Annotated in this window: 431 protein-coding genes, 4 tRNA genes, 9 pseudogenes and 1 riboswitch (1 of these 445 only partly in view); of the genes and pseudogenes, 205 read left to right on the forward strand and 239 right to left on the reverse strand. The window is 68.6% G+C overall.

What is annotated here, in order from left to right:
- A pseudogene (gene dcd / locus CGU35_RS15750) lies at positions 1–574 on the reverse strand (dCTP deaminase); the annotation flags it as partial.
- Positions 575–726: 152 nt separating this feature from the next.
- On the opposite strand from dcd, the gene CGU35_RS15755 reads away from it, so the two are divergent.
- A tRNA-Gly gene (locus CGU35_RS15755) sits at positions 727–800 on the forward strand.
- Between the two features lie 71 nt (positions 801–871).
- Here CGU35_RS15755 and CGU35_RS15760 read toward each other — a convergent pair.
- The 3 genes from CGU35_RS15760 to CGU35_RS15770 form a co-directional block, all read right to left on the reverse strand.
- The gene (locus CGU35_RS15760) at positions 872–2191 is read right to left on the reverse strand and encodes a lipocalin family protein (protein ID WP_100812442.1); all 1320 of its coding nucleotides are present in this window, start codon (positions 2189–2191) and stop codon (positions 872–874) included.
- 525 nt (positions 2192–2716) lie between these two features.
- Positions 2717–3397, reverse strand: a complete 681-nt coding sequence (locus CGU35_RS15765; protein ID WP_100812443.1) for an SDR family NAD(P)-dependent oxidoreductase — start codon at positions 3395–3397, stop codon at positions 2717–2719.
- Between the two features lie 21 nt (positions 3398–3418).
- The gene (locus tag CGU35_RS15770) at positions 3419–4810 is read right to left on the reverse strand and encodes an MmgE/PrpD family protein (protein WP_157814028.1); all 1392 of its coding nucleotides are present in this window, start codon (positions 4808–4810) and stop codon (positions 3419–3421) included.
- Between the two features lie 50 nt (positions 4811–4860).
- Between CGU35_RS15770 and CGU35_RS18300 the strand changes: the two genes are divergently transcribed.
- Complete coding sequence (locus tag CGU35_RS18300) at positions 4861–5343, forward strand: HtaA domain-containing protein (RefSeq protein WP_157814029.1); 483 nt, start codon at positions 4861–4863, stop codon at positions 5341–5343.
- A gap of 43 nt (positions 5344–5386) precedes the next feature.
- Here CGU35_RS18300 and CGU35_RS15780 read toward each other — a convergent pair whose 3' ends face one another.
- From CGU35_RS15780 to CGU35_RS15820, 9 genes are all read right to left on the reverse strand, one after another.
- On the reverse strand, positions 5387–6337 hold the full coding sequence (locus CGU35_RS15780; RefSeq protein ID WP_100812815.1) for an NAD(P)-dependent oxidoreductase: 951 nt from the start codon (positions 6335–6337) through the stop codon (positions 5387–5389).
- A 28-nt stretch (positions 6338–6365) separates the two neighbouring features.
- Entirely contained in the window at positions 6366–7166 is an 801-nt protein-coding gene (locus CGU35_RS15785; RefSeq protein ID WP_198519620.1) for an ABC transporter ATP-binding protein, read from the reverse strand.
- A 32-nt stretch (positions 7167–7198) separates the two neighbouring features.
- Positions 7199–8056, reverse strand: coding sequence for an ABC transporter permease (locus CGU35_RS15790; RefSeq protein ID WP_100812445.1), 858 nt, complete (start codon positions 8054–8056; stop codon positions 7199–7201).
- Entirely contained in the window at positions 8056–8916 is an 861-nt protein-coding gene (locus CGU35_RS15795; RefSeq protein ID WP_157814030.1) for an ABC transporter permease, read from the reverse strand. Before CGU35_RS15795 ends, CGU35_RS15790 begins: the two co-directional genes overlap by 1 nt.
- 91 nt (positions 8917–9007) lie before the next feature.
- Positions 9008–10021, reverse strand: coding sequence for an ABC transporter substrate-binding protein (locus tag CGU35_RS15800; RefSeq protein ID WP_157814031.1), 1014 nt, complete (start codon positions 10019–10021; stop codon positions 9008–9010).
- A gap of 74 nt (positions 10022–10095) precedes the next feature.
- Positions 10096–10899, reverse strand: a complete 804-nt coding sequence (locus CGU35_RS15805; protein ID WP_100812448.1) for an SDR family oxidoreductase — start codon at positions 10897–10899, stop codon at positions 10096–10098.
- Positions 10896–11993: an MDR family NADP-dependent oxidoreductase gene (locus CGU35_RS15810; RefSeq protein WP_100812449.1), complete on the reverse strand. Its 1098-nt coding sequence runs from the start codon at positions 11991–11993 to the stop codon at positions 10896–10898. Before CGU35_RS15810 ends, CGU35_RS15805 begins: the two co-directional genes overlap by 4 nt.
- On the reverse strand, positions 11962–12855 hold the full coding sequence (locus CGU35_RS15815) for an N-acyl homoserine lactonase family protein (protein ID WP_100812450.1): 894 nt from the start codon (positions 12853–12855) through the stop codon (positions 11962–11964). Before CGU35_RS15815 ends, CGU35_RS15810 begins: the two co-directional genes overlap by 32 nt.
- Positions 12856–12909: 54 nt before the next feature.
- Positions 12910–13575 carry a GntR family transcriptional regulator gene (locus CGU35_RS15820; protein WP_100812451.1) on the reverse strand — a complete coding sequence of 222 codons (666 nt, stop codon included), beginning with the start codon at positions 13573–13575 and terminating at the stop codon, positions 12910–12912.
- Between the two features lie 163 nt (positions 13576–13738).
- Between CGU35_RS15820 and CGU35_RS15825 the strand changes: the two genes are divergently transcribed.
- Positions 13739–14149: a carboxymuconolactone decarboxylase family protein gene (locus CGU35_RS15825; protein WP_100812452.1), complete on the forward strand. Its 411-nt coding sequence runs from the start codon at positions 13739–13741 to the stop codon at positions 14147–14149.
- A gap of 28 nt (positions 14150–14177) precedes the next feature.
- Positions 14178–15338 carry a serine hydrolase domain-containing protein gene (locus CGU35_RS15830; RefSeq protein ID WP_100812453.1) on the forward strand — a complete coding sequence of 387 codons (1161 nt, stop codon included), beginning with the start codon at positions 14178–14180 and terminating at the stop codon, positions 15336–15338.
- A gap of 55 nt (positions 15339–15393) precedes the next feature.
- Here the strand turns inward: CGU35_RS15830 and CGU35_RS15835 are convergent, their stop codons facing one another.
- Both CGU35_RS15835 and CGU35_RS15840 read right to left on the reverse strand, forming a co-directional pair.
- On the reverse strand, positions 15394–17595 hold the full coding sequence (locus CGU35_RS15835; RefSeq protein ID WP_100812454.1) for a cytochrome P450: 2202 nt from the start codon (positions 17593–17595) through the stop codon (positions 15394–15396).
- The gene (locus tag CGU35_RS15840) at positions 17592–18326 is read right to left on the reverse strand and encodes an SDR family NAD(P)-dependent oxidoreductase (RefSeq protein ID WP_157814032.1); all 735 of its coding nucleotides are present in this window, start codon (positions 18324–18326) and stop codon (positions 17592–17594) included. Before CGU35_RS15840 ends, CGU35_RS15835 begins: the two co-directional genes overlap by 4 nt.
- 113 nt (positions 18327–18439) lie before the next feature.
- Between CGU35_RS15840 and CGU35_RS15845 the strand changes: the two genes are divergently transcribed.
- A complete protein-coding gene (locus CGU35_RS15845) occupies positions 18440–19018 on the forward strand; it encodes a TetR/AcrR family transcriptional regulator (protein ID WP_100812456.1) in 579 nt (192 codons plus the stop codon).
- 37 nt (positions 19019–19055) lie between these two features.
- Here CGU35_RS15845 and CGU35_RS15850 read toward each other — a convergent pair whose 3' ends face one another.
- Positions 19056–19907 carry a ribokinase gene (locus CGU35_RS15850; RefSeq protein WP_374935782.1) on the reverse strand — a complete coding sequence of 284 codons (852 nt, stop codon included), beginning with the start codon at positions 19905–19907 and terminating at the stop codon, positions 19056–19058.
- Positions 19908–19994: 87 nt separating this feature from the next.
- On the opposite strand from CGU35_RS15850, the gene CGU35_RS15855 reads away from it, so the two are divergent.
- Positions 19995–20999, forward strand: a complete 1005-nt coding sequence (locus CGU35_RS15855; RefSeq protein ID WP_232711356.1) for a nucleoside hydrolase — start codon at positions 19995–19997, stop codon at positions 20997–20999.
- 27 nt (positions 21000–21026) lie between these two features.
- On the opposite strand, the gene CGU35_RS15860 is transcribed toward CGU35_RS15855, so the two are convergent.
- Positions 21027–21905 (reverse strand): EamA family transporter, encoded by an 879-nt coding sequence (locus CGU35_RS15860; RefSeq protein ID WP_232711357.1) that lies wholly within the window; start codon positions 21903–21905, stop codon positions 21027–21029.
- Positions 21902–23164 (reverse strand): serine hydrolase domain-containing protein, encoded by a 1263-nt coding sequence (locus CGU35_RS15865; protein ID WP_100812458.1) that lies wholly within the window; start codon positions 23162–23164, stop codon positions 21902–21904. Before CGU35_RS15865 ends, CGU35_RS15860 begins: the two co-directional genes overlap by 4 nt.
- 81 nt (positions 23165–23245) lie before the next feature.
- Between CGU35_RS15865 and CGU35_RS15870 the strand changes: the two genes are divergently transcribed.
- Together CGU35_RS15870 and CGU35_RS15875 are read left to right on the forward strand one after the other, a co-directional pair.
- Entirely contained in the window at positions 23246–23554 is a 309-nt protein-coding gene (locus CGU35_RS15870) for a DUF2470 domain-containing protein (RefSeq protein WP_100812819.1), read from the forward strand.
- 43 nt (positions 23555–23597) lie between these two features.
- Complete coding sequence (locus CGU35_RS15875; RefSeq protein WP_100812459.1) at positions 23598–24254, forward strand: biliverdin-producing heme oxygenase; 657 nt, start codon at positions 23598–23600, stop codon at positions 24252–24254.
- 120 nt (positions 24255–24374) lie between these two features.
- On the opposite strand, the gene CGU35_RS15880 is transcribed toward CGU35_RS15875, so the two are convergent.
- The gene (locus CGU35_RS15880) at positions 24375–25745 is read right to left on the reverse strand and encodes an ATP-dependent DNA helicase (protein ID WP_100812460.1); all 1371 of its coding nucleotides are present in this window, start codon (positions 25743–25745) and stop codon (positions 24375–24377) included.
- 79 nt (positions 25746–25824) lie between these two features.
- Between CGU35_RS15880 and CGU35_RS15885 the strand changes: the two genes are divergently transcribed.
- On the forward strand, positions 25825–26982 hold the full coding sequence (locus tag CGU35_RS15885) for a hypothetical protein (protein WP_232711358.1): 1158 nt from the start codon (positions 25825–25827) through the stop codon (positions 26980–26982).
- Here the strand turns inward: CGU35_RS15885 and CGU35_RS15890 are convergent.
- The 17 genes from CGU35_RS15890 to CGU35_RS15970 all read right to left on the reverse strand — a co-directional run bounded on the left by CGU35_RS15890 (position 26951) and on the right by CGU35_RS15970 (position 42335).
- The gene (locus CGU35_RS15890) at positions 26951–28966 is read right to left on the reverse strand and encodes a cytochrome c oxidase assembly protein (RefSeq protein ID WP_100812461.1); all 2016 of its coding nucleotides are present in this window, start codon (positions 28964–28966) and stop codon (positions 26951–26953) included. The genes CGU35_RS15885 and CGU35_RS15890 overlap by 32 nt on opposite strands.
- Positions 28967–29074: 108 nt before the next feature.
- Positions 29075–29362 (reverse strand): HU family DNA-binding protein, encoded by a 288-nt coding sequence (locus CGU35_RS15895; RefSeq protein WP_036301126.1) that lies wholly within the window; start codon positions 29360–29362, stop codon positions 29075–29077.
- Positions 29363–29660: 298 nt separating this feature from the next.
- On the reverse strand, positions 29661–29966 hold the full coding sequence (rpsN, locus tag CGU35_RS15900) for a 30S ribosomal protein S14 (RefSeq protein ID WP_100812462.1): 306 nt from the start codon (positions 29964–29966) through the stop codon (positions 29661–29663).
- Between the two features lie 2 nt (positions 29967–29968).
- Positions 29969–30139 (reverse strand): 50S ribosomal protein L33, encoded by a 171-nt coding sequence (gene rpmG / locus CGU35_RS15905; RefSeq protein ID WP_029145259.1) that lies wholly within the window; start codon positions 30137–30139, stop codon positions 29969–29971.
- A complete protein-coding gene (gene rpmB, locus CGU35_RS15910; RefSeq protein WP_036301133.1) occupies positions 30139–30375 on the reverse strand; it encodes a 50S ribosomal protein L28 in 237 nt (78 codons plus the stop codon). Before rpmB ends, rpmG begins: the two co-directional genes overlap by 1 nt.
- Positions 30376–30540: 165 nt before the next feature.
- Positions 30541–31215, reverse strand: a complete 675-nt coding sequence (locus CGU35_RS15915; protein ID WP_100812821.1) for a DNA-3-methyladenine glycosylase — start codon at positions 31213–31215, stop codon at positions 30541–30543.
- Positions 31212–32663 carry a hypothetical protein gene (locus tag CGU35_RS15920; protein WP_157814033.1) on the reverse strand — a complete coding sequence of 484 codons (1452 nt, stop codon included), beginning with the start codon at positions 32661–32663 and terminating at the stop codon, positions 31212–31214. Before CGU35_RS15920 ends, CGU35_RS15915 begins: the two co-directional genes overlap by 4 nt.
- A complete protein-coding gene (locus tag CGU35_RS15925) occupies positions 32653–33450 on the reverse strand; it encodes a TIGR03943 family putative permease subunit (RefSeq protein WP_100812464.1) in 798 nt (265 codons plus the stop codon). The genes CGU35_RS15920 and CGU35_RS15925 overlap by 11 nt, the downstream gene beginning before the upstream one ends.
- 4 nt (positions 33451–33454) lie before the next feature.
- Complete coding sequence (locus tag CGU35_RS15930) at positions 33455–34393, reverse strand: permease (protein ID WP_374935788.1); 939 nt, start codon at positions 34391–34393, stop codon at positions 33455–33457.
- Positions 34394–34496: 103 nt separating this feature from the next.
- The gene (locus tag CGU35_RS15935) at positions 34497–34910 is read right to left on the reverse strand and encodes a Fur family transcriptional regulator (protein ID WP_100812465.1); all 414 of its coding nucleotides are present in this window, start codon (positions 34908–34910) and stop codon (positions 34497–34499) included.
- 9 nt (positions 34911–34919) lie between these two features.
- Positions 34920–35810, reverse strand: coding sequence for a metal ABC transporter permease (locus CGU35_RS15940; RefSeq protein WP_100812466.1), 891 nt, complete (start codon positions 35808–35810; stop codon positions 34920–34922).
- Complete coding sequence (locus CGU35_RS15945; protein ID WP_100812467.1) at positions 35807–36634, reverse strand: metal ABC transporter ATP-binding protein; 828 nt, start codon at positions 36632–36634, stop codon at positions 35807–35809. The genes CGU35_RS15940 and CGU35_RS15945 overlap by 4 nt, the downstream gene beginning before the upstream one ends.
- Positions 36631–37638 (reverse strand): metal ABC transporter solute-binding protein, Zn/Mn family, encoded by a 1008-nt coding sequence (locus tag CGU35_RS15950; protein ID WP_442923081.1) that lies wholly within the window; start codon positions 37636–37638, stop codon positions 36631–36633. Before CGU35_RS15950 ends, CGU35_RS15945 begins: the two co-directional genes overlap by 4 nt.
- Before the next feature lie 108 nt (positions 37639–37746).
- On the reverse strand, positions 37747–39078 hold the full coding sequence (locus tag CGU35_RS15955; protein ID WP_100812468.1) for a dihydrolipoamide acetyltransferase family protein: 1332 nt from the start codon (positions 39076–39078) through the stop codon (positions 37747–37749).
- 28 nt (positions 39079–39106) lie between these two features.
- Positions 39107–40090, reverse strand: a complete 984-nt coding sequence (locus tag CGU35_RS15960) for an alpha-ketoacid dehydrogenase subunit beta (RefSeq protein ID WP_100812469.1) — start codon at positions 40088–40090, stop codon at positions 39107–39109.
- Positions 40087–41217, reverse strand: coding sequence for a thiamine pyrophosphate-dependent dehydrogenase E1 component subunit alpha (locus CGU35_RS15965; protein ID WP_100812470.1), 1131 nt, complete (start codon positions 41215–41217; stop codon positions 40087–40089). The genes CGU35_RS15960 and CGU35_RS15965 overlap by 4 nt, the downstream gene beginning before the upstream one ends.
- A gap of 5 nt (positions 41218–41222) precedes the next feature.
- Positions 41223–42335, reverse strand: coding sequence for a histidinol-phosphate transaminase (locus tag CGU35_RS15970; protein ID WP_100812471.1), 1113 nt, complete (start codon positions 42333–42335; stop codon positions 41223–41225).
- Positions 42336–42400: 65 nt separating this feature from the next.
- On the opposite strand from CGU35_RS15970, the gene CGU35_RS15975 reads away from it, so the two are divergent.
- Positions 42401–42802, forward strand: coding sequence for a phage holin family protein (locus tag CGU35_RS15975; protein WP_100812472.1), 402 nt, complete (start codon positions 42401–42403; stop codon positions 42800–42802).
- On the opposite strand, the gene CGU35_RS15980 is transcribed toward CGU35_RS15975, so the two are convergent.
- Positions 42790–44145 (reverse strand): hypothetical protein, encoded by a 1356-nt coding sequence (locus tag CGU35_RS15980; protein ID WP_100812473.1) that lies wholly within the window; start codon positions 44143–44145, stop codon positions 42790–42792. The genes CGU35_RS15975 and CGU35_RS15980 overlap by 13 nt on opposite strands.
- Complete coding sequence (locus CGU35_RS15985; RefSeq protein WP_100812474.1) at positions 44135–44461, reverse strand: hypothetical protein; 327 nt, start codon at positions 44459–44461, stop codon at positions 44135–44137. The genes CGU35_RS15980 and CGU35_RS15985 overlap by 11 nt, the downstream gene beginning before the upstream one ends.
- Before the next feature lie 151 nt (positions 44462–44612).
- On the opposite strand from CGU35_RS15985, the gene CGU35_RS15990 reads away from it, so the two are divergent.
- Positions 44613–45158: a low molecular weight protein-tyrosine-phosphatase gene (locus tag CGU35_RS15990; RefSeq protein WP_100812475.1), complete on the forward strand. Its 546-nt coding sequence runs from the start codon at positions 44613–44615 to the stop codon at positions 45156–45158.
- Positions 45155–46537, forward strand: a complete 1383-nt coding sequence (purB, locus tag CGU35_RS15995) for an adenylosuccinate lyase (protein ID WP_100812476.1) — start codon at positions 45155–45157, stop codon at positions 46535–46537. Before CGU35_RS15990 ends, purB begins: the two co-directional genes overlap by 4 nt.
- Positions 46538–46544: 7 nt before the next feature.
- On the opposite strand, the gene CGU35_RS16000 is transcribed toward purB, so the two are convergent.
- Positions 46545–46859, reverse strand: coding sequence for an amino acid transporter (locus CGU35_RS16000; RefSeq protein WP_100812477.1), 315 nt, complete (start codon positions 46857–46859; stop codon positions 46545–46547).
- A complete protein-coding gene (locus CGU35_RS16005) occupies positions 46856–47542 on the reverse strand; it encodes a DUF308 domain-containing protein (protein WP_100812478.1) in 687 nt (228 codons plus the stop codon). Before CGU35_RS16005 ends, CGU35_RS16000 begins: the two co-directional genes overlap by 4 nt.
- Positions 47543–47692: 150 nt before the next feature.
- On the opposite strand from CGU35_RS16005, the gene CGU35_RS16010 reads away from it, so the two are divergent.
- A complete protein-coding gene (locus CGU35_RS16010; protein WP_100812479.1) occupies positions 47693–48511 on the forward strand; it encodes a shikimate 5-dehydrogenase in 819 nt (272 codons plus the stop codon).
- Positions 48512–48581: 70 nt separating this feature from the next.
- Here CGU35_RS16010 and fgd (CGU35_RS16015) read toward each other — a convergent pair whose 3' ends face one another.
- From fgd (CGU35_RS16015) to CGU35_RS16040, 6 genes are read right to left on the reverse strand one after another with little or no spacing between them, the layout of a single operon-like run.
- Positions 48582–49646, reverse strand: a complete 1065-nt coding sequence (fgd, locus tag CGU35_RS16015; RefSeq protein WP_100812480.1) for a glucose-6-phosphate dehydrogenase (coenzyme-F420) — start codon at positions 49644–49646, stop codon at positions 48582–48584.
- Positions 49646–50428 (reverse strand): crotonase/enoyl-CoA hydratase family protein, encoded by a 783-nt coding sequence (locus CGU35_RS16020; RefSeq protein ID WP_100812481.1) that lies wholly within the window; start codon positions 50426–50428, stop codon positions 49646–49648. Before CGU35_RS16020 ends, fgd (CGU35_RS16015) begins: the two co-directional genes overlap by 1 nt.
- Entirely contained in the window at positions 50425–51345 is a 921-nt protein-coding gene (locus CGU35_RS16025; protein WP_100812482.1) for a TIGR03619 family F420-dependent LLM class oxidoreductase, read from the reverse strand. The genes CGU35_RS16020 and CGU35_RS16025 overlap by 4 nt, the downstream gene beginning before the upstream one ends.
- Before the next feature lie 10 nt (positions 51346–51355).
- Positions 51356–52318, reverse strand: a complete 963-nt coding sequence (locus tag CGU35_RS16030; RefSeq protein ID WP_100812483.1) for a cyclase family protein — start codon at positions 52316–52318, stop codon at positions 51356–51358.
- Entirely contained in the window at positions 52315–53274 is a 960-nt protein-coding gene (locus tag CGU35_RS16035; protein WP_332870757.1) for a 3-keto-5-aminohexanoate cleavage protein, read from the reverse strand. The genes CGU35_RS16030 and CGU35_RS16035 overlap by 4 nt, the downstream gene beginning before the upstream one ends.
- Entirely contained in the window at positions 53271–54527 is a 1257-nt protein-coding gene (locus CGU35_RS16040) for an LLM class flavin-dependent oxidoreductase (protein ID WP_100812484.1), read from the reverse strand. The genes CGU35_RS16035 and CGU35_RS16040 overlap by 4 nt, the downstream gene beginning before the upstream one ends.
- A gap of 97 nt (positions 54528–54624) precedes the next feature.
- Between CGU35_RS16040 and CGU35_RS16045 the strand changes: the two genes are divergently transcribed.
- Positions 54625–56484, forward strand: a complete 1860-nt coding sequence (locus CGU35_RS16045) for a helix-turn-helix domain-containing protein (RefSeq protein WP_100812485.1) — start codon at positions 54625–54627, stop codon at positions 56482–56484.
- A gap of 12 nt (positions 56485–56496) precedes the next feature.
- On the opposite strand, the gene CGU35_RS16050 is transcribed toward CGU35_RS16045, so the two are convergent.
- The 14 genes from CGU35_RS16050 to hutU all read right to left on the reverse strand — a co-directional run bounded on the left by CGU35_RS16050 (position 56497) and on the right by hutU (position 70250).
- On the reverse strand, positions 56497–56859 hold the full coding sequence (locus tag CGU35_RS16050) for a thioesterase family protein (protein ID WP_157814034.1): 363 nt from the start codon (positions 56857–56859) through the stop codon (positions 56497–56499).
- Positions 56856–57440, reverse strand: a complete 585-nt coding sequence (locus CGU35_RS16055; RefSeq protein ID WP_198519621.1) for an SDR family oxidoreductase — start codon at positions 57438–57440, stop codon at positions 56856–56858. Before CGU35_RS16055 ends, CGU35_RS16050 begins: the two co-directional genes overlap by 4 nt.
- Positions 57427–57633 (reverse strand): SDR family NAD(P)-dependent oxidoreductase, encoded by a 207-nt coding sequence (locus CGU35_RS18455; protein WP_198519622.1) that lies wholly within the window; start codon positions 57631–57633, stop codon positions 57427–57429. The genes CGU35_RS16055 and CGU35_RS18455 overlap by 14 nt, the downstream gene beginning before the upstream one ends.
- 32 nt (positions 57634–57665) lie before the next feature.
- Entirely contained in the window at positions 57666–58430 is a 765-nt protein-coding gene (locus CGU35_RS16060; RefSeq protein ID WP_100812487.1) for an SDR family NAD(P)-dependent oxidoreductase, read from the reverse strand.
- The gene (locus CGU35_RS16065; RefSeq protein ID WP_157814035.1) at positions 58427–59362 is read right to left on the reverse strand and encodes an ABC transporter permease subunit; all 936 of its coding nucleotides are present in this window, start codon (positions 59360–59362) and stop codon (positions 58427–58429) included. The genes CGU35_RS16060 and CGU35_RS16065 overlap by 4 nt, the downstream gene beginning before the upstream one ends.
- 68 nt (positions 59363–59430) lie before the next feature.
- A complete protein-coding gene (locus CGU35_RS16070; protein ID WP_100812489.1) occupies positions 59431–60411 on the reverse strand; it encodes an ABC transporter permease in 981 nt (326 codons plus the stop codon).
- A complete protein-coding gene (locus CGU35_RS16075; RefSeq protein WP_198519623.1) occupies positions 60408–61916 on the reverse strand; it encodes a sugar ABC transporter ATP-binding protein in 1509 nt (502 codons plus the stop codon). The genes CGU35_RS16070 and CGU35_RS16075 overlap by 4 nt, the downstream gene beginning before the upstream one ends.
- Before the next feature lie 46 nt (positions 61917–61962).
- Positions 61963–62988 carry a sugar ABC transporter substrate-binding protein gene (locus tag CGU35_RS16080; protein ID WP_157814036.1) on the reverse strand — a complete coding sequence of 342 codons (1026 nt, stop codon included), beginning with the start codon at positions 62986–62988 and terminating at the stop codon, positions 61963–61965.
- Positions 62989–63169: 181 nt separating this feature from the next.
- Complete coding sequence (locus tag CGU35_RS16085; protein ID WP_232711361.1) at positions 63170–64270, reverse strand: flavin reductase; 1101 nt, start codon at positions 64268–64270, stop codon at positions 63170–63172.
- Between the two features lie 122 nt (positions 64271–64392).
- Complete coding sequence (locus CGU35_RS16090) at positions 64393–64950, reverse strand: HutD/Ves family protein (protein WP_100812493.1); 558 nt, start codon at positions 64948–64950, stop codon at positions 64393–64395.
- Positions 64947–66113, reverse strand: a complete 1167-nt coding sequence (gene hutI, locus CGU35_RS16095) for an imidazolonepropionase (protein WP_100812494.1) — start codon at positions 66111–66113, stop codon at positions 64947–64949. The genes CGU35_RS16090 and hutI overlap by 4 nt, the downstream gene beginning before the upstream one ends.
- Positions 66110–67405: a formimidoylglutamate deiminase gene (locus CGU35_RS16100; protein WP_232711363.1), complete on the reverse strand. Its 1296-nt coding sequence runs from the start codon at positions 67403–67405 to the stop codon at positions 66110–66112. Before CGU35_RS16100 ends, hutI begins: the two co-directional genes overlap by 4 nt.
- A complete protein-coding gene (locus tag CGU35_RS16105; protein WP_198519624.1) occupies positions 67402–68595 on the reverse strand; it encodes an allantoate amidohydrolase in 1194 nt (397 codons plus the stop codon). Before CGU35_RS16105 ends, CGU35_RS16100 begins: the two co-directional genes overlap by 4 nt.
- On the reverse strand, positions 68592–70250 hold the full coding sequence (hutU, locus tag CGU35_RS16110; RefSeq protein WP_100812496.1) for a urocanate hydratase: 1659 nt from the start codon (positions 70248–70250) through the stop codon (positions 68592–68594). The genes CGU35_RS16105 and hutU overlap by 4 nt, the downstream gene beginning before the upstream one ends.
- Before the next feature lie 130 nt (positions 70251–70380).
- Here hutU and CGU35_RS16115 point away from each other — a divergent pair, with 130 nt between their 5' ends.
- Positions 70381–71172 (forward strand): IclR family transcriptional regulator, encoded by a 792-nt coding sequence (locus CGU35_RS16115; protein ID WP_232711364.1) that lies wholly within the window; start codon positions 70381–70383, stop codon positions 71170–71172.
- Between the two features lie 342 nt (positions 71173–71514).
- On the opposite strand, the gene CGU35_RS16120 is transcribed toward CGU35_RS16115, so the two are convergent.
- Positions 71515–71934, reverse strand: coding sequence for a GNAT family N-acetyltransferase (locus CGU35_RS16120; protein ID WP_100812497.1), 420 nt, complete (start codon positions 71932–71934; stop codon positions 71515–71517).
- A 145-nt stretch (positions 71935–72079) separates the two neighbouring features.
- Between CGU35_RS16120 and CGU35_RS16125 the strand changes: the two genes are divergently transcribed.
- The gene (locus CGU35_RS16125) at positions 72080–72553 is read left to right on the forward strand and encodes an S-ribosylhomocysteine lyase (protein ID WP_100812498.1); all 474 of its coding nucleotides are present in this window, start codon (positions 72080–72082) and stop codon (positions 72551–72553) included.
- Positions 72554–72583: 30 nt separating this feature from the next.
- On the opposite strand, the gene CGU35_RS16130 is transcribed toward CGU35_RS16125, so the two are convergent.
- Positions 72584–73354, reverse strand: coding sequence for a siderophore-interacting protein (locus tag CGU35_RS16130; RefSeq protein ID WP_100812499.1), 771 nt, complete (start codon positions 73352–73354; stop codon positions 72584–72586).
- Between the two features lie 138 nt (positions 73355–73492).
- On the opposite strand from CGU35_RS16130, the gene CGU35_RS16135 reads away from it, so the two are divergent.
- Positions 73493–74518, forward strand: coding sequence for an isopenicillin N synthase family dioxygenase (locus tag CGU35_RS16135; protein WP_100812500.1), 1026 nt, complete (start codon positions 73493–73495; stop codon positions 74516–74518).
- Between the two features lie 11 nt (positions 74519–74529).
- Here the strand turns inward: CGU35_RS16135 and CGU35_RS16140 are convergent, their stop codons facing one another.
- Together CGU35_RS16140 and CGU35_RS16145 are read right to left on the reverse strand one after the other, a co-directional pair.
- On the reverse strand, positions 74530–75333 hold the full coding sequence (locus CGU35_RS16140) for an SDR family oxidoreductase (RefSeq protein ID WP_232711365.1): 804 nt from the start codon (positions 75331–75333) through the stop codon (positions 74530–74532).
- Between the two features lie 23 nt (positions 75334–75356).
- Positions 75357–75761 carry a VOC family protein gene (locus tag CGU35_RS16145; protein ID WP_100812502.1) on the reverse strand — a complete coding sequence of 135 codons (405 nt, stop codon included), beginning with the start codon at positions 75759–75761 and terminating at the stop codon, positions 75357–75359.
- Positions 75762–75864: 103 nt separating this feature from the next.
- On the opposite strand from CGU35_RS16145, the gene CGU35_RS16150 reads away from it, so the two are divergent.
- The 4 genes from CGU35_RS16150 to CGU35_RS16170 all read left to right on the forward strand — a co-directional run bounded on the left by CGU35_RS16150 (position 75865) and on the right by CGU35_RS16170 (position 79962).
- Entirely contained in the window at positions 75865–76404 is a 540-nt protein-coding gene (locus CGU35_RS16150; protein ID WP_100812503.1) for a pyridoxamine 5'-phosphate oxidase family protein, read from the forward strand.
- Between the two features lie 6 nt (positions 76405–76410).
- A complete protein-coding gene (corA, locus tag CGU35_RS16155; protein WP_100812504.1) occupies positions 76411–77409 on the forward strand; it encodes a magnesium/cobalt transporter CorA in 999 nt (332 codons plus the stop codon).
- Entirely contained in the window at positions 77406–78770 is a 1365-nt protein-coding gene (locus CGU35_RS16160) for a carboxylesterase family protein (protein WP_100812505.1), read from the forward strand. Before corA ends, CGU35_RS16160 begins: the two co-directional genes overlap by 4 nt.
- A 253-nt stretch (positions 78771–79023) precedes the next feature.
- A complete protein-coding gene (locus tag CGU35_RS16170; RefSeq protein WP_100812506.1) occupies positions 79024–79962 on the forward strand; it encodes a DMT family transporter in 939 nt (312 codons plus the stop codon).
- Positions 79963–80036: 74 nt separating this feature from the next.
- On the opposite strand, the gene CGU35_RS16175 is transcribed toward CGU35_RS16170, so the two are convergent.
- Together CGU35_RS16175 and CGU35_RS16180 are read right to left on the reverse strand one after the other, a co-directional pair.
- Positions 80037–81923: a BCCT family transporter gene (locus CGU35_RS16175; protein ID WP_100812507.1), complete on the reverse strand. Its 1887-nt coding sequence runs from the start codon at positions 81921–81923 to the stop codon at positions 80037–80039.
- 378 nt (positions 81924–82301) lie between these two features.
- The gene (locus tag CGU35_RS16180) at positions 82302–83675 is read right to left on the reverse strand and encodes an FAD-binding oxidoreductase (RefSeq protein ID WP_100812508.1); all 1374 of its coding nucleotides are present in this window, start codon (positions 83673–83675) and stop codon (positions 82302–82304) included.
- Positions 83676–83817: 142 nt separating this feature from the next.
- Between CGU35_RS16180 and CGU35_RS16185 the strand changes: the two genes are divergently transcribed.
- The 5 genes and pseudogenes from CGU35_RS16185 to CGU35_RS18460 form a co-directional block, all read left to right on the forward strand.
- Positions 83818–84945 carry a helix-turn-helix transcriptional regulator gene (locus CGU35_RS16185; RefSeq protein WP_100812509.1) on the forward strand — a complete coding sequence of 376 codons (1128 nt, stop codon included), beginning with the start codon at positions 83818–83820 and terminating at the stop codon, positions 84943–84945.
- Between the two features lie 96 nt (positions 84946–85041).
- Positions 85042–85380 (forward strand): ArsR/SmtB family transcription factor, encoded by a 339-nt coding sequence (locus CGU35_RS16190; RefSeq protein ID WP_100812510.1) that lies wholly within the window; start codon positions 85042–85044, stop codon positions 85378–85380.
- Position 85381: 1 nt separating this feature from the next.
- A complete protein-coding gene (locus CGU35_RS16195) occupies positions 85382–86029 on the forward strand; it encodes a dihydrofolate reductase family protein (protein WP_100812511.1) in 648 nt (215 codons plus the stop codon).
- Between the two features lie 9 nt (positions 86030–86038).
- Positions 86039–86497 carry an SRPBCC domain-containing protein gene (locus CGU35_RS16200; RefSeq protein ID WP_100812512.1) on the forward strand — a complete coding sequence of 153 codons (459 nt, stop codon included), beginning with the start codon at positions 86039–86041 and terminating at the stop codon, positions 86495–86497.
- Between the two features lie 429 nt (positions 86498–86926).
- Positions 86927–87312: pseudogene (locus tag CGU35_RS18460) on the forward strand (transposase); the annotation flags it as partial.
- Positions 87313–87633: 321 nt separating this feature from the next.
- On the opposite strand, the gene CGU35_RS16210 reads toward CGU35_RS18460, so the two are convergent.
- The 19 genes and pseudogenes from CGU35_RS16210 to dnaB all read right to left on the reverse strand — a co-directional run bounded on the left by CGU35_RS16210 (position 87634) and on the right by dnaB (position 107034).
- Positions 87634–89076: a xylulokinase gene (locus CGU35_RS16210; RefSeq protein WP_100812513.1), complete on the reverse strand. Its 1443-nt coding sequence runs from the start codon at positions 89074–89076 to the stop codon at positions 87634–87636.
- 11 nt (positions 89077–89087) lie between these two features.
- Complete coding sequence (locus CGU35_RS16215; protein WP_100812514.1) at positions 89088–89921, reverse strand: class I fructose-bisphosphate aldolase; 834 nt, start codon at positions 89919–89921, stop codon at positions 89088–89090.
- Positions 89918–91018 (reverse strand): alcohol dehydrogenase catalytic domain-containing protein, encoded by a 1101-nt coding sequence (locus CGU35_RS16220; RefSeq protein ID WP_198519625.1) that lies wholly within the window; start codon positions 91016–91018, stop codon positions 89918–89920. Before CGU35_RS16220 ends, CGU35_RS16215 begins: the two co-directional genes overlap by 4 nt.
- The gene (locus CGU35_RS16225) at positions 91015–91845 is read right to left on the reverse strand and encodes a DeoR/GlpR family DNA-binding transcription regulator (protein ID WP_100812516.1); all 831 of its coding nucleotides are present in this window, start codon (positions 91843–91845) and stop codon (positions 91015–91017) included. Before CGU35_RS16225 ends, CGU35_RS16220 begins: the two co-directional genes overlap by 4 nt.
- 52 nt (positions 91846–91897) lie before the next feature.
- Positions 91898–93025, reverse strand: a complete 1128-nt coding sequence (locus tag CGU35_RS16230; RefSeq protein WP_100812517.1) for a glycerate kinase — start codon at positions 93023–93025, stop codon at positions 91898–91900.
- Between the two features lie 14 nt (positions 93026–93039).
- The gene (locus tag CGU35_RS16235) at positions 93040–94005 is read right to left on the reverse strand and encodes a 2-hydroxyacid dehydrogenase (RefSeq protein ID WP_100812518.1); all 966 of its coding nucleotides are present in this window, start codon (positions 94003–94005) and stop codon (positions 93040–93042) included.
- A complete protein-coding gene (locus tag CGU35_RS16240; RefSeq protein ID WP_100812519.1) occupies positions 94002–94694 on the reverse strand; it encodes an RraA family protein in 693 nt (230 codons plus the stop codon). Before CGU35_RS16240 ends, CGU35_RS16235 begins: the two co-directional genes overlap by 4 nt.
- Positions 94691–95767, reverse strand: coding sequence for an Ldh family oxidoreductase (locus tag CGU35_RS16245; protein WP_100812520.1), 1077 nt, complete (start codon positions 95765–95767; stop codon positions 94691–94693). Before CGU35_RS16245 ends, CGU35_RS16240 begins: the two co-directional genes overlap by 4 nt.
- Positions 95758–96918 (reverse strand): iron-containing alcohol dehydrogenase, encoded by a 1161-nt coding sequence (locus CGU35_RS16250; protein ID WP_100812521.1) that lies wholly within the window; start codon positions 96916–96918, stop codon positions 95758–95760. The genes CGU35_RS16245 and CGU35_RS16250 overlap by 10 nt, the downstream gene beginning before the upstream one ends.
- Before the next feature lie 44 nt (positions 96919–96962).
- A complete protein-coding gene (locus CGU35_RS16255; protein ID WP_100812522.1) occupies positions 96963–98423 on the reverse strand; it encodes an aldehyde dehydrogenase family protein in 1461 nt (486 codons plus the stop codon).
- A gap of 35 nt (positions 98424–98458) precedes the next feature.
- The gene (locus CGU35_RS16260) at positions 98459–99754 is read right to left on the reverse strand and encodes a TRAP transporter large permease (RefSeq protein WP_232711366.1); all 1296 of its coding nucleotides are present in this window, start codon (positions 99752–99754) and stop codon (positions 98459–98461) included.
- Positions 99751–100326 (reverse strand): TRAP transporter small permease, encoded by a 576-nt coding sequence (locus tag CGU35_RS16265; RefSeq protein WP_100812523.1) that lies wholly within the window; start codon positions 100324–100326, stop codon positions 99751–99753. Before CGU35_RS16265 ends, CGU35_RS16260 begins: the two co-directional genes overlap by 4 nt.
- 38 nt (positions 100327–100364) lie before the next feature.
- Entirely contained in the window at positions 100365–101414 is a 1050-nt protein-coding gene (locus CGU35_RS16270; protein ID WP_232711367.1) for a DctP family TRAP transporter solute-binding subunit, read from the reverse strand.
- A gap of 64 nt (positions 101415–101478) precedes the next feature.
- The gene (locus CGU35_RS16275) at positions 101479–102147 is read right to left on the reverse strand and encodes a GntR family transcriptional regulator (RefSeq protein ID WP_100812524.1); all 669 of its coding nucleotides are present in this window, start codon (positions 102145–102147) and stop codon (positions 101479–101481) included.
- A gap of 503 nt (positions 102148–102650) precedes the next feature.
- Positions 102651–103085: pseudogene (locus CGU35_RS16280) on the reverse strand (transposase); the annotation flags it as partial.
- A 107-nt stretch (positions 103086–103192) separates the two neighbouring features.
- Positions 103193–103675: pseudogene (locus tag CGU35_RS18470) on the reverse strand (SMODS domain-containing nucleotidyltransferase); the annotation flags it as partial.
- The gene (locus tag CGU35_RS16285) at positions 103668–104609 is read right to left on the reverse strand and encodes an S-4TM family putative pore-forming effector (protein WP_157814038.1); all 942 of its coding nucleotides are present in this window, start codon (positions 104607–104609) and stop codon (positions 103668–103670) included. The gene CGU35_RS16285 and the pseudogene CGU35_RS18470, both read right to left, overlap by 8 nt.
- A gap of 11 nt (positions 104610–104620) precedes the next feature.
- A complete protein-coding gene (locus tag CGU35_RS16290) occupies positions 104621–105445 on the reverse strand; it encodes an SMODS domain-containing nucleotidyltransferase (RefSeq protein ID WP_157814039.1) in 825 nt (274 codons plus the stop codon).
- A 221-nt stretch (positions 105446–105666) separates the two neighbouring features.
- A complete protein-coding gene (gene dnaB, locus CGU35_RS16295; RefSeq protein WP_100812527.1) occupies positions 105667–107034 on the reverse strand; it encodes a replicative DNA helicase in 1368 nt (455 codons plus the stop codon).
- Between the two features lie 571 nt (positions 107035–107605).
- On the opposite strand from dnaB, the gene CGU35_RS16300 reads away from it, so the two are divergent.
- Entirely contained in the window at positions 107606–108637 is a 1032-nt protein-coding gene (locus tag CGU35_RS16300) for a hypothetical protein (RefSeq protein ID WP_157814040.1), read from the forward strand.
- A gap of 86 nt (positions 108638–108723) precedes the next feature.
- Positions 108724–110049 (forward strand): hypothetical protein, encoded by a 1326-nt coding sequence (locus CGU35_RS16305; protein ID WP_100812529.1) that lies wholly within the window; start codon positions 108724–108726, stop codon positions 110047–110049.
- A 111-nt stretch (positions 110050–110160) separates the two neighbouring features.
- Here the strand turns inward: CGU35_RS16305 and rplI are convergent, their stop codons facing one another.
- From rplI to rpsF, 4 genes are read right to left on the reverse strand one after another with little or no spacing between them, the layout of a single operon-like run.
- On the reverse strand, positions 110161–110613 hold the full coding sequence (gene rplI, locus CGU35_RS16310; protein ID WP_100812530.1) for a 50S ribosomal protein L9: 453 nt from the start codon (positions 110611–110613) through the stop codon (positions 110161–110163).
- 8 nt (positions 110614–110621) lie between these two features.
- Positions 110622–110876 (reverse strand): 30S ribosomal protein S18, encoded by a 255-nt coding sequence (gene rpsR, locus CGU35_RS16315; protein ID WP_100812531.1) that lies wholly within the window; start codon positions 110874–110876, stop codon positions 110622–110624.
- A 54-nt stretch (positions 110877–110930) separates the two neighbouring features.
- Positions 110931–111443 carry a single-stranded DNA-binding protein gene (locus CGU35_RS16320; protein WP_100812532.1) on the reverse strand — a complete coding sequence of 171 codons (513 nt, stop codon included), beginning with the start codon at positions 111441–111443 and terminating at the stop codon, positions 110931–110933.
- A gap of 5 nt (positions 111444–111448) precedes the next feature.
- Entirely contained in the window at positions 111449–111829 is a 381-nt protein-coding gene (gene rpsF / locus CGU35_RS16325) for a 30S ribosomal protein S6 (protein WP_036294257.1), read from the reverse strand.
- A gap of 301 nt (positions 111830–112130) precedes the next feature.
- On the opposite strand from rpsF, the gene CGU35_RS16330 reads away from it, so the two are divergent.
- Both CGU35_RS16330 and CGU35_RS16335 read left to right on the forward strand, forming a co-directional pair.
- The gene (locus tag CGU35_RS16330) at positions 112131–113132 is read left to right on the forward strand and encodes a hypothetical protein (RefSeq protein ID WP_100812533.1); all 1002 of its coding nucleotides are present in this window, start codon (positions 112131–112133) and stop codon (positions 113130–113132) included.
- The gene (locus CGU35_RS16335; RefSeq protein WP_100812534.1) at positions 113129–114280 is read left to right on the forward strand and encodes a phage holin family protein; all 1152 of its coding nucleotides are present in this window, start codon (positions 113129–113131) and stop codon (positions 114278–114280) included. Before CGU35_RS16330 ends, CGU35_RS16335 begins: the two co-directional genes overlap by 4 nt.
- Positions 114281–114387: 107 nt before the next feature.
- Here CGU35_RS16335 and CGU35_RS16340 read toward each other — a convergent pair whose 3' ends face one another.
- From CGU35_RS16340 to CGU35_RS16350, 3 genes are all read right to left on the reverse strand, one after another.
- Positions 114388–114777, reverse strand: coding sequence for a DUF779 domain-containing protein (locus CGU35_RS16340; RefSeq protein ID WP_100812535.1), 390 nt, complete (start codon positions 114775–114777; stop codon positions 114388–114390).
- A gap of 125 nt (positions 114778–114902) precedes the next feature.
- Positions 114903–116450 carry an acetaldehyde dehydrogenase ExaC gene (gene exaC, locus CGU35_RS16345; RefSeq protein ID WP_100812536.1) on the reverse strand — a complete coding sequence of 516 codons (1548 nt, stop codon included), beginning with the start codon at positions 116448–116450 and terminating at the stop codon, positions 114903–114905.
- A gap of 121 nt (positions 116451–116571) precedes the next feature.
- Positions 116572–117912: a GAF domain-containing protein gene (locus CGU35_RS16350; RefSeq protein ID WP_100812829.1), complete on the reverse strand. Its 1341-nt coding sequence runs from the start codon at positions 117910–117912 to the stop codon at positions 116572–116574.
- A gap of 140 nt (positions 117913–118052) precedes the next feature.
- On the opposite strand from CGU35_RS16350, the gene CGU35_RS16355 reads away from it, so the two are divergent.
- Positions 118053–119087: an NAD(P)-dependent alcohol dehydrogenase gene (locus CGU35_RS16355; RefSeq protein ID WP_100812537.1), complete on the forward strand. Its 1035-nt coding sequence runs from the start codon at positions 118053–118055 to the stop codon at positions 119085–119087.
- Between the two features lie 86 nt (positions 119088–119173).
- Here CGU35_RS16355 and CGU35_RS16360 read toward each other — a convergent pair whose 3' ends face one another.
- Positions 119174–119521, reverse strand: coding sequence for a winged helix-turn-helix transcriptional regulator (locus CGU35_RS16360; RefSeq protein WP_100812538.1), 348 nt, complete (start codon positions 119519–119521; stop codon positions 119174–119176).
- A 77-nt stretch (positions 119522–119598) separates the two neighbouring features.
- Between CGU35_RS16360 and CGU35_RS16365 the strand changes: the two genes are divergently transcribed.
- Positions 119599–120258 (forward strand): FMN-dependent NADH-azoreductase, encoded by a 660-nt coding sequence (locus CGU35_RS16365; RefSeq protein WP_100812539.1) that lies wholly within the window; start codon positions 119599–119601, stop codon positions 120256–120258.
- A gap of 21 nt (positions 120259–120279) precedes the next feature.
- On the opposite strand, the gene CGU35_RS16370 is transcribed toward CGU35_RS16365, so the two are convergent.
- Both CGU35_RS16370 and CGU35_RS16375 read right to left on the reverse strand, forming a co-directional pair.
- Positions 120280–121707 carry a CCA tRNA nucleotidyltransferase gene (locus tag CGU35_RS16370; protein ID WP_100812540.1) on the reverse strand — a complete coding sequence of 476 codons (1428 nt, stop codon included), beginning with the start codon at positions 121705–121707 and terminating at the stop codon, positions 120280–120282.
- 10 nt (positions 121708–121717) lie between these two features.
- Positions 121718–123286, reverse strand: a complete 1569-nt coding sequence (locus tag CGU35_RS16375) for a DUF7059 domain-containing protein (protein WP_100812541.1) — start codon at positions 123284–123286, stop codon at positions 121718–121720.
- Positions 123287–123430: 144 nt separating this feature from the next.
- Here CGU35_RS16375 and CGU35_RS16380 point away from each other — a divergent pair, with 144 nt between their 5' ends.
- The 4 genes from CGU35_RS16380 (at position 123431) to trxA (ending at position 128821) form a co-directional block, all read left to right on the forward strand.
- A complete protein-coding gene (locus tag CGU35_RS16380) occupies positions 123431–125728 on the forward strand; it encodes a DUF6049 family protein (RefSeq protein ID WP_100812542.1) in 2298 nt (765 codons plus the stop codon).
- Complete coding sequence (gene murJ / locus CGU35_RS16385; protein WP_100812543.1) at positions 125721–127316, forward strand: murein biosynthesis integral membrane protein MurJ; 1596 nt, start codon at positions 125721–125723, stop codon at positions 127314–127316. Before CGU35_RS16380 ends, murJ begins: the two co-directional genes overlap by 8 nt.
- A 117-nt stretch (positions 127317–127433) precedes the next feature.
- Positions 127434–128429 carry a thioredoxin-disulfide reductase gene (gene trxB, locus CGU35_RS16390; protein WP_100812544.1) on the forward strand — a complete coding sequence of 332 codons (996 nt, stop codon included), beginning with the start codon at positions 127434–127436 and terminating at the stop codon, positions 128427–128429.
- 68 nt (positions 128430–128497) lie between these two features.
- Positions 128498–128821, forward strand: a complete 324-nt coding sequence (gene trxA, locus CGU35_RS16395; RefSeq protein WP_100812545.1) for a thioredoxin — start codon at positions 128498–128500, stop codon at positions 128819–128821.
- Between the two features lie 83 nt (positions 128822–128904).
- Here the strand turns inward: trxA and CGU35_RS16400 are convergent, their stop codons facing one another.
- From CGU35_RS16400 to rpmH, 8 genes and pseudogenes are all read right to left on the reverse strand, one after another.
- Positions 128905–129894: a ParB/RepB/Spo0J family partition protein gene (locus CGU35_RS16400; protein ID WP_100812546.1), complete on the reverse strand. Its 990-nt coding sequence runs from the start codon at positions 129892–129894 to the stop codon at positions 128905–128907.
- Positions 129894–130847, reverse strand: a complete 954-nt coding sequence (locus CGU35_RS16405) for a ParA family protein (RefSeq protein ID WP_269800336.1) — start codon at positions 130845–130847, stop codon at positions 129894–129896. The genes CGU35_RS16400 and CGU35_RS16405 overlap by 1 nt, the downstream gene beginning before the upstream one ends.
- An 898-nt stretch (positions 130848–131745) precedes the next feature.
- Positions 131746–132384 carry a 16S rRNA (guanine(527)-N(7))-methyltransferase RsmG gene (rsmG, locus tag CGU35_RS16410; protein ID WP_232711368.1) on the reverse strand — a complete coding sequence of 213 codons (639 nt, stop codon included), beginning with the start codon at positions 132382–132384 and terminating at the stop codon, positions 131746–131748.
- A 19-nt stretch (positions 132385–132403) separates the two neighbouring features.
- Positions 132404–132925, reverse strand: coding sequence for a Jag family protein (locus tag CGU35_RS16415; protein WP_100812548.1), 522 nt, complete (start codon positions 132923–132925; stop codon positions 132404–132406).
- A gap of 209 nt (positions 132926–133134) precedes the next feature.
- Positions 133135–134145, reverse strand: a pseudogene (yidC, locus tag CGU35_RS16420) (membrane protein insertase YidC); the annotation flags it as partial.
- 3 nt (positions 134146–134148) lie between these two features.
- Complete coding sequence (gene yidD, locus CGU35_RS16425) at positions 134149–134508, reverse strand: membrane protein insertion efficiency factor YidD (RefSeq protein ID WP_100812550.1); 360 nt, start codon at positions 134506–134508, stop codon at positions 134149–134151.
- Positions 134505–134837, reverse strand: a complete 333-nt coding sequence (gene rnpA / locus CGU35_RS16430; protein ID WP_100812551.1) for a ribonuclease P protein component — start codon at positions 134835–134837, stop codon at positions 134505–134507. The genes yidD and rnpA overlap by 4 nt, the downstream gene beginning before the upstream one ends.
- Before the next feature lie 9 nt (positions 134838–134846).
- The gene (rpmH, locus tag CGU35_RS16435; protein WP_100812552.1) at positions 134847–134984 is read right to left on the reverse strand and encodes a 50S ribosomal protein L34; all 138 of its coding nucleotides are present in this window, start codon (positions 134982–134984) and stop codon (positions 134847–134849) included.
- A gap of 323 nt (positions 134985–135307) precedes the next feature.
- Between rpmH and dnaA the strand changes: the two genes are divergently transcribed.
- The 7 genes from dnaA (at position 135308) to CGU35_RS16470 (ending at position 145299) form a co-directional block, all read left to right on the forward strand.
- Positions 135308–136750 carry a chromosomal replication initiator protein DnaA gene (dnaA, locus tag CGU35_RS16440; protein ID WP_100812553.1) on the forward strand — a complete coding sequence of 481 codons (1443 nt, stop codon included), beginning with the start codon at positions 135308–135310 and terminating at the stop codon, positions 136748–136750.
- Positions 136751–137265: 515 nt separating this feature from the next.
- The gene (dnaN, locus tag CGU35_RS16445; protein ID WP_100812831.1) at positions 137266–138414 is read left to right on the forward strand and encodes a DNA polymerase III subunit beta; all 1149 of its coding nucleotides are present in this window, start codon (positions 137266–137268) and stop codon (positions 138412–138414) included.
- Position 138415: 1 nt separating this feature from the next.
- Complete coding sequence (recF, locus tag CGU35_RS16450; protein ID WP_100812554.1) at positions 138416–139594, forward strand: DNA replication/repair protein RecF; 1179 nt, start codon at positions 138416–138418, stop codon at positions 139592–139594.
- Entirely contained in the window at positions 139587–140117 is a 531-nt protein-coding gene (locus CGU35_RS16455; RefSeq protein ID WP_100812555.1) for a DUF721 domain-containing protein, read from the forward strand. Before recF ends, CGU35_RS16455 begins: the two co-directional genes overlap by 8 nt.
- A 122-nt stretch (positions 140118–140239) precedes the next feature.
- Positions 140240–142267: a DNA topoisomerase (ATP-hydrolyzing) subunit B gene (gene gyrB / locus CGU35_RS16460; protein WP_100812556.1), complete on the forward strand. Its 2028-nt coding sequence runs from the start codon at positions 140240–140242 to the stop codon at positions 142265–142267.
- Positions 142268–142318: 51 nt separating this feature from the next.
- Complete coding sequence (gene gyrA, locus CGU35_RS16465) at positions 142319–144898, forward strand: DNA gyrase subunit A (protein ID WP_100812557.1); 2580 nt, start codon at positions 142319–142321, stop codon at positions 144896–144898.
- Positions 144895–145299 (forward strand): DUF3566 domain-containing protein, encoded by a 405-nt coding sequence (locus CGU35_RS16470; RefSeq protein WP_036296699.1) that lies wholly within the window; start codon positions 144895–144897, stop codon positions 145297–145299. Before gyrA ends, CGU35_RS16470 begins: the two co-directional genes overlap by 4 nt.
- A 10-nt stretch (positions 145300–145309) precedes the next feature.
- On the opposite strand, the gene CGU35_RS16475 is transcribed toward CGU35_RS16470, so the two are convergent.
- Positions 145310–146032, reverse strand: coding sequence for a VIT1/CCC1 transporter family protein (locus CGU35_RS16475; protein ID WP_100812558.1), 723 nt, complete (start codon positions 146030–146032; stop codon positions 145310–145312).
- A gap of 89 nt (positions 146033–146121) precedes the next feature.
- On the opposite strand from CGU35_RS16475, the gene CGU35_RS16480 reads away from it, so the two are divergent.
- Positions 146122–146198 (forward strand) — tRNA-Ile (locus tag CGU35_RS16480).
- A gap of 11 nt (positions 146199–146209) precedes the next feature.
- Positions 146210–146282 (forward strand) — tRNA-Ala (locus CGU35_RS16485).
- Between the two features lie 34 nt (positions 146283–146316).
- On the opposite strand, the gene CGU35_RS16490 is transcribed toward CGU35_RS16485, so the two are convergent.
- Both CGU35_RS16490 and CGU35_RS16495 read right to left on the reverse strand, forming a co-directional pair.
- The gene (locus CGU35_RS16490) at positions 146317–146796 is read right to left on the reverse strand and encodes an aminoacyl-tRNA deacylase (protein WP_100812559.1); all 480 of its coding nucleotides are present in this window, start codon (positions 146794–146796) and stop codon (positions 146317–146319) included.
- Positions 146789–147373: a DNA helicase gene (locus tag CGU35_RS16495; RefSeq protein WP_100812560.1), complete on the reverse strand. Its 585-nt coding sequence runs from the start codon at positions 147371–147373 to the stop codon at positions 146789–146791. The genes CGU35_RS16490 and CGU35_RS16495 overlap by 8 nt, the downstream gene beginning before the upstream one ends.
- Positions 147374–147478: 105 nt before the next feature.
- Here CGU35_RS16495 and CGU35_RS16500 point away from each other — a divergent pair, with 105 nt between their 5' ends.
- Positions 147479–148036, forward strand: coding sequence for a peptidylprolyl isomerase (locus CGU35_RS16500; RefSeq protein ID WP_100812561.1), 558 nt, complete (start codon positions 147479–147481; stop codon positions 148034–148036).
- A 156-nt stretch (positions 148037–148192) separates the two neighbouring features.
- Positions 148193–148891 (forward strand): rhomboid family intramembrane serine protease, encoded by a 699-nt coding sequence (locus CGU35_RS16505; RefSeq protein WP_232711369.1) that lies wholly within the window; start codon positions 148193–148195, stop codon positions 148889–148891.
- 107 nt (positions 148892–148998) lie between these two features.
- Here CGU35_RS16505 and CGU35_RS16510 read toward each other — a convergent pair whose 3' ends face one another.
- Complete coding sequence (locus CGU35_RS16510) at positions 148999–149232, reverse strand: cell division protein CrgA (RefSeq protein ID WP_100812563.1); 234 nt, start codon at positions 149230–149232, stop codon at positions 148999–149001.
- Between the two features lie 60 nt (positions 149233–149292).
- On the opposite strand from CGU35_RS16510, the gene CGU35_RS16515 reads away from it, so the two are divergent.
- The 3 genes from CGU35_RS16515 to CGU35_RS16520 are packed head-to-tail and all read left to right on the forward strand — an operon-like array spanning position 149293 to position 150904.
- On the forward strand, positions 149293–150111 hold the full coding sequence (locus CGU35_RS16515; RefSeq protein ID WP_100812832.1) for a class E sortase: 819 nt from the start codon (positions 149293–149295) through the stop codon (positions 150109–150111).
- Complete coding sequence (locus CGU35_RS18475; RefSeq protein ID WP_198519627.1) at positions 150111–150266, forward strand: hypothetical protein; 156 nt, start codon at positions 150111–150113, stop codon at positions 150264–150266. Before CGU35_RS16515 ends, CGU35_RS18475 begins: the two co-directional genes overlap by 1 nt.
- Before the next feature lie 8 nt (positions 150267–150274).
- Positions 150275–150904, forward strand: a complete 630-nt coding sequence (locus CGU35_RS16520; protein WP_232711370.1) for an anthranilate synthase component II — start codon at positions 150275–150277, stop codon at positions 150902–150904.
- Between the two features lie 33 nt (positions 150905–150937).
- Here CGU35_RS16520 and pknB read toward each other — a convergent pair whose 3' ends face one another.
- The 7 genes from pknB to CGU35_RS16555 all read right to left on the reverse strand — a co-directional run bounded on the left by pknB (position 150938) and on the right by CGU35_RS16555 (position 159888).
- Positions 150938–152644: a Stk1 family PASTA domain-containing Ser/Thr kinase gene (pknB, locus tag CGU35_RS16525; RefSeq protein WP_100812565.1), complete on the reverse strand. Its 1707-nt coding sequence runs from the start codon at positions 152642–152644 to the stop codon at positions 150938–150940.
- A 78-nt stretch (positions 152645–152722) separates the two neighbouring features.
- The gene (locus tag CGU35_RS16530; protein WP_100812566.1) at positions 152723–154477 is read right to left on the reverse strand and encodes a serine/threonine-protein kinase; all 1755 of its coding nucleotides are present in this window, start codon (positions 154475–154477) and stop codon (positions 152723–152725) included.
- On the reverse strand, positions 154474–155931 hold the full coding sequence (locus tag CGU35_RS16535) for a peptidoglycan D,D-transpeptidase FtsI family protein (protein ID WP_100812567.1): 1458 nt from the start codon (positions 155929–155931) through the stop codon (positions 154474–154476). The genes CGU35_RS16530 and CGU35_RS16535 overlap by 4 nt, the downstream gene beginning before the upstream one ends.
- Positions 155928–157337, reverse strand: coding sequence for an FtsW/RodA/SpoVE family cell cycle protein (locus CGU35_RS16540; protein WP_100812568.1), 1410 nt, complete (start codon positions 157335–157337; stop codon positions 155928–155930). The genes CGU35_RS16535 and CGU35_RS16540 overlap by 4 nt, the downstream gene beginning before the upstream one ends.
- Positions 157334–158581: a PP2C family protein-serine/threonine phosphatase gene (locus CGU35_RS16545; RefSeq protein WP_100812569.1), complete on the reverse strand. Its 1248-nt coding sequence runs from the start codon at positions 158579–158581 to the stop codon at positions 157334–157336. Before CGU35_RS16545 ends, CGU35_RS16540 begins: the two co-directional genes overlap by 4 nt.
- Positions 158582–158584: 3 nt before the next feature.
- A complete protein-coding gene (locus CGU35_RS16550) occupies positions 158585–159148 on the reverse strand; it encodes an FHA domain-containing protein FhaB/FipA (protein WP_100812570.1) in 564 nt (187 codons plus the stop codon).
- On the reverse strand, positions 159145–159888 hold the full coding sequence (locus tag CGU35_RS16555; RefSeq protein ID WP_100812571.1) for an FhaA domain-containing protein: 744 nt from the start codon (positions 159886–159888) through the stop codon (positions 159145–159147). Before CGU35_RS16555 ends, CGU35_RS16550 begins: the two co-directional genes overlap by 4 nt.
- Positions 159889–160058: 170 nt before the next feature.
- On the opposite strand from CGU35_RS16555, the gene CGU35_RS16560 reads away from it, so the two are divergent.
- Positions 160059–160142: transfer RNA gene (locus CGU35_RS16560), tRNA-Leu, on the forward strand.
- A 66-nt stretch (positions 160143–160208) separates the two neighbouring features.
- Here CGU35_RS16560 and CGU35_RS16565 read toward each other — a convergent pair.
- Positions 160209–160853 (reverse strand): GntR family transcriptional regulator, encoded by a 645-nt coding sequence (locus CGU35_RS16565; RefSeq protein WP_100812572.1) that lies wholly within the window; start codon positions 160851–160853, stop codon positions 160209–160211.
- Between the two features lie 240 nt (positions 160854–161093).
- Between CGU35_RS16565 and CGU35_RS16570 the strand changes: the two genes are divergently transcribed.
- Positions 161094–161300 carry a cold-shock protein gene (locus tag CGU35_RS16570; RefSeq protein ID WP_036296657.1) on the forward strand — a complete coding sequence of 69 codons (207 nt, stop codon included), beginning with the start codon at positions 161094–161096 and terminating at the stop codon, positions 161298–161300.
- An 88-nt stretch (positions 161301–161388) separates the two neighbouring features.
- Here the strand turns inward: CGU35_RS16570 and CGU35_RS16575 are convergent, their stop codons facing one another.
- The 6 genes from CGU35_RS16575 to CGU35_RS16600 form a co-directional block, all read right to left on the reverse strand.
- The gene (locus CGU35_RS16575) at positions 161389–163455 is read right to left on the reverse strand and encodes a bifunctional lysylphosphatidylglycerol flippase/synthetase MprF (protein ID WP_100812573.1); all 2067 of its coding nucleotides are present in this window, start codon (positions 163453–163455) and stop codon (positions 161389–161391) included.
- A gap of 36 nt (positions 163456–163491) precedes the next feature.
- Positions 163492–164166, reverse strand: a complete 675-nt coding sequence (locus tag CGU35_RS16580) for an HAD hydrolase-like protein (RefSeq protein WP_100812574.1) — start codon at positions 164164–164166, stop codon at positions 163492–163494.
- Positions 164167–164240: 74 nt separating this feature from the next.
- Positions 164241–164936 (reverse strand): endonuclease NucS, encoded by a 696-nt coding sequence (nucS, locus tag CGU35_RS16585; RefSeq protein ID WP_100812575.1) that lies wholly within the window; start codon positions 164934–164936, stop codon positions 164241–164243.
- Positions 164937–164963: 27 nt separating this feature from the next.
- Positions 164964–165884: a MetQ/NlpA family ABC transporter substrate-binding protein gene (locus CGU35_RS16590; protein ID WP_100812576.1), complete on the reverse strand. Its 921-nt coding sequence runs from the start codon at positions 165882–165884 to the stop codon at positions 164964–164966.
- Positions 165885–165926: 42 nt separating this feature from the next.
- Complete coding sequence (locus CGU35_RS16595; RefSeq protein ID WP_100812577.1) at positions 165927–166634, reverse strand: methionine ABC transporter permease; 708 nt, start codon at positions 166632–166634, stop codon at positions 165927–165929.
- Positions 166631–167653: a methionine ABC transporter ATP-binding protein gene (locus CGU35_RS16600; protein ID WP_100812578.1), complete on the reverse strand. Its 1023-nt coding sequence runs from the start codon at positions 167651–167653 to the stop codon at positions 166631–166633. The genes CGU35_RS16595 and CGU35_RS16600 overlap by 4 nt, the downstream gene beginning before the upstream one ends.
- 176 nt (positions 167654–167829) lie before the next feature.
- Here CGU35_RS16600 and CGU35_RS16605 point away from each other — a divergent pair, with 176 nt between their 5' ends.
- On the forward strand, positions 167830–169212 hold the full coding sequence (locus CGU35_RS16605) for an LLM class flavin-dependent oxidoreductase (protein WP_100812579.1): 1383 nt from the start codon (positions 167830–167832) through the stop codon (positions 169210–169212).
- A gap of 6 nt (positions 169213–169218) precedes the next feature.
- Here the strand turns inward: CGU35_RS16605 and CGU35_RS16610 are convergent, their stop codons facing one another.
- Positions 169219–170499 carry an MFS transporter gene (locus tag CGU35_RS16610; RefSeq protein WP_100812580.1) on the reverse strand — a complete coding sequence of 427 codons (1281 nt, stop codon included), beginning with the start codon at positions 170497–170499 and terminating at the stop codon, positions 169219–169221.
- An 83-nt stretch (positions 170500–170582) separates the two neighbouring features.
- Here CGU35_RS16610 and CGU35_RS16615 point away from each other — a divergent pair, with 83 nt between their 5' ends.
- The 7 genes from CGU35_RS16615 (at position 170583) to mnhG (ending at position 177995) form a co-directional block, all read left to right on the forward strand.
- Complete coding sequence (locus CGU35_RS16615; RefSeq protein ID WP_100812581.1) at positions 170583–171647, forward strand: LacI family DNA-binding transcriptional regulator; 1065 nt, start codon at positions 170583–170585, stop codon at positions 171645–171647.
- A gap of 119 nt (positions 171648–171766) precedes the next feature.
- A complete protein-coding gene (locus CGU35_RS16620; RefSeq protein WP_100812582.1) occupies positions 171767–174691 on the forward strand; it encodes a Na+/H+ antiporter subunit A in 2925 nt (974 codons plus the stop codon).
- Positions 174691–175230 carry a Na(+)/H(+) antiporter subunit C gene (locus CGU35_RS16625; protein ID WP_100812583.1) on the forward strand — a complete coding sequence of 180 codons (540 nt, stop codon included), beginning with the start codon at positions 174691–174693 and terminating at the stop codon, positions 175228–175230. Before CGU35_RS16620 ends, CGU35_RS16625 begins: the two co-directional genes overlap by 1 nt.
- On the forward strand, positions 175227–176780 hold the full coding sequence (locus CGU35_RS16630; RefSeq protein ID WP_100812584.1) for a Na+/H+ antiporter subunit D: 1554 nt from the start codon (positions 175227–175229) through the stop codon (positions 176778–176780). Before CGU35_RS16625 ends, CGU35_RS16630 begins: the two co-directional genes overlap by 4 nt.
- Complete coding sequence (locus CGU35_RS16635) at positions 176777–177364, forward strand: Na+/H+ antiporter subunit E (protein WP_100812585.1); 588 nt, start codon at positions 176777–176779, stop codon at positions 177362–177364. The genes CGU35_RS16630 and CGU35_RS16635 overlap by 4 nt, the downstream gene beginning before the upstream one ends.
- Complete coding sequence (locus tag CGU35_RS16640) at positions 177361–177627, forward strand: monovalent cation/H+ antiporter complex subunit F (RefSeq protein WP_100812586.1); 267 nt, start codon at positions 177361–177363, stop codon at positions 177625–177627. The genes CGU35_RS16635 and CGU35_RS16640 overlap by 4 nt, the downstream gene beginning before the upstream one ends.
- Positions 177624–177995 carry a monovalent cation/H(+) antiporter subunit G gene (gene mnhG / locus CGU35_RS16645; RefSeq protein WP_198519628.1) on the forward strand — a complete coding sequence of 124 codons (372 nt, stop codon included), beginning with the start codon at positions 177624–177626 and terminating at the stop codon, positions 177993–177995. The genes CGU35_RS16640 and mnhG overlap by 4 nt, the downstream gene beginning before the upstream one ends.
- Positions 177996–177999: 4 nt before the next feature.
- Here mnhG and argG read toward each other — a convergent pair whose 3' ends face one another.
- Positions 178000–179442: an argininosuccinate synthase gene (gene argG, locus CGU35_RS16650; RefSeq protein ID WP_100812588.1), complete on the reverse strand. Its 1443-nt coding sequence runs from the start codon at positions 179440–179442 to the stop codon at positions 178000–178002.
- Between the two features lie 9 nt (positions 179443–179451).
- Positions 179452–180201 carry a Pr6Pr family membrane protein gene (locus tag CGU35_RS16655; RefSeq protein WP_100812589.1) on the reverse strand — a complete coding sequence of 250 codons (750 nt, stop codon included), beginning with the start codon at positions 180199–180201 and terminating at the stop codon, positions 179452–179454.
- Positions 180202–180297: 96 nt separating this feature from the next.
- On the opposite strand from CGU35_RS16655, the gene CGU35_RS16660 reads away from it, so the two are divergent.
- Together CGU35_RS16660 and CGU35_RS16665 are read left to right on the forward strand one after the other, a co-directional pair.
- On the forward strand, positions 180298–181584 hold the full coding sequence (locus tag CGU35_RS16660; protein WP_100812590.1) for an adenylosuccinate synthase: 1287 nt from the start codon (positions 180298–180300) through the stop codon (positions 181582–181584).
- A 1-nt stretch (position 181585) separates the two neighbouring features.
- Positions 181586–182899, forward strand: a complete 1314-nt coding sequence (locus CGU35_RS16665) for a lactonase family protein (protein ID WP_100812591.1) — start codon at positions 181586–181588, stop codon at positions 182897–182899.
- A gap of 26 nt (positions 182900–182925) precedes the next feature.
- Here the strand turns inward: CGU35_RS16665 and CGU35_RS16670 are convergent, their stop codons facing one another.
- A complete protein-coding gene (locus CGU35_RS16670) occupies positions 182926–184041 on the reverse strand; it encodes an AI-2E family transporter (protein WP_100812833.1) in 1116 nt (371 codons plus the stop codon).
- Positions 184042–184150: 109 nt separating this feature from the next.
- On the opposite strand from CGU35_RS16670, the gene CGU35_RS16675 reads away from it, so the two are divergent.
- Together CGU35_RS16675 and CGU35_RS16680 are read left to right on the forward strand one after the other, a co-directional pair.
- The gene (locus CGU35_RS16675; protein WP_036296758.1) at positions 184151–184450 is read left to right on the forward strand and encodes a chorismate mutase; all 300 of its coding nucleotides are present in this window, start codon (positions 184151–184153) and stop codon (positions 184448–184450) included.
- Positions 184451–184481: 31 nt separating this feature from the next.
- On the forward strand, positions 184482–185567 hold the full coding sequence (locus CGU35_RS16680; RefSeq protein WP_100812592.1) for an ATP-binding protein: 1086 nt from the start codon (positions 184482–184484) through the stop codon (positions 185565–185567).
- Positions 185568–185603: 36 nt separating this feature from the next.
- On the opposite strand, the gene CGU35_RS16685 is transcribed toward CGU35_RS16680, so the two are convergent.
- From CGU35_RS16685 to CGU35_RS16695, 3 genes are read right to left on the reverse strand one after another with little or no spacing between them, the layout of a single operon-like run.
- Positions 185604–186290 carry a hypothetical protein gene (locus tag CGU35_RS16685; protein WP_100812593.1) on the reverse strand — a complete coding sequence of 229 codons (687 nt, stop codon included), beginning with the start codon at positions 186288–186290 and terminating at the stop codon, positions 185604–185606.
- A complete protein-coding gene (locus CGU35_RS16690) occupies positions 186287–187198 on the reverse strand; it encodes an ABC transporter ATP-binding protein (protein WP_100812594.1) in 912 nt (303 codons plus the stop codon). The genes CGU35_RS16685 and CGU35_RS16690 overlap by 4 nt, the downstream gene beginning before the upstream one ends.
- Positions 187199–187209: 11 nt before the next feature.
- Positions 187210–187602 (reverse strand): GntR family transcriptional regulator, encoded by a 393-nt coding sequence (locus CGU35_RS16695; RefSeq protein WP_100812595.1) that lies wholly within the window; start codon positions 187600–187602, stop codon positions 187210–187212.
- Between the two features lie 355 nt (positions 187603–187957).
- Between CGU35_RS16695 and CGU35_RS16700 the strand changes: the two genes are divergently transcribed.
- From CGU35_RS16700 to CGU35_RS16710, 3 genes are read left to right on the forward strand one after another with little or no spacing between them, the layout of a single operon-like run.
- Positions 187958–189250 carry a quaternary amine ABC transporter ATP-binding protein gene (locus tag CGU35_RS16700; protein WP_100812596.1) on the forward strand — a complete coding sequence of 431 codons (1293 nt, stop codon included), beginning with the start codon at positions 187958–187960 and terminating at the stop codon, positions 189248–189250.
- Positions 189250–190218: an ABC transporter permease gene (locus tag CGU35_RS16705; RefSeq protein WP_100812597.1), complete on the forward strand. Its 969-nt coding sequence runs from the start codon at positions 189250–189252 to the stop codon at positions 190216–190218. The genes CGU35_RS16700 and CGU35_RS16705 overlap by 1 nt, the downstream gene beginning before the upstream one ends.
- Before the next feature lie 59 nt (positions 190219–190277).
- Entirely contained in the window at positions 190278–191189 is a 912-nt protein-coding gene (locus tag CGU35_RS16710) for a glycine betaine ABC transporter substrate-binding protein (RefSeq protein ID WP_100812598.1), read from the forward strand.
- A 163-nt stretch (positions 191190–191352) separates the two neighbouring features.
- On the opposite strand, the gene arfB is transcribed toward CGU35_RS16710, so the two are convergent.
- Together arfB and CGU35_RS16720 are read right to left on the reverse strand one after the other, a co-directional pair.
- Positions 191353–191790, reverse strand: coding sequence for an alternative ribosome rescue aminoacyl-tRNA hydrolase ArfB (arfB, locus tag CGU35_RS16715; protein ID WP_100812599.1), 438 nt, complete (start codon positions 191788–191790; stop codon positions 191353–191355).
- Between the two features lie 42 nt (positions 191791–191832).
- On the reverse strand, positions 191833–192150 hold the full coding sequence (locus tag CGU35_RS16720) for a YbjQ family protein (RefSeq protein ID WP_100812600.1): 318 nt from the start codon (positions 192148–192150) through the stop codon (positions 191833–191835).
- Positions 192151–192317: 167 nt separating this feature from the next.
- Here CGU35_RS16720 and CGU35_RS16725 point away from each other — a divergent pair, with 167 nt between their 5' ends.
- A complete protein-coding gene (locus tag CGU35_RS16725; protein ID WP_100812834.1) occupies positions 192318–193850 on the forward strand; it encodes an MFS transporter in 1533 nt (510 codons plus the stop codon).
- Between the two features lie 12 nt (positions 193851–193862).
- Here CGU35_RS16725 and CGU35_RS16730 read toward each other — a convergent pair whose 3' ends face one another.
- The 5 genes from CGU35_RS16730 to purL are packed head-to-tail and all read right to left on the reverse strand — an operon-like array spanning position 193863 to position 198825.
- Complete coding sequence (locus CGU35_RS16730; RefSeq protein WP_100812601.1) at positions 193863–194162, reverse strand: hypothetical protein; 300 nt, start codon at positions 194160–194162, stop codon at positions 193863–193865.
- Positions 194159–195091 (reverse strand): hypothetical protein, encoded by a 933-nt coding sequence (locus CGU35_RS16735; RefSeq protein ID WP_308455398.1) that lies wholly within the window; start codon positions 195089–195091, stop codon positions 194159–194161. Before CGU35_RS16735 ends, CGU35_RS16730 begins: the two co-directional genes overlap by 4 nt.
- Positions 195092–195128: 37 nt before the next feature.
- Positions 195129–196178, reverse strand: a complete 1050-nt coding sequence (locus CGU35_RS16740) for a hypothetical protein (RefSeq protein WP_100812602.1) — start codon at positions 196176–196178, stop codon at positions 195129–195131.
- 42 nt (positions 196179–196220) lie between these two features.
- Positions 196221–196352 carry a hypothetical protein gene (locus CGU35_RS18755; RefSeq protein WP_258034450.1) on the reverse strand — a complete coding sequence of 44 codons (132 nt, stop codon included), beginning with the start codon at positions 196350–196352 and terminating at the stop codon, positions 196221–196223.
- 7 nt (positions 196353–196359) lie between these two features.
- On the reverse strand, positions 196360–198825 hold the full coding sequence (gene purL / locus CGU35_RS16745) for a phosphoribosylformylglycinamidine synthase subunit PurL (protein WP_100812603.1): 2466 nt from the start codon (positions 198823–198825) through the stop codon (positions 196360–196362).
- 140 nt (positions 198826–198965) lie between these two features.
- On the opposite strand from purL, the gene CGU35_RS16750 reads away from it, so the two are divergent.
- A complete protein-coding gene (locus CGU35_RS16750; protein ID WP_100812604.1) occupies positions 198966–199361 on the forward strand; it encodes an ArsR/SmtB family transcription factor in 396 nt (131 codons plus the stop codon).
- 1 nt (position 199362) lies between these two features.
- The gene (locus CGU35_RS16755; protein WP_100812605.1) at positions 199363–200340 is read left to right on the forward strand and encodes an SRPBCC family protein; all 978 of its coding nucleotides are present in this window, start codon (positions 199363–199365) and stop codon (positions 200338–200340) included.
- 7 nt (positions 200341–200347) lie between these two features.
- On the opposite strand, the gene CGU35_RS16760 is transcribed toward CGU35_RS16755, so the two are convergent.
- The 9 genes from CGU35_RS16760 to CGU35_RS16800 form a co-directional block, all read right to left on the reverse strand.
- Positions 200348–200608 (reverse strand): Txe/YoeB family addiction module toxin, encoded by a 261-nt coding sequence (locus tag CGU35_RS16760; protein ID WP_100812606.1) that lies wholly within the window; start codon positions 200606–200608, stop codon positions 200348–200350.
- The gene (locus CGU35_RS16765; protein WP_100812607.1) at positions 200605–200856 is read right to left on the reverse strand and encodes a type II toxin-antitoxin system Phd/YefM family antitoxin; all 252 of its coding nucleotides are present in this window, start codon (positions 200854–200856) and stop codon (positions 200605–200607) included. Before CGU35_RS16765 ends, CGU35_RS16760 begins: the two co-directional genes overlap by 4 nt.
- 71 nt (positions 200857–200927) lie before the next feature.
- Positions 200928–201374 carry a hypothetical protein gene (locus CGU35_RS16770; RefSeq protein WP_146048070.1) on the reverse strand — a complete coding sequence of 149 codons (447 nt, stop codon included), beginning with the start codon at positions 201372–201374 and terminating at the stop codon, positions 200928–200930.
- 94 nt (positions 201375–201468) lie between these two features.
- Positions 201469–201909, reverse strand: coding sequence for a Fe-S cluster assembly sulfur transfer protein SufU (sufU, locus tag CGU35_RS16775; RefSeq protein ID WP_100812609.1), 441 nt, complete (start codon positions 201907–201909; stop codon positions 201469–201471).
- Positions 201906–203204: a SufS family cysteine desulfurase gene (locus CGU35_RS16780; RefSeq protein ID WP_232711371.1), complete on the reverse strand. Its 1299-nt coding sequence runs from the start codon at positions 203202–203204 to the stop codon at positions 201906–201908. The genes sufU and CGU35_RS16780 overlap by 4 nt, the downstream gene beginning before the upstream one ends.
- Positions 203201–205252, reverse strand: a complete 2052-nt coding sequence (locus CGU35_RS16785; protein WP_100812610.1) for an APC family permease — start codon at positions 205250–205252, stop codon at positions 203201–203203. The genes CGU35_RS16780 and CGU35_RS16785 overlap by 4 nt, the downstream gene beginning before the upstream one ends.
- Before the next feature lie 201 nt (positions 205253–205453).
- Complete coding sequence (locus CGU35_RS16790) at positions 205454–206674, reverse strand: amidohydrolase (RefSeq protein ID WP_100812611.1); 1221 nt, start codon at positions 206672–206674, stop codon at positions 205454–205456.
- Positions 206675–206778: 104 nt separating this feature from the next.
- On the reverse strand, positions 206779–207831 hold the full coding sequence (locus CGU35_RS16795; RefSeq protein ID WP_100812612.1) for a LacI family DNA-binding transcriptional regulator: 1053 nt from the start codon (positions 207829–207831) through the stop codon (positions 206779–206781).
- An 8-nt stretch (positions 207832–207839) separates the two neighbouring features.
- Positions 207840–209522, reverse strand: a complete 1683-nt coding sequence (locus CGU35_RS16800) for a glycoside hydrolase family 13 protein (protein ID WP_100812613.1) — start codon at positions 209520–209522, stop codon at positions 207840–207842.
- Positions 209523–209676: 154 nt separating this feature from the next.
- Between CGU35_RS16800 and CGU35_RS16805 the strand changes: the two genes are divergently transcribed.
- The gene (locus CGU35_RS16805) at positions 209677–210207 is read left to right on the forward strand and encodes an adenine phosphoribosyltransferase (RefSeq protein WP_100812837.1); all 531 of its coding nucleotides are present in this window, start codon (positions 209677–209679) and stop codon (positions 210205–210207) included.
- Between the two features lie 133 nt (positions 210208–210340).
- Here the strand turns inward: CGU35_RS16805 and hpxO are convergent, their stop codons facing one another.
- The 3 genes from hpxO to uraD are packed head-to-tail and all read right to left on the reverse strand — an operon-like array spanning position 210341 to position 212406.
- Positions 210341–211534, reverse strand: coding sequence for an FAD-dependent urate hydroxylase HpxO (gene hpxO / locus CGU35_RS16810; protein WP_100812614.1), 1194 nt, complete (start codon positions 211532–211534; stop codon positions 210341–210343).
- Positions 211535–211558: 24 nt separating this feature from the next.
- Positions 211559–211897 carry a hydroxyisourate hydrolase gene (uraH, locus tag CGU35_RS16815; RefSeq protein WP_100812615.1) on the reverse strand — a complete coding sequence of 113 codons (339 nt, stop codon included), beginning with the start codon at positions 211895–211897 and terminating at the stop codon, positions 211559–211561.
- Positions 211894–212406: a 2-oxo-4-hydroxy-4-carboxy-5-ureidoimidazoline decarboxylase gene (gene uraD, locus CGU35_RS16820; RefSeq protein ID WP_232711372.1), complete on the reverse strand. Its 513-nt coding sequence runs from the start codon at positions 212404–212406 to the stop codon at positions 211894–211896. Before uraD ends, uraH begins: the two co-directional genes overlap by 4 nt.
- Before the next feature lie 82 nt (positions 212407–212488).
- Here uraD and allB point away from each other — a divergent pair, with 82 nt between their 5' ends.
- The 12 genes from allB to CGU35_RS16880 all read left to right on the forward strand — a co-directional run bounded on the left by allB (position 212489) and on the right by CGU35_RS16880 (position 226642).
- A complete protein-coding gene (allB, locus tag CGU35_RS16825; protein ID WP_100812616.1) occupies positions 212489–213946 on the forward strand; it encodes an allantoinase AllB in 1458 nt (485 codons plus the stop codon).
- Positions 213947–213966: 20 nt separating this feature from the next.
- Positions 213967–215088: an acetamidase/formamidase family protein gene (locus CGU35_RS16830; RefSeq protein ID WP_100812839.1), complete on the forward strand. Its 1122-nt coding sequence runs from the start codon at positions 213967–213969 to the stop codon at positions 215086–215088.
- Positions 215085–216686: an AtzH-like domain-containing protein gene (locus CGU35_RS16835; protein WP_100812617.1), complete on the forward strand. Its 1602-nt coding sequence runs from the start codon at positions 215085–215087 to the stop codon at positions 216684–216686. Before CGU35_RS16830 ends, CGU35_RS16835 begins: the two co-directional genes overlap by 4 nt.
- A gap of 139 nt (positions 216687–216825) precedes the next feature.
- On the forward strand, positions 216826–218067 hold the full coding sequence (locus tag CGU35_RS16840; RefSeq protein WP_100812618.1) for a pyridoxal-phosphate-dependent aminotransferase family protein: 1242 nt from the start codon (positions 216826–216828) through the stop codon (positions 218065–218067).
- Positions 218064–219383, forward strand: a complete 1320-nt coding sequence (locus CGU35_RS16845; protein ID WP_100812619.1) for an allantoate amidohydrolase — start codon at positions 218064–218066, stop codon at positions 219381–219383. The genes CGU35_RS16840 and CGU35_RS16845 overlap by 4 nt, the downstream gene beginning before the upstream one ends.
- Before the next feature lie 136 nt (positions 219384–219519).
- The gene (locus CGU35_RS16850; protein ID WP_100812620.1) at positions 219520–220893 is read left to right on the forward strand and encodes an amidohydrolase family protein; all 1374 of its coding nucleotides are present in this window, start codon (positions 219520–219522) and stop codon (positions 220891–220893) included.
- Between the two features lie 300 nt (positions 220894–221193).
- Complete coding sequence (locus CGU35_RS16855; protein WP_100812621.1) at positions 221194–222270, forward strand: ABC transporter substrate-binding protein; 1077 nt, start codon at positions 221194–221196, stop codon at positions 222268–222270.
- Between the two features lie 30 nt (positions 222271–222300).
- The gene (locus CGU35_RS16860; protein ID WP_232711373.1) at positions 222301–223125 is read left to right on the forward strand and encodes an ABC transporter ATP-binding protein; all 825 of its coding nucleotides are present in this window, start codon (positions 222301–222303) and stop codon (positions 223123–223125) included.
- The gene (locus CGU35_RS16865) at positions 223115–223963 is read left to right on the forward strand and encodes an ABC transporter permease (RefSeq protein WP_100812622.1); all 849 of its coding nucleotides are present in this window, start codon (positions 223115–223117) and stop codon (positions 223961–223963) included. The genes CGU35_RS16860 and CGU35_RS16865 overlap by 11 nt, the downstream gene beginning before the upstream one ends.
- Positions 223960–224844, forward strand: coding sequence for an ABC transporter permease (locus tag CGU35_RS16870; protein WP_100812623.1), 885 nt, complete (start codon positions 223960–223962; stop codon positions 224842–224844). The genes CGU35_RS16865 and CGU35_RS16870 overlap by 4 nt, the downstream gene beginning before the upstream one ends.
- 124 nt (positions 224845–224968) lie before the next feature.
- The gene (add, locus tag CGU35_RS16875) at positions 224969–226009 is read left to right on the forward strand and encodes an adenosine deaminase (RefSeq protein WP_100812624.1); all 1041 of its coding nucleotides are present in this window, start codon (positions 224969–224971) and stop codon (positions 226007–226009) included.
- A 15-nt stretch (positions 226010–226024) separates the two neighbouring features.
- Positions 226025–226642, forward strand: a complete 618-nt coding sequence (locus tag CGU35_RS16880) for a helix-turn-helix domain-containing protein (protein WP_100812625.1) — start codon at positions 226025–226027, stop codon at positions 226640–226642.
- A gap of 96 nt (positions 226643–226738) precedes the next feature.
- On the opposite strand, the gene CGU35_RS16885 is transcribed toward CGU35_RS16880, so the two are convergent.
- Both CGU35_RS16885 and fdhA read right to left on the reverse strand, forming a co-directional pair.
- Positions 226739–227140 (reverse strand): GlcG/HbpS family heme-binding protein, encoded by a 402-nt coding sequence (locus CGU35_RS16885; protein ID WP_036297211.1) that lies wholly within the window; start codon positions 227138–227140, stop codon positions 226739–226741.
- A gap of 48 nt (positions 227141–227188) precedes the next feature.
- On the reverse strand, positions 227189–228409 hold the full coding sequence (fdhA, locus tag CGU35_RS16890; RefSeq protein WP_100812626.1) for a formaldehyde dehydrogenase, glutathione-independent: 1221 nt from the start codon (positions 228407–228409) through the stop codon (positions 227189–227191).
- 161 nt (positions 228410–228570) lie between these two features.
- Between fdhA and CGU35_RS16895 the strand changes: the two genes are divergently transcribed.
- A complete protein-coding gene (locus tag CGU35_RS16895; protein ID WP_232711374.1) occupies positions 228571–229890 on the forward strand; it encodes a helix-turn-helix transcriptional regulator in 1320 nt (439 codons plus the stop codon).
- Here the strand turns inward: CGU35_RS16895 and CGU35_RS16900 are convergent.
- From CGU35_RS16900 to CGU35_RS16915, 4 genes are all read right to left on the reverse strand, one after another.
- A complete protein-coding gene (locus CGU35_RS16900) occupies positions 229840–232698 on the reverse strand; it encodes a molybdopterin-dependent oxidoreductase (protein WP_100812627.1) in 2859 nt (952 codons plus the stop codon). The genes CGU35_RS16895 and CGU35_RS16900 overlap by 51 nt on opposite strands.
- Positions 232695–233561, reverse strand: coding sequence for an FAD binding domain-containing protein (locus CGU35_RS16905; protein WP_100812628.1), 867 nt, complete (start codon positions 233559–233561; stop codon positions 232695–232697). Before CGU35_RS16905 ends, CGU35_RS16900 begins: the two co-directional genes overlap by 4 nt.
- A 244-nt stretch (positions 233562–233805) precedes the next feature.
- Positions 233806–234585, reverse strand: coding sequence for a nucleoside phosphorylase (locus CGU35_RS16910; protein ID WP_157814041.1), 780 nt, complete (start codon positions 234583–234585; stop codon positions 233806–233808).
- 134 nt (positions 234586–234719) lie between these two features.
- On the reverse strand, positions 234720–235832 hold the full coding sequence (locus CGU35_RS16915; protein ID WP_100812630.1) for an XdhC family protein: 1113 nt from the start codon (positions 235830–235832) through the stop codon (positions 234720–234722).
- 49 nt (positions 235833–235881) lie between these two features.
- Here CGU35_RS16915 and CGU35_RS16920 point away from each other — a divergent pair, with 49 nt between their 5' ends.
- A complete protein-coding gene (locus CGU35_RS16920) occupies positions 235882–236496 on the forward strand; it encodes a nucleotidyltransferase family protein (RefSeq protein WP_198519629.1) in 615 nt (204 codons plus the stop codon).
- A 29-nt stretch (positions 236497–236525) separates the two neighbouring features.
- Here CGU35_RS16920 and CGU35_RS16925 read toward each other — a convergent pair whose 3' ends face one another.
- The 3 genes from CGU35_RS16925 to purS are packed head-to-tail and all read right to left on the reverse strand — an operon-like array spanning position 236526 to position 238499.
- Positions 236526–237461, reverse strand: a complete 936-nt coding sequence (locus CGU35_RS16925) for a 2-hydroxyacid dehydrogenase (RefSeq protein ID WP_100812631.1) — start codon at positions 237459–237461, stop codon at positions 236526–236528.
- Between the two features lie 40 nt (positions 237462–237501).
- Positions 237502–238209: a phosphoribosylformylglycinamidine synthase subunit PurQ gene (purQ, locus tag CGU35_RS16930; protein ID WP_100812632.1), complete on the reverse strand. Its 708-nt coding sequence runs from the start codon at positions 238207–238209 to the stop codon at positions 237502–237504.
- Positions 238206–238499, reverse strand: coding sequence for a phosphoribosylformylglycinamidine synthase subunit PurS (purS, locus tag CGU35_RS16935; protein ID WP_100812633.1), 294 nt, complete (start codon positions 238497–238499; stop codon positions 238206–238208). The genes purQ and purS overlap by 4 nt, the downstream gene beginning before the upstream one ends.
- Positions 238500–238827: 328 nt before the next feature.
- On the opposite strand from purS, the gene CGU35_RS16940 reads away from it, so the two are divergent.
- The 5 genes from CGU35_RS16940 (at position 238828) to CGU35_RS16960 (ending at position 244741) form a co-directional block, all read left to right on the forward strand.
- Positions 238828–240102, forward strand: coding sequence for an ABC transporter substrate-binding protein (locus CGU35_RS16940; RefSeq protein ID WP_100812634.1), 1275 nt, complete (start codon positions 238828–238830; stop codon positions 240100–240102).
- 84 nt (positions 240103–240186) lie between these two features.
- Entirely contained in the window at positions 240187–241215 is a 1029-nt protein-coding gene (locus CGU35_RS16945; RefSeq protein ID WP_374935786.1) for a carbohydrate ABC transporter permease, read from the forward strand.
- A complete protein-coding gene (locus tag CGU35_RS16950; RefSeq protein ID WP_100812635.1) occupies positions 241212–242129 on the forward strand; it encodes a carbohydrate ABC transporter permease in 918 nt (305 codons plus the stop codon). Before CGU35_RS16945 ends, CGU35_RS16950 begins: the two co-directional genes overlap by 4 nt.
- 34 nt (positions 242130–242163) lie before the next feature.
- Positions 242164–243621: a GH1 family beta-glucosidase gene (locus tag CGU35_RS16955; RefSeq protein ID WP_100812844.1), complete on the forward strand. Its 1458-nt coding sequence runs from the start codon at positions 242164–242166 to the stop codon at positions 243619–243621.
- Positions 243622–243643: 22 nt separating this feature from the next.
- Complete coding sequence (locus CGU35_RS16960; protein ID WP_100812636.1) at positions 243644–244741, forward strand: LacI family DNA-binding transcriptional regulator; 1098 nt, start codon at positions 243644–243646, stop codon at positions 244739–244741.
- Between the two features lie 9 nt (positions 244742–244750).
- On the opposite strand, the gene CGU35_RS16965 is transcribed toward CGU35_RS16960, so the two are convergent.
- The 3 genes from CGU35_RS16965 to CGU35_RS16975 all read right to left on the reverse strand — a co-directional run bounded on the left by CGU35_RS16965 (position 244751) and on the right by CGU35_RS16975 (position 247108).
- Complete coding sequence (locus tag CGU35_RS16965) at positions 244751–245638, reverse strand: VOC family protein (protein ID WP_100812845.1); 888 nt, start codon at positions 245636–245638, stop codon at positions 244751–244753.
- A gap of 59 nt (positions 245639–245697) precedes the next feature.
- Entirely contained in the window at positions 245698–246630 is a 933-nt protein-coding gene (locus CGU35_RS16970) for a phosphoribosylaminoimidazolesuccinocarboxamide synthase (RefSeq protein WP_308455399.1), read from the reverse strand.
- Between the two features lie 97 nt (positions 246631–246727).
- Positions 246728–247108 (reverse strand): PH domain-containing protein, encoded by a 381-nt coding sequence (locus CGU35_RS16975; RefSeq protein WP_100812638.1) that lies wholly within the window; start codon positions 247106–247108, stop codon positions 246728–246730.
- A gap of 111 nt (positions 247109–247219) precedes the next feature.
- Here CGU35_RS16975 and CGU35_RS16980 point away from each other — a divergent pair, with 111 nt between their 5' ends.
- Complete coding sequence (locus CGU35_RS16980; protein ID WP_036294992.1) at positions 247220–248689, forward strand: IS1182 family transposase; 1470 nt, start codon at positions 247220–247222, stop codon at positions 248687–248689.
- Positions 248690–248866: 177 nt separating this feature from the next.
- Here the strand turns inward: CGU35_RS16980 and CGU35_RS18480 are convergent, their stop codons facing one another.
- Complete coding sequence (locus tag CGU35_RS18480; RefSeq protein WP_232711375.1) at positions 248867–249661, reverse strand: Ltp family lipoprotein; 795 nt, start codon at positions 249659–249661, stop codon at positions 248867–248869.
- Positions 249662–250008: 347 nt separating this feature from the next.
- Here CGU35_RS18480 and CGU35_RS16995 point away from each other — a divergent pair, with 347 nt between their 5' ends.
- A complete protein-coding gene (locus tag CGU35_RS16995; RefSeq protein ID WP_100812639.1) occupies positions 250009–251280 on the forward strand; it encodes a sensor histidine kinase in 1272 nt (423 codons plus the stop codon).
- Between the two features lie 25 nt (positions 251281–251305).
- Complete coding sequence (locus tag CGU35_RS17000) at positions 251306–251983, forward strand: response regulator (RefSeq protein WP_198519631.1); 678 nt, start codon at positions 251306–251308, stop codon at positions 251981–251983.
- A 6-nt stretch (positions 251984–251989) separates the two neighbouring features.
- On the opposite strand, the gene purD is transcribed toward CGU35_RS17000, so the two are convergent.
- Positions 251990–253261: a phosphoribosylamine--glycine ligase gene (gene purD / locus CGU35_RS17005; protein ID WP_100812640.1), complete on the reverse strand. Its 1272-nt coding sequence runs from the start codon at positions 253259–253261 to the stop codon at positions 251990–251992.
- 138 nt (positions 253262–253399) lie between these two features.
- Here purD and CGU35_RS17010 point away from each other — a divergent pair, with 138 nt between their 5' ends.
- Complete coding sequence (locus tag CGU35_RS17010; RefSeq protein ID WP_100812641.1) at positions 253400–253756, forward strand: sterol carrier family protein; 357 nt, start codon at positions 253400–253402, stop codon at positions 253754–253756.
- Positions 253757–253783: 27 nt separating this feature from the next.
- On the opposite strand, the gene CGU35_RS17015 is transcribed toward CGU35_RS17010, so the two are convergent.
- The 3 genes from CGU35_RS17015 to CGU35_RS17025 all read right to left on the reverse strand — a co-directional run bounded on the left by CGU35_RS17015 (position 253784) and on the right by CGU35_RS17025 (position 256790).
- Positions 253784–254575 (reverse strand): heme ABC transporter ATP-binding protein, encoded by a 792-nt coding sequence (locus CGU35_RS17015; RefSeq protein WP_100812642.1) that lies wholly within the window; start codon positions 254573–254575, stop codon positions 253784–253786.
- Positions 254572–255585 carry a FecCD family ABC transporter permease gene (locus CGU35_RS17020; RefSeq protein WP_100812848.1) on the reverse strand — a complete coding sequence of 338 codons (1014 nt, stop codon included), beginning with the start codon at positions 255583–255585 and terminating at the stop codon, positions 254572–254574. Before CGU35_RS17020 ends, CGU35_RS17015 begins: the two co-directional genes overlap by 4 nt.
- An 86-nt stretch (positions 255586–255671) precedes the next feature.
- Positions 255672–256790, reverse strand: coding sequence for a heme/hemin ABC transporter substrate-binding protein (locus tag CGU35_RS17025; protein ID WP_100812643.1), 1119 nt, complete (start codon positions 256788–256790; stop codon positions 255672–255674).
- A gap of 170 nt (positions 256791–256960) precedes the next feature.
- Between CGU35_RS17025 and CGU35_RS17030 the strand changes: the two genes are divergently transcribed.
- The 3 genes from CGU35_RS17030 (at position 256961) to CGU35_RS17040 (ending at position 262243) form a co-directional block, all read left to right on the forward strand.
- Positions 256961–260485, forward strand: coding sequence for an HtaA domain-containing protein (locus tag CGU35_RS17030; RefSeq protein WP_100812644.1), 3525 nt, complete (start codon positions 256961–256963; stop codon positions 260483–260485).
- Positions 260486–260501: 16 nt separating this feature from the next.
- On the forward strand, positions 260502–260801 hold the full coding sequence (locus tag CGU35_RS17035) for a potassium transporter Trk (protein WP_100812645.1): 300 nt from the start codon (positions 260502–260504) through the stop codon (positions 260799–260801).
- A 140-nt stretch (positions 260802–260941) separates the two neighbouring features.
- Positions 260942–262243 carry an HNH endonuclease signature motif containing protein gene (locus CGU35_RS17040; protein WP_157814042.1) on the forward strand — a complete coding sequence of 434 codons (1302 nt, stop codon included), beginning with the start codon at positions 260942–260944 and terminating at the stop codon, positions 262241–262243.
- Between the two features lie 8 nt (positions 262244–262251).
- Here CGU35_RS17040 and CGU35_RS17045 read toward each other — a convergent pair whose 3' ends face one another.
- Positions 262252–262860, reverse strand: a complete 609-nt coding sequence (locus CGU35_RS17045; RefSeq protein ID WP_100812647.1) for a zinc-binding alcohol dehydrogenase — start codon at positions 262858–262860, stop codon at positions 262252–262254.
- 100 nt (positions 262861–262960) lie between these two features.
- Between CGU35_RS17045 and purM the strand changes: the two genes are divergently transcribed.
- Genes purM through CGU35_RS17065 form a run of 4 tightly spaced genes read left to right on the forward strand, consistent with a single transcriptional unit; the run spans position 262961 to position 267444 of the window.
- Entirely contained in the window at positions 262961–264088 is a 1128-nt protein-coding gene (gene purM / locus CGU35_RS17050; RefSeq protein ID WP_181003469.1) for a phosphoribosylformylglycinamidine cyclo-ligase, read from the forward strand.
- Positions 264089–264093: 5 nt separating this feature from the next.
- Positions 264094–265554, forward strand: coding sequence for an amidophosphoribosyltransferase (gene purF / locus CGU35_RS17055; RefSeq protein ID WP_100812649.1), 1461 nt, complete (start codon positions 264094–264096; stop codon positions 265552–265554).
- A gap of 49 nt (positions 265555–265603) precedes the next feature.
- Positions 265604–266581, forward strand: a complete 978-nt coding sequence (locus CGU35_RS17060; protein ID WP_100812650.1) for an ATP-binding cassette domain-containing protein — start codon at positions 265604–265606, stop codon at positions 266579–266581.
- Complete coding sequence (locus CGU35_RS17065) at positions 266578–267444, forward strand: ABC transporter permease (protein ID WP_100812651.1); 867 nt, start codon at positions 266578–266580, stop codon at positions 267442–267444. The genes CGU35_RS17060 and CGU35_RS17065 overlap by 4 nt, the downstream gene beginning before the upstream one ends.
- A 42-nt stretch (positions 267445–267486) precedes the next feature.
- Here the strand turns inward: CGU35_RS17065 and CGU35_RS17070 are convergent, their stop codons facing one another.
- Complete coding sequence (locus CGU35_RS17070; RefSeq protein WP_081766276.1) at positions 267487–267651, reverse strand: DUF3073 domain-containing protein; 165 nt, start codon at positions 267649–267651, stop codon at positions 267487–267489.
- A gap of 157 nt (positions 267652–267808) precedes the next feature.
- Between CGU35_RS17070 and CGU35_RS17075 the strand changes: the two genes are divergently transcribed.
- On the forward strand, positions 267809–268351 hold the full coding sequence (locus tag CGU35_RS17075; RefSeq protein ID WP_374935789.1) for a universal stress protein: 543 nt from the start codon (positions 267809–267811) through the stop codon (positions 268349–268351).
- 62 nt (positions 268352–268413) lie between these two features.
- Here CGU35_RS17075 and CGU35_RS17080 read toward each other — a convergent pair whose 3' ends face one another.
- Together CGU35_RS17080 and CGU35_RS17085 are read right to left on the reverse strand one after the other, a co-directional pair.
- Positions 268414–269019 carry a PadR family transcriptional regulator gene (locus CGU35_RS17080; protein ID WP_100812653.1) on the reverse strand — a complete coding sequence of 202 codons (606 nt, stop codon included), beginning with the start codon at positions 269017–269019 and terminating at the stop codon, positions 268414–268416.
- Complete coding sequence (locus tag CGU35_RS17085) at positions 269016–269900, reverse strand: DUF4097 family beta strand repeat-containing protein (protein ID WP_100812849.1); 885 nt, start codon at positions 269898–269900, stop codon at positions 269016–269018. The genes CGU35_RS17080 and CGU35_RS17085 overlap by 4 nt, the downstream gene beginning before the upstream one ends.
- Before the next feature lie 152 nt (positions 269901–270052).
- On the opposite strand from CGU35_RS17085, the gene CGU35_RS17090 reads away from it, so the two are divergent.
- Entirely contained in the window at positions 270053–270820 is a 768-nt protein-coding gene (locus CGU35_RS17090) for a MerR family transcriptional regulator (protein ID WP_100812654.1), read from the forward strand.
- Positions 270821–270934: 114 nt separating this feature from the next.
- Here CGU35_RS17090 and CGU35_RS18485 read toward each other — a convergent pair whose 3' ends face one another.
- Entirely contained in the window at positions 270935–271099 is a 165-nt protein-coding gene (locus CGU35_RS18485; protein WP_181003470.1) for a hypothetical protein, read from the reverse strand.
- Between the two features lie 329 nt (positions 271100–271428).
- On the opposite strand from CGU35_RS18485, the gene CGU35_RS17095 reads away from it, so the two are divergent.
- Together CGU35_RS17095 and CGU35_RS17100 are read left to right on the forward strand one after the other, a co-directional pair.
- Positions 271429–272421, forward strand: coding sequence for a DNA topoisomerase IB (locus CGU35_RS17095; protein ID WP_100812655.1), 993 nt, complete (start codon positions 271429–271431; stop codon positions 272419–272421).
- Positions 272422–272519: 98 nt separating this feature from the next.
- Entirely contained in the window at positions 272520–275768 is a 3249-nt protein-coding gene (locus CGU35_RS17100) for an efflux RND transporter permease subunit (protein WP_100812656.1), read from the forward strand.
- Between the two features lie 187 nt (positions 275769–275955).
- On the opposite strand, the pseudogene CGU35_RS18775 reads toward CGU35_RS17100, so the two are convergent.
- Positions 275956–276987, reverse strand: a pseudogene (locus CGU35_RS18775) (DUF998 domain-containing protein); the annotation flags it as partial.
- 50 nt (positions 276988–277037) lie between these two features.
- Positions 277038–277979: an aldose 1-epimerase family protein gene (locus CGU35_RS17110; protein ID WP_308455400.1), complete on the reverse strand. Its 942-nt coding sequence runs from the start codon at positions 277977–277979 to the stop codon at positions 277038–277040.
- Positions 277980–278329: 350 nt separating this feature from the next.
- Between CGU35_RS17110 and CGU35_RS17115 the strand changes: the two genes are divergently transcribed.
- Entirely contained in the window at positions 278330–280453 is a 2124-nt protein-coding gene (locus CGU35_RS17115) for a DEAD/DEAH box helicase (protein WP_100812658.1), read from the forward strand.
- A gap of 151 nt (positions 280454–280604) precedes the next feature.
- The gene (locus tag CGU35_RS17120) at positions 280605–281447 is read left to right on the forward strand and encodes a UbiA family prenyltransferase (protein ID WP_100812659.1); all 843 of its coding nucleotides are present in this window, start codon (positions 280605–280607) and stop codon (positions 281445–281447) included.
- Positions 281448–281460: 13 nt separating this feature from the next.
- On the opposite strand, the gene CGU35_RS17125 is transcribed toward CGU35_RS17120, so the two are convergent.
- The 3 genes and pseudogenes from CGU35_RS17125 to CGU35_RS17135 form a co-directional block, all read right to left on the reverse strand.
- Positions 281461–282633, reverse strand: a complete 1173-nt coding sequence (locus CGU35_RS17125; RefSeq protein WP_100812660.1) for an FAD-dependent monooxygenase — start codon at positions 282631–282633, stop codon at positions 281461–281463.
- Positions 282630–283355, reverse strand: coding sequence for a methyltransferase domain-containing protein (locus CGU35_RS17130; RefSeq protein WP_232711376.1), 726 nt, complete (start codon positions 283353–283355; stop codon positions 282630–282632). The genes CGU35_RS17125 and CGU35_RS17130 overlap by 4 nt, the downstream gene beginning before the upstream one ends.
- Before the next feature lie 5 nt (positions 283356–283360).
- Positions 283361–284514 (reverse strand): annotated as a pseudogene (locus tag CGU35_RS17135) (type III polyketide synthase).
- Between the two features lie 138 nt (positions 284515–284652).
- On the opposite strand from CGU35_RS17135, the gene CGU35_RS17140 reads away from it, so the two are divergent.
- A complete protein-coding gene (locus CGU35_RS17140) occupies positions 284653–285033 on the forward strand; it encodes a VOC family protein (protein WP_100812662.1) in 381 nt (126 codons plus the stop codon).
- A 3-nt stretch (positions 285034–285036) separates the two neighbouring features.
- On the opposite strand, the gene CGU35_RS17145 is transcribed toward CGU35_RS17140, so the two are convergent.
- Positions 285037–286404 carry a glucose-6-phosphate dehydrogenase gene (locus CGU35_RS17145; RefSeq protein WP_100812663.1) on the reverse strand — a complete coding sequence of 456 codons (1368 nt, stop codon included), beginning with the start codon at positions 286402–286404 and terminating at the stop codon, positions 285037–285039.
- A gap of 55 nt (positions 286405–286459) precedes the next feature.
- Here CGU35_RS17145 and CGU35_RS17150 point away from each other — a divergent pair, with 55 nt between their 5' ends.
- Positions 286460–288328, forward strand: coding sequence for a glycoside hydrolase family 15 protein (locus CGU35_RS17150; RefSeq protein ID WP_100812664.1), 1869 nt, complete (start codon positions 286460–286462; stop codon positions 288326–288328).
- A gap of 122 nt (positions 288329–288450) precedes the next feature.
- On the opposite strand, the gene CGU35_RS17155 is transcribed toward CGU35_RS17150, so the two are convergent.
- The 5 genes from CGU35_RS17155 to CGU35_RS17175 form a co-directional block, all read right to left on the reverse strand.
- Positions 288451–289563, reverse strand: coding sequence for an ABC transporter permease (locus CGU35_RS17155; RefSeq protein ID WP_232711377.1), 1113 nt, complete (start codon positions 289561–289563; stop codon positions 288451–288453).
- On the reverse strand, positions 289560–290444 hold the full coding sequence (locus CGU35_RS17160; RefSeq protein WP_100812665.1) for an ABC transporter ATP-binding protein: 885 nt from the start codon (positions 290442–290444) through the stop codon (positions 289560–289562). Before CGU35_RS17160 ends, CGU35_RS17155 begins: the two co-directional genes overlap by 4 nt.
- 100 nt (positions 290445–290544) lie before the next feature.
- Complete coding sequence (locus tag CGU35_RS17165; RefSeq protein WP_100812852.1) at positions 290545–291198, reverse strand: response regulator; 654 nt, start codon at positions 291196–291198, stop codon at positions 290545–290547.
- A gap of 59 nt (positions 291199–291257) precedes the next feature.
- Positions 291258–292535: a sensor histidine kinase gene (locus CGU35_RS17170; protein WP_100812666.1), complete on the reverse strand. Its 1278-nt coding sequence runs from the start codon at positions 292533–292535 to the stop codon at positions 291258–291260.
- A 56-nt stretch (positions 292536–292591) separates the two neighbouring features.
- Positions 292592–293437, reverse strand: coding sequence for an exodeoxyribonuclease III (locus CGU35_RS17175; RefSeq protein ID WP_100812667.1), 846 nt, complete (start codon positions 293435–293437; stop codon positions 292592–292594).
- A 65-nt stretch (positions 293438–293502) separates the two neighbouring features.
- Between CGU35_RS17175 and pyrE the strand changes: the two genes are divergently transcribed.
- On the forward strand, positions 293503–294078 hold the full coding sequence (gene pyrE / locus CGU35_RS17180; protein ID WP_100812668.1) for an orotate phosphoribosyltransferase: 576 nt from the start codon (positions 293503–293505) through the stop codon (positions 294076–294078).
- Between the two features lie 142 nt (positions 294079–294220).
- On the opposite strand, the gene CGU35_RS17185 is transcribed toward pyrE, so the two are convergent.
- Both CGU35_RS17185 and CGU35_RS17190 read right to left on the reverse strand, forming a co-directional pair.
- Entirely contained in the window at positions 294221–294793 is a 573-nt protein-coding gene (locus CGU35_RS17185; protein ID WP_100812669.1) for a YdeI/OmpD-associated family protein, read from the reverse strand.
- A 61-nt stretch (positions 294794–294854) separates the two neighbouring features.
- Positions 294855–295685 (reverse strand): HAD-IIA family hydrolase, encoded by an 831-nt coding sequence (locus CGU35_RS17190; RefSeq protein ID WP_100812670.1) that lies wholly within the window; start codon positions 295683–295685, stop codon positions 294855–294857.
- 112 nt (positions 295686–295797) lie between these two features.
- Between CGU35_RS17190 and CGU35_RS17195 the strand changes: the two genes are divergently transcribed.
- The gene (locus tag CGU35_RS17195; RefSeq protein WP_100812671.1) at positions 295798–296769 is read left to right on the forward strand and encodes an SDR family NAD(P)-dependent oxidoreductase; all 972 of its coding nucleotides are present in this window, start codon (positions 295798–295800) and stop codon (positions 296767–296769) included.
- On the opposite strand, the gene CGU35_RS17200 is transcribed toward CGU35_RS17195, so the two are convergent.
- A complete protein-coding gene (locus CGU35_RS17200) occupies positions 296758–297399 on the reverse strand; it encodes a metal-dependent transcriptional regulator (RefSeq protein WP_100812672.1) in 642 nt (213 codons plus the stop codon). The genes CGU35_RS17195 and CGU35_RS17200 overlap by 12 nt on opposite strands.
- Positions 297400–297433: 34 nt before the next feature.
- The gene (locus tag CGU35_RS17205) at positions 297434–298738 is read right to left on the reverse strand and encodes an Nramp family divalent metal transporter (protein ID WP_100812853.1); all 1305 of its coding nucleotides are present in this window, start codon (positions 298736–298738) and stop codon (positions 297434–297436) included.
- 209 nt (positions 298739–298947) lie between these two features.
- Here CGU35_RS17205 and CGU35_RS17210 point away from each other — a divergent pair, with 209 nt between their 5' ends.
- Positions 298948–299616, forward strand: coding sequence for a TrmH family RNA methyltransferase (locus CGU35_RS17210; RefSeq protein ID WP_100812673.1), 669 nt, complete (start codon positions 298948–298950; stop codon positions 299614–299616).
- Between the two features lie 88 nt (positions 299617–299704).
- Here CGU35_RS17210 and CGU35_RS17215 read toward each other — a convergent pair whose 3' ends face one another.
- A complete protein-coding gene (locus tag CGU35_RS17215; RefSeq protein ID WP_232711378.1) occupies positions 299705–301057 on the reverse strand; it encodes an MATE family efflux transporter in 1353 nt (450 codons plus the stop codon).
- 86 nt (positions 301058–301143) lie between these two features.
- Here CGU35_RS17215 and CGU35_RS17220 point away from each other — a divergent pair, with 86 nt between their 5' ends.
- Both CGU35_RS17220 and CGU35_RS17225 read left to right on the forward strand, forming a co-directional pair.
- Positions 301144–303105: a M13 family metallopeptidase gene (locus CGU35_RS17220; protein ID WP_100812674.1), complete on the forward strand. Its 1962-nt coding sequence runs from the start codon at positions 301144–301146 to the stop codon at positions 303103–303105.
- Between the two features lie 66 nt (positions 303106–303171).
- The gene (locus CGU35_RS17225; protein WP_100812675.1) at positions 303172–304089 is read left to right on the forward strand and encodes a serine hydrolase; all 918 of its coding nucleotides are present in this window, start codon (positions 303172–303174) and stop codon (positions 304087–304089) included.
- A gap of 54 nt (positions 304090–304143) precedes the next feature.
- On the opposite strand, the gene CGU35_RS17230 is transcribed toward CGU35_RS17225, so the two are convergent.
- From CGU35_RS17230 to CGU35_RS17250, 5 genes are all read right to left on the reverse strand, one after another.
- The gene (locus tag CGU35_RS17230) at positions 304144–304725 is read right to left on the reverse strand and encodes a PadR family transcriptional regulator (RefSeq protein ID WP_100812676.1); all 582 of its coding nucleotides are present in this window, start codon (positions 304723–304725) and stop codon (positions 304144–304146) included.
- Positions 304726–304830: 105 nt separating this feature from the next.
- Positions 304831–306240, reverse strand: coding sequence for a vanillate/3-O-methylgallate O-demethylase (gene ligM / locus CGU35_RS17235; RefSeq protein ID WP_100812677.1), 1410 nt, complete (start codon positions 306238–306240; stop codon positions 304831–304833).
- 45 nt (positions 306241–306285) lie between these two features.
- A complete protein-coding gene (gene purU / locus CGU35_RS17240) occupies positions 306286–307158 on the reverse strand; it encodes a formyltetrahydrofolate deformylase (RefSeq protein ID WP_100812678.1) in 873 nt (290 codons plus the stop codon).
- A gap of 10 nt (positions 307159–307168) precedes the next feature.
- Positions 307169–307975: a methylenetetrahydrofolate reductase gene (locus tag CGU35_RS17245; RefSeq protein ID WP_146048084.1), complete on the reverse strand. Its 807-nt coding sequence runs from the start codon at positions 307973–307975 to the stop codon at positions 307169–307171.
- A gap of 196 nt (positions 307976–308171) precedes the next feature.
- Positions 308172–308648 (reverse strand): MarR family winged helix-turn-helix transcriptional regulator, encoded by a 477-nt coding sequence (locus CGU35_RS17250; protein ID WP_146048072.1) that lies wholly within the window; start codon positions 308646–308648, stop codon positions 308172–308174.
- An 87-nt stretch (positions 308649–308735) separates the two neighbouring features.
- Here CGU35_RS17250 and CGU35_RS17255 point away from each other — a divergent pair, with 87 nt between their 5' ends.
- The 5 genes from CGU35_RS17255 to CGU35_RS17275 all read left to right on the forward strand — a co-directional run bounded on the left by CGU35_RS17255 (position 308736) and on the right by CGU35_RS17275 (position 313902).
- Positions 308736–309938 (forward strand): acyl-CoA dehydrogenase family protein, encoded by a 1203-nt coding sequence (locus CGU35_RS17255; RefSeq protein ID WP_232711379.1) that lies wholly within the window; start codon positions 308736–308738, stop codon positions 309936–309938.
- A 112-nt stretch (positions 309939–310050) separates the two neighbouring features.
- The gene (locus CGU35_RS17260; RefSeq protein ID WP_100812681.1) at positions 310051–310509 is read left to right on the forward strand and encodes a MaoC family dehydratase; all 459 of its coding nucleotides are present in this window, start codon (positions 310051–310053) and stop codon (positions 310507–310509) included.
- Positions 310506–311420, forward strand: a complete 915-nt coding sequence (locus CGU35_RS17265; protein ID WP_100812682.1) for an SDR family NAD(P)-dependent oxidoreductase — start codon at positions 310506–310508, stop codon at positions 311418–311420. Before CGU35_RS17260 ends, CGU35_RS17265 begins: the two co-directional genes overlap by 4 nt.
- Before the next feature lie 5 nt (positions 311421–311425).
- Positions 311426–313033 carry an AMP-binding protein gene (locus CGU35_RS17270; protein ID WP_157814043.1) on the forward strand — a complete coding sequence of 536 codons (1608 nt, stop codon included), beginning with the start codon at positions 311426–311428 and terminating at the stop codon, positions 313031–313033.
- Positions 313030–313902 carry an amidohydrolase family protein gene (locus tag CGU35_RS17275; protein WP_100812684.1) on the forward strand — a complete coding sequence of 291 codons (873 nt, stop codon included), beginning with the start codon at positions 313030–313032 and terminating at the stop codon, positions 313900–313902. The genes CGU35_RS17270 and CGU35_RS17275 overlap by 4 nt, the downstream gene beginning before the upstream one ends.
- Positions 313903–313939: 37 nt before the next feature.
- Here the strand turns inward: CGU35_RS17275 and CGU35_RS17280 are convergent, their stop codons facing one another.
- The 5 genes from CGU35_RS17280 to CGU35_RS17300 form a co-directional block, all read right to left on the reverse strand.
- Positions 313940–315037, reverse strand: coding sequence for an epoxide hydrolase family protein (locus CGU35_RS17280; RefSeq protein ID WP_100812685.1), 1098 nt, complete (start codon positions 315035–315037; stop codon positions 313940–313942).
- A 1-nt stretch (position 315038) separates the two neighbouring features.
- The gene (locus CGU35_RS17285; protein ID WP_100812686.1) at positions 315039–316049 is read right to left on the reverse strand and encodes an aldo/keto reductase family protein; all 1011 of its coding nucleotides are present in this window, start codon (positions 316047–316049) and stop codon (positions 315039–315041) included.
- A gap of 56 nt (positions 316050–316105) precedes the next feature.
- The gene (locus tag CGU35_RS17290; protein ID WP_100812687.1) at positions 316106–316708 is read right to left on the reverse strand and encodes a MarR family winged helix-turn-helix transcriptional regulator; all 603 of its coding nucleotides are present in this window, start codon (positions 316706–316708) and stop codon (positions 316106–316108) included.
- 48 nt (positions 316709–316756) lie between these two features.
- Positions 316757–317302: a MarR family winged helix-turn-helix transcriptional regulator gene (locus tag CGU35_RS17295; protein ID WP_100812688.1), complete on the reverse strand. Its 546-nt coding sequence runs from the start codon at positions 317300–317302 to the stop codon at positions 316757–316759.
- Between the two features lie 110 nt (positions 317303–317412).
- Positions 317413–318918, reverse strand: coding sequence for an aldehyde dehydrogenase family protein (locus CGU35_RS17300; protein ID WP_232711380.1), 1506 nt, complete (start codon positions 318916–318918; stop codon positions 317413–317415).
- A gap of 290 nt (positions 318919–319208) precedes the next feature.
- Between CGU35_RS17300 and CGU35_RS17305 the strand changes: the two genes are divergently transcribed.
- From CGU35_RS17305 to CGU35_RS17370, 14 genes are all read left to right on the forward strand, one after another.
- On the forward strand, positions 319209–320087 hold the full coding sequence (locus CGU35_RS17305; protein WP_100812689.1) for a transketolase: 879 nt from the start codon (positions 319209–319211) through the stop codon (positions 320085–320087).
- Positions 320087–321052, forward strand: coding sequence for a transketolase family protein (locus CGU35_RS17310; RefSeq protein ID WP_100812690.1), 966 nt, complete (start codon positions 320087–320089; stop codon positions 321050–321052). Before CGU35_RS17305 ends, CGU35_RS17310 begins: the two co-directional genes overlap by 1 nt.
- Positions 321053–321138: 86 nt before the next feature.
- Positions 321139–322209 carry a zinc-dependent alcohol dehydrogenase gene (locus CGU35_RS17315; protein WP_100812691.1) on the forward strand — a complete coding sequence of 357 codons (1071 nt, stop codon included), beginning with the start codon at positions 321139–321141 and terminating at the stop codon, positions 322207–322209.
- On the forward strand, positions 322206–323735 hold the full coding sequence (locus tag CGU35_RS17320) for a sugar ABC transporter ATP-binding protein (RefSeq protein ID WP_100812692.1): 1530 nt from the start codon (positions 322206–322208) through the stop codon (positions 323733–323735). Before CGU35_RS17315 ends, CGU35_RS17320 begins: the two co-directional genes overlap by 4 nt.
- Entirely contained in the window at positions 323732–324721 is a 990-nt protein-coding gene (locus CGU35_RS17325; RefSeq protein WP_100812693.1) for an ABC transporter permease, read from the forward strand. The genes CGU35_RS17320 and CGU35_RS17325 overlap by 4 nt, the downstream gene beginning before the upstream one ends.
- Before the next feature lie 84 nt (positions 324722–324805).
- The gene (locus CGU35_RS17330) at positions 324806–325792 is read left to right on the forward strand and encodes a sugar ABC transporter substrate-binding protein (RefSeq protein WP_157814044.1); all 987 of its coding nucleotides are present in this window, start codon (positions 324806–324808) and stop codon (positions 325790–325792) included.
- A gap of 124 nt (positions 325793–325916) precedes the next feature.
- The gene (locus CGU35_RS17335) at positions 325917–326699 is read left to right on the forward strand and encodes an SDR family NAD(P)-dependent oxidoreductase (RefSeq protein ID WP_100812695.1); all 783 of its coding nucleotides are present in this window, start codon (positions 325917–325919) and stop codon (positions 326697–326699) included.
- Positions 326700–326709: 10 nt separating this feature from the next.
- Positions 326710–327639: a sugar phosphate isomerase/epimerase family protein gene (locus CGU35_RS17340; protein ID WP_100812696.1), complete on the forward strand. Its 930-nt coding sequence runs from the start codon at positions 326710–326712 to the stop codon at positions 327637–327639.
- Between the two features lie 49 nt (positions 327640–327688).
- Positions 327689–329176, forward strand: a complete 1488-nt coding sequence (locus tag CGU35_RS17345; RefSeq protein ID WP_100812697.1) for a benzaldehyde dehydrogenase — start codon at positions 327689–327691, stop codon at positions 329174–329176.
- A 253-nt stretch (positions 329177–329429) separates the two neighbouring features.
- On the forward strand, positions 329430–330410 hold the full coding sequence (locus tag CGU35_RS17350) for an ABC transporter substrate-binding protein (RefSeq protein ID WP_100812698.1): 981 nt from the start codon (positions 329430–329432) through the stop codon (positions 330408–330410).
- 90 nt (positions 330411–330500) lie between these two features.
- Positions 330501–331358, forward strand: a complete 858-nt coding sequence (locus CGU35_RS17355; RefSeq protein WP_232711381.1) for an ABC transporter permease — start codon at positions 330501–330503, stop codon at positions 331356–331358.
- On the forward strand, positions 331355–332179 hold the full coding sequence (locus tag CGU35_RS17360; RefSeq protein WP_100812700.1) for an ABC transporter permease: 825 nt from the start codon (positions 331355–331357) through the stop codon (positions 332177–332179). The genes CGU35_RS17355 and CGU35_RS17360 overlap by 4 nt, the downstream gene beginning before the upstream one ends.
- Complete coding sequence (locus CGU35_RS17365) at positions 332172–332972, forward strand: ABC transporter ATP-binding protein (protein ID WP_100812701.1); 801 nt, start codon at positions 332172–332174, stop codon at positions 332970–332972. The genes CGU35_RS17360 and CGU35_RS17365 overlap by 8 nt, the downstream gene beginning before the upstream one ends.
- A gap of 47 nt (positions 332973–333019) precedes the next feature.
- Entirely contained in the window at positions 333020–333862 is an 843-nt protein-coding gene (locus CGU35_RS17370) for a PaaX family transcriptional regulator (RefSeq protein ID WP_181003471.1), read from the forward strand.
- 42 nt (positions 333863–333904) lie between these two features.
- Here the strand turns inward: CGU35_RS17370 and menE are convergent, their stop codons facing one another.
- Genes menE through CGU35_RS17395 form a run of 5 tightly spaced genes read right to left on the reverse strand, consistent with a single transcriptional unit; the run spans position 333905 to position 339010 of the window.
- Positions 333905–335443 carry an o-succinylbenzoate--CoA ligase gene (gene menE / locus CGU35_RS17375; protein ID WP_100812703.1) on the reverse strand — a complete coding sequence of 513 codons (1539 nt, stop codon included), beginning with the start codon at positions 335441–335443 and terminating at the stop codon, positions 333905–333907.
- A gap of 18 nt (positions 335444–335461) precedes the next feature.
- Complete coding sequence (locus CGU35_RS17380) at positions 335462–335914, reverse strand: MaoC family dehydratase (RefSeq protein WP_100812704.1); 453 nt, start codon at positions 335912–335914, stop codon at positions 335462–335464.
- 36 nt (positions 335915–335950) lie between these two features.
- Positions 335951–337159: an acyl-CoA dehydrogenase family protein gene (locus tag CGU35_RS17385; RefSeq protein WP_100812705.1), complete on the reverse strand. Its 1209-nt coding sequence runs from the start codon at positions 337157–337159 to the stop codon at positions 335951–335953.
- 3 nt (positions 337160–337162) lie between these two features.
- Positions 337163–338047 carry an amidohydrolase family protein gene (locus CGU35_RS17390; RefSeq protein WP_100812706.1) on the reverse strand — a complete coding sequence of 295 codons (885 nt, stop codon included), beginning with the start codon at positions 338045–338047 and terminating at the stop codon, positions 337163–337165.
- Positions 338048–338080: 33 nt separating this feature from the next.
- The gene (locus tag CGU35_RS17395; protein WP_100812707.1) at positions 338081–339010 is read right to left on the reverse strand and encodes an SDR family oxidoreductase; all 930 of its coding nucleotides are present in this window, start codon (positions 339008–339010) and stop codon (positions 338081–338083) included.
- Between the two features lie 92 nt (positions 339011–339102).
- Here CGU35_RS17395 and CGU35_RS17400 point away from each other — a divergent pair, with 92 nt between their 5' ends.
- Together CGU35_RS17400 and CGU35_RS17405 are read left to right on the forward strand one after the other, a co-directional pair.
- Entirely contained in the window at positions 339103–339564 is a 462-nt protein-coding gene (locus CGU35_RS17400; RefSeq protein ID WP_100812708.1) for a MarR family winged helix-turn-helix transcriptional regulator, read from the forward strand.
- 53 nt (positions 339565–339617) lie between these two features.
- Complete coding sequence (locus tag CGU35_RS17405) at positions 339618–340016, forward strand: glucose-6-phosphate dehydrogenase (protein ID WP_100812709.1); 399 nt, start codon at positions 339618–339620, stop codon at positions 340014–340016.
- A gap of 11 nt (positions 340017–340027) precedes the next feature.
- Here CGU35_RS17405 and CGU35_RS17410 read toward each other — a convergent pair whose 3' ends face one another.
- From CGU35_RS17410 to CGU35_RS17420, 3 genes are all read right to left on the reverse strand, one after another.
- Positions 340028–341299 (reverse strand): MFS transporter, encoded by a 1272-nt coding sequence (locus tag CGU35_RS17410; RefSeq protein ID WP_232711382.1) that lies wholly within the window; start codon positions 341297–341299, stop codon positions 340028–340030.
- Between the two features lie 86 nt (positions 341300–341385).
- On the reverse strand, positions 341386–342573 hold the full coding sequence (locus tag CGU35_RS17415) for a 4-hydroxybenzoate 3-monooxygenase (RefSeq protein WP_100812710.1): 1188 nt from the start codon (positions 342571–342573) through the stop codon (positions 341386–341388).
- 195 nt (positions 342574–342768) lie between these two features.
- Positions 342769–343524, reverse strand: coding sequence for an IclR family transcriptional regulator (locus tag CGU35_RS17420; RefSeq protein WP_100812711.1), 756 nt, complete (start codon positions 343522–343524; stop codon positions 342769–342771).
- A gap of 38 nt (positions 343525–343562) precedes the next feature.
- Here CGU35_RS17420 and CGU35_RS17425 point away from each other — a divergent pair, with 38 nt between their 5' ends.
- The 10 genes from CGU35_RS17425 (at position 343563) to CGU35_RS17470 (ending at position 352025) form a co-directional block, all read left to right on the forward strand.
- Positions 343563–344414, forward strand: coding sequence for an IclR family transcriptional regulator (locus tag CGU35_RS17425; protein WP_100812712.1), 852 nt, complete (start codon positions 343563–343565; stop codon positions 344412–344414).
- A gap of 67 nt (positions 344415–344481) precedes the next feature.
- Complete coding sequence (gene pcaH / locus CGU35_RS17430; RefSeq protein ID WP_100812713.1) at positions 344482–345303, forward strand: protocatechuate 3,4-dioxygenase subunit beta; 822 nt, start codon at positions 344482–344484, stop codon at positions 345301–345303.
- On the forward strand, positions 345303–345860 hold the full coding sequence (gene pcaG, locus CGU35_RS17435; RefSeq protein WP_100812714.1) for a protocatechuate 3,4-dioxygenase subunit alpha: 558 nt from the start codon (positions 345303–345305) through the stop codon (positions 345858–345860). The genes pcaH and pcaG overlap by 1 nt, the downstream gene beginning before the upstream one ends.
- The gene (locus CGU35_RS17440; protein ID WP_232711383.1) at positions 345850–347310 is read left to right on the forward strand and encodes a lyase family protein; all 1461 of its coding nucleotides are present in this window, start codon (positions 345850–345852) and stop codon (positions 347308–347310) included. The genes pcaG and CGU35_RS17440 overlap by 11 nt, the downstream gene beginning before the upstream one ends.
- A complete protein-coding gene (locus tag CGU35_RS17445; protein WP_100812715.1) occupies positions 347307–348086 on the forward strand; it encodes an alpha/beta fold hydrolase in 780 nt (259 codons plus the stop codon). Before CGU35_RS17440 ends, CGU35_RS17445 begins: the two co-directional genes overlap by 4 nt.
- Entirely contained in the window at positions 348083–348481 is a 399-nt protein-coding gene (gene pcaC, locus CGU35_RS17450) for a 4-carboxymuconolactone decarboxylase (protein WP_100812716.1), read from the forward strand. The genes CGU35_RS17445 and pcaC overlap by 4 nt, the downstream gene beginning before the upstream one ends.
- A 122-nt stretch (positions 348482–348603) precedes the next feature.
- Entirely contained in the window at positions 348604–349365 is a 762-nt protein-coding gene (locus CGU35_RS17455; protein WP_100812717.1) for a 3-oxoacid CoA-transferase subunit A, read from the forward strand.
- The gene (locus tag CGU35_RS17460) at positions 349362–350003 is read left to right on the forward strand and encodes a 3-oxoacid CoA-transferase subunit B (protein ID WP_100812718.1); all 642 of its coding nucleotides are present in this window, start codon (positions 349362–349364) and stop codon (positions 350001–350003) included. Before CGU35_RS17455 ends, CGU35_RS17460 begins: the two co-directional genes overlap by 4 nt.
- Positions 350004–350064: 61 nt before the next feature.
- Positions 350065–351234 carry a thiolase family protein gene (locus CGU35_RS17465; protein ID WP_100812719.1) on the forward strand — a complete coding sequence of 390 codons (1170 nt, stop codon included), beginning with the start codon at positions 350065–350067 and terminating at the stop codon, positions 351232–351234.
- 5 nt (positions 351235–351239) lie between these two features.
- Positions 351240–352025: an IclR family transcriptional regulator domain-containing protein gene (locus tag CGU35_RS17470; RefSeq protein WP_100812720.1), complete on the forward strand. Its 786-nt coding sequence runs from the start codon at positions 351240–351242 to the stop codon at positions 352023–352025.
- A gap of 29 nt (positions 352026–352054) precedes the next feature.
- Here the strand turns inward: CGU35_RS17470 and CGU35_RS17475 are convergent, their stop codons facing one another.
- The 3 genes from CGU35_RS17475 to CGU35_RS17485 all read right to left on the reverse strand — a co-directional run bounded on the left by CGU35_RS17475 (position 352055) and on the right by CGU35_RS17485 (position 356435).
- Positions 352055–353557, reverse strand: coding sequence for a peptide MFS transporter (locus CGU35_RS17475; protein ID WP_100812721.1), 1503 nt, complete (start codon positions 353555–353557; stop codon positions 352055–352057).
- Positions 353558–353626: 69 nt separating this feature from the next.
- A complete protein-coding gene (locus CGU35_RS17480) occupies positions 353627–355033 on the reverse strand; it encodes an MFS transporter (RefSeq protein ID WP_100812722.1) in 1407 nt (468 codons plus the stop codon).
- Between the two features lie 103 nt (positions 355034–355136).
- Positions 355137–356435, reverse strand: a complete 1299-nt coding sequence (locus tag CGU35_RS17485) for a peptide synthetase (RefSeq protein ID WP_100812723.1) — start codon at positions 356433–356435, stop codon at positions 355137–355139.
- 63 nt (positions 356436–356498) lie between these two features.
- Between CGU35_RS17485 and CGU35_RS17490 the strand changes: the two genes are divergently transcribed.
- The 6 genes from CGU35_RS17490 to CGU35_RS18315 all read left to right on the forward strand — a co-directional run bounded on the left by CGU35_RS17490 (position 356499) and on the right by CGU35_RS18315 (position 361013).
- Positions 356499–357287 carry an alpha/beta fold hydrolase gene (locus tag CGU35_RS17490; protein ID WP_100812724.1) on the forward strand — a complete coding sequence of 263 codons (789 nt, stop codon included), beginning with the start codon at positions 356499–356501 and terminating at the stop codon, positions 357285–357287.
- A gap of 55 nt (positions 357288–357342) precedes the next feature.
- Entirely contained in the window at positions 357343–357636 is a 294-nt protein-coding gene (locus tag CGU35_RS18305) for a hypothetical protein (protein ID WP_146048074.1), read from the forward strand.
- A gap of 15 nt (positions 357637–357651) precedes the next feature.
- Positions 357652–358002: a hypothetical protein gene (locus CGU35_RS17500; RefSeq protein ID WP_100812726.1), complete on the forward strand. Its 351-nt coding sequence runs from the start codon at positions 357652–357654 to the stop codon at positions 358000–358002.
- A 317-nt stretch (positions 358003–358319) separates the two neighbouring features.
- Positions 358320–358889, forward strand: coding sequence for a hypothetical protein (locus CGU35_RS18310; RefSeq protein WP_146048075.1), 570 nt, complete (start codon positions 358320–358322; stop codon positions 358887–358889).
- A gap of 1135 nt (positions 358890–360024) precedes the next feature.
- Entirely contained in the window at positions 360025–360567 is a 543-nt protein-coding gene (locus tag CGU35_RS17515; protein WP_100812729.1) for a hypothetical protein, read from the forward strand.
- Positions 360568–360575: 8 nt separating this feature from the next.
- The gene (locus CGU35_RS18315) at positions 360576–361013 is read left to right on the forward strand and encodes a hypothetical protein (RefSeq protein WP_146048076.1); all 438 of its coding nucleotides are present in this window, start codon (positions 360576–360578) and stop codon (positions 361011–361013) included.
- Between the two features lie 131 nt (positions 361014–361144).
- On the opposite strand, the gene CGU35_RS17520 is transcribed toward CGU35_RS18315, so the two are convergent.
- On the reverse strand, positions 361145–362620 hold the full coding sequence (locus tag CGU35_RS17520; protein WP_100812730.1) for a dihydrolipoyl dehydrogenase family protein: 1476 nt from the start codon (positions 362618–362620) through the stop codon (positions 361145–361147).
- Positions 362621–362816: 196 nt separating this feature from the next.
- Here CGU35_RS17520 and CGU35_RS17525 point away from each other — a divergent pair, with 196 nt between their 5' ends.
- From CGU35_RS17525 to CGU35_RS17535, 3 genes are all read left to right on the forward strand, one after another.
- The gene (locus CGU35_RS17525; RefSeq protein WP_100812731.1) at positions 362817–364202 is read left to right on the forward strand and encodes a glycine--tRNA ligase; all 1386 of its coding nucleotides are present in this window, start codon (positions 362817–362819) and stop codon (positions 364200–364202) included.
- Between the two features lie 265 nt (positions 364203–364467).
- The gene (locus tag CGU35_RS17530) at positions 364468–365490 is read left to right on the forward strand and encodes an ATP-binding cassette domain-containing protein (protein ID WP_100812732.1); all 1023 of its coding nucleotides are present in this window, start codon (positions 364468–364470) and stop codon (positions 365488–365490) included.
- The gene (locus CGU35_RS17535; RefSeq protein WP_100812733.1) at positions 365487–366305 is read left to right on the forward strand and encodes an ABC transporter permease; all 819 of its coding nucleotides are present in this window, start codon (positions 365487–365489) and stop codon (positions 366303–366305) included. Before CGU35_RS17530 ends, CGU35_RS17535 begins: the two co-directional genes overlap by 4 nt.
- A 23-nt stretch (positions 366306–366328) precedes the next feature.
- On the opposite strand, the gene CGU35_RS17540 is transcribed toward CGU35_RS17535, so the two are convergent.
- The 3 genes and pseudogenes from CGU35_RS17540 to CGU35_RS17550 form a co-directional block, all read right to left on the reverse strand.
- Positions 366329–369202, reverse strand: coding sequence for an ATP-binding protein (locus tag CGU35_RS17540; RefSeq protein WP_100812734.1), 2874 nt, complete (start codon positions 369200–369202; stop codon positions 366329–366331).
- Positions 369199–369767, reverse strand: a pseudogene (locus CGU35_RS17545) (HhH-GPD-type base excision DNA repair protein). Before CGU35_RS17545 ends, CGU35_RS17540 begins: the two are co-directional and overlap by 4 nt.
- A gap of 166 nt (positions 369768–369933) precedes the next feature.
- Positions 369934–371310: a glutamyl-tRNA reductase gene (locus CGU35_RS17550; protein ID WP_100812735.1), complete on the reverse strand. Its 1377-nt coding sequence runs from the start codon at positions 371308–371310 to the stop codon at positions 369934–369936.
- An 85-nt stretch (positions 371311–371395) separates the two neighbouring features.
- Here CGU35_RS17550 and hemE point away from each other — a divergent pair, with 85 nt between their 5' ends.
- The 11 genes from hemE (at position 371396) to cofD (ending at position 381195) form a co-directional block, all read left to right on the forward strand.
- Positions 371396–372436, forward strand: coding sequence for a uroporphyrinogen decarboxylase (gene hemE, locus CGU35_RS17555; RefSeq protein WP_100812736.1), 1041 nt, complete (start codon positions 371396–371398; stop codon positions 372434–372436).
- Positions 372433–373965: a protoporphyrinogen/coproporphyrinogen oxidase gene (locus tag CGU35_RS17560; protein WP_100812737.1), complete on the forward strand. Its 1533-nt coding sequence runs from the start codon at positions 372433–372435 to the stop codon at positions 373963–373965. The genes hemE and CGU35_RS17560 overlap by 4 nt, the downstream gene beginning before the upstream one ends.
- A 93-nt stretch (positions 373966–374058) precedes the next feature.
- Positions 374059–374442 carry a hypothetical protein gene (locus tag CGU35_RS17565; RefSeq protein ID WP_100812738.1) on the forward strand — a complete coding sequence of 128 codons (384 nt, stop codon included), beginning with the start codon at positions 374059–374061 and terminating at the stop codon, positions 374440–374442.
- Positions 374443–374444: 2 nt separating this feature from the next.
- Complete coding sequence (locus CGU35_RS17570; protein WP_100812739.1) at positions 374445–374870, forward strand: phage holin family protein; 426 nt, start codon at positions 374445–374447, stop codon at positions 374868–374870.
- Positions 374860–375186 (forward strand): hypothetical protein, encoded by a 327-nt coding sequence (locus tag CGU35_RS17575; protein WP_232711384.1) that lies wholly within the window; start codon positions 374860–374862, stop codon positions 375184–375186. The genes CGU35_RS17570 and CGU35_RS17575 overlap by 11 nt, the downstream gene beginning before the upstream one ends.
- A gap of 45 nt (positions 375187–375231) precedes the next feature.
- Positions 375232–375990, forward strand: coding sequence for a hydrogen peroxide-dependent heme synthase (hemQ, locus tag CGU35_RS17580; RefSeq protein ID WP_100812740.1), 759 nt, complete (start codon positions 375232–375234; stop codon positions 375988–375990).
- Between the two features lie 10 nt (positions 375991–376000).
- Entirely contained in the window at positions 376001–377068 is a 1068-nt protein-coding gene (hemC, locus tag CGU35_RS17585) for a hydroxymethylbilane synthase (RefSeq protein WP_232711385.1), read from the forward strand.
- On the forward strand, positions 377065–377871 hold the full coding sequence (locus CGU35_RS17590) for a uroporphyrinogen-III synthase (RefSeq protein WP_100812741.1): 807 nt from the start codon (positions 377065–377067) through the stop codon (positions 377869–377871). Before hemC ends, CGU35_RS17590 begins: the two co-directional genes overlap by 4 nt.
- Entirely contained in the window at positions 377868–378854 is a 987-nt protein-coding gene (gene hemB / locus CGU35_RS17595) for a porphobilinogen synthase (RefSeq protein WP_100812742.1), read from the forward strand. Before CGU35_RS17590 ends, hemB begins: the two co-directional genes overlap by 4 nt.
- 17 nt (positions 378855–378871) lie before the next feature.
- Complete coding sequence (gene hemL / locus CGU35_RS17600; RefSeq protein ID WP_100812743.1) at positions 378872–380197, forward strand: glutamate-1-semialdehyde 2,1-aminomutase; 1326 nt, start codon at positions 378872–378874, stop codon at positions 380195–380197.
- The gene (cofD, locus tag CGU35_RS17605) at positions 380194–381195 is read left to right on the forward strand and encodes a 2-phospho-L-lactate transferase (RefSeq protein WP_100812744.1); all 1002 of its coding nucleotides are present in this window, start codon (positions 380194–380196) and stop codon (positions 381193–381195) included. The genes hemL and cofD overlap by 4 nt, the downstream gene beginning before the upstream one ends.
- Here the strand turns inward: cofD and cofC are convergent.
- The 5 genes from cofC to cofE all read right to left on the reverse strand — a co-directional run bounded on the left by cofC (position 381144) and on the right by cofE (position 387445).
- The gene (cofC, locus tag CGU35_RS17610; RefSeq protein WP_100812745.1) at positions 381144–381818 is read right to left on the reverse strand and encodes a 2-phospho-L-lactate guanylyltransferase; all 675 of its coding nucleotides are present in this window, start codon (positions 381816–381818) and stop codon (positions 381144–381146) included. The two genes, cofD and cofC, sit on opposite strands and share 52 nt — an antisense overlap.
- Positions 381815–382828, reverse strand: coding sequence for a glucose-6-phosphate dehydrogenase (coenzyme-F420) (gene fgd, locus CGU35_RS17615; RefSeq protein WP_100812746.1), 1014 nt, complete (start codon positions 382826–382828; stop codon positions 381815–381817). The genes cofC and fgd (CGU35_RS17615) overlap by 4 nt, the downstream gene beginning before the upstream one ends.
- Positions 382825–384300 (reverse strand): flavin-containing monooxygenase, encoded by a 1476-nt coding sequence (locus CGU35_RS17620; protein WP_100812747.1) that lies wholly within the window; start codon positions 384298–384300, stop codon positions 382825–382827. Before CGU35_RS17620 ends, fgd (CGU35_RS17615) begins: the two co-directional genes overlap by 4 nt.
- The gene (cofG, locus tag CGU35_RS17625; RefSeq protein ID WP_100812748.1) at positions 384297–386588 is read right to left on the reverse strand and encodes a 7,8-didemethyl-8-hydroxy-5-deazariboflavin synthase CofG; all 2292 of its coding nucleotides are present in this window, start codon (positions 386586–386588) and stop codon (positions 384297–384299) included. Before cofG ends, CGU35_RS17620 begins: the two co-directional genes overlap by 4 nt.
- Before the next feature lie 101 nt (positions 386589–386689).
- Positions 386690–387445 carry a coenzyme F420-0:L-glutamate ligase gene (gene cofE / locus CGU35_RS17630; RefSeq protein WP_100812749.1) on the reverse strand — a complete coding sequence of 252 codons (756 nt, stop codon included), beginning with the start codon at positions 387443–387445 and terminating at the stop codon, positions 386690–386692.
- Between the two features lie 107 nt (positions 387446–387552).
- Between cofE and CGU35_RS17635 the strand changes: the two genes are divergently transcribed.
- Positions 387553–387942 (forward strand): hypothetical protein, encoded by a 390-nt coding sequence (locus CGU35_RS17635; RefSeq protein WP_100812750.1) that lies wholly within the window; start codon positions 387553–387555, stop codon positions 387940–387942.
- Positions 387943–387966: 24 nt separating this feature from the next.
- On the opposite strand, the gene CGU35_RS17640 is transcribed toward CGU35_RS17635, so the two are convergent.
- Both CGU35_RS17640 and CGU35_RS17645 read right to left on the reverse strand, forming a co-directional pair.
- Entirely contained in the window at positions 387967–388788 is an 822-nt protein-coding gene (locus CGU35_RS17640; protein ID WP_100812751.1) for an ABC transporter permease, read from the reverse strand.
- Positions 388785–390119 carry an ABC transporter ATP-binding protein gene (locus CGU35_RS17645; RefSeq protein WP_100812752.1) on the reverse strand — a complete coding sequence of 445 codons (1335 nt, stop codon included), beginning with the start codon at positions 390117–390119 and terminating at the stop codon, positions 388785–388787. Before CGU35_RS17645 ends, CGU35_RS17640 begins: the two co-directional genes overlap by 4 nt.
- A gap of 96 nt (positions 390120–390215) precedes the next feature.
- Between CGU35_RS17645 and CGU35_RS17650 the strand changes: the two genes are divergently transcribed.
- From CGU35_RS17650 to CGU35_RS17665, 4 genes are all read left to right on the forward strand, one after another.
- Positions 390216–391283: an enoyl-CoA hydratase/isomerase family protein gene (locus tag CGU35_RS17650; RefSeq protein WP_100812753.1), complete on the forward strand. Its 1068-nt coding sequence runs from the start codon at positions 390216–390218 to the stop codon at positions 391281–391283.
- 54 nt (positions 391284–391337) lie between these two features.
- Positions 391338–392225: an LssY C-terminal domain-containing protein gene (locus tag CGU35_RS17655; RefSeq protein ID WP_100812754.1), complete on the forward strand. Its 888-nt coding sequence runs from the start codon at positions 391338–391340 to the stop codon at positions 392223–392225.
- Complete coding sequence (locus tag CGU35_RS17660; RefSeq protein ID WP_100812755.1) at positions 392222–392752, forward strand: hypothetical protein; 531 nt, start codon at positions 392222–392224, stop codon at positions 392750–392752. Before CGU35_RS17655 ends, CGU35_RS17660 begins: the two co-directional genes overlap by 4 nt.
- 67 nt (positions 392753–392819) lie before the next feature.
- Complete coding sequence (locus CGU35_RS17665; RefSeq protein WP_100812756.1) at positions 392820–393770, forward strand: J domain-containing protein; 951 nt, start codon at positions 392820–392822, stop codon at positions 393768–393770.
- 45 nt (positions 393771–393815) lie between these two features.
- Here the strand turns inward: CGU35_RS17665 and CGU35_RS17670 are convergent, their stop codons facing one another.
- Positions 393816–395336 (reverse strand): D-alanyl-D-alanine carboxypeptidase family protein, encoded by a 1521-nt coding sequence (locus tag CGU35_RS17670; protein ID WP_100812757.1) that lies wholly within the window; start codon positions 395334–395336, stop codon positions 393816–393818.
- 31 nt (positions 395337–395367) lie between these two features.
- A riboswitch (TPP riboswitch) is annotated at positions 395368–395476 on the forward strand.
- Between CGU35_RS17670 and CGU35_RS17675 the strand changes: the two genes are divergently transcribed.
- The 7 genes from CGU35_RS17675 (at position 395469) to CGU35_RS17705 (ending at position 401639) form a co-directional block, all read left to right on the forward strand.
- Positions 395469–396110, forward strand: coding sequence for an ECF transporter S component (locus CGU35_RS17675; RefSeq protein ID WP_100812758.1), 642 nt, complete (start codon positions 395469–395471; stop codon positions 396108–396110). It overlaps the preceding riboswitch by 8 nt.
- A gap of 1 nt (position 396111) precedes the next feature.
- Positions 396112–397626 carry an ABC transporter ATP-binding protein gene (locus CGU35_RS17680; protein WP_232711386.1) on the forward strand — a complete coding sequence of 505 codons (1515 nt, stop codon included), beginning with the start codon at positions 396112–396114 and terminating at the stop codon, positions 397624–397626.
- Complete coding sequence (locus CGU35_RS17685; RefSeq protein ID WP_100812759.1) at positions 397623–398438, forward strand: energy-coupling factor transporter transmembrane component T family protein; 816 nt, start codon at positions 397623–397625, stop codon at positions 398436–398438. The genes CGU35_RS17680 and CGU35_RS17685 overlap by 4 nt, the downstream gene beginning before the upstream one ends.
- Positions 398439–398546: 108 nt before the next feature.
- Positions 398547–399308: an SDR family NAD(P)-dependent oxidoreductase gene (locus CGU35_RS17690; RefSeq protein WP_100812862.1), complete on the forward strand. Its 762-nt coding sequence runs from the start codon at positions 398547–398549 to the stop codon at positions 399306–399308.
- Positions 399309–399481: 173 nt separating this feature from the next.
- Positions 399482–400279 (forward strand): enoyl-CoA hydratase/isomerase family protein, encoded by a 798-nt coding sequence (locus CGU35_RS17695; protein WP_100812760.1) that lies wholly within the window; start codon positions 399482–399484, stop codon positions 400277–400279.
- Positions 400276–401115, forward strand: a complete 840-nt coding sequence (locus CGU35_RS17700; RefSeq protein WP_100812761.1) for an SDR family oxidoreductase — start codon at positions 400276–400278, stop codon at positions 401113–401115. The genes CGU35_RS17695 and CGU35_RS17700 overlap by 4 nt, the downstream gene beginning before the upstream one ends.
- 11 nt (positions 401116–401126) lie before the next feature.
- Positions 401127–401639 (forward strand): NUDIX domain-containing protein, encoded by a 513-nt coding sequence (locus CGU35_RS17705; RefSeq protein WP_100812762.1) that lies wholly within the window; start codon positions 401127–401129, stop codon positions 401637–401639.
- Between the two features lie 14 nt (positions 401640–401653).
- On the opposite strand, the gene CGU35_RS17710 is transcribed toward CGU35_RS17705, so the two are convergent.
- Positions 401654–402073 (reverse strand): GNAT family N-acetyltransferase, encoded by a 420-nt coding sequence (locus CGU35_RS17710; RefSeq protein ID WP_232711396.1) that lies wholly within the window; start codon positions 402071–402073, stop codon positions 401654–401656.
- A gap of 88 nt (positions 402074–402161) precedes the next feature.
- On the opposite strand from CGU35_RS17710, the gene rlmN reads away from it, so the two are divergent.
- Both rlmN and CGU35_RS17720 read left to right on the forward strand, forming a co-directional pair.
- Positions 402162–403418 carry a 23S rRNA (adenine(2503)-C(2))-methyltransferase RlmN gene (gene rlmN, locus CGU35_RS17715; RefSeq protein ID WP_100812764.1) on the forward strand — a complete coding sequence of 419 codons (1257 nt, stop codon included), beginning with the start codon at positions 402162–402164 and terminating at the stop codon, positions 403416–403418.
- 197 nt (positions 403419–403615) lie between these two features.
- Positions 403616–404626 carry an aldo/keto reductase family protein gene (locus CGU35_RS17720; protein ID WP_100812765.1) on the forward strand — a complete coding sequence of 337 codons (1011 nt, stop codon included), beginning with the start codon at positions 403616–403618 and terminating at the stop codon, positions 404624–404626.
- 148 nt (positions 404627–404774) lie between these two features.
- Here CGU35_RS17720 and CGU35_RS17725 read toward each other — a convergent pair whose 3' ends face one another.
- From CGU35_RS17725 to CGU35_RS17750, 6 genes are all read right to left on the reverse strand, one after another.
- On the reverse strand, positions 404775–405308 hold the full coding sequence (locus CGU35_RS17725; RefSeq protein ID WP_100812766.1) for a ribonuclease H family protein: 534 nt from the start codon (positions 405306–405308) through the stop codon (positions 404775–404777).
- 58 nt (positions 405309–405366) lie between these two features.
- Positions 405367–407757, reverse strand: coding sequence for a phosphoenolpyruvate synthase (gene ppsA / locus CGU35_RS17730; protein ID WP_100812767.1), 2391 nt, complete (start codon positions 407755–407757; stop codon positions 405367–405369).
- Between the two features lie 58 nt (positions 407758–407815).
- A complete protein-coding gene (locus CGU35_RS17735; RefSeq protein WP_100812768.1) occupies positions 407816–408637 on the reverse strand; it encodes a pyruvate, water dikinase regulatory protein in 822 nt (273 codons plus the stop codon).
- Between the two features lie 132 nt (positions 408638–408769).
- A complete protein-coding gene (locus CGU35_RS17740) occupies positions 408770–409273 on the reverse strand; it encodes a GbsR/MarR family transcriptional regulator (RefSeq protein ID WP_100812769.1) in 504 nt (167 codons plus the stop codon).
- Positions 409274–409282: 9 nt separating this feature from the next.
- On the reverse strand, positions 409283–410917 hold the full coding sequence (locus CGU35_RS17745; RefSeq protein ID WP_100812770.1) for an ABC transporter permease: 1635 nt from the start codon (positions 410915–410917) through the stop codon (positions 409283–409285).
- A complete protein-coding gene (locus tag CGU35_RS17750; RefSeq protein ID WP_100812771.1) occupies positions 410914–411855 on the reverse strand; it encodes an ABC transporter ATP-binding protein in 942 nt (313 codons plus the stop codon). The genes CGU35_RS17745 and CGU35_RS17750 overlap by 4 nt, the downstream gene beginning before the upstream one ends.
- Before the next feature lie 183 nt (positions 411856–412038).
- Here CGU35_RS17750 and CGU35_RS17755 point away from each other — a divergent pair, with 183 nt between their 5' ends.
- The 8 genes from CGU35_RS17755 to CGU35_RS17790 all read left to right on the forward strand — a co-directional run bounded on the left by CGU35_RS17755 (position 412039) and on the right by CGU35_RS17790 (position 420507).
- A complete protein-coding gene (locus CGU35_RS17755) occupies positions 412039–412689 on the forward strand; it encodes a GntR family transcriptional regulator (protein ID WP_100812863.1) in 651 nt (216 codons plus the stop codon).
- Positions 412686–414212 carry an MmgE/PrpD family protein gene (locus CGU35_RS17760; RefSeq protein WP_100812772.1) on the forward strand — a complete coding sequence of 509 codons (1527 nt, stop codon included), beginning with the start codon at positions 412686–412688 and terminating at the stop codon, positions 414210–414212. The genes CGU35_RS17755 and CGU35_RS17760 overlap by 4 nt, the downstream gene beginning before the upstream one ends.
- A gap of 121 nt (positions 414213–414333) precedes the next feature.
- A complete protein-coding gene (gene prpB, locus CGU35_RS17765; RefSeq protein ID WP_100812864.1) occupies positions 414334–415236 on the forward strand; it encodes a methylisocitrate lyase in 903 nt (300 codons plus the stop codon).
- A 2-nt stretch (positions 415237–415238) separates the two neighbouring features.
- The gene (locus CGU35_RS17770) at positions 415239–416408 is read left to right on the forward strand and encodes a bifunctional 2-methylcitrate synthase/citrate synthase (protein ID WP_100812773.1); all 1170 of its coding nucleotides are present in this window, start codon (positions 415239–415241) and stop codon (positions 416406–416408) included.
- Between the two features lie 82 nt (positions 416409–416490).
- Positions 416491–417489: a cytochrome b/b6 domain-containing protein gene (locus CGU35_RS17775; protein WP_100812774.1), complete on the forward strand. Its 999-nt coding sequence runs from the start codon at positions 416491–416493 to the stop codon at positions 417487–417489.
- 146 nt (positions 417490–417635) lie between these two features.
- Entirely contained in the window at positions 417636–418922 is a 1287-nt protein-coding gene (locus tag CGU35_RS17780; protein ID WP_100812775.1) for a sensor histidine kinase, read from the forward strand.
- On the forward strand, positions 418910–419617 hold the full coding sequence (locus tag CGU35_RS17785; protein WP_100812776.1) for a response regulator transcription factor: 708 nt from the start codon (positions 418910–418912) through the stop codon (positions 419615–419617). The genes CGU35_RS17780 and CGU35_RS17785 overlap by 13 nt, the downstream gene beginning before the upstream one ends.
- Complete coding sequence (locus CGU35_RS17790; protein WP_100812777.1) at positions 419614–420507, forward strand: hypothetical protein; 894 nt, start codon at positions 419614–419616, stop codon at positions 420505–420507. Before CGU35_RS17785 ends, CGU35_RS17790 begins: the two co-directional genes overlap by 4 nt.
- A 2-nt stretch (positions 420508–420509) precedes the next feature.
- Here the strand turns inward: CGU35_RS17790 and CGU35_RS17795 are convergent, their stop codons facing one another.
- Entirely contained in the window at positions 420510–421016 is a 507-nt protein-coding gene (locus tag CGU35_RS17795) for a GNAT family N-acetyltransferase (protein ID WP_100812778.1), read from the reverse strand.
- Between the two features lie 142 nt (positions 421017–421158).
- On the opposite strand from CGU35_RS17795, the gene CGU35_RS17800 reads away from it, so the two are divergent.
- From CGU35_RS17800 to CGU35_RS17810, 3 genes are all read left to right on the forward strand, one after another.
- Complete coding sequence (locus CGU35_RS17800; RefSeq protein WP_100812865.1) at positions 421159–421719, forward strand: thioesterase family protein; 561 nt, start codon at positions 421159–421161, stop codon at positions 421717–421719.
- A gap of 69 nt (positions 421720–421788) precedes the next feature.
- A complete protein-coding gene (locus tag CGU35_RS17805; RefSeq protein ID WP_100812779.1) occupies positions 421789–425568 on the forward strand; it encodes a proline dehydrogenase family protein in 3780 nt (1259 codons plus the stop codon).
- A gap of 84 nt (positions 425569–425652) precedes the next feature.
- On the forward strand, positions 425653–426918 hold the full coding sequence (locus tag CGU35_RS17810) for an MFS transporter (RefSeq protein ID WP_232711387.1): 1266 nt from the start codon (positions 425653–425655) through the stop codon (positions 426916–426918).
- Between the two features lie 65 nt (positions 426919–426983).
- Here CGU35_RS17810 and CGU35_RS17815 read toward each other — a convergent pair whose 3' ends face one another.
- Together CGU35_RS17815 and CGU35_RS17820 are read right to left on the reverse strand one after the other, a co-directional pair.
- The gene (locus tag CGU35_RS17815; protein WP_100812781.1) at positions 426984–427979 is read right to left on the reverse strand and encodes a helix-turn-helix transcriptional regulator; all 996 of its coding nucleotides are present in this window, start codon (positions 427977–427979) and stop codon (positions 426984–426986) included.
- 247 nt (positions 427980–428226) lie between these two features.
- Positions 428227–428934 (reverse strand): hypothetical protein, encoded by a 708-nt coding sequence (locus tag CGU35_RS17820; RefSeq protein WP_100812782.1) that lies wholly within the window; start codon positions 428932–428934, stop codon positions 428227–428229.
- 126 nt (positions 428935–429060) lie between these two features.
- On the opposite strand from CGU35_RS17820, the gene CGU35_RS17825 reads away from it, so the two are divergent.
- The 5 genes from CGU35_RS17825 (at position 429061) to rocD (ending at position 433150) form a co-directional block, all read left to right on the forward strand.
- Complete coding sequence (locus CGU35_RS17825; RefSeq protein WP_100812866.1) at positions 429061–429495, forward strand: hypothetical protein; 435 nt, start codon at positions 429061–429063, stop codon at positions 429493–429495.
- Entirely contained in the window at positions 429495–429731 is a 237-nt protein-coding gene (locus tag CGU35_RS17830) for a helix-turn-helix transcriptional regulator (protein ID WP_100812783.1), read from the forward strand. The genes CGU35_RS17825 and CGU35_RS17830 overlap by 1 nt, the downstream gene beginning before the upstream one ends.
- Positions 429728–430744: an NAD(P)-dependent alcohol dehydrogenase gene (locus CGU35_RS17835; protein ID WP_100812784.1), complete on the forward strand. Its 1017-nt coding sequence runs from the start codon at positions 429728–429730 to the stop codon at positions 430742–430744. Before CGU35_RS17830 ends, CGU35_RS17835 begins: the two co-directional genes overlap by 4 nt.
- Before the next feature lie 262 nt (positions 430745–431006).
- Positions 431007–431939, forward strand: coding sequence for a dimethylargininase (gene ddaH, locus CGU35_RS17840; protein WP_100812785.1), 933 nt, complete (start codon positions 431007–431009; stop codon positions 431937–431939).
- Positions 431936–433150 (forward strand): ornithine--oxo-acid transaminase, encoded by a 1215-nt coding sequence (rocD, locus tag CGU35_RS17845; RefSeq protein WP_100812786.1) that lies wholly within the window; start codon positions 431936–431938, stop codon positions 433148–433150. The genes ddaH and rocD overlap by 4 nt, the downstream gene beginning before the upstream one ends.
- Before the next feature lie 132 nt (positions 433151–433282).
- Here the strand turns inward: rocD and CGU35_RS17850 are convergent, their stop codons facing one another.
- Complete coding sequence (locus tag CGU35_RS17850) at positions 433283–434866, reverse strand: molybdopterin-dependent oxidoreductase (RefSeq protein ID WP_100812787.1); 1584 nt, start codon at positions 434864–434866, stop codon at positions 433283–433285.
- A gap of 122 nt (positions 434867–434988) precedes the next feature.
- Here CGU35_RS17850 and CGU35_RS17855 point away from each other — a divergent pair, with 122 nt between their 5' ends.
- The 3 genes from CGU35_RS17855 to CGU35_RS17865 are packed head-to-tail and all read left to right on the forward strand — an operon-like array spanning position 434989 to position 438448.
- Positions 434989–436680, forward strand: coding sequence for a circularly permuted type 2 ATP-grasp protein (locus tag CGU35_RS17855; RefSeq protein ID WP_100812788.1), 1692 nt, complete (start codon positions 434989–434991; stop codon positions 436678–436680).
- A complete protein-coding gene (locus tag CGU35_RS17860) occupies positions 436674–437606 on the forward strand; it encodes an alpha-E domain-containing protein (protein WP_100812789.1) in 933 nt (310 codons plus the stop codon). The genes CGU35_RS17855 and CGU35_RS17860 overlap by 7 nt, the downstream gene beginning before the upstream one ends.
- Entirely contained in the window at positions 437603–438448 is an 846-nt protein-coding gene (locus CGU35_RS17865) for a transglutaminase family protein (RefSeq protein WP_100812790.1), read from the forward strand. The genes CGU35_RS17860 and CGU35_RS17865 overlap by 4 nt, the downstream gene beginning before the upstream one ends.
- 9 nt (positions 438449–438457) lie before the next feature.
- Here the strand turns inward: CGU35_RS17865 and CGU35_RS17870 are convergent, their stop codons facing one another.
- The 4 genes and pseudogenes from CGU35_RS17870 to CGU35_RS17885 form a co-directional block, all read right to left on the reverse strand.
- Positions 438458–438730: a DUF7218 family protein gene (locus tag CGU35_RS17870; protein WP_100812867.1), complete on the reverse strand. Its 273-nt coding sequence runs from the start codon at positions 438728–438730 to the stop codon at positions 438458–438460.
- 129 nt (positions 438731–438859) lie between these two features.
- The gene (locus CGU35_RS17875) at positions 438860–440146 is read right to left on the reverse strand and encodes an MFS transporter (RefSeq protein WP_100812791.1); all 1287 of its coding nucleotides are present in this window, start codon (positions 440144–440146) and stop codon (positions 438860–438862) included.
- A complete protein-coding gene (locus CGU35_RS17880) occupies positions 440143–440529 on the reverse strand; it encodes a MarR family winged helix-turn-helix transcriptional regulator (RefSeq protein WP_100812868.1) in 387 nt (128 codons plus the stop codon). The genes CGU35_RS17875 and CGU35_RS17880 overlap by 4 nt, the downstream gene beginning before the upstream one ends.
- A 144-nt stretch (positions 440530–440673) precedes the next feature.
- Positions 440674–442287: pseudogene (locus CGU35_RS17885) on the reverse strand (DHA2 family efflux MFS transporter permease subunit).
- 75 nt (positions 442288–442362) lie between these two features.
- On the opposite strand from CGU35_RS17885, the gene CGU35_RS17890 reads away from it, so the two are divergent.
- The 3 genes from CGU35_RS17890 (at position 442363) to CGU35_RS17900 (ending at position 445236) form a co-directional block, all read left to right on the forward strand.
- A complete protein-coding gene (locus CGU35_RS17890) occupies positions 442363–443223 on the forward strand; it encodes an alpha/beta fold hydrolase (RefSeq protein ID WP_100812792.1) in 861 nt (286 codons plus the stop codon).
- Between the two features lie 70 nt (positions 443224–443293).
- Complete coding sequence (locus tag CGU35_RS17895) at positions 443294–444343, forward strand: lipoyl protein ligase domain-containing protein (RefSeq protein ID WP_100812793.1); 1050 nt, start codon at positions 443294–443296, stop codon at positions 444341–444343.
- Between the two features lie 56 nt (positions 444344–444399).
- Positions 444400–445236: a DNA-methyltransferase gene (locus tag CGU35_RS17900; RefSeq protein ID WP_100812869.1), complete on the forward strand. Its 837-nt coding sequence runs from the start codon at positions 444400–444402 to the stop codon at positions 445234–445236.
- Here CGU35_RS17900 and CGU35_RS17905 read toward each other — a convergent pair.
- The 3 genes from CGU35_RS17905 to pgm form a co-directional block, all read right to left on the reverse strand.
- Positions 445209–446720, reverse strand: a complete 1512-nt coding sequence (locus CGU35_RS17905; RefSeq protein WP_100812794.1) for a carboxylesterase/lipase family protein — start codon at positions 446718–446720, stop codon at positions 445209–445211. The two genes, CGU35_RS17900 and CGU35_RS17905, sit on opposite strands and share 28 nt — an antisense overlap.
- On the reverse strand, positions 446717–447382 hold the full coding sequence (locus tag CGU35_RS17910) for a TetR/AcrR family transcriptional regulator (RefSeq protein ID WP_100812795.1): 666 nt from the start codon (positions 447380–447382) through the stop codon (positions 446717–446719). Before CGU35_RS17910 ends, CGU35_RS17905 begins: the two co-directional genes overlap by 4 nt.
- An 84-nt stretch (positions 447383–447466) precedes the next feature.
- A complete protein-coding gene (gene pgm, locus CGU35_RS17915) occupies positions 447467–449107 on the reverse strand; it encodes a phosphoglucomutase (alpha-D-glucose-1,6-bisphosphate-dependent) (protein WP_100812796.1) in 1641 nt (546 codons plus the stop codon).
- Between the two features lie 167 nt (positions 449108–449274).
- On the opposite strand from pgm, the gene CGU35_RS18875 reads away from it, so the two are divergent.
- The 3 genes from CGU35_RS18875 to pheA all read left to right on the forward strand — a co-directional run bounded on the left by CGU35_RS18875 (position 449275) and on the right by pheA (position 451637).
- Complete coding sequence (locus tag CGU35_RS18875) at positions 449275–449736, forward strand: DUF222 domain-containing protein (RefSeq protein ID WP_146048077.1); 462 nt, start codon at positions 449275–449277, stop codon at positions 449734–449736.
- Positions 449737–449760: 24 nt separating this feature from the next.
- Positions 449761–450558, forward strand: a complete 798-nt coding sequence (locus CGU35_RS18880; protein WP_442923085.1) for a DUF222 domain-containing protein — start codon at positions 449761–449763, stop codon at positions 450556–450558.
- A 110-nt stretch (positions 450559–450668) separates the two neighbouring features.
- The gene (pheA, locus tag CGU35_RS17930; protein ID WP_100812870.1) at positions 450669–451637 is read left to right on the forward strand and encodes a prephenate dehydratase; all 969 of its coding nucleotides are present in this window, start codon (positions 450669–450671) and stop codon (positions 451635–451637) included.
- Positions 451638–451703: 66 nt separating this feature from the next.
- Here the strand turns inward: pheA and CGU35_RS17935 are convergent, their stop codons facing one another.
- From CGU35_RS17935 to CGU35_RS17945, 3 genes are read right to left on the reverse strand one after another with little or no spacing between them, the layout of a single operon-like run.
- Entirely contained in the window at positions 451704–452789 is a 1086-nt protein-coding gene (locus CGU35_RS17935; protein ID WP_100812799.1) for an LLM class flavin-dependent oxidoreductase, read from the reverse strand.
- Between the two features lie 41 nt (positions 452790–452830).
- On the reverse strand, positions 452831–454210 hold the full coding sequence (locus CGU35_RS17940; RefSeq protein WP_100812800.1) for a cryptochrome/photolyase family protein: 1380 nt from the start codon (positions 454208–454210) through the stop codon (positions 452831–452833).
- A 2-nt stretch (positions 454211–454212) separates the two neighbouring features.
- Positions 454213–455505 carry a diacylglycerol/lipid kinase family protein gene (locus tag CGU35_RS17945; RefSeq protein WP_100812801.1) on the reverse strand — a complete coding sequence of 431 codons (1293 nt, stop codon included), beginning with the start codon at positions 455503–455505 and terminating at the stop codon, positions 454213–454215.
- 69 nt (positions 455506–455574) lie between these two features.
- Between CGU35_RS17945 and serS the strand changes: the two genes are divergently transcribed.
- On the forward strand, positions 455575–455631 hold the start of the coding sequence (gene serS / locus CGU35_RS17950; RefSeq protein WP_100812802.1) for a serine--tRNA ligase. Its footprint extends 1209 nt past the window's final position; only the first 57 of its 1266 coding nucleotides appear in the window; its start codon is at positions 455575–455577; its stop codon lies off the right edge, out of view.

The raw sequence follows: 455631 nt of genomic DNA on the forward strand, positions 1-455631 counted from the left end.
GTTTCTGGAAACGAAGCGGAAATGCCGTGGCCGCGCTGCCCCTGATATCGGTTTGCATAGGGCCCGAGCCGTAGGGGTTTTTCTCGGTCGGCGAACGAACAAGGCGGAAAAGAAAAGCAAGAAGCTGGCCGAATCTTCAATTTTCCCGGCCAGAGCTTGATCGGCAGAGTCGCGACGTTTCGAGAGCTCGAGCGTGACATGGCCCGAGAATCCGGGGTCGATGAAAGCCCGCCGTCGAGTGGGTCAGCAGTCCGAGGCGACCGAGCGAGGACTTGCCCTCGAGTCGGGCGGCGACGTCGTCGGGCAATGAGATGAGTTCGAAGGTGCTGCCCAGCACGAACTCCCCCGGGTGCAGGATGAACGGCTCATCGGGCGCCGTCTCGATCAGGTGCGTCAGCTCGGGCTGATCCTCGGCCGGATCGATGAAGGGGTACTTGTGGTTGTCGAACAGCCGGAAGTACCGGTCTAGTCGCACATCGACGCTCGAGGGCTGCACCATCTGCGGGTCGTAGGGCTCGAGCCCGATCCGTCGCGCGTCGAGTTCGAGCCTGATGTCACGATCCGAGAGCAGCACGGGCTCAGCCTACCGAGCCGACCGTGTTCGCAATTCGGTCTGCGGATCTTGGACGCACCGGCGATCGACTCGCGTCGTCGAGACTGAATCGTGAACCAAGCGAACGCGGCACGGCCCGTTTGCTAGGCTTACCAGGCGCCGCAAGGCGTTCCGGGGATGTAGTTCAATGGCAGAACTTCAGCTTCCCAAGCTGATAGCGCGGGTTCGATTCCCGTCATCCCCTCCAATGCCCCCACGTGCGACCAACGGTCGCGCGGGAGGGCATTCGCGTTTGTGCCGCAGGAATCGACCGCAGGACTAGCAGTTCGGCGGAACGGGGTTTCCGGTCGGCGGCACACCCTGGATCTCGCCCCAGGCATAGCCGCTGACGGCCTCGCCGCCGAGGGTGCCGCTGTAGGAGAAGAGGCCCTCGTAGACCGCGCGGTTCAAGGCGTTGAGCTCTTGATCCGACGCGGTGGCGCTGAAGACGAGATCGGCCGCGGGGCGGGCCGATGAGCCGTCGAGCTGGACCTCGTACTCCAGGTGATAGACGTAGCAGCTGTGCGGTGACGTCCAGGTGTTGGAGGTCGGCGTGATGTGGATTGCGCCCTGCGGCCAGTTGGCGGTGGGCTGCAACGTGCCGTTCGCCGACTGCGACGAACCGGCGCCGCCGAGCATCGCATAGTGCAGCTGTCCGACCTCCTGCTGCCCCGTCGTTGCGATCAGCATGCCCTGCAGGCTGTCGGGGAGTTGCACCGAGAACTCGGTCCACTCATACCCGTGGCCGACGACATACTGCGCCGCGTCGTTGTAGGTCTCGGTGAGGTTGTCGAAGAACAGCAGGCCTTCGGTACCGCTAGCGACGTACGTCGACCCGATCTGCACCGACCACTCCTCGACCTCGACCAGGGGCATCGAGTAGTAGTGCGACCCCTGACCGGTCATCGGGTCGCCGGTCGCCTCCAGGTATGCGCCGATGTCGCCGCCGTACTGGTTCATGATCGGCGTGCGCTGATCCGTGGTGGGGATCGCACCACCGGATGCGGGAAGGGGGTCCCCGTCGAACATCCACAGCGGGAAGAATCCGTTCGGACCGTACCCCCACTGGATGATGCCCGTGACGTCTTTCGCTCGGACCGACAGCGTCGTCCATTCCCGCGCGCTCGACCCGGCCATGCCTGTCTCGACCGAGACAGTCAGCTCGTAGACCGATCCCACGGCTCCGATGGCGCCCGACACCACGCTCATGTCGACGATCTGCTCGGGATCGCCGGTGTCCTGTTGCTCGACATGGATGTTCCACGGCTGGTAACTGATTGTGGTGGGCACAGAGATGTCGGCAAGACCGTCGATCCCGCCGAACGTCGGACCCTGGTTGAGCGAAAGTCGGTTGAAGATCAGGCCCGACTCTTCCATCGTCAACCACAGCACCTGGAGCCCGGGGATCACGGTGTTGCCCTGCGACATCAGCGCGATCGAATTGGTCGCACCCTGGCCGTCGACGAGGTGCCCGAAGAACTCGAACGACTGCGAGTCGTATTGCGGCAACCCGGTCGAGAGGAACGACCGGAATCCCGTGCAGTCTTCACCCTGAGCCAACGCCGTCGTCGAGAATGCGGCGATGGAACCGAAATCCATGACCGGGATGCCCGGATCGGTGCTGCTCGTCGGACACGCCGGCGGCACGGTGGGCGTAGGGGTGGGAGTGGGGGTCGGCGCCGGGGTTGGGGTCGGCGCTGGGGTCGGCTGGGGCATCGGCGCGCTGCCACCTCCGCCATTGCCTCCTCCCCGCGAGTTACCGCCCCGGGGGTGACCGGGATCCGTCGGAGGTGACGTGGGTGACGGCGACGCGGTCGGTGTCGGTGAGGACGTGGGCGCGAGACCCTCGGTCGTCCCGGGTGCCGGCGTGGCGGTCGCCGATGGCGACGCTGTGAGGGCGGGGGCGGCGGTCGGTGCGCCGAAAGCGCAGGACGTCAGTCCCCCCACGGCCAGGACGGCAAGTAGGACTGCGGGGACGCGCGATGACCTCACGCCGAGAGTATTCCACAGCGTCGCCGATCTCTTCGGCGAACAGGTTCTCCGCACAGCAGCCCCGCCCCGTGTCAGGCTGGTCCGCTTCATTCCGATGGGCGTTCCGCCTGAAGCGGCAGCGTCGAGCCGCGGTCAGAGCTTGATGAATCCGCGCGTCCGATGACCGACCGCGATGGACTCACCGCTCACGGTCCCGGACAGCGGGGAAAGCAGGAACGTGACGAGCCTCGCTGTGTCGGCCGGAGTCGACTGACCGCTCCCGCCTGCGGGCACATCGGGTGAGGGATCGTCCGTCACGATCCCGGGATTCACGACGTTCACCGTGATGCCCGTTCCGGCCGCCTCATCCGCGAGGTGTTTGGCGGTGATGATCAGGGCGGCGTTCCTGACCGACCCGGCGATGTTCCCCGTCACGTACGCGTTCTGCCCGCTGACACCGACGATGCGTCCGTACCCGCGATCGCGCATATGCCCGAGTGCGGCGTTGGCCACGCGCAGAAAGGTGAGCGCCTTTCCCTCGACGGCGTCCCGCACCTGCCCGGGATCGGAGTTCTTCGATGGATCCATCGTGCGTGCACTCGGCGCGGCGGCGACGACGACCCCGTCCAGCCGACCGTGGGTCTCGATGATCCGTGCGATCGCGGACTCCACCGACGTGTCGTCGGCCGCGTCCATGACGAGGCCGTCCGCCGCGCGCCGTGACGCGGCAACGGCTATCGCGCCCTCCTCCGTCAGCTGTCGCACCACGGCGCTGCCGATGAGACCGTGGCCGCCGACGACGAGGATGACGCGGTCGCGAAGTTGCAGATCCATTCGGCTACCGTATCGCCCCGCTCACGCGGAATCCGTGCCGATCGCGGCGACCATGAGCTCGGCAGGCGACGAGGTCTGCGGCGCGCGCAGGGCCTCCCACACCGCACGCGCCCGCGTGCGTTCCGGCTCGGGCAGCTGGCCGATGCGGCGGGCCATGTCGGGCAGTGTGAACGCGGCCAGCGCCCCCTCGCCGTCGTCGCGATGTTCGGAACCGTCGACCGTCGTAACGGTGACCGTGGCGAGTTGCGGATGGCGGGGGCTTCCGCCGTGCCTTGGGCGCGAATGGATCCGCGCCATGATCCCCTCCAGGCGAGGGTCCGCCAGAGCGGCGCTGAGCGATGTCTCCGTCAGCACCCGGTCGCCCGTGAGGAGGATCGCCGCGATCGCGAGCGGCCTGCTCAGAAATCCGCCCCCGTCCGCGAACGGACCCGTCGAATTGCACCCCGGATAGTCGTATCCGGCCTGCTCCAGCTCGATGTCGACGCGCGTCACGTCCTCCGGGCCCCACCCGCGACGCTCCCGGAGCGTCGCGAACGACTCGACGGCGAGCTGGTTCGCTCCGCAGGTGGCATGCTCCTTGTGGGTGACACCGAGCAACCCATCGACCTCGGGCGCGTCCGCGAGTTGATCGATCGTCCAGTCTTGGACGAAACTCGCGTAGAACCCGGCCTCTCCCTCGATCGCACGATCAGCGAAGTCGAGATCCGAGCTCTCGGCGCTCTCGGCGAGCCGTGCCGCCGCGATCCCGAGCCGCGCGGCCAGCCCGGGTTGGACGCGCCACTCCGCGGACCCCGTACGCAGCGCCTGAAGCGTGCCCCCCGACGACCCGAGGGCGAACACCACCGCCGCCGCCGTCCGTCGCTCGTCTAACCGAAGGACCCGCGCTGCCGTCGCCGCGGCCGCCGCCGGTCCGAACATCGCCGTATTCCGCAGACCTCGCGCCGCCGTACGCGCCGCCACCGGTGCCGCGAGAGCCGCCATCACGCGGTATCCGGCCGCGATCGCATGGGTGAAGACCTCCCCGTCGGAGCCGCGCTCCTCACCGAGCGCGAGAGCGGTGGGGATGACGATCGCTCCCGGGTGCAGTAGAACCCCCGGGTGGGCGTCGTCCGTCAGGCGCGCGTGAATGAGGGTCGCGTTCACGAAGGCGGCATCTTCAGCCCCCACCCGACGACCCCCGAACAGCAATCCTGAGACACCGGATGGCGCGGATCCTGCGAATCGCAGCATCGCGCGATACGAAGATGACGCTTCGCCGTTCGGTTCATCGCGGTGATAGGCGGACAGGCCCAGCGCCTGAACGACCGCGTCCGTCACGACGACACCAACCTTGGCGAGTTCCGCATCGTCGAGGCTGCGACGGGTGGTCGCGAGGGACGCGACCTCACTCAGGATGTCGAGCGTGCGTGTCATCGTGTACCTCCCGGCGATCATGGCTACGGCGTCTGGGGATAATGGATCTCGTGTCAGCGACCACGCACGATCCGGACTCGCCCGCCCCCCGGTCTCCCTGGGGCGAGCCAGGACCGCGGCGGCTCATCTGGGAGGTCAAGCCGAGCCTCATCGCGTACCTGCGGGCGATGCCCGACGCTGTCATCTCCGGCCCCCTCACCGAACACGGGTTCGAGTTCGACGCGTCCTGCGACGACGCGGGCGTGGTTCTCAGTCTCGGACGGATCCGAATGACGGCGCACGCGGGAGAGCTCGACATCGTGATCCGAGATCTCCGAGTCGTCCACGACGGACAGGCGGGCACTCTGTCGGCTCTCACGGCTATCGATTCCGAAGAACGACGCGATATCGCTCGTCTCGGGCCCGTCGACCACCACGGCGAGGCCGCCACGATCGCCGATGTGGCCCTCACCCACGAGGGTGTCGCGCTTTTCCGGGGCAACTACGCTCCGTACACCCGGATGGCGCCGTTGATCGTCGCTCCATCGAGCTAGGCCTGGCGAACCGGCCGCGATGCCCCGATCGAGGGCCCATCGGTCAACTCGTCGGCTCTGCGACCGCTGAGCTACGCGCACGGATGTGTACGCCATTGTCCGCTTCCAACGGCCGGATGATCTCGGTGTGGTCCGCGTCGGGCTCGATCTGGGCAGCAAGTCGCACCCACCACTCTTCTACGGCGCGACCGATCGGTGCGTCCATCCCCATCTCGTTGGCAAGATTCGTGGCGATTCCGATGTCTTTGGCGAGCAGCGCGGACGAGAAGCCCGAGTCGAACGCCCCGCTGAGCACGAAGCGGGGCATCTTGTTGTCGGTCGAACCGCTCCGACCGCTCGACACATTGATCGCGGCGTTCAGCACCTCCGGCTCGATCCCGAACCGGGCGCCCACGATCAGCGCTTCGTTCGTCGCCAGCAGGTGTGTCGCGGAGAGCAGGTTGTTCAGCGCCTTGGCCGCGTGACCTGCTCCCGTGGCGCCGACGTGGATGACCCGCGCACCGAGGTGTTCCAGGAGAGGGCGGGCGCGCTCGAGCGCGGCATCGTCACCGCCCACCATGATCGTCAGCGTGCCCGCTCGTGCCCCGGTCACACCGCCCGAGACCGGCGCATCCATGAGCGTGATCCCCGACTCCGCGAGGGACGCACCGAGCGCCCGCGTCCGGCCGGGAGACGACGAGCTCATGTCGATCACGAAGTCGCAGGCGCGCTCCGCGCGAGGGACGCGGACGATCTCGGCGGCCACCGGATCGACGACATGACTTCCGGGAAGCAGCATGACGATCGTCGACGCAAGCCGTGCCAACGCAGCGATGCTCTCCGTCGTCGCGATCCCGGCCGCGTGGGCAGCCGCGCACGCGCTGTCGTCGCGGTCGTAGCCACGGACGTCGTAACCGGCCGCGCGCAGACGGGTCGCCATGGGCAGACCCATGTTGCCGAGTCCGATCACGCCGATGACCGAGGCGCCCGGCTCCGGCTGATTCTGGTCGGACATCAGCATGCTCCTTCTCGGATCGAAACGATCACTGATCGACTCCGCGGATGAGGCGGGCGACATGACCACGGATGTGGACGAATTTGGGATCTTCCTTGGTCGCGATCTGATCGCGGGGCATCGGCAGGTCCACGACGATGTCCTCCACCAGGGTCGCCGGTGGGCGACTGAGCACCAGAACGCGGTTGGCGAGGTAGACGCTCTCGTCGATGTCGTGCGTAACGAAAAGGATCGTCATCCCGAACTCGGCACGAAGCAGCAGAACCAGGTCTTCGAGATCCGAGCGAGTCTGCGCGTCGACAGATGCGAATGGCTCGTCCATCAGCATCAGACGCGGACGATAGGCGAGAGCTCGCGCGATGGCGACGCGCTGCTGCATGCCTCCCGAGAGCTGCCACGGGTACTTGTCCTCGTGGCCGGACAGTCCGACGGCCTCGAGGCTCTGCTGGGCGATGTCGCGGCGCTCGCTCTTGCTGCCCACGCGATCGTTGAGCGGGAACAGCACGTTCTTGCGGATCGACTGCCAGGGCAGGAGCGACCGGCTGTAGTCCTGGAAGACCATGGCCATGCCGTCGGGAACGCCCGTGACCCGCTCGCCCTGGAGGCTCACCGAGCCCGACGTCGGTGCCAGCAGGCCCGACAGGATGCGGAGCATGGTGGTCTTCCCGGCGCCCGAGGGCCCGACGATGGAGACGAGCTCACCCTCATTGACCACGAACGAGAGGTCATCGATCGCGGTGTATGCGGTCTGGCCGGTCTGATACACGTGGTGGATGTGGTCCACCTCGAGGATCGGTCTCGGCGTTGAGGCTGCCTTGTCAGCGGTCATCGCCCGGTTCCCTTCGGTTGTCGACATCGTCATCATCCACCTACCCTTGCCAGTCGATCCCACGCCAGCACGCGGCGCTCCACGGCCTCCATGACCGTGTTGAACACGAATCCGATGAGCGCGAGCACGACCATCCAGGCCCACAGATCGCCCATCCGGAACTGCGTCTGCGCGATCACCAGCCGATATCCGATGCCGTTCGAGGCGAGCATCAATTCCGAAACGATCGCGGACAGCAGCGCCACTGTGATGGCGATGCGCAGACCGGCGAAGATCTTCGGGAGTGCGGCCGGCAGCATCACGCGGAAGAACACCTTGAGCACGGGGACCCGGAACGTCTTGCACATGTCCAACACGGTGCCGTGGATCGTGGACACACCCGCGGCGGTGTTGATGAGGACGAACCACATCACCGTGTACGCGATGAACGCGAGGCGCATGCCGTCTTCGCCACCGAAGATGATGATGAACAGGGGCAGCGTTGCGGTCGCCGGAATCGAACGGAGGAACTCGACGATCGGGTTGGTGAGGTCGCGCACGACCATCGAACGACCGATGACCGTTCCGGCGATGATTCCGACGATCGACCCCAGCGCGAAGCCGAGCAGGGCGCGTGAGACGGTGCCAGCGATGTCCACGGTCACAGCGGGCGTGAGGAAGAGAGTGTCGGGCGATCCCGAGAACAGGAGCGCGACCCCGGCGTCCCAGATGCGGCTCGGCGGCGGGAAGAAGAGGGACGGCCATGTCGTGGCCACCCATTCCCAAACGAGCACGAGCGCGACGACGGGCAGGACGGCGTAGGCGAACGACACGGCGGCCTTGCGCCAGCGGTTCTCGCCTGCCCGCCGCATCCGCGTGACGATGGCCGTGGTGTCTTCTGCGATGGTCATCAGGCACCCCCTCTTGTGCGGCTCCAGGCGAAGTAACGACGCTCGAGCCAGCCGAGCAGCAAGTTGACCGCGAGCCCGAGCAGACCCGCGACGAGGATGCCGGCATAGACGAGTTCGACCTGGTCACCCAGGCCGCGCATCCGTCCGATGAACGACCCGAGCCCGCTGGTACCGCCCGCGATGAGCTCGATGGTGATGATGACGATCAACACGATCGACGACGAGATGCGAACTCCCGTTGCGATCATGGGGCCCGCGCTGGGGACCACGATGCGGCGGGTGATCGCGAACGAACTGAGCCCGAAGCTCTTGCCCATCTCTTTCGCCTTGGGGTCGGTGCCGTGCACCCCGTAAATCGTGTTGAACAGGATCGGCCAGACGGCCGCGTAGACGGCGATGACGAGCTTCATCTCCAGACCCTGGCCGAGCACCAGGATCACCAGCGGGATGAGCGCGACCGGCGGCATGGGGCGGATCAGTTCGATGAGGGATCGCGAGGCGCGGTACCCGACATTGGAGAGTCCGAGTGCAACGCCCAGCGGGACGGCGACGAGGATCGAGATGGCGAGCCCGAAGAACCACGTCGCGATCGTCGACCAGACGTCGCCGAGGAAGACCGGGTCTCCGAACAGTCCGACCATCGCGACGACGACCGACGAGAACGGAGGGAGGAACTTCTCGTTGACGAGCCCGAGTCGGCTGACGATCTCGAGGATCGCCACGAGGATGAGCATGCCGACGAGGCCGAGCACGAGACGGCGTCCGCTGCTGCGTCCTCCGGAACCGCCGCGGGTGCTCCGCCGCGGCGCGCGGACGGGTCGCGTGTCGATGGCGGGTTGATCGCGGGTCGCGATGGCCATTTCGACTCCTCTCGTGGTGTCACCGCGCGCCATTTCTCGGCGCACGGGGGAAATCGCCAGCCCGGGCTCGGGTGCCCGGGCCGGCGATCGGTCAGCAGTTGTCGGGCAGCGGGATCGTGATCGTGGAGATGTCGAAGTCCTTGTCGATCCAGCCCATCTCGGACATGATGTCGGGGATGATCTGTGCGGGCTCATTGGCCGCGGGGAAGATGAACTTCTTGTCGTCGGCGATCGCCTGGTCGCTGAAACCGAACTCACGGAGTGCGGCTTCGTAGGCGTCCTGGTCTTCGTTCACGGCCTGCTGACCCTTGACAACGACGGCGCACTGGAAAGCTGCGACCGTGTTCGGGTTCTCGCGTGCCCAGCGCCCATTGGCGAGCCACTGCGAGTCGGGGAACTCGGCGAACATTCCGTCACCGAGGTCGAGGAGCGTCTCGGTGCTGAGTTCGTTCTTCAGCTGCAACTGCGAGGGACCGATGACGGTGACAGCGTCCACGGTGCCCTGCTCGAGCGCGGCGGGCATCTCGTTCCAGCCGAGGCTGACGAACTCGACCTTCGAGGGATCGGCACCCTCCGCGAGCATCGCGCTGGCGATCCGGCCCTGGTGACCGCTGTTCAGTCCCACGACGGCGACCTTCTTGCCCTCGAGGTCGGCAACCGAGTCGATGCCGGCGTCGGGGCGCACCTCGACGGTCTGACCGCCGGGAACGCCGCGGATAAGCTCGCCGATGACGACCAGGTCGGCCCCCTCCATCACCGCGGGAACGGAGAAGAATCCGTTGACCTGACCGATCGGCACGTCGCCTGAGATGATCTGGGCGAGCATCGCCGGAGCGTTCTCGGCGGGCTGGAGCGTGACGTCGATCCCGTACTCCGCGGTGAACCCCTCGGAGGTTGCGAGCGAGAGCTGGGTGGTCGCCGCGTTCGGGTACCCGGCGACGGAGAACTCCTTGACCTCGGGCGCGGTCGGGTCGACAGACGCAGAGGTCGATGCAGTGGCTCCGGGGGTGGAGCCGCCGCAGGCGGACAGGGCGAGAGCACCGGCGGCCAAGACCGCGAGTGCCGTGGCCGCCCGGGCGGGACGGCGTGAATTGGTGGACATCATTGTCATGCCTCTCATCGGATGCTGGACGCGAACCGCGTTGCTATCAGATTATATGCTGTCGGGTGTCTTACAGGTCAACTCTCGATTGCGTCACGCCCGAATGCTTCCCGGATACGGCGCTGACGCTCCGCCACGCGCGGCCACTGCTCCGGGTGGGTGACCAGGATCTGCCTGTCGGCGCGAATGCCCTCGACCACGAGCTCGCCGACGTCCTCGGGCGTGCGCCAGTGGATCCCGGTAGGCGGTGCCACCGGGCGGTAGTCGCCGAACCCGCTCCCCGTCGCCGGGCGGAGCGCAGCCGACGTCTCCGCGATGTTCGTGCGGACGTTCGCCGGCACGAGCAGGCTCACCCCGACCGGTGTCCCTTCGAGCTCCGCGACGAGCGCGTCCGTCAGCGCGGCGACGGCGGCCTTCGATGCCGCGTAGGCGCCGAGACCCGCGATCGGATCGAACGCCGACATCGACGCGGTATTGACGACATGCGCGGGCGTGCCCCGCCGCAGCATTCCGGGCAGGAAGGCGTCGATCCCGTGGATCACCCCCATCAGATTCACGTCGAGGATCCAGCGCCAGTCCTTCAGCGTGGTGTCGACGATCGATGCCGCGGGGCCGACCCCGGCGTTGTTGACGAGGACGTCGACGCCACCATGCTCCTCGGTGAGTCGCGCGGCGAGCGCGCGAAGTGCATCCGGATCGGTCACGTCCAGGGCATGAACCCCGATGGGCAGCTGGTCGGCCGCTTCCTCGAGTCGGCGCGGGTCGCGGTCGACGACCTCCACCCGTAGACCTTGGGCATGAAGTGCCCGCGTGATCCCCCACCCGATACCCGAGGCACCGCCTGTGACAACGGCGACGCCTCCGGGCGTCAGCACCGTCATGAGCGCGACCCGCCGCTCGCCGCGTCGACCGCGGCGTCGAGGCGAACGAGCAGTTTCGCGTTGTTCGCTCCTCGGAAGAGCTTGCCGAGCTGATCGGGGGCCGTCCCGAGGCCATCCGTCATGTCTGCGGCGTGAACGATCACGCCCTCGCGCAGCAATCGGCGGAGGTGGGAGTAGTACTCGTCCCGCTTGTGCCAGTAGTGCGCCGCCAGGAAGCCCTCGATGCGCAGATGACGCACCAGCACCCGGAACATGTTTCGCACCCCCGGCGCATCCGGGTCGTCGTAGTCCGCCATGAGCCCGCAGACCGCGATCCGGCCGCCGGCGCGCATTGCCAGGAGGGCCGCGTCGAGTGTCGCCCCACCGACATTGTCGAAATAGACGTCCACGCCGTCTGGCGCCGCGTCGTTGATGGCGGCGGCGAGATCGGGGGTGTTCTTGTAGTCCACCACCGCGTCCGCGCCGAAACCCTGGACCATCGCGCACTTGTCCGGCCCGCCCGCGATACCGATCACCCGGCAGCCGGCAGCCTTGGCGATACCGACGGCGACGCGTCCGGTCGCCCCGGCCGCGGCCGAGATCAGCACCGTTTCGCCGGAGCGGATGCGAGCGACTTCGTGGAGCCCGACCATCGCCGCGACCCCGATGTGACTGAAGATCGTGAGGTGCGCCTCGAGCGGTTCGTCGCCGTGCAGGTCCACGAGGCGCATACGCGCGGCAGGTACGACCGCGCGCTCCTGCCACGGCACGACGCCGGCCAGCAGGTCGCCGGCCGAGATTCCCTCCGCCTGCGAGCTGATCACGCGCACGATCGCCTCGCCCATCATGGGCGCACCCACCGAGAGCCCGTGCCCCACCTTGTCGACGAGGGTGTTGACGGGTTCGAGTTTGAGCCAGTTGCGGTTGGTCGGATCGATCGAGAGATAGAGGACGTCGACGAGCACCTCACCCGTCCGCGGCTCACGGACGAGCGTGGTGCCGAGGTCGAGAACGTCGGGGGCATATTCTCCGCGAGCGGCTCTCGTGACCGTCAGGACAGCAGTGGAGGACGCAGTGGCGGCGTCAGTGCTGAGGGGGATGGGGTTGGCGGTCATGGGATCCTCCTGGTGCGACCCTCGCGGGTGTTGGTGTGGTGTGGGGCAGCGGACTCACGACGCTCGCGTGGGTGCGCAGCGGCCCCGTGAGCGGCGGGAACCGCTCGAGGACTCCCGGCTCGTGACCGGCGAGTACGACCGAGTCGCGACGCGCGCGGATACTTCCGAACGTCGCGTACGACGCTTCGAGGTTGGTCATGTGACGAAACGGCATGTCGCACTCGACCTCTTCGTCGAAGTGCGCAGCGTCGGATGCGAGGAGCACAGAACCCTCGAGCGTGGCGACCTCTACCATCAGGAGCCCGGGCGTGTGCCCAGCCCCCGGTACGAGCCGCACCCCGGGGGCGAGCTCCAGCCCCGAGGCAGTCAGGTCCAACCGCCCCTCCGCGTGGACATTCGCGAGCGCGGCGAGGTCGTCCTCGTCGATGAGGTGGCGGAACAGCAGCGGTGCGGATGCATCGCCCGCCCAGAATCCGTACTCCCGCTGCGACATGATGAAACGCGCCCGCGGGAAGGCCGCCACATGGCCCGTGTGATCCCAGTGGGCGTGCGTGATGACGATGTCGCCCGTGAACGTCGCGGGCTCGACCCCCAGCTGGCGCCAGATCTCCACCGGGTCGCACAGCACTTCTCGGCCCCTCTGCTGTGCTGCACGGGCCGAGTATCCGAGGTCGATCAGGATCGTGCGCGCGTGGTTGCGCACGACCCAGAAGTAGTAGTCGATGCGCATGGGCGCATCGACCTGACCGTAGTCGTCGTAGTTCAGGTACAGCTGCGATCGGCTGCTTTCGCGGGTTCCATGGCGGACGATGATGACCTCGTAGACATCATCACGGCGCGCCACCGTCGGCTCGGGTTCCACTCCTCCACGATAGCCGAAGCTGTCTGCTAGCTGAATGGTCGGGGCGGTCGCCGGTCAGATCGCCGGGCGCGAGCGCGCCATCGCTTCACCGGCGCGCCGGACGTGCTCGACCGCCGCCTGCCGGGCACCCTCGGCGTCAGCCGTCGAGATGCGCTCGAAGATCTGCTCGAACTCGTCGAGGGATGCCGCCGCGCGGCCGGGCACGGCGAGCGTCGTGGCACGCAACTGAGCGATGCGCACCTGCATTCCCTGCACAGTCCGCTCGAGGAAGGGATTTCCCGAGCCTTCGAAGAGGACGCGGTAGAAGTCGGCCTGCGCGTCGAGGATCTGCTTGCTCGACTTCTCCCCGCGTATCGCTGTTGCCAGCTCGCGAAGGGCTGACCGAAGCGCGTCGCTCTGCTCGGCCGTGGCACGCTCCGTGAACAGTCGCGCAGCCAGTCCTTCGAGCTCAGCGCGCACCTCGTACACCTGCGCTGCTTCTTCCGCCGAGATGACGCGCACGATCGTCCCGCGGCCGTTCTGCGACTCGACCAGGCCCTCCGCCTCCAACTGACGCAGAGCCTCGCGAACGGACGGGCGACTCGCCTGCGTCAGCTCGCAGAGGTTCCTCTCCACGAGGAGCTGACCGGGTGCGAATTCGAGGCTGACTATCGCGGAGCGCAGAATTCCGGCGATCTGGTCACGGATCGGCGGGTGGCGAGTGACGGCCATGTTGGACATTCGGGCTCTCTTCCCTCGAACCGAGATGCCTGAAGGCTATCAAGCTCCGGGACTCTCGTCAGACAGCCTGTCACCTTACGGGACTTCGATTGCGAATATTTTTGTAAGACAGCATGATAGCTATCGGACCGTCGACCAGGGCGGCCCTGATCGAGGAGCCACAATGACGAGCACCGACACCCACGCCCAGACCTACGAATCCGGCCTCGGCATCCGACGCGAGGTGATCGGTGCCGACTACGTCGAACGCTCCTTGGCCTCGGCGACCGACTTCACCCGTCCGATCCAGGAACTCGTGACCGAATACTGCTGGGGAACGGTCTGGTCGCGCGAGGGCCTTGGCCGACGGGAGCGGTCCATGATCAATCTGGCGATGCTCACCGCGCTCAATCGCGGACACGAATTCGCCGTCCACGTGCGCGGTGCCCTCCGCAACGGCGTGAGCGTGGACGAAATCCGTGAGGTCTTGATGCAGACGGCGATCTACGTCGGGGTACCCGCGGCGCTCGAATCGTTCCGCATCGCGGCCGAAGCGATCACGGCGTACGAGGCCGAGACCGCCGCCGACTCCTAGAAGCCCCAGAATCGATCAGGTGCACCACATGATGACTCACCCCCTCCCCGACGTGGACGCGACCCGCCTCGAGGCCATCACCGCCGCCGTACGAGCCGACATCGAATCGGGGCTCTACTACGGAGCCTCCATCAAGGTGGCGCGGCATGGATCGCTCGTGCTCGACATCACCGAGGGCTCGTCGGATGAGCGGGGCACACGGCCTATCGCAGAAGATTCCGTCTTCAGCATCTTCTCCATCACCAAGGCGTTCGTGAACGTTCTCGTGCTGCGCTGGGTCGAGCTCGGGCGTCTCGCGCTGACCACCAAGATGGTCGACGTCATCCCCGAGTTCGCGGGTGAGCCGCGCGAACGCGCCACGATCTTCCATTTCCTGACACACACGACGGGTATGCCGGGTGTGTGGGAACCCGCGCCCGACCTCCTGCTGGACGTGCTGGAAGAGACGGTCGGTCATGTGGTCCGCCTCGTCCACGGGGTCGTCGAGCCCGGCACGCGGTGCGACTACTCGCCGATGGCCAACCACGCGCTCCTCGCAGCCGCCCTCGTGCGGACGGACCCCGCCGGGCGGGACATCGCGACCATCATGCGCGAGGAGCTCTTCGATCCCCTCGGAATGAGCGACACCGCTCTCGGAATCAAGTCCTGGATGCGCGAACGCCACATCGAGCCCGAGATGCGCGGAGTCGTGCCGATCCGCTCACTGTCGCGCACCACTCCCGGGGACTTCGGACTCCACCTGGCCGAATCGAACGAGTCCGCCTGGGCGGGGGGCGCGTCGACTGCGGCCGACCTGCTGCTTTTCGCCGAGATGCTCCGCCGCGAGGGCGCCGCCCCCGGCGGATCGATCATCTCGCCCACGACAATGCGGCGCGCGCGCACGAACTGGACCGGCGACATGCCGAACGAGCTGTATCGAGTCGTCGCGCTCCGCGCAGGCTACGAGGTGCCGCCCGCCTACCTCGGGCTCGGGTTCAACGTCCGCGGCGACCGCATGGTCAACACGCAGCTGGGGACACTCACGTCGCCGCAGACGTTCGGCAACTACGGCGCGGGCAGTGCCCTGTACTGGGTCGACCCCGAGCTCGACGTGACGTTCGTCGGTCTCACCGCGGGCCTCCTTCCACAGGCAGCGAACATCGCCCGCTTCCAGCGACTTTCCGACATGGTCGTCGGCGCGATGCGCTGACGACCACCGAACGCACGGACGACGGCCCGCCACACATCGTGGCGGGCCGTCGTCGTCATGCGTCGATCGCGACCTCGGCCGACTGGGCGCGCGATACGCAGAGCATCATCGACTCGTTCGCGCGACGCTCGGCCGGGGTCAGGATCGCGTCTCGGTGATCGACCGCCCCGGCGACGACGCGTGCCTCGCACGACCCGCACGTGCCCTCGCGGCACGAATAGGGCCACGACACCCCGGCCCCGAGAACCGCGTCGAGAGCCGACACCTCGGCGGGCACGTCGATCTCCTCGCCCGACGCGGCGAGGATGAGCCGGAACGGCCGTCGGGGCGCATCCAGGGCCGCGCGGTCCGGTTCGAAGCGTTCGAAATGGATCGCGTCATCGGGCCAGGACGAATCGCCGATCGCCGCCAGCAGGCCGGCCGGCCCGCACGCGTACAGCAGGCTGCCCGCTCGATGAGTGCCCACGATGTCGTGGATGAGCGGACGGCCCGTCTCGCCCGTGTTCACGAGGGTCAGGCGTTCAGTCGGCAGGTCGGCCAGCTCGTTCCGGAAGGCATGACCCTCGGACGACCGGGCGAGGTAGACGAGGGTCCAGTCGATGCCGCGAGCCTGCGCCTCCCGGACCATCGGCAGGATGGCGGTGATGCCGATCCCCCCGGCGACGAACCGATAGGCCGTCGCCGGTGCCAGGCCGAAGGTGTTGCGAGGGCCACGGAGCTGCACAGCGTCGCCCACGCGCAACCGCTCGTGCACGTACAGGGAACCACCGGATCCGGTCGACTCGCGCAGCACGGCGACGCGGTAGACCGTACGATCCTCCGTGGGGCCGCACAGGGAGTACTGACGCGCCCCGACCTCGGGCAGGAGCAGGTCGACATGGGCGCCAGCCGACCACACCGGCAGGTCGCCGCCGTCCGCCGCACGCATCCGGAGCGAGAGGATGTCCGCACCGACCGGCTCGATCCCGTCGACGACGCAGTCGATGACCTGCTCTCCCGGCCGGAGCGCAGCGGTGCCGTCGGCCGGAGCCTCCGGCCGCTCTTCCGAGGTCTGCAAGACCGATCGCCCGACTCGCCGCGCGGGTCCGAGATCCACCACGAGCTCCGTCGTCTCGCTGACGGCGTTGGTACTGCGCCGTTTCCACCCACCCGTGAGCTCGAGGTCGGGATAGCGCTCCGCAACGGCGTCGAGAGCCTCTTCGATCTCCATCCGAGCGAGGTTCTGCCCGAGGCAGTTGTAGGGGCCGGCGCCGAACATGAGCGGTCGCGTCGCCGGACGATCCCACCGATAGACGTCCGGCTCGTCGAAGAACTCCGGATCCCGTTGACCCGCTCGCGCGGAGACGAAGACCCACGAGCCCTCCGGGATGACCACGTCGTCGATCCGGACGTCCGTCGACGCCAGGCGGAAGATGGTGCCGAAACGCGGGTGGAGGCGGATCGCCTCTTCGATGGCCGCGCCGCGCATTGATCGGTCGCCGACGAGCCGCCGCCACCTCTCGGGCTCTGTCAGCAGGAGCCCGAACGTGTTGCCCATCTGGTGCGCGGTGTTGTCGACGCTCGCTTGGAGCAGCGCGAACGACTGGGCGACCAGCTGCTCCTCCGTCATCAGACCGTCCTGTTGCTGCCGGATCATCACGGAGGTGAAGTCGTCGCCGAGGTCCGCGCGCCGCGCGTCCAGGTGCGTCCGCACGATGTCGACCGATTCGAGGATCGCCGCTTCGGCCTCCTCCCTGCGGCGCGTGTCCACGTTCAACAGCGTGCCGAGCACCGAATCCGCGATCCGGATGACCGTGCCCGACTCGGAGTGCGGGATCGAGACCAGCTCGCAGTAGGTGCGCGCCGGGATCTCCCAACACAGCCGCATCAGGTCCCAGTGCGTCGGATCCGTCACGGAGTCCAGAACCGACTCGGCGACCTCGCGAATGGCGGCACGCAACCGCGCGACCTGGCTGGGTCGGAACAGGGCGCCCATCGAGGCACGCATCTGTCTGCGCTCCTCGCCCTCCTTGTTGGTGATGCCCATGTCCATGTAGCGCCGCGCCTCGCCCGAGATGCCGAGCTGATCGAGGCGGTACTGGAACGACGGGCCCTTGAGCAGATCGGGATGCTCGAGCACCTGCATCCCCTGGTCGTAACCGAACACCTCAATTCCGCGATCGCTCCTCGCGGCCCATCCGCGTGCGGCGTTCGCGCGGAGGTCATCGACATCGGTGAGGTCGCCGAACACCTCGGGCAGTGCGTCGAGCGCGCTCACAGCCCACCGTCCACCGCGAGTAGATGTCCGGTCACGAATCGCGCATCGGGCGATACGAGATAGGCCACCGCAGCGGCGATGTCGACGGGCTCGGCGAGTCGCCCGAGCGCACTCATCTTCCGTCGGATCTCGTACCCCTCGTCGTCCACGACCTGCCGGGCTCCGGGCGTCGGCACCGCACCGGGTATGACCCCGTTGACCCGGATGCCATCGGCACCGAGCTCGCGCGCGGCCTGCCATGTGAAGCTCGACACCGCGCCCTTGATGGCCGAATAGGCGCTGCTTCCCGGCATGCCGCGCGTGGCGGCGGGAGACGACATGTTGACCACGACCCCCTCACCGCGCCGCGCCATGATGGGTCGCGCACCCTGGATCGTCCAGAAGGCGGCCTTCAGACCGATGGCGAACATGCCGTCGAGCGATTCCTCGGTCATCTCGGCGATCGGAGCGTAGTGGACCCACATCGCGTTGTTCACGACGGCGTCGACCCGCCCCAGCCGTTCGTCCAGACCGGCGAAGAACGCGAGAACCGCCGCACGGTCGGTGACATCGAGCACGACGGCCTCCGCCCCGCCCGGACGCGTCCGGCTCACGAAGGACTCGATGCCCTCCGGTTGGCGGTCTACGGCGACGACGTACCATCCGTCAGCGGAGAGTCGTTCTGCGATGGCCTCACCGATTCCACGTCCGGCCCCCGTGACGACGGCGACCGGGTCCTCGTGCTCGCTCATCTTGTCGTTCCCTTCGGCTCGCCGCCGAGCGGCTTTATTGAGTGTCACCCTCATAATAGATTCTGTGACCCTCGCCCGCCAGCCCCCGCAATTGCCCGACGTATGCTGAGCGCATGAGCGGCCGGGCAGTCACGCGTGGCAGACCACGAGCAGGAGACCCCACACAGATCAGCAGGATCGCGCTCGCCCACATCGGCCGGGACGGGTGGGCCGAGACGACCATGGCTGCGATCGCCGAACGATCCGGAATCAGCGAGCCGACCCTCTTCCGGTACTTCCCCACGAAGGCGGACGTCCTGTGGCACGGGATGGACGAGAGCGCCCAGGTCTTTCGCGACCGGTTCGACCAGCGCGACAGCAGGATTGCACTCCCCCTCGCCGTCGTCGACGCGTATCGCGAGATGCTGCTCTCCGACTCGGAGCGCCTGTCGCTCATCAAGGTTCGCGCGGCGATCATCGCGGCCGATCCCGCCGCCGCTGAGGCCTCGTGGCGCAAGTTCGAGGAGTGGCGATCGCTCGTGACGGATCTCCTCTCCCAAGCGGGAGAGGGGTCAGCGCTCGAGGTGCGGATCCGTGGCGCCATGATCTGGGCGGCCCTGTGGTCGGCGCTGACCGCCTGGTCTCTCACCGACGATGCGGACCCTTCGGCACAGGTCGCCACCGCGCGGCGGCTGCTGACCACCCTCCCCTGACGCGAGCCACATTCGGGCGGCGGGCTCGGCGTGCCGGTCAGGCGGGCGCGGAAGCGTACTCCGCGAGAGGCCGCAGCGGCGGACGAGCGGACGGATGCCTCACCGCGTCGGCCCCGACCGCACACGCGGCCGTCAGCGCAACCTCGTCATCCCACCCGGCGTGCAGCGCCAGCGTGAGGGCCGCGCAGAACGCGTCCCCCGCGCCGACGGAGCTGACGACGTCGACGCGCGGTGAAGGAACCCGCGCCGCCTCGACCCCGTCGCGCCGCAGCGCGGCGCCATCCGCGCCATACGTGACCGCGACCGTGCGGGCCGCGGCGAGCTGCGGCAGCAGCGCGTACTCGGACTCGTTCACGATGATGAGGTCGGCCCGCTCCACGACCGCATCGGGCAGGGGTGTCGCGGGGGCCGCGTTGACCGCGAAGAAACCGGGCACCGATACGGCGAGCGCCGACACGATCTCGAGCGGGATCTCGAGCTGCACCAGCACCGCCTCGCCGGGCTCGAACGAGACCCCCAGCAGCGAAACGTCCGCGTTCGCACCCTGGCAGACCGCTATCTGATTCTCGCCGTGCGCATCGACCGTGATGAGCGCGGTGCCGGTCGGTTCGTCCCCGAGCCAGACACCACTGACGTCGACGCCCGAGTCGGCGAGCCCCTCGAGCATCCAGCGTCCGTCGCTGTCATCGCCGACGCATCCGATCATGCGGACCCTCGCGCCCAGCCGGGCGGCCGCCGCGGCCTGATTCGCGCCCTTGCCTCCGGGCTCGCGGGTGAGCGTGCCGCCGAGCACGGTTTCGCCCGGACCGGGCAGGCGCGGCACACTCGCGGTCAGGTCGACATTCATGCTGCCGACGACGACAAGGGGCGGAAGTGGGGGCAGAGCCATACCCGCCATTCCATCACCCCGCGCGGCTCGCATCGCCCGTTCCCCGGCCGCGTTTTGCTGACGCCTCCCTCCGCGGGGTATAACGCAGTGAGCCCTCGGCACCGCAAGGAGATCATCATCGCCGCAACCCCGCGCCCGCTATACCTGGACTGCGACCCGGGCGTCGATGACGCCGTCGCCCTGGGATACCTGCTCGCCTCCCCCGCGGTCAGGCTCGTGGGGATCGGCACCGTGAGCGGCAACCTGGCCTCGGCCCCGGCCGCCCGCAACACGCTCGACCTGCTCGATCTCGCGGGCCGGCCGGATGTGCCCGTCGCGATCGGCGCCCACGACCACCTGAGCCACGGCTTCGGCGGCGGCGCCCCGCACGTGCACGGCGACAACGGAATCGGGGATGTCGAGCTGCCGCGCAGCGCCCGCGAGCCGCGCGAGGGACACGCCGTCGACCTACTGCTCGAACTGTCGCACGAGTATGCGGGCGATCTCGAGATCGTCGCGATCGGCCCCCTCACGAACCTCGCGCTGGCCCTGCGGGCCGACCCGACCCTGACCGAACGCATCCGATCCGTGACGATCATGGGTGGCGCGGGGGTCGCGGCGGGCAACATCACCGCTGTCGCCGAGGCCAACATCGCCAATGACCCCGAGGCTGCGGCCGCGGTGCTGGCCGCGGACTGGGACCTCACCCTGGTCCCGCTCGACGTGACGATGGAGCACACCCTCGAAGAGGCCGACCGCGAAGCCCTGCTGGCAGCCAGTGCACCGCTTCCACGGGCACTCGGCCACATCCTCGACCACTACTTCGACTTCTACGAGCCCACCTACGGGCGACGGATGTGCGCCCTGCACGACCCGCTCGCTGCCGCCCTCGCGGTGGGTGATGTGACGGCGACGCGCGCACCGCTCGTGCCGATCACGGTCGACACGAGCGACGGTCCGGGGCGCGGACAGACGATCGCCGACCTGCGCAATCAGCGCCTGGGCGACCTGCACCATCACGGTCACCGCACGCGTTTCGTGCGCGAGATCGACCGGCCGCTGGGACCGCATCTGGTCGAGGTCCTGACGGGCATGGCGACTCCCCCGGCCTGACCGCCGCGCCGGACCCGCACACGCACCTCACCCGACCGGCTGCGCCGCCGCACCCGCCGCGCGACCGCTCGCACGCACCGCGCCGATGCTCGCCACGATCACGAGCGCGATACCCGTCAGCTCGACGAGCGTCAGGAACTGCCCGAGCAGGATCCACCCGGCGAGCGTCGCGGTGGCCGGTGCCAGACTCATCAGAACGGCGAACCCGGATGCCGGCAACCTTCGCAATGCGGTCAGCTCGAGCGCATACGGAATCGCCGACGACAGCACCGCGACAGCGGCGCCGAGGCCCAGGGTCACCGGGTTCAGCAGCGCGGCACCGGCATCCGCGATTCCGAGCGGAAGTGCGACGGCCGCGCCGATGGCCATCGCGATCGCCAGCCCGTCGAGTTGCGAGAACTCTCGTCCGACCCGCGCAGACGAGAGGATGTACGCCGCCCAGCACGCGGCCGCGGCGAGCGCGAACAGCACTCCCACCAGATCGAGGTCGTCCCATCCGCCACCCGCCAGCAGCACGACGCCCGCGAACGCCAGCACGGCCCAGAGCCAGGCGGACAGACGACGCGCCACGATGACCGACAGGGTCAGCGGACCGAGCACCTCGATCGTCACGGTGACCCCGAGCGGGAGCCGCTCGAGCGCCAGGTAGAAGAACCCGTTCATCAGCGCGAGCACCAGCCCGAACACCACGACGGCTCGCCAGGCACCAGCGCTGCGTCCGCGGACGGTCGGCCGCGCGATCACCCACAAGAGCAGGGCCGAGAACACCAGTCGCAGCATCACCATGCCGAGTGGGCCCGTCGCCGGGAACAACAACACGGCGAGCGAAGCGCCGACCTCTTGGCAGACCAGCCCGCCGATGACGAGCGCCACGGCCCCGGAGCGGCCGGGGGGCGCTGGGGTCACCGGCAGATGTTCGTCTGGTTGATCGCGTCGTGGTACTGCTGCGCGGTCCACGGCAACCCGAACTCGGGTGCCGTCGCGCCGGAAGCGGCCGGGGCCTTCGATGCGATCGCGGCGAGCTCGAACGCGAGGTCACCGATCACCTGTGCGGAGGCGGTCGAATTGTTCAGCACGACGACGACGGTCATTCCCGTCGCGGGATCCGCGAACGCCGCCGTCAGGTAACCGGGCATCCCGCCGTACTGGCCGATCAGCGAACCCGCCTGGAGTGCTCCGCCCGTCGCGGTGAACCACGCCGGCGCACCCGCGAAGACGGGCAGCGGCGCAGACCAGCGACCCTCGCCCGACTTCGGGGCGAGGGCTCCGACGGCCGTGGCCTGCACGTAGCGCCCGAGGTCGGTCACGGTCGAAACGACACCCGAATCCGTGAAGCCCACGGATGCCGAGACGGTCGACACATCCACCGGGGCGTCACACGCGAGCGATCCGTCGGCGTTCGACAGGATGCGATACCCGCGCAGGGGGTCGGTTCCGGGCAGCGCCGGGCGGACGCCCGGGAGCGTGGTGTCGTCGAGAGCGAGGGGCCGGAAGACGTAGCGGTCGAACAGCGCGGCGGCCGTCTCACCCGACGCGCGCTCCAGCGCAAGACCGAGCAGCACGTACCCGGAATCCGACTCGCGGTACTCGGTGCCGACCGCGGAACGCGGCTGACCGATGCCGAACGAGGCGATCTCGAGCGGATGCCACACCCGCTGCGGATTCGTGATCCACGACTCGCCGACGATGGGTTGGTACGCGCCGATACCGCCCGTGCCGTTGCACAGGTCCAGCAGGGTCACGGCCTCGAGGGACGGCACTCCCTGTACGTGGTCGACGATCGAATCGTCGAGTTCGACCAGCCCGTCATCGACCATGCCGTAGAGCACGTCGCACGTCATCATGCGGGTCACGTCGCCGGCGCGGAAGGTCATGTCGGACGTCAGCGCGGATCCCGTCGCATCCGTCCCGATCGCCGAAACCCAGCTGCCGCTCCACGGTGACCACACACCGGCGATGGCACCGGTGGACGCGGTCGCCGCCATCGCGCTGCGCACGGCTTCGTCGAGCTGGGTCGTCACATCGTCCGGAAGCGCGGCCTCCGCCTGTGTCGGCAGCTCGACGTCCCGCGGCCCGTCGGCGGCACATCCCGCGGCGACCAGCGTCACGGCCAACAGTGCGGCTGCCGCTCCGAGCGCACGTCGGCGCATCGATCGTGCGGCCATGCTCACCTCCGGCGTCGTCTTCAGAAGTTTATGGGTTCGATGTCACGGTTCCATCACGCCCGGCCGTCCTAAGCTGTGCAGATGCCGCATGCTTTCGACGCCGACACCGTTACGGCGGTGCTCCGCCACATGAACAGCGACCACACGGACGACAACCTGCTGATCGCCCGTGCGTTCGGTCACCCGTCCGCGGTCGGGTCGGTCATGATCGGGTTCGACGGAGACGGTGCCGACTGGGACGTGACGGATGCCGCGGGCACCTCTTCCCCCTTGCGTGTGCCCTGGCCGGGCGCTCCGATCAGCGAACGGTCCGAGGTGCGCCGCGAGGTCGTCGCCCTGTACGACGCGGCCTGCGCCGAGCTCGGAGTCGATCCCCGCCCGCACGCCTGAAAATCACTTAGGGCATCCTAAGTCGGACCGCTATGCTGTCTGCATGTCGAACGTCATCCCGTTCTCAACCCTGCTCCGTCAGCGCTCGAGCGGAGCCCACTCGGCGAGCGAGGGCGAGGGCTTCATGTCCGGCCTGCTCAAGGGCGAGGGCACGCGAGATGACTACGTCTCGCTCGTCACCCAGCACTACTTCATCTACCGGGCTCTCGAGGCCGCCGCGGATCGGATGTCGACGGACCCGGTGGCGGCACCCTTCATCACCGACCGGCTGACGCGCCTGCCCGCCCTCGAGGCCGATCTGGAGTTTCTGATCGGACCCGACTGGGCCGACAGCATCCGCCCCCTCCCCACGACCGAGCGATACGTGGCGCGTATCGAGGAGGTCGGATCGACCTGGCCCGGCGGCTTCATCGCGCACCACTACACCCGCTACCTCGGCGACCTCTCGGGCGGCCTCTTCATCGGGCGCGTCATGCAGCGGCGCTTCGGCTTCGAGACCAACGGCGTCGGCTTCTATGTCTTCGACGACATCGCGGACCCGCGGGCCTTCAAAGACGTCTACCGCGAGCAGCTGGATGCCGTGCCGTGGGACGACGACGAACGCGAGCGGGTCGTCGACGAGGTGCTGCGGGCATATCAGTTCAACACCGAACTGTTCCAGGACCTCGAGCGTGCGCGCACCGAGGCATCCGTCGCCTGAGGCATCCGTCGCCTGAGGCATCCGTCGCCTGAGGCATCCGTCGCCTGAGGAAGCCGTCGCCTGAGGAAGCCATCGCCTGAGGAAGCCGTCGCCTGAGGAAGCCCCGGATCGAGGGATACCTCAGCGTCGAACCGACCGCATGAAGCGCTCGACGTCGGGATCGACGCGGATGTCGCTCGGCCGGAGCGGCCGCGACAGATAGAGCCCCTCGAGCGACGTCAGCCGACTGAGCGCGACATAGGTCTGTCCCGGGGCGAACGCACCCTGGCCCAGGTCGATCACGGCCCGGTCGTACGTCTTGCCCTGCGACTTGTGGATCGTGACGGCCCAAGCCAGGCGCAGGGGGAACTGGTGGAACTCGGCGACGATCTCGCGTGAGATGCGCTTGGTCAGCGGCGAGTAGCTGTAGCGGTACTTCTCCCACACCGCGGGTTCGACGTCGTGCTCGCGGCCGTCGACGTCGACCCGCACCGTTCCGCCCGTGATCCGCGTCACCGTGCCGATCGTGCCGTTCACCCAGCGAGGAGCCTCGCCGAACGACGCGGTGTCGTTGCGCAGGAACATGACCTGCGCACCCACCTTGATCTGCAGTTCGACGTCGGCCGGGTACGCGCCCTCGCCCCGACCGAAATCGCCGGCGATCTCGGCCATCGCGGTCTGGGACCGGCCGGGCAGCGCCTCGAGGTGCTTGCGATTGATGGCCGCCACGCGATCGTTCCGCGTCGCGAGCGTGATCGTGGGGGCTTCGGATGCCTCGGGCGCCGGCGGCGTGCGTGCGCCCACGTCGTTGAGCACACCCGCGATATCTGCCGTCACGCGCCCGTAGCGCACCGCATTCAGCATCGCCTTGAACGCGGCGTCGGACTGGCGGTGGATGTCGACGAGCTCGTGCACGCCCAGTTCTGCGCCGTAGCGACCGAGGTCGCCGAATCCCGCGAGCGCCGTCCCCGCCCCTGCCCCGGCATCCGCGCCGGCCCAGACGTGAGCGTCGAAGAACCAGAACGAGCGGTAGTGGTCGCGGATGTAGGCGAGCTCATCACCCCGGGGCGGCACGGGGGCGAGCTGGTACGGGTCGCCGAACATCACGACCTGCACGCCCCCGAATGGCTCGGCGCGCCGGGCGCGGGCCTGCCGCAGCGAGCGGTCGATCCCATCCATGACATCCGCGTTGACCATCGAGATCTCGTCGATCACGAGGGTGTCGATCGCGCCCAGGATCTTGCGCGTGGCCTCGGGCTGGTCGAGATCCTGATCGGCGATCAACCCGATCGGAAGCCGGAAAAGCGAGTGGATCGTCTGGCCCTCGACGTTCAGCGCCGCAACCCCGGTGGGGGCACAGACGGCGATCTGCTTCGCCGTGTTCGCCGCGAAGTGCTGCAGCAGGGTGGATTTCCCGGTGCCCGCCCTGCCGGTGACGAAGACGTGGTCGTTCGTGTCCTCGATGCGCCGAAACAGCGCCTCCTGTTCCGAGGACAGGGGCGGCGTGGTCACTGCATCATGCTATTCCGACCGCGGCGCTCCCCCGCCCGCCCCGACCGGAGTCGGTGAGACCGCCGCATAAACTGGCCAGGTGGACCAGGGGGCGGTGATCAACGGGACGGTGAACAACGCGGCGGTGGACAACGCGGCGGCGGACAACGCAGCGGGGGCCAAGCGCAACGAGCGACGCGCCTCCCGCGCGGCCCGCTCGCCCAGACGGTCCCGGCTCTCCACCGATCTCACGATCCTCGCGATCGTCGGCGTCCTGCTGGTCGCGGCTTTCGTCGCCGGTTGGGCCAGCCTGTACCAACAGTTCTGGGGACCCAGCGCCTTCGTCGAGCGGTACGTCTCCATGCTCGCCACGGGGCGCGCCGCCGATGCGCTCGCGGTACCGGGGGTCGCCGTCGATTCGACGGACCTGGCCGATGCGGGCCTTCCCGAAAGTGCTTCGGACGCCCTGCTGCGCCGCGACGCGCTCAGCGCCCTCACCGATGTCCGCACCCTCGGCGAACGCCCGGTCGATGGCGGCATCGAGGTGACGATCGGTTTCCGTGCGGGCGGCAACGATGGCTCCTCGACCTTCACGGTCGAGCAAGACGGGTGGACGGGCATCCTTCCGTCATGGCGCTTCGCCGAGAGCCCGCTCGCGGTGATCGACGTCACCGTCCGCGGGTCGATGGCGTTCGACGTCAACGGCTTCAGGCTCGACAAGAGGCAGGTGTCGCCCCTCGGGGTCGACGCTCCCCCGTTGGATCCCGTGGCGCTTCTGGTCTTCTCGCCCGGCCTGTACCGCGTGGCGGTCGACACCGCGATCGCCGAGACGCCCGGCGCCGACGTGCTCGCCGACGCGCCGCTCGCGCGCGTACCGCTCGATCTGCAGGCCGAGCCGACCGAAGAGTTCGTCGCCGTCGTGCAAGAACGCGTGGATTCGTTCCTCGACGACTGCGCGACGCAGCAGGTGCTGCAACCCACCGCGTGCCCCTTCGGCTTCGTCGTCCAGAACCGCATCGCGAACCTGCCGACCTGGTCGATCGCGAGCTACCCCGTCGTCACGCTCGTACCGGACGGTGCGGGCTGGGCCGTCCCGCCGGTCGAGGCCGTCGCCCACATCAGCGTCGACATCCGCTCGCTTTTCGATGGCTCGGTGCGGACGGTCGAAGAGGACGTGGCGTTCGGTCTGGACGCCGAGATCACGGTCCTGCCCGATGGCTCGGCGTCTATCCTCGTGGGGTCACCCGAGGCCGAGTAGCCCCCTCGCGAGCCTCCGCCCGAGCATCCTGGTCGGCAAGCACGGAGAGCCGGGCGTTGTACGCATCGAGTTCGTCGTCCCCGACCCGGTCGACGTGGCGGTCCCGTCGGCGCTGCGCGCGGTCGTCGTTGCGGCTCCACTGGATCGCGACGGCGATGGCGAGGATCAGCGTGGGGATCTCTCCGACCGACCAGGCCACGCCTCCCCCGATGTACTGATCCTCGAGGGGCGTCGGACCCCAGGTCCGACCCATCGAGCCGAACCAGTCGGCGACCATCAGCCCGGACTGCATCATGATCGAGATGCCGAAGAACGCGTGCATCGCCATGATGCCGATCAGGAGGATCAGCCGGAACGCGTACGGCAATCGATACGGCACCGGATCGATGCCGATCAGCGACTGCACGAACAGGTAGCCGGTGATGACGAAGTGGGCGATCATCCACAGGTGCCCCAGGTGGTCGTTCAGTGCCCACCGGAAGATGTCGGTGTAGTAGAACACCCAGAGCGAGCCGATGAACAGGGCCGCCGCAACCAGCGGGTTCGTGAGCACTCGGGCAACGGGCGTGTGCACCGCCCAGAGGATCCACTCGCGTCCACCGCGGGTGCCGTCATCCCTCTTGCGGATCGCGCGGGCCGCGAGCGTGACCGGAGCACCCGGCACGAGCAGCAGCGGGATCGCCATGGTCAGCAGCATGTGCCCGACCATGTGGATGCTGAAGAGGTAGTTCTCGTACGCCGCCACGGGTCCACAGGCGACCCAGAACAGCAGCAGGATGCCCGCGCACCAGCTGACCGTGCGGTAGATCGGCCACGCGTCACCGCGGCGGTGCAGGCGGATGACGCCCGCGAGATAGAAGAACAGCGCGAAACCGCAGACCAGCAGCCACAGCAGATCGATGTCCCAGACGGTGAACCACTGAGTGAGTCCGAGCTCGGGCGGCAGCGGTGAACCGGTCAGCGTCTCGGCCGGGGTGGGGTCGGAGATCGGGATGTCTCCGATCGGCGGCGCCGTGCGCGCGAGCGCTGCCGCGGCGCCGCTCGCGATCCCCATGAATGCCAGCTCCAGAGCGATCAGACCCCAGAAGGTGCCCGCGGCGGCGGTCTCGCCCATCCGAGCGATGAGTCGGCGCCGGTACAGGGCGCCGAGCAGGCCGATGGCCAGCAATGCCGCGACCTTCACGATGATGATCACGCCGTAGGCCGAGAGCAGGGCATCCCAGGATCCGAGGCCGAGGGCGGCGCGCGCGTAGCCCGACAGCGCCACGACGACGAAGGCGACGAGCGCGATGGTCGAGTAGCGCGGCAGCACGTGGGCCATCCGCTGGGGAGTCGACGATGCCCGCAACACGACGAGCAGCACCAGTCCTCCGAGCCAGACGGCGGCGCCGACGATGTGCAGTGCCAACGTGGTGACCGCGGCCGTGTGGTTGGCGGCCGCACCGTCGTGGCTCGTCGTCGCCATCGGCACGAGCGCCGCGAGACCCAGGAGTCCGACCAGCAGGCTCGAGGTCCACGAGCGCACCGCGAACGCGAGCACCGTCATCACGGCACCGGCGAGCGTCGTGATGAGCCAGGCGCGGCCGACGTCCAGGTCGAGCAGGAATCGGCCGAGCTGTTGACCGAAGACGGCATCCGCGCTCGGCGTCGCGTTGAAGGCGTTCAAGAACGTGAGGTAGCCCGTGGCACCGGCCGAGATCGTGAAGACAGCGGCGCCGACCGAGGCGAGGTCGAGGGCGGTATCGAACTCGGTGTCGCCGGCGCGCAGCGCGAAGAGGGCGAGCACGAGGGATCCGGCCATCGCGGCCGCGCCGAGGTTGACGCCGAGATTCGCTATCGGAAGACCCCAGCGCACCACGGGGCCCGGGTCCCCCACGAGGAGTGGCGCGGCCCCGCCGCCGTACGCGAGCGCCAGGATGGCAGCGGCCAGGGCGGTGACCACGAGAATCACGGGCCCGGCTACGCGCAGTGTTCGGGGGCTCACCCGTCCAGCCTAGGCGGACGATGCGGGCCCCCGGTCGTCGGGCACGAGCGCGCAAAGCAGAGGGAGGATGCCGCCGCGGCGACATCCTCCCTCTCGTGAAACCTCTGACTACTTCGCTGCAGCCTTGAGCTTCGAGCCCGCGGTGACCTTGACGCGCTTGCCAGCGGCGATCTTGATCTCGGCACCCGTCTGCGGGTTGCGGCCCGTGCGAGCGGCCGTGTCGACCTGCTCGAACGCGAGCCAGCCCGGGATCGAGACCTTCGTGCCCTTGGCAACGGCCTCGGCGACGGTCGTGAACAGACCGTCGACCACGCGCGAAACGGTGGCCTGGCTCTCACCGGTGGCGCTGGCGATGCTCGCGACGAGCTCGGTCTTGGTGATGGACTTGTCAGCCATGGGGTTACCCTCCAGCGGCGGCCGAAGCGCCGCCTCATGTAAACGTGACCGGACCGTTCAGCCCGGCTGGTCGATCGACCGCGTCGAATCTACCCCGCGAATCGCCGTTCACCCCGGATTTCCGCGAGTTTCCGGGGGTTTCTGACCAACTTCGACGCTTTTGCGGTGCTCGTGTGACGAATGTGACCCGTGTTGCACCCCTCCCGCCGCTTCCTGCGGTCCGCTCCCGCGACCGTGCGGGCACGCGAAAGGGCGGGGATCCCGGAGAATCCCCGCCCTTTCGGAACGAATGCTGTGGTTACCAGCTCGACTTGGTCACGCCGGGCAGTTCGCCACGGTGGGCCATGTCGCGGAAACGCACACGCGAGATGCCGAACTTCGTCAGCACACCACGGGGGCGGCCGTCGATGACGTCGCGCGAACGCACGCGCACGGGCGATGCGTTGCGGGGCAGCTTCTGCAGACCCAGGCGGGCCTCTTCGCGCTGCTCGTCGGTCGAGGTCGGGTCGACCAGGGCCTTCTTCAGCTCGGCGCGACGGGCGGCGTAGCGCTCGACGATGACCTTGCGCTGCTCGTTGCGAGCAATCTTGCTCTTCTTCGCCATGTTTAGCGCTCCTCGCGGAATTCGACGTGCTTGCGCACAACGGGGTCGTACTTCTTCAGCACGATGCGGTCGGGGTTGTTGCGGCGGTTCTTGCGCGTCACGTAGGTGTACCCCGTGCCGGCGGTCGAACGCAGCTTGATGATCGGACGTACGTCCTGAGCCTTCTTCGCCATCAGAGCTTCACACCCTTCGCGATGAGGTCCTTGACGACGGACTCAATGCCCCGCGCGTCGATGACCTTGATGCCCTTGGCCGAAACGTTGAGCTTGATGTTGCGGCCCAGCGACGGAACGAAGTACGTCTTCTTCTGCACGTTCGGGTCGAAGCGACGCTTCGTCCGGCGGTGCGAGTGGCTGATCGAGTGACCGAAGCCGGGAACGGCTCCTGTCACCTGGCACACTGCTGCCATGGTGATTTCTCCTTCAATACCGTGAGACCGGACGGTCCCACCCAAGATCCCTTGTCTGCGCCCACACCCGATCGGAGCCGTTTCCGGCTCGAGGAGGATGAATGGGCACGAACTGCGCACGGGAAAGCGCGCAGACAAACATTCATCCTAGCATGCGCTGGTTCGCTACCCCTCGACGGCCGCACGACCGGGGCGGAAGACCGAAACGGTCGGGTCGCCGGTGATCCAGAACCGCCACGGAAATGCGCTCGTCCCCGCGATCCCCGCGACTCCGACGCGCGGACCTGTCGAGAAGGCGCGCACGGGCTCGCGTGCGAGATCGAGGCGAGCGAACGCTCCGGCGAGCTCGGGTGGCCAGGGCGCCGCGTCCACGATCGCGTCGATGCCGTCATGACGCGGATGCCGAAGGCCCAGCGCCTGGCCGAGACGCCCGGGTCCGCGCGCCAGGTCCCGGGGCACCCGGGCCGCCGGGCGGCGCAGGGCCGCGACATCCGCACCCTCGATGACCTCGCCCGCGCGCAACAGCAGCCCACCGGCCACGCCCGCGGGGCCGGTCACGACGTTGACGCAGGAGTGGATGCCGTGGCTGAGGTAGACGTACAGGTGGCCCGGTTCGCCCCACATCGTGGCGTTCCGCGCGGTCTGTCCCATGCGGGCGTGCGAGCCGGGGTCGATCACGTCTCCGGTCCCGAGACCGTGGTACGCCTCGATCTCGGTGATGCGCACCGCGACCCGGTTTCCGTCGACCACGGTCGTGAGGCGCGCGCCGAGCAGCCGCGGCGCCACGTCGAGAGCCGTGCGGAGCAGGTCGTCCCGTGTCGCCGGGCGGTGGTGCGTCACCCGATCGTCACCGCGCACCACGAGATGTCCGTTCCCCCGATGACCGTCACGGCCTCGCCGGTTCGGGCGTCGACGATGTGGGTCTCGAGGCGCGTCGGCAGGGGGCGGGCGTAGGTGTCGTAGGGATTGTCCACGAGATCCGGCGAGACGATGACGGCGATGTGGCTCCCGCTCGGCGAGGCGCACGTCTGCATGACGGCGTCGCCCCCGTCGGGGAGTTCGAAGACGGACTCGAATGCGCCGGCCGCATCGACGAGGCCCACCGTCTGCGATTCGGGGTAGCCGTCCTCGCCCATCTGCGTGAAGGTGCGCAGGGTCCGGCCCTGCGCCGTCGGGACGACGGGACCGGGGATCCCGAGCGTCTCGAGCTCGGCGGGCTGGGTGAGCGGGGTTTCGCTGAGGTCGGTCAGATCGATCAGCACGGTGCCGTCGGACTTCTCGGCGATCACCCGCCCGCTGCCCCGCTCGATGCCCGACAGTCCCAGGGCACCGCCGAGAAGCACGGGTTCGGCATCCGGGCGGACCGTGTCGACCAGACGCAGCTGGCCGTCGAACGTCAGCACGACGAGCGACGACGTCTGCGGCACGAACAAGAAGTCGACGACCCGCGGATCCGCCCCGACCTCGATCCTCTCGGGTTCGGCGGTGGGATCCCCCAGCCGCGACACGTACAGAGCGGACTCGATGCCGGACTCCGCCGAGATATCGAGGTCGGTGTAGGTGTAGCCCACGAGGCCGTCGTGATCCGCCATCTGCAGCCCCGCGATCGTCCCCGCGCCGGGCACCGTCAGGGATTTCGGATCGGACCCATCGAGGGCCATCCCCGTCAGTGATGCCGCGCCCGAGCCATCCGTCGTCTCGACGACGAGCCCGTCCCGTGAGGCGCGGTAGTCCTCGATCTGCGGGTGCGTGAAGACGGGCACCGCCTGATCGCCGGTGAGATTCGTGAGGAAGACCGCGTCGTCCTCGTCGTCGCGACGCTGCAGGACATAGATGGGCGGTGTGCCGGTCGTGAAGGCGTGCGAGATGGTTGCGGTCGGGCCGCCGGACGCACTCTCGACGTCCGCGACCGAGACCGTGTATTCGGTGTCCGCGTCGAGCGGATAGGTGAACTGGACGGCGACGGTGCGACCGGATGCCTCGACCGTGAACGGTGCGGCGGGAACGACCGTGACCTGCGCCGGGTCGATGGCCGCGAGCGGCTGGTTGGTCGTGAACACGATCCTCTGCCCCGCCGCCTCCGCCACCGAGAGCGTGTCGACCGCGACCGTGCTGGTGCGGGGTCCCTGCGTGAGGCTGTAGACGGCTCCGGCCGCGCCGGCCACGACGAGTGCGGCGATGACGATCACGAGCGCCCTCGTGAAAGACGAACGGGCGCGGCGGCGCCGCGCGGCGCCCCGCGTCTGCTCACGCGACGCACGCGTGGACCGGGCTGAGTCAGTACTCATACGGGTCCCCGGGCTCGTCGATCGGCGTCACGCTGGAGGGCTGGAGCACGAGCGCTCCCCCGTCGTCGCGGACGAATTCGCCCTCGACCTGGACCCACTGGCCGGGTGACAGGTTCTCGCCGCCCGCGAGTTCGGCGACGGGGACGTTCGCGGCCTGGGCGTCGATGACGCAGTGCACGATCACCAGGCGGGTCAGGGCGAAGCCCTTGCCGTCGCCGTCGGGCCCCACGAATCCCGTCAGCGTCGCTTTCTCGCCGACGAACCGCGCGGGGTCGGTGGTGGTCGAGAGCAACGAGGCCCACTCGGCGATGCCGAAGGTCGAGGTGTCGTCGGAGGTCGCGAGCGCGAGCGTCGCCGACGTCGAGAGGACGGGCGGTGCCCCACTCGATCGAGCGAGTGCCAGTTCGGCGGAGAGGGATGCCGGGGGCAGCACGACCGCGAGCACCACGAGTCCCGATGCGAGCACGGCGCCGATGCCGGTCGTGATCAGCGCGACGGGCCTCCGCCGCGGCTCGAGCCACTCCCCCGAGCCCTCGGTCCGCGAACTCGTCGACGGGACCACCGGGACCTCATGTTCGTGTTCGTGTTCGTGCTCGCCATCGCGCGAGATCGGCACGGTGCACGACCACACGGCGCCCACCACGCAGACGATCGCCATCGACACGGCCCACCACGCGGCATCGGGGTTGATGTAGAGGCCGATCTGCCCCGTCGCCCACAGACCGATCGTCACGACGGCGAGGGCCGTCGCCAGGCCGACGCCCAACCAGCGCGTGCCGAGTGCCATTCCGTTACGCAAGGAGATTCACCCCCACCGCGATGACGAAGGCGGCCGAGATGACGACGGCGACGATGCCGACGAGGGTGCGCGTCGTGAAGGTCGTGCGCATCAGCGCGAGCATCTTGATGTCGACGAGCGGACCGACCAGCAGGAACGCGACGATCGACCCCGGGGTGAACGTCGAGGCGAACGACAGGGCGAAGAAGGCATCGACGTTCGAGCAGATCGCGACGGTCAGGCCGAGCGCGATCATCGCGAAGATCGACAGCACAGGGTTGGATCCGATCGCGACGAGCACATCGCGGGGCACGAGGACCTGCACGGCTCCCGCGATGGCCGATCCGAGCACGAGGGCCGGCATGACGGCGCGGAGCTCACGCACGAACAGCTCCAGGCTGCGGCGCGTACGCGAGCCGTCGAGGTGCTCGTCGTGCGCGCACTCGGCACGGAACCGCGCGGTGAGCAGCGCCTGCGGGTCGGGGTGGCGACTGTAGATCCAGCCGATCAGGTTCGCGATCGCGTAGCCGCCGAGCAGTCGCGCGACGAGGATTCCGCCATCCCATCCGAACGCCTGATGGGTCGTCAGGATCACGATCGGATTGACGATCGGCGCCGCGATGAGGAAGGTCAGGGTCTCGGGAACCGAGAAGCCGCGGATCAGCAGCCCGCGGGCCAGGGGAACATTCCCGCATTCGCATACGGGCAGCAGCATGCCGAGCAGAGACAGCACGGCGCGACGAGCCCACGCGCGGCGGGGCATCCATCGTTCGATCAATCCCGGCGGCACCCACACCTGCACGAGGACCGAGAGCAGCACGCCCAGGATGATGAAGGGCATCGACTCGATCAGGACCGAGAGCGCGAGCGTGAACCCGTCTTGCGCACGGCTCGGCAGGCGGCTCGGGAACAGCTGCGGCGCCCAGGCGTCGATCGCGAACAGCGCGGCGATCGCGACGACGCCGATCGCGGCTCCGATCAGCGCGGCGCGACCCTGCCGACGACCCGGCTGGCGACCCGAGGCCGGGACGCCGGCGACACGACCCCGCAACTCGCTACTGCGCGTCACGCTCGCTCGCACGCGCGGCCGTGCACGCCGCGCACAGCCCGAAGATGTCGACGACGTGCGCCGCCTCGGTGAATCCGTTCTGCGCCGCCATCCGGTGCGCCCACTCTTCGACGTCGCTCGCCTCGATCTCGACCGTCAGGCCGCAGGAACGGCAGATCAGGTGGTGGTGATGGCCCCTCGACTGGCAAGCCCGGTAGAGGCTCTCGCCCTCGGGGCTCTGCAGGCTGTCGGCATCCCCCTCGGCCGCAAGGTCCGCGAGCGCGCGGTAGACCGTCGCGAGGCCGATCCCCGTGCCCTCATCGCGGAGCAGCGCGTGGAGAGACTGCGCGCTGACGAAACCTCGCGATTCGTCGAGGGCGTCGCGCACGCGGTCGCGCTGCCAGGTGTTGCGCTTGGCCATGCGAGAAGTCTAGGCGTGTACCGGCTTGGAGGTTCCCGAACGCGACGTTCGGGGAATCCGCTCGCGGCGGCGCCCGATCAAGCGGCAGACCACGTAGATCACGAAAGAGATCGTCGTGATGTACGGGCTGACGGGAAGAGTCCCGGCGATCGCGAGCAGGATGCCTCCGACCGCCGAGACGAATCCGAAGGTCGCCGCCAGAACCGGAACCGCGACAGGGCCCGATGCCACGCGCATCGCGGCGGCGGCGGGCGTGACGAGGAGCGCCATCACGAGTAGTGCCCCGATGATGTGCACGCTGACCGCGACGATCAGGCCGAGCAGCAGCATGAACAGCAGCGACACGGCGGTCGTCGGCACTCCGCGCGCGGCCGCCGACTGCGGATCGAGGGAGTCGAAGCGCAGCGGGCGCCAGATCAGCACGATCCCGGCGAGAACCACGAGGCTGATGCCGATGAGCCAGCCGAGCTGGCTCGACTGCACCGAGACGATCTGGCCCGTCAGCAGGCTGAAACGATTCGCACTGCGACCGGTGTACAGCGAGAGGAACAGGATGCCCAGGCCCAGGCCGAACGGCATCAGCACCCCGATGATCGAGTTGCGATCACGGGCGCGCGCCCCCAGCCAGCCGATCAATCCCGCGGCGGCGATCGACCCGACGATCGACCCCGTGACGACATCCGCCCCGATGAGAAGGGCCGCCGCCGCGCCCGCGAAGGAGAGTTCACTGATGCCATGCACGGCGAACGCCATGTCGCGCTGCATGACGAAAACGCCGACGAGTCCCCCGACCAGCCCGAGCACGGCGCCCGCGATGACCGAGTTCGACACCAGCGCGAGGATGTCGCCGTAGTCCGCGAGTCCCCCGAACATCGCGTCCCAGATGTCGGCCCAGTTCACGACGTCCCCCCGGGGTGCGGGTGGTCGGCGTGGTGGTGATGGGTCTCGTCGGCATCCGGGGCGCCGACGACCACGAGCCGGTCCCCCGCGCGCAGCACGTAGACCTCGGTTCCGTACAGGTCCGACAACACGCGCGAGTCGAGGACCTCTTCGGGGGTGCCGAGCATGAAGCGCCCGCCCGCCAGGTACAGGATGCGGTCGACGCGGCTGAGCACGGGGTTGATGTCGTGGGTCACGAACAGCACGGCGGCGCCGGTCTCGCGCCGATGCCGATCGATCAGCGCGGTCACGGCCTGCTGATTGGCCAGATCGAGGCTCGTGAGGGGTTCGTCGCAGAGCAGCAGGCGCGGGTCGTCGGCGAGAGCCTGCCCCGCCCGCAGCCGCTGCTGTTCCCCGCCGGACAACTCCCCCACGGGCCGGTCGGCGAACGCCGTCGCGCCGACGGCTTCGATGAGTCGATCGACGCGTGCGCGGTCGGCCCGGCGAGGAATCGGAAGACCGAAGCGATGTCCGTTGACTCCCAGGGTGACGAGGTCCCGTCCCCGCAGCGACGCGTCACGGTCCAACGGGCGCTGCTGGGGGATGTAGCCGATGCGCCGGTTTCCGCGCCGTTGCACCTTCTCACCCAGCGCCGTGATCGACCCGTCGCTCAGACGATCGAGGCCCAGGATCGCGCGCAGCAACGTGGTCTTGCCGGATCCGCTCGGCCCGAGCACGGCGATGAACTCCCCCGCCTGAACCGTCAGATCCAGTCCCGACCACAGCTCTCGATCTCCACGGCGAAGCGCCGCGTTCTCGATGTGGAGCGGAGGCTCGACACTCACCCCGCGAGCGCGCCCGAGAGGGCTTCGATGTTCTGCTGCATCCACGAGATGTAAGTCTGGCCCTCCGGAAGCGTTTCCGAGAACTCCAGGACCGGAATCCCCTTCGCCGTGGCCGCGTCGATCACCTGGGTGGTCTCGGCCCCCCCGGTCTGCGCATTCGCGATCAGGATGCGCACCGAGCCCGATTCGATCAGGTTGAGTGACTCGAGCAAGGTCGCGGGCGGGACGTCCTGGCCCTCTTCGACGGCCTCGCTGAAGGCCTCGGGCGTGAGGTTGTCGAGGCCAGCGGCCGTCGTCAGGTACACCGGGACGGGCTCGGTGACGAAGACACCGGCTCCGGCATCGGATGCCTCGATCTGGGCGAGCGAAGCCTCCAACCCTTCGATCTGCGCGACGAAGTCGGCGGCGTTGGCCTCGAACGTCGCGCTGTTCCCGGGGTCGAGCTCGCTCAGCTCGCCGGCGATCGCCTCGGCGACGTGCTCGATCGTGTGCGGGTCGTACCAGACGTGTTCGTTGAAACCCTCGATGTGGTCGTGACCGGCATGCTCGTCGGCGGCATGATCGTCTTCGGCGTGGGCCGACTCTTCCGCGTGGTCGTGATCGTCGCCCTCGTCCGAGTGGCCTTCGTTTTCCGGCCAGTCGTGGGAATACTCCGCCGCGGTGATGACGTGAGCTGACGACTTGCTCGCCTCGACGAGCGAGTCCACGAACGAGTCGTACCCCCCGCCGTTCTCGATGATCAGGTCGGCTCGCGAGACCGCGAGCTGGTCTTGGGCGGTCGCCTCGAACGAGTGCGGGTCCTGGCTCGCGGAGGTGATGATCGAGGTGACGTCGATGGCATCTCCCCCGATCTGTTCGGCGATCTGGCCGTAGACGTCCGTCGAAGCGACGACCTGCACCTTGCCGTCGCCCGATGGCTCGGTCGTACCCGTACCCGCGCAACCCGCGAGAGCGAGCGCAGCGACGGCGGAGAGAGCGATCATCGGCAGAAGACGGCGGTTCAGGTTCACCCCGTCAGCCTATCCCTGATGATTATCATTATCAAATTCGATAGGCGTGATGTCACCGATCTCTCGTCGCGCACCTCCGGCGGTCCGGGGAGCGCGGGGGAGTCAGTCGAGCAGCAGCGCGGGCTCTTCGAGAACCGAGGCGATGTCGGCGATGAAACGTGAAACACCGTCGCCGTCGACGACGCGATGGTCGAACGATCCCGAGACCGTCGTCACCCAGCGCGGGCGGACCTCGCCGTCGACGACCCACGGCTTCTGACGGATCGCGCCGAGCGCGACGATGCCGACCTCACCGGGATTGATGATCGGAGTACCGGCATCGACGCCGAAGACGCCGATGTTGGTGATCGTGACCGTCCCGCCACGCTGATCCTCGGGAGTCGTCTTGCCCTCCCGCGCCGTCATGGTGAGCTTCTCGAGCGCACGCGCGAGCTCACGCGTGTTGAGCTCCTGCGCGTCCTTGATGTTCGGGACCAGCAGACCCCGCGGGGTCGCCGCCGCGATGCCGAGGTTGACGTAGTGGCGCACCCGAATCTGCGCACCCTCATCGGTGTCGACCCATGCCGCATTGACCATGGGAGTGCGGCGCACCGCCCAGATCACCGCGCGCGCCATGATCAGCAACGGCGAGACCTTGACGTCGGCGAAGTCGGGCGAGGTCTTCAGGCGCTTGACGAGCTCCATGGTGCGGGACGCGTCCACATCGACCCACACGGATACATGCGGTGCGGTGTATGCGCTGCTCGTCATCGCCGTGGCCGTAGCCTTGCGGACGCCGCGGACGGGGATGGACTCCTCGCGCGAGCCCGTCGAACCGCTGGGGGCGGGCGAACTCGCGTCCGGGGTCGGCGCATCCGGAACCGGGATCGTCTCTTCGCGCACGGCACCCCAATCGGGGGTCTCGATATTGCGGAAGACGCTCGCCTGCGAGGCGTGGCGGACGACGTCCTCGCGCGTGACCTCGCCGGCATCACCCGTGGCGGCGACATCGCCGAGATTCACACCCAGGTCGCGGGCGAGCTTGCGGATCGGCGGCTTCGCCACGACGCCGACCGATGCGGCGACCGGACGCTCGGCGGTCTTGCGACGGCGCGAGGTGACCGCCCCGCCGGTCCCGTACCCGACGAGCACGGCGCCGCCGGTTGCCTCGCCGACCTCGGTGGGGGCGGTGCTGGGCGGGGGAGCGTCGGCTCCCGCCTCACCGATGGTGATGATCGGGGCTCCCACGTTGACCGTTTCGCCCTCACTCGCGAGCAACTCGCTCACGGTGCCCGCGAACGGCGAGGGGAGTTCGACGAGCGACTTGGCGGTCTCGATCTCGACGAGGACGTCGTTGACGCTCACCTCGTCGCCCGGCGCTACCCGCCACGTCACGATCTCGGCCTCGGTCAAACCCTCGCCGACATCGGGGAGGAGAAACGTCTGCGTGCTCATGCGGGGTCCTTTCCGCGGGAACCAGGGCTCAGTATGCCAGGGCCCGGTCGACGGCCTCGAGGACGCGGTCGGCGTCGGGGAGGTATGTGCCCTCGAGCTTCGCCGGGGGGAACGGCGCGTCGAAGCCCGACACGCGCAGAACCGGCGCCTCGAGGGAGTAGAAGGCGCGCTCGGTGACCGTCGCGGCGATCTCGCTGCCGAGGCTGGTGAAGCCCGGGGCCTCTTGCGCGTAGACCATGCGGCCGGTCGATCGCACCGAGTCGAGGATCGGGGCGTAGTCGACGGGCGACAGCGAGCGCAGGTCGATGACCTCGCAGCTGACGCCCTCCGCCTCGGCGAGCACGGCGGCCTGCAGCAGGGTCGTGACCATGGCGCCGTGACCGACGAGTGTGACATCCGTGCCGCGGCGCACGAGGCGACTCTTGTGCAGACCGATCGGGGGAGAGCTCAGGTCGACCTCGCCCTTCTGCCAGTACTTGCTCTTCGGCTCGAGGAAGATCACCGGATCGTCGGAGAAGATCGCGTCCTGGATCATCCAGTACGCGTCGTTCGGTGTGGACGGGCTGACCACACGCAGGCCGGCGGTGTGCGTGAAGTACGCCTCGGGGCTCTCCTGGTGGTGCTCGATCGCGCCGATGTGTCCGCCATACGGAATGCGGATCACGACGGGCATGCTCAGCGCGCCCTGCATGCGGTTCGTGATCTTCGCGAGCTGCGAGGTGATCTGATCGAAGGCCGGGTAGACGAACCCGTCGAACTGGATCTCGCACACCGGGCGGAATCCGCCCATCGCCAGACCGATGGCGGTGCCGACGATTCCCGACTCGGCGAGCGGGGTGTCGATCACGCGGTTCGGGCCGAACTCGGCGTGCAGGCCCTCGGTGATGCGGAAGACACCCCCGAGCGGACCGATGTCCTCGCCCATCATGAGCACGCGGTCGCTACGTTCCATCGCCTTGCGCAGTCCCGCGTTGAGGGCCTTGCTGAGCGGCATGGTCTGGGGCGCGTTCATGCGTCACCCTCTTCGAACGAGGCCTCGTACTGCTTGACCCAGGCGAGTTGCTCCTCCATGAGGGGATGCGGCTCGGTGTATACGTGCTGGAACATGGACTCCACCGTCGGGAGCGGAAGGTTCGGAGTACGCAATCGGGTGTCCTCCGCGAGTGCGTGAGCCTGCTCGTCGACCTCGGCGAAGAAGACGTCGGATGCACCGCGGCCCTCGAGATATGCCCGCATGCGCATAATAGGATCGCGGCCCGCCCAGGTGGATTCTTCGTCGCCCGTGCGGTACTTCGTCGGATCGTCGCTGGTCGTGTGCGCACCCATCCGGTAGGTCATCGCCTCGATGGCTCGCGGCCCCAGGCCCGCGCGCGCTTCATCGAGCGCAGCCCTCGTGACGGCGTAGCTGGCGAGCACGTCATTGCCATCGATCTGGATGCTCGGCATGCCGTACCCGCGCCCGCGATTGACGAGCGGCGTGCGGGACTGCGTGGCAACGGGCACCGAGATCGCCCACCGGTTGTTCTGCAAGAAGAAGACCTCGGGTGTCGCGTAACTCGCGGCGAAGACCATCGCCTCGTGCACATCGCCCTGGCTCGATGCCCCGTCGCCGTAGTAGACGATCACGGCCTGGTCGCGTTCGGGATCACCCGAGCCGCTCAGCCCGTCCAGACCGAAGCCCATCGCCACACCCGTCGCGTGCAGCGTCTGCGAACCCAACACCAGCGTGTAGATGTTCGTGTTGCCGTTGCGGGGATCCTTGGGGTTCCACCCGCCGTGCGAGTGGCCGCGCATGACGCTGATGATGTCGACCAGGTCGACGCCGCGGATCATGCAGACGGCGTGCTCGCGATACGAGGGGAACACGTGATCCTGCGCGCGCGTGGCGCGAGCGGACCCGACCTGTGCCGCCTCCTGACCGAAGCTCGGCGGCCAGAGCGCGAGCTGGCCCTGGCGCTGCAGGTTGGTCGCTTCACGATCGAACGCGCGGATGACCACCATGTCGCGGTAGAAGCCCTGCAGCTCTTCCTCGGTGAGGGCGTCGATCAGGGCGAGGTAGGGCTCTGCCGACTCGGTCGGGGCGAACGTTCCGTCTGCGGCGAGTACGCGCACGACGTCGGGTGCTTCGAGCGGATCCACCTGCCCTACGCTAACGTCCGCGCCGGATGGTCTTCCGGGAGGTTTTGGACAACGGATGCCGCGACGCGTAGGACCTTATCGACAGATTCCTCTTCGCCGACCGAGATTCGCAGGCCCTCTCCCGCGAAGGGCCGCACGATCAGACCCGCCGTCTCGAAGGCCACGGCAGCATCCGCGGTCTCGGCGCCGGTCGCAAGCCAGACGAAGTTCCCCTGCGCCTCGGGCACGCGCCAGCCGAGACCCCGTAGGCCATCGAGAAGGCGATGGCGCCTCTCCACCAACTCGGCGACGCGCTCGCGCAGCACGGGTTCGGCCTCGAGGCTGGCGAGGGCCGCGGCCTCGGCCTGTGCGGTCACGGAGAGGGGGATGGCCGTGCTGCGCGCCGCGGACAGAACCGCAGCATCGCCGACCGCATAGCCGATACGCAATCCAGCGAGTCCATACGCCTTCGAGAAGGTGCGCAGCACGACGACCTGCGGGCGGTCGAGGTATCCGGTGGGGCCGAGACCGTTCACCGCGTCGGGATCGGTGACGAACTCCGCGTACGCCTCGTCGAGCAGAACCAGGAGGTCGCGGGGCAGTGCGGCGAGGAAGGCTTCGAACTCGTCGCGACGCACCGTGGGGCCGGTGGGGTTGTTCGGCGTACACACGATCACGACGCGGGTCCGCTCGGTGACGGCCGCGGCCATCGCGGCGAGATCGTGGCGTCCGTCCGCCGTGAGGGGCACCATCACGCTCGTTGCCCCCGCGACGGTCACGAGAGAGGGATAGGCCTCGAACGACCGCCAGGCGTACAGCACCTCGTCACCGGGGCCGGCGGCCGCGGCGATGAGCTGCGCGAGGATCGCCACGCTGCCCGCGGCGGCATGCACCTGATCCACCTCGACCCCGAAGCGCGCGGCGAGCACCGAGCGCAGGCGACCGGCGGTGGCGTCCGGGTACCGGTTGATGCCGGATGCCGCGGCGACCGCCTCGAGGACGCCCGGGAGGGGGCCGAAGGGGTTTTCGTTGCTGGAGAGCTTGTGGGCCGAACCATCCGCCTGCTTGCCCTGTCGATACGCGGGCAGGGCCGCGATTTCGGGGCGGAGACGCACGGGAGCGGCGGGGGAGTCGGTCACCCGACCGAGTCTACGAGGGCGGAGGGGGATGACTCACGGGCGTCCCGCGTGCGAGACTCGGCGTCATGCGATTCATCGTCCGTGTCGTCGTCAACGCGTTCGCGATCTGGGTCGTGACGCTGATCCCCGCCCTCCAGGTGAGCGTCACGCCGTTCGCCCCGGGCGAGACCCTGCAACTCGTGCTGACGCTGCTGTTGGTCGCCGCGATCTTCGCGCTCGTGAACACGATCATCGGCACCGTGCTCAAGGTCCTCGCGTTCCCGCTCTACATCCTCACGCTCGGGCTGATCTCGCTCATCATCAACGGATTCCTGCTCTGGCTCACCGCCTGGGTGACGTCGTTCTTCGGGTTCGGTCTGACCGTCGGCGACTTCTGGTGGGGCGTCCTCGCGGCGCTGATCATCGCCATCATCAACGGCATCTTCGGCATCATCCTCCGCCCGCAGCGCCAGCGTCAGCGCGACTGACGCTGCGCCGCGTACTCGGTCGCGCGCACGGATTCCGCGCGTCCCAGCCGGTCCCACAGTGGATCGACGCCCCGCACCCGCGGGTCTTGCGAGGTGTCGAGCAGGGTTCCGGTGTCGACGTAAGACGTGAGCGCGTGCGCCGGCATCGTGATGTCGTGCAGGCCGGGCAGCGGATCGGCGAGGCGCTCGACGACGAACCCTCCCGGCGCCCCTCGTTCGGTCGTCGGCAGGGGACCGGCGAGCGCGGCGACGGGATCGTCCGTGTGGCGGATCGTGACCGCCGTGACGTCCGCGGAAAGCGGCCCGGTCGTCGGTGCGCCGAATGTCACCAGCGTCTCGATGTCGTACTCGGCCTCGCGGGCGAGCCTCTCGGCCACCATCGCCCCCTGCGAGTGCGCGACGGCATGCACCGGCTCGCCGGGCGCGACGCCGGCGTCGGCCAATGCGGCGCGGACGGCGGCGCTCGACGCGGCATCCTGCCCGTCGAAGAGCGCGAGGTTCGACCGCATGTCGAAGGGCTCCGTGCCCCCGAGAGCCGCGCTCTGGGTGCCCGTGACGTAGACGACCCACTCGCGAGCACCGCCAGGCATCGCGTAGCGCTCCACGCGGATGCGCGACCCGTCGGGTCCCGAGATGCGCTTCGCCGCGTCGGCGAAGCCCGAGACGGGTGCGACGTGCACGCGGCGCAGAGGAGTCACGGCCACCTGGCCCCCTGATGCACGCGGCACGCGCGCGGGAACGGATGCCCCGGGCCCGCGTGCCGCGCCCTCTCGGACGGAACTCGCGCGCGTCGCGGCGAACTGGACGCCTGCGGCGAGCGCAAGCCCGAACGGCAGCGCCACGGCCCCGCCGGTCATGGCCGCACCCAGGCCGGCCTGCGCCCGCAATGCGGCCCCCTCCTCCCGAGCCGACAGTGCGCCGGACCGGACGAGCGTGTCGAAAACCGCGTCCGGGCGCGAGATGCCCCACAAGCGTGTTCCGAGCACGCTCGCCCGGGACTCGAGGGCCGTGTGCTCGGCGCCCCCCGGTTGCGTGAGCTGCCACGCGGAGTGCACCTCGACGAGCTCGTACAGGTCAGCCGCTTGATCGAGCGCGGCGGACAGCCTCTCGCAGTCCTCGGCGAGCGCTTCTATCCGCCGCGCCTCGCGCTCCACGTCGTGCTGCACGTCGCGCGCCTGACGGAGCCCGGGCACCGAGGCGATGAATCCCGCGGCGGCGTCGAGCGGCGCGTCCATGCAGCGGAGCCGCGCTGCCACCGCTCGTCCGTCATCGGCCGCACCTCGCAGGCTGCCGGTATCGATCACCGCGGCCCCGCTCGAACGGATGACGAGATCATCCGCCATGCGAGGCATCCTGCGTCAGCATCCACAACCGGGTGCGGAGCGCCCGGACGTCGTCGGCGAGCGTGTCCAAAGCCGTGGCGCTGGAGGATCCCCCGACCCAGAGGGCACCCGCCCTCCGCCGGAACTCCCGTGCCGCCGGACCCTCCCACGACACCCGTCGATCGAGCGCGGCGAGCGCCGTGGCCGTCCATTCCGCCTCTGCGGCGACGGCGCGAAGCAGCGTCAGCGCGGCCGTGACGAGGTCGGCGATCCAGGCATCGGATGCGTCGTAGTCGCGCTCGGGTGGCGGGGATCGGGGGTAGACGGGCGCGGGCATCGCTCCACCCTGGCAACGGGAGAAGACCACCTCCTTCCGTCCGGTGCGATCGGTGGATTGCGGCGCCCGCGCCCGAATGGGGAGGGGCTGTGCGAACCACTGCGTTGCCCGGGGGAGTGCGCCCGGACACGCAGGCGGGCAGAATGGGCTGATGACGCGGAACTTGGACGCCTCTGCGCCGTTTCGCGTCGTGTTCGTCTGCACGGGCAACATCTGCCGCTCTCCCATGGCCGAGGTCGTGTTCCGGCAGCTGGCGGATGCCTCGGGGCACGGCGCCCACGTCGCGTCCAGCAGCGCCGGAACGGGCGACTGGCACGTGGGCGAGCGCGGCGACGACCGCACGCTCGCGGCACTTCAGCGGCGCGGATACGACGGCAGCAGGCATCGCGCACGGCAGTTCACGGCGGACACCTTCGACGTCAACGACCTCGTCGTCGCGCTCGACCGGAGCCACGAGCGAATTCTCCGCGGTTGGGCACGTACGGAAGAGGACGCCGACAAGGTCGCGCTGCTGCTGGGGTTCCTCCCCAACCCCACGACTCTCGACGTTCCGGATCCGTACTACGCCGCGACCGAGATGTTCGATGACGTGCTCGGTATGATCGAGGACGCGACCCGGTCGCTCTTCCGCCAGCTCGAACCCGCACTTCGACCGGGATCGCGCACCGCCGCCTTCCCCTTCGGAGCATCCTCGTGACGTCCCTTCCCCCCCAGCCTCTGAGCCCGCTCGATGGCCGCTACCGCGGCGTCGTCGCGCCCCTCGCGGAGTACCTCTCCGAGGCGGGTCTCAACCGCGCCCGTGTCGAGGTCGAGGTGGAGTGGCTCCTGGCCCTCACCGATCGATCGCTGTTCGGCACCGCCCCGCTGGCCGAGACCGAGCGGGATGCGCTGCGCGAGCTCTACCGTTCGTTCGGCGCGGAGGAGATCGCCTGGCTGGCCGAGCGCGAGGCGATCACCCGCCACGATGTGAAGGCCGTCGAGTACCTCGTGCGCGACCGTCTGGCGACGCTCGGACTCGACCGCATCGCCGAGCTGACGCACTTCGCCGCGACGAGCGAGGACGTCAACTCGCTGGCCTACGCCTTGACCGTGCAACGTGCCGTCGAGCGTGTCTGGCTGCCGGCCCTGTCAGCGGTGCGCGAGCGCCTCGACGAGCTGGCGGTCGAGCACCGCGCGGCCCCGATGCTCTCGCGCACGCACGGTCAGCCCGCGACCCCCACGACGATGGGCAAAGAGATCGCGGTGTTCGCGGCACGCCTGGCTCGCGTCGAACGCGCGATCGGAGCATCCGAGTACCTCGGCAAGTTCTCGGGTGCGACCGGTACCTGGGCGGCGCACCTCGCGGCCGGCCCCGACGTCGACTGGCCGCTCGTGGCGCGCGAGTTCGTGGAGTCGCTCGGCATCGGTTTCAACCCGCTCACGACCCAGATCGAGTCGCACGACTGGCAGGTCGAGCTGTACGACCGCGCTCGTCATGCCGGAGGCATCCTGCACAATCTGGCGACGGATGTCTGGACGTACATCTCTCTCGGATACTTCACGCAGATCCCGATCGCGGGCGCTACGGGCTCGTCGACCATGCCGCACAAGATCAACCCGATCCGTTTCGAGAACGCCGAGGCAAACCTCGAGATCGCGGGCGCGCTGTTCGCCTCGCTGTCGCAGACGCTCGTGACGAGCCGCCTGCAGCGCGACCTGACCGACTCGTCGACGCAGCGCAACATCGGTGTCGCCTTCGGTCACTCGCTGCTCGCGCTCGACAACCTGCGCCGTGGTCTCGACGAGATCGCGCTCGCGCAGGATCTGCTCTCGGCCGATCTCGAGGCCAACTGGGAGGTTCTCGGCGAGGCCATCCAGACGGTCGTCCGTGCCGAGGTCGTCGCCGGTCGCTCCACGATCTCCGACCCCTACGCTCTGCTGAAAGAACTGACCCGGGGCCGTCGCGTGAACGCGGCGGATCTGGCTGACTTCATCCGCGGGCTCGACATCGGCGAGGAGGCACGCGCACGTCTGCTGGCGCTCACGCCCGTGACTTACACGGGTCTGGCGATGGAGCTCGTCGACCGCGAGGCCTGAGGCGCTCTCAGTCGCGGGACGCGTCCGGTTCACCGTCGGCAACGCCGTCGACGAGATCGTCGAGCAGCACAGCGCGGTCGACCGGCTTCTGCACCTGCGCGGGGTCGACCGCGAGCAGCAGCAGCGACAGCCCCAACAGGACGACGATGAAGGTCACACCGCCGATGATCGCGGTGAGCGGCAGGGCGAGAACGCCCACGCTGGCCTGGAACCCGCCGGTCGAGACGAAGGTCACGACGGCGGCGAACAGGGCGCACACGAAGGCGACACCGAGCAGCTGAACCGGTCGCATGAGCTCGCGCCGGGTGGGTCGATCCGTCATGCCGTCTCCTCCTCGCGCCGCGCGGGCGCCGTGCCGGTGTCCGCCGGGTGGGTATCCGCCGTGGCGGTCACTCCTCGGGTGGGCGAGAAACCGGCGATTCCGAGGAAGACGGCGATGATCGCCGCGTAGCCGCCGAAGATCCCTACGGCGATGGTGATCCCGGTCAGGGTGAACTCTGCATCGACGTCATCGATGCGGTAGGTCAGCGCGTACTGAGCGGGGACGAGCAGCAGGCCGAGGCCGAGCAGCACGGTGAAGACACCGACCACCAACGAGTCACGCGCCTCGGGGCGCAGGGCGGGGGAGCGGCGCTCCCGCAGGGCCCAGATGGCCTCGATCAGCCCGGTGACGAGCGCCCAGCTGATCACCACCGAGAAGAAGAAGGTCGTGGAACGCCAGACGACGATCCCGGCGAGCATCCCCGCGATGACGGACAGCGCGCCGAGCAGCAGGGGCACCGCTCGGCGCCCGGCGGGGTAGGTCAACCAGGCCGCGATCAGTTCGATCAGGCCGCTGACGATCGCGAAACCGCTGAACACCGCGAGGCCGACCGCGGCCGAATGATCGGGTGAGAAGGTCACCATGATCGCCGCGATCGCCGCGATTCCGGCGCGCGCGAGTTGCGCGTGCCGGAGCGCGAAGCGCGGCGGGCTGGCGGGCGTCGCAGTGGTGGCGGTGGACACGGTGGAACCTGGTTTCGAAACGGGGATGCATCCAGTCTAGATCGTCGGGACGCCGGTCATCCCGGGCGTGGCGCCGCGCTGCGATGCCCCGAATCGACCGAGCCGCACCGCACCTGCTGCTGGCGGAGTCAGCGGCGGCAGAATGAAGCCATGCCCATTCTCAACAAAGACATGACGCTGTGCATTTCTCTGGCGGCCCGTCCGTCCAATCTCGGCACGCGCTTCCACAACTTCCTCTACGACGAGCTCGGGCTGAACTTCGTCTACAAGGCGTTCACGACCGACGACATCACGGCTGCGATCGGGGGAGTGCGGGCACTCGGCATCCGCGGCTGCTCGGTGTCGATGCCCTTCAAAGAGGCGGTCATTCCGCTCGTCGACGCGATCGAGGCCTCGGCCGACGCGATCGAATCGGTCAACACGATCGTGAACGACGCCGGAACACTCACGGCGTCGAACACCGACTACGAGGCCGTCGAGACCCTGCTCGCCGAGCACGCGGTCGACCCGGCGCAGTCGGTCGTCGTGCGCGGGTCGGGCGGAATGGCCAAGGCCGTCGTCGCGGCGTTCCGGGGTGCGGGGTTCGATGACCTCACGGTGCTCGCCCGCAACGAGGAGGCGGGACGCGCGCTGGCCTCCACGTACGGCTATCGCTGGGTCGCCACCGACCCGGCGCCCGGCGCCGCGGTGCTGGTGAACGTCACCCCGCTCGGCATGGACGGCGCGGATGCCTCGGCACAGTCGTTCTCGGACGCTCACATCGCCGCGGCATCAACCGTGTTCGACGTGGTCGCGTTCCCGTCCGAGACGCCGCTGATCCGCGCGGCCCGACAGCGGGGCGTCGCCGTCATCTCGGGGGCCGAGGTGGTCGCTCTGCAGGCGGCGCGGCAGTTCGAGCGCTACACGGGCGTCGCGCCCACTCGTGACCAGGTCGAGCGGGCCGCGGCGTTCTCCCGCCTCCCTGCCTGACAGCACCGCCCTTCCCCCGATTGCACGCGGAATCCGTCCGCGGTTCGTCGCATCGATGGCGACTCGCGAGTCAGAAAGCGGAGCGCTCGCGCTCCAGTTTCCGTAGTCGCGGGAGGACCTCCTCGCCGTACGTCCGGAGGAACCGGTCCTGGTCGGCCCCAGGATCGTGGAAGACGAGGTGGCGGAAGCCGAGGTCAAGGTAGCGCGCGATGGCGGCGACGTGCTCCTCGACATCCGTGGACACGATGAACCTCGACGCCGCCCGCTCCAGGGGAAGCGCGTTCGCCCTCCGCTGCATCTCGATCGGGTCGTGGATGCCCATCTTCTCTTCGGCAGTCAAGGAGAGCGGACCCCAGAATCGGGTCCGCTCGAGCGCCGTTCGGCGGTCGGGGTGTAGTGAAACTTTCACCTCAATGAGAGTGTCGATGGCGGATGCCAAGCGCCCGCCCCTTTCCAGCCCCTCGACCAGAGCCGGCAGAAGCGTATCGGTGTACAGCTCCTCTGGCTTGCCGCTGGTAGTGATGTAGCCATCGGCGATGCGCCCCGCCAGTCTCGTTGCCGCCGGCCCGGACGCCCCGATGTAGACCGGCACCGGCTCAACCGGTCGGTCGTAAACGGTGGCGTCGCGCAGAGAGTAGAAGTCTCCGTCGAAGGTGACACGGTCCTCGGCCCACAGGCGCCGGATCACCGTTATCGCCTCCTTCATCCGATGGAATCGCTCAGGCCCGGCCGGCCAGTCCAAGCCGAGGGTCACCTCGTTCAATGCCTCGCCCGTCCCGACCCCGAGGATCACGCGCCCGGGGTACAGCACCCCCAACGTTCCGAACGCCTGCGCGACGACGCCGGGGTGGTACCGCAAGGTCGGCGTGAGGACAGATGTCCCGAAAACCAGGCGGTCGGTCCGTGATCCCAGTGCGCCCAGCCAGGGCAGCGCCGCCGGCGCGTGCCCACCCTCGTGCATCCAGGGCTGGAAGTGATCGGAGATGAAGACCGAATCGAAGCCCATCTGCTCGGCGAGAACCGCGTACTCCAGTAGCTGCGATGGCGCGAACTGCTCACTGGAGGCCTTGTAGCCGAACCTGAACGGTGTTTCTGGCGATTCGTGCTCGTTCCTCGGCGAGGTCTCGGCGTTCATCACCCGCTTCTCACCCACCTCGGCTCACGGCGTTCGGCGAACGCTCGGCCGCCCTCGGCGGCATCCGGGCCGGCGGCGACGAGAGCGACACGTTCGGCATCGACCGCGTGTCGAGCCTCTTCATCCGCCCGCCACGTCTCGGCGATCGCATCCCGTGCCGCGGTGACCGCCGCCGGCGAATTGCGCGCGATCCGTCTCGCCAGGGTCCGGGCGGCGTCCGCGGCTGCTCCTGCGGCGGTGACCTCGTTCACGAGACCCAGCTGATGCAGTCGCGCGACGGAGATGGGATCGCCGGTGAGCGCGAGCTCCATTGCGATGTGAAAAGGTAGGCGGTGGGGCAGCCGCAGTAGGCCCAGAGCGCCGGGAATCCGCCCACGACTGACCTCCGGCAATGCCACCCGGGCATCCACCGCCGCGACGATGAGGTCGCAGCTCAAGGCAAGCTCAAGGCCCCCTCCCAACGCCGCACCCTCCACGGCGGCGATCAGCGGCTTGGCGCGCGGGGCCTCCACCAGCCCGGCGAAGCCTCGATCCGCCACCTCCCCGAAGTCTCCGCCCTGCGCGGCAACGAGGTCGAGCCCCGCACAGAACACGCCACCGGCGCCGGTCAGGACCGCCACGTCGACAGACGAATCGGCCTCCACGGCGGACACGGCGGCGGCAAGGCCCTCTGCGACGCTCCGATTCACGGCGTTGCGCTTGGCAGGGCGATCGAGCAGGATCGTCGCGATGCGGTCAGCGACCTCGAGACGGACCAGACCGCCCGGCAGGGCCTCACTCATCCGAGGATGCCGCGGAACTGCTCGAACTGTCGCACCTCGTCGCCCCGCGTGAGGTGAGTCTGGTGGTAGATGTCGAAGAAGACCTCGTCGACCCCAGCGTCACGCAGACGGAGCACATCGTCGCGGACCTGGGCGAAGGTTCCCGATCCGAAGGGTCGCGATTCGTCCGGCAGCGCCTCCTCCTGGAGGTGGACATTGCAGCGGATGATCGATTGAAGGGCATCGACCCGGCGCCCCGCGGCCTCAGCAGCCTCTTCCATTCGTCGCCGGAAGGACAGCAGTGTTCCCACTGGCGCGCAGCAACCCATGAATCCGTCTGCGGCAGTGGCGGCGCGGGCCAGTGCGCGAGCGCTGAACGCCCCCATGAGAAGGGGCGGATGCGGCTCCTGCCGCGGTTTCGGGCCGAAGACGGAACGCCGTATCTCGACGAAACGTCCGCGGTACTCCACCTCGTCCTCCTTCCACAGCGCCTTCATCGCCCCGAGATAGTCATCGGCTACGGCACCTCGCCGCCGGAAATCACCTCCCGCTGCGGCGAACTCATCTTCAGACCACCCCGCGCCGAGCCCGACGATCAATCGGCCTCCGCTCAGCTGGTCGAGCGTGGCGAGCCTCTTTGCGAGCAGCACGGGTTGGTACAGCGGCAGGTTCAGAACGCTCACTCCGAGCCTGATCCGCGACGTGAGGGCCGCCACATAAGTGAGCACGGTCAGATGCTCGTACACCGTGTCGTACTGCTCACCCAGTGAGCCGTCCTCGGAGCCGGGGTAGGGGGTTGTGAAGTCGATCGTCTTGATGACGCGGTCGAGCGTCCACAGCGAGTCGTAGCCGACCGTTTCGGCGCGCTCGGCGACGGCGACGATATTCTCTGGCGACACTCGTACGCCGTGGTGCGGCAGGCCGAATCCGATTCTCATGCTTCTCCGTTCAGCGGATGACGACGGGTCCGGGCGGGCCTCCGGCTGTGCCGACGATCGGCAGCGGGGGTCCGCTCAGGAACCCGCGGTAGCGCCCGTCCTCAGCACACGCCTGCGACAACGCCTCCAGATCGAACATTTCGCCGAACGGCAGACCCATGTACACAATGGCGATGATATGCATCGGCTGGTAGGCGCCGGGGAACTCCGGCGGTCGAACCTCGACACCCCAGGTATCGGCGGCGACGGCAGCCACCTCGCGCTGGTGCAGCCAGGGGGCTGTATGGATGCTCAGGCCCGGGGCGTCCCCTCCTGCGTATGTGCCCCAGCCCTCCGCTCGCGCGCGGGCGAGCTTCCCGGTCCGCACGAGCAGTAAGTCTCCGGAGCGCAGCTGGACTCCTTGCCTCTCCAAGGTCTGCTCCAGGTCATCCACTGTGACGGCGCGCCCGTCTTCCAGCCAGGGCACGTCCATCGCACGGGGGAGATCGACCAGAACACATCCACCCACGAAGCGGTCGGCCAGATGCTCTGCCCCCAGTCGCGACGCGCCCTCAGCCGTGACGGCGGTCGCATCCACGCCGTTGAAGCCCTTGCCCTTGTGGAACACGTGGCCGAGGCTGTCCCAGTGGGTGGCGGAGTGAAGATGCATCACGATCGTGTCATCGGCGAAGCCGACCTCGTGCGGAAGTGGCCCACCGTTCCAAGTCTGCAGTCCGAGGCTGTGATCGGAACCTGTCGACGTTGAATAGCGGAGACAGTTGAACCGGCCATTGCGTCCGGACTGCGGCCCGTCGGGGCCAATGGGCAACGCTATCGAGACCACATCTCCACTGACGATGTCCTGCGCCGCGCCGCGGATCTGCTTCGGCGTGGCGAGGTTGGTCGTGCCGCAGTCGTCATCATCGCCCCATCGTCCCCAGTTCGACAGGCGCAGGGAGTACTCGTCGAGCACGCGCGAGAGCGCATCGGTCATGCCGCGCCGATCCGCGTGGCCGCAGCGCCCTTGAGGGCCAGGATCTCGCGAGCTTCGTCGGGCATGGCGGGACGCAGCGACAACTCGGAGAGGATGCGCACGATCTTCGCGACCTGCTCCGCGTTCGTGCGTGCCAGCTCCCCGCGTCCGAGGTACAGGCTGTCCTCGATTCCCACCCGAACATTGCCGCCGATGATAGCGCTCATGGTCGACATCGCCATCTGGTGCCTTCCGCCGGCGATGACGGAGAGCCGGTAATCGTCGCCGAAGAGCCGGTCGGCCTCGGACTTCAGATGAATCAGGTTCTCGGGACTGACCCCTATCCCGCCGAGGACGCCGAGGACGACCTGGATGAAGAAGGGGCCTGTGATCACGCCGCGGTCGCGGAAGTGCGCGAGCGTGTAGAGGTGCCCGACGTCGTAGCACTCGAACTCGAACCGCGTGCCATGACGACCGAGGGTTCCGAGGATGTGCTCGATGTCCTGGAAGGTGTTGCGGAATACATAGTCCTTCGACCCCTCCAGGAAGTCGATCTCCCACTGCTGTGCGAAGTAGTCACGCCCCTTGGCTTCGAGAATCGGATGCAGCGCGAAGTTCAGGCTGCCCATGTTGAGGCTGCACAGTTCGGGCTGGAACGTCTCCGCCGCTTCAAGTCGCTGCGCCATCGGCATGCCCGGCCCGGCTCCCGTGGAGATGTTCAGCACGGCGTCCGTCTGATCGGCCAGCGGCTCGAGGAAACGTCGGAACAGTCCGGGATCGGACGAGGGCAGACCCGTCTCGGGTTCCCGTGCGTGCAGATGGAGGACCGCGGCACCGGCTTCCACCGCTCCCAGCCCCGCCTCGAGGATCTGCTCGGGAGTGATCGGCAGGTACGGCGTCATCGACGGCGTGTGCATTGCGCCCGTCACCGCACAGGTGACGATAACGGGACGCTCACGGGCAGACACGGCCGTCACCGCTCGTAGGGCGTGAGCTTGTCGAGTTCCGGCTTCACGTGCTTCATGAACAACTCGAGATTGCGGATGACGCTTTCCTTGGGCTGCTGCGCATAGTGGAAGATGAGCACGCAGTACTCGGCTGGCAGCAGCTTCCACTGCTCGACGAATTGTTCCCGCACGGCGTCGATCGTGCCTGCGGTCCACAGGCCGCTGTCCAGGACCGACTGGACGGGGTCTGCCTCGTCCAGCGGCATACGGGGGGTGAGCGGCCGATAGAGGTTGCGATACATCTCCAGGTCGTATGCCTCGACCGCGGCGCGCGCCTGTGCGTCGGTATCGCCGATCTGCATCCAGCGCACCATCGCCATGTTTTGGCCGCGCACGACCTCGCGTCCGGCCTCCTTGGCCACGTCGACGTAGACGTCTCCGAACTGCGCGGCGCGAGCGGTGCTGGAGAAGAACGCAGGGATGAAGCCACGGCGCGCGGCGTACTCCACCGTCTCCTGACTCGCCGCCGACGCGACGAACACCGGCGGGTGCGGCTTCTGCAGCGGGGCGGGGACGACGCTCACCCGCTGGATGACACCGTTCTCGTCGACCTCCCCCGGTGCGCCCAGTCGTGAAGTGGTGGGGGCCATCCCCCACGCCTTGGCGCGCTCCGGGTGCACCGGTACCTGCCAGTAGCCGTCGTTGGTGATGCTCTCGGAGGTCCACGAGCGCAGCACAAGGTCGACGTTCTCCTCGAACATGTCACGGTTGCGCCGATCCGCCGAGGACTCCGCCGCGAGGCGGTCACCCAGCTCGATCCGCTCCTGGTCGGTCATCCCGGCGGGCGACAGTGTCGCTTCGACCCCGGCGTGCTGACCGAGGATGTCGGTCCAGCGGGCCTGGTAACCGCGGGAGAAGCCGACGAATGAACGCCCCCGTGCCAGATGGTCGATGATCGCGGTGTTCTCGGCCACGCGGAATGGGTCCTGGGAGCTCATGGTGTACCCGAGCGCCCCGATGCGGGCGTTGCGGACCTGACCTGCCCAGTAGGCGTTGAGGATGCTCGGACTCGGGGAGACCTCGTAACCCTCCGAGTGGAAGTGGTGCTCGATCGTCGAGATTCCCCAGAAGCCGAGATCGTCCGCCGCTTTGACGATGTCCGTCATTCCGTGAACGACGTCTTGGTAGAGCTCGGCGTTGCGACCGATCGGCCGCAGCGCGCCGCGTGTGGCCTCGTCCGTAGCGGGGAGAACGGGATACAGCTGGATGATGGGCTTGACCATTCCACTTCCTTCGATCTGGGCGTGGTCGTTACGTTACGGACCGACGCGGTCGTGAGCGCTGTCGCTTTGGACAGACATTCGCCCCTACGATGGCCGAATGGACAATCCCCCGGCCGACCGTCGCTCTGACGAGGTCTATCTTCAGGTGGTGTGGGAGCGCGTCTCAGCACGGGCCCCACTGTCGGAGACGCTCGATCTCGTCGCCGAGCGGATGGCCAGCGCGGTCGGTTTCACCTTCAGCGCCGTCATCCTGCCCAAAGGCGGTCAGTGGGACAAGCCGGAGTTGGCCGGCTCCTACTCGTTCCCGCAGGAGTACGCCCAGCACCTGACCGGGCTCTACGCGAACGAGCGCGCCGAGACGTTCTCCCCCACACAGCGGGCCGCGCGCAGCGGCCGGATGGTGGTGATCCGCGATATCCGGAGCGACGACGACTTCGCTCCGTGGCGCGAGTACGGGAAGCGCTTCGGATACGCCTCGCTCGTGTCGGCGCCGCTGATCATCGGCCAGAGCGTGATCGGGATCCTCAACGGCTACTGCAGCGTGCCCCGCGAGTACACCTCCTCGGAGCTGCAGACCGTTCGACGAATGGCCAGCCAGACAGCGATCGCCGTGGAGATGGCGACTCTCATCGAGCGCCAGGTCCGTGCGATCGACGATCTGACCAGCATCAACACCGAGTTGGAGCGCGAGCGACGACGCGAGGAGCTCGCCCGGATGATTCACGATCAGCTGACGCACGCTGCCGTGGCGGGGGCAGGTATCCCCCAGATCATCAGGGTGCTCGCCGATGTGACGGGCCGGGATGCCAGCTTCGTGGCGAAGGATGAGACGGTCACAGCGGTCGTCTCTGGCGATGACGCTCAGCTAACCGCTCTGAGCCGCTCCCTCTTCGACGAATCGACGCGCGCAGGCGACAGAAGGGAGCGTGACAAATCCGAGCTCCGAGCCGACCTCGGAGTGATGACGGCTCCCGTTGTCGTTGACGGCGAGCGAATCGGATTGGTGGTCGGGGCATTGCCCTCGGAGGGGCATGAGGATCTCGATCGGCGCGCCGTCGAGCACGCCGCATCCATCCTCGCCCTCGAGTCGGCGCGACAGCGCATCGCACGGGCCACCGAAGAAAGGCTCAACGCGGACTTCCTCATGGACCTGGTCAACGGCCGGGGAGGGGGTCTCGAACGGATGGAGAGCCGCGCCCAGTATCACGGCATCTCCCCCAAGGTGCCATACCGGATCATGGTGGTCGAGCTCGACGGATGGGATGCGCTCCTGCGTCGCGAGCGTCCCTCGACGCGCGTCGCGGATCAATTGCTGCAACGGCTGCTCTCTGCCATCAGCACCACGGCGAAGCTGCGGATCGCCGGTTGCCTGGTCAGTCACGTCGAAGACCGGGTGACGATCGCTGCGCCCGCCGGGGAGGAAGGCGGATACGAGGCCTTCGAGTCGGTCTTCGCCGACATGCTCTACGCGGTTATGCGGATCACACCCCAGGTCGGCCTCCAGTCCGGTCTCGGAGCTGTAGCCGAACGTCTTGACGGCTTCGCCGCCTCGCATCGTGGCGCCTTCGAGGCGCTGACGGTGCTGCAACGCATCGGCCGGCCGAACCAGATCCTCGCCTCAGAGCAGCTCGGCGTGATCGGTCTCCTGCTCACCAGCTCCCAGCCCGACGACCTGCGCCGCCTGTCTCGGCAGATCCTCGACCCGATCGCGCGGAAGGACAGCGAGTCGGGCGGCGCGCTGCTGGAAACATTGTTCTGCATGCTCGACTGCAACCTGCACCTCGCACGCACCGCGTCACGGATGTTCGTCCACATCAACACTGTCAAGTACCGGATGCGACGGCTTCAGGAGCTGTTCGATATCGACGTCAACGACCCACAGCAACTCGTGGAACTGACGATCGCGCAGATGATTCACCGCCTGGAGAACCCGATGGTGACCCGCAGGCTCGAGTGAGCGCGGATACCCCTAGGGCTGCTCCAGCGCGCCGACGCCCTCTGGCACGAAGCGCGTGTGCCGGCAGCGTCCGATCACGCGGTCACCGGCGGTGGCCTCGATCTCGAACTCCGCTCGCCGCCCTCGCGCCGACGTCAGTTCGGCGCGGACCCGCACCACTTCACCGATCTTCGCGCCGGCGAGATGGTGCAACTCGACGATCGTCCCCAGAGACGGGTGAACGCCGTGGGCACGCAGCACCGCGGCCGCAGCATCCTCGCACCATGCAACCAGGCGGGGAGTGCCGAGCACGTCGACTCCGGAGTTACCGAAGGCGGCGGCGGTGTCGCCGCCGCCGATGGTCCGGACGATCGTGGCAGTCGTCGTCGCGCTCACTGCGCCAACCACCCGCCGTCGAGCGCCAGTGCGTGACCGGTGACGAACGACGCGGCTGGTGAGCATAACCACACCGCGCCGGCCGCGATCTCCTCCGGGGTGCCGAGCCGACCGATGGGCTCACGCGCGACGTACTGTCGTCCCACGGCCTCGGGATCGTCGGGGTCCACGTCCATCCAGAACTGCTCGAGCTGCGGCGTCCGGGTGGCACCGGGGCATATCGCGTTGATGCGGAGTCCGCTCTGCGCATAGTCCAAGGCAGCCGCCCTCGTCAGGCCCACCACTCCGTGCTTGGTGGCGACGTACGCGGCCATCCCCTCCACCGCCACGAGTCCGAAAGTGGACGCCGTGTTGACGATCGCGGCGCCGGGCACGTCGCGCATCACCTGGATCTCCTCGCGCAGACACGCCCACATCGCCGTCAGGTTGAGAGCGACCAGACGGTCCCACTCCTGCCGCGTGTAATCCGCCAGTAGCGTCGGACTTCCCCCGTGCCCGGCGTTGTTGTGTGCGTAATCCAGCGTGCCGTATGACTCGATCGCGGCGCCGACCATCCTCGCCACGTCGTCATCGAGCGTCACGTCCGCCCCGCACGAAGCGTGCTTCACCGCCATCAGCGACGATGAGCTCGGCGGTCTCCTCGCCGGCAGCGCGAGCAACGTCGACGACAACCACCGCGCACCCGGCCGCGGCGAATGCTCGCGCGGAGGCGCGACCAATCCCTGAACCGGCTCCGGTGACCAGCGCGACCTTTCCGCTCATCTCCTGTGTCATTTGTTTCTCCTCGTACGTTCCGCGATCCGCAATCAGCGGATCAGGTGTCCACCGTCGACGGCGAGACCGTGTCCCGTCACGAACGACGCGGCGTCTGAACATAGCCACGCGGCCGCTTCGCCGACCTCCCGCCCGGTTCCCAGGCGACCGATGGGGTGAGAATCCACCATGGCCTGCAGCGCCACCGGATCACCCCCGGTGAACCCCCGGGGCATCGAAGTGTCGATGACACCCGGCAGCAGGGCGTTGACTCGCACACCCGCTGCGCTGAACTCCAGCGCAGCGGACTGAGTCAGGCCGAGGACGGCGTGTTTGGACGCGGCGTATGCGGACATTCGCGGGGCGCCGACCACTCCGAGCCCGGACGAGGCGTTCACGATCGAACCACCGCCGCTTTCGAGCATCGCCGGGATCTGCGCGCGCATCGCGTTCCACGTGCCCATGACGTTGACCTCCATCGTCAGGCGCATGTCCTGCTCTGAGGTCTCGAGGAGGGTTGCACCGCGCCCACCGACGCCGGCGTTGTTGAAGGCGCAATCCAGGCTGCCGAAGGCGGTCATCGCCTGTTCGACGACACGGCTCATATCGTCGACGCTGGTGACGTCAGCCACAACCGCGATCGCCCGGGCTCCCATTCGCGCCAGCCGACGGGCGGTATCCAGGGCGGAACTCTCATCTTGGTCAACGGCGACGACGGCGGCACCGCGCTCGGCGAAGACGATCGCGGCATCGGCGCCGATGCCTCGACCGGCACCGGTGATGATCGCCGTCTTGCCCGTCAGCGTTCCGAAACTCATGCCGCGTTCCTTTCTTTCGGCCTGCGAGCGCCGGCGAGAATTCGGCGCGAGCGGATGCGGAGGATGAATCCCGGGGCGCTGATCGTGACGGCGATCGCAAGGAGCATGCCCATGACCAGATCCAGTACCCAGTTGGGGCTCGCTATGCTCGCGAACGCCGCCCGGAAAGCGGCGAGGGCGAGCGCCCCGCCGACGATCCCCCAGACACTGCCGATCCCACCGGTGATGGCGATCCCCCCGATGAGTACAGCCGTCGTGGCGAAGACGAGCGGCCCGAGGCCCGGGTTGGCGACCGCCGCCGCGAGCACGAAAGCGTTGGCGGCACCCGCCAGCCCTGCGAGCATGCCGGATGTCATGAAAACGCCGACGAGAATTCCATCCGTTCGCACGCCGACGACGCGACTGGTGCGGCGGTCGGCACCCACTGCCCGTAGATCCCGGCCGACAGTCGTATACCGCAGCAGCAGCCAGGCAAAGACGAAGATGCCGAACACGACGAGCGACTGCACGGAGAACACCGAGAGCACCGGCGTGCTCAGGACCATGCTCAGCGGGATGTTGTCGATCTGAACCGTCCGACTGCCGCCGACCGTCTGCGTCAGCCCGAGCAGGATGAGGTACCCGCCGAGAGTGACGGCCATGGAGTCGATGCCGATGCGCGTGATCACCAGGCCCTGGACGAGACCGGATATCGCACCGACGAGTACCGCCGCGCCGACGCCGAGCAGTGGATTATCGGCCCCGAGCACGGCGGCGAGCATGCCGCCGAGGCCGTACATTCCGAGCACCGAGATGTCGTACTCCCCGCTCAGCACGGTCAGACCCAGGGCGAGTGCGACGAGGCCGTACGTCGCGAAAGTCTGCAGCAAGGAGTAGACCGTATAGCTCGTGACCTGCCCTCCCATCGCGAGCGGCAGCGCAATCACTGCCACCGCCCCCAGGATGACCGCGATGATCGGACTCCATACCGGGGCCCCCCAACGAGCGCGTCCGCGCACAGTCATCTCAGCCACCTCCTCCACACGTGAAGACACACGATTGCGAGGAAGACGACGATTCCTCTGACGAGCAGTTGCACACCGGTAGACAGCGCGGCCAGAAGCAGGATGTTCGAAATCACGGCGATCACGAGTGCACCGGCGACGGAGCGGTAGATGGCACCTGCGCCGCCGGCGATCGCCATGCCTCCGAGCAGGACGGCAGCGATGGCGTCCCAGGTGAAGGTCTCGCTGGTGAGCAACGTCGCGTTACGTTGCGCGGCCCCGAGAAACACTCCAGCGATCCCCGCACATGCACCGGCCCACGCGAATGCCGTCGTGGCGACGACCGTCACCCGGAGTCCCCCGGCGCGCGCCGCACGGCGGTTGGCTCCCACGAGCACGAGTTCGCGGCCCAAACGTGTGCGACGCGACCAGAGTTCGGCGGCGACGACGAGCACGACGAGCACGAAAGTCGCCACCGGTAATCCGAGAGGCGTGGCCGTGAGGAAGTCGAAGTCGACGCCACTCGGGGGATAGACCGTGGACTGACCCGTGAGCCACTGGGCGACCCCCAGCTGTAGGATCCCGAACGCGATCGTGACCACGATGGGGTTGGCTCCGAATGCTCCGATGATGGCACCCTGCATCGCGCACACGACTGTGGCGACGATGAGTGTGACGACGATGCCCCCGGGCACGCCATACGTGAGCGCGCTCAGGAAGACCATCGAACTGATCACGACCGTCGTTCCGAGCGATGTGGAGATGATGTTCCCTGAAAGCGTCACGAATGACATGCCGACTGCCACGATGCCGATGAGCGTCATGCTCGACAGGATGGCGCGCGCGTTGGCGATCGTGGCGAACCCGGGGACGAGTGAGGAGGCACCGATGACGAGACCGGCGACGATGACAACGACGACGATGAGCGGGAGCCAGCGGCGCCCGGCGGAAGCGTGATCGGTGACGGTTGCAGCGAGCCCCGCCGACTGGACGGTCATACAATGACCTCGTCGAGCGTCGCGCCGGTCATTTCCGCGAGAAGGTGGCGCGCATCGACGTCAGCGCGTGGCCGCACCGACTGCACGCGAGCGGAGAAGAGGGTGACCACCGTATCCGAGAGGTCAAGGATCTCGTCCAGCTCGCTCGAGGCGAACAGCACGCAAACGCCCTCTTCGGCCGCCGAACGGATCAGGGCGTGAATCTCCGCCCGGCCGCTCACGTCGACACCTCGCGTGGGCTCGTCAAGGAGCAACAGACGCATACCCGGCCTTTCTAGAGCGCGACCGAGGAATACCTTCTGCTGGTTGCCTCCACTCAGCCCGCGGACGGCGGATGCTCTCCGTCCCGTCAGACCGATGAGTGAAGATATCCGCTCGGTGACTGAGCGAGCGGCGGAACCGTCAATGATGCCCAGCCGCGAGATCGTGGCCAATCGGGTGGCCAATATGTTGGCGTCTACCGTCTGATCGAGGAAGAGACCTTCGTGTTTCCGATCGTTTCCGACGAACTCCACTCCCGCGTCCTGCATGGCTGTGCGCGATCGTAGCGGGACGTTCTTGCCGTCTAATTCCAGGGAGCCCTCGGCGGTGTGGCTCAGGCCTGCCAGCGCCGTGAGCAGTTCGGTGGCGCCGCTTCCGAGTTGTCCCGCGATGCCGACGATCTCTCCCGGCGCTATGTCGAGGTCGAACCCGGAGATCATCGGCAGGGAGCCGATGCCGCGTAACCGGACGGTCGGTGGCTCCGCCCTGTCGTGTCGTCTCAGAGAAACCGACGTCTCGGCGTGGGGTGCGCCGAACATGTGCGCAACGAGTTCTCGGCGTGTGAGCTCACCCACCGGCGCCGTGACGACACGCTTGCCATCGCGCAGCACAGTGACGGCGTCGCACAGTGTCAGAACCTCGCCGAGCCGGTGGGAGACGAACAGGACGCTGGTGCCCGCGTCGGCGATGTTTCTTACAGCGGCGAACACGTGTTCGATCTCCGCTTCGCTGAGGGTAGCTGTGGGCTCGTCGAGGATGAGGATCTTGGCGTCTCTGCCCAGCGCCCTCGCGATCTCAAGCAGCTGACGCTGCCCGAGCGAGAGTTCACTGACGGGCGTTGACGGATCGAGGCTTGCGAGCCCGACGCGGGCGAGGACTTCCTGCGCTCGCCGGCGGAGACGTCCGCGATGCACGATCCACGACGTTCGCCCACCGCCGAGAGCGAGGTTGTCGCTGGCGCTGAGGGCATCCACCACGCTCAGCTCCTGGTCGACGAGCGCCACGCCAGCGGCTTGGGCTGCCCGCGGATCCCGGAACTCGACCTCCTCCCCATCGATGTACATGGTCCCGACGGTGGGCGGGACGATCCCCGCGAGGATCTTGATGAGTGTGCTCTTGCCGGCGCCGTTATGACCGCACAGCCCGTGGATCTCGCCCGGGCGAAGGGCGAGATCCACGGACTGGAGCGCGGTGAAAGTTCCGTACCGCTTGGTCATCCCGACGAGGTGAAGTCGATCGTGCATGTCCGGCATCTTTGCTCCCCCTCGTAACGACTATGTTCCGGTACTGCTACGGGCAGAGACCCGCGTCGAGGATCTCCTGCGCGTTGGCCACGGTCACCCGCGTCTCAGGAGCCTGCTGTCGCTTGGGCAGCTGCTCCCCCCCGAAGTAGGAGATGACCTGCTCCACGACGAACTCGCCCTCCTCGTAGGGAGACTGCGTGGCGGTGCCGTACTGCTCGCCGGCCAAAATGGACTCGATTCCCACCTGGTAGCAGTTGGATCCGGTTACGATCAGGCCATCCGACCCGACCTCCAGGCCTGCCTGCTTTGCCGCTTGGATGATTCCGGCCGCTTGATTGTCCGCCATCCCATACGCGGCCTGGATACCGCCCTGCCCCTGGTACTGCGCGAAGAGCTGCTCTGCGATGCGCTGTGTGGTCGCCTGGTCCCAGTTACCGTCCTCGATCGCGACGATCTCGTAACCGGGATGCTCACCGATCTTCTCCTCGAAGGCCTCCATGCGTACGCCGACCTGCTCCAGGCTCTGCGTACCCGTGATAGCGATGATCTTCGCCTCCTCGAGCCCCTGCGCCTGAAGCCCCTCGATGATGTTCTCCGCGGCGAAGGTCCCGAGTGCAACATGATCCGCCTCGATGGATGCGGTGACATACTCCTCGGTCTCACCAGGCGGGTCGGACAGGTTGAAGACAGGGATGCCCGCCTGCTGTGCCCGGCTGAGCGCGGGAATCGTGGCCTGGAAGTCGACGGCGAGCAGGAGGATGAGATCGGGTGCCGCCGCGACGGCCTGCTCGAGGTTACGGACCTCGAGCTCGACGTCATAGGGGTCCTGCAGGTAAGTCACGTCGGCGCCCTGCTCCTCGAGTCCTTCGATGATCGTCGCATTGTGCGCCTTGGCCCACGGATTCACGTCGCCCGCACCTACGAGGTAGATGTCCTTGCCAGCGAGGGCGCCGCCATCGGCGGACGGAGAGGGCGCGCCGCCTGTCGACGCGCAAGCTGTCACCAGAGTGGATGTGACGACGATGGCTGCTGCAGCCAGAACTGCCCGGGTTCGGGTTCGGGAACGTTCCATGATTGAACGCCTCTCATTGTCGGTGTTGCTGTGGAATCGGCGGGCCGGCCCAGTGGGCCCTCGAGCACCGAACGCCTCTCGACAAGGACGTGTCCCGACAGTAGCCGCGTACCCGCTCGATACGTCTTGTGTAGGGAGACAAGAAGCGGCGCGCTGTTGGTCGTTGTAGACAGCGACCCCCTCATATGAAGCCACCGCGGTGTCGCACGGCTCGAATTGCGGCCGCCTTGACCCGAGTTCCGTGCTGGGCGATCGCCTCGCTCGCAACGCGAGCATCACCGCGGAGCGCGGCATCGGCGACAACGACCAGATCGCGGTTGTCCAGAAACTCCGTCCACTCCTCGCCCGTGAGCGTCGCAGACCAGACCGACGATATGTCGAGCTTGCGAAAGGCCGAGAGCAGATGAGGGGAGCCCGAGAAAGCGATGAGCGCCTCGTGGAACTGTGCGCTCGCCGCGAGAAAAGCTCCAAGATCGTGCCCTTCGCGGGCAGCTTCAAGAGCCGCAACATGACGAGACAGACTGTCGGCTCGGCCCCCCGAACTCGTGCCGTAGGCCTCCAGCACACCAACCTCCATAGCTGTGCGCGCATCGGTGATTCCGGCTATCGACTCGACCGTCAACGGCGCTGGGAAAAAGGACCCCGCCGCATCTCTCGTGACCAGGTTCTCCGCCCAGAGTCGGATGAGCGCCGAACGCACCGACGCCACCGATCCTCGCACAGCCGCCGACAGTTCGTCCGGATCCAAATGCTCGCCGACAGCGGTCCGGCGGCGCATGACCCACTCGCGCACGGCCTCGTAGACGTCCTGGTCGCTCTCCTCGGTGAAACTGCCGAGCCGTCCGCGAAAGTAGGTGAGGGGTTCGCCGGGCTGCGTACCGGCATGACGGACTCGACCAAGGAAAACCGTGTGGGTTCCACCGATCGCGGTCTCCTCCACATCGCACACGATCGTGGCGATCGCACCGTTCAACGTCGGGATGCCCTCGAAGGTCGACACCGGCACGCCGTCGAACTTGTCATCGCCCTTCTTCGCGAACCTGTATGCCAAATCGGACTGGTTGCGGGCCAATATGCTCACTCCGAAGCGACCCTCTGCCGCGATCGCGTCGTGGGTGGCGCTCGTCCGGTTGAGGCAGACGAGCATCATCGGCGGTTCTAGCGAGAGCGACGACACGGCGGAAGCCGTGGTGCCGAAAGGGCGGCCTTCGACGTGAGCGGTGATGACGGTCACCCCGGAGGCGAAGTGCCCCGCGACCGCGCGGAAGGTTTCCGTCGGCACGCCCTGCCCCACCATCGCTGACCTCGATCCTGCTGGCTGTATACCGGCATCCCGACGTTACTCGCGTGCCTGCTTGATCGGGTCTGTCCAGAACGACAACGCGTCCTGCATGCCTTGTCGTTTCAGACACTTGAGTTAGCCGTCATCCGCGCGACCGCGAAATGTGAATCGTTCGCGTCGAGCGGTTTCTCCCCCGGCTCGAAGAGCACAGCATCCAGCCGGCCGAGCAGCAAACCGCCGATCGCGGCACCGTCGTGCAATGCGAGCACAATCACCCACTCAGACAGACCCGGAGCAGCTCCCCCGCGATCCTCCTTCCCGGATACGGCGAGAACAGCGCCTCCCCAAGTCGGAGCGAAGATGACGTTGAGCACGAGGCGGGGCCGCGCCGGACGACGGACGCAGGTAGCGCTCTGCCCATCGAACTCGAGCACCTCATGCGGTCTGAGTTCCCGGACACGGCCATCGACTCGAAGCGAAAGGGAACCGTCCAGCGGCGTCAGTAGCCGACGGTGCCCAGGAAAGGCGGAGAAGGGGCCGCCGTCCGCGACTGTCGCGATGCTGACGCGCCAGTCCCATCCGCTGGGAGCGGTGCTCATGTGCGTAGCGACTTCGCTCGTCACACCGCGGCCGTTTGCCCACGGCTGGGTCGTGCGCTCGTCCGCCCGCAGTATCCTCATGCCGATCCGCGTCGAACCCGCACACCCCCACGCCACACGGCCGGAAGGGAGGGCACACCCGGCCTGTAGGCGAGATGGGACACCGAGGGAGCCTCGAGCAGTTGCAGATCGGCACGAGCTCCGACCGCCACCACTCCGATCGCGTCTTCGCCTGTGTCCCGACCGAGCGCGCGGGCTGCTCCCCGAGTTGCGGCGTCGACTGCCTCCCCCACCGAGAGGCCCATCTGTAGCACGGCGGTGGCAATGCAATAGGGCATCGAGGTGGTGAACGAGCTGCCAGGGTTACAGTTCGTGGCTATTGCCAGGGCGGCTCCGGCGTCGAGCAGCCGACGCGCCGGGGCGAGTGGCTGACGCGTCGACAGGTCGCAGGCGGGGAGGACGGTCGCGACAGTGCGCGACGCCGCGAGCATCTCGACATCGTCCGCGCTGAGGTGATTGCAGTGGTCCACGCTCGCCGCACCCAGTTCGACCGCCAGCGCGACACCACCGCTATGTCCGAGTTGGTTGCCATGCACGTGCAGGCGCAACCCCGCGTCCCGTCCGGCGAGGAGGATCTCGCGGGACTCTTCCACCGTGAATGCGCCCTCCTCACAGAAGACGTCCATGGCATCCACGAACGGGCGGACCTCGGCCAGCATTTGACCACACACCAGACGGACGTAATCCCTCCGATCGACGCCCTGGGGTACGACGTGTGCGCCGAGGAACGTCACGGTGTCGGCGACCTGCCGGGACACCTGTGCCAGCCGTCTCTCCGACGGCGCGTCCAGACCGTAGCCGGTCTTGGTCTCGAGAAAGGTCGTGCCCTGCCGTTCCGCTTCGTCGCGGATGCGCAGCGCGGCTCGGAGCAGGTTCTCGTCCGTCGCCGCCCTCGTCGCCGCCACGGTCGTGCCGATACCACCGGCGGAGTACGGTGTGCCCGCCATCCGTGACTCGAACTCGGCGGCCCTGTCGCCCGCGAACACTGTGTGCGTGTGGATGTCGACCCAGCCGGGAAGCAGCGCGCGCCCTTCCGCGTCGGTGCGAGTGTCGGCGGCAGGAGCGTCGCGGGCCGAACCGATCCAGGCGACGCGGCCGCCTTCGAGGACGATGGCCGCATCAACCAGGCGCCCCCTGTCGGTATTGGTCGTGAGCTCGCCGATGTTCGTGATCACTTCGCTCACTGCAGGGCCGCCAGTGCCTCGGCCATGATCTCAGCGGGGTCTTCACCCGACGTCAGCTTTCCGGTATCCGCCACGACGCGCCCGCCGACGACGACCCGCGCCACGTCCGTGCCGGTCGCGACGAAGACGAGCTGATCGGGTCGGGCGCCCACCGTTCGCACCGACGAGGTCCGAACTTCCACGAGATCACACGGACCGCCCACGTTCAGCGGACCGATGCGGTGTCCCAATGATCTGTACCCGTTGACCGTTGAGGCAGACAGGACATCAGCGGGGCTGAACCGGCCTCGCAGCCCGGAACGTAGCCGCTCCTGCATCTCCAGGCCACGCATTTCGAGGAAGGGGTCGACCACGGCGTTCTGGTCGGAACCGAGAGCGATGCGAGCACCGTCGGCGGCCAGCCGGTGGGCCGGGCCGATGCCGTCACCGAGATCGGCCTCGGTCGTCGGGCACATCACGACGGTCACCTCGGCAGCTCCCAGCAGCGCGATGTCCTCGTCTGTCAGATGGGTGGCGTGCACGACGCTCATTCGCTCATCCAGCACGCCTGCGTCGAACAGGATCTGTGTCGGCGAAGCGCCGTACGCCGCGAGAGAGTCCGCGTTCTCCTGCGGTTGCTCCGACAGGTGGATGTGCAGCGGGACGTCCGGGGGCAGCTCGCCCGCGATCTCGACGATCGCCTCCGGCGGCACGGCACGGACGGAGTGAAGCGCCGCACCGACACCGCGGTGACGACGCGCGAGCGCATTCCACCGATCGAGGTAGCCGCGCGCATCGCCGTCGCCGAAGCGCCGCTGCTGCGGTCCAAGCGGGCGCGCGACACCGCCGGCGAGGTAGGCGGCGTCCAGGAGGGTCAGGCGTATGCCGACACTTTCGGCCGCGGAGATGAGGGCATCCTCCATCGCGAACGGGTACGGCTCGCCATCCGGTCGGTGGTGGACGTAGTGGAACTCGCCGACCGCGGTGTAGCCAGTGACCAGCATCTCGGCGAAGACCGCACGCGCCAGCGCCTGGTACCGCTCTGGGGTCAGCGCCGCCGCCGCCGCGTACATCTTGTCGCGCCATTGCCAGAAGTCGCCGCCGTCAGCGTGGGTTCGTCCGCGCAGCACGCGATGAAAGGCATGCGAGTGAGCGTTGGCACTCCCGGGGAGCGCAGTGCCGAGGACGAGGTCTGATCCGCGCGGTTCCACTCCGATCTCCACCGCCGTTACTGCGCCACGCGCGTCCAGCCGGTACCGCACACCGTCCCGCACGCCGCTGGCATCGATCACCCTCTCGCACCAGACGCTCACAGCAGGCTCCGCAGTACACGCTCGAGCGCGGCGATGCCCGCCAGACAGTCGTCCAACTCCGCCCATTCCTCCGGTGCGTGCGATATCCCGGTGGGGTTGCGAACGAAGATCATCGCGGTCGGCACGCGATCGGCAAGGATACCGGCGTCATGCCCTGCCCCGCTGGGAAGGATCGGGGCCTCATCGAGCGTGGCTGCTACCTGCCGTGCGAGATCCGGGTCGAACCGGACCTCGGGCGTCCACGAGTCCTCATGGAACCGGTCGGCGCCCACGCGCTCGGCGATGTCGGCGACGAGGGCACGAGTGGCCTGATCCGACTCCGCCCGGGCGTCGAGCCACATCGTCACCGAGGAGGCGATCACGTTCGATCCTCCCGGGTTGGCGGAGATGCGCCCCACGGTGGCGCGGGCACCGGGATGCTCCAGTGCTGCCTCCTGCACCGACAGCACGGCCCGCGCCGCAGCGATCATCGGGTCGTCGCGTTCGCGCATGGCCGTTGCTCCGGCGTGGTTTCCCTGGCCGCTGAAGGTAAGTGTCCAGCGCCCGTGGGCAAGAATACTGCTGGCGACCGCGGTGGCCGAACCGAGTTCGATCAGGCCCCTGCCCTGCTCGACGTGCAGTTCGATGAACAGGGCGATTCGCTCCAACGCGGCCTGGTCAGGCCCCATACCGCTGGTATCGAATCCCACCCGGCGCGCCGCCTCGGCGAACGACACTCCGGCCTCGTCGGTGAGAGCCCGAGCTCGGTTCGGATCCAGTCGCCCTGTCATGAGCGCCGAGCCGAGGCAGGCGACACCGAATCTCGAACCCTCCTCCTCGGCGAAGACGATGACGGCGAGCGGACGCGACGGTCGCAACCCGGATTTTTTCAGCGCGGCCACCGCCTCGAGAGCGCTGATGACGCCGAGCGGGCCATCGAACGGTCCACCCCCGGGAACGGAGTCCAGGTGGCTACCCGTGGCGATCGCGTTGGGCCCGGGAATGCCCCACCACGCCCAGATATTGCCGTTGCGGTCGTGCTCGACATCCAGCCCCAGACGTTGGGCGCGCTCGACGAACCACGCTCTCAGTTCCATGTCGGCCGGCTGCCAGAGGGACCGTGAGTAACCACCGCGCCGCGAGTCTCGACCAATCTGCGCGATCTCCCGCATCCCGGTGAGCTGATCGCCGCTGCGCATCGTCGTGCTCATTCCCACATCGGTACCCGCAGCCCGCGCTCGCGCGCGACCTGCGCTGCACGCTCGTAACCGGCGTCGACATGGCGCATCACGCCCGATCCCGGATCGTTGGTGAGCACCCGCTCGATCTTCGCGGCGGCGAGTTCGGTGCCGTCGGCGACGACGACCTGTCCCGCATGGATGCTTCTGCCGATGCCGACACCGCCCCCGTGATGGATCGAAACCCACGTCGCGCCGCTCGCGGTGTTCAGGAGTGCGTTGAGGAGCGGCCAGTCGGCGATCGCATCGGAACCGTCCGCCATCGCTTCGGTCTCGCGATAGGGCGACGCGACCGATCCGGAGTCCAGGTGGTCGCGCCCGATGACCATGGGGGCCGAGAGCTCACCGGAGGCAACCATCTCGTTGAATCGCAGTCCGGCGAGGTGGCGCTCTTTGTAACCCAGCCAGCAGATGCGCGCCGGCAGGCCCTCGAAGTGCACCTTTTCTGCCGCTGCCGTGATCCACCGACGCAGCTTCTCGTCCTCAGGGAACAACTTCAGGATGGCCGCGTCGGTCGCCGCGATGTCGCGCGGGTCGCCCGATAGCGCTGCCCAGCGGAAGGGGCCCATGCCCTCGGCGAACAGTGGACGGATATAAGCAGGCACGAACCCCGGGAACGCGAAGGCGCGCTCGTAACCACCCAGCTGTGCCTCGGCGCGGATGGAGTTGCCGTAGTCGAAGACTTCCGCGCCGATGTCTTGGAATTCCACCATCGCCTGGACCTGCTTGGCCATCGACGCCCGTGCGCGCCGCGTGAACTCCTCGGGGTCGGCGGCGGCTGCCGACCATTCCTCCAGCGTGACACCTTCGGGAAGATAGCTCAGCGGATCGTGAGCGGAGGTCTGGTCGGTGACGATATCGACAGCCACTCCCCGGCGGAGGATAGCGGGGAAGACCTCTGCGGCGTTGCCGACCAGTCCCACCGACAGCGCGCGTCGCTCCGCCTTGGCGGCGAGGACCTGAGCGAGCGCATCGTCCAGGTCGTGGGTCATCTGATCGAGGTACCCATGGTCGACGCGCCGTGCGAGGCGGGCGGGGTCGACGTCGACGATCAGAACGGCACCGCCATTGAGTGTCACAGCGAGTGGCTGCGCGCCTCCCATACCGCCCGCTCCACCGGTCAGCGTGAGCGTCCCGGCAAGTGTCCCCCCGAACCGCTTCGCGGCGACGGCCGCGAAGGTCTCGTACGTACCTTGCAGGATGCCTTGGGTTCCGATGTAGATCCACGATCCGGCAGTCATCTGCCCGTACATGGTCAGCCCCAACGCCTCGAGACGCCGAAACTGCGGCCACGTTGCCCAATCGCCGACCAGATTCGAGTTGGCGATCAGCACGCGCGGCGCCCATTCATGGGTTCGGAAGACCCCGACCGGCTTGCCGGACTGCACCAGCAGGGTCTCGTCTGCTTCGAGCTCCTCGAGGGTGCGTACGATTGCGTCGTATGCCTCCCAGTTCCGGGCGGCCTTACCGGTGCCTCCATAGACGACCAGTTCCGCTGGGCGCTCGGCGACCTCCGGGTCCAGGTTGTTCATCAGCATCCGCAGGGGCGCTTCGGTCTGCCAGCTCTTGGCTGTCAGCGTCGCCCCGCGGGCGGCGCGGACGACTCGTTCAGAATCCGTTCGGGTCATACTTCCATCTGAACCGCTCCGTCGGGCGCGCGGGAGTCCATAGAGGAAGGCGTCGTCTCATATATGAGACGACGGTCGTCGGAACACACGCTGTGCCGCTGGCGGCCATGTTTCGAATACGGTCGCTTATGTGAGACGACGCGAGCAGGCCGATCCAGGTGCGGCGCCCTCCGCGCCTGCGGCTCGCCACGCCCTGCGTGTGCTGACCTACATGTCCCGGCAGCGAGGGCCTGTGCCGGCCGCGGTGATCGCCCGTGATCTCGACCTCCCCCGAGCGGCGACCTACCGCATCCTGGGCGCCCTGGAGGACCACGGCTATGCCGTGCACTACCCCGAGGCGCAGCGCTACGGGCTCGGCTTCGCGGCGTTCGAGCTGAGCTCCGGCTTCAGCCGTCAGGAGCCGATCACGCGGTTGAGCGCCCCGATCCTGGCCTCGATGGTGGACCGGCTCGGTGAGAGCGCTCACGTGGCCGTCCTCAGCGGTACCGACGTCATCTATCTCGTGGAGGAGCGGGCCAAACTGCGCCCAGCCCTCATCACCGAGGTCGGCGTGCGGCTTCCCAGTCACGCCACGGCGAGCGGGCGCGCGATGCTGGCCACCCTTCCTCTGGCCCAGGTACGCGCTCTGTTCGCCGATAAGGCGCCGTTCGCCACTCGACCGCACCACCGCATCCGGAGTTTGTCGGGCCTCGCACGCGAACTCATCGATGTCCGCCGCGCCGGTTATGCGACCGAGAGTGAAGAGGTCACCCCGGGCATGGCATCGGTGTCGGTCGCCGCACGCGACCATGCCGGCTGGCCTGCGGCGTGCCTCACGCTCACCTTTCCGCTTGAGCGCATCGCACCCTCGGAGTGGCCGGCGCTGGCCGGTCGGATCCGGACGTACACACGCGAGCTGGAACGGCGAATCGGCAGCGGCTGACGGGACACAGCCGAACGAGGCAGCCACATCCGCGGCGGATTTCCCTCCGGCGAGTTCCACTCAGGCAATGTGGCGTGCGCGAGGTTTCATCGCGACCTCCCTTCAGAGGTAGAGCCCCCCTCTGTCGATGTGCGTCAGCCACCGAATGGACGGCCACCGCGCGGATTGATCGGCGCCGCGTACTGATCACTGACGGCGATCACGCGGACGCCGGACTCCGGCATCCGCGCTTGTGTGCGCTGGAAGCTGGGCTTACCGGAGCCGGTTCCACCGTTGACGAGGCACTGCGAGCCGATGCGCGGCCACCTTCTCGCGGCTGCCGGCTCGATGCCCGCTCAGGCTTCAGCTCTGGAACCGTGCCATCCACCGCTCGGGTTGGGCGAGCGGCTCGAACCCGAACTTCTCGTACAGACCGTGCGCATCGGCCGTCGAGAGCATGATGCGGCGTAGCCCGAGCGGCTGCAGGTCCGCGACGACCCCCTCCATCAAGCCGACGCCGACGCCGAGACCCCGGACATCCGGGGCAACGAAGACATCGCACAGCCAGGCGAATGTCGCACCGTCTGTCACGACGCGCGCGTACGCGACCTGCGCGGCCGACTCATCGTCGATCACGGCATAGTTCCGGGATGCGTCGATCGCCGCTTCCTGCACGGAACGCGGACGCCCGAGAGCCCAGTAGGACTGCTCGCTCAGCCAGCGGTGCACGAGCTCGCGATCGATGTCGTCCGGGTCGGTCGAGAAGCGGAATCGGTCGTCCATGTCTCGAGGCTATTCCGGCCCGAGCCCCATCGGCTGCGTCTTCGCGCATGCTGGTGCATTGCCGCGACGGGCTCGGTTTCGTGCACGATGGGAACACACCTCGTTGACGGCCGGGAGGCCGAGTGGCGTTCGCAAGGAGGAACTGATGGCAGAGATCGAGAGTTTCACCCTCGACCACACCTCGGTGCTCGCACCCTACGTGCGTCGCATCGGGGTCGAGCACGGTCCCGGTGGGGGCACGATCACGAACTTCGACGTGCGGCTCGTCCAACCGAACGCGGGGGAGATCCCCACGGCCGGGCTGCACACGCTCGAGCACATGCTGGCGGGGCTGCTGCGGGATCGCATCGACGGTGTCATCGACATCTCACCCTTCGGCTGCCGCACCGGCTTCCACCTGCTGATGTGGGGAGAGCCCGAGATCGCGGACGTCGTCGCGGCGCTCACCGAGAGCCTCCGCTTCATCGCGGACGAGGCCGTCGAGGCCGACATCCCGGGGGTCTCGGCCGTCGAGTGCGGCAACTTCCGCGACCACTCGCTGCACAGCGCCCGCGAATGGGCCAAGGTCGTGCTCGACCAGGGGATCAGCCGCGACGCGTTCGCTCGCGTCGGAGTTTGAACCTGGTGCGGGTCTGAGCGCGGCGCAGATCTAGAGGATCTGGCCGATCGGCTCGCGCTTCTCGGCCTGGAAGCGGTCCTCGGTCCGGCCGCGCGCCCAATAGCCCGAGAGCGAGACCTGGCCACGATCGAGTCCGCGCTCGTCGAACAGCGCGCGCCGGAGCGCCTTCATCGATTCGCGTTCCCCGTGCGCGAAGACGTCGACCGTCCCGTCGCGCCACGTCATGCCGCGGACGCGATCGGCGAGTGTTTCGGTCGCGTGCTCAGCGTCGACGACCCAGTGCACGTCGACGCCGTGCGGCGCGTCGAGCGTGACGATGGCGTCTTCCGCGTCGACCTCGATGAAAGCGGCCCCGACGGCGTCGGCGGGCAGAGCCGCGAGCGCCGCGGCGATCGCGGGCACGGCCGACAGATCGCCGAGATAGAGGTACCAGGATGCCTCGGTGTTCGGGGCGTACCCGCCACCCGGCCCCATCAGTCGAAGCGACGCACCCGGTGCCGCCGACGCCGCCCAGGGGCCGGCCAGACCCTCGGCGCCATGCACCACGAAGTCGATGTCGAGCGTCTGCGCCTCGTGATCGACACGGTGAACCGTATATGTCCTCGTGACGATCAGGGAATCGGTGTCCGTGAACATCAGCTTGACGTACTTGTCGGTTTCCGCACGATCCTCGAACCGGGCGAATCCCGGTCCTCCGAGCGTCACGCGCACCAGGTGCGGGGTGAGCCAGGAACTCGCCACGACCGTGAGGTCGATAGCGGGTCGCGGAGAACGGCTGGACGTGCGGGATGCGAGGGCCATCCTTCGACGCTACCGCCGTCCGGCGGGAGCGGGCCGTTCGGGCACTGACGGACGAGCCAGGGCCGAATCACCCCGGCGGGTCGTCATGCTCTGAAACACAACTTCGTCGTCACCGAACTGCTGACTAACGTCGGGAGCATGACTGCCACGCCGATCCCCGTCCTGGACCTCTCGCTGCTCGACCAGGGACCGGCGGCGGCCGATCGATTCCGCGACGAACTGCGTCGCGCCACGCACGAGGTGGGCTTCTTCACCCTTGTGGGCCACGGCATTCCCGATGAGCTGCAGGCACGACTGCTGTCGACGTCCCGCGCGTTCTTCGCTCTGCCCGACGAGCAGAAGCTCGAGATCGAGAACCTGAAGTCCCCGTACTTCCGCGGCTACGCGCGCGTCGGCGGCGAGCTCACGCAGGGCAAGGTCGATTGGCGCGAGCAGATCGACATCGGCCCCGGGCGCGAGGCGCGCGAACTCGGGCCCGACGACCCCGCGTATCTGCGCCTGGAAGGCCCCAATCAGTGGCCGAGCGCCCTGCCGGAGCTGCGCACCGTCATCGAAGAGTGGCGAGACCGTCTCGAGGTGATCGGCCGCCGACTTCTCGTCGCCTGGTCCGAGGCGCTCGGCAGCGACCCCACGCAGCTTCTCGACATCTTCGAGGACGAGCCTTCCATCCACATCAAGATTGCTCGCTATCCCGGCGTGCCCGAAACGGCGAGCTCCCGCCAGGGGGTCGGGCGACACAAGGACGCGGGCGTTCTCACGCTGCTCTGGATCGAGCCGGATGCCGGAGGCCTCCAGGTCGAATACCAGGGCGAGTGGCACGACGTGCCGCCGCAGGACAGTGCGTTGATCGTCAACATCGGCGAACTGCTCGAGTGGGCGACGGACGGCTACCTGCGAGCGACCGTGCACCGCGTGATCGCTCCCACCGAGGGCTCCGAGCGCATCTCGGTTCCGTTCTTCTTCAACCCGCGTCTCGACGCTGTCGTCCCTCGGCTGGTCATGTCGCCCGAGTACCGCGCCGCTGCGCGGGGGATCGAACAGGATCCGACGAACGTCATCCACGGCTCGTACGGCGAGAACCAGCTCAAGTCGCGGCTGCGCGCGCACCCGGACGTCGCCGAGATCCACCACCCGGACCTGCTCGCGGGTACCGCCACGCGCTGACGGAGCGCCAGCTACCGTCCGTCCGCGCGCCCGCGGAAGTCGTCCATCGTCTTGTTGATGCCGAGGGCGTTCAACACGGCGTCGAAGGCCGGCACCGGCAGCATCCGGGCTCCGGGGATCAACCGCGCGAGCCGGGGCATGATGAGTTGGCGCTTGCCGCGCTCGATCGCGTCCAGGATGCGGGTCGCGACGTCCTGCTCGTCGAGGATCGGCAAGAGCCGCGGATATTTCGTCTTGACCCCCGCGAACATGCCGGTGTTGATGTAGTACGGGCAGACCACGAGCGTGCCGACGCGGCTGTGGTCCGCGGCGAGTTCGGCCCGCAGCGACTCGGTGAAACCGAAGGCGGCGAACTTGCTGGCCGAGTAGTCGGTCTGACGCGCGACACCGACGAGTCCCGCGGCGCTGGCGATCGTGACGACCGTGCCGCGGTCGCGTGCGATCATCCCGCCGAGGAATGCGCGCGTCATCCAGTAGAGGCTGAGGGTGTTGACCTCGAACGTACGCCGGATGGCATCGGGTTCCGCGTCGAGCAGTCGCTTGCCCGTCACGACGCCCGCGTTGTTGACCAGGATGTCGACCGCCCCCGTCTCGGCAGCGGCCCGGTCGACGGATTCCCGATCCGTGATGTCGACCGTCGTCGCCTCAGCGCTGCCGCCCCGCTCACGGATCTCGTCGCGAACCCGGCGTCCGCGTTCCTCGGAGAGGTCCCAGATGGTGACGCGAGCACCGCGCCCAGCGGCGCCGAGCGCCATCAGCCGTCCGATGCCGTTGCCCCCGCCGGTGATGAGCACGTGTGCGCCGGACAATTGCACGGACTTTCTCTTCACGATGGGCCTCAGTCCTCGTAGCCGATCAGCCACGGCACCCCGAAGCGATCGGTCACCCGCCCGTCGTGGGCTCCCCAGGGTCGCTCCTGCAGGGGGTCGACGACCTCGCCCCCCTCGGTGAGCGCCGCGAACCAGGTCGAGAGCGTCGCCGGGTCGGCCGTGCCGAGCAGTGAGAACATCAGGCCCGCGGTCGCGAGCGGTGCGAGCGGTGCCTCGCCGCCCGCGACATCCGAGGCGAACAGTGCGACGCGTCCACTGAGGATGCCGTGAGCCACCGCATCCGGATGTCCTTCCTCGTTGCCCATCTCGGCATACGTATGGATCTCGAGGTCACCCCCGAAGACGTCGCGGTAGAACGTCAGCGCCTCACGCGCCCGGCCGTCGAATCTGAGGTAGGGCACCAGTCCGGTCATGGTGCGAGCCTACGACTCGAGCTGGCGAACCGTCAGGGCAGATCGCGGGCGATTGCCGCGGCAGCGAACGGACTGTTCACCCGGCGGCGATATCGTGAGGTCCATGGGCAAAGTCCTCGACGCCATCGATCCGAAGCTCGCCGAATGGATGGAGGCTCAGCCCCTCTGGTTCGTCTCGACGGCGCCCCTGGCGGAGGACGGTCACGTCAACGTCTCGCCGCGCGGACACGACACCTTCTCGGTGCTCGGACCGAAAAGGGTCGGATGGGTCGACTACACCGGCAGCGGCATCGAGACGATTGCGCACCTGCGCGAGAACGGGCGCATCTGCGTCATGTTCACGTCGTTCGACGGCTGCCCCCGGATCGTTCGCCTGCACGGCACCGGCACGGTCCTGCTGCCCGGCGAGGCCGGGTTCGAAGAAGTGGTGGCACGGCATCCCGACAACCCCAGCACGCGGGCGGTCATCGCGGTCGATGTCACGCGCGTCAGCGACTCGTGCGGCTGGGGCGTGCCGGTCATGGACGTGCGCGAAGAGCGCGATCTCATCCGGCTCCACGCCGAGAAGAAAGGCCCGGACGGAATGCACGAGTACCGCGCTCAGAAGAACGCATTCAGCATCGACGGACTTCGGGGGCTCTGATCCACGATGCCCATCGTCGATAACGCCGTGTACGTGGACGGCCGCCGGATCGAGAACCCCGCGAACCTGCGCGAGACCTTCGAGTTCATGCGGGCACGGAGGGGCATGGCCTGGATCGGCCTGTTCCGGCCGACGCCCGAGGAGATCCGCCAGGTGGCAGACGAGTTCTCGCTCCACCCCCTGGCCGTCGAGGACGCGCTGACCGGTCATCAGCGCGCCAAGTTGGAGCGCTATGGGAACATCCTGTTCACCGTGCTGCGGCCCGCGCGCTACATGGATGCGACCGAGACGGTCGAGTTCGGCGAGCTGCACGTCTTCGTCGGACCCGACTTCGTGGTGACCATCCGGCATGCCGAATCACCCGACCTGGCACGCGTCCGCCATCGCCTGGAGTCACAGCCCGAGCTGCTGTCGCTCGGACCCGAGGCGGTGCTTTACGCCATCCTGGACGAGGTCGTCGACGAATACCGGCCGGTCGTGGCGGGGGTCGAGAACGACATCGACGAGATCGAAGACTCTCTGTTCGGCGGCGGGGGCGCGTCGCTCTCGCAACGCATCTACGAGCTCTCGAGCGAGGTGATCAGCTTCCAACGCGCGACCCAGCCTCTCGCCGAGATGCTGGAAGGCCTCCATCGCGGCGCCGAGAAGTACGGTGTCGACATCGAACTGCAACGCTCGCTGCGTGACGTGCACGACCACACGCTGTCGATCACCGATCGGATCGCAACGTTCCGGTCGCTGCTCGAGAACGCGCTCACCGTCAACGCCACGCTCGTGAGCGAGCGGCAGACCGACACGGCGCTCGAGCAGAACGAGCAGGTCAAGAAGATCTCGGGCTGGGCCGCCATCCTCTTCGGACCCTCGCTCGTCGGAACCGTTTACGGCATGAACTTCGACTACATGCCCGAGTTGCACTGGGTGTGGGGCTATCCCATGGCGTTGGCGATGATGGCCGCGACGAGCATCACGCTCTACGTCGTGTTCCGCAAGAAGCACTGGCTGTGACCGCCGACCCTGCCCCTGAGTCCGCGTTCACTCCCGAGTTCGCACCGCCGTGCGGGCCGGTCCGGGGCTGGGCCGACGGGCCGGTGGTTCGGGCGACCGGCATTCCGTACGCGTCCGCGCGGCGGTTCGCCGAGCCATCCGCCATCCCCGACGGGATCGAGCCGCTGGCAGCCACGGACTGGTCACCGGCCTGCCCGCAGCGCGCGATGCCGTTTCTCGACCGCGTCCTCGGCAGCACCCTCGACCAGCGGCGCCTCGACGAGAACTGCCAGCACCTGTCGATCACGATGCCCGCGGGTACAGCGCCGGGCGACGACCTGCCCGTCATGGTCTGGATCCACGGCGGCTCGTACGTTTCGGGCGCGGGCGACCTGCCGATCATGGACCCCGCCGCTCTCGTCGCGGAACAACGGGTGATCGTGGTCACCGTCACGTACCGCCTCGGACTGTTCGGTTTCCTCGGGGGAGTGCCGGGGCGTCCCGCCAACCTCGGCCTGCTGGATCAGCTCGCCGCGTTCGCGTGGGTGCAGCGCAACATCTCGGCCTTCGGGGGCGATCCGCGCCAGGTCACGGCGTTCGGGCAGTCGGCCGGCGGTGACGCGGTCGCGCACCTCATGGCGACCCCGGGTGCGGCGGGACTCTTCGCGCGCGCGATCATCCAGAGCGCGCCGCTCGGCCTGGCACGCGGGCGATCGGCGATGTCGGCAGCGATGAACGACGTCTTCGACGAGTCGCTCGGGCGAGCGGATCCGGATGCGTCGCCGGCAGACATCCTCGCAATGCAACCGTCGGTCGACCAGGCCGCATCGCGCTTCGGGCTGAAGGGCGGCATGGCGTTCGGCACGCAGTACGGGCAGGCGCCGCTGCCCGACGAGGCCGGGTTGGACGCGGCCTGGGATGCCGCGGCGCCGAGCATCGACATCCTGATCGGACACACCGCGGAAGAGGCCGCCCTGTTCCTGCCCCGCTTGCCGAGCTTGCAGGGCGTGCTGCGGATTCCGGTGCTCGGCGCGCTCGTCGGGCGGGCGGTGGTCGCCCTCGTCACGCGTCTCGTGTACGCGCGGGACAGTCGACGATTCGCGCGCCGTCACGCTCGGGCCGGCGGACGCGCGCATCACTACGTCATCAACTGGTCGGCGCCGGGCAGCGGCTGGGGCTCGGCGCACACCGTCGACCTGCCCCTGCTGTTCGGGGACGCGGATGCCTGGCGCACCGCCGACCTCGTCACGGGCACCGCGTGGGCGGACATCGACGCATCCGGTCGCCGCGTGCGCGCCGTGTGGGGTCGCTTCGCGCGGGGCGAAGACCTCGGCGAGCGTGTGAGCGTGCCGGGCGCTCTCGACGTCCGTCGCGTTCGGTAGCGCTCCGCCAGTCGGCGTGCAGCAATCGAACACCGCGTTCCGCGAGCGAGTCCAGGGGGGAACGGCCGACCGACCCGCTGGCTGCGGACGTGATGTACCCGGTCGCGCAACGACTCCTGCAGCACTGCGACGCAGTGCTACGCCTGCCGGGGGAGTCGCGGGTCGCCGACCAGGACGTCGCGATCGCCGGCCTGCGGGAGCTGCCGGTCCATACGGCCGTCGAGAACGTTCCGCCCGCCCTAGGGTGTGAAGCGTGCCAAAACTCGGGTCGCGCTGGCGACCGTTCACGCGGCAGGAACTCGCTCTCGTTCTGATCACCGCCGTGTGGGGCTCGACGTTCCTGATCGTCCACGTCGCCGTCCAGTACAGCGGCCCGTGGTTCTTCGTCGGCATGCGATTCCTGACCGCCGGGGTGATCAGCGCGGTCATCTTCGCGCGCGTTCTGCCGGGCATGCGCTGGCGAGAGATCGGCGCCGGGTCCGCGATCGGCGTGATGATCTTCCTCGGCTACGGCCTGCAGACCGTCGGGCTTCAGACGATCGACAGCAGCACATCCGCCTTCATCACGGCCCTGTACGTCCCGCTCGTCCCCGTTCTGCAGTGGATCGTCTTCCGCAAACCGCCGCGGCCGCTCACCTGGATCGGGGTGACACTGGCATTCGTCGGGCTGATTCTCGTGGCGGACCCGACGAGCGTCGGCTTCGCCTTCGGCGCGGGCGAGATCGCGACCCTCGTGAGCACGCTTCCGATCGCGGCCGAGATCATCCTCATCAGTGTGTTCGCGGGCCGGGTCGACCTGGGCCGGGTGACGGTGGTGCAGCTTCTCGTCGCCGGCCTGCTGGGGCTGGCGACCATGCCGGTCGTCGGCGAGCAGCCTCCCGCCTTCTCGTGGGTCTGGCTGAGCGCGGCCGTCGCCCTGGGAGCCGCTAGCTGCATCATCCAGCTCACGATGAACTGGGCGCAACGGTCTGTCTCTCCGACCCGGGCCACGATCATCTACGCCGGCGAACCCGTGTGGGCCGGGATCGTCGGGCGGATCGCGGGGGAGCGCCTGCCCGCGATAGCGATCCTCGGGGCGGCGTTCATCGTCGCGGGCGCGGTCGTCAGCGAGCTCGACCCGCGCAAGCGGGGCCAACCGCCGGAAGAGCGAGCGGATGACGCGGGCTCCGCCCCCGGCGAGCACCTGGACTGAGGCGCCGACGGACGGGCGGGCCGATCCCGCCCGGTTCGCGGCGCATGACGGCGTACGACGATCGCCGACGGCACCTATCGCAGCGGCTCGCCGCCGTCGTGGATCTCGCGGTCGGGCACATCGTCCACATCATCGGATGACCGGGGATCGTGCTCCACGACCCGGTCGACGTCGCTCGTCGGCACGCCCGAGGGCTCGACGTTGGCGGCGTCGAGGGCTTCCGTCGACGCCGCGCGTGGAGGCCCGTCGGACGCTGCGGTCATGCCGTCGCGCGGCGGATCCTGCTGCAGACCGATGCGATGCGCGAGGCGGCGCATCCAAGACGGCTCCCGCAGTGCGCCGCGAGCGGTCGGCTCTTCGACCTCGAGCCCGTAGTACTCGCCGATGTGGTCGACGAACTGCGCTCGGGCGGCGCGGTCGTAGGCGCGGCGCTCTCTGCTGAAGGCGACGACGGTGGACCAGCAGATCAGCAGCATCACGACGCTGAAGGGCAGAGCGATGATGATCGCCGCCGTCTGGAGAGCCTGAAGGCCCCCCGCGAGCAGCAGGGCGATCGCGAGGACCGCGCTCGTCACCGCGAAGAAGGCCCGCACCCATCGGCGTGGGTTGATCTGACCGCCGGTTGCGATCATCCCCATCACGAGCGCGCCCGAGTCCGACGACGTCACGAAGAAGACCGTGATCAGCACGATGACGCCGATCGTGAGCACGGGCGTGCCCGGAATGTACTCCAGCATCTGGAAGAGCGCCGTGTTGAGGTCGACGCTGCCGTCGGGTTGCGTGAGGGCTCCGGGGTTGGTCAGTTCGATGTACAGCGCCGATCCGCCCAGCACGCTGAACCACAGGATCGTGATGAGCGTCGGCACGATGATGACGCCCATCACGAACTGTCGCACCGTGCGGCCCCGCGAGATGCGGGCGATGAAGATGCCGACGAACGGGGCCCACGAGATCCACCATCCCCAGTAGAAGGACGTCCACCCCGCCTGCCACGCCTCACCGGCCGCGCCCTGGAAGGCGCTGACGTTGAACGACAGGCCGATGTAGTTCTGGATGTAGTTGCCGATCGACTGCACCCACTCGCGCAGCAAGAACTCCGTCTGCCCGAACACGAGCAGGTACACGACGAGCAGCCCGGCGAGGATCAGGTTGAAGGACGACAGCCACTTCATGCCCTTCGTCACGCCCGACAGCACGGATGCGAGAACCAGCACCGTGATCACGGCGATGATGCCGATCTGGACGGGCACCGTCGGCTCGAACAGACCCGCGGCATCCAATCCTGCGCTGATCTGCAGCACACCGAGGCCGAGCGACGTCGCGACACCGAAGAGCGTTCCGACGAGCGCGACGACATCGATCGCGTTGCCCCAACCGCCCTCGACCCGCTTGCCGAGGAGGGGCTCGAGCGACCAGCGGATGGAGATCGGGCGCTTGCGCCGGTGGATCGCGTACGCCAGCCCGAGCCCCACCACGACGTAGATCGACCATGCCTGCACACCCCAGTGCAGGTACGTCTGACTGAGGGCGGACTGCGCGAGCTGCTCGGGCGTTCCGGTCACACCCGGTCGGGGCGAGACGAAGTGACTCAGCGGCTCACTGACTCCGTAGAACACCAGACCGATTCCCATGCCGGCCGCGAAGAGCAGCGAGAACCATGCGCCGAGCGAGAACTCGGGCTTCTCGTCATCGGCGCCGAGACGGATGTCGCCGAACCGACTGAACCCGATGACGAGGGCGAAGGCGACGAAGAAAGCCGCGATCAGCACGTAGTACCAGTTGAAAGCGTTGATGATCGTCGACTGCACGGCGCCGAAGAACTCCTCGGCGAGGTGCGGCGCGAAGAGGGCGAAGGCGCTGAACGACAGGGCGACGACCGCAGCCGGCCAGAACACCCATCGTTTGATCGTGGAAGGGCGTCCGCCGGACGTCTCCGGCGCCGACCGTTGCGTGGTCGTCATCGTTCCAGCCTATCCAGGCGACTCCTGCGTCCTCATCGCGAACGAGAGCCACATGGTGTCGCTTCCCGGGGAGTTCAGCGAAGTCGGGCCGACGGATCGCCGCGTGGCTCGCCGACTACTCCTAGCTGTCCGCCCAGATCGCGACGACGTTCTCCTCGTCGGACGTCAACAGCCTGACCACGCGCGCGCGGTCCATCGTCACGGGTCAGACCTATGTCGGGTTCGCCTTCAGCACCTTCATCATCGCGATGCTCGTCAGCGTCCTTTTCCTGACGAACTGAACATCGCGGCAGGGAACGCCGTCTCCCGTGGATGAAGCGGGCCAGGGTGAGCTACCGAGGTCGCTCACCCTGGCCCGTCGACTTCGAACCGCGACGGCTAAACGGGGTTGCTCGCCGCGAACACGTTACGCGGGTCCCACTGCGCCTTCACGGCGCGCAGCCGATCGAGCGAAGCTCCGAACCCGAACGCACGATCCATGCCCCCGTCGAGGAACGTGAGCGCCAGCGCGTCGTGAGCCCACGGCTCGAACGCCTCGACGAACGCCGTCGCCGCTGCGAGCGCGGGGGGTACCGCCTCCGGCACGGGGGCCACCGCGATCGCGTGCACGACGTAGTCCCCGGCGAGCGCGGACACCGCCCCGCCACCTGGAACCGGTCGGGAGGCGGCGCCACCGACGTGCCTCAGCTCGGCGATGAAGAGCGCCGGATCTTCGGAGACCGCCACGAACGCCGCGACGGCCTCATCCGGCAGCGAGCCGAGCATCCGGTGACGTGTCATCGCGGGGGTCGGCTGGGGAGGATCCATGTGGACCTGGACGAGGGCAGCGGCGGGGATGCGAGCGAACGTGTCCACCTCGGGCGCGAGTTCACGCAAAGGAAGGAGCAACTCCGCTGCACGAGCATCCGACTCCAGAACCGCCCCATCGATCACGACGACCGAACGGCCGGAGAGGAAAGGCGGCAGTTCGGGCAGCGGCGGCAGATGCAGGACTCGCAGGGTCGAGGTGACCGATTCCGGCACGGAGGACGTCCAGTCCTTCCACGCCCGGCTGACCACTGGAGTGTGCGAGGCGTCCCACAGCAGCATCCCGGCGAACACGTCGGCGTAGGGAAGCAGCTCGATCTCGAGCGAGACCACGATGCCGAACGCACCCGACCCGCCGCGGACGGCCCAGAACAGGTCCTCGTTCTCCTCCGCGCTGGCACGGACGAGTGAACCGTCCGCCGTGACCATCTGGACAGCACGGACCGCGTTCACGCCCAGTCCGTGCGCTCGGGCATAGAACGAGACGCCACCGTTCAGCGAGTACCCCGCGACCGACACGTCGCCCGCGCTGCCGTGGAGGGCTGTCAGCCCATACGGGGCGGCGGCGGCGAGGACATCGTTCCAGTGCGATCCGCCCAGCACGATCGCGGTGCGGGTCTCGGGGTTCACGGTGACCCCGCGCAGGGCGGCGAGGCGAACGAGCACGACGTCCGAAAGATCGGTGTCGGCGAGCGCCGGCGCGGCGTGGCCGGTGGATTGCGGGGCGAGCCGGAGACCGGCGGCGGTCACCGCACGGACGACGGCGACGACGTCCTCCGCAGACTCGGGGGTGACGACCGCGAACGGCCGCTGTTCGACGGCCACGTTCCACGCCACACGGACGGCGTCGTAGTCGGGGTCGCCGGCGAGGACGACACGGGTGCCGAGCGCTTCGCGCAGCTTCTCGGCGCGCTCGTCGAGGGCGATATCGGTGGATGACAACATGGTGGTTACCGTTCTCTCGGATGATCTGACGGCACGACTTTGCCCGAGGCCACGACCGGCATCCATCCCAGAGATCCGGGGAGTTTCGTACCCCCAGAATCCTGGGATGGCGGCGCCGGCCCCGAGGGAGGACACTTTTTCCATGTCCATCGCCCTGGCCGCCGGACGCGCGCGCAGCGACATCGAAGTGATCTCCCGCGCGGGCCTTCCCCTGGCGGAGTTCATGGAGGAGTCCGCGAACGCCCTCCTGACCGTCGTACCGTTCATCGCGGGCTGTTTCTCGAGTACGGATCCCGCGACCTCGATGATCTCCAGCACCCACAAGCTCGGCGACCTGTACGGCAGGAACGACGCGGACGTCGACTGGGCGCGCATCGAGTACGGCGGCGAACCCGACGCGACGCACTACGACGCGGCCGCGTCCGCGGGACATGTCGCCGTGGGGATCCACGCGACGACGGGCGGCCAGGTCGAGCGCATCGAGCGCATGGCCGACCTGGTACTGCCCCGGTTCGGGTACGTCGATGAGGCGCGAGTGGTCTTCGCCGATCGCGCCGGCGTGTGGGGCACGATGTCGGTGCTGCGCGGCAGCGACGACGCCGTGTTCGACGCTCGTGAGCTGGCCTTCCTCGCGAGTGTCGCGCCGGCACTGACGCGCGGCATCCGGACAGGTCTGCTCTCCCAGTTGGCCCGCAGGCAGACGGTGCATCCGTCAGGCCCGGCGGTCATCATCTTCGATTCGTCGGATCGCATCGTGCAATCGAGCCCCGGCGCGCAGGAGCGGCTCGCGCAACTCTCCGCTCCCGGCGCCGACCCCCTGACCTACATCCAGGCGCTCGTCAGCGGCGCCCGCCGGTTCGCCTCGGGAGCCTCCCCCGCCATGCCGCGCACCCGGACGCGCACGGCGGACGGGGTCTGGCTCGTACTGCACGCTGCACCCCTCGGCGGTCTCGGCGACCGTGCCGGCGACGTGGTCGTGACGATCGAGGAAGCGCGCCCGCAGGAGGTCATCGACATCGTTGCGGCTGCTTTTGCGCTGACGATCCGGGAGCGCGAAGTCGTCGGGGCGGTGCTGCGCGGCGCAGACACCAAGGAGATCGCGGCGTCGATGCATGTGTCGCCGTACACCGTGCAGGATCACCTCAAGTCGATCTTCGAGAAGGCGGGCGTGACCAGCCGCCGTGAACTCGTGTCGCGGGTGTATTTCGATCAGTACATGCCACGAGCCGGGTCGGACCTCGCAATCGACGGCTGGTACGCGACCGTCTGATCCGTTGCGCCTTCGAGAGGCTCCATCTGTCGATCTCGCGGCGCGTGGTGAGGCGACGGGTTGACGCGCGCGTCGCGGTTCGTAATAGTTAGGTATGTGCCTAACTATTCCGATGAGGTGGACGCGGTGTTCCGCGCGCTCGCGGATCCCACCCGACGGGCGATCGTGGAGCGCTTGGCGAAGTCGCCGGCGGTGGTCTCCGAAATCTCGGCGCCGTTCTCGATGGCACTGCCCTCCCTGCTCCAGCATCTCCGCGTGCTCGAGGACGCACGCGTCATCACGTCGAGCAAGCAGGGACGCGTTCGCACGGTGACGCTCCGCCCCGGAGCCCTCGACGTCCTACACCTCTGGCTCGATGAGCGGAGGACTCCGGCGGAACGCCGGGCGGACCGCCTCGGCATCCACTTGGCTCGCACGACCTCGAAGGAGACCTGACATGACGCGCGTACGCATCGACCTCTTCTCATCGCTCGACGGGTATACCGCCGCACCCGAACCCGGATCGGAGAACCCGATGGGTGACGACTGGGGACCGTTGACGGCGGCGTACGCGGCGACCCGCACCTTCCGGCAGAAGGTGTTCGGCGAGACCGGCGGCGCGGGAACGACCGGCATCGGCGACGGGTACGCGAAAGCATTCTTCGAGGGTGTCGGCGCGGAGATCATGGGCGCGGCCATGTTCGGGCTCCACTCCCACCCCGAGGACGCGGATTGGAGAGGATGGTGGGGGGACCGGCCGCCGTTCGGCTGTCCGGTCTACGTCCTCACCCACTCCGCACCGCGAGCATCCATCCCGATGGAGGGCGGAACGACCTTTCATTTCCGCAGTGGAGCGATCGAGGATGTCCTGGCCGAGGCGACGTCATCCGCGGCGGGCCTCGACGTCAGGGTCGGCGGGGGCATCCGCACCGCACGTGACTTCTTGCGCAGCGGCCTCGTCGACGACCTTCACGTCGCGGTCGCGCCCATCGTTCTGGGTCGCGGCAACCGCGTGTGGGAAGACCTGCGCGGGCTCGAGCGCACCCACACCGTGACGACCGAGGTCGCGGAGAGCGGAACCATCCACGTCACCTTCACGCGCTAGGAACCCCCGATGAACGACCGCCGACTCGCCCACTCCGGTTTCACCCTCACCCGCGAATATCCGGTGCCCGTCGAGAACGTCTGGCGCGCGTTCGCGGAGGAAGAGCGCAGACGCGAGTGGTTCGGCGACGGCGACACATTCGATCGCAGCGTCTGGGCGTTCGACTTCCGCGTCGGCGGCCGCGACATCGACGAGGCCAAGTTCCATGGCGGCCCCGTCTCCCGCTACGAGGGCGTCTATGCCGACATCATCGAGCACGTCCGTATCGTCACGACCTACGACATGTGGCTCGACGGGGTCCATATGTCGACTTCCGTCGCCTCATTCGAGTTCGAGCCGACACCCCTCGGAACGCGACTCACTCACGTCGAGCACGGGGTGTTCTTCGACCGGTTCATCGCCGATGCCCCGCAACGCGAAGAAGGCATGCGCGGACTCCTCGAAGCTCTCGCCCACCACCTCGACTGACGCCCGCGGTCTACGCGATGTTCAGGTGGAGTCGTTTCCCTGTAGGTTCCCGCTGGAGATGACGGAAGTTGCCGCGATTCCAAGCTAGTTGGCGGTGGTCACTGACTCCGAGTTCCACGCGAAATGGCGGATTCCTACAATCGCTCGAACTCAGACACCTCGGCGTTTACCGATCTGCACACCTCCGACGGTACGAGCTCGTCGCTCGTAACCGCTGTTCTCGGAATACCGTGGCTGAGCAAAGAGAAAAGGCCGCCTTCCATCGCCGGCGTACCGGCGGTGCCGCTTCCACACGGTCTCCCATGGCCCGAAGAGTGCCCCTTAAGGTGGTGTGGCCCGCGGTGGCCGGCTCGTCGTTTGCGACGTAGGCGCGGTCACCGTGTGATCCTCCGAGAAGTCTCTTACCGCCACTCGAAGGGCATCATTACGATGACCGCACTTCATATTGTCTATCCTGCGAACGTGCTCGCTGAAGCCCTGACCGACGCGTCGCCCGATCTGATGAGCAGCCTGCTGCAGACCACGATCAACGCGCTGCTGTCCGCCGACGCGCACGCTGTCGTCGGCGCCGAATGGGAAATCCCAGCCCCGACCGCACTGCGCAACGAAACGGGTAGCGGCACCGCGACCTCGATACGCGTGTCGAGACAATCGACGTCGCCATCCCGAAACTTCGCCAGGGCACCTACTTCCCAGAATGGTTGCTCGCACGCCGCAAACGCGCCGAGACCGCGCTGATCACTGTCGCCGCGGAATGCTACCTCGCTGGGGTCTCCACCCGCCGGATGGACAAGCGCGTCAAGACTTTCGGGATCCTGACCGCTACACCGCCATCGCGCGCGCACGAGCAGTTCCGCTGGTTCGGGGGCGGCTGGGCGGTCAGCGCCGACCTGCCGACGCCCGCAGGGTTCGCCGCAGCATCCCAGTTCGTTCGCCCCGACGACGTGGTCGGATCGATCGCGTGTGGCCCCGACCTCGACGAACTCGCAGAGAGCTTGCGGCACTACGTCGACGCCGGATTCACCGACGTCGCGGTAGTGCAGGTCGGCGACGCAGCTCAGGATCGGTTCGTGTCGGAGATCGCGGGTCCGCTGCTCGAGAAGCTCCGCGCGTTGTGACGCTCAGCGCAACCGCGCTCACATGTCGATGTGCTCCGCCCGCTTCTCGCGCCATGAGTGCCACCGGGAGTTCGTCACCGCGCGACGTTCCGCGCGCGGCGTGAACACCGCGTCGTCGCCGAGCACGTCGATCAATACGCCCTGCATGGCCGCCGCCTGGTGAGCAGCCCCCACCGCGGAGAGATGAGACTCGTCGACGACTGTGAGCCGACGATCGAACGCATCGGCGGCCAACTGTACGAAGTCGGAGGTGGCTGAAAGATCCGCCGCCACCCTGACGGTGTCATCGCCTTGTACGAGGTGTTCCAGAACCAACCGGTCGGCAAACAGAACCCCCTCCACGACGGCCCAATCCACCGCGCGAGGGTCCGGCGACGCGGCAGAAGAATCCCGGATGATCCCCGTCGCGGGCCGTGACATCCATAGCGGACCCCGCTCGGCGGTGACGTGTGGGAGGAAGACCGGAGCGGTCTTGATCTCGCTCGTCTCTGCCGACGCCGCCACCGAGATCATCTCCCCGACGCCGCTCGGTCCGGTTCGACCGGTGTGTTCTGCTCCGGAGACGAGAGCAAAGCCACCATTGGTCGCACCGTGCGACAACCACGCTCCGGGCCTGACGTGCACACGCTGGAGAAGCCGCCGATTGCGGGGGTCGGGGCGCTCGTGCCACCGTGTCACCACGTGAGTGGTGCCGAGGGTCAAGAGCGCATCCGACGACTCACCCAGTCCCACTGCTACTGCCGCACTGGGCGTGTCACCGCCGGCGACCGCGACCGGAATGCCCGGCGGCAGCCCGAGGTGATCGGCGGCAGACACGGTGAGCGGCCCCAATCCCGTTCCTCCGGACAGAACAGGAGGGAGCATGTGCGGTGGGATGCCCAGAGTCTCCGCGACCGCCGGCAGCCAGAACTGGCCCCCGATGACGTCGAAACAGCCGAAGTATGACGCCTGGCTCGGGTCAATGGCGATCTGCCCGGTCAACCACCGCCCCACCACCGAACCGGTCGAGCCGAGCCAGCGTAGGCGATCGGACACCTGTGGGTGCTCACGCTGGAAGAGACTATGGGCCAGCACGATGGCGGTCGCGGGGGTGAAGGGGTTGCCGAGCCGGTCGTGGACCTCCGCCGTCAGCGCGGGCGCCGCTGCCGACACCAGCCCATCGAGGCCGGCCGCGTCGAATCTATAGCCGAGAGCGAGCGGTTCGCCCCTGTCATCGAGGGGAACCATAACCGGCGAGTTCACCGAGAGGCCGATCGCCACCGCATCCGAGCGCGCAGGGCCCAACTGGCCGATCGCCGCCACCGCGCTCGACCACCACTCGGCCGGATCGGCCCGCCCGAGTGGTGCGCCGCGACCGTGCAACGCACGACCCCGCGCGACGACTCTGCCCGAGTCATCGATCATCACGGCTTTCGTCGCCGTGGTTCCGACGTCCAGTCCGACGTACAGGGCCGCTCTCATCGCTGAGCGGCCTAAGTGCCGAGGTGGGCGCGCACGGCGTCGGTCGCACTCTGTCCGTCGTGCACGACCGCCCGAAGCGCCCGAACCATTCCTGTCGGATTGTCGGCACCCCAGACGTTGCGGCCGATCGTGAGGCCGGCAGCTCCGGCGTCAACGACCGATTCGGCGAACTGAAGAACTTCGAGGTCGGTGTCGAGCTTTGCGCCACCCGCCACCATGACGAGTCCGGGCGTTCCGTCCACGACTTCGCGAAAGCTTTCTGTCGAGCCGGTGTACCAGGTCTTGATGATGTCGACGCCGACTTCGGCTGCGGCGCGCGCAGCGTAGAGCACCGACTCTGCCGAGCCCTTCCGGTCGCCCCACAGTTCGCCGCTGGGGTAGGCGTGGCACACCGTCGGCAGGCCCACCTCGGCCGCACGTTCAGTGACACGCGCGAGCATTTCGAGCATCTGCGCCTGCATCGAGGAGCCGGCGCTGATTCCGACGGCCACCGCATCCGCACCCAAGCGCACGGCCTCATCGACGGAAGCGATCGTCGCGTCGTAGGTGAGGTGGAAGTCGACCGAGAACGTGCTCGCCTTCAAGATCCACGGTCGCGGTGCCCCGCTGCCAAACAGCACGGGGGCGATGCCTTTGGAGACGGTCACGCCATCGGGCTCGCCCGCGGCGATCTGCGCCCACGTGTCTTTGATGGCCGCAAGGCGCGGTGCCACGCCGCGGGGTACTGCCTGGTCGAGCGCGACGACGACAGCGCGACCGTCGTCGCCGAAGAGGCGGCGGAGTCGGATCGAACGGCCCAGGGCACTGCCGGCCCCGAGGGAGGGGGTGAAGGTGTCGATTGTCATGCGTTGGTTCCTCTGTGTGTGGCGACGAGGCTGCCCGTCGCGTCGATGCTGATTCGGAGATCGATCCCCTGGCGGGCGCGTTCGAGAGCCTCGTCGAGTTGTTCGATAGGTAGGTGCGCGGTGACGAGTCCATCCGCGGCAATCGCGCCGGTGCGAACGAGTTCAGCGACGCGGCGGAAGTCGTCGAGCGTGCAGGATGAGCTTCCGACGATGGTGGTTTCGTTGTAGTGAACCGAGTTGGCGGGGATACGCACCTGATCGGTCCCATCGGGGAAGCCTGCGAAGACATTCACCCGCCCTCCCGGGGCCAGCATTTGCAGATACGGTTCCATAGCGTCGGCCCGACCGACCGCGACCACCATGGTGTCGAAGCCTGCGCCTTCGGTGATCTTCGCGACACGCTCGGGAGTGACTTCCGACGGGTCCAGCGCCGCAGCGGCGCCCGATGCGAGAGCGACCTCGCGCCGGTGAGGCGCCGGATCGACCACGATGACGGTCTCCACGCCCAGAGCGCGGGCAAGTCGGAGGTGCAATTGCCCAAGTGGGCCGGCACCCACGACGAGCATCGACCGCGCCGAGTGCGCGTCGATGAGTCGCTGTCCGTTGTGCGCGCAGGCGAGTGGTTCGATCACGGCCGCGATGTCGGCGGGCGTGTCTCCGACCGGCACAAGATTTCCTGCGTGCACCGCTTCAGCCGGGATGCGGACGTATTCGGCGAATGCTCCATCGATCTGGTAGCCGAACGCTCGACGGTTGCGGCAGATGTTCCCTCGACCGCGCTGGCAGCTCGCGCACTCACCACACTGGACGAGCGGATAGACCGCGACGCGATCGCCGATGCGGAGGTTTTCGGGGAGGGCACCATCGGCCGCGACGATCTCTCCGGAGAACTCATGACCGAGTACCGAGGGGTAGACGACATTCTTGGTCTTGGTGCCATCGACGATCCTCAGGTCGGTGCCACAGATGAGCGCAGATTGCACGCGCACCAGAGCCTCGCCCGGCTGGAGAACGGGCACCGGCACGTTTTCGATGCGGAGGTCGCGAGGCGCGTGCAGAACCGCGCGCTTCATGACCTCGGGTAGTGAAGAGTTCACGCGAGCCTTTCGATTTTCGTTGGGTCGACGAGGGTGGCGGCGCCGGCGTTTTCGTGAGCGACGAGCTTCCACGACGCCGACTGGGCGAAATCCTCGAGTGTGGCCCTGTCTGCACGACTGTCGGTGATGAGTTCGAGCGGGCCTGACGGGACGAACCAATGGGTCGCCCACGTCGCGCCGAGCTTCGACGAGTCGGCGACGACCACGGGTCGGCGAGCCTGGCTGATCATTAGTCTCTTGAGTGAATTTTGCTCTGGCGTTCGAGACGAGAGGCCTCGCGACGTGTGCACGCAATCGGTGCCGATGAACGCGATGTCTGCGTAGATCGTGCTGACGACCAGTTCGGCGAAGGGTCCGAGAAACGCTTGATTGACCCTCCGGAGGGTTCCACCGGTGGAGATCACGGTCGTACCCGGCCCCGCCTCTGCGAGAACGGAGGCTACGTTGAGCCCGCTGGTGACGATCGTGAGGTCAGGAACCGTCACCAGTTCTGCCGCTATTCGCGACGTCGTGGTTCCGGCATCGAGGAAGACAGTGAGCCCGGGGCTGACCAGACTCGCCGCCGTCGCAGCGATCTCGGCCTTCGCGAGGGCGTTCGTGTCGTTGCGCTCGCTAATGGAGCGCTCGGCTCGCAGAGAGTTGATCATCGCGCCGCCGTGTGTGCGGATGACGGCGCCCGACCGCTCGAGGGTCTCGAGATCGCGGCGCACGGTGACCAGCGAGACACTCAGCTGCTCGCGGAGCACCTCTGCGCTGAGCGGACCATCACTAGTGGCGAGCAGATCGATCACTCGTCGCCGGCGCGATGTCGGCGTGGAATCAGCCATCTTGCCTTACCTCCTTGATTGAATCGATCATATCTGCTGTTCGTTTCGATCATCAAGGGTGGGTGGTGTTCCCGAGCGCCAGCCCGAGGCGGCTCCCCGCCTCCCTCAGCCATTTCGCGGGTTCGGCCAGAGCGGCCTCAGAAGAGCCCGAGAGCATGTCCAGAGCCTCCGTCGCCGAAAACTCTCCGAGGTCGGCGTCTCGAGCGATCCGCCCCGCCGCCAGCCCTGCACGAATCCCTGCGGCCCGGGCGAGTTCGGCGACGTGTGCCGGGGCCTTCCCTTCGGCGGACTGACCGTCGAAGGAGCCCTCACCAGTCACGACGATGTCTGCGTTCGCCACCGCATCGGCGAGACCGATCAGACGCCCGACATCGCGCGCCCCGGGGGTCAGCGTCGCACCCCACGTCAGCATCCCGTATCCCGCACCTCCGGCCGCTCCCGCGCCCTGCGCCGAGGGGTCTGTCGCCAGCAGACCAGCCAGACGAGACAGCGCTTGGTCCGCTCGCATCATGCCCTCTGCGTCGAGCCCCTTTTGCGGACCGAAGATCTTCGCCGCGCCTCGCGGCCCGAGAAGCGGGTTGCTCACATCGGTCAGCACGATCGCGCCTCCCGGTGGCACTGGCCGCAGAAGAGAAAGGTCGGCGTGCTCCACGGTGGCCAGGCCACGCAGCCCGCGAAGGACGAGTGCGCCGGTGCGATCGGTGAATCGGGCACCGAGGGCCGTGAGAGCGCCCATTCCGCCGTCAGTGGACGCACTCGAACCGATGCCGACCACGAGCGACGAGACCCCGTGGTCGAGGGCAGCAGCGATCGCCTCACCGAAGCCCCGCGTGTCAGCCCCCCACGGGTTCAGTAGGCCTCCCAGAACCTCGATACCGCTGGTGCGGGCGAGTTCGACCACACCGATACCGCGCGGCGACTGAGGGGTAGGAGGCAGCAGAAGCCACTCGCTGTCCACCGGCTCATGATGGGGTCCGTCCACGGTCACCGGCATGCGCAACGCTCCGCGAACCGCCATGGCGAAAGCATCGAGGGTCCCCTCGCCCCCATCGGCCATGGGGCGAAGCACGATCGTGTCGCCCGGTCTCACGCGTGTCCAACCTTCAGCCAGCGCGCGAGCGGCGTCCGACGCGCTGATCGATCCTTTGAAACTGTCTGGCGCGATAACGACCGTCTTCATGACTGACTCGCCGGTCAATCGACGGGCGTGATCGGACGCCGACCGGCGAGCACCTCGGCGACATTGCGCACAGCAAGCAGTCCCATCGCATCTCGCGTCGCGGCGCCCGCACTGCCGATGTGCGGCAGCAGCACGACGCGATCCGAGCGCCGCAGTCTCTCGTTGACGAGTGGTTCGTTCTCGTGCACGTCCAAGCCTGCACCGGCCAGTCGGCCCTCCTCCAGCGCATCAGCCAGTGCATCCTCATCAACGAGAGGTCCGCGGCCGGTGTTGATGAGATAGCTACCCTGTCGCATCGACTTGAGCCGCGCAGCATCCACCATGCCGCGGGTTTCGCTGGTCAGCGGACAGTGCAGCGTCACGACGTCGGCGGTCTCGAACAGTTCATCCAGACCAACCGGCACCACCTCGAGGGCCGCGGCTTCCGGTCCGGACGAGCGACTCCCCGTCGCGATGATGCGCGCGCCGAACGCGTGAGCGCGTCGAGCGACCGCCATACCGATGCGTCCAAGGCCAACAATGCCGACCGTAGCGCCCGCGCTCACCTGGAGACCCACCCAATCTTTCGGACCCCAGATCCACTGCTCTGCGCTGCGAATGAATCGGTCGGCCTCGACGATGCGTCGCGTCGTCGCGAGGATCAAAGCCAAGGCGAGGTCTGCCGTGGCTTCGTCTAGCACGCCAGGCGTATTCGACACGAGGATGCCGCGGCGGGCGGCCGCCTCGAGATCGATGTTGTCGACCCCTGCCGCCACGTTGGCAACGATCCGTAACTGCCCGCCTGCGGCGTCGAACAGCTCGTCGTCGATCTGCTCGGTCAGCAGCGACACGATCGCGACGGCACCGCGCGCCGAGCGCAGAAGTTCGGCACGGTCGGGCGGCGCGTCATCCAAGACGACCAGCGGAGCGAGAAGCCGCTGCGCGGCCGACATCGCGGCCGCGGTGAGCGAACGGGTGACCAGGACGTGGCTCGGAGTCATGCCAGGGCCGACGTCGCATCGACGATGTTGGCGGCCGACGCGATCCACGAGCGATCCCAGCGGCCGGCCGCAATGTCCACACGTTGTCCCTCTTCCTTCGCGGCGATCGACTCGGCCATCACAAGCACTTCCTGCATGCGTGCGGCCGGAACCACGACGATGCCGTCGGAGTCTCCAACGACGAGGTCGCCGTCGGAGACCGGAACACCGCCGATCGTGACGGTACCGTGCAACTCACCGGGTCCGCTCTTGTACGGTCCCATATGCGAGATCCCGCGGGCGAAAACCGGGAGGTGTCCGGCGGAGATCGGGTCATGATCCCGCACGGCCCCGTCTACCACGATGCCCTCGAAGCCCCGGGTGTGCGCGTACGTGGTCATGAGCTCGCCGAGGATCGCATTCGTCGTCTCGCCCCGAGCATCGACGACGAGAACATCGCCGTCGCCCCCGCGTTCGAGCGCGACGTGGACGGCGAGGTTGTCTCCCGGCCTGGTGCGCACGGTGCGCGCAGTGCCCGCCATCGACGAGCCACCGCGTGATGACAGCGAGGCTCCCACCGGCTGCAGACCTGTCGCGCCCGTCGCACGCTCGGAGCTGTCCGAGATCACTGGCGTCGGTAGCCGAGCGAAACGAGCGATGAGGTCGGATGGAACCGCGAGGGCTCGTTCGTGGATGCGGATTGTGTTCATGAATTCTCCGTGACGAGGGCTTGCGATCCAGCGGGAAAGGGTCGGTCGGCGATGGCTTCGAGAGCCGCCACAACGGTGGGGGGAAGCGGGATGCCCGAGCCCAGGCGTGTGTTGGCGTTGCGCTGCTCGATCTCACCGGGCATTAAGACTTCACTCCCTGGGGCGGCCGTCGCCTTGAGAGCGGCGACGAGCGCATCCATTCGTGCAGCGAAGTGCTCGAGGGGCTGGAAGGCGGTGATGTCTGTGAGAGTGAGGAACGCGCCGACGCCCTGTCGTTCCTCGAGATTGTCGTACAGATCGCCGACTGCCGGTCCTGAGTTGGCGCCGGAGAACATGGCGGCCATGATCTCGACCATGAGAGCGATTCCGTACCCTTTGGGCCCGCCAAAGGGGAGCACACTGCCTGCGAGCGCATCCGACGCGTTCGTTGTCGGCATGCCCTCGGCGTCGACGGCCCACCCAACGGGAATATCTTGCCCGAGTTGATCGGCGAGTATGATCTTGCCGCGAGCCACCACGCTCGTCGCCATGTCCAGGACGATCGGATCGTTCGATCCGGCGGGCACGGCGAACGTATAGGGGTTGGTGCCGAGAAAGCGTTCGCTTCCGCCCCAGGCCGCCATGGTCGCCGGCGCGTTGCCGTAGATGAATGCGGCGGCGTTGTGCTCGGTAGCACGACGAGCGAAGTACGCACCCGAACCGTAGTGGTTCGAGTTGCGCACCGCGATGCTGACGGTGCTCTGGTGGGGAAGCTTCTCAAGGGCCAGCTGCATGGCTCGCTGGAGGACGACCTGCCCCATGCCGTTGTCGCCGTCGAGAACCACCGCGCCACCGCTTTCGGAGACGACCCGGACATCAGGGCGGGTGTTAGTCAGTCCACGGACGATTCGCTCGACGTAGATCGGAATCCTGCTGACGCCGTGCGAGTCGATTCCCCGCAGGTTCGCTTCGACGAGCGAGTCTGCGATGAGTTCGGCATCGTCATCTGGAAGCCCAGCAGACCGCAGGATGGCGGCGCAGTAGGCCCGCAGTTCAGGAGCGGATACGAGGGTGGCGTCGTCGTTCACAGGCACCGCCGCATGATCTCGATCAGGTCTTGTGCGCGAGTCGGCCGCGGGTTGACAACGATGTTGCCCGACTTCATGCTCTCGGCTGCGATCTCGGGCAGGTGGTCTTCCGTAACGCCGTAATCCGATAGCGATGAGGGGGCGCCGACATCGCGCAAGAGGTCGGTGACGGCATCCACGCCCGCGTGCGCGGCCTCGCGCGTGGTCAGACTCCGAGTGTCGACGCTGAAGATGCGGGCGATCTCGGCGAACTGCCGCTGAGCGGCCACAACATTGAACCGCATGACCTCGGGAAGCAGGATGGCGATCACGTCGCCGTGCGGAATCTTCGCGTGCGCGCCGAGCGGCATGGCCATGGCGTGTGCCAGGCCGAGCCGTGTTGGCGCAAATGCGCAGGCCGCCATGGTCGCGGCGATCATCATGTCGGAGCGTGCGTCGATGTCGGCACCCTGGAACACCGCCGAGCGGAACGACCGCGCGATGAGTTCCATCGCTTTTTCCGAAAGCGCCTCGGAGATCGGCTGCGTTGCCTTGTTGACGTACGACTCCAGCGCGTGAGCGAGGGCGTCCGCACCGGTGCTGACGGTCTGTCTCGCCGGAAGGGTGAGAGTCAGGGCGGGATCGCACAGCGCGACCGCGGCTGTCATATTCCGCCCACCGACGCCGTACTTATCGTGCTTCTGCTTCTCCGAGATCACCGCCCAGATTGCGCATTCGCTTCCCGTTCCGGCAGTCGTGGGCAGCGCGATGACGGGGATGCCGCGTTCACTGGGCACGTTCAGTCCCGAATAGTCTCGGATGTGTCCGGGGTTTCGCGCCATCAGGGCGGCAGACTTGGCGGTGTCGAGCGCGCTTCCACCGCCTACGCCGACGACGACATCCGCCGAGCTGGAGCGCGCGAGCTCTGCCGCTGCCATCACGCCCTTCGCGTCGGGCTCGGGCTCGACTTCGGTGAAGATGGCCGGTTCGAGGCCTTCCTTACGCAGCAACGCCGCGACACGGTCCACAACGCCGGCGGCGACGAGCCCCGGATCAGAGACGAGGAGTACCGAGGTTCCGCCGACGGCACGGATCTCATCGGGTAACGTGGTCACGGCGCCCACGCCGAAGGAGATGCGGGTCGGCAACTCGAAGGTGAACGGTCGGTGCGAGTTCATAAAGGCTCCAGGAAGGATGCGGATGGGGTCGGAGGCGGAGTGCGTCAGGGGTGGAGGTCGTAGACGACCTTCAGACTCGTGAAGAATTCGGTCGAAGTGGCGCCGATACCGAAGGCCCCCTGACCCGACTGCGCAACGCCGCCGAAGGGGATGTGCCCCTCACTGGTCGTGCCGTGATTGATGTGCACCATCCCGGTACGAGAGGCCATGGCGGCGCGTCGCGCGGTGTACGCGTTGTCGGCGAAGACCGACGCGGTCAGGCCGTACGCAGTCTCGTTCGCTACCGCGATCGCCTCGTCGAGGTCGGATACCGGGATCACAGCGAGCACAGGCGCGAACACCTCTTCCACCGCGAGCGGGGTGCCCGGCGCCACGTCGGTAACGATGGTCGGCGCGACGAAGTAGCCGCCGTCCCCGTCGGTTCGCGCCGAGCCGTCCTCGCCGAGAAGCACGCGCGCGCCTGCGTTTCGAGCGACGGTGACGGCTTCGAGGGCGCGGTCGCGCGCGGCACGATCGACGACGGGGCCCATGACGGTCCCGGGCTCCAGACCGTGGCCCACCACGATCGTCGATGCGTGGCGCACAAGCGCCGCTTCGAGTTCTTCGCGCACCTCGGGTAGCACGATGACGCGGCTGATCGCCGTGCACCGCTGCCCGGAGGCGGTGAAGGCCGAGGTGACTATCTCCGCGGCGACATTGTCGATGTCGCGCACTTCGGCGACGATCGCGGCGTTCTTGCCGCCCATCTCCAGCTGTGTGCGCGCATTGCGACCGGCTGCGACCGCGGCGATTCCTAGGCCGACTTCGGTCGAGCCGGTGAACGTGATACCTGCGATATCGGGCGACTCCACCATGGCGGACCCTGCCTCGCGCCCCGAACCGAGGATCAGGCTGAAGGCTCCCGCGGGCAGCTTCAGCTGATCCATGATCTCGGCGATGATGACCGACGCTCCCGGCGCCTGCATCGCCGGCTTCAGCAATACCGGGCATCCGTTGACGAGCGCGGGGATCACTTTCCGCAGGGGCGTCAAGATCGGGAAGTTCCATGGTGTGATCGCCGCCACGGGACCGAGTGGTTCGCGGACGGTCAGAATCTCTGTATTCGGGCGCGTGCTGGGATAGGTGTGGCCGCCGACACGCAGGGCCTCGCCGGCCCAGAACCGGGCTTCGAAGATGGCGCGGGCTGTTTCGCCGTAAGACTCCTGCCGGGCTTTGCCCATTTCGCGCGTGGCGATGTCGGCGAGGTCGTCCTGTCGCTCTACCCAGAGTGCGAGAAAATCGTGCACGAGGTCGTGTCGCTCAGCGGCGGTCGTCACGGCGAGTGCCGGCGCGACGGCACGTGCCGCTTTCATGGCGCGCTGCACGGTGTCGGTCGACGCGAGGGCGTAGCGCGCCACGACCTCATCAGGGCGGGCGGGATCGCGAGTTTCGACGATTTTCGCAGTCGAATCTTCGACCCACGCACCAGCGGCGTAGCTCGAGCGTGGTGAGGGTGCGTCGGACATTTTCTCTTCCTTGTGTCGGATGGAGTGCGAAGTAATCAGCGGCCGACTGGCACGTAGCCGGTCAACCACTCCGCGGGTAGCAGCACGAGCTCGGGGATGACGGCCAGCAAGACCACTGCTACTACCATGACGGCGTAGTGGGGTAGGGCCGCACGCACGATCTGCTCGATGGGCAGCTTCGCGACGAACGACGTTGCGAAGAGCGAGACTCCGACCGGGGGCGTTACCAGGCCGATGGAGAGGGCCGCGACCAGGAACACGATGAAGTGAACCGGGTCGACGCCGGCCGCTAGCGCCGTCGGCATAAGAATCGGGATCGTCAGCAGGATCGCGGCGGTGATGTCCATGATGGCTCCGACGACCAGGAGGATCAGTCCGATGATCAGCATGATCATCGTCGGATCGGAGGTGATGGATGTCAGACCGGCGCTCACCCTGGCGGGAAGCCCGTCAACTGTGAAGACGAACGACGCCGCACCGGCAACCATGGCGATGAACAGGATGGTGCCCGTGGTAACACCCGACTCCACCAGCATCGCCGGAAACTGCCGAGGCTTCATGTCGCGGTAAACGAACATCGCCACGAGAACGCTGTAGACCACCGCGATAGCCGCCGCCTCGGTGGGTGTGAACAGTCCGCCGAACAGACCGAACAGTATGACGATCGGCCCGCCCATAGCGGGGATCCCCACCGCGATGACTTTGAGGCTCTGCTTCAGACTGTCCTTCGTGATCTCGCCATACTTACGGCGCACCGAGATGATGTAGTTCATGATCATCAGTACGACGATGAACACCACCGAGGGGCCGAATCCGCCGGCCAGTGCCGCACCGACGGAGACGCCCGCCGAAGAAGCGGCGATGATCATCAGGATGCTGGGCGGGATGACGGACGACAGGGTCGAAGTGACCATCGTCATTGCTGCCCCATAGGCCTTGGGGTAGCCGTGATCGGTCATCGCCTTGATCTCGATCTTGCCCAGGCTGACGACATCAGCGACCGATGACCCGGAAATCCCGCCGAAGACGGCGCTGGCCGCGATGTTGACTTGCCCCAGGCCACCGCGGAAGCGTCCGAAGATTGCGGCGGCGCCGCTGAAGATGCGCTCCGATATCCCGCCTCCCGCCATGACGTTACCTGCAAGGACGAACAGCGGCACCGCCACCAGTAGGAAGCTGTTCATAGAGCTGAACATCGACTGCGCCAGTACGTCGAGCGGCAAACCGAACAGGAGCAGGGTAGCGACGACTCCGGCCCCCAGAGCCAGCGCGAGCGGCACACCCAAGGCGAGCAGCACCACGAAAATGGAGATGAGCGTCAGACTCATCATGCGATGACCTCCCCTCGAAGAAGCCGGCGGCGCAGTCCCTTATCGAAATAGACCGCCTGAATGGTCCCGATGACCGACAGCACCGCTCCTATCGCTAGTGGCAGAGTCACCAGCCACATGTTCACACCGAGCGCAGGACTCGTCTCGCTACTGCGCATCTGCTGGATAATCAGCTCGATCGTCTTCCACGTCAGGATGCCGAAGAAGAACACCGCCGTGGCAACGGTGACGTGCAGACTCAATTTCGCCAGCCACATCGGCCCGCGCGCCACGAGCGAGGACACCCGAGGATGGGCGGCGGCCCGGAAGCCGGCCGCCATCCCCAGGAACACGCCATCCATGAAGAGGAACCGGGCAATCTCTTCCGTCCATGGCGGAGAGGTGCCGACGAGGCGCGCGACGACCTGTATCGAGAGCATCACGAGCATCCCTAGAATGCCGATCGCAAGCAGCGCTTCGACGATCCGCCATAGCCACCCGCTCTTGCCGAGCCGGTGCGCTTCAGCCATCGGCTCGATGAGCGGTTGGACCCCCGTAGTGTTCGTGCTCACCTCGCGCTCTGGATCTGACATCTCTTGACTTCTCTCTCGGTATGCGAGTCCGGGGCGCGTCAGCGGCCGAGGTACTCGAGGGTGCGGGACATGAACTCTTCGCCTACCAGCGGCTCGAACGAGGGGTACAGCTCCAGAGCGATCTCGGCGAACCGGCCTCGCGCCTCGTCGGTGAGCTCATTGATCTGAACGCCCTGCGCTTCGAGGTCAGCGAGGATCTCCTCGACCTCAGCGTCGTCGGCCTCACGCTTCCAGTCGGCGGTGTCTGCGGCCGCTTCGCGCAGCACATCCTGCACCTCGGGTGCGTATCCGTCGAACTTGTCCTTATTGAAGCCGAGCACGTATCCGTCGGAGATGTGGTTCGTCAGCGACAGGTAGTCCTGTACTTCGAAGAACTTATTGGAGACCGGCACCTCGATCGGGTTCTCCTGACCGTCGATCGTCCCGAGCTGCAGGGCCGTGTAGACCTCTTTGAAGTCCATCGGGGTGGGGTTCGCACCCAATTCTCCGAAGAACTTCACCCAGAGCTCGTTTTGCGGAACCCGGATGCGCATGCCCTCGAAATCTTCCGGCTCTTCCACCGGTGCCTTGGAGTTCGTCGTGACTCGCGGAGTGCGTGTCAGCATCGCCAGACCCGCAATCCCCTGGTCCTCGAGCGACGTCAACAGTTCCTGTCCTGGCTCACCTGCGAGGTAGTCGCTGAACTCGTCCATGTCTCCGAACAGGAAAGGAAGGCTGATGGCGTTCATGCCGGGTGCGAACGACGCGTACACCGACGTCGAGATGATCGTGGCGTCGAGCGTCCCGTTACCCAGGAGGTTCACCGCGGCGTTCTGATCGCCGTTGAAGAGCGTCCCGTCGGTGAAGACCTCGACCTGGATCGCGCCGTCGCTGAGTTCATCGGCTGCTTCTGCGAAGTGCTCGGCGGCTTGACCCACCGACGACGCCGCGGGGTCTCCCACAGCCAGCCGAATAGTGGTTGCCGGGAGCGCAGAGCCTCCCTCCGCACCGTCCGTCGCCGCGGGGCTGCTCGCGCCGCCGCAGCCTGCGAGAACGGTGGTGGCGATTCCGACGACTGCCACGCTGATCATCGCGCGATGAAGTTTCATCTCTCTCCCTTGATAGATGGTGTGATGTTGATGCGACCGGAACGGGCGTACCGGTCGCGCGGGGTTATGCCAGTGACGCTTTAACGGCAGCGGCGAGCGCTTCGTGCGCGCGCTCGAGATGGTCCAGGAGCGCTACTCGTGCCGCGTCGAGATCACGGGCGGCGAGGGCGGAACAGACCGCTCGATGCTCTTCCAAGCTGGCCGCACGCCGCCGGTCGTCCCCCACTGAGACATATCGCTTGCATCTGGCCAGTTGGCGATCGATGACGCGATATGTGCTTTGAATGCGGCTGTTTCCAGTGGCGCCGATGAGGATGCCGTGGAAGTCGTCGTCGCGCGCCAAATACTTCTGCGTGTCCGATGCAGACACCGGGATGCGGAATTCGTCGAACAGCGATCCGAGCTGCTGAAGCCGCTCGTCATCCCAATCGATGATGCGAGGAAGCCCAGCCGGCTCGAGTAGAGCACGCATCTCGGAGATCTCCTCGACATCGCGCATCCGGATCGGCGTCACGAACCAACTGGTCGATTTTCCGCGCTCGACCAGTCCCGATGCTTCTAGAAGATGGAGCGTGTCACGCACCGGAGTTCGGCTGACACCGAACTGTGCGGCGAGATCCGAATCCTTCAGTGGGCTTCCCGGAGGCAGCGAGCAGTCGACGATGACTCTCTCGAGCTCGTCGTACATTCGCGAACTCAGTTTGCGCGACACCGGTGTCAACGTTGCGGACATGAGTACAGTATGTCGTATACAGCGCACAGGCGCAAATATTCACGTATTCGCCCCCTCGTGCCCCTTCGACCTCCTGTGCGCCGGGCGTATCGGGCTCGCGGCCGGGATTGTCGCTATCGCCGCGCTGCTGCTGGGAGACGGTGAACACCACGTCGTCTTCCGGGTGGCGGCCGCGAGCCGACGGGTCTTCGCCCTTGTACCCCGGAAGCTGCGCGAGGAGCTCCTTGATCGTGCGGAAGAACCGTTCGACCGCTGCCTTGTCGGTCGGCATGTACTGCCGGGCGGGCTGCACAGAGATCCCCAGCCGCGAGCACACGCCCGCCGAAGCCCTCGCGAGCCTCGGTTCGAACCCGGACCCTAAGCCTCGATCCACCGATGAGCCTTCGGCGGGTGGCGTCGGCGTGATGGGCGCGGCGTGATCGGCTGCGGGCAGGGGTGAGTTCCGGGCGTCTCATCCCGGTTGTCCACTTCGTTCTCGGTCGTGCCGCTGGTGGCGGCGGTGGTCAGCTGGCCGCGGCCGGTGGTGGTGGTGCGTGCGTCGCGGTGAAGAGTCGGTCGAACGCGGTCTGCCAGGGCCAGGCGTCCGGCAGGTGCAGGATGATGCGGCGCGCCGTCCGTGCCAGTCGTGCCGGCACTGAGACGAGGGTGCGGCGAATCGTCGCGGTCGTTGCCCGGGCGAGCCGCCCGCCTCGGTCGGCGATGAGTCCAGCGGCGCGAGTGAGGTTGAATGCGATCACGGCGAGGACGAGCCATGCGCTGTTCGCGGTGAACACTCCCGAGGGCAGGTGAGCGAGCGGGCCCGCCTTCAGGTCCGCGTGGACCTGTTCGATGATCGCGTGCCCGCGGTGGGTCTTGTCCGCCGCGACGGTTCCCATTGTCTGCTTGTCGGTGGTGGTGAAGAACGCGTGGTGCCGCTGGTGAACGCCGACGCAGCCAGGGTCTCCAGGTGGAACGATCGGAATCGCATCGAGTGGGCGCGGTTCCAGGCCTTGAGGAGCCGCACAACGGGAGACAGGTGATAGCTGAGCACCCGGTTCCTCTCCGCGTACCAGCTCGTGCCGACCAGCGGAGCCGTGTTGATCCAAGTGCCGTCGCCGGCGGGGAGCTTGTAGACGCCGTTGCCAGCGTCGAACACCGGTGCGACGTCGACGTGACCACCCGAGTTGTAGAAGACACGAACGGCCTGTCCGCGTGTTCCCACCTGCTGGATGGACACCCCGGAGTAGGCGTTACGGATTCGGTAGATAAAGGACTTCGAGTCCCACTGGTAGGTGCTCCACGCCCCCTTCGCGTTGGAGAAAACCGCGAGCACATCCACGTCATCGAATGGACGAATGATCGTGTTCTTGGCCGAGGACCCCATCAGGTGCGTCTGACTAAACGGCAGATCTGAGGTGCTCGGAAACTTCTCCGTCAGTCGTTCATCCACTCCCCGCTTTCGTGCTGGCACCAGCGTGTCCGTCTGGTACGTCGTAGCGGTCAAGTCCGTCACGAACTGCGTGAACGCCTGAGCGGTCGTATTACTCATCGGGTTGCGTTCCTTCCGGCGGGCGCGCAGTCAGCTGACCAGCGGCGGCGTGCATCGCCATCTCGTTCTTCGGGCGCAGAAGGCGATACAGCCAGTTCGGAATCTGCGGGGTTGTGCGCCGCAGCTCGAACAGCCGCTCCTGCCAGACCAGTAGCTCCTGGCCTTCAACTTCGTCGCTCTGTGCGGTGATGCGCGACTCTATGGTCCGAGCCAAGTCTGCTCGATCTCGAGCCGCCCGTGCGGTGCTGCGGATGTACTCGAAGGCGTCCAAGAACGCCGGAAGAACCGGGAGTGCTACACCCAGCAGGAACGTGGCCAGGCTCATCCCCACCACCATGCTGATCGTGATCAGCAGCACCGTCCACGCGACACTCCCGACTCCCCACACAGTCACCGTCGCGCGGAGGAGCCGGTCCGAGTACGCGGCGTTCGCTCGCTGTGCGATGGCCACCGCCCGGGCACCGGAATTCGCCGCATCGATCGGGTACCAGTCCGCCAGACGCTGTTTCCGTACAACGCCAGGCAGCCGATCATCGGGGCCGACAAGATGGGCGATGTCCTCACGCGTCGGACCTCCCGACCGCTCGATAGTCTCCGGCATGCCGAATACGTAGTGATCGAACTCTTCCTGCACCACGGCCGCTCGCGTCATCAGTCGCGCCTCGGCCCACGCAAGTAACGTACGTCCGACGAAGAGCCATGCACCCGCGATCGCACCCATAGCAACAGCCGCCTGTGGCCAGAGAATAGCGACTACGGGTGCCGCTATGCCAATGATCAGCACGCCGAACCACCGAACGGCCTGCCACCGCTTCGCCACGGTATACAACCGTCGCTGCGCGACCAACAGTCGTAGGGCGCGCGGCGCGTTCTGGCGGTCGAGCATCGCCCCGCTCGGCCCGGGAACGTAGTCGGGGGGCGCGCTGCTGGTCATGGGTCCCGGTCTCACTTGTTGAAGAGAAGCTTCAGCTGCTCGATAGCCTTTGCATCTTCCCCGGCCGACGCATACTCCTTCGCCCTCCGTGCCCGCGTCACCGCCGTGTCCAACTTCGATAAGGCATCGCTCTTGTTCGCAGGGGACGAGCACGCAGTGAACCGCGATCCAAGTCCTGTCGGATCGTTCATCGCAGCGAGCTCGACGTCATGCATCTTCTTCAAGCTCGCGTGCAGATCCCACAGGGGCGAATAGCTTGATTCGCCATCCATGTGTTTCGCCGCGCGCATCTCCAGGTAACAGGACGACACCGGCACGTTCCGCCGGTACTTCCACACCTTGATCTGTCGGGCCAGCTTCTTCGCCGCTCCATCATGCTTCGAGTTCACACCATTGACGTACGAGTTATGGTCCTTGGGATGCGTGAGCATCCACCCATCCGCCGGATTAGCAATCCAGTAGCCCGTCGTTCCGGGATACCCCGGCACGACTTCCACCACTCCATCGGAGAACTTGCACACCACTGCCGGACGGCGCACGACCACCTCGGTGCTGGGGAACCGAGTTTTCAAGCTCGACTTGATCTTGTTCAGCATCGTCCACTCCGAATCCGGACGAACACCCTTCAAAGACACAAGGAAATCTGCGTCGCTATAGGTCCAGACGCCCGTGCCGTGCTTGAGCGATCCGATCTCGAACATCTCACGAACACCGAACTCGGCATCCAACCGATTCTCGATAGACGCTCGGTGCCCCCGCGCTGCGTCGAACTGCGTCGACGTTGGCGTGTAAAGCCCCGTCAAATCCTTCAACCATCCGACCGCTGTCTCAGCCACGCGGAACGCCTCTCCCCAGATTCCAAACTCCACCGTGCGGGAAGCCCCTGCACGGACGAACCACGCCAACGCTACGCACGACGGGTGACACCCGCCTATTCCTCAACTCGGCCACCCTCCCGGCCGGCTGGCCAAATCCACCGCAAATGTCGTATCCGACAAGTAGCCGACATCTCACCCTGGAATCCGACATCATCACGCGGAACCTACACGTTTCCCTGTCAGCCGGGCGCCATGTCGGTGAAGCGCGAGTAGTGGCCCTGGAACGCGACCGTGATGGTGTCGGTCGGGCCGTTACGGTGCTTGGCGACGATCAGGTCGGCCTCTCCCGCGCGCGGGCTGTCCTTCTCGTACGCCGACTCGCGGTGCAGCAGCACGACCATGTCGGCGTCCTGCTCGATCGAGCCCGACTCACGTAGGTCGGACAGCGCGGGCTTCTTGTCGGCCCGCTGCTCAGGGCCACGGTTCAGCTGCGAGAGCGCGATGACCGGAACGGCCAGCTCTTTCGCGAGCAGCTTGAGCGCGCGAGAGAACTCCGAGACCTCCTGCTGGCGCGATTCGACACGCTTGCCGGATGTCATGAGCTGGAGGTAGTCGATGACGACCATCTTGAGCCCCACCCGCTGTTTCAGGCGGCGGCACTTGGCGCGGATCTCGACCAGCGTCATGTTCGGGCTGTCGTCGATGTAGAGCGGTGCGTCGTTGATGCGACCGCGCGTGGCGGCGATCGTGGTCCAGTCACGCGAGTCGAGCGTGCCCTTGCGCATGCTCTGCAGCGGCACGGCGCCCTCGGCACTCATCAGACGCATCGCGATCTCGCTGCGCCCCATCTCGAGCGAGAAGAAGATCGTCGGCATATCGTGGGCGATCGCGGCTGCGCGGGCGAAGTCGAGCGCGAGCGTCGACTTACCCATGGCGGGACGCGCGGCGATGATGATCATCTGCCCGGGGTGCAGACCGTTCGTGAGCTGATCGAGACCCGAGAAGCCGGTCGGGATGCCGGTCATCTGTCCGTCGCGCCCGCGGGCCGCCTCGATCTCTTCGACCGCGGCATCGACCGCCGTCGTGAGCGGTACGTAGTCTTCCGTAGCCTCGGCGCCGGTCACCCCGTAGATCTCGGCCTGGGCGTTGTTGACGAGATCGAGCGCTTCGCCCTGACCCGAGTAGCCCATCTGCACGATGCGTGTTCCGGCCTCGACCAGGCGACGCAGTAGCGCGCGCTCCGAGACGATCGACGCGTAGTAGCCGGCGTTCGCCGCGGTCGGGACGATCGAGGTCAGGGTGTGCAGGTAGTCGGCACCGCCGGCGCGCTGCAGTTCGCCGGTCTTGATCAGCTCGTCGGTGACGGCGACCACATCCGTCGGCTCACCGTGCGAGTACAGAGACAGGATGGCTTCGAAGATCAGCTCGTGCTTCGGCACGTAGAAGTCGGGTCCGCGGAGCGTCTCGATGACGTCGGCGACAGCATCCTTCGACAGGAGCATCCCGCCGAGTGCCGACTGCTCGGCGAGCGTGTCGTGCGGGGGAGTCCGTTCGGGTCCGCGGGGGGCTCCGCCGAGGCGTTCCTCCGAGATGTCAGCGATCGACATCGCGCTCCCTTCCGCCGAAACCGGCCCGCCCACGCGTCACGCGGGTGGTCTTCTGTCCGGCCCGTCTCGGGCGCGGATAACATCGTGCAGCCCAGACGAGCGCATCTCTTTCGGAAAAACGCCGAGCGGGTGTGTCTGATCGCCGGGTCCCCCGACAGCAGATCAGACACCTCCGACACTCGCCCGGAACGTCCTGTCCCGGCCTCCCCCGAAGTGCGCTCCCTCACGGTAAAGGCGTGCAGATTCACCCGCAACACGCCCTGTGGATAACTTTGTGGAAACACGGCCGGACACGCCGCTGTGCCTGTGTATGAAGCCTGTGGAAAACTACATGAGAACCGTCTCATGTTGTCTTTTTTTATCATCTTGAACAGGCATTTCATGGTTCACAGCCTGTGGAAACAGGATGTGGTTGAAGCATTGCTTGAAGGTTCGACATCCGGGGTCAGGGTGTGCACAACCCCTGGCCTTTTTGCGGTAGGGGGGTTTACGAATGCGACCCACGGGGGTAACGTCCCTGGCTACGCAAGCATTCACATGCAAGCCGATTGTCCAACCGGGGGGTGAGGACATGAACGTTGACGTTGAACCACGAAAAGGTCGGTGGTCACGCTTGCTCCTGCTCGCGGGCGGAATCGGACTCGCCTGGTGTGCGGCGACAACTCTCGCTCAGTCCTCGTCTGCGTCCGCCGCGGAAGACGACCCCAGCGGCCTGCTCGGCATCGTCAGTTCCACGATGCAGCAGACGACCTCTGCCGCGACAAGCGTCATCGACGGCGCCGAGCCCGTCGTCGTCGACGTGGTCGAGGCCGTCACGCCGCCCGCGCCGGCCGCCGCGCCCGTACCGGAGACTCCGGCGCCGGTCGTCACGCCCGTCATCCAGGGCGTCGCGAACATCGCCACAACGGTCGTCTCGGGCGTCGCTGACACCACGACATCCGCCCTCCACGGTACGGCCGACACCGTCGATGTCGTCTCCGGTACCGTCGCCGAGTCGACTACCGGCATCGTCTCCGGTATCTCCGTCAGTCAGGCCCTCGCCCCGCTCCTCGCGGCGATCGACGAGTTGCCGATTCTCGGCACGGTCACCGGCGAGCTGGGAGTGACGGAGACGCTCGGCTCGGCCGTGAGTACGGTCGATGCGCTGCTCACAGCCGTAACGGGCACGGCCACCACGATCGTCGGCACCCCAGGGCATCCGGCAACCAGAGGCATCCTGCCTCTTCCCAGTTCTGTGCTCCCGGGGGATGCGACTCAACCGCTTCTCGGGTCACCGGGCGGTTCCGCCGCGACCTTGACCACCCAGCAAGCGCTCGTCTTCGGCGGGTTCTTCGCCGGGGCGCTGATCGTCGGGTCGATCGTGCCGCTCGTCTCCGCTTCGGCACCCGGATCCGTACGCGGGGGCGGCTGGCCCCTGGCGCCCGCGGGGCCCTCGGGGGCGCCCGCTGCGATCTCGGCGGCGGCCGCGGGCGCAGCGACGCTCTGGGCAGCTCTCGTCGAATTCTCGTGGCGCTCGGGCCCGTTCGGTGGCGCCGCCCTCACACTCTCGGACGACGCCCTCCCGGGCGCTCCCGTTTTCGCAACAGACGTCTCTCCTGACTGACGGGGATCGCGTCGCGCACTCGTGCGCGGCAGACGATCCGGTGCGCCGCTCGGCGCGCTGACACCCATCCAGTCAGGAGATTCATCATGCGTAGGACCATCAAGCGAGCGCTCCTCGGTGCGCTCATCGGAGGCGGACTCGCCTTCGCCGGGGCGACCGTCGCCCAAGCTGCGGAGACATCCGGAGACGACGGCACGGCATCCGGCACCCAGGCACTCGTCAATGTCACGCTGCCCGTCACCCTCGGCGGCAACGGCGTCTCGGTGCTCGGGGATTCATCCAGCACCGGCGCGACAACGCCCGCTCCGGCCCCGGCGCCCGTCGAACCGGCGGTCACCACCGGCGGCACGGACGGCCTCGCGTCGGGGACGCAGGGCGTCGTGAGCGTCGACGTGCCGGTCACCGTGGGCGGCAACGCCATCTCGGTGCTCGGCGACAGCCAGTCGACCGACAGTGCGGGGACGGATGCATCGGCACCCGCTCCCGCTCCGGCAGAACCCGCCCAACCGGCGTCCGCACCCACCACATCCGGTGATGACGCGGTCCTCGGCGGCACCCAGGCGGTCGCGCCCATCCAGGCACCCGTCACTGTCGGCGGCAACGCCATCTCCGTCCTCGGCGACAGTCAGTCGACGGGAGCCAGCACGGCACCCGGCACCGCCGGAACCGGCACGGGAACGGACGCAACCACCAACGGTGACGACGCGGTCCTCGGCGGCACACAGGCGGTCGCGCCCGTCCAGGCGCCCGTCACGGCCGGCGGCAACGCCATCTCCGTCCTCGGCGACAGTCAGTCGACGGGAGCCAGCACGGCACCCGGCACCGCCGGAACCGGCACGGGAACGGACGCGACCACCAACGGTGACGACGGCATCGCCGGGCGCACACAGGTGCAGGCGCCCATCCAGGCGCCCGTCACGGCCGGCGGCAACGCCATCTCCGTCCTCGGCGACAGCCAGTCGACGGGAGCCATGGTTGCGGCACCGACAACGGGCGGCACGGGTGAGCCGGTCACGACGGGTACCGAGGGCGTCCTCGGTGGAACCCAGCTGGTCGCGCCGATCGCCCTGCCGCTGACACTGGGCGGCAATGCCGTCTCGGTTGTCGGCGACAGCACCACGACCGGCCCGACCGGCCCGGTCGTCCCGACGGACCCCACCGACCCGACCGACCCGGGGAACCCGGGCACGGACGGCCCCGGTGACGGCACGCCCGGTACCGGAGGGGTGGCAACCGGTGTCACCGGAGATGTCGGGGCCGGTGTCGGCGTCGCACCCGCCGCCCTCTCTGTGACGGCGCTGGCGCTGACGGGTTCGACGCCCGCCAGCCTGTGGTTCGCCCTGCTCGCGCTCATCGCGGGCATCGCGCTCGTCGGTACGGCGGCACTGCGCCGACGCACCGCGCGGGACTGAGCGTGTGGGCGTTGCGCCGGGGGGTTAGCGCGCCCACACAAAAAGACGGATGCCGCGGGGCCCGACCCGAAAGGGTTGGCTCCGCGGCATCCGTTCCCGCGCGTTGCGGTACTACTTGGCAGCAACCACCTGGAGGGTGATCACGGCGGTGAGGTCATCGCGCAGGCGAACGGTCGCCTCGTGCTCGCCCACCGACTTGATCGCCGAGGTGATCTGGATCTTGCGCTTGTCGAGGTCACCGAGACCGGCGGCCTTGACGGCATCCGCGATGTCACCGGTCTTGACCGAACCGAACAGGCGCCCTTCGACACCCGCCTTGACGGCCAGGCGCACCTTGGCGCCCTCGAGGGCGTCCTTCAGGGCGACGGCGGACTCGTGGTCGTGAATCGCGCGCGATTCGCGGGCGGCGCGAATGGACGCGACCTGCTTTTCGCCACCGCGGCTCCACGCCACGGCGAATCCCTGGGGGATGAGGAAATTGCGGGCGTACCCGGCCTTGACATCGACGATGTCGCCGGCGCTACCGAGCCCGGCGACCTCGTTCGTGAGAATCAGCTTCGACATGGTGCTCCTTAACGACCCGCGCCGGCGTAAGGCAGGAGCGCCATTTCGCGCGCGTTCTTGATCGCCGTGGCGATCAGACGCTGCTCCTGCACCGAGACACCGGTGATACGACGGGCGCGGATCTTCCCACGCTCCGAGATGAACTTGCGAAGCGTGGGGACATCCTTGTAATCGATGATGCCAACGCGAATCGCCTTTGCGGGGGCGGTGACTTTCCCGCCCTTACGCGGCTTGCGGCGGTCGCCGCTCGACTTTCCAGCCATAAGTGGTCTTCCTTGGTTGTGGTGGGATGCCTGGGCCACAGGCATCCGAAATGCTTAGAAGGGGGTGTCGTCGCCGTATGCGCCGGGAGCGCTCCAGGCTTCGCCACCGGCGTTGCCGCCAGCAGACGAGGAGGCGGAGGGCGTAGCCCAGGGCTCCTCGGCGACCTGCTGACGACCCTGACCGCCACCGGCACCGCCGCCGCTTGCGGCACGCGTGACCTGAGCGGTCGCGTAACGCAGCGAGGGGCCGATCTCGTCGACCTCGAGTTCGATCGAGGTGCGCTTCTCGCCCTCGCGCGTCTCGTACGAACGCTGCTTGAGGCGACCGGTCGCGATGACCCGCATGCCCTTGGTCAGCGACCCCGCGACGTGCTCGGCGAACTCGCGCCAGACCGATGCGCGGAGGAACAGCGCTTCGCCGTCCTTCCACTCGTTGGCGGCACGGTCGAAGTTGCGCGGCGTCGACGCGATCGTGAAGTTCGCGACGGGGAGCCCGTTCTGCGTGTACCGCAGTTCGGGATCGGCCGTGAGGTTACCCACGACGGTGATGATCGTCTCGCCGGCCATCGCGGTTACGCGTCCTTCTTGGCCTTGGCGGGCGCGGCAGCCTTGCGGGCGGCCTTCTCTTCGGCGCGCTTCTTCTCGGCCTCGACCTGAGCGAAGCCCTCTTCCGCACGCAGCACCTTGGTGCGCATGACGGCTTCGGACAGCTTCAGCTGACGGTCGAGCTCCTGAGTGGCGGCGCTGGTGGCCGTGAAGTTGACGACGGCGTAGATGCCCTCGTTCTTCTTCTGGATCTCGTACGCGAGACGGCGGCGGCCCCAGATGTCGACGTTGTCGATCGAGCCACCATCGTTCGTGATGACCTTCAGGAACTTGTCGAGGCTCGGGGCGACCGTGCGCTCGTCGATCTCGGGATCGAGGATGACCATGAGTTCGTACTGGTGCGTCACTAACCCACCTCCTTCGGACTAGAACGGCTGCCGAGCATCTCTCGACAGCAGGAGGGTGTGTGCATGTCGTCACGGTTTCGCGGACGGGCCGCGGCCGGACAACCTTCTTAGTCTAGCGGATGTCGCGGATCCACCCAAGCGGGGGTGTGCCCCACGTGCCATCACCAAGAAACCCTGGTCGGCCGCCCGGACAACATTCCGGATCACCGAGCCGAATCTGCGCCGATCCGGCCGCCCCCCAGCCTCACCCCGCAGGTTTCTCCGGAGTGTTGTGCAGGGCGCCGGTGGGTAGCGTGGCCTCATGGACTGGATAGCGGACACATCGCCGGGGGACTGGTTGCGCGAGCGGGTCGATGCGACGTGGACGGATGCGTCGGGCATGCACACCGTCGTGCCCCGCGGCTTCCCCGCCTATGCCCGGATCTTCCATCCCGCGACTCGGTCGCGACCCGTCGGACAGCCCTGGCCGCCCCTTCCCTACGACGACCACGCCCGCGCCTGGGCGGCTTTCGGGCGGTCACAGCCCGAGATCGACACCGAGAACGTCACCTGGGCGCAGACCGCCCTGGCGTTCGGGACCCGGATGCATCCCGAAGCGCAATGGAACCGCGTCGTCGGGGCCCACGATCTCGAACAGGGGTGGCAGCAGGTCCGCGGTCCCGAGGGCTGGCAGTACGACGCCCCGGCGGAGGGTCGGATGGACGTCGCGCAGCTGGCCGCTCTGGCGCGACTGCTGGCCGCCGAGACCACGACCCCGCACCACGGCTATGCGGGAGTGTGGGATGGCTACGGCGGTCTCCTCGGATTCACGGGCGAAGCGCCCTCGCGCGCGGTCCTGACCTTCTCCGCAGATCCGACCGTGGGCGACGACGAGTCCCTGCAGGACCGGCACCGCGCCATGCTCGAGGCCAGCACGCGCGACCCCTTCAACAACGTCTTCCGCAAACCGACCTGGCAGCCGGGCATCCTCTCGGACGAGATCTCGCGCGGTGCACGGCTGGAGTTGCCCCAGCGTTCCTATGTCTTGTTCTCGGCCGGTGCGACGTCGTTCACGGATGCTTCGTGGCCCGACCTCGCGCCCTGGGTCGGCCCCGACGAGGCACACGCCTGGGCCCAATCGCCGAACGTCATGTGGCCCACCGACCGCGCGTGGGTCGTGGTCAGCGAGATCGATTTCGACTCGACGGTCGTCGCAGGTTCGGCTGAACTGATTGCGCAAATCTGTGCCGCGTCCGGGCTCGAGGCCCATCCGTTGCGTGAGGGCGCCGACCTGTCGTGGGACGGCGACGAGGTCAACCGGTGAGCGGCGCCGGACCCACGGCATCCGTTTCCTTCGACGCACGCCCCCTGATCGAGCCCGCCAGGCCCGCCGACATCCGCGCGTTCACCGCCCGGCTGCGCGCGGAAGGGCGGCTGGCGTCGCCGTTCTCGGGCAGCCGCGGCGTGCAGCTCGTGGTGCTGATCGTGGTCGCCGGGATCTTTGCGCTGGTGTTCCTGAGCGTGTTCGGCACGATCCTCACGATGCTCGCCGCGTCGGGGTCATTCGGGTGGCTGACCGTTCTGCCGGTGCTGGCGATGCTCGCCGTCGGCGGCGGCATCGCCTGGATCGGCGTGCGGATCTTCACCGGAAGCCGCGAGCGCTGGTACCGACTGGCGCGCTTCGCCGAGGCGAACGCGATGTCGTACGTGCCGACCCTGGCCGACCCCCGGCTGCCCGGAATGATCTTCAGTCAGGGGCATTCGCGCGCGGCCAACGACCTCGTGCGGGGCGAACACCCCCGCTTCGTCGAGTTCGCAAACTATCGCTACGTGACCGGTTCGGGAAAGAACCAGTCGACCCACAAGTGGGGGTACGTCGCGATCAAGCTGGATGTTCCCCTGCCTCACATCCTGCTCGACGCCGTCGGCAACAACGGCCTGTTCGGATCGAACCTGCCGACATCCTTCGATCGCGATCAGCGCCTCAGCCTCGAGGGCGACTTCGACAAGTACTTCTCGCTGTTCTGCCCGCGCGGATACGAACGCGACGCTCTGTACCTGTTCACGCCCGACATCATGGCCCGGTTCATCGACAATGCCGCCCAGCTCGACGTCGAGATCGTCGACGACTGGCTGTTCCTCTACGCCAAACGCGACCTGTCCACCCTGGACCCCGCGACATGGGCGTGGCTGTTCGCCACGGTCGGTGCGCTGCTCGAAAAGTTCGCGCAGTGGTCGCGGTGGCGAGACGACCGATTGGTATCGGATGCGTCGGCTCGGGCGATGGGCGCCGCCGGTGGGCCTACCGGGACGACGGGTGGAGTGGTCGATCCGTTCGCAGCAGCGCCGGATCTCCGGCCGCCGCCGGGTGTCGCACCCGAGGGGCGACGCTTGAAGAGTCGCGTATCGGTGCTCGGCATCGTCGCGGTCGTGCTCTTCGTCGTGATCTGGGCGGTCTCGATGTTCCTATGACGTGTGGCACGTTCCCACGTCTGCGGCACGTTCCCGCATCCGCCCTGTCCATCGGTGTGGCGGACGCGGGGACGTGCAGCCGACGCGCGGCGGTGCCCTCTCCGCGGTCAGTCGAGGCCGAAGTCGGCGAGCTCGGACTCGGTGAGCATGCGCGACCGGATCAGGAATCGCATGCCCGTGGGTCCTTCGACGCTGAAGCCCGCTCCGCGCCCCGGCACCACATCGATCGTCAGGTGGGTGTACTTCCAGTACTCGAACTGCGACTCCGACATATAGATCTCGACCGGATCATCCAGCCCGACGTCGATCGAGCCGAGCAGCACGTCGGAAGGCCCGGTGATGAACATGCCGACGGGATAGCACATGGGCGCTGACCCGTCGCAGCATCCGCCGGACTGATGGAACATCAGCGGCCCATGCTGCAGGGTCAGCTGCCGCACCATGGTGGCCGCGGCATCCGTCACTGCCACGCGTTCGCTCATGTCGGTTGTGCTCATCCTTTCGCTCCCTTCACCATGCACCGGCACCGCCATGTCCCAACTACTCCGTTTCGTGTCCCACTTTCGCCCGGAATGGAGCTCCCATGGCGGGCGAAAGTGGGACACGGGATGGAGGCGGCGACTCAGAAGAAGCCCATCGGCCCCTCTGCGTACGACACCAGCAGGTTCTTCGTCTGCTGGTAGTGGTCGAGCATCTTCAGGTGGTTCTCGCGCCCGATGCCGGACTGCTTGTACCCGCCGAACGCCGCGTGCGCGGGGTACTGGTGGTACGTGTTCGTCCAGACGCGTCCAGCCTCGATCGCCCGCCCCGCGCGGTACGCGATGTCGCCCGAACGGCTCCACACACCGGCGCCGAGGCCGTAGAGGGTGTCGTTGGCGATGTCGATCGCGCCGTCGAAGTCGTCGAACGACGTGACCGAGACGACCGGCCCGAAGATCTCCTCCTGGAAGATCCGCATGTCGTTCGTGCCCTCGAACACGGTCGGCTGCACGTAGAAGCCGTCCGAGAGATCGCCGCCGAGATCCACGCGCTCGCCCCCGGTGAGCAACTTCGCGCCACCGGCCTTGCCGATGTCGATGTAGCTGAGGATCTTCTCGAGCTGGTCATTGGATGCCTGGGCCCCGAGCATCGTCGCCGGATCCAGGGGGTTGCCCTGCACGATCTTGCCGACCCGCTCGAGTCCGTCGCCGAGGAGCTGGTCATAGATCGATCGCTGGATCAACGCGCGCGAGGGGCAGGTGCACACCTCGCCGCCGTTCAAGGCGAAGAACGTGAACCCCTCGAGCGCCTTGTCGTAGTAGTCGTCGCGTGAACGGGCGACGTCCTCGAAGAAGACGTTCGCGCTCTTGCCGCCGAGCTCGAGCGTGACGGGGATGAGGTTCTGCGAGGCGTACTGCATGATCAGGCGGCCGGTCGTGGTCTCGCCCGTGAAGGCGACCTTGCGAATGCGCTTGTGCTGCGCGAGCGGTGCGCCCGCCTCGATGCCGAACCCGTTCACGATGTTCACGACACCGGCGGGCAGCAGATCGCCGATGATGTCGAACAGGAACATGATCGACGCCGGGGTCTGCTCGGCGGGCTTCAGCACGACGCAGTTGCCGGCCGCGAGCGCGGGGGCGAGCTTCCACGTCGCCATGAGGATCGGAAAGTTCCACGGGATGATCTGCCCGACCACACCGAGCGGCTCGTTGAAGTGGTAGGCGACGGTGTCTTCGTCCAGCTGGCTGAGCGAACCCTCCTGCGCACGCAGCACACCGGCGAAGTACCGGAAGTGGTCGACGACGAGCGGGATGTCGGCCGCGAGGGTCTCGCGGACGGGCTTGCCGTTGTCCCACGTCTCGGCCACGGCGATCATCTCGAGGTTCTGCTCGATGCGATCGGCGATCTTGTTCAGGATGTTGGCGCGCTCGGCCGGTGTCGTCTTCTTCCACGAGGCGAACGCCTTCCACGCGACATCCACGGCCCGGTCGATGTCTTCGGCGGTGCCGCGGCCGACCTCGCAGAAGGGCTTGCCGTTGACCGGCGAGATGTTCTCGAAGTACTGGCCCTTCACCGGATCGACGAACGCGCCGCCGATGTAGTGCCCATATCTGTTGCGGTACTCGGCGAGCGCCCCGCGCTGGCCCGGGGCTGCGTAGACGCTCGAGACGCCCTCTTCGACGATGGTCATGTCTGTCTCCTTCGACGTGTCATGAGTGAGCGGCATGCGCTGCCGCGATCTGCGTCGACGGTAGGCCGCGCAACGTTGCATCGCGTTGCGCGGGCGCGGATGGCTCGACCCCGGGGGCCCGTCAGGCTTCGAGGCGCGCGATGCGCGCGACGAGACCCGCGCGCCGGGGGGAACGAGCCGGCAGCAGACTCAGGCACAGCCGCAGGACTTCGTCGTCTTCGGACGCCTCTTCGGTATCGGCATACGCCAGGAGGACGTCGACGGATGCCTCGGCGATGAGTGCCTCGCGAAGGGACTGGCGAACGCTGTCCCTGACCATCTCGACGCCGGGCGCGACCGAGTCCGGCAGCACCGCGCCCCGATAGGCCGCGAGCGCGACGCGGTGAGCGCCGCGGTCGAGAAGCGACAGCACGTGCTGAGCGTCCGTCTCGAGTTCCGGCCCGAGGCGATACGGGCGCGAGGCGGGAACGAGGTGCGGGGCGGTGCGCTCGAGCGCCTTCCGCAGGCGAACCATCTCGGGCCGGAGGGTCTCTGCCGAGGCACTCTCGCCGTAGACGAGCTCGGCGAGCCCGTCGGCCGACAGGCCCTGACGGTGGGTCGCGAGCATCAGGAGGATCTCGGCATGACGGGCGCTGAGCTCAGTCATCCGGTCCGAACCTTCGCCCGCGATCTCCAGGAGCGCCCGATCCCGTCCGAGCACCCGGAGCGTCGAGCGCACGACCTCGGGCCGCGGGGCACGGCGTCGCGGCCGCCGGGTTTCCGCAGCCGGCGGGGGGCCCGCCGCCCGCGCACGCAGCCGAGCGACGAGCAGCTCACCCTCGACCGCCCGGGCCGTCGCATCCACCAGAAGCTGCGCCTGCGGGGTGACGGCGCTCGACCCGCCCGTGACGTCGATGACGCCCAGGATGCGTCGGGTCTCGGGATCGTGCACGGGCGCAGCCGTGCAACTCCAGGGCTGCACCAGACGGTTGTAGTGCTCGGCGCCACGGATCTGCACCGATCGATCGAGGGCCAGGGCGGTCCCCGGGGCGGCGGTTCCGACCACGGATTCCGACCAGTTCGCGCCCGCGACGAATCCCATCTCGCCCGTCAGCGCGCGCACGTTCCGGTCACCCTCGACCCAGAGCAGGCGCCCGGCAGCATCGCCGACCGCGACCGCGACACCAGATTCGGCCGCGTCACCAGGCAGGAGAAGCGCTCGGATCATCTCGAGCACCTCCGCGAGCGGATGCGTGCGGCGATACTCCTCGAGTTCCGCGGGCGACAGCGCCACGGGCGGGAGCGCCTCGGCGCCGACGAGGCCCGCGAGCGATCGGCGCCAGGATTCACGCACGAGGGGACGCACGTCGAGCAGGCGCTGATCGCCGGAATTGCCGTGCACCAACTCGTCATGCGCGCGCTCGATCAGCAGGCGCGACGTCTCGGGCGAGACCTCGCGCCGCGACGACCACGGCGACGACATGCGGATCCCATCTGCGTTGACGGTCCGCACAGGCTATCGCGCGCATTTGTCACGGGCCAGGGGGCTGACGGGATGCACACCCGGAGGAGCAGACTGAGAAACGCAGAGAACTGAGAACACGCAGAGAATGGGAGTTGACCATGAAGGCAGTCCAGTACCGCGAGATCGGCAAAGGTCCCGAGGTCGTCGAGATCGATACACCGGAGCCCGGGCCCGGGCAGATCCGACTCAAGGTCACGGCAGCAGGGCTCTGCCACTCCGATTGGTTCCTGATGGACCTCCCGGCTGAGCAGTACATCTACGGCCTACCGCTGACTCTCGGACACGAGGGCGCGGGGACGGTCGACAAGCTGGGCGAAGGGGTCGAGGGCATCGAGCTCGGCGGTTCATACGCGATCTACGGTCCGTGGGGGTGCGGACAGTGCCACGCGTGCTCCCAGGGGCGCGAGAACTATTGCCCGAACGCCGCGGCCCAGGGCATTGCCCCTCCCGGCCTGGGCGCCCCCGGTGCGATGGCCGAGTACGTGATCGTCGACGACGCACGCCACCTGGTGCCGCTCGGCGATCTCGATCCGGTCGCGACCGTGTCCCTCACGGACGCCGGCCTGACGCCGTACCACGCGATCCGGTCAGCCGCAGCAAAGCTGTACCCCGGCGCGACCGCCGTCGTCATCGGCGCGGGCGGCCTCGGCCACGTCGCGATCCAGATCCTGCGGGCCGTCTCGTCAGCCACGGTGATCGTGGTGGATCTGAACGAGGACAAGCTCGCGCTCGCGCGCGAAGTGGGTGCCCACCACACCGTGATCTCGGGCCCTGACACGGTCGCCGAGATCAAGCGGCTGACGGGAGAGGCGGGCGCCGAGACCGTCTTCGACTTCGTCGGGGTGCAGCAGACGATCGACACCGCGCGCGCCGTGGTGGCGATGGATGGCTTCGTGCACATCGTCGGGATCGGTGGCGGCACGATGCAGACCGGGTTCTTCGCCACCCCGTTCGGTGCGGCGGTTCGTGCCCCGTACTGGGGATCGCGCAGTGAGCTGATCGAGGTACTCGATCTCGCCCGCGCGGGCGATGTCGAGGTGCACGTCGAGCGGTACGGCATCGACGACGCCGTCGAGGCGTACGCGAAACTGCACGCGGGAACCGTGCGGGGCCGAGCCGTCGTCGTGCCCTGAGCCCCGCCTTCCCCGAGCCGCAGCGCCGCTCCGCCCCCGCAGAAGTGGGGCGCGGAGCGGCGTCGGCATTCAAACGCGGAGGATGCCTAGGCGGTCGGCTGTTCCGTGAGGTTGCCCGATGCCCATCGACCGAGCTCGTCGAGAATCGGCAGCAGACGTTCGCCACTGTCGCTCAGCGCGTACGCAACCGCGGTCGGGGGACCGGGGGTGACGGTGCGCACAACGAGCCCGGCCTCGGCGAGTCCGGCCAGGCGGTCCGACAGCACGGCGTCGCTGATGCCCGGAACCGCACGCCGCAGGCCGCCGAATGTCGAGGCGCCGCTGCCGAGCGCCGAGACGATCATCCCGTTCCAGCGCTTGCCCAACACCGAGAACGCGAGCGTCACGGCCGCGTCGCAGACCTCGCGCTCGTGCTCGTCGTCGGGGGGTGCCATGGAATCATCGTACGGGTGCTACAGTCTCCGGAGTCGCTATATTTTACTTAGTTACTTCGGATTCCAGATAGGACACCATGACCACGCTGTTCCGGCTCGACGCCAGCATCCTTCCCCCCACCTCCTCGAGCCGCGCGCTCGCCGATCTCGTCGAGGCCGAGTGGCTCTCGACGCATCCGACATCCGACGTCGTTCGACGCGACCTGTCCACGGAACCGATTCCGGCGACCGCGTGGGCAGACGCCGTCACCTCCAACTTCACGCCCGCCGCGGATCACACCGACGGCCAGCGTGCAGCCCGTGCACTGGCAGCAGAGCTCGCCGACGAGATGATCGCCGCCGACGCCCTGCTGTTCGCCGTTCCGCTCTACAACTACGGGGTGTCCCAGCACTTCAAGACCTGGTTCGACCTTGCTTACACCGATCCGCGCATCGACCCGCAGGGCACCGCGCTCCGTGGTAAGCCCGCAACCCTCGTCACGGTGCTCGGTGGCAACTACGCCCCCGGAACGCCGAAGGAAGGGTGGGATCACTCGACCGCGTGGCTGCGTCGCGTTCTGGAGGATGTCTGGGGCCTCGACCTGCGGGTCGTGGAGCGTCCCTTCACGCTCGTCGGCGTGAACCCGGCCCTCGACGCGTTCGTCGATGTGGCCGCGGACCTGAAGCAGACGGCCGAGACGCACGCCGTCCGATCCGGTCGCGAGATCGCGGGACTCGCCGCCTCTGCCGCGAGCTGAATTCGGAACGGCAGGAGGTGCTCAGGCGCGCGCGGCCCACCAGGCACGCAGCCGCGCCTCGGCCTCGACCTCGCCGAGAACGCCCTCGTCCAGGCGTAGATCGAGCAGGAAGCGGTACGCCTCGCCCACCTCGCGTCCCGGGGGGATCCCCAGCAGCTCCTGAATGCGGTTGCCGTCGAGCTCGGGTCGAATCGACTGCAACTCTTCCTCGGCCTCGAGGTCGGCGATCCGCCGCTCCAGATCGTCGTAGGCGGTCCGCAGCCGCGTCGCCTTGCGCTTGTTGCGTGTCGTGACATCGGCGCGGGTCAAGATGTGCAGACGTTCGAGCTGCTCACCGGCATCGCGCACATATCGACGCACGGCCGAGTCGGTCCACGTGCCCTCCGAGTAGCCGAAGAAGCGCAGATGCTGATCGACCAGGTGCGTGACGGCGGCGATCGTGTCCGAATCGAACCGCAGGGCCTGCAAGCGCTTGCGTGCCAGCCGAGCCCCGACCGCGTCGTGATGGTGGAATGTCACCCCACCGCCCGACTCGAGCTTGCGCGTCGCGGGCTTGCCGATATCGTGCAGCAGGGCCGCGAGGCGGAGCGGGACATCCGGATCCGCATCCGGGTGTCGCTCACCCTCGAGGTCGATCGCCTGCTTCAGCACGGTCAGCGAGTGCTCGTAGACATCCTTGTGGTGGTGGTGCTCGTCCACCTCGAGGCGGAGAGCCGGCAGCTCGGGAAGGAAAACGCCCGCGAGCCCCGTCTCGACGAGCAGACGGATGCCCCGTACAGGATGGTTCGTCTGAAGCAACCGTACGAGCTCACCCTGGATGCGCTCCGGGCTGACGATCGCCAGGCTGTCGCGCATCGCCGTGATCGCCTCGAGCGCGTCATCGGCGACGATGAACCCGAGCTGGGACGCGAAACGGGCGGCACGAAGCATCCGGAGCGGGTCGTCGCCGAAGCTCACGGCCGGGGCTACGGGAGTGCGCAGGATCTGGCTGAGGAGGTCTTCGACGCCCGAGGTCGGGTCGACCAATTGGGGGCCGGGCACACGCAGCGCCATGGCGTTGACGGTGAAGTCGCGGCGCACGAGGTCGTCCTCGAGCCTGTCGCCGAACTCGACGACCGGCTTGCGGGTCTCGCCGTCGTACGCATCTGCACGATATGTGGTGATCTCGACCTGTTCCCCGCGGATGCGGGCACCGATCGTGCCGAACGCGCGTCCGATGTCCCACTGCGCCGTGCTGATCGGCTTGACGATGCGCAGGATGTCGTCGGGCCGTGCGTTGGTCGTGAAGTCGAGGTCGTGGGTGGGTCGGTCGAGAAGCGCGTCACGAACCGGCCCGCCCACGATCGCGAGCTCGAACCCCGCGCGCTCGAACGCACCGGACAACTCCGCCACGATGGACGACGCGGCCAGACTCGCGAGTCGGCCGAGGCCCTCGGCCATACTCACCATGTCATCCAGCCTACCGACGCGTGTCCGACGGCGATGCGGGCGGCGGGCCCGGGCGATCGGTGAAGGTCAAGAACCCGTCTTCGAGCAGACCGCGAACACGGGGGAGGAGGTCGGCCCGCAGCAGTTCGGGATCGACCTCGAGCAGCTCCGCGATCGCGGCGATCAGGCGTCCCACGGGCAGGTCGCCATCGCTCGCACCGACCAGCGCGGCGAGGGCGGGGTCGACCGCGAGCGTGCGTCCGAAGCCCCCGCCCTGCCGCAGCTCGATGACACTCGGGTCTTCGGCACCGGGCAGGTAGTGGCGCGCCTCGGTGACATCACCGGCGGCAAGCAGAACCGCCGCGGCCAGCTCGTCATCGCTCAGTCGCGTCTGGCGGTCATGGGCGCGCAAGCTTTCGGCGAGATGCATGCCCAGAGCGGCATTCGCGCCGATGACGCCCTCGACACGTTCGAACCGCGACAGGCTGGGCCGACCATCCGACGCCCGACGCAGCAGGATGTAGCCGAATCCGACCTCGCGAACCTCTCGAGCCTCGAAGTCGTCCAGCCAGGCCGCGAGCATCGATTCGAAGGCGGCGGTACCCGGCACGGTGCCGCCGTCGCGGATCCAGAGTTCGGCGTATGCGATCGGATCCATCCGGTCACGTTCGATCACCCACGCATCGAGGGGAACGGGTGATGCGGCCACCCAGTCGCGCACACGGTGCAGGCCATCGCGACCGTCGACATACTCCCAGTTACCCAGCAGCTGCGCGATTCCACCCGGCGTCAGGTGTGCCCCGACCGTGGTGACGATGTCGCGCACCAGCGCATCGCCCGTCAGGCCGCCATCGCGGTACTCGTATGCGGGAACGTCGGCGCCGCGCGGCGTGATCACGAACGGCGGATTCGAGACGACGCGGTCGAAGACCTCCTCACCGATCGGCTCGAACAGGCTTCCGCGGAGCGTCCGGATGCCGTCCACATCGTTGAGGAGGGCGTTCAACCGCGTGAACCGGAGAGCGGCCTCCGAGATGTCGGTCGCCGTCACCTCCGGGCTGTCTCGCCGGGCACGCAGTGATTGGATGCCGCAACCGGAACCCAGGTCGAGCACGCGCACGGCCGGCGTCGGAAGCTGCAAGCCTGCAAGGGTCAGCGAGGCCCCGCCGACGCCGAGGACGTGGTCTTCGGGGAGTGGTCCGCTGCGCACCGACTCGTCGATGTCGCTCGCGATCCACCACTCGCCCGCACCGTGTTCGTCGACGTATGCCTGCGGACGTATCAGGACGGACGGAATGACCGACCCGTCAGCAATTCGCACGAGGCCGAGCTTCTCGACGCCCGGCACCGTCGCCGTCCGGAGCGCCGTCTGCGCGTCGGACAGCGGCACGGGACTGCCCAGGAAGAAGAGTCGCGCCAACACGGCCACGTCGGACCGGGATCCCGCCACCTCACGGCGCGCGGGAAGCGCCATGCCGCGCCCGAGCGCCTCGTCGGCCGCGACACCCCAGAGCGCGCGCAATCGGGCACCCGTGTAGCCGGCGTCGGCCAGGTCCACCGCGAGGGCGCGCGCGAGCGCCGGATCAGGTTCGGGGATCATCCCTCCATTCAAGCGTGCCCGTCGGGGCGCCGCTCACCCGAACGTCGCTGAAGCCTGTCCCCGCGGCCTCTGCCCGCTCAACACCGTCGACCGGCGGCGGTGCGCCGGGAACGCAGAGGCGAGCGCCGTAGAATCGGGCGAAATGTGCGAACTCTCGCACTCAACGAAAAACCCGGACTCACCGTGACGCACCTCTTCTTCGGTTCCGGCGTGCGGCGCGGTCCGGCGCCGGGAGGGTCCGACGTGCAGCGCGACCCGATCTTCGCCGGCCCGCGAGACGTCGTCCGTCGCAGAGGTTTCGGGCGCCTGGTGCGCGTCGCCGCCCTTCTCGCCGTGACGACATCCTTCGTGCTCGCCGGGACCTCCGTCGCTGCCGCGTCGCCCAGTCCCTCACCGACTCCCGATACCGCCGAGCCGACACTGGTTCTTTCGCCACTCGCACACGGCGTCGTGCCCTTCGGTGCGGCACTGAGCTCGACGATCGAGGTGTCGAACCCCACCTCCGCCGACCTGAGCCCGGCCGCACTCACGCTGGAACTCAGTGACGCGCCTCTGGGCACCACCGCAGAGTTGGACGACTGGATCGACGACGGCCGACTCGGCCCCGAGGCATCCGTCGTCGATCGTCCGGCGGTCGGCACGATCGCGCCGGGCGACAGCGGGATCGTGGTCTCGACGGTCGCTGCCGAGGCGCTGGCGGGTCGCGCGCCCGGTGTGTATGCGCTCTCCGCCACGTACGGCGGAGACGTCGTTTCCCGGAGCGCCATCGTGCTCCAGAACGAGAGCCCCGCGGCGTCCTCGATCGGAGTCATCGTCGCGGTCACCGCGGGTCCGCGCGCGGCCGGGCTTCTCTCCGCCGACGAGTTGACCGCGCTCACGGGCCCCCAGGGACGCCTCACGGCTGTGCTTTCGGGCGTCTCCGGCACCTCGGCTGTTCTCGCGGTCGACCCCTCGGTGCTCGCGTCGATCCGCGTCCTCGGCGATTCGGCGCCCGCCAGTGCACTCGCCTGGCTCGACCGGCTCGCGGCGCTGCCGAACGAGCGCTTTGCTCTGCAATTCGGGGACGCGGATGTCTCGGTGCAGGCGGACGCGGGACTGACCACGCTGCTCGAGCCCACCAGCCTGGACTACGCGATGTCCGCGGACGACTTCACGGGCTCGGGCCCCGCGTCGACCCCGAATCCCGATCCGGCGCCAACCGGGAGCGGTGTGGATGACGACACCGCTGACGATGTCATCACTCTGCCGAGCCTGGATGAGCTTGTCTCCGTCCCCGGATCAGGGGCGGCGATCTTCTGGCCGGCTCAGGGCCGCGCCGACCAGAATGCGCTACGCGTGCTGACGCAGCAGCCCTCGCCGAGTGGCACCCCCGCGACGGTCCTGCTCAGCTCTGCCGAAGTCCGTCGATCCGAGGTGCGAGCGGCCGCAGCCACGGCTGACGGAATCCCGCTGCTCGTTTACGAAGCGGGATCGTCGAACGCGATGCGTGCGACTGCCGGCGCGCCGGCGGACGCCGCTCAGGCCTCATCCGCACGGATCTCCGCGCAGATCGCGCTCGAGGCGTCGAACTCGTCGGGCCCCCTCCTGATCACGACGGACCGGCTGCCCGAGGTCGGCGCCACCGCGCTGCGCGCCGCGATCGACACCGTCTTCGCCTATCCCGGCGTCGTCCCCGCAACTCTCAGCGCGCTCCTGGACGCCGAGCGGACCTCGGTCGAGAGCACCGCGCAACAGGACATGGAAGCCGCAACGCACCTGGACGCGCTTCTCGCGGGCGAGGCGAGCATCGCGAAGTTCTCGTCGATCATCGATGACCCGTCGCTCCTGACGGCCCCCGAGCGATCTTCGATCCTGCAGCTGATCGGCGCGGGGTGGCGTGACGATCCAGAGGCATGGGCGGCGGCTCTCACCGCACACGCGGATGTCACCACGAAGACGCTCACGTCCGTCGCGATACAGCAGCCCAGCACCGTGCAGCTCGTGAGCCCAGAAGCCGTTCTGCCCTTTTTCGTGCGCAACGACCTGCCGTTCCCCGTCAATGTCGTCCTCGTATCCACCCCCGACAACTTGCGCCTCGACGTCGAGCGCACCACGCCGGTACGGGCGGAGCCCGGCGTGAACACGCGAGTCGAAGTCGGGGTCCAAGCCCGCGTCGGCAGCGGCGAGGTGGGGATCGATCTACGCCTCCTCAGCCCCACCTTCGAGCAGGTCGGCCCCATCCAGCGGGCGGACGTCACCGTGCGCGCCGACTGGGAACGGATCGGAATCATCGGCCTCGGCGCGATCGTCGTGCTGCTCCTCGGTGCCGGCTTCGCTCGCACGGTGCTGCGTCGTCGTCGCGCTCGTGCGACTGACGCGACGAGCACCGAAGCGACGAACACCGACGATCCGGGAGCCGGCGAATCCAGCAACGATCCCACGCCGAAATCGCGCGATGAGTAGTCTCGGCCGCGCCAGCGCGATCCTCGGGGCGGGCACGCTCGTCTCACGCCTGACGGGCGTGGTCCGCTCCATGGTTCTCGTGATGGCGATCGGATCCGTGTTCAGCGGTGCCGCGGACGCTTTCACGACGGCGAACATGCTGCCGAACAATATCTACGCGATCGTCTCCACGGGAATCCTCACGGGTGTGATCGTGCCGCAGATCGTGCGCGCCGCGGCACACGCAGACGGTGGGGGAGCGTTCGTTTCCAAGCTCCTCACGCTCGGCACCATCGTGCTCATCGTCATCACAGGCCTGGCGACGCTCGCGGCGCCCTGGCTCGTCCAGTTGTTCGCACGCTATACCGGGGACCAGTACGCCCTCGCGGTCGCGTTCGCGTACTGGTGTCTGCCTCAGCTGTTCTTCTACGGTCTCTACGCGCTGGTGGGCGAGACTCTCAACGCTCGTCGCGTGTTCGGGCCCTACACGTGGGCGCCGATTCTCAACAATCTCGTCTCCATCGCGGGATTCATCGCGTTCATCGTTCTCTTCGGTGCGAACCGCACCGAGGTCGCGGACTGGACGCCCGACATGATCACCGTGCTCGCCGGCACGGCGACGGCGGGAATCGCCGCGCAGGCCGTCTTCCTGCTGTTCTTCTGGCGCCGATCCGGGCTGCACTTCCGGCCCGACTTCGCCTGGCGCGGGATGGGTCTGCGGCAAATGGGCAACCTTGCCTGGTGGACGCTGCTCATGGTGATCGTGGGCCAGATCGCTGGGCTGATTCAGGCGCAGATTGCCACGCTCGCGAGCACGGCGGGCGCATCGGTCGCGACGATGTCCTACGCGTGGTTCATCTTCATCCTCCCGTATTCGGTGATCGCGGTGTCGATCGGAACCCCCTACTTCACGCAGTTGAGCGAGCACGCTGCGGCCGGACGAGACGACGAGGTCCGCTCCGACCTCGGCACCAGCATCCGGACGATCAGCTTCTTCCTGGTGGGCGCCCTTGCTGCTGTGGTTGCCGCGGCGATTCCGGTCTCACGGATCTTCAGTAACAGCCCAACGGATGCGGCAGCGACCGCGCTCGTGTTGGGCGCTTACCTGATCGGGCTCGTCCCGCTGTCGATCCTGTACGTCATCCAACGCACGTTCTACGCCTACGGGGACACGTTCCGGCCGTTCCTGTTCACGCTCGTGCAGGCGGCTCTCGTGATCGTGACGGCGGTCATCGCGGGCGCCATCCTTCCCCTGGAATATCTCGCGGCCGGTATCGCCCTGGGTCAGTCGCTCGCCGGCATCATCCAGCTCACGATCGCGATCGTGCTGCTGCGCGGGCGACTCGGGCGACTCGACCTTCGAGCGCCCGCGCGGGCGCTCGGGCGATTCTTCCTCGCCGGCGTGCCAGCGGGTTGCCTCGGCTGGGGCCTCTTCCTCCTCCTCGGAGGCCTCGATGGTTGGACGACCTCGTCCATGCTGCTCGGTGTCGCGGGGGGTGCGCTCATCGGAAGCGTGACGCTCGCGGTCTATATCGGGATCCTGGCAGCGATGCGCGCGCCCGAGCTCGCGGCGGTCGCGCCGCTCATCCGCCGTCTGCGTCGGCGCTGACCTCTCGCCCCGCGCAGGCCTCACCCGGTGTTCCAGCACGTGGAATTCACCGGGCCGTGGAATGCTGCCGGACTACCATGGGTTGAAGCCCAGAGACAAGCAAAAGGGAGAAACACAGTGCGTCACGTGATCATCATCGGATCGGGTCCTGCGGGCTTCACCGCGGCTACCTACGCGGCACGCGCGAACCTCTCACCCCTCGTCGTGGCGAGTTCGGTCGAGGTCGGTGGAGAGCTGATGAATACGACCGAGGTCGAGAACTTCCCGGGCTTCCCCGAGGCGATCCAGGGCCCCGAGCTCATGGCCAAGATGCAGGAGCAGGCCGAGAAGTTCGGCGCCGAGATCCTGTACGACGATGTCGTCGAGCTCTCGGTGGACGGGCCCGTCAAGCGCGTGAAGCTCGGCAGCGGTGCCGAACACGAAGCGGCAGCCATCATCTACGCCACGGGTTCGGCCTATCGCAAGCTCGGTCTTCCGGGCGAGGAGCGCCTCTCGGGCCACGGCGTGTCGTGGTGCGCCACGTGTGACGGCTTCTTCTTCCGCGACCGCACGATCGCCGTGGTCGGAGGCGGCGACTCGGCCATGGAAGAGGCGACGTTCCTCACGCGCTTCGCCTCGAAGGTGTACATCATCCACCGCAAGGACACCCTGCGGGCGTCGAAGATCATGCAGGAGCGCGCTTTCGCGAACCCCAAGATCGAGTTCATCTGGAACGCCGAGGTCGCGGACATCCTCGGGGACGAGGCTGTTTCCGGCGTCGTCCTGCGCGACACCACGGATGGAACGACCCGCGAGCTCGCACTCGAGGGCCTTTTCGTCGCGATCGGCAACGACCCGCGCACGCATCTCGTTCACGACAAGCTCGAGCTGACCCCCGAGGGAACGATCTGGGTGGACGGCCGCTCGTCGCGGACGTCGGTTCCCGGTGTTTTCGCCGCGGGCGACGTCATCGATCCGACGTACCGTCAGGCCGCGACCGCCGCGGGATCGGGCACGGTCGCCGCGCTCGACGCCGAACACTACCTCGCGGCCCTCGACGACGCGGGAGAACCGGAGGCTGATGTCGCCCAGATCGACGGGCTGCCCGAGGCCGACCCCGTCAGCGTGGCCTGACACCCAAGGAACATTCGAGAGCGTTACGACGTTCTCTTCTCTGAGACTTCCGAAAGAAGGAGAAGGATATGACCGCCAAGTCCACGACCTCGAGCACGTGGGAGCAGGACGTTCTCAATGCCGAGGGTCCCGTTCTCGTCGACTTCTGGGCCGAGTGGTGTGGTCCGTGTCGTATGGTGGCCCCGGTTCTGGACGAGATCCAGTCCGAGCACCCCGACAAGATCACGATCCTCAAGCTCAACGTCGACGAGAACCCCGATCTCGCCATGAAGTACCAGATCACGTCGATCCCGGCGATGAAGGTCTTCCACGGTGGCGAGGTCAAGACGACCATCATCGGCGCCAAGCCGAAGTTCGCACTGGAGAAGGATCTCGCGGCGTTCATCGGCTGATCGGCTTCACCGGCAACGACGAAGGCCCCGGCTCAGAGAGTCGGGGCCTTCGTCATTGCCTCGCAAGGCTCCGGCTGGCCGGTTCAGTCGGAGCCGAATCCGTCGATACCCATCTCGGCCAGGATTCTGTTGAGATCCTGGATAGTCGAGAAATCTATCTTGACCTGGCCTTTTCTAGCCGTCAGTGAGATCTGGACTCGTGTGTTCAGACGATCACCCAACCGGCCCGCGACCTCGTCGAGGTGCCCGCGACGCGCGCCGGCCTGAGGCTTCGTTGCGCGCTGGGGAGTGTCTGGACGACCCTTGACGATCGCCTCGGCGGCGCGAACCGAGAGGTCTTCGTTCACGATCTTGTCGGCGAGCCGCTGGATGGCGGCGTCATCTGGCAATCCGAGAAGTGCACGCGCGTGGCCGGGGCTGAGTACACCGGCGGCCACGCGTTGCTGCACGGGAAGCGGTAGGCGAAGCAGGCGAATGGTGTTGCTGATCTGGGGACGCGAGCGACCGATGCGTGTCGCGAGCTCTTCCTGCGTGATCCCGAAGTCCTCGAGCAACTGCTGATAGGCGGAGGCCTCCTCGAGTGCGTTCAGCTGCGATCGATGCAGGTTCTCGAGCAGGGCGTCGCGCAAGAGATTCTCGTCTGCCGTGTCGCGAACGATTGCGGGGATGCTCGCGAGGCCGGCCTCACGGGCCGCGCGGGTACGCCGCTCGCCCATGATCAGCTCGTATGTGCCATCCTCGGCACGCGGTCGAACGACGACCGGCTGCAGAACACCGAACTCGCGGACACTGTGCACCAACTCGGCAAGGTCATCCGCGTCGAAGTGCGTGCGGGGCTGGCGCGGATTCGGCACGATTTCACGGGGGTCGATGTGCGCCAAACGGGCACCCGGAACGGCGACGAGCTCGGCGAACCGCTGTTCTTCGACAATCGTTTCCTCATCCGCAACGGCCTCCACCGCTTCCAGCCGTCGCGCGCCGGGGAAGAAGACATCGACGGGACGGCTCTCCGCTTCACTCGTGGGGATCAGAGCGCCGATTCCTCGTCCGAGTCCTGTTCTCTTCGTGGACATCAGAGCGTGCCTTCCTCGTTGGTGTCTTCGTTGCTGGTTACGGCGGGCACATGCTTGCTGATCTCGATCGCGGCCTCACGGTATGCGACGGCGCCGGCCGACTGGCCGTCGTACGCGATAACCGTCTGGCCGAAGCTCGGAGCCTCAGAAACACGAACGGATCGGGGGATCACGGTCTGCAACACCTCCCCAGGGAAGTGTGCGCGAACCTCGTCCGCCACCTGCTGTGCGAGTCGGGTGCGCCCGTCGTACATCGTGAGCAAGATCTTCGAGACCTGCAGGCTCGGGTTGAGGTGGCGCTGAATCATCCGCACGCTCCCGAGCAGCTGCGTGAGACCCTCGAGCGCGTAGTACTCGCACTGAATCGGGATGAAGACTTCATTCGCCGCGGTGAACGCGTTGATCGTCAACAACCCCAGGGAGGGGGGGCAGTCGATCAGTACGAAATGGATCGGAAGAGCACTCGTTGCGAGATAGTCCTCGAGAGCGCCCCGCAGGCGGTGCTCTCGAGCAACCTGCGACACGAGTTCGATCTCCGCACCAGCCAAGTGCAACGTGCTCGGCGCGCACAAGAGGTTCGGTGACTCGGGGCTGACCTGAACGATGTCTGCGAGGGGGAACTCATCGATGAGCACGTCGTACACGCTCGGTGTATCGGGATCGTGGGGGATTCCCAGTGCGGTGGACGCATTCCCTTGGGGATCGAGGTCGATCACCAGGACCCGTGCCCCCAGGGAAGCGAGGGCGGCCGCGACATTGACCGTGCTGGTCGTTTTGCCGACGCCACCCTTCTGGTTTGAGACGGTCAGGACGCGCGTCCTGTTCGGTAGTTCGATCGCGACTCCCTCCAAAGCTCGGCGGCGTGCGCTGAGGTCTGCGATCTCCCGTGCCAGCGGGGTGTCGTCTATCAGTTGTGCGGATGATCGGACATCCGAACGTCGGGCATGTTCCACGTGAAACGCTCCACTCGCGGCAGGGGGACGACCTCTACTCTAGGTGCGCTCTCGTCGCTGAAATCACATCCGACGTCCATGAGACTTCCCTCATCAACGTCACCCCTGGTCGCACGGCGTTTCACGTGAAACACGGCGTGTCGATATCGCGACCAGTTCGGCGGCGCATCGATATCAGCGAACCGGTGCCGACGTTTCACGTGAAACGTCGGTCGGTGCCCGCGCCTCGATCGTGATCGCAGATGCGACGTCTCACGCTCACAAGAAGGAACGTCGATCGAATTCACGGACGGAGCGCCGTTCGTGAAACACGAAGTGCCACGCTATCTCGCTCGACCAAACGATGCTCGCTGGCTGCACAGCGCGCGAGACGTCTTCTACCGAGTCAGCTCCGCACGAATCATGCGTACGGCTTCACGTCGGACAGTTCGCCACGAATACCGTCTCTCGTCGACGCACAGCGAGAGACAGAGCAAAGCCAAAGCCAAAGCCAAAGCCAGCCGATCACTACCGAGCCCGAACCGATGACCAGACCCATGGTGTGCCTGTCGGCGCATCCGGTCTGCCCAAGTGCTCACTCAACCGACGATCGCGTGCCATCCGCCCGTCGGGGAGCGTCAACGGAGCGAAGCGCATTTCATGCGTCGGCGGTGAACTCCGTTTAGGCCTCCTCCTCACGTGACGAACGGAAGCCGAATCGATAGCCGACGCGTCGTTTCACGTGAAACAGCCATGATTGCTGGATCCCAGGTCCCTACACCGCATCGCCATCACAGAACGGGATCGTCCTGTCCGCGCTTCGCGTGAAGTGCGTGTTCTGTGGTCCGAGATCCAGTCACCCCCGCGGGGCGGTGAGGATCCATCAGCCAAGCTCCGTTTCACGTGAAACTGCGGACGATCAGGCGGAGGGACGCACCCGGGCGCGGAAGACCGTCGTCGGTTGTTCCAGCAGACCCTCCCCGAAACGCTCCGCGCGTGGGTCGTGCAACCGGAACCGACGAATCTGCTTCTCTGCGGCCGATATCTCGGATTCGACCGACGCGCCCTTCATCAGCACGAGCTGACCATTCGGACGGACCAGGGGAGCGGTCAGGGGGATGAGGGTGCGAAGTGCGGAAACCGCGCGCGCCGTCACGGCGTCGAGGCCAGAACCGGCGTCGTAGTCCTCGGCGCGCGCGCGCACCACGTCGACGTTGTCCAAGCCCAAGAGATCCACCTGCTCGACGAGCCAGGCGACCCGGCGCTCCATCGGCTCGATCAACACCCAGGAAACATCGGGGCGCGCGATCGCGAGAACCAGTCCAGGTAGCCCGGCGCCCGAACCTACATCGCCGACGCGAGCACCGCTCTCGAACGCCTCCGAGGTGACCGCGCTGTTGAGGATGTGCCGAGACCACAGTCGCGAGGCCTCGAGTGGCCCGATCAGGCCGCGCTCCTCGCCGTGTTCCGCGAGTTGATCGGTGAAGCGCCGAGCCAGTTCGATCCGCGCACCGAAGATCTGAGCCGCAACGGCCGGCTCGGCTTCCACGCCTGTCACCGTTTCACGTGAAACAGGATCAGGCGCGTCGAATGACGGTGTGCCGGTCGGCACCCTCGCCATAGGACTCCGAGACGAAGCCGCGGTCGGCCACGATGTCATGAATGAGCTTCCGCTCATAGCTGGACATCGGGGGCAGTGATGCCTGGCCGGCGCCTTCTTCGAGACGCTCGATGGCGCGCGCGACCAACTGCTCGAGCTCACCCTGCCGGGTGTCGCGTGACCCTCCGACATCCAGGATGAGGCGGGAGAATCGACCCGTCTTGTTCTGAACGGCAAGACGCGTCAGCTCCTGCAATGACCGGACTGTTTCCGGGTCTGACAACACCGACAGCGTCGTGCGGCCCTCGGGGGCCTCGACAGAAACGTATGCACGTCCGGCACGAACGTCGAGTTCGATATCTCCGTCGATATCAGCGATGTCGAGAAGTTCCTCGATGTAATCGGCGGCGATGTCACCCTCTTGCTCGAGATGGGCAAGAGAGGGCGTCTCGTCGGGGGATGCGTCCTGGGGCACCGGTGCATCGGATGTCGTGGTCATGTCGTGAGCTCCTCGCGCCGTCAACGGCGCTTCTTGGGGTCCTGTTTGGTGTTGTTCGTGGGTCCGCCCTGTCCGGGATCCGCGGACGGCGGCGTAAGTGATGTCGAGCCAGCAGAGGACGCCGGAGCGTCAGCATCCGCCGAGGGGGCAGGAGTTCCCGACTTGCCCGCGGGCGGGGGAGTGGTCGAGCCGGCGGGGGTGTTCGGTCGCGCCTGCTTCTTGGCGCGCTGCTTACCGACGGGCTGCTGGCGCTTGGGAGTCACGGCCTTCTTCTTCTCGGCCTCGGCCAGCAGACGGGCCTGCTCCTCGACGTAGCGTTCCATCGAGACGATCTTGCCCTCGGAGTTGATCGCCTTGCCCTTGCGAGCCAGGCGCTCTTCGCGTGCCTTCGCCGCATCCGAACCGGGCGTCGGCATCTCACGGATGACGATGAACTGCTGAACCATCGTCCAGATATTGCTCGTGAACCAGTAGATGACGACACCGAGCGGAAAGAAGACACCCGAGAAGATGAAGGCGAGCGGGAGGATGTAGAGCATGATCTTCTGCATCTGGTACGCCTGACCGGTCTTGGCCTCGGGCGACAGATTCTTCGAGATGATCTGCAGCTGGGTGAAGAACTGCGACGCGATCATGAGGATGACCAGCACGACCAGGATCGCAACCGTAGCTTCCCAGCCCTCGGGCTGCGCCTCCCACGCACCCGCCAGGGTGTCGTGCAGGGACGCGACGCCGAAGAGCTTGGCGTCGAAGAACTGCTGCGTCAGCTCGGGCGTGAGAACACCGACACCACCCACACCGTCCTTCACGTGCTGTCCGATGGACGACAGCACGGAGTACAGGGAGAAGAAGATCGGCATCTGCACGAGCAGGGGCAGACAGCTCGAGACGGGCGTCGTGCCGTGCTTCTTATAAAGCGCCATCGTCTCGCGGCTCATCGCCTCGCGAGACAACTGATCACGCTTCCCCTTGTACTTCTCCTGAACTTTTCGCAGCTCAGGGGCGATTTCCATCATCTTTCGCTGGCTCTTGATCTGCCGCACGAACAATGGAATCAAGGCCGCCCGCACGACGATCACCAGTCCGACGATGGACAGCACCCAGGTGATGCCATCCGCAGCACCGAACCCGAGAGAGGTCCACACCCAATGCCATGCGACAAGGATCAGCTCGACAGCCCACTTGAGCGGCCAGAGGACGATTCCGATGAGATCCGGCACGGATCAGTCCTTTCTTCGGGGCGACGGAACGACGAACCCGTGGTGGGTCAGTTCGTCCCGGAAGTCGGTACGCGGGCGGACATCGTCGACGCCGCCCTGCGCCCACGGGTGGCAGCGGGCCAAGCGAGTGGCAGCCATGACAGAGCCACGAACGACCCCGTACTGCTGGATGGCTCCGACCGCATAGGCGGAACACGTGGGGAAGTACTTGCAGACATCCCCGTAGATCGGAGATATCGTCGCGCGGTAGGCGATGAGGGCCGCGATCGCGGTGTTACGCGGAACCAGGCACGTGGCGCGCCAGCCGCGAGCTATGTCGAAGTGGGAATCGCCCGTCATCGCGGTGGGGAGCGGAGCGCTCATACCCGACCTCGCCGCAGGCAACGCAGCACTTCGGCCCGTAGAGTCGCGAAATCCGCGGTCGCCGATGTCGTCAGAGCGCGGATCACGACGTCCCGACCGGGATCGAGCTCGGTGAGAGCTTCATGACAGACCGCTTTCAAACGCCGACGTACCGTATTGCGCACGACGGCATTGCCGACGGCCTTCGACACGATGAACCCGAAACGCACGTCGTCATCCGTACGAGCCATGACGTGCGTCACCGTGTGTGCTCCGGCGCAGCGAGTGCCCCGGCGGACGACGGATCGATAATCGAGGCCGCGGGTGAGACGATTCGCTCGGGAGAGCACCGGGATGGGTCAGGCCGAGACGGTGGTGCGACCCTTGGTGCGACGCGCCGAAAGAATGGCGCGTCCCGCGCGGGTACGCATACGAGCGCGGAAGCCATGCTTCTTGGCGCGACGGCGGTTGTTGGGCTGGAAAGTACGCTTGCTCATGAGTGTCACTCCGGGAGACGAGTCGCCGGGACGTGGCGACCGGAGACGTTGCTAGGCGGGAGAAGGATGCCGCGAGGGCATAAGTCAACCTGGTAAGAATACGTCCTCATGGCACAGGTCACAAACTGAGCGTGATTCCGGACGCATTATCCCCAGCGGTTTGGCACGGGCATGGCATCGACACGCCGCGAGGTCCTACAGTGGATTTTGCTCCGCCGCACCGCCTGGCTAGCGTGGGCGCGACAGTTATCCACAGGTCCGAAGATGGCGCTCTCGCCCCCGGACACGGTTACTGACAGATAGCCGCGAACCCCGGGGGACCCATGTCACAGCACGATGTTCCAGACATCTCGATCTGGGCGACCGTGCTCGACGCACTCACCGAAGACGACCGGATCACCCCTCAACTGTATGGATTCCTCAGCCTCGCCGTTCCCCAGGGCGTGATGGCGGGCACCCTCTACCTCGACGTCCCCAACGACCTGACAGCGGCTCAGTTCAACAAGCGCATGCGCCCGTCGATCCTCGAAGCTCTCTCCCGCATCGATCACCCATCGGCCGCCGTCACCTTCCGTGTCGTCGTCAACCCCGACCTGGCGGAGGCGCACGTCGCTCCCCGTACGAACCCCACCGCACAGACGACCCCGGATGCGCCGGCGCCGGCTCCCTCACAGTCCGGGCTGCGCTCCTATGTAGAGACTCCGCCCGAAGCACCGGCTTCGGCTTCGCGCAACGACACCCGCCTCAACCCCAAGTACACGTTCGACAATTTCGTCATCGGTCAGTCGAACCGCTTCGCGCACGCCGCCGCCGTCGCCGTCGCCGAAGCACCCGCGAAGGCCTACAACCCGCTCTTCATCTACGGAGAGTCCGGGCTCGGCAAGACCCACCTGCTGCACGCGATCGGCGACTACGCGCTCAATCTCTATACGGGCATCCGCGTTCGGTACGTCTCGAGCGAAGAATTCACGAACGACTTCATCAACTCGATCGCCAACAACCGGGGCTCCGCATTCCAAGCCCGATACCGCGATGTCGACATCCTCCTCATCGACGACATCCAGTTCCTCCAGGGTCGCGCCGAGACACAGGAAGCCTTCTTCCACACGTTCAATACGCTCCACGATCACGACAAGCAAGTCGTCATCACGAGCGATCTTCCCCCCAAGCACCTCACGGGGTTCGAAGACCGCATGCGCAGTCGGTTCGAGTGGGGCCTCATCACCGATGTCCAGGCGCCCGACCTCGAGACGCGCGAGGCCATCCTGCGCAAGAAGGCGCAGAGCGAGCGGCTGCAGGTGCCGGACGACGTTCTCGAGTACATCGCAACGAAGGTCTCGAGCAACATCCGCGAACTCGAGGGCGCACTCATCCGTGTCTCGGCATTCGCCAACCTCAACCGCTCGTCGCTCGACGTACAGCTCGCGCAGACCGTCCTGCGCGACATCATCGATCAAGACGATGCGAACGTCGTTTCGCCGACCGACATCATCACCGCGACGGCACAGTACTTCAAGCTGTCCGTCGATGATCTGTACGGCTCGAGTCGCTCACAGGCCGTCGCCACCGCCCGACAGATCGCCATGTACCTGTGCCGTGAACGCACCAGCCTCTCGCTGCCCAAGATCGGTCAGCTCTTCGGCAACCGTGACCACACGACGGTGATGTACGCATACAAGAAGATCAGCGATCTCATGAAAGAGCGTCGTTCGCTCTACAACCAGGTCACCGAGATCACGACGATCATCGGTCGCGCCGGCCGCTGATCGGCGGATGCGTGAGCGGCGGATGCCTCGCCGCTCACGTCTCGCGCTGCCCTATATGCCGCGACCCGCGCTTGACATGTGCCGATCAGAGCCACCAAAATGCCGTTTTCACAGTGTGGATAACCTGTGGATAAGCCTCACGGAATACGTCCAGACTGTGCAGACATCGCGCCGCGCTGTGGATAGACATCGAAACTCCGGTCCACCCGCCTTCCGCATAAACCCGGGCATCCGCAGCTGGTCCACAACTCACACCGATGTAGTTCCATACTCTCGACCGGCATGTCGGGAGTTATCCACATGATCCACAGGCGTTAACACCATTAACTAATTCTTCTTCTGAGAGATCGATTCCCCTCACCTTTACGGCGAAGGCTGTGCGGTGCACGAGCGGCCGACGCGGACTCACGACATCGATGGCCCGGCACTAGCATGGGTAAGCCCACACCCGGGACGACAAGTGTCCGCGGGGCGGGCGTCCACAGGACCGAACCTCCACAGACAAAGGAGTGACCGTGAAGTTCCACGTGAATCGCGATGTCTTCAGCGACGCGGTCTCTTTCGTCGTGAAGCTGCTCCCGCAGCGCAACCCCCAGCCCATCCTCGCCGGTGTACTCATCGAGGCGGGTCCCGACGGTCTTTCGCTCTCGGCGTTCGACTACGAAGCCTCGGCCCGCACGGTCATCGAAGCGACGGTCGACAGCCCGGGCACCATCCTCGTTCACGGCCGCCTTCTCTCCGAGATCGCCAACCGGCTGCCGAGTGCTCCGATCCAGGTCGTCGTCGACGACGACGGCGGGATCGTCCTGAGCTGTGGTTCGGCCCGCTTCACCTTGCCGGGCATGCCTGTGCAGGAGTACCCGGCGATCCCCGAAGTGACGGCCGAGCCCGGTCTGGTTCCGGCCGAGGACTTCGCCACAGCGATTGCGCAGGTCGCGTTCGCTGCGTCGCGCGACGATGTGACTCCCGTGCTGACCGGAGTGCAGCTCGAGGTTTCCGGAACCACCCTGAGCCTCGTCGCGACCGACCGCTACCGCGTCGCGCTCCGTGAGATTCCCTGGGATGGTGCTTCGGCCGTCGAGGGCGAGGCCTCCGCTCTTGTTCCCGCCCGCACCCTGCAAGAAGTCGGCAAGACCTTCGCCCACGGCGGCGACATCCGGATCGCCTTCTCGGGATCCGGCGACCGCGAGATCATCGCCTTCTCGTCGGGCGAGCGTACGGTGACATCGCTTCTGATCAAGGGCAACTTCCCGCCGGTCCGTCGGCTGTTCCCCGACCAGAACGCGCACCACGCCGTCGTCAACACGGGCGAACTCATGGAAGCGGTCCGCCGCATGCAGATCGTTCTGGATCGTTCGGCGCCCCTGCGGTTCACGTTCTCATCCGATGGCGTCACGATGGATGCCTCCGGGGGAGACCAGGCGCGCGCATCCGAGTCGGTCGACGCGCACCTCGACGGAGACGAGGTCGTTCTCGGTCTCAACCCGCAGTACCTCCTCGAAGCGTTGACCGCGGTACGCAGCGAATTCGTGCGGATCACGTTCACGTCGTCCGACAACGCCAACAAGCTGAGCCCTGTTCTGATCACGAGTCAGACCTCGGTCGACAAGGCCGGCGCGGACACGTTCAAGTACCTCCTGCAACCGAATCTGCTGCTGCGCTGACGTGATCGTCGAGCACGTCAGCCTGGTCGATTTCCGCAACTACGCGACCGCGGATGTCGCGCTGGTCGCGGGCCCCAATCTGTTCGTCGGCCGCAACGGCCAGGGAAAGACGAACCTCGCCGAGGCGATCGCATACGTCGCCACGCTCGGGTCGCACCGGGTTTCGGGCGACCAGGCCCTGGTTCGCGCGGGTGCGGAATCGGCGATCCTGCGCATTCGTGTCGCGCACGCCGGGCGCAGTGTGCAACTCGAAGCGCAGCTTAACCGGACGGGCCGCAACCGCGCACGCGTGAACGGTGTGGATGTGCGCCCTTCCGAACTCCCGCGGTACGCACAGGTGGTCGTGTTCGCCCCCGAAGACCTGGGGATCGTCCGCGGCGACCCCTCCGCGCGTCGTCGTTTCGCCGATCAGTTGCTCGTTCAGCGGTCGCCTCGGATGGCGGGGGTTCTCGCGGACTACGACCGGGTGTTGCGCCAGCGCGGAGCCCTCCTCAAGTCGGCACGTGCACGCGGGATCCGCGGCGAAGCGCTGTCGACCCTGGATGTCTGGGACGACAAGCTCGTCTCGCTCGGCTCCGAGATCATCGACGCGCGTCAGGTTCTGGCGACAGAGCTCGCGGCGCCGATCGAGGCGGCTTACGCGGCCATCGCCGGGGAGGATCACCGACCCGAGCTCGAGTGGGTTCTCTCCGTTCGCGGCGCCGACCCCGAAGAGGGGGATGAAGCGGGCCCCGGCACACCGGCCGGCGTCACCGCCGAGCTCTTCCGAGAGGCGCTGGCGCAGAAGCGCACCGCCGAGCTCGAGCGCGGTCTCACCCTGGTCGGGCCTCATCGCGATGACCTGCGGCTGAGCATCCGCGGCCTTCCGGTCAAGGGGTACGCGTCGCACGGCGAATCGTGGTCGGTCGCGCTGTCCCTGCGGCTCGCTTCGGCTCAGCTCCTGCGCGCAGAGTCGCGCAGCGGTGACCCGGTGTTGATCCTCGATGATGTCTTCGCAGAGCTGGACGCGCAGCGCCGCGCACGGCTGTCGGATCTCACGGCACAGTTCGAGCAGGTCATCGTGACCGCCGCGGTGTGGGAGGACGTCCCGGAGACACTGCGGAGCAGGACCGTGCGAATCGAAGGCGGGCGGATCCTGTCCGAGCCGACGGGCTCGGCGGTCGAGGCATCCGATGCCTGATGACGAGACGGCGGATGTCGCGCCCGGGAAGCCGGTCGAGGCTGAGATCGACGCCCCGCCTTTGACCATCGCGACGTACCTGCGTCTGCGCGGAATTGCCGCGCCGAGGTCGCGCAAGCGGCGCCGGGTCCGGGATGCCGAGGGCGAGAACATCCCGTTCGCGCCAGGCCGAGACCCACACGGGCTCGGCGATGTCATGGCGGACCTGACGCGCGAGGCGGGGTGGAATACTCACCTCGCCAGCGAAGACGTGCTTCGGCGGTGGGCTGATGTGGCCGGCGCTCAGACCGCGGAGCACGCTCGACCGGTCTCTCTCGAGGGAGGTGTCATGACCGTGCAGTGCGATTCGACGGCATGGGCGAGGCAGCTTTCGAGCCTGCGCGCAGACATCCTGACGCGCATCATTCGCGAACACCCCGACGCGGGCATCACCGGAGTGCGCTTCGTGGGGCCGGACGTTCCCTCATGGAAATGGGGCCCCAGGACTATTCCAGGGCGCGGTCCACGCGATACCTACGGCTGAATGGCCATTTGGGGTGCCGAAAGGGATTTCATCCCCGGAGAGGGGCGCGTGATGCGAACGATCGGTCCCCGCTCCGATAGACTGGAAGCGACGACTTTCCCTATTTGGAGCGCCTCTTCTCTATGACTTCCGACTCATTCGATAGCGCTCAATCCGGCAGCAACACCGCCCCCGAACCCCACGCGTACGGCGCGGATGAGATCCAGGTTCTCGAGGGTCTCGAGGCGGTACGCAAACGCCCCGGTATGTACATCGGCTCGACGGGCCCGCGCGGACTCCACCACCTGGTGTATGAGATCGTCGACAACTCGGTCGACGAGGCGCTCGCCGGATACTGCGACACGATCGATGTCACGATCCTTCCCGACGGCGCCGTGCGCGTCATCGACAACGGTCGCGGTATCCCCGTCGACATCCACCGCACCGAGGGCAAGTCCACGGTCGAGGTCGTCCTCACCGTGCTGCACGCCGGCGGCAAGTTCGGCGGCGGCGGATACGCCGTCTCGGGCGGTCTGCACGGTGTCGGTTCCTCGGTCGTCAACGCCCTCTCGTCCCGCCTCGAGGTCGAGGTCCGTCGTCAGGGTTACGTCTGGCGTCAGTCCTATGGCGGCGGCGGCGTACCCAAGGCGCCGCTCGAGAGGGCCGAAGAGAGCTCCGAGACGGGCACGACGATCACGTTCTGGCCGGACGAGACGATCTTCGAGACGGTCGAGTTCGACTACGACACGTTGCGCACGCGATTCCAGCAGATGGCCTTCCTGAACAAGGGCCTGCGTATCGACCTGCACGACGAGCGCCCCGAGAAGGCGTACGACGAAGAGGTCGAGGGCCAGCTCGTGCTGCAGCAGCCGACCGACAGCTTCCTGTACGAGCGCGGCCTCGTCGACTATGTCGAGTACCTGAACAAGGTGCGCAAGGCCGAGCCGGTCAACGACGTGATCATCGACTTCGAGTCCGAGGCGCCCGACAAGAAGATCGCCATGGAGATCGCGATGCAGTGGACGACGAGCTACACCGAGAACGTCTTCACCTACGCGAACACCATCAACACGCACGAGGGTGGCACGCACGAAGAGGGCTTCCGCGCGGCGCTCACGACGCTCGTCAACAAGTACGCGCGAGCGAACAACCTGCTCAAAGAGAAGGACGAGAACCTGTCGGGCGATGACGTCCGCGAGGGTCTGACCGCCGTGATCTCGGTCAAGCTGTCCGAACCCCAGTTCGAGGGCCAGACGAAGACCAAGCTCGGCAACACCGAGGCGAAGGCGTTCGTGCAGAAGGTCGTGGGCGATCAGCTCGGCGACTGGTTCGACCGCAACCCCACGCAGGCGAAGAACATCATCCGCAAGGCGATCGACGCGGCCACCGCGCGACTCGCCGCGCGCAAGGCCCGCGAGACCGCGCGACGCAAGAGCGTCTTCGAGTCGGCCTCGATGCCCGACAAGCTCAAAGACTGCACGAGCAAGGATCCCTCGATCAGCGAGATCTTCCTGGTGGAGGGTGACTCGGCCGGCGGTTCGGCGGTTCAGGGTCGCGACCCGCACACGCAGGCGATCCTCGCCCTCCGCGGCAAGATCCTGAACGTCGAGCGCGCGCGCATCGACCGCGCCCTCGGCAACAACGAGATCCAGGCGATGATCCAGGCTTTCGGAACGGGCATCGGCGAAGAGTTCGACATCGAGAAGTCGCGGTACCACAAGGTGGTTCTGATGGCGGATGCCGACGTCGACGGCCAGCACATCACGACGCTCCTCTTGACCCTGCTGTTCCGCTACATGCGCGGGCTCATCGAGGCCGGCTACGTCTATCTCGCACAGCCGCCGCTGTACCGCCTGAAGTGGTCGAACTCTCCCCACGAATACGTCTACAGCGACCGCGAACGCGATGCGCTGCTGACCGCGGGCCTCGCCGAGGGCAAGCGCATCCCCAAGGACAACGCGATCCAGCGCTACAAGGGTCTCGGTGAGATGAACGACAAGGAGCTCTGGGAGACCACGATGGATCCCCAGACCCGCACCCTCTTGCAGGTGACGATCGAGGATGCCGCGGCCGCCGACGAGATCTTCTCGACGCTGATGGGTGAGGACGTCGAATCCCGGCGCACGTTCATCCAGCGCAACGCCAAGGATGTCCGCTTCCTCGACATCTAGGTCCGATACCACGGATCCCGACGAACCTGACGCAGACGAAGAAGAGACGACATGACTGACGAAGACCGCCCCGACGCAACGCCGGTTCACGATCACGGCCGGATCGACCAGGTCGACCTGCAGTCCGAGATGCAGCGCAGCTATCTCGACTACGCGATGGCCGTCATCGTCGGGCGCGCTCTCCCGGACGTGCGTGATGGACTGAAGCCCGTGCACCGCCGCGTGATCTACGGCATGTACGACGGCGGGTTCCGTCCCGACAAGGGATTCTCGAAGTGCGCCCGCGTCGTCGGCGAGGTCATGGGTCAGTACCACCCGCACGGTGACTCGCCGATCTACGACGCGCTCGTGCGTCTCGTGCAGCCGTGGTCGCTCCGCTACCCGCTGGCCGACGGTCAGGGCAACTTCGGATCGCCCGGCAACATGGGCGCGGCCGCCCCGCGGTACACCGAGACCAAGATGGCGACGCTCGCGCTCGAGATGGTGCGCGACATCGAAGAAGAGACCGTCGACTTCACCGACAACTACGACGGTCGAACGCAGGAGCCGACGGTTCTGCCCGCGCGTTTCCCGAACCTCCTGGTCAACGGCTCGGTCGGCATCGCGGTCGGCATGGCGACCAACATCCCGCCGCACAACCTGCGCGAGGTGGCCGATGGTGTGCTGTGGTCGCTCGAGAACCCGGATGCCTCGCGCGAAGAGCTGCTCGAAGCCCTGATCCAGCGGGTGCACGGACCGGACTTCCCGACCGGGGCGCAGATCCTCGGTGTCCGCGGCATCCACGAGGCGTACCGCACGGGGCGTGGCTCGATCACGATGCGGGCCGTGGTGTCCGTGGAGGAGATCCAGGGCCGCACGTGCCTGGTCATCACCGAGCTGCCCTATCAGGTGAACCCCGACAACCTCGCGATCAAGATCCGTGATCTCGCTCGTGACGGCAAGATCTCGGGCATCGCCGACATCCGCGACGAGACGTCCGGTCGCACGGGCCAGCGCCTGGTGATCGTGCTCAAGCGCGACGCGGTCGCGAAGGTCGTGCTGAACAACCTGTACAAGCACACGCAGCTGCAGGAGAACTTCGGAGCCAACATGCTCGCGATCGTCGACGGCGTGCCCCGCACGCTGTCGCTCGACGCCTTCGTGTCGCTCTGGATCACGCATCAGATCGAAGTGATCGTCCGTCGCACGACGTACCGTCTGCGCAAGGCGGAAGAGCGCATGCACATCCTGCGCGCGTACCTCAAGGCGCTCGACGCGCTCGACGAGGTCATCGCGCTCATCCGCCGATCGGCGTCGGCCGACGACGCACGCGAGGGACTGAAGAAGCTCCTCGATATCGATGACCTCCAGGCCCGCGCGATCCTCGAACTCCAGCTGCGCCGCCTCTCGGCGCTGGAGCGTCAGCAGATCATCGACGAGGCCGAGAAGATCACGGCGCAGATCGTCGACTTCCAGGACATCCTCGCCAGCCCCGTTCGTCAGCGCACGATCGTCCGCGATGAACTGACCGAGATCGTCGCCAAGCACGGCGACGACCGTCGCACCGAGATCATGATGGGCTTCGACGGCGACATGTCGATGGAAGACCTCATCCCCGAAGAGGAGATGGTCGTCACCGTCACGCGCGATGGGTACATCAAGCGCACGCGCAGCGACAACTACCGCGCACAGCACCGCGGTGGCAAGGGTGTCAAGGGTGCGCAGTTGCGCGCCGATGACGTCGTCGAGCACTTCTTCGTCACGACCACGCATCACTGGCTGCTGTTCTTCACGAACAAGGGGCGCGTCTATCGCGCGAAGGCTTATGAGCTTCCCGAGGCCGGCCGCGATGCCAAGGGTCAGCACGTCGCAAACCTGTTGGCGCTGCAGCCGGGCGAAGAGATCGCACAGGTCCTGGACATCCGCGACTACAGTGTCGCGACCTACCTGGTCCTCGCCACCCGCGGCGGCCTGGTGAAGAAGACGCGTTTGACCGAGTACGACACCAACCGGCAGGGCGGCATCATCGCGATCAGCCTGCGCGAGGGTGATGAGCTCGAGAGTGCCCTGCTCGTCGAAGCCGATGACGACATCCTCCTCATCTCGCGACACGGCATGTCGCTGCGATTCACCGCCAACGACGACGCGCTCCGCCCCATGGGTCGTTCCACCGCGGGCGTGAAGGGAATGTCGTTCCGCGATTCCGACAGTCTGCTGTCGGCGAGCGTGGCGGCTGAGAACGGCGGATCGGCCGGACACTACGTGTTCGTCGTCACCGAGGGTGGCTACGCAAAGCGCACCGCGGTCAACGAATATCGTGGTCAGTCGAGGGGCGGTCTGGGCATCAAGGTGGCCAAGTTGAGCGACGAGCGCGGCGACCTCGCGGGCGGTTTGATCGTCGGCGAGGACGACGAGGTCTTGGTGGTTCTTGCCAGCGGCAAGGTGGTACGCTCCTCCGTGGCCGAGGTGCCTGCCAAGGGTCGCAACACGATGGGTGTCGTGTTCGCCCGTCCCGGCGACGACGACCGGATCATTGCCATCGCCCGTAACGGGGAGAGGGGAATCGAATCCCAGGAGCCTGCCGAAGCAACCGCTACCGACTCCGAGGAGTCGACACCCGCCACCTCCCCCGAAGAGAGTTCTGACGCATGAGCACTGTTGCCGACAAGCTGGCTAAGAAGTCGAGCCGCCAGGGAAGCTCTAAGCAGGTCCGGTTGCGACTGGTCTACATCGATTTCTGGTCGGCCGTGAAGCTGTCCTTTCTCGCGGCCGTGGCCATCGCGATCGTGACCGTGGTGTCGTTCTTCCTGATCTTCATGGTCGTCCAGACCACGGGCCTGATCGGTCAGTTCGACGAGTTCTTCCAGAGCTTCTCGGAGAACGGCGTTCGCATCTCCGACCTCGTGGGTCTGCCGCAGGTCATGGCATTCGCCGCGGTCGTCGCGATCCTCAACCTGATCGTGGTCACGGTCCTCGGCGCTGTCGTCGCGGGGATATACAACCTCGCGGTCAAGATCACCGGCGGCCTGCTCGTCGGCTTCACCTCGAACTGAGGCGGAGCGGTCACACGACCCCGGTCGTCCCCAGCAGACTTCCGATCAGCCAGGTCACGGCGAGGGCGAGCGATCCACCGATCACAAGTCTCACCATCGCGCGTCCGCGGCTCGAACCGCCGAGCTGGGCCGACACCCATCCGGTGATGGCCAGCGCAGCCAGAACCGCGACAAAGGTGACGGGCACGCGCCACGCGGGCGGCGGAAGCAGGATGGCGAGCAACGGCAGCAACGCACCGACCGTGAAGGCGACGGCCGAAGAGAGGGCTGCCTGCCAGGGGCTGACCAGGTCGTCCTGGTCGATATGCAGCTCGACCTCGAGGTGAGCGGCGAGTGCGTCGTGCGCGGTGAGTTCTTCGGCGACTTGCCGCGCCGTCGCTTCCGAGAGCCCGCGGGCCCGATACAACTCGGCGAGTTCGTCGAGCTCCTGTTCGGGCATGTCGCGCAGCTCGGCGGTTTCTTTCGCGATCAGTGCCCGCTCACTGTCGCGCTGACTGCTGACCGACACGTACTCACCGAGCGCCATCGAGATCGCGCCACCGACAAGGCCGGCGATTCCGGCGACGAGAAGGGCCGCCGAGTCGGTCGTCGCACCGGCGACGCCGACGACGAGCGATGCGACCGAGACGATGCCGTCATTCGCGCCGAGAACCCCGGCTCGGAGCCAGTTGAGCCGCTGTCCGATACCGCCCACGTGTGCTTCGCCGACGTGTCCTGTCACCTCATCCGTCATGTGCACAGTCAATCGCCTCGCGGCTCGCGCGACAACACAGACGGCGATTCGCGCGAAGCGCGCGGGTCGGGTAAAGTCTTGGAGGTTGCGGGGCTATAGCTCAGGCGGTTAGAGCGCTTCACTGATAATGAAGAGGTCCCAGGTTCAAGTCCTGGTAGCCCCACCAATACACCCCGCGGGGCCTTAGCTCAGTTGGTAGAGCGCCTGCTTTGCAAGCAGGATGTCAGGAGTTCGAATCTCCTAGGCTCCACAGTTGCTACGATCGGCGGGCGTTGTCGGCAGACTCAGGCCAGTGGCTGCGAGATGTCGGCGACGGTCGCTCCGAGAGCGTCGAAAAGCGGCTGAGACTCGACGAAAAGACTGTATCCGTGTGCGCCGGCACCGAGCGCCACACGACCGGATATCGTCTCGTCCGCGTAGACGGGCCAGGCCGTCGTACTACCGAGGGGCACGATCGTGCCGCGCTCATAACCCGTCGCGCCGAGGGCGCGTTCCGGGTCGGGCAGTTGGAGCTTGTTGACGCCCACGAGGGTGCGGAGCTTCGGCCATGCGATCTGTCGATCACCCGGGACCAGCGCGAAGAGGTAACTGTCATCGCTTCGTTTGACCACGAGGGTCTTGACGATGTCGCGTGGCTCGATACCGAGCAGCGCGGCGGCTTCGTGCAGACTGCCCGCTTCCGGGCGTTCACGGATCTCGATGTCGAGACCGAGGTCGGATGCCGCCGACCGCACACGTGCGGTGGCGGCATCCGGATCACTCATCGGGAGAGCGGAGCGGGTCGTCCGCGACCCAGAGCTCGTCGTCGGCCCGCAGTGTCTGCCACGCGGCGTATAGCACGCCAGCCGCGGCGATGACGCCGAGGACGATGGCGATGACGCTGCCCGTGCTGATGCCGGAGCGCTGGGGCTCGAGCACGGCAAGCTTCTTCGACATGGCCTTGGTGGCCTTCTTGCTGTACGCGTCCGCCTTCTTGCCGAAGCTGCGGGAGTCGGGCAGCGAGAAGCCGCGACCTGATGCCAGGCGCTCACGGGTGTCGTTCGCCGCGTCCCAGACGGAGAGTGCGCTACCGACGACCCCGCCGACCGCCGGAACGACCCGGTGTTCGAGGACGTCGCGGCTGACCTTGGCACTCTTCTGAACAACGGGGACGACCCGCTGTTCGTATGTCGCCTGAACGGCCGGCGCGACCTGTTCGCGTGAGTAGTTGCCGAGCTGACGGCTCGCTTCGCGGGCGATACCCGCGGCCTCTCCTACCAGCACCTGCTGCGTCTGCCACACCTTGTTGGCGGAATCCTGCAGCTTGCGGAGCTCTTTCTTGCGCTTACGACTCAGGCCCACGGCTGCCTCCTTGTTCGTCGGGGCGACGATGCGCCCCTCCCCATCTTGCCACGGTGAGCCCGAGAGGCCAGAGTTCGCGGCAAACTCCTATGCCAGAATGGATCAATGCCGCATCACACCGCTGTCGCCACCCTGCACACCAACCACGGCGACATTGTCGTCAACCTCTACGGTGACCACGCTCCCCGCACGGTTCGCAACTTCATCGGGCTCTCCGACGGAACCGGTGAATGGACCGATCCCGCCACGGGCAAGCCCGGCGAGGGCGCCCTCTACACGGATGTGGTCTTCCACCGCATCATCCCCGGCTTCATGATCCAGGGCGGCGATCCGCTCGGACAGGGCACCGGAGGACCGGGCTACAACTTCGACGACGAGATCAGCCCCGAGCTCAACTTCAACGCCCCCTACGTGCTCGCGATGGCCAACGCCGGCCTGCGTCGCAACGCGATCACGGGCAAGGCCGAGGGCACGAACGGCTCGCAGTTCTTCATCACGACTGACCCCACGCCGTGGCTGCAGGGCAAGCACACGATCTTCGGTGAGGTCGCCGACGACGCGTCGCGTGCCGTCGTCGACGCCATCGGCGCCGTCCCGACCGCCGGCGGCGACCGGCCGATCGAGCCCGTCGTGCTGCAGTCGGTCGACATCGTCACGGTCTGACGTACTCGCGTGAGCGCTGACGGGGCACGTAATCCCGAAGACTTCTGCTATCGGCATCCCGATCGCCGGAGCTACGTGCTCTGTCAGCGCTGCCTCCGCACCATCTGCCCGGAGTGCCAGACACAGGGTGCCGTTGGTGTCATCTGCCCCGAGTGCATGAAGGCCCAGCGAGCCGATACGCCCAAGGCCGTGCGCCGCGCGCGCTCGTCCGTGCGCGCGATCAGCGGTCGTCCCCTCGTGACGTACTGGATCATCGGGGTGACGGTCGCGCTCTTCGTGCTCGACTACATCCCCGGGCTCAACCTGACGAGCCTCTTCTGGTTCAACAGTGGCTACCTCGACCCGGCACTGGGGAACTTCCAGCCGTGGCGACTTCTCACGGACATGCTGGCTCACGACGGCCTGTGGCATGTCGGTCTCAACATGCTCGCCGTCTGGATGATCGGGCGGAGCCTCGAGCCGCTGCTCGGTCACATCCGATTCCTCCTCCTGTATGTGCTCTCGGGCCTTGCGGGCTCCGTCGCGGTCGCGCTGCTCGCACCCGGGACATTCGTGATCGGCGCGTCAGGAGCGGTGTTTGGATTGCTCGGAGCGCTGCTGGTGATCGGGCGGCACATCGGCGCCAACATCACCGGCATCCTGATCATCGTCGGCATCAACCTGGTGATCGGGTTCCTGCCGGGCTTCGCGATCTCGTGGCAGGCGCACGTGGGCGGGCTCGCCGCGGGTGCCCTCGCGGGACTGATCTTCGCGCGCACGCGTCGGGCCGATCAGCGCGGGCTGCAATACGGTCTGCTCGCGGGATTGGCGGCGGTGCTGCTCGCACTATGCGCCGTGCCCGCACTCATCGGTTGACCGAGGGTCGCGTCCGGCTTCCCACGCTCAGCGGTCCGGATCGAACGGGCGGTTGTCCACAGGGTTCTGCACAGCTGTGGAGAATTACACGGGTGTAACTACCCCGTTCAGCGCCAGCGCGTCGTCATCAAGAACCCGATGAGGGCGATGCCGAAGCCGATGCCCAGGTTCCATGCGCCGACTCCTGGAATCGGCAGCGTGCCGTTGCTCAGGTAGAAGACCAGGACCCAGGCAAGGCCGAGCAGCATGAAGCCGATCATGACCGGCTTGAACCAAACGGGATTGGGGGTGTCGACGTCGCGACGGGGCGCGCCGGGGTCGACGTCGTCAGATCGGGACATGAGAGCCATTGTAGCGGTGAGGCTGTACCCAGCACGTTGGCCTAGGATCGGCGCGTGGACATGCGGGCATCCGGGGGACAGCAGGACGAAGCGGATGTCGTGCGCCCTGATGCCGACGGGGCCGCTGAGCCGACCGGTGGTCGTCGTCCGCGCAAGATCAGTGTCGTGGGTGTGGCGGGCGAACTGCTCCTGACGGCCGGGGTCGTCGTGATGCTCTTCGTCGCCTGGCAGTTCGGAATCGGTGATCAGATCGCGGCCGCGCAGAATCGGGCCGACGCCCAGGCGCTCGCGGAACAGTGGCAGGACTCCCCGCCGGAACCCGGGCCCACCTCCGCGCCGTCCGCCACTGCGGCACCGGACGCGCCAGTCGCTCCGGTGATCACCGCCGAGCCCGCGGACGGTGAGGTCTTCGGCATCATGTACGTCCCCCGATTCGGACCCGACTTCGCGGTCCGGATGGGTGGGGGCGTGTCGCGGGAACGAACTCTGGACACGATCGGCATCGGGCACTATCCCGGTACGCAGATGCCCGGTGACGTCGGCAACTTCGCGGTCGCCGCCCACCGCACCGGGTTCGGGGGCGCGCCGTTCTACTCGATCGACGAGCTGCGGGTCGGCGACCCGGTCATCGTCGAGACGGCGGACGGCTGGTACACGTACATCTTCCGGACTCTCGAGTACGTGCGTCCCACGGCCGTCGACGTTCTGGACCCGGTACCCCAGGCAACCCCGACCGGTCTGGGTGGGAGATATCTGACGATGACGAGCTGCTCGCCGCGCCACACGATCGCCGAGCGCATCATCGCCTATGCGCTGTTCGACTCCTTCCGGCCGCGTGCCGACGGCCCGCCTGCGGGTCTGCCGACGGTGGTGTCCTGATGTACGGCGCGTTGTGGCGCGTTCTGCCCGGGCCGTGGTGGGTTCGGACGCTGATTCTGCTCGTGGCGGCAGCAGCCGTCGTCTACGCGCTGTTCTTCTACGTCTTCCCCGTCGTCGCCGTCTGGATCGCCCCCGAAGAGGTCACGGTCCAGTGAGTTTCCGCGTGCTCGTCGTCGATAACGACGACAGCTTCGTCTTCACGCTCGTCGACTACCTCGCGCAGCTCGGTGCCGACGTGGACGTCATCCGCAGCCGTGAGATCTCGCCGGGATCGGTGCGGCAGGCGTTGAGCCCGCACGACGCCGTCCTGCTCTCGCCCGGCCCGGGGTCCCCGCGTGATGCCGGAGCATCCATCCCGATCGTGCGTGCCGCCGAGCAGAGCGGAATCCATCTGCTCGGGGTCTGTCTCGGCCACCAGGCGATCGCCGAGGCCTTCGGGGGTGTCGTGGCGACCGCGGCAGAGCTGATGCACGGCAAGACCTCGCGACTGTTGCACGATGGCTCGGGGCTTTTCGAAGGCATCCCGTCCCCGTTCACGGCGACGCGCTACCACTCGCTCGCCGTGGTGGAGGGGTCGCTGCCGCCGGACCTGAGCGTCACGGCGCGCACGGACGGCGGCGTGATCATGGCGGTCGCGCATCGCCGGGCGCCCCTGCGCGGTGTGCAGTTCCATCCGGAGAGCGTCCTCACGGACGGCGGGCACCGCCTGCTCGCGAACTGGCTCGCCGAGGCCGGCATGCCCGAGGCACTCGCGGCCGCCGAGGGCAAGCATCCGCTCGTCGGCTCTGCCTGAGCGTGGGGTAAGGCGTCCCTGCGAATCGGGAGTCTAGGGCGCCGTCCCGGTGCAGACGGTCAGTGCGATCGTCGAGCCGACGGCCGCCTCACCGGGCGGAATCGACTGCTGCGTCACGATCTCGGGTTCGGTCGCCGGGCAGCTCGGGTCCTCGATGCGACTCGCCGTGAGCTGGACGCTCGGGCCCTGGATGCTGTCTGTCGCGGCCTGCAGCGTGAAGCCGACGTAGTTGATGATCGCCACGCGACCCGTCGCGGTCACGAGGTTCACCGTCGAGCCCACGATGACGCTCTCTTCCGCGAGAGGCGAGGACGAAATGACCGTCCCCTCAGCCTTGCCGGGCACACTGCGAGACGTGATCTGCCCGACCTTGAGCCCGGTTGCTTCGATCGAGGCCCGGGCATCCGCCTCGGACAGACCCTCGACGGGCGGCACGAGTGTCGTTTCGGCTCCGGTCGAGACGTAGAGGGTGACTTCTTGTCCGACCGTGACACCCACTCCCGCCGCGGGAACCGTTCGGATGACGTGACCTTCCGCCACCGTGTCGCTCGCCTCGTCGCGGCGTACGGCGTCGAGATCCGCCTCCGCGAGGGCGCTGTTCGCGGCCTCGTAGGTCTGCCCGGTCACCGAGGGAACAACGCGGGCCGTTGAGGGGACCTCGTTGCCGGGCTGGATCGTCACGATCCAGAAGAAGAGAGAGATGATCACGACGGCCAGCACGGCGACGCCCGTCCAGATCCAGGCTGCCGGGGGTCCGCTCTGCGTCCGCGCCATGGTCTCGTCGGTGCTCAGCTGGCGGAGGGAACGTGCGGTCTCGGCCGCCTGCCGCGGGTTCGCGCCGTAGAGCTCGGTCGTCAGCGCCCCGAGCTGGCGCTTGCTGGGCGCGGCGCCACCGACGGCAGCGTCCAGCGCAGATCGGAACTGCTCGGCAGTCTGGTACCGCTGGAAGGGGTCCTTGGCGAGGGCGCGCAGAACGACGGCGTCCAGTGCGCGCGAGACCTCGGGGTTGAGCTCCGACGGAGCATCCGGTGTCTCGCTGACGTGCTGATAGGCGACCGCCACGGGCGATTCGCCGCGGAACGGCGCGCGGCCGGTGAGGAGTTCGAAGAGGACGACCCCCGTCGAGTACAGGTCGGCGCGGCCGTCGACGGCCTCGCCCTTCGCCTGCTCGGGAGAGAAATAGGCCGCGGTGCCCAGGATGGCCGTCGTGTCGGCCACCGTCGACGACGAGTCAGAGACCGCGCGCGCGATACCGAAGTCCATCACCTTGATCTGACCCGCGTCGGTGATCATGACGTTGCCGGGCTTGATGTCGCGGTGCACCACGCCCGCCCGGTGGGAGTACTCCAGCGCCTCGAGAATGCCATCGACGTACCGGACGGCATCGGCCTCCGGCACCGGACCGGCATCGATGACGTCCTTCAGGAGGGCACCCTCCACGAGCTCCATCACGATGTAGGGAACCGGATGCGTCGAGCCATCCGCATCGCGTTCGGTCTCTTCTCCGGCGTCGAAGACGCGCACGATCGTCGGGTTCGCCATGCGCGACGCCGCCTGTGCTTCCAGGCGGAAACGTGTGCGGAAGGCGGCATCGTCGGCCAGGTCGCGCTTGAGGACCTTGATCGCGATCGCGCGGCCGAGCGTCAGGTCGTAACCGCGATAGACCGAGGCCATTCCCCCGCGACCGACGAGTTCGTCGATGCGATATCGACCCGACAGCACGCGTGGCTCAGTCGTCACGGGGTACTCCTCGTCGATGGGGAAAGGGATCTGTCTAGCCTAGGTGGCGGGTACGAAACGGGCGGTTCGCCGCGACGATCACGGGGCCGGTGGTGTCGGCGGCGTCGAGGGGGCCGCCGCTGTGATGGTCGCCGACGCCTCTGGAGAGGTGTCCGACGTGCGATCTCCCCCGGGGCCGCCCGTGCAGGTGACCGTGTACTTGACGATCAGCGACTGCCCGGTGTTCGTGCTGACCTCGATGGGCGCCGTCCGCTGGTTGGCGGCGATCACGATCGATGATTGCCCGTTCGAGAAGAGGCCGTTCGAGGCGTTCAGGTTGTACGACAGCACCGAACCCGTCCCGGGGGCGCAGGTGTAACCAGACCACTGGGCGTTGACGGTGCTACCCGCCGTGACGGTGGTCACGGGAGTTCCGCCATCCTGGATCGTCGGGGCACCCGGCGTCGTCATCGGCGTAACCGACTTGTACCGGGTGAGCTCGATCGTGGTGCCCTTCGGGACGTTGGGGCCCGAAGGGTTGACGTCGTAGACGAGTCCGACCTGGTCCTCGGTCGTCGCGGGGTTGCCGTCCGTGCACGACGAGTTCAGGCCGACCCCGGTCAGCGTCGCTCGCGCGGCCTCGCAGTTCTGGCCGACGAGGTCGAGAGCATCGACGTTGACGGTGGTCGGGGTGGGCGCCGGCTCGCTGGACGTCGCAGATGCGCTCGGCTTCTTCGATGTGGGCGTGCCGGATGGGTCAGCCCCGCCGCCCTGGTTCGCCAGCAGCGCCCAGACGGCGCCGCCGAGAACGAGGAGCAGCAGAACGATCAGCGCGATGAGCGGCCAGGTCCACGGGCTGCGCTTGCGCGGCGGAGCCTCCTCCACGGCGGTCGCCGTGGCACCGGTCGCATCGGACGGCGTCAGCAGACGTGTAGCCGCGTCGAGCGGCGCGGCCGACGTCAGCAGCTGAGTTGCATCGTCGTTCGCCACGACACCGGTGGCGATCGCCGGAATGGCGGCAGCGGCGGCGGCGATGTCGCCCCTGCGGAGGGCGGTGGCGGCACGGGCGACGACCGCGGTGGAGCTCGGGCGGTCTTCCGGCTTCTTCGCGATCATGGCGAACACGAGGTTCTGAACAGGAACCGCGACGGTCGGCGGCAGGGGCGGCGGTTGCTCGTTGATCTGAGCCATGGCGATCGCGACCTGCGACTCACCCGTGAAGGGGCGCTTGCCGGCCAGGCACTCGTAGGCGACGATGCCGAGCGAGTAGATGTCGGTCGCCGCCGAGGCCGGGTGACCGGATGCCTGTTCGGGCGAGAGGTACTGCACGGTTCCCATGACCTGGCCGGTCGCGGTGAGCGGCACCTGGTCGGCGATGCGGGCGATGCCGAAATCGGTGATCTTCACCCGTCCGTCGGGCGTGATCAGCAGGTTGCCCGGCTTGATGTCGCGGTGCACGAGACCCGCCGCGTGGGCTGCTTGAAGCGCCGCGGATGTCTGGGCGACGATGTCGAGTGTCTTGTCGGTCGACAGGGTGCCATCGCGCTCGAGGATCGTCGACAGGGCCTCGCCCGGGACGAGCTCCATCACGAGGAAGGCGCTGCCGTTCTCCTCGCCGTAGTCGAAGACGCTGGCGATGCCCTCGTGGTTGACGAGCGCCGCGTGCCGGGCCTCGGCGCGGAAGCGCTCGAGGAAGCCGGGATCGCCCATGTATTCGTCTTTGAGGATCTTGATCGCGACGGTACGGCCGATGACGTGGTCGGTGGCTTCCCAGACCTCGCCCATGCCACCGATCGCGATGCGCGAGATCAGTTCGTAGCGGCCACCGAAGGACACTCCCTGTGTGGGTCTCATCTGTCCAGCACCGCCTCCATGACCGCCTTGCCGATCGGGGCCGCGAGCAGATTCGATCCGCCCTGCTGGCCTCGCCCCGCGCCGTTCTCCAGCACTACCGCGACCGCAACCTGCGGGTCATCCGCGGGCGCGAAGCCCGTGAACCAGAGGGTGTACGGAGCGGTCGCACCGTTCTCCGCCGTGCCGGTCTTTCCAGCCACCTCTATGCCCCCTATTCTTGCACCCGAGGCGACGCCGCTCTGGACATTCGCCACCATCATCTGGGTCATCGTCGCGGCATCCTTCTCGCTCAGAGCGGTTCCGAATTCGGAGTTGTCAAAGGTCTGTTGCACCGACAGATCGGGACCGATCACGCGGTCGATCATGCGCGGATTCATCACCACACCGCCGTTCGCGATGCCGGCCGAGACCATCGCCATCTGCAGCGGCGTGGCTCGCACATCCCCCTGGCCGAAGCCGGTCAGGGCGGTCTGCGCGTCGTCGAGAGCCCGCGGGTAGGTCGAGGCCGTCGACTCCAGCGGCATCGTGAAGGACGAGTTGAACCCGTACTTCTCGGCCTCTTCGCGGATGGCGTTGTCGCCGAGTTCCACCGCGAGCTGCGCCATCGGGATGTTGCACGACAGGCGGAGCGCGTCGGCGAGGGTGACGGTCTCGCCGGGTCCGCAGGTGCCGCCCCCGGCGTTTCCGATGAAGTCGGATGAGCCGGGCAGCTGCCACTGAGCGGGGTTCGCGAACGTCGACTCGGGGGTGTAGCGCCCGGATGCGAGCGCCGCAGACGCCACGACGAGCTTGAACGTCGAGCCCGGCGGATTCAGCGTGCCGGCGATCGCTCGGTTCGACAGCGGGCGCAGTGGGTCTGCCTCGAGTGCCGCGTAGGCGTCTTTGACCTCGGTCGAACTGTGCGCGGCGAGCAGGTTGGTGTCGAAACTCGGCGTCGTGACCATCGCGAGGATGCGACCGGTCGACGGCTCGATCGCGATCACCGCACCCTCGTACCCCTGGAGGGCATCCCAGGCGGCACGTTGCGCGCGGGGGAGGAGGGTCGTCGCGACGTTGGACCCCTGCGGCTTCTGACCCGTGATGATCTGGTCGATGCGCTGCAGGAACTGCGATCCCGAGGTTCCGCTGAGGTCCTGGTTCATGGCGCTCTCGAGCCCGGTCCGCGAGTTCAACAGGGGGTTGATGTAGCCGGTGACGGGCGCCCACATCGCCGCATCCGTGTAGACGCGCTGGAACGAGTAGATGTCATCCGACGGCACCGAGTAGGCGATCGCCGCACCATCGGCGATGATCGCGCCGCGCTGCACCTGGTACGCGTCGTACAGTGCGCGCGTGTTCGCGGGATTCTCGGCGAGCGTGTCCACCTGAACGACCTGGATCCAACTCGTCGCGCCGAACAGCGCGAGAAACATCGCGAGGACGACGACCGACAGTCGGCGGAGTTCTTTGTTCATCCGATGACCACCCGCGGACGTGAGCGCACGGCATCCGACACGCGCAGGAAGAGCGCGACGATCAGCCAGTTCGCGACGAGGGACGAGCCACCGGCCGCGAGGAACGGCGTCGTCAGACCCGTGAGCGGGATCAGACGAGTCACGCCGCCGACCATGATGAAGACCTGCAGGGCGATCGTGAACGCCAGACCCGTCGCCAGCAGCTTGCCGAAATCATCCTGGCCGGCGAGTCCGATACGGATGCCTCGGCTCACGAAGAGCATGTACAGGCACAGGATCGCGAACAAGCCGATGAGCCCGAGCTCTTCGCCGAGGCTCGGCACGATGTAGTCGCTCTGCGACAGCGGAGTCAGATAGGGGCGGCCCTGGCCGAGCCCCGTTCCGACGAGTCCACCCTGAGCGAGCCCGAAGATCCCCTCGACGAGCTGGTAACTGCCCCCGTCGCGCGCGATCACCTCGGGATCGAAGGCGTGCCACCACGCAGAGATGCGGGATCCGACGTAGGTCATGACCTGCGAGGCGATGAAGACCCCCGCAACCGCCAGGCCCAGACCGATCAGCACCCAGCTGGTGCGGCCCGTCGCCGTGTAGAGCATCGCGATGAACATGCCGAAGATCAGCACGCCCGTGCCGAGGTCGCGCTGCAGCACGATGATCGCGAGAGAGACGACCCAGATGATGAGGAGCGGCCCGATCTCGCGAGCACGCGGCCAGGTCATCCCCAGAAAACGGTGACCCGTCGACGTCATGCTCTCTCGCGTACGGACGAGGTACCCGGCAAAGAAGATGGCGAGGGCGATCTTCGCGAGCTCCGCCGGCTGGAAGGTGAACAGGCCCCCGATCGAGACCCACACGGCGGCTCCCGTGCCCTCGGCGGCGAGACCGGGGATGACGGGCAGGATCAGCAGGATCAGGCCGACGAAGCCCGAGACGTATGTGTAGCGGAAGAGCACCCGGTAGTTGCGCAATAGCACGACGAGCAGGACGGCGCCGGCCACGGCGATGGCGGTCCACGCGATCTGACGCGTGGACGCGGCATCCCATCCCTCGGCGTCGATGGCGATGTCGATCCGGTAGATCATCGCGAGACCCAGGCCCGTGAGCGTCGTGGCGATCGGCACGACGATGGGATCGGCGTTGGGCGCGCGGAAGCGCAGGACGATGTGCAGTGTGAGCACCAGCACGGCGAGGGCGCCGAAGTAGTAGAGGATCGTCCACTCGATGCCACCGAGCGCCCCGAGCTGCACGAGGGCGACGGCGGAGCCGCTCACCGCAAAGGCGAGCAGGAGAAGCCCGAGCTCGCGATTGCGCTGTGTCTGCGGCATCCGGAGCGTGCGCAGCGCCTTCATCACCGTCGTGTCGGCCTTGAGCTCGGCGGTGTCGCCCGGCTTCGTCGGTGTCGTCATGGGTTCACCCCCTGCGGCTCGGTCGTGGCGCGCAGGCGCTCGACGATTTCGCGCGCCTCGGTCAGCGACCCCGCCGAGACGGTGGACTCGACGGCTTGGCGCGTGAACTCGTCGAGATCGTCGAGATCGATGCCGGTCTCTTCGTAGACCTCGGACAGGGTGATGGGTCCGATGTCCTGCTGGATTCCGCGATAGACGACGACCATGTCTTGATCGGCGCCCACGAAGAAGCGAGTCTGGGTCCACGAGTAGGCGAGGAACGCGCCGCCCGCGAGCAGCGCTGCCACGACCACCGCGCCGACGATCCAGCCGACGCGGCGTCGACGAGCGCGCCGCCGGTCCTCTTCGATCAGCTCTTCGAGGAACTCCTCCGCCGGTTCGAAGTGTGTCGGCTCGTTCGCCGCCTGGCGGTTGGGGTGCAGCCAGCTGCTGCGACCCGGGCGTGCGGCGGGAACGTCGAAATCGAGCGGCGTCGACGCCGATCCGACGACGGTCGGCGTGCCGATGACGACGGGATGCGAACCCCCGACATCGACGATCACCATGGTGACGTTGTCGGGTGCGCCGGCGTCGAGTGCCTGCTTGAGGAGGACGTCCGCTGTGCGCTGGGGCGTGAGTCCCTGGCCGAGTGCCTTGGCGGTGTGCGCGTCGTCCACAACGCCCGAGAGGCCATCCGAGCACAGCAGCCAACGGTCACCGGGCTGGGTCGCCATGATGAACGTGTCGACGTCGGGATGGGCATCCATATCGCCGAGCACGCGCATCAGCACGGAACGGCGCGGGTGGAAGCGGGCCTCTTCGACGGTGATTCGTCCCGAATCGACCAGGCGCTGGACGAAGGTGTGGTCGGTCGTGATCTGCGTGAGCTGACCGTCACGGAAGAGATAGATGCGCGAGTCGCCGATGTGCGCGATGACGGCGTGGTCGTCGATCATCAGCAGGGCGCTGACCGTCGTGCCGAGTCCTGAGAGCTCCGGTCGCTGCTCGACCGTGTCGATGAGCGCGGACGCCGTCTCGGTGATCGTGTCGCGCAGCACGCGTTCGGCCTCGGCCGTGCTCGCGAAGGGCCGGTCGAGGTCTTCGAGGTGCCGAATCGCTATCGAGGATGCGACGTCACCCCCCGCGTGACCACCCATACCGTCGGCGACGACGTACAGGTTGGACCCGGCGTAACCCGAGTCCTGGTTGTTGGAGCGCACCTTGCCCGTGTGGGACAGGGCCGCCGCGGAACCCTCGAAGACCATCGACTACTTCCGCAACTCGAAGGTCGTCGCGCCGACCTTGATCGGCGCGCCGATCGTCACGGGGGTGGGGGCCTGCACACGGGCACCGTCGTGCCAGGTGCCGTTCGTCGAATCGAGGTCTTGAATCATCCACTGCTCGCCCCACAGCACCAGGCGCGCGTGATGGCTGGAGGTGTAGTCGTCGCGGATCACCAGTCCCGACTCGCTCGACCGGCCGATCGTGAGCGGCTCGTTCGTCAGAGGGAGTTCGAGCCCGGCCTTGGGTCCCGAGGTGATGACGATGCGCTGCACGGACTCGGTCGTCGCGGCGCCGCCCTTCTTGCTCGGGCGGTTCGCAGCTGCGGGAGCAACGGACGCGGCCGCTGCCGGTGCGGCGGGCGGGGGGACAGCTGCGGTAGCCGACCCCGCGGCGGCGGCTCCGGCTGCCGCCTCACCCGCGGGCTCCGGCATCCGTCGCACGCGAACGCCGAACAGGTCAGCACGCATCGAATAGACGACGACGAACACGAAGGCCCAGAGCAGGATCAGGAAACCGATCCGCAGGAGCAGGAGCGTGAGCTCGCTCATCGCGCCCCGTTCCCACCGAGTGCGTCGAACGCGCGAGTCACATCGGCCGGGGGCGGGGACGGCGGCTTCGGGGGGCGGGCCTGCGCGACGACGCGAAAGACGATGTCGGTGCGTCCGATCCGGATCGTCGAGTCCGGTTCGAGCGCCGCCTGCGTGACGCGCTGTCCATTGAGCGAGGACCCATTCGTCGAGCCGAGGTCGCGGACCATGGCGCGCTCGCCATCCCAGAGGATCTCGACGTGCTTGCGGCTCGTTCCGGCGTCGGGAATCGTGATGTCGGCGTCGCTGCCGCGGCCGATGACGGTCCGGCTCGAGGTCAGCGGGTGCCGCGTCCCATCGATATCGACGACCGCGCGCCACGAGACGCGACCCTCTTCCGTGGTCGACGTCACGCGCAGCGTGCCCGAGGCGAGATTGGGGTCGACACCGAGTCGGATGCTGACGGCACCCGCAAAGGTGTAGCCCTGCGCCTTGGCGTGCTTCTGCACGAGGGTGTCGAGCTCGCTCAGCAGCGTGTCGCCGAGCGCGGCCATCTTCGCGTGATCGTCGGGCGAGAGCTCGACGACGAACGTATTGGGCGCGAGGATGCGGTCGCGGCTGACGACCGCGGCCTTCTTGTCGAGCTCGCCGCGCAGGGCGGAGGCGATCTCAACGGGTTGGATACCGCTGCGAAAGGTGCGCGCGAAAGCGCCGTTCACGGCGCGCTCGAGACCCTTCTCGAAGCTGTCAAGTAGACCCACGGGGCTCCTCAGGCGGGGCGGATGGTAGGCCCATCGTAGTCAGCGAGCCTGGATAGGCACCGACGATCCGCGAGTTGCGTGAGATACCGCGGGTGGATCCGCGTCCCTGGGCCCCACGAGCCCGTGATATTCTCGGGAAGTTGAGTTTCGGGGTGCATGTCCCGAGATTCGCGCGAGTGGCGGAATAGGCAGACGCGCTGGCTTCAGGTGCCAGTGCCCGAAAGGGCGTGGGGGTTCAACTCCCCCCTCGCGCACAGCAGGGATCGACCCCCGATCAGGTATTTCTGGTCGGGGGTCTTGCTGTTCGCGCTGCGCCACGCTCAGGCGAGTGGATGCTGCTCGCGCACGATCGCTTCGGCCCCGAGTTCGTCTCGTGCCGCGACGGCGTCGCGTAGCCGCACGAACGAGTCCCGACGGGCGACCGGATCGGCGGGATGTGGGGTCCACGGGCCGACGAACCAGCTGACGGGCAGGTAGATCTCGCGCAGCGTGGACACAAGCATCCGATTCCCCGCCGCGAAGCTGGCCCGGCGGTGGAAACGGACGTACATCGTCGTCAGTGCCGCTACATCGTCGGATGTCGCGACGGCGATGATCTCGTCGAGATCCGAGACCAGCGCCGCGAGTGTCTCGTCGTCGGCTCGGCGCACCGCCAGGCGCAGCGCCATGCCGGCGAGTTGGCCGATGTACTCCAAAGCCTCGTCTCGACTCGACTCGTCCGGAGTCGTCACGCGTGTGTAGCGGTGCGCGGACACCTCGACCATGCCCTGTCGCTCGAGCCGCTGGATCGCCTCACGAACCGGGGTACGTGAGATCCCGTAGAGGTCGGCGATCTCGACATCGCGCACCCGCTCGCCGGGCGCGAGACGGCCGTCGACGATGGCCTGCGCGAGGAGTTCGTAGACCGTGTCGGCCAGGGCGGAGCCTCGGGCCTCTAGTCGTGCGGGAGGTGCTTCTAGGGGCATTACGGGTGCCTCTTCGGGTAAGGCACGGCGGGGACCGCCGCTCGAATAATGCGAGACATCTTACGCACGGAAAGGAGGGAAACGGATGTGAGTGTTCCGGCCCGTGCGATCACGTTCGGGCAACGTTTGTGTCACCTTCTTTCGAAGGCATTGCGCGAAGTTGCCCCCGGCGGGGTAGCGTGGTACCACAATCCCGCGTCACCATAACGATCGGTGCGCGGCTGAAGAGAATGGCAAGGCATGTCTAGCACGGGAACCGTCAAGTGGTTCAACGCCGAAAAGGGTTTCGGCTTCATCGCCCCCGATGAGGGTGGCGCCGACGTCTTCGCGCACTACACCGCTATCCAGGCGGGCGGCTACCGCTCGCTCGAGGAGAACCAGCGCGTGGAGTTCGAGACGGCTCAGGGCCCGAAGGGCCTCCAGGCCGAGAACATCCGCCCCGTCTAGGGAGCGAATCACACAAGGACGCACTCCGGAGCTCACGCTCTGGGGTGCGTTCTGCTTTTTCCGGTCGACCACGTCCGTCATCCGGCAGTCAGCCGTGCCGCAGCATGTCGACGCCAGCGGTCGCGAACTGGCGCAGGGTCGCATCCGGCAGGAACGCGCGGGTGAGTCCGGCCGCGATCCGCGTGAGGTCTCCCTCGTCGCGATACAGCAGGTAGATCGGTTCGTACCGCGGATTGAACTTCGTCTTGAAGCGGTGCAACGATCGGAAGCCGTAGACGGGCTCGAGCGCGCTCGACAGCGAGGTCAGCAGCTGGGCGATCGCGCCCTCGTCGGGTGAAGCCTCGTGTGCGAGCGGCGCACCCGACAGCGAGAGGGTCAGCGCCCCCTCAGCGGCGAAGTCGCGGGCGGACGATCCGATCAAGAACTCCATCACCGGACCGAATCCGCCGTCACGGCGGCGCATCAGGTCCAGGGTCCACCCCTGCACCGTGCCGCCGGTGCCGTAGACGGGCAACCACGACAGAAAGCCGTCGACATCACCGTTCGGTGCGATGGCGAGTGCAATACGCACATCGGGATCTTCGGCCTCCTGCAGCGTTCCCAGCGTGAACCGCATCTCGGGTAGGCCCTTGTCTCCCACCCACGACTCCGAGATGGCCCGCAACTGCTGCCTGACACCCCACGGCTCGGCCGCCATGGACGTGAGGCGGAACGTCATCCCGTCCCGCTCGCCCCGGTTGAGCGCCTGCCGCACGTACGACCACGCCTTGCCGGTGAACTCCAGGCCGGGCAGGTCGACGATGGTGTCGTCCGCAATGACCAGAGCGCGCCACCCGTCCGGCATTGCGTCGCGCGTGACCTGACTGCTGCTGAAGAAGCAGGGGATGAGCCCCTGGCCCTCGGTCGTGCGCACGAACGTCGCGACCGAATCGGGGACGGATGCGGGGGGACCGAGGGGGTCGGCGAGTGCAATCGCGACGCCGAGCCTGTGCTGGAAGGCGACCATACCTTCGCCTGTCCGCAGGTAGCGCAGCCCATCCCACGTGGCCATCCACGAGAGGTTGCCCCCGCCCTCTTGGCGGATCAGGGCACGCACCTCGTCGTTCGATACGGCGGAACCCTCGCCGATCCGACGGCGGTGGGTTGCTCGGAACGCTCGACGCACCATGAGCAGGTACACGAAGAACAAGGCCCAGAGGATCGAGGTCGCGAGCGCGACATCCGGGTCTCCGTAGACGTCGATGACCTCGGCGGGATAGAGCGCGAACAAGACGATGATGGCGACGGCGACGAGCAGGTTCACGCCCGCCCACAGCACGGTCAGGATCCAGGCCCAGCGGCGCCCGAGGCGCAGGCCCCGCGAGACGAGCAAGACCACGACCGTGTCGATCGCCACATCGAGCCATGGCCCGTCGAGGGGCGCGGTCGGGCCGAACGGTCCGTTCGTGGGCAGCAGCAGCGACAGGATCTGGATGACCGCGAGGGAGAGGATCACGGCGAAAGCCAGCAACCGCTGCTCACGGATCGTCGTGCGCTGGATGCGGAACGATCGATCGATCAGCAGCACCAGCACGATTGCGAAAGCGTGCTCGACATCGGCGAGGGATCCCAGCAGCAGCAGGCTTATCGCCGCGTAGGCGAACACGATGACCCATCCGCGCTGACGCCACGGCGCGGCGAGCAATCCGATGGACGCGGCGATGCAGGCCATGGTCCCGCCCGAGGCGCCCACATCGAGCTGGCCCGCCAGGGTGATGGCCCAGGGCCAGGGGAGCAGGCTGGCGAACATGAGGAAGGCCGCGGTTGCGAAGATCGCGAAGAGCTGACCGAAACCGAAGTAGAGCAGCGCGATTCGCGTGCCGCGCTTCATCTCGAGGTAGCCGAGGCCCACCAGGCTCAGGAGGGTCGGGATGTAGACGACGGGGTGCGCGACGAAGAAGGTTCCTGTGAAGGGCGTCCACCACCTGCCCGCCTCGAGCGCGGGGAGCCCGTAGGCGACGGCCTCGAACCAGGGCTGCTCGGTTACCGGTCGCCAGAGACCCTGCCCGAGGAGGCCGACCGCGATGATCAGAACCAGCAGGGCGAGCGTCGCGGGTACGGTGCGGGCGACGCTTCCGAAAGAGCGGGAAGGATGCGTGGGTGTCGGGGCGCTCACGCTGTCAGGGTAGCGAGGGATCCGCGTCGGGGAGTCCTACGCGCCGGGAAGCAGCAGCGCACGCAAGTCATCCACGTCGTCCGCGACGGCGGACGCACCCTCGGACTCGTGCGGCCAGCTGAAGCCCCAGCGCACGAAGATGACCGGCACATCGTGCTCGGCGCCGCCCTCGACGTCATGGTGGCGGTCGCCGACGAGGACGGGCCGGGACGTGTCGGCTCCGGCGACTTCGAGTTGGCGCAGGGCCTCCGCGACGATGTCGGACTTGGCACTCAACGTCCGCTCGTCGGGCGTCGCGCCGACGATCGCCGTGAAGTCGTCCGACAGCTCGAAGAAGTCCATCAGCTCGAGCACTTGATTCTCGGGCTTGCTGCTCGCGGTTGCCTGCGGCACCCCGTCGCGGTGCAGGTCGTGGATCAGGTCGACCATGCCGGGGAAAGTGCGCGCGCCCGTCGTGTACCCGTCGCGCGCGCCGAGTTCGCGGTACCACGCGACCGCCGTCGCGGCCTCTTCGGGCGACATGCCGACCTGGGCCTGGAACGACTGGAACATGGGCGGACCGATCCAGTGCACGAGTTCGGCGCGGGTCGGCGCCGGGTGACCGAAGTGCTCGAGCGCGATGGTGAGTCGGCGCAGGATGCCGTCCGAGGCATCCACGATCGTGCCGTCGACATCCCAGAGGATGCAGGACCAGGGGCAGGCGTCGGGCATGTTCTCCAGCCTACGGGGCTGCGGGTCGGGGCTCGGTGGGTCGGGCGCTCTGGGTCGGGGGCTCCGGACCGGGCTCAGAACAGGCGGGGGATGCCCGACTCGATGCCTTTCATATCGTCGTAGTCCAGAGTGACGCACCGGATGCCACGGTCCATCGCCAGCACGCGAGCCTGCGGCTTGATCTCTTGGGCCGCGAACACGCCCGTCACGGGCGCCAAGTGCGGGTCACGGCCGAGGAGGGCCAGGTAGCGCGTCAGCTGTTCGACGCCGTCGATGTCGCCGCGACGCTTGACCTCCACCGCGATGGTGCCGCCCGCGGGGTCGCGCAGCAGGAGGTCCACAGGGCCGATCGCGGTCGGGAACTCCCGGCGCACGAGGGTGACCCCGTCGCCGATGAGTTCGACCTGCTCGGCGAGCAGGCGCTGCAGGTCTGCTTCGACTCCGTCTTTCTGCAGCCCCGGGTCTGCGCCGAGCTCGTGGGAGGTGTCGTGGATGATCTCGTAGATGCTGACGAGAAGTGCGTCGCCCGACTTGGCGTGGGTGACGCGCCACTGCTCGATGATGCCGGCCTCACGCGCATCCTCGTCCGGGTTCTGCGAGATGAGCGAGCAGGGCGGGCTCATCCAGTTGAGGGGCTTGTAGCTCCCCCCGTCGGAGTGCACGAGCAGGCTCCCATCGCTCTTGTGGACCAAGAGCCGGGTGGCGAGGGGAAGATGCGCGCTGAGGCGGCCGGAGTAATCGACGGAGCAGCGGGCGATGACGAGACGCACCGCACCAGCGTACGTGCCGATGTTGCCCTACTGAGCGTCGATCGGCAGCAGGATGTTCTTGACCGAGGGGTCGGTGCGCAGGAATTCCTGTACCGCGGGATCTTGGAAGGCCTGGACGAGCTTCTTCACGTTGGCGGTTTCGGCGTAGTCGGATCCGATCGTGAGCTGCCCCGCGAACTCGTCGGGCGCGGCGGGGGCGTAGATCTGCTTGGCGATGTCGATCTGCGCCGCGAGGTAGTACTCGGTGTAGCCCACCGCCGCGTCGAGGTCGGCGAGCGCCCGCGACTGTGCAGCGAAGTCCAGCAGGACGAACGTGAGGTTCTTGGGATTCTCGACGATGTCCTCCTGAGTGGCGTACGCCTTGTCGATCGTGGGGTCGAGCGTGATCAACCCGGCGCGTTCCAGCACCCAGAGACCTTGTGCCTCGTTCGCCGGATCGGAATACAGCGAGATCGTTCCGCCATCCGGGATCTCACTGATGTCTGAGTACTTGTCGGACCACACGCCGAAACCCCAGCGGAAGACCGGAACCGCCGCGGTCTCGCGGAAATCGGGGTTGGCTTCGAGCACCTGGCTGAGCCACAGCTTGTGCTGGTAGATCGTGCCGGCCACCTCGCCCTCGCTCACCGCGCGGTTGATGGTGTTGCTGTCGGCCAATCCCCGGAACGCGATCGTTATGTCGTACTTGGGTGCGACCTCTTCGGCGACGAACTCGACGAGCGCCTGTTCGGAGGCATTGCCCTCGGCGGTCGCGACGTACAGGGTCGCCCCGGCGATCTCGTTGGCGGATTTCGCGGGGTTCAGCAGCGGCACGAGGATGACGGCTCCGATCGCGAGCACGACGACCGCGCCGCCGGCGACCCAGGGCCAGCGCCGCCGGGGTCTGACCTCGAAACCGTGGTCGTCGCCGTTCGGCCGAGTCGATCGAGCGTTCAGCGTGGATGTCATGGCAGAGCTCTCCGTGATGATGATGATGATGAGGTGGGGGTGTCAGACGGCGGCCCGAGCGCGATGGCGGGTGCGAGCCTGGGGGGTGGCGAGTCGGACGAAAGAGTCGCCGAGTTTCTGCACGAACGCGACGAGCAGCACGAGCACGATGATCGTCGCCAACATGACGCCGTTGTCGAAGCGCTGATAGCCGTAGGTCACCGCGACGTATCCGATTCCGCCGGCCCCGATGCTTCCCGCGATCGCGGAGTACTCGATCATCGCGATCGTGTTGATCGTGATGCCGCCGATGATGCTCGGCACTGCCTCGGACAGCTGCGCGGTGCGGATGATCTGAAGCGGGGATGCGCCGCTCGCGGTGGCGACGCGCGCGAGGTTCGTCGGTACGCCCCGCAGCGAGTTCTCGACGATGCGCGTGAAGAAGGCGATGCCCGCGATCGACATGGGGACAACCGCAGCGGCGATACCGATGTTGGTGCCCGTGATGAACCGCGTGAACGGGACGATTGCCGCCATCAGGATGAGGAACGGCAGGGAGCGACCGACGCTCACGATCCCGCTCAGGACGGCGTGCAGCCGCGGTCGAGGAAAGAGCCCGTGCGGCGCGAGGTTGTGTACCAGCGCCCCGAGCGGGATGCCGACGAGGACGACGATGGCCATGACGATGCCGACCATGATCAGCGTGTCGAGCAGCGCCGGGAAGATGAGCGCGGGGATGTCCGCAAGGGGGATGTTGTCGAGGTGTCTCATGACGACACCGCCTCGGGCGAAACCGCGGCGGACGATACACCCGCGCGGACCGGTTCTGCCGGGCGCGCGTCTAGGCCCAGGTCCTCCAGCGCTTGACGAACCCGGTCTCCATCGGAGTGAGCGATGCCGATCACCACGGACCCGACGGTCGACTCGTGAAGGACTTCGACGGATGCGCCGAGGAGCGACACGGGAACGCCCAGAGTCTCACCGAGCCGCGACATCCAATCCGTCGGGACGTCGGCGGAGCGATACGAAACGACCCACGTCGTCTCGGATTCGCCTGCTGCGGCGTGCGCGCGGCGGGGTTGGAGCGCCCGCCCCAGTTCCGAGTCCGCATCGTGCAAGAGCTCGACCAGTCGCCCGGACTCGACGATGCGTCCGTGGTCGAGTCGCGCGACCGAGTCGGCGATGCTGCGAACCGTGTCCATTTCGTGCGTGATGAAGATGATCGCCAGATCGAGGTCGTCGCGCAGCTCTTTGATCAGCGCGACCACGGACGCGGTCGCGTCGGGGTCCAGCCCGCTCGTCGCCTCGTCCGAGATCAACACCCGGGGGCGGAGCGCGAGGGCACGAGCGATGCCGACCCGCTGGCGCTGGCCGCCGGACAGTTCGTGCGGGTAGCTGTTCGCCTTGCCGACGAGACCGACTCGATCGAGCAGCTCGGCCACGCGGCGCTTCGACTCGACGGCCGTGACACCCAGATATTCGAGCGGTAGGGCGACGTTCTGTGCGGCCGTGCGACGGCTGAAGAGGCCGTCGTGCTGGAAGATTGTGCCGATCTTGCGGCGAGCGACGCGCAGCTGCCCGGCGTTCAGGTGCGAGAGGTTGTCGCCGTTGACGATGACGGCCCCCGAGGTCGGGGCCTCGAGCAGCGTCGCGCACTGGGCGAGGGTGCTCTTGCCCGCACCGCTCGGCCCGACGACCGCGAAGATCTCGCCGGACGCGACGGCGAAGTCGAGACGGTCGAGCACGGTCGTGACGCCGAAGGTCTTGGTGAGCTGCTCGAGGCGGATCATCGCGCCACCGGACGTGGCTCAGGGAAAGAAAGCATGCCGCCGACCGTAAGGGCGACGCATGCCCCCACAACAGCCGCGGCGACGCACGGGGTAACCACGTGACGCACGGAGTAACCATGTGACGTTATGTGTTGTCGGCGCTGGCGCGATTCGCCGCCGTGCCCGACGATTGCCCGATGACTCGACAGATCCGCTTCAACGCCTTCGACATGAACTGCGTGGCTCACCAGTCTTCGGGCATGTGGCGCCACCCGGACGACCGTTCCGCCGACTACAAAGATCTGAGCTACTGGACAGGACTTGCCCAGCTGCTCGAGCGCGGAAACTTCGACGGCATCTTCATCGCCGACGTCCTGGGCACCTACGACGTGTACGGGGGTACGAACGAAGCCGCGATCCGGCACGGCGCACAGGTGCCTGTCGGAGACCCGGTGCTTCTCATCTCGGCCATGGCGTCCGTGACGAAGAACCTCGGATTCGGGGTGACCGCCGGCACGGCATACGAGCACCCATATCCCTTCGCGCGCCGGATGTCGACGCTCGACCACCTGACGAAGGGGCGGGTGGGCTGGAACGTGGTGACCGGTTACCTGCCGTCCGCTGCCCGCAACATGGGCAATGACGACCAACTCGAGCACGATGAGCGATACGAGCACGCGGACGAGTACCTCGACGTCCTCTACAAGCTCTGGGAGGGCTCCTGGGAGGACGACGCGGTGATTCGCGATCGCGAGTCGGGCGTCTTCACCGACCCGCAGAAGGTGCACGAGATCGGCCACGAGGGCAAGTACTTCACCGTTCCGGGCATCCATATCTCTGAGCCGTCGCCGCAGCGCACACCCGTCATCTACCAGGCAGGTGCCTCATCGCGCGGCATCGAGTTCGCGGCGGGCAATGCCGAGGCGATCTTCGTCGCGGCGCCGACCAAGGCCGTCCTCAAGAACACCGTGAGCAAGATCCGCGACGCCCTCGAGGCCGCCGGCCGCGATCGCTACTCAGCCCGCATCTACACGCTGCTGACGATCATCACCGACGAGACGCCCGAGAAGGCGAAGGCCAAGCACGAGGACTTCCTGCAGTATGCCGACCACGAGGGCGCCCTCGTCTTCATGTCCGGCTGGATGGGTATCGACCTGTCGCAGTACGAGCTCGACGAGCCCGTGGGCAACGTCAAGAGCAACGCCATCCAGTCCGTCATCGCCAACTACCAGGAGTCCGCGGCCCACGGCGAGACCTTCACGGTGCGGGATATCGCGCGCATCAGCGCTATCGGCGGTCTCGGCCCCACGCTCGTCGGATCGGGCAAGGAAATCGCGGATCAGCTGCAGGAGTGGGTCGCCGAAACGGATGTCGACGGCTTCAACCTCGCCTACGCGATCACGCCGGGGACCTTCGAGGACATCGTCACCTACGTGATCCCCGAGTTGCGCGCGAGGGGTGCCTATCCGACCTCCTACGTCGAGGGAACGCTGCGCCACAAGCTGCACGGCAAGGGCGACCGCCTGCCCGCCGATCACAAGGGTGCGGGCTATCGCGTGGGTGCTCTCGCGATCTCGTGAGCGTCGCTACAGCGCGGACGGCTCGTCGGCGGTCGGACGGTGCCCGTCCCGGCGCCCCTCGCCGACGTGCGATCCGGGCAGCGGGCGGGTGGCCCCGGATGCGAAGCCGGACGCGATGATGAGCCCCACCAGGATGTACAGGGTGTTGAGCAGGCCGATGTGCTCACTGACGAACCCGAGCAGCGGGGGCCCGCACAGGAAGGCGATGTAGCCGATCGTCGCGGCGGCGCTCACGCGGGCCGCGGCGCGGGCGGGGTCGTCGGCCGCGGCGGACATGCCGAGGGGGAAGCCGAGCGCGACGCCGGCACCCCAGAGAGCTGCGCCGACGAAGACGAGGGGGATCGACGGCGCGAGGATGAAGAGGACGAGTCCGACCGCAGCCGCGGCGGCGAGGACGCGCAGTGTCGCGACGCGACCGAATCGATCGACGAGCGGGCCGCCGGCGATGCGGACGAGCGTCATGCTGACCGAGAAGACGGCGAGTCCCGCCGCGCCCAGCGCCTGATCGGCGCCGTGCCCTTCGACGAGCGTGAGGGCGAGCCAGTCGTTCGCTCCGCCCTCGGCGAAGGCCATGCCGAGCATCACGATTCCGAGCGTGTAGGTGCGGGGCTCGCGCCAGGCGGACAGGGATTCGTGCAGGCGCTCCCGCCACGCTCGCGCCGGCTCTCCGGACGGGTTCGGATCCATGGCCACGGCTCGCGCCGGGACGTTCGCGATGCTGACGATCGCGATGATGAGGATCACGGCGGCGAGCACGCCCGTGTGGATCAGGACGTTTAAACCCCAGGCGACGGCGAGAACGCCGATGCCGGCACCGAGCACGGTTCCGAAGCTGAAGAACGCGTGGAAGAGCGGCAGCAGGGTCTTACCGAGCTGCTTCTCGATCGCGGCCCCGTCGACGTTCATCATGACGTCGAGCGATCCGTTGCCGAGGCCGAAGAGCGCGAGGCCGAGCACGACGACGCCGTACGAGCCGAGGGCGTCCGTGCCCACGCCGATCGTGGCCACCCCCACCGCGACGACGACCATCGCGACGAACATGCCGCGCCGGGCGCCGAAACGCGCCAGGATGACCGAGCTGAGAGAGAGGCCGACGATCGACGCGATACCCGCGAGCAGCAGGACGAAACCGATCTGGATGTTGTCGATGTCGAGGGCCTGTTTGATCGCCGGCACGCGGGATGCCCAGGTCGCGATCGACAGTCCGCTCGCCGTGAAGATCGCGAAAACGGCGGTGCGCCAGCGCAGCAGTGCTCGGTGGTCGACGGGCGCGGCGAGTTCGGACATGGGCAGAGTCTATCGAATCGATTCGGCGGGCCCACGGCGCTACGGGGTACCATCGGTGAATCAATCCCTAACCCGGAGGTGCGATGGCTGCCGGAAGGCCGACGATCGCCGATGTCGCGCGTGTCGCCCAGGTGTCGCCGTCGACCGCGTCCGTCGTCTTCAGCGGCAAGGCCTCCGTGACGGATGCGACCCGTGCTCGCGTGCTCGACGCCGCCGCGTCTCTCGGTTATACGGGTCCGGACCCGCGCGCCGCATCGCTACGCCGCGGCAGCAGCGGCATCGTCGGCGTGGTCTTCGAGGAGCACCTCGGCGCGGCATTCCGAGACCCGATCAAAGCGGTCATGATGGACGGTCTCGCCGAGGGGGTCGCGCCGCTCGGCGCCGGATTGCTGCTCCTCCAAGACGACGCCGGGGCCCCCGGTGCCGTGCCCGCATCGCCCAACCTGCGGTCCGCACCCCTGGACGCGGTGGTGCTCGTGGGCTGCAGCGGTCGTCTCGCCGACTCCCTCGAGGCCGTCCGGGGCCGCGGCATCCCGGTCGTCGTCATCGAGGGCGACGCAGGCCCCGGCATCCCGCGCGTCGAGCTCGACAACCGCGAAGCGCAGCGTCACGCCGCACGGCATCTCCGCTCGCTGGGTCACGAGGACGTCGTGGTGTTGACACTGCCCTTCGATGCGAGTCGCCGGCGGGGCTGGGTCGACGCGGATGACGCGCGCGCACCTGTCGTGGACGTGACACGCGAGAGACTGGCGGGCGCGCGCGACGTGTTCCCCGCGGCCCGTGTGTACGCGGCGGGGGGCAGCTTGATCGACGAGGGGCTCGCGGCCGGCCGCATGATCCTGGCTCGCGCGTCGCAGCGCCCCACCGCGGTCATCGCCCAGAGCGACCTCCTCGCTGCGGGCGTCGTGCGTGCCGCCGAAGAACTCGGGCTGTCGGTGCCGGGCGACGTCAGTGTGACGGGATTCGACGGCATCACCGTCGATGGTTTCGCCCCGTACGAACTCACCACGCTGGTGCAGCCTGCGGCCGAGAAGGGCCGCGCCGCCGGCGCGATCGTCACGCGGATGATCGAGGGATCGGATGCCGCGTCGATCAGTTTCACGTGCACGTTCCGCCAGGGCAACACCACCAGTCCTCCTGCGCGCTGAGGCTCGTTCGGGCTCGTGCGAGATGATCCCGCTTCGGCATCTCGCAAAATCCGCCCCGTAAGATAGGACTACTGTCCACTCCCTGAGCCACCCCGGCCGACACGACCGAGGAGACGCCTGTGCTGCTGATCCTCGCCGCGTTCGCCGTCATCTCGCTCGCCATGCCGTGGCTCGTTCGGACTCTGGGATCACGGGCCTTCTACGTCGCCGCCGCGATGTCGGCGGTCGCGTTCGTCGAGGCGGTCCTGCGGACGCCCGACGTGCTCGCCGGGCAGACTCCGTTCGAGTCATTCGAATGGATCCCCGCGCTCGGGATCTCGCTGTCCATGCGCATGGACACCCTCGCGTGGGTCATGACGCTGATCGTCACGGGCGTGGGTGCGCTGGTGCTGCTGTATTGCCGCTGGTACTTCCGCGACAAGCCCGAGGGCCTCGGCCAGTTCGCGGCGGTCCTGCTCGCGTTCGCGGGAACCATGTACGGGCTCGTGCTGACCGACGACATCGTCGTGCTCGTCATGTTCTGGGAGATCACGAGCATCCTGTCGTACCTGCTGATCGGGTACTATCACCGCCGCGCCGGTAGTCGCCGCGCCGCGCTGCAGGCTCTGCTCGTCACGACGCTCGGCGGCCTCGTGATGCTGATCGGTGTCGTGCTGCTCGTCGTCGACACCGGAACGTCGAGCCTGTCGGGAATCCTCGAGATCGCGCCGAGCGGACCCGTCGCGGACGCCGCACTCGTGCTGCTGCTCGTCGGTGCGCTCAGCAAGTCGGCGATCTTCCCCTTCCATTTCTGGCTGCCGGGCGCAATGGCGGCGCCCACCCCGGTGAGCGCGTATCTGCACGCCGCAGCGATGGTGAAGGCCGGCATCTACCTGCTGGCGCGTCTCTCGCCGGTCTTCGCGGACGCGCCACCCTGGCGGCCGATCGTCATCTCGCTCGGCATCCTGACGATGCTGATCGGAGGCATCCAGTCGCTGCGCGAGCGTGACCTCAAGCGCATCCTCGCGTTCGGCACGGTGAGCCAGCTGGGGCTCTTGACGGTCGTCCTCGGTTTCGGGACGCGGGACGCGGCGCTCGCCGGGCTCGCCCTGCTGATCGCCCACGCGCTGTTCAAGTCGAGCCTCTTCCTCATCGTCGGCGTGATCGACCGGCAGCTCTCGACGCGTGACATCTCGGAGTTGTCGGGGCTCGGACGCCAGGCGCCGGTCATGGCCACGTTCGCGTTCATCGCGATCGGGTCGATGGCGGGAGTCATCCCCACCCTCGGGTTCGTCGCCAAAGAAGGGGTGCTCACCGCGTTCCTCGACGAGGCCCTGGGCGGTTCGGCCTGGGGCCTGGTGGCCCTGATCGGCGTCGTCGTCGGGTCGGTCTTCACCGTGGCCTACGGCATCCGCTTCCTGTGGGGCGCGTTCTTCCGCAAGCGTGATGTCGAGTTGACCCAGTGGCCAGACCCGCCCATCGGCTTTCTCGCGGCGCCGATCGTGCTCTCGGGACTGTCGATCGTGGGTGGGTTCGCGGCGCCGTGGGTCGACCTCGCGCTGCAGGGTTACGCCGACACGGCGCCGGCCTCGACGCCGGGCATCGCCCCGCCCGAATACGCCTATCACCTCGCCCTCTGGCACGGTCTCGAACCGGCGCTCTTCCTGTCGCTAGCCACGCTCGTCGGCGGCGCGCTGGTGTTCGCGCTCGCCCAGGCGACGCGATGGGACGTCCGGCGCCGACTGGTGCCGTTCACGGCATCGGATGTCTATTACGAGGTCGTCCGTCAGGTCGACCGGCTCTCGGTGGCGACCACGACACTCACCCAGCGCGGGTCGCTTCCGATCTACGTCGGCACGATCTTCGTCGTGCTGGTCGGGGCCGAGGCGACGGTGATGTTCGCCTCGCCGAGCTGGCGCGCACAGCTCGACGCCTGGCAGTCGCCCATCCAGTTGGTCGCCGCGCCGCTCATGATCGCGGCGGGCATCGCCGCCGTGCTGGCCCGCAAGCGTTACACCGGAGTCGTTCTCGTGTCGGTGACGGGACTCGGCATGGTCCTGCTGTTCGCCACGAGCGGGGCACCCGACCTCGCCCTCACGCAGATTCTCGTCGAGACCGTCACGCTCGTCGCGTTCGCACTGGTCTTGCGGCGACTGCCCGCGCAGATGGGCGATCACAACGCCTCCGTCGCTCGGCTTCCGCGCGCCGTCCTGGCGATCGGTGTCGGCGTGACGATGGCCATGGTCGCCGTGATCGCGACCGGCGCACGCCTCGAGGCGCCCATCTCGGGGGCGTGGCCGGACCTCGCCTACGAGTTCGGCCACGGTCGCAACGTCGTCAATGTGGCGCTCGTCGACATCCGCGGGTGGGACACGATGGGTGAGCTCTCGGTGCTCGTCCTCGCGGCGACGGGCGTCGCATCCCTCGTGTTCGTCACCGACCGCGCCGACAACCTGCAGCGGCTGACCTCGGGCGTGCCGATCATGCCCGCCCGTCGCCGACGGCGACCGCTCGTCGAGACCCTCGCCGGGCCTCGGCCGCAGTCCGCCGCAAACGTCGGCAGCCCGCAGACGTGGCTTGTGGGCGGGCAACGGATGCGTCCCGAGAACCGCTCGATCATCCTCGAGGTCATCGTGCGGATCCTGTTCCACACGATCATCGTGGTGTCCATCTACCTGCTCTTCGCCGGGCACAACCTGCCCGGTGGAGGCTTCGCCGGGGGTCTCGTCGCAGGAATGGCGCTCGTCATGCGTTACGTCGCCGGTGGGCGCTACGAGCTCGGCGCGGCTGCGCCGACGGACGCGGGGCGCCTCCTCGGTGCGGGCATGGCCATCGCGGTCGCCTGCGCCGTCGTTCCCCTGTTCTTCGGCGCGCCGCCGCTCACGAGCGCCTTCGTCGAGGCCGAGCTTCCGGTGCTCGGGCACATCGAATTCGTCTCCACGACGATCTTCGACATCGGCGTGTACCTCGTGGTGGTCGGGCTCGTGCTCGATGTGCTGCGCAGCCTGGGTGCCGAGGTCGACCGGCAGAGCCAGCCGGTCCGTGCGGGGGAGGTGGTCAGCTGATGGATGTCTCGCTGACCCTCATCATCGTCATGGGCGCACTCTTCGCGTGCGGCGTCTACGCGATGCTCGAGCGCAGCCTGACGCGCGTCTTGATCGGGTTCCTGCTTCTGGGGAACGCGGCGAATCTGCTGCTGCTGATCGTGATGGGACGCCCGGGAATCGCCCCGTTCTTCGGGTCGGGCGAGACATCCGAGATGTCCGATCCCCTGCCGCAGGCTCTCACGCTCACCGCGATCGTCATCACCTTCGCCATCTCGGCGTTCCTGCTGGCCCTGATCTATCGGTCCTGGCAGCTCGGTCAGGCCGACACGGTCATGGACGACGAAGAAGATGTCGCCCTGCGGGAGCGCGGTGTCCAGTCCGAGGACGCGATGGATGACGAGGGATCGACGGATGCCGAGGCGCCCACCGACTTCGTGGGAGTCGAGACCGCCCCGATCACGGTTCTGCACAGCCGCGACTTCCCGGGTCTCGTGGACGACGCACCGACCGACAAGCCGGCGGCGCGACGTCACCGCGAGGGGGGCGAGGACTCGTGAGCTCGTTGGTCCCCCTTCTCGTCGCGCTGCCGCTCATCGGCGCCGCCCTCACGCTCGTGTTCGGGCGTCGTCGACGTCTCCAGGTGATGGTTTCGGTCGTCACGTTGGTCGCGGTGCTCGTCATCGCGGCGATCCTGCTGTACACCGTCGATCAGGGCGACCCGATCGCGGTCTCGGTCGGCGGATGGCCGATCCCGTTCGGCATCGTGCTCTACGTCGATCCCCTCGCCGCGCTGCTCGTGCTGGTGTCGAGCATCGTGCTGATCGCGGTTCTGCTCTTCTCGATCGGCCAGGGCGCGGCGGACGGCGACGAAGAGACGCCGGTCTCGATCTTCTACCCCTCGTACCTGATCCTCGCGGCGGGCATCTTCAACGCCTTCATCGCGGGCGACCTGTTCAACCTGTACGTGGGGTTCGAGATCCTGCTGGTCGCGTCCTACGTGCTCATCACGCTCGGCAGCACCGAGTCGCGCATCCGCACCGGCGTCGTCTACATCGTCGTCTCGCTCGTGTCGTCGATCCTCTTCCTCTCGGCGATCGCCGCGATCTACGCGTCGCTCGGAACCGTCAACATGGCGCAGATCGCGGCACGGATGGGCGAGCTGCCGCAGGACGTCCAGCTCGTGCTGCACATGCTGCTGCTCGTCGCCTTCAGCATCAAGGCCGCGGTGTTCCCGCTGTCGTTCTGGCTGCCCGACTCCTATCCGACGGCGCCCGCTCCCGTCACGGCCGTGTTCGCCGGGCTTCTGACCAAGGTGGGCGTCTACGCGCTCATCCGCACCGAGACCCAGATCTTCCCGAACAACGACATCAACATGCTGCTGATGGTGATCGCGCTGGCCACGATGGTGGTCGGGGTGCTGGGCGCGGTCGCGCAGGCAGAGCTGAAGCGCATCCTGTCGTTCACGCTCGTCAGCCACGTCGGGTACATGATCTTCGGACTCGCGATCGGAACGGCGGCCGCCTACGGGGCCACGATCTACTACATCGTCCACCACATCATCGTGCAGACGACCCTCTTCCTGGCCGTCGGGCTCATCGAGCGAAGAGCCGGCAGCACGTCGATCCTGCGCGTCAAGGGATTGATGCGAGCGGCGCCGGTCATCGCCGTGCTCTACTTCATCCCGGCCGTGAACCTCGGCGGACTGCCACCCTTCTCGGGCTTCGTGGGCAAGTTCGCCCTGTTCGATGCCGCGGCGCAGGTCGGCACGCCGGTCATGATGGTGCTGATCGTCGGCGGGATCGTCACCTCGCTGCTGACGCTGTACGCGCTCATGCGTGCCTGGAACCTGTCGTTCTGGCGTGAGGAAGAGGATTCGTCCGAGACCGAGGCGCGTATCGCGTACCTCGGGCGGTCGACGGGCGCCGCTGTTGAGACCGAGCGGCGCGTCATCCCGCGCATCATGACGGCGGCGACCGGCGGGATGGTCGCGGTCACGGTCGCGCTGACGATCTTCGCCGGGCCCCTGCTCGAGATCTGCATGCGCGCCGGCGAGGTGCTGACGCATCCGGTCACGATCACTCAGATCGATGAGGAGGCCGCACCGTGAGTCCCGACTCCCACGCCTCGCACGCGCGCCACATCTGGGCGCAGCTGCCGTTCTTCGGGTGGCTGATCGCGCTGTGGATGTTGCTCTGGGGTCAGTTCACGTGGCTGGCGTTCTTCTCGGGGCTCATCGTCGCGATCGTCGTCACGCGCATCTTCCGATTGCCGCCGGTCGACCTGTCCGGGCGGCTCAACCCCTGGTACGGCCTCGTCTTCGTCACGACGTTCCTCGCGGCGCTCGTGCGCGGTTCTCTGCTCGTCGCGTGGCAGGTGCTCGACGTGCGCCGCCAACCGGGTGCTGCCGTCATCGCCGTTCCGCTGCGCACCGACGACGACCTGATCATGACCCACACCGCGGTCACGGCATCGCTCATTCCGGGTTCGATCATCCTCGAGGCGGATCGTGATCGTCGCGTGCTCTACTTGCACGTGATCGGCGTGCGTAACGAAGCGGATGCCGAGCACCAACGGCGAGCCGTGCTGGGCTGGGAGGCGCGGATCGTCCGAGCCGTCGGTTCGCGCGAGCAGCTGCGCGTCATTCGTGACGCCACCATCGACACCCCGCGACAGGGCGGGGCCACCGTATGAACGTGCTCGTCGTCATCATCCTCGCGGTCTTCGCGATCGCGGCACTGCTCGCGCTGATCCGCATCGTGATCGGGCCTTCGATCCTCGACCGCGTCGTCGCGAGCGACGTCCTGTTGACCGAGATCATGTGCATACTCGGGGCCGACATGGTGATCAATCACCACACACGGTCCTTGCCCGTGTTGCTGATCATCGCGGCCGTGGGTGTGTTCGGGTCGATCTCGATCGCCCGCTTCGTCGCACGAAGGGACAACCCCCGATGATGGACCTCGACTGGCTGGCGGTCGCCGACACCACTGCGCTCGTTCTCGTTCTGCTCGGTGCCCTGTTGTGCCTGACCGCATCGATCGGTCTGCTGCGGTTCCGGGACGTTCCGAGCCGCCTGCACGCGGCCACGAAACCGCAGGTCCTCGGGCTGCTGCTGATCTGCATCGCGATCGCGCTGTCGCTGCGGGCATGGCCCGTCGCGGCGTTCGTCGTCCCGGTATTTCTGATCCAGCTCGCCACGGCACCGCTGTCGGCGCACATGGTGGGCCGAGCGGCCTACCGCAACGGCACGCTGGATGAGGGTGCGCTCGTCGTCGACGAGCTGCGCGAATCGCGCGAGACGCCCCCGGCCGCGGGCGGCTGACGAGTCAGTCGGTGCCGGAGTCGAACGCGGCGGCCTCGGATGCCTCGTCCACCGCGTCGGCGAGACGCTCGCGTTCCGCGTCGAACGGCGACGCGTGCTCGGTGATCTCGTCCGCTTCGCCGGCCTTCAGGTTGCCGACGAGCGCCGCCGTTGCTCCGCCGATCATGCCCATCGCGGCGTACTGCTCGAGCCGGGTGCGCGAGTCGGCGATGTCGAGGTTGCGCATCGTGAGCTGGCCGATGCGGTCCGTCGGACCGAACGCGGCGTCGCCGACACGTTCCATCGACAGCTTCTCGGGTCCGTACGACATGACGGGGCCTGTCGTGTCGAGGATCGTGTAGTCCTCGCCGCGGCGCAGGCGCAGGGTGACCGTGCCCGAGATCGTCGAGCCGACCCACTTCTGGATCGACTCGCGCAGCATCAGCGACTGCGGCTCGAGCCAGCGGCCCTCGTACATCAGGCGACCGAGGCGGCGTCCCTGCTCGTGATACGTCGCGAGGGTGTCCTCGTTGACGATCGCGTTGACGAGGCGCTCGTAGGCGGTGAAGAGCAGCGCCATGCCGGGGGCTTCGTAGATACCGCGGCTCTTGGCCTCGATGATCCGGTTCTCGATCTGGTCGCTCATGCCGAGACCGTGGCGTCCGCCGATCGCGTTCGCCTCGCGGACGAGTTCCACAGGGTCGCCGAACTCGCGGCCGTTGATCGCAACGGGGCGTCCGGCCTCGAACGTGATCGTGACATCCTCGGTGCCGATCGCGACGGATTCGTCCCAGAAGCGCACGCCCATGATGGGCTCGACGGTCTCGAGCGAGACATCGAGGTGCTCGAGGGTCTTCGCCTCGTGCGTAGCGCCCCAGATGTTCGCGTCGGTGGAGTAGGCCTTCTCGGCGGAGTCGCGGTACGGGAAGCCGTGGGCGACGAGCCACTCGCTCATCTCCTTGCGTCCGCCGAGCTCGGTGACGAAGTCGGCATCGAGCCACGGCTTGTAGATGCGCAGTCGGGGGTTGGCGAGCAGGCCGTAGCGGTAGAACCGCTCGATGTCGTTGCCCTTGTAGGTGGAGCCATCGCCCCAGATGTCGACGCCGTCCTCCTTCATCGCGCGCACCAGGAGGGTGCCCGTGACGGCGCGACCGAGCGGCGTGGTGTTGAAGTACGTGCGGCCGCCCGAGCGGATGTGGAAGGCGCCGCAGGCGATCGCGCTGAAGCCCTCTTCGACGAGCGCGGCTTTGGCGTCGACCAGGCGCGAGACCTCGGCGCCGTACTCGAGGGCCCGGCCGGGGATCGCCTCGACGTCCGGCTCGTCGGGCTGCCCGAGGTCGCCGGTGTACGTGCAGGGGATCGCGCCCTTGTCGCGCATCCACGCGACGGCGACCGAGGTGTCCAAGCCACCGGAGAAGGCGATGCCGACGCGCTCGCCGACGGGCAGGGACTGAAGGACCTTCGACATCCTTCGAGTCTACTGAGAGGCGCGGTCTGCCCGAGACGACGCCCGTCGACGACCGACCCAGACCACGAGCAACCCGACGACGACGATGCCGACCGCGATCGCGACGACGTACACCGCGACCCCCGCGTAGCCGGGAGGCTGGAGCGCCGGATTGTGGGGATTGAGGAACGGGTAGGGGTACCAATACGGCTCGCCGTTGGCGGGAGAGGTGACCAACGGGCCGCGCACGAGGGTGTAGACGACCCACGCGATCGGATAGATGACGATGATCCACACAGCACGCCACGGCAGGGCTCGTCGCCGCGGGGCGAGGAACAGGTCGAGCACCAGCACGATGGGCACCGCAACGTGCATCACCTCGTTCGACCAGGCAACCGTCTCACCCTGCGGCAGCTGGATGCCCCGCAGCAGCAGGTTGTAGACGATGCCGGTGATCACCATGTAGGTGGTGACGCAGGCGAGCAGAACGGCGAACCAGCGCGGCTCGACATCCGTTCGTGCGTGACGCGTCCAGAACAGGATCGCCCCGATCGTGAGCGTCACGGCGGCGGCGACGTTCGATTGGATCGTGAAGAAGCTCAGGAAGTTCGCAATGACCGTGCCGATCTGGTGGCCGTATTCCGTCGTCGCGGCCTCGGCGTTCGAGACCGTACGGACGAGTTGGGCGATGACGGCGGCGATGCCGACGATGGCGGTCAGGATGCGGACGACCGCCCAGGCCTGAGACCAGGCCGCGGATCGGAGCAGGGTGGAAGACATGGCCAAACACTAGCGGCGGCCTCGCGTCCCCGATCGGTGCCGGACGACCTCGATAGGATGGTGTCTTACCGTCCTGACAAGAAATCCGGGGGCCTCATGCCAGGCATCGTGATCGTCGGCGTGCAGTGGGGCGACGAAGGCAAGGGCAAAGCAACCGACCTGCTGGGCGAGCGCACCGACTGGGTCGTGAAGTTCAACGGTGGCAACAACGCCGGCCACACCGTCGTCATCGGCGACGAGAAGTACGCCCTGCACCTGCTGCCCTCGGGCATCCTGTCGCCGGGCGTCATCCCCGTGATCGGCAACGGCGTCGTCGTCGACCTCGAGGTGCTGTTCGCCGAGCTCGGCGCGCTCGCGGCGCGCGGTGTCGACACATCGAAGCTTCGTGTCAGCGCCAACGCGCACATCATCACGCAGTACCACCGCACGCTCGACAAGGTGACCGAACGCTTCCTCGGCAAGCGTCAGATCGGCACGACAGGACGCGGCATCGGTCCGGCCTACGCCGACAAGATCAACCGCGTGGGCATCCGCGTGCAGGACATCTTCGACGAGAACATCCTGCGGCAGAAGGTCGAGGGCGCCCTCGATCAGAAGAACCACCTGCTGGTGAAGGTCTTCAACCGTCGTGCGATCGCGGTCGACGAGGTCGTCGAGGACCTGCTCTCGTACGCCGAGCGCCTCCGGCCCATGGTCGCCGACACGGGGCTGCTGCTGAACGATGCGCTGGACGCGGGCGACGTCGTCGTCTTCGAGGGCGGGCAGGCCACGATGCTCGACGTCGACCACGGCACCTACCCGTTCGTCACGTCTTCCTCCGCCACCGCGGGCGGCGCGGCAACGGGTTCGGGCGTCGGCCCCAACCGGCTGGATCGGATCGTCGGGATCGTCAAGGCCTACACGACCCGCGTCGGATCCGGGCCCTTCACGACCGAGCTGTTCGGCGAAGAAGGGGACTGGCTCCGCTCGCGCGGATTCGAGTTCGGCACCACCACGGGCCGCCCCCGCCGGGTCGGCTGGTACGACGCACCCATCACCCGGTACGCCACGCGCATCAACGGCATCACCGATCTCGTGCTGACCAAGCTCGACATCCTGACCGGCCTCGAGCGGGTTCCCGTGTGCGTCGCGTACGACGTGGACGGCGAGAGGTTCGATGAGGTGCCCGTCAACCAGTCGGACTTCCACCACGCGACGCCCATCCTCGAGTACTTCCCCGGGTGGTCCGAGGACATCTCGAAGGCGCGCACGTTCGAAGAACTTCCTGTCGCGGCACGCGACTACGTGCTGGCGCTCGAGGGCATGAGCGGCACGCGCATCTCGGTGATCGGCGTCGGCCCGGCGCGCGACCAGGTCATCGTGCGACACGATCTCGTGGACTGACATGCGGTTCTGGGTCGGGGGGTACTCCTCCGACATGGGCGGCACGGCCGAGGGCATCGGCCTGCTGACCGCGGGAGAGGACGGCTCGCCGTTCGCCTCGGGTCCGCTGTCGTTCCGCGGGGCGGTGCGTCCTGCCCTGACCTCGCCGTCGTGGCTCGCGGCGCATCCGTCGCTCGATGTCGTCTACGCGGCGCTGGAAGGCGAAGGCAGAGTGACGGCGCTCGCGCGAACGGGAGACACCTCGTTCACGCCGCTCGGTTCGTCGGTCGAAGCGGGCGAGGCGGTATGTCACGTCGCGGTCAGCCCCGATGGGAGCCACCTGCTCGCGAGCTGCTGGGGCGATGGCCGCATCGTCCGCATCGGACTCGACGGCAACGGGCGGCCGATGGATCGCGTCGTCGCACCGACCGCTCGGGACCCGTACGGGATCGACCGCGGCGACCCGCGGGATGCGGCTCGTGAAGACCTCGACGACGAGCCCGAAGATCCGCGCGCCGCGCGCGAGCGGCGGGAAGAGCGGATGTCGGGGGTGGCGGCCGATCAGGACGCGGAGCGGCGTCGCTCGGAGATCGGCCTCGCCGACGCCGCGGCGGCACTGCGCGCCGCCGCGGGCGCCGAGTTCGCACACCTGATCCCCGATCACGACCGACCGGCCGAGCCGGATCTGCGCGGTGCCACGCTGCTGACGTCGGCCGTCGACGCGGACGCGGCCTCCCGAACGTCCCGAGCCCACGCGGCGGCGTTCCTGCCCGACGGTCGTGCCCTCACGACCGACCTGGGCTTCGACCTGGTGCGGGTCTGGCGCCGGGCGTCGGGCCGGATGGTGCCCGATCACGAGGTGCTCCTGCCGCGCGGCTCGGGCCCGCGGCACCTGCTCGTGCACCCCAGCGGATACGTCTACGTGCTGACGGAGCACTCGGCCGAGGTCTTCATCCTCGGCGCCGACCGGGCGGGACAGTGGCGTATGCGCGGAAGCATCCCGGCCGCGGCCCTGACCCTCCCGGACGACGCCGGCGCGGAACTCGCGGCATCCCACGACCGCGCCTTCCTGTACGCGGGACTGCGGGGGAGCGACACGATCGCGGTGCTGCGCGTCGCGGGGGACGGCGGCAGCCTCGAGCAGGTCGCGCTCGCCGAGTCCGGCGTCACCTGGCCGCGGCACCACCTGGTCGTGCGCGACACGCTACTCGTTGCCGGTCAGCACTCGAACGACGTCGCGTCGCTCTCGCTCGACATTCGCACGGGCGTGCCCAGCAAGGTGCGGCACCGCGCCGGCGTGCCGGCGCCGACCCGCATCCTGCGCGCCCGCGACTGACGCGCGGACGGGGTGCGGCCCGCGGGTCAGACCTTGGCGTCCTGTCGGGGCACCCAGACCTGCTTGATGATCAACAGGATCGACGCCGACACCGGGATCGCGACGAGCGCGCCGATCAGGCCGAGCAGGGTGCCGCCGACGAGTGCCCCGATGACCACGAGTGCGCCAGGAATCTCGATCGTGCGGTTCATGACCCGGGGCGTGAGGACGTACGCCTCGACCTGGATGTACGCCAGGTAGAACCCGGCGAACAGGAGCGCGGTCAGGGGGTCGGAGAACATCGCGATGACGCTCGCGATGACCCAATACAGCACCGGTCCGATCAGCGGGATGAGCGTGATCAGGAACGCGATGACCGACATCAGGGCCGGGAACGGCAGCCCGAGAATGACGTGCAGGATGAATGCGAAGATCGCGTTGGCCGTCGCGAGCACGACCATGCCGATCAGGTAGCCGCCGATCGATCCCGTGATCTGCTCGGTCATGTCGCGCAGCCCCGGACGATTGCGTGCCGGCGCAAGACGGTAGAACGCCTGCTTGATCGCGGGCATCGACGCGATGAAGTACAGGGTCAGAACGAGCGTGATGAAGGCGCCCGAGATGCCCTCCACGATGCTGACGCCGATCTGTAGCGCTCCGCCACCGATCGCGGCGATGTTGGCGGGGTTGCTGATGAAGGTCTCGAGATTGTTGAGCAGATCGGGCAGCGCCGTGCCGAACATGCCCTGCAGATAGGCGAACCAGTCCGACTTCTCCGCCGCGCTGATCAGGCTGGGGATGTCCTGCACGAACTGCGTGATCTGCTGGACGACGGTCGGGATCACGAGCCAGAGAACCCCTACGAGCAGAAGCGCCACACCCAGGAAAACGATCGCGATCGCCCAGCCACGCTTGACATGGCGAGCCACCAGCCAGTTGACGACGGGTTCGAGGCCGAGGGCGGCGAACAGGGCGAGCACGATGTAGATGATGACGGTCGCGAGGTTGCTGATCGCCAGTCCCAGCAGCAGGGCGGCAAGGCCGCCGAGCGTGAGGGTGAAGCCCACGGTGAAGGGCTGGTCGATCTTGGCCCAGAACGATCGGATCCCCGACGAGGGCTTGTCGGATGCCGGGGGCGCGGGATCGGTCGTGGCGTCGCTCATGGTCACACCATAGTGCGCCGAGGCGTCGTAGCGAGGCCTCGCGGCCGCGCGGGAATCGGCCAGCGACAACCCCGGGCATCCCGGTAACCTCGTGGAAGAGGAGGGCCCCGTGACCCACGAAAGCGACCCGCGAAATGAGCTGCTGCGCCTCCGCGCCAGCATCGACAACATCGACGCCGCACTCGTCTACATGTTGGCCGAGCGCTTCCGCTGCACGAAGCAGGTGGGCGTGCTGAAGGCCACGCACGAGATGCCGGCCTCGGATCCGACGCGCGAGATCGAACAGGTCGCCCGTTTGCGGCGCCTCGCGCTCGACGCCGATCTCGACCCCGCCTTCGCCGAGAAGTGGTTCAACTTCGTCGTGGCGGAGGTCATCCATCACCACGAGCAGGCGGCGAACGGGCGTTAGTCGAGCCTCGGACAGGTCTAGCATTCGTCTCATGTCCAGCAATCTGCCCATCGGCACCCTGATCGGTACGGCCGAGCCGGCCGCGGCCACCGTACTCGCGACGCGTCTGAACCGGCACACTTTCTGGTGCGGTCAGAGCGGTTCGGGCAAGACCTACGCCCTCGGGGTCCTGCTCGAACAGGTGCTGCTGCACACACGCCTGCCCCTGGTGATCCTCGACCCGAACTCCGACTTCGTCCGCCTCGGCGACGTGCGTGAGGGGGCGAGCACGGACGACGCACGGGAGCTGTCGGCCCGCGACATCCGCGTCTTCCGCCCGGGCGACGCGGATCGTCCGCTGCACGCCCGCTTTCTGGGCATGCCGCTGCGCTCGCGTGCCGCTCTGATGCAGATCGACCCGATGGTGGACTTCGACGAGTACAACGCCATGCTGCGGTTCGAGCCCGAGATGCCGCTCGTCGAGGGCGGTGACTTGGTCGCGCACCTGCGATCCGGGGAGGGCCCGATTCGGCAGCGACTGGCAACGCGGCTGGAAAACCTCGGGGTTGCCGACTGGGACCTGTGGGCCTGGGGCAAGCGAGCCGTGACCGATGACATCGATGAGCGACCGGATGCCTCGGTGTTGGACCTCGGTGGTTTCCCGACGCAGGCCGAGTCCCGTGCGGCCGCGCTCGCCGTGCTCGATCATCTCTGGGAGCGGCGCGAGGAGCGGATCGGGCGCCTCGTCGTCATCGACGAGGCCCACAATCTGTGTCCCCCGGACCCGGCGAGTCCCGTGGAGCGCCTGCTCACGGAGCGGATCGTCCAGATCGCCGCCGAGGGGCGAAAGTACGGAATCTGGTTGCTCCTCTCCACGCAGCGGCCGACGAAGGTGCATCCGAACGCGCTGTCGCAATGCGACAACCTGGCCCTCATGCGGATGAGCTCGCCCCGGGACCTGGACGATCTGGCCGCGGTTTTCGGTTATGCGCCGCAGTCACTCCTCGAGCGATCCCCCGGATTCGCGCAGGGCCAGGCTCTCTTCGCGGGAGGTTTCGTCACCGCGCCGACGCTGGTGCAGATGGGCGAGCGCCTGACTCACGAAGGCGGGCGGGACGTTCCGGTCCCGCTGCGCTGAGACGTTCGGGTCGAGACGAACCGACCGCCCGCTGCGTCAGGGAACCGCGCGCCGCAGGGGGATGAAGGATGTGCCCGCGAGCACCGCGATGACGAGGATCGACCACAGGGCGAGGCTCAGCGAGTTCTGCGCCGCGAACCAGCCGAAGATCGCGCCCCACGAGTCGGTGCGCCCGATCAGCCACGTCACGCCGATGAGGACGGCGCCGATCGCGATCAGCGTCGCGGTCAGCCAGAAGGCGCCGAGCCGCTTGTAGATCGTGGCCGACCAGAAGCCGATCGAGAAAAACGTCATCGCGAGCAGGAAGTAGAACGCGAACGCCGCCAGCGGCCCGCCCTGCCAGATCTCCTCACCGTAGAACATCCAGCCGTTCATGCCCCAGCCATCCGTCGCCCTCTCGATCAGGCCCCCGATCACGAAGACGATCGAGAGGATGGCCGAGGTGATCGCCGCGGTCAGGTACGTGCCGAGGAAGAACTCGCGCCGGGTCACGCTCATCGCCTGCGAGAACGGGAAGGTGAGCGTGAGGGACTGCACGCCGACGACGAGGAAGTACCACAGCGGTGCCTGGGCCCCGCCGCCGATCTTCGGTCCGTCCCCCGGGATGAGCGCGTAGACGGCGAGCGAGAGCACGAATGCTCCGGCGAGCACGAGCAGCGGGATCCAGATGTAGGTGTTGCGGTTGATCAGCTGCATGCGGACGACGTTCAGTGTGCGGCTCATCGCAGTGCTCCCTCGTCGATCGGGGCGGCGGCCGACTCGGCCGCGTGCTGGGTGGTTCGGACGATCAGTTGCTGCAACGACACGGGCGCGGCATCCAGGCCCGCGGCCGTCAAGCGCTGGCGGTCGTCGGCGGTCAGGGCGCCGAGCACGGTCACCGAGCTGACCCGGCCGAGGCTTTCGCGATGGATGACCTCGCGACCCGCGACGAATGCGTCGACGGCCGCCGAGTCGCCGACGATGTTCGCCGCACGGTCGCGCACGGCATCCGTCTCCTCGTCCATGACGATCCGGCCGCGGTCGATGACGAGGACGCGCTCGAGCAGGTTCGAGACCTCGTCGATCAGGTGCGACGACAGGATGACGGTGCGCGGATGCTCGGTGTAGTCCTCGATCAGGCGGTCATAGAAGATCTGCCGCGCGACCGCGTCGAGCCCGAGGTAGGGCTCGTCGAAGAACGTGATCTCGGCGCGCGAGGCCAGGCCGATGATGACGCCGACGGCGGAAAGCTGACCGCGCGAGAGCTTCTTGATCGTCTTCTTCTGCGGCAGCTGCAGCTCGTCGATCAGCCGCTCGGCGAACCCCTGGTCCCAGTTCGGGAAGAAGAGCCGCGCCGCGCCGAACGCATGCTTGGGGAGAGCATCGTCGGGGTACTTCTGGCTCTCGCGCACGAAGCACATGCGCCGCAGCACCCGGGCGTTCTCGTAGGGGTGCTCGCCGAACACGCGGATCTGCCCGCTCGTGGCGAAGTTCTGTGCGGTGAGCATCGACATGACGGTGGTCTTGCCGGCGCCGTTGCGGCCCAGCAATCCGTAGATCACGTCCTTCTCGATCGTGAACGAAACGTCGTCCACGGCGACGGTGTCGCGGTACCGCTTGGTCAGGTTCTGCACCTCGATCACGGGGTTCATGGCGCGGGAAGTCATTGCGCGGTCCTTTCGGAGGGGGCGGGGATGGTGTCGTCGGCGCGCTCGCGGATGAGCGCGACGAGATCGTCGGGGCCGAGACCGAGGCGCTGGGCCTCTGCCAGGAGGGGTTCGAGGTAACGATCCGAGAACGCTCCGCGCCGGGCGGCGAGGACGCGATCGCGGGCACCGGCGGCGACGAACATGCCGATGCCGCGTCGCTTGTAGAGCACGCCCTGGTCGACGAGCATCGAAACTCCTTTCGCCGCGGTCGCGGGATTGATCCGGTAGAACGCCGCGAGTTCGTTTGTGGACGGGGCCTGGGATTCTTCGGCGAGACTGCCGTCGACGATCTGGTCCTCGATGCTCTCGGCGATCTGCAGGAACAGGGCCCGGCCTTCTTCGATCACACGTTCCTCCGGCCAGTGGGTTAGTTAGTTACATGAGTAAGTAACCATGCAACCTCGACTCTGTCAAGTGATGGCCGAAATCGACCGTTTCGCGGCCATGCGGATTTGCCCCATTTGCCCATGTCTGATGGTCTGGAACCAGAGGCCACGTGGCCTTCACGACCAGTCCGCGCTCGTTAGACCCCAGCCCGATGGGTGTGTCAACGAAGCGTACGGTCGGCGATCTGGGCGGTAGACCCGATGTCAGCCGCCGGTGTCGCGGGTGCCCCACACGGGTGCGTGCAGGCCGAGGATCGCCCACCCGGGCGTGACCGATGCGATCCCGTGAGCGCTGGGACGCCGAGGTAGCAACACCGTGTCAACCGCGCATGCCATCGAGGCCCATGGCCTCTACAAAGTCTTCGGCCGCAACCCCAAGCAGGCCGTCAAGCGTCTAGCCGCCGGCGAGAGCCGCACACAGGTCGAGGACGCCGGCACCGCCGCCGTGATCGACGCGAGCTTCACGGTAGAGCGGGGCGAGATCTTCGTGATCATGGGCCTCTCGGGGTCGGGCAAGTCGACGATCATCCGCATGCTCAACGGCCTGCACGACGCGACGGCGGGCACGATCACCGTGCAGGGTCAGCCGGTCACCGACATCCCCGCGGGCAAGCTCCGCGACATCCGCCGTGATCGGATGTCGATGGTGTTCCAGCACTTCGCCCTGTTGCCGCACCGCACGGTCGCGGCGAACGTCGCCTACCCGCTCGAGCTGCGGGGCGTCGGCAAGTCCGAGCGCCTCGCGAAGGCCGAAGAGATCCTCGCGATGGTCGGACTCACCGGCTGGGGCGACAAGCTCCCGTCCGAACTGTCCGGCGGCATGCAGCAGCGGGTCGGCATCGCCCGCGCCCTCGCCGCAGACACCGATGTGCTGCTGATGGACGAGGCGTTCAGCGCGCTCGACCCCCTTATCCGGCGTGAGATGCAGGAGCAGTTGCTGACCCTGCAGCAGAAGCTCAAGAAGACGATCGTCTTCATCACCCACGACCTCAACGAGGCCATGCTGCTTGGTGATCGCATCGCCGTCATGCGCGACGGGCGCATCGTGCAGATCGGCACGCCCGAAGACATCCTGACCGATCCCGCGAACGACTACGTCGAGCAGTTCGTGCAGGATGTCGACCGGACGCGGGTGCTCACCGCCGCCAATGTCATGGAGCTGCCGCGTCCCGTCGTCAGCGAGGGCGCGGGCCCGCGTACGGCCCTCCGCCAGATGCGGGACGCGTATATGTCTGCCGTGTACGTGGTCGACCGCGAACGTCGCCTGCTCGGCATCGTGAGCGATCACGACGCGCTCCGGCTGGTGCAGAAGGGCGCGACGACCCTCGCCTCGGCTCTCGGTCCCGTGCCGCAGAGCGTCCGCGACGACGAGGTCCTGATGAACCTGTTCGTGCCCGCCGTCGAGTCGCGTCTGCCGCTCGCGGTGACGGATGCCGAGGGTCGCCTCGTCGGGGTCATCCCCCGCGTGACGCTGCTCGCCGCGTTGACACCCGGACCCACCGCGACGGAAGAGATCACGATTCCCCCCCAGCCCGTGCCCACGACCGTGATCGACCAGGTGCTCGCAGCGAGCCGGGTCGGCGCCGCCGAGGCAGAGGGGGTGCGCTGATGGGTGGTTTCCGCATCCCGGTCGGTGAGTGGGTCGAGGGAGTCGTCGACTGGATCCGCGACAACTTCGAGGGCTTCTTCGATCTGATCGCCCTCGTCGTCCGCTTCCTGGTCGACGGACTCACGGATGGGCTGCTCGCGGTGCCCGTCCCCCTCGCGATCGTCCTGTTCGCCCTGCTCGGCTGGCTGTTCCGCTCATGGCAGATGGGGCTCGGCACGGCGTTGTCGTTCACGCTCATCGTGGCCATGAACCTGTGGACTCCCGCGATGCAGACGCTCTCGCTCGTGCTGGTCGCGACGCTCGTGGCGCTTGTGATCGCGATCCCTCTCGGCATCTGGTCGGCGAGCAACGACACGGTGCGAGCGGTCCTCAAACCCGTGCTCGACTTCATGCAGACGATGCCGGCGTTCGTGTACCTGATCCCCGCGATCACGTTCTTCAGCATCGGCGTCGTGCCGGGCCTGGTCGCCACCGTGATCTTCGCGCTTCCGCCCGGGGTTCGTCTGACCGAGCTCGGCATCCGCGGTGTCGATTCCGAGACCGTGGAAGCGGGGCACGCATTCGGCGCGAAGCCCGGTCAGATCCTGCGCGGCATCCAACTGCCACTGGCGATGCCCACCATCATGGCTGGCGTCAACCAGGTCATCATGCTGGCGCTGTCGATGGCGGTGCTCGCGGGCATCGTCGGCGCGGACGGCCTCGGCAAGATCGTGGTGCAGTCGGTCTCGACCGTCAATCTCGCGCTCGGCGTCGAGGCGGGCCTCGGCGTCGTGATCATCGCGGTGTTCCTCGACCGCGTGACCGCGGCCCTGGGCAGCCCCGCCCAGTACCGCTCCTCGCTCCTCGGCGTGCTGGCGCGCCGCCGCGGCAACGGCGGTTCGGGCGGCGGTCCCGCCGCGCCCACGCACCCCGCTACGGAGGCTGAGCGGGACGTCGCTTCACCGCGCCGCGCCCCGATCCTCACCTGAGCTTCAACTCCCACCTGCCCATACGGAACGAACGAACCATACGAAACGGAAGGAAACGCATGAACAAGCGAAACATCACAGGCATCCTCGCCATCGGCGCCGTCGCGAGCCTCGCGCTCGCCGGATGCAGCACCACCAACGAGGGCGAAGCCGGCGGCGACCCCACGATGGCAGAGTGCAGCACCATCACCCTCGGCTACCTCCCCGCCTGGACCGATGGCCTGAGCACGGCGTACCTGCTCGAGAACCAGCTGGGCAAGCTCGGCTACGACGTCGAGATGCAGACCCTGACCGAAGCCGGACCCCTCTACGCCGGTCTCGCTCAGGGTGACGTCGACGTGTACCCCTCGGCCTGGCCCGAGCTGACGCACGCGCAGTACATGGACGAGTACGGCGACGACATCGAAGACCTCGGCGCGTACTACGAGGGCGCGAGCCTCACGATCGCCGTGCCGAGCTATGTCGACATCGACTCGATCGAAGACCTGGCCGGCAACGCCGCCCGCTTCGGTGGACGCATCGTCGGAATCGAGCCCGGTGCCGGCCTGACCGCGCAGACCCAGGACTCGATGATGCCCGAGTACGGTCTCGACGGCGAGTACGAGCTGATCACGTCGTCGACCGCGGCCATGCTCACCGAGCTGAGCAACGCGATCGACGCGCAGGAAGACATCGTCGTCACGTCGTGGCGGCCGTTCTGGGCGAATGAGGCGTACGACCTCAAGGACCTCGAAGACCCGAAGGGCGCCATGGGCGACCCCGAGGCGCTTCACTTTCTCGGCACCACTGGCTTCTCGGACCGCTGCGCCGACGCCGCAGAGCTGATCGCCGGTATCCAGCTGGATGACGCCGCCTACGGATCGCTCGAAGACATGGTCGTGAACGAGTACGGCGAGGGCCGCGAGGCCGAGGCCGTCGAGGCCTGGCTCGAGGCGAACCCCGATGCATTCGAGACGGTCATCACCGACTGATCTGGTCTGCGTCCGTTGAGCGGGTCCCGGCTTCGGTCGGGGCCCGCTTTCGTCATGCAGAGGATGTCCCACTTCGCCTCGGATTGAGCCCGTTATTGCGGTGGGAAGTGGGACACGATGGCGAGAAAGTGGGACATGCGGCGGGGGTGTGCGCGGGTGACCGTCAGTCGGTGGGCGGGCGACGGAGGCGTTTGACGTCGGTGCGTTGCTTCTTGGCGGTGAGACGTCGCTCCTTGGCCCCGCGGGTCGGCTTCGTCGGGCGTCGCGCCGGTCCGGGAGGGCGGAGAGCGTCCGCCACCAGGGCGGCGAGCCGCTCGCGCGCCGCGTCCCGGTTGCGAAGCTGTGCGCGGTGCTCGGATGCTGCGATCGTCAGCACTCCATCGACGAGACGACCGCTCAGGCGATCGAGGAGCCGCTCGCGCTGGAGCGACGAGAGCACGCCGGAGTTGGCAGCATCCCACACCAGCTCGACGCGGGAGTCGGCCGTATTGACCCCTTGACCCCCGGGGCCGGACGAGCGCGAGAACCGCCACGACAGCTCGGACTCAGGAATTGTGAGCGCCGCGCTCACCCGGAGGCCGGGACGGTGAGCTGCGGGCATACGTCCATCATCTCCCGGTGAACCGGGGGATGCCCGGGCGGATCAGCCCGAGATGACGACGGCGGTGCCGTAGGCGACGACCTCTTGGAAGTTCTGGTCGAGCTCGTTCGAGTCGTACCGCATGGCGACCACGGCGTTCGCGCCCTGCGCCTGCGCCGCTTCGATCAACCGCTGCACGGCTTCGGCGCGCGTCTGCTCGAGCTGGAGCGTGAGCCCCTTGAGCTCGCCGCCACCGAGCGCCTTGAATCCCGCGCCGATCTGGGCGCCGATGTTACGGGCGCGCACGGTCAGCCCACTGACCTCGCCGATCACCGACGTGATCGTGGCGCCGGGGACGTCGTTCATGGTGGTGACGAGCATGGGGAGAGCTCCTGCCGTGGCTGAGGGTGGGATGTGCGCCCCACGCTAGCGCGACCACCGGCCCCGTTGATCTCCGTTCGCCTGCGAGTCGACGCGAGTTCATGATGTGGCCTCAAGATCGAGCCGCGGAGCCGCGCGGCTCGGCATGCACCCGTATGGAGGCGCAGATGTCCGCAATCGAGCCCGCAGCGGTCGAGTCGGCGGTGGCCCCCGCGACGGTGCAGCAGTACATCGACGAGCTTCCCGCCTGGCGTGACGGCACGCCCGCCGCGATCGGTGCGATGACCTCGATGCAGAAGACCATCTGGCTGCTCGCTTCGGCCGGCAAGTTCTTCGAGGGAATGATCATCTTCATGGTCGGGGTCGCCCTGCCCTTGATCAACGCGGAGTTCGCTCTGACGCCCGCCGAGACGGGGCTCGCCACGGCAGCGCCGTTGCTGGGCATCATGGTGGGCGCGACGGCCCTCGGAAGCTTGTCGGATCGATGGGGACGCCGGCAAGTGTTCCTCGGCGAGATGATCTTGTTGACCCTGTTCCTGATCGGCGTCACGATCAGCCCCAGCTTCCCGATTCTCGTGATCTGCCTGGTCGGTGTGGGGCTGGCGCTCGGATGCGACTACCCCACGGCGCACATCATGATCTCCGAGACGATGCCCACCAGCATCCGCGGGCGAGGAGTCCTGACGGCGTTCGGATTCCAGGCCGTCGGTGCTCTGGCGGGCACCGTCGTCGGTGTGATCGTGCTCGCCAACCGGGTGGAACTCTCGGACTGGCGATGGATGTTCGGGGTAGTCATCCTCCCCTCCGTTCTCGTCGCGGTGGGTCGACTGTTCACCGTCCAGAGCCCGCATTGGCTGCTCGGGACGGGTCGAGTTTCCGAAGCAGAGGCCGAACTCAAGCGTCTGCTGGGGCGACAGCCGCAATACCCGAGCATCGTCCGGCTCGCCCGAGACCAGACCCCGGGGGCGGCGAGAGTGCGGTCGTCCGGATTTCGCGCGCTGTTCCGGCCACCGTGGCGCCGCTCGACGATCCTCGCCAGCGTTCCGTGGTTCTTGCAGGACCTCGGAACCTACGGAATCAGAATCTTCACCCCGACGATCATCGCCGCGACCGTCGGTCTGGCCGCCGTCAACGACCATACCGTCGCCGGAATCGTGCATAGCGATCTGAACGGGGCAGAGGGTGCCGTGCTGATCGATGCGTTCCTGCTCATCGGCATCGTTCTGGCGATCGTGCTGGTCAACAGATTCGGCCGCATTCGGCTGCAGGTCCTCGGCTTCGTCGGTTGTGCGACCGGGCTGATCATCGCCGGGATCTCGACGGCGATGACCGGCACCGCACAGGTCGTCCTCGTCTTCGTCGGGTTCATGCTCTTCAACCTGATGACGAACCTCGGCCCGAACTCGATGACGTACCTGATCGCCGGAGAGGTGTTTCCGACCGCGCTGCGCGGCACGGGCGCTGGATTTGCCGCGTCGGTAGCGAAGATCGGCGCGGTCTCGACAGCCTTCCTTTTTCCGATTCTGCTCGCCTCTTGGGGAACCACGGTGATCGTGTTGCTCTTGGCGGGCACGTCACTGCTCGGCGCGCTGATCACCTGGCTCAATCGTGTCGAAACCAACGGCATGAGCCTCGAGCAGATCGACGCGATGCACGACGTTGCTGCCGACAAAGCCGAGCCCGTCGACGCGGCCCGGTGAGGTCGGCGGGGTCTATCCCCTTGTGCGGTGGATCAGGCCGTTGAGACCTGCCACGAGTTCGCGCGCGCGATCCTCGCCCACCACATCGCTGACCGGCTCGTCGAAGTACTCGAGCCACGCCGCGTCGACCTGTTCGGGCGTGATGAAGCCGTTCTGTGAGAGGAGCTTCGCGAGGGGACGCGCTTCGATGTCGTACTCGCCCGCGGGTACGCCCTCCGGCCCGCCCGGGTCGAGGAAGTAGGGGTCGAGGTCGGTCAGCAGTCGGAGCACGCCGTCGACCAGCGCCTCCCCGAGACCGTCCGTCGACGTCATGCGTGCGGTCGGGGCCGGGTCACGCGACCGGGCGCCGGAGTCGTGCCGCGTGAGGGCACGGGCCAGGAGCCCGTCGCAGCAGCGGATGACTCGGCTTCCACGGACGGCATGGCTTCGGCAGGTCGAGGTGCCCGAGAGGGTGCAGCGCCGGAGGCATCCGTCCCATTCGTCGCCGCGGACTCCGATGCAGCCGAGGCGGGCACCGCAGGCGGGGTCAACTCGCCCGTCGTGAGTTCGAGGGCCACGCGATTCTCGAGCACCTCGATGGCCTCGTCCGAGACCGAGATCAGGCCATCCAACTCCTCGCGCACGCGACGATAGGCGAGCTGGCGCTCGGCCGGAGTCGCCGCGAGATCGACCGCCACGGAGAGAAGCTGCTTGGCGGTGTCGAGCCGCTTGCGCTCCACCTCGGTGAACGAGTGGTCGCGCAGCCGGCGTGCGTCACGCTCGGCGATGTCGAAAGCGGCCTCGTACTCGTGCACGGCATCGCGGTACTCGGCGAGTTCTTCCTTGCCGGTCCGCGTCTTGGGCGATGCCGGCCGCAGTCCATCCGCCTTGCGCTTGGCGCGCAGGAACGCGGCGGTGAGTGGCTGACGACCGTCGCTCATCGCGGGGAACGCGATCAGCTTGGCCACGTCGAGTTCGTACTCGAGCCAGCGTGACGTGACGGCGTCGTGCGCGTCGAACAGGCGCTGCAGCCGAGTCGCCGGGCTGTCGCTCTCGCGCGAGTCCGGGGCATCCGTCGCGGCAGGCTGCGCGCGAGCGGCGACCTGCGCGGCACGCAGCTCGCTCTTGGCCCGAAGCACCTCGAGTCGCCGGACGTGGCGCCGCTCGAGCGACTTCTGCCACGCGCGACCGACGCCCCCTGCCACACCCATCAGGGGGAATATCAGCCACCAGTAGGCGCCGAAGAACTGCCAAGCCTCCACCCCGTCATGCTACGCGCGGGGCGGGGCGCAGCGGGCCTCAGTTCGACGAACGACGCGGGATGGGCCAGATCGGACCGCGCCTGTCGCCGGTGGACTTGTCGCCGGGCTCGGCCGCCGCGCCATCGGTCGGCGCGGGCGGGGGCGGGGTCGACGCAGCGCGGGGAGGGGTGGTGGCGCCCGGTCGCGGGGCGGTGGCGTCCCGTCGCGGATCGGCGCCGTCGGGACGGGACCCGCGCTTGGCGGCGCGCAGGATCGCATCGCGTGCAGACTCGGTCGCCGCGGCTGCGGCGGTCATCGCGGCGGCTCGCGCATTCTCGACCAGGTCGTCCCAGGCGCCGCGCAGCTGCGGCGGAACGCCGGCGCCGTCTCCGAAGGAGCGATCGGATGCGGCACCGGGGGGCCGACCGGATGCTCCCGCCGCGCGCCATGCCGCCGCCTCCGCCGTGTGGAACGCGGCCTCGAGCTCGGTCACCGCCGTGCGGTAGCGAGCGAACTCCTCGGGGGTGAGGGTCGGTTTGCCCGGGCGGGGCCGCAGCCAGCGGGCGGTGTCCATCGCGGTCAAGAGCGCCGCGGTCGCCGGCACCCGGGCATCGCTCATCGTCGGAAAGGCGATCGCCTTGGCGGGGTCGGTCTCGTAGGCCATCCAGTTCGACAGCACCGCATCGTGTTCGGCCACGAGCCGCGAGAGCGGCAGGTGCTCGTCACCCCGAGGCATCCTGCGCATCAACGCCTTGGCGGCCTTGACCTGCACGCGGCGGCCACGCAGCCCGGTCTGCGCCGACCGCAGCTCCCGCTGCGCCTCGCCCACGGCGTGGCGGGCGGCCTCGATCTCGCCGATCGACCCGCGCCCGCTCTGGCGCGCGCTCTTGGCGATGAGCAATGCCGCCTGGGCGGTCTTCGCCTGGGCTCGCGCGGTGAACAGGCGCGTTCGCGCGACGGCCAACTCGTGGCGGGCGCCCGCGTACTCCAGCGCCCGTGCGCGCTGGCGGCGGCCGTAGCGGATGCCGGCGTACGAGGCCGCACCGCCCGCGATCACGGTGGGCCCCAGCCACCAGAACTCCGCGGCGAACGCGAAGAGAGGGTCCATGACGCCATGCTAACCGCGCGCGCTGGACGTGCGGCAGGAGCCTCAGCCGAAGATGAGCGCCAGGACCGTCGCGCCACCGCCGGTGACGAGCAACGCGATGATCACGACCCACGCGACGATCCGCACACGCTTCTGTCGCGTGGCGCCGTAGTTCTCCAGCTCGTCGTTGGACATGTCGCTCCTAGGCCATCGGGGGAGTGGTCGGGGCTTCGAACTCGCCGATCGTCGCGCCGAACGCGTCGGGCAAGGTGCCGCGCCAGAGCCGGTTCAACTCGTCGAGACGCATCGTGAAGACATCCTGGATCTCGAGCTCGGCACCACCCGCGGGGGCGACGTCCGTGACGCCGATCCGCAGAACCGGGTAGCCGCGCCCCTCGCAGAGCCCCTGGAACTTCACGTCGTCCTCGCGCGGGACGCTCACCAGGACGCGGCCGGTCGACTCCGAGAACAGGGCGGCCGCAGCATCCACGCCGTCGCGCTCCATGATCTCGCGCAGCCAGACGCGCGCACCGACGCCGAAGCGGATCACGCTCTCGGCGAGTGCCTGGGCCAGGCCACCGCCCGACAGGTCGTGGGCGCTCGAGATGAGGGCCTGCTGGGACGCGGCGCGCAGCAACTCTGCCAGGGCCTTCTCGTTTCCGAGGTCGACGCGGGGAGGACGTCCGCCGAGGTGGTCGTGCACGACCCCCGCCCACTCGGAGCCGCTCAGCTCGGTCGCGGTGACCCCGAGCAGGTAGATGTTCTCGCCGGGATCCTGCCAGCCGCTCGGCACGCGGCGCGCAACGTCGTCGATGATGCCCAGCACGCCGACGACCGGAGTCGGATAGATCGGCTGATCGCCGGTCTGGTTGTAGAAGCTGACGTTCCCGCCCGTGACGGGGATCTCGAGTTCACGGCACGCGTCGGCGATTCCCTGTACCGAGCGCTGGAACTGCCACATGACCTCGGGGTTCTCGGGGCTGCCGAAGTTCAGGCAGTCGGTCACCGCGGTCGGCACCGCGCCTGCGACGGCGACGTTGCGGTAGGCCTCGGCGACGGCATGACGCGCGCCCTCGTAGGGGTCGAGCTGGCAGAAGCGGCTGTCGCAGTCGGTCGCGATCGCAAAGCCCAGGCCGGATTCCTCGTCGACGCGGATCATGCCGGCGTCGTCGGGGAAGGCCAGGGCTGTGTTGCCCATGACGTAGTAGTCGTACTGGTTCGTCAGCCACGACTTGTCGGCCAGGTTCGGGCTCGAGAGCAGCTGCGTGAACTGTGCGCGGAGCGTCTCGGGGTCGGTCGCCCGGGGTAGGGCGCTCGCCGAGTCCTCCTGCAGCGCGTCGATCCACGCCGGGTAGGCGACGGGGCGCTCGTAGACCGGGCCGTCGACCGCGACCGTGGCGGGGTCGACGTTGACGATCTCGTGACCGTGCCAGTGGATGACGAGGCGCCCGTCTCCGGTGACCTCGCCCAGCACGCTGGTCTCGACATCCCACTTCGCGGTCACCGCGAGGAACGCGTCGAGCTTCTCGGGAGCGACGATTGCCATCATGCGCTCCTGCGACTCCGACATGAGGATCTCTTCGGGCGTCAGGCGGGGGTCGCGCAGTAGGACCTCTTCGAGGTCGACCTTCATGCCCGATCTGCCGTTGGCCGCGAGCTCGCTCGTCGCACACGAGATGCCCGCGGCGCCGAGGTCTTGAATCGCCTCGACCAGCTCGCCACGGTAGAGCTCGAGGCAGCACTCGATCAGCACCTTCTCGGCGAACGGGTCGCCGACCTGAACGGCGGGGCGCTTGGTCGGGCCGCCGTCGGCGAACGTGTCGGAGGCGAGGATGGATGCTCCGCCGATGCCGTCGCCGCCCGTGCGGGCGCCGAACAGCACGACCTTGTTGCCCGTGCCGCTCGCGTTCGCGAGCTTGATGTCTTCGTGGCGCATGACGCCGACAGCGAGCGCGTTGACCAGCGGGTTGCCCTGGTAGACCGAGTCGAAGACCGTCTCACCGCCGATATTGGGCAGGCCGAGGCAGTTGCCGTAGAACGAGATGCCGCTGACGACGCCGTGCACGACGCGGGCCGTGTCGGGGTGGTCGATCGCCCCGAAGCGCAGCTGGTCCATGACGGCGACGGGGCGCGCGCCCATCGAGATGATGTCGCGGACGATGCCACCGACACCCGTGGCCGCACCCTGGAAGGGCTCGATGTAGCTCGGGTGGTTGTGGGATTCGACCTTGAAGGTCACGGCCCATCCGTCGCCCACGTCCACCACGCCGGCGTTCTGCCCCATACCGACCATGAGCTTCTCGCGCATCTTGTCGGTCATCTGGCGACCGAACTCGCGCAGGTAGATCTTGCTCGACTTGTACGAGCAGTGCTCCGACCACATCACCGAGTACATCGCCAGCTCGGAGCTGGTGGGGCGACGCCCGAGCAGCTCGCGGATGCGGTCGTACTCGTCGGGCTTGAGGCCGAGCGCCTCGAACGGTTGGATGCGCTCCGGCGTTGCCGCGGCGTTCTCGACGGTGTCGACGACGGGCGTCGCTCCGGCACTCGGGGTGGCGTTCTGGGTGGCTGTCGTCACGCGGCTGAGCTCCAAAAATCGCGGGATGCCGGACCCGCCCAGTCTAGTCGTGGGAGCAGGACGCCACGGGGCGGGCCGGAGCCCGGTCATCCGGCCCCTCGGTTCGGCTCCCCTGGCACTCGTTTTGCTTGTTCGGGATCGCAAGTAGCAGCTTCTGCCAGGCGAGCGGGTGAGCCGGCCGGCCCGGCCGGGGTTGACGGAAGGGCGCGGCGGCGCTAACGTACAACCAAATGGTTGCACAACGAACGCAGGGCGAAGCGAGCGAGCTGAGCGATGACGAGATCGACCGCGTGTTTCAGGCGCTCGCCACGGCGACGCGCCGAGACATCCTGCGTCGAACCATCGAGCGCGAGCAGTCGATCTCGGCGCTCGCCCAGGACTACGACATGTCGTTCGCTGCCGTGCAGAAGCACATCGGCGTTCTCGAGGCGGCGGGCCTGGTCATCAAGCGCGCCGAGGGTCGCGAGCGGCTCGTGCGGGCGGATCCGACCATGATCGCCCGGGCCCGCGCCCTGCTCGCGCGCTACGAGGAACTCTGGCGCGCGCGGATCGACCGCCTCGACCGCTTGCTCGCCGCACCACCCCAAACCGATTCGATCGTTCACCCACCCACAGAAGGAGAGTGACATGCCCGTCACCGACGTCACCACCGACCCCGAAGCGCTGACGATGACACTCGTCGCCGACTTCGCCGCGCCCGTCGATCGCCTCTGGGTGGCGTTCACGGATCCGCGTCAGCTCGAGCTCTTCTGGGGTCCTCCGGGATGGCCGGCGACGTTCACCGGGTTCGATCTGAGCATCGGTGGGCGGGCGCAGTACCGGATGACCGGTCCGCGGGGCGATTCCGCGGGCGGCCAGTGGGAGTTCGTGGCGATCGAGCCGCCGCGGCGGCTGGAAGTGCTCGACAGCTTCGTTGATGACGAGGGGCGGGTCAATGCCGAGATGCCCTCGATGCGTATGACGTTCGAGCTCCATGAGACGTCGTCGGGTTCTCGCCTGGTGAGCACGACCTACTTCCCATCTGTCGAGGCGCTCGAGCAGATGACGGCAATGGGCATGGTCGAGGGTTCGACGCTCGCAATGAGTCAGCTCGACCGGGTGCTCGAGGGGCTCCGCGCCTACGCGCAGGGCAAGGGCACGCAGACCGAGCTTCTCGACGATGTGCACGTTCGGATCACGCGCCTGATCGAAGGGCCGCGCGACCTGGTCTGGCGCGCGCACCACGAACCGGACCTCATGAAGCAGTGGCTGCTCGGTCCGGACGGCTGGCGGATGACGGTCTGCGAGGTCGACCCCCGCGTCGGCGGCCGCTACCGCTACGCGTGGGCGCCCGAAGAGGGCACCGAGGGTGAGCCGTTCGGCTTCGACGGCGAGACGCTCGTGATGGAGGCGCCCCGCCGCTCGGTCACGACCGAGCACATGACCGACACCGACTTCCCGTCGACCCTCAATGACCTGTCGCTGCGCGAAGAGGACGGCGCCACGCTGATCACCGTGCTGATCGAATACCCCGACAAGGACACCCGCGACATGGTCCTCGCGACGGGCATGACCGACGGGATGGAGACGAGCTACGCCCGCCTCGAGAAGGTGATCGCGGGCTAGCCCGCGATCAGTAGTGGTAGCGCGCCTGCAGCACGATCACATGCTCATCCGTCACCAGGCAGACCAGGCGGTTGACGTCGTCGATCCGTCTCGACCACGCCCCCGACAGGATGTGCTTGAGCGGCTCGGGCTTGCCGATACCGGCGAAGGGGTCACGCAGAACGTCCGTGATCAAGGCGTTGATGCGACGGAGGGTCTTGCGATCTTCGTATCGCCACGAGATGTAGTCCTCCCACCCGTGTCGATCGAAAGCGAGAGTGCGGGTCACGCGTCGGCGAGATCGTGCTGCTCGATGTCGCTGCGGCGGGCGCGCTCGAGCGCCGACAAGAGGCGTTCGGCATTGGCGGGGTGGCGGAGCAGGTAGGCGGTCTCGGTCATCGCGTCGTAGTCGGCCTTAGACAGGATGACCGCGTTGCCGTGCCGCGAGACGACCTCGACGGCCGTGTGATCTTCGTTGACCTGCTGGATCAGGCCGAAGAGCGTCTTGCGTGCTTCAGATGCAGAGATCGCGGCCATGGTGATCCTCTCGAGTGGTACAAAATACGGTACCACTCGAGATCGCAGCATCCGCTTGTTCATCCCGAAACTCACGCCGCGGCGGGCAGGTCATCCGGAGTGAAGATCCGCATGCCGTCTTCGTGCAGCAAGAAGCGCGCGCGAACGCGCACGCCCTGCCCGACGAGGTGATCGCCGAGCCGCGCCCACGCCCGGTCGAGGGCCGTGATCTGGTCGCCGCCGCAACGCTCCCACACCACGACGACCTGCGCGAAGTCGAACTCGCGCATGAGGTTCGCAAAGCGGTGCGCGAAGAGTTCGACGACGGGCAGGGTGCCCAGGTCGTCGGTGGTCACGATCTCGTCGGGGTGATCCGGCAGCTCATCGCACGGCATGACCGGCCCGGTCGGACGGTCGTCCTCGTCCAGGAAGAACAGCCAGAGCTGGGGATGGGTGGCGCCGATCAGCAGTTCGAACAGCCAGTGTTCGAGAGCGGTGTCGTCGCGCATCGGCGGGGTGTCAGCGGGTCCTGTGGGCATGCGCCCAGCCTGGCGGCCGGTCTCGATCCGACTCGCACGGTTCGCGGCATCGGTGGACAGCTGTGCCTGCCCTTTTGCTGGTGAGGAGGCGACGCTACGCCCGGGCGAGCGCGTCCTCGAGCGCGACCCACGCGAGCATCGCGCATTTGACGCGCGCGGTGTACTTGGAGACACCCGACAGCGCGGCGGCATCCCCGTAGACCTCGATGTCCAACTCGAGCTGCCCGCGCGAGCGCATGGCCTCGCGGAATCCGTCGACGAGGGCGGATGCATCGGCCCGAGGCATCCCGGCGACCAGATCCGACAGCATCGACGCCGAGGACTGCGAGATCGAGCAACCCGCGCCCTCCCACGTCGCGTCGCGGATCACGCCCGCGTCGTCGAGCCGTACGCGCAACGTCAGCTCATCGCCGCAGATCGGATTGCGCTGGTATGACGAGGCGTTCGCCCCTTCTTCGGGCGCGAGCGGGGTGCCGTGCGGATGCTTCGAGTGATCGAGGATCAGCTCTTGGTACAGCGACTCGAGCCCGCTCATGCCGATACCCCGAAGAACGCGCGAACGCCCGAGAGGGCATCCAGGAACGTGTCGATCTCGTCCTCCGTGTTGTAGAACGCGGCGCTCGCACGGACCGTCGCCGTGAGGCCGAACCGGCGGTGCAGCGGCTGGGCGCAGTGGTGGCCGACGCGGACGGCGACGCCGCGCGCATCGAGGAACTGTCCCACGTCGTGGGCGTGCACCCCCTCGACGTCGAATGCGGCGAGGGCGACCCGGTCGACCCCGTCGGCATCGCCGAGCATCCGCACGCCCGCGACTTCGTGCAGCCCCTCGCGCAGGCGCCTCTCGAGCGATGCCTCGCGTGCCGCGATCGCGTCGTGCCCGACGTCGCCGAGGTATCGCACCGCCGCCGCGAGGCCGATCGCCTGCGACACGGGCTGCGTGCCCGCCTCGAAGCGCTGCGGCGGCGGCAGGTACTCGGCCGCATCGAGGGTCACGGTCGTGATCATCGAGCCTCCGGTCAAGAACGGCGGCAGGGCTTCGAGCACCTCGGCCCGGCCATAGAGTGCGCCGACACCGTACGGACCGAATACCTTATGGCCCGAGAACACGGCGAGATCCACGTCGAGGGCGGGCAGATCGAGCGCCAGGTGCGGAGCGGACTGGCACGCGTCGAGCACCGTAAGCGCGCCCACGGAACGCGCCAGCGACACGAGGCTCTGCACCGGGTTGACGATCCCCAGCACGTTCGACACGTGCGGGAAGGCGACGATCCGCGTGCGCGATCCGATGATTCCGGCGGCGGCATCGAGGTCGAGCCGACCATCGTCCAGAACGGGAATGTGTCGCAGCACCGCGCCCGTCCGGGCGGCGAGCTCCTGCCACGGAATGAGATTGGCGTGGTGCTCTGACTCGCTCACGACGATCTCGTCGCCCGGCGCCAGAGCGAACCGTCGCGCCGCCGCGCCGCCCCGTCCGAGCGTTGCATTCCCGATCGAGTATGCGATGAGGTTGATGCCGGCAGTGGCGCCTGAGGTCCACACGACGTCGTCTGGCTCGGCACCCACGAACGATGCCACAGCGGCCCGCGCATCCTCGAACGCCTCGGTGGCATCGGCGGCGAGTGTGTGCGCACCACGGTGAACAGCGGCGTTGCCGCGCGCGAGGAAGGATGCCTCGGCCTCGAGCACGACGCGCGGCTTCTGGCTCGTGGCCGCGGAGTCCAGATACACCAACGGTGCCCCGTTCACCCGCTCCCCGAGGACCGGGAAGTCGGCACGAAGCGACGACACGTCGACAGAGGACGCGTCGGGGGGCACTGCGAGGGGTTTCACTCCTCCAGGCTACGCCGCGGGACTCGGTTCGAGGCCTCGGGCGGCAAGCCCGACCGGTCGCCGCCGGGAAGGGGTCGCGACCGGCGACCGTAGACGATCTCGGTCGAATCCAGCAGCCAGGGCACAAGCGTGATGGTGACACCGTGCACGAGCATCAGGTCGTGCGCGATGCGGCTTGCGCGCCTGTTGTGCAAGAAGCGTTCCCACCAATGGCCGACGATGTACTGCGGCAGGTACACGGTGATGACGGACGAGCCGTGCTTCTTGCGGTACTCCTGGATGAACTCCCGCACCGGATGCGCGAAGGTGCGGTACGGCGAGTCGACGATGACGAGGGGCACCGGCATCCGATGTTCCTGCCATTCGGCCTGCAGACGGTCGGTCGACTCGGGATCGACCGAGACGTGCACCGCCATCGTCTTGTCGTGCTTGGCGGCGAGGGCGTAGTCGATCGCCTTGACGACGGGCTTCTGCAACCGCCCGACGAGCACGATCGCGACGTCGCCCTTCGACCCGAAGTGGGTCGTGTCGTCGATCTCGATCTCGTGCTCGACGTCGCGGTAGTAGCGGTTCACGCCGATCATGAGCGTTGCGAGGATCGGGATCAGCAGGAACACGATCCATGCGCCGTGGGTGAACTTCGTGATCGTGACGATGACCAGGACGAAGACGGTCAGTGCTGCACCGGCTCCGTTTATCGCCAGGCCGATCCGTGCCGCGTGCAGGTCTGCGCCCGAAGCGCCCCTCCGGATCGCCCGGCGCCAGTGCCGGATCATGCCGATCTGACCGAGGGAGAACGAGACGAAGACGCCGATGATGTAGAGCTGGATCAGGCTCGTCAGGCTCGCCTGGTAGATGATCAGGATCGCGATCGCGGCGAGACCGAGCGCGATCATCCCGTTCGAGAAGACCAGGCGATCGCCCCGGGTGTTGAGCGACTTGGGGGCGTAGCCGTCGCGCGCGAGGACCGCCCCGAGCAGGGGGAAGCCGTTGAAAGCGGTGTTGGCGGCCAGCAGCAGCACGCACGCCGTCGCGGCCTGGATGATGAAGAAGGGGATGCTTCCCATCCCGAACGTCGCGCTCGCGACCTGCGCCATGAGGCTCGGCTGCGGGCTCGATTCGCAGTCGAATCCGATCAGGTTGCACGGGTTCTCGGCGTAGTGCACCTGCGCGAACAGGGCGAGCGCCGTCAGCCCGGCGAACAGCAGGATCGCGATGCCGCCCATGAGCGTCAGCGTCGCCTGGGCATTCTTCACCTTCGGCTGACGGAAGGCGGGCACACCGTTCGAGACCGCTTCGACGCCCGTCAGGGCCGAGCATCCGCTCGAGAAAGCGCGCAGCACCAGCAGGATGACGGCAGCCTGCGAGAGGTCCTCGGCCTGCACGGCGAACTCGGCGCTCGACGCGACGGGAGGATCCCCGAGCGCGACGCGGGCCAGCCCGACGACGATCATGACGGCCACCGACCCGATGAAGACGTAGGTCGGGATCGCGAACGCCTTGCTCGACTCGCGCACGCCGCGGAGGTTCACCGCCATGATCAGCACGACGAAGCCCACGGCGAACTCGATGCGCCACGGGTTGAGCTCGGGGATCGCTGAGATGATGTTGTCGACACCCGAGGCGATCGACACCGCCACCGTCAGGACGTAGTCCACGAGTAGAGCGGATGCCACGACCACCGCGGCCGGCTCGCCGAGGTTCTTCGACGCGACCTCGTAGTCGCCACCCCCTGACGGGTAGGCCTTGATGAGCTGCCGATAGCTGATGACGACCACGACCAGCACCAGCACGACGGCGGCCGCGACCGCCGGGCTGAACGCCAGGAACGCGAGCCCGCCGGTCAGCAGGATCATCAGGAGCTCCTGCGGCGCGTACGCCACCGACGACAGCGCGTCGGACGCGAAGATCGGCAAAGCGCGTCGCTTCGGGAGCAGCTGACTGTCGAGCTGTTCGGTATGGAGGGGTTCGCCGAGAATCCAGCGCTTCACGGCGGGAGAGCTGGCGCCGCCCTCGCCGCGACTGTCATTAGCCACGAGCGGCGACATTACGCCCGCGGGGGGCCGGTGTGCAAGCGGGGCGTGGAGCGTGATTGACCGCACGTTGGGCGAAACACGGCGACTTGGGGCGCGTTAGCACCCTTGGGGCGTGGGGACCCGCGCCCCAAGGTGATCCGGACGCCCCAGGTTGCGCGTCAGGAGAGGGAAGGGGAGCCCGCGCCGAGCCGCGGTCGTCCCGTCCTGGCGACGTCACTCCGGCCGCAGGAACTCCCGCGCGGCGACCGTGAGGGTCTGCACGCCGTTCCGCAGCGTCGGCTGCAGCAGCGGGGCGAAGAACGGCGAGTGATTCGTCGGGATGTCGCGGTCGATCGTGCCCTCGGCCTGGGCCCGCATGAAGGTGGCCGGGTCGACGCCGCCCCAGAACCAGAAGACCAGGGGCACACCCGCCTCGCGCGCGAACCACGAGACATCCTCGCTGCCGGTGAACATCCCGGGATCGAGAACGGTCCCCGCGCCGATCTCGCGGTCGAACGCGGCGGAAAGCCGGGCCGTCGCATCCGGGTCGTTGAGCGTCGGGGGGAGCGTGTGGTCGGTCTCGATCTTCGGCGGGACAGGCGCATCGGATGCGTCGGCCTCCGCCCGCACGATGCGCTCGACCTTTTCGAGAACCCGCGCGCGGGACTCGTCGTGCGCGTAGCGCAGGCTGAGTTCGAGCCGCGCCTCGGCCGCGATGATGTTGTGCTTGAGTCCGGCGTGGATCGAGCCGACGGTGACGACCGCCATCTCGCGGGGGTCGATCTCGCGCGAGACGACGCCCTGGAGTCGCATGATCGTCGCCGCGGCCATCACGATCGGATCGACCGTGGCGTGAGGCCGCGAGCCGTGCCCGCCGCGGCCGTAAAGGGTGATCGTCAGGCCGTCCGACGCCGCCATCTGCGTGCCGGGCCGGACCCCCACGATGCCGGTGGGAAGCGGTGTGACGTGCTGGCCGAGCACGATGTCGGGGCGCGGGAAGCGCGTCAGAACGCCATCCGCGATCATGGCCCGCGCGCCCGCGCCGAACTCCTCGGCGGGCTGCAGAATGACCACGATGGTGCCCGCCCATTCGGCCGCGGTGCCGACGAGCTGCTCGATCGCGCCGATCATCGCAGCGACATGCATGTCGTGGCCACAGGCGTGCATGACGGGAACGTCCGTCCCCTGCGGGCTGACGCCGCGTGCGGAGCTCGCATACGGTAGTCCGGTCTCCTCTTCGACGGGCAGGCCGTCCATGTCGGCGCGCAGCCACACGGTCGGTCCCTCGCCGTTGCGCAGAACCCCGACGACCCCCGTGCCGCCGACGCCCTCCGTGACGTCGAGCCCGAGATCCCGAAGATGCCCGGCCGCGATCGCCGCTGTGCGGGTCTCCTGGAACGACAGTTCGGGATGCTCGTGCAGGTCGATGTAGAGCGCCTCGAGATCGATCGTCATGCGCCCGAGCCTACGGCCCCTGCCTGTGCCGCGCCCCGAAACGACCGGCCATCGGACCGGTTCCCCTGGCAGTACATGCGCCTCGGGGTGGCCGGATCCGACATCTACTGCCAGGCGAGCGGGTCCTGCCCGGGCGGAGCGGGCGGCGGGGGTGCGGTGGACCCGCGCACCACGAGTTCGAATGGCAGGACCGTGTGCGGCGGCGGGACATGCGTCGTCGGATCGGGCTCGAGCAGCTCGAGAACGGTCTCGGCGGCGCGCACACCCTGCTCGCGCGGGAACTGGTCGATGCTCGTCAGGCGGAAGAACGCGCCGAGCTCATGCCCGTCGACACCGACGACCGAGAGGTCTTCGGGCACCCGCAGACCCCACTCTCGAGCGGTCAGGATCGCACCGACGGCCATCTCATCGCTCGCGGCGAAGATCGCCGTGGGGCGCTCGCCGGGTGCCTCGAGCAGACGCGTCGCCGCGGCGGCGCCCCCCGCGATCGTGAAGTCGGATGCCGCGTGCAGCTCAGCCTGAGGGAGGATCGCGGCGGAGGTCAGGGCCCGCTCGTATCCCCGCCGCCGCTGCGAGGGCACGCGGAAGTCGCTGTCGAATTCGGGGAGTGCGCCGATGTGGGCGATCACGCGGTGACCGAGCCGCAGCAGGTGCGATGTCGCAAGGACGCCGACTGCCTCGTCGTCGATCGCCAGGCTCGTCATGTGCCGGTGGGCACCGCCGATCCGGACGACGGGAACGCCGAGTCCCGCGAGCGCCGCGGACTCGGCCTCGGTGAGGTCGATCGACACGGCGATCACGGCGTCCACGCGCTGTCGACGCAGGAACGTGCCGAACATCGCGTTGCGCGCCCCCGCGTCATTGCTCAGCACATACAGGGTGATGTCGTACCCGTGTCGCGCGAGCGCGTCCGCGATGCCGCCGAGCACGGTGCTGAAGAACCACGGATCGAGTAACGGCAACAGGACCCCGATGCTGCGGGTGCGGCCCGAGGCAAGGCTCGACGCCGACGCCTGGACGACGTAGCCCAGGCGGTCGGCCGCCTGTTCCACGCGCATCCGCGTCGCCGCCGACACACGTCCCCGACCGCTCAGGGCGCGCGAGACGGTCGCGGTCGAAACACCGGCCGCCCGAGCCACCTCGTCGATTCCGACCATGGTCCGGCCTAGTGGGCGCCGTCGAGCCAAACGGTCGTGTCCGAGCCGATCGCGCCGTCCTCGAGTGGAGAACTCTGGAGCAACACGGCCGCGCCCGCGGGGAGCGGCACCGGGGTCGAGCCGACGTTCGCGATCACGGTGATGTCGCCGTTGCGGAACGCCACGACGTCGTCGCCGTAGCCGTCGAGCCAGTGCAACTCGCCGGTACCGAGCGCGTGTGCGCGACGCTCCGACAGCACACGGCGGTAGAGCGAGAGCGTCGAGTCGGGCTGGTTTCGCTGCACATCGCGGGCGAGCTCCGCCCACTGCGTGGGCTGCGGCAACCAGGATGCGCCGGAACCGTTGAAGCCGTAGGACGCGCCCTCCACGGTCCACGGAATCGGCACGCGACATCCGTCTCGCCCGTAGCGCTCGCCGTGGGTGCGGAACCAGGTCGGGTCCTGCCGGGCGTCGTCGGGGAGGTCGACGACCTCGGGGAGGCCGAGTTCTTCGCCCTGGTAGAGGTAGGCCGAGCCGGGCAGCGCGAGCATCATCGTGCTCGCCGCGCGGGCTCGACGCAGGCCGAGTGCGGGGATCGGCTGGACCTCGGAGCGCGGCCCGATGCCGGTTCCCTGGGGGACGTCGCCCGTGAGGGCGAGTCGCGAGGCGTGCCTAATGACGTCGTGGTTCGAGAGCACCCAGGTGCTCGGCGCTCCCACGGCGCCGTATACCGCGAGCGACTCGGCGATGACGGCGCGCAGCTTCGGGGCGTTCCACGGCGTCTCGAGGTACTCGAAGTTGAACGCCTGGTGCATCTCGTCCGGGCGCACCCACAGAGCGGTCTTGGCGGGTGAGGGCAACCAGGCTTCGGCGGCCAGCGCGCGGTCACCGTCATATTCCGCGAGCAGCACATGCCAGTCGCGGTAGACCTCGTGGACGCCGGGCTGCCCCCAGTACGGCACGTCCGCCTCGTCCCCACCCATGGAGGCGGAGTCGGCCGGGGGCGTGTAGTCGGGTAGCCCCTCCTTCTTCACCAGGCCGTGGGCGACGTCGACGCGGAAGCCGTCGACCCCGCGGTCGAGCCAGAAACGCAAGATGCCGCGGAAGCCCTCGCGCACCTCTTCGTTGGACCAGTCGAAGTCGGGCTGCGACGCGTCGAAGAGGTGCAGGTACCACTGTCCGGGGGTGCCGTCGGCTTCGACGATGCGCGTCCAAGCGGGTCCGCCGAAAACCGACTCCCAGTTGTTCGGCGGTAGCTCGCCGTTCTCCCCCAGACCGTCGCGGAACATGTAGCGTGCGCGTTCCGGGCTGCCGGGCCCTGCCGCCAGGGCGGCCTGGAACCAGACGTGCTGGTCAGAGGAGTGATTCGGGACGAGGTCGACGATCACGCGGATGCCGCGGGCGTGCGCGCCCTCGAGCATCGCATCGAAGTCGGCAAGGGTGCCGAAGATGGGGTCGACGTCGCAGTAGTCGGCCACGTCATAGCCGGCGTCCTTCTGCGGCGAGGTCATGAACGGCGAGAGCCACAGGGCGTCGATGCCGAGCTCGAGCAGGTCGTCGAGCTTGGAGGTGATGCCGGGCAGATCACCGATGCCGTCGTTCGACGCATCCGCGAACGAACGCGGGTAGATCTGGTAGATGACGGCCGAGCGCCACCACTCGGATCCGTGAGCGGAGGGAAATCGGGTTTCGGGTCCCGCGAGAGAAGTCATACGACAACGCTAGTGCAAGCGCTTGCGCAGGCGCTCTATCCGTCCCTGCCGCGGTCCCGGGCGCGCAGGTGTCACTCCGAGCCGTTCTCGGTGACGCCTGCCCGCAGAAAGCGGGGCATCACGGGTGAGGCGCGCGGACGTTAGGGTGAAGCCCGTGCAGACGCCTGAACTCGATGCCCTCGACCGCGCCGAGTCGCTCATCGCTGTGATCCCGGACTACCCCCAGCCGGGCATCCTGTTCCGCGACATCATGCCCCTGCTGGCTGATGCCGCGGCCCTGCGTGCGACGGTCGAGGCGCTCATCGCGCCTTTCGCGGGGCAGTACGACGTGGTCGCCGGGATCGAGGCGCGCGGCTTCCTGCTCGCGGGCGCCGCGGCGATGGTCGAGGGAGTGGGGCTGATCCCGATTCGCAAGGCGGGCAAGCTGCCCCGGCCCGCGGCATCCGTCTCGTACGCGCTCGAGTACGGCACGGCCGAGATCGAGGCACACGACGACTTGCCGCACGGCGCTCGCGTCCTGCTGCTCGACGACGTCCTGGCGACCGGCGGCACGATCGCGGCCGCGCGCGAGCTTGTCGAAAGACTCGGGGGCAGCGTCGCGGGCACCGCCATTCTGCTCGAACTCGACGGCCTCGGCGGTCGGGACATCGCGGGCTCCGACATCCACGCCGTCTTCCACGCCTGACGCGCCCGGCGCGCCTAACGCGCGAAACCCGTCCCGCCGCTCGTCGAGACACCTCGTCTGCGGCGAGACACCCCTCGTCGTGGGGTGTTTCGCCGCAAAAGGGGTGTCTCGGCGTTCGGGAGCACGCCGCCCGTCAGATGCGGATGCCTCCGCCGAGGTTGACCGGGGAGTCCACGATGTTGCCGACGATGCCGCGGATGACGCCCGTCCCGTCCTCGGAGCGGAGCTGCTCGTACCACTCCTGAGTCGCGGCCACATCGAACGCGTGCGTCTCCCACGCGCGCTTGCGGGCCCGGAGCACCAGGTCGCCCGCGCGCTCGGTGCGCACCCGCTGATAGCGCTGCAGAGTGTCTTCGACACCGAGGGTGTTGGTCGCGAACAGGATGCCGAGGGCGAAGCTGTCCTCGAGGGCCGAGCACGCACCCTGACCGATGTCGGGTGCGGTGTTGTGCGCCGCGTCGCCGAGAATCGCAACCCGCCCGTGCACCCAGGTGTCGAAGGGGTCGATGTCCCAGATCTCGACCCGGTTCAGGGACAGCGCGGGGTCGATCGAGTCGATCAACGCCTGCACGCCCGGCGCCCAGCCCGCGAATGCCTCGCGCAGCGGTGCGGTGCCCTCGGCGCGGTCATACTCGACCCCGGTGGGCTGGGGCACATCGACGAAGAAATAGAACCGATCACCCGCGACCGGCATGACGGCGCAGCGCTTGCCGTCCGCGACGTACGTGGTCCACTGATCGAGCGGGCCGACCGCGGCGTTCGCCGGCACGAGCCCGTTAAAGTTCGTGTAGCCCGAGTACGTACGTTCGATGGCGGGCAGACCGAGCGCGTTCGTGACGTAGTCGCGCGTGAGCGACCGGGCGCCGTCGGCCCCGATCAGCATGTCGGCCGTGTCGGTCGATCCGTCCGCGAAGGTCGCGGTGACCCGCGTGCCGTCGTCGTGGATGCCGACGAGCCTCATCGACAGGTGGATGCGGTCCATCCCGACCCGCTCCATCAGGAGCGCCTGCAGGTCCGCTCGCGCGATCGGGTAGGGCCGCTGTCCGGTCTGCGTCGTGACGGGCTCGAGGCTGAACCGGCAGAGCGTCTCGCCGGTCTTGCCGTCGTAGTACGCCATGTCGTCCATCCGACCGCCGAGCGCCGCGACCTCGTCGGCGAGTCCGAGCCAGTTCAGCACCTTGACCCCGTTCGACCACAGCGACAGGGCCGCGCCGACCGGCTTGTTCTCGCGCATCTGGTCGTACACGACGACGTCGTGGCCGAGCCGCTGCAGCGCGATCGCGGCGCTCGTGCCGCCGATGCCGGCGCCGATGACGATGACCTTCACGGGGATCCTCCGAAGCGGTGCGGCTCAACTGCCGCGGTAGGTGGAGTAGGCGAACGGGCTGAGCAGCAGAGGCACGTGGTAATGCCGGTCCGATTCTTCGACGCTGAAGGTCACGGTCACGAGGGGATAGAAAGTCGGGATGCCGCGGTCGGCGAACCATGCGCCGGTGCCGAAGGTGAGGGCGTACATGCCGGCCTCGAGCCGTTCCGGGCCGAGGCCGAGCCGACCGTTCGCGTCGGTGAGGCCGTCGGCGACGGCAGCGGTGCCGCCACCGGGCAGATGCCCGGCCAGCGATACGGCGACGCCGACGGCCGGTGTGCCGGTCGCGGCGTCGAGAACGTGTGTCGTCAGGTGCGGGGTCATGAACCCATCCTGTCGTCCGTCAGCGCGCCCCGGAGGCGCAGCAGCGCGATCTCGGCGAGCTGCTCCGTCGCCTCGGCCGTCTCGGCGTCGGCGTTGCTCGCGAGTCGTCGCTCGAGGTTCGCCAGGATCTCGTCGGGGGTACGGCCCGCCGCGCGGATGAGGAACACGCGCCCGAATCGTTCCTCGTAGGCGGCGTTGCCCTGGGCGATGCGTGCCGTGACGTCGTCCGCGGCCGTCGCCATCGAGGCCTGCTCACGCCGCGAGGCGTCGCCCTCCGCCCCGAACGCCGTCGGCCTCTCGCCGATGCGCGGGTGATGGGCGAGCGCGGCGTCGAGGTCTCCGACGTCCCACCCCTCAGCGAGCGCGGCAGCGCGGGCCTCGAGCTCGTCGACCGACGCATAGGGCCGACCGGCGACGACCGCTTCGATCCACGCCGGGATGTCGGCCCAGACGCGGACGAGGGATGCCGCGGCCGGGCCGTCCGCGTCATTGAATTCAGAGAGGAGCACCCGGCCACCGTAGTGCCACCGCGTTTCCCGGATGTTGCTCTGAGTAACATCCGGGAAACGACGGGGCTTTAGGTTGGGGCACATGACCGCTCTTCCCGACGCCCCGCGGGCGCTCGCCGCGCGCCGCGTCTTCATCGACGGGGCGTTCCGTTCCGCCCTCGTTCGCATCGAGGGTGGCCGCATCGCCGCGATCGAGGACTACGACCCGGATGCCGCGGGCGACGCAGCCGTCGATCCTGCGTCGAGCGAGGTCACGGTGCTGCCCGATCACCTGACGCTGCTGCCCGGACTGGTCGACTCGCACGTGCACCTGGACGAGCCCGGGCGCACCGACTGGGAGGGTTTCGAGACCGGGACGGCCGCGGCCGCGGCGGGCGGGGTCACGACGATCGTCGACATGCCGCTCAACAGCGTCCCGGTGACGACGACGCCAGAAGCTCTCGCCGAGAAGCGGGCCGCAACCGTCGGCAAGCTCGCGGTCGACCTCGCCTATTGGGGCGGCGCGGTCCCCGAGAACCTCGGATCGCTGGTCGAGCTCGCCGCGGCGGGCGTGGTCGGGTTCAAATGCTTCCTGATGCCGTCGGGAATCGACGAGTTCGGGCATCTCGATGCCGAGCAGCTGGAGGCCGCGCTCGCCGCGCTCGCCGCATTCGACGGGCTGCTCATCGTGCACGCCGAAGACCCCGCGCACATGCACGACGCCGCGACTCTCGGCCCCCGCTACGACGCTTTCCTCTCCTCGCGTCCGCCCGAGAGCGAGCGCGCGGCGATTCGGCTCGTGATCGACGCGGCCCGCCGCACCGGCGCGCGCGCACACATCGTGCACGTCTCGGACGGCGGCGCGCTGGACGACATCCGCGCGGCCAAGGCCGACGGCGTGCGGCTCACGATCGAGACCTGCCCGCATTACCTCACGCTGCGCGCCGAGGATGTTCCGGATGCCGCGGGCGAATTCAAGTGCTGCCCCCCGATCCGTGATGCCGCCAACCAAGACCTGCTGTGGCATGGCGTCGTCGACGGCACGATCGACGCGATCGTCAGCGACCACTCGCCATCCACTCTCGAACTCAAGCAGCAGGGCGGCGGAGACTTCGCTCTCGCCTGGGGTGGGATCTCGGGCCTGCAGACGGGGTTCTCGGCGATCTGGACCTCGGCGCGTGCCCGCGGCATCCCGCTCGAGACGGTCCTGCCGCTCGTGACCACCGGACCCGCGCGGATCGCGGGCCTGGGCGCCGCAGGACGGATCGTGGTCGGAGCCCCGGCGCACTTCGCCGTCGTCGATCTCGACGCGACGTACACGGTGCGGGCGGCCGAGCTGCAATACCGCAACAAGATGTCGCCGTGGGATGGCCGCGAGCTCGCGGGGGTCGTCGAGGGCACCTACCTCGCCGGCGTCCTCGTCTACACCCCGGCGACCGGCGTGACCTCACGGAGCGGCCGTGAGATCCTGACCGTGCGCATGGTCGCGAAAGCCGCAGACCGCGCGGATGCGTCGATCTCCGGCGCCGCCATGGCCCGCGTTGAGGAGATGCATCCGTGACCACCGCTCGTGATCGGTCCATGATCCTGCAGCCGGGCCTCGGCGAGGTCCCCGGCGACCACTATCTTGCGGCCTCGCCCGAAACCGTCCTGTGGGGTCGCCTGCCCTGCGAACGCGATGCCGCCGTGCTGACCGTTCAGCCGGGGCAGACCGTGACGATCGACACCGTGAGCCACGAGGGCATCCTCGAGGACCAGGGCAAGGATCCGCTCGCCTACTTCACCGGCAAGGGGGTGCCCGCTGCATCGGTTCTCGAAGACGCGATCGAGATCGCCGGGGCGCTCAGCCGCGACACGATGGCCGACGGTCCGCACGTCGTGACGGGGCCGATCGCGGTCGAGGGGGCGATGCCCGGGGATCTGCTCAAGCTCACCGTCGTGCGCCTGCAGCCGCGCGTGCCGTACGGCGTGATCTCGAATCGGCACGGCAAGGGTGCGCTCGTGGGCGAGCTGCCCCGCGGAGAGCACAACGTCAGCGTTTTCACGCCCGTCGAAGAGCGCGATGGGCGCCTGGTGGGGGTCCTGCCCGTGATCGAGGGCGGTCCCGGCGTCGTGGAGTTCCCGCTCGCGCCCTTCCTCGGCACGATGGGCGTCGCCGTCGCGGGCGACCAACGTCCGCACTCCGTTCCCCCGGGCGAGCACGGCGGCAACATCGACATCAACCTGCTCGTCGAGGGCGCCGTGCTGTACCTGCCGGTGCAGGTCGAGGGCGCGCTGGCGTACGTCGGCGACCCCCACTTCGCGCAGGGCGACGGCGAGGTCGCGCTCACGGCGCTCGAAGCATCCCTGCGCGCGACACTGCGCTTCGAGGTCGTGCCGCGCGAGGAGGCGCTCGCCGAGTTCGGCGAGTTCACGGGGCCGCTGGTGCGCACCGACGAATACCTGGTGCCCACGGGCCTCGACCCCGATCTCGGCGAGGCGATGCGTCGCTGCGTGCGGGCCGCGATCTCGCTCATCCGGGCCCGGTGGGGTCTCGACGAGCACCTCGCGTACGCGTACCTCAGCGCCGCGACCGACTTCGACATCTCGCAGGTCGTCGACATCGTCTGCGGCGTGCACGCCCGCATCCGCGAGGCCGACTTCGCGGCCGTGGAGCGCCCCGGGCATCCGTCGCCCGCTCCCGATCGGAAGGACACCCGATGACGGATGCAGCAGCCCGCGGGACCGAGACGGTTCCGGCCGACCTGCTCGAGGCCTTCGAGGCGTACGAACGCGCGATCATCGCCAACGACCTCGACGCGCTCGACGCGGCCTTCGCCCCGGGCGACGAGACGATGCGCGGCGACGCGGCGGGCCTCCTGGTCGGCCACGACGCGATCAGCGCTTTCCGCGGCGTACGCGGGGGAGTGCCGCCGCGCACGATCGAGCGGATCGAGTACCGCGAGCTCGCGCCTGACGTCGCGCTGCTCGTGTCGATCTCGCGCTACGTCGGCGGGGGCACGGGCCTGCAGACCCAGGTGTGGCAGCGGTTCGACGACCGGTGGCTCATCACGGCCGCGCACGTCACGCCGCGGGCGCAGGCGCTCGACCGATCGGTGTGGCGGACGGTCGGTGACCCGCTGTGGCAGGGCGCGTGGGAGGGTCCGCTCGAGGGGCTGAGCGTCGCGGTCAAGGACCTGTTCGCGATCAAGGGATACCGCATCGGCGCGGGCAACCGGACCTACCTCGATTCGGCGCGCGTCGAACCCACGACCGCTGCGGCTGTCTCCGATCTGCTCCGGGCGGGGGCATCCCTGCGGGGGATCGCGCGCACCGACGAATTCGCCTACAGCGTCGCCGGCGACAACGCGCACTACGGCACCCCGCCGAACGGCGCGCTGCCGGGCGCCCTCCCCGGGGGGTCGTCGAGCGGCCCGGCGTCCGCCGTCGCGACGGGACAGGCGCAGATCGGCCTCGCGACCGACACCGCGGGGTCCATCCGCGTGCCCGCGTCGTACCAGGGCCTGTGGGGCCTGCGCACGACCCATGGGCTCGTGCCACGCCAGGGGCTGCTGCCCCTCGCGCAGACGTTCGACACGATCGGATGGCTCACGCGCGACGGTGGGACGCTGCAGAAGGTCGTCGACTGGTGCCTGAGCTACGACGGATCCGAGTCGACCGAGAGCGTCTTCGGCGAGTCCGGCCACGATCTGCCCTGGAACTTCACGGTGCCGACGGAGATGCTCGAGTCGGTCGAGCCCGAGACGCGGGCCGCGTTCGAGACGCTGCTCGTGACCCTCGGGGCGGGGGACGACGCCCCCGTGGTGGCCGAGACATCCCTCGGCGATCTGGATGGGTATCTCGCGGCCTTCCGCGCGGTGCAGGGCGCGGAGGCGTGGCGTAACAACGGAGAGTGGCTGCGCGAGCACCCCGGCGCCGTCGCCCCGGCCGTCGCCGAACGGTTCCGTGTTGCATCCGAGGTGACGCCGGATGCTGAGTCCGCTGCCCGTGCAACCGTCGAATCCCTGCGGGCGCGCCTGCTCGAGGCGACGGACGACACCGTGCTGATCATGCCGACCGTGCCCGGTCCCGCGCCGATGCGCACGCACCGCGGCGAACGCGTCGAGGCGGTGCGCGCGGCGACGCTCCGGATGACCACGCCCGCCGCGATCGGCGGGATACCCTCGATCTCGATCCCGCTGCTCACCGTGCCCTCGACGCTCGGTCCCGCCCCGGTCGGCGTGAGCCTCATCTCGCGCGCCGGAACCGACATCGCCCTCGTCCGCCTCGCCCGTCGCCTGGCCCGGGCGGTGGCACCGTGACCCTGTCGCGAGGCCGCCGGATGTCGCCGACCCCGCCCGTCATCTCGCGTCAGCACCCGGCGTGCTCGGCGACAAACGGCGGACTCGGTGCCGTGGGCAGCGCCGAGCGACGCACACGCATGAACAGACAGGACCCCGCATGAACGCCTCGCCGATCGCTCCGCCCGCCCGCCTGCTCATGGGGCCCGGGCCGATCTCGGCCTACCCGAGCGTGCTCACCGCGATGTCGGCGCAGCTCGTCGGTCAGTACGACCCGTTCATGACCGACACGATGGCCGAGACGCAGGCCCTGTATCGCCGGGTGTGGGCGACGGAGAACGACGCGACACTCCTGATCGACTCGACCTCCCGCGGCGGTATCGAGGCGGCGATGATCTCGCTCATCCGGCCGGGCGACCGGGTGCTCGTGCCGGTGTTCGGACGCTTCGGGCACCTGCTCGCCGAGATCGCCGAGCGCGCGATGGCCGAGGTGCACACGATCGAGGTGCCGTGGGGCCAGGTCTTCACGCCCACCGCGATCGAAGAGGCGATCGTGCGCGTCAAGCCGCACCTGCTCGGCCTCGTGCAGGGCGACACGTCGACCACGATGCTGCAGCCGCTGGAGGACATCGGTGCGATCTGTGCCAGGCACGGCGTACTGTTCTACTCCGACGCGACCGCGTCGCTCGGCGGCAATCCGTTCGAGGCGGATGCCTGGGGCCTGGATGCCGCGACCGCCGGACTGCAGAAGTGTCTCGGTGGGCCGTCGGGCTCGGCGCCCATCACGCTGTCGGAGCGCGCGGTCGAGGTCATTCGCTCGCGCAAGAAGATCGAGGCCGGCATCCGCGAGCCCGGTGACGAGAGCGCCGCCGACTTCGTGCGCTCGAACTATTTCGACCTCGGCATGATCCTCGACTACTGGGGCCCGCGGCGCCTGAACCACCACACCGAGGCGACGTCGATGCTCTACGGCGCCCGTGAGTGCGCCCGCGTTCTGCTCGGCGAGGGTCGCGATGCCGTCATCGAGCGCCACGTGCTCCATGGCGAGGCGATGCTCGCGGGCGTGCGCGGCCTCGGACTCGTCGTGTTCGGCGACGTCGCACACAAGATGTCGAACGTCGTGGCGGTCGAGATCCCCGAGGGCGTCGCGGGGGATGCCGCGCGCCAGGCGATGCTCGAGGACTTCGGCATCGAGATCGGCACGTCGTTCGGGCCGCTGCACGGCCGCGTGTGGCGCATCGGCACGATGGGCTACAACGCCCGCAAGGACGCCGTGCTCACGACCCTCGCCGCGCTCGAGCAGGTGCTGCGGAGGTTCGGCGCGAAGATACCGGTGGGCGGCGGCGTGGACGCGGCTCTCGACGTGTACGCCGACCTTCGCGGTGCGGGCGGGGTGCGATGACCCGGACGCTCCTTCCTGACCTCACCCCCGATCGCGTTGCCGCCGCCGCTCGCCGCGTGATGGCGCGCTGCGACGAGCTCGCGCGCGTCACCGCGACGCCCGGCGAGATCGAACGGGTGTACTTGTCGACCGAGCACGCTCGCGTGAACCGCCTCGCGGCGGAGTGGATGCGCGAGGTCGGCATGAGCACGCGCCAGGATGCCGCGGGCAACCAGATCGGACGGCTTGATGCAATCCATCGCGGCGCATCCGATCGCGACGCCCCGGCGCTGATGATCGGGTCGCACCTCGACACGGTGCCGGACGCTGGACGCTTCGACGGCATCGTCGGGGTGCTGATGGCGCTCGAGGTCGTCCGGCTCCTGCGGGTACCGGGACCGGACGGCGAAAGCAGCCTCTCTCCGCTGCCGTTCGCGATCGAGGTCGTCGCGTTCTCGGACGAAGAGGGGACGCGCTTCGGCAAGGCACTGCTCGGGTCATCCGCCGTCGCCGGAACCTGGAATGACGACTGGTGGCAGCTGACGGATGCCGACGGCACGACACTGCGCCAGGCGGCGCTCGAATTCGGCCTGGACCCCGGGCGGATCGGCGAGGCCGCGCGTCGCCCCGACGAGCTCGTGGGGTACCTCGAGGCGCACATCGAACAGGGCCCCGAGCTCGACCGGCGGGGCCAATCGCTCGCGGTCGTGTCGTCGATCGCGAGCGCGCGCCGCTTTCAGCTCGTGGTCGAGGGCGAGGCTCGGCACGCGGGTGGAACCCCCTACGACATGCGGCACGACGCTTTGCTCGGCGCGAGCGAGGCGGCGCTCGCGGTCGAGCGCATATGCCGTGGCGAGCACCACGTGATCGGCACGGTCGGTCAGCTTGAGGCGTTCCCCGGCGCCGTCAACATCGTGCCGGGCGAGGCGCATTTCAGCCTGGACCTGCGGGGCGAGTTCGACGGCGAGCGCGACCGCGTGTGGGATGCTCTGTCGCGCGACCTCGACGTGATCATGGGTCGCCGCGGCCTGAGGTGGCGGGCCCGCGAGGTGCACAACGCGCCCGCGGTGATGTGTGCGCCGCTGCTGCAGGATGTCATCCGTGCGGGGATTCGCGGGGCCCTGCCCGACGCCCCGGACGATCCGGCGACCCTGTTCAGTCCCGCTGGCCACGATGGCATGTCGATCGGCGCGATCACCGACGTCGGGATGCTGTTCCTGCGCAATCCCGACGGCATCAGTCACCACCCCGACGAGGCGGTCAGTGCAGCGGATGTCGCGCTCGGCATCCGCGCGCTCGCGGAGTCGGTTCTGCACCTGGCCGCCGAGCCGCGCTGAAGTCCTCGTGCGACGCCATGTCGCGGCGCGTAACGGCACCGAAACACCCGCGAATGTTCGTGTAATCAACAGGCCGTACGGTCGACGGGGGCGCTGGATCGCGCCCATCGTGCCTGCCCGTCTTCCGAAGGACCCCATGTCTCTCCTCGTCATCAACGCACGCCTCATCACGGTCCCCACCGGCACCGACGATCCCGGCTACATCGAGCGCGGCTGGATGCGCGTCGAGGACGGCCGTATCGCCGGGATCGGCGCGGGCGACCCGCCCGACACGACGGCCGAAGAGGTGCTCGACGTCGACGGTGCGTTCGTCGCCCCCGGCTTCGTGTCGAGCCACAGCCATCTCTTCACGAGCGGCCTGCGCGGGCTCGGCGTCGCCGACACCCTCTACGGCTGGTGCGACTCGATGCTCGGCATGACCGCGCACGCGACGCCGGACGACATCTACTGGTCGACCCTGCACGGCGCCCTCGACTTCCTGGGCAACGGCGTCACGACCGCCTACAACTTCACCGACCCGCAGCAGGCGTGGGAGTCGATGGTCGACGGCAAGCGGGTGGGCAACGCACCCCTGCGCGGCACCGAGTACCACACGCGTCAGGCCGACGGATGCCTCGACGCCGGTCTCCGCTTCGTCGACTCGATCGGCATGGACGTCACGGCGGGGACGGATGACGAGATCTTCGCGCGCTTCGAGGCATCCGTCGCCCACACCCGCGCGATGGACCCGGACTACGCGCTCGGCGCCTCGATCATGGGGCAGGTGCAGTGGTCGCCGCGGCCCGAAGCCGCCGAGATCGAGGTCGAAGCCATGCGACGGTTCGGCGTGACGAACCAGGCCCACTTCCTCGAGTCGCCCGAGGCCGTGCCGCTGCAGCAGTCGAAGTTCGCGCTGTACCGGGATGCGGGGGCCCTTGGTGAGGACATGATGTTCGGTCACTTCATCCAGACCACGCCCGAGATCATCGAGCAGGCCGCCGCGGGCGGGGCGTCGATGTCGTGGCAGCCGGCCTCGAACGGCCGCCTCGCCTCGGGCACGGCCCTCGTGCCCGAGATGATCGCGATGGGCATGAAGGTCGGCATGGGGCTCGACGACCAGGCCTGCACCGACGTCTCGGACCCGTGGCAGAACATGCGGATGGGCATCGCGATGCAGCGGGCGCGAACGAAGGACCCGCTGTCGATGATGCCCGAGCTCGTGCTGCGCCTGCACACGCTCGGCTCGGCGGAGATCATGGGCGTCGCCGACCGCGTCGGCAGCCTCGAGGTGGGCAAGTTCGCCGACTTCGTCGTGGTCGACCCGCGCCGCCCCGACGTGGGGCCGCTCTGGCACCCCGTGCGCAGCTACGTGCTGTCGATGAGCCTGCGGAACCTGCTCGGCGTCTACGTCGGCGGAAAGCTCGTGTCGCGCGCGGGCGAGTCGACGAATCCGCTGGCCGCCGAGGCATCCGTCCGCGTCCACGCCGACCTCCCGGGTCTCGCGGAGCGTTTGGGTCGCCACCCGCACTGAGCTCGTCCGCCGAACCCACCCTCGGCGGAGCCGGCCTGCGCGCCGTCAACAATTCAGGCTGCGTGGGTCGCAGGAGTCGCGGGCGGCCCGTGTTTCCGGGCGGCCCGCCCGCGGGGCCTGTCGTCGGGACTGAGTCGCGTACGAGGGCGTCACCGGCGCCCAGGTGTAACGGCGACGAAACACTGCGCCAGTGTTCGTGAAATCTACATCCCATAGCGTCACCTCTATCGCGCAGGGCCGAGGCCTTTGGCCGTGTCGATATACCCGAGTGCCACCCCATCCAATCTGGAGACACAGCACATGACATTTCGCTTCAACACCCCTCGCCGCCGCCGCCTCGTCGCGGCCGGCGCGAGCATCGCGATCGCCGCACTCGCCCTCACCGCCTGCGCCAGCGGGAGCGGCTCCGACGCCTCGGAGTCACCTGCCGGCGAAGAAGGCTTCGGCGACATCACGCTCCAGCTCAGCTGGATCTTCAACGAAGAGTTCGCGGGCGAGTACCTCGCCGACACGAACGGATACTACGAAGAGGCCGGGTTCTCGTCCGTCAAGCTCGTCCCGGGTCCGTCGGGCGGCATCCCCGAGCTCCTCGGTGGCACGGCCGACATCGCGCTGAGCGACTCGGTGCAGATCGGCTCCGCGATCGCCAACGAGAGCGCACCCCTCAAGATCATCGGTGCGACGTTCCAGGCCAACCCGTTCACGATCCTCTCTCTCGAGGCCGGCGGCAACATCGCCACCCCCGACGACCTCAAGGGCAAGAAGATCGGTGTCCAGGACAGCAACCTGACCCTCTTCAAGGCGCTGCTCGCGGCCAACGACATCGACGCCTCCGACCTGACGATCGTCCCCGTGCAGTACGACCCGGCACCGCTCGTCAACGGCGAGGTCGACGGATTCGTCGCGTACCTCACGAACGAGGCGATCTCGGTCGAGATGGCGGGAATCCCGACCACGAACCTGCCGTTCGCCGACAACGGCCTGCCGTTCGTCGCCGAGACCGTCACGGTCACGGACGACACGATCGCCAACAGCCGCGAGATGCTGAAGGCGTTCCTCGTCGCCGAGATCAGGGGCTGGAGCGACGCTCTCGCCGACCCGCAGGCCGGTGCAGACCTCGCCATCGAGAAGTACGGTGTCGACCTCGACCTCGACCCGGCCAAGACGCTCGCGGGCGCCGAGGCGCAGAACAAGCTCATCGTCTCGTCCGAGACCGAAGAGAACGGTCTGTTCACGATCTCCGAGGCACTGCAGAAGCTCACGATCGAAAGCCTCGCCGGGGCGGGCATCGTGCTCGATGCCGCAGACCTCTTCGACATGACCCTGCTGGACGAGGTCTACGAAGAGAACCCGGACCTCATCGCCTACGCGGGCTGAGTCCTTCACCTCAATCGAGAGATATCAACTGTGACCGATACGGCCACCCAGATCGGTGCCCAGGCGACAAACCTGGGCACCGGTCTGCAGATCACCGGACTGAACAAGGCCTTCAGCGTGGGGCGCAAGAGCGTCGTCGCGCTGCAGGACGCGAACCTGCACACCGAGCAGGGCACGTTCCTCGCCCTGCTCGGGCCCTCGGGGTGCGGCAAGTCGACCATCCTGCGCATCCTGGCGGGCCTCGAGGAACCCACCAGCGGCACGACACGCGTCGACGGCAAGAGCCCCAAAGAGCTGCGCCGAGGCAACGAGCTCGGCATCGCGTTTCAGGACTCCGCGCTGCTGCCCTGGCGGAGCGTGCAGTCGAACATCCAGTTGCCGTTCGAGGTCGCGGGCAAACCCGTCGACAAGGACTACGTCAAGGAGATGATCGCGCTCGTCGGGCTCACGGGATTCGAGAAGGCCAAGCCTGCGCAGCTGTCGGGCGGCATGCGCCAACGCGTCTCGATCGCGCGCTCGCTCATCATGAAGCCCTCGGTGCTGTTGTTCGACGAGCCCTTCGGCGCCCTCGACGACATGACGCGGCAGAAGCTCAACCTCGAGCTGCTGCGCATCTGGACCGAGAAGCCGGCGACCACGCTTCTCGTCACGCACGGCATTTCGGAGGCGATCTTCCTCTCGGACCAGGTCGCGGTCATGAGCCCGCGTCCCGGTCGCATCAAAGAGGTCATGACGATCGACCTGCCGCGTCCCCGCACGCCCGAGATGATGCGTACGCCAGAGTTCCACGCCTACGTCGACCAGGCATCCGAGCTGCTCTTCGGCGTCGGAGGCGCCGCGACGGATGACCACTGACTCGTCGACCAGCGCGACCAAGCCGCGCGCGGTTCAGTGGGAGGACATCAAGCTTCCGGCGTGGGTCACCGGCGTGATCGGCGTCGTCGGGATCATCGCGATCTGGTGGATCCTCGCCGCGACGGTGTTCTCGAACGTCGGGCCCGGCGGCGTGCAGGCCATCCCCACACCTCCCCAGGTCATCATCGAGTTCGTCAACACCGGCTGGGAGTTCTACGCACGCAACTTCGGCGTGACGCTCAGCGAGGCCGGCCTCGGTTACCTCTGGGGCAATGGGCTCGCGCTCGTCCTCTCGGCGCTCGTGCTGATCGTGCCCCGGCTCGAGGGCGTCATCATGCAGCTCGCCATCATCACCTACTGCATCCCGATCGTTGCGCTCGGCCTGTTGCTCACCGTCATCGTGCCGATCCCGACGTCGGGCCAGCCCTCGACGACCGCCGTCTTCCTGGCGGCGCTCAGCTGTTTCTTCACGACCGTGGTCGGCGCGCTGCTCGGGCTGAAAGCCGCAGACAAGGCGAGCCTCGACCTGGTGACCGTGTACGGGGGATCCCGTCTGACTCAGCTGCGCAAGGTGCGGCTGATCGCATCGCTCCCCGCCATCCTGAACGCCCTGAAGATCGCGGTGCCCGCGGCCTTCCTCGGCGCCGTGCTCGGGGAGTTCTTCGGCAAGATCACCGTCGGGGTCGGTCCCGCGATGATCGCCGCGCAGCAGGCGCTGAACTCCGCTCGCGTGTGGGACATCGCACTCGTCTCGGGCGCCGTCGCCCTCATCGGATACGGCCTGGTCGGACTCATCGCGCGCGCTATCGCGCCCTGGTCGAAGGGGGTCTCGTCATGACGGATGTCGGGATCTCGCCCGCCGTCACCGTTCCCGGCGCACCGGAACAGCTCGCCAAGCTCGAACGCGAGATGCGCCGCGAGGTCCGCCTCTCGACCCTCCGCGCGCTCGGGCGGAGCGTGCTCACGTTCGTCCTCACGATCGTCGCCGTGCTGATCCTCTGGGTCGGGTCGCTCTGGGCGTTCCAGATCTCGCCCTACGTCGGCAAGGGACCGGTGGATGTCTGGAACTTCCTCTTCACCGTGCCGAACGCCGAGGCGAACCGTGAGCAGCTCTTCGGTCAGCTCGGGGTGACGCTCGGGCATTCGGTCGTCGGCTTCGCCGCGGGCCTCACCGTCGCGCTTCTTGTCGCGATCGTGTTCCAGCTCAGCAAGGGCGTGGAGCACGCTTTGATGCCGATGGCGATGCTGCTGCGCTCGGTGCCCCTCGTTGCGATGGCACCCGTCATCATCCTGATCTTCGGTCGTGAGTTCGCCTCGGTCGCCGTCATCGGCGGCATCGTGGTGCTCTTTCCCGCGCTCGTCAACATCGTGTTCGGGCTGAAGTCCGCCTCGCCCCAGATGAACGACCTGGTCACGGTCTACGGCGGAACCTCGTGGACGCGTCTGCGCAAGGTCGCCCTGCCCAGCTCGCTGCCGGAGTTCTTCGCGGCGGTGCGAATCTCGGTGCCGGGCGCCATCACGGGCGCCCTGCTCGCCGAGTGGCTCGCCGTCGGCGGGGGAATCGGCGGGGCGGTGGGCGGCTATATCGCCGCAGCACAGTTCTCGGCGGTCTGGACGGCCGTCGTGCTGGTGACCGGAACCGCTCTGGTCATCTACAACATCGTCCAGATCCTCGAGTCCGTCGCCCTGGCGCGCATGGGTATGGGTAACCGCTCCTGAGGTAACCCGAACACACAACCCGTAGCGTCCCGGTCTGCAACGCTTGAGTCGCTGACACGCGAGACCCGAACCGACAGGTCGCCCGACGAAAAGGCAGCCTCCTCCGCCCGCCCGAAAGGACACCATGACAGACACCACCGCGCTCACCGCGTTCGCCTATGGGCTGCCCAAGGCCGAGCTGCACCTGCATCTCGAGGGCACCCTCGAACCCGAGCTCAAGTTCGAACTCGCAGCCCGCAACGGCATCGAACTCGCCGAGAAGACCGTCGAAGAGGTCAAGGCGACGTACGACTTCACGGACTTGACGAGCTTCCTCGCCGTCTACTACCCGGCGATGCAGGTGCTGCAGACGGCCGACGACTTCCACGATCTCGCCTGGGCTTACCTGCAGCGGGCCCAGGAACAGGGCGTCGTGCACGCCGAGATGTTCTTCGACCCGCAGGCGCACACGAGTCGCGGGGTCCCGTTCGAGAACGTCATCACGGGATATCACCGCGCGGCCGTGCGGGCGGATGAGGAGCTCGGCATCTCGGCGGAACTCATCCTGTGCTTCCTGCGCGATTTCTCGGCCGAGGATGCCGCGGCGACGCTCGAGGCGGCGCTGCCGTACAAGGACTGGATCATCGGCGTCGGACTCGACTCGGACGAGCGCGACAACCCGCCGAGCAAGTTCTCGGAGGTCTTCGCCCGTGCCCGCGCCGAGGGCTTCCGCCTCACGATGCACTGCGACATCGACCAGGTCGGCTCGATCGACAACATCCGGTCGGTCCTCACCGATATCCGGGTCGAGCGCATCGACCACGGCACGAACATCGTCGAAGATCCCGAACTCGTCGCCATCGCGAAAGAGCGCGGACTCGGGTTCACCTGCTGCCCCGTCTCGAACTCGTTCGTCACGGAGCAGATGAAGGCCGACGAGATCGTCGGCCTGATGCGCGCGGGTCTGCGCGTCATGATCAACTCCGACGACCCGGCCTATTTCGGCGCGTATGTCGGCGACAACTACGTCGCGCTCGCCGAGCAGGCCGGGCTGTCCGACACCGACCTCGTGCAGCTCGCCGTCAACTCGTTCGAGGCGTCGTGGCTGACCCCCGAGCAGAAAGCGGCATTCGTCGACCGAGTGGGAGAGTACGCGACCGCTCACGGCGTCGCGCTCCCGGCATAACCGGGGCTCGGGATCATGCCTGCGAGTCTCGATGCGCGACCGTCCGGTGCGGACGACGCGGATGTCCGACTCGGCGCCGCGATCAGGAGGGTTCGTCACGCGCGGGGCATGACGTTGGTCCGGCTCGCCGAGACGACCGACCTGTCGCACCCGTTCCTGAGCCAGCTCGAGCGCGGGCTGGCTCAGCCGAGCCTCTCGTCGCTGCGACGCATCGCCTCGGCGCTCGAGACGAGCCCGATCGAGTTGATCGCCGAAGCGGATGCCGCGGCATCCGCTCATCCGGCCGTCGAGGTGCACCGCCACGACGAGACGGACGCGTCGGTGCCCGAAGGGTTCGCCGCGGGCGCGGCCCGGATGCTCGCGCACGGCTCCCGTCCCCTTCACCCGATGGAGGTGACGGGGGGTGCGACCGCCCCCGGCGAGGTCTTCGTGCACGCCGAGGACGAGTTCGTGTACGTGGTCGAGGGCGCGATCCACGTCGAGATCGACGGTGAGCAGTCCACGCTCGGTGCCGGGGACTCGGCGTACTACGCGGGTGGAATCCACCACCGTTGGTGGTCGGCGGGTAATGGCACCTATCGTCTGGTCGTGGTCAAGCAGGGTCTGCGCGGCGGCAGCGCCGGCCGCTGGTAGCCGCTGGCTCAGCGAAATACCCCTGGTGCGACGAGACACCCGGGTCAGGGGGTGTCTCGTCGCGCGAGGGGTGTTTCGGCGAACGATCGTGCCCGGCTAGAGCGCGGCGGCGCCCGCTTCGGCGACGGTCTGGTCCTGCTCGCCCGATCCGCCGCTGACGCCGAGCCCGCCGACGACGACACCGTCGCGCAGCAGGGGCACGCCGCCCGCGAAGATCGCGACCTTGCCGCCGTTCGTGGTGTGGATGCCGAAGAACTGCTGCGTCGGCTGCGAGTTGTCGCCGAGGTCCTTCGTCTGGATGTCGAAGGCGCGGGACGTCCACGCCTTGCTGATCGAGATGTCGATGCTGCCCATCCAGGCGCCGTCCTGGCGGACGTGGGCGATCAGGTTGCCGCCGGCGTCGACGACGGCGATGTTCATGGGCTGGCCGATCTCGTCGGCGCGCGCTTCCGCGGCGGCGATCAGGGTGCGGGCGTCCGCGAGGGTGAGAGCTGACATGTGGTTCTCCTTCGATCGTGAGGGTGGTGACGGATGTCGGGGGCCCGGTCAGGCTGCGATGTAGCCGTTCGGGTTGAGCACGTACTTGGTGGCGGCGCCCGCATCGAACTCGGCGTAGCCGCGCGGTGCGTCCTCGAGCGAGATCGCGGTGGCGTTGACGGCCTTCGCGATCTGCACCTTGTCGTGCAGGGTCGCCATCATCAGCTGCCGGTTGTACCGCATGACGGGGCACTGCCCGGTGGTGAACGAGAGCGACTTCGCCCAGCCGGTGCCGAAGCTCAGCGACAGTGAGCCCTTCTGCGCCGCCTCATCGGCCGCGCCCGGGTCGCCGGTGACGTAGAGACCCGGGATGCCGATGGCCCCACCCGCGGCCGTCACGTCCATGAGCGAGTTGAGCACCGTGGCGGGGGCCTCGGCCGCGTCCGCGCCGTGCCCCTGACCCCGCGCCTCGAACCCGACGGCGTCGACCGCGGCGTCCACCTCCGGGACACCGAGCAGCTGCGCGAGCTGGTCGGGCACGTCGCCGTCGCCGACGTTGATGGTCTCGCAACCGAAACTGCGCGCCTGCGCGAGTCGCTCCTCGTTCAGGTCGCCGACGATGACGACGGCCGCGCCGAGCAACTGGGCGCCGACTGCCGCGGCGAGGCCGACCGGCCCGGCGCCTGCGATGTAGACGGTCGATCCGACGCCGACTCCCGCCGTGACGGCGCCGTGGAACCCCGTCGGGAAGATGTCGGAGAGCATCGTCAGGTCGAGGATCTTCTCGAGGGCCTGCTCACGATCGGGGAAGACGAGGGCGTTCCAGTCCGCATAGGGCACGAGGACGTACTCGGCCTGGCCACCGACCCAGCCGCCCATGTCGACGTACCCGTAGGCGCTGCCGGGACGGTCCGGGTTGACGTTCAGGCAGATGCCCGTCTTGCCTTCCTTGCAGTTGCGGCAGCGGCCGCACGAGATGTTGAACGGCACCGAGACGATGTCTCCGACCTTGACGAACTCGACGTCGGGACCGACCTCGACGACCTCGCCGGTGATCTCGTGACCGAGGACGAGGCCCGCGGGCGCCGTGGTCCGTCCGCGGACCATGTGCTGGTCCGACCCGCAGATGTTGGTGGCGACCGTCTTGAGGATGACGGCGTGCGGAAGCTTGCGCCCGACGTTCGCGGGGTTCACGCCCGGTCCGTCCTTCAGCTCGAAGGTGGGGTACGCGGTGTCGATGACCTCGACCTTGCCCGGACCCTTGTAGGCGACGGCGCGGTTGTTCGTCATGGGGGTTCCTCCTCGAACGTTCGGGCCGCGCGCGTCGGGTCGACCTCGGCGGCATTCCCCAGCCTGGGCCACACGTTTCGGTAGCACCATCGGCGGTCGGGGTAGTTCGCACTACCCATTCGGGTAGCGCGGATCCCGCCAGCGCCGGTTAGCATCGACCGATGGCGCCGAAAAGAGCCAAGAGGCGCGAGCTCGCCGCCGAGGGCCCTCGGGCTGCGACGGCGATCGCGGCCCTCGCCGAGATCGTGGCGGCACCCCTGCCCGAATTGACTCGCGCGCTCTCGGCATATCTCGCGCCGACGATCCCCCACTCCGCGCTGATCATCCTGGCGGAGGACGACGTGAGTCATCCGCTCAAGCACTACGGCGATGCGGCCCTCGCATCTCGGGTCGTCCTCTCCGAGATGGTGGTCGCCAGGGGATCGCTGGATGGCTCGGGTGTACGCCGCGATCGGGTCATCCTCGGCGGCGAGCCGCGCGAGGCGATCCTCGCGCTCGCCGAGACCGGACCGCTCCTGGTGCTCGTCGATCCCGGCACAGCCCTTGCCGCTGACGCCGAATACGGAGGCGGGGCAACCCTCGACGAGGACCTGCTGCACCTGTGGCGCATCGTGGCGATCCGGATCCGGCAGCCCGCTCGCGAAGCATCGCCGAGCTATCTGCTCGAGTCCCGCGCGGCGGCCGGGGTTCGCGCCGAGGTCGTGGCCGAACTCAGCGACAGTCACTCGCGCACACTCGAGTCGCTCCTCGCGGTGCTGCGGTCGCCCTCCACCGACGACCACGCCGCGCGGCAGGCCGCCGTCGGCGTCGCGGCTCGCGCGATGGTCCAACTGCGCACGTCGACGGACCTGGTCCGCACCTTCACGGAAGAGCCCGTGACCTCGGCGTTCGAACGCCTGCGCGATGACCTGGTGCCCCTCGTGCGCTACCGGGACGTCGACGTGCAGTTCGTCGAGCCACCGGTGGACGGACGCGCGCTGCCGAGCGAGATCGCGCACGGGGCGCGGGCGATCGTGCGCCGAGCGATCCTGGCGTCCGTCGACCAACCCGGCACGTCGCGCGTCCGCGTCAAATGGGACTGCGACGGCCGGAATCTGTTGATCAGCGTGCGGGACGACGGTCCGGGCGACGAGTCGCTCGGCCACGAGGCGCTCGACGAACTGCGGCAGCGTGTCGCGGCGGTCGACGGCGAGATGACGCTCGCGGTCACGCAGGGGTGGGGATCCGAGCTCTCGGTCGTCATGCCCCTCGATCCTCCCCACACGCACGGTGACGACCCCCTCATCGCCCGGCTCGGCCCGCGGGAGCTCGAGATCCTCGAGCTCATGACGCAGGGCCTGCGGAACCGGGCGATCGCGGCGCGACTGGGCATCAGCGAGAACACGGTCAAGTTCCACGCCTCGAAGGTCTTCCGCAAGCTCGGTGTGGGCTCACGCTCCGAGGCGACCGCCCTCATCGCCGCCGGACGCGCCCACCGCTGACGGCTGCTGCGCGAGCCGCCACACGCGGTCGCGCGAGAACGGCTGCTCGTACGGTCGGCGTCCGAGGGCCCGCGCGATCGCGTTGCCGATCGCCGGTGCGACGGGGTTGTACGGCGATTCGCTCATCGACTTGGCGCCGAAGGGACCGAGCTCGTCGCTCGTGTCGGCGAAGTACACCTCGGTATCGGGGATGTCGGCGAACTGCGGCACGCGATAGGTGCGGAACATCGGATTGATCACCACACCATCCGCGTCGATCATGACCTCTTCGTAGAGCGCGCTCCCCACTCCCTGGGCGACACCACCCTCGATCTGACCGCGGCACTGCGCGGGGTTCATGACGAAGCCGGCGTCGGCGGCGTGTACGGACTGCAGGATGCGTACGGTTCCGGTCGACGGCTCGACCGCGACCCGTACCGCGTGGACGTCGAAGGCGAGCGAGCGCTCCTCGCCGTACTCCTCGCCCGTCGCGCTCACCCCCTCGGGGTTTCCTCCCGCGCCCGCCGCGACGATCTCGGCGAGCGTGACGACCCCCGCCGGGGTCTGCACCCCGTCGGGCAGCGGCGTGCAGGCATCCGCGTCGACTCCGCGGAGAGCCGCCGCGATGCCGACGATGCGGTGACGCAGCGCCATGCACGCCGCGTGGGCGGCCTTGCCCGCGACGGTCGTGCCGGCGGAGGCGAACGCGCCGGTGTCATGACTGACGCCGTCGGTGTCGGCGTGGATCAGCGACACCCGCGATCCGTCGACACCGAAGACGGATGCCGCGATCTGGCGCTGCACGGTCGTGGTGCCGTTGCCGAACTCCGCCGTGCCGGTGCGCAGCACGTAGGTTCCGTCCGCCCGGAGGGTCGCGGTGGCGTGGGCGACGTGACCGCGCGGAGCCATGGTCGCGATCAGGGTCGACGCCATCCCCTCCCCGACGAGCCAGCCCTCCGGTGCGGCAACCCCGTTGCCCCGAAGCAGGGCCTGCTGCGCGAGATCGAGGCACTGGTCGAGGCCGTAGCTGCCCCAGCGCACGTCGGGTTCGGGTTCACCGTGCCACGCGAGCAGCGGATCGCCGTCGCGGACGGCGTTGCGGCGGCGCAGCTCGAACGGGTCGATGTCGAGTCGTTCGGCGAGGATGTCGAGCGCGGATTCGACCCCCAGCTGCACCTGCCCGAGGCCGTACCCGCGGAAGGCACCCGAGGGCACGTTGTTCGTGTACACGGCCTCGGCATCGACCCGCTTCACGGGGGCGCGGTACAGGCTGATCGACTCGGAACAGCCGTGGAACATCACACCGATCGCGTGGTTGCCGTAGGCGCCGGTGTCGCTGAGGACGTCGAGCTTGATCGCCGTCAGCGTGCCGTCCGCGTCCGCTCCCAGTTCGACCGACACCCGCATCGGGTGCCGCAGCGCGGCGCGCTGGAACTGGTCGGTCCGCGAGAACTCGTAGGCCACGGGGCGACCCGTGCGCAGCACGGCGAGGGCGACGAGGTCTTCCGTGAAGATCTCCTGCTTGCCGCCGAACCCCCCGCCCACGCGCGGGGCGTAGACGCGCACGCTCTCGCGCGGCAGGTCGAAGATGTGCGCGATCTCGTCGCGGGTCAGGAACGGAACCTGCGTGCTCGATCGGATGACCAGCCGCTCGTCGTCATCGATCCAGCCGACCGCCCCGTGCGTCTCGAGCTGTGCGTGGCTGACCCGTGCGGTCTGCCACGTGCCACCGACGCGCACGGCGCTCTGCGCGAGGGCCGCGTCGACGTCGCCGCCGTAGCCGGCGTGCAGGGCCGCGACGACGTTGCGGGATGCATCTGCCACACGATCGGTAGCGGTTCGGGCGGCGTGCAGCAGCGGGGCCCCCGGTGTGCGCGCGGCCTCGGCATCGAAGACGGCCGGCAGGATCTCGTAGTCGATCTCGATCAGCCGGCAGGCCGCTTCGGCCGCCTGGGATGTCTCGGCGACGACGGCCGCCACCCGCTGGCCGACGTGCCGCACGACGTCGTCGAGGATGCGGGTGTCGTCGGGGTCGTCGCTGCGGTGCTCGTGTCTGGCGGTCGAATACCGGACGTCCGGGACATCCTCGTGGGTGAAGACGGCGACCACGCCGGGAACCGCGCGCGCGGCCGCGGTGTCGATCGCGCGGATCCGCGCGTGCGCGTGCGGCGAGGCCGCCACCCGCAGGACGAGAGCGCCGGGCACGGCTTCGTCGAAGGTGTACGGCTCGCGCCCCTGAACCACGCGGCGGGCCGGCTCGGGTGAGACCGAGCGTCCCACGCCCGATGCAGCCGGATCGGCCGGGGAATCACAGGAGCCCGTGCCGGAACACGCGTCACCGCACACGGATGGCTCGGGACGTGCGTCCGGCTCCGCCGCCTTCGCCTTCCGCCCCGTCTCGCGCACGGCGCCGACGATCGCCTCGCGGAGCGGGCGATAACCCGTGCAGCGGCAGAGGCTGCCCTTCATCCGCCGATCGAGGTCGGGCAGGTCCCCGTCGGTCAGCGTCGATGCCGTGACGCTCATTCCGGGCGTGCAGAAACCGCACTGGAAGCCGAAGTGCTCGATGATCGCCTCTTGCACGGGGTGCAGCTCGTCGCCGGGCGCGAGCCCCGCCGCCGTCGTCACCGTGCTGCCGTCGATCCGCATCGCCGGGATGATGCAGGAGTGGACGGGCGCGCCGTCGAGGATCACGGCGCACGCACCGCAGTCGCCCGCGTCGCACCCCTTCTTGACCTCGGTGTGGCCGTGTTCGCGCAGCAGTGTGCGCAGGCACTGACCCGGCCGGGGATCGACCTCGATCGGCGTTCCGTTGACATCGAGTCTCATGCGGCGAACCCCGGGCCGGCGGGCTCCCGGTCGGCGCCCGCGGCGAGCTCGCGGCGGACGCGCTCGCCGAGCTCGATGGTGACCCCGCGTCGCCAATCGGCCGAACCGAGCGGATCCGTGTAGAAGTCCGGCGCCGACGCGATGTCCGCTGCCAGCTCGCTCGCCGCCGGAATCGCCGGGTAGCGCAGCACGGTCGGAGTCAGCGTCGCGGCGGTGACGGTGAAGACGGTCGTGTCGTTGTCATCGATGCGTCCCGTCACGACCGCACCCGAGCGCCCCAATTCGGCGAGGGCGATCTTGCGCATGAGGGCGCGTGAGCGGAGCGCCGATGCCGGGATTTCGACGGCCCGGAGCACCTCGCCGTGGGCGAGCGCGTTCGTGCCGTTCCCCGTCATCAGTTCGGCGACGGGGGTGCGACGCTCCCCGCCGTCGGGGGTCCAGATCACGGCGTCACCATCGAGCGCAGCGGCGAGCGAGACGATCGCGCCCGCAGAGAACGAGCGGCATACGTTGCCGCCGACGGTCGCCGTGTTCCAGATCTTGAATGAGGCCAGCAGGGCGTTCGCGGCGACGGGGAAGAGCGCGACCGCGGACCAGTCGCGCGGGGCCACGGCATCCGTCGTCCGGCCCTCGGCGAACGCGACGAGGGTGGCGATCGTGCACGTCGCGCCGATGCGCAGCCCGTGTTCCGAGACTTCCAGGTCGGGCCAGCCCATCGTCGTCAGGTCTACGAGGCCCGTCGTGTTCGGCTGGGGCTCGCCGAAGAGCCAGGTTCCGCCGCCGAGGATGACCTCGCCCGGTGCGAGCGCGAGATCATCTCGGCGGGTCGCGCGGCGGAAGCTCGTGATGGTGTTCAGGTCCATCGGCACTCCCTTCCGCGTGTGCGTCGCCGCATCCGTCCATCCAATCAGCGCCCGATTTCGTGAGTGTTTCACGTGCACCCGCGAGTTGGGGCGCTGTGGCTGCGTTGGGGCGCGGAATCCCGCGCCCCAACGGGATTCCGACGCCCCGAGGCCGCTCTGTTGCGCCCGGGCCGCTCTGTTGCGCCCGAGCCGCTCTGTTGCGCCTGGGCCGCTCGCCTTGCTCCGCAACGCGGCGGGTGACGGGCTACAACTCGAGCTCGACCGCGGTCTCGAGCGCCGCCTCGATGCTGCGCATCCAGCCGTCCTTGAGCGCCGAATTCTTCTCGTCGTAGAGAGAGGCCCCGTCGACGAGGTTGCTCGAGGCGGCGCACACCATGCCGGCGCGCAGGCCGCGCAGCCGCGCCACGATGTACAGAGCGGATGCCTCCATCTCGACGTTCAGGATGCCCATGCGGTTCAGCTCGGCGATCCATTCCGGCGTCTCGGCGTAGAAGGCATCGTCGCTGACGCTGATTCCGCTGAAGGAATGTGTTCCGGCGGCGGTCGCGATGCGCTCCGCGTGGCGGGCGAGTGCCAGCGTCAGCTCGAGGTCCGGAACGGCCGGGAAGCCCTTCGGGAGATAGGCGTCCGTCGTGCCGTCGTTGCGGAAGCTGCCCTCGCTCACGAGCAGGTCGCCGGGGGTGATGCCGGGCTGCAGTCCGGCTGAGCTCCCGACCCGGATGAAGGACGTCACGCCCACCCTCGCGAGTTCTTCGACGGCGATGGCGGTCGAGGGGCAACCCATGCCGGTCGACGTGGCCGTGATGTGGCGTCCCTTGTACCAGCCCGTCATCGTGCGGTGCTCGCGGTTGTGCGCTACGTCGCGGACGTCCGTCAGGAACTCCGCGACGAAAGGTACGCGGAAGGGATCGCCGGGCAGTAGGGCGACCGATGAGACCTCGCCGGGCGCGATGCCGATGTGGTACTGGCGGGCGTTCAATCCGGCCTGGGACTTGTCGACGGGCGTCGGTGCGGGTGTGGACACGGGGGCCTCCGAGGATTGCTGTGACGGATGAGCCGCGGCGGTCCCCGCCCTGAGCCGCCCGGCTCGCTCCACCGACGGTGGTCGGGAGGTCATGGTTGTTAGGACACGCAGTGCGGCGAGCGTATCACCGGCGATCACAGCGGTGAGCAGGCGGGGGCGCCGGAGGGGATGTCCGAGCTCGGGGAGTCTGCGGGGGTGCGTGCGTGGATGGGACCCGTCGCTTCCCGGAGCGGGGCCCCGGTGCCCGCGTAGCGCGAGGCGATGATCTCGGCGACAGCTGCGACGGCCGCGTCTTCGGGTGTGGAGCCGCCCAGATCCAGACCGAGCGGCGAGTGCAGCCGGGCCAGGTCGGCGTCCGGCACGCCGCGTTCGCGCAGAGCCACGGCCCGCTGCGCCACCGTGCTCCGTGCCCCCATCGCGCCGACGAAACCGACATTCATGCCGAGGGCGGTATGAAGCGCCGGGATGTCGATCCGCTCGTCGTGCGAGAGCACGCAGACGGCGGTGCGCCCATCGAACGAGCCCGGCTCCGATGCGAGCGCTGCAAGGTATTCTGCGGGTTCGGCGATGACGATGTCGGATGCGTCGGGGAACCGCTCGAACGTCGCCAGCAACGGCCACGGGTCACAGACCGTGACCGTGAAACCCGCGGCGCTCGCCACCCGACACAGCGCGGCCGCGTGCTCGCCGGCACCCACGATGATCAAACGCGCGCGCGGCGCCCGGGACAGCGCGAGCCAGGATCCATCCGCGATCCGTTCGGTTTCGGAGAGGACCGCGGCGGCGTCGAGTTCTGCTGCCACAGGCGAAGCCAGGCGTGACAGGACGGATGCGTCGGCGATGATCCCGCGGTTCTCCTCACGCAGCCCGATCGCCACGGTGACGCGCTCGTCGCGTGCGGCCCTCGCGAGCGCGCGCCGGGCGATCTCGTCCTCGGGCTGCAGGACGTAGGCGAGCACGTCGACCTCTCCGCCGCACGCGAGACCGGCCGCGTGTGCGCGTTCGTCGCTGAACCCGAACCGCGCCGCGCGCGCGATCCCATCGGCGAGGACCGCGTTGGCGAGCACGATCGCGTCTCCCTCGACGCATCCGCCGGAGATCGATCCGATCACGCCGCCCCCCGACGTGATCGCCATCGACGCACCGAGCCCGCGCGGTGCGCTCCGCGCCACCCGCGTGACCGTCACGACCGCGACCCGCTCTCCCGCCGTCGACAGGGCGAGGAGTTGCGTGGCGAGTTCGAGCATGTGCCCACGCTAATCCGCCTCTGTTACGCGCGCGCTACGCTGAGCGACCATGACCGACGCGCCCCCCGAGAACGAGCTTGCGTCGACTGCGGCGATCGGCGTGGCCGGTCTGGTGCTGGCTGGCGGCGCCGGCAGTCGTTTCGGGGGACCGAAGGCGCTCGCGACGACGCCGGATGGCACGCCCTGGATCCGCATCGCGGTCGACCTGCTGCGATCGGCCGGCTGTGAGCCCGTCTGGGTGGCGCTCGGGGCCGAGGGCGAGCGGGCCGAGGCGCTCGTGCCGCAGGGTGCCGTGATCGTGCATTCGCCCCACTGGACGAGCGGGCTCTCGGCGACGCTCGCCGTCGGACTCGCCGCCGCTCGCGAAGACGGTGCGGAGGCGCTCGTGATCATGCCGGTGGACACGCCGGATGCCTCTGCGGCCGCGGTCGCGCGCATCGTGGAAGCCGGGGGTGCCCGGCCGCGGGGGATGCTCGTGCAAGCGACCTACGCCGGTGTGCCGGGGCATCCGGTGCTCATCGGTGCCGGGCACTTCGCCCCGCTCGAGGCCGCGCTGACCGGGGATCGGGGAGCGCGAGCCTACCTCGTCGCTCACGGCGTGGTCGAGATCGAATGCGGCGACCTCTGGTCGGGTGCGGACATCGACGAGGCGCCCGCGCCCTGACGGGGCGTTCGCGCTCCTGTCCTCGCGCGTCAGGATCCGTCGATCACGACGTTCAGCGGCGGCTCGCTCCGAAGCATCCGGTCGATCTGTCGACGTACGAGCCTGGCGATGCGGGGGCGCATCGCCGCCGACAGGCCGCCCACGTGGGGCACGACGAGGATGCCGGGTGTCTCCCAGAGCGGGTGTCCGGCGGGCAGCGGCTCGGGTTCGGTCACATCGAGGGCGGCGCGGATGCGTCCGCGACCCGCGTGGGCGGCGAGAGCATCGGGATCGATGAGGGAGCCGCGGCCGACGTTGACGATGAGGGCGCCATGGGGCAGGGCGGACAGGGCCGCGTCATCGATGATGTGACGCGTCGAGTCCCCGCCCGGCAGGGTGAGGATCACGATGTCGGCGTGGGGAAGGAGGTCGGCGAGTTCGTCCACGCCGTGGATGTGGACCCCGTCTTCGTCCCGGGCGCGTGACGCGACGCGGACGAGCTCGATCTCGAACGGCGCGAGGCGCTCGGCGACGGCCTTGCCGACGCCCCCGTAGCCGAGCAGCAGCACGCGTCGGTCCGCCAGCCCCGGGCTCCATTCGGGCCGCCACGCGCCGTCGTCCTGCGCGCGGACGAACTCGGGGAGGTGCCGCTGCGCCGCGAGCGCCAGCGTCACCGCGAGCTCGGAGGTCGCGGTCTCGTGCACCGAGGATGCGTTCGCGAAGACCCGCCCGGCCGGCAGGCGATCGGCGACGCCGTCGTAACCGATGGATTGTCCCTGCAGGATCCCGGTCTCGACGCCCTCCAGGCGCGCGAAACGGGACGCCCCCGACATGTAGGGGACCACGAGGATATCGATTCGCGCGCGCGGCGCGGGATCCTCCATCGTCCAGACGATCGCCTCGACACCGGCGGGGAGCTCGCCCAGGTCTTCGAGAGCCTCGGGGGACGGTACGGTGACGGTCAGCTGCGGCGTCGAGGCATCCATGATTCGACGTTACCGCGGCGCGTCCGCGTGCCGGCGGGGATCAGGCGTGAGCGAGGACCGCGGTGATCGCGCTCGCGAAGAACACGCGGCCGTCCTCGCCCGACCGCATCGCGGCGGGGGTGTCGGGTCCGAAGCCGGGCTCGACGGCGTGCTCGGGGTGCGGCATCAGCCCCACGACGTTTCCTCGGGCGTTCGTCACGCCCGCGATGTCGCGCAGGGATCCGTTGGGGTTCACGCCGACGTAGCGGAACGCGACCTGCCCCTCGCCCTCGATGCGGTCCAGCGTCTCGTCGTCGGCGATGTATCCGCCGTCGCCGTTCTTGAGCGGGATCACGATCTCCTGCCCGGCGTCGAAGCCGCTCGTCCAGGCCGTGTCCGCGTTCTCGACGCGCAACCGCTGGTCGCGACGGATGAACTGCTGGTGGGCATTGCGGATGAGCCCGCCCGGCAGAAGATGAGCCTCGACCAGCATCTGGAAGCCGTTGCAGATGCCCAGAACGGGCATCCCCTTCTCCGCGGCGTCCCGGATGTCGGACATGATCGGCGCGTGGGCGGCGATCGCGCCGGCGCGCAGGTAGTCGCCGTAGCTGAAGCCGCCGGGCAGGACGAGCGCGTCGACCCCGTTCAGGTCGTGATCGCCGTGCCAGAGGGCGACGGGTTCCGCGCCGGCGATACGGACCGCGCGGCGCGCATCGACGTCGTCGAGAGACCCGGGGAACGTGACGACGCCGATGCGTGGGCGGCTCACTCGGCCACCGTGCTTCCGACGACCGTGCTTCCGGCGACCGTGCCGTCGACGACCGTGATCTCGACGACGTCCTCGATGACCGAGTTCGAGAGGATCTCGTCCGCGACACGACGGGCGCTCGCGAGAACATCTTCCGTCACGTCGCCGTCCACGGTGAGTTCGAACCGCTTGCCCATGCGGACGGCGCTGAAGTCGGTGACACCGAGGCGCGAGAGCGCGCCCGTGACGGCCTTTCCCTGCGGATCGAGAAGCTCAGCCTTGGGCATGACGTCGACGACGATGGTGGGCATGTGAGAGCTCCGGCTGTCGGGGGCGGGGTGCCCGTCCAGTCTACGGCCGACAGCTGTCGGGGTCCGTGTCGACGTCAGTGGCACCTGCAGCGGGGTGTGATTCGACGGGTCCTGCGCGCTCGCACGCTGCGCTGAGGGGGCGCATCCGGTCGCTCGACGTCCGTGATAAAAATGTGATCTTCATATGGGAGCGCTCTCTTGAATACGTGGGATCGCTCCCATAACGTGTCATCACCGAATGGGAGCGATCCCACGGACACACATGGCGGCGGGAACGAGCCCGGCGTCACGCCTGCAATACACAACGACCCATCACGAAGGAGTGACAGTGAATTCACGCGCCATGCGCCGGAGTGCCGCAATCGTCGCCGCATTTTCCGCTTCCGCAATCGTTCTCGCCGGTTGTGCCGGTGGAGGGAGTGGCTCGCCGTCGGGAGACTCGGACGGCAAGACCACGCTCACGATCGCCACGTTCAACAACTTCGGGTACACGGATGCACTCCTGCAGGAGTACATGGATGAGAACCCCGACATCAAGATCGTGCACAACAAGGCCGCCGAGTCCGGCGACGCTCGCGCCAACTACTTCCAGAAGCTCGGCAAAGAGGGCCTCGCCGACATCGAGGCCGTCGAGATCGACTGGTTCGCCGAGGCCATGCAGTACTCGGATTTGCTCGCCGAGGTGCCGGACAGCGCGAAGGGGCGCTGGCTGGACTGGAAGGAAGCGGGCGCGACGGACGGCGAGGGACGACTCGTCGGCTTCGGCACCGACATCGGCCCGCAGTCCATCTGCTACCGCGCCGACCTCTTCGGGGCCGCCGGACTGCCGACGGATCGCGCCGAGGTCGCCGCGCTCTTCGAGGGCGACTGGAACCACTTCCTCGACATCGCGGACCAGTACAAGGCCGCGACCGGCAAGCCGATGATCGACTCGGCCAACTCGGTGCTGCAGGGCATCGTCAACCAGATGGAGTACACGTACGACGAGCCCGACGGCACTGTCATCGCGACGACCAACCCCGACATCGCCGATGCCTACGAGCTCGTGGTCGACCGGGCCATCCCGAATGCCGCGTACGCCGGCCAGTGGAGCGATGACTGGAACGCCTCGATGACCAACGGCGAGTTCGCCGCGATGCTCTGCCCGGGCTGGATGCTCGGCATCATCTCCGGCAATGCCCCCGACGTCACGGGATGGGATGTCGCGGACGTCTTCCCCGGCGGCGGAGGCAACTGGGGCGGTTCGTACCTGACGGTGCCCGCGAACGGGGCCAACGTCGACGCGGCGCTCGCGCTGGCCGACTGGCTGACCGCGCCCGAGCAGCAGCTGAAGGCGTTCGTCGAAGCCGGCACGTTCCCGAGCCAGGTCGAGGCGTACACGAACCCCGAGCTGACGGACTTCGTCAACCCGTACTTCAACGATGCACCGACCGGCGAGATCGGCGCCAACCGCGCCGAGGCCGTGACGGTCGCCCCCTACAAGAGCGCGAGCTACTTCAAGTACCACGACGCTCTCCAGAACGCGGTCACTCGAGTCTTCGACGGTGTCGAAGACAAGAGCACCTCGTGGAACACCTGGGTCACCGAGGTCGACGCCTTCTAACGACCGGACGGGGGTGGGGCGTGCTTGCTGGATAGCTCGCCCCACCCCCTGACCGCTCTTCGACCTCACCGATACGGAGCCCCCGTGACCGCGACCGAAGCTCGCCCCGTCATCTCGTCTCAGGACTCATCCCCGCCGCCCGTCGGGCGGCCTCGCTCGGTCCTGTCGTTCAGGAACCGGCTGAGCCGGTGGGACCTGAAGCTCTCGCCCTACCTCTACATCTCGCCGTTCTTCATCATGTTCGCGATCGTGGGGCTCTTTCCCATCGCGTTCACGGCCGTCATCTCGTTGCAGGAGTGGGACCTGGTCCGCAACTCCGGCACGTTCGTCGGCCTGGAGCAGTACGTGTGGATCCTCAACGATCCGAAATTCTGGACTGCGCTGCGCAACACGTTCAGCATCTTCGTGCTGTCGTCCGTGCCCCAGTTGATCCTGGCGTTGTTCATCGCCGCGATGCTGGACCGCAACATCCGTGCGAAGACGTTCTGGCGGATGAGTGTGCTGCTGCCTTTCGTGATGGCGCCGGTCGCCGTCGCCCTGATCTTCAGCAACATGTTCGGCGACAACCACGGCCTCGTGAACAACGTCCTCAGCGACCTGGGGATCAGCCCCATACCGTGGCACAAGGACCCCTTCTGGAGCCACATCGCGATCGCCACGATGGTGAACTTCCGCTGGACCGGCTACAACGCCCTGATCCTGCTCGCGGCAATGCAGGCGGTGCCCCGCGAGTACTACGAGGCGGCGACGGTCGATGGAGCCAACGCCTTCCGTCAGTTCATCAGCATCACCCTGCCGTCCCTGCGCCCCACGCTCATCTTCGTGATCATCACCTCGACGATCGGCGGACTGCAGATCTTCGACGAGCCGCGCATGTTCGACAACACCGGCGAGGGCGGAGCCGCCCAGCAGTGGCTCACGATCACGCTGTACCTCTACAACATCGGCTGGGGCGAGTTCAACTTCGGCCGCGCCGCGGCGCTCGCCTGGATCCTGTTCGCCATCATCCTGGCGATCGGTCTCATCAACCTGTTCATCACCCGGCGCCTAGTGCGCGACGAGGGCGGGCGCGGCGAGATCGTCCGTCGCCGCCGGAAGGGAGCTCAGCGATGACCTCCATCAGCAATCCGCCCCTCGCGATCGTCGAGGAGGGGATCCCGAACGCCAAGGCGCGGCGCCGCGGCGAGCGTGTGACGAAGATCCGCGGCGTCCGCGCCGGCATCTGGGTCTACATCGGCCTGGGAGTCGTCGCCGTGGCGGCCATCTTCCCCTATTACTGGTCGTTCCTCATCGGGTCCGGAACCGCATCCACGATCAACGACCCCAACATGTCGTGGATCCCGGGCGGCAACTTCATCGCCAACGCGCTGTCGGTGGTCGGCGATCCGGCCGTCAACTTCTGGTTGGCGCTCTGGAACTCCATCTTCAGCTCGACCGTGATCGCCGCGTCCGTCGTGATGTTCTCGACGCTGGCCGGCTGGGCGTTCGCGAAACTCCGCTTCCGCGGGGGAAAGTGGCTCCTCGCTTTCGTGGTGGCGACCATGGCCGTTCCGATGCAGCTGGGTGTCGTCCCGCTGTACATCCTGTTCGCCGACCTCGGCTGGACGGGGACCATCGGTGCGGTCATCGTGCCCGCGCTGACGAGCGCGTTCGGTGTGTTCTGGATGACGCAGTACCTCAATCAGGCGGTACCCGACGAGCTGATCGAGGCAGCGCGGGTGGATGGGGCATCCATGCTCCGCACCTTCTGGACCATCGGCGTGGTCGCCGCGCGTCCGGCGGCCGCCATGCTCTTTCTCTTCACCTTCGTCGGCGCGTGGAACAACTTCTTCTGGCCGTTCATCGTGCTGGACCGTCAGAGCCCCACACTGCCCGTGGCCCTGTCGTTGCTCCAGTCCAACTACTTCGTCGACTATTCGATCGTGCTCGCGGGTGTTCTGCTGGCGACGGTGCCCCTGATCTTGCTGTTCGCTTTCGCGGGTCGACAGCTCGTCAGCGGCATCATGGCCGGAGCAGTGAAGGGTTAGCATGAGCACCGACATCAGGAAGGCCCCCTCTCGCATGCCTGCAAGGACCGCGCGATCATTTCCCTCCGAGTTCCTCTTCGGAGCGGCCACTGCCGCTTTCCAGATAGAAGGCGCGGCGCACGAGGGTGGGCGCCGCGATTCGATCTGGGATGCCTTCTCGCGCGTGCCCGGCGCGGTGATCAACGGTGACAACGGCGACGTCGCGTGCGACCACTACCACCTGTACCGCGACGATGTGGCGCTCATGAAGTCGATGGGTCTGCAGACCTATCGGTTTTCGACGTCCTGGTCGCGCGTCCGTCCGGACGGGGGAGCGCTGAACCCCGAGGGCGTGGACTTCTACGAGCGACTCGTCGACGAATTGCTGGCCGCCGACATCCTGCCGTGGCTGACGCTCTACCACTGGGATCTTCCTCAGGCGCTCCAGGAGCGCGGCGGATGGACGAACCGCGATACGGCCGATCGGTTCACCGAATACGCGCTCGACATGCACGATGCGCTCGGCGATCGCGTGAACGTGTGGACCACGCTGAACGAACCGTGGTGTTCGTCGTTCCTCAGCTACACGGCGGGGATCCACGCCCCCGGCCACTACAGCAAGACCGAGGGCATGCTGGCGGCCCACCACCTGCTGCTCGGCCACGGTCAGACCGTGCGCGAGCTGCGGGGACGCGACGCATCCCTGAACCTGGGGGTCACCCTCAACCTCACGGTCGCCGACCCCGTGAACCCCGCCGACCCGGCCGACCTCGATGCCGCACGCCGGATCGACGGCCAGTTCAACCGCTGGTTCCTCGACCCGATCTTCCGGGGCGCCTACCCCGAGGACATCTTCGACGAGATCGCGGACGACGAACTGCGCGCAGCGATCCTTCCGGGTGATCTCGACACGATCTCGACCCACATCGACACGCTCGGCGTGAACTACTACCACGGTGAACTGGTCGGCGGTCACCGTCCGGAGTTCCCGCCGAAGCCGGGGGATGCCCCGACCGATCGCCGCAGCGACTCTCCTTTCCCCTCGTCCGAAGACATCTACTGGCACGAGCGCGGGCTCCCGCGCACGCCGATGAACTGGGAGGTCCAGCCCGAGGGGCTGACGCGCCTGCTCGTCCGTGTGTCGGAGGAATACGCCGAGCCGGCCGGGACGTCCCTGTTCGTGACCGAGAACGGCGCGGCCTACGACGACCATGCCGTGCTGGAGGACGGCGTGGTGCGCGTGCACGACGACGAGCGGGTCGACTTCGTGCGCGCACACCTGGGCGCGACGCTCGACGCGATCCAGGCGGGTGTCGACGTGCGCGGATACTTCTACTGGTCGCTGCTCGACAACTTCGAGTGGGCCTGGGGCTACGAGAAACGGTTCGGCATCGTGCGGGTCGACTACGACACCCAGGTGCGGTCCATCAAGGACAGCGGCCGGGAGTACTCTCGGATCATCGCGAAGCGGACGCTCGATGATGACAGGGAGCCAGCCGACGCGGTCGAGTAGGTCCCGCGAAGGAAGGCACGACATGGTCGACATCGGGACTCGCCCTGCCAACGAGCCTCGTTCCGCCGACGGGACCCGCTCTGCCAGTGGAACTCGCTCCGCGAATGGAACCGTCACGATCGAAGAGGTCGCGGCTGTAGCCGGTGTCTCGAGATCGACCGTATCGCGTGTCGTGAACGGCTCGACGTCGGTCAGTCCGGCGGCGCTCGAGGCGGTGAATCGTGCCATCTCCGACCTGAACTACGTGCCCAACCGCGCCGCTCGGTCGCTCGCGACGCGGCAGACCCATGCGATCGCGCTGGTCGTTCCCGAAGAGACGACCCGATTCTTCGGCGACCCCTTCTTCGCGGCGATCGTTTCGGGCATCAACTCCCGCATCAACAGGTCCGACTACGTGCTGAACCTGTTCATCGCCAGCGACGATCCGGGAGACAAGACGACCAGCTATCTGCGCAGCGGCAGCGTCGACGGGGCGATCATCGTGTCGCACCATACGAGCGACACCTTCATCGACCGCATCGCCGCGGCCGTGCCGGTGGTCTTCGGCGGACGGCCCGTGCGCGCCCGGGAGCGCGACTACTACGTCGATGTCGACAATGTGCGTGGCGGGCGGGAGGTCGCCGAGTTCCTCATCGGGCGGGGGTACCGCAGGATCGCCATGATCGGCGGTCCTTTGACGATGCCTGCAGGTGTCGACCGGCTCGAGGGGTTTCGTCAAGCGCTCGACGCGGCAGGGCTCGAACCCGGGCGCATCGAGGACGGAAACTTCACGGCGGATGGGGGAGCGCTCGCGATGGAGCGGATTCTCGCCGCGCCCGAACGCCCCGAGGCGCTGTTCATCGCGAGCGACCTGATGGCGCGTGGTGCGCTCGCGATTCTGGCGCGGGCAGGCATCCGGGTTCCCGAGGACATGGCGATCGTCGGCTTCGACGACTCACCGGTGGCGACGTCGGTATCGCCCCAGCTCACGACCATGCGCCAGCCGTCGTTCACGCAGGGGGAACGGATGGCCGACGTGCTGCTGGATCTGCTCGCCGACCGCGACCCGCCACGCGTAACCGTGCTCAACACCGAACTCGTGGTCCGCGACTCGGTGCTTCCGGCGGCACCCGCCCGCTGAGACCCGGTCTCAGGTCTCCGCAACGGTGGCGTGAAGTGCGTTGCCCCAGGGGTCCTCGAAACTGATCGTCCGTCCGTCGTCGCGCACGGGTGTCGCGTAGTGGTCCAGCCGCTGCGTGAGCTCGCCCAGCGCGTCCGCGTGGGGGAGGGACAGGTCGATACGGCCGAGGCCCAGCGCGGGACCGCGCCGGCCTGCGCCCCTCGACCCCCACACGTTCATCGCCATGTGGTGGTGGTATCCGCCTGCGCTGACGAACAGCGCCTGATCGCCGAGGCGGATCGTGGTGTCGAAGCCCAGCCGGTCGACGTAGAACTCCTGTGCGGTGTCCACGTCGCCGACGGAGAGGTGGACGTGCCCGACGCTCGCCGGGTCTCCCGCTGTCGAGCCGGCGAGCGCGTCCTCGGTCAGGTGGGCGCGCAGGAACTCGTTCGGGTCGAGCGCGAGTGTCGCCATCTCGATCTGTCCGTGCACCCACGACCACTCGGTGCGCGCGCGGTCCCAGTACAGCTCGACGCCGTTCCCCTCCGGGTCGGTGAGGTAGAACGCCTTGCTGACGATGTGATCGGCGCTGCCGGTGAACGTGCCGGGGGCGTTGCGCGCCACGCTGTAGAGCGACGCGGCGAGTGCTGACTGCGACTCGAACAGGATCGCCACGTGGTACAGCCCCGCGGATCGCGGGGGCGCGGCGCGCAGCCCGGGAGAGTGCTGCAGCACGAGGATCTCGTGACCCGCGCGGCCGAGCGTGACCTCGTCGCCCTCGGCTCGGAGCACCTGGAGTGTGATCACATCGCGGTAGAACCGCGTCATCGCGTCGAGGTCGCCGACCCGAAGGGTGACCGGCCCCATCGCGGTGTCCGCGGCGATGCGACTCGGTCGAGCGCCGGATTTCGTATTCATGTGAATATGCAACGGATGGTCCGTCTCGCGCATTCCCCGCGTGCCGCGACGTCCAGCGCCTAGCGTCCGCCGGTCAGGCGATCGAGCAGCTCGCGGTAGCGGTCGGCCGTGCGCACGACGATCTCGTCGGGGAGCTCCGGGGGTTCGCCCGTCCGGTCCCAGTTCGCCGCGAGCCAGTCGCGCACGATCTGCTTGTCGAAGCTCGCCATCCGCTCGTTCGGGGTGCCCCCGCGCGCCCACGCTTCGGCATCCCAGTAGCGCGACGAGTCGCTCGTGAGGACTTCGTCCGCGAGGCGCAGCACGCCCTCGGCGTCGGTGCCGAACTCGAACTTCGTGTCGGCGAGGATCAGACCGTGCGCGGCGGCGCGGCGGGCGGCGCGCTCGTAGATCTCGAGCGAGGCGTCGCGGAGCGCCGTGGCCGAGTCCTCGCCGACCAGTTCAATCGTGCGCTCGAAGCTGATGTTCTCGTCGTGTTCACCGAGTTCGGCCTTGAACGCCGGTGTGAAGATCGGCTCGGGCAGGCGATCGCCGTTCTGGAGACCTGAAGGCAGGGGGATGCCGCAGACGGTGCCGGCCTCGCGATACTCCGCCCACCCCGACCCCGTCAGGTATCCGCGGACGACGCACTCGATCGGCAGCATGTCGAGTCGGCGTACGAGCATGGCGCGTCCCGCGACCGCGGCCGGGATGAGGCGCACCGGCTCGTCGTCGTCCGAGAGCGCCGTGTCGGGGGCGAGGTGGTTCGGCACCGCGGGGCCGCCGTCGCCGCCCGCGAGCAGGTCGAACCACCACAGGCTCAGCGTCGTCAGCAGCTCGCCCTTCTCCGGGATGCCCGGTGACAGGACGTGGTCGAAAGCGCTGACGCGGTCGGATGCGACCACCAGCATCCGCTCTGCGCTTGCACCCTCGGGGGTGTCCGCCGGGACGTAGAGGTCCCGCACCTTTCCGGAGTAGACGTGGCGCCAGCCGGGAAGATCGGAGGTGGGGGTCACCCGACCATTATCCCGTGGACGCGGTGTCCGGAGTGGGTGAACCCGCGGTCCCTCGCTGGCGAGCATGCCGCCGCGGTCGCGCCCACCCGCGTTTGTGTCAGGACCGACCGCCGCTGCTGAGGACCGCCCACGCGATGAGGCTGTCGATGCGGCGCACGTCTGCCCCCCGGGCCAGCTTGATCTTGATATGACCCGCCCGCGTCCATAACTCGACTTCGGAATTCAGATCGAGGGTGCCTGCGTTCTCTGACGACCACATATTTATCGCGCCATACGGCAGCGAGTAGATCTCGACCTTCTTGCCGGTGATGCCCTGCGCATCACGGACGATCAATCGCCTCGTCGTGAAGGTAGCTGAATCGCGGAATGTCTTGAATGAGGCCACTGCCTCCTCCCCCTGCACGAGCAGGGGGAGGACATCGGCAGGCACGGGGATCTCTTGCTGGAGAGTCCATGTCAGCATCGCCCCAGGCTCCATAGACGGTCCTTCCTTCGTGCTTCGACGGAACTAGGTGCGTGGGTCAGATCCTTCCGTTAACGCGCCGGGGTGAATCCGGTGGATAGCGCGGGGTGCTGGGAGAATCGATTCATGACGGTGACTGCCAGCCTGGAGGGTCTGTTCGAGGTCGAGCCGGGTGAGGCGCGGGCGCCGGGATCGGCTGCACCGGCGGGTGCGGGCAAGACGTTCCGTGGGTATGACCAGGGGCAGTGTTTCCTGCTCCCGCCGAGTCTGGATGACTGGCTGGACGAGGATGATGAGGCCCGGTTCATCTCCGAGGTCGTCGAAGAGCTCTTGGATCTGACGCCGGTCTACGCGTCGTACGCGTCCGCCTCGGGTGCGCCTCCGTATGACCCGCGGATGATGTTGAAGCTGCTGCTGTTCGCGTACGCGACGGGCGTGACCTCGTCTCGTGAGTTGGAGCGGCGCTGCAAGCGCGATATCGCCTTCCGGTGGCTGTCGGGCAACCAGGCGCCCGACTACCGGTCGCTGGCCCGGTTTCGTCGGCGTCACCTGGATGCCCTGCCGGGGTTGTTCCTGCAGGTGCTGCGGGTCTGCGCGGAGGCGGGGCTGGTGCGGTTGGGGCGGGTCGCGCTGGATGGCACGAAGCTGGCTGCGAACGCGTCGCGGCATAAGGCGATGAGCTATGACCGGATCGTGCCGAAGATCGATCAGCTCCAAGCCGAGGTCGCTGCGCTGCTCGCCGAGGCGGAGGCGGTCGATGAGGCCGAGGATCAGCAGTTCGGCCAGGACCGGCGCGGGGACGAGGTCGCCCCGGAGCTGGCCCGCCGTGAGGGGCGCCTGGCAAAACTACGTGCCGCGAAGGACGCGATCGAGGCCGACGCCGCCGAGAAGGCGGCAGCCGTGGCGCGGAAGAAGGCCGACGCCGCCGGTCAGCCCCCTGAGCAGGCCGACGCGGCCGTCGCGACTGCGGTGGACACGGCGGCGCCGAAGCCGAAAGCGCAACGCAATTTCACCGATCCTGAGGCGCGGATGATGAAGACGGTCCGCGGCTTCGATTACGCGTTCAACGCGCAGGCCGTTGTCGATGAGGGCCACCAGATCGTGTTGAGCGCCGAGGTCACCCAGCAGGCCACCGATATCCAGCAGTTCGTCCCGATGGCCGAGCAGACCCTACGGAACCTCGACGCGGCAGGAATCGAGCGTTCCCCAGAGGTCGTCCTCGCTGACGCGGGCTACTGCTCGGAAGCCAACCTCGAAGCCGCCGACGATCTGGACGCACAGGTGTTGATCGCGACGGGACGGCAACGTCACGGCGAGAGCTTCCCTACCGCCGGCGCCCCGGACCCGGCCCCAGAGGACGCGAGCCGGCGGGAGCGGATGGCGCACGCGCTGCGCACCGAGCAGGGCCGCACCGACTACGCGCGCCGCAAAGCCATCGTTGAACCCGCGTTCGGGCAGATGAAGACCCGGCAAAACGCCGGACAGCTCCGGCTACGCGGACTCGCCGGCGCCCAAGGCGAATGGCTACTCCACACGATCTGCCACAACCTCCGCAAGCTCCGCGTCGCTACAGCCGCCGGGCTGGCGCCCGCATAGGCCTCCCCAGGGGTCCCTGGGCGTCACAGCACGCACCGACAGTCGCCACGAGCCCCTCGCCGTGCGATCCCGCACGCTCTCACACCGCAACGGCCCGCCCGTTCCCGTTCGCGACCGTCAGCGCGCGATGCCAGAGTCAACGCCGCGCGCCACGCCACCCGATTCTGACCCGCGCACCTAGTAGCCGACCGCGGCGAGGCCCGCGCCGATCTGCTCGGGGGTGAACCCTTCGTATTCAAGCTGGTCATAGAGCCCGTCGCGGGAGAAAGCCGTCATGTCCATGTAGCTCTTCGCCTTCTCTGCCGCCTCGGCGTTCCAGTCTGCCCCTACGTTGTCGGCTGCGAATGCGGCGTCTTCCGGCGAGAACCCTTCGTACTCGAGCTGCGAGATCAGACCCGAGCGCGAGAACCCGCTGAAGTCGAGGTAGTTCTTCGCCTTCTTTATAGCGTTCTCCTGTGCGACGGTCAGAACAGGCTTCGGCGCCTCCGCCGTAACCGGGATCTCGGCGCTTGCGTCAGCCTTGCTGCCCGCCGCGATGCTCTGCGAGACGACGGTCCAGTCGTCGCCCGTTCCTTCGGGGACGACGAGGATGAAGCCGGCTTCCTCTGCGCTAGTCCGCGCCTCGGCGACAGTCTTGCCTGTGAGCGTTGGTATTGCTGCGCGAGTATCAGCCGGTGCGGAACTCTCGTCCGCCTGCTCGAGGGCGGACGACGTTGCGGGAACGGGGCTTTGCGAGGTTGCACCGTTCGCGATGTTGCCGATCAGTCCGATGAGGAACACGGCTCCAGTCACGCTCCATGCGATGATCGGCTCCTTCCCACGCCCACGTACTTTGCGGCCTTCCCTGTCGGTCGCATTCCCGGTGAGGGTGATGATCAGGTCGATGAGATACCAGATGCCTAGTCCGCCGAGTGTTACGAGCTTCGCGATGCCCGTGCCGACCTTGCCGAGGTAGAAGCGATCAACGCCCAAGATGCCTAGGAGCCATGAGAGCAACCAGGTCGCGATGAAGGACTTGTCGCTCGCGGACGCTACACCCGAGGGTGGCGGTGTCGCTAGCGCGGGCGGTGGCGGATAGCCCCCGGGCGCCGTAGGGCCGCCTGTCGGCGGGAGCTGGGGCGCGGAGGGCGGCGGTGTGTTGTCGAAAGACATGAGTGATCCTCATCCTGGGTAACCGACGAAGGGCCCGTAGGTGAACGGTGCATGCGAACGGTAGGTCGCAGGCCCCAGTATGACGGGACGTGCGCGCCGGTCACCTCCCTCCTTCGGCCACTGTGTCCTGGTCGATCGCCCAGTCAAATGGACGCAGACGACGGAAGATGACCGCGGCCGCCCGTGCCTATGCTCAACCCATGACGATTGTCGCGAGCCACGAGGGTCGTCGATGGGCGCTCTTCAAGCGGCGATCACGGTCTACGGCGATCTTCGTTATCGGGTTGCTGCTGGACATGGTCTGCGTCATGAACGTCCCGGGCTCGGCCGAGTTCTTACCTGCGTCAGAATCGAGCCCGAAGCTCACCACGCAGGGAACTCTCCTGGTACTCCTGGCCGCCGCTTGCTGGGCCACCGTGTTCTACCGCGACAGGGCGCCTATTGTCGTGGCGATTGCCGGTGGCATCCTCCTGATGGTCGGCACGTCGTACGTGCTCGCCTTGATCGGCGCCTACCGACTTCTCCTGCGCTACCCGCAGCGCACAGTTCTGATTTCCACGGTCACCACGCTTGCCGTGGCGTTCTTCGTCGGCCGCGAGATGCTCACCGGGTGGGGGCATGCTTTCCCTTGGTTGCTCGCACGCGATGGAGTCGGCAACGATCCGAAGTGGGGCATTACGTCCATGACGGTCGCAGTGTTTTCACTCGGCGTGACGGCCGCGCTCGTGGCCTACCGGCGTGCGCGGGTAGAGGCGTCCCTCAGCCGCGTCCGGGTCGAGCAGCTGCACGAGCGCGCGGATGCGCTTGGCGAGCAGCTCGCTCGCCAATCGGAGCGCGAGCGTATCGCGCGTGACCTTCACGACGCGCTGGGGCACCGGTTATCGTCCATGGCGCTTGCTGCTGGGGCGTTCGAGTCACAGGCTGCGGGGGCGCCAATCGACCCTGCACTTGCTGAGTGGGCGCGACTTGTGCGCCGACAAGCTCATGCAGCGTTGGAGGACGTACGTGGAGTCGTGGGGGGACTGCGTCTCGAACAGGGCGAGACGTTCGCTCGGCCCGTCTCTATGCGGATGGTGGGTCAGCTGCTTGCTGACCTCCGCAGCGCAGGACAGCAGATCGAAGCCTATGTCGTCGTCGAGAGCATCGAGAGAGTAGATCCTCTGCGCGACGCGGCCGCTTTCCGCGTGCTCCAGGAGGCGCTGACGAACGCGATGAAGCATGCGACGGGTTCCACGATCTCGGTGACGGTGGATGCTGCGCCCGAGCGCGGCATCCGCGTGCGCGTTATCAACGCACTCGTTCTGTCGACGTCACATTCGTCGAGCGGACGCGTCGGCATTGCGGGAATTCGCGAGCGTGCGGCGGCCGTCGGGGGTACCGCATGGATAGGCCCGCACGAGGGCCACTTCCTCGTCGACGTTAGCCTCCCATGGCAGTGATCGCTCCACGCGATATCGTGGCGATGTGTCCCTCCACCAGGAACGCCCCGTGCGTGTGGTCGTCGTCGATGATGATTTCCTTGTTCGGGCAGCGGTGATGGGCATCCTCGAGCCGCGCGGCGATATCGAGGTCGTCGGTGCAGCCGCGAGCGGCGTCGAAGCGTTGGAAGTGGCGCGCGCGAGTCGTCCCGACGTCGTGCTCATGGACATTCAGATGCCGGGGATGGACGGAGTCGACACGACTCGTGCGTTGCTCGATCAGGTCGACACGGACGTCATCGCGATGACGAGCATCGGCACGGCGGAGACGGTGCAGCAGATGCTCGACGCTGGCGCCTACGGCTATCTCTTGAAAGATGCTGCCCCGGACGCTCTCGCCGAGGCAATCCTGACTGTCGCGCGGGGCGACGCGTTCCTTTCACCGCGCCATACGCGCGCTCTCGTAGAGCGATTGGCTTCGGACTCCGGGTCCGAGGCGCGGCGCGCGGCGGCTATCCAATTCGAAGCGCTGACTGAGCGTGAACGTGGTGCGGCGCGGCTCGTTGCCGCGGGAGCGACAGACGCCGAAATCGCTTCTGCTATGCATGTCGCCCTGTCGACGGTGAAGACGCACATTCAGCAGGCGCGGTTAAAGCTCGGAGTTCGAAACCGAACGCAGATCGGCGTCATGGTCGAGCGCGCGGGCGAGACTCCGGCGCCCTGAGCGGGCTCACCGCTCGATGATGCCCGCGGCGATGTCGGTGCGGTGGTGCGATCCCTCGAGCGCGATCAGATCGACCGCTTCGTAGGCGCGCTTGCGGGCCTCGGCGAAGGTCGTGCCGAGGGCGACGACATCCACCACGCGGCCGCCGGTGGAGATGAGCCCGCCACCGTCCTGGGCCGTGGCGGCGTGGGCCAGGTGCACGCCGTCGACGGCCGCCGCGGCATCCAGTCCGCCGACCGGTCGACCTGTCACGGGTGCTGCCGGGTAACCCTCGCTGGCGACGACGACCGTGATCGCGACCGCCTCGGCGAAGGCAGGCGGCGCGACGTCCTCGAGCGTGCCCGAGGCGGCGCCCATCAGCAGTTCGGAGAGGGGGCTGACGAGGCGCGGCAGCACGACCTGTGTCTCGGGGTCGCCGAAGCGGGCGTTGAACTCGATGACACGCACTCCGCCGTCGGTCACGATGAGCCCGGCGTAGAGCAGTCCGATGAACGGGGTGCCTGCCGCATCCAGGTGTCTCACGACCGGTAGCGCGACCTCGCGGGTGATCAGCTCGACGAACTCGGCCTCGCCGCCGAAGCGCTCGGTCAGCCACGGCAGAGGTGAATACGCACCCATGCCGCCGGTGTTCGGGCCCGCGTCGCCATCGAAGGCGCGCTTGTAGTCCTGCGCGGGGCTGAGTGCCCGCACGGTGTCGCCGTCGGAGATGAAGAAGAGCGAGACCTCGGGGCCGGACAGGTGTTCTTCGATCAGCACCGCACCATCGACCAGGTAGGCATCGGCGTGCGCGCGGGCGGCGTCGCGGTCGGTCGTGACGAGCACGCCCTTGCCGGCGGCCAGTCCGTCGGCCTTCACGACGTACGGTGCGCCGAACGCGTCGAGGGCGTCGGCGACCTCGTCGGTCGTCCGCGCGTGGAGCGCGCGTCCCGTGGGCACGCCGGCCGCCTCCATGACCCGCTTGGCGAAGGCCTTCGACCCCTCGAGCTGCGCCGCGGCACGGCCGGGGCCGAAGACGGGGATGCCGCGTTCGCGCAGCGCGTCCGCCACTCCGGCGACGAGAGGCGCTTCGGGCCCGATCACGACCAGGTCGATGGCCTCGTCGTTCGCGAACTCGGTGACCGCGCCGGGATCGACGGGGTCGACGGCGACGATCGTCGCGTCGCGCGCGATGCCCGCGTTACCGGGGGCCGCGAAGATCTCGTGCCCCGCGTCTTCCGACCGCAGCGACAGGATGATGGCGTGCTCGCGGGCACCGGAACCGAGGACGAGGATTCTCACGTCGCCAGCCTATCGACGCCTGTCACACACGGCAGCCGTGCACAACGTCGCAAGCCCGCTGGCGCAACCCCCTTCTGGCGCCCGATCGTCGTCGTGCCGCACGAATCTGCGACGTTGTGCAGGGGCTACCGTGGACACATGCCGCGCGCCATCACCACCGAGGCGGGTCGCGCCGCACTCGCCGCCGTGCGCGCCGCCGAAACGCCCGCCCGCACCGACCTCGCCACCGCCGTTCGCTATCTGCTGCAGCTGCTGACCGAGAAGGCGCCGGGCAACACGGTCGAGGTGCGGGTCCCGCCGTTCGGCGCGGTGCAGGTCGTGCAGGGACCCCGGCACACGCGCGGCACGCCGCCGAACGTCGTGGAGACGGATGCCGCCACCTGGATCGCCCTCGCGACCGGAGCCGAGTCGTGGCCCGCTGCCGTGGCATCCGGTCGGGTGCATGCCTCCGGAAGCCGGGCCGACCTCGCCAACCTGCTGCCTCTCAACCCCTGAGCCTCGCTGCGCACATCCCGCGGCCCCTCAGCGTCGCGGAACGACCAGCGGCACCCCCGTGATCGGGTGGGGGAAAACGTCGACGGCCTGCCGATAGACCGCGGCGACCCTTTCCGCTGTGAGGACGTCTTCCGGCGCCCCCGAGGCCACCACGCGTCCGCCATCGAGCAGCGTGACGCGGTCGGCGTTGGCGAGCGCGGCATTGAGGTCGTGCAGGACGATGGCGACCGCGTCGCCCGCCCGAGCGCGGTCGCGCACGACCCGCAGCACGTCCTCTTGGTGTTTGAGGTCGAGGGCGGCGGTCGGTTCATCGAGCAGCAGGATGCCCGTGGTCTGGGCGAGCACACGGGCGAGTGCGACCCGGGCGCGCTCGCCGCCCGAGAGTGAAGTCACCGTGCGATCCGCGAGCCCTTCGATCTCGGTCGCGCGCATCGCCTCCGTCACCCGTGCGTCGTCGTCCGCCTCGTCGGCGGTGCGTGCCCACGGTGCGCGGCCCATCCGCACGACCTCGGAGACCGAGAACGGAAAGCTCACGGCGTTCTGTTGCAGCAGCACGGCCCGAAGCCGCGAGAGTTCGCGGGGTGAATGCCGACGCAGGTCGGTCCCGTCGAGAACGACGGTGCCCGCGGTGGGCGTGACGTCACCCGCGAGCACGCCGAACAGCGTGGACTTGCCCGCGCCGTTCGGTCCGACCAGGGCGTGTACCTCGCCCGCCCGGACCTCGATGGCGGCGCCGTCGAGGATCGGTCGGCCCGAGGCATCCGGCATCACGCGGACGCCGGATGCAGCGATCCGCGGCTCATCCGCGCGCCCGGTCATCCCCAGCCTCCGGCCCGTTTGCGCGTGCGCACGAGCAGCCACAGGAAAAAGGGCCCGCCGACGAGCGACGTGATCATGCCGATCGGCAGGTCGGCCAGGGGTACGGCCGTGCGCGCGACGAGGTCCGCGAGGGCCAGCAGCAAGGCGCCGCCGAGCGCGCTGGTGATGACGAGCGGCAGGTGCGCGGGACCGATCGCCATGCGCATGAGATGCGGCACGACCAGTCCGACGAAGCCGATGATGCCCGCGAAGGCGACGGCGGCGCACACCAGCAGGGCGACCGTGATGATGACACCGATGCGCAGCAGTTCGACGTGCACGCCGAGGTGCCGGGCGGTGCGCTCGCCGAGTGCGAACAGGTCGAGGCGACGGGCGACGCCGACGCCGACCGCAACGCCGACGACGATGAGTGGCACGATCAGCGCGATGTTCTGCCAGAGCGCGCCGTTCAGGCTGCCGAGCTGCCAGAAGACGATCTGCTCGCGGGTCGACGTCGTGCCGACGAACGTCAGGAACGCCAGTCCGGCCCCGGCGATCGCGTTGATCGCTATGCCCGTCAGCAGCAGTGTCACGACCTCGGTTCTGCCACCCGATCGGCTGATCAGGTAGACCGAGAAGACCGCGATCAACCCGCCCGCGAAGGCCCACGCGGGCGTCGTCCACAGCCCGAAGATCGTCAGCCCGAACGTCAGGCTCGTGGCCGCGCCGAGTGCCGCACCCGACGAGACGCCGACCACCGCCGCATCGGCCAGCGGATTGCCGAAGATCGCCTGCATCAGCACGCCCGACACCGCGAGCGCGGCCCCGACGAGCAGGCCCATCACGATGCGCGGCAGCCGGATGTCGAGCAGCACGCCCGTTGCGGTGGGTGCTTCCGGCGCCCAGGTCGTGTTGATGCCGACCGCGCGGAGCAGGATGCCCACCACCTCGGTCGGCGAGACGGCGAACTGGCCCGCACCGAGCGAGACGACGATCGTCACGACGAGTGCGCCGACCAGGGCGATCGTCATGATCAGGAATCGCAGGCGGCGGTTGGTGGAGGGCGTCGGCAGCACCACCTCCGTGCCGGCGCTCTCTGCGCCGGCGCTGGTCGAGGTCACCGCGTCGCGCCCGGTGATGCCGCGATGGGGGTGGGGGAGTCGGCCGGGGCGTAGACGGCGCGAGCGAGGGCGCGGATGATCTGGGCGCTGCGCGGGCCGAAGCTGAGGATCTCGGTGTCGGCCATGTCGACGACCCGGCGGTGCTGACCGGCGGGAGTCTGGGCGAGCGCCGGAATGCGCTCGATGAGGCCATCGATTCCGCCGACCGAGGCGAGACCGCCCGTCATCATCACGAGCACATCGGGCTGTGCCGCGACCAGGGCCTCGGCCGTCATGGGCTTCATGCCCTCCCAGCCGATCTCGGCGGCGACGTCTATGCCGCCCACGGCATCGATGAGCGAGTCGGCCCCCGAATCGCGTCCGAAGATGTAGTAGATGTTCGCGTTCCCACGGACATAGAGGAACATCATCCGCGCACGGTTGCCCGTTTCGGTCGGCGCGATGGCCGCGATCTCGGCCCGGGCTTCGTCGACCTCGGTGGAGAGGCGCGCTGCCAGGGCCGCACCTCGCGAGGGCACACCGAGGGCTGCCGCGATCTCGGTCACGAGGTCGTCGACGGTGTCGACGCGACGCTCGGACGAGACGACGACCACGGGGATGCCCGCCTCGCGCAACTGCTGGCGAACCTCTTTCGGGCCGATCGACGTGTCGGTCAGCACGATGCTGGGAGCCAACTCGAGGATCGCCTCGGCGTTCAGGGTGTGCCCGCTCTTCGTCACGACGGGCAGGCCTTCCGTGCCCGCGAACCCCGTCGACAGGTCGCGCCCGACGACATTTCCACCGAGTCCGAGGCCGAAGACGGTCGCCGCGATCGTGCCCGAGATGTCGATGGGCAGGATGCGGCCGACGTCGGTGATCTGGACCTCGCGCCCCTCGGCGTCCGTGACGGTCACCGGGAGCTCGGGCGCCGTCGCATCCTCGATCGGCACCACGCCGCGGGTCGAGAGGCAGGCGGTGGACCCTCCCGTGGTCGTGCGGACGTCCTCGGTGAGGTTCAGTGAGGAAAGAGGGGCGTCGGCGTGGACGCAGGTGTCGGATGCCTCGGCCCCGACGACCGCGCACCCCGATAGGCCGGCGACGGCGGCGACGAGCAGGAGGGAGATGAAGCGTCGCATTAGGCAAGGCTAACCTAAATCTTGACGAAACCTGAGTCGATCCTCTACCGTCGGAACCGCATCGAGTTAGCTAAGCCTAACCTCACGCATCCCGACCATCCGGCATCGCCGGCGATCTCGTTCCTCACCGATCGAGCGCCGCTTTGCGTGTCTTTCGGAGACCCATCATCGTGACCGCAGCACCGACGATCACCCCTGTACGCAGCCCCTTCGCGGCGTTCCTCACGATCCTGCTGATCGCGGCCGGCGCCTTCGCGGCCGTTCCCGCACGCGCCATGGACGGTGCGTCGATCTCGGGAACGGTGACCGCCGCATCCGAACAGGCGGGCCTGGCTGTGGCGGTCGAGGCATCCGGCCTCGGCACGGCGACGCAGGCCTATGCGGCACTCATCGTGAAGGGAACGGAATCCGGCATCAGCGGCAGCGGGGGATACGCCGCGTTCGCCATGCCGTTCCCGTCGATCGTCGACGGTGCCACGTCGTTCGCACTGACGGCGGAACCCGGCTCGCTCGATCGGAGCCAGACGTACGAGGTGCTGATCTGGCAGGTGCATTCGCCGGCGAACTCGTCGACGATCTATGCCCGCGCCGACGTGGCGATAACCGAGACGCAGTGGGATGCGGTCTTCCCGCCCACCGAGCCCGAGCCCGAGCCGTCGACCGAGCCCACCGACCAGCCCTCGACCGAGCCCACTGATGAGCCCACGACCGAGCCCACCACCGAGCCGACAGAGCCTCCGGCATCCACTCCCCAGCTCGCTGTCTTCCTGGCCGACGGTGTCACGCCCGTCGGCGACACGACCGTGCGCGCGGGCGACTCCCTCGTCGTGCGCGGCACGGGCTACGACCCGACGGCGAACGTCGGCGGTCGCGGTGCGCCGATCCCGAGCACGCTGCCGCAGGGCACGTACGTCGTGTTCGGCCACTTCGCCGAGTCCTGGCAGCCGTCGCAGGGCGCCGCGAGCAGCACGCGCAAGGTCGGATCGCAGAAGTGGGCGCTCGCCGAAGAGGTCCTGAACCAGGTTCCGAGCAACTACCAGGGCGCCATCCGCGCCCAGTGGACGCCGATCGCCGCGGATGGATCGTTCGAGACCACGCTGACCGTCACCCGCCCGAGCGCGCTCGCGGACGGCGGGCGATACGGGGTCTACACCTACGGCGCGGGCGGCGTGACGAACGCGGCTCAGGAGCGCGAGGTCATCGTCGACGTGATGCCCGCGCCCGCGCTCACGGTCTACCTCGCCGACGGGGTGACCCCGCTCGGCGACAACGCCGTCGATTTCGGCGACACCCTCGTCGTCGCGGGAACCGGATACGACCCCGCCGCGAACGTCGGCGGGCGTGGCGTACCGATCCCGAGCACGCTGCCGCAGGGCACGTACGTCGTGTTCGGTAGTTTCGCGGAACAGTGGCGTCCGTCCGAGGGTGCCCCGAGCGCATCGCGCAAGGCGACCTCGCAGAAGTGGGCGCTCGCCGAGAGCGTGCTCGACCAGGTGCCGAGCGCGTACCAGTCGCTCATCCGTGCGCAGTGGGCGCCCATCGGTGCGGATGGCTCGTTCCGCACGACCGTCACGGTGACCGAGTCCGCGACCCCGCCAGCGGGTGGAACGTACGGTGTGTACACCTACGCGGCGGGCGGCGTCACGAACGCCGCACAAGAGCTGAGCGTGCCGGTGACCCTGACACCGCCCCCATCACTCGACGTCTCCGTGCCCGTCGCCACGCAGGCCGAGGGTGCCTCGGTCCGTGTCGTCGGCTCGGACTTCGGGGACATCACCGGTGCCTACGCGGCCGTGATCGAGAAGGGCACGGAGGGCGCCCTCACGAGTGGCGGCGGGTACGTCGCGTTCGGCTACTGGATGACGCCGGGCGCGATAACCGGCGGTGCGTTCGACAAGACCCTCGTCGCCCCGACCGACAAGCTCGACCGCACCAAGCAATACGAGGTCATCGTCTGGCGCGGTCACAGCAACCCGACCGCCGAGACGATCTACGCGCGAGCGGATGTGCCGATCTCGTCGACGCAGTGGGACATCCTGTTCCCCGGCACGGTGCCCGAGGTGCCCGAACAGCCCGAGGTCCCGCCGACACCGGTCGATCCCGCCGCTCCGGCCCCATCCGTCGCGGGCGGTTCGCTGCGCTGGGGTATCTCGGCGTCGTTCGCGGACTATGTCACGGGGACCATCGCGCACGGCAGCATCACCGTCTCGGGCGGCGCGACCCGCTCGGGTGGTCTCTTCCAGTTCGGCCAGGCTTCCGGCTCGACCTACGACCGCACCACGGGTGTCGGCACCGTGATGTACACCGGCGGCGTGCGGTTCACGGGCCACGGCGGTCTGCTCGACCTGTCGATCGCCAACCCCGAGTTCCGGTTCGCCTCGCCGGCATCCGCTCAGCTCTGGGTCATGAGTAACGGCTCGCGCATGCAGCTCGCCACGGTCAGCGTCGGCGTCGCGGCACGCAGCGTCGACGGGGGAGCGGTGACCTTCAGCGGAGCCCCGGTGGTGCTGACGCCCGCGGGCAGCGCCCTGTTCCAGGGCCGGTACGGCAATCTCGACCCGATCACCCTTACGATCGGCGCGCAAGCCGCGGCACCGTCGGGTTCCTCGGGCACCGTCGCGGCGGCGAAGGTCAGCACCGCGGTGACACGCACCATCCCACCCACGCCCCCGGCGACGACCGGCATCGTGCTCGACCCCGGGTCGCTCGCGGCGCTCTCCACGGGCGCACCCGTCACGATCCGGGTCGATGGCTTCCGCGCGGGCGAGACCGGCATCGCCGTCGTGGTCTACTCGACGCCGACCGTGCTGGCGACCGACCTGGTGGCGGACGCATCCGGTGTCGTGACCTGGACCGGCTCGCTCCCGGCAACGCTCGCCGACGGCGATCACACCCTCACGTTCCAGGGATCGGTCTCGCGTGGTGTGACCTTCACGCTGGCGCGTGCCGCGGCGGTCGGTGCGTGTGTCGTGGACGGTGCGTCGATGCGGTGGGGCTTCAAGGAGTCCTTCCGCACCTACATCGAGGGCATCGCGGGCGGTGGTTGGGAACTCGCGGGCGTCGCCTACGAGTACCCCGATTTCGTCTGGACGGGCGGATCGGGATCGATCGACACGTCGGATGCGCTCGCGGGAGTCGTCGACTTCGGCGGCACGATTCGATTCACGGGCCATGACGGCGCGCTGGACACGACGCTCAGCGCCGCGCGCATCGAGTTCGCGGGCGACGTCGGCTACGTCGTCTTCGACATCACGGGCACGACCCAGTCCGGTGCGTCCATTGCGATGACGGGCGTGCGTTTCGCAGAATTCGCCGTGCCGACGCATGCCGTGGGCCCGGACGCGATCACGCTCGATGCCGTTGCGGTGACATTGACCTCCGCCGGCGCAACCGCATTCGGCAGCTACCCCGCGGGCGAGCGGCTCGACCCGCTCACGCTCGAGGTCCCGTTGCCCGCCGCTTGTGGTGTCGCGGCCGCTGTCGTCCCGGTCGATGGCGACGAGCCGCTCGCCGCGCCCGACACGGATGCCGCGGGCACCACCGATCCGCTGCCCGTCTGGCCGTGGATCGCCGGGGGAGTGGGGTTGGCGCTGATCGCCGCCATCGGCGTCGCGATCATCGTCCGGCGTCGCCACGCGGCCGAAGCGACGATGACGGCAGCGGGCTCCGGCGACCCGGCCGGCCCGACCGTGTAGGTGCGACAATGGAGGGGTGAGCAACGAAATCGTCGAGGGACGCGTGCGTCGGGCCCCCAAGTACGGCGTCTTCCTGACGGTGGGCGCATCGCTCGGAGTCCTGGTCGCACTCATCCTCACGTTTGCGACGGGTGAAGAGACGACGAGCCCCTTGACCGATGTCACGTACTCGTCGATGCAGGTCTTCGGATTCCTCGCCCTCATCGGCATCGCCGTCGGCCTCGCCGTCGGGGGCTTCGTGGCCCTGCTGTTCGACCGTGTCTCGCGTCGCCGGGCGCGCACCGTGAGCTTCGACCACGAGACCGTCGCCGACTGACGTCCGCTCGCGCGGCACTCTGCGCCCGTTCGACCTCCGGTTTCCAGATGGGAGAACTCTCATCTTCTCGTCGCGATTTCGGCGTGATTTGGGTGCTTTTCGGGGTTCGGATGTCGGCGATCGTCCGTAGAGTTTCGAACATGCATTCGAACAGCTTCGCTCCCGCCGACACCGTGGGCGTCGATATGGCCGACGTCGATGTTGCCGCGCGGGATCTCGCGGTGCGGTTTGCGGAGGCGTCGCGGGTGGTGGCGCGGGCGCAGGCTGTGCAGGCGCGCGTGTTGGCGGATGCGGCGGATCTGGGGATGCGTCGGGTCGCGGAACTCGCATCCTCGTCGTCGCGTGAGGCGGAGTTGCCGGTGCGAGCGTTGGCGGCGGAGTTGGGTGTTGCGGCGAACATGTCGGATCGGACGGTGCAGCGCCGCATGAACGACGCGGCCGTGTTGGCCGAGGCGTTCCCCGCGACGTTCGATGCCTGGGACGAAGGGCGGGTGAGTGCGGGGCATGTTGCGGTGATCATGGAACACGGACTGCCCCTGACCGATGTGGAGGCGCGGGCGGAGTTCGAGGCTGCGGCGTTGGCCCGGGCGGAGGGGACGACGCCGGGGCGGCTCGGGTCGACGTTGGCGCGATTGGCAGAGTCTCTGCAGCCCCGGACGTTGACGGAACGCCATCAAGAAGCACGAGCCTCGCGAGGCGCGTGTGTGCGGGACATCGGCGACGGGATGGCGGAATTCATCTCAACCCAGCCGGCCGTATTGGCGCATGCGATGCACGACCGGATCACTCAGCAAGCCCACGCGATCAAGAAAGCCGATCCGACAGACACCCGTACCGTGGATCAGATTCGTGCGGACCTCGTCGCCGACATGCTCCTCACCACCACCCCTTGCGTGGAAACGGATGCCGGTCTCTCCGACGGCGTCGGCGGACTGGGCGCGATTCGCGGGATCGTCAACGTCACGGTCCCCGCTCTCGCGTTGGCGGGTGTGACGGACGAGCCCGCTGAGTTGGTCGGGCGTTGTCCGATCGACCCCGCCACGGCCCGCGCCCTCGCCGGCCACGCGACCGGGTGGGATCGCGTCCTCGCGGATCCGATCACGGGTTGTGTTCTCGCGGTCGATAGGTACACGCCGTCTGCGGATATGAAGCGGTTCCTGCGGGCGAGGGATCAGCACTGCCGGTTCCCCGGATGTCGGCAACCCGCACACCGGTGCGACCGGGACCACACCCTCGACTACGCATTGGGCGGCGAGACCAGCACCTGCAATCTGGCTTGTCTCTGCAAACGACACCACACCCTGAAGGGCGAAACAGCCTGGACGGTTCGCCAACTCGGCGGTGGAGTACTGGAGTGGACGTCCCCGGGTGGTCACGTCTACATCGACAAACCACCCTCGGCAATCCGCTTCACTCCGAACACGGATCCACCGCCGTTCTGAGGCAGCGTTTATGCGAGCTCGGCGATGATCGGATGGATCGCCGCGTCGAATGCGACGACGTCGCTGCGCAGCCCGTCCGTGACCGCGATCGTGAGCGACCCGATCCACCACACGCCACGCTGGGTGAGCGGTAGCACCTGCACGTTGAGTTCGAAGGCGTGTGCCCTGCGCCCGACCTCTCGTTCGTGTTGCGCGATCGCCCCGGCATAGGCGCGGTACGAGACACCGGCCTTGCCGAGGGCGTTGCCCGCGTGGCGATCGTGTGCGGCTCGCGCGAACGCCACGGCACTCGTATGGGGAGCGATGGCCTCGCGCAGGTCGTCGAAGCCCTCGACGGGGAGCGCGACATAGGTCTCGAACCCGTCGACCAGGTCGAGGGGGCTCGAGGCGGGGTGTGCCTGGGGTTCGACGGTCATCGCCCAGTATTCGCGCCACTGCCGTTCGAGGCGGGACTGCTCCTGCTCGTCGCGTAGGGACTCGTTCGACGGCAGACCGCGCAGGGGAGGCAGTTCGTCCGGCCATCGCACGCCCACGAGCTGACGCAGCGCAAGGGCCAGGATGACCGCGATGTTCGCGTCCTCGCGGATCACCCACTCCGGACCGGCGGCGCTGGGCATGCCGTCATTGTAGGTGGCGCCACCCGTGCGCGCCGAGCGCCGGAGCCACGACGGGCCCCGATCGAATCCGGCACCTCGGGCGGGCCGGTAGGCTGTGCGGGTGGCCTCAGCCTCGCTCAACCCATACGCCGCCGCAGGAGTAGACACCGCGGCCGGCGACCTCGCCGTAGAACTCATGAAGTCGGCGGTGCGTGCGACGCACGGTCCCGAAGTCCTCGGGGGTGTCGGTGGCTTCGCCGGCCTCTTCGACGCGCGCGCTCTTCGTGACTTCGATCATCCGCTTCTCGCGACGAGCACGGATGGCGTGGGCACGAAGATCGCGATCGCCCGCGCGATCGACAAACACGACACGGTCGGCATCGATCTGGTCGGCATGATCGTCGACGACATCGTCGTGGTCGGCGCCCGGCCGCTGTTCATGACGGATTACATCGCGTGCGGCAAGGTCGTGCCGGCGCGCATCGCGGACATCGTCGCGGGCATTGCGCGCGGCTGCGCCGAGACGGGCACGGCCCTCGTCGGCGGCGAGACCGCCGAGCACCCCGGTCTGCTCGCCGATGACGACTACGACATCGCCGGAGCGGCGACGGGTGTCGTCGAGGCGGCGGATGTCCTCGGTCACGAGCGGATCGTCCCGGGTGATGTCGTGCTGGCCCTGGCCTCGAGCGGTCTGCACTCGAACGGCTTCTCGCTGGTTCGCCGGATCGTCAGCGACCGTGGGATCGGATACACCGACCGTGCCGACGAACTCGGTGTCGCGACATCCTGGGGCGAGGCACTCCTCGAACCCACTCGGCTCTACACGACCCCCCTCCTCCGCCTCGTCGACGATCTGCGACCCGGTGCCGGGGTCCACGCCCTGAGCCATGTCACGGGCGGCGGGATCGCGGCCAACCTCGCTCGGGTTCTCCCCCGGGGAACCTGGGTGGACGTCGACCGTGCGACCTGGTCGCCGTCTCCGGTCTTCCGCGTGCTGGCCGACGCGGGACACATCACGCTGGAGCAGACCGAGGGCACGTGGAACCTCGGCATCGGATTCCTCGCGGTCGTCGCGGCCGACCAGGCCGACGCCGCGGTGGCCGCGCTCGGTCGCGACGGGATCGCCGCCTGGCCCGTGGGCGTCGTGCGCGGCGATGCGCTGCCCGAGGGAGATTTCGAACAGGGGGCGAAGGGGGTCGACGGCGGCGCCGTGCGGCTCGTCGGTTCCTACGCGGATGGAGCGAACTAACCCCCATGTGCGGCATCGTCGGAATGGTCGGCCAGGGGCCGGTCAACCAGGAGATCTATGACTCCCTGCTGCTTCTGCAGCACCGCGGCCAGGACTCGACGGGCATCGCCACGGCCGAGCCGAACGGGATCTTCCACCTCGCGAAGGCGCGCGGGCAGGTGCGCGAGGCGTTCCGCACCCGTGACATGCGTGCGCTGCTCGGCACGATCGGGCTCGGTCACGTCCGCTACGCCACGAAGGGCACGGCGGGCAACGAAGAAGAGGCGCAGCCGTTCTACGTCAACGCCCCGTACGGCATCGTGCTGGTGCACAACGGCAACCTGACGAACACGCGTGAGCTCACGCAAGAGTTGTTCTCGAAGGACCGGCGTCACCTCAACACGAGCTCGGACACCGAGCTCCTGGTCAACGTCCTCGCCAACGAGCTCCAGGCGTCGATCTCGGGCCTCGACCTCGACCCCGACCAGATCTTCCAGGCCGTCTCGCGCGTGCACGAGCGCGTCGAGGGGTCGTACGCGACGATCGCCCTGATCGCGGGCCACGGGCTGCTCGCCTTCCGTGATCCGTTCGGCATCCGTCCCCTCATCCTCGGCACGCGCAAGACCGCGGCAGGCGGGTACGAGTGGATGGTCGCGTCCGAGTCCCTCGTGCTCGAGAACGGGGACTACGACGTCGTCCGTGATGTCATGCCGGGCGAGGCCGTGTTCATCGACCTCGAGGGGCACCTCCACACGCGCCAGTGCGCGAAGGACACGCGGCTGGCACCGTGCTCTTTCGAGTACGTCTACCTCGCGCGTCCCGACTCGATCATGAACGGCATCTCGGTGTACGAGGCCCGCCTGCGCATGGGCGACCGTCTTGCCGACACGATCGCCAAGTACACCCCGACCGGGACGATCGATGTCGTCATGCCCATCCCGGACTCGTCGCGGCCCGCCGCCATGCAGGTCGCTCGCAAGCTCGGCATCGAGTATCGCGAGGGGTTCTACAAGAACCGCTACGTCGGGCGGACGTTCATCATGCCCGGGCAGGCGGTGCGCCGAAAGAGCGTGCGGCAGAAGCTCAACGCCATGTCGAGCGAGTTCAAGGGCAAGAACGTCCTGCTGATCGACGACTCGATCGTGCGCGGCACGACGAGCCAGCAGATCATCCAGATGGCACGGGATGCGGGTGCCAAGACCGTGACGTTCGCATCGGCCGCCCCGCCCGTGCGTTTTCCGCACGTCTACGGCATCAACATGCCGTCGCGTCAGGAGCTCGTCGCTCATGGCCGCACGATCCCCGAGATCGCGGAAGAGCTCGGCTGCGACTACCTCGTCTATCAAGAGGTCGAGGACCTCAAAGCCGCGATCCTCGAGGGTTCGGACGTCACGGACCTCGATATGAGCTGCTTCGATGGGCACTACGTAACCGGCACGGTCTCGGAGGAGTACCTGGCGTGGGTCGAGGGGTCCCAGACGTCCTGACCGTCGGGCTGTTACGCCGACGTCGCCGGCCCGGGGTACGATCGCGCGCATGGCCTTCATCGAGGCGAGGGATCTCGTCAAGACCTATCAGCCCAAGGGCGCTCCCACCGTGCGGGCGCTCGACGGCCTCGACCTGACGGTTCCCGAGGGAACCGTCACCGCGCTGCTCGGGCCCAACGGCGCAGGCAAGACCACAACGGTGAAGGTCCTCACGACGCTGATCAAGCCCGACTCCGGATCGGCGCACATCAACGGAATCGACGTCCTCGCCGATCCCCAGGCCGTTCGACGCATGAGCGGGGCCAGCGGCCAGTATGCCGCGGTGGATGAGAACCTGACCGGTTTCGAGAACCTGCTCATGGTCGGTCTGCTGTATCACCTCGGCCGCAAGCGCGCGGCCGAGCGCGCGCATGAGCTCATCGAGCTGTTCGATCTGGTCGACGCGCAGAACCGCCCGGTGAAGGGATTCTCGGGCGGAATGCGGCGCCGGATCGACCTCGCGGGCGCCCTCGTGATCAATCCGCCCGTCCTCTTCCTGGACGAGCCGACCACGGGGCTCGATCCGCGGAGCCGGCTGGCGCTGTGGGACATCATCGAGTCGCTCGTGGCGGGCGGCACGACGGTGTTGCTGACCACGCAGTACCTCGAAGAGGCGGACCGCCTCGCCGATTCGATCTCGATCATCGACAACGGGCGGGTGATCGCCGAGGGTACGGCCGACGAGCTGAAGTCATCCGTGGGAGGGCAGCGCGTGGCGATCAGCTTCGCTCAAGAGGCGGATGCGCCCGCGGTCGAGCGGATTCTGCAGCGTCACGGCACCGGTACCGTCGTGTCCGATGGGGGACGCACGCTGGTCGTCCCCGTCGCCGACGGCGCGGACGCGCTGGGCAGCATCATGGCGGAAGTGGCTGCGGCCGGTATCGAATTGCACGACGCGGGGATGCGGCGACCGACCCTCGACGACGTCTTCCTGCAGCTCACCGGCCACGCGGCCGAGGCGACGTCAGACGAGGAGGCGGTGGCATGACGACGATCCCCCCGGGTGGGTCGGCCTCCCGCACGTCCACCGCGGCACTCCAGCCGCTTCCCGGCAGCGCGATCAGCCGGTTCTTCTCCGACGGCTACGTCGCGACGTGGCGGAACATCAAGAAGATCGTGCGCGTGCCCGACATCCTGGTGTTCACGCTCATCCAGCCCATCATGTTCGTGCTGCTGTTCACCTTCGTGTTCGGCTCGTCGATCGACATCCCCGGCGAGAGCTACACGTCGTTCCTGATGGCGGGAATCTTCGCGCAGACGATCGTGTTCGGCTCGACCTACTCCGGCTCGGCCATGGCGCAGGATCTGAAGGACGGGATCATCGACCGATTCCGCACGCTGCCGATGAACGGGTCCGCGGTCCTGATCGGGCGAACGGTGGGTGACCTCGTCATCAACGTGCTCTCGCTCGTGGTGATGATGCTGACCGGGTTGCTGGTCGGTTGGCGCGTCGAGTCGTCGGTCGTGGGCTTCGTGGCGGGCGTCGGACTGCTCATCCTGTTCTCGTACGCGTTCTCGTGGGTGATGAGCTTCCTCGGACTCTCGGTACGGAGCCCCGAGGTCATCAACAACGCCTCGTTCCTCATCCTCTTCCCGCTCACGTTCATCTCGAACGCATTCGTGCCGAGCGAGAATCTGCCGGGTCCCCTCCGCGTCTTCGCGGAATGGAACCCCGTGTCCGCGCTGGTGCAGGCGGCCCGTGTGCTCTTCGGCAACGTTCCCGAGAACTCCCCGACGGCCGACGCATGGCCGTTGCAGCACCCGGTGATCTATGTGCTGATCTTCGCCGTGGTCATGCTTGCCGTGTTCGTGCCGCTATCCGTGCGGAAGTTCGCGACGCTCAGCCGCTGATCGCACCGGCTGCCCTGGCGTGGAGCTCGCTGAGGGGGAGGGCTAGGCCTTCTCGTCCTCGTACTCGTCTGCCCACTTGTCGACGTACAGGTCGTCGTTCGTGTGCCCGAGCTCGCGTTCGAGCGCGGTGTAGTTGACCGACGGGCTGTAAGACTTGAGCTCGCGAGCGATCTTTGTGTGTTTCGCCTTCTGACGGCCACGACCCATGCGAGACCCCCTCACGACTAGAGCGGCGGACATGTCTGAGGTGCCCGAAGCATTCACGAGACCGGCTCGAGGCCGGTAAGAGTAGCATTCAGAATAGCACGGGCGCACGAGGGCAAGCCGGGGGCGCCACCACCGTGAGGGAGTAGCGATGACCGATATGAGCCCGGAATCCCCGAGCGGCGACACGGGCGGAGCGCGTGATACCGCCCTCCACGGGGCGGTCATCGTCGCCGTGGTGCCCGGTCAATCCGCGCGAGTGATGCGCGAGGGGGCCCACTTCGCCCGCCTCATGCAGGCGCCGCTCGTGATCGTGCACGTCGACATGACGCGGTTCGTCACGTACGAGGACCCGGATGGCTACGTCCACTCGGCACCCATCGACATCGATGTCGCGCCCGGGGGCGCAGAGCTCGAAGCAGTGCGTCAGGCCGCGCACGATGCCCTCGATGCACAGGGCGTGGCGTGGGAGTTGCGTCAGCTCGTCGGTGACCCCGCGATCGCGTTGAAGGGCCTGGCCGAACGTCTCGACGCCAAGCTGCTCGTCGTCGGCACCCGCGACCGGGGAATCGGCGAATCGATCCGCGAGTTCTTCACGGGATCGGTGGCCGCGCGCCTGGCCCATCGCCAGCATCGCCCGATCCTCGTCGTGCCGCTCGGCACGGCGGCGGCCGACGACGAGGACCTTTGGCCCCAGGACTGAGAACGGGGCGGTCAATTCGGCCGCCCCGTCACTCGTTCCTGTTCTGCGTCAGTTGGCGTCGATCACCGCAGCGCGGACCGCAGCTCGCGCATGGCGTTCTCGACGTTCGTCGCGAGATCGTCGACGACGGATGTCTCGAGCACGCCGCCGCGTGCCACGTGCGTGCGCAACTCGGCGCGGAGGCGACCGCGGAAGTCGTTCACGATCGCATCGGCGCGGTGCAGCTCTTCGCGGCTGCGGGTTCGCGGGTCTTCCGAACGCGGGGTCGCGGTGTCCGCCTTGAGTTCTTCGCGAGCCGATGCCGCGAGGTCCGCGCGAAGGCTCTTCATCGCCTCGCGTACGCTCCCGCGCACCTCGTCCGCGATGAGGCGGACGGAGTCGGCGAGGCCTGCCTCGATGCCCTCGAGGTCGCCCGCGCGGGATGCCACCTCGGCGCGTCCGGCCGGCGTGATCTCGTAGATCGTCTTGCGACCGTCGATGCTCTTGGTCACGAGCCCCTCCTCTTCGAGCTTCGCGAGCCGCGGATAGATCGTGCCCGCGCTCGGGGTGTAGGTGCCGCCGGTGCGGTCCGAGAGTGCCTGAATGATGTCGTAGCCATGCCGAGGTGCCTCGTCGAGGAGGTTGAGCAGGTAGAGGCGCAGGTCGCCGTGGGAGAAGACGGGACTCATAGCGCGTCCTGGGAACCGTGGTCGGATTCGTTCTGGTCTGCGCTGCCGGCGTCGGTGACGGGTGCGGCGTCCATCGGGGGCCGCCGTAGAACGGTGACGTCGCCGGACACCGTGTTGGTGCGGATGTCGGCGAAGGTCCCGCTGAGTTCGCCGGTCGAACCGGTGAAGTTGGTGGGACCGGACCCCGACCGCACGACGCCGTCCACCTGTACGCGTCCGCTGACGCTCCGCGCGACGTAGTTGGCGGCCAATGCCTGGTCGAGCCGAACGGTCGCGTTGCCGTTGACCGTGTTGAGGCTGATCTGGTTGACGGCGCCCGTCGTGTCCAGCATGACGCTGCCCGAAACGGTGTCCACGGTGGCCTTGCGCAGACTGCCGGTGGCCGCGACGTCGCCCGACACGCTGTTCGCGCTGAGGGCACCGACGAGTCGGTGTGCCTGCACGTCGCCCGAGACGGCGTTGACCTGCAGGTCGCCGGTGAGCCCGTCGACGATGATGTCGCCCGAGACCGTGTTCAGCCGGACGTCGTTCTCGAGGCCCGCCACGAGCGCGCTCGCGGAGACGACGCCGAGATTCAGGGCGATGTTGCGTGGTACGGCGACGCTGATCTCGGCCTTGGGCCCGCCGGTCCCGAAGTTGCGGAAGACCTCGAGGAAGTTGTCCCACCGCAGCTGCGGGTGATCGATCTCGATGGTGTCGCCCGTCGCTTCGATACGCAGATCCTTGATCGTGACGGCGTGGACCTCGATGCGGATTCCGGGCTCGTCGTGGGCGATGACGTCGATCTGGCCACCCACCAGGCCTACCTTCAGCTTGCGGACGGACTCGATGTCGATCACGCGCGATTCGCCCGGGTGGACGATCCACTTTTCCAATGTCATGGCACGCTCCTTGAGATTCGAAGACACGATATATCGTGAGTACAGAATAACACGATATATCGTGAGTACAAGGGTGTCGTCGGGAGAAGACGAACCGGTTTGACATTGACGCAGCGTCAACGCCTAGCGTGGCTTCTCGAAGGGGGAGCGACATGGAATGGACGATCCAGGAGGTGGCGCGGAGCGCCGGGACGACGAGCCGTGCACTGCGTCACTACGACGCGATCGGGCTGCTGCATCCGATCCGCGCCGCATCCGGTGGACAGCGGATCTACGACAGTGCCGGCCTCTTGCGCCTGCAACGGATCCTTCTGCTGCGCGGCCTGGGAGTCGGTCTGTCGCGCATCGCCCGCATCCTCGACGAGACGGCGGCCGCCGACGAAGCAGATGCCCTCGCCGAGCACGCTGCGGCCCTGCGCGAAGAGCGCGAGCGGCTGACGCGACAGATCACGGCCGTCGAGAAGACGATCGCGGCATTGAGAGGGGGTGAAGAATTGATGATGGACACGATGTTCGATGGATTCGACCACACCGCGTACCGCGACGAGGTCGAGACCCGTTGGGGAGCGGAGGCCTATTCCCGCAACGACGCCTGGTGGCGCGGCATGTCGGCCGACGACAGGTCAGCGTGGCAACAGCGCGCCGCGGACCTCGCGCGTGACTGGATCCGTGCCGCCGAAAGCGGCGTCGCGGCAGACTCTCCGATCGCCCTGGGTATGGCCCGTCGTCACGTCGAGTGGCTCGCGGGCATGCCGGGGACGCCGTCGGGTGCCGACATGCGTGCGTACGTCACGGGTCTCGCCGACATGTACGTCGCCGATCCGCGGTTCGGCGCAAACTACGCCACGGCGGACGGAGGAACGGCGGGAGCGGAGTTCGTTCGCGACGCGCTGCACACTTACGTGGGGCGCGAGCTGTAGCCGCAAGAGCGGATCCCGAAAAGACGGATGCCGCGGTCCAGCACGATAGCTGGACCGCGGCATCCGCGGCGGAAGGCCTACGCGCGCACCCGAAACGCGCGCGGCCGGACATCTCTAGACCTTGCTTCGACCCGTGATGAGGCGGAGCAGGAACATGATCAAGGCGATCACGGCGAGCACGATGGCGACCCAGATCAGCCAGTTGGCTGCAGACCAGATGCCGCCGGTGATGGCCAGCACGACCGCGATGATGATGATGATGAGGGCTGCGAGGTTCATGGTGAGGCTCCTTTGTGTTTCGTCCGCTCGGTCGTGCGCCGGGCTCATGCCTCGGCGGACGCACGCGGACGGTGTGCGGGTGGCACTGACAGCAGACGCTATGCGGGTCCCGGAGAGCGTGCGAGGGGGTTGACGGGCCTGCACGGACGGTGCTAATCGCGACGCGGGCACAGTGATACGTGCGACGAGCATGTGCGCGTGGGGTCCGCGCATGGCTGTCCCGGGTCGAGTCCGGATGCCGGGTGTCAAGTCCTCCCTCGAGGGGCGCCGAAGGCGCTAGGTTTCGACGGGATCGCACGTCGCGGTCGGGGACGGGGGAGTGCGGGGCGATGACGGCTGCACGAGCAGGGAGTTCTGGCGCACGCCGCCTCGTCCGGGTCCGCCCCCTCGAAGACCCCGGTCTGCGACGCATCCGGTCCGGATCCGGATTCCGATACGCCGACCACCGCGGCAAGCCGGCATCTGCACGTGACGTCGCACGCATCGAAGCTCTGGTGATCCCGCCCGCGTGGCGGGACGTCTGGATCGCCCGTGAGGCTCGGGGACACATCCAGGCCGTCGGCACGGACGATGCGGGTCGACGACAGTACCTGTATCACTCCGCATGGAGCTCCACGCGCGACCGCGGCAAGTTCGCGCGGGCGTTGCAGCTAGCCGAGGTGATCCCCCGGGCTCGAGCGCGAGTCACGACGGCCTTGCGCCGAGAGCAGCTCGACCGCGAGCGGGTGCTCGGCGCGGCGTTCCGGTTGCTCGATCAGGCTGCGCCCCGCGTCGGGTCCGCCCGCTACCTGAAAGCGAACGGCAGCCGGGGCCTGACCACGCTGATCCGCAGGGATGCGACGGTCGAGGGAACCGTGGTCACCCTCTCGTTCCCCGCCAAGAGCGGCAAGCGGGCGCTGATCGACGTCGACGATGCGGATCTCGCCCTCGTCATCACGCAGCTCGTCGCCGGTCGACCGCGTTCGCCCCTGCTCGCGTACGAGCGGGGCCGACGGCGTGTCGCGCTCACGTCGCGTGACGTCAATGCGCACGTGCGCGCGCTCACCGGCGGATCGTTCACGGCGAAGGATTTCCGGACGCTCCGTGGCACGATCCTCGCCGCGGAAGCGCTGGCGCGCATCGGGCCCGTTGCGACGAAGTCCGACCGCAAGCGGGCCGAGCAGCTGGCCGTTCGGGCCACGGCGGAGTCGTTGGGGAACACCCCCGCCGTGGCGCGCGGGAGCTACATCGATCCCCGCGTGTTCCGCGCCTACGAGAGGGGCCGGCTCCTGGATCTGAACGTGGCCGCCGAGACGGCCATTCGCGAGCTGCTCACGGGGTAGGAGGGCGCCGACGGATGCGATACTGATCAGGATACGTTCGCGTATCGTTCCCCGGACTCCGGCTCGGTGTCCGCGCCGTCTCACATCGAAGGCCGACCGTGTCGAATCTCGCCATTCTGAGCCTGAAGAACCGCGCGCTCATCGCCCTCATCACGATCGTGGCGGCTGTGTTCGGCGGGCTCGCGCTGACCAGCCTGAAGCAGGAGCTGATCCCGTCGATCGAGTTCCCGCAGCTCGCCATCGTCACGGCCTACCCGGGTGCCTCACCGGAAGTCGTGAACACGGATGTCTCGACGCCGATCGAGACGGCCATTCAGGGCATCGCGGGGCTCGAGTCGACGGTCGCGACGAGCACCACGAACGCGTCCATCATCTCGGCGTCGTTCACCTATGGCACGAACCTCGCGACGGCCGAGCAGAAGATCACCCAGGCGATCAACCGCATCGACGCTCAGCTGCCCGAGTCCGTCGAGCCGAACGTGATCTCCGCGAGCTTCGACGACTTCCCCGTCATCCAGCTCGCCGTCACCGGCTTCGATGACGCGCTGTCGATCCAGGCGCAGCTCGAGAAGAGCGTGATCCCGGATCTCGAGGATGTCGACGGCGTGAACGCCGCGCAGATCGTCGGGGGCATCGGTCAGAGGATCACCATCACGCCGGACAGGGCGTCGCTGGCGGCCGCCGGGTTCAGCCAGCAGGCCATCCGGGACGCCCTCGATCAGAACGGCGTGTTGTTTCCCGGCGGTCAGATAACCGAGGCCGACCAGTCGCTCACGGTGCAGACCGGTGCCAAGATCACGACCGTCGATGAACTCGCTGCACTGCCGCTCGTGCCGACGAGCGCCGATCAGTTCGGACCCGAGACGGTGACGATCGGGGATGTCGCCACCGTCGTGGAGGACACGGACCCGGTCACGTCGATCTCTCGCGTCGATGGAGAGCCGGCTCTGACGATCGCCATCACGAAGCTGCCCGCTGCCAACACCGTCGACGTGTCGCGCGGCGTGCTCGCGCTCCTGCCGGAGCTCGAGCGGAGCCTGGGAGGACCGACGTTCACGGTCGTGTTCGACCAGGCCCCGTACATCCAGCAGTCGATCGAGTCGCTCGCACAGGAGGGCCTGCTCGGGCTCGTCTTCGCGGTGCTCGTCATCCTGCTGTTCCTGCTGTCGGTGCGTTCGACGCTCGTCACGGCGATCTCGATTCCGACCAGCGTTCTCATCACGTTCATCGGGATCCAGGCGTTCGGGTACTCCCTCAACATCCTCACCCTGGGTGCGCTGACGATCGCGATCGGGCGGGTGGTCGATGACGCGATCGTCGTGATCGAGAACATCAAGCGCCATTACGTGGGCGACGCGGACAAGACCGCATCCATCCTGCTGGCCGTGCGTGAGGTCGCCGCGGCCATCACCGCGTCTACGCTCACGAGCGTCGCCGTCTTCCTGCCGATCGTCTTCGTCGGCGACGTCACCGGCGAGCTCTTCCGGCCGTTCGCGCTCACCGTCACGATCGCGATGCTCGCCTCGCTCTTCGTGGCGCTGACGATCGTGCCCGTGCTGGCCTACTGGTTCCTCCGCCCGGGCAAGCCGCTGGTCGACGCCGACGGTGCTGCCGTCGACCCCGAGTCACCGAGGGCACCGCACACGCGCCTGCAGAAGTCGTACCTGCCGATCCTCACCTGGACCCTCAAGCACTCGTGGATCACGCTGGCGCTGGCGCTCGTCGTGCTCGGCGGCACGGCCGCGGCGGCGCCGTTCATGAAGACGAACTTCCTCGGCGACTCCGGACAGAACACCTTCACCGTGACGCAGAATCTCGGCCCTGCGGCAAGCCTCGAAAGCGAGGACGCCGCCGCGGTGCGGGTGGAAGAGGTGCTCCTGGGCATCGATGGCATCGAGACCGTCCAGGTCTCGATCGGATCGAGCGGTTCGGCGCTTCGTGACGCATTCTCGGGCGGCGGCGCGGGTATCACCTACTCGATCACGACCGACTCGGACGCGGATCAGGTCGCGTTGCGTGAGCGTGTTCAGACGACGCTGGCCGATCTCGACGGTGCCGGCGAGATCGCGGTAGGCGGGTCCGGAGGAGGCTTCGGGTCGAGCGACATCGAGGTCGACGTGAGTGCCCCCGACCGCGCGACGCTCGAGCAGGCGACGGCGGACGTCGCTGACGCACTCGGTGGGCGCGACGGCATCGGTCAGGTGACCAGCAATCTGTCCGCATCGCTGCCGTACATCGCGGTCGTCGTCGATCGTGAAGCCGCTGCCGCCCGTGGCCTGTCCGAGGTCGCGGTGGGTGCGCTCGTCTCGGGCGCGATGCAGCCCCAGGCGATCGGGTCCATCGAGATCGATGACACGGCCCTGACCGTCTACCTCGCGGCATCCGTATCTCCCGCCAGCCTCGATGAGCTACGGGCGCTCGAGGTGCCGACGGCGACCGGCCCCGTTCGGCTGGACCAGATCGCCACCGTCGACGAGACGGACGGACCGACCTCGATCACGACCCAGCGCGGGCAGCGAACCGCGACGATCACCGTCACGCCCTCGACGGACAACCTGAACGCCGCCTCGGCGTCGGTCACCGAGGCCCTGGCGGACATCGACCTGCCGGTGGGTGCCGACGCCGAGGTGGGTGGGGTCGTATCGCAGCAGCAGGACGCCTTCACCCAGCTCGGCATCGCGCTGCTGGCCGCGATCCTGATCGTCTACATCATCATGGTCGCGACGTTCAAGTCGCTACGGCAGCCCCTGCTGCTGCTGGTATCTGTGCCATTCGCCGCCACGGGAGCTATCCTGCTGCAGATCGTGACCGGTGTTCCTCTCGGGGTCGCGTCGCTGATCGGCGTTCTGATGCTGATCGGCATCGTCGTGACGAACGCCATCGTGCTCGTCGATCTGGTCAATCAGTACCGCGAGAAGGGGCTGAGCGCATACGAGGCCACGATGGCGGGGTCCGCGCGACGGCTGCGCCCCATCCTGATGACAGCCCTGGCGACGATCTTCGCGCTCCTGCCGCTGGCGCTCGGCATCACGGGCCACGGAGGATTCATCTCGCAGCCGCTGGCGATCGTCGTCATCGGCGGGCTGGTCTCATCGACGGTGCTGACCCTGGTCGTGCTGCCGACGCTCTACAACCTGGTCGAGGGTGCTAGTGAGCGGCGAGACGCTCGCCGGGGCGGCGCCGCATCGTCTGATTCAGGGCCGCACGAGCCGGACCCCCGCGGAACGGACGGCGGACAGTCGACGCGCGAGACGGCCGAAGCGGGCTCACCGCTGCTCGGCGGGTATCCGGCGGCAGCGCCCGTGCAGCAGACCCGTCGGGTGCGCCGCGGCGAACACGACGGCTGACGAGGACGGGGCGGCGCGGGCGGCCCGTCGCGACGTCGCGGCGCGGGACGGATGCCGACACCGGCGCGGGAGTCGATACCTCAGCGGGCGGAAGCGCGATCGGCGAGTGCCGCGTCTCGACGCAGGTCGCGAAGACGGCGATCCAGCCGAACATCAGGCCGAAGGCGACGATCTCGAAGGCGGCGAGGTTGATCACGCCGAAGATGAAGACGGTCGCGCCCACCACGAGAATTGCCGCGATGGCGCCGGTTGCGCGCGTGAGGCGCGGGGGGAGGCCACGCAACAACCACGGCGTGAGGATGAGCAGTGCCGCGAACGACAGGGTCATTCCCGTGGCCGCGCGGTCGTGCAGGAACTGCTGCTGGTTCACCGGGATGAACCCCACCATCGCCATGTGAAAGCCCACGCACGCGACCAGGATCGCGAAGACGCGCGGTGCGCGGACGCTCCGCAGCCGTTCCTGGCGTCGGGCGTTGATCAGAACGCGACGGACACGGAACGAGAATGCGACGATCAGGGTGCCGGTCGCGATGAGTGTGCCGTTGAACATGTAGCCCGAGAAGGCGTGGAATGTTCCCAGCTGGCTGAAGTGCAGCTGCCACCAGTCCGGGTCGGGCGTCGTCAGGATCGACGTGAGCGACCCGAGGACCGTCAAGGACATGAGCATCCCGACCGCGTGGATCGTCTCGTTGCGCGACGCCGCCAGCGTGGCGACCAGCGAAACGATCGCGATGCTCACCCCCGCTGCGACCGTCGCCTGCAGCGCGGTGACGTGAGCGCCGCCCGTGAGGTTGTTCAACAGGATGAAGGCGAGGGCGACCAGCAGTCCCGATATGAGCGCCTGCGCCAGGCCCGCCGAAACCGCGTCGATCCGGTGGCTCCAGTGGCCGTCGTGCTGGCCCCGTGCGATCGATACCTCGGTGCGCCGCGTGTACGCGCGATACGCCAGGACCCCGCCCGTCGCGGCGGCCGCGAAGGCGGCAAGCATGCCCACCGACCAGTGGCCCCAGAGGGGTACGGTGGGGTCGCCAGGGGTCGCACCGAGCGTGAGCACCGTGGCGCCCACCGCGAGGATTGATGCGCGGAGGGCGCGCCAAGCGCGCAAGTTGGACGGGGCGATGTTGACGGAGGGTGTGACGAGACCGGGGGGTGTCACGTCCAGACCTTTCGGGGGGTGTCGGGATGCGTGGCTATTGCGAGGAGTATAGCGGGCTATCATTTCCGCCAGCGGCCATTTAGCCCCCTGGAGACCCGTACATGAGAGTTATCTCATGTACGGGTCAGTTCAATCCCCCAACTCAGCGACCAGGATTCGGCGTAGGCGAGCCATTTCAGGCCTCGTCCGGAGTTGAAAGCATCCGCGGGCGCGGTCATCGGCTCGATTGCCACCGCGAGCGACTGGCCCGGATAGCGGTCCGTGGTGAAGACCTGAGCGAAGTCGAACCCCGGCCCCTGCCACAGGACGAGCGATCGACCATCCGGAGCCGTCAGTGAGTGACGGATGAGTCCGTCGTCATCGCGGGCGAGTCCCGAATACGCGGTGTCGAGGGTGACGTCGCCGAGCCGTCGGCCCTCGCGCAGGTCGTTGCCCGGGCCCACCGGTTCTTCACCCGTCGGCACGAGCTGCTTGTCCACGACGAATCGATGGGTACCGGACGAGCGCAGGACGAGGTCGCGCGTAGGAACGCCGCCGATCATCAGGTAGGGGTGGGTTCCGACGGCGACCGGCGCGGCATCCTTCCCGACGTTCACGATCTCGTGCGTGACGGTGACACCTGTCTCGGCCAGTGCATACGTCACGCGGGTCGACAGGTGGAAGGGGTATCCCGTCTGCGGGTAGACATCGGCCTGGAGCGTCACCCGGTCCGCCTCGACCTCGATGGCCTGATAGGCGGCGAAGCGCAACAGGCCATGGGAGGCATTGTTGAGCGCGGGCTCCGTGATCGCGAGTCGGCGGGGCTTGCCGTCCTGCATCCAGGCGCCGTCACGAATCCGGTTCGGCCACGGCACGAGCACGACACCGGATGCCGCCGGAGAGGGTGCATCGGGCGGGTAGGGCGGAACGAGGTCGACGCCGCCCACCGTGAGACCCCGAAGCGCGGCACCGACCTGCGTGATGTGCGCGCCGACGCCGGTGTGCGCGTTGCGAAGGACGAACTGCGCTCCCGTGGGTCCCGTTCGCACGTCGCGTGCCTCTGAGGTGAATGTCACGGGTGGAGCCTCCTTCAGTCGACCGCGACCGGCCGAACATTCCCATGCTATTCAACCGTCGGCGCGCTCCCCGTCGCGTCGTACCCGGCTTCGTCCCAGCTCCGGACTGCCCCCGTGCGGTAGTGTTGTGCGGTCGGCTCTGGACACCGCGCGCTTGTGCGGATGGGTTTGTGAGTCCAAGGGGCCGATGGTGGGGGCGAATCCGCCCCGGCGACCATCACGTTGAATGGCCCCCGGCCGACGAGAGTCCGGGTAACTCCGACCGCGATCAGACGCAGATCTGACCGGCGCACTCTGGTGCGATCAGTGGAGTGCTGTTCTCACATGAGACAACCCAGAAGGACACCACCATGCCCAAGAACAAGAAGCCGGCCGGCGGCCGACCCGCCAAGAACTTCGAACCGCGTCGCGGCGAGAAGACCCCCTATCAGGACCGCAAGCGTCAGGGCGCGGCAACCGAAGCCCGCACGCAGAAGCCGGGAAGCCGCAGCGCTGGTCACCGTGGCTTCCGTGGTTCGTCTGAAGAGTCGGGCGCGCCCAAGGCCCGCTGGACCTCGGCGCAGCGCGCGGGTCGTGAAGAAGCCCGCGGCATCCGCACCCACGCGCAGGGCGACCGCCCGGCTCGTTCGTTCGAGGAGCGTCCGGCCCGTTCGTTCGACAACCGTCCCCTGCGCGATGGTGCGGAGCGTCCCGCGCGTCGTGAGTACGACAACGACCGGCCCGCCCGCCCCTACGGTGAGCGTCCGGCCCGTTCGTTCGACAACCGTCCCCCGCGCGATGGTGCGGAGCGTCCCACGCGTCGTGAGTACAACAACGACCGGCCGGCGCGCACCTACGGTGAGCGGCCCGCGCGTTCGTTCGATGAGCGCCCGGCACGGTCATTCGACGACCGCCCGAAGCGTTCGTTCGAGGGCCGTCCCCCGCGCGGTCGTGACGAGCGTCCCGCCCGTTCGTTCGACGAGCGTCCCGCGCGCTCGTACGACAACCGACCGTCGCGCGACGGCGCGGAGCGTCCCGCGCGTCGTGAGTACAACAACGATCGCCCGGCTCGGACGTATGGCGAGCGTCCCGCGCGGTCGTTCGACGACCGCCCCAAGCGTTCGTTCGACGACCGCCCGAAGCGCGAATACAACAGCGATCGCCCCCGTCGCGATGACCGCAACGGTGCACCCGCGGGCCGTTCCGACTGGTCGAAGAAGCCCGAGCGCACCGCATCGCACGAGCAGCACGTCGACGTCGTGCACGAGCGGCTGCAGGCCGAAGCCATCCAGGCGACGGATGTCGACGGCGTGAGCTTCGGCGATCTGGGACTGGGCGACAACATCGTCCGCGCCCTCGCCGATCTCGGTGCCGCCGCACCGTTCGCGATCCAGGCCGCGACCATCCCCGAGATCATCGCGGGCCGCGACATGCTCGCCCGCGGTCGCACGGGCTCGGGCAAGACGATCGCCTTCGGCGCTCCGATGGTCGAGAACGTGCTCCGCGGCCAGGCCGGCCAGCGACGCGAGTTCGGTCGCAAGCCGAAGGCGCTCATCCTCGCCCCGACCCGCGAACTCGCTCTGCAGATCGACCGCACGATCCAGCCGATCGCCCGCAGCGTCGGGCTCTTCACGACCCAGATCTACGGCGGCGTGCCCCAGGCGCGTCAGGTCGGTGCGCTCAAGAAGGGCGTCGACATCATCATCGGTACCCCCGGACGCATCGAAGATCTCATCAACCAGGGCCGCCTCGACCTGAGCGAGGTCCAGGTCGCGATCATCGACGAGGCCGACCACATGTGCGAGCTCGGGTTTCTCGAGCCCGTGCAGCGCATCCTGCGGGAGACATCCGACGGCTCGCAGAAGCTGCTCTTCTCGGCGACGCTGGACCGCGAGGTCTCGGCGCTCGTCGACGAGTTCCTCGTCGAGCCGGCCGTGCACGAGGTCGCCGGTGAAGACCAGGCCTCCAGCACGATCGAGCACCGCGTGCTCGTGATCGACCACCGCAACAAGGCCGAGATCCTCAGCCGCTTGGTCGACCGCGACGGCAAGACCCTGGTCTTCGCCCGCACCCGCGCGTTCGCCGAGATGCTCGCCGAGCAGTTCGCCGACGAGGGCATCCCGGCCGTCGCTCTGCACGGCGACCTCAACCAGCAGAAGCGCACGCGCAACCTCGAGCGTCTGACGTCGGGACGGGTCAACGTGCTCGTCGCGACGGATGTCGCGGCACGCGGCATCCACGTCGACGACATCGACCTGATCATCCAGGCCGACGCTCCCGACGAGTACAAGACGTACCTGCACCGCTCGGGCCGTACCGGTCGCGCGGGCAAGCAGGGGCGCGTCGTCACGCTGATCACGCGCCAGCGTCGTCGCAAGATGACCGAGATGCTCGAGCGCGCCGAGATCGTCGCACCGTTCCAGGACGCGGCGCCCGGCGACGACGTGATCGACGAGCTCGCGGGTGGTCTGACCGCGGCCGAGTTGACCGCGTAACGAGCACACATCCGAAAGGGCGCCCCGGGTCATTCGGGGCGCCCTTTCGCGTCGGGTTCGTCGCGTGGGGTTCGGGGTTGCGTCACTGAGCTCGTCGAGGCGACCGGTTGTGCCCGGTCTGCCCCGGCGAGGTACGGATAGGGTTGCGGGCATGCGCGCCGCCCTCGCCCTCTGGCGCTCGACCCACCCCGGTCCGACGCTCGTCGTCACCGCTCTCTCGCTCGGTCTCGGCATCGCGGCGGGCCTGGATGCCTGGCGCGTCGCCGTGCTCGTGATCGCGGTGTTCTCCGGGCAGCTCTCCATCGGCCTGTCGAACGACGCGATCGACAGCGACCGGGATCGCCGCGTCGGACGCAGCGACAAGCCGATCGCGCGCGGCGATGTGTCGCTTCGCGCGGCCTGGGTCGCGGCTCTCGGGTCACTGGTGATCGCGCTCGTCCTCACGGGATGGCTCGGGCTCGGGGCGCTCGCGGCCCACGCCATCGTGCTGGCCTCGGCCTGGGCTTACAACGCCGGGCTGAAGTCCACGGCGATCTCGATCGTCCCGTTCCTCGTGAGCTTCGGGCTCTTCCCCTCGGTCGCCACCCTCTCAGCCCCGGAGCCCGCTCTGGCCGCTTGGTGGTCCACGCTCGCGGGCGCGATCCTGGGCGCCGCCGTGCACCTCACGAACGTGCTGCCCGACCTGGACGACGATCGAGTGACCGGGATTCGGGGGTTTCCCCATCGGACCGGGGCGCGGTGGTCGGCCGTGCTCGCGGCGCTCGGGATCATCGTCGGAGCGGTCGCGGTCGTGTGGGGTTCGGCGAACGGCGACGTCCAGCGCGTGGGCCCCCTGTCGTGGGTGTTCGCCGCGGTCGTCATGGTTGCCGCCATTGCGACGATCGTGCTGGCCGTGACCCGCACCCCGGGTCGCGTCCTGTTCCGGCTCGTGATGTTCGCCGCCCTCGTGCTGGCGCTCCAGCTCGTGCTGTCGGGTGGCGGGCTGACGGGCTGAGGCGCTCGAGTATTCAGGACCGAGTCCGCGAGGCGGGGTCGAAGCCCATCGCGTATGCCCGCGTCAGCATGTTGCCGGTGATCCCGCGGAGCGCCAGGCCGACAGCCGCCCGGCGTGCTCGGGTCGTTGCGCGGCCCCCCGCCCGGCCCAGCGCGGTGTTCGCCGCGGCGATGCGACCCGACAGAACAGCCGCCGCCAGCCGACGACGTTCCCACCCTGCGAGTTCCCGTTCGGGCGCGACGCCGTCCCTCACCCACAGCGCGAGCAGGGGAGCGAGGGTGGCCGCGTCGATCAGGCCGAGATTCATGCCCTGACCCCCGATGGGGCTGACCTCGTGCGCGGCGTCGCCGATCGCGAAGACCGCGCCGCCGCGCATCGCGGGAACGAGCGAACGGCGAACCCCGAATGCCGTCGCCGCCCGGATGCCATCGGCCCCGGATGCGGTCCCCATCCGTCGTTCCACGATGGCGCGCAGACGGTCTGTCGCGGCGTCCCCCTCCTCGACACCGCCTTCCTCGACCCAGGCGACATACCGGCGCATCCCGTCCGGCAGAGGGAACGACTCGAGTACGCCGTCGGGCTCGAGTCGCACGACGGCGGAGTCGCCGTCGCGACTCGTGTCGGGAGCATCCGTCATCAGGTACCGATCGGGGTAGGTCTTCGTGCGCACGGCCGCGGTGAGCGGGCTGATCGTGCGTCCCCGCGATCCCGTGGCGACGACGACGATCCGTGATCGTTCGACCGTCGCTCGCCCGGCGCGGTCGACGATCTCCACCTCGACGGCAGGCCCCCGTTGAGAGACGCGTTGCGCTGTCAGCCCGCGGCGGACGGCGGGTGCGTCCCAGGCGTCCGCGGTCGCGGCGAGCGCGGCCTCGGTTGCGTGCTGGGGGAGCGTGGCGACATACGGATGCCTCGAGTGCAGCCGATCGAAGTGGACCGTGCCGAGGCGTCGTCCCTGCGCCAACGCAACGCCGGTGCGAACCCGTCGAGCGGCGGCGAGCAGTCGATCCGTTGCGCCCGACTGCTCGAGCGCCGTCAATGCCGCGGAGTGCACGCCGACGGCCCGGGTCCCCGCAGATCGGTCCGCGCGTCCCTCGATGACGGTCGCCTCGACGCCGAGGCGCGCGAGTTCGGCGGTGAGCATCACGCCGACCGGCCCGGCACCGACGATGAGCACGTCGTTCATGCCGCGAGGTTTCGGACGGCGAGGATGCGGAAGGGCGCCGGGCGCTCGACGAGCCACCCCTCCGGTACCAGCCCGGCGAGCTCGGTCGGCGTCCAGCTGCGGCGGATCGAGCGGAGGCCGTCGGTTCGCAGAAGGGTGCCCGGTGCCAGCGGGGTGATGCCGACGGCGTAGGCGGCGTAGGCCAGGCGCGAGCGGGCGATATCGGAGTGCAGGGCGAGGCGGGTGGCGAGGCGCGCCGAGTCCTCGAGCACCGTACACAGTTCGGCGGGCGTGAGGTGGTGCATGACGTGGCTCGACAGGGTCACGTCGAAGCGTTCGCCCGAATCTGCCAGCCGAGTGCTGTCGGTCAGCCGGTACTCGATGCGAGGCACGGGTCGCGCGGCGCGCGCGACGGCGAGGCTCCGCTCGTCCGGATCGATTCCGACACCGGTCACGTCGAAGCCGTCCGCCCTCGCGCGTGCGACGAGTCCACGCAGCACATCGCCCCCACCGCATCCGATGTCCAGCAGACGCACGGGACCCGGTGCCGTGGCCAGCGCTGGTCTGACGCGCGTCCGGTACACGGTGCCCCAGGCGGCGATCAGTCGGTTGACGAGGGTGAAGCGCTCGAGGGTCGCGCGCAGCCGATCGGGGTCGCAGTCGGGGTCGTCCATGAGCTCGCGCAGGTTCTCGGCGCGTTCGTTCAGGGTCGGACGCCCCCGGCCGGTGGTCACCCGGGCCATCCGGGTCATCCCGCGGTGATCGGCTCGGGGCGGAGTCCGGCGATCTCGTCGGCGTTCACGACCGTCGGCACACGGGCCGTGAGGAGCGCCGACTCGACGGTCAGTCCCGGGCCGAACGCGACCCCGATCGCCCGCGAACCGTCCACCAGGTCCGGTTCCTCGAGCATCCGCGCGAGGATGAAGAGCACGGTCGCCGACGACATGTTGCCGTATCGCCGCAGAACGTCGCGCGAGAGCTCGAGGGCGTCGCCCGGCAGATCCAGTGCGGTCTCGAAGCGATCCAGGATGCTCCGGCCTCCGGGATGCACGAGCCACCGGTCGACCCGCCCGTCGCGCGCGAGGACGGGCGCGAGCGCATCGCGCACCTCGCGCCCCACGATGCGGGGGACCTCGGCCGTCAGGGTCATCTCGAACCCGTGGTCGCCGATGATCCAGCGCATGTCGTCCTCGCCCTCGCTCGTCAGCGCGGTCGCGAATCCCTCGAGCGCGAGGCTCGGCGCATCGGTCGATGCCCGGGCCGTCACGACGGCCGCGGCGGCGCCATCCGCGAAGACCGCTGAGGCGACGATCTGCTCGGGATCCGACGACGCGCGCAGGTGGATGCTGCAGATCTCGCCGCACACGACCAGGACGACGGCGTGCGGGTCGGCGGCGCAGATGCGCGCGGCCTGCCGGAGGGCCGGGAACGCGGCCGCGCAGCCCACGAAGCCCAGGTGGTCGCGCTCGACCGTGGTGACTAGCCCGAGATCGCGGACCAGGCGATAGTCGGGTCCCGGCGCGAAGAACCCCGTGCACGAGGCCGTCACGACGTGTGTGATGGCGGATGCCTCGACATCCGCTCGCGCCAGCGCTTCACGCGCAGCCCGGGCGAAGAGCGGCGGCGCTTCACGGCGGTACACGTCGTTGCGCGTACCCGTCAGGGGTGAGCGCACTTCGCGGCTCTCGCCGTCGATGAAGTCGGACGATCCTGCCTGCTGGCTGCCGAGCTCGCTCAGCACCGTGTGCCGGTGTCGATCGCGGATTGGTCGAACGCCGCGCCGATCAAGCGCGCGGTCAATCTGTCGACACCGGGCTGCGCCAGGAACAGGTCGCGCACCACGGACTGGGGCAGGACGGTGGTCGGCACAGCGGTGCCGATGCCGAGGATGTGGGCGGGCATGTCTCAGAGTAACCAGCGCGGGCGCGCCCGGGGCCGGGGGTTGACAGCCGAGTCGGGTGGGTTCGATCCGGTGCGACCGGGTCTGGACATCCGCGCCACTCGGGAGCACCCTGGTGCGCACGGACACGAGGAGGACGCATGTTCACGAACGAGCACGCATTCGGCGGATTCTCGGTGGATGACATCGACGCCGCGCGGCACTTCTACGCCGACATCCTGGGCATGACGGTCGAGGACGACCCCATGGGATTCCTGCGGCTGCGGCTCGGGTCGGGAGCCGACATCCTGATCTACGGGAAGCAGGGGCATGAGCCCGCGAGCTTCACGATCCTGAACTTCCCCGTCGACGATGTCGAGGCGGCGGTCGACGACCTCAACGCGCGAGGGGTCGCGACGAAGATCTACACCGACCCCGATTACGGCACCGACGAAAAGGGCATCTCGCGAGGAATGGGGCCCGATATCGCGTGGTTCCGCGACCCCGCCGGCAATGTCCTCTCGGTGCTCGAGGGCGACTGACGGTCAGTCCAGGCTCGCCCAGCCCGCGGGGCCGCTCGACCCCGCGGCGTACTCGTCGAGGGGGACCGAGCCGCTCCGCCAGGCATCGATCGCGGGTTGCACGATGCGCCAGCACTGCTCGGCGGCATCTGCGCGCACCGAGAGCGTCGCGTCGCCGTCCAGGATGCCCGACAGCACCTCGCCGTACGCCCTCAGGGCGCCGTCGCCCAGGTCCGCCGTGAGCACGGTCTTCTCCATCCGGAACGGATCATCGGCCCCGTTGACATTGAGTTCGAGGGACATCCGGTCGGGCCCGAGCGTGAAGCGCAGCACGGAGCCCTCGGCGTCGCCGGTGAAGCCCTGGGGCAGATGCCGGACGGGGCGGAACCGCAAGACGATCTCCGCATCGCGAGCGGCCAGGGCCTTGCCCGACCGGAGCGTGAACGGCACACCTTGCCAGCGCGCGTTGCGCACCTCGCAGGTCAGCTCGGCCAGCGTCTCGGTGTTGCGCGCGGGGTCGACCCCGACCTCGTCGACGTACGAGGGCACCGGCGTGCCATTGCTCGTCCCCGCCGTGTAGACGGCGCGTCGTGCCGCGTGCGCCGGATCGTCGTTCCAGAGCACCGTCGCCCGAAGTGCCGCGGACGTCGCGTCACGCAGGTCGACCTCGTCGAGGGTCGCGGGTGGCTCCATCGCCACGAACGCGAGCACCTGCAGCAGGTGACTCTGGATCATGTCCGTCAGCGCCCCCGCGTGGTCGTAGTACCCCGCCCGACCCTCGAGCGCGAGGGATTCGTCGTAGCGGATCACGACGGACTCGATGTTCTCGGCCGACCAGACGGGCTCGAGGACCCGGTTCGCGAACCGGACTCCGAGCAGGTTCAGAACGGTCGACCGACCGAGGAAGTGATCGACGCGGAAGATCTGCTGCTCGGGTACGAGCCCGAGCGCGGTGGCGTTGAGGGCCCGTGCGCTCTCTTCGTCGACCCCGAACGGCTTCTCGAGCGCGAGGATCGTCCCCTCGGGCAGCTCGACGTCGGTCAGTGCCTCGCACGCCCGCGCGGCGACCGCCGGGGGGACGGCGAAGTAGAGCGCCAACCGTCCGGGAGTCGATGCGACGAGTGTGCGCAGGTCGTCGGCGTTCGTGATGTCCGCTCGGGTGTAACTCGTCGACGCGATGACATCGTTCGCGGCATCCGCGCCACCGGCCGCGAAGGATGCGCGCACGACGTCGCGCCAGTGGTCGTCGCTCCAGTCATCCATGCCCGCGCCGCGCAGGTGCACGCGCCGCCAGCTCTCGCGGGTGAGGAGCTCGCCGAGAGCCGGGAGCAGCAGGCGCGAGGTGAGGTCGCCCGAGGCGCCCAGGATCAGGAGCGTGGTCTCGACCGTCATGCGCCCACACTATCCGCGCGGATGATCGGGAGATCTCCCAGTCCCCCCTGACACCATGGGGACGGTGACCTCCCCCATCGCGGACTACGCCATGCTCAGCGACACGCGCACCGCGGCCCTCGTCTCTCGGGAGGGCAGTATCGACTGGCTCTGCCTGCCGCGTTACGACTCAGCATCGATCTTCGGCGCCCTGCTCGGTGATCAGCGGCACGGATGCTGGGGCCTCCGCCCCACGGATCCATCGGCCGTCCCCACGCGACGCTACGACGGCGACACGTTCGTGCTGGTGACGCGCTGGGAGAGCGCGACCGGTGTCGCGGAGGTCTGGGACTTCATGCCGCACGGAGATGGACTTTCCGAGCACGGCGTAGCGGTCGTCCGCCGCGTCGTCGGGGTGAGCGGGACCATGGAGTTCACGCAGCGCCTCACCCTGCGCTTCGACTACGCGCGGGCGGTGCCGTGGGTCCGTCAGGTCGGCGACGATGACGCCCCCGCACTCCTCGCCGTCGCCGGCCCCGATGCGGTCATCCTTCGGGGCGCCCGCCTCGCGCCGACGGACCATGAGCACCGCGGCACACTGGCGGTCGGCGCGAGCGAGCGGGTCGACCTGACACTCTCGTGGTTCCCCTCCTACCTGGATGCACCCGCCGCAATCGACGTCGATCGGGCGCTCGCCGCGACGACCGCGTGGTGGCAGGACTGGGCAGCTCGCATCGATCACGCCGGTCCGCACCACGACGACGTCGTCCGCTCGCTGCTGGTGCTGCGCGCCCTGTCTCACCACGACACCGGCGGCATCGTCGCAGCCGCCACCACGTCGCTGCCCGAGGATTTCGCGGGAACCCGCAACTGGGACTACCGCTACGTCTGGTTGCGGGATGCGGCGCTCACGCTCGAGGCGCTCATCGGGCATGGTTTTCTCGGAGTCGCCGACCGGTGGCGCGCGTGGCTCATCCGCGCCATCGCGGGGGATCCCGCGGAACTCCAGATCATGTACGGGCTCGGCGGCGAGCGTGATCTGTTCGAGCGCGAGCTCGACAGCCTCCCGGGGTACGGCGGCGCGGCACCCGTGCGCATCGGCAACGGCGCGGCACATCAGTTTCAGGCCGACGTCATCGGCGAGGTCATGGTCGCCCTCGACGAGGCGCGCAAGGCGGGTCTGCCCGAGTCCGAAGCATCGTGGCCGATGCAGCGCGCGTTGCTCGCATACGTCGAGGCGAATATGGACCGCGTCGACAACGGCATCTGGGAGATCCGCGCAGACCCGCACATGTTCACACACTCCCGCGTCATGATCTGGGCGGCGCTCGACCGGGGCATCCGTGCCGTACGGGAAGGCGGACTGGACGGGCCGGCCGATCACTGGGAGCGCCTGCGCGACCGGATGCGGCGCGAGATCGACGAGCGGGGCGTGGACCCCGACGGCGGGTTCTTCGTGCAGTTCTACGGCACGAGCGAGGTGGATGCCTCGCTGCTCCTTCTCCCGCAGGTCGGGTACTGCGCGGCCGATGACCCGCGCATGTTGGCGACCGTCGCCCAGATGGAGCGCACGCTGATGCCCGACGGACTCCTGCTGCGATACCGCACCGAGACCGGGGTCGACGGGCTGGAGGGCGACGAGCATCCGTTCCTCGCCTGCTCGTTCTGGCTCGTCCAGCAATACGCCGCTTCGGGGCGAGGTGCTGATGCCGCTCGCCTGATGGACCGCTTGTGTGCCCTGGCCAACGATGTCGGTCTTCTGTCGGAGGAGTACGACGTCGGCGGTCGTCGTCAGGCAGGCAACACACCGCAGGCCCTGTCGCACCTGGCGCTGGTCGGTGCCGCCGACGCACTGGTCGGCCACTACGGTCGCGCGGTCGCGTCGGCGCTCAAGCACCCGTCGTCGACCACCGCGCCCGTCGAGGGCGATTCTCGGGTGTCCTGACGGCGCCGATTCACACGCCGCCGAGTCACACGCCGCCGATTCACACGATGGCGCGCGTTCGCGGCATCCGCTCCACCCATCGATGGCGCGGATGCCGCGAACAGCAGCCGATATGCGACTCGTCAGCCGCGCAGCGCCTCGACGAGCTTGACGCGCCCGCCCATGCGCAACAGCGAGTTCTCGTAGATCTTCGCGCCGACGAAGATCGCGGCGACGCAGGTCGCGATCAGGATCACGAGGGACAGCAGAGGTTCCCACCACTGCGCGTCGCCGAGAAACAGGCGCAGGGGCATGCCGACCGGAGCGGAGAACGGCACGTACGACATGATGCCGACCACCAGCGGGTTGTCGTTGAAGAAGATCACCAGGAAGTACGGCGCCATGATCAGCATCGTCAGCGGGGTCGTGGTCGAACCGATGTCCTCCTGACGCGACACCATCGCGGCTGCGGCGGCGAACAGCGACGCGAGCAGGATGAAGCCGAAGAAGAAGAACACCGCGAACCACGCGATGGGTCCGCCCAGGCCCTGCAGCAGCGCCGTCTGCCCCGTCACCGTCAGGCCCACCACCGCGATCGCCGCGAGTCCGAGTATCTGCGCCATCGCGAGGACCGTGTTGCCGATGACCTTTCCGGCGAGCAGCGCGCGGGTCGGGACGGCCGAGATCAGGATCTCGACGACGCGGGTCTGCTTCTCCTCCACGACGCTCTGAGCGATGGTCCCGCCGAACAGCGATGCGGCCAGCAGGAACACCACGCCGAACCCGATGGCGACGAGGTAGCGCAGAGCCCCGCCCGTCTCGTCCGGGTTGAGCAGCTCGACCGTGGGTGTCTGTGCCAGCATGAGCAGCAGGGTCGTCGGGGGGGACGAATCCGCGATGAGCGCGATGCCCACGGGTGACGACGCGTCACCGACGATCGCCGCGTCGACGGAACCGTCGCGGACGAGCGTTTCGGCGGCCGCGCGATCGGGCGTGTTGGTGATGTCGAGACCCTCGATGCCCTGCACCTGCGAGGACGCGTCCGGCGTCACCGCGACCGGGATGCCCGAGGCATCGCGCGCCGTGAATCCGCCCCAGATCACGCCGGCGAGCGCGACGGCGAACAGGATCGCCGTCGAGATCAGGAAGGCCTTCGAGCGGAGCTTCGATCCGATCTCGCGCTCGGCGACCAGCCAGACGCTCTGCGCGGTCGAGGGCGATTGACGAGAGGCGGACGACGTGATGGGCGTGCTCACTGGATGACCTCCTTGAAGATCTGGGCGAGGGTCGGATGCTGTGGCGCGAAGCTCGTCACGTCGCCGCGCTCGACGGCCCGGCGCAGAACCGCCTGCGCGGTCTCTTCGGTGTCCGTGTCGAACAGGGCGTAGCCGCCGTCGAACTCGAGCACGGTCACGCCGGGCACGTCGCGCACCCAACCCGCGTCGACCGCCGAGACGAGCTCGAAACGCTGGGCCGAGTGCTGGGCGCGGAGCGCGTCGCGGCTGCCCGCGGCGCGGATCGTGCCGTTCGCGATGATGACGAGGTCGTCGCAGAGCCGCTCGACGACATCGAGCTGGTGGGATGAGAAGAGCACGGCGGCGCCCTCGGCGGCCCGTGCCTGAAGAACGCCGGCGACGACGTCGACGGCGAGCGGGTCCAGGCCCGAGAACGGCTCGTCGAGGATCAGCACCTCGGGGTCGTGCACCAGCGCTGCGGCGATCTGTGCGCGCTGCTGGTTGCCCAGCGAGAGCGTCTCGACGTTGTCGCCGAGGCGCTCGCCGAGACCGAGCTGCTCGAGCAGGCCCTGGGCGCGCGTCGTGGCCTCGGCCTTCGAGTAGCCGTGCAGGCGCGCCAGATAGACGATGTGCTCGAGCACCTTCATCTTCGGGTAGAGCCCGCGCTCTTCGGGCATGTAGCCGAACCGGCGCCGGTCGGACGACGACACGGCCGCACCGTCGAGCTCGACCTGGCCGCCGTCCTTGCCGAGGACGCCCAGGATGATGCGCATCGTCGTCGTCTTGCCGGCGCCGTTGCCACCGACGAAGCCCGTCAGGCGCCCGGGCGAGACGTCGAACGAGACATCGTCGAGCACGCGACGCCCCCCGTAACTCTTCGTGATACCGGTCAATCGCAGCATCCGTCGTCCTTTCCGTGGGTGTGACTCCACGTTACGGATGCACGCTCGATGGGGCCTCCCCCCGCCGGGGGGTCTTCATGCTCCGGCGCGCGGGGGAGGCTCAGACGAAGCCGTTGCGGTGCGCCCAGACGACCGCGGCGACGCGGTCTCGGGCCCCGAGCTTCTGCAGCACGTTCGAGACGTGCGTCTTGACGGTCGCCTCGCCGATCACCAGGCGCGCCGCGATCTCGGCGTTGCTGAGCGCCTGGGCGAGCAGCCGCAGCACCTCGACCTCGCGCTCGGTGAAGGGCGGGGCGCCACCGCCGGGCGCACCCGCAGCAGGCCAGGGAGTGACGGCGGCCTCGCCCGTTGCGTCGGCTCGTGCGGGTCCGCCCGCGAACCGGGCGATCACGCGGCGCGTGACCTCGGGGGCGAGCAGTGCGTCACCGGATGCCACGACGCGCACGGCGGCGACGAGGTCTTCGGGGCCCGCGTTCTTCAGCAGGAACCCGCTCGCCCCGGCCGCGAGGGCCTGGAACAGATAGTCGTCGCGGTCGAACGTCGTGACGATCAGGACGGCCGCCGAGACATCCGGGTCCGCGACGATCCGGCGCGTCGCCTCGAGGCCGTCGAACACGGGCATCTGGACATCCATGCAGATGACGTCGGGGCGGTGCGTGCGCGCCCGCTCCACGGCCGCCGCGCCGGTCTCGGCCTCGCCGACGACGTTGATGCCGCCCGCGGCCTCGAGGATCATGCGAAAGCCCGTTCGCATGACGGCGTGGTCGTCCGCGAGCAGGACACGGATCGGCTGCCCCGCCGAGCCGTCGGAACTCACGAGTTGCTCCAGGCGGGCTGGCGCGGCACGCGCACGCGGACGAGGTACCCGCCACGCGAGCGTGGCCCGGCATCGATCGTGCCGCCCGAGGCGCTCGCGCGCTCCCGCATGCCGACGAGTCCCAGGCCTCCGCGTGCGGGCACGCCGGTGCGGCCGTCGTTCGTGACCTCGATCTCGACGGCGTCGGGGCTGTACCGCAGGCGTACGTCCGCGCGGGCATCGGGACCGCCGTGGCGTCGCGCGTTCGTCAGCGCCTCCTGCACGATCCGGTAGAGGTTCACCTGCACGACGTCCGGCACGGGCCAGGGGTCGCCGAGTTCGCTGAGCGTCGTCGGCAGGCCCGCCTCGACGGCGTGCTCGACGAGGCCGGGCAGCCCCGCGAGCCGGACGGTGGACGCCGCGTCATCGGCACCCTCGATGACGAAATCGTCGGGCGTGCGCAGGGTCCCGAGCAGCTGCCGCAGTTCGTCGAGGGCCTCGCGAGCGGATGCCTCGATACCCGACAATGCGCGTCGGGTCGCGGCCGGATCGCTGTCGAACACCGCACGGGCGGCGCCCGCCTGCACGCCCATCGCCGAGACGTGGTGCGCCACGACATCGTGGAGTTCGCGCGCGATCCGGAGCCGGTCGAGCGCCACCGCCTGCCGGGCGGTGACCTCGCGCTCACGCTCGAGCTGTGCGGTGCGTTCGCGCAACTCGGCGCGTTTGCGGGCCGCGGCGTACGCGTGATCGCCGAAGTAGTACGCGCCGCCGAAGTAGAGGGCGTTGATCAGGAACTGGATCAACATGAACGCGACGTACGGAGAGAAGGCGCCGACACGCGAGAGGCCCTCGTCGGTCGGGGCGGTCGAACCCTGGAACGTCGTGATGAGCAGCCAGACGAACATGCCGGCGATCAGCACGGCCCGCACGAGCATGGCGCGGCGGCGGTCGTCGACCCATGCCCCCACGGTGTAGATCGCGATGAACACGGCGATGTTGCCGACATAGATCTCGGGAATGCGCAGACTCACGGCCACGAAGTACGCCGCGCACACCACGATCGCCACGAGGGAGGGGAAGCGTCGCCGGAAGGCGAGCGGTGCCGTCACGACGGCGGAGTACACCACACCCCACCCGAAGGGGGCCTGCTCGTCACCGTAGAGCCCCGCGACCGAGGTCAGCCACGCGCTCAGGATGCTGCCGATGAGCATCGCGGCCGCGAGGAGGGCATCGGCTCGGAGGTCGGCCGACGTCGGCACACGCCTCAGGGACGCACGATCGGACTCGCTCATTCCTCCACGGTACGACGGCCGGCTCGCGGCGACATCCGCCGGACGGAGGAGAGGCCTCAGCCGAAGATCATCGGGACATCGTCGGAATCCGAGGCGCTTTCGAGCTCGAGGTCGACGACGACGGGGACGTGGTCGCTCGGGATCTCACCCTTGCGCTCGTTGCGGTGGATCGCCGCGCCCCGCACGGCCTCGGCAAGGGCGTGGGAACCGAGGATGAAGTCGATGCGCAGGCCCTCGTTGCGGGGGAAGCGCAGCTGCTTGTAGTCCCAGTAGGTGAACCCGGTCGGCACGAGGGGCCGCACGACATCGCTCAGCCCCGCGGTCTCGAGCTCGCGGAAGGCCGCACGCTCGGGCTCGGACACGTGCGTCGTGACGCCCGGGATGACCGTCGGGTCGCCGTTGTCGGCGTCGGTCGGGGCGATGTTGAAATCACCGACCAGCGCGAGGGCCGCGTCGGGGTCGCCCTGCAGGGTCTCGCGTGTGTACTGCGCGAGCGCATCGAGCCAGTCGAGCTTGTAGACGAAGTGCGGGTCGTCGAGCGAGCGACCGTTGGGAACGTAGAGGCTCCACACCTTCACCCCGTCGACCGTGGCGGCGAGGGCGCGCGCCTCGAGCGGAGCATCCGGACCCTCGTGTCCCTTCGCGAAGCCGGGCATGCCGGGAAAGGAATGTTCGATGTCGGTCATCGGCAGGCGGCTCGCGATCGCGACGCCATTCCACTGGTTCAGCCCGTGCGCCTCGACCGAGTACCCGGCGTCCTCGAACTGTGCGTAGGGGAACTGATCCGGTCGGCACTTGATCTCTTGCATCGCGAGCACGTCGATGTCTTCGCGCACGGCGAAGTCGACGGTGCGCTCGACGCGCGCGCGGATGGAGTTGACGTTCCAGGTGGCGAGCCGCATCCCTCCAGCCTAGGAGGTGTCGGGGACATCCGAATGGCCTGCCCCGGCGCCCTAGACTCGACCGCATGACCGCGTCGACACCCGAAATCGAAGCCGACCGCCAGAGGCTCATCGCCCTCATCTCCGACGAGGCGGTGTTCCGCGGGGACTTCATCCTCTCGAGCGGCAAGCAGGCCAACTACTACGTCGACATGCGCAAGCTGACGCTCGACCACCGCGCAGCCCCGGCCATCGGTCGCATCATGCTCGACCTGATCGCCGACATCCCGGACGTGGCATCGGTCGGCGGACTGACCCTCGGCGCCGATCCGATCGCCAACGCGATCCTGCACGAGTCGGTGCACGCGGGGCGGCCGCTCGACGCGTTCGTGGTGCGCAAGGAGCCGAAGGACCACGGCCGCGGTCGCCAGATCGAGGGCGCGGATGTCTCGGGCAAGCGCGTGGTCGTCGTCGAAGACACCTCGACCACGGGGCAGTCGGCACTCAAAGCCGTCGAGGCGCTGCGCCGCGAGGGCGCCGAGGTCGTCGCGGTCGCCGTGATCGTCGACCGTGCCACGGGGGCGCAGGCCGCCGTCGAGGCCGCGGGCCTCGAGTGGCGCGCCGCGATCGGGCTGGCCGATCTGGGTCTCGACCCGCAGTAGCGCTGCGCTGCGCCGCGCCTCAGTCGCGGTCTTCGCGGTCGCCTCGACGCCGCCACAGAGCGACGAGGAACGTCACCAGGCTGCCGCCGACGATCAGTATCGACACGGCGAAAATCAGGTCCCTCTGCGACATGGGGTGCTCCTAGGGTCGTCGCCCCGCGGCGGCCTCGGCGACGATCCGGGCGATGCGGGTGGCCCGGGTCTCGGGGCGCTTGGCGCTGGCGATCTGGGTCAGCCCGAACGTCCGCACGGACGGCGGGAACGAATCCCACGCAGCGCGTGCCTCGGGCACGGCGTCGAGCGCCGCGGCGAACTCGGGTGGCTCGATCAGCGCTTCGGGTCCATCGAGCATCGTCCACGTCCCGTTCGCCTTGGCGACCTCGATCGCACGGATGCCGGCGGCCTCGAGGAGTCCGGACGCCTTCAGGATCTCGATCCGGGCCTTGTTGGTGCCCGCCCACCCGCTGCTTGCGCGGCGCGGGGCGAACCACAGTCCGGATGTCTCGGCATCGAATACGCGGACCGGCCCGTCGATCCAGCCGAAGCAGAGAGCCTGCCGGATGGCGTCTTCGTACGGGATGTGCAGGTGGGCGAAGCCCTTGCGGCCCCGGACGAGCCACGCACCCGTCGAATCAGCGTGGTTCGCAGCCAGCCAGGCGCGCCAGATGGCGGAGTCCGCTGCCCGCACCCGCTCGCCCTCATCCAGCACACCCATGCCGCGACGATACCTCCGCGCTCAGACATCCGGAACGGGGGCCGCCCGCGCCGGGTAGGACTCAGATGACCTCGGGGAGCTCGGTCTCGGCGGGCTCCGCCGCGACGAGATCGGCGACCGAGTCGAGCACCTCGTCGGGCCGGAAGGGGTACCGCTCGATCTCGGCGGCGTCACTGATACCCGTGAGGACGAGCACCGTGTGCAGGCCCGCCTCGATGCCGGCCACGATGTCGGTGTCCATGCGGTCGCCGATCATGCCCGTCGTCTCGGAGTGCGCCCCGATGCGGTTGAGGGCGGAGCGGAACATCATCGGGTTCGGCTTGCCGACGACGTACGGTTCCTTGCCCGTCGCCTTGGTGATGAGGGCGGCGAACGCGCCCGTCGCGGGGACGACTCCCGAGGGCGTCGGGCCGGTGGCATCCGGGTTCGTCACGATGAACCGCGCGCCCGCGTTGATGAAGCGGATGGCCTTGGTGATGGCTTCGAACGAGTACTGCCGCGTCTCGCCGACGACGACGTAGTCGGGCTGCGACTCGGTGATGATGTAGCCGGCCTCGTGCAGAGCGGTCGTCAGTCCCGCCTCTCCGATCACGAACGCGGTGCCGTCGGGCAGCTGGGACGCGAGAAAGTCTGCGGTGGCGAGGGCCGAGGTCCAGATGCGGTCCTCGGGCACGTCCAACCCCGAGGCGCGCAGACGGGCGCTGAGATCGCGCGGCGTGAAGATCGGGTTGTTGGTCAGCACGAGAAACGGCGTGCCCTGGTTGCGCCACTGCTCGAGCAGCTCGGCCGCGCCCGGGACGGGACGGTTCTCGTGCACGAGCACGCCGTCCATGTCGGTCAGCCAGCACTCGATATCGGACCTCGTGCGAGTGAGGATGCGGTCTGCGGCCATGCCGCCAGCCTAGGCCGTGAGACCGGACGGATGCTCGGCGAATGCGCATCGCGCGCGGCGCGTCGTCACCCCGGCGCTGGGTGCGCGGCGGCGCGCGTCGTACTGTCGAAACATGAGCGCCCCACGCGACCAGTGGAACCCGACATCCCTCCCCTCGCAGGCGGGGCGCGTGTTTCTCGTGACCGGATCGAACGCGGGGCTCGGGTACTTCGCGAGCGAACAACTCGCCCGCGCCGGGGCGCACGTCGTCATGTCCGGACGAAACCCGAATCGCCTCGCCGCGGCTCGCGCGGCGATCGGCAGACGGGTACCGGATGCCTCGGTCGAGACGTTGTTGCTCGACACCAGCAATCTGGGTTCGGTGCGTGCTGCCGCGGCGTCCGTCGGCGGTCGTGATCGCCTCGACGGCGTCTTGCTGAACGCCGGAATCGTGCACCCGCCCCGCACGCGCGAGGTGACGGGGGACGGCAACGAGCTCGTGCTCGCGACGAACGTGCTCGGCCACTTCGCGCTCGCCGGGGCATTGCTGCCCGTGCTCGAGCGCGCCGACACCCCCGCCCGGATGGTGTGGCTCGGCAGCCTGTCGACGGCGATGGGCTCCTACGACCCCGTCGATCCGCAACTCGAAGAGAACTACTCGCCGTGGCGTGCCTATGTGCAGTCGAAGGTCATCGTGCAGGCGCTCGGCTTCGAGGCCGACCGACGGCTGCGCTCCCGGGGCTTCGCCGTGCGCAGCCTGGTCGCGCACCCGGGCTATTCGGTCAGCGGCCGGACCCCCGGCATCCGAGGCGTCAACGAACCGACCCGCGGGTCGCGCTTCGTCGACAACCTGCAGGCCGCGGTGACGCAGTCGAAGGAGCGCGGGGCTTGGGCGCCGCTGCGTGCGCTCCTCGATCCGGATGCCGAGGGCGGGACGTTCTGGGGGCCGAAGGGCGGGCTGAAGGGCATTCCCCGCGTCGCGCGACCGGCCGCTCTCACATCCGACCCCGAGCGGGGGGCGCGGTTGTGGGCCTTCTGCGAAGAGGTCACCGCGGTGCAGTGGCCCTCGTATCGCAAGGCGCCGCGCAGGCGGTCAGGCCGATAGCCACACGGCCAGAGCGGCACCCTCGGGAAGAGGGATCGGGCCGTCGCGACCGTCGAGGACCGCGCGCGACACGACCCGGACGGTCGCCCCGACCTCGATGCCCTGTTGCTCGAGACGGCGCAGCAGGGGAGCATCCCGATCGCTGACCCGCAAGACGCGGCCCTCGTGGCCCGGCGCCGCGTGGGCGAGCAGCACGAAGTCGACGCGCTCGACGCGGCCCTCGGCGTCGGGGATCGCATCGCCGTGCGGATCGAATCGCGGGCGTCCCAGTCGCTCGTCGATCTTGTCGAGCAGGCGGTCGCTGATCGTGTGCTCGAGCACCTCCGCCTCGTCGTGGACCTCGTCCCAGCCGTACCCGAACTCGCGCACGAGCCAGGTCTCGATCAGACGATGGCGACGGATGATCCCGCTTGCGCGCGCGCGGCCCGCATCCGTCAGCGTCACCGGACCGTAGGGTCGGTGGGTGACGAGACCCTGAGCCGCGAGTTTCTGGACCATCTCGGTGACGCTCGAGGGGGCGAGGCCGAGTTCGCCCGCGAGCTGCGACGGGGTGATCTGGCGATCCTGCCACTCGGTGTGGTGGTAGATCGCCTTGAGGTAGTCGTCGACCACGGCGCTCGGGGGTGCCATTGCCTCAGGCTATCGTCCGGCGATCACGACGACGTCAGGCGCCGGTGAAGACGAGGAACAGCAGCACCGCGTTGAGCGTCACCAGGAACACGCTTGCGATGACACCGCCGATCGTCGTGATCGGCCGGTTGCGGAACTCGCCGAGGGTGCGCTGCTGGGCGGTCAGCACCACGAGGGGGATGAGGGCGAACGGGATGCCGAACGACAGCACGACCTGGCTGAGGACCAGCGCGAACGTCGGATCGAACCCTGCGCCGAGGATCAGCAGGGCCGGGATGAGTGTCACCAATCGGCGAACGAGGAGCGGAACGCGCACACGCAGCAGCCCGCTCATGATCTCGGCGCCCGCATAGGCGCCGACCGACGTCGACGCGAGGCCCGAGGCGAGCAGGCCGACCGCGAACAGGGTTGCGACGAGGGGGCCGAGCCCGTCCCGAAGCGCCGCGTAGGCGCCTTCCAGGCTGTCGGTGCCCGGCACTCCGGCGAGGTTCGCCGCGGCGAGCAGGAGGATGCAGAGATTGACCGTGCCCGCGATGATCATGGCGATCGAGACATCCCACCGCGTCGCCCGCAGCAGACGCGCCGTGCCGACTCCGCGCAGGGTCGCGAGTTCGTCGCCCGCGTGGCGGGTCAGGGCGGGGACGGGGCCGCCCTCGCCGGTCGCGCGCGGCGGGGCGAAGCGGTCGCGCGAGAGCGCGGAGTGGGCGTAGATCGCGTGGGGCATGATCGTGGCGCCGAGGATGGATGCCGCCAGCAGCACCGAACCCGCATCCTCGAATCGGGGCACCAGGCCGCCGACGATCCCGGCGGGGTCCGGAGGCCCGACGAACACGCCCGCGGTGAAGCCGACCGCGATGATGACCATGAGCGCGATGACGGCGTTCTCGAACGGGCGCGCGCCGCGCTTGGACTGCACGAGCAGGAGGCCGATCGAGACGACTCCCGTGATGACACCGCCCCAGATCAGGGGGATGCCGAAGAGCAGATTGAGCGCGACCGCGCCGCCGATCACCTCGGCGACATCGGTGGCCATCGCCACGAGCTCGGCTTGCAGCCAGTACGCGCGACGTGCCCATCGGTTGCGCAGGCGCCGACCGAGCACTTCGGGCAGGCTCTCGCCCGTCACGATGCCGAGCTTGGCGGAGAGGTACTGGATCAGCCACGCCATGACATTGCCGATCACGACGACCCACACGAGGAGGTAGCCGTACTGGGCGCCCGCGGTCATGTTGCTCGCGACGTTGCCGGGATCGAGGTAGGCGACCCCCGCGACCAGCGCGGGGCCGATCAGCCACGCGACCTTGGGCGTGCTGAGGGGGCGGTCAACCTCATGCGTCATCGTCGAATCTTTCGGCATACCGAAACACTAGCCATATTTCGGGCACCCGAAAAGAGCGAGTTGCCTCGAGTCTGCCGCTTCGCGTCGAGTCCGCCCCCTGTTTGCGGTGAGCAACCGGCGTTCTCGACGTGAAAGGGCTGACTCGGCGCTCCATCGCCCGCGGCGACTGTGGCGGCGGACGCGACAGTCGCCCCGGATACGCTGGCCCCGTGACCGACGAACGCGCGCCCGAGACGCAGCCCGGACCCGGCGCCGAGCCCGAGGGCGCGGTCGGGGTCGGGCCCTGGCCGGGCGGACCGGATGCCTGGCCGGACGATCCGCACTTCGATCCCGTCTTGCTCGCCGAGGGCGACCGGCGAAACGTCGTCGATTCGTACCGGTACTGGTCGATGGACGCGATCATCGCGGACCTGGACGAGCGGAGGCATCCGTTCCATGTCGCGATCGAGAACTGGCAGCACGACATGAACATCGGATCGATCGTCCGCACCGCCAATGCGTTCCTCGCGGAGGCCGTGCACATCATCGGCCGCCGGCGCTGGAACCGGCGCGGCGCGATGGTGACCGATCGCTACCAGCACGTCATCCATCACGAGGACGTCGCGGCCTTCGCCGCCTGGGCGGCCGAGCGCGAGTTGCCGATCGTCGCGATCGACAACGTCGAGGGATCGGTGCCGCTCGATCGTTCGGACCTGCCCGAGCGGTGCGTCCTGATCTTCGGGCAGGAGGGCCCGGGGCTCTCGCCCGAGGCGCTCGCCGCGGCATCCTCCGTCGTCGAGATCACCCAGTACGGCTCCACCCGTTCACTCAACGCGAGTGCCGCGGCCGCCGTCGTGATGTACGACTGGGCCCGTCGCTACGCCCCCTCCCCCTCCTGACCCCCGCCCCGGGCGCGAGACTTCACCTGTGTCACGTTTCTGAGCCCAAAAGGTGACAGAGGTGAAGTCTCGCGCGGGGGTGTGCAGGCTAGTGGGCTCCGATGCGCTGCCAGGCTGTGCCGCGCACGCGCCAGCCGAGAGTGAGCAGGCGCGCGCACAGGTACACGCCGAAGAAGGATGCGGCGAGCCACGCGAGCCCGCCCGCGCCCGAGACCCCGGTCACCGAGACGATGACCAGCGCGGGCAAGAAGACGACGAGGTTCACAACGCCCGCGAGGGCGAGATACGCGGCGTCGCCCGCGCCGATGAGCACGCCGTCGAGCACGAACACGACACCGGCGACGGGTTGCGCGGCCGCGAGCACGAGCAACGCCGGGAGGATGAGCGCGGCGAGAGCGGGCGATCCCGTGAACACCAGTCCGATGGCACCCGAGAACACCGCGATCACCGCGCCGACGATCACGCCGAACCACACGCCCCACGCCACCGTCCGGCCGAGGACCCGCCGCACCCCGGCCGCATCGCCCGCGCCCAGGCCTTTGCCGACCAGCGCCTGTGCGGCGATCGCGAGTGCATCGAGGGCGAAGGCGGCTGCCGAGAAGATCGTGAACACGACCTGGTATCCGGCGAGTTCTTCCGGCCCCATCGCCGTCGCGACGACCACGGTCGACAGCAGCGCGACCCGCAGGCTCGCGGTGCGCAGGAAGAGCCACCCACCGGAGCGCGCCGAACCGCCGATACCCTCGCGCTGCGGCCGGAGGCGCGCCGAGTGTCGCGATGCGAGCCGCCCGATCACGACGACATAGGCGCCGACCATGGCCCACTGAGCGATCACGGTGCCGATCGCCGATCCCGCGATTCCCCAGCCGAGCCCGTAGATCAGGAGGACGTTCAGGCCGGCGTTGGCGGCGAACCCGACCCCGGCGATCCACAGGGGCGTCACGGTGTCCTGCATCCCGCGCAGCAGTCCCGTCGCGGCGAACACGATCAGCATCGCCGGTAGCCCGCCCATCGACAGGCCCAGGTAGATGCGCGCCTGTTCGGCAACCTCGGGTGTCGGTCCGAATACGCTGACCAGCGCCGGAGTCGTGAGCCACCCACCGAGCGCGAGCACCGCGCCCACGCCGAGCGCGAGCCACATGCCGTCGATTCCCACGGACACCGCGCGGGACGGGTCGCCCGAGCCGAAACGCCGGGCCACGGCGGGTGTCGTCGAGTATGCGAGGAAGATCATCAGGCCGACGATGGTCTGCAGGACGGCCGAAGCGATGCCGAGGCCCGCGAGGGGATCGACACCCAGGTGGCCGACGAGGGCCGCGTCCACGATCAGGAAAGCCGGTTCGGCGACGAGCGCGCCGAGCGCGGGAACGGCCAGCCGCAGGATGTCCCGGTTCAGCCCAGCGGCGGCGGCGCGTTCGGGAGCGCGCTCGGAATCGGTCACCCCCCGAGCCTAAGAGGACTACCCCGATACGGCGCGCCCGGTCAAGGGGGACGTCGCGGGTGTCGTCGCGGCCTATTCTGGGTGCTATGGACGACGCGCTCCGGTCCGGTCTCGCGCTCGATGATTTGAGCTCCGAGATCCGCCCCCAGGACGACCTTTTCCGCCACGTCAACGGCGGGTGGCTCGAGAGAACCGAGATCCCCGAAGACAAGGCGCGCTGGGGGTCGTTCCACGCCCTGGCCGAACAGGCCGAAGAGCACGTCCGCGAGATCATCGAGCAGTCGCAGCTCGCCGAACCGGGCACCGAGACCCGCAAGATCGGTGACCTCTTCACGAGCTTCATGGACACGGAACGGATCGCCGAGCTGGGCACGAGCCCGATCGCGCCGCAGCTCGAACGGGTCGCGGCGATCGAGGACCTGGCCGGTCTGCTCACGGTCATCGGCGACCTCGAGCGCGAGGGCGTCGGCGGCCTGCTGGGCCTGTATGTCGAGCCCGATCCGGGTTCACCGGACCGATACGTCCCCTTCTTGCTGCAGGGCGGCATCACACTGCCCGACGAGAGCTACTACCGACTTCCGAACTTCGACGAACTCCGCGTCGCGTACCGCGCACACATCGAGCGGATGCTGGAGCTCGCGGGTGTCGCCGAAGTCTCGGCCACGGCGGACCGCATCTTCGCTCTCGAGACCGAGCTCGCGACGCACCACTGGGACAACGTCAGGAGCCGCGACGCGGTCGCAACCTACAACCTGATGACCTGGGACGACTTCGCGGCGCTCGCCGGGGTCGATCTCGCGCCCTGGCTCGCCGCCGTCGCGCCGGGTCGCGAAGAGGCCTTCGCCGAGGTCGTCGTCTCGCAGCCGAGCTTCGTCGAGGGGCTCGGCCCACTGCTCACGGAGGAGCGGATCGAGGACTGGCGCGCCTGGCTGACCTTCAAGGTGATCCACGCCGCCGCCGCGTTCCTCTCCGAGGAGTTCGTCGCCGAGAACTTCGCGTTCTTCGGAACGCACATGACGGGTGTTCCCGTGAACCGCGAGCGCTGGAAGCGCGGCGTGAGCCTGACGCAGGCCGCGCTCGGCGAGGCGATCGGCAAGGTCTATGTCGAGCGGCACTTCCCGCCCGCGGCCAAGGAGGCGATGGACGAACTCGTCGCCAACCTCATCGAGGCCTACCGTCAGAGCATCACGAGCCTTCCGTGGATGAGCCCCGAGACGCGCGAGCGCGCCCTCGAGAAGCTCGACAAGTTCACGCCCAAGATCGGCTACCCCGACGTCTGGCGCGACTACGACGCGCTCGAGATCGACGCATCCGATCTGGTCGGAAACGTGCGCCGCGCTCACGTCGCCGAGCACGACCGTCAGCTCGCCAAGGTCGGCGGCCCGATCGACCGCGACGAGTGGCACATGACACCGCAAACCGTCAACGCGTACTACAACCCGCTGATGAACGAGATCGTCTTCCCCGCTGCCATCCTGCAGTACCCGTTCTTCGACGCCGAGCGCGATGCCGCCGCGAACTACGGTGGCATCGGGGCCGTCATCGGGCACGAGATCGGTCACGGATTCGACGATCAGGGCAGCCGGTTCGACGGCGACGGCCGTCTGCACGACTGGTGGACGGATGCCGACCGCGCCGCGTTCGAGGAGCGCACCTCGAGCCTGATCGCCCAGTACGACGAGCTCTCGCCCGTCGGGCTGCCCGAGCACCACGTGAACGGCGCACTCACGATCGGCGAGAACATCGGCGACCTCGGGGGGCTCGGGATCGCCCTGAAGGCGTACGCGCTCTCACTCGCCGGCGAAGAGCCGCCGGTCATCGACGGCTACACCGGAACCCAGCGGCTGCTGCTGTCGTGGGCGCAGGTCTGGCAGCAGAAGGGACGGGATGCCGAAACCATCCGTCTGCTGACGATCGACCCGCACTCGCCCAACGAGTTCCGCTGCAACCAGATCGTCCGGAACATCGACGCTTTCTACGACGCCTTCGAGGTGACCGCGGACGACGCCCTCTGGCTCGATCCGGCGGAACGTGTCACCATCTGGTGACACCCCTGACGTACGGTTCGCCGCTACGCCCTCTGCCCCTATCCCGCATCGGAAGGACGCTCGCTCGTGGGTACGCCCCCTGAGCCACTTCGGGACGCAACGTCCCGTCCTGGGTCGCGCCGCGGCGGGCACCGCACGAAACGTCGACCTGCTGCGGGACGCCGCTCGTTCGCGTCGTCCCTGAAGTCCCTGGATGCGCTGGCCGCCTCGGGGGCGCGGGTCTCGGTGCACGTGGCCGACCTCGACACCGGCAAGGTCGTGCTCGCGGGCGACGACTTCCTGACGAGCCCGATCGGCGGCCTCGGCATCCTGCCCCTCCTGATCGAGGTCGCGGCCCGATTCGACGACGGATCCCTCGATCCGCTCGAGATCGTCGAGCGCGCGCGCATCGAACAGGTCGAGGGTGCGGGCGTCTGGCGGCATCTGCGGGCGCCCGCTCTGCCGCTCTGCGATCTCGCCGTCCTCGCGTCCGCCACCGGCGACTCGCTCGCGGTGAACCTGCTGCTCGATCGCGTCGGCATCGAGAGCGTGCACGCGCGGATCGATGCGCTCGGGCTCGAACGCGTTGCGCTGCTCGATCGTCTGCGCGATCGACGCGGTCCGGATCACGCGCCCCATTTCGCGCTCGGTTCGGCCCGTGAGCTGGCCGGGCTCTTCTCCGCCATGGTCAACACGAGCCTGGTCAACGCCGCCGTGAGCGCGCAGGTCTCGGAATGGCTGAGCCTGAACGAGGACCTCAGCCTGGTCGCATCCGCCACCGGTCTCGATCCGTTCGCGCACGAGGACGACCACGGGCTGTTGTTCGTGAACAAGACGGGACGGGATGCCGGGGTGCGCGCCGAGGCGGGTGCGCTGGCCGGTCCGCGCGCGGGTGTCGCCTATGCGCTGATCGTCTGCTTCGATGACCTGTCGATCGCGCATCGCCTGCGTGCGCACGACGCGTTCCGCACCCTCGGGGTAGACCTCATGGAGTACGTGTACTGACGCCCGCGGGTGTCTCGGTGGGACGGGCGAGCGGACGAGAGCGGAACGGATGCCTCAGGACTCGAGCGCGTCCACCAACTCGAGCCCGCGGCGGGCCCATTCGATCTCGCCACGAGCGCGCTCGACGAGTCCCTCGTACGCGAAGCGCTTGTAGGCGACCGTGCGATCCTGCTGCTCGGGAGGAGTGACGGCGAGGCGGCGCATCAGCATGGGGTTGTCGCGCGCGTCGATGCGGCGCAGCTCCCCCTCCCACTGTTCGAGCTCGCTCTCCCATTGCGCGATGTGCGCACGCAAGAACGCGCGAGCTTCATCGGGTGCCGCGACCTCGAGATACGCGGCGCGCAGATGAGCGGGATCCCGGACGCGCTGGTAGTCGAGCGGCGCGGCCATCCACGCGACGAACGCCGCGTCGCCGGCGGGGGTCACGTGGTAGAGGCGACGGGTGCCGCGCTCGCCCCGCAGCTGATCCTCGCCCTCGACGAGTCCCTCGGCCTCCATCTTGCGCAGCTCGGGGTAGATCTGGGAGTCGGGGGCGTGCCAGACGTGGCCCACCGAGAGCGAGAACTGCTTCTGCAGGTCGTACCCCGATTGCGGGCCCACGCGCAGGAGGGCGAGCAGTGCGTAACGCAGGCTCATCTGTCCTCCTCTTCGACGGTCACCCGAGGTTAGCAATCCCCCGGAGCGGGAATGGTGCGAGGGGGCCCGAGCTCTGGCCCGGACCCCCTCGGGTCGATCAGCTACTCAGTTGGAGTAGCCCGTACGCCAGCCGCCCTGGTACGTCGCGCGGGCGACGGTGGAGTAGGGGATCGGGCTGACGACCGCGCGGACCTCGGTCTGCTCGTGCGGCTCGACGGAGGCCTTCTTGGTGCCACCGTTCGGCTCGCCCCAGACGACCTTGAGCTCGGTGCCCTCGGGAACCGACGGGTCGATCGTCGCGAGCGAGAGGCCGCGACGCTCGTTCGAGGAGTAGCCGGTGAACATCGAGTATCCGACGACCGTGCCATCGGCGTCCACGACCGAGTCGTAGTTGGCCGAACCGTAGTTGGCCAGCGGCAGGTCGAAGAACTTGTAGTTCGGGCCGTCGACGTTCAGCAGCGACGTCCAGACCTTGCCGAGGTCCTCGGCGTCCCACGCCAGCGTGACCTTCTTGCGCTGCGAGGCGGGGTCCATCTTCTCGAGCGCGTCGCGACCGATGAAGTCGTGGTCGAACTTCACGAACGAGCCGTAGCCGAGCTCCCACGGCGTGAGGTAGTAGTCCTCGATGTTGTCCGACACGAACGAACCGGCCAGTGTTCCGGTCGCCTCGTAGCTGTCGGCGGGCAGCCAGTTGCGGTAGGCCTGCTCCTCGGCGCCGGTGTAGATGGCGGGGAGGGGCGAGGGGATCCAGCCCGACTCGAGCGTGTTCGAGGGGTAGGCGCGCGATCCGACGGGAAGCAGACCGAATTCCTGGCCGGCCTCGACGATCAGGTCGCGGATCTGGTGGTGCTCGGCGTACGGGCCCCAGATCTCGAGTCCGGGTGCGCCGGCCATGCCGTGGCGCAGCGTGCGCACGTTCATGTTGCCGATCTTCATCTCGGACATGTTGAAGAAGCCGAGCTTCTCGAGCGGTCCGCCGTTGAGCTTCTCGATGACGGCCCAGGCGTTCGGGCCCTGGATCTGGAAGCGGTAGTACTTGCGCGAGACGGCGTCACCGTAGGGGCGCGAGGGCGAACGGCGATCGACGACGACCTCGAGGTTCTGGTATCCACCGGTCTCGCCGTGGAACATCAGCCAGTTCGACGCGGGAGCGCGGCCGACGTAGACGTACTCGTCCTCGGCCTCGCGGAAGAGGATGCCGTCACCGATGACGTGGCCGGAGGCCGTGGTCGGGACGTACTGCTTGGCCTTGTTGACCGCGAAGTTCGCGACCGAGTTGATCGCGGTGTCCGAGATCAGCTTGATGGCATCGGATCCCTTGAGGAACACGTTGTCCATGTGGTGCGACTGGTCGTACAGGACGGCCGTGTCGCGCCAGGCCTTCTGCTCCTTGATCCAGTTCTGGAAGTCGGCCGGAACGACCGGGTAGATGTACGAGCCGATCTGCGAGTTGCGCAGGAGTTCGACGGGGCTTCCTGCCGCGTCGATGACTTCCTGCAGATTCTTGGGTGCCACGTTGGACCTCTCTCTAGGGAATGCGAGCGGATGCCCGCGGGTGGGTTAGAAAACGATGGTGTGGTTGCCGTGTCGGATGACGCGGTCGTCGGCGTGCCATTCGACGGCGCGTGACAGCACCGCGCGTTCGACGTACGCACCGCGGGCCTGCAGGTCCGCGGCCGTGTGGACGTGGGTGACGCGCGCGACGTCCTGCTCGATGATCGGGCCCTCGTCGAGGTCCTTCGTCACGTAGTGGCTCGTCGCGCCGATGAGCTTCACGCCGCGTTCTTTGGCCTTCTTGTACGGGCCGGCCCCGATGAACGCGGGCAGGAACGAGTGGTGGATGTTGATCACGGGGACGCCGACGTCGGTGATGAAGTCGTCCGACAGGATCTGCATGTATCGCGCGAGCACCACGAAGTCGACGTTGCCGTCGAGCAGTCGCACGATCTCGGCCTCGGCCTCGGACTTGTCCGGCCCCTGTGAGGGGACGTGGAAGAACGGGATGCCGAAGGAGCGGACGTCGTCCGCGGTGTTGGTGTGGTTGGAGATCACCATCGGGATGGTGACGTTCAGCTCGCCCCGGCGGTGACGCCAGAGCAGTTCGAGCAGGCAGTGGTCGGACGTGGAGGCCAGGATCGCCATCCGCTTGGGAATCGAGCGGTCGGTGAGCTTCCACTCGAGCCCGAGCGGGGTGATCGTCTTCTCCAGGTCGGCCTCGAGGTCGTCGAACGCGGCCGACAGGTTCGGGCGATGGAACACGACGCGCTGGAAGAACGCGCCCCCGTATGCGTCGTCGGAGTACTGATCCAGCGCGATGATGTTGCCCTTGTTGCGGGTGATCAGGGCCGAGACGGCCGAAACGATGCCCGGCTGATCCGGGCCGTGGACGATCAGACAAGCCTGATCGATCCGGGATGCGATGTGCACGCTCACAGCGGGACTCCTAGCTCATTCCGTCGACGTACTGGTGTGCCCAGTCTGCCGTGGCCTTGAGCCCACCGAAGGTGTAGAAGTGCAGCTTCACCTCACCCGAGGCGGGGTCGGCAGCGAGCAGCGCCGACAAGTCCGTGACGAACGTGTCGGGACCGGCCGTGCCCATGAGGTTCGTGAGCGAGAAGCCATACTTCTTCACGATCATCGCGTTGGCGCCGACGCCGAAGCGACGCGCGAAGTTGATCAGGCGCTTGATGCCGGCGGGGCCGGGCGTGCCGATGCGGATCGTGGATTCGATGCCGCGCCCGCGCACACCGTTCACCCACGAGATCACCGGGTCGGTGTCGAACGCGAACTGCGTGAGGATCGTCGCGTCGAGTCCCTGCTCCTTGAGCGCGGCCGACTTGTCCTCGAGGTGACGCCAGAGGATGTCCGTCGCGATGTCGGGGTGGCCCTCGGGGTACCCGGCGATCGACACCTCTTTCACGCCGTACTTCTGCAGCAGACCGGTCTGGATGACCGACAGCGAGTCGGGGTAGGGGCCCTCGGGCTCGGCGGGGTCGCCACCAACGGCGAAGACGCTGTCGGTCGCGCCGACCTCCTGCAGGCGCCCGAGGAACTCCTCGAGCTGGTCCTGCGACTTCAGGCGGCGAGCCGAGATGTGCGGGACCGGGATGAATCCCATGTCGCGGACGGCCTTCGACGCGGTGACGCGCATGTCGAGGTCCTCGTTGCCGAGGAACGTGACGTTGATCTTGGTGCCAGCGGGGATCGAGTCCTTCGCCTCGGTCAGACCCGGGACATCCTTGCCCGTCATCTCGAGGGAGTAGTTGCTGACCAATTCCAAAGCTGCGGCCTTATTGACCGGCTGAGTAGAACGTGACACTGATCGAGGTCCTTTCCGCTCTCAGTACGCCGCGCGTCTTCGCGCCGCCTGACAAGGACGTTACCTATGAACATAGGGAATGTCCAGAGGGAAATACGAGATCGCCTGTCCGTGCCGTCGGCGATGTTCAATCCGTGGGGCGCGGTCGTCCGCTCGGCCGCGGACCGGCGGAATCCAGGGAATGCCGTGCGCTGCGCAGATACCGCGCGAAGTTCTCGCGGGACTCCGCGTCGAGCTCGGCAACGATCAGGTCTTCCACGGCACGGATGCGCGGCGCGATCTCGGCCAGGCGTTCGACGCCGAGAGGGGTGAGGTGCAGCAGCATCCGCCTGCCGTGCGCCGGATCCTGTTCCCGACGGACGAGACCCTCCGCGAGCAGGGGTTCGATGGTCGCGGCCATCGTCTGGGCGCGCACCAGAGACCGGCGTGCGAGCTCCGAACTGGTCAGGCCCGGACGCCGTTCGAGGACGGAGAGCGCCGTGTACTGCGCCGGCGTGAGGTTCGCCTGCTTGCACACGGCGAGGAAATGCGGGCGCAGTGCCATCTCGACCTGCTTGATGACGTAGGTGAAGTTCGACGTCTGCATCGGGCCTCCGATCGGCACGACTGTAGCTTACGGGCGGGCACTCGCCGGGTGGTGGTGCGGGTCGCGGCTCTCGATGAATTACAGGTTTCCTGATACGGTGCCCTCGTGCTGAAGACGACGGAGTCCCAGGATCCAGCGGTGCTCGACTATCCCGGCGATCTGCTCGGGTTCGCCGATGCCCTGACCGACGTGGAGCGAGCCAAGCTGGCGCTCCTGCGCGAGCACCTGAACACCCGGGTGCGCCCGCTCCTGATCCCGGCCTGGGAGGCCGGGGAGTGCCCAGCCGAGATCCGCGGGCCCCTCGCCGCGCTGCGACTGGAGGACGACCCGGCCCTGCTGGGCGACGACGGCAGGCCGAGCGCGCTCTATCAGGGCTTCAAGACCGTGGAACTGTCACGGCTCGACCTCGGCGTCTCGATCATCTACGGCGGACAGGTGGGGATGTTCCGCACGCTCGTTCTCGAGGGCGGCAGTCCCGAGCAGATAGCCGCCTGGGACGACGACATCCTCGCGTTTCGCAAGACGGGGTGCTTCGCCCTGACGGAACCGGAGCACGGCTCCGACATCGCGGGCGGGCTGTCTACGACAGCGCGCCGTGCCGGGGACGGCTGGGTGATCGAGGGCCGGAAGCGGTGGATCGGCAACGCGACCATCTCGGACGAGTTGTGCGTCGTTGCGCGCGAGCAGGATGGCGATCGGGTCCTCGCCTTCCTCGTTCCGGCGACGGCCCCGGGCGTGACGCTCTCCGTCATCGAGGGCAAAGCCGCTCTGCGTCACGTGCACAACGCCGAGATCGTCCTGGACGAGGTCTACGTCCCGGACGAGGCGCGGCTGCCGCGGATCGAGTCCTTTCACGACATCAATCGAGCGTTCCGGACGCTGCGTCCGGTGATCGCATGGAACTCGGTCGGGATGCAGCTGGGCGCGTATGACGCGGCCCTTCGGTACGCGAAGGAGCGCATCCAGTTCGGCGGTCCGATCGCGGGCTACCAGCTCATCCAGGAGAAGCTCGTCCAGATCGTCGCCAACATCGCGCAGACTCTCGCGCTGGCCGTGCGAACGGCGACGCATCCCGTGACGGATGACGTGGCCCCGAGCATGATCAAGCTCGTGGCCGCCGATCGGCTGCGCGAGTCCGTCGCGCTCGCGCGCGAGATCGTGGGCGGTGACGGGCTGTTGCTGAAGAACGACGTGGTGCGGTTCTTCGTGGATGCCGAGGCGATGTACACGTTCGAGGGAACGCGCGAGATGAACGTCCTCATCGTGGGCAGAGCGATCACGGGGATCAGCGCGTTCACTCGCGGCTGATGCCCACCCCGGCCCCGAGACGCCCCACGCCTCAACTTTCAGGTAACCTGACAAACGACCGTCGGTAGCCGAATCTCGCATCGACGACCAGGACTCGACGAGGAGTACACGAATGACCAGCGGACTGTCCGTCGCGATCGGCGACCTTCCCTCGATCCAGGGGAGTACCTTCGGGCCCTCCGACTGGCTCGAGATCACCCAGGAACAGGTGAACGACTACGCGCGCTTGAGCGGCGACATGAACCCCATCCACATCGATCCGGAGTTCGCGGCGTCGACGCCGTACGGCGGGACGATCGTGCACGGCCTGTTCACCCTGAGCCTGGTCGTTCCGCTCATGGCCGGCATCTTCGAGGTCACCGACGTGGGCATGGGCATCAACTACGGGTCGAACAAGCTCCGCTTCCCGGCCCCCGTTCCCGTCGGATCGCGTGTCCGTCTGCGCGGTGTCGTGTCATCCGTCACCGAGGTGCCGGGCGGCTTCCAGGTCGAGGTGCCCGTGACGGTCGAGGTCGAGGGCGGCGAGAAGCCCGTCCTCGCGACCGAGCTCGTCCTGAGGTTCTACCGATGAGCGCGGCCGAACGGGTACGGCTGGATGGCAAGGCGGCGATCGTCACCGGCGCTGGCCGGAGTCTCGGCAAGGCGTACGCGATCGCGCTGGCCGACGCCGGTGCCGCGGTCGTCGTCAACGACGTCGACGACGTCACGGCACGCGAAACGGTCGCCGAGATCCGCGCGGCCGGTGGCCGGGCGATTGCGGTCGTCGGTCCGGTCGGCCCGACCGAGACGGCCGAGTCGCTCGTCGCCGCGGCCGTGCACGAGTTCGGACGCCTCGACATCCTCGTCGCCAACGCGGGCGTGTTGCGTGATCGGGTGCTCTGGAAGATGTCGGATGACGACTTCGACCTGGTGGCCGAGACCCACCTGCGCGGCTCCTTCACCTGTGCGCGTGCCGCCGCGATCGAGATGCGCCAGCGGGGGGAAGGTGGCCGGATCATCCTGGTCGGCTCGCCCGCCGGGCAGTACGGGAGCTTCGGGCAGACGAACTACGCGGCTGTCAAGGCGGGTCTGGTCGCCATGGCACGCACGCTCTCGCTCGAGCTGGCGCGCGCAGAGATCACGGCGAACGCCATCATCCCGACCGCACTCTCGCCGATGACCGCGACGATCCCCGCGTACACGCAGGTCTACGAGGACTATGTGGCGGGCAGGGGCATTCCGACCGAGTACCGGCGCGACCACGCGCTCGGGACGGCCGAGGACGTCGCGGCGCTCGTCGTCTGGCTCGCCTCGGCCGACGCGGCGGACGTGACCGGGCAGGCGATCGGCATCGGCGGGGATCGCCTCACGATGTACTCCCACCCGCAGGTGCTGCGCACGCTCGATCAGGATGGCGGCTGGAGGCCCGAACAGATCGGCCGGGCTTGGCGAGACGAACTCCACGGCCTGGCGCAGCGCTCCGGCCCGGGCGCGGGAGAGTAGCGATCGTGGAGGGGCACTACTCCGACCTCTGGCAGGCGATCGCGAGCGCAGACCCGGACCGTCTCGCGCTCAAGACCGTCGACGGCGAGACATGGACATACGGGCGGTTCGCGCGCGAGGCCGGGTCGCTGGCTGCGTGGCTCGAGCGCTCCGGGGTGCGCCCCGGTGACACCGTCGCGATGCTGCTGCACAACCGCGCCGAGTTCCTCATCACGTTCTTCGCGTGTCTGGCCGCCGGCATCACACCCGTGCCGCTGAACTTCCGGCTGCGCCCCGCCGAGGTCGCGGCGCTCCTGGATGATTCCGGCTCGTCGGTGCTGATTCATCCCGCGTCGCTGGCCGACGTGGCCACCGAGGCCGCGCAGCTCGCCGACGTCGACGTCACGCTCGTGAGCGTCGATGAGGGCGAGGGGATCGCGGCGGGCGCGATCTCGTGGGCCGAGACGGTCGCCGGTGATGAGCCGCTTCCGCCGCATGCCCCCGCGGACGGCGAACTGTGGATCTACACCGGTGGCACGACCGGACGTCCGAAGGCCGTGCGGTGGAGCGCGCCGAGCTTCTTCGAGGTGCAGTTGTTCGCCGCGTACACCCTGTCGGGTCGGCCGCAGCCCGAGACGATGGACGACGCGATCCGGATCTCGGTGGATTCCACCTACCCCCCGATGATCAATCTGCCGCTCGCGCCGTTCATGCACGGCACCGCGCTGACCACCTCGATGAACACGCTCGCCGTCGGTGGCACGGTGCTGATCTCCTCGCGCGCGCGCCTCGACGCCGAGGCGGCGGTACGTTTCGCCAACGCGGAGGGGGCCACGCGGCTCATCGTGGCCGGCGACGCGATCGGCATGCCGATCGCGGACGCCGCGCGCGCTCTCGGGGTCGGGCTTCCCACGGTCGCCTCGATCATGAGCTCGGGCATGCGCTTCAGCGCCGAGACGAAGAAGGCCCTGCACGAGCTCGGCGACATGGAGATCATCGACCTGCTCGCATCGACCGAGGGCGGCGGATTCGCGGTCACCTCGACGAAGGGCGTCGCCGACCTGCCGGGCCGCGCGCAGCTCTTCCCGACGGCCGTGGTGTTCGACGAGAACTTCCGGCAGGTTCAGGACATCCCGGGCTCGCGCGGCATCCTCGCACAGCGCGGAGCGCTCCCCCTGGGGTATCACCGTGACCTCGAGAAGACACGCGCCACGTTCCCCGAGATCGAGGGGGAACGCTACGTGATCCCGGGTGACTGGGTGATCGTGCAGGACGACCGTCACATCGAGTTCATCGGGCGCGGCAGCGGCGTGATCAACACCGGCGGCGAGAAGGTCTACCCGCTGGAGGTCGAGGAGGCGCTGCTCACCCACCCCGCGATCACCGATGCGGCCGTGCTCGGGGTGCCCGACCCGCGCTTCGGTGAGGTCGTCGCGGCCGTCGTGGTCCGCTCCGGCGACGTCACGGCCGACGAGCTCGCGGCCCACGTGGGGGGCATCGTCGCCGGGTACAAGAAGCCGCGGCACGTCATGTTCCGCGAATCGCTGGATCGCACGCCGACCGGCAAGATCGACGTAGGGCGACTGCGCGGGGAAGTGATCGCCGACCGCGGCGCATCGGGAGGGACGACATGAGCCTCGAGGACATTCTCGGGATCGACACGCACGTGCACATCCAGATCGACGATCACGGACATCACGGGGCCTCGCGCGAGCAGCGCGAGGCGATGGACCGCTACTTCGGCAGCTCCGAACCGACGCGCACGCTCGACGAGACCGCGGCGTACTACCGCGAGCGGGGACTCATGGCCGTCGTCTTCACGGTCGATGCGACGACCAATACCGGGCACCGTCCGAACAGCATCGACGACATCGTGGCGGGTGCCCAGCGGCACCCCGACACGCTCATCGCGTTCGGGTCGGTCGATCCGTTGCAGGGAGAAGCGGCCGTCGACGAGTTGCGACGGCAGGCGGACGAACTCGGCGCTCGGGGGTTCAAGTTCCACCCCACCGTCCAGGGCTTCGACCCGTCCGACCCCGCTTACGCCCCGCTCTTCGCCGAGATCGAGCAGCGTGGCCTGCCGATCGTCGTCCACACCGGACAGACGGGGGTGGGCGCGGGAATGCCCGGTGGGCTCGGCTACCGGCTGGGCCTGTCGAACCCGATGCTTCTCGACGAGGTCGCCGCGCGGCACCGCGACCTGCAGATCATCATGGCGCATCCGTCCGTGCCGTGGCAGGACGAGGCGATCTCGATCGCCACGCACAAGTCGAACGTGTGGATCGACCTGTCGGGCTGGTCCCCGAAGTACTTCAGCCCGAATCTCGTGCGCGCGACCCGGACCTACCTGAAGCACAAGATGCTCTTCGGATCGGACTTCCCGGCTCTCACCCCGGACCGCTGGCTCAAGGATTTCGCCGCACTGGAGCTCGGCGAAGAGGTCGAGCGGCTCGTGCTCAAAGACAACGCGGTGCGCCTGCTCGGCCTGGACGACGCGGTCTGAGGTCCGCGCCGCCCGGGTCCGCCTCGGGCCGGTCGCTCTAGAGGGCGTCGGTGAAGGTCTGCAGGTCGCGGGCGAAAAGCTCGGGCTGCTCCCACGGGCCGAAGAGCCCCCCGTGGGGTTGCAGCGCAAAGTGCTTCACGTCGAAGAAGAGCTCGGCGTACGGGCGCGTCGCGACCACGGTGTCGTGCGGAAAGACGGTGAACCCGGTCGGTTGCGTCGCGCGGGACGACGGCGGCAGCAGGTGGTCGCCGGCATCGCGGTAGTACCGGATGGCGGAGGCCGCTGTGCCGGTGAACCAGTACAGCGAGATGTCGTCGAGCACGTCGTGCATCGTCAGTCCGCCGCCGGGCGCGTCGTTGTCGGCCCAGCCGTGCAGCTTCTCGAACACCCACGAGGCCAGCGCCAGGGGCGAGTCGCCGAGGGCGAACCCGATCGTCTGGGGCTTCGTGCGGTGCTCGGCCGCGTAGGCTCCCTCGGTCGCAAACCACGTCGCACCGGTTTCGGCGTACGCCCGCACGGCCTCGCCGTGCGCTGCGGGATCGATCGTGTATCGGCGCCACGCCGGAACGTCGCCGAGGTGCAGCGCGTCGACCCGATCGGGCCGCAGAGCGCCGAGCGCTTCCACGATGGCGCTGCCGTGATCGCTCCCGTGCGCGACGTAGCGGTCGAACCCGAACGCCGCCATGACCTCGTCGAACGCGCCGGCCACGGTGACCGGGCCCCAGCCCGGCCGCGCCGGCCGATCCGAGAAACCGTATCCGGGCAGGCTCGGGATGACGATGTCGAACCGGTCGGCCAGCAGCGGCAGTGCCTTCTCGAAGCGCAGGAAGCCATCCGGCCAGCCGTGCACGAGCATGAGCGGCTGGGCGCCGGGCGTTCCCGCGCGCACGACGTGGATGCGCGTGCCGCCGGCTTCCACGAGATACTGTTCCCGCTCGTTGAACCGGCGCTCGGTGGTGCGCCAGTCGTAGGCGTTCGCCCATTCGTCGATGAGTGCGCGGAGCGCGGTCGGTGGGGTGCCCCACGACCAGTCGTCGGTCGCGGAGTCGGCCCAGCGTGCCCGCGCGAGCCGAGCGTGCAGGTCGTCGATGTCCTCGTCGGGAACGGCGACGGTGAAGGGGGTGATCGAGCCCATGTCAGTCCTTCCAGCGCGTGCGCGGCGAGGATTTCTCGGTCAGGGCGGGATCGTCCACGACCGCGCCGGCGAGGGCGGCATCGATCGCGGCCATCGTGTCGGCATCGAGTCGGACGCCCGCGGCCTTGACGTTGTCCTTCAGCTGTTGCGGCCGAGACGCACCCACGAGCGCCGCGGCGACGTTGTCGTTCTGCAGGACCCACGCGATCGCGAGCTGAGCCATCGTCAGCCCCGCTTGCTCCGCGATGGGCCGCAGCCGCTGCACCGCCGCCAACACGTCGTCCTCGAGGAAGCGTTTGATGAAGTACCCACCGGTCGCGTCGGTCGCCCGGCTTCCGTCCGGGACGGGCTGACCCGGCAGGTACTTGCCGGTGAGGACGCCCATCGCGACGGGAGACCAGACGATCTGCGAGATGCCCAGTTCACGACTCGTGGGAACGACGACGCCCTCGATGACGCGATAGAGCATCGAGTACTGGGGCTGGTTGGAGACCAGCTGGATCTTGAGTTCTTTCGCCAGGGCCTGACCGGCGCGCAGCTCGTCCGCGGTCCACTCCGAGACGCCGATGTAGAGCGCCTTGCCCTGGCGGACGATGTCGGCGAAGGCCTGCATCGTCTCTTCCAGCGGTGTCTCGTAGTCGTAGCGGTGCGCCTGGTACAGGTCGACGTAGTCGGTTCCGAGGCGCCGCAGCGATCCGTGGATGCCGTCCATGATGTGCTTGCGGCTCAGTCCCGAGTCGTTGGCCCCGAAGACCCCGATCGGGAAGTAGACCTTGGTGAAGATCTCGAGAGACTCGCGGCGCTGGCCTTTCAGGGCATCCGCGAGAACGACCTCGGCGGCGGTGTTCGCATAGACGTCCGCGGTGTCGAAGGAGGTGATGCCGACGTCGAGCGCTGCACGTACGGTTTCGATGGCGGCGTCGTTCTCGACCTGCGAGCCGTGCGTGATCCAGTTCCCGTAGGTGATCTCCGAGACCTTGAACCCGCTGTTACCCAGGAACCTGTATTCCACGTCCGGTCACTCCCTCGTGATTCCGCAATTCAGTTTAACTGTCAACTCTCGCCATGTTAGTGGCTCGTGCGCGACTCTGTATTCGGCCCGTGGCTCGGTGCGTGGCTCGGTGCCTGAGTCGGCCCCGAGGCGAGCAGCGCGCGCTCGTATTCTTGGAGGTCGGCGGCCGACTCGAGCATCTTCGAGAGCAGGCGGTTGAGCTCGACGACCTCGTCGTCGGACAGGCGATGCTGCAGGATCTCGGTGCGTCGCAGCGCGATCGGCATGAGTTGGTCGTGCAGCGCAGCGCCCACGGTGGTCAGGAACAGATGGCGCGAGGTGCGACGTCCGTCCGCCTGCCCCACATGGCCGCTCGCGACAAGTGCCCCGACACTCTTCGAGGCGATCGATTTGTTGATGCCGAGAATCTCGCACAGGTCCCGCGCCGTCGCGCCCGGGTGGTTGCCCAGGGCGCTGAGGACGCGCCACTCGTTGGCTCCGACGTCATGCAGCGCGTTGAACACGCGCGAACCGCCCCACACGAGCACATTGTTGAGCAGGCCCAGGAGCGCGGGGGAGTAAGAGTCGCGGTCGATCGTGCGGGCGAGTGGTTCGGTCACGAGCCCCTGTGCTGTCGCCTGCGCGAGCACCGCGTCGGAGAGGGGGAGGTGAGTGGCCATCGCGGGCAGTCTAGCCAGGTGCCGAATGCGGACTGGCGGACCGTGGGCTCACGAGTCCGTGCTTCGGTCGACGACCGCCTCGCTTTCGAGCGTCATGAGCTCGCGGGTCTCCTGCAGCATTGCCAGGAGCAGGTCATTCAGGCGGGTGATGTCGTCGGGGGCGAGGTGCGACAGCATGATCTCTTGACCGCGCAGCGAGATCGGCATCATGAGCTCGTGCATCTCGGCGCCGGCGCGCGTGAGGAACATCGGTCGCGAACCGCGGGGGCCGTCGAGCAGCACGACGAGCCGACGTTCGGTGAGTACGCTGACGCTCTTCGACACGACGGCTTTGTTCATCGCCGCGAAGTCCGCGATCTCGGTCGCCGACATCCCGGGGCGCAGCCCGAGCGACGAGATGACGCGCCAGTCGTTCGTGCCGAGCCCGAACCGCCGACGCAGTTCGTGCGATTCCCGCCAGACGAGCGCGTTGGACAGGAGCGCCAACAATCGCGGCGTGAAGTGATCGGGGTCGATCGAGTTCGGGAGGGGCTCGGTGACGATATCGGGATGGCGCTGGCGCCCGACACCGTCCACCGGGGGGATGTTCGTCATCGAAGTCCTTCTCTGTCGCATGCCGAGTGGCCACGAGCCCGCCATCGAGGATCGGTATGGCGCGGCGCCCGGCTCCGTATGGAGCCGGGCGCCGCGCCGAGCGGGGTCGCTCAGTGTGCCATCGCGGCGAGTGCCTCGGGGTCGATGACTCCGATAGAGCGGGTGTCCTGGAACGCCCGGATGCCTTCGATGCCCTGTTCGCGGCCCATGCCCGACTGCTTCATGCCACCGAACGGTGCACGCAGGTCGAGGCGGGTGGCGCCGTGGTCGTTGACCCAGACGTAGCCGCACACGAGCTGGCTGCCGATGCGGGTGGCCGTCTCGGGGTCGGCGGTCCAGACGCTGCCGCACAGTCCGCCCCAGGTGTCGTTCGCGGCTCGGACGGCCTCTTCTTCCGTGTCGAACGGCAGGATCGGGATGACCGGACCGAACTGCTCCTGCGTGACGACGCGGAGCGACGGGTCGGGGTCGACGACGATCGCGGGGCGCAGGAAGTTGCCGCCCGCGAGGTCTCCGCCGGGGAGCTCGCCGAACTCGAGCACCGTCGCGCCGGAGTCCTTCGCCTCTTCGATGATCTCGGCGACGAATGCCTTCTGCACGGGGGAGTGCAGGGGCCCCATCGTGGTGCCCTCATCGAGCCCGTAGCCGATGACGGCCTTCTCGAGCCGTGCCGACAGCCCGTCGACGACCTCCTGCATCCGGGACCGATGCACATAGACGCGCTTGGCGTTCATGCAGATCTGGCCGGTCGAGTCGAAGATCGCCGCGTACAGGCGGTCGAGGTGGACGTCATCGATGATGGCGTCCTCGGTGAAGATCGCCGCGTCGTTCCCACCCAGCTCCAGCGTGACGCGGGTGAGGGACTTGGCCGCCATCTCCATGATCCGCTTCCCGCCGTTGACCGACCCGGTGAAGCACACCTTCGCGATGTCCGGGTTCTGGATCAGCGCACCCATGTTCTCGTCGCGTCCGGTGACGACGTTCAGCACACCGGCCGGCAGCTTCTCGGCCACCCGCTGGACGACGCGCGTCGTCGCGAGGGGCGCCGAGGGCGGCGGCTTCACGATGACGGTGTTACCCGCGAGCAGCGCGTGGGGCAGGGATGCCGCGAGGATCGCGATCGGCCAGTTGAACGGCACGATGATCGTGACGACGCCGAGCGACTGGTAGGACACCTCGGTGTTGACCGGGATGCCGGGCATGACGGGAAGCGTCTTCCCGGTGTCGACCTCGTCGGCGATCATGAGCGCCAGGTTCCAGCGGATCTCGAAGACCAGGGCGTCCACCCAGGCCTCCATGCGGATCTTGCCGTTCTCCTGCGACAGGATGGCCGCATCCGTGTCGCGCTCGTCGGCGATTCCGGCGATCGCTTCCGCCATCTGGCGCGCCCGCTCGGCCGTCGACAGGGCCGACCAGGCCGGATAGGCCGCCTTTGCCGCGGCTACCGCGTCGGCGACGTCATCGGCCGAAGCGGAGGCCGCCTCACCCACGATCACGCCTGCCTTAGCCGGGTCGACGACAGAAATCGTCTCCGCCGTCTGCCGTTCCTCGCCGCCGATGAACAGTCCCGTACGAACCGGGGCCTCAGTACTCAACGTGTCGGACAAGCCGACCACCCACCTCTCTGTGTGTCTGCCGAACTGCGTGTCTGTCGAATCGTGCGTGTCTGTCGAACCGCATCGAAGTTGCCTTTACCAGCGCCATGATGGCACGGGATTCGGGTGTCGGTCTCGGGTTCTGACAAGTCCTCACCGACTTCCTGAAGTTTACCTGCATTCTTGTTTACCTGTAAAGGAGATCGTGCTAGCGTCTCCTTTCGTCGGCCCCCGAGGGTCGGTTGAGAAGGTCGAAGCACTGCAGCGATGCAGCGCAATCGGCGCCCATGTCATCAACGAGGAGGCAGAGGATGGTTCGCGAGAGCCTTGTCCCGGTAGGCGAGCGCCCCGACGTCGCACAGCTGGAAGATCTGGCGTTCGAACTGCGTCAGAAGCTGCTGCACCTGTGCGGAACGTACGAGGGTGCGGTGCACATCGGAGGCGACCTGTCGTCGGCGGACATCTTCACCGCGCTGTTCGAGTACGGCCTGACGGTCGACCCGACCGACATCGCCAACCCCTCCCGCGACCGTTTCGTGCTCAGCAAGGGGCACGCGGCCGTGGCGATGTACATCGCGATGGCGATCCGCGGCTTCTTCTCCTACGACGGGATCGTCCAGACCTACGGTCAGCTCGACAGCGCGTACGGCATGCACCCCTGCAAGGTGCAGCTTCCCGGCGTGGAGGCGTCCACGGGCTCGCTCGGTCACGGACTGCCGCTCGCGGTCGGCATGGCCCTGAGCGCCCGCGGTCGCGGCGAGACCCACCGCGTCGTCACCCTGATGGGCGATGGCGAGACAGGTGAGGGCTCCGTCTGGGAGGCCGCGCTCGTGGCCAGCTCGAACAAGCTCGGCAACCTGGTCGCCTTCATCGATCGCAATCGTCAGTTGATGACGAGCTTCGACGAGGAGCGCGTGAACCTCGAGCCCTACCCCGACAAGTGGGCGGCCTTCGGGTGGAACGTCGTGCACATCGACGGCCACGACATGGGGGCGCTGGTCGGTGCGATCGACGGCCTCCCGGCACCCGACAGCGACAAGCCCACCGTCGTCATCTGCGAAACGGTCAAGGGCAAGGGCGTCGACTTCATGGAACACAATCTGGCCTGGCACGCGGGTTCGCTCGGAGCCGCCGACCTCGAACGCGCGATGGAGGCTCTCGAGGCCTCTCGAGAGAAGGAGTCCGTCTGATGCCCATCACCTTCACTTTCGGTGAGTTCCTCGGGGCCCGCTCGGTCATCGGCACGACGCTCGCCGAGCTGGGCGACGAGTACCCGAACCTCTGGGTCCTCACTCCCGACATCGGCGCGACGCTGGTGGAGTTCCGCGACAAGTTCCCCGAGCGCTTCCTCGACGTGGGTCTTGCGGAGCAGGCGTGCGTGGGAGTCGCGGCCGGTCTGGCTTACGACGGCAACATCCCCGTCGTGTCGGGAATGCTCCCGTTCCTCTCCATGCGCGCGCTCGAGCAGATCCGCACCGACGTCTGCTACCCGAACCTCCCCGTCAAGATCATCGGCACCCACGGAGGGCTCGTCGGCAACGGCGGCTCCACCCACTACGCGGTCGAAGACCTCACCCTGATGGGTGCGCTCACGAACATGACCGTGACGTCGATCGGTGACCCGCTGATGGTCGGCGAGGTCCTGCGTCAGTCCATGTCGATGACGGGCTCGCTGTACATCCGCCTGGCCGTCGGCAAGAAGGACAAGGTCCTCTACGAACCCGGCACCCACGACATCCGCATCGGCAAGGGGATCATCGCGCGCGAAGGCACCGACGCGACGATCTTCACCCACGGCACGACCGTCGCCCAGGCGCTCGACGCGGCCGACGAGCTCGCGAAGGATGGCCGGTCCATCCGCGTCATCGACATGTGGACGCTGAAGCCGATCGACCAGGAGCTCATCATCCGCTCCGCCGCCGAGACGGACGGCCGGTTCGTGGTCCTCGAGGATCACCTGGCGTACGGTGGGCTGGCCACCCGGATCGCCGACGTGGTCACCGACAACGGCGTGCACCTGAAGGCGTTCGAGCGTCTCGGGATCCCGCAGGTCTACGCCGGCTTCGGCGAGGACGAGCAGCTGCGCGACAAGCACGGTTACGGCCTCGAAGCCACGATCGCCGCGATCCGTCGGGTCATCGCCGCGCAGCCCTGATCGTGAGGGTCGGCAGTCGCCGACTCGCGAGAGCACTGCCCGTACCGTAACCCACCGCTTGCCCCGCAAGAACTCAACGGAGAGTCATGAGAACAGTAGCCGTCACGAAGGTGGGAAGCCTGCGCGATCCCGACGAGACCGCGCGCGGCGTCATCGACGTCGTGGACTTCCCCGAGCAGCCCCTCGGACCCGAGGACGTGCGCATCCGCGTCGCGTACGCCGCGATCTGCGGGTCGGATCCCCACCTCGCAGAGGGATTCTTCGGCACCGACGTGCCGATCGGCCTCGGACACGAGATCTCGGGCGTCGTCGAGGCGCTCGGAGAGGCCGCGCACCGCAACGGCCTGCGCGTCGGGGACCGGGTCGCGGGCAACTTCCTGCGGTTCTGCGGCACGTGCCGCCCCTGCCAGGAGGGTCGTCAGCAGTTCTGCGAGCACATCCAGGACTACAACCGCCCCGGCATGGCCGAGACGGTGACGTGGCACGAGTCACAGGTCTACCGACTGCCCGAAGAGGTGTCCCTGCTCACGGGATGCCTGCTCGAGCCGACGTCCGTCGCCGTGCGCATCGCCGACAAGACCCGCATCCGCGTCGGCGACCGGGTCGCCGTCTGCGGCGGCGGGCCGATCGGCCAGCTGACCCTGCAGGTCATGAAGATGTATGGCGCGACCTCGCTGACCATGATCGAACCCATCGCGGATCGCCGCGACATGGCCCTCCGTCACGGCGCCGAGTACGTCATCGACCCGATCGCCGAGAACCAGTTCGAGCGTGCCGACGAGATCACAGACGGCCGCGGATACGACATCGTGATCGACGCCTCGGGCTCGCCCCGCGCCGTCCAGGGACTCCTCGACATCGCCGCGAAGGGCGCGACCGTGATCTACGGCGCGATGTACCCGCACGACTTCGCGATGCCGCTGAACCTGTCGGACTACCTCTACCTGAAGGAGCTGACGCTCACCGGCGTCTTCGTCTCGCCCTACGCCTTCCCGCGGGCTCTGCAGATCCTCCCGCACCTCGACGTCGACGAGATGACGGCGGCCGTGTTCGATCTCGAGGACGCCGCGGCGGCCTTCGCCGCCCACATGAGCGGTGCTCACCCCAAGGTCGTCATCCGCTGCAACGACCTGGACGACTCCCGGAGTGCGTCATGACGGTCATCGAGAACGGCGCGGTCTCGACCGCCACCCTCCCGGCGCTCGAGGCGGTCGATGTTTTCAAGAGCTTCGACGGCGTGCACGCGCTGAAGGGCGTGAGCCTGTCGGTCCAGCCCGGCGAGATCCACGCGCTGCTGGGCGAGAACGGCGCCGGCAAGTCCACGCTCATCAAGGTCGTGACGGGGCTGTACGCGCCGGACTCGGGCCAGATCCGCCGCTCGGGTGAAGAGGTCGAGTTCGCCAACGTCCGGGCCGCGCACAAAGCGGGCATCGTGGCGCTTTACCAGGAGCTCTCGATCGTGCCGACCACCTCGGTCGCCGAGAACGTCCTGCTGGGTGAACAGCTGCCGAGCCGCGCGGGGATCGTGAACGGTCGCGCGCTACGCCGCGAGGCGCGGGCGCAGCTCGAACGCCTCAATCAGAAGATCTCGATGCGCAAGCTCGCCGGCGACCTCTCGCCGGTGCAGCAGACGATGGTCGCGGTCGCGCGCGCGTTGGCCACAGATGCGCGTGTTCTGATCCTCGACGAGCCGACGGCCTCGCTCACCGACACCGAGATCCGCGAAGTCTTCGCGGTGCTGCGCTCCCTCCGCGATGAGGGAGTCGCCATCGTCTACGTGTCGCACCGTCTCGAGGAGGTCTTCGAGCTGTGCGATCGCCTGACGATCATGCGCAACGGCGAGACGATCACGACGAAGAACGTCGCCGACACCACGATCGGCGAGGTCATCTCGACGATGGTCGGCCGAAACGCCGATTCGCTCTATCCCGAGCGAGGGAAGACCTCGACCGAAGTCACTCTCGTCGTCGAAGGGCTTGAGGGCCGGCGCGTCACGGATGTCTCCTTCACCGCGCACAAGGGCGAGGTGCTGGGCATCGGGGGACTGGCCGGTTCCGGTCGGAGCGAGCTGCTGCGGATCCTCGCGGGGGCGCAGACCTCCAAGGCGGGCACGATCACCGTGGGTGGCAAGATCGTCCCGCGCAGGGCAGGGGTCGGACGCGTCCTCGCGGCGGGCGTTGCGCTCGTTCCCGAGGAGCGCCGCAGCCAGGGTGTGCTCCTGGGCGCGTCGATTCAAGACAACATCGCATTGGCCAACATCTCGTCGGTGAGCCGACTCGGATGGGTCTCGCGCGGGCGGATCGCCGAGATGGCCAAGCGCGCCATGGCCGACCTCCAGATCAAGGCGCGCAGCCCGCGCCAGCCGGTCGGCGAACTGTCGGGCGGCAACCAGCAGAAGGTGGTGCTCGCCAAGATGCTCGCGCGCAAGCCGCACGTGCTGCTCATGGACGAGCCCACGCGCGGCATCGACGTCGGCACCAAAGCCGAGATCTACCGTCTCATCCGTGAACTCGCCGCCACCGGCACCACGGTCATCGCCGTCAGCTCGGAGCTGCCGGAACTCATCGGGATGTGCGACCGAATCCTGATCATGCACGAGGGCTCGATCGCGGGCGACGTGCCCGCCGAGGGCGCCGACGACGAACTCCTCCTCTCTTACGCCTACGGAAGGTCCACATCATGACAGTTCAGAAGGAGCCCACGCGGACCGGGACGATCATGGCCCAGCAGTCGCGCACGGCGGGCCGGGTCCTCATCCAGAGCGGCACGGTGGTCGCGCTGATCTTGCTGATCATCTTCTTCTTCGCGATGCGGCCCGACACGTTCCTGTCGTTCATCAATGTCCGCAACATCCTGTACCAGGTCTCGATCCTCGCGATCATCGCCGGTGCGCAGACCATCGTCATGGTGCTCGGCGACTTCGACCTTTCGGTCGGCGCGACATCGAGTCTTGCCGGTGCGGTGACCTCCGTGATGCTCCTCGGAGAGAACTCCATGCCCGTCGCGATCGGAGCCGGCCTGGCGGTTGGTCTCCTGGTCGGGCTGGTCAACGGGGTGCTCATCGCCTATCTCAACCTGTCGGCGTTCGTGGCGACACTGGCGACGATGACCTCCGTCATAGGCCTGGCATATCTCGTCACGGGAGGCACCACGGTCTTCGGCATGCCCGAAGAGTTCAACCAGCTCGGCCAGGGCCGGTTCCTGAACGTGCCGTTGCCGGTCTACTTCGCGGTCCTGATCTCCGTGATCATCTGGGCGATGCTGCGCTTCACAACGCTCGGCAGACGGCTCCACGCCATCGGCGGCAACGTCGAGGTAGCGCGACTGTCGGGCGTGAACGTGCGCTGGGCACGTCTGCTCGCGTTCACGATGGCCGGATTCATCTCGGCCATCGGCGGCATCCTGCTGGCAGCGCGCCTCGGCAGCGCGGCCGCGGAGCAGGGCTCCGACAACACGCTGTTCTCCGTCGCCGCCGTCTTCCTCGGTATGACCGTCATCCGCTCGGGAGCCGCGAACCTCGGCGGAACCATGATCGGCGTCGGCATCATCGGCGTGATGAGCAATGGCCTGAACATCCTGGGCGTCAACGCCTACGTGCAGCAGGTCGTGACCGGACTCATCATCATCCTCGCCGTGGTCCTTTCCGGCCTCAAGACGCGGGAGCGATAGCAACGCTCCCACGGGCCTCGCGACCCGGTAATCCGCGGGGCCATCACTCCCTCACAACCAACGCAATCACAAAGGAGTAGATACGTGCGTACGAAATTCAAGGTGGCCGCGGCCGTAGCCGCCGCGGCGGTACTCGCCCTCACGGGATGCTCGGGCAGTGGCTCGGGAGACAACAGCGGTGGCGCCGATGACGCTTTCAAGGTCATCGCGTTCACCTCCGGCAACCAGACCCCGGTCGGTGCGTGGTGGGTCAAGGCCGTCACGGCCCAGGCGGAAGAACTCGGCTGGGATCTGACGATGATCCAGGGCGACTTCGACTTCCAGAAGATGAACCCGGCCGTCGAGAGCGCCATCGGTCAGGGCGCCGATGTCATCCTCGACGGATACACGGACGTTTCGTCGATCGGGTCCATCGTGACCGCGGCGAAGGACGCCGACATCCCGATCTTCGCGATGGACGCCGGCACCGAGCCGACGGACGCCTTCGTCACCAACATCACGACGAACCAGCAGCAGATCGTCGACAAGACGGTCGGTGCGATCGACGAGGCGATCGGTGGCCTCGAGGGCAAGACCATCATGGTCATCGGCCACGACCCGCACGCCGGCATCCGCCTGCGTTCGGCGCTCGCGGTCGAGGCGTTCGAAGCGGCCGGAGCGACCGTCGTGGGCGGTGAGCCGCAGCAGGTCACGAACCCCGCCACGGGTCGCACGGAGGCGCTCAACTTCGTCTCCGACTACCTCTCCGCCAACCCCAACGGCCTCGACGCCGTCTGGGCCGGCTGGGATGACGCGGCGCTCGGCGCGGCACAGGGCCTCGCCGAGGCGGGTTCGACCGCCCCGGTCACCGGTGTTGACGCGCTCTCCGAGACGCTCGCGGCCATCGAGAAGGGCGGCAACATGCTCGCCACGATCGACCAGCCCTGGCCCCTCGTGCTCGACATGCTGATCAAGGATGTCGTGGCCTTCCAGGAGGACGGCACACTGCCGGCGAAGGACTTCGTCGACGTCGACGTGACGCTCGTGACCAAGGAGAACGCGGCGGACACCACGCCGTCCGACAAGCTCTAGCGGCCATTCGTTTCACCGCGGGGGCGGATGCTCCGGTATCCGCCCCCGCACCCCCCGCACCATTCCTGCACGTCCGCAGTACCCACACACTCGAAACCAGATACTCCAAGAAGAGGAAACTCCCATGCGTCTCGACGGCAAAGTCGCTCTCATCACCGGCGGCGCGAGCGGCATCGGACTCGCGACGGTGCGCAAGTTCGTTCGCGAGGGCGCGAAGGTCATGATCGCCGACATCAACCTGAATCAGGCCGAAGCCGCCGCACAAGCGATCTCGGACGAAGGGTTCGAGGGCAGCATCGCGGCGGTTCGCGTCGACGTCTCGGTGTACGCCGAGGTCGAGGCCGCGGTCGCTCGCGCGGTCGAGGTCTTCGGCAAGCTCGACGTCATCTTCAACAACGCGGGCATCGCCGGGGGCAAACCGCTCCTCGAGCACGATCCCGCCGTCGACTACGAGCCGATGATCCGCATCGATCAGGATGGTGTCTACTACGGCATCCTCGCGGCCGGCCGGCAGTTCCGCGATCAGGGAACGGGCGGCGTGATCATCAGCACGTCCTCGATCTACGGCGAGCAGGCGGCCGAGCTCTCGTTCACCTACAGCGCGGCCAAGGCGGCCGTGATCTCGTTCACACGTTCCGCGGCCTACGAGCTCGCGCAGTTCGGCGTCCGCGCCGTCGCGATCACTCCCGGCCGCGTCGGCACGCCCATCATCAACCAGTTCAGCGAGGAGCTGCGCGCGACGTTCGCCGCGGAGCAGCTGCGCAACAAGATGACCGAGCCCGACGAGATCGCGAACGTGGTCGCATTCCTCGCGTCCGACGAGGCGAACGTCATCAACGGGACCGTCGTGAGCGTCGACGACGGCTACTCCGTTTTCAAACAGCGGCTCGACCTGCCGACCTTCTGAGGCGCGTGCCATGAGTGTGGATACCGAAACACCCTCCGCCGGGCTCGACGTCGCCTGTCACCTGAACATCCTGCTCGCGGATGCGTCGTCGGACCTGCTGCCCGCGGCGCTCGACGCGCTCGTGGAGGCGGGCTACCGACGGGTGGTGCTGCCGCCCCTGGAGCCCGGGGCGATCGATGTCGCGGGTCTGCGGCGCACCTTCGCCGCCCGCGGAATCTCTCCGATCACGATCGCGGGGCAGGCGCCCGGTGCGGATGTCTCGGCCGAGGACGCCGATGAACGCGCCGCGGGCGCAGCGGCGCTGCGTGCCGCCGTCGATCTGACCGTCTCCCTCGGCGGCGATCAGATGAACGGCGTCCCCTATGGCCTCTTCGGGCATCCGAGCGGACCGACCTCGACGGCCGCCTTCGAGCGCTCCGCCGCCGAGGTGGGCCGCGTCGCCGACTACGCGCACGAGCGCGGCGTCGCGATGACGTTCGAAGTCCTGAATCGCTACGAGACCTCGGCGATCAACACCGCGGCGCAGGCGATGCGGTACGTCGAGGCGAGCGGGTCGGAACATCTGCGCATCCATCTCGACACCTTCCACATGGCCGTCGAGGAGGGTGACCTCGCGGCGGCGATCACGCACGCGCTGCCGCGGCTCGGGTACCTCGAGCTCGGTCAGTCGGGTCGCGGCGGCCTGGGCAGCGGGGCGGTGGACGTGGCGGATCTGGTGCGGCACGCGATCGACAGCGGATACACGGGACGCGTGGGTGTCGAGGCGTTCTCGCGCGGGGTGCTCTCGCCCGAAGCGGGCGACATGCTCGCGATCTGGCGATCCCCTTACCTCGACGGTGTGGGGCTCGCCCAGGAGGCGATGCGTGTCATCCGGCGTGGATTCGCCCTGAGTACCGAGGGCCGCCGAGCGGCGCGTCTGGCGCGGCTCGCGCAAGACTAGATCAACGAAGCCCCGGGCTGCGCCCGCGGCACCTACTGAGGAGAACGACATGTCCAGCACGATCACCTCCACCGGAACCCTCATCGACGAAGCGGTGTTCGGCGGCAAGATCTTCATCGACGGCGCATGGGTCACGGGCGAGGGCGGGACGATCGCCTCCATCGAGCCCGCGACGGGCGCCACGCTCGCGACGGTCGGCATCGCCGGCCCTGGCGACGTGGCCCGGGCGGCCGAGGGCGCCGCGCGAGCACAGCAGGAGTGGGCCGCGACCCCGCACCCCGTGCGTGCCGCCGTCCTGCGCCGGGCGGGAGCGCTGTGGGAGCAGTACGCCGAAGAGATCGGCGGCTGGAACACCCGCGAGGTCGGGGCGATCCCGCCCCTGGCCGGGTTCGCGCTGCACGTCACGGCGGCCGAATGCTACGAGGCATCCGCGCTGCCCTCGGCCCCGCTCGGCTCGATTCTCTCGAGTGAAGAGCCGCGCCTGTCTCTCGCCCAGCAGATCCCGGTCGGCGTCGTCGGCGTGATCTCGCCCTTCAACGTGCCCCTGATCCTCGGCATCCGCGCGGTGGCTCCCGCCCTCGCCCTCGGCAACGCCGTCATCCTGAAGCCCGACCCGCGCACGGTCATCACGGGCGGTGTGTCGATGGTCCGCATCTTCGAAGAGGCGGGTCTTCCCGCCGGCCTGCTGCAGCTCGTCCCGGGCGGTGCGGACGTCGGCGAGGCCATGGTCGCCGATCCCCGCGTGCGCGTCATCGCCTTCACGGGTTCGACCCGCGCGGGTCGCATCGTCGGTGAACTCGCGGGGCGCCACCTCAAGCGCGCCCACCTCGAGCTCGGCGGAAACTCGGCCTTCATCATCCGTGAGGATGCCGATGTCGCCCAGGCCGTCAACCTCGCGACGTGGGGGTCGTTCCTGCACCAGGGCCAGATCTGCATGACGGTCGGGCGTCACATCGTGCACGAGTCGATCTTCGAGAGCTACGTCACGGCGCTCGCCGAGAAGGCGGACTCCATGCACGTCGGCGACCCCGCGGCGGGTCCCGTGCACCTCGGTCCCCTCATCGACGAGATCCAGCGCGATCGCGTCCACACCCTGGTCCAGGATGCCGTCGCCCAGGGCGCCGAGCTGCGCGCGGGCGGCACCTACGAGGACCTCTTCTACCGTCCGACCGTCCTCGCGAACACGCCGAAGGACGCCGCGGCCTATTGCGAAGAGGTCTTCGGGCCGGTGGCATCCGTCGTCTCGTATTCGACCGACGATGAAGCCGTGGCTCTCGCCTCGGACACCGACTACGGCCTGTCGCTCGGCATCGTCACGCGCGACGTGCTCGGTGGCCTCGCGATGGCCCAGCGCATCCCGACGGGGATCGTGCACATCAACGACCAGACGGTGAACGACGAGGCGAACACCCCGTTCGGCGGCGTCAGCGCGTCGGGAACGGGTTCACGCCACGGCGGTGCGCAGGCGAGCATCGACGCCTTCACCGAGACGCGCTGGATCACGATGCGCCGGGAGCCCGGTCAGTACCCGCTCTGACCCTCAGCGCGGCAGTGCCCGTTCTGCACCCTCGGGTTGCGGAACGGGCACTTTCGCGCTCGGGGGAGGGGAGCACTGGGCGGGGTTATTCAACAGTTATGTGACGCGCGTCATGAAAACCTTGACATTGATCGAGGCGTGGCACACGATGGCAAGGTCACACAGCGTCGTGCAGATCACGTCGGACGGACCCGCCGGTGGGATCGCTCTCAGCTGTGTCGACGACCCTTGACCGTCGACGAGAGGCCTGTCAATGAAGAAGAGTCTTGCCGCAATCGCCCTCGCAGCCGCTGCTGCGCTCACCCTCAGCGGATGCACCGATTCGGGCGCCAGCCCGTCTGCCGCCCCCACCGAGACGGGCGCCGGTGAGCTCCGCGACGTCCGCGTCGCGGCCCTGCCCATCGCCGAGACCGGCGCCCTCTGGGCGGCGATCGACGCCGGGATCTTCGAGGATCACGGCCTGAACGTCGAGGTCGTGCCCGCCCAGGGCGGCGCCCAGGCGATCCCCGCCCTGCTCAGCGGCGACATCCAGTTCGCCATCGGGCAGCCGTTCGGTCCGATCCGCGCCGACCTGCAGGACCTCGGCATCGTGATCATCGGTGACTACGCCAACAGCCTCGCCGATGGCAAGGACGTCAACGCCGTCGTGGCGCTCGCCGCCTCCGGCATCGCGAGCCCCAAGGACCTGTCGGGCAAGAAGGTGTCGGTCAACTCCCTCGGAGCCGCCGGTGACCTGACGATCCGCGCGGCGGTGGACGCGGACGGCGGCGACTCGTCGACGATCGAGTTCGTCGAGGTCGCGTTCCCCGAGGCCAAGGCTCAGCTCGACGCCGGCACGATCGATGCCGCGTGGGTGCCCGACCCGTTCCGCGGCATCGTGCTCGGTGCGGGCGGCGTGTCCGTCGTCTCGCCCTATCAGGCCGTCATCCCGGGGCTGACCGTGCTGACGAACATCACCACGCAGAAGCTCATCGACGAGGACCCCGATCTCGTGGCGGACTACTCCGCGGCGATGGCCGAGGCGCTCGCCTACGCGGCCGACAACGAGGACGCCGTGCGTGCCGCGATCGCGACGGGACTCGACATCCCGGCCGAGGCCGCAGCCGGTATCACGCTGCCGACCTTCACGTGGGAGCTCGACACGGAGAGCATCGAGACGCTCGGTGATCTGGCCGTGAAGTACGAGTACATCGACAAGCTGCCCGACTTCGACCGTCTGCTGCAGCAGCAGTAAGCGCGGAGGGGGATGCGTCGACGTGTGCGCGCATCCCCCTCTTCTCCGCTCTGCCAGCCCCGCCCATCCCCCCATGCATCAGGAGCGCACGTGACCGTCATCGACGCGCCGCAAGAGGCCGGCTCGCCACCGCATCCCGACACGAGCGCCCGGCTGCGCCGGGGCAAGAACCTGCGCTCCGCGCGAAAGGTCGTTCTCGGGGTGCTCGGCGTCGTCGGCTTCCTCGTGACCTGGCAGCTCGCCTCGACGCTGCGCTGGGTCAACCCCGAGCAGGTGCCGTCGGCCCTCGACACCTTCAGCCGCCTCGGTGTCATGATGACCGACCTCGAGTTCTGGCGGAACGTCGGCCGCACCATGACCGCGTGGGCCATCGGCCTCGCGATCGCCACCGTGGCGGCGACGACGCTGGGTGCCATTGTCGGAATGGTGCCGTTTCTGCGGCGAGCGACGCACACGGTGGTGGAGTTCTTGCGCCCGATCCCGTCGGTTGCGTTGATCCCGATCGCGATCCTCATCTACGGCCTGCAGCTCCAGGCGGCGCTCGTGATCATCGTCTACGCCAGCTTCTGGCAGATCTTCGTGCAGGTGCTGTACGGAGTTGCCGACATCGACACCGTCGCGCGCGACACGGCCCGCAGCTTTGGATTGACCCGCGCCTCGCGCATCCGGAATCTCGTCCTGCCGACGGCTCTCCCATACCTCATGACGGGCCTGCGGCTCGCCGCCGCCGTCGCGTTGATCCTGGCGATCACCGCCGAGATGACGATCGGAAACCCCGGGCTGGGCCGAGAGCTCGCCGTCGCGGCCGGCATCGGCAACTACACGACGGTCTACGCGATCGTCGTGGTCACGGGCGTGCTCGGCCTCATCATCAATCTCGGCTTCCGCTACATCGAGCGACGCACCCTCGCGTGGCATCAGTCGGTCCGAGGGGAGGATGTCCTGTGACTCTCTACACCAGCACCGTGCGCACGCCCCGGCAGAAGTCGCGCCTCTGGGCGAAGATGGGCGAGAGCACGCTCTACGCGATCGGCCTCCCGATCGTGCTCCTCGTCGTCTGGGGAGTCTTGGGCACCCTCGCTCCGGCGAAGTTCTTCCCGAGCCCCTTCACGATCTACGAAGCGTTCGTGGACACCTGGGTGGGACCCGCCTTCGTCGCGGACGTGCTGCCGAGCGTCGCGCGCCTCGCCATAGCGATCGTCCTGGCGGTCGCGATCGGCATCGCCGCGGGCACGATCATCGGCCTCACGCGTTGGCTGCGCGAGCTGCTCGAACCGATGCTGGAGTTCTTCCGGGCCATCCCGCCACCCGTCCTGATCCCCGTCATCGCGGCACTGCTGGGCATCAATCCGACGATGCAGGTCGTCGTGATCGTGGCCGGCTCGCTGTGGCCGGTCCTGCTCAACACGATCGAGGGCGTCCGCTCCACCGATTCGGTCATGACCGAGACGGCCCGCTCGTTCGCGCTCACCCGCTCCGAGCGCCTCTTCAGCCTCGTGCTGCCGGCCGCGAGTCCGCGGATCATGGCCGGCGTGCGCCAGACCCTGTCTGTCGCCCTGATCATGATGGTGATCTCCGAGCTCTTCTACGCATCGTCGGGCCTCGGCTATCAGATCAAGTTCTTCCAGACGAACTACCTGATCGCCGAGATGTGGAGCGGCATCGTGCTGCTCGGCCTGATCGGTGTTCTGCTGTCCATCGTCTTCACCATCGTCGAACGACGCGTTTTGCGCTGGTACCACGGAATCAAGGAGGTGGAGCGTGCCTGAAACGCTCCTCGAGGTCTCGCACCTCAAGAAGGTCTACGAATCGTCCACCGGCAACGTCGAGGCGATCGGCGACATCAGCTTCTCGATGCGGCGGGGAGAGTTGGTGGTCATCGTCGGCCCGTCGGGCTGCGGCAAGACCACGCTGCTGAAGTGCATCGCGGGGCTGCTCAAGCCCACGGCGGGAACGGTGGCCCTCGACGGCAAGAAGGTCACGGGACCGCCGCCGAACATGGCGCTCGTCTTCCAGGAGTACGGGCGCAGCCTGTACCCCTGGCTGACGGTGCGGGGCAACGTCGAGCTGCCCCTCAAGCACAAGAAGCTGTCGAAGGCCGAGCGCACCCAGCTCGTCGACGACGCGCTGCAGGCCGTCGGGCTGGAGCACGCATCGAAGAGCTACCCCTGGCAGTTGTCGGGCGGCATGCAGCAGCGCGTCGCGATCGCGCGCGCCGTCGCGTATCAGCCCGAGGTGCTGATCATGGACGAGCCGTTCGCGGCCGTCGATGCCCAGACCCGCGCGGACCTCGAGGACCTCGTGCGCCAGCTGCACCTCGAGCGGGGCATGTCGATCCTGTTCGTCACGCACGACATCGACGAGTCGGTGTACCTCGGCGAGCGCGTCGTCGTACTCTCGAAGTCGCCGACGTGGGTGCAGGAAGATCTGGCGATCGACCTCGCCCCCGAGCGCGATCAGATCACGACGCGTGCGCTGCCCCGCTTCACCGAGTTGCGCACGCACGTCTACGAGCAGATCCAGCGCGCGAAGCGCGGGGAGGCGATCCGCCCGACCGCGTGAGCGTACGGCGTGATCGACGGAAAGTGATCGACAGGACGGAGCAACACGTGCGCGCTCGGCAACCCAAGCAGCTCTTGCTCGCTCTCCTGGGCGAGCTCGTCCTGGATCGCATCGGCGAACCGGTGCGCGCGAGCGTGCTGCTCGAGGTCCTGGAGGGCGCCGCGATCACTGCCCCGACCGCGCGTGCGATGCTGGATCGGATGTCGCGGCGCGGCATGCTCGAACGGGTGCGCGTCGGGCGAGAAATCGCCTTCGCGCTGAGCGACGACACCGGTGATGTGCTGCGCGAGGCCGCCGTGCGCGTGCACGCGCAGCATCCGTTCGCACCGAACGGGACCGGCTGGACTCTCGTGACCTTCTCGGTTCCCGAGAATCAGCGCACGATTCGTCACCGGTTGCGGGCCACGCTCGCGTGGGAGGGCTTCGCACCACTCCGTGACGGGCTGTGGATCGCCCCGGGCGAGGTCGACCTCGAGGCCGCGCTCGAGCCGCTCGGGGATGCCCTCGCTCCCCACGCCGTCACGGCGTTCCGTGCCGAGGATCTGCGCGCCTACCCCGTCTCGCGGTCGGTGCGCGAGGCCTGGGACATCGACGCGATCCGTGCGGAGCACGAGCGGTTCCTCGAGACCTGGGAGGCACCGGGGGCTTCTGACGGCGCCGCGACCGCCGTCTCGGCACTCGTGTGCCTCGTCGCGGACTGGCTGGCGCTGCTGCGCGCGGACCCGCGGCTCCCCGCGGAGTTCATGGGCGACGCGTGGCCGGCCGAGCGGTCCGTCGCGGCCTATCGAGCGCGTCGCGAAGAGCTCGCGGCCCTCGCCGAGCAGGAGTTCGCGGGGCTCCACGCCCGATCGTTCGGGACCGTCCCCGCACCTGCGGTCGGCGGGCGCTGACACGGCGCGGGAGTCCTCGCGGCCTCCCGCGCCCGCCCATCGTCAGCGGCCGCCGAAGCGTGCCCGCAGGTCGGCCTTTCGCACCTTGCCCGACGCCGTGCGGGGCAGTTCGTCCACGACGACGACGTTCTTCGGGATCTTGTAGCGCGCGATCTTGCCCTCCAGGTACGCCCGCACCGATGCCGTGTCGGGCACGGTGTCGACCGCCGCGTCGTCGCGGAGCGTGACGACGGCCCACGGGACCTCGCCCCACCGTTCGTCGGGCACGCCGATCACGGCGACTCCCGATACCCCCGTGATGTCACTGATGAGGTTCTCGACCTCGGCCGGGTAGATGTTCTCGCCGCCCGAGATGATCATGTCCTTCAGCCGGTCCGAGATATAGAGGTATCCGTCGGCATCGAGGTATCCCAGATCGCCGGAGCGGAACCAGCCGTCCGCGGTGAACGCATCCGCGGTCGCCTCGGGCATCCCGTGGTACCCGAGGAATACGTTCGGGCCCGAGATCTCGATCTCTCCGACCGTCCCGCGCGGCACCATCGCGCCGTTCTCGTCCGCGATCCGGATGTCGGTGAAGAAATGCGGAAGACCGACGCTGCCCTGCTTCTCGCGTGTCATCGACGGAGAGAGGGATGTCGCCCCCGGCGACGTCTCGGTCATGCCGTATCCCTGCGAGAACGACAGGCCGCGCTCTTCGTAGGCGTTCAGGATCCGCGTCGGCACGGCCGAACCGCCGCAGGTCAGCTTGGTGAGCGTCGACAGATCGGTCGCGGCCCAGTTCGGGTGGTCGGCCAGCAGCTGATACGTCGTCGGAACGCCGCTGAGCATCGTGATGCGGTGCCGTTCGATGAGTTCGAGCACGCGCCCCGCCTCGAATCCCTTCTCGAGCACGATCGTGCCGCCCTTGAGGATCACGGGGAGAGCACCCATGCCGAGGGACGCGACGTGGAACAGGGGTGAGATGAGGAGCGCAACATCCGCCGAGACGACGTCGTAGTCCACGATGCAGTTCATCGACACCCAGGTCAGATTGCCGTGCGACAGGACGGCGCCCTTCGGCTTACCCGTCGTGCCCGACGTGTAGATGATCGCGGCGGGATCCTCGAGCACCACCGCGGTGTCGGCATGTCCTGCGGAGGACTCCTGCATGAGCTCCGTGAGCCCGGGCACCTCGGCATCCCCGTCCCCCGTCGGGATGACATGGGCCACCCGAGCCGCCTCGATTCCCGGAGCGAGCCGCCCGGCGAACTCGGGATCGTGGATCAGCAGCCGCGCACCACAGTCCGACAGCATGTACGCGAGCTCGGGCGCCGCCAGGCGCGTGTTGAGGGGCACGAAGACGGCCCCGAGCTGCGCGACGCCGAACAGGACCCGCAGAAAATCCGGACTGTTCTCGCCGATGTACGCGACGGCGTCACCCTTGCGGATGCCGCGATGCCACAGCAGTGCGGACACGCGATCCGCGTCGTCGGCGAGCTGGCGGTACGTGATCCGCTCGTCCTCGCCGAACACCAGGGCGACCTTGTCGGGGCTCTTGAGGCGGCGCGTGAACATCCACGCGCCCAGTCCGTGGTTGTGCATCGTCGAACGACGGACGGGTCAGGCGTAGAAGCGCTGCAGGCTGCGCGCGACGACGGCCGGCTTCGTGCCGCCCTCGAGCTCGATGGTCGCGTCCACGGTCATCTGGATCCCGCCACCGGCCTCGGTGACCTCGGCGACGGTCGCGTTGAGCCGGATGCGCGAGCCCGCGGGAACCGGCGAAACGAAGCGGACCTTGTCGAGGCCGTAGTTGACCTTCGTTGTCGTACCCTGCACGTCGAGCAGGTCGACCCACAGGGGGATGAAGAGGGCGAGCGTCAGGAAGCCGTGCGCGATCGGTGCCCCGAACGGGCCTTCCTTCGCGCGCTCGGGGTCGACGTGGATCCACTGGTGGTCATCGGTCGCGTCGGCGAACGTGTTGATGCGCTCCTGCGTGACCTCGAACCAGTCGGAGTATCCGAGGTCCTGACCGACGAGGGTGTGGAGATCGGCAAAGGCGACGGTGGTGGTCATGGTGTTCTCTCTTTCGCGATGGCGGATGTCCGCGGTTCAGGTGAATGCGGCGTCGCCCGTGAGGGCCCGGCCGACGATGAGGGCGTTGATCTCGTGGGTGCCCTCATAGGAGTAGACGGCTTCGGCATCGGCGAAGAACCGAGCCGCGTCGTGATCGAGCAGGATGCCGTTGCCCCCCATGACCTCGCGCGCGAGCGCGACGGTCTCTCGTGCCAGCAGCGCCGTCTGCATCTTCGCGAGCGCCGAGTTCTCATCGGCGAATTCTCCGGCGTCCTGGCGGAGCGAGAGCGCCGTCACGAGCGTCAGCGATGACGTGAGGTTTCCGAGCATCCGCGCGAGCTTCTCTTGCACGAGCTGGAAGCCCCCGATGGGGCGCCCGAACTGCTCGCGCTCGCGGACGTAGCGGACGGCGGCCTCGAGCGCGCCGGCCTGCAGGCCGGTCGCGATCCACGCGACGTCCGATCGCATCGCGCGCAGGATGCGGGACACGTCCCGCCAGGAGTCGACGCGCTGCAGACGGGCGGTCTCGGGCACGCGCACCCCCTCGAGCCCGATCGTGTAGTTCTGCATGGGCCGCAGCGAGATCTTGCCCTCGATGCGGGTCAGCGAGACGCCCGGCGTTTCGCGCGGGACCAGGAAGGCCTTGACCTGACCGTCGTCGGCATCGCGCGCGAAGACGGTGAGGAGGTCGGCATCGCCGGCCCCGCCGATCCATCGTTTCTCGCCATCGATGACCCAGTCGTCACCGTCGTCGCCAGGGTCGCGGCGGGCCGTCGTCTCGAGCCCGCCGGCGATGTCCGACCCGTGGTCGGGTTCGGTCAGAGCGAAGACACCCTTGACGTCGAACGAGGCGATCCGCGCGTCGAGGGCGGCCACCTGTTGCGGCGACCCGCCGAGGCCCACGGCGCTGCGGAAGAGACCCGACTGGGCGTTGTAGAGCGTCGCGACCGAGACATCCGTCCGGGCGAGGACGAAGTTGCGGAATCCCGAGAACAGCGACGAGCCGGCCTCTTCGGCCGTGACGCCCTCGGGATGCATGAGGTCGAGCGGGATGAGCGCGCCGAGCACGGCCGCGGGCATCGTCGCCGTCTCCCACGCCTCGGCCAGCAGGGGGCGCACCTCGCGGTCGAGCACGTCGCCGAGTCGGGCGAGCGTGCCGCGGGCGGCGTCGCTCAGGTGGGCCTCCGCGAGTCCCAGGGGATCGAAGCCGAAGGGCTCCGTGCTGCGCAGGGTAGGGGTGCTCATGGTTCAGCCGAGCCCCAGCAGCCGCACCGCGTTCTGCTTCAGGATCCCCGGCATGACCTCGGGCTTGAGCGTCGTCTGCTCGACGTCGCGCAGCCACCGGTCGGGGGTCAGCAGGGGGAAGTCCGAGCCGAACAGCACCCGGTTCTTCAGGTAGGAGTTCGCTGCGCGCACGAGCTCGGTCGGGAAGTACTTGGGGCTCCAGCCCGACAGGTCGATCCACGTGTTGTGCTTGTGGGTGGCGACCGACAGCGCCTCGTCCTGCCACGGCACGGAGGGGTGGGCCATGATGATCTGCAGCTCGGGGAATTCCGCCGCGACGGTATCGAGCAGCATCGGGTTGGAGAGCGCGAGGCGCAACCCGCGTCCGCCGGGCATGCCCGCACCGATGCCGGTCTGACCGGTGTGGAAGAGGGCGACGACGCCCGCGTCCTGCAACGCGGCGTAGAGCGGGAACCACGAGCTGTCGCTCGGGTCGAAGCCCTGCACCGTCGGGTGGAACTTGAAGCCGCGCACCCCGTACTCCTCGACGAGGCGCCGCGCCTGATCCACCGCGGCCGCGCCCTTGTGCGGATCCACCGATCCGAACGGGATCAGGACATCGTTGTTGCGGTGCGCACCCTCGGCGATCTCTTCGCTCGAGAGGGGCGAGTGGCCGAGCGCCGTCTCGGAATCGACGGTGAACACCACCGCCGCCATCTTGCGCTCGCGGTAGTAGGCGGCGACGGAGTCCAGGTCGGGCTGCCCGATGTCCGAGCTGAAGTACTTCGCGGCGGCCGCGGCCAGATCGGGTGGCAGCGACGCGTGACCGTGGTCGTCCAGCTCGATGTGCACGTGCATGTCGATCGCCTGGAGGGACTCGAGGTCGAGGGCGGGTTCGTATCTGCTCATCGTCGAGAGGCCGTTTCGAGTGGTGTGCGGCGATCAGGCCTGGGCGGGGCGCTGGAACTCGTCGGGCAGGGGCGGGAACGTCTCTCCGACGCTCTGACCGTGTTCGGCGAGCAGGGCCGGGAACTCCGACGCGAGGTCGTCGGCCGACCACCCGCCGTCGTGGTACGCCGTCGCGACGGCCTCGGGGTGCGACCAGATCTGCACGCGGTCGCCGCCGATCCCGATCGCCTGACCCGTGACATCCGCTGCCGCGTCCGAGGCGAGGTAGGAGATGAGCCCGGCGACGTCGTCCGACGTTCCGAAGCCGAGGTCGTGGCGGAAGAAGGCGGGCATCGGCTCGTCCTTCTTCTCGGCCTCGACGGCGGCGGCGAAGTAGGGCAGCGTCGCGGTCATGGCGGTTGCCGCGACGGGGATGACGGCGTTCGCGGTGATGCCGGCGCGCTTGAGTTCGAGGGCCCACGTGCGCACCATGCCGACGATGCCGGCCTTGGCCGCGGCGTAGTTGGTCTGGCCGAAGTTGCCGCGCTGGCCGGTGGGGGAGCCGATGCAGATGATCCGGCCGCCCTGTGCCTGCTCGCGCATGCGGGTCGCGGCCTCGCGAACGCAGGTGAAGGTGCCGCGCAGGTGAACGTTGATGACGGTGTCGAAGTCATCGTCGCTCATCTTCCACAGCACGGTGTCGCGCAGCACGCCGGCGTTCGTGACGAGGATGTCGAGGCGCCCGTAGGTGTCGAACGCGGTGTCGACGAGAAGCTTGGCGGTCTCGGTCGGCCCGACGGGCGCGACGACCGCGACGGCCCTGCCGCCCGTGGATTCGATCGCCGCGACCGCATCGGCCGCGACCTGCTCGTCGACGTCGTTGACGATGACGGATGCGCCCTGCCGGGCGAGTTCGGCGGCGTAGGCCAGACCGAGACCGCGCCCCGAACCGGTGACGATGGCTACTTTGCCTTCCAGCAGCATGGATGACTCCTTCGTATCTCTCCGTCCATTAGAGCCCCGATAGTTGAGATTGTCAATTATTGAATACGACTACTTTTGATACCATCGCTCCTATGAGCACGGAGCAGATCGCGACACCCCCGGGGGGTGCGGCCGGCGGTGCCCTGGGGAACGAGATGAGTTTTCTGCTCGCTCGCGCGAATGCCCTCTCGCTCGCGGCGGGCAACGCCGCGCTGGCGACATCCGGATTGCGCGCACGGTCGTATTCGATCCTCGCGCTCGCGGTGGATGGGTCGCGGCCGTCCCAGCGTGACCTGGCGGATTTTCTGCGGCTCGATCCCAGCCAGGTCGTCGCGCTCGTCGATGACCTGCAGGCCCGCGGACTGGTCGTTCGCGAGCCCGACCCGGCAGACAGGCGGGCGAACGTGGTCGTCGCCACACCCACCGGCCGTCTCGTGTACGAGCAGGCTCACGCCGCGGCGCGCACCGCCGAGCAGCAGGTGTTCGGACGCCTCACGCCGGGCGAACGCGATCGACTCACGGCGCTGCTGCGGGTCGTGGCGTTTCCCGACTGACCGCGCTGCACAGCCGGTCGACCGGCACCTTGCCGTGCGCGTACCGTGGAGGGGTGAAGATCACCGGCTCGACGGACTGGCGCGAAGACCTCCCTTTCGATGTTCCCGTGCTCGTCGCGGACGTCGTGCCCGGCGACCCGACGCGTTGCTCGGAGTGCGGCCCCGCCTCGGAGCCGCGCGATCGCACCGAGCTGTGGGCGGTCCGCCGCCGGAATCCGAAGAGCCACGCCGGCGTCGTCCGTTTCCACTGCGCCGAGCACCTGCCCCCGCCGCCGGCCCCGGTCGAGTCGGAGCTGGATGCCCGCGTGCGACGCTCGACCGCGCGCGCAGCGAGGGCCGCCGCGCCCCGTCGACCGGCCGTGCCCGAGCGGGTCGCGGCGGTCTGTCCGACGTGCTTCGTCGAGGTGCCGCCCACGGGCGTGTGCGGTATGTGCGGCGAGCGCATCGCCTGATCGGCCCCAGATCAGTTGCGGTGCGGCTGACGCGCATCCAGAACGAACCGCGGTCGGCCCGCGAGCACGCCCGTCACCGACTGCGCGAGCAGGACCAGCCCCAGCAGACCCAGAGAGACCGTCCATCCGCCGAACCCCGCGTGCAGCGCTCCGAACAGCACGGGGCCGACCGCGGCGATCAGGTAGCCGACGGACTGGGCCATGCCCGAGAGCGCGGCCGAAGCATCCGGCGTTCGCGCTCGCTGCGCCATCAGGGTCAGCGACATGCTGAGCGAGGCGCCCGAGGAGAGTCCCGCGATCAGCACCCACATGACGATCGCCCCGGGGGCGACCATCAGCCCCGCGATGCCGATGACGCCGACGAGCGGAATCGCTGCGGGGACGTATCGCTCGGCGGGGCCGCGGAGCAGGACCGGCACGATGATCGAACCGATGATCGTGGTGAGCTGATAGATCATCACGTCGAACCCGGCCACGACCTCTGAGCGGCCGATCGATGTCGAGATCGCGGCCAACCACGTGAGCATCATGTAGAAGGTGGATGCCTGGAAGCCCATGTATGCGGCCACCTGCCACGCGAGCGCATCCCGCCAGATCCCCGTGCTCGTGCGGGCGACGACGGGCCGCGCGCGGTGGACGGCGTTGTGTCCGCGCGTCGCCCACGCCCACACCGCGATCGCCGGAATGAGCAGCCCGGCACCGATGACGAGCAGCGCGATGCGCCATCCGGACTGCTCGTCGCCGAGGAACGACAGGGGTACCGCGACCCCCGAGCCGATCGCTCCGACGCCCCCGAGCAGCCCCGTGTAGACGGCCATCACGACCGGGACGCGCGCGGGGAAGTCCCGCTTGATGACGGCGGGCATGAGCACGTTGGCCACCGCGAGCGCGAGACCGATCAGGACGGTTCCGATCCACAGGCTGATGGTGGGGCCGGGCAGCGAGCGCACGGTCGTGCCCGCGAGCAACAGGAGGAGCGCCCCCAACACGGCTCGCGACATCCCGAACCGCAGACTCAGCCCCAGCGCGAAAGGTGACAGCGCCGCCCAGGCGACGAGCGGCACGGCGGCGATCAGACCGAGAGCGCCGACCGACATTCCCGTATCGGTGCCGATCTGGTCGAGCAGGGGACCGACCGCCGTGATGCTCAGGCGCATGTTCGCCGCGACGAGGCAGACGGCGACGAACAGGGTCAGCCCCGCGGCCGGCGCACTCATGCCGACACGGGCGTCCTCTCTGGCCGGGCGCGACGCGTGCGTGCGTACCTCGTTGTCGGAGCCCATGATCACCGGACTATAGCCGAGGCGCGGGCGGGCCCGGTCCGCGGTTCCCAGTGAGCGGATGACGGCGCTACAGGGCCGTCGAGACGCTACAGGGCCGTCGAGAACGGCCAACCCGTATACGCCTCGGCGAGGTAGGTGCGCCCGGCCTCGGACTCGACGACGCTGCGGAGCTCGCCCACCTGGCGCAGGCGGTCGAAGTCCGAGGCATCCGGTGCGACGTGCAGCATGCTCGTCATCCACCACGAGAAGTGCTGCGCCTTCCAGATGCGCTGCAGCGCGGTTTCGGCGTAGACGTCGATCAGGCGTTCGTCGTTCTCGAGGAGCAGGGCTCTGAGCGCCCGCTCGAGCAGCAGCACGTCGGCCACGGCCAGGTTCATGCCCTTCGCCCCGGTCGGCGGGACCGTGTGGGCCGCGTCGCCGACGAGCGCGACGCGCCCGGCGCGGAGCTCGTGCGCGACGAAGCTGCGGAACCGCAGCACATCCCGCTGGAAGATCGGGCCGCGTTGCAGCGTCGTCCCGGGCACGCGCAGCTGGAGCTGTTCCCAGATCTCGTCCTCGCTCAGCGCCTCGGTGTCGGCGTTCGGGTCGCACTGGAAGTACATCCGCTGCACGGTGGCGCTGCGCTGGCTGATCAGCGCGAAGCCGTCGGGCGAGTTGCTGTAGATCAGCTCGTCCGAGCTCGGCGGCGCCTCGCAGAGGATGCCGAACCAGGCGAAGGGATACTCACGGAAGTAGCCGCCGGTCTGCGAGCCCGTGACCGCCGCGCGGGCGACGCTGCGGGAGCCGTCGGCGCCGACGACGAAGTCCGCCTCGATGACGAAGGACTCGCCGTCGGGTCCGGTCGCGATGACGCGCGGCCGATCCGTTGCGGCGTCCTCGACGCGCTCGGCGGTGACGCCGAAGCGCAGGTCCTGGCCGCCCGCGAGGCGTGCGGCGATCAGGTCTTTCAGCACCTCGTGCTGGGGGTAGAGCCAGACGCTGCGGCCGGTCAGCCCGGGGAAGTCGATGCGGTGTCCCTGGCCCTCGAAGCGCAGTTCGATGCCGTCGTGCCGATGACCGACCGTGCGCACGCGGTCCGATGCGCCGGATGAGTCGAGCACCTCGACGGTTCCGTGCTCGAGGATGCCGGCACGGATCGTGCTCTCGATCTCATCGCGGGTGCGCTGATCGATCACGACGGACTCGATGCCTGCCGACGCGAGCAGGTGGGACAGGAGCAGGCCTGCGGGCCCCGCTCCGACGATCGCGACCCGGGTGCGGACGGTCTCGGTCATGGTGGCGTCTCCTTCGACGGACTGTTTCCCCTCAGCATCCAACCCACCACTCCGCCCTCGCACCCCATTTCCCATTGAACGGGAACCAACCATCCTCCCGGACCCGCTCGCCTGGCACTCGTTGCGGGTTTTCGGGGGCCTATGCCGCGTCTACTGTCAGGGGAGCGGGTCCGGCAGCGGCACGGAGGACGTTGGTCAGGGGCGGTCGGAGGCGAGGGCTGCGCAGATGCCCGCGGAGGCCCGGCGCAGTTCGTCGAGGGGGCCCGAGGTGGGGGCGTCGCGCGGGAGGACGACGGACAGGGCCGCGATGACCGCACCGCGCACATCCCGGATCGGCGTCGCGATACCCGTCGACACGCTCTCGATCGACCCGGGGGCGACGACGTAGCCCGCGCGCCGGATGTCGTCCAGCACGCGCGACAACACGGCGGGGTCCGTGATCGTCTCGGGAGAGACGGAGACGAGCGGCCCGGCGAGTACGCGACGACGCAGATCGTCGGGACCGAAGGCGAGCAGCACGAGACCCGACGACGACGCGTGCAGGGGGAGTCGGCCGGCGATCCTCGTGATGTTGGCCCCGGCCTCGGGGTGCGAGAGGCGCTCGAGGAACAGCGCCTCGTCCTGCTCGAGCACCGCGAGCTGCGTGTGCTCGCGTACCCGCGCCTGCACCTGCGACATGAAGGGCAGCGCCGCCTGGCGCAGGCGCAGCGCGTTCGACCCCCGCAGGGCGAGTTCCCACAGCCTCATGCCGAGTCGCACGCGGTGCTCGTCGTCGCGCTCGAGCAGCCCCGCGCGCACGAGTTCGTCGACGATGCGGTGCGCCGTGGACGACGGCAGCCCCGACCGCCGACCGATCTGCGCCGCGGTCTGCACGGTTCTCTCGGCGCTGAAGGTGTCGAGCACGCGCACGATGCGTTCCGCCATCGTGTCACCCGTCGGCGAGTTCGCCATTCGCCCAAGATAGCCTCGGTGAGAGAGGGGGAGCGACGATGCATAGCGACGGTGCTGCAGACGGTGTTGCCGAAGACGGTGCTGCAGAAGACAGTGCTGCACAAGACAGTGCTGCACAAAACAGTGCTGCAGAGGGTGTCCTCGAGCGCGCCCTCGGCGTGCTGCAGTGCTTCTCGGACGATGAGCCCGCCCTCTCGGCGGCGGTGATCGCCGAACGCACGGGCCTGGCGACGTCGACGCTGCACCGCCTGCTCGCCCGGCTCACCACGCTCGGCCTGCTCGCGCGTGCCCCCGGTCATCGGTACACCATCGGCGTGCGGCTCTGGGAGCTGGGCGAGCTCTCGCCGCTCTCGCTGCGACTGCGCGAAACCGCACTTCCGTTCATGCTGCGCCTCTACGAAGCCACCGCCGAGAACGTGCACCTCGCGGTTCTGGATGCCCCGACGCCCGAGCGTGCGACCGCCCTGTACGTCGGTCGGGTGACGGGACAGTCGTCCATCCCCACCCTCAGCCGGATGGGCGGACGCCACCCGCTCCACACGACGGGAGTCGGCAAGGCGCTCCTCGCGACGCGCGACGAGGACTGGCTCGCTCACTACTTCTCGACACCCCTCGAACGCGAGACGACGCACTCCATCACGACGGAAGAAGTGCTGCGGGCCGAGCTGGCTGTCGCGCGCCGCCGCGGGTACGCCACGACGCGCGAAGAGATGACGCTGGGCAACGTCTCGGTGGCCGCGGCGCTCGGCAAGGTCGCGGGCCTCCCGCCCGCGGCGATCGGCATGGTCGTGCGGCTGGAGAGGGCCGATGAGCGTCGGTTGGCCGCACTCGTGACACAGTCGGCAGCGGACCTGACACGGATCCTGCGGGAGACGGATCCCACTGAGTGAGAATCCGTGGCGGATGCGCGGGGCCCGCCTGTCACCCTTTGGATAGCTCTTTGTCGAAGGAGACACCATGACAGATACAACTCCGCAGGCTGCGGCCCCCGAATCATTGCTCGCCTCGCCGGACATGCCCTCGCAGCGCGAGATCAACGCCGAGATGGCCGAGATCCACGCCGACCATCTGGCACGCGAGGCGCGGGGCGAGGCGCCCGCACCGGTCACGCTCTACGATTTCGCGCCCTACCGGTCGAGCGTCCTGCGCCACCCCACCAAGAACCCGCGCCTGGTCGACCCCGAGACGATCGAGCTGTGGTCGCCGGCGTACGGCCAGCGCGACGTCGCGGCTATCGAGTCCGACCTGACGCTGCAGCACACGGGTGAGCCCCTGGGCGAGCGCATCACGGTCTCGGGACGCCTGCTCGACAGCTGGGGTCGGCCGCTCGCCAACCAGCTCGTCGAGATCTGGCAGGCCAACTCGGCTGGGCGCTACATCCACCAGCGCGACCAGCACCCGGCGCCCCTCGACCCGAACTTCACGGGCGCGGGCCGCACGGTCACGAACGACAACGGCGAGTACTTCTTCACGACCATCAAGCCCGGTCCGTACCCGTGGAAGAACCACATCAACGCGTGGCGTCCGGCCCACATCCATTTCTCGCTCTTCGGCACGGCTTTCACGCAGCGCATCATCACGCAGATGTACTTCCCGGGCGACCCGCTCTTCGCGCTCGACCCGATCTACAACACCATCCGCGACCAGAAGGCGCGCGACCGTCTCGTCGGCGCCTACGACCACGACCTCACCGTGCCCGAGTTCTCGATGGGCTACACGTGGGACATCGTCGTCGACGGTCCGTCCGCGACCTGGTTCGAGCCCGAGGGAGAGCACTGATGAGCACCGAAACCCGCCTGGAGCCGACACCCGGCCAGACGATCGGGCCGTTCTTCGCGTTCGGCCTCGCCTATCCGAAGATGCACGAGGTCACCTTCCCGCACTCCCCCGGAGCGATCGTGCTCTCGGGCACCGTGTACGACGGGGCCGGGGCTCCGATCCCCGATGCCGTCGTCGAGATCTGGGGTGCCGACAGCGACGGCACCGTCTCGCGCAGTCGCGGCGCGCGTCGCCGCGACGACCACACCTTCACGGGCTTCGGGCGTTCGGCGACGACGGACGAGGGACACTACGAGTTCTGGACACGCAACCCCGGCTCGATCGACGGCAAAGCGCCGTTCTTCGCCGCCGTGGTCTTCGCGCGCGGTCTGCCGAACAAGCTGCACACGCGCATCTACCTGCCCGAGGACGAGGCCGGACTCGCGGCCGATCCGCTGCTGTCCGACCTGTCCGAGGACGAGCGCGGTACGCTCATCGCAACGCGCCTGCCCGACGGCAGCCTGCGGCACGACATCCGGCTGCAGGGCGAGAAGGAGACCGTCTTCCTTGCCTTCTGATGCACCCCCCGATCGATCCGGCGCGCGCGTGTCGCCGCCCGCGTTCGATGTGGGGTTGCTCTCGCCCGTGAGCGTCGGACACGACGCGCTGGTGTCGGACGAGGCGGTGCTCGACGCGCTCGTCGCCGTCGAGGTCGCCCTCGTGCGCGCGTACGGCGAAGTGGGTGTGGCCCCCGCCGCAGTCGTCGCCGACGTCTCGGCGACGCTCGGCTGGCAGTACGAGGGACGCGGATGCCGGGGGCACGGGATCGACGCGGTCGCCCTGGCCGAGGCAGCCGTCTCGGGGGGTAATCCCGTCATACCGCTCGTCGCCGAGCTGAAGGCACGCGTGCCCGAGACTGCGCGCGCGTGGGTGCACCGCGGGGCGACGAGCCAGGACATCCTCGATTCGGCCCTCATGCTCGTGGCGTACGGGTCGGGCCGCGAGGTTCTGCGCAACCTCAGGCGCACCGAGGCTGAGTTGGCGGGATTCGCGCGAGAGCATGCCGAGGATGTCGCGGCCGCGCGCACCCTGACGCAGCATGCGGTGCCCACCACGGTGGGCCTGCGCGCCGCCGTCTGGCTGCGGGGAGTGCAGCGGGCTGCTGCGCGACTCGAGTCCGCGGTCGTCGCGCTCCCGGCGCAGCTCGGCGGGGCCGGCGGTACGCTCGCCGCGATCGTCGAGACCGTCGGAGCGGATGCGGCGGCTCGGCTGTCGGAACCCTTCGCCGACGCGCTCGGGCTCGCCGTGCCGGATGCCCCGTGGCATACCAGCCGGTGGCCCGTCACCGAACTCGGTGACTCCCTCGTTCAGGCGATCGATGCGGTCGGCAAGATCGCCACCGATGTGGCCACTCTCTCTCGCACCGAGATCGGCGAGCTGGCCGAGGGGGCGGCCGGTGGATCGTCCGCGATGCCGCAGAAGAGGAATCCGGCGGGGTCCGTGCTGATCCGCTCGGCGGCGATGCGTGCGCCCCAGCTCGGAGCGACGCTCCACCTCGCGTCCGCTTTGGCCGCGGATGAGCGGCCGGACGGGTCGTGGCACGCCGAGTGGCCGACGCTGCGCGAACTGCTGCGGCTCGCACTCGGAGCGACGGCAAACGCCGCGCGTGTTGTCGGCGGCCTGTCGGTGGATCGCGCGGCGGTGGCCCGCAATCTGGACCTGACCGGAGCTCTGATCGTCAGCGAGCGCCTCTCGCTGACGCTGGTGCCCCTGATCGGCCGGGCGCGTTTCGCCGCACTCGTCGCCGAGGCATCCGGGGGCGCGGACCTCGCTGACCTCGTGCGCGCGCTTCCCGAAGCGGTCGACCTCGATGTCGACGCGCTCGTCGATCCCGCCCACTATCTCGGGCTCGCCCATTCCTACCTCGACTCTGCTCTCCGTGAGCCGGGCCCGCAGAACGACTCGGCACAGAACGACTCGGCACAGTACGACCCGGCACAGCACGACAATCCGGAGGTTCTCTCATGACGGTTCCGCAGATCGCGATCACCGCACCCGTCGGCGCGACCGACGCGCCCCTCGTTGTTCTGGGCCCGTCGCTCGGCACGTCGACGATCCTCTGGGAAGACGTCTTTCCGATGCTCGCGGCCGACTACCGCGTCGTCGCGTGGGATCTGCCGGGACACGGCGCATCGCCCGTCGCCGCGGCACCCTTCACCGTGGGCGAGCTCGCCGACGCGGTCGCCCACGGCATCCGCGAACTCGGTGGTGGCCCGGTCCGCTACGCGGGGGTGTCGCTCGGTGGTGCCGTCGGGCTCGAGCTGTCGCTTCGGCATCCGGACCTGGTCGAACGCGCCGCGATCGTCGCCTCGGGCGCACAGCTGGGAGATGCGGCGGCCTGGCACGAGCGTGCCACTCAGGCCCGGACGCAGTCGACGTCGAGCCTGATCATCGGTTCGGCGCAGCGGTGGTTCGCGCCCGACTCGATCGCCCGGCGGCCCGAATTGACCGGCCGGCTGCTGCACGCGCTGCAAGATACCGACGACGACAGTTATGCCCGCTGCTGCGAGGCGCTCGCCGAGTACGACGTGCGCGACCAGCTCTCGTCGATCGCTCTGCCGGTGCTGGCCGCGTGGGGTGAGCACGACACCGTCGCCCCCGAGGCGAAGGCGATCGAGATCGCGGAGGGCGTGCGCGATGGCCGCGCGGTCCGCATCGACGGGGCGGCCCACCTGCCGCCCGCCGAACAGCCCGAGGCCACCGGCCGGTTGCTTCAGGAGTTCTTCGAGGGGACGAGCCGATGACCCGTCCCGCGGGCGAGGGCCTGACCGATCAGGAGCGCTACGACCAGGGCATGGTCGTCCGTCGCGCCGTGCTCTCGGACGAGCACGTCGATCGTTCGATCGCCAACACGTCCGAGCTGACGGCCGACTTCCAGGACTTCATCACGCGCGTCGCATGGGGCGACGTGTGGTCGCGTCCCGGGTTGCAGCGGCGCGAGCGCTCGATCGCGGTGCTCACCTCGCTCATCGCGCACGGGCACCACGAAGAGCTCGCCATGCATCTGCGCGCGGCCCTGCGCAATGGCCTGACCGTGGATGAGATCCGCGAGGTCATCCTGCAATCCGCGATCTACTCCGGAGTCCCCGCGGCCAACACGGCGTTCCGCATCGCCTCCGAGGTCTTCGCCGAGGCCTGAACCGTTCCGGTTCGTGATGCCCACGGCATCCGTCCGAGGGCTGGCCAACCGCGGGAGCACCGCAGTAGAGTGGACGTATAGCGAACCAGCGTTCGCAGAGCGAACACATGCGAGGAGGCGTCGTGATCGACAAAACCGTGCCGAGCGTCGAACAGGCGGTCGGCGACATCCCGGATGGCGCGACCGTCATGATCGGCGGTTTCGGTCGCGCGGGTCAGCCCGTCGAGTTGATCGACGCACTCATCGCGCACGGCGCCAAGGACCTCACCATCGTCAACAACAACGCGGGCAACGGCGACACCGGCCTCGCGGCACTGTTGGCCAACAAGCAGGTCCGCAAGATCGTCTGCTCGTTCCCGCGGCAGAGCGACTCGTGGGTCTTCGACGGCCTCTATCGCGCCGGCGAGATCGAACTCGAGCTGGTCCCACAGGGAAACCTCGCCGAACGCATCCGGGCCGCGGGCGCGGGAATCGGCGCCTTCTTCACGCCGACGGGGGTGGGCACGCAACTCGCCGAGGGCAAGGAAGAGCGCGAGATCGACGGACGCCGCTACGTCCTCGAGTATCCGATCCGGGCGGACTTCGCGCTGATCAGCGCGCTCCGGGCGGATCGCTGGGGCAACCTCGTGTACCGCGAGACCGCCCGTAACTTCGGTCCGATCATGGCCTCCGCGGCGACGACGACGATCGCGCAGGTCGACGAGGTCGTGCCGCTCGGCGCCATCGAGCCCGAGACGGTCGTGACGCCCGGCATCTTCGTCGACCGCGTCGTCGCGGTCGGCCAGCGCCTCTGGCTGCGTGACGGCCAATTCGTCGGGGGCGTCGACATCGAAGGTCGACCCCTCGACGCGAACACGGACGAAGAGAAGGAGGATGCCGCGTGAGCACCCGCATCAGTCGTGACGACCTCGCGAAGCGCATCGCCGCAGACATCCCCGAGGGTGCGTACGTCAATCTCGGCATCGGCGCCCCGACCCTCGTGGCGAACTTCCTTCCCGACGACCTCGAGATCATCCTGCACACCGAGAACGGGCTGCTCGGCATGGGACCGGCGCCCGAGCCGGGCCTCATCGACCCCGACCTGATCAACGCCGGCAAGCAGCCCGTCACGGCGCTCGCGGGCGCGGCCTACTTCCACCACGCCGATTCGTTCGGCATGATGCGCGGCGGCCACCTCGACGTGTGCGTGCTCGGAGCCTTCCAGGTCAGCCAAGACGGCGACCTCGCCAACTGGTCGACCGGAGCACCCGGGGCGATCCCCGCGGTCGGCGGTGCGATGGACCTCGCTATCGGTGCGAAGGACGTCTACGTCATGACCGACCTGCTCACCAAGCAGGGCGAGTCCAAACTCGTCGAGTCGTGCACGTACCCGCTCACGGGCGTCGGCTGCGTCAGCCGCGTCTACACCGACCACGCCATCTTCGACGTCACGCCCGACGGCTTCGCCGTGCGCGAGGCGTTCGGCGACAACACCATCGAATCGCTCGCCGAGCTCACCGGCCTCACGCTCGTTGGTCGTTGAGCGAGCGACCCTCACCGGTCGTTGAGCGAGCGAAGCGAGACGAAACGCAAGGAGAACAACCATGACCGCAACGTACGTCTACGACGCCGTCCGCACCCCGTTCGGCCGCGCGGGCGGAGCGCTCTCGAGCGTCCGCCCCGACGACCTCGCGGCCGTCGTCATGAAGGCCGCCGCCGAGCGCACGAGCCTCGACCCCGCACGCATCGACGACGTGATCTTCGGCGACGCGAACCAGGCGGGCGAGGACAACCGCAACGTGGCCCGCTTCGGCGCCCTGCTGGCGGGCTTCCCCTCGAGCGTCTCGGGCGTCACGGTCAACAGGCTCTGCGGGTCGGCCGTCGAGGCGGTCATCCAGGGGTCGCGCGCGATCGAGGCGGGGGATGCCGACATCATCCTCGCCGGAGGTGTCGAGTCGATGAGCCGCGCGCCGTTCGTCGTCGAGAAGTCGCCCAAGCCGTGGCCGGCCGTCGGCAACCAGACGATGTGGAACACCTCGATCGGTTGGCGGATGGTCAATCCGGCGCTGCGCGAAGACTGGACGATCAGCAATGGCGCGTCGGCCGAGAAGCTCGCCGAGATGTTCGACATCTCACGCGAGGCCCAGGACGCCTTCACACTGCGCAGCCACCAGCTCGCCGCGGCGGCGTGGGATGCAGGTGTCTATGACGGCGAGATCGTTCAGGTGCCCGGCGCCGAGCTCGCCCGGGACGAGGGCATCCGTGCCGACACCTCGCTCGAGAAGCTCGCGAGCCTGCGCCCGCTGTTCGCCAAGAACGGATCGGTCACCGCCGGCAATGCCTCCTCGATCAACGACGGTGCCTCGGCCGTGCTGCTCGGTGGCGAGGGTGCGCTGGACATCGACCCCCTCGCCCGTATCACGGGCCGCGGGGTCTTCGGCAACGATCCCGATGTCTTCGGGATCGCGCCCGTCGAGGCCGCGAACCGTGCCCTCGCCCGTGCCGGGCGCACGTGGGCGGACGTCGACTTCGTCGAACTCAACGAGGCCTTCGCCTCGCAGTCGCTCGCGTGCTTGAAGCTGTGGCCCGAGCTCGACCCCGACAAGCTCAACATCCACGGTGGCGCGATCGCCATCGGACACCCCCTCGGTGCCTCCGGCGGTCGCATCATCGGGCACGCGGCGCATGAGCTGAAGCGGCGGGGCGGCGGCATAGCGGTCGCCGCGATCTGCATCGGCGTCGGTCAAGGCCTCGCCGTCGTCCTCGAGCGGTAGGACGCATGATCGACGAGGGACCGGATGCCGCGGCATCCGGGACGTTCGTGCAGTCGTTCGCGCGCGGCCTGTCGGTCATCCGAACGTTCGATGCGACGCATCCCGAACTCTCGCTCAGCGACGTCGCGCGACGCTCCGGCTTGACGCGAGCCGCCGCACGGCGGTTTCTGCTGACCCTCGAGACCCTGGGCTACGTCCGCAGCGACGGTCGGACGTTCGCCCTCACCCCGCGCGTCCTCGAGCTCGGTTTCAGCTATCTCTCGGCGCTGTCGCTGCCCGAGATCGCGCAACCGCATCTCGAGCGGCTCTCGCGGGAAGTGGACGAGAGCGTGTCGGCGGGGGTGCTGGATGGGACGGATATCGTGTACATCGCGCGCGTGCCGACGCGGCGGATCATGAGCGTCCGCATCACGATCGGCACCCGATTCCCCGCGTACGCGACGAGCATGGGCCGCGCGCTCCTGGCCGGGATGCCGGATGCCGCGGTCGCGACCGTGCTCGATGCATCCGAACTGCGAGCGTTCACGGATCACACGTTGGCCGACCGTGCGTCGATCCGTGACGAGATCGAGCGCGTACGCGGGCAGGGCTGGGCGTTCGTGGACGGGGAGCTCGAGCGGGGACTGCGCTCGATCGCCGTGCCGCTGCACGGCCGGGACGGCGCCGTGGTCGCGGCGATCAATGTCTCATCGAGTACGACGCGCGACACGGCAGAGCGCCAGATCGAGCGGTACGTGCCCGCGCTGCTGCGCACGGGCGCCGCCATCGAAGCGGAGCTGCGCCTGGTGTGATGCGTCGCGCCGTGGGCGCGAAACGGTCGTCAGCGCACACCCTTCATGAGCTTCAGGACGGGCCGCACGGCCAGCACCATGCCGAGTCCGACCGCGATGGCGATTGCACCGAGGATCGCGAAGTAGGGGACCTCGTCGTCGACGTCGAAGAACTGCGCGAGCCAGCCCGAGATCGCGGTTCCGAGCGCGACCGACAGGAAGAACAGCGCCACCATCTGCGTGTGGAACATCTCGGGCGCGAGTTTGGTGCTGACCGATAGCCCGATCGGCGAGAGCAGCAACTCCGCGACCGTGAAGACGAACAGGATGCCGACGATCGCGAGCAGCGGTGTCGAGTTCGCGCCGCCGCCGGAGAAGGGCAGGAACAGGAGGAAAGCGACACCCATGATCGCGACACCCAGCGCGAACTTGACCGGGGTCGACGGCTGACGACGCCCGAGCTTCAGCCACAGTGCCGAGAAGACGCCCGACAGGATGATGATGAACACCGGATTGATCGACTGGACCCACGAGACGGGCATCTCCCATCCGAACAGGTCGCGGTTGAGCTTTTCGTCCGAGTAGATCGTGAGCACCGTGAACTGCTGCTGGTACAGCGACCAGAATGCGACGCTCGTGAGAAAGAGGGGGATGAACCCCAGCACGCGCGAGCGCTCCGTCGCCGTGATTCGTTTGCTGGACAGGATGACGGCGAAGTAGGCGACCGTCGCGATCAGCGTGACCACGATGACGACCAGCGAGAGGTGCTCGACGCGGATCAACCCGAAGACGACCGCGAGAGCGACCGCCGCGAGCCCGCCGAGGGCGATGCCCACGACGAGCGGACGACGTGAGCGAGGCAGGGGGTTGGGTACCCGGCGGGCTTCATCGGGGAGCTGGCGTCGTCCGAACGAGTATTGGATCAGGCCGAACGCCATACCGACGGCGGCGAGACCGAAGCCCCAATGGAACCCGAGCGTGGTCTGCAGCAGGCCCGTCAGCAGCGGACCGAGGAACGCACCGAGGTTGATGCCGAGGTAGAAGAGCGAGAAGCCCGAATCCCGGCGGGGGTCGTCGGCCGAATAGAGCGTACCGACCACGGAGGTCGCGTTCGCCTTCAGCCCGCCCGAACCGACGGCGACGAGCACGAGACCCACCGCGACTCCCGTCACGCCGGGCAACAGGGCGAGCGCGATGTGCCCGGCCATGATGACGATCGCGCTGGAGAAGAGCACGCGTTCCGAGCCGAGCAGGCGGTCCGCGATCCACGCCCCGAGGATCGTGGACAGGTACACCGCGCCTCCGTAGGCGCCGACGATCCCCGCCGCGATCGGCTTGGGGATCGCCAGGCCGCCCTCGGCGACCGAGTAGTACAGGTAGATCAGCAGGATTCCCTGCATGCCGTAGAAGCTGAAGCGCTCCCACATCTCGACGCCGAAGACGTGCGCGAGCTCCCACGGCTGCCCGAAGAATCGGGTGTCACGGCTGCCCGTCTGTCGGGTGACGGATGCTTCGTCGGTCGATGCCGACCGGGAGCCAGGTGCGTCGCTCATGGGCGCCAGGCTAGTAGCCCCCGGCGCCCTCCGGCCGTTGCCGCGCGCCGTTGACGCGCTCCCGCGGCGTCAGCGTCCGTCGGGGATGGACGCGTGGTCGACCGGGGGGCCGTGCCGGGGGATGAGGAGCGACAACACGAGCGCCATGACGGCGGCTCCCCCCGCGAGCAGGAAGCACGCTTGGAACGCCGCGGCGGTCGGCACCGGAATGCCCCCGTAAGACTGCGACATCGCGGCGAGTACGGCACCCAGCACGGCCGCCGCCGCACTCGTGCCGATCGAGCGGAAGAGGGCGTTCAGTCCGTTCGATGCCCCGGTCTCGTTCGCGGGCACGGCGCGCATGATCAGCATCGGCATGCCTGCGAATCCGAGCCCGATACCGATGCCGACGAGGATGTTGGCGAGCAGGATGTGCCACACCTCGTCCGAGAAGAAGTACACGAATGCGTACGCGACGACGAGGGCTATGGCGCCGCCGGTCAGCAGCGCTCGGGGTCCGATCGTCCGTTCCAGGCGCCCGGCGAGGGGAGAGATCACCATCATCACGAGACCCGCGGGCATGACCACGAGCGCGGCGCCGATGAGCGAGAGCCCCAGGCCGGCGCCCGACCCGACGGGCAGTTCGAGGAGCTGCGGGAAGATGATGTTCGACCCGAAGAGCGCGAAGCCCATCCCGATCGAGGCGAGGTTGGTGAGCAGCACCGGTCGCCGGGCCGCCACGCGCAGGTCCAGGAGCGGCTCGGCGGCGCGCAGCTGGTACCACCCCCAGACGAGCAGGACGGCGATGCCGCCGAACCCGCAGCCGAGGGTGGGGGCGCTCGTCCAGCCCCATTCGTTTCCGCGTGAGATCGCGAGCAGGATGCCGGTGAGTCCCACCGCGAGCCCGAGAGCTCCGACGTAGTCGAAGCTGCCGCGCGTTCGCAGCACACTGACGGGCACGATCCACACGACCAGGACGAGGACGACCACACCGAGCCCCGCGGCGATCCAGAACAGGACATGCCAGTCGGCCGCCTCGGTGACGAGAGCGCTGAGCGGCAGGCCGAGCGCACCGCCGACCCCCATCGTCGCGCTGATCAGGGCGACGGATGTGCCGAGCCGGTCGCGGTGGACGACGTCGCGCATGATGGCGATTCCGAGCGGCACGACTCCCGTGACGGCGCCCTGCAAAGCGCGTCCCACGATGATGCCGACGATGTGCGTCGAGAGCGCCGCGATGACCGAGCCGATGATCAGGCACACGAGGAGCGCGATGACGACGCGCCGTTTTCCGTACATGTCACCGAGGCGACCCGAGATCGGGGTGACGACCGCGGCGGTCAGAAGTGTGGCCGTGACCACCCACGCGGTGTCTTCGCGGGATGCGTCGAGCAGTTCGGGGAGCTGGGCCTGGATCGGCACGACCAGGGTGTACATGAACGATGCGCACAGCCCCGCGAGGGCCAGAACGGCGACGATCGCGCCCTGCGGCGGCATATGGGTCAGGCGTTTTCTGTCCCCTGCGTCGCGTGAACCCACGACGTCAGGCTATCGGCGCGCGGGAGGTGTGCGGGCCACGGCCCGGGCGACAGTACGGCTGCTAGGGCGCCACGACGGCCCGAAGCCCGTTCTCGATCCGGTCGAGCCAGGCGCCCACATTCGTCCGCGCCTCCGACGTATCGGGGTATCGGCAGCGTAGGTGCAGCCCGTCATCGTTGACGATGAACCAGATCATGACCCCGTCGGTCTGGATGACGGCCGAGACGTACTGGATCCCCAGCGCGTCGTCGACGTGCGGCAGCCGGCGGGTGTCGAGCCACGAGATCGCGAACATCCCGGGTCCCGCGGGCATGCCGCCGTACGGGGCGAAGATCGGCGCGAGCGGATAAGAACCGAGCGCGAGTGCATCCTTGACGGCGCTGGCGGATGCGAGGGGGTCGGTCTCGTGGAAATGGATGACCGAGTTCGTGATGAACCAGCCCACCGAGTCATGCCATCGCGGTTCGTTCCTGCTGTGCACGGGAAAGACGGCGCGCAGAGGCACGCCGCTCATCTGCGCGGTCGCCTCGGCGAGCACCGACAATGCCAGCGCTGTCATCCGCACGCCCCGCTCGGTGGCGTGCCCCTCGAACGCGCGGGACTCGGCAGCCGACAGCACGTCTCGCACCTCGACGATCTCGCTGCGCGGGGCCGAGACATCACCGAGGGGGAGGGGGAAGGTGGGCATCGTGCCGGCCTCGATGGCCAGGATGTCGCTCCAGCGCCGTTGCACGTCGACCGGGGCCGGAGGCATCCTCTCGAGCAGCTCGGAGTGCTCGGCGAACGAAGCCGCGGGCACGGGCTCGGCGTCCGGACCTCCGGAGAGCTCGGTCATCATGTCGCGGACGAGCACGAGAAGCGACCACATGTCGACGTGGGCGTGGTCGGATCCGATCACCGCGGTCGGCCGCGGATCGAGGGGGTCGGGGTCATCGGGAACGACGACGCACACGCGGTGCGAGGGCCGCTCGAACGGCGAGCACGCGGCATCGAAGACACCCCGCAGCACATCGCGCGTGAGTTGGTCGTCGCCGACCGGATGCTCCAGCCACTCGCCGCCCACGATGTCGATCTCGTGCAGCGCGAGCTCGCCGGATTCGTCGTACGAGAACGCGCTTCGCAGCGTGCCGTGGCGCCCGATGACTGCCATCCACGCGACCGCGACGTCGTCGAGGGTCGCCGCCTCGGGAAGCCGGAACGCGACCGCCATCCACGAGCCCGGACGTGCGCCCAGACCGACGTGCCGACGCTGGTCGAACGAGATGGGCAGGGGGCGTCCGGTGTGCTCGGACGCGCGCGTCACGAAGCTCTGCAGCGTGCCCCGGGGCAGGGTCATCTGGGCGACATTCGTCAGGCGCATGGCGCCGTAGTCTAGGGGGCGAATATCTCGTGCCTGTGACTCCCGCCTGCAACCGGAGGTTTCGTGCCCACACTCGACGTCGGGGGCGCCACGCTCGATTACGACATCACGGGCGACACCGGCCCGCTGGTCGTGCAGCTGCACGGGCTGACCTCGAGTCGTGTCCGGGATGCCCAGCTGGGTCTCGATCTCGGCCGAGCGCTGCGCGACCATCGCGTGCTGCGGTACGACGCGCGCGGTCACGGCGGATCCACGGGCGGGAAGAATCCGTCGGCCTACCGGTGGGACCGCCTGGCGAAGGACCTGCTCGCGCTGCTCGACCATGTCGCGCCGGGTGAGAAGGTGCACGGCATCGGGCCGTCGATGGGCACCGGCACGTTGCTGCACGCGGCCGTGCGCAAGCCGAAGCGGTTCGCGAGCCTGACGCTCGTGGTGCCTCCGACGGCGTGGGGTAGCCGTCGCGCGCAGGCCGCGACCTATCTGCAGAACGCGGACCTGGTCGAACAGCACGGCATGGGCGCGTTCGTCGAGGCGGGCAGCACAGCGCCCGTGCCGCCAGCGCTCGCCGACATGCCCGAGACCCGTCCATCGATCAGCGAGAAGCTGCTGCCGACGATCATGCGCGGTGCGGCCTCCACCGATCTGCCGGACCGCAAGGCGATCGGGCGCATCGAGGTGCCGACACTGATCCTCGCGTGGACGGGCGACCGGACGCATCCGGTCAAGACGGCCAACAAGTTGCACGAGCTCATCCCGGACAGTCGCATCGTCATCGCGCGGACGCCCTACGGCATCATGGCGTGGCCCGGCTTGTTCGCCGAGCACGTCGCGACGACCGGCTTCGCTCCCTGAGCTTGTCGAAGGTGCTCCGGTGGTCGCTTCGACAAGCTCAGCGACCGTTGGGGGGATGTTCGAGGCAACCGGCACCGACGCGATTCACCGCATCAAGAATCCGCCCGGCATCCGGGGAATGGGGCCATCTCGGAACCCCGACATTGAGATCAACGTAGAAACTGGCGACGTCGGGATTGAGGGTGGTGATGGCAACGTGGTTGACAACATCGATGAGTATCTCGATCCTCATAGTTCGCCGTCGCCTATCGGCCCGTCCATAGATTGGGGCCCGCTTGTGGCGGTAGGGGTGGGTGTGCTTCTTGTTGGCGTCGCGGGCAACGCCGTAAAGGCACCGGGCACGGGTTGAGAAAGGTGTAGAAGAGTGAGTGACGAGGAAGAGCCGCTCCTGATCTGCAGCGCGGTCGTTTACTTCTGGGAGCAGAACGTCACCGACAACGGGGTCGATATTGAAATGATGCCCGCAATGGACACGATGATTTCGGCGACGATAGCGCAAGATGATGGTGAACTTCGGCAAGGCGAGTTTCTCCATTTCTGGAGCGAAGCATTGACTCGAGTCGACCGATGGCGCGAAGATCACCCGTCGATACACCACACCGAGGTGTCTATCCGAGTCTCGTTGAGTGGGCCTGAGGCTGCCAGGGGCATTGCGGTCAGCGCGGACATGCTGCGTGAGGCAGCGACACGGGGCGCGGAGCTGATGATCGACTGAGATTGCTGCGTTCGATGAGGCGATGGGAGAGGAAGGACAAGATATCCCCTGAGCGCGGGTGAAGGGCTATCTGGACGGGTCGTATTTGTCGGATCGAACTGCGCCAGGCTGGTTCGAGCATTGAGGCACGCCGTCGTATTCTGCGTTGCAGCAGCGCGCGTCCGTCGCTTACCTATGCGGGCGGTTCACGCCTGAACGCGGTCACGCGGGATCGTGCGGGTCGGACGACGGGGTTGGAGTGGACGTTCCCAGGTTCCGCGACGATCACGTTGGCGTCGGAGTCGCGCCGACGGCTTCTTTTGGGGGAGGTGTTGAGTATGCAGCAGGTATACGCTCCAGTTGCAACGGGTGGATTGCCTGCCACGGTGCCTGGGGGTGAGCTTCTGGATCACGTAGCTAACGTTCCCGCCGAAGCACTATGGTTTCTGGCGTTGGGAACGATCTGTGCTCTTGCCTCGGCGTTGATGCTTGTGTTCCGCGCCTGGCTAGCTCGTTCCATCGTCAGCGCGTTGAACTTAACCCCGGGAATTCCGTTCCGGGGTCGAGCCACACGAAACGCCAACCCATCGCAGCTGCTCGGTGCGAGCATAGTTAGCCTCGCTATCGGAACGGTTTTCTTGGTGCAGGCTGGCCTTAGGCTTGCGCGATTCTCGGAGAGCAATCCGGCAGGCTCAATGCCGGTCGTCGTGGTCTCGGGTCTGGCGATCAGTCTTCTCCTGGCGGGCGCCATCACGGTTGTCGTCGGTCTGCGTCGAGCAAAAGGAAGTCGCGGTGCCGTGGCCGATGGCTCGCGCTCTTCCGAATCTCGGGTCCCCACGGTGGTTCTCGCGGTGGCCTTCATCGGGCTTGCAATTGTGGACGGGTGGATTCTGCTGCTGATGATTTAGGCGGCTCAGGTGTGGACCATCGGACGGCCGAGACGACTTACTTATGGGAGGCCGAGTCGACTGCCCATTTGCTGTTCACGATGGCGGGAGGGCGAAGGGAGAGTGGTGATGCAGAGTGGCTCGGCCCGACAAGAGGACGGCCGCACAGACGTGTAGGTATGGCCAGATCGCGCGTGCCCACGCCGTGCCCACGAGTCCCCCACGACCGACTCCGAGATCCTGATGACATTCTTGGGAGCTCCTGAACCAGCTTCTTTCGTATTCAACGTCCAACTCTGGGGAGTTGGCCTCCTCGTCAAGAGAGTTGCAGCACCACATGTTGCGGAACCTCCCGATTTTGCGCACGACCGAACGCTTGTGGGTTCGCCTCTCTGTGTCGGTGGTGGCGGTGGTTGGTCTGCTAGCCGGGATGGTCTTCTTCCCCCCTGAGTCGGAGGGCACTCGAGTCTACGTGCTTGGGATGGTCGCGCTTCTCGTAGCTGGGCTGGGCATCCTGGTCGCGTTCCGTCACGGAGGAGTTGCCCGTTCAGCGCGTGAACATCGTGACAAGTCAGGCGACCTGGTTGTCGTTCTGTTCGAGCGGGCTGCGCTCTATCGCCCGAGATCGGAGCAAGATCTCCGCACTATGGGGAAGGGATGGCTGTCGTTGACGGGACCTCACATAGCCATTTGGGAGGCGGGCAGCCGGTCGCCGATCGCAGTCTTCCCGCGCGCGGGGGCATCGGTTGAGCCCGCGCAAGGAAGCCCGTTCACTCGTCCTCTCGCCCGTTTCCTCTTCGAGGATGGCAGCGAATTGCATGCGGTCGTTGTACGTCATGGATTCGCGGACTTGCGGGGATGGTCTGCGGCCGACATCCGGGCGCTTGATTCTCAGTTGCATCCCGCGTCTTGACAGATCTATTGATCTTCCACCTCGGAGTTCGAAGTATCGAGGCGTGAGAAAGCGTTGAATCGCTCGGCGACGATCCGTGGGTGCAGCGCGTCACCGATCCGGTGTTGGTGTCGGGACGAGTGTGACGGTGGGTGCGTCTGCTCCGACGGCGGATCAGTGGAACGTGGTCGCGGTGGAGGTGAATCAGGCTGCCGGGACGAGTGTTCCGGGGCCGGTGTTGCGGATGGCCTCGCGGCGGGTCAGGTGAACTTCAACGCCCGGGGTGACATCACATCTCTGGGTGGGATCACGATCGCGTATGACGCGGGTGGTCGTCATGCGGGGATGACGTATTCGGATGGCACGACGGTCACGGTTGCTCGGGATGCGTCGGGTCGGGTGGTTGCTCGGACGGTGGATCCGGCGGGTGCACAACCGGCATCCACAACGAAGTTCCTGCACGCCGGTGGGTCGGATTCGCCGTGGGGGTCAGTATCGGCCGCGGGTGAGCTGACCCGTGAACTGTCACTGCCCGGCGGGGTGAGTGTGGAGGCGACCAGTGCCGGGTTGTCGTGGTCGTATCCGGGGATCCTGGGACATTCGATCGCGACCGGTGGTGGGACGTCGACGGGTGCGCTCAGGTTGTATGACCCGTTCGGGCAGCCCTTGGACCCCACCACCCGTGCGATCGGGACGGTGGCGTCGGATGATGCGGGGTTGAACGGGCAACAAACCGGGTGGCATCAGGGCGGGTTGAAACTTGCCCACACGGCCGGTCAGGTCACGATCATCGAGATGGGTGGGTAGCAGTAGTTGTGATCGCCGTGTTCAGCGCGATTGTGCTGATAGCTGGCGACTGGATTACAGACTGGTGCGCCACCCTCTACCGAGGGGAAGGAAACGCAAATGCGCGCGTGGGAGCAGCTCTCCCGCGTTGGGCGTTGAGTGCTGCGTCGCCTATCGGCCTCGTCGGAAGTCTGGTTACCTACAACCAGCGGGCGGAGGCCTGCGGCAGCATCGCGGTTGAATCTCCCGGCGATGCGCTCGCGTTGTTTGGTGGAGCGGCACTTGTCGTGATCGGGTTGTCCGTGCTCGCCGCGCGTCACTATGCCATCAATAGATCCATGCGTCGCGTTGCAGAAAATGATCTTGCGGGACGCCGGGCGATGCGCTCAGCGCGCGGAACAGCGCGGCTATTGACTGCCATCTTCCTGCTGCCCGGGATGGTACTCGTGGTTGTCGGCGGATGGTGAGTGGACCCGCGGCTTTGGGAGTGAATGGCCCCGGGTCTTGTGGAAGTTCTGATTCCCCGAGAGGATCTTTCAGATCGCTGCAGGACGCCCATGTGCTTCGATAGGCTCAGCGACCGCGGCGAGAGCTACGGCTAAGCGGTGTCGCGACCGAGGGCCTCGAGGAACCGCAGCCAGACCTCGCTCAGCGTCGGGTACGAGGGCACCGCGTGCCACAGGCGCTCGATCGGAACCTCCCCGACGACCGCGATCGTCGCCGAGTGGAGAAGATCCGCGACACCGGCCCCCACGAAGGTCGCCCCGACAACCGTGCGGGTCTTCGGATCGACGATTAGGCGCGCCTGCCCGGTGTAGCCCTTCGCGGTGACGGAGGCTCCGGCGATGTTGTGCAGGTCGTAGTCGACGACTTTCACCTCGCGGCCGGCACGCTCGGCCTCGGCCGCCGTGATGCCCACGGCCGCGACCTCGGGCTCGGTGAAGACGACCTGCGGCACGGCGGCGTGGTCCGCGGTCGCGACGTGACGACCCCAGGGGGCGTCGTCGATCGGCTGTCCGAGGGCTCTGGCCGCGATGACGTCCCCGGCGGCACGCGCCTGGTACTTGCCCTGGTGCGTCAGCAGCACCCGGCCGTTCACGTCCCCGACCGCGTACAGCCAGCCGGGCTCGTCGCCCTCGGCGCCGACCGGCTTTCCGTCCGCGTCGAGCGCCCGCAGGGTGTCGTCCGTCCGGAGGGAGCGTCCCGCCTCCAGCCCGATCGAATCGAGCCCGATGTCGTCCGTGCGGGGGCGGCGTCCCGTGGCGATCAGGATCTCGTCGGCGTGCAGCACCTCGCTGTCGGGGGAGTCGCCGAGAGAGACGGTGAGTGAGCCATCCGCTGTACGTTCGACGCGCGTTGCGGATGTTCCGGTACGCACGTCGACCCCCGCGTCGCGCAAGGCGGCGAGCACGAGTTCGCCCGCGAACGGTTCGTTCGACGTGAGGAGTGCATCGCCGCGGACGAGCATCGTCACCTTCGCGCCGAGGCTCGAGAAAGCCGTCGCGAACTCGGCGGCCACGACCCCGCCGCCCACGATTACGAGGCGCTCCGGCACGATCTGGACGGCCGCGGCCTCGCGGTTCGTCCACGGGGATGCGTCGGTGAGCCCGGGAATGTCGGGAATGATCGCGGACGTCCCCGTGCAGACCGCGACCGCGTGGCGTGCGACGAGCGTCTCGACGGAGCCATCCGGAGCCGTCACCTCGATGCGGCGCGCACCGGCGATCCGACCGTGTCCGCGGACGAGGGTGATGCCCGCGCTGTCGAGCCACGACACCTGGCCCGCGTCATCCCACCCCGACGTCGCGGTGTCGCGGAAGTGCAGCGCGGCCTCGACGTCGAGGGGTGCGCCGAACGCCTCGCGCGCGCCGGGGACGCTCCGCGCCGCACGCAGGGCGGCCCCCGGTCGCAGCAGGGCCTTGGTCGGCATGCACGCCCAGTACGAGCACTCGCCGCCCACCAACTCGCCCTCGACGATCGCGGCGGTCAGTCCGCCCTGCACCGCACGATCCGCGACGTTCTCGCCCACGGGTCCCGCACCGATCACCACGACATCGAACACGCGCTCGCTCATCCTCCGATGCTAGGCCTGCGGGTGCGCCCGTGGGCGGGTCTTACCCTGGCGGTCCCACAGAGCGCCCCGGACTAAGATCGAGAAAGGATGCGCGGCTCTGCCGCTCCCGTGATGACAGCCCCGCCGCGCCCGTGATCTCGCGCTCTGCGCCCACACTCATCTCGCCCCCGACCCCACCCCGACCATTGGAGCCACCATGGCCGAACAGTCCCGCCTCGATAAGGTCATCGCCCTCGCCCGCCACCGCGGCTTCGTGTTCCAGGCCGGTGAGATCTACGGCGGCTCGCGCTCGGCCTGGGACTACGGGCCCCTCGGCACCGAGTTGAAAGAGAACATCCGCCGCCAGTGGTGGCAGACGTTCGTGCGCGGCCGGGGCGACATGGTCGGCCTCGACTCGTCGATCATCCTGCCCAAGCGCGTGTGGGAGGCATCCGGTCACGTCGCGACGTTCACCGACCCGCTCGTGGAGTGCCTGCACTGTCACAAGCGCTTCCGCGCCGACAACCTGATCGAGGACTTCGAGGCACGCAAGGGCCGTGCGGCCGAGAACGGACTCGCGGATGTCCCGTGCCCGAACTGCGGCACGAAGGGTCAGTACACCGAGCCGCGCGCGTTCTCTGGCCTGGTGAAGTCCTACCTCGGCGTCGTCGATGACGAGTCGGGCCTGTACTACCTGCGCCCCGAGACGGCGCAGGGCATCTTCGTGAACTTCACGAACGTGCTCACGGCATCGCGCAAGAAGCCGCCGTTCGGCATCGGCCAGGTCGGCAAGTCGTTCCGCAACGAGATCACGCCGGGTAACTTCATCTTCCGCACGCGCGAGTTCGAACAGATGGAGATCGAGTTCTTCACGCCCCCCGCCGAGGCGCAGGAGTGGTTCGAGCACTGGGTCGAGGCGTGCTGGGACTGGTTCATCGATCTCGGTATCGACCCCGACAACATGCGCCGCTACGACGTGCCGGAGGAGGACCGCGCGCACTACTCCGCCGGCACGATCGACGTCGAGTATGCCTTCGGGTTCCCGGGCAAGCAGTGGGGTGAGCTGATGGGTGTGGCCAACCGCACCGACTACGACCTCACGAGCCACAGCGAGGCATCCGGTCAGAGCCTGTCGTACTTCGACCAGGCGACCGGCGAGCGCTACACGCCGTACGTGATCGAGCCCTCGTTCGGTCTGACGCGCGCGATGATGGCGTTCCTCGTCGACGCGTACCGCGAAGAGCAGGTGCCGAACGCTAAGGGCGGAACCGACACCCGCACGGTGCTGGGCCTGGACCCGCGCCTCGCGCCGATCAAGGTCGCCGTTCTCCCGCTGTCTCGCAACGAGCAGCTCTCGCCGATCGCGCGCGAGCTCGCCGCCGACCTGCGCGGCAACTGGAACATCGACTTCGACGACGCCGGCGCGATCGGCCGCCGGTACCGCCGCCAGGACGAGATCGGAACCCCGTTCTGCGTCACGGTCGACTTCGACTCGCTCGAGGATCGCGCGGTCACGGTGCGCGACCGCGACACGATGGCCCAGGAGCGCGTTCCGCTGGCCGAGGTCTACGCCTACCTCGCCGAGCGCCTGCGCGGCGCCTGACCCGCACCCGCGGCGTGCTCCTGCAGGAGCATGGCGCCCCCGGCATCCGCGTCCTCCCTCGCCGAGTCCGCCCGTTGTTGCCGAGTCCGTCCGTTCTTCGCGGTGAGCAAGCGGCGGACTCGGCGCTAAGCGGCGAGCTCGGCGTTCGTCGCGCGCACGGTCGTGACAGCGAGGGATGCCTCGTGACAGCGCCCGGGCCCGCGTGACAGCGGGGTGACAGCGCCCGCGGCGCATCATGGTGCGACGCCACAGAAAGGCACACACCATGACCCAATACACCTACGCCGTCGAGGCCGCGGGACTCGTGAAGTCCTTCGGCTCGAACCGCGCCGTGGACGGCGTCGATCTCGTCGTCGAGGCGGGAACCGTCTACGGCGTGCTCGGCCCGAACGGGGCCGGCAAGACCACGACGATCAGCATGCTCGCGACGCTCCTGCGACCGGATGCCGGGACGGCCCGCATCTTCGGCCACGACGTGGCGCGCGAGCCCCAGATCGTGCGACAGCTGATCGGCCTGACGGGACAGTTCGCGTCGGTCGACGACAAGCTGTCGGCCACCGAGAACCTGATGATCTTCTCGCGCCTGCTGGGACTCTCGCGCGCGGATGCGAAGCGCCGCACGCGAGATCTGCTCGAGGAGTTCCACCTCACCGAGGCCGCATCGCGACCTCTCGCCAAATTCTCGGGCGGCATGCGCCGCCGGCTCGACCTCGCCGCATCCCTCATCGCCCAGCCGCCGCTCATCTTCCTCGACGAACCGACGACGGGTCTCGACCCCCGCACGCGCGGGCAAATGTGGGACACGATCCGGCGCCTCGTCGCCTCGGGCTCGACGGTGCTCCTCACGACGCAATACCTGGATGAGGCCGACCAGCTCGCCGACCGGATCGCGGTCATCGACGAGGGGCGCGTCGTCGCCGAGGGAACCGCGCTCGAACTGAAGGCATCCGTCGGCCAGGCCTCGCTCATCCTGCGGCTGCGACCCGGGTCGTCCATCGAGGACGCGGCACGCGTCGTTTCGCGCGTGCTCGGTGTCGACGCGATCGTCTCGCCCGAGGCCGGACGCCTCACGGTGCCGATGAGCGATCCCGATCGCGTCGCCGACCTCCTGCTCGCGTTCCGCGACGAGCGCCTGCACCTGACCGAGATGAGCGTGCAGCAGCCGACGCTCGACGAGGTCTTCCTCGCCCTGACCGGCAAGGGCATCCCCGCCGACGATGTCGCGGCCCACGATCCGGGCGCGGCCGAGTCCCCGGCCGAAGCGACCCACGAAGGAGTACGCGCATGAGCGCCACCACAGCAACCCTCACGCGTGCCGGCGGGCGTCCGCTCGTCAACCACGCGAGCCTGCGTCAGACGCTGGCCAACACCTTCACCATGGCCGGCCGTGGCCTGCTGAAGATCCGGCGCACGCCCGAGCAGCTCATCGACGTGACCGTCCAGCCGATCCTGTTCACCGTGATGTTCACCTACATCTTCGGCGGCGCGATCTCGGGCGACGTGCAGAGCTACCTGCCGATCATCATCCCCGGCATCCTCGTCCAGACGGTCATCACGACCTCCGTCGTCACCGGCGTCCAGCTGCGCGAAGACATGGACAAGGGGGTCTTCGACCGGTTCCGATCCCTGCCGATCGCCCGCATCGCGCCGCTGTCGGGGGCCCTGCTCGCCGACACCGTGCGCTACGCGATCGCCACGACGCTGACGTTCACGATGGGATTCATCATGGGATTCCGTCCCGTGAGCCTGGGCGCCGTGGTCGTCGCGGGACTCCTCGTGATCGTGTGCGCCTGGGCGCTCAGCTGGATCTTCGCGTTCTTCGGCGTGATCGCCCGGTCGGCGGGCTCGGTGCAGGGAATCTCGTTCCTGATCCTGTTCCCCCTGACGTTCCTCTCCAACGCCTTCGTCCCGGCCGACACGATGCCGGGCTGGCTGCAGTGGTTCGTGAACATCAACCCCGTCTCGCATCTGGTGACCGCCGTTCGCGACCTGGTGAACGCCGGGACGTTCGGCGGCGATGTGTGGCTCGCCCTGCTGGGGGCCGCGGTCGTCGTTGCGGTGTTCGCGCCGCTCACGGTCCGCGCCTACATGCGCAAGGCCTGAACCGCGCCGGCTTCAGGTCGGCGTCAGAGCAGGAGCGCCAGCAGCGACTCCGGGTCGGGGGCGTCGGGATCCGTCGGGATCTCCGGCGCCCCCTCGTCGTCGAGGCGGCGACGCAGGCGGGCGATGAACGGGTCGCTCTCGTCAGGCCCACCGCGCAACCTGTCGGCCGTGACGAGCGCCTGCCGGGCGGCGACCGGCTCACCCGTCTCCGTCAGCCACGCGGCGATGCTCACCACGACGTCGGCGATGATCGGCTGGTCACCCGTACGAAGGGCGACCGGAAGAGCCACGCGCAGCGCATCGCGCGCCTCGTCGGGGCGTCCCGCCATCACGTGTGCCTGAGCCCGTTTCGAGTGGCCCCACGCCGTCAGCTGTTCGGGGATCGACTGCGCGGGTTCGAAGACGCGCTCCAGGGCGCGTAGCGCTGCGTCCGCTTCGCCGGAGGCGATGTCGACGGATGCTTGCACGTAGGCGACCTGCGTGCGCACCCGGTCGCCTCCCGCCGCGTCTGCGATCTCGATGAGTTGCGCGAGTCGCGCGCGGGCCTCGTCCATCCGTCCCATCCGCAGCAGCACTCCTACGCACTGCGCGCGTTGCTGCACGATGTCCCAGGGCGTGGCGAGGCCTTCCAATCCGGGTGTCGCGGCGTCGGAGATCGCGAGCGCCTCGTCGAGCCGCCCGTTCAGGACGAGCCACTCGGCGCGCATCTGGCTCGCCAGCGCCGTGCCCCACGGGTCGCCGATGCGCCGGAAGGTGTCCAGCGCGGTCTCGGACGTGACGCCGAGAGTCTCGAGGTCTCCGTCGTTCTGAGCGGCCGCCGCCCGCATGACGGCGACCAGTCCGCGGGTCCATTCGGGCGCGTCCGCGTCGAGCACGTCATGGATGACGTAGCTCCGCGACCATCCCTTCGCGCGGTCCGGGTCGCGCGGGATCTCGATCAGGGCCGGAAGGAGCGCGGGCAGCGCCTGTGTCAGGTCCGACGGATGTCGCGCCGCCGCGGCGATGATGTCGTCGGCTCGCCGCGCGAGGCGCTCGATGCTGTCGGGAGTCGACTCGCCGCGCTCCAGGCGGAACACCTCGACACCCAGGGCAACGGCACTCAGCATGACCTCGGGTTCGGACTCCAGGGCAACGGCCGCGGGCGCGAAGGCGGTCAGCGCCGTCTGGATCTCGTCCATCCGCTCGCGCATCATCCAGACCCACAGTTGTCCCCGCGCCAGAGAGACGCCGAGCCGGGTGTCGCCGGCGGTCGCGCACCACCGGGTGGCCGCGACGAGGTTGTCCTCGTTGGCGTCGAACCAGGCCACGGCCGAGCGGACGTCACGGCCGCGCGTTCGCGCGTCGTGGCCGAGTGCGAGTTCGGCCATGACCGTCGCCTGCCGACGGTTGGCCCCTTCCAGCGTCCCGTCCTCGCGGAGCCGGTCGCGCCCGTAGTCGCGGACCGTTTCGAGCATCCGATACCGACCTTCGCTGCGGCGCAGCAGGGATCGATCCACGAGGGCATCGACATCGGCGGCCGCGACCGCCAGACGGGGGGCGATCCCCTCGAGATCCTCCGCACCGACGCCGTCGGGAAAGACCGCGATCGCCATGAGCGCCGTGCGCTCTCCCGGCGACAGCATGTCCCAGCTCCAGTCGATGAGCGCCCGCAGCGTCTGGTGCCGGGTATCCCCGACACGCGTCGCGGACCTCAGCAGCGTGAATCGGTCGTCCAGGCCGCGATCGATCTCGGCGAACGTGAGAGTGCGCGTCTTCGCGGCGGCGAGCTCGATGGCGAGCGGCAGCCCGTCCAAGCGCGCGACGATCCGCGTCGCCTCCGCGACCTCGGCGCCGTGCGGTGGTGTGCCCCGCGCGGCGCGCACGCGGCGGGCGAAGAGCTCCTCGCCGTCCTCCGGGGAGAGTGGACCGAGATCGACGAAGGCCTCGCCCGTCACGCCGAGGGGCTCGCGGCTGGTCGCGAGGATGCGCACGCCCGGCACGGCGAGCAGGATGTCGCGCGCGACGGTCGCGGCCGCCCCCGCGATGTGCTCGCAGTTGTCCAGCACGAGCAGCATCTCGCGCCCGCGTAGGGCCTGCAGGGTGCGTTCGCGGGGCGTGGCGGGCACGTTCGTCGTCTCCGCGACACGCATCCGACGCCCCACGGCTCCGTCGAGGGCGTTCCAGATCTCGCCGCGCGTGACCGGAGCGAGCTCGACGAACAGGGAGCCGGGCCGGCGGCGCGCGGTCTCGAGGGCCAAGGTGGTCTTGCCCGCTCCGCCCGGGCCGAGAAGCGTCACCAGGCGCTCGGTGTCCAGCTGGGTCGCGATCAGGTCCAGTTCGTCGTGCCGACCGACCAGGGCGGTGAGGGGCGCGGGCACGGGGTCCGTATCGAGGACGACCGGTCGCGGGGAGTCGACCGCCGCGAGGCGCAGCGCGTGCGCACGGTCGTCGCGCAGGTCTTGCAGCACCCACGCGAAGCCGTCGCCGGGCGTCCAGGGCTCGCTGGCCCACAGCGCGAGGGCCGCGCGTGCGAGTGCGGCACCCGTGGCCGGGTCCGCACGCCGGGCCTCCTCCACCGTGTCCTGGAACTGCACGATGTCGACGTCCGAGCGGGACGCGTTCAGCCGATACCCGCCCGGTACCGCTTCGAGTGCACCCTCGGGAAGCTCACGGCGCAGGCGCGACGCGAGCGACTGCAGCGATGCCCGCGGGTCCGCCGGGCGATCCTCGGGCCAGATGTCCTCGGTGAGCGTGCGGTAGCTGACATCCGTTCCCGCGTCGAGGGCGAGCCGGAACAGCAGCGCCTCTTGGCCGCGACCGCGCACGACCACCGCGGCGCCGTCCGCCTCGATCGCGAATCCCCCGAAGAACTGCAGACGCATGTCTCGCCGCGCGGTGCCCCGGGGGACCGCGTTCACGCCTTCTTCGCGGCGGCTTTCGCCGCCTGCTTGTGCGCGCGCACCTTCAGCAGCGACTCCGGGCTGACGATGTCGGCGACGCTGCGGAACGAACCGTCCTCGCCGTACGGAGCGGATGCCTCACGCCACCCTCTCCCGCGTACCCGTACTGTTTGCCGAGCAGCGCGAGGAAGATCTTCGCCTTCTGCTCGCCGAACCCGGGCAGAGCCTTGAGGCGCTTCAGCACCTCGCGCCCGTCGGGGGCATCGCGGGTCCAGATGGCCGAGGCGTCCCCGTCCCAGTCGTCCTTGATCGCGGTGCAGAGCGACTGCACGCGCCCGGCCATGGATCCCGGGTAGCGGTGCACGGCCGGCGTCTTCTGGAACTCCGCGACGAGCTTCTCCGGGTCATAGCGCGCGAGGGTCGCGGCGTCGACCGAGCCGACGCGCTCCTGGATCTTGAGCGGCCCCGCGAAGGCCGTCTCCATGGCGACCTGCTGGTCGAGCAGCATGCCGATCAGCAGGGCCAGCGGGTCATCGCTCAAAAGGCGGTCCGCGGCCGCGTCGCCCGTGATGTGCAGCGTCATGCGTTCAGTCTCCCACTCGATCCCACCGGGCGCTCACCGCGCCCGCGACGAGCGCGCCGACCCACCGCGCTCAGCGTGCGACCGGGCCCAGCCGGCGGTTCTCACCGACGACACGGTAGACGTCACGTGCCAGCGCACCCGACTCGGATGCTGAGCCGGTCACGGATCAGGCGACGCCGTCGGCGAGGGCCGCGTCGTCGCGGTGATCCGCGGCACCACCCGTCGCAGAATCCTGGGCGCTGACGTCGATGCCGAACAGCGTGCCGAGGGCGGCGACGTAATCGTCGGCACGCCCACGGGCCGCGAGATCGTGCGCGCGGCTGGTGGGGACGTGCAGCAGGCGACCGACCAGGTGGCGCATGGCCTGTTCGGTGCGGCCGTCGTCGTCGCCGCGTGCGCGGACGCGCGCGATCTCGTCTTCGAGCACACCGAAGGCGTGCTCGCGCAGCGCAACGACGGCGGGCGCGAGGCTCTGGCGGCGGCCCGCGAGGGCGAACTTCTGCGCGGCGAGGCGCACGATCTCGCGCGCCTCCGCAGTCGCCTGCAACTCTTCGAGCGGGGCGTGCAGCCGAACGGTCTCGAGGTCGAGCAGATCGACGCCCGCAACGGTCACGACATCCGGGTCGACATTGCGGGGCAGGCCGAGGTCGATCACCAGGCGTCGCGCGCCCGCGGTGTGCGAAACGGGGCACTCCGCGGCGCCCGCCGGGGTGATGCGGCGAAGCTCGCCCGACAGCTCGGCGCGCCCGCGCTGCAGCACGGCCGCGTCGAGGACGTGGTGGTCGGCGCTCGTGCAGGTGATGACGAGATCCGCGGATGCCGCGGCCCGCGCGTACTCGGCATCGTCGATGGATGCGATGCCGTGCTTGGCGGCGAAGACCTGTGCGCGCCCCGAGGGCGAGAAGACGGTGATGCGTTCGGCGCCGTGGTCGCGCAGCGCGGCAAGCGTCGCCGCGGCGTATGCACCGGTGCCGACGAGCAGGACGTCGAGGTCGGCCCAGTCCGCGACGCGGCTGTCGGCCAGCTCGAGGGAGAGGCGCACGAGCGAGCGTCCGGCGCGGCCGATCGCGGTGGCGTTCTTGACGCCCCGCTGCGCCTCGCTCGCACGCTGGAAGAGGCGCTCGAGTTCTGTGGATGACGTGCCCTGACGCCGCGCGTCGGTGAGCGCCCGGCGCACCTGGCCCGCGATCTCGCCCTCGCCGACGACGACGGACTCGAGGCCCGATGCGACGGCGAACAGGTGCTCGGCGACATCCGGACCCGTGACGACCCGATACGAACCCTCGAATTCGGAGGCGCTGACGCCCGTCGCCGCCTCGGCCGCGAGCAGGACGGCCTCGACGCCGACCGGGCCTGCCGCGGTGACGGGCTCGTCCATGTCGACGTACGCCTCGAAGCGGTTGCACGTCGCCAGCACGACGGCCCCGCGGACGCACGAGTCGTGCTCCGCGATGAGGGGAGCGATATCGGTCGTGTGGACGCTGAGCCGCTCGAGCAGATCGAATGCGGCGGTCTTGTGACTCGCCGAGATACACAGCAGCACCTGCCCAGCCTACCTTCCGTGCACACCCCCACCGCCCGCCAGTCCCGAGTCGCCGGAACCCAGCGACGCGAGGGAGGATGGAACCATGCACCTCTCCGATGCCCCGCTGCTGCGCGCCCTCCGAGGCGACCGACCCGACCGCGCCCCGGTCTGGTTCATGCGCCAGGCGGGTCGTTCCCTTCCCGAATACCGCGAACTGCGTGTCGGCACGCGGATGCTGGATGCCTGCCTCGACCCCGAGCTGGCCTCCGAGATCACGCTCCAGCCCGTCCGCCGGCACCACGTCGACGCCGCGATCTTCTTCAGCGACATCGTCGTGCCCCTGCGCCTGGCCGGGGTCGAGGTCGAGATCGAACCGGGCCGGGGCCCTGTTTTCGCGAACCCCGTTCGCAGCGCCGCGGATGTCGCCCGCCTGACCACGATCGACCCCGCCGAGGTGGCCGCGGCATCCGGTTCCGTGACCGAGGCGATCGGCCGTGTCACCGACGAACTCGGCGCGACACCGCTGATCGGTTTCGCGGGCGCGCCCTTCACCCTCGCGGCCTATCTGGTCGAGGGCGGCCCATCGAAAGAGCACATGCGGGCGCGCGCCATGATGCACGCGGACCCGTCCTCGTGGCACGCGCTCGCGGACTGGCTCGGCCGGGTCGCCGGGGTGTTCCTCGACGTGCAGGTTCGCGCTGGAGCATCCGCCGTTCAGCTCTTCGACTCGTGGGCGGGCTCGCTCTCGCGGGCCGACTATCGCGCGTTCGCGGCACCCCACTCGCGCACGGCGGTCTCGGCGGTCGCCGGTCGGGTGCCGATCATCCACTTCGGCGTCGGCACCGGGCCGATCCTCGACGACATGCGCCTGGGCGGTCTCGCCGACGCGGTCGGCGTGGACTGGCGAACGACCCTCGACGACGCCGCCCGCGTCCTCGGGCCCGACGTCACGGTGCAGGGCAACATCGATCCGGCCCTGCTGCAGGCGCCGTGGCCGGTGCTCGAGGCCCACGTGCGCGATGTGCTCGAGCGCGGCCGTGCCGCCCGCGCGCATGTTCTGAATCTCGGTCACGGCGTCACGCCCGAAACCGATCCCGACGTGCTGACCCGCATCGTGCGGTTGGCTCACGGGGAGGACGAGTGAGCTCAGGCGCCTCGGCACCGTTCTCGGCCGAACTGATCGAAAAAGCCCGCGACACGCGGGTCGTGGTGATCGGCGGGGGGATCGCGGGCCTGCTCGCGGCGTGGGAGTGCGCGCGGATCGGGATGGATGTCACGGTGCTCGAGGCCGCGTCGCGTCCCGGAGGAGCCATCCGAGGCGCGAGCGTCGGAGGGCTGACGCTCGACGTCGGAGCGGAGAGCTACGCCACACGCGGCGGGCACGTGCGACGCCTGATCGACGAGCTGGGTCTGGGCTCGGATGTCGTCGCACCGAGCGGTGGACGGGCATGGCTCGCGGGGATCCCCGGTGTGCCGGGAGGCGCGGCGCCGCTGCCCGCGGGCGGAGTCCTGGGCATTCCCGCGAACCCGTTCGATCCGGATGTCCGCCGCATCATCGGATGGGGTGGCACCTGGCGGGCGTATCTCGACCGCCTGCGCCCCGTGCTGACGATCGGTCACACGCACAGCCTCGGCGCCCTGGTCTCGACACGCATGGGCACTCGCGTACTCGATCGTCTCGTCGCACCCGTCGTGCAGGGCGTCTATTCCGCGTTGCCCGCCGACATCGACGTCGATCTCGCGGCTCCCGGCCTGAATGCCGCGCTCACCCGCGCGGGATCGCTGAGCGGTGCCGTTTCCGTGCTGAGCGCCGAACGCGCGACGAAGGCCCCCGGTGGAGCGGTCGAGGGGATCCGCGGCGGCATGACGCGGCTCGTCGAGGGGCTCCTGGCGCGCCTGCACGAGCTGGGGGCGACGATCCTGACGGATACGCGTGTGGCCGCGTTCGGCCGGGGCGCGGATGACTGGCAGGTCGAACTCGCCCGGGGCGCCGACCCGCGCGCGGACGGACGCGAAGACCTTGCGGCGGACGCCGTGATCGTCGCGACGGACGAGCGGATGGCGCGGGCGCTGCTGCGCGCATCCGTGCCCGGCCTCGACCCCGCCCTCGACGGCGCCAGCGACGCGCGGCCCAGCGACGGCACTGCCCCCGAGATCGAGGTCGTGTCGCTCGTCGTGGACGCCACGGCTCTCGACGCCAGGCCCCGCGGCTCCGGTGTGCTCACGGTCCCCGGGTCGTACACGGCAAAGGCACTCACCCACGCGACCGCGAAGTGGGCCTGGCTGGCCGAAACGGCGCGCACCATCGCCCCCCACCGCCACGTCGTGCGCGTGTCGTTCGGCAGCCAGGGTGAACCCGCGGCCACGGCGGAACTCAGCGACGAGGAGGCCGCCGCACTCGCCCTGACCGAGGCATCCGCTCTTCTCGGCGTTCCGTTGAGCCCGAGCCAGCTGGCCGGCGCACACCGCGAGCGCTACACCCAGAGTCAGCCCGCATCGGTCATCGGGCGCGAGGCGCAGACGGCGGCCGTCCGCGAACGCGTCGCGGCAGTCCCGGGCCTGGGTATCGTCGGCGCCTGGGTCTCGGGGACGGGCCTGGCACAGGTCGTGCCCGACGCGTTGACCGAGGGTGAACGCGTCCGAACCGCTCTCTTGTGGGACCGACGGCCCTGATGTCAACCCGGATGCCGAATTTGGCATACGGGGCTAACCTAGAGAATCGAACCGAAGATCTAACAGCGTAGCGACGAGTGTGAGGAGACCCCTATGCGGGGCAAAGTGGGACTCGTGATCGGCTTGGCGGCGGGGTACGTCCTCGGCGCCCGCGCGGGACGTGAGCGGTACGAACAGATCAAGGAACAGGCCCTCAAGGTGTGGAACCTCGACCCCGTGCAGAAGCAGGTCGACCGGGCCAAGGACTTCGCGACGTCCACCGCCATGGCGGTCCCCGGCGCAGTGTGGAACGGTGCGGTCAAGGTGACGCGCGCGGTACAGGGCAAGGATGCCACGCCGGGTCAGCGACTCGATGCGGCGATCAAAGCCGGCAAGGACGGCTCGGAAGACGTGGCCAAGGCCGCCGAGCGTTCGGTCGCCAACATCGAGAAGAAGATCGACGACGCGGCGTCCACCGAAGACGCCAAGAAGAGCTGACGATGGCATCCCCGCGAGGAATGCGAGACGGTTTCCTGAAAGACCGTGCGGACGACAGTCTGCTGACGCTCGTCGGCGACGTTCCCGAGCTCGTCCGCAACCTGGTCATCGCCGAGGTCGATCAGGCCAAATCGTGGCTCGCGAAGACCGCCAAGGACTACGGGATCGGTGCGGGGTGGCTCGTGGTTGCCCTGGCGGTGCTGTTCTGGAGCATCCCCGTATTCGGAACCGCGGCCATCGCCGGGCTCGCCACGGTGTGGCCCGTCTGGCTCTCGGCGCTGGTCATCGGCGTCGGCTTGCTCGTCATCGTCGCCGTGCTGGCCCTGCTCGGCGTCGCGCGGTTCAAACGCGCGTCTCGACGGCAGAGTCCGATCGGGGCCGTGAAAGAGGACTTCGACATCGTCCGGGAGGTTCGTGATGAGTTCTGACGCCCTGGAATCGAACCGGGGACGCTCGCCGCGCCCCGACAGCCTGCTCGTGCCGTTGCCCCGTACGCTCGTCCCTCAGCTCGGTGATCCCGTCGCGCAGGCTCGAGCCGAACTCAAGGCCGCGCTCGCCGCGATCGAAGAGAAGGCCAACCTGCCCAAGCGCGCCGCGCGTTGGACGGACAAAGCCGCGCACCGCGCCCGGACTTTCGCCCACGCGCGTCCCGTACAGGCGGCCGCCATCGCCGTCGGCGCGGCAGCCGTCGTGGGGCTCGCTGTCTGGGAGGGCGTGCGCCTGTATACGGCGCCCCGTCGCTGATCGGCCAGGTTTGGCCGATCAGGTGCGCTGGGTGAGACTGGAAGCATGACCGAGAGTCACCCGCACCCGTCCCCCTCCGCCGAAGACACAGGCTCCGCCGAAGTCACAGCCCCCGCAGAAAACACGGCAGCCGCCGAAGGGGGCGAGAACCCCTCGGGCTTCACCCTGTGGGCCGTGTGGCGACGCGACCCCGATCGACCCGTCGCGGCGGTCGACGAGACCGAGCTGGAAGACATCGTCTCGCTCATCGAAGCGGGTGGCGTCACGGTGCGCGGCTTCTACGACGTCAGCGGCCTGCGGGCAGATGCCGACCTGATGGTCTGGCTGCATGGCGACACGGCCGAAGAACTCCAGCGTGACCTGCGCCGCCTCCGCCGCACGGAACTGCTGCGCAACCTGCTTCCGACCTGGAATGCGATGGGTGTCCACCGTGACGCCGAGTTCAACCGTCAGCACGTTCCCGGATTCTTGCGCGGTATCGGGCCCAAGGACTGGCTCTGCCTCTATCCGTTCGTCCGCAGCTACGAGTGGTACCTGCTGCCCGAGGCCGACCGGCGCCGCATGCTGGCCGAGCATGGACGACAGGGTGCCGCGTTCACGGGCGTGCTCGCGAACACCGTCGCCTCGTTCGCCCTCGGCGACTACGAGTGGTTGCTGCCGCTCGAGGCGGACGACGTGGTCGAGCTCGTGGACCTCATGCGCGACCTCCGCTCGACCGAGGCCCGCAGGCACGTCCGCGAAGAGGTGCCCTTCTACACGGGTCGTCGGCTCTCGCTCAGCGAGGTGCCCGAGGTCCTGCAGTGACGGATGCAGGGTGATCGCCCTGTCCGGAACGGAGGGAACCGGAACGCTGCGGCTGGGCACGCGACGCAGCGCCCTCGCGCTCGCCCAGTCCGGCCATGTCGCCGACGCGATCACGGCTGCCACCGGCATCTCGGTCGAACTCGTCCCCATCGTCTCCGAGGGCGACGTCACGCGCGCCCCTCTCGCGCAGCTGGGCGGGACGGGTGTCTTCGCGACGCGTCTGCGCGAGGCGCTCGCCGCGGGCGAGTGCGACCTGCTCGTCCACTCGTTGAAGGATCTCCCGACCGCCGAGGCGCCCGGCCTGCGGATCGCCGCGATGCCGCGCCGCGCGGACCCGAGGGACATCTCGGTCACGCGGGGCACGCTCCTGGCCGAGATCGGTGAAGCCGTCATCGGCACGGGTTCGCCCCGACGCCAGGCTCAACTAGGTCGCCGCGCACCGCGCGCCCGGGTTGCCGAGCTGCGGGGCAACGTCGATTCGCGACTTGCCCGCGTCCGCGACGGAGAACTCGACGGTGTCGTCCTCGCCGCCGCGGGGCTCACGCGATTGGGGCTGCTGGATGGTACCCCTCACGCAGACGGCGCGGAGGCCGTCTGGGGCACCGGGTCGGCCGACGGGCTGCTGCTCGAGCCGCTCGGGTTGGCCGAGTGGCCCACGGCGGCGGGTCAGGGTGCTCTCGCGATCGAGGTGCGCGCGGATGCATCGCCAGATCTCCTCGCGGCCATCGCCCCGCTCGAGGATCCGGCCACGCGCTTCGCCGTCACGATCGAGCGCTCGATCCTCGCCGGGATCGAGGCGGGTTGCCACGCTCCGGTCGGTGTGCACGCCAGCGTGACCGACGACGATGTGCGGGTTCGCGCCGTCGTCTACGCGCTGGACGGCGGACGCCGGGTGGGCCTCGATCACGCCGAGTCCCTGGCTAAGGGGTATATTCGACGAACGGGCGGCGGCGATGGCGCGAACGCCGCCGACAGCGCGGACCCGACCGTGCGAGCAGCGCTGATCGGGTCTGCGATCGCACGTCGACTCCTTGATGGTGGGGCAGCCGACTTGGTGTCACGAGAGTCTTCTACATGAATCCAGCAGCCGAGCATCCCGCGAAAGCGGTCAAACCCCTGAGCGGGTGGCGCGTGCTCGTCCCCCGGGGCGGACCCTGGGGCGATGGCGTCGCGGCGAGCCTGCGCTCGCAGGGCGCGACCCCGGTCGTGGCGCCGTTGATCAACTTCGCCCCGACCAGTGACCAGGCTTCGCTCGACGCGGCCCTCGCGGATCTGGTCGCGGGCGAGTTCGACTGGCTCACGGTCACGAGCGCCACCACGGTCGACGTCCTCTACGCCCACCGTGTGAGTATCCCGGTGACCACGCGCGTGGCCGCCGTCGGCGAGACGACCGCCGCCGCACTCGAGGCCGTCGGTTACCGCGTCGACCTCGTTCCGACGCAGGACAACTCCGCCGCGGGTATGGCGGACCAGCTGATCGCCCTCGAGCCGGAGCCGCGACGCATCCTGACGCTCCGCAGCGAGATCGCGAAGCCCGTCCTCACCCGCCGCCTGAGCGACGCGGGCCATCACGTGCGGAGTGTCGTGGCGTATCGCACGATCGGCGTGCCCGTGACAGAGCGCATCGCGCAGGATGTCGCCAGCGGCCGCATCAACGCGATCTTGGTGACGAGTGGCTCGGTCGCCGAACAGGTGCACCTGCAGTTCCCCGAGATCCCCGAGGGTACGGTCATCGCCGCGATCGGGCCGCGCACGGCGAAGGACGCGCGTCGCGCCGGGCTCGACGTCGATGTCGTGGCCGAGCAGCAGACGGTCTCTGCCCTGATCGATGCGGTTTCGCGGCTTGTGTTGCCGCATGCCGCCGACGAGTTCTCGCCGTGAGTTTTCCCGAACGCCGCCCCCGCCGTACCCGCCAGTCGCCCGCCCTGCGACGCCTCGTCCGCGAGACCCGTCTCGCGCCGTCGCAGCTCATCCTGCCGGTCTTCGTGCGCGAAGGCATCGCCGAGCCGCGAGCGATCGAGTCCATGCCGGGGGTCGTGCAACACACGCTCGACTCGTTGCGCGAGGCCGCCGTGGGTGCGGCATCCGCGGGCATCGGTGGCATCATGCTCTTCGGTGTTCCCGGAGTGCGGGATGCGGTGGGCTCGGGCGCCGACGATGAGCGCGGCATCCTCAACGTCGCGACACGAGCCGTCGTGCAAGAGGTGGGCGACGCGATCGTCGTCCAGACCGATCTCTGTCTCGACGAGTTCACCGACCACGGCCACTGCGGAGTCCTCGATGCGCGGGGACGGGTCGACAACGACGCCACGCTCGAGCGCTACGTATCGATGGCGTTGGCACAGGCGCGCGCGGGGTCCGCGATGCTCGGGCTGTCGGGCATGATGGACGGCCAGGTCGCCGCCGTCCGCGCGGGACTGGATGCCGCCGGGTTCACCGATACGACGCTGCTCGCGTACGCCGCCAAGTACGCGGGCTCGTTCTACGGGCCCTTCCGCGAGGCCGTCGACTCGCAGCTGAAGGGCGACCGCCGCACGTATCAACTGGACCCGGGCAACGCCCGCGAGGGTGTTCGCGAGGCGATCATCGATGTCGAAGAAGGCGCCGACCTCGTCATGGTCAAGCCCGCGCTGCCGTATCTCGACGTGCTCGCATCGGTGCGCGACGCCGTCGACGTGCCCGTCTGGGCGTACCAGGTGTCGGGTGAGTACGCGATGATCGCCGCCGCGGTAGCCCAGGGATGGATCGACGGCCGGGGCGCAACGATGGAGGCGCTGCTCGCCATCCGTCGCGCCGGTGCCGGTGCGATCCTGACCTATGCCGCCATCGAGGCCGCCGGGTGGCTGCGCCGCGACCTTGAGTGAGCGACGAGGATTAGTCCATGGATGATCGCAACACCCTGCTGTTCGACCGCGCCCGTTCGGTGATCCCGGGCGGCGTCAATTCTCCCGTCCGTGCGTATGGGTCGGTCGGCGGGGCGCCGCGATTCGTGGCATCCGCCCGCGGTGCGTACATCACCGACGCGGCCGGCCGCGAGTACGTGGACCTGGTCGCGTCCTGGGGTCCGGCGCTGCTCGGTCACGCGGCCCCCGAGGTCGTCGAAGCGGTACGGGATGCGGCGGGCCGTGGTCTGTCCTTCGGCGCGCCGACCGAGGCCGAGGTAGAGCTGGCCGAGCTGATCGCCGCGCGCGTGAGCGCGGGCGAGCACCGTCCCGTCGAGCGGGTGCGCCTGGTCTCGACGGGCACCGAGGCGACCATGACGGCGATCCGCCTCGCGCGGGGCGCGACCGGGCGTGACCTGCTGGTCAAGTTCGCGGGGCATTACCACGGCCACTCGGACGGGCTGCTGGCATCCGCCGGTTCGGGCCTGGCGACGCTGGGCCTGCCGGGGTCCGCGGGTGTCCCGGCGCCGATCGCCGCGCAGACGCTCGTCGTCCCCTACAACGACCTCGACGCGGTACGCGAGGTCTTCGCGGTACACGGCGACCGCATCGCCGCCGTCATCGTCGAGGCGGCTGCCGCCAACATGGGTGTTGTCGCACCGCTCCCCGGCTTCAATGCCGGCCTCGCCGAGATCGTCCACGCCAACGGTTCGCTGTTGATCCTCGACGAGGTGCTCACCGGGTTCCGGGTCCACCCCGCGGGCTACTGGGGGCTGCAGCAGGCAGCGGGTGAGGCGTACACCCCCGATCTGTTCACCTTCGGAAAAGTCGTGGGCGGCGGCATGCCCCTCGCGGCCCTCGGCGGACGCGGCGACGTCATGCAGTTGCTCGCGCCGACGGGGCCCGTCTATCAGGCGGGCACGCTGTCGGGCAATCCGCTGTCGGTGGCGGCCGGGCTGGCGACGCTGCGCGCGGCAACCGCCGACGTCTACGCGCGGGTGGATGCCGCGGCATCCGTCGTCGCCGATGCCCTCGATGCGGCGTTCACGCAGGCGGGCGTCGCACACTCCGTCCCGCGTGCGGGGAGCCTGTTCGGTGTGGCATTCACCCCGGACGCACCGCACGACGACGACAGCGTGCACGCGCAGGAAGCGTGGCGCTATCCGGACTTCTTCCACGCGATGCTCGACGCCGGGGTCGCGCTGCCCCCGAGCGTGTTCGAGGCGTGGTTCCTCACGGCGGCGCACGACGAAGCGGCTCTCGGACGCATCGTGGATGCTCTCCCTGCCTCGGCTCGCGCGGCGGCAGCCGCATCTCGCGCATGACGAACGAAACCGCGCGGCGCATCGTGGTGCTCGCCGGGGGCGTCGGCGGATCGAAGTTCGCCGTCGGTCTGCGCACGCTCCTCGCGCGGTCCGAGCCGATGGCGGCGGTCACGGTCATTGCCAACACGGGTGATGACCTGTGGCTGACGGGCATCCGTCTGCAGCCGGACGTCGATTCGCTGCTCTACGCCCTGGCCGGTGTCAACGACGCCGAGCGGGGCTGGGGTCGCTCCGGTGAGAGCGAGCGCGTGTCGACCGAGCTGCGCGCCTGGAATGCCGGGTGGCCGTGGTTCACCCTCGGGGATCTGGACCTCGGGACGCACCTGGCCCGCACGGGTTGGCTGCGCGAGGGCGTCGGGGCCGTCGAGATCGTGCGTAGGCTCAGTGCGCGGTGGCCTCTCGGCGTCGAGATCCTGCCGATGACCGAGGCGGAGGTCGACACGATCGTCACCGTGCGTGACGGCGATGGGAAGCGAACGATGCATTTCCAGGAGTGGTGGACGTTGCACCGCGCTCGTCTCGAGCCCATCCGCTTCGCCAACCCCGGCATCGAGATGGCGTTGCCCGCTCCCGGCGTCACCGAAGCTATCGCGCGCGCCGACGTCGTGCTCGTGGCACCTTCGAACCCCGTGGTCTCGGTCGGTCCCATCCTGAGCGTGCCCGGTATCCGCGATGCGCTGCGGGACACGGGCGCACCGATCGTCGGGATCTCGCCCATCATCGGCGGCGCTGTCGTCCGGGGAATGGCGGACGTGTGCCTCGCGGCGGTGGGCGCGGAGTGCTCCGCGGCGGGAGTCGCCGCTGTCTACGGGGCGCGCTCGGCGGGCGGGATTCTCGATGCTTGGCTCGTGGCAGAGGAGGACAGCGCGACTCTGCCCTCCATCCGCGCTCTCGGCATCGCCGCGCGCGTCGCGCCGCTCTGGATGCACGACACCGACAGCTCAGCTCAGCTCGCGGCCGACGCGCTGGCGCTCGCGACCGACGTTTCGGGGCTCTGAGGCAGGAGAGCTGCCGTCCGCTCGCCCAGACCCAGCGTTCGCGCCGTCTCGAGATGCGCGGCCGTGTCGACGTCTCTCCGCAACGTCGAGCCGCGCGCGACGTTCAGCACCCGGCACCCGGCCGCCGCGTGACGATCGAGGGAGCCGACGCCGAAAGAGGTGACGAGATCGATTCCGCCCCGCGCCGTGACGAGTGTCGAGCCCGTACCCTCGGCATCCGGTACGACCGCTCGGTCGTGCGCTTCGGCGAGCGTGAGTGCCCGATCGAGGTCCTGCGGGCGCAAGGCCGGCAGGTCGCCGAGCAGCGCCGCGCGGGCTACGGCTCGATCAAGGGTGCGCGCGCCGTACGCGATCGCACCGTCCACACCACGCGGGCCATCCTCGCGGAGGACACTGATGCCCGAGATGCCCCCCAGTTCCTCCGAGAGGTGCGGGTCGTCGGTTACGACGATGACCTCGCGGACGTTACGCGCGGCGTAGGCGGCATGTACGGTGTCGAGGGCGACTGCTGCCGCCAGGCCATGCCGCCCGGCGGCATCGGGGCCGAGCCGGGACTTACCGAGAGCCGTGGGCTTGACCGGGATGATCACGGTCCAGCCCACGCCGCGAAACCGGGGCTTCACTCGCCGACTCTCGCCCGCAGTCGTGGGAGGATCTCGGTTCCGTAGCGACGGAGGAAGCCTTCTTGGTCGTGCCCCGGGTCGTGGAAGACCAGGTGCCGGAACCCGAGGTCGAGGTAGCGTTCAATCGCGGCGACGTGCTCGTCGGGATCGTCCGAGACGATGAAGCGTGACGCGGCGCGCTCGATCGGCAGGCTCGCGGCGAGGCGCTGCATCTCGATAGGGTCATCGACCCCCATCTTCTCTTCGGGCGAGAGTGCGAGAGGGGCCCAGAAGCGCGTGTTCTCGAGCGCCACCGAACGATCCGGGTTGAATGACACCTTGACTTCGATCAGGGTGTCGATGTCGTCGCGGGAGCGACCCGCCTTGGCCAGGCCGTCTTCGAGCGCGGGCAGCAGCGTCTCCGAGTAAAGCTCGGGTGCCTTTCCGCTCGTCGTGATGTATCCGTCGGCGATTCGTCCCGCGAGCCTGGTGGCCGCCGGCCCCGACGCACCGACGTATATCGGCACCGGACGTTCGGGCCGATCGTAGATGGTGGCATTCGACGTGGAATAGAAGCTTCCGTCGAAGCTCACGCGGTCCTCGGTCCACAGCCTCTGCATCAGGGTGATCGCTTCCTTCATCCGCTGGAAGCGCTCCGGTGCCTCCGGCCATTCGAAGCCCAGAGTCACCTCGTTGAGCGCTTCGCCCGTGCCGATGCCGAGCACGATCCGATCCGGATACAGGCAGCCGAGCGTCGCGAACGCCTGCGCCACGACCCCGGGGTGGTAGCGGAACGTCGGGGTGAGGACCGAGGTTCCCATCACGATGCGGGACGTGCGCGACCCGAGAGCCCCGAGCCACGGAATCGCCGCCGGGGCGTGTCCGCCGTCGTGCATCCAGGGCTGCAGGTGGTCGGAGACGAAAACGGAGTCGAATCCCACCTCTTCGGCGAGCACGCCGAATTCGAGCAGCTCCCGGGGGGCGAACTGCTCGGCGGATGCTTTGTACCCGAATCGAATCGGAATGGTCATGATCGTCCTTCCAGAAGTCCCACGGATGCGGGTTCGAAGTCGCCCGGTCCGATGCGGGCCAGGCGGTCGTGGAATGCCTGGACCGAGCCCGGCCAGAGCAGTGTGAGTCGACCGCTGCGTTCGTCGACGTACCAATTGCGACATCCCTCGGCGAGCCACGACGTCCCGACGCTGCGTTCGACGATCTCGCGTGTGTAGGCTCGCTCGGCCTCCGCTCGCACGCGCCGGGGGTGTCCTCCGCGTTCGGCGAGTGATCGCACGACGAAGGCCGCCTGTGCCTCAGCCATCAGCACAGCGGAGTTGTGACCGAGCGACGCGTTCGGACCATTCAGGACGTACAGATCGGGGAATCCTGCGACCACGGTCGATCCGAGTGACGTCATGCCATCGCTCCAGTGCTCGGCCAACGTCTGGCCAGCCTCACCCTCGACGAGGTCGGCGTAGGGCTGCTGAGTCGTCTCGAAGCCCGTGGCGAGCACCAGCGCGTCCACCTCATAGGCGTTGCCGTCGTCCGAGACGAGCGTGCGCCCCTCGACCGCTACGAGCGCGGACGGTTCGAGCGTGACCTCGCCGGCGTCGAGAGCCGGGTAGAAGTCGTCCGAGAGGAGAACGCGTTTGCATCCGAACGGGTATCGGGGGGTCAGTGCATCGCGGAGCGCGGCGTCACGGACTTGGGCCGCGAGGTGGGCGCGCGCGGCTTCGTGCGCGACAGCCGCGGCTCGTCGATCCCCCGATCGCGAGGCGAGGCGGGACTCTCCTTCGCGGTAGAGATCCGCGCGAAGGTCGGCCAACGCCCACGGGTCCGACGCCAAGCGGCGCTGCTGCTCCGTCGTGTAGATCTCGCCACCGCGCGGCAGGATCCATGCGGGAGTGCGCTGGAACAGCGTGACGGACGCACCCCGGCGGACGAGCTCGGGCACGAGCTGCACGGCGCTGGCCCCCGTGCCGACGACGGCGAAGCGCCGACCCGCGACGGCAACCGAGTGGTCCCAGCGCGCCGTATGCATGACCGGTCCCGGGAAGGACTCGATGCCCGACACGTCGGGCAGCCGCGGCTGAGTCAGGCGCCCGCAGGCCAGCACGAGCGACTGGGCCGTGATGGTCTGTGCCCCGGTGCGCCCCGTGTCGAGATGCCAGGCGTTTTCGCTCCAACGTGCTCGGCGGAGCGGGCTGTCGAAAACGGCCCGTGCAGTGATGCCCTGTTCTGCTGCGACGTCACGCAGATATTCCTGGATCTCGGACCCCGTCGCATACGTCTGTGACCAGTCGGGGCGGGGATGATCGGCGAAGCCGTACAGGTGGGCCGGCACGTCGCAACCGATTCCGGGGTAGGTGTTCTCACGCCACGTGCCCCCCACATCGCCCGCTCGCTCGAGCAGGATGAAGGATTCGCGGTTGGCCTTCTGCAGGGCGAGCGCCATGCCGATTCCGGCGAACCCGGCGCCGATGATGGCGACGTCGACATCGGTCATGCGTCGCCCCCGAGCGCTCCGCGGTAGTCGGTCGTACGTATCCGGAGCGGGCGGAACAACCCACGGGTGATCTGCTTCGCGCGCGCGATGGTCATCTGCTGCCCGTGCTCCGCCCCGGAACGGGGCAGCACGCGGCCATCGAGCAGGGTGCCGCCCAGATCGTCGGCGCCCGAACGGAGCAGGGCCTGCACCGTCTCATCGCCCACTCGCGTCCAGGGCACCTGGATGTGCGGGATTGAGGCGGACAGCATCAGGCGAGCGACCGCGAACACGGCGCGGTGCTCGTCGAGGGCCGCGCGTCCTGGCACGAGGGGGACACCGTGGCCAGGCAGCGGTATCGGCACGAATTCGGTGAAGCCGCCGGTGTCGGTCTGGACCGCGATGAGACGCCGCAGGTGCGCGATCCGTTCGCTCGCGGTCTCCACATGCCCATAGAACATCACGGAGGTCGAGCGCAACCCCGAGCGGTGGGCGGCGCTGATCACCTCGACCCAGCGTTCGATATCCAGGTCGTCGGGCGCGATTCGACGACGCACTCGTTCGCTCAGGATCTTCACTCCGGTGCCGGGAACTGTCCCGACTCCCGCGTCGCGCACCGCTTCACAGGCCGTTTCGAGCGTGAGTCCGGCGCGGCGCGCGAAGTCGTCGACGTCTGCCGGACGGAAAGCGTGCAGATGGATGTCGGGGGCCGCGGTCCTGATCGTACGGGCGATGTCGAGGTAGGCCTCGGGTGCCTCGTACGGGCCGACTTTGCCCTGGACGCAGATCTCGCTCGCCCCGAGCTCGCTCGCGTCGTGGGCGATCATGGCGAGCGCCGCGGCGTCGTAGGTGTCGGGCTCCTCTGCGAGAGCGGCGCGGAAGAGGCTCGATGAGACGTTTCGGTTGACGACGATGCTGACCGCTTCGCCCACCGTGAACTGGCGGAGCTGATCGGCCGTCTCGGCCAGTTCTTCGAGGGCCGGACCGTCCGATTCGAGGAGCCCGACCCACTCCTGGTCATCGAGTGACGCGGGGTCGCTCGCTGCGCGTTCGATCAGTCGTCGGATCGGGCGCCTGCCCGCGTGCGCCCGCGACGGCGCCTCGGCTTTCGCGCGCTCGTCGAGAGTATCGCCGTCCGTGACCGCGAGCCCGTCGTCGCCGGCGAGCGCGCGTGTCGCGGGAACGACCTCGTCGTCGAGCCAGGTGGTGGCGGCTCGCAGGTACTCGGGGTGCACGGTGAGACGCTCGCGGAGTCGATAGCCGAGGGCGGTCGTGCGGTCCGAGAGGTCGTCGACCTGGGGCCAGGGTCGCTCGGGGTTGACGTGATCGGCCGTCAGGGGCGAGACTCCACCCCAATCGTCTGCCCCCGCACGTACCAGCAGGTCGAACTCGTCGGGGTCCGAGAGGTTCGGGGGTACCTGGATTCGGGCGTCTGGCCCGAGCACCATCCGGGCGACCGCGACCGTGGCGACGTAATCGAGCAGGTCTGCGTCCGGGGCGTCCTGCATGGCGGTGCGCGGCTTGGCGCGGAAGTTCTGCACGATCACTTCTTGGATGTGGCCGTGTCGCTCGTGCGCTTCGCGGATCGCGATGAGGGATTCGGCGCGGTCGCGCAGGGTCTCGCCGATTCCCACGAGGATGCCGGTGGTGAAAGGCACACGTGCCACCCCGGCGTCCTCGATCACGCGCAGCCGGACGTCTGGGTCCTTGTCGGGTGACCCGTAGTGCACCATGCCGGGCTCCTCGAAGAGGCGGCGCGAGGTGGTCTCGAGCATCATCCCCATCGATGGTGCGGTCGGCCGCAACGCGCGCAGCTCATCGAGGGTCAGGACCCCCGGGTTGAGATGGGGCAGCAGGCCTGTCTCATCGCGCACGAGGCGCGCCATCGCGGCCACGTAGTCCAGCGTCGATGTGTAGCCGTTCTCGTCGAGCCATGTGCGCGCGGCGGGCCAGCGCGCCTCGGGTCGGTCGCCCAGCGTGAAGAGGGCCTCCTTGCAGCCGAGCGCCGCACCACGCCGCGCGACCGTCAGCACCTGCTCCGCCGACATGAAGAGCGGCTTGTGGGCGCGGGCCAGCTGGGTCGGCGTGTCGACGAACACGCAGTAATGGCAGCGATCCCTGCAGAGTGTCGTCAGGGGGATGAAGACTTTGCGGGAGTAGGTGATGATTCCGGGTCGGCCCGCTCGCCGAAGGCCCTCGTCCCGGCATGCCGTCGCGGCGTCGAGAAGCACGTCGAGCTCGGTGCCACGCGCCGCGAGCAGGCTCTCGGCGCCGTGACGATCGAGGCGCTGAGCCGTGCGGTGCTCCATTCGACCATCTTGGCATCTCGGGATCGGGCCCGTCGTGGTCCAGCGGTCCGTCGCGATGAGTCACACCCTCTCGACCTCGCCAGCCTGCAGTGGGCGGGCATTCATGGGCGGGAGGCGAAGCCCGCGGCGAAGCCATCTGCGTAGGCTTCTTCGCTCCCCCTGGAGAACATGTCCTTCTCGGGGACGCGCACGATCGAGCGGGCGCCGGGCAGGTCGAGCGGCCCGACGAGATCCCCTCGGCCGCGGACGACGGCGACGGGATTGCCCGTGGCCTTGCCTTTGACGAGATCTGCGGCGCTCGCCATCTCGTCGGCGACGCAGGGCAGGGTCACCGTGAGCGGACGACCCTGCGCATCGGTGTGGCCGCGGAGGTCTTCGAAGACGCGCACGCCCGCGGCCCCGATCGCGCTGTCCGTCTGTCCCTCTCTCCACGCGCGCCCGAGGGTATCCGAGACGAGCACTCCGATGCTGACACCCAAGAGCGCACGCAATCCCTCCGCGAGTCTCCGAGCCGAGGCATCGGGATCTTCGGGGAGCAGCAGCACGGTGCCCTCTGGGGTGTTGCTGGCATCGACCCCCGCCGCCGCCGAGACGATACCGAGGCGGTTCTCGACGATGCGCGTCGTGTGTTCGCCATGTGTCCGCGCGGCGACCACGCGAACCGTCTCGTCGGTGATCGCCTGCTCTCGATCCTGCGCAGGGACGAAGCGGCCCTCGGCTTTCGACACGATCTTCGACGTGACCACGAGGATGTCGCCATCCTGAAGCGAGCCGGCGGCGGTATCCGCGATCACGGAGACCAGATCCGTACCCGCGGTGATCTCGGGGATGCCGGTGAGGGCCCAGATCTGAAGCACGATTCGACTCTACGCCGCGGCGCCCCGCTGCGGGCACGGGGTCGATCGTTGCCGCACTGTGAGCAAAGCGTTTCTCGACCGCGCACGCCCGCTGGCAGACTAGGGGAATGGTGACCCTGCTTCTCGACTCGGAACGTCTCGAGGTCGTGCTGTCACCGATCGAGCGGGCGCTCGCATTCCGGCGCGGGAATATCCAGGTGCAGCGCGAGCAGATCGCGAAGGTCATGCTCACGGACGATGCGTGGATCTGGCTCCGCGGGGTTCCGAGCCCCGCGACGACCGTGCCGAGCGTGATGGCCATCGGAACGTGGAAGTCCGGGACCGGCCTCGACTTCGCCGTCATCCGCGGCCGTCGGCCGAGCGTCGTCATCGACCTCGAGGGTCACGAGGACTACGAACGGCTGCTCGTCACGACGCGCCACGGCCTCGAGCTCGTTCGCGCCCTGCGCCTCGACGGGCAGACGGACGACGCGGCGTCGGCTGACGCCGCATCCTGACCGTCGCCCGCCCGTCCGGACGGATCAGGTGACGTCGCGGGTCCAGCTGGCGATGTGCCCGATCAGCAGCAGGACCAGGGCGTACGCCAGCAGGACGAGTCCCCCATGCCACCACTCGAGGCTGTTCCCGCCTCCCGCGCCCATCATGTTGTAGATGCTCGCGCCGATCAGAGCATCGCTCGCCGCGCCGGGCAGGAATCGCGTGACCTCGGAGATCCAATCCACAAGACTGCCCGCGACCCGGAGCAGCGGCTCCACGAACTGGGTGAAGGCCAGGACGAGCACGATCGCCACGACCTGGTTGCGCACGAGCGTGCCGACGCCGATACCGATCAGCGTCCACAGCATCAGGGCGAGGAGGGACCGCCCGAACAGCGCCCAGGTGTCGCTCGAGCCGAGGGCGGTGTCCAGTCCGAGGCCCGCGAGCAGACCCGCGGCGGGTGCTACGGCCGACACGACGGCGAGGGCGCCGTACATCGCGCCGATCAGGATGCCCGCGACGAGCTTCGCCCACAGCACGGTGCCGCGCTTGGGCGTCGCCAGGAAGGTGGGGGTGAGGGTCTGGTGGCGGAACTCGCTGGTCACCATCAGGGTGCCGATGAGCAGCGGGAAGACGTAGCCGACCGAGCCGCCGATGCTGTACAGCACCGAGGCGAGACCGTCGGCGGGGATGGGTGGCGTGCCCGCGCTGGTCGGCAGGTCGCCGGATGCCGAAGCGCCGAAAACGAAAGCGAGGCCGGCGGCCGTGCTGCCCACGTACACGACGAGGACGATGGCGAGGATCCACCAGGCGGTCGTCGAGAACACCTTGGTGGTCTCGGACCGGGTTGCGGCGACAAGGCTCACGATCGCTCCTCGCTGTCGTCGTCTTCCCGGGGACGTTCGTGAGCATCGTCGCCGATGCTCTCTTCTCCGACGTCGTCCGCACGGGGCACGACCTCGATGATGCCCGTCGCGGCGACCGCGAACGACGAGACGGGTGCGTAGGTCGGGCGCGGTTCTTCGGCTTCGTCGTCCGCGTCGATGTCGATGTCGACGTCGACGGGGGAGATCCCGTCACCGGTCCGGGAAGTCGGGTCGGCGGCGGCGGATCCTTCCGCCGCCGGGTCGGCCGTGACGGCGGGGGATTCCTCGGACACTGGTTCCTCGGTAGCCGCTGGTTCCCCGGCCCCGGGTGCTTCCTCGCCGGTGCCTTCCGTCGAATCCTCCGCCACGACCGATGCTGCGGCCGGAGCGGGGACCAACGGTGCGGACGTGAGGGATGCCGCGGCGGTCGGGTGCACGCGGGACCCGTTGACCAGCTCGAGGAAGACCTCTTCCAGCGAGGGGCCTCGCTTCTGAAGCCCCGAGAGGACGACGCCCGCCGCGAGAGCGATGGCACCGATGTCGGCGGGGTCGGCGCCGCGCACCGAGACCCCGGTGCGCAGGTTCTCGTAGGTGACGCCGGCCGCCGTGAGCGCTGCGGCGAGACCCTGTCGGTCGGGAGAATCAACGACCACGGCCTGTTCGGCGGGTTCGGCGAGATCCTCGACCGACCCCTCGAAGACGAGCGATCCGTGAGAGATGATCAACAGGCGGTCGGCCGTCTGCTGCACCTCGGTGAGCAGGTGGGACGACACCAGGACGGTGCGTCCCTGGCGGGCGAGTTCGCGCAGCAGCCCGCGCATCCAGATGATGCCCTCGGGATCCAGCCCGTTCGTCGGCTCGTCGAGCACGAGCACGCCGGGGTCGCCGAGCAGGGCGAAGGCGAGCCCCAGGCGTTGACGCATACCGAGCGAGTAGCCGCCGACGCGCCGGCCCGCGACATCCGCCAGCCCCACGGTGGTGAGTACCTGGTCGACACGCGAGCGCGGCAGGCGCGCGGCCTGCGCGTAGACCTTCAGGTGGTTGGCGGCCGATCGACCGGGGTGGAAGCTCGCGGCCTCGAGCGCGGCCCCGACCGAGCGCAGGGGAGACGCGAGATCCGCGTACGAGGTGCCGCCGATCGTCGCCCGACCGCTGGTCGCGCGAACGAGCCCGAGCAGGATGCGCAGGGTCGTGGTCTTTCCGGCACCGTTCGGACCGAGGAATCCCGTGACGACCCCCGGTTCGACGCGCGCCGAAAAGTCCTGAACGGCCGCGACCGCACCGAATAGTTTGTTGACTCCGGTGAACTCCAGAACCTCGCCTTGGGGCATGCCGTACCTCTCTCTCGGACGCCGTACCCCTCATCTTGACCGATTTTGGGGCGTGAGAGCGGACCCACGCAGGGGAACCGGCGGTACGGTCGGGACATGCGAACGCTGTCGATCGAGTCCTCGCGTGTCTCAGCCAGCTTCACCCGCGGCGTCGGTCGCCTCGTGTTGCAGCGCCCCGAGGCTCTCAACGCGCTCGACCTGGGGATGGTGCGCGGCCTGCGCGATGCGCTCGAGGCGTGGCGGGCCGAGCCGGATGTCGAGCGCATCCTGCTCGAGGGCGCGGGAGATCGCGGGCTGTGCGCCGGGGGTGACGTGCGGGGTCTGGCCGAGAGCATCATGTCGGGCAACGCCGAGGGTGCCGGGTCGTTCTTCCGCGAGGAGTATGCGCTCAACGCGGCCATCGCGGAGTATCCGAAGCCGATCGTGGTCTTCGCGGACGGGGTGACGATGGGCGGCGGAATCGGACTCGCTGGGCACGCCGCCGTGCGCATCGTGACGGAGCGCTCGGCGCTCGCGATGCCCGAGACGCGCATCGGTTTCACCCCGGATGTCGGGGGCACCTGGTTGCTGGCTCGCGCCCCGGGGCGGCTGGGCGAGTACCTCGCCCTGACGGGCGGCTCGATGTCGGCGGCGGATGCGATCGATGCCGGGTTCGCCGACCTGCTGGTTCCCTCGGAACGCCTGGATGCCGTGCGCGAGGCGCTCGAGTCGCGTGCCGATCCGGGCGGCGCGACCGAGGTCGCGATGCTCTTCGACGAGTCGCCCGAGCCGTCCACGCTGGCACGGCACCGGGCCTGGATCGACCCGGCGTTCGCGGCCGACGACGTCGCGGGGATCATCGCGGCACTCCGCGAGCGGCCCGAGCCCGAGGCATCCGCCACCGCCGAACTGCTCGAGACGCTCTCGCCGACCGCGTTGACGGTCACGCTCGCCTCGGTCCGCGCGGCCCGCTCCGATCCCGACCTGCGCGCGTCGCTCGAGCGTGAGTACGGGCTGGCGATGTGGTTCGCCCACACCCAACCGGACCTGCCCGAGGGGGTCCGTGCGCGCCTGATCGACAAGGACGGGGCACCGCACTGGCGACCCGCCTCGCTCGCCGAGCTGCCGCCGGATGTCGCGGCTCAGGCGTTCGCCTTCCGACCCGAGGTGCCGCTCTGGGCCTGACGACATCCGGGCGTGCGTCCGGACGCTCGGGCGCCGTGTCCCTAGAGTGACCCTATGGAACGGTCGGAGCCCCCGCGCCACAGACGCCGCTACTCGGTGGGCGTGGTGCTCGATTGGTTCTTCTTCGTCTTCGCGGGCCTCGCCGCGATCTGGCTCGCCTACCTCGGGTTCACCGAGACGTTCCGGGTCGGATGGTGGGGCATCCCGTTCGCCGTCGTGTTCTGGGTCGTGCTCGCCTACCTCGTGCTGCCGCGATTGCACCGCATCCTGACTACGATCTACGTTCCCGACTACTTCATCGGCCGCACCCGCACGAGCGACGGGCTGCTCGGCGATCCGGTCAACCTGGCCTTCCGCGGAACCGCGGAAGAGATCGAGGCTGCGCTCGAGGTCGCGGGCTGGCGACGCGCCGACCCGGTCACCCTCGCCTCGTCATGGCGCATCATCACGTCGACGCTGAGACGTCGCAGCTACGACGAGGCGCCGGTGAGCCCCCTGTTCCTGTTCAGCCGTCAGCAGGACTTCGCCTATCAGCAGGAGGTCGACGGCAACCCCGCGCAGCGGCATCACGTGCGTTTCTGGAAATGCCCGGAGGGATGGCTGCTGCCGGGCGGAGCCCGCGTCGAGTGGCTCGCCGCGGGCACCTTCGACACCGCCGTCGGGCTGTCGCTCTTCACCCTGCAGGTCACGCACCGCATCGACGCGGACACCGATATCGAGCGCGACCACATCATCCAGACCCTCGTGGCGGCCGAGCCCGCGATCCGCATCGACGTCATCAAGGACTTCTCGAGCGGCTACCACGCACGCAATGGCGGAGGCGACAGCATCCGCACCGACGGTGATCTGCCGATCGTGGATGTCTCGGGTGTCCCGATCCCGACCGACACGCGTTCCGTCGTCGCGGAGCGCGCCGTTCTCACAGAGGGGAGCGCCTCGTGACCGGATCCGCCGGAAGGACCCCCGAGAAGCGCCCCGCATTCGAATCCCCGGGGGACCTCGTCCGCCCGGTCGGGTACGACCCGAACATGCCCCGTCCCGCCGCCATCAGCGCCGGAGCCGGTCTGGTCATGTTGCGGGTCGTCGCGGGCTTCCTGTGGCTCGCGGCACTGGCCCTCAACTGGGGTGACATCGCGCACAGCGTCGAGGTCGAGCTCGGCGAGGACGTGAAGCTGACGGAAGACGCCAAGACCATCGGGCTCGCTCTGATCCTGGCGGTCGGGGGCGTCGCGACGTTTCTCGAGGGTGTGCTGGCGGTGCTGATCTACCGGGGACACAACTGGGCGCGCGTTCTCGTCATGCTGTACGCCGTCGTGTCGATCTCGGCGGCGTTCACGACCTGGTGGGTCGGTGGCCAAGACATCCGGGTCGAGACGACTCTCGTCACGCTGAGCCTCGACATCCTCGTGCTGCTCGCGCTCTCGAGCAGGCAGGCGGCGGCATACGCGCGGCGAAAGCAGCGGCGCTGAGCGGCCCCTCCCAGGGTCCGGGCGTTAGCCTGGAGTCCGCCCGTTCGGCGGCGGAGGAGGCAGTGCGGTGTTCGACAGTCCCCTCTCGACGTCTGCCTACGGCGTGCTCGGCGTCGAACCGGATGTCGATGACGAGCAGCTCCGGCGGGCCTACCGCCAGCGACTGCGCGCGACGCATCCCGACACCGGCGGTGATGCGGCATCCTTCGGTCGGGTGCAGCGCGCGTGGGATCTCGTGGGCACACCGGCCGCGCGTGAGGCATACGACCGCGGGCACGGCTTCACGAACCATGCGCCCGATCCCGGCGCGGGCACCGACGACGATCCGTCCGGGTGGCGTCCGGCGCGGGCGAGCGCTGACACGCGGCCCCGGGCCCGCAGCCACGGGCAGCCCGGTGGCTGGCGACGCGAGCGCTACCTCACCCTGATGCGCGAATGGGTCGGCCGCGGCATCCCCCTCGAAGACCCCTACGCGCCGGCCCTGGTGCGGTCGGCACCGCACGAGATCCGCCGCCTGCTGGCGGATGCGCTCGCCGAAGAGGCCACCGCCCGCGTCGTCGCGGACCTCGGGATGGGGTTCGCGGTGTGGCACGACGTCGCCGCTTCGGGTCGCCGGGGCGATGACCCCGACGCGAAGCTCGACCACATCGTTCTCGGGCCGAGCGGTCTCTACGGGGTGCTCTCCGAAGACTTCGGGGGACCCGTCTCGCTCCGCCGCGGCGAGTTGCAGGGCGAGGACGTCGCGGGTGCGCCGATCGGCGACCTGATCGGCCGGATGCGGGTCGTGTCGCGCGCCGCGGGCGTGCGGTTCAGCGGGGCGATCGTCGTGCTGCCGGATGACGATCTGCCACAGGCGATTCTCGACGTCGGCCGTGTGCGGGGTCTGCCGGTCGTCGTGTGCGGCCGGGTCGCTCTCGCGACGGTGCTGCGCCGCGGTATCCCCGGCGCGCGGGACATGGGCGGCAACGAGGTCTTCGACGTCCGCACGCGGCTGCAGCAGACCGTGCGCTTCGTCTGAGCCGATCGACGCTCCGTCACCTGTGTCGACAGCTCGGCCTATCGCTCAGCCGGCGACGAGACCGAACAGCTGAAGCGGATGCGTGAGCCGCCACCAGAAGCTCGGCCCGGCGACCTCGTCCGCGAGCAGCGCCTCGACCTCGACCTCATCGACCGGTCCGGAGACGCTCACGGTGCCCGCGGATGCGCCGCTCGCGCGATCATCGCCGAGCGACAGGTTCGCGGCGGCCGACGAGGGCGATCCGTTCCAGAGGATGACCGATCCATCCGTCGCGGTCACGATGTCGACGGGATCCGACCACAGTGTCGATACCGTGCCGACCACCGTGCCCGCGGGCAGGGCGATCGTGGGTGCGAGCTGCGCGTCGAGTCCGTTCAGGAGGTCGCGCGCGAGGGCGAATCGCGTCTCGCCGTCGGGCTGCCCGAGCACGGAGGTGTAAGCCCGCACCGTCGTCTCGCCGATCGTGATGTCGCGCGCGGCCAGGACGTTGTAGTCACCGAAGAGCAGTCCCGTCTTGATGCCGACCATGCCGGGCTCGCCCAGCAGGGCGTTGGTGTTCTCGACCAGACCCGCCCCGGGCAGCTCGACCGACTGCTGCGCGACGATCTCGGCGATGACGGGATTCGCGAGGGCGCGGCGGGCGAGGCCGACGAGAGCCGCGGGCGTCGCGGTGTTGCGCGGGCTGATGCCCGACGAGTCGACGACGGTGATGCCCGCCAACCCGTGCTGCGTGAGCCACTGCATGGCGGCACGCGCGTAGACCGCGTCCGAGGGGTACAGGCCGTCCACGAGCTTGTCCGCATAGTTTCCGGCCGAACCGATCAGCATGCCCTGCAGGAGCTGGTACTCCGTGAGCGTGGTGCCGACCGGAACATCGAGCGCGGACTCGTCCGCCGCGAGCGTGTTGCGGTAGTTCGTGCGATCCGCGCGGGTGAATGCGTACTCGGGCCCCGACTCGCCCACCGCGAGGGGGAGTGCGTCGAGAACCACGAGCGCGGTGATGACCTTGGTGATGCTGGCCATCGGAACGGCTGCATCCGCGCTGGCGGCGGTCGTGCCCAGCCCCTCGACGGCGAGGGCGGCGGAACCCTCTGCGGGCCACGCGGGGGTGGCGGGAGCACCCGCCACCGTCTGCAGCTCGACGGCGTCGACGCGCGGCGCGACGGCATACAGCGGCCAGACGAGCATGGCGATCGCGTAGACGGCGACCAGCCCCAGGACGCTGCCGAGCGGGACGAGCACACCCGGGCGGAGCGGCGAGCGCCTCGGCCACCGTTCGACGAGCTCGGTCTGCGGCGGCACCTCGGGCTGCGGCACGGTGGAGGTGCCGTCTTCGCGAACCCACGCGAGCGCGCGGGTGGTCGTGGGAACCTCCGTCGGCGTCGGCGTCGGCGTCGGGGTCGGGGTCGGAATGGGCGCGGCCGCGGGCTCTGGGACCGCGGGGGCGAGGGGCGGTGCCGAGGCCGTCGCCGCCCGGGATTCATCGAGCACCGGAGTCGCGCCCGTCTCACGGCGACGTCGGGCCCGCCGGGTGAGCACGGGCTCAGGCGGGTCGTTCGAGGTCATTCGCCTACGGTACCGCGACAGCTATACTCATCCCGTCAACCACGGGAGTCCGGTGTGCCGGGCTGAGAGGAAGCGAACACGCTTCGACCGTCGAACCTGATCTGGGTCATGCCAGCGCAGGAAGGAGCACTCATGAGTACGTCCACGTCCACATCTGCCCCCGCCACCACCGGGCGCCGCGGATTCTCTGCCATCACCTGGCGCTGGAGGGTCGTCGACATCGTCGTCGCCAGCGTCATCGGTGTCGCGTCCGCCGCGATCTTCCTCGTCTGGAACATCGGCTACGAGGGGCCGAGCTCGATCCTCTCGCCCCTGCTTCCCGGGCTGCAGGGCCTGCTCGCCGGCCCGTGGCTCATCGCCGGCGTGCTGGGCGCGCTCATCATCCGCAAGCCGGGTGCCGCGCTCTACACCGAGCTGCTCGCGGCCGTGATCTCGGCCCTCGTCGGCAACCAGTGGGGTCCGCTGACGATCGCCTCGGGCCTCGTGCAGGGACTCGGTGCCGAGATCGTCTTCCTCCTCTTCGCCTACGCCGTCTGGCGCCTGCCGGTCGCGATCCTCGCCGGTGCCGGTGCGGGCCTCGCCTGCGGCATCAACGACCGCATCCTCTGGTACGCGGGTGCCGACACGACCTTCACGCTCGTCTACATCGCGGCCACGACGATCTCGGGCGCCGTGATCGCGGGTGCCGGCGCCTGGTTCGTGGCGCGCGGCCTCGCGGCGACCGGTGCCCTCGGGCGCTTCGCTTCGGGACGCGAGGTCACGCGGCGCGTCTGACGTGGTCGATCCTTCGATCGCATCCGTCGCCCCCCTCCGCCCCGCGGCGGTCGAGGCGCGGGGCTGGGGCTGGCGCTTCGCCTCGCGTCTCGGATGGGCGGTGACGGATGCCTCGTTCCGCATCGAGCCCGGTGAGCGCGTCCTGCTGCTGGGCGCATCCGGGGCGGGCAAGTCCACGCTGTTGCACGCGCTCGCCGGGGTGCTCGGGGGCGACGACGAGGGCGAGTCGCGCGGTGAGCTCACGATCGACACCCTCCCCGCGGCTCGCGCCGCGGGGAGGGCCGGGCTCGTCCTGCAAGACCCCGACAGTCAGGCGATCCTCGCGCGCGTGGGGGACGATGTGGCGTTCGGCGCCGAGAACCTCGGCATCCCGCGCGAAGAGATCTGGCGCAGGGTACGCGAGTCGCTCGACGCGGTGGGCCTGGATGTGCCGCTCGATCGGTCCACCTCGCAACTGTCGGGCGGGCAGAAGCAGCGCCTCGCGCTCGCGGGGGTGCTCGCCATGCGCCCGGGACTCATCCTGCTCGACGAGCCGACGGCCAACCTCGACCCCGAGGGTGTCCGCGAGGTGCGCGACGCGGTCACGCGAGTCGCCGAGCGGACCGGCGCGACGCTCGTCATCGTCGAGCACCGGATCGATGTGTGGTTGCCGCTCGTCGAGCGCGTCATCGTGCTCGGCGAGCGGTCCGGGTCCGAGGACGACCGCGAGGGTTCCGGCGGGGTCGGGGTGATAGCGGATGGCGCGCCCGACGATGTGTTGGGTGCCCTCGGGCCACGTCTGGCCGCGGGTGGCGTCTGGGTTCCCGGCATCCCTCCGCGACATCCCGCACCTCCCGTGCTCGCCCCGGGCCCCGCCGTGCTCGAGGCGCGCGATCTGACGGCCGGGCGCGTGAAGGGCGTGCCCGTGGCCGGACCCGTGAGCCTCGACGTGCGCTCGGGGGAGGTGCTCGGCATCACCGGGTCGAACGGTGCCGGCAAGTCCACCCTCGCGCTGACCCTGGCGGGCCTGCTGCCCGCCGTGGGCGGCCGAGTCGAGGCATCCCGCGCCCTCGCCGATTCTGCTCAGCGCGATCCGCTGAAGTGGTCGTCGCGCGCGCTGCTGACCCGGATCGGCGCGGTCTTCCAAGAGCCCGAGCACCAGCTGCTCGCGACCACGGTGCGCGGCGAGCTCGAGATCGGGCCTCGTTCCCTCGGTCTACCCGACGACGAGATCGCGCGCCGGGTCGACGATCTGCTCGTGCGACTGCGGCTCGATCGGCTGGCCGACGCGAACCCGTACACGCTGTCCGGTGGCGAGAAGCGGCGGCTGACGGTCGCGGCCACGCTGGCGACGCGCCCGCGGGTCATCGTGCTCGACGAACCGACGTTCGGTCAGGATGCCGTGACCTGGGCCGAGCTCGTCGCGATCATCGCCGAGCTGCGCGACGAGGGCACGGCCGTGGTCGTCGTCACCCACGACCCCGGGGTTCTCGATGCGCTGCACGCCCGTCGCTTCGATCTGCGAGGGACGGCATGAGCGCGCCGGTCGCGTCCCGCGTGCGCACGGGACCGATCGCGACCATCAACCCGGTGGCGAAGCTCGCCGCGGCCTTGCTGATCGCCGTTCCGCTGGTGCTGACGATCGACGCAGTCTCGGCGGCCACGGCACTGCTCCTGGAGCTGGTGCTCTTCGCCCTGTCGGGTCTGCGCTGGCGCGAGTTCTGGCTGCGGACGCTGCCCGTCTGGATCGCCGCTCCGCTCACGGCGCTGACGATCGCCCTGTACGGTGCGCCATCCGGGGCCGTCTACTTCGAGTGGCTGTTCGTGCGTGTGAGCGACGGATCGCTCGAACTGGCCCTCGCGACGTTCTTCCGCGTGCTCGCGATCGCTCTGCCCGGGGTGGTGCTCTTCGTCACGGTCGATCCGACGGACCTCGCCGACGGACTCGCGCAGCTCGTGCACCTGCCCGCGCGCTTCGTGCTCGGCGCGCTCGCCGGGATGCGTCTGCTCGGACTGCTCGGCGACGACTGGCGCGCGCTGGCGCTCGCTCGCCGCGCCCGCGGCGTCGCCGATGCCGGGCGGGTGCGGCGCACCCTCGGCATGGCGTTCGCGCTGTTCGTCCTGTCGATCCGGCGCGGGTCGAAGCTCGCGACGGCGATGGAGGCGCGCGGTTTCGGGGGCCGGATCGTCGACGCCGACGGTCACCCCGTGCCCCGCACCTGGGCCCGCCCGTCGCGGTGGGGTGCGCCCGAGTGGGTGCTCGTGACCGCCGGTGCCGCCATCTCGGCGACGGCGATCTCGGTCGCGGTGGCGACGGGCAGCTGGAACTTCATCCTCGGCCCCGCCTGACCCGCGCCGCGGGGACGGACGGGTGGCGGGGACCCCGTGTCGCGTAAAGTGGGACCGGATCTCAGGGCGTCCGGATGCGGACGCATGGCGTCGTTCGAAGGGGAGCGCATGCAGGCCGAAAGAGCGGGAGCCCTCGTCACGGGCGGGGCGAGCGGGCTGGGTCTTGCCACCGCACGGCGCCTGGCCGCCGATGGTGCGCTCGTCACGATCGTGGACCTCCCGACGTCGCGCGGCGTCGAGGTGGCGGCCGAACTCGGTGGTGTCTTCGCCGCCGCGGACGTCACGAGCGTCTCCGACGTGCGGGCCGCTGTGGCCGAGGCATCCGCTCTCGCCCCGTTGCGGGTCGTCGTGGCGTGCGCCGGGATCGCGACGGCCGCGAAGCTGCTCGACCGGGACGGAAACCCCACGCCCCTCGAGGACTTCGAACGCACGGTGCGCGTCAACCTCGTCGGCACCTACAACGTCATCGCGCAGTCCGCCGCGGCGATGATCGCAACGGAACCGGATGCTTCGGGCGCACGTGGTGTCATCGTCACGACGGCGAGCGTCGCCGCTTTCGACGGCCAGATCGGGCAGCCGGCCTACTCCGCGAGCAAGGGCGGGGTGCACGCGATGACGCTGCCGATCGCGCGCGAGCTCGCCCGCTACGGCATCCGGATCTGCACGATCGCCCCGGGCATCATGGAGACCCCGATGCTGCACGGGTTGCCGCAGGCGGCGCAGGACTCGCTCGGCGCACAGGTTCCGTTCCCGCCCCGCCTGGGGCGACCCGACGAGTTCGCGGCCCTGGTGGCGCACATCGTCGACAACGGCTACCTCAACGGCGAGACGATCCGCCTCGACGGCGCGATCCGGATGGCGCCCAGATGAGTGCCAGACGCGGCAGAGGCGTGGACGCGCTGTGCACACCGTCGCCTATCCGGCACCGCACCGGGTGGGACCCGCGGATCGTCTCGGTGCGCGCCCCGCCGTTCATCGACCCATGCGACGCTGTGCACGCATCAACCGGGAGGCGTACCCACGAATCGGGGGAGGACCCGTCCATGAGTGATTCGATCCGCTACGCCCGCGACGGCGCGCTCGCGCGGCTGACCCTGAACCGTCCCGCGTCGCTCAACGCGATGGGGTTCGAGATGGGCACCCGCTGGCGCGACCTCGCGCGCGAGATCACCGCCGACCCGACGGTCGGTGCCGTGATCCTGGATGCCGCGGGCCCGGCCTTCTGCGCCGGGGGAGACGTCGTCGAGATGGCGACCTCGGGCGCCGCCGGTGCCGACGTGACCGCAGCCGCCCAAACGATCCACGAGGGCATCCGCGCGTTCGTCGAGTCCGACAAGCCGGTCGTCGCGATCGTGCAGGGCGCCGTCGCGGGCGGCGGGCTCGGACTCATGCTGACGGCCGATTACATCGTCGCCGGCGAGGGCGCCCGGTTCGTCAGCAAGTACGCCAATATCGGTCTGACCCCCGACCTTTCGGTGTCGACCCTGCTCCCGGCGGCCGTCGGCCAGACGCGGGCCCTGCGGATGCTGCTTGCCGACCTCACGATCGATGCCGCGACGGCGCTCGAGTGGGGCCTCGTGACGGAGGTCGCCGCAGACCCGGCGGCCCGCGGCGAAGAGATCGCCCGGTTCTGGCTGGGCGGCGCGACCGCGGCGTTCGGGCAGGCCAAGCGACTGGTGCGAGCGGGCGCCCGGCGGTCGTTCGCCGAGAACCTCGCGGACGAGGCGCGCACGATCGGCGCCGCGTTCGACACCCCCGATGCCCGAGCCCGCGTCGCCGCGTTCGCCGCGGCATCCGTCCGTCCGTCAGCACGCCCCGCAGCTCCGAAGGAGACCTCATGACCGACCGCACCCTCGCCGGCAAGACCATCCTGATGTCGGGCGGCAGTCGCGGAATCGGGCTCGCGATCGCCCTTCGCGCCGCAGCGGATGGCGCCAACGTCGCCCTTCTCGCCAAGACCGACACCCCGCATCCGAATCTCGAGGGCACGGTGCATTCGGCCGCGGAGCGCATTCGCGAGGCTGGGGGGCACGCGCTCGCGATCGTCGGCGACGTCCGCACCGACGACGACATCACCGAGGCCGTGTTGAAGACGACGGGCGAGTTCGGCGGCATCGACATCGTCGTGAACAACGCCAGCGCGATCGACCTGTCGGGCTCTCTCGACCTGTCGCCGAAGAGGTACGACCTCATGCAGGACGTCAACGTCCGGGGCACCTTCATGCTCTCGCGTGCGGCGGTTCCCCTGCTCCGCGAAAGCAGCAACCCGCACATCCTGTCGCTGTCGCCGCCGCTCAACCCCTCGCCGCGCTGGCTCGGCGCGCACACCGGTTACACGCTGTCGAAGTTCGGGATGACGATGGTCACGCTGGGTCTGGCCGCGGAATTCGCGGCCGACGGCATCGCGGCGAACACGCTGTGGCCGCGCACGACGATCGCGACGGCCGCGGTGCAGAACCTGCTCGGCGGCGATCGGGTGATGGCCGCGAGCCGGATCCCCGAGATCTATGCCGACGCCGCGTACCTCGTGCTCACGGCGCCCTCGCGCGAGAACTCGGGCCGTTCGCTGATCGTCGAGGACGTGCTCGAAGAGAGCGGGGTCACCGACTTCTCGGGCTATGCCGCGGTTCCCGGCACGCCGGATGATCGGCTCTTCCCCGACATCTTCCTCGACTGAGTCGGCCACGCATGCCCGTGATGAGCGCCGGCATCCTGCTGTACCGGATCACCGGCGACGAGCGGATGTCGCACGGTGACGTGCCGTCGTTCGAGGTCCTGATCGCGCACATGGGCGGGCCTTACTGGGCGAAGAAGACCGACGGTGCGTGGACCATCCCCAAGGGCGAGTTCGATCCGGATGCGGAGTCCGCCCTCGATGCCGCGCGACGCGAGTTCCGCGAAGAGCTCGGCGTCGAGGCTCCCGACGTCGCATACGCCGAACTCGGGACGTTCCCGTACGCCTCCGGCAAGCGCATCACCGTCTTCGTGGGGGACGGTGCGGACTTCGCGCCGGAGGCGTTCAGCTACGGGACCTTCGAGCTCGAGTGGCCGCCGCGCTCCGGCCGCACGGTCGAGTTCCCGGAGGTCGACGACGCGCGGTGGACCGATGCGGCGGCCGCGGCATCGCTCCTGGTGCGCGGCCAGCGACCCGCCCTCGAGGCCCTGACCCGTCACCTCGGGGACGTGTCGGGCGAGCGCTGAGGGTCGCGCGAGGCTCAGCTCAGGCGTTTGCGCAGGAACACCTGCTGGATGCCGTCGTCGCCGTCCACCCGCTCGGATTCGACGTAACCCTCGCGCTCGTACAACCGCAGGTTGGCCTCGCTGAGCGATCCCGTGAACAGCTCCGCCTCCGTGGCCCCCGCGTCGCGGCCCGCCGCCTCGACGGCGGCCAGAAGGCGCGATCCGATCCCCTGCCCCTGCTGGTCGGGGGCGATCGCGATCCGACCGATCAGGAGCAGGTCCCCGTCGCGCCGGGCGCGGACGGCACCGACCATGCGGGACCCGAGGTGCGCCACGCATCCGTCGTTCTGCTGCAGCTCGGACTCGACCTCGGCGAGCGTCTGGGTGAGCGGTGGCATGTTTGGGGTGCCGTAGATGAGGGCCTCCTGCACGAAGGCCGCGCGCTGCAGTGTCATCACCTCGCCCGCGTCCTCGGGGCGGATGGGCCGTACGGCGATGTCCTCACTCACCTTTTCCACGGTAGTCGTCCCGTAGCCTGGAATCATGACCTCCCTGCCTCCCGAGTCCCCCGTCCGCCCGACGGGGCCGGGTCCCGTGCGCCAGGTGCGTCCGGCGACGGAGGGATGGCAGCAGCAGAAGGATGCCTCGGGCCGGCCGCTGCTGCAGTTCGCGAGCCCCAAACGGGGCAAGCCCCCGGTGCACCTCGCCGACCTCACGCCCGAGGCGCGCGTCGCGCGGGCGAAGGAGCTCGGCCTGCCGGGCTTCCGTGCCAAGCAGATCGCGACGCACTACTTCCGTCATCACACCTCTGACCCGGCGCTCATGACCGACCTGCCGTCCGAGCGTCGCGAAGAGCTCGTGTCGGCTTTCCTCCCGCCCCTGCTGACCGAGGTCCGGCGTCTGCAGACCGACGGCGGCGACACGATCAAGTTCCTCTGGAAGCTGCACGACGGCGCGCTGGTCGAGTCCGTCCTGATGCGCTACCCGGGGCGGATCACGCTGTGCGTCTCGTCGCAGGCGGGCTGCGGCATGAACTGCCCGTTCTGCGCGACCGGGCAGGCGGGGCTCACCCGCAACATGTCCGCGGCCGAGATCGTCGAGCAGATCGTCCGGGCCAACGCACTCATCGCGGCGGGTGAGCTCGGCGGCAAGCGCTCCGACGACCACAGCATGGAGCGGGTCAGCAACATCGTCTTCATGGGGATGGGCGAGCCGCTCGCCAACTACGCGCGCGTCATGCAGGCCGTGCGCGTCATGGTCGCGCCGCAACCCGAGGGCCTCGGCATGAGCGCCCGCGGCATCACGGTCTCGACGGTCGGTCTCGTCCCGGCCATCCTGAAGCTGGCCGCGGAAGACATCCCCGTGACCTTCGCGCTGTCGTTGCACGCGCCCGACGACGTGTTGCGCAACGAGCTGATCCCGGTCAACTCGCGCTGGAAGGTCGATGAGGCGCTCGACGCGGCCCGCACCTACTTCGAGAAGACCGGCCGCCGCGTGTCGATCGAATACGCGCTGATCAAGGACATGAACGACCACGCCTGGCGGGCCGATCTGCTCGCCGACAAGCTCAACGCGCGGGGCCGGGGCTGGGTGCACGTCAACCCGATCCCGCTCAACCCGACGCCCGGGTCGATCTGGACCGCGTCCGAGAAGTCGGTGCAGAACGAGTTCGTCCGCCGACTGAACGACGCGGGCATACCGACGACGCTCCGCGACACGCGCGGCAAGGAGATCGACGGGGCGTGCGGTCAGCTCGTCGCGACGGTCGACGACGAGGCCGCGGCCGCCGCGACCCCGTAGTCGCTCGTCACGTCGCGTTCCACAGGTCGCGGTAGTAGGCCATCGGCTCGATAGGTCGTGCCCCCACGACTGTTGACACACACGGCCTGTACCTCCGCGCCGCCCACGAGCCGACGCACGCGCGCGGGCACGGGGCCGGTCTCGTGGGGAATGGACATGTCCGCCTCAGGGGTTCGCGCGCGGGTTAGCGTAGACGAATGGTCAATTATCGCTACCTCGGCAACAGCGGCTTCAAGGTCTCGGAGATCACGTACGGGAACTGGGTGACGCACGCCTCGCAGGTCGAGAACGACGCGGCCATCGCGACGGTCCACAAGGCGCTGGATCTCGGCATCACGACATTCGACACCGCGGATGCCTACGCCAACACCGCCGCGGAGTCCGTCCTCGGCGAGGCGCTCAAGGGGCAGCGGCGCGCGTCGCTCGAGATCTTCACGAAGGTCTACTGGCCGACCGGGCCCAAGGGACCGAACGACTCCGGCCTCAGCCGCAAGCACATCATGGAATCGATCGACGGTTCGCTCGAACGCCTCGGGACCGATTACGTCGACCTGTACCAGGCGCACCGCTACGACTACGAGACGCCGCTGGAAGAGACGATGCAGGCCTTCGCCGACATCGTCCGCCAGGGCAAGGCGCTCTACATCGGCGTCTCGGAGTGGACCGCCGACCAGCTTCGCGCGGGCCACGCGCTCGCGAAGGAGCTGAAGTTCCAGCTCGTGTCGAACCAGCCGCAGTACTCCGCGCTCTGGCGCGTGATCGAGGCCGACGTCGTCCCGACGTCGGAAGAGCTCGGGATCTCGCAGATCGTCTGGTCGCCGATGGCTCAGGGCGTCCTCAGCGGCAAGTACCTGCCGGGCCAGGCGGCGCCCGCGGGTTCGCGTGCCACGGACGAGAAGAGCGGCGCGAACTTCATCAAGCGCTTCCTCGACGACGACGTGCTGTCCGCCGTGCAGAAGCTGAAGCCGGTCGCCGAGCAGGCGGGCCTGACGATGCCGCAGCTCGCGATCGCCTGGGTGCTGCAGAACCCGAACGTCGCGGCCGCTCTCGTCGGGGCGTCGCGCCCCGAGCAGCTCGAGGACTCGGTCAAGGCATCCGGTGTCGTGCTCGACGCCGACACGATGGCCGCGATCGACACCGCCCTCGCGCCCGTCGCGGTGACCGACCCGGCCCAGACCCTCGAGGTCTCGCCGAAGTCCCGCCCGTAGCGGACTCGCCGTCCCGGTAGCGCTGCGTTCGGCCGAGTCCGCCGGTTGCTGCCGACTCCGCCCGTCGATCACGGCGGGCGAGCGGCGCGCTCGACGATAACCGGCGGGCTCGACGCTCCCGGCGCTCTCGGTGGGCTCGGTGAGGTGGTCAGCGCCCGTTCTTCGGCGCGACCGACACGTCGAGCCGGGGATGCAGGCCGCCGAGGGAGGACCAGGCGCTCTCGACGCCGTTCTGCGCATGCTCCGACGAGCGCACGGCGCGTTCGTCCGCCCACGCGTTGAGCACGTGACCCGAATGCCCGCGGACGTGCTCGAGTACGACATCCGGCATCCCCGCCGCGCGGCGGGCATCGCGTGCAGAGATCAGTTGCTCGAGGATGTCGACGTTCTTCGTCGGCGCGCCGGTCGAGGTCTTCCACCCGCGGCGCCGGTGCCCGTCCATCCACCTCGTGTACGTATCGATCGCGTACTTCGAGTCCGCTTGCACGACGAGTTCGGCCACGTCGGGGTGGTCTTCGATCGCCTTCAGCAGCCCGAGCAGCTCGCCGATGTTGTTGGTGCCCTCGCGGATCGAGCCCGCTGCCCAGTGACCGTCCTCGCCGACCCACGCCCAGCCCGCCGGTCCCGGATTGCCCTTGCACGCGCCGTCGGTCGCGACGATGTAGCGAGAGGATTCGGTCACTCGGGCAAGGCTACCGGCGTGCGGGGTCGGTCTGGCACGCCGGCGCCGGCGCCGCCGCTCACACCGCCGGGGTCGCCGCCCCGGCCAGTCGGATCCAGGTCTCGACGACCGTGTCGGGATTGAGGGAGATCGAATCGATCCCCTCTTCGACGAGCCATTCGGCGAGGTCCGGATGGTCCGACGGGCCCTGGCCGCAGATGCCGACGTACTTGCCGCGCGCCCGGCAGGCGGCGATCGCCATCGACAGCATCTTCCGCACCGCCGGGTCGCGTTCGTCGAATGTCGACGCGACGAGCGAGCTGTCGCGGTCGAGCCCGAGGGTCAGCTGCGTCATGTCGTTCGAGCCGATCGAGAACCCGTCGAAGTAGTCGAGGAAATCGTCCGCCAGCAGGGCGTTCGAGGGCAGCTCGCACATCATGATGACCTTGAGGTCCCGCTCGCCCCGCCGCAGACCGTTCTCTGCGAGCAGCTCGACGACAGCGTGACCCTCGCCGACCGTGCGGACGAACGGAACCATGATCTGCACGTTCGAGAACCCCATCTCGTCCCGCACGTGCCGGAGCGCCTCGCACTCCATGTCGAAGCAGGGACGGAAGTCGGGCGAGATGTACCGCGATGCTCCGCGGTAGCCGAGCATCGGGTTCTCCTCGTGTGGTTCGTAGCGGTCGCCGCCCAGCAGGTTGGCGTATTCGTTCGACTTGAAGTCGCTGAGGCGCACGATGACGGGCTCGGGCCAGAACGCGGCCGCGATCATCGAGATCCCCTCGGCGACGCGCTGCACGAAGTAATCCCGCGGAGACGCGTAGGCGGCCGTAGCGGTGCCGATCTGCTCTTTCAGATCCGCCGGAAGCGTGTCGAACTCGAGCAGGGCTCGCGGGTGGATGCCGATCTGCCGGTTGATCACGAACTCCAGGCGCGCGAGGCCGACGCCGTCGTTCGGCAGGCGAGAGAACGAGAACGCCTGGTCGGGCGTGCCGACGTTCATCATGATCTTCACGGGTGCCTTCGGCATCCGGTCCAGGTGCGTCAACTGCTCTTCGAAGTCGAGCAGTCCGCGGTACACGAACCCGGTGTCGCCCTCGGCGCACGAGACCGTGACCTCGTCGCCGTCCGCGATCACCCGCGTGGCATCGCCCGTGCCGACGACCGCGGGGATGCCGAGCTCGCGCGCGATGATGGCGGCGTGGCACGTGCGGCCGCCGCGGTTGGTGACGATCGCGCTCGCCCGCTTCATGATCGGCTCCCAGTCGGGGTCCGTCATGTCCGCGATGAGGACCTCGCCGGGGCGGAAGGCATCCATCTGCGAGACGTCCCGCAGCACGCGTGCGGGTCCGGATCCGATCCGCTGCCCGATGGCGCGACCCGCGACGGCGACCTCGCCCGAGTCGTTCAGCACGAAGCGGCGGATGACTCCGACATCCGTCCGCGAGACGACGGTCTCGGGCCGGGCCTGCACGATGTAGAGCCCGCCGTCGATACCGTCCTTGGCCCACTCGATGTCCATCGGCCGGCCGTAGTGCTGCTCGATCACGAGCGCGTGGTGGGCCAGTTCGGTGATGTCGTCATCGCTGAGAGAGAAGCGGATGCGGTCGGCCACCGGCACGTCGACGAACGCGGTGCTCGCGCCGGCGTGCCGGTCGTTCGTGTAGCGCATCGCGATGGCCTTCTCGCCCACCGAGCGCTTGAGGATCGCGGGCCGTCCCGCGGCCAGCGCCACCTTCGACACGTAGAACTCGTCGGGATTGACCGCTCCCTGCACGACGGCTTCGCCGAGCCCGTACGAGCTCGTGACGAACACGGCGCCGTCGAAACCCGACTCGGTGTCGACCGTGAACATGACGCCCGCGGCGCCGAGGTCCGAGCGCACCATCCGCTGCACACCGGCCGAGAGGGCGACGTCGTGGTGCTCGTAACCGTTATGCGCACGGTAGGCGATGGCGCGGTCGTTGTAGAGCGAGGCGAAGACCGAACGGATGGCGCCCAGCACGTTGTCGATGCCCGAGATGTTGAGGAACGTCTCCTGCTGACCCGCGAAGGACGCGTCGGGCAGATCCTCGGCGGTGGCGCTCGATCGCACCGCCCACGTCACCTCTTCGCCCCCGGCATCGCCGGCGTCGCCCGTGAGACGCTCGTACGCCGCGCGGATGTCTCGCTCGATGTCCTCCGGCAGCGCCTGCTCTTCTATCCACGTCCTGATCTCGGACCCGGCCGCGGCGAGCCCCGCGATGTCCTCGACATCGACGGCATCGATCCGCCTGCGGATGCGTCCCTCCAGGTCGTCGGCCGTGAGGAACGAGCGGTAGGCATCGGCCGTCGTCGCGAACCCGCCGGGCACCTTCACGCCGAGTGCTGACAGGTGCGAGACCATCTCGCCGAGAGATGCGTTCTTGCCGCCGACGCGGGCGACGTCGGCCATGCCGACCTGGTCGAACCAGAGGATGTTCGTCATGCGAGGACCTTTCGGAGGGGTGATCGCGCGAGTTGCGCCGGTCAATGGGAGGACGTGGTCAGGGGCGGAGGCGGAGGGACTGCATGATGACGGCCGACATCTCTTCCACGCTCTTGGTCGAGGAGTTCACGAACGGGATGTGCGCGCGCCGGTAGAGGTCCTCGGCGCGGCGCAGCTCGAGGGTGCACTGGGCGAGGCTGGCGTAGGTCGAGTTGGCGCGCCTCTCGTGGCGCACCTGGCTGAGCCGGAGCGGCGTGGTGGTCAGGCCGAAGCAGCGCGTCCGGTAGCGCTCGAGTTCGCGAGGCAGGCCCTCGGTCGGGTAGTCGTCATCGGTCAAGGGGTAGTTCGCCACGAGCAGGCCGTACTGCAGGGCCAGGTACATGGTCGTCGGAGTCTTGCCGCAGCGTGAGGGGGCGACGATGACGACGTCCGCCTGGTCGAGCGCGCGGAAGCTCTGGCCGTCATCGTGTTCGATGGCGTACTCGACGGCTCGCATGCGCGCGAAGTAGCGCTCGGTGTCGCCCACGGTGTGGAACTGCCCGAGCTGCTCGGATGCCGTCGTGCCGAGCGCGCCCTCGAGCTCGGTGAGGTGCCCGCTCAGCAGGTCGATGTGCGTTGCGCGCGCCGCCCGGATCGTGGCTCCGAGCTCATGCCCCTTCACGGTGCTGAAGACGATCGGCTCGGCCCCCGCCGCGCCCGCGGCCTCGATGTCGCGGACCACGGCCTGTGCGGCCGGTACGGAGTCGATGAACGGAAGCGTTCGACGTGCGAACGTGACGCCCGGAAAGTTGGCGAGGAGTGCGTTGCCGAGGGTCTCGGCCGTGATTCCCGTGCTGTCCGACACGAAGAACGCCGTGCGGTCCGGCTGCGATGGGCTCACGTCGGTGCTCTCTCTCGGGCGCGGTTGCGCCTTAGAGATCGAACCTACGAAAGTTCTGCCTCAATCAGCGGCAAAACGAGTCGAAAGTTTCGGGGAAATTATGCGATCGGCAGGAAGGGGCGAGCGGCTCGCCTATGCGCGCCGCTCGTCGTCCGGCACCTCGTCGCGCGTGGCGGACGAGCTCGTCGCGCGTTCGGCACGCCATTCGGAGGCGAGGCGAGGCATCCGTTCGGCGAGATAGCGCAAGAAGTCCGCGGTGTCGCGAGCGCGATCGACCGAGAGGGGAGCGTCGACGTTCTCGCGGGCGATGGCGTCCATCTGGGCGGCCAGGTTCGCGTAGAGGGGAGCGTTGACCGTGATCATGTCGGCCCAGGCATCGTCGACCAGATCGTAGCGATCACGTCGGTCGCCCGGCCGGGGGAGGCGCTGGATGAGGCGCATCGAGACGAGGTAGCGCACCGCGCCCGAGACCGCGGCGGCCGACACGCCCAGCCGGTCCGCCAGATCGGCGGCCGTGTACCCCTCGTCCGGAGATCCCACGAGCGCCATCATGACGCGCGCGGGCATCCGCGGCATCCCCGCTGCGGCCAGCATCGCGGCGGCCTGCTCGGCCGCCTCGGTCCCGGGATGGTCCATGATTCGAATCTATCCGCCGGTCGCGAGTTCCCGGCGCCGCATGAGGCCGAGCGACCCGACCGCCCCGACGGTGGTGGCGCCGAGCAGCCACCACAGCCCACGCGCATCCACGGTGTCGCCCTCGATGAGCGGAGCGATACCCACGGGCGAGAGGTCGGTGAGCCAGGCGGGGAAGCCGAACAGGGGGCCGAACAACCCCAGCACCATACCGAGCAGCACCAGCGTCCAGCCGAGAGCGATCGTGGCACGCGGTAGAGCGACGAAGATCAGGGCCGTGACGACGAGGAAGACGGATGCCGCGGCGATCTGCCCTCCGCCGACCACGGCGACGTCGCGCATCAGGGCGAAATCCCCGCCCTCACCGTTGACCGCCTGCCCGCCGATCCCGAGCGCCGCCCCGATGGCACCCGCGCCCACGACCGCCACGATCGCGACGAACCCGATCAGGAGATATCCGGCGAGCCACCGGACGCGGTGGACGGGTGTCGCGAGCAGCATCTCGGCGGTTCCCTGTGATTCCTCCTGCCGGGCTCGGCAGACGGTCTGCACGGCGGCGCACGCGGCGAGGACGCCGAGCATCGTGAAGAAGATCGTCACCGTCCCCTGCTCGATGTTGCCCGCACCCGCGATCTGTTCGAGCATCGCCTCGACCGTGGGGTTCGTGGACCCGACCTCGGCCACGATCGATGCGAGCGAGGTGGACAGTGCTCCGACGACGAGGCCGCCGACGGCCCAGCCGACCACGGCGCCACGCGAGAGTCGCCATGCGAGAGCGATCGGCGTCGAGAGCGCGCCGGATGCTTCGACGCGGCCCGCTCGCTCGGCGATGAAGCTCTCGCCCAGGTCGCGGGCGCTCTGCGCGAGCACGGCCCCCGCGATGAGCGTCAGAGCCACTGCGGCCGCGAGAGCGAGCGGAAGGGCGTTGTTCTCGGCGAAGGGTCGGGTGTTCTCGGCCCATCCGAAGGGCGAGAGCCACGTGAGGGCCGAGCTGTCGATGCGCTGCAGGTCATCGCTCGGGGTGCCGAGTGCATTGCCGATTCCGGCGGCGAGGAAGAGCGCCAGCAGCGTCCACACCGAAACCGCGTTGGCAGCACGGGACGTGCGAAAGAGCTGACTCGCGATGAGCCCGACACCGAGAAAGACGAATCCGACGGAGCCGGTTGCGGCGCCCGCGAGGATCGAGCCCGCCGGGCCGAGCCCCGCCGCGATGAAGCCCGTGGCGACGAGAATCGCGAGCAGCACGTTCGACAGCGTGCCATGGACGATGGTGGCGATGACCGGAGAGAATCGCGATGCGGGCGTCGCCGCGAGCATCTCCGCACGCCCCGCCTCTTCGTCGCCCCGGGTGTGCCGGACGGCGAGGAAGGTGCTCATGAACGCCGCGAGCAGGCAGAGCCACGGCAGGATCAGGAAGGTGATGAAGGCGCCCTCGTCGGCGCCGGAGGGCAGGCCGCGGAACAGCAGGATGACGGGGTTGGCGATCGCGGCAGCGAGCAGGGACGTGCGGTCTTGCGTGGTTCCGTACGATTCCGCGACGCCCACACTGGCGAAGAAGGCGAGCAGCGCCGTGCCGATCGTCCACATCGCCACCTGCAGGCGATCCCGCCGGATGCGCTGCCCGAGCAGCGCGCCGATCCCGTTCATCGGGGAGTGCCGACCCGCGTCGCGCTGCGCTCGCCGTAGTGGCGCAGGAAGAGCTCCTCGAGCGAGGGGGGAGCGATGTGCAGCCCCTGCACGTCGCGGCGAGCGAGTTCGGGGAGCACGTCCGTCACGGCGTCGGAGTCGACCGTGAAGCGCACGCGCCCGTCCTCGATGACGAGGTCGTGAGCGCCGGGGAACACCTCTTCGCCCGGCGGCATCGGGGACGGTGCCTCGAACGAGACCTCGGTGCGCGTGAGGTGGCGCAGCTGCGCCAGCGTGCCCGTCTCGACGATCTGTCCGGCCCGGATGATGGACACGCGGTCGCACAGATGCTCGACCTCGGACAGGATGTGGCTCGAGAGCAGGACCGTCGCCCCCGCATCCCGGACCCGCGCGATCTCGCGGCGGAACATGACCTCCATGAGTGGGTCGAGTCCGCTGGTCGGCTCGTCGAAGATGTACAGGTCGGCGGGAGTCGAGAGGGCGGCGATGAGCGCGACCTTCTGCCGGTTCCCCTTCGAGTAGGCGCGGCCCTTCTTGCGGGGGTCGAATTCGAACGCGGCCTCGAGTCGTTCCCTCTCGGCTCGGACCGTGGGGTCGCGCCGATTCGCCCCGCGCAGTCTGGCGAGCAGGTCGATCGCCTCGCCTCCGGACATGTTCGGCCAGACGCTCACGTCGCCAGGGATGTAAGCCACGCGCCGGTGGATCGCGACGGAGTCCCGCCACGGGTCGAGCCCGAAGACGGATGCTTCGCCCGACGTTGCGCGGGCGAGTCCCAGGAGCACCCGGATGGTCGTGGACTTGCCGGCTCCATTGGGTCCGAGAAAGCCGTGGATCTGGCCCGCGCCGACATCGAGATCGAGTCCGTCGAGGGCTCGAACCCGACCGTAGTGCTTCGTCAGGCCACGCGTGGAGACGACAGAGGAGATGGCAGCAGACATGCTGCGAAGTTACACCCGTTTCATGAAATTGTGAATACTCCTCGACGATGTGCGACGGGGTCATGCGGGGCGGGCGTTGGTCGCGGCTTTTTGTATACGCAAGGTCGATTGAGTGACTGACTATCGCGCCGTCGAGGTCTTTATGTATACAATGACGAAACAACGTCCAGGGAGGTGCGAGTCGTGCGAGCCAGTGACCGCGCCTACGCGACCCTCCTCCGCGAGATTCAGGACGGCATCCTTCCGCCCGGCGCAGTTCTGGCGGAGGTCGAGCAGTCCACCCGGCTGGGCGTCAGCCGCACCCCCCTCCGCGAAGCACTGGGCCGGCTCGCCGCCGACGGCCTCGTCGTGCAGCAATCACCGCGGGTGACCGTGGTCGCGGCGATCGACACCGCCGACATCCGTGCCCTCTTCGAAGTGCGCCGCGCGCTCGAAGAGACGGCCGCACGCCTCGCCGCCGAACGGGGAGATGCGGCGACCTTCGCCGAGCTCGCGCGTCGTTTCGGCGACGCGGACCTCACGGGGAGCGGCGATGTCGAGGACTATTACGGGCTCATCGCACGCTTCGACCGTCAGCTCGACGACGCGGTTGCCAACGAGTTCCTCACCGCCGCGCTCCGAAACGTCCGCACGCACCTGGTGCGCGTCAGGCGCCTCGCGCGCGACAACCCCGACCGACTCGCGGCGTCCGCCGCCGAGCACCGTCTCATCGCCTCTGCGCTCGCGGCGCGCGATGCCGATCTCGCCGCCCACGCGACGCACGTACACCTGCACAATGCCCTGCAGAGCGCGCTCGCCAACATCCCCGACTCCTCTCCGGAAGGCACCTCATGACACAGCTCCACCACGTTCGCGTCCACCGCAGCGACGAGAACCTCGCCCGCGAAGGCCAGTTGGCCTGGAAGATCGCCCAGGTCGCCACCGACCCGGTGGCGGTCGAGCCCGAGGTCGTCGACATGATCATCAACCGTGTGATCGACAACGCCGCCGTCGCCGCGGCGTCGCTGACCCGCGCCCCGGTGAGTGCCGCGCGGCAGCAGGCCCTCGACCACGCCGTCTCGGCGAACGGAAGCGGGGCAACGATCTTCGGATGCGCGATCGAGCGCCGGACGAGCCCCGAGTGGGCGGCGTGGGCGAACGGCGTCGCCGTCCGTGAGCTCGACTACCACGACACCTTCCTCGCCGCCGAGTACTCGCATCCGGGTGACAACATCCCGCCCATCGTCGCGGTCGCGCAGCACGTCGGCGCGGATGGCGCCGCGCTCGTCCGCGGACTCGCGACGGGGTACGAGATCCAGATCGACCTGGTGCGTGCGATCTCGCTGCACAAGCACAAGATCGATCACGTCGCCCACCTCGGCCCCTCGGCAGCCGCGGGCATCGGCACGCTGCTCGACCTCGACGCCGACACCATCTACCAGGCCGTCGCGCAGGCGCTGCACACGACCACGGCCACGCGGCAGAGCCGCAAGGGCGAGATCTCGACATGGAAGGCGCACGCCCCGGCCTTCGCCGGCAAGATGGCGGTCGAGGCCGTCGACCGTGCGATGCGCGGTGAGACGAGCCCGTCGCCCATCTACGAGGGCGAGGACGGCGTGATCGCGTGGCTCCTCGACGGAAAGGATGCGTCGTACGACGTTCCGCTCCCCGCTCCGGGTGAGGCCAAGCGCGGCATCCTCGATTCGTACACGAAGGAGCACTCGGCCGAATACCAGGCGCAGGCCTGGATCGACCTGGCTCGCAAGCTCCACGAGGCCCGCCCCGAGCTGGCCGACGCCGCGATGATCGAGAGCATCGTGCTGCACACGAGCCACCACACGCACTATGTGATCGGCTCGGGGGCGAACGACCCGCAGAAGTACGACCCCACGGCCTCCCGCGAGACCCTCGACCACTCGATCCCGTACATCTTCGCCGTCGCGCTCCAGGACGGCGGATGGCACCACGTCGATTCGTATACCCCCGAGCGCGCCCAGCGCCCCGACACCGTGGCGCTGTGGCAGAAGATCACGACCGCCGAGGACGCCGAGTGGACCCGCCGCTATCACTCCGAGGATCCGAACGAGAAGGCCTTCGGGGGACGCGTCGTGATCACCCTCACGGATGGCACGGTCATCGAGGACGAGATCGCGGTGGCCGACGCGCATCCGCTCGGCGCCCGCCCGTTCGCGCGCGCGGACTACGTGCGCAAGTTCCGCCTGCTCGCCGAGCCTGTGCTCGAGGCGGCCGAGATCGAGCGGTTCCTCGCTCTTGCCGAGCGGCTGCCCGAGTTGACCGCGGACGAGGTTCGGGAACTCACGATCGTCGCGAAGCCGGGTGTGCTCGAGTCTGCCCCGGCCCCGAGGGGGCTCTTCTGATGGCGACCGTGAGCACAACGTCGCAGATCCGTGCCACAGCGCGCTCGACCGCGCCCCGATCGACCGCCTCGAAAGCCGAATGCCGACGTTGTGCACGCGACGCCGCGGAGGGAAGCCGCTGATGCTGTACGCCACGACCCCGGCCGCCGAGAAGCGCCGCCTGTTCCGCGAGCGCCTCGCCACGGGCGAGCTGCTGCGCTTCCCCGGCGCGTTCAACCCCCTGAGCGCCCGGCTGATCGAGCGCAAGGGCTTCGAGGGCGTCTACATCTCGGGCGCCGTCCTCGCCGCCGATCTCGGGCTACCCGACATCGGGCTCACGACCCTCACCGAGGTCGCCGGGCGGGGTCAGCAGATCGCCCGGATGACCGAGCTGCCCGCGATCATCGACGCCGACACGGGGTTTGGCGAGCCGATGAACGTCGCCCGCACGATCCAGACGCTCGAGGACGCGGGCCTGGCCGGCGCCCACATCGAGGACCAGATCAACCCGAAGCGCTGCGGGCACCTCGACGGCAAGGCCGTCGTCGACGAGAACACCGCGATCAAGCGCATCCGAGCCGCGGTGGATGGACGCCGCGACCCGAACTTCCTGGTGATGGCGCGCACGGACATCCGCGCCGTCGAGGGGATGGACGCCGCGATCGACCGCGCGAAGGCGCTCGTCGACGCGGGCGCCGACGCGATCTTCCCCGAGGCGATGCGCACGCTCGAGGAGTTCGCGGCGATGCGGGCCGCGGTCGACGTGCCGATCCTGGCCAACATGACCGAGTTCGGCAAGAGCGAGCTCTTCTCGAGCAACCAGCTGCGGGACGTCGGCGTGAACATCGTCATCTGGCCCGTATCGTTGCTGCGCATCGCGATGGGCGCGGCGGGTCGCGCCCTCGACACGCTGAACGATGAGGGGCACCTCGCCGGAAAGCTGGACGAGATGCAGCACCGCGCCGACCTGTACGACCTGATCGACTACGAGCAGTACAACCGTTTCGACACCAGCGTCTTCAACTTCACCATCACGAAGGAGTGACCATGACCGATATCGACATCAAGAAGGGCCTGGCCGGAGTCACGGTCGACTACACGGCCGTCAGCAAGGTCAATCCCGAGACGAACTCGCTGCTGTACCGCGGCTACCCGGTGCAAGAGCTGGCGGCGACCCAGCCGTTCGAGGCGGTCGCCTACCTGCTGTGGCACGGAGAGTTGCCGGATGCCTCGCAGCTCGCCGAGTTCGAGACGTTCGAGCGCTCGCAGCGCGACCTCGACGAGAACGTGAAGCGGGCGATCGACCTGCTGCCCCTCGACTCGCACCCGATGGACGTCGTGCGCACCGCGGTCTCGATGTTCGGCGCGGCCGCGGCGGACGTCGCCGACAACTCGCCCGCCGCTGACCTGGCGAAGGCGAAGCTGCTGTTCGCCAAGATCCCGGCCATGGTCGCCTACGACCAGCGCCGCCGCCGCGGGCAGGAGCTGGTGCCGCCGCGCGCCGACCTGGACTACTCGCGCAACTTCCTCTGGATGACGTTCGGCGAAGAGCCCGACGAGGTCGTCGCGCACGCGTTCAACGTGTCGATGATCCTGTACGCCGAGCACTCGTTCAACGCTTCCACGTTCACCGCGCGCGTGATCACGAGCACGACGGCCGACCTGTACTCGGCGGTCGTCGGCGCGATCGGTGCGCTCAAGGGCGCGCTGCACGGCGGAGCGAACGAGGCGGTCATGCACATCTTCGACGAGATCGGCAGCGCCCAGAACGTCGTGCCGTGGCTCGACGACGCCCTCGCCAACAAGAAGAAGATCATGGGTTTCGGGCACCGCGTCTACAAGAAGGGCGATTCGCGCGTCCCGACCATGAAGACGGCGCTCGACACCCTCATCGAGCACTACGGCGCGACCGACCTCGCGGCGCTCTACGACGCGCTCGAGAGCGAGTTCGTCTCCCGCAAGGCCATCTACCCGAACCTGGACTACCCGTCCGGGCCGTCGTACCACCTGATCGGATTCGACACCCCCACCTTTACGCCGCTGTTCGTCGCCTCACGCGTGACGGGCTGGACCGCGCACATCATCGAGCAGACCGCCTCCAACGCCCTCATCCGCCCGCTGTCGGCGTACAACGGGGTCGACGAGCGTCACATCGAGGGCTATGTGCCGAGCGAGGCCGAGCTCGCGGTCGCCGAGCGGGCGGCCGAGGCCGGCTGAGCGAGGTCCCCCGCCGGCACGGCTGATGCCGCGGGGGAAGACGGGGTCCGCCGAATAGACTCGAGCGGAAGGAGTGGGCCCCATGAAGATGCCGCTGCCGTTCACCCGCACGGCATGGCCGGGGGTCGCGGCGTCGAATCGGGCTGCCCGCCGACCAACGACGCAGCCGCCGCCCCGCCGCATTCGCGGTCTGACGCGTGGCCAGTGGTTGCTCGCCGTCACCGGCGGCGCCATCGCGGTTCTCTTCGCGACGGGCATGATCATCGCGCTGGCCCGCTGGATCGTGAGCCTCGACGAGGTCCGGGCGTTCCTGGCGACCTATCCCGGCGCGTACGCGCCGACGGTGGCCGTCGCGCCGGGCTTTCCCGCGTGGGCGCAGTGGCAGCACTTCTTCAATGTCTTCCTGATGGTGCTGATCATCCGCACGGGGTGGCAGGTTCGCACCGAGAAGCGTCCGGCCGCGTTCTGGTCGCCGCGTTCCAACAAGAAGCGCCGCATCAGCCTGAACCTGTGGTTCCACAACGCCCTCGACCTGCTGTGGTTCGTCAACGGCGTGATCTTCGTGGTGCTGCTGTTCGTGACCGGGCATTGGGTGCGCCTCGTGCCGACGAGCCTCGAGGTCTTCCCGAACGCCCTCTCGGCGGCGCTGCAGTACGTGTCGCTGAACTGGCCGACCGAGAGCGGCTGGGCGAACTACAACAGCCTGCAGCAGCTGGCGTACTTCACGACGGTGTTCGTCGCGGCGCCGCTCGCCGCCGTCACGGGAGTGCGGATGTCGGGGGTCTGGCCGAAGAACACCGCCACCCTGAACCGGGCTTTCCCGATCGAGTGGGCGCGGGCCCTGCACTTCCCGGTGATGCTGTACTTCGTGGTGTTCATCGTCGTGCACGTCACCCTCGTCTTCGCGACCGGGGCGCTGCGCAACCTCAACCACATGTACGCCGGAAACGATGGGCTCGGCTGGGCCGGTTTCTGGATCTTCGCCGCCTCGACGGCCGTGATCGTCGCCGCGTGGGTCGCGGCGCGTCCCGTCGTGATCGTGCCCATCGCCCGCTTGTTCGGCAAGGTCAAGTCCCGCTGACGTCGCCCGCCGCCACAGGGTGTTTCGCCGCAGATGGGTGTTTCGGCGGCGAGGGTCGGCGGCCGGCCCGTCCGGGGGTTATCCCCCCGAGGAGTTTCCGGATGCCTCGGGCGCGCGCCGCGCAGGCCCAGGCCTACCGTGGACCTATGTCCAGCACAGCCCTGACCGCCCCGGCCACCGCCGCACCCAGCCGGTCGCCCATCGCCTCACCGGGGCGTGTGTCGCTCTCGGCCCTCCACCTCGTCACCCTCGGCATTGTCGGTCCGGTCGTCTTCACGATCCTGATCACCCTGCTGAGCGTCGGCCTGAGCCTCGTGCTCGTCGTCGGCATCGGCCTGATCTTCCTGCTCGCGTTCGTCTACTCGCTCTTCGCGATCGGATGGCTCGAGACGGCGCGCATCGACGGCCTCTACGAACTCGGCCTTCCCGCCCGTCGCGCCCGAAGGAGCGCCAAGACCGGGTTCGGCGGGTTCCTCCACACGATCTGGCTCCAGTTCATCGACGCGGGGATGTGGCGCGCCGTTGCGAACGCCGCGATCGCAACGGTTCTCGGCCTGATCGTGCTGGGATTCCTCGGATTGCTCACCTCGGGAGTCGTGCTGGCGTTCGCGCCCCTCTTCGCGGACGTCGAAACGGTTCCGCTCGGCAACACGGGCGTCGAGGTCGGCGTCGCGTGGGCCGTTCCCACCGGCATCATCGCGGCGATCTTCTCACTCGCGGCGATCGTGGGCCTGGCCATCCTGCAGGGGGTCATCGCGCGGTCGATCCTCGTTCCCTCCCGCGAGGCGCAGCTCGTCGAGGCCGCACGCACCTCCAACGTGCAGCGCGCGGGTGCCGTTCGGGCGGCCGAGGTCGAGCGGACGCGGATCGAGCGCGACCTGCACGACGGGGTTCAGCCCCGGCTCGTCTCGGTCGGCATGACCCTGGGGCTCGCCCAGCAGAAGGTCGACGACGACCCGGCGGCCGCGAAGGCGCTCATCGCCGAGGCGCACACGTCGACCAAGGCGGCGATCACCGAGCTGCGGCAGCTCGCCCGAGGCATCCACGCCTCCGTCCTCGACGATCGCGGCCTCGACGCGGCACTGTCGGCCCTCGCCTCGCGCTCGCACATCCCGGTCGTGCTCGACGTGCGCCTGACCGCGCGATGCAGCAAGACGGCCGAGGCCGCCGCCTACTTCGTCATCGCCGAGTCGCTGACCAACGCCGCCAAGCACTCACGTGCGAGCGAGGTGCGAGTTCTCGTCCGCGAACGCGAGGGCGGGATGCTGTGGGCCCGCGTCGAAGACAACGGCATCGGCGGTGCGCACGTCACCCCGGGCGGGGGCATCGACGGCATCTCGCAGCGGGTGATCGGGGCGGGCGGTTCGTTCCGCCTCGACAGCCCGGCCGGCGGACCGACGACCGTAGAGGTGAGTGTGCCGTGCGCATCCTGATCTGCGAGGACTCGGTCCTGCTGCGCGAGGGACTCGTGCGACTGCTCGAGGATGCCGGTCACACCGTCGTCGCGGCCCTTCCCGACGCGGCAGAGCTGGATGAGCGGGTGGTGACGGATGCGCCGGAGCTCTGCATCCTGGACGTCCGGCTGCCGCCGACGTTCACCGATGAGGGCATCCGCGCCGCGCTGCGCCTGCGCGCGGCGCACCCCGATCTGCCGGTGCTCGTGCTCTCGCAGTACGTCGAAGAGCGCTACGCGACCGACCTGATCGCGGGGGAGGGCGGGGCCCTGGGTTACCTGTTGAAGGACCGCGTGGCCGATGTCACCGAGTTCCTCGAGACGGTGGCCCGCATCGGCGCCGGAGCCACCGTGTTCGACCCCGAGGTCGTCGCGCAGCTGCTCGGGCGTCGTCGCCGGGACGAACGGATGCGCCGGCTCACCGAACGCGAACGCTCGGTGCTCTCGCTCATCGCCGAGGGCAACTCGAACCAGGCCATCGCCCGTGCGCTGCACGTCAGCGAGGGCAGCGTCGAGAAGCACATCACGGCCGTCTTCCAGAAGCTCGATCTCGAGCAGGACGATTCCGGCAATAGGCGCGTGCTGGCCGCACTCGCCCACATCGAACACGGCACCCCCGCGCACCGCGGCGACACCAACTTTGGGGACGCCCCCCAGACAGGAGCACTCCGATGACCGACCAGCTCACACCCCCGGCCCCTCCCGCGCCGCCCGCACCCCCGACGGGGCCCGAGAACGGATCCGGCCCGGTCCCGCGGCCAGCCGCGCAATCGACCGCACAATCGGCCAAGGTGGTGGCGATCCTCACCGCGTCGCTCGGTGGGGTGATCGCCCTCGCGCTCGTGGGAAGCACCGTGATCTCGACGATCGCGTCCGCCTCGGTCCGCACCGAGACCCAGGTCGTCGACGCCGCCGGTGTCGACGAGCTCGATATCGACGTATCGGCGGGGTCGCTCCGCATCGACTACGCGGACGTCGACGCGGCCTCGCTCGACGTCACCGGCGGGTGGGGCAGCGCCCGGTGGACGCTCGAACGCGACGAGGATCAGCTCGTCGTGTCGTCGCCCGATTGGGCCTTCGGTGGAGCCTGGCTCTTCGGCGGCAACGTCCGCGCCACGCTGACGCTGCCTCGCGAACTCGAGAACAGGGCGCTCGACGCCCAATTCACCGTCTCGGCCGGTGATCTCGACGCATCGGGTCGTTACGGCGAGCTCGATGTCGAGCTCGGGGCCGGCGCGGTCAACGTCTCGGGTGCGGCGCGCACGGTGAGTGCGGACATCAGCGCCGGACGCGCAGACCTCGATCTGACCGATGTCCAGACCGCCGAGCTCACCCTCAGCGCGGGTCGACTCGACGGTCGATTCGACGGGTCGCAGCCGCGGCTCGTCGAGGTGAACGTCAGCGCGGGATCGCTGAACCTGGCCCTGCCCGAGGGCGCCTACGACCTCACGTCGAGCGTCTCGGCCGGCCAGCTCGACAACCGCCTGGACACCTCGGCCTCGGCTTCGAGTCGTATCGCGGTGGAGCTGTCGGCGGGTCAGATCATCCTGCGCAGCGCCGACTGAACTCAGCGGACGAAGCGGACTTCGGTGATCGTCTCACCCAGGAACGGCTCCTCGTGCGAGACGCCGTCGAGGGTGAATCCGTTGCGGTGATAGAACCGGTGGGCGCGGGGATTGTCGTCCGCGACCCAGAGGTACGCGCGCTCGTTCTCGGGAACGACGGCGTCGAACAGGCGCTGTCCGATGCCGGTCCCGTGCCAGGCCGCCAGTAGGTAGAGGAAGTACAGCTCGCGCGGACGCGGGGCGTCGTCGTCACGGGCGGGGCCCGCCCCGGCGAAGCCGACGATCTCGCCGTTCACGAGGGCGGCGTACTGCACGTAGTCGGGGCCCTGGTTCATCCAGTGCGTCCACAACTCGGCCATGCGGCGAGCGGACACACTTTCGAGCGCGGCCCGGCTGATCAGGTGGTCGTAGGTCTCGTGCCAGCAGGTGGCGTGGACCCGACCGAGGGCCTCGGCATCAACATCACGGACGGGGCGGACGACGACGTCGGTCTGGAGCTCTGCTTCCATGGCGAGACTCTACGTCAGCCTCTCGCGCGGGGGAAATCGGAGGTGCGCGACTCCCGCCGAGAGGCTGACCTCGCGGGCCGAACTGTCGGAAGTCCACAACGGATCCCCGATTGTGATGGGTGAAGGGGTACCGTCACGCTTCGTGAATGTGATCTGGCGCACGCTTCTCGTCATGCTCGCCGCGCGTCGTCGGTTGCGCCGCGACGGGCTCCTTCCGCCGACGACGGTCGGACGCATCCGTCTGCGAACGCTCCCCACCGATATCGATGTGCTGCGGCACATGAACAACGGCCGGTATCTGTCGCTCTTCGACCTCGGACGCTGGGACCTGCTCGTCCGCACGGGGCTCGCCGACGCGATGCGCACGCACGGCTGGTACGCGGTGGTCTCGAGCGAGACGATCACCTTCCGCAAGTCGCTCGACCTGTGGCGCCGCTTCACGCTCGAGTCGCGCCTGATCGGCCACGACGACCGCGCCATCTACCTCGAGCACCGGGCCGTCGTGGACGGTGAGATCTATGCGCGCGCGATCATCCGCGCCCGCATGCTCAAGCGGTCGGGCGGATCCTTGGGGCACGAGGAGCTGTTCGCCGCCGTCGGGCGCCCGGAGGGTCTGCCCGAGGTTCCGGACTGGGTGCACGAGTGGGCCGCGGCATCCGCTCTGCCCTCACCGCGCGCCGAGGCACCCAGCGACTGGGGATAGCGGGCGTCCGCAGATCGACGCGCCGGGCTGAGCCGGGCCGCTCCGAGGGCGCGGACGTAGGCTGAGGAAATGCCGCCTCTCGAGCCGAATCACGCGTCGCCGGGGCACGCGGACACCCGCGAAGCCGAGGCCGTCCGTCTGGCCGAGAAGTGGGTCGCGGAGTCCGCCGAGAGCACGGTCGATCCCTCCGCGCGGCGGCTGGCCGGAATTCTGGGCGACCGCAACGGCCTGCCCTTCACCGTGGGGTTCGTGGACGGCGTCATGCGCCCCGAGAGCCTCGTCGCCGCCGCATCCCATCTTCACCGCGTCGCCCCGCTCGTCCCCGAATTCCTGCCGTGGTATCTGCGCGCCGCCGTCCGCGTCGGCGGTCAGATCGCGCCCGGGCTACCGGCCCCGGTCGTACCCATCGCGCGGCGCGTGCTGCGCGAGATGGTCGGGCACCTGGTCGTCGATGCACGCCCCGCGAAGCTCGGCCCGGCGATCCAACGGTTGCGGGCCGACGGTGCCCGTCTGAACCTCAATCTGCTCGGCGAGGCCGTGCTCGGCGAGGGTGAGGCGCGACGGCGTCTCGAAGGCATCCACGAACTGATCCTCAGGCCGGACGTCGACTACGTGTCGGTGAAGGTCTCGGCGATCGTGTCGTCCGTCTCGCTGTGGGCGTTCGATGACACGGTCGACCGGGTCGTCGAGCGTCTGCTGCCCCTGTATCTGAGCGCGGTCGCGGATGGCACCTTCATCAATCTCGACATGGAGGAGTACCGCGATCTCGACCTGACGATCGCGGTGTTCACGCGGCTGCTCGAGGACCCCCGCCTGGCATCGCTCGAGGCGGGCATCGTGCTGCAGGCCTACCTGCCCGACGCGCTGCCCGCCCTACGCGAGCTGACGGCGTGGGCCCGCGTCCGTGTCGCCGCGGGAGGGGCGCGCATCAAGGTGCGGCTCGTGAAGGGCGCGAACCTCGCCATGGAGCGGGTCGACGCAGCCCTGCACGGCTGGACGCTCGCGACCTATGACAGCAAGCTCGACACCGACGCCAACTACGTGCGCTGCCTCGACGAGGCGCTTCGCCCCGAAGCGACCGCCGCCGTGCGACTGGGCGTCGCCGGGCACAACCTCTTCGACGTCGCGTACGCGTGGTTGCTCGCCGGCGAGCGCGGGGTGCGTGACGACGTCGACATCGAGATGCTGCTCGGGATGGCGCAGGCGCAGGTCAAGGCGGTCGAGCGCGAGGTCGGTCGCGTGCTGCTCTACGTTCCCGTCGTCCGGCCGGACGAGTTCGACGTCGCCATCAGCTACCTCGTCCGTCGACTGGAAGAGAGCGCGTCGAGCGAGAACTTCCTCTCGGCCGCGTTCGATCTCGATCACGACCCCGCGCTCTGGCAGCGCGAGCGGGCACGCTTCGGATCCTCGATCGCCCGGGCATCCAAGGCATCCCTCGCCGTCGGTCCGCGTCGTCGCCCGCGGGCCGACGTCTCGACCCGGCCCCCGGTCGACTCCGGTGACGTCGATCTGGACGAAACGCTCCCGGCGATCCGCCGCCCCGCACTCGGCGGGCCGAACGCCGAGCCCGATGCCGGGCTCACGCAGGTCGTGCTCGGAATCGCGGAAGGGGCCAACGCGGGCACGCTCGGCGAAACCGCTGCCCCCGCACCCTCGCCCTTCCGTTTCGGCGACGACCTCGTCGAGACCGCCGTCTACGCACCGCGCGAGAAAGGGGCGGATGTCCCGGCGCTCGGTTTCGCCAACGCCCGATTCGCGAACGCCCGGGACTCCGACCCGTCGCTGCCCGAGACCCGTTCCTGGGCGGCTGGGGTCCTGGCCCGCGTGCCCGGGTCTGAGGCGGGTATCCGCACGATCCTCGCCGCCCGGCTCGACTCCGAGACCCGGCTCGACGAACTCGTCGCCCGCACGCGCGAGGCCGGGGCGGCGTGGGGGGCGCGTCCGGCGGCGGACCGGGCCGCGGTCCTGACGAGGGCGGCATCCGTCCTCGAGGCGCGTCGCGGTGACCTGATCGAGGTCGCCGCGGCCGAGACGGGAAAGATCTTCGCCGAGGCCGACGTCGAGGTGAGCGAGGCCGTCGACTTCGCGCGCTATTACGCCGCGTCCGCGCACGAACTCGACGCCGTCAGCGGTGCGGTCTTCGTCCCCGCGCGGCTGACGCTCGTCACACCGCCGTGGAATTTCCCGCTCGCCATCCCGGCGGGCGGCGTGCTGGCGGCGCTCGCCGCGGGGTCCGCTGTGGTCTTCAAGCCCGCGCCCCAGGCGCGCCGCTGCGCCGCCGTGCTGGCGGACGCGCTGTGGGATGCCGGGGTGCCGCGCGATGTGCTCGCGCTCGCGGACATCGACGAGGGCGGCCTCGGTCGCCAGCTCGTGGCGCACGACGGCGTGGATCGTGTCATTCTGACCGGCTCGTGGGAGACGGCCGCGCTGTTCCGCTCGTGGCGCCCCGACCTGCCGCTGCTGGCCGAGACGAGCGGCAAGAACGCGATGATCATCACGCCGACGGCGGATCTCGACCTGGCGGCGCGCGACCTCGTCCGCAGCGCTTTCGGGCATGCGGGCCAGAAGTGCTCGGCGGCGAGCCTGGCGATCCTCGTCGGGCCGGTCGCGCGGTCCCGGCGCTTCGCCCGGCAGCTCGTCGACGCGACCGCCTCACTCCGCATCGGGATGCCAGAGGACCCGCGGTCCGACGTCGGCCCCCTCATCGAGCCGCCGACGGGCAAGCTCGCGTGGGCGCTGACGACGCTCGACGACGGCGAGCGCTGGCTCGTGCAGCCCCGGCCCCTCGATGACGAGCGACGCCTGTGGACCCCCGGCATCCGTACCGGCGTGGAAGACGGGTCACGCTTCCACCGCGAGGAGTTCTTCGGACCGGTGCTCGGGATCATGCGCGCACGGTCGATCGAGGACGCGATCGAGCTGCAGAACGCCGTCGACTACGGACTGACCGCGGGGCTCTACACGCAGGACCCCGCGGACCTGGAGCGTTGGCTCGAGAGCGTCGAGGCGGGCAATCTGTACGTCAACCGTGGGATCACGGGAGCGATCGTGCGGCGTCAGCCTTTCGGCGGGTGGAAGCGGTCCTCCGTGGGTGCTGGCACGAAGGCGGGTGGGCCGAACTACCTCATCGGGCTCGGGTCGTGGCGTCCCTCGGCGGGTGGGGCGCGCTCGGCGTCGCTGCACCTGCGGGGACTCGACTCGCGGCTGACCGCGATCATCGAGGCCGCACAGGCCACGCTCGACTACGAGGCCTTCGAATGGCTGCGACGGGCGGCGCTGTCCGACGCGATCTCGTGGGACCGGGAGTTCGGTCAGGTCCGCGACGTCTCGCGGCTGGGTGTCGAGCGCAATCTCTTCCGCTACCGGCCCGTGCCCGTGGCCGTGCGCGCGACGGGCGATGCCGACTGGCGCGCCGTGTTGCGGGTGATCCTCGCGGGTGTCCGCGCCCGTTCGCGCTTCTCGCTGAGCGCCCCGGTTGCCCTGCCGCCGGCCGTGCGGCGCGTTCTCTCGGAACTGAACGTGGACGTGCGTGTCGAGACCGACGCGCAGTGGATCGAGCGGATGGCTGTCCGCCCCGTCGGCGGGTCCGCCCGGTCGGCCGCCACGGCGGACGATGCGCCCCCCGCGCCCGAAACGCGGGCCCGCCTGATCGGATCACCGGCCGCCGTCGTGTCGCTGCGCACAGCGCTCGCCGAAGCCACCGGCGGCAATCCCGACCTCGCCGTGTACACGGATGAGGTGACGACGGCGGCTCGCATCGAGCTGCTGCCGTTCCTGCACGAACAGTCGATCTCGATCACGGCGCACCGGTTCGGTACGCCGGACCCGTGGAGCGAAGCCGTCATCTAGCATCAGCGGCGGAAGCGGACGAACGGTCGGATGCTTCGGACGCCTGGTCGGGCGCCGGCCCTCGGACTCTGCGAGGCTCGAACCGTGACATCGACCCCATCCGTCCCCACCGCTTCCGTTCCCACCGCATCGCCCTCGACCGGATCGAACCCGAACGTCGCGCCCGGGCGCTTCCGCGTGCGCTACGGCGCTCTCGTCGTTGCGATGATGCTCAGCTTCGTCCTCGTGACGGCCGAGTTCCTGCCGAACGGCCTGCTCACCGACATCGCGGCCGGGCTGGGGGTCACGCCGGGTCAGGCGGGACAGATGGTGACGGTGACGGCGCTCGTGGGCCTCTTCGTCGCGCCGACGATCGGTCTGATCTTCCCGCGCCTCGACCGGCGGAACCTGCTGGTCTGGCTGGCGCTCTCGGCCGCTCTGTCCAACGCGATCGTCGCCATCGCGCCCAACCTGCTGCTCGTGCTGGCGGCGCGGTTCCTGCTCGGGGCCGCGATCAGCGGATTCTGGGCCATGTCGATTGCGGTCGCCGCACGTCTCGCCGGCCCCGACAACGTCGGCCGCGGTGTCATGTTCACATCGGCCGGGGTCTCGCTCGCGACAGTAGCCGGGGTGCCGATCGGCGTGCTGATCGGCGAGGCCTTCGACTGGCGGGTCACGTTCGCCGTCTGCGCGGCCGTGACGGGTCTGCTCGCGATCGTGCTGGCGCTGGTGGTGCCGTCGATCCCCGCCGCGACGTCGGCCAGCATCGCGCAGCTGATCGACACGATTCTCCGTCCCGGCGTGGCACTCGGCTTGGCGGGTCACCTTCTGGTCGTCCTGGGGCACTTCATCGCGTACTCGTACGTCCGCCTGGCGCTCGAGCGGATGCCGGATGCCGATGCCACCACGATCGTCGTCCTGCTGGGACTCTTCGGCCTGGGCGGGCTGGTCGGCAACGTGATCGTCGGGATGATCGTCGACCGCACGTACGCGGTGCTGTGCGTCGGCGTGCCCGCCGTGATCGCCCTGATGCTCGCCGGGATGATCGGTCTGTCCGGCTCGATCGTCGCGATCGGCGTCGTCTCCTTCGTCTGGGGCGGCCTGTTCGCGTCCTGGCTCATCATCGTCAACACCTGGGTCGGACACCGGATGCCCGATCGGCTGGAGCCGGGCGGTGGGCTCGTCGTCGTCGGCTTCCAGCTCGCGATCGCCGTCGCCGCGGGCGTCGGCGGCCTGCTGGTCGACGCGAGCGACGTCGTCGCGGTGTACGGCGTGGGGATCGTGGCGCTGCTGGTCGGCGCGGTCCTCTTCGGGCTCGCGAACCGCGTCCCGCGGGCCTCCCGCTCGGTGAACGCTCCCTCCGCGCGCTGAGCGAAACCACGCCCCCGACGAATGGGTGCGCTCTCCCGGGGTCGTCGTTGCGGCCGGACGTTCGCTCAACGACCGAGCGGTGCTGCGATCGTGCCCCGCTGCATCGCGACCCACGTCGAGGGGGTGACGCCGATGTGCTCGCGGAAGCGCCGGCTGAACCCCTCGGTCGAGGCGTATCCGAGTCCGGCGCCGACCTCGGCGACGGATGCCCCCGCGCCCAACATCCGCATGGCGAGGGCCATGCGGGTCTGCGTCACGAACCGGGCCGGAGAGACCCCGTAGTGCTCGCGGAACGCCGCCGCGAATGCCGAGCGTGACATCGCGCCGACGCGCGCGAGAGTGTCGACCGTCCAGGCGCGCCCCGGGTCCGCATCGACGGCGGCGACGACCCGGTCGAGGTGCGGATCACGGTCCGCGGTCGGCCAGCCCCGGGGTGCGCACCCGAGTTCGAACCACACGCGGATGACCTCGAGCAGGAGCATCCGATGCATGAGGAGGCAGATGACCGGATTGCCCGGGCGCGCGACGCCGCTCGGCTCGCCCAGGTGCTGCGCCAGTTCGCCCGCTGCCGGGCCGCGCTCGCGGAAGCCGACCACGGCGAGCATCGAGGGCAGGGCCGCGGCGTGGCGCAGGGATGTCTCGGCCAGTCGCAGGTGCGAGACCACCACGTGGGCGTCGTCGAGGGATTCGAGGTGCAGCACGTCGTCACCGCAGGTGAGGAGCGCGTCGCCGGCGCTCAGGATCTCGTCTGCCCGATGGGTGATGCTCGGGCGCGTGACACAGGCGGTCGCGACCGCGCGCTGCGAGAAGCGCACGGTGCCCTCCAGCACGACGATCAGGGTCATGCCGTCCGTCGCGGTGTGGTGCGCTCCACGTTCCAGCCTCAGGCGGACGGATTCGGCCTCGGTCACCTCGAGCCCGGAGAGCACCTGCGCGAGGCCCTCGGGCTCATTCGACAGATGCGCCGCGGCCTCGTTCGTCCGATGCATCGACACGAGAGCGAGAACCGTCGTGCGGCCGTGGACATTCCCGCGTCCGAGCTCTGCGCCGAATCCGCTCATCCCTGCGCCCGCGACGCTGAGCCTTCGGATAGATAAGGAAATTATCTTTCTAGACCTCGCCCCGTTCACGCATCACGATGTGTGTGGGGGGATGAGGACGCCGTCCGGATTCGGGCTCGACGGCGGGTCTCTCTCGTTGAGTGATCAGCGCACCCCGGCCGCCCGCAATCTGAGCCGGGCGGCCGGGGTGCGCGGTCCTCGGGCGATCGTGGCCTTCGCGGACGCGAGCTTTCGGCCGGGCGAACGGCTATTCGTCCACGGGAACGGTGAAGCCCTCGATCATGCCGAGGATGCTGAGGCCGAACAGCGTCCACTGCCCGCTCGGAACCTCTGCGCCCTCGGGGACCTCGTACATCGGGTGATTCAGACCCTCCGCGGCGCGAATCGCGAAGCCCTCACCGAGCGCCGCCATCGCCTCGGTGAAGTCCACGATCGTCAGCGGCTCACGCATCCGGCGCCCGTAATGCCGCATCAGGGCTCCGTAGAGACCGGCGAATGCGTCGATCGAATCGCGATGACGCACCGCGCTCGCCGCGCGCAGCTCGGGCCACGCACCCGCGGCCGTTCGCAACGCGAGCGCGGTGATGAAGGCGTGCGAGTCACGGGACTCGGGTTCGAGATGGAACTTCGACGAGTAGGTGACCTGGTCGAGCGCCGCCGCACGGACGACCTCTACGAGCGGTCCGTTCGCGGCGAGGATGTCGCGGATCGCGATGTTCGCGCTCGTGACGGGCGGGGCGAAGCGCACGCCGACCATCGCCACCGCGAGGTCGCGATGGAAGTCGTCCTGGTCTGTCCAGATCCGGTAGGCCGCGCCGGTCGTCAGGCCGACGATGCGCAGCACCTCCTGCAGGCGGACGTGCTGCACGCCCGCGGTGACCCCGCGCTCGAGCAGCAGCTGGATGGCGGCCTCGAGGATGAGGCTGCGGGTTTCGTCAGCGGTACGGCGCGTCATGCCCCTACCCTGGCAGGACTCCGCCGCGATAGGCTCCGACTTCTGGATATGTAAACAAAACTTGACACGGCCGTCGGGTCTCGTTAGCGTGGCCAATGTCAATAATTCCTGACATTGGAGTGGATCGTGGTCTACGAAGAACGCAACACCTGGGTCGGGCTCATCGTCAGCGTGGTGGGGCTGACGGTCTATGTGCTGCTCGTGTTGCAGCAGGCGGGGGAGGGGCCACTGACCGATGTCGTGTGGTGGCCGATCATGCTGTGGACGATCCTCGGCAGCATCGTCGCATCGATCGTGATCAGCATCCTCTGGGGGATCCTCGCCGGAGTGCGTGATCGTGACGGCGTCGGGAAGTCCGATCAGCGCGACCGGGACATCGCTCACATGGGCGGCCGGGTCGGCCAGGCGTTCCTGGTGATCGCGGGACTCGGCGTGATCGTGCTGTGCGCCCTCGAGGCGGACTGGTTCTGGATCGCGAACACGATGTTCTTCGGTTTCGCCCTCTCGGCGTTCGTCGGCGGGTTGGCGAGCGTCATCGCCTACCGGCGGGGACTTGCCTGATGGTCAAGCCCACGCGCGTGACCAACTCCATCCGCGCCATCCGCGAGGGGGCCGGGCTCACGCAGGCCGAGCTCGCGGCGCGGATCGGGGTGACGCGACAGACCCTGATCGCCATCGAACAGGGCAAGTATTCGCCGAGTCTCGAGCTCGCGTTCCAGATCGCACGCGTCTTCGGGGTCGGCCTCGACGACGTCTTCCAGTACCCGGCCGATCACGCGGTGAAGGAGCAATCATGACGGATGCAGTGGACACCTCTTCCATGGCCGCCTGGTGGCAGTCCGCGTACGGCGGTCCCGAGGTCGTGAAGCGCGAGCGGACGCCTGTGCCCGAGCCGGGCGCGGGCGAGGTGCTGCTGCGGGTGCGGGCAACGGCGCTGCATGCCGGTGACGTGCACGTCATGCGCGGGGAACCCGTGTTGGTGCGGGCGTTCTTCGGGCTCCGTCGGCCGCGGATCGCGACACGGGGCATGGATGTCGCCGGAACTGTCGTCGGCCTCGGGCCCGGGGTGGCGGGGCTCGCGGTGGGCGACGAGGTCGTCGGCGAGATACCCGGCGGTGGGCTGGCCGAGTACGTGATCGCACCGGCCGCGCGGGTTGTGGCACGGCCGGAGTCGATCGATGCGGTGACCGCGGCCGCCGTGCCCGTCTCTGCGGGTACGGCGTGGCAGGCTCTCGATCTTGCGGGCGATCGGGCGGGTTCGGGCCGCCGGGTGCTCGTCATCGGCGCGAGCGGCGGGGTCGGTACCTACACGGTTCAGCTCGCCGCCCTCCGCGGTGCCGAGGTCTGGGCGATCTGCGGTGCCCGCAACGAGCGGCTGGTCGCCGACCTCGGCGCGATACGCACGTTCGACTACGCGCGCGTGGACGCCGGAGCATCGCCGCCAGAATTGCCCGCGGCATCCTTCGACGCCGTCATCGACATCGTCGGCGCGGCACCGTTACGTGCGCTCCGCCGACTGGTGGCGCCCGGGGGGTGCGTCGTGATGGTGTCGGGCGAGGGCGGGCGAATCCTCGGCCCGATCGGGAGGATGCTGCGCGCCGGGCTGCTCTCGCTGGGTCGCGGCCCCCGACTCCAGCCGCTCGCGGCGACGGCGAAGCCCGCGATCACCCGGCAGCTGCTCGCGCTCGTGGGGGAGGGCCGGTTGCACCCCGTGATCGAGCGGACGTATCCCCTGTCCGACGCGGGAGCGGCGCTCGCGCACGTCGACGCGCGCCACACGGTCGGCAAGGTCGTCGTCACGGTGCCCTGAGCTGCCGTCCCCGCTCGCGAGAGGACGCCAACATGCCGTGAAGCCTCGCGCCCGCGCGGCATGTTGCGTCGTCTCGGCGGGATGTTGCGGTGTGCCGGGCTGTCGCGCTGGTGGGGTGGTGATCGCGCTCCACCGCCCGGGGTGAGAGAATGCCCGTGGCGTGTTCGAGTCGACCTTTCCTCGCAGTTCCCCCGGGAGCCCGAGTCGAAGGGCCGCCGAACCTCAGGACAGCGTCCGCCGCACCTCTACCCCAGGAGCAGAGATGTCGACGCACCCCGTTTCTCCCGCAACAGTCCCCGCAGACGAGCCCACGACCCAGACACCGGATGCAGGCCGCACCGCGCAGCACCGCCGGTACCTGATGTGCCGGCCGGATCACTTCACGGTCAGCTACAGCATCAACCCCTGGATGCGGCCGGAGCGGCCCACCAACACCGAGACGGCCCTGCGGCAGTGGCAGACCCTTTATGACACGTACATCTCGCTCGGGCACGAGGTCGAGCTGATCGATCCCGTTCCGGGCCTGCCCGACATGGTCTACACGGCCAACGGCGGATTCCTGATCGACGGCATCGCGTACGGCCCGAAGTTCCGGTTCGCCGAGCGTGCGCCCGAGGGAGCGCACTTCGACGCCTGGTTCGCCGCCCACGGGTTCGCACTCGTCGAGGCCGTCGAGGTCAACGAGGGCGAGGGCGACTTCCTCCTCGTCGGCGATACGATCCTCGCAGGCACCGGCTTCCGCTCGACCGGCGACAGCCACCGCGAGGTCGGCGAGGTCTTCGGACGCGAGGTCGTGAGCCTGACGCTCACGGACCCGCGGTTCTACCACCTCGACACCGCGATCGCCGTGCTCGATCCCGTGCAGGGAGCCGAGCGGGGAGGACCCGATCACGCGAACATCGCCTACCTGCCGCAGGCGTTCGATGCCGCGAGCCAGGCGATCCTCGCCGAGCGCTACCCCGACGCGATCCGCGTCTCGGAGGCCGACGGAGACGTCTTCGGGCTGAACTCGGCCAGCGACGGCCTGAACGTGCTGATCTCGCCGCGGGCCACCGGCTTCGAGGCCCAGCTGCGCGAGCGGGGCTACAACCCGATGCTGATCGACCTGTCCGAACTGCTGCTGGGCGGCGGCGGTATCAAGTGCTGCACGCTGGAACTGCGCGGCGCGGACGAGCAGAGGGGACGACGGTCATGACGAATCTCGACACCGCGAGCATCCGGGTGGTGACGCTCGAAGACGAACACCTCGCCCACAACTACCACCCGCTGCCGGTCGTGATCGCGCGGGGCGAGGGCGCGTGGGTGACGGATGTCGAGGGCAAGCGTTACCTCGACCTGCTGTCGGCCTACTCGGCGCTCAACTTCGGCCACGGGCATCCGGCGATCCTCGAGGCCGCGCGCGAGCAGCTCGGGCGCCTGACGCTGACGAGCCGGGCGTACCACAACGACCGGCTCGGGCCCTTCGCCGCCGCCCTCGCCGATCTCGCCGGCAAGGACATGGTCTTGCCGATGAACACGGGCGCCGAGGCCGTCGAGACGGGCATCAAGGTCGCGCGGGCGTGGGGGTATCGCGTCAAGGGCATCGCCCCGGATGCCGCGACCATCATCGTCGCCGACGGCAACTTCCACGGCCGCACGACGACGATCGTCGGCTTCAGCGACGATCCGCAGGCGCGCAGCGACTTCGGGCCGTTCGCGCCGGGCTTCGTGAGCGTCCCCTTCGGGGACGCCGCCGCGATCGAGGCCGCGATCGACGAGAACACCGCGGCCGTGCTGATCGAGCCGATCCAGGGCGAGGCGGGCGTCATCGTCCCGCCCGAGGGATACCTCCGCGCGGTGCGCGAGATCACCGAGCGCCACGGGGTCCTGATGATCGCGGACGAGATCCAGTCGGGTCTGGGCCGCGTCGGCACGACCTTCGCCTGCGATCGCGAGGGTGTCGTGCCCGACGCGTATCTGCTCGGCAAGGCGCTCGGCGGAGGCGTCCTGCCCCTCTCGGCGGTTGTGGCGAACGCCGACGTGCTGGGCGTCATCCGGCCCGGTGAGCACGGATCGACGTTCGGCGGCAACCCGCTCGCCGCCGCCGTGGGCCTGCGGGTGGTCGAGATGCTCGAATCGGGCGAGTTCCAGGAGCGCGCCCTGGCGCTCGGTGAGCACCTCGGAGCGCGGCTCGAAGACCTGGTCGGCTCGGGCGTCACGGCGATCCGCCGGGCGGGGCTGTGGGCCGGCGTCGACATCGATCCGGCCGTCGGCACGGGGCGCGACATCGCCGAGCGTCTGCTCGCGCGCGGCGTGCTCGTGAAGGACACGCACGGGCAGACGATCCGGATGGCCCCGCCGCTCGTGGTGCGCGCGACCGAGCTCGACTGGGCGGTCGAGCAGCTGCGGGTCGTGCTCGCCGACTGACGCCTTCCGGTTCATGCTCGACATCGAGTGCGCCGCTTACTCGCGAGCCCGCCGGTGACCTACCGCGTGGAACGGGCTATCTCGGTGACAACCGGCGCACTCGGCGGGTCGCGCAGCCTCGACGAGTGAGACTCAGCTGACGCGGATGCTCAGCTCATCCCAGCCCGTCGCCCCATCGGGCACGACGCCCTGCACGTCGCTCGTCTGCGTCTCGCCATCGACGTTCGTCGCGCGGCAGCGGATCGTGTGCTCGCCGGATGTCGCGGCCCACGTCAGGCTCCACTGCACCCACGTGTCGTCCGAGATCGCGGTGGCGAGCGTCGCGTCCTGCCAGTCGCCGCCGTCGATCTGGACCTCGACACCCGAGACCCCGACGTGCTGCTGCCAGGCGACCCCGGCGATCACGGTGTCACCCGCCGCGAGCACCGAGCCGGTGCGGGGGACGTCGATGCGCGACTGCAGCTTGACCGGGCCCCGTTCGGACCATCCGCGGTCGGTCCAGTAGGCGGTCGCGTCCGCGAAGGTGGTGACCTCCATCTCGACGACCCACTTCGTCGCCGACACGTAGCCATACAGGCCCGGAACCACCATGCGCACCGGGAAGCCGTGCTCGGCGGGCAGCGGCTGCCCGTTCATCCCGACCGCGAGGATGGCGTTGCGATCGTCGGTCAGCGCCTCGATCGGGCTGCTGGCCGTGAATCCGTCGACCGACCGCGACAGCACCATGTCTGCACCCGCTTTCGGGCGCGCGCGTTCGAGCAGTTGGCGGATCGGATAGCCGAGCCACAGAGCATTGCCGATCAGATCGCCGCCCACCTCGTTCGAGACGCAGGTCAGGGTCGTCACGCTCTCTTCCAGGGGCAGCGCGAGCAACTCATCCCAGCCGATCGTGACCTCTTGCTCCACCATGCCGTGGATGCGCAGCGACCACTCCGCGGGGTCGACCTGCGGCACGATCAGGGCCGTATCGATGCGATAGAACCGGTCGTTCGGGGTGATGACGGGCGTCAGCCCCTCGATGTTCAGCTCGGCACCGGCCGGGACCGGTGCGGCCGTCGTCGAGGGGGTCGGCAGGCGGATGGCGTCACGGACGGCCGTCGCGGCCCGACTCCCGGCACGCGCCGCGCTCGAGCCGAGGGCGGCGAGTGCGCCGATGGCCGCCGCGCCACCGCTCCAGATGAGGAACGAGCGGCGATCCGGCTCAGACGTGCGCGTCGGCGCCTGGCGAGTCGTCGCGTCATCCGCCGCATCCGTCGCGCTGGCGGTCGAGCGCGCGGGCAGGCGCCGGATGAGCATGCCGAGCGCGATGGCCGCGGCCGCGGCCGAGACCACCGAGGGGACCCACGACGCTCCGGTGGCGTTTGCCCGCGTCATCGCGGCCACCGCCCCGAACGCCCCGAGCGCGAGGACGATCACGCGACCCCACGGTGGTCGTCGTGCCTCGAGCAGTCCGGCCGCCGCGGCGATGAGGGCGAGGACGATCGCGATCCCGGTCAGAAGGGCGATCTTGTCGAGCGTGCCGAACAGCGCGATCGCGAGGTCCTTGGCCCACGGCGGGGCGAGGTCGATCATGAGCGAGCCGATGCTCGCGGTCGGGCTCGCCGTGGGCGAGAAGATCGCCGCCGCCAACTCGCCAAGTCCGGCGCCGAACGCGACCGCCGCGACGCCCGCCCATCCTGCCGATACGCGGCCCGGCGCGCGGTCGCTGTGCGTCATGGTGAGAGCTTACGTGCGGTTTCGCGGGGCTGGGCGGTGCGTTTGCCGTGAGCCTCGAGCCAGCGCGGGGCCGCGCCGCGACCGAAACATCTCGGCAACACGGCCGGGGCTAGGCTCGGGGCATGGGAGACCTTTTCGACGGCTACGGCTCGACTCTTGCGCCGCGGAAGACAGCCGAGGGCCTTCCCGCCTATGACGAGATGTTCGGCGGACCGGAGCATCCGGGTGCCCTCGCCGAGTCTCGCCAGGCGTATCGCGAGCTCTATCAGGCGCTCGCGCGGATGACCCAGGAAGAGCTGCGCGGACGCACCGATTCGCTCGCGAGCTCGTACCTTGCACAGGGGGTGACGTTCGACTTCGCGGGTGAGGAGCGCCCGTTCCCCCTCGATGCGGTTCCGCGCATCATCGACTTCGACGAGTGGTCGCATGTCGAGGCCGGCATCAAGCAGCGCGTTCGCGCCCTCGAGGCGTTCCTGGACGACGCGTATGGACGGCAGAACTGCGTGCGCGACGGGGTGATCCCCGCGCAGCTCATCGCGTCGTCACAGTACTTCTATCGGCAGGCCCACGACATCCATGCCGCCAACGGCGTACGCATCCAGGTTTCGGGAATCGATCTGATCCGCGACGAGCACGGCCAGATGCGCGTGCTCGAAGACAACGTTCGCGTGCCGAGCGGCGTCAGCTACGTCATCTCGAACCGTCGGGTCATGGCGCAGACGCTTCCGGAACTCTTCGTCTCGATGCGGGTTCGCCCCGTCGGTGACTATCCGAACAAGCTGCTCGCCGCACTGCGTGCTTCCGCCCCGCCCGGGATCGACGAGCCGAACGTCGTCGTCCTCACGCCCGGCGTCTACAACTCGGCGTACTTCGAGCACACGCTGCTCGCCCGCCTGATGGGTGTCGAGCTCGTCGAGGGTCGCGACCTGCTGTGCGCCGGCGGCAAGGTCTTCATGCGCACGACCCGCGGTCCCCGCCGGGTCGACGTCATCTACCGCCGCGTCGACGACGACTTCCTCGACCCCCTGCAGTTCCGGGCCGACTCGATGCTGGGCGCCCCCGGGCTGATGCTCGCGGCGCGCCTGGGCAACGTCACGATCGCGAACGCGGTCGGCAACGGCGTCGCCGACGACAAGCTGCTCTATACGTACACGCCGGACCTGATCCGCTACTACCTCTCGGAAGAGCCGATCCTGCCGATCGTCGACACCTGGCGGCTGGAAGACCCGGGTGCCCTCGAAGAGGTCCTCGATCGTCTGCCCGAGCTCGTCGTGAAGCCGGTCGACGGCTCCGGCGGCAAGGGGCTGGTCGTGGGTCCGGATGCCTCGCGCGCAGAACTCGATCAGCTGCGCAAACGCCTGATCGCCGACCCGCGCGGCTGGATCGCGCAGCCGGTCATGATGCTCTCGACCATCCCCACTCTCGTGGAGGACGGGATGCGACCGCGTCACGCCGACCTGCGCCCCTTCGCCGTCAACGACGGCGACGACATCTGGGTGCTGCCGGGAGGGCTCACGCGGGTCGCCCTGCCGGAGGGTCAACTCGTGGTCAACTCCAGCCAGGGCGGCGGCTCGAAGGACACCTGGATCGTCGGCGGTTCCGCCCCGACGCACGTCGAGTACGGGCAGGGGCACGGCATGGCCGGGCTCGTGGCCGACCAGGCGGCGACCGTCACCGAGTCGATCTCGATCATCTACGCCGAGGACGGCGACGAGGAGCAGTCCGAGGTGACCCATTCGCCGCAGGACCGTCCGCGCAGCCGCGTCGAACAGCAGGAGCAGCAACAACAGGGCGAGGACGGTGCCTCATGCTGAGCCGCATCGCGGAAAGTCTGTTCTGGATCGGCCGTTACATCGAGCGCAGCGACGGCACCGCCCGCATCCTCGACGTGCACCTGCAGCTTCTGCTCGAAGACCCGTGGATCGACGAAGAGACGGCCTGCCGCGCCATGCTCACGGTCATGGGTTCGACGGCGCCGGCAGCCGCCGAGAGCGTCCGCCGCGAAGACGTGCTTTCGCGGCTTGCGGTCGATCGGATGAACCCCGCGAGCATCGCCTATTCGCTCACCGCGGCTCGGGAGAATGCCCGTCGTGCCCGCGAGATCGTCTCGACCGAGCTCTGGGAGGTCCTGAACACCACGAGCGCCCGGATGCCTCGCCGCCTGCAGACCGACAAGGTGCACGAGTTCTTCCAGTGGGTGCGCGAGCGTGCGGCCCTCGCGACAGGCATCGTCGATTCTTCGACGAGCCGAGACGAGTCGTGGCAGTTCTTCACCCTCGGGCGAAGCATCGAGCGCGCCGACATGACGGCACGTCTGCTCGCGACGCGGTCGCTGACCGAGGCATCCGGTCCGTCGTGGACGACGATCCTGCGATCGTGCGGCGCCTACGAGGCGTATCTGCGGACGTACCGCGGCATGCCGAGTGCGAAGAACGCCGCCGAATTCCTTCTGCTCGACCGCCTGTTCCCGCGATCGATCATTTACTCCATCCAGCGTGCCGAGGATTGCATGAGCGCCATCGACCCCCGCGAAGACCGCGTCGGTCACTCCAACAGTGTGCTGCGCGCACTGGGACAGATCCGCAACGACCTCGAATACCGCCCGATCGGCGAGATCCTCGGGGAGCTGCCCCGGCACATGGATCGCGTCCAACGCGTCACGCGCGAAGCCTCCGAGGCGATCCGCGCCCGGTTCTTCCCGACGCAGGCCGAGCCGAGCTGGATCGGGGAGATCTCGTGAAGCGCCTCAGGATCGAGCACGCCACGGGTTTCTCGTATCCGGGGGACGTCTCGGCGTCGTACAACGAGGCACGGATGCTTCCCGGGACGACCGACAGCCAGTTCGTGCTGAGCTCGTCGCTCGACATCGAGCCCTCGACATCCGTCAACACCTACGTCGACTACTTCGGCACGCGCGTCAGCGCTTTCGATGTGCTCTCGCCCCACGCGAACCTGCAGATCACGGCCCGCAGTCTGGTGGAGGTGCGACCGCGGCCCATCGAGCACAGCGGCATCACCTGGGAGCGGCTCGCGGTGGAGGCGGCGCGGTCGATCGAGACGGTCGAGCAGCTAACGCAGACGAATCGCACGATGCCACACCCGGATGTCGCCGAGATCGCGCAGACGATCGCGTCGCGGCACGACGATCCGGGGCGTGCGGCCCACGACATCGTCGTCGCGATCGGCGACGCCGTCGAATACATGTCCGGGGTCACCGGCGTGCACTCCACGGCCGTCGAAGCCTGGGAGGCCCGCAAGGGCGTGTGTCAGGACATGGCGCACATCGCGCTCGGCGCGCTGCGTTCGGTCGGCATCCCCGCCCGCTACGTCTCGGGTTATCTGCACCCCAAGCCCAACGCCGAGGTCGGTGTGGCCGTGACCGGCGAGTCGCACGCCTGGGTCGAATGGTTCGCGGGGGAGTGGCAGGGATTCGACCCGACGAACAACATCGAGATCGGTGACCGTCACGTGCTGGTGGGACGGGGGCGCGACTACAACGACGTGCCGCCGTTGCGCGGTGTGTACGCCGGCCCGTTCAAGAGTCAGCTGTTCGTTCGCGTGACGATCACCCGCGAGGCCTGAGTCTCCGACTCAGTGGTCGCGGAGCGCGCGAATCAGCTCGTTCTTTCTCTTGCTCGAGTACCCGGACAGGCCGAGCTCTTTCGCGCGCTTCTTCAGCTGGGGCACCGTCCAGTCGTCGTAGCTTCCTGCCTGGCCGCCCTTGCCGCCGACGTTCGACCGGCCCGCTTTCGTGCCGCCAGCGGCGTTGGAGATGCGTGCGGCTTTCTCTTTCGAGGCGCCGTCCTCACGGAGCGCCTCGTACATCTCGGGATCCTTCAGCCGGGAGTCCTTATCGCGCGGCATGACCATCTCCTTTACGTGTCGCGGATTCTCGTAAGACGATCACGAAATCACGTCGCCCAGGCGCGGTGAAGGCACTTGACAAGGCCCGATCGACACGTCGGGTGCGAATCGATGGTGATGCGGAATGCGTCAGGCCTGAATCGGGTTCGCCGCCGTCACGACCGAGATGGGCCGTGTCTGGTCCATCTCGAGGCCGAAGCGGCGCGTGCGATGGCGGTGCAGCCGACCGGAGGCGAGGAGCCAGATCACGCCGATGACGAAGGCGGCGAGCCCCGCGGCGGAGCCGACCAGGATCGCCGAGCGTGGACCGAATTCGGCAGCGACCAACCCGACGATGGGGGCGCCGATCGGGGTACCGCCCATGATCACCGCGAGATAGAGGGCCATGACCCGTCCGCGCAGGCTCGGGTCGGTCGTCGTCTGCACGTAGCCGTTGGCGGTCGTCAGCATCGTGACGATCGACACCCCGACGAGGACCTGCGTCGCCGCGTACGTCCAATACGTCGGCATCAGAACGGATGTCGCGGATGCCAGGGCGAATCCCAGCGTCGCCAGCACGACGACCCTCAGCCGGGCGCGATCGCGCCGCGCAGCCAGCAGAGCGCCCACGACCGATCCGATCGCCAGGATCGACGAGAGCAGCCCGAAACCGTCCGCTCCCTGCCTGAACTCGAGCGCCATCGTCGATGCGAAGATCGGGAAGTTCATGCCGAAGGCGCCGACGAGTAAGACCATGACGAACACGATGACGAGATCCGGACGTTTGCGCACGTAGCGGAATCCGTCGGCAAGCCGCGTTCCCGCGTGCGAGACGGCGCGCGGGACGAGCTCGCTCGGACGGATCAGCAGAAGGGCCATCACGGTCGCGAGGAACGTTCCGGCATTGACGAGGAAGACCCATCCCGTGCCGATCGCGACGATCATGACGCCGGCCACAGCGGGGCCGATCAGGCGGGCGCCGTTGAACGATGCCGCATTCAGGGCGACGGCGTTGGATGCGTTCTCGCGCGAGACGAGATCGGTCACGAACGTCTGCCTGGCCGGATTGTCGAAGGCCATGACGACGCCGAGCGCGAGGGCGAAGGCGTACATCAGCGGCAGTGTCATCGCGCCGACGAGCAGCAGCACGCCGAGCGCGATCGCCAGCATGAGCAGGATGCTCTGGGTGAGCATCAGCAGATGCCTGCGCTCGAAGCGGTCGGCGACCCAGCCCGTCACGCTCACCAGCAGCAGCGGCGGGCCGAACTGCAGCGCCATCGTGATGCCGACAGCGGCGGCATCGTTGTCGGTCAGCTGCGTCAGAACGACCCAGTTCTGGGCCGTGGACTGCATCCAGGCGCCCACGTTCGACACCATCGCGCCGATGAACCAGACCCGGTAGTTGAATACCGAGAAGGAGCGAAACATGGCGCTCATCGGTCGGCGATCCGTGCCAGCAGCCCGGCGGCTTGGGCGAGAGTCACCCGCTCGGCGGGGGTGAATTCCGACAGAGCAGCCTCGAGCCAAGCGTCGCGCAGGCGCGCGGTCTCGGTGACGACGTCGCGCCCCGCATCGCTCAGGGCGATGTTCACCTTGCGCCGATCCGTGTCGTCGGGTGTGCGGGTGATGTATCCCCACTCCTCCAGGCAGTTGACCGTGCGATTCATGGAGGGCGCCGAGACGCGCTCGCGCTCGGCGAGTTCGCTCAGGGTGTGCGGGCCCTTGAGCCGGAGCCAGCCGAGTACGGCGATCTGCCCGTCGCTCATCGTGTCGACGGCGCGTTCGGCGCGGAGGCGACGCGAGAACCGTAGGACGGCCATCCGCAGGTTCGACGCCTGTTCGTCGAGACCGGGCGTGGCGGCGGATGCGGCGGCGGATGCGGCGACATCGGTTCCGGTAGACACGATCGTTAGTCTAGCTCATTACCTTTGCTAACGAAATGGGCCACGGATGCGTCCCACGCTTCAGCCTGTCGCGACAGCGTCCCCCTCGGCCCGGTCGAGCTCTTCGGGCTTGCGGCCGGAGCCGAGGGCCAGAGTCGCGACCAGACCCACGGCGAGGAATCCCGCCGCCGTGAAGGCCGCCAGGCGTGTGCCATCCGAGAACGCCTCACGCGCAGCGTCCTGATACGGCGCCGTCTCGGGGTTCTGGCCCAGTCCGGCGATCGCACCACCCGCCGAGTCGACGACGGCACTCACCAGCTGATCGCGTGCGGCGGCGGGCACTCCGGCGTCATCGAGCTTGGCGCCCAAGATCCCTGCCGTGCTCGTGAAGAGCACCGTTCCGAGGATCGCGATTCCGAGCGCCGAACCGACCTGCCGCGCCGTGGACTGCGTGCCCGAACCCTGCCCGGACAGGGCCACGGGTACGTCCTGCAGGATGACGCCGGTCAGCTGCGCCGTCGCCAATCCCACCCCGAAGCCGTAGACGAACAGAGCGGGGAGCAACCATCCCCACGCGGCATCGGGGGCGATGATCACGGCCGCCCAGGCAACACCGATGAGCTCGGCGAGGATGCCGACCCGCACGACGACGACCGGGCGGATGCGCCCCGAGGTCGACGCCGCGACCCCGCTGGCGACGAACGACCCGACCGCGAGCGCGAGCAGCACGAGCCCCGTCTGGAGCGCGTCGAAGCCGAGGACGAACTGCAGCCACAGCGGAAGCGAGAGGATCAGCCCGAACTCGCCCAGTGCGATCACGAGCGCAGCGATATTGCCGTTGCGGAACGATCCGATGCGGAAGAGCGAGAGCTCCAGGAGAGAGGCACGATCGTGACGTCGCCGATAGCGGCTCCAGAGCAGGAACGCGACGAGCGCGAGCGCGGCGACCAGGAAGGCAACCGGCACGGGAGACAGTGGGCCCGGTCAGGTCCACCCCGCGATCGAGAACGGTCGATCGCTCGACCACCACCCGTAGGTGCGCCCCTCGATCAGACCGAAGACGAGTGGGCCGAACAGCAGCACCGACAGGGCGGCCCCCACGATATCGAGCCCACGACGCACCGGCTCGCGTGACTCCTCGATCGTCAGGAAGACGCCGACCAGGATGATGAGCCCCAAGGGAACGTTGATGCCGAAGGCCCAGCGCCACGAGAACGCCGTGGTGAGCCAGCCGCCGAGCAGCGGGCCGAGCGCGGCCATCCCCCCGATCGTGGACCCCCACACCGCGAACGCGATGCCGCGCTCGCGGCCGCGGAAGGTGGCGTTGATGAGCGACAGAGTCGTCGGCAGGATCATCGCGCCGCCGATGCCCTGCACCAGGCGAGCCAGGATCAGCAGGCGTCCGTCGGGGGCGAGGGCCGCGAAGACGGATGCGAGGGCGAAGATCACGACGCCGATCAGCATGAGGCGGCGTCGACCGACGCGGTCGGCGAGGCTGCCGAACAACAGCAGGAGGGAGGCGAAGACGAGCGTGTACGCCTCTTGTACCCACTGCACCTCGGTCGAACTGATCTTCAATTCGTCGACGATCGAAGGCACGGCCACGTTGACGATCGTCGAGTCGACGATGATCAGCGAGACCGCGAGGCTGATGAATACGAGTCCTACCCAGCGGCGGTTGGAACGGTCGATCATGGGGGCGCTTTCTCGCGGGAACGGCGTGACTCTACACCCGGGTGTGCGGGTGCTTCCGCCAGTAGAGTCGACGACATGCCGGAGTACACCGACGACCACGGCGTTGCGATCGTCTACGACGTTCACCCCGCGATGACCGCCCCCCGCGCCGTCGTGCAGTTGCTCCACGGCGTGGGTGAGCACGCGGGTCGCTACGGCGCCCTGATCGCGCAACTCACCGCGAACGGTTACACCGTTTACGCCGACGACCACCGTGGTCACGGGCGCACGGGACTTCGCCAACACGGCGACCCGGCCCACCTCGGTCGGCTGGGTCGTGGCGGCATGCCCGCGGCTGTCGCCGCACTGCGGCAGTTCACCGAGCTGATCCGCACCGAGAATCCGGACCTTCCGCTCGTGCTCCTCGGACATTCCTGGGGATCGTTTCTCGCCCAGATGCTCGTCAACGACGACCCCGAGGCTTACGACGCTGTCGTGCTGACGGGCACTGCGCTGCGGTGGCCGGGGTCGCTGAACGCGGGAGCGCTCAACGCGCCGTGGAAGGGCCCGGATGCGACGGGCCGCGAATGGCTGTCGTCCGACCCCGCCGTAGGCGAGGCCTTCGGCGCCGACCCCCTCACGACAGACCGGCCCCTGCTCGCGTTGTTCGGCCCGATCGACGCCGCGCGCCTGTTCGGTCGGCCCCGAAAGGGCCTGCGCGGGCGACGCGCGTCCGACCTCCCGGTGCTGATCATGGTCGGGCGTGAGGACACGGTCGGGGGCGCGACCTCCGCGCACCGGCTGGCCCGTGCCTATCGCGAGCGCAGCGGGTTCGATGACATCACGACGCTCGTCTACCCGGGTGCGCGGCACGAGGTTTTCAACGAGGTGCGGCAGGCCGACGTGCGCGCCGATCTGCTGGCCTGGCTCGACGCGCGCTTCGCGGTCCGCGACTGACGGGGTGTTTCGGCTCGAGCCCGCAGACCTCGTTCGACGACCGGGGGAGCCGCACGCCTAGTCTGGATCCATGCACGGCGAATACAAGGTTCCGGGCGGCAAGCTCGTCGTCGTCGATCTCGAGGTCCGCAACGGCCTGATTTCTGATTTTCACCTGGCCGGTGACTTCTTCCTCGAACCCGACACGGCGCTCGAAGCCATCGACGCCGCGGTGCGAGGCCTGCCCGAGACCGCGGATGCCACGACGATCGCGGCGGCGGTGCGCGCGGCGCTTCCCCCCGAGACGCAGATGCTCGGATTCACGCCCGAGGCCGTCGGCACGGCCGTGCGCCGCGCGCTGGTGGTCGCGCCCGGCTGGAGCGACTTCGACTGGGAGGTCTTGCACGAGACCGCCGTCTCTCCGCGCATGAACCTCGCGCTCGACGAAGTGCTCACGGCCCGCGTCGGCGAAGGGCGGCGACGGCCCAGCCTCCGCATCTGGGAGTGGAACGAGTCCGCCGTCGTCATCGGCTCGTTCCAGTCGCTGCGCAACGAGGTCGATCCCGAGGGCGCGGCGCGCCACGGGTTCGATGTCGTCCGTCGCATCTCGGGCGGTGGCGCGATGATGATGGCCGCGGGTCAGATCATCACGTACTCGCTCTACGTTCCGGCCGCCCTCGTCTCGGGCATGACCTTTGCCGACTCCTACGCCTTCCTCGACGACTGGGCGCTGCAGGCGCTCCGCTCGCTCGGCATCGACGCGACGTATCAACCCCTGAATGACATCGCCAGCCCGACGGGGAAGATCGGTGGCGCGGCCCAGAAGCGCCTCGCGAACGGCGGGGTGCTGCACCACGCGACGCTCAGCTATGACATCGACGGCGAGATGATGACCGAGGTGCTGCGTATCGGTCGCGAGAAACTGAGCGACAAGGGCACGGTCTCGGCGGCGAAGCGCGTCGATCCTCTGCGCCGCCAGACGGGGCTCCCGCGCGAGGCGGTCATCGACCGCTTCGTCGAGACGTTCACACGCCTCTATGGCGCCGAGTCGGGACATATCACCCCCGAGGAATATGCCGAGGCGGAGGCGCTGGTGGAGTCCAAGTTCGCAACGGACGCCTGGCTGCGTCGGGTTCCGTGAGCGGTGCGGAGGCCGAAGCATCCGTCACCGTCGTCCACGACGACAACCTGGCGGCCATGGCCGGGATGCCGGATGCCTCGTTCACACTCGTCTACCTCGACCCGCCGTTCAACACGGGCCGGGTGCAGGGTCGGGCCGTGCACACGTCTCGTCGATCCTCGTCCGACAGCGCCGTTCCGGCGGACGGTGGACCCGTCTTCCGGGGGTTCCACGGCCGCGACTACGAACGTGTCGTGGGCCTGCTGCGCTCGTACGACGACCGCTTCGTCGACTACTGGGACTTCCTCGTGCCCCGCCTCGCCGAGGCCTGGCGCCTGCTCGCGGCGGACGGCACGCTCTATCTGCACCTCGACTACCGTGAGGCGCATTACGCCAAGGTCGCGCTCGACGCCCTCTTCGGGCGCGACTGCTTCTTGAACGAGATCATCTGGGCCTACGACTACGGGGCGAAGTCGCGCAGCCGGTGGCCCACCAAGCACGACACGATCCTGGTCTACGTCAAGGACCCGGCGAACTACGTCTTCGACTCCGACGCGGTCGACCGCGAGCCGTACATGGCTCCGGGACTGGTGACACCCGAGAAGGCCGCGCGCGGGAAGCTGCCGACGGATGTCTGGTGGCACACCATCGTGCCCACGACGGGGCGTGAGAAGACCGGCTACCCGACTCAGAAACCCGAGGGGATCCTGCGCCGGATCGTCGCGGCCTCGACCCGGCCCGGGGACGCCGTGCTCGATCCGTTCGCGGGCAGCGGCACGACGGGCGCCGTCGCCCAGGCCCTCGGCCGGCGCGCGGTGCTCATCGACCACAATCCCGACGCGATCGAGGTGATGGCGAACCGGATGCCGCGGGCGAATGTCCGTCGTCAGCCCAGGGCGGCCACCGAGGCGTAGGCGTCCACCACGACGTCCGGCGCGGCACTCCCGACGTCGAAGATCCGCGTCGGCCCGCGTCGGCCCTCGGGTGCCGGCGCCCAGCCCGGGCTGCCGTCGCGGACGAACGCAACGGCCGAGCCATGCATGGCATCGGCAAGCGCGCGCGGGGGAGCGTCGCCCGCGATGGCGGTCACGCGCGGCGCATCGAGGACGTCGAACACGAACGGCACGTCGAGGCAGTGCATGGCGATGCCGTGCGTGGGAGAGGCCCACGAGAGTCGGTACAGCCACGTCGGTGCGGTCGACGCATCCGTTCCTCGCGCCCCGGTGCTGTCGACCCCGGCTGCGCGCGCATCGGCAACCCGCGCGACGCCCGCGCGGAACGTATGGTCGCTCACGTACCGACCGACGAGCCTGCCGGTGCCGCGCCGACGGACCGCGCGATTGTCGGTGAGGTAGGCGGAGGCCACGCGGCGCGGCGCGCCGAGAGCCGCCAGCGCCAGGCGTGCGGGAACGAAGCGGAGGATCTTCGATCCCATCGTGATCATCGTGAACTCGTCGTCGTTCGCGCCGACGACGAGGCTCTTGTCGGCGCCGACGCCCGCGCGCAACGACTCGAGCGTCGGACGAAGGATCAGCTCTCCGTCGATGACCGGACCGAGCCCGACTCCGTCGCGCAACAGCGCCCGCACGACCGCGAGTCCCTTGGTGTTCGGCTCCTGTACCGCGCCCTCTTGCATCGCGACGATCCGATCGGGGTCCACGGAGGCGAAGCCGCCCCGTTCGGCCGTGACGTCGAGGTGGTCGGCGAGGCGCCCGCCGATCGCGCGGGCGCGATCCGCCGCGATGTCCCCCAGTGCGGGGGACGAACACCACACCTGTTGGAACAGGTGTTGCGCCGCAGGCATCCCGAGGAGCGTCAGCACCGCCCCACCTCCGGCCGACTGTCCGGCGATCGTGACGCGGTCCGGGTCGCCGCCGAAGAAGCCGATGTTCTCGCGCACCCACTCGAGCGCCGCGATCCAGTCCCGCACGGCCCTGTTCTGCGGTGCCCCGTCGATCCACCCGAACCCGTCGAAGCCCAGGCGATACGACAGGGTCACCGTCACGACGCCGTCGCGGGCGAACGCGGCGCCATCGAACCAGGGGCTGGCAGGCGAGCCCGTCGTGTAACCGCCGCCGTGGATCCAGACCCACACGGGAAGACCCGAGCCGGGGTCGGCGGCGGGAGTGAAGACGTTCACATTGAGGGTCGCGTCACCGGGGACGGGAGGCTCGGGGATCAGGGTCGTATCGCCGAAGTCGCGGCGCAGCGGCGTCGGACCGTTCGTCGAGGCATCCCGGATGCCATTCCACGGGCGTGGCGGGACCGGAGACGCGAAACGCCGGTCACCGACGGGCGGTTCGGCGTAGGGGATGCCGAGATAGGCCTCGCCCCCGCGGTGCCAGATGCCGCGCACCGGTCCCTGCAGCGTCCGAGTCTCGGGAGCAGACGAGCTCACCGCGCCGTCACCGGCCGGGGGTCGAGCGCGGCGAAGAGGGCTTCGATCGTGCCCGCCATGTCGAGGTCCGGTTCGAGCAGCCAATGGGTTTGCAGACCGTCGGCGAGGGCGTGGACGATCGTCGCGAGGCTCGCGGCGGGGACGGTGTCGACGATCCGGCCCTCGGCCTGCAGCTCCGAGATCGCGGGGGCGAGGAGTTCGCCCACGTAGCGCCTCCGATCGATGAAGAACTCGTGCGCGGCGTGCTCGGGCGTTGCGGCGTCCACGGAGAGGTGCGCGAACAGCTGGACCAGGCCCGGCACGCCGGCATTGCGGCGGATGATGTCGAGAAACGAAGCGAACACGGCGTCGGCGCGGCCATCCTCGGCGGAGCGCGTCGCGCTCCCCCCGGTGCCCTCGTCGTCACCCGCGAGGGCGGGTGCGCCCCGAAGGGTCGCGAACCTCTCGCCGTCGAGCTCGTCGCGTTTGCGGAGGATCGCCGTGTAGAGCTCTTCCTTGCTGCCGAAGTAGTGCAGCAGGCCCGCTTGGCTCAGGCCCGCAGCACCTGCCAGCTCGCGTACCGACGTGCGGCGAAGGCCCTCTCGGGCGATGACCTCGAGGGCCGTGGTGAGGATCTCCTCGCGCTTGGCGACGCCCTTCGCGTAGGCGCCTCGTCGGTTCATGGGTAGAGCGTAGACCCGATGCCTTGCACCGAGGGTCCACGTACTTCTGTGCGCCGCGCACCTCGGCCGCTCGCGACTCGACGATCAGCCGCCGAGTGCTGCCGCGACGACCGCGCGGGCCTCTTCCTGGACCTCGGCGAGGTGCTCGGGGCCGCGGAGCGATTCGGCGTAGAGCTTGTAGACGTCCTCGGTGCCTGAGGGGCGAGCGGCGAACCAGGCGTGCTCGGTCTGCACCTTCAGTCCGCCGATGGCCGCGCCGTTGCCCGGGGCGTGCGAGAGCTTCGCGGTGATCGGCTCGCCCGCGAGTTCGGTCGCCGTGACGGCGTCGGGGGAGAGCTTCGCGAGCGTCGCCTTCTGCGCGGGCGTCGCGGGTGCGTCGACACGCTGGTACGCGGATGCCCCGAACTCCGCCTCGAGCTCGGCGTAACGCTGCGACGGGGTCTTGCCGGTGACGGCGAGGATCTCGGCCGCCAGCAGGGCGAGCAGGATGCCGTCCTTGTCGGTCGTCCAGACGGACCCGTCGGTCCGCAGGAACGACGCCCCCGCTGATTCCTCGCCACCGAACGCGACCGAGCCGTCGAGCAGCCCGGGCACGAACCACTTGAAGCCGACCGGCACCTCGAGCAGGCGACGGCCGAGCGATTCGGTGACCCGGTCGATGATCATCGACGACACGAGCGTCTTGCCCACCGCGGCGTCCGCCGACCAGCCCGGGCGGTGCGAGAAGAGGTAGTCGATCGCGACCGCGAGGTAGTGGTTGGGGTTCATCAGCCCGGCGTCGGGCGTGACGATGCCGTGCCGGTCGGCGTCCGCGTCGTTCCCCGTGAGGATGTCGTACTCGTGCCGACGCGCGACGAGCGCCGCCATGGCGTTCGGTGACGACGGATCCATCCGGATCTTCTCGTCCCAGTCGAGCGTCATGAACTTCCACGTCGGGTCGACGTCGGGGTTCACGACCGTCAGGTCGATCCCGTACACCTCGGCGATCAGCGCCCAGTACTCCACCGACGCCCCGCCCAGGGGGTCGGCGCCGATGCGGACGCCCGCGGTGCGGATGGCGTCGATGTCGATGATGTTCGCGAGGTCCCGCACGTACGCGTCGCGGAAGTCGTAGCGACCGAGAGCGTCGATGTCGATGTCGGCGTGACGGATGCGCGCGACGCCCTCGAGACCGGCCGTGATGAGCGCGTTGGCGCGGTCGGCGATCCACGACGTCGCGTCGGTGTCGGCGGGGCCGCCGTGCGGGGGGTTGTACTTGAAGCCGCCGTCGCGGGGCGGGTTGTGGCTCGGGGTGACCACGATGCCGTCCGAGCGGGCCGGGTCATCCGCGGCCTTTCCGTGGTTGTAGGCGAGGATCGCGTGGCTGAGGGCCGGGGTCGGCACCCACGAGTCGCGGCCATCGACGCGCACGTCGACGCCGTTCGCGACGAGCACCTCGATCGCGGTCCGCTCGGCGGGCAGCGAGAGCCCGTGCGTGTCGCGTCCGAGGAAGAGGGGGCCCGCGATCCCCTGCGACGTGCGATAGTCGACGATCGCCTGGGTCGTGGCCAGGATGTGGTCTTCGTTGAAGCTCGTCGACAGCGACGAGCCGCGGTGGCCGCTCGTGCCGAACGCGACGCGTTGCTCGGGGATCGACACATCCGGCTTCAGGTCGTAGTAGGCGGCGATCAATGCGTCGACGTCGATCAGGTCGGATGCTTCGGCTGGCTGTCCTGCGCGGCTCATCGTCCTAGTCTGCCTCGCCGGGGCGCTCGACGACACTTCCTCGTGGACGGCTGGCGGTGGCATCTGTCGGCCATGTGAGTGAACTCTCATCTTTCGCGCTCGGTCTTGGCGTGATTTCGGTGCTTTTCGGGCGTCGGATGTCGGTGGTCGTCCGTAGAGTTTCGAACATGCATTCGAGTACATGTCTCGCATCCGGTGAGGATGTCGATGTTGCCGCGCGTGATCTGGCGGTGCGGTTCGCGGAGGCTTCCCGGACGGTGGCGCGGGCGCAAGCCGCACAGGCGCGGGTGTTGGCGGATGCGGCGGACCTCGGGATGCGGCGGGTTGCCGAGTTGGTGTCGGTCTCGTCGCGTGAGGCGGAGTTGCCGGTGCGGGCGTTGGCGGCGGAGTTGGGTGTCGCGGCGAACATGTCCGACCGGACGGTGCAACGCCGCATGAACGACGCCGCGACCCTTGCCGAGGCGTTTCCCTCGACGTTCGACGCGTGGGACGCAGGGCGCGTCAGTGCCGGACATGTCGCGGTGATCATGGAACACGGACTCCCCCTTGCCGATGCCGAGGCGCGGTCGGAGTTCGAGGCTGCAGCGTTGGCCCGGGCAGAGGGAACGACACCGGGGCGGCTCGGGTAGACGTTGGCGCGATTGGCGGAGTCGTTGCAGCCGCGGACGTTGGCGGAGCGGCACCGGGAAGCGCGCGCGGGTCGGGGTGCGTGTGTGCGGGACATCGGGGACGGGATGGCGGAGTTCAGCACCATCCAACCCGCCGTCCTCGCGCATGCGATGCACGACCGGATCACGCAACAAGCTAAGGCGATCAAGAACGCCGACCCGGCCGACGCCCGGACCCTGGATCAGATTCGTGCCGACCTCGTCGCGGACATGCTGCTCACCACCACACCGACCGTCGAAACCGGTGCCGGACTCTCAGACGGCTTCGGCGGGTTGGGTGCGATCCGCGCGATCGTGAACGTCACCGTCCCCGCCCTCGCTCTGGCCGGGGTGACGGATGAGCCCGCGGAGCTGGCCGGGCGGTGCCCGATCGACCCCGCCACCGCCCGGCAGCTCGCGGGGCACGCGACGGGGTGGGAACGGGTCCTGGCCGACCCGATCACCGGGTGCGTTCTCGCGGTCGACCGATACACCCCGTCGGCGGACATGAAACGGTTCCTGCGCGCACGGGATCAGCACTGCCGGTTCCCCGGGTGCCGGCAACCCGCCCACCGGTGCGACCGCGACCACACCCTCGACTACGCATTGGGTGGGCCTACGGATGCCTGCAACCTGGCGTGCCTCTGCAAGAGACACCACACCCTGAAAGGCGAAACGGGCTGGACCGTCCGCCAACTCGGCGGCGGAATCCTCGAATGGACGTCGCCGGGTGGGCACGTCTACATCGACAAACCACCCCCCGCCGTCCACTTCACGCCGAGCACCGACCCACCACCCTTCTAGGCATGGGGCGCTGCGCCCGCACGCCCAGCCACGGAGCCACCGGTCACTGAACCACCGGTCACTGAACCACCCAAACGGGCCGCGCACCCGCGGGACTAGGCTGAGTGCTCGTGACAGCCGCCTTCGAACCCGCCGCCGAACCCGTCCGCCGCACCTACAGCTATCTCGGACCGGCTGGCACGTTCACCGAGGCGGCGCTCGCGCAGGTCCCCGAGGCCCGCGGTCACCAGTGGGTTCCGGTGCGCAACGTCGGCGAGGCGCTCGCGGACGTCGTCGAGGGCCGGTCGGATGCGGCGATGATCGCGATCGAGAACTCCATCGACGGCGGCGTCTCGACGACGCAGGATGCCCTCGCGACCGTGCCCGGTCTGCGGATCATCGGCGAGTACCTCGTCCCGGTGAACTTCGTGCTCGTCGCCCGCCCGGGGACGAAGCTGGCCGACGTGTCGCTCGTGGCGGCGCATCCGGTGGCCTATGGGCAGTGCCTGCAGTGGTTGACGCGAGAATTGCCCGCCCACTCGCACATCCCCGCCGCGAGCAATGTCGCGAGCGCCGTCGGACTCCTCGATGGCACGAGCGAGGCGGATGCCGCGATCGCCCCACCGACGATCACCGAGCATCACGACCTCGAAGTACTGGCCGAGAACATCGGCGACAACCCCAACGCCGTGACGCGGTTCGTCCTCGTCGGGCGGACGGTCGCTCCGACCCCGCCGACGGGTGCCGACAAGACCTCGCTGATCGTGGAACTGCCGAAGGACTACCCGGGCGCGCTGCTCGAGCTTCTCGAGCAGTTCGCGACCCGCGGCATCAACCTCAGCCTGCTGGCATCGCGTCCGATCGGCGACGCCCTCGGCCGCTATCGATTCGTGATCGACGCCGACGGACACATCCAGGACGAGCGGATGGCCGATGCGCTGCTCGGGCTTCGGCGCTTCAGCCCCCAGGTGATCTTCCTCGGGTCGTACCCGCGCGCGGATCGCGTGGTCGTGCGCTACCCCGACCGCTACTCGGACGAGATCTTCGTCGAGGCTCGCGATTGGCTGCGCGGGCTGCTGAGCGGCGAACCCGGGCTCTGATCACCGCAGGCGCGCCGCCATCGCGCCATCGGTAACGCCGACCCTCGGGCAACTGCTGACGGTGCGTCAGGGGGTCGGCGTGAGCAGGCTCTCGGCAACGAGCTCGAGCGTCTGCGCGCGGCCCTCGGATGCCTCGAGCGCCTCGGAGTCATATGCGCCCGCGACGGGCGACAGCATGACCTCGTCGACACCGTGCTTCGCGGCGAAGGACGCGACAGCGGATGCCACGTCCGCACCGGTCCCGATCACCCAGCGCGAGCGCGCGGCATCCATGAACGACACGGCCAGGCCGTCCGAGAGTCCGCCCGTGCCATCGCGTTGTGCGGCCTCGGCCTGCTCGACCGTCTCGAGCGGGGTGAGTGGCTTGTTCGTTCGCAGCCGCGCCATCATTCGCAGTTGCGGCAGGGCCCGCGCGTCCGCCTCTTCTGCGGTCGGCGCGGCGACGGCGTTGATCGTGAGCAGCGTGCGGGGCTCGGGGTGCGCCTCGGTGGGGCGGTACTGGTCGCGGTAGAGCGACAGCGCGCGTTCGAGGCCCTCACCCGAGAAGTGGTTGGCGAACACGTACGGCATGCCGAGTGAGGCCGCCAGTTGCGCCGAGTAGTCGCTCGAACCGAGCAGCCACACCTCGGGAACACCGGACGCCGCGGGTGTCGCGTGGACGGTGTATTCGCCCCCGCTCGTGAACCGCAGGGTCGCGCCCTCGGGCGATGACAGGGCCAGGATGTCGCGGATGTGGTCGGGGAATCGATCGACGTCACTCGTCGCGCCCGATTGCCGCAGCAGCTGGGTGATGACGGGGTCACTGCCGGGGGCGCGACCGATCCCGAGATCGATGCGGCCGGGGGCGATGGCCTCGAGCGCCGCGAACTGCTCGGCGACGATCAGGGGCGCGTGGTTCGGCAGCATGACGCCGCCCGAGCCCACACGGATGCGGTGGGTGCGTGAGGCCGCGGCCGCGATCAGAACGGGTGGGGTCGTCGAGGCGACCGCCGGCATGTTGTGGTGCTCGGCGAACCAATACCGTCGGTAACCCAGACGGTCGGCGTGAAGCGCCAGGTCGAGGGATGCGGCGATCGCCTGCGCGCTGTTCTGGCCCGCGCGAACGGGGATCAGGTCGAGGACCGAGAGTGCGGGAGCTGCGTGAGAAGTCATCAGGTGGGTCAACCACGACAGCGGGGTCCGGCATTCCCGCGTCAGCCGCGACGCATCCGCTCGTACGCGTCGAGTGCGGCTTTGCGCGTCTCCCCGAGGTCGACGATCGGCTCGGGTGCCCCGCCGCGCCCGTACTCGGGTGCCCACCGGCCGATGTACTCGCCCTGCGGGTCGAACTTCTTCGCCTGCAATTCGGGGTTGAAGACTCGGAAGTAGGGCGCGGCGTCGGCGCCGGAGCCCGCCACCCACTGCCAGTTGAAAGGGTTGCTGGCGCCGTCCGCGTCGACCAGCGTGTCCCAGAACCACTCTTCGCCGTGCCGCCAGTCGATCAGCAGGTTCTTGATGAGGAACGAGGCGGTCACCATGCTCACCCGGTTGTGCATGATGCCGGTGTGCCAGAGCTCTTTCATGCCAGCGTCCACCAGGGCGATGCCCGTGCGTCCGCGCTGCCAGGCTTCCAGGGCGGTCGGCTTCAGCCGTGGCCACGGAAAGTCGTCGAACTCGCGGCGCAGGTTGACGGTGGCGAGATCCGGATTGTGGAACAGCACGTGCGCGGCGAACTCGCGCCATCCGATCTCGGACAGGAATCGCTGCGCCGCGACGGCTCGCGGACCGCCGGCGCCGTCGCCGCCCTGCACATCGGCGACGGTGGCATGCCACACCTCGTGGGGGCTGATCTCGCCCCAGCGCAGGCGCGGCGAGAGGCCGGATGTCACGCCCGCGGCGGGCTCGTCTCGTGCTCGGTCGTAGTCGTCGAGGTCGTCGCGCAAGAACTCCCGCAACCGCGCGCGTGCGGCGGGCTCGCCCGGCACCCACGTCTCACGCAGGCCCGCCGCCCAGTCGGGATGGGTGGGGAGCAGCGCCCAGCCTTCGAGCGCATCGCTGGCGATATCGGTCGTTCCGGTGAGCTCGTGTGGGGCCGGCATCGGCGTGCGCGGCGCGGGCAGGTTGCGGCACGCGCGCCAGAACGGCGTGAAGACCGAGTAGGGCTGCCCCGCGCCGGTGCGAACGGTCCACGGCTCGAACAGCAACGAGGCCCCGAACGACTCCACGATCACACCGTTGTCGCGCAGCCCGGCCTTGAGCGTCGAATCGACGCTGCGCTCGGCGCCGCCGTAACGCCGGTTCCAGAACACGGCGCCGGCCGAGGCATCCGTCACCGCTCGTCGCACCTCGTCTTCGGCTGTTCCGCGGCGCAGAACCAGTTGGACGCCCAGCTCGCGCAGGCGCTCGCCGAGCGAGGTCAGGCTGCCGTGCAGCCACCAGCGTGCGGCGCCGCCGAGGGGACGGATGCCGGCAGACACCTCATCCAGGACGTACAGGGCGACGACGGGCCCGCCGCGCTCCATCGCCGCGCGCAGCGCGGGGTTGTCGGCGACCCGCAGGTCGTCGCGGAACCAGACGAGTGATGCGGACGACATCGTCAGAAGTTCGAGGTGTCGTGGCCGCGGGGGACCACGACGCTCAGGCCGCCCTGCTCGATCGTGCACCGGATGCGTACGGCCTCGCCGAGTTCGTCGCCGTCGAGTTCGATCGGCTGGGCGGGTGAGGTCGCGAGCTCGATGCCCTCACCCTGCAGGAACCGCACGGAGCTGTTGCGGCCTCGGCGCTCGAGCACCCGGCGGCCGGCGCGGAAGCGGCGCAGGACACTGTTGTCCCACCAGACCTTGCGCCAGACGCCGAGCCATCCGAGCCATCCGGAGGGCTGGATGACCGCGACATCCAGCAGTCCGTCGACGACCGAGGCCTCGGGGATGAGGGCGATGCCCGCGGGGAGCGCCCCGCAGTTCGCGAACAGCACGCTCTGCACCTTCGCGGCGTGCAGGCGACCGCTCTCCATCTGGTACATCACGCGGAAGGGCTTCGCCGTGGCGAGCGACCGGGCCGCTCCGTCGACGTACGCGACCCAGCCGACGGTCTTCTTCAGCTGCGAGTTGGTGTTCGCGATCATGGCCGCGTCGAGGCCGATGCCGGCCATGACGACGAAGGCATGGCGCTCGCGGCTGCCGTCGGTGCGGCGGATGTCGGCGAATCCGATGTCGACGGGTTGCGTCGTCCCGGCGAAGGTGGCCGCGACCATGGGTTCGGAGTCCCCGAGCGGCAGGCCGAGATTGCGAGCGAGCAGATTGCCCGTGCCGCTCGGAACGATGGTGAGCGGGACGCCGGTGCCCGACATGGCCTCCGAGACGGCGCGCACCGTGCCGTCGCCGCCCGCGACCATCACGGCGTCGACCCCCTCGGCGAGTGCCTGGCGTGTGACATCGTCGCCCAGGTCGTCGACCGTCGTCTCGAAGAAGAGGGGCTCGGCCCAGTCGGCCTCGGCGGAGAGCCGGGTCACCTGGCTGCGCAGACGATTCTTGTCGACCTTGATGGGGTTGTAGACGAGCGCGGCGCGCTTCTTCGGCGACGGGTCGTCGGCGTCCATCGACGTCGTCTCGCCCTCGGGGGTTACCTGTCGCGCCTCACCGGTCTCACCGTCCGCCTTGTCGGGCGCGATGTCCTCGGGCTCGCGGATGACGTCGTCGGGCTTCGCCGCCTCGGCCGGGTCGGGGTTGTCTTCCGGGCCGTCGACGGGTTCCGATTCGTCGTCGAATCCCTTCGGCAATCCGTCGACGTCGTCGAGGCTCTCCGCGTCGCGTGGGACCGCGGGATTCACCGGTTCTTGGTCGGACGTTGCCGCGGCGTCGTCGGGGGGAGGAGAGGATGCCGCAGTCATGGTCCCACCCTAGGCTCAGCCGCCGTCGACCCGGGGATCATGCGGGAGGAGCGCAACTAGACTTGACGAATGATCGACCCCGTGCTTCTTCGTGATGCCCCCGACCTCGTCACCCGATCCCAGGTC

The sequence above is a fragment of the Microbacterium sp. BR1 genome, assembly GCF_002812725.1.
In the GTDB taxonomy this organism is placed as follows: domain Bacteria; phylum Actinomycetota; class Actinomycetes; order Actinomycetales; family Microbacteriaceae; genus Microbacterium.

Excerpts from the sequence above, each read along its gene's own strand:
- CGU35_RS16195 (WP_100812511.1), top strand. The coding sequence starts at position 85,382 with ATGACGCGCGTACGCATCGACCTCTTCTCATCGCTCGACGGGTATACC.
- CGU35_RS17140 (WP_100812662.1), top strand. The coding sequence starts at position 284,653 with ATGTTCACGAACGAGCACGCATTCGGCGGATTCTCGGTGGATGACATC.
- CGU35_RS17045 (WP_100812647.1), bottom strand. The coding sequence starts at position 262,860 with ATGCCCAGCGCCGCCGGTCCGGAGTGGGTGATCCGCGAGGACGCGAAC.
- CGU35_RS15765 (WP_100812443.1), bottom strand. The coding sequence starts at position 3,397 with ATGGATCTGCAACTTCGCGACCGCGTCATCCTCGTCGTCGGCGGCCAC.
- CGU35_RS17275 (WP_100812684.1), top strand. The coding sequence starts at position 313,030 with ATGAGCCTCGAGGACATTCTCGGGATCGACACGCACGTGCACATCCAG.
- CGU35_RS16665 (WP_100812591.1), top strand. The coding sequence starts at position 181,586 with ATGCGGTTCTGGGTCGGGGGGTACTCCTCCGACATGGGCGGCACGGCC.
- CGU35_RS15825 (WP_100812452.1), top strand. The coding sequence starts at position 13,739 with ATGACGAGCACCGACACCCACGCCCAGACCTACGAATCCGGCCTCGGC.
- CGU35_RS17565 (WP_100812738.1), top strand. The coding sequence starts at position 374,059 with ATGCGGGGCAAAGTGGGACTCGTGATCGGCTTGGCGGCGGGGTACGTC.
- CGU35_RS17395 (WP_100812707.1), bottom strand. The coding sequence starts at position 339,010 with ATGCTGCTGGAAGGCAAAGTAGCCATCGTCACCGGTTCGGGGCGCGGT.
- pcaG (WP_100812714.1), top strand. The coding sequence starts at position 345,303 with ATGAGCACCGAAACCCGCCTGGAGCCGACACCCGGCCAGACGATCGGG.
- CGU35_RS16855 (WP_100812621.1), top strand. The coding sequence starts at position 221,194 with ATGACATTTCGCTTCAACACCCCTCGCCGCCGCCGCCTCGTCGCGGCC.
- CGU35_RS17790 (WP_100812777.1), top strand. The coding sequence starts at position 419,614 with ATGACCGACCAGCTCACACCCCCGGCCCCTCCCGCGCCGCCCGCACCC.
- CGU35_RS16240 (WP_100812519.1), bottom strand. The coding sequence starts at position 94,694 with ATGAACACAATCCGCATCCACGAACGAGCCCTCGCGGTTCCATCCGAC.
- CGU35_RS17650 (WP_100812753.1), top strand. The coding sequence starts at position 390,216 with ATGCGAACGCTGTCGATCGAGTCCTCGCGTGTCTCAGCCAGCTTCACC.
- CGU35_RS16360 (WP_100812538.1), bottom strand. The coding sequence starts at position 119,521 with ATGGCACCCCCCGACGACGAGCACGAGCGCGAGGTCTGCGACGCGGCC.
- CGU35_RS16275 (WP_100812524.1), bottom strand. The coding sequence starts at position 102,147 with ATGTCCGCAACGTTGACACCGGTGTCGCGCAAACTGAGTTCGCGAATG.
- rpsN (WP_100812462.1), bottom strand. The coding sequence starts at position 29,966 with ATGGCGAAGAAGAGCAAGATTGCTCGCAACGAGCAGCGCAAGGTCATC.
- CGU35_RS16640 (WP_100812586.1), top strand. The coding sequence starts at position 177,361 with ATGAACGTGCTCGTCGTCATCATCCTCGCGGTCTTCGCGATCGCGGCA.
- fgd (WP_100812746.1), bottom strand. The coding sequence starts at position 382,828 with ATGACCATTCCGATTCGATTCGGGTACAAAGCATCCGCCGAGCAGTTC.
- CGU35_RS15785 (WP_198519620.1), bottom strand. The coding sequence starts at position 7,166 with ATGACCGCTGACAAGGCAGCCTCAACGCCGAGACCGATCCTCGAGGTG.
- corA (WP_100812504.1), top strand. The coding sequence starts at position 76,411 with ATGCCCATCGTCGATAACGCCGTGTACGTGGACGGCCGCCGGATCGAG.
- CGU35_RS16580 (WP_100812574.1), bottom strand. The coding sequence starts at position 164,166 with ATGCCCGACGCCTGCCCCTGGTCCTGCATCCTCTGGGATGTCGACGGC.
- CGU35_RS16350 (WP_100812829.1), bottom strand. The coding sequence starts at position 117,912 with ATGTCGTCGCCGTGGTCGTCGCGGCGCGAGGTCTCGCCCGAGACGTCG.
- CGU35_RS17465 (WP_100812719.1), top strand. The coding sequence starts at position 350,065 with ATGACCGCAACGTACGTCTACGACGCCGTCCGCACCCCGTTCGGCCGC.
- CGU35_RS16320 (WP_100812532.1), bottom strand. The coding sequence starts at position 111,443 with ATGGCCGGCGAGACGATCATCACCGTCGTGGGTAACCTCACGGCCGAT.
- CGU35_RS17420 (WP_100812711.1), bottom strand. The coding sequence starts at position 343,524 with ATGGCGAACTCGCCGACGGGTGACACGATGGCGGAACGCATCGTGCGC.
- CGU35_RS17690 (WP_100812862.1), top strand. The coding sequence starts at position 398,547 with ATGCAGGCCGAAAGAGCGGGAGCCCTCGTCACGGGCGGGGCGAGCGGG.
- CGU35_RS16030 (WP_100812483.1), bottom strand. The coding sequence starts at position 52,318 with ATGACCGATGCGCTCTCGCGCGTGCTCGACGAGTACTCCCTGCGCCTG.
- murJ (WP_100812543.1), top strand. The coding sequence starts at position 125,721 with ATGAGTAGTCTCGGCCGCGCCAGCGCGATCCTCGGGGCGGGCACGCTC.
- allB (WP_100812616.1), top strand. The coding sequence starts at position 212,489 with ATGACCGCTCTTCCCGACGCCCCGCGGGCGCTCGCCGCGCGCCGCGTC.
- CGU35_RS17700 (WP_100812761.1), top strand. The coding sequence starts at position 400,276 with ATGACCGACCGCACCCTCGCCGGCAAGACCATCCTGATGTCGGGCGGC.
- CGU35_RS17520 (WP_100812730.1), bottom strand. The coding sequence starts at position 362,620 with ATGAGCGAGCGCGTGTTCGATGTCGTGGTGATCGGTGCGGGACCCGTG.
- CGU35_RS16000 (WP_100812477.1), bottom strand. The coding sequence starts at position 46,859 with ATGACGGATCGACCCACCCGGCGCGAGCTCATGCGACCGGTTCAGCTG.
- CGU35_RS17655 (WP_100812754.1), top strand. The coding sequence starts at position 391,338 with ATGGAACGGTCGGAGCCCCCGCGCCACAGACGCCGCTACTCGGTGGGC.
- rpmB (WP_036301133.1), bottom strand. The coding sequence starts at position 30,375 with ATGGCAGCAGTGTGCCAGGTGACAGGAGCCGTTCCCGGCTTCGGTCAC.
- CGU35_RS16540 (WP_100812568.1), bottom strand. The coding sequence starts at position 157,337 with ATGACGACACCGACGAAGCCGGGCGACACCGCCGAGCTCAAGGCCGAC.
- CGU35_RS17570 (WP_100812739.1), top strand. The coding sequence starts at position 374,445 with ATGGCATCCCCGCGAGGAATGCGAGACGGTTTCCTGAAAGACCGTGCG.
- CGU35_RS16090 (WP_100812493.1), bottom strand. The coding sequence starts at position 64,950 with ATGAGGATACTGCGGGCGGACGAGCGCACGACCCAGCCGTGGGCAAAC.
- CGU35_RS16750 (WP_100812604.1), top strand. The coding sequence starts at position 198,966 with ATGGTTGCACAACGAACGCAGGGCGAAGCGAGCGAGCTGAGCGATGAC.
- CGU35_RS16790 (WP_100812611.1), bottom strand. The coding sequence starts at position 206,674 with ATGACGATCGATCTCGAGGCGCTCTACATCGACCTGCACGAGCATCCC.
- CGU35_RS16150 (WP_100812503.1), top strand. The coding sequence starts at position 75,865 with ATGGGCAAAGTCCTCGACGCCATCGATCCGAAGCTCGCCGAATGGATG.
- CGU35_RS16470 (WP_036296699.1), top strand. The coding sequence starts at position 144,895 with ATGAGCACTGTTGCCGACAAGCTGGCTAAGAAGTCGAGCCGCCAGGGA.
- rpmG (WP_029145259.1), bottom strand. The coding sequence starts at position 30,139 with ATGGCGAAGAAGGCTCAGGACGTACGTCCGATCATCAAGCTGCGTTCG.
- uraH (WP_100812615.1), bottom strand. The coding sequence starts at position 211,897 with ATGACCCCGCACCTGACGACACACGTTCTCGACGCCGCGACCGGCACA.
- CGU35_RS17445 (WP_100812715.1), top strand. The coding sequence starts at position 347,307 with ATGACGGTTCCGCAGATCGCGATCACCGCACCCGTCGGCGCGACCGAC.
- CGU35_RS16025 (WP_100812482.1), bottom strand. The coding sequence starts at position 51,345 with ATGAGAATCGGATTCGGCCTGCCGCACCACGGCGTACGAGTGTCGCCA.
- CGU35_RS17280 (WP_100812685.1), bottom strand. The coding sequence starts at position 315,037 with ATGGGCTCGATCACCCCCTTCACCGTCGCCGTTCCCGACGAGGACATC.
- CGU35_RS15780 (WP_100812815.1), bottom strand. The coding sequence starts at position 6,337 with ATGTCCGACCAGAATCAGCCGGAGCCGGGCGCCTCGGTCATCGGCGTG.
- CGU35_RS17175 (WP_100812667.1), bottom strand. The coding sequence starts at position 293,437 with ATGCGGCTCGCCACCTGGAACGTCAACTCCATCCGCGCGCGCGTCGAG.
- CGU35_RS17685 (WP_100812759.1), top strand. The coding sequence starts at position 397,623 with ATGAGCGCGCCGGTCGCGTCCCGCGTGCGCACGGGACCGATCGCGACC.
- CGU35_RS16895 (WP_232711374.1), top strand. The coding sequence starts at position 228,571 with ATGGCGCCGAAAAGAGCCAAGAGGCGCGAGCTCGCCGCCGAGGGCCCT.
- CGU35_RS17710 (WP_232711396.1), bottom strand. The coding sequence starts at position 402,073 with ATGACACTGCAGCGCGCGGCCTTCGTGCAGGAGGCCCTCATCTACGGC.
- CGU35_RS16010 (WP_100812479.1), top strand. The coding sequence starts at position 47,693 with ATGCCCATTCTCAACAAAGACATGACGCTGTGCATTTCTCTGGCGGCC.
- CGU35_RS17195 (WP_100812671.1), top strand. The coding sequence starts at position 295,798 with ATGAGCGCCCCACGCGACCAGTGGAACCCGACATCCCTCCCCTCGCAG.
- CGU35_RS17380 (WP_100812704.1), bottom strand. The coding sequence starts at position 335,914 with ATGACCACCACCGTCGCCTTTGCCGATCTCCACACCCTCGTCGGTCAG.
- dnaA (WP_100812553.1), top strand. The coding sequence starts at position 135,308 with ATGTCACAGCACGATGTTCCAGACATCTCGATCTGGGCGACCGTGCTC.
- CGU35_RS16605 (WP_100812579.1), top strand. The coding sequence starts at position 167,830 with ATGACTCGACAGATCCGCTTCAACGCCTTCGACATGAACTGCGTGGCT.
- CGU35_RS16865 (WP_100812622.1), top strand. The coding sequence starts at position 223,115 with ATGACCACTGACTCGTCGACCAGCGCGACCAAGCCGCGCGCGGTTCAG.
- CGU35_RS17525 (WP_100812731.1), top strand. The coding sequence starts at position 362,817 with ATGGCCGAACAGTCCCGCCTCGATAAGGTCATCGCCCTCGCCCGCCAC.
- CGU35_RS18875 (WP_146048077.1), top strand. The coding sequence starts at position 449,275 with ATGCATTCGAGTACATGTCTCGCATCCGGTGAGGATGTCGATGTTGCC.
- CGU35_RS17590 (WP_100812741.1), top strand. The coding sequence starts at position 377,065 with ATGAATCCAGCAGCCGAGCATCCCGCGAAAGCGGTCAAACCCCTGAGC.
- CGU35_RS17675 (WP_100812758.1), top strand. The coding sequence starts at position 395,469 with ATGAGTACGTCCACGTCCACATCTGCCCCCGCCACCACCGGGCGCCGC.
- CGU35_RS15920 (WP_157814033.1), bottom strand. The coding sequence starts at position 32,663 with ATGAGTACTGACTCAGCCCGGTCCACGCGTGCGTCGCGTGAGCAGACG.
- CGU35_RS17750 (WP_100812771.1), bottom strand. The coding sequence starts at position 411,855 with ATGTCTGCTGCCATCTCCTCTGTCGTCTCCACGCGTGGCCTGACGAAG.
- CGU35_RS15790 (WP_100812445.1), bottom strand. The coding sequence starts at position 8,056 with ATGACCATCGCAGAAGACACCACGGCCATCGTCACGCGGATGCGGCGG.
- CGU35_RS16070 (WP_100812489.1), bottom strand. The coding sequence starts at position 60,411 with ATGACCGTCCAGTCGGCGGGGCTCGCTGCAACCGTCACCGATCACGCT.
- CGU35_RS16565 (WP_100812572.1), bottom strand. The coding sequence starts at position 160,853 with ATGCCCCTAGAAGCACCTCCCGCACGACTAGAGGCCCGAGGCTCCGCC.
- CGU35_RS17880 (WP_100812868.1), bottom strand. The coding sequence starts at position 440,529 with ATGGCCGTCCTACGGTTCTCGCGTCGCCTCCGCGCCGAACGCGCCGTC.
- CGU35_RS16370 (WP_100812540.1), bottom strand. The coding sequence starts at position 121,707 with ATGGTGAGTATGGCCGAGGGCCTCGGCCGACTCGCGAGTCTGGCCGCG.
- CGU35_RS17775 (WP_100812774.1), top strand. The coding sequence starts at position 416,491 with ATGAAGATGCCGCTGCCGTTCACCCGCACGGCATGGCCGGGGGTCGCG.
- pgm (WP_100812796.1), bottom strand. The coding sequence starts at position 449,107 with ATGAGCCGCGCAGGACAGCCAGCCGAAGCATCCGACCTGATCGACGTC.
- CGU35_RS15850 (WP_374935782.1), bottom strand. The coding sequence starts at position 19,907 with ATGGCTCTGCCCCCACTTCCGCCCCTTGTCGTCGTCGGCAGCATGAAT.
- CGU35_RS16870 (WP_100812623.1), top strand. The coding sequence starts at position 223,960 with ATGACGGATGTCGGGATCTCGCCCGCCGTCACCGTTCCCGGCGCACCG.
- CGU35_RS17935 (WP_100812799.1), bottom strand. The coding sequence starts at position 452,789 with ATGACTTCTCACGCAGCTCCCGCACTCTCGGTCCTCGACCTGATCCCC.
- CGU35_RS17200 (WP_100812672.1), bottom strand. The coding sequence starts at position 297,399 with ATGGCACCCCCGAGCGCCGTGGTCGACGACTACCTCAAGGCGATCTAC.
- rlmN (WP_100812764.1), top strand. The coding sequence starts at position 402,162 with ATGACCTCCCTGCCTCCCGAGTCCCCCGTCCGCCCGACGGGGCCGGGT.
- CGU35_RS16365 (WP_100812539.1), top strand. The coding sequence starts at position 119,599 with ATGACCACGCTGTTCCGGCTCGACGCCAGCATCCTTCCCCCCACCTCC.
- CGU35_RS17635 (WP_100812750.1), top strand. The coding sequence starts at position 387,553 with ATGGTGACCCTGCTTCTCGACTCGGAACGTCTCGAGGTCGTGCTGTCA.
- CGU35_RS17130 (WP_232711376.1), bottom strand. The coding sequence starts at position 283,355 with ATGGCCCGGGTGACCACCGGCCGGGGGCGTCCGACCCTGAACGAACGC.
- CGU35_RS17065 (WP_100812651.1), top strand. The coding sequence starts at position 266,578 with ATGACGACGATCCCCCCGGGTGGGTCGGCCTCCCGCACGTCCACCGCG.
- CGU35_RS17015 (WP_100812642.1), bottom strand. The coding sequence starts at position 254,575 with ATGACCGGGCGCGCGGATGAGCCGCGGATCGCTGCATCCGGCGTCCGC.
- CGU35_RS17150 (WP_100812664.1), top strand. The coding sequence starts at position 286,460 with ATGGGGACGGTGACCTCCCCCATCGCGGACTACGCCATGCTCAGCGAC.
- CGU35_RS16175 (WP_100812507.1), bottom strand. The coding sequence starts at position 81,923 with ATGACGACCACGCAACGGTCGGCGCCGGAGACGTCCGGCGGACGCCCT.
- CGU35_RS16375 (WP_100812541.1), bottom strand. The coding sequence starts at position 123,286 with ATGATCCCCGAACCTGATCCGGCGCTCGCGCGCGCCCTCGCGGTGGAC.
- CGU35_RS16475 (WP_100812558.1), bottom strand. The coding sequence starts at position 146,032 with ATGACGGATGAGGTGACAGGACACGTCGGCGAAGCACACGTGGGCGGT.
- CGU35_RS16185 (WP_100812509.1), top strand. The coding sequence starts at position 83,818 with ATGTCCATCGCCCTGGCCGCCGGACGCGCGCGCAGCGACATCGAAGTG.
- CGU35_RS17170 (WP_100812666.1), bottom strand. The coding sequence starts at position 292,535 with ATGAGCGAGTCCGATCGTGCGTCCCTGAGGCGTGTGCCGACGTCGGCC.
- CGU35_RS16900 (WP_100812627.1), bottom strand. The coding sequence starts at position 232,698 with ATGAGACTCGATGTCAACGGAACGCCGATCGAGGTCGATCCCCGGCCG.
- CGU35_RS17485 (WP_100812723.1), bottom strand. The coding sequence starts at position 356,435 with ATGCGCCTGACGAATGTCGCCCAGATGACCCTGCCCCGGGGCACGCTG.
- CGU35_RS15960 (WP_100812469.1), bottom strand. The coding sequence starts at position 40,090 with ATGAACGCGCCCCAGACCATGCCGCTCAGCAAGGCCCTCAACGCGGGA.
- CGU35_RS17145 (WP_100812663.1), bottom strand. The coding sequence starts at position 286,404 with ATGACGGTCGAGACCACGCTCCTGATCCTGGGCGCCTCGGGCGACCTC.
- CGU35_RS16685 (WP_100812593.1), bottom strand. The coding sequence starts at position 186,290 with ATGAGCCGCACACTGAACGTCGTCCGCATGCAGCTGATCAACCGCAAC.
- hutU (WP_100812496.1), bottom strand. The coding sequence starts at position 70,250 with ATGACCCGAACGGATTCTGAACGAGTCGTCCGCGCCGCCCGCGGGGCG.
- CGU35_RS16995 (WP_100812639.1), top strand. The coding sequence starts at position 250,009 with ATGACCGCGGCCGCCCGTGCCTATGCTCAACCCATGACGATTGTCGCG.
- CGU35_RS16765 (WP_100812607.1), bottom strand. The coding sequence starts at position 200,856 with ATGGCCGCGATCTCTGCATCTGAAGCACGCAAGACGCTCTTCGGCCTG.
- CGU35_RS17085 (WP_100812849.1), bottom strand. The coding sequence starts at position 269,900 with ATGACATTGGAAAAGTGGATCGTCCACCCGGGCGAATCGCGCGTGATC.
- CGU35_RS17780 (WP_100812775.1), top strand. The coding sequence starts at position 417,636 with ATGTCCAGCACAGCCCTGACCGCCCCGGCCACCGCCGCACCCAGCCGG.
- CGU35_RS16730 (WP_100812601.1), bottom strand. The coding sequence starts at position 194,162 with ATGACGTCGACGGACGGTCTCGGGGAGGCGCTGGTCGACGGCGTGCTC.
- CGU35_RS16125 (WP_100812498.1), top strand. The coding sequence starts at position 72,080 with ATGGCAGAGATCGAGAGTTTCACCCTCGACCACACCTCGGTGCTCGCA.
- trxA (WP_100812545.1), top strand. The coding sequence starts at position 128,498 with ATGACCGCCAAGTCCACGACCTCGAGCACGTGGGAGCAGGACGTTCTC.
- CGU35_RS17475 (WP_100812721.1), bottom strand. The coding sequence starts at position 353,557 with ATGAGCGACGCACCTGGCTCCCGGTCGGCATCGACCGACGAAGCATCC.
- CGU35_RS16625 (WP_100812583.1), top strand. The coding sequence starts at position 174,691 with ATGGATGTCTCGCTGACCCTCATCATCGTCATGGGCGCACTCTTCGCG.
- CGU35_RS15770 (WP_157814028.1), bottom strand. The coding sequence starts at position 4,810 with ATGACACGCACGCTCGACATCCTGAGTGAGGTCGCGTCCCTCGCGACC.
- CGU35_RS16215 (WP_100812514.1), bottom strand. The coding sequence starts at position 89,921 with ATGACAATCGACACCTTCACCCCCTCCCTCGGGGCCGGCAGTGCCCTG.
- CGU35_RS16235 (WP_100812518.1), bottom strand. The coding sequence starts at position 94,005 with ATGACTCCGAGCCACGTCCTGGTCACCCGTTCGCTCACCGCGGCCGCG.
- CGU35_RS16225 (WP_100812516.1), bottom strand. The coding sequence starts at position 91,845 with ATGGCTGATTCCACGCCGACATCGCGCCGGCGACGAGTGATCGATCTG.
- CGU35_RS16300 (WP_157814040.1), top strand. The coding sequence starts at position 107,606 with ATGAACGTTGACGTTGAACCACGAAAAGGTCGGTGGTCACGCTTGCTC.
- CGU35_RS15935 (WP_100812465.1), bottom strand. The coding sequence starts at position 34,910 with ATGGCCAAGCGCAACACCTGGCAGCGCGACCGCGTGCGCGACGCCCTC.
- prpB (WP_100812864.1), top strand. The coding sequence starts at position 414,334 with ATGCTGTACGCCACGACCCCGGCCGCCGAGAAGCGCCGCCTGTTCCGC.
- CGU35_RS17835 (WP_100812784.1), top strand. The coding sequence starts at position 429,728 with ATGACGGATGCAGTGGACACCTCTTCCATGGCCGCCTGGTGGCAGTCC.
- CGU35_RS17040 (WP_157814042.1), top strand. The coding sequence starts at position 260,942 with ATGCATTCGAACAGCTTCGCTCCCGCCGACACCGTGGGCGTCGATATG.
- CGU35_RS17165 (WP_100812852.1), bottom strand. The coding sequence starts at position 291,198 with ATGCGAACGGGCTTTCGCATGATCCTCGAGGCCGCGGGCGGCATCAAC.
- ddaH (WP_100812785.1), top strand. The coding sequence starts at position 431,007 with ATGTCGACGCACCCCGTTTCTCCCGCAACAGTCCCCGCAGACGAGCCC.
- CGU35_RS18455 (WP_198519622.1), bottom strand. The coding sequence starts at position 57,633 with ATGACACAGGAGATGAGCGGAAAGGTCGCGCTGGTCACCGGAGCCGGT.
- CGU35_RS17815 (WP_100812781.1), bottom strand. The coding sequence starts at position 427,979 with ATGAGCGGATTCGGCGCAGAGCTCGGACGCGGGAATGTCCACGGCCGC.
- CGU35_RS18305 (WP_146048074.1), top strand. The coding sequence starts at position 357,343 with ATGTTCGAGGCAACCGGCACCGACGCGATTCACCGCATCAAGAATCCG.
- CGU35_RS16255 (WP_100812522.1), bottom strand. The coding sequence starts at position 98,423 with ATGTCCGACGCACCCTCACCACGCTCGAGCTACGCCGCTGGTGCGTGG.
- CGU35_RS17900 (WP_100812869.1), top strand. The coding sequence starts at position 444,400 with ATGGCCGGGATGCCGGATGCCTCGTTCACACTCGTCTACCTCGACCCG.
- CGU35_RS16845 (WP_100812619.1), top strand. The coding sequence starts at position 218,064 with ATGACCCGGACGCTCCTTCCTGACCTCACCCCCGATCGCGTTGCCGCC.
- CGU35_RS16510 (WP_100812563.1), bottom strand. The coding sequence starts at position 149,232 with ATGTCCCGATCTGACGACGTCGACCCCGGCGCGCCCCGTCGCGACGTC.
- CGU35_RS16415 (WP_100812548.1), bottom strand. The coding sequence starts at position 132,925 with ATGACCACGACATCCGATGCACCGGTGCCCCAGGACGCATCCCCCGAC.
- CGU35_RS16670 (WP_100812833.1), bottom strand. The coding sequence starts at position 184,041 with ATGAGCGACGCCACGACCGATCCCGCGCCCCCGGCATCCGACAAGCCC.
- CGU35_RS17575 (WP_232711384.1), top strand. The coding sequence starts at position 374,860 with ATGAGTTCTGACGCCCTGGAATCGAACCGGGGACGCTCGCCGCGCCCC.
- CGU35_RS17895 (WP_100812793.1), top strand. The coding sequence starts at position 443,294 with ATGCACGGCGAATACAAGGTTCCGGGCGGCAAGCTCGTCGTCGTCGAT.
- purS (WP_100812633.1), bottom strand. The coding sequence starts at position 238,499 with ATGCCCACCATCGTCGTCGACGTCATGCCCAAGGCTGAGCTTCTCGAT.
- CGU35_RS16885 (WP_036297211.1), bottom strand. The coding sequence starts at position 227,140 with ATGTCAGCTCTCACCCTCGCGGACGCCCGCACCCTGATCGCCGCCGCG.
- cofD (WP_100812744.1), top strand. The coding sequence starts at position 380,194 with ATGACGAACGAAACCGCGCGGCGCATCGTGGTGCTCGCCGGGGGCGTC.
- CGU35_RS17945 (WP_100812801.1), bottom strand. The coding sequence starts at position 455,505 with ATGACTGCGGCATCCTCTCCTCCCCCCGACGACGCCGCGGCAACGTCC.
- CGU35_RS16725 (WP_100812834.1), top strand. The coding sequence starts at position 192,318 with ATGTCCGCAATCGAGCCCGCAGCGGTCGAGTCGGCGGTGGCCCCCGCG.
- CGU35_RS16925 (WP_100812631.1), bottom strand. The coding sequence starts at position 237,461 with ATGGATGCCTCGACGCCGCAGCTGACCGTCACCGTACCGTCCCCCGAG.
- CGU35_RS16285 (WP_157814038.1), bottom strand. The coding sequence starts at position 104,609 with ATGACCAGCAGCGCGCCCCCCGACTACGTTCCCGGGCCGAGCGGGGCG.
- CGU35_RS17160 (WP_100812665.1), bottom strand. The coding sequence starts at position 290,444 with ATGCTGCGATTGACCGGTATCACGAAGAGTTACGGGGGGCGTCGCGTG.
- CGU35_RS15865 (WP_100812458.1), bottom strand. The coding sequence starts at position 23,164 with ATGGCCGCACGATCGATGCGCCGACGTGCGCTCGGAGCGGCAGCCGCA.
- CGU35_RS17245 (WP_146048084.1), bottom strand. The coding sequence starts at position 307,975 with ATGACGGGCAAGGATGTCCCGGGTCTGACCGAGGCGAAGGACTCGATC.
- CGU35_RS16200 (WP_100812512.1), top strand. The coding sequence starts at position 86,039 with ATGAACGACCGCCGACTCGCCCACTCCGGTTTCACCCTCACCCGCGAA.
- CGU35_RS16660 (WP_100812590.1), top strand. The coding sequence starts at position 180,298 with ATGCCAGGCATCGTGATCGTCGGCGTGCAGTGGGGCGACGAAGGCAAG.
- CGU35_RS17350 (WP_100812698.1), top strand. The coding sequence starts at position 329,430 with ATGAAGAAGAGTCTTGCCGCAATCGCCCTCGCAGCCGCTGCTGCGCTC.
- CGU35_RS17645 (WP_100812752.1), bottom strand. The coding sequence starts at position 390,119 with ATGCCCCAAGGCGAGGTTCTGGAGTTCACCGGAGTCAACAAACTATTC.
- CGU35_RS16755 (WP_100812605.1), top strand. The coding sequence starts at position 199,363 with ATGCCCGTCACCGACGTCACCACCGACCCCGAAGCGCTGACGATGACA.
- CGU35_RS16230 (WP_100812517.1), bottom strand. The coding sequence starts at position 93,025 with ATGAAGACGGTCGTTATCGCGCCAGACAGTTTCAAAGGATCGATCAGC.
- CGU35_RS17295 (WP_100812688.1), bottom strand. The coding sequence starts at position 317,302 with ATGACGAACATCCCCCCGGTGGACGGTGTCGGGCGCCAGCGCCATCCC.
- fdhA (WP_100812626.1), bottom strand. The coding sequence starts at position 228,409 with ATGACGAACAACCGCGCCGTCGCCTACAAGGGTCCGGGCAAGGTCGAG.
- CGU35_RS17620 (WP_100812747.1), bottom strand. The coding sequence starts at position 384,300 with ATGACCGATGTCGACGTCGCCATCATCGGCGCCGGGTTCGCCGGAATC.
- CGU35_RS16600 (WP_100812578.1), bottom strand. The coding sequence starts at position 167,653 with ATGATCCGCCTCGAGCAGCTCACCAAGACCTTCGGCGTCACGACCGTG.
- hemL (WP_100812743.1), top strand. The coding sequence starts at position 378,872 with ATGGATGATCGCAACACCCTGCTGTTCGACCGCGCCCGTTCGGTGATC.
- CGU35_RS16045 (WP_100812485.1), top strand. The coding sequence starts at position 54,625 with ATGGACAATCCCCCGGCCGACCGTCGCTCTGACGAGGTCTATCTTCAG.
- pcaC (WP_100812716.1), top strand. The coding sequence starts at position 348,083 with ATGACCCGTCCCGCGGGCGAGGGCCTGACCGATCAGGAGCGCTACGAC.
- CGU35_RS17940 (WP_100812800.1), bottom strand. The coding sequence starts at position 454,210 with ATGTCGTCCGCATCACTCGTCTGGTTCCGCGACGACCTGCGGGTCGCC.
- CGU35_RS15820 (WP_100812451.1), bottom strand. The coding sequence starts at position 13,575 with ATGTCCAACATGGCCGTCACTCGCCACCCGCCGATCCGTGACCAGATC.
- sufU (WP_100812609.1), bottom strand. The coding sequence starts at position 201,909 with ATGAGCGGGCTCGAGTCGCTGTACCAAGAGCTGATCCTCGATCACTCG.
- CGU35_RS17080 (WP_100812653.1), bottom strand. The coding sequence starts at position 269,019 with ATGAGTCCCGTCTTCTCCCACGGCGACCTGCGCCTCTACCTGCTCAAC.
- CGU35_RS16515 (WP_100812832.1), top strand. The coding sequence starts at position 149,293 with ATGCGGGCATCCGGGGGACAGCAGGACGAAGCGGATGTCGTGCGCCCT.
- add (WP_100812624.1), top strand. The coding sequence starts at position 224,969 with ATGACAGACACCACCGCGCTCACCGCGTTCGCCTATGGGCTGCCCAAG.
- CGU35_RS15955 (WP_100812468.1), bottom strand. The coding sequence starts at position 39,078 with ATGAGCACGCAGACGTTTCTCCTCCCCGATGTCGGCGAGGGTTTGACC.
- CGU35_RS15870 (WP_100812819.1), top strand. The coding sequence starts at position 23,246 with ATGCCGCATGCTTTCGACGCCGACACCGTTACGGCGGTGCTCCGCCAC.
- CGU35_RS17820 (WP_100812782.1), bottom strand. The coding sequence starts at position 428,934 with ATGACGCGCCGTACCGCTGACGAAACCCGCAGCCTCATCCTCGAGGCC.
- CGU35_RS15805 (WP_100812448.1), bottom strand. The coding sequence starts at position 10,899 with ATGACGGTGCTGACGCCCGGAGGCGTCGCCGTTGTCACAGGCGGTGCC.
- CGU35_RS15925 (WP_100812464.1), bottom strand. The coding sequence starts at position 33,450 with ATGGCACTCGGCACGCGCTGGTTGGGCGTCGGCCTGGCGACGGCCCTC.
- CGU35_RS15975 (WP_100812472.1), top strand. The coding sequence starts at position 42,401 with ATGCGATTCATCGTCCGTGTCGTCGTCAACGCGTTCGCGATCTGGGTC.
- CGU35_RS16975 (WP_100812638.1), bottom strand. The coding sequence starts at position 247,108 with ATGGAGCCTGGGGCGATGCTGACATGGACTCTCCAGCAAGAGATCCCC.
- CGU35_RS17535 (WP_100812733.1), top strand. The coding sequence starts at position 365,487 with ATGAGCGCCACCACAGCAACCCTCACGCGTGCCGGCGGGCGTCCGCTC.
- CGU35_RS17265 (WP_100812682.1), top strand. The coding sequence starts at position 310,506 with ATGAGCGCGGCCGAACGGGTACGGCTGGATGGCAAGGCGGCGATCGTC.
- CGU35_RS16795 (WP_100812612.1), bottom strand. The coding sequence starts at position 207,831 with ATGGTCGGAATCGACGAGGTGGCTCGGGCGGCCGGTGTTTCGACCGCG.
- dnaB (WP_100812527.1), bottom strand. The coding sequence starts at position 107,034 with ATGTCGATCGCTGACATCTCGGAGGAACGCCTCGGCGGAGCCCCCCGC.
- CGU35_RS16770 (WP_146048070.1), bottom strand. The coding sequence starts at position 201,374 with ATGCCCACAGGACCCGCTGACACCCCGCCGATGCGCGACGACACCGCT.
- argG (WP_100812588.1), bottom strand. The coding sequence starts at position 179,442 with ATGTCGAAGGTCCTTCAGTCCCTGCCCGTCGGCGAGCGCGTCGGCATC.
- CGU35_RS16210 (WP_100812513.1), bottom strand. The coding sequence starts at position 89,076 with ATGAGAGCGGCCCTGTACGTCGGACTGGACGTCGGAACCACGGCGACG.
- CGU35_RS16850 (WP_100812620.1), top strand. The coding sequence starts at position 219,520 with ATGTCTCTCCTCGTCATCAACGCACGCCTCATCACGGTCCCCACCGGC.
- CGU35_RS15830 (WP_100812453.1), top strand. The coding sequence starts at position 14,178 with ATGATGACTCACCCCCTCCCCGACGTGGACGCGACCCGCCTCGAGGCC.
- CGU35_RS16655 (WP_100812589.1), bottom strand. The coding sequence starts at position 180,201 with ATGTCTTCCACCCTGCTCCGATCCGCGGCCTGGTCTCAGGCCTGGGCG.
- CGU35_RS17670 (WP_100812757.1), bottom strand. The coding sequence starts at position 395,336 with ATGACCTCGAACGACCCGCCTGAGCCCGTGCTCACCCGGCGGGCCCGA.
- CGU35_RS16610 (WP_100812580.1), bottom strand. The coding sequence starts at position 170,499 with ATGTCCGAACTCGCCGCGCCCGTCGACCACCGAGCACTGCTGCGCTGG.
- CGU35_RS15845 (WP_100812456.1), top strand. The coding sequence starts at position 18,440 with ATGAGCGGCCGGGCAGTCACGCGTGGCAGACCACGAGCAGGAGACCCC.
- CGU35_RS16040 (WP_100812484.1), bottom strand. The coding sequence starts at position 54,527 with ATGGTCAAGCCCATCATCCAGCTGTATCCCGTTCTCCCCGCTACGGAC.
- CGU35_RS16980 (WP_036294992.1), top strand. The coding sequence starts at position 247,220 with ATGACGGTGACTGCCAGCCTGGAGGGTCTGTTCGAGGTCGAGCCGGGT.
- CGU35_RS18475 (WP_198519627.1), top strand. The coding sequence starts at position 150,111 with ATGTACGGCGCGTTGTGGCGCGTTCTGCCCGGGCCGTGGTGGGTTCGG.
- CGU35_RS17070 (WP_081766276.1), bottom strand. The coding sequence starts at position 267,651 with ATGGGTCGTGGCCGTCAGAAGGCGAAACACACAAAGATCGCTCGCGAG.
- CGU35_RS16570 (WP_036296657.1), top strand. The coding sequence starts at position 161,094 with ATGTCTAGCACGGGAACCGTCAAGTGGTTCAACGCCGAAAAGGGTTTC.
- CGU35_RS15800 (WP_157814031.1), bottom strand. The coding sequence starts at position 10,021 with ATGATGTCCACCAATTCACGCCGTCCCGCCCGGGCGGCCACGGCACTC.
- CGU35_RS16265 (WP_100812523.1), bottom strand. The coding sequence starts at position 100,326 with ATGTCAGATCCAGAGCGCGAGGTGAGCACGAACACTACGGGGGTCCAA.
- ppsA (WP_100812767.1), bottom strand. The coding sequence starts at position 407,757 with ATGACGAACATCCTCTGGTTCGACCAGGTCGGCATGGCCGACGTCGCC.
- CGU35_RS18485 (WP_181003470.1), bottom strand. The coding sequence starts at position 271,099 with ATGAACCTCGCAGCCCTCATCATCATCATCATCGCGGTCGTGCTGGCC.
- gyrA (WP_100812557.1), top strand. The coding sequence starts at position 142,319 with ATGACTGACGAAGACCGCCCCGACGCAACGCCGGTTCACGATCACGGC.
- fgd (WP_100812480.1), bottom strand. The coding sequence starts at position 49,646 with ATGAACGCCGAGACCTCGCCGAGGAACGAGCACGAATCGCCAGAAACA.
- rpsR (WP_100812531.1), bottom strand. The coding sequence starts at position 110,876 with ATGGCTGGAAAGTCGAGCGGCGACCGCCGCAAGCCGCGTAAGGGCGGG.
- CGU35_RS16785 (WP_100812610.1), bottom strand. The coding sequence starts at position 205,252 with ATGTCGCCGCTCGTGGCTAATGACAGTCGCGGCGAGGGCGGCGCCAGC.
- mnhG (WP_198519628.1), top strand. The coding sequence starts at position 177,624 with ATGATGGACCTCGACTGGCTGGCGGTCGCCGACACCACTGCGCTCGTT.
- CGU35_RS17290 (WP_100812687.1), bottom strand. The coding sequence starts at position 316,708 with ATGGCCACTCACCTCCCCCTCTCCGACGCGGTGCTCGCGCAGGCGACA.
- CGU35_RS16330 (WP_100812533.1), top strand. The coding sequence starts at position 112,131 with ATGGACTGGATAGCGGACACATCGCCGGGGGACTGGTTGCGCGAGCGG.
- CGU35_RS17530 (WP_100812732.1), top strand. The coding sequence starts at position 364,468 with ATGACCCAATACACCTACGCCGTCGAGGCCGCGGGACTCGTGAAGTCC.
- CGU35_RS16690 (WP_100812594.1), bottom strand. The coding sequence starts at position 187,198 with ATGAACCCCGTGATCGAGGTGCAGAACCTGACCAAGCGGTACCGCGAC.
- CGU35_RS17335 (WP_100812695.1), top strand. The coding sequence starts at position 325,917 with ATGCGTCTCGACGGCAAAGTCGCTCTCATCACCGGCGGCGCGAGCGGC.
- rocD (WP_100812786.1), top strand. The coding sequence starts at position 431,936 with ATGACGAATCTCGACACCGCGAGCATCCGGGTGGTGACGCTCGAAGAC.
- menE (WP_100812703.1), bottom strand. The coding sequence starts at position 335,443 with ATGCACAACCACGGACTGGGCGCGTGGATGTTCACGCGCCGCCTCAAG.
- CGU35_RS16270 (WP_232711367.1), bottom strand. The coding sequence starts at position 101,414 with ATGAAACTTCATCGCGCGATGATCAGCGTGGCAGTCGTCGGAATCGCC.
- CGU35_RS16530 (WP_100812566.1), bottom strand. The coding sequence starts at position 154,477 with ATGAGACCCACACAGGGAGTGTCCTTCGGTGGCCGCTACGAACTGATC.
- CGU35_RS17870 (WP_100812867.1), bottom strand. The coding sequence starts at position 438,730 with ATGCCGCGCGATAAGGACTCCCGGCTGAAGGATCCCGAGATGTACGAG.
- CGU35_RS16250 (WP_100812521.1), bottom strand. The coding sequence starts at position 96,918 with ATGAACTCGCACCGACCGTTCACCTTCGAGTTGCCGACCCGCATCTCC.
- purF (WP_100812649.1), top strand. The coding sequence starts at position 264,094 with ATGTGCGGCATCGTCGGAATGGTCGGCCAGGGGCCGGTCAACCAGGAG.
- CGU35_RS15990 (WP_100812475.1), top strand. The coding sequence starts at position 44,613 with ATGACGCGGAACTTGGACGCCTCTGCGCCGTTTCGCGTCGTGTTCGTC.
- CGU35_RS17740 (WP_100812769.1), bottom strand. The coding sequence starts at position 409,273 with ATGGACCATCCCGGGACCGAGGCGGCCGAGCAGGCCGCCGCGATGCTG.
- arfB (WP_100812599.1), bottom strand. The coding sequence starts at position 191,790 with ATGCCCGCAGCTCACCGTCCCGGCCTCCGGGTGAGCGCGGCGCTCACA.
- CGU35_RS17390 (WP_100812706.1), bottom strand. The coding sequence starts at position 338,047 with ATGAGCAGATACGAACCCGCCCTCGACCTCGAGTCCCTCCAGGCGATC.
- CGU35_RS17705 (WP_100812762.1), top strand. The coding sequence starts at position 401,127 with ATGCCCGTGATGAGCGCCGGCATCCTGCTGTACCGGATCACCGGCGAC.
- CGU35_RS16710 (WP_100812598.1), top strand. The coding sequence starts at position 190,278 with ATGAACAAGCGAAACATCACAGGCATCCTCGCCATCGGCGCCGTCGCG.
- CGU35_RS17305 (WP_100812689.1), top strand. The coding sequence starts at position 319,209 with ATGGTTCGCGAGAGCCTTGTCCCGGTAGGCGAGCGCCCCGACGTCGCA.
- CGU35_RS16615 (WP_100812581.1), top strand. The coding sequence starts at position 170,583 with ATGGCTGCCGGAAGGCCGACGATCGCCGATGTCGCGCGTGTCGCCCAG.
- pcaH (WP_100812713.1), top strand. The coding sequence starts at position 344,482 with ATGACAGATACAACTCCGCAGGCTGCGGCCCCCGAATCATTGCTCGCC.
- CGU35_RS16535 (WP_100812567.1), bottom strand. The coding sequence starts at position 155,931 with ATGAACAAAGAACTCCGCCGACTGTCGGTCGTCGTCCTCGCGATGTTT.
- CGU35_RS16060 (WP_100812487.1), bottom strand. The coding sequence starts at position 58,430 with ATGAGTTTCGGAACGCTGACGGGCAAGACGGCGATCATCACCGGTGCC.
- CGU35_RS17320 (WP_100812692.1), top strand. The coding sequence starts at position 322,206 with ATGACGGTCATCGAGAACGGCGCGGTCTCGACCGCCACCCTCCCGGCG.
- CGU35_RS17745 (WP_100812770.1), bottom strand. The coding sequence starts at position 410,917 with ATGAACGGGATCGGCGCGCTGCTCGGGCAGCGCATCCGGCGGGATCGC.
- purL (WP_100812603.1), bottom strand. The coding sequence starts at position 198,825 with ATGACCGGGCTCCGGCCCGCCCCGTGGCGTCCTGCTCCCACGACTAGA.
- CGU35_RS17385 (WP_100812705.1), bottom strand. The coding sequence starts at position 337,159 with ATGAGCACCCCTACCCTGCGCAGCACGGAGCCCTTCGGCTTCGATCCC.
- CGU35_RS17310 (WP_100812690.1), top strand. The coding sequence starts at position 320,087 with ATGCCCATCACCTTCACTTTCGGTGAGTTCCTCGGGGCCCGCTCGGTC.
- CGU35_RS17860 (WP_100812789.1), top strand. The coding sequence starts at position 436,674 with ATGCTGAGCCGCATCGCGGAAAGTCTGTTCTGGATCGGCCGTTACATC.
- CGU35_RS16145 (WP_100812502.1), bottom strand. The coding sequence starts at position 75,761 with ATGACCGGACTGGTGCCCTACCTCAGATTCGACGGCCGGGCGCGTGAG.
- CGU35_RS16080 (WP_157814036.1), bottom strand. The coding sequence starts at position 62,988 with ATGGAACGTTCCCGAACCCGAACCCGGGCAGTTCTGGCTGCAGCAGCC.
- CGU35_RS16545 (WP_100812569.1), bottom strand. The coding sequence starts at position 158,581 with ATGGTCTTCGAGGGTTCCGCGGCGGCCCTGTCCCACACGGGCAAGGTG.
- CGU35_RS17205 (WP_100812853.1), bottom strand. The coding sequence starts at position 298,738 with ATGACGCATGAGGTTGACCGCCCCCTCAGCACGCCCAAGGTCGCGTGG.
- CGU35_RS16740 (WP_100812602.1), bottom strand. The coding sequence starts at position 196,178 with ATGGACCCTCTCTTCGCGTTCGCCGCGGAGTTCTGGTGGCTGGGGCCC.
- CGU35_RS16120 (WP_100812497.1), bottom strand. The coding sequence starts at position 71,934 with ATGGACGACCGATTCCGCTTCTCGACCGACCCGGACGACATCGATCGC.
- hemQ (WP_100812740.1), top strand. The coding sequence starts at position 375,232 with ATGACCGAGAGTCACCCGCACCCGTCCCCCTCCGCCGAAGACACAGGC.
- CGU35_RS15840 (WP_157814032.1), bottom strand. The coding sequence starts at position 18,326 with ATGAGCGAGCACGAGGACCCGGTCGCCGTCGTCACGGGGGCCGGACGT.
- CGU35_RS17470 (WP_100812720.1), top strand. The coding sequence starts at position 351,240 with ATGATCGACGAGGGACCGGATGCCGCGGCATCCGGGACGTTCGTGCAG.
- CGU35_RS16705 (WP_100812597.1), top strand. The coding sequence starts at position 189,250 with ATGGGTGGTTTCCGCATCCCGGTCGGTGAGTGGGTCGAGGGAGTCGTC.
- pyrE (WP_100812668.1), top strand. The coding sequence starts at position 293,503 with ATGACCGCGTCGACACCCGAAATCGAAGCCGACCGCCAGAGGCTCATC.
- CGU35_RS17020 (WP_100812848.1), bottom strand. The coding sequence starts at position 255,585 with ATGACGATCGCCCTGGTCGGCGCACTCGTCGTGACGATCGTCGTCTCG.
- CGU35_RS15875 (WP_100812459.1), top strand. The coding sequence starts at position 23,598 with ATGTCGAACGTCATCCCGTTCTCAACCCTGCTCCGTCAGCGCTCGAGC.
- CGU35_RS17090 (WP_100812654.1), top strand. The coding sequence starts at position 270,053 with ATGGAATGGACGATCCAGGAGGTGGCGCGGAGCGCCGGGACGACGAGC.
- CGU35_RS17415 (WP_100812710.1), bottom strand. The coding sequence starts at position 342,573 with ATGACCGAGACCGTCCGCACCCGGGTCGCGATCGTCGGAGCGGGGCCC.
- CGU35_RS17910 (WP_100812795.1), bottom strand. The coding sequence starts at position 447,382 with ATGAACCGACGAGGCGCCTACGCGAAGGGCGTCGCCAAGCGCGAGGAG.
- CGU35_RS16915 (WP_100812630.1), bottom strand. The coding sequence starts at position 235,832 with ATGCTCGAACTCGCCACGCAACTCCTCGCCCTGTCGACGGCGGGAGAG.
- CGU35_RS17345 (WP_100812697.1), top strand. The coding sequence starts at position 327,689 with ATGTCCAGCACGATCACCTCCACCGGAACCCTCATCGACGAAGCGGTG.
- CGU35_RS16505 (WP_232711369.1), top strand. The coding sequence starts at position 148,193 with ATGAAGGCCCAGCGAGCCGATACGCCCAAGGCCGTGCGCCGCGCGCGC.
- CGU35_RS17480 (WP_100812722.1), bottom strand. The coding sequence starts at position 355,033 with ATGCCGCCGCAGGGCGCGATCGTCGCCGTTCTGGCCCTCGCGGGGCTG.
- CGU35_RS17060 (WP_100812650.1), top strand. The coding sequence starts at position 265,604 with ATGGCCTTCATCGAGGCGAGGGATCTCGTCAAGACCTATCAGCCCAAG.
- CGU35_RS16130 (WP_100812499.1), bottom strand. The coding sequence starts at position 73,354 with ATGGCCCTCGCATCCCGCACGTCCAGCCGTTCTCCGCGACCCGCTATC.
- CGU35_RS17400 (WP_100812708.1), top strand. The coding sequence starts at position 339,103 with ATGAGCACGGAGCAGATCGCGACACCCCCGGGGGGTGCGGCCGGCGGT.
- CGU35_RS16950 (WP_100812635.1), top strand. The coding sequence starts at position 241,212 with ATGACCTCCATCAGCAATCCGCCCCTCGCGATCGTCGAGGAGGGGATC.
- CGU35_RS16800 (WP_100812613.1), bottom strand. The coding sequence starts at position 209,522 with ATGACTTCTCTCGCGGGACCCGAAACCCGATTTCCCTCCGCTCACGGA.
- CGU35_RS15980 (WP_100812473.1), bottom strand. The coding sequence starts at position 44,145 with ATGGCGGATGATCTCGTCATCCGTTCGAGCGGGGCCGCGGTGATCGAT.
- CGU35_RS16720 (WP_100812600.1), bottom strand. The coding sequence starts at position 192,150 with ATGCTCGTCACCACCATGAACGACGTCCCCGGCGCCACGATCACGTCG.
- CGU35_RS17115 (WP_100812658.1), top strand. The coding sequence starts at position 278,330 with ATGCCCAAGAACAAGAAGCCGGCCGGCGGCCGACCCGCCAAGAACTTC.
- CGU35_RS17185 (WP_100812669.1), bottom strand. The coding sequence starts at position 294,793 with ATGGGTGTGCTGGATGAGGGCGAGCGGGTGCGGGCAGCGGACTCCGCC.
- CGU35_RS17075 (WP_374935789.1), top strand. The coding sequence starts at position 267,809 with ATGAGCCCGGAATCCCCGAGCGGCGACACGGGCGGAGCGCGTGATACC.
- CGU35_RS17260 (WP_100812681.1), top strand. The coding sequence starts at position 310,051 with ATGACCAGCGGACTGTCCGTCGCGATCGGCGACCTTCCCTCGATCCAG.
- CGU35_RS17425 (WP_100812712.1), top strand. The coding sequence starts at position 343,563 with ATGCATAGCGACGGTGCTGCAGACGGTGTTGCCGAAGACGGTGCTGCA.
- CGU35_RS16135 (WP_100812500.1), top strand. The coding sequence starts at position 73,493 with ATGACTGCCACGCCGATCCCCGTCCTGGACCTCTCGCTGCTCGACCAG.
- CGU35_RS18310 (WP_146048075.1), top strand. The coding sequence starts at position 358,320 with ATGCAGCAGGTATACGCTCCAGTTGCAACGGGTGGATTGCCTGCCACG.
- CGU35_RS16400 (WP_100812546.1), bottom strand. The coding sequence starts at position 129,894 with ATGTCCACGAAGAGAACAGGACTCGGACGAGGAATCGGCGCTCTGATC.
- hemE (WP_100812736.1), top strand. The coding sequence starts at position 371,396 with ATGCACCTCTCCGATGCCCCGCTGCTGCGCGCCCTCCGAGGCGACCGA.
- CGU35_RS16965 (WP_100812845.1), bottom strand. The coding sequence starts at position 245,638 with ATGAATACGAAATCCGGCGCTCGACCGAGTCGCATCGCCGCGGACACC.
- rplI (WP_100812530.1), bottom strand. The coding sequence starts at position 110,613 with ATGTCGAAGCTGATTCTCACGAACGAGGTCGCCGGGCTCGGTAGCGCC.
- CGU35_RS15895 (WP_036301126.1), bottom strand. The coding sequence starts at position 29,362 with ATGGCTGACAAGTCCATCACCAAGACCGAGCTCGTCGCGAGCATCGCC.
- CGU35_RS16840 (WP_100812618.1), top strand. The coding sequence starts at position 216,826 with ATGAACGCCTCGCCGATCGCTCCGCCCGCCCGCCTGCTCATGGGGCCC.
- CGU35_RS16960 (WP_100812636.1), top strand. The coding sequence starts at position 243,644 with ATGGTCGACATCGGGACTCGCCCTGCCAACGAGCCTCGTTCCGCCGAC.
- CGU35_RS17410 (WP_232711382.1), bottom strand. The coding sequence starts at position 341,299 with ATGGGCTCCGACAACGAGGTACGCACGCACGCGTCGCGCCCGGCCAGA.
- CGU35_RS16340 (WP_100812535.1), bottom strand. The coding sequence starts at position 114,777 with ATGAGCACAACCGACATGAGCGAACGCGTGGCAGTGACGGATGCCGCG.
- CGU35_RS17025 (WP_100812643.1), bottom strand. The coding sequence starts at position 256,790 with ATGCGACGCTTCATCTCCCTCCTGCTCGTCGCCGCCGTCGCCGGCCTA.
- CGU35_RS17855 (WP_100812788.1), top strand. The coding sequence starts at position 434,989 with ATGGGAGACCTTTTCGACGGCTACGGCTCGACTCTTGCGCCGCGGAAG.
- CGU35_RS17720 (WP_100812765.1), top strand. The coding sequence starts at position 403,616 with ATGGTCAATTATCGCTACCTCGGCAACAGCGGCTTCAAGGTCTCGGAG.
- CGU35_RS17315 (WP_100812691.1), top strand. The coding sequence starts at position 321,139 with ATGAGAACAGTAGCCGTCACGAAGGTGGGAAGCCTGCGCGATCCCGAC.
- CGU35_RS17190 (WP_100812670.1), bottom strand. The coding sequence starts at position 295,685 with ATGGCCGCAGACCGCATCCTCACTCGCACGAGGTCCGATATCGAGTGC.
- CGU35_RS17795 (WP_100812778.1), bottom strand. The coding sequence starts at position 421,016 with ATGGAAGCAGAGCTCCAGACCGACGTCGTCGTCCGCCCCGTCCGTGAT.
- CGU35_RS16305 (WP_100812529.1), top strand. The coding sequence starts at position 108,724 with ATGCGTAGGACCATCAAGCGAGCGCTCCTCGGTGCGCTCATCGGAGGC.
- CGU35_RS16595 (WP_100812577.1), bottom strand. The coding sequence starts at position 166,634 with ATGAGACACCTCGACAACATCCCCCTTGCGGACATCCCCGCGCTCATC.
- CGU35_RS17770 (WP_100812773.1), top strand. The coding sequence starts at position 415,239 with ATGACCGATATCGACATCAAGAAGGGCCTGGCCGGAGTCACGGTCGAC.
- CGU35_RS17890 (WP_100812792.1), top strand. The coding sequence starts at position 442,363 with ATGCCGGAGTACACCGACGACCACGGCGTTGCGATCGTCTACGACGTT.
- CGU35_RS17120 (WP_100812659.1), top strand. The coding sequence starts at position 280,605 with ATGCGCGCCGCCCTCGCCCTCTGGCGCTCGACCCACCCCGGTCCGACG.
- CGU35_RS17340 (WP_100812696.1), top strand. The coding sequence starts at position 326,710 with ATGAGTGTGGATACCGAAACACCCTCCGCCGGGCTCGACGTCGCCTGT.
- rpmH (WP_100812552.1), bottom strand. The coding sequence starts at position 134,984 with ATGAGCAAGCGTACTTTCCAGCCCAACAACCGCCGTCGCGCCAAGAAG.
- CGU35_RS15795 (WP_157814030.1), bottom strand. The coding sequence starts at position 8,916 with ATGGCCATCGCGACCCGCGATCAACCCGCCATCGACACGCGACCCGTC.
- CGU35_RS16490 (WP_100812559.1), bottom strand. The coding sequence starts at position 146,796 with ATGAGTGATCCGGATGCCGCCACCGCACGTGTGCGGTCGGCGGCATCC.
- CGU35_RS16355 (WP_100812537.1), top strand. The coding sequence starts at position 118,053 with ATGAAGGCAGTCCAGTACCGCGAGATCGGCAAAGGTCCCGAGGTCGTC.
- CGU35_RS16075 (WP_198519623.1), bottom strand. The coding sequence starts at position 61,916 with ATGCACGATCGACTTCACCTCGTCGGGATGACCAAGCGGTACGGAACT.
- CGU35_RS17830 (WP_100812783.1), top strand. The coding sequence starts at position 429,495 with ATGGTCAAGCCCACGCGCGTGACCAACTCCATCCGCGCCATCCGCGAG.
- CGU35_RS16105 (WP_198519624.1), bottom strand. The coding sequence starts at position 68,595 with ATGAGCACGACGATGCGCAGCGGCGATCAGCTCACCGGGATGCGGGAG.
- CGU35_RS17760 (WP_100812772.1), top strand. The coding sequence starts at position 412,686 with ATGACACAGCTCCACCACGTTCGCGTCCACCGCAGCGACGAGAACCTC.
- CGU35_RS16455 (WP_100812555.1), top strand. The coding sequence starts at position 139,587 with ATGCCTGATGACGAGACGGCGGATGTCGCGCCCGGGAAGCCGGTCGAG.
- CGU35_RS17230 (WP_100812676.1), bottom strand. The coding sequence starts at position 304,725 with ATGAGCCTGCGTTACGCACTGCTCGCCCTCCTGCGCGTGGGCCCGCAA.
- CGU35_RS16880 (WP_100812625.1), top strand. The coding sequence starts at position 226,025 with ATGCCTGCGAGTCTCGATGCGCGACCGTCCGGTGCGGACGACGCGGAT.
- CGU35_RS16020 (WP_100812481.1), bottom strand. The coding sequence starts at position 50,428 with ATGAGTGAGGCCCTGCCGGGCGGTCTGGTCCGTCTCGAGGTCGCTGAC.
- CGU35_RS16955 (WP_100812844.1), top strand. The coding sequence starts at position 242,164 with ATGCCTGCAAGGACCGCGCGATCATTTCCCTCCGAGTTCCTCTTCGGA.
- CGU35_RS17220 (WP_100812674.1), top strand. The coding sequence starts at position 301,144 with ATGGACGACGCGCTCCGGTCCGGTCTCGCGCTCGATGATTTGAGCTCC.
- CGU35_RS16830 (WP_100812839.1), top strand. The coding sequence starts at position 213,967 with ATGATCCTGCAGCCGGGCCTCGGCGAGGTCCCCGGCGACCACTATCTT.
- CGU35_RS17695 (WP_100812760.1), top strand. The coding sequence starts at position 399,482 with ATGAGTGATTCGATCCGCTACGCCCGCGACGGCGCGCTCGCGCGGCTG.
- CGU35_RS16905 (WP_100812628.1), bottom strand. The coding sequence starts at position 233,561 with ATGGACCTGAACACCATCACGAGCTTCCGCCGCGCGACCCGCCGAGAT.
- CGU35_RS15760 (WP_100812442.1), bottom strand. The coding sequence starts at position 2,191 with ATGGATTTCGGTTCCATCGCCGCATTCTCGACGACGGCGTTGGCTCAG.
- CGU35_RS17805 (WP_100812779.1), top strand. The coding sequence starts at position 421,789 with ATGCCGCCTCTCGAGCCGAATCACGCGTCGCCGGGGCACGCGGACACC.
- CGU35_RS15810 (WP_100812449.1), bottom strand. The coding sequence starts at position 11,993 with ATGACCGCCAACCCCATCCCCCTCAGCACTGACGCCGCCACTGCGTCC.
- CGU35_RS16835 (WP_100812617.1), top strand. The coding sequence starts at position 215,085 with ATGACGGATGCAGCAGCCCGCGGGACCGAGACGGTTCCGGCCGACCTG.
- CGU35_RS16180 (WP_100812508.1), bottom strand. The coding sequence starts at position 83,675 with ATGTTGTCATCCACCGATATCGCCCTCGACGAGCGCGCCGAGAAGCTG.
- CGU35_RS17850 (WP_100812787.1), bottom strand. The coding sequence starts at position 434,866 with ATGACGCACAGCGACCGCGCGCCGGGCCGCGTATCGGCAGGATGGGCG.
- CGU35_RS17010 (WP_100812641.1), top strand. The coding sequence starts at position 253,400 with ATGCCGCGCGCCATCACCACCGAGGCGGGTCGCGCCGCACTCGCCGCC.
- CGU35_RS16500 (WP_100812561.1), top strand. The coding sequence starts at position 147,479 with ATGCCGCATCACACCGCTGTCGCCACCCTGCACACCAACCACGGCGAC.
- CGU35_RS16260 (WP_232711366.1), bottom strand. The coding sequence starts at position 99,754 with ATGATGAGTCTGACGCTCATCTCCATTTTCGTGGTGCTGCTCGCCTTG.
- CGU35_RS17325 (WP_100812693.1), top strand. The coding sequence starts at position 323,732 with ATGACAGTTCAGAAGGAGCCCACGCGGACCGGGACGATCATGGCCCAG.
- CGU35_RS16680 (WP_100812592.1), top strand. The coding sequence starts at position 184,482 with ATGTCCAGCAATCTGCCCATCGGCACCCTGATCGGTACGGCCGAGCCG.
- CGU35_RS16920 (WP_198519629.1), top strand. The coding sequence starts at position 235,882 with ATGACCGACGCGCCCCCCGAGAACGAGCTTGCGTCGACTGCGGCGATC.
- CGU35_RS18755 (WP_258034450.1), bottom strand. The coding sequence starts at position 196,352 with ATGTCCAACGACGAGCTGGAGAACTACGGCGCCACGCGACAGAAGCGT.
- CGU35_RS17095 (WP_100812655.1), top strand. The coding sequence starts at position 271,429 with ATGACGGCTGCACGAGCAGGGAGTTCTGGCGCACGCCGCCTCGTCCGG.
- CGU35_RS16550 (WP_100812570.1), bottom strand. The coding sequence starts at position 159,148 with ATGAGCGAGCTCACGCTCCTGCTCCTGCGGATCGGTTTCCTGATCCTG.
- CGU35_RS16590 (WP_100812576.1), bottom strand. The coding sequence starts at position 165,884 with ATGACATCCACGCTGAACGCTCGATCGACTCGGCCGAACGGCGACGAC.
- cofG (WP_100812748.1), bottom strand. The coding sequence starts at position 386,588 with ATGGAGCACCGCACGGCTCAGCGCCTCGATCGTCACGGCGCCGAGAGC.
- CGU35_RS17875 (WP_100812791.1), bottom strand. The coding sequence starts at position 440,146 with ATGAGCGCCATGTTTCGCTCCTTCTCGGTATTCAACTACCGGGTCTGG.
- gyrB (WP_100812556.1), top strand. The coding sequence starts at position 140,240 with ATGACTTCCGACTCATTCGATAGCGCTCAATCCGGCAGCAACACCGCC.
- exaC (WP_100812536.1), bottom strand. The coding sequence starts at position 116,450 with ATGACCATCGTCGAAGAGGGCGTCTCGAGCGTCTACGCAGCCCCGGGC.
- yidD (WP_100812550.1), bottom strand. The coding sequence starts at position 134,508 with ATGAGCGCTCCGCTCCCCACCGCGATGACGGGCGATTCCCACTTCGAC.
- CGU35_RS17125 (WP_100812660.1), bottom strand. The coding sequence starts at position 282,633 with ATGAACGACGTGCTCATCGTCGGTGCCGGGCCGGTCGGCGTGATGCTC.
- CGU35_RS15985 (WP_100812474.1), bottom strand. The coding sequence starts at position 44,461 with ATGCCCGCGCCCGTCTACCCCCGATCCCCGCCACCCGAGCGCGACTAC.